Here is a 461,373-nt window from a genome sequence, read left to right on the forward strand (position 1 = left end):
CACTAAGACCATGCTTAATCAGGGCATAGTAGAGGAAATTAAAGGCTTAGCAGATAAATATGGCACTAAACACCAACCTTTTAAGGCCATTGGGCCTAAAGAATGCTTGCAATATCTTAGAGGCGAATTATCCTATCAAGAACTCTATGAGATGATTTATACACACACCTGCCAGCTAGCCAAACGGCAAATGACCTTTAACCGCTCCCAATTTAAAGAGGCGATCTTTTTAGACAAAGAACATTTAAAACAAGAAATCCTTAAACAACTTAGTGTTTTCTAATCACAGCAAAGCTTTTAACAATGACGCTATTGTAATCCTTTTGAATCGGGCGTTGGTTAGTTTTGTGATACATGATTTTTTTAATTGTTTCAAATTGTTTAGGTGAAAAACTAATCGTCTCTTCAATAATAAACCAAGAAACCCCCTCTGTGCAAGGAGGCGTGGTTAATGATCCATTAAAATGGTAGTAGTGGATCGTTGTAGGTAGTAGGGTTTTTAAGGCTAGAGTTTGGGGTGGGGTTTTATGGTTGTAGGCATTAAAAAGAGGGGTGAAAAAGGGGTTTTCTTGCCCTATTTTAAATCCAATCCCTATTACCAACAAACGCCCCTCGCTATCTTGGTGTACTAAATGCATGCTTAAAGGTTGGTGCTTACCACGAATGGCAAATTCCATAGGCAGATGGAAGTGTAGATTAATCAAATAATACTCATGATCGCGGTATACAATAGAGTTAGTAGGGTGGTTAAATTGGGCTATAAGGGTGTTATGAGAATAAGCAATAGTTGAGGGCTTGAGATCGTGGTATGTAAAAATTATATTTTCTTGACCAGAGGCATTGTAGTAATGTTGGATATTAATAGGAGACTGGCTTTTACCCGTTTTACAAATTGCATAGTCTTTGTGTAATTTATCCCATTGCTTGGCACCTGTGTGTTTTTCATAACTCCAATGCGTAGCAGAAAGTAAACTTAAAAGTAAGAAACTTAAAATAGAAAATAATCGCATCATCTCCTCCATAAGCATTTTCAAAAAACTCAATTAGAATAAATGCATTTAAAGCAGACCCTACCCCCTAAAATTTTAGGGGCTTAAGTTTGGATATGGGTCGCGCCTTTGACTAAAAATAATTCCTTGTTTTGAGTGCCCGTTGCATTTTTAAAGACCTCTTGGGTCATATATAAACTATCTGCTTTATCCCCTGCTACCATTAAGTGCGGTTGGTTAATTAAATCTACATTTGTGTTGGCATCAAATCCCATTAAATCTATCAAACTACTCACCGTGTAATTGCTCTGTGAATGGAGGTGAAAATGGGTTTTAGCGTAATATTCATAGCCCTCCCTATATAAATCAAAGGGTAATTTCGCAACCTGTTCTTCTGTCATATTAGCTGCAAACGACGGGGTGTATTTCACCTCGCCCCCTGCTGCCTCTTGTGCTCTAGCTTCTGAGGCTTCTTTTAAGCGCTCTTGTATCGTGTCTTTTTGGGTGTTTAAATAGCCGTTGCGTCTTACCTCTCCGGAATTAAACATGCTAATCGTGGCTATTGCTTTAAATCTTTTATCTGTCTGGGCTACCTTAATCGCATAGCCCCCACCCCCACAAATGCCAAGCAAACCTAAACGATGCGCATCTACACCTTTAAAATGTGAAATAAAATCTGCGGCTGCTCTAATATCTTCCATGCGATTGGCTGGTTTATCCACATAGCGAGGCATCCCCCCACTGCCTCCTTGATAGGCCGCATCAAAAGCAATGGTTACATACCCGGATTCGGCCAACTTTTGCGCATAAAGCCCAGCTACCTGCTCTTTAACCCCTCCATTAGGATGAGCTACTACAATAGCGGGGTATTTTTTATGGGTATTGAAGTTAGCCGGCGTGTAGACATTGGCCACAACTTTTACCCCATTGGCTTTATAGTGCACGGCGTGTACTTGCACCTTTCCTTTAATATTTTCAGTAATAGCCCCTTCATAGGTAAATGTAAAAGGGTTTTTTCTATAATCAGCCCCCATAGCCACACCTCCGATTAAAATGGCGCTTATTAATAATCTACTAAACATTTTTTACCTTTATCAAAATATAGCCGTTAAACACCAGAAAATTAAGGAATGTGCACCAGTTAAAAACATGGAGTAACATGGCATGTTTTAGACATACACTTTAAAATCACCAATTATTAAGAAAAATACCAAAAGCTTTTAAGACTCTCCGGCAGAAATCCCACTCGTCTTTAGCGGGTGGGATGAATGCCACTAATTTGTGGTATAATGTCCCCATACATTCGTATCTACGGCAGGAAGTGTCGGAAGTTACGCCTTTGGAGATATGATGTGTGAGACCTGTAGGGAATGCGTTGGAGCTCAAACTCTGTAAAATCCCTACTATAGGGACACAGAGTGAGAACCAAACTCTCCCTACGGGCAACATCAGCCTAGGAAGCCCAAATGTCTTTAGCATTTGGGCACTTCACTAGCACTCCCCCATCCGCCCGCATACATACTATTACCTCCCATTAACACCCCAGCCGGGTTACCCATGTTGCCCACATAAGCATTAGTATTGCCAAAGTTTTTATAAAAGGTGCCAACCAAATAAAAGTTATTGTAATCAAAACGCTGGCGGATAATTAAGCTTTGGCCATTTGCAGTAACGGGTCTATCGTATTTATAAATGGGTGCACCGCTACTATTAACCACCATCCAAGGCTCATAAACCGGAAAGAAAGCAATAAGGCGGGTTTGGGAACGAAAGCCTTTTTCAGAAAAGTTAGGATCGCTATCCCAGACCAAACTAAAACCCGGTGCGTTAAACATTTTGGGCGAAAAATAGTAGAAAAATTCGGCTAAAAGCTTATGTTTGTTATAGATTAAGCGGAGCGCATGCGTACCATAAGAAAGCTGATAACCATGGTGAGTCCAGCCACCTTGTGCGTTTTTACTCCAGTTGCCACTATAAGAAGTACGGGGTGCATACCAGTTGATCAAAAACCCGCCACCTGCAATAGCCCGCCCAAAAGAGCTAAACCAGATAAGGCGGGTGTGTTTGTATTCTCCAAAAACTTCAAAACCCTGAGTTTTTCCGCTTCTATAGGGCATAGTAGAGGTGTAGCGCCCTCCTTTAATTCCAAAGAAATCTTTATATTTATACTCAATGAAAGCATCGCTAAATATGTAAGTTTTGGCTAGGCTGCGCTCCTTGCCATTTGCCGTTACGATGTCATCTTCAGAAAAAATATTAGAAGCCCCGCCTAAATACCCGTCATAAAACCCGTAGTAATCATAAATCTTACTTCCTCCATGCAATTTACGGGTACTATCAAAAAAGACCCCACCTGCCATGCCCCCAATCCCAACTTTTAAGCTATGGCTGTCTAATTTTTTAGGCAATAGATTAAAATCTACATTTAAAAAGCCTGAAACTGTGCCATATTGTTGCATGGGATAAATCCCTTTGTTGCGATTCATAGGTGCTTGATTAAAGCCCACTTGAGAGGCCTGTTCAGCCTTACCCCCGATTTTATAATCAAATGCTTTAAGAGAGGGGGCAAAAAACCAGAAATTCCCTAAAAAGATGAAAGTTAGAAGAACAAATTTAGTCGCTACACTTGAGAAAGGAGAATTTTGCATCCAATTCCTTTAGGCTTAAGGTCCTGCACCGGAGCTAGCGGTGTTTTCTAAAAATCCGGTTGCATAAAGGACAAAATGAGTTAAGTAAGTTTTTTGGTTTGTGGTAGCAAAATGTGTAGCGTATCGCGTATCTGTCCCATTCCATGAAAAAGTTTTAAGATTGACACCCTCCCACCACTTTTTTTGATACCTTACAAAGCCATTTTTCTTAGCACACACAATCTCCTCAGGCGCACACAATATATTTTTGGCTTGCGCAACGCCGCGCAATCCATTGGCATGATCACAATCAAGATGGGTTAGAAGGATATAATCCAAATCAGAAGGTTTAATCCCCATCCACTTATAACTCAATCACATGGGGAGTGATGTCCGAATCGTGTGTAGCAAGAGATTCAATACATTGAGGCGACATAGACTCTTCTCTAATCCATTCTAAGGATTTGCGTTGTTGGGCTTTATTTAGAGCGACACCACTGGTTATCATTTGCTTCCATGACTTAGTAGCATACCCACCATCTGCAAAAAGAAGCACGAAGTTACCTTGATCGTTTTTGATTTTCGCAGCACATAAACCATCGCAGTGCCCCGGAATATTTACCATAGTAACAGAGCCATCGTTAAATAAATCAAATGATCGCTGCACAGGCCCCTCTGTCCCATTCCATGAAAAAGTTTTAAGATTGACACCCTCCCACCACTTTTTTTGATACCTTACAAAGCCATTTTTCTTAGCACACACAATCTCCTCAGGCGCACACAATATATTTTTGGCTTGCGCAACGCCGCGCAATCCATTGGCATGATCACAATCAAGATGGGTTAGAAGGATATAATCCAAATCAGAAGGTTTAATCCCCATAGATTCTAATTGTTCATTAATGGCCTGTCCCCTTGTAATACGCCCTTGATTAACCATGTAAAGAAGCCATGAGCCTAAACTTTTAATCTGTGCTTTTTTGTCATATACACCTTGTGGCGACATATCTCTATGCCAACCGGTATCTACTAGCACTGTTGCTTTGGGGTGTTCTATTAAATAGCAACTAACAGGTAACCATATCCAATCTTTCTTGGGAGTTGTTAATCCGGATGCTTTAAGTAAGCTACAATTATCCCCACAAAAGGGTAAATAAGGGGATACACGAATCTCGCCTGTATGTAGTACATGGACTTTCATTGTTTTTCTCCGTATCTTTAATTTCCCAGCCTGTTATATCTTATCTGCCCTTAGCCCTTGAGTTCTTGGATCAAAGCTCTAGCCTCCTCTGTCAGGATAACCTTTGGCACACCCATTAAAAGAACCCTAATTTGTTGCTAAACTAAAGCAAAGTTAGTTTACTTAGTGGTTAATATACAGCCCCTTTTGTGCCTAAGAAAATCTAGCCAAAATCTGCCACCAACCGGCAACAACCCTTACGGATAAAGATCAAATGCTTAAAATGATAGTTTAGATTATCTCTTGTTCTATCGCTTTAAGTTCCTCAGAAGTAAATAAACGGCTCTTGATCTCAAAACTCTTGCCCATGCCATACTCTAAAGAATACTCGCTGGCCTCTATGGGCTTGACGCTTAAAATAAGCTGGGTGTGTTTTTGGTATGCATATTGGTTCTTGTGCATGTAAAACTCCACCCCTCCCACAGAGCCTAAGCAAATATCATTATCGCCTAGCTTAAAATCAGCCCGATCATAGACATAAACAACGCTCCCATCACAGCAACCACAAGACTGGTAAAAAATAAAGTCTGGATGTGAAGCCTTGAGTTCTTGGATCAAAGCTCTAGCCTCCTCTGTCAGGATAACCTTTGGCACACCCATTAAAAGAACCCTAATTTGTTGATGCTATAACTTACCAAAAGGTTTTTAATCTGTTGGTAGTGCTCTAAAATGACCTTGTGTGTCTCACGCCCAATCCCGCTTTGTTTGTATCCTCCAAAGGCTGCATGGGCAGGATAGGCATGGTAGCAGTTAGTCCACACCCGCCCGGCTTTAATGGAGCGACCAAAGTGATAAGCACGATTAATATCTCTAGTCCACACCCCAGCCCCTAGACCAAATAGCGTATCATTAGCAATCTCTAGGGCTTGATCATCATCTTTAAAAGTAGTCAATGCCAAAACAGGCCCAAAAATTTCCTCTTGGAAAATACGCATTTTATTATGCCCTTTAAAAATGGTAGGCTCTATATAACACCCCTTTTCAAGCCCTGCAATGTGGTTTCTCTGCCCGCCAATTAGACACTGCGCGCCCTCTTCATGGGCGATCTTAATGTAGTTTAAAATGGTGTTGACTTGGTTTTCATCTACTTGTGCACCCATCATGGTGTCTAAATCCAAAGGATTGCCCACTTTAATAGCCTTGATTCGCTCTAAAACTTTCTGCATAAAATCATTATAGATTTTTTCATGTACAAGCGCTCTTGAGGGGCAAGTACACACCTCACCTTGGTTAAAAGCAAAAAGCACCAAACCCTCAATGGCTTTATCCAAAAACGCGTCTTCGTGTTCGCAAATATCAGGAAAGAAAATATTAGGGCTCTTGCCTCCTAGCTCTAGGGTGCAGGGAATAATATTTTCTGTTGCAAATTGCATGATTTGCCTTCCTACCGCTGTTGATCCGGTAAAGGCCACTTTAGCAATTTTAGGGCTTGTGGCTAGATGTTTGCCAATTTGTCCGCCATTGCCATTGACAATATTGACCACGCCTGCAGGCAACAAATCCCCGATAATCTCAAAGAGTACCAAAATACTAGCAGGTGTGGGTGAGGCAGGCTTGATAACAACAGCGTTGCCTGCAGCCAAAGCGGGAGCTAGTTTCCAAGCAGCCATCAAAATAGGGAAATTCCAAGGAATGATCTGGCCTACCACCCCTAAAGGTTCGTGGAAATGGTAGGCAACCATATCCTTACTAATATCACTAATACACCCCTCTTGGGCACGGATGCAACCTGCAAAATAGCGGAAATGATCTATAGCTAAAGGAATATCTGCATTCAGGGTTTCACGGATAGGTTTGCCATTATCCCAAGTTTCTGCATAGGCGATTTTTTCAAGATTAGCCTCCATGCGATCAGCAATTTTAAGCAAGAGATTAGAACGCGCTTCCACAGAAGTAGCTGCCCATACATCTTTAGCTTTATGGGCAGCATCTAGGGCTTTATCTACATCTTCTGGACTAGATAGGGGCACTTCACACAAAACACTCCCATCAATTGGGCTTTTATTAGCTTTATACCCTCCCTTAAGAGGCTTAACCCATTCCCCGCCAATGTAATTTTCATAGCGGGATTTAAAAATTTGTTTGCTGTCTTTATAAGCACTCATGCAAACTCCTAATTTCTAAAATCAAGCACCATACGCCCATCAATGCCGCCTTTTTTCATGCGCTCAAAGATCGCGTTGATGTCTTCTAGTTTGGCAGGTGCGACATGGGCTTTGACCTTTTGCTCCTCAGCAAAATTAATCGCCTCTTGCAGATCTAGTCGCGTACCCACAATAGAGCCACGCAAAGTAATCCCGTTTAAAACCATGTCAAAAATATTAACGGGAAACTCCCCTGGAGGAAGCCCATTCATCGCCACAGTCCCGCCACGACGTACAAACCCTAATGCCTGTTTAAAGGCCACTGGGTGCACAGCAGTAACTAGTACGCCATGTGTGCCCCCGTTTGTTTCTTGGATAATTTTATCAATCGTGCCTTGTTCGCCCAAATTTTTAGCATTGGCCACCACACTTGCGCCGTATTTTTTAGCTAACTCTAATTTGTCCTCTGCAACATCTACAGCGGCCACATTCAAGCCCATTGCCTTAGCATACTGCACGGCCAAGTGTCCTAGACCGCCAATACCAGAGATAGTTACCCATTGCCCGGGTTTGGCCTCTGTCATCTTAAGGCCTTTATAGACTGTAACACCCGCGCAAAGAATGGGTGCGATGTTTAGAAAATTAGTATCTTTTTTAAGTACGCCAACATAATTAGCATCTGCTAGAGCATATTCTGCATACCCGCCACTAACTGAATACCCGCCATTTTCTTGGTGCTCACACAGCGTCTCCCAGCCAGCCATGCAGTGATCACAATGCCCACACGCGCTATAAAGCCAAGGAATGCCTACTGCATCGCCTTCTTTAATGTGTTTAACCCCCTTGCCCACTTCTACCACATACCCAACGCCTTCATGTCCGGGGATTAAAGGGAGCTTAGGTTTAACAGGCCAGTCTCCATCTACAGCGTGCAAATCAGTATGGCACACCCCGCAGGCTTGAATTTTTACTAAAACCTCACCCTCACCTACAACAGGTACATCTACCTCCTCTACAAAAAGAGGGCCTCCAAATTCTTTTACAACGGCAGCCTTCATTTTTTTAGCCATGTGTTCTCCTTTCTACTTTGCTCGGTTGCTTGGATAGAAACGCCAAGTTCTTGGGCAATTTTTAAAAAGCGCAAACAATTTTCTAGTAGGCTAGTAGAATCAGCCATAGCAGGAAACAACTTTTCTTGCATGTCAATGAGTAAAACCATGCTAACCTCCTAGCTAAATACTACCTACTTCTTTTTTCCACAATTTCCTTAGCGATATTAGTGGGTGGGTATAAGTTTGTAGCCACTCAAAAGCCACGATCTCAACAGAAACCACCCGCGCACCTAAATGCCTTAAATCCTCTAAGGCTAGATTCTTGTTTTGTAAATCCCTAGAGCTGGTACAATCTGCTAACAAACTAACCTCAAACCCTTGTTTTAAAAAATCTTTTGCCGTTTGGTAGACACATACATGGGTTTCAATGCCTAGAATAAATAAAGGGTCTTTAGGGATAGACAAAACTGGATAGGCGCTAAAACTTTCTTTTGTAGTTGTATTCTTAATAAAGGGCTTGAGTGGTTCTAAAGTAGTGCCTAATTTAGCCGGGTTTTGCTCGGTTGCTTGGATAGAAACGCCAAGTTCTTGGGCAATTTTTAAAAAGCGCAAACAATTTTCTAGTAGGCTAGTAGAATCAGCCATAGCAGGAAACAACTTTTCTTGCATGTCAATGAGTAAAACCATGCTAACCTCCTAGCTAAGTACTACCTACTTCTTTTTTCCACAATTTCCTTAGCGATATTAGCGGGTACTTCGCCGTAGTGATCAAATTCCATAGAATAAGTCCCCCGCCCTTGCGTAGCTGAGCGCAAGTCTGTAGAATAACCAAACATTTCTACTAAGGGCACAAAAGCATCTACAATTTTAAGCCCTAATCTATCATCCATGGCATTAATCTGGCCTCTGCGGCGGTTTAAATCCCCAATCACATCGCCCATATACTCCTCAGGTACTTCTACCTCCACTTTCATCATAGGCTCTAAAAGCACAGGGTTAGCCGCCCTGCAAGCTTCTTTAAACGCCATAGAACCAGCAATTTTAAACGCCATTTCAGAAGAATCCACCTCGTGATAACTGCCATCATAAAGCGTTACTTTAAAATCTACCACCGGATAGCCGGCTAAAACCCCGCTTTGCATCGCCTCTTGTATGCCCTTATCCACCGCAGGGATATACTCCTTAGGAATCACTCCCCCGCTAATCTCATTGACAAATTCATAGCCGCTACCGGGTTCTTTAGGCTCTAACTTAATAAAAACATGCCCGTATTGCCCGCGTCCACCGGATTGTTTAGCGTATTTATGCTCTTTTTGTACCGCGTTTCTAATGGTCTCTCTAAAGGCCACTTGAGGGGCTCCTACTTCTGCCTCAACCTTAAATTCGCGTTTGAGGCGATCTACGATGATCTCTAAATGCAACTCGCCCATGCCCCCAATTAGAGTTTGCCCGGTTTCCTCCTGTGTCATCACTCTAAAGCTAGGATCTTCCTCTGCTAATTTGCCCAAAGCCACGCCCATTTTTTCTTGATCGGCTTTAGTTTTGGGTTCTACGGCGATGTGAATTACTGGCTCTGGAAATTCCATGCGCTCTAAAATCACCGGGTCTTTTTCGCTACAAAGTGTATCACCGGTTAAAGTCTCTTTAAGCCCCACAAAGGCACAGATTTCACCCGCATACACCTCTTTAATATCCTCGCGCTTATTAGAGTGCATTTTTAAAAGCCGCCCCACGCGCTCTTTTTTATCCTTTGTAGAGTTGTAAATATAACTGCCTGATTCTAAATTGCCTCTATACACCCGCACAAAAGTTAATTGCCCCACGAAAGGATCGGTCATGATTTTAAAGGCTAGCCCGGCAAACTCGCCTGTATCGCTGCTTTGCACATGCACCTCTTCCTCGCTTTTAGGATCGACTCCTTTAATGTCGGCTACTTCTGTGGGTGCGGGCAAATAATCAATAACGGCATCTAGTAGGGTTTGTACGCCCTTATTTTTAAAAGAAGAACCACAAAGCATAGGGATAAGACTCATGCCCAAACAGCCCTTTTTAATGCCTTGTTTAATTTCTGCAACACTGAGTGCCTCACCTGCTAAATATTTCTCCATTAAAGCCTCATCTTGTTCGGCCACCGCTTCTAAGAGTTTTTCGCGGTATTCTTCTGCTTTAGCCTGCAAATCAGAGGGGATTTCTTGAATCTCATACTTAGCGCCCATAGTTTCATCATTCCAGATAATGGCCTTCATTGCCACTAAATCAATCACACCCTCAAAGGTGTCTTCTGCTCCAATAGGAAGATTAATAGGCACAGGATTAGCCTTGAGTCGCTCTCTAATTTGGCTTTCTACATTGTAAAAATTAGCCCCGATGCGATCCATTTTATTGACAAATACAATACGGGGTACGCCATATTTATTTGCCTGACGCCATACAGTTTCACTCTGGGGTTGTACGCCTCCTACTGAGCAAAACACACCCACAGCACCGTCTAAAACACGCATGGATCGCTCCACTTCAATGGTAAAATCCACATGCCCGGGGGTGTCTATTAAATTGATCTGGTGTTCTTTCCAAAAGCAAGTTGTAGCCGCTGAGGTGATTGTAATCCCGCGCTCTTTTTCTTGCTCCATCCAATCCATAGTAGCCGCGCCGTCATGCACCTCGCCAATCTTATGGCTTACGCCGGTATAAAATAAAATCCGCTCGGAGGTGGTGGTTTTGCCCGCATCAATGTGGGCGGCAATCCCGATATTTCTGATTTTTTCTAAAGGGGTTCTGCGTGGCATGTTTATCCTTACCAGCGATAATGGGCAAAGGCTTTATTAGCCTCAGCCATTTTATGCACTTCCTCTTTTTTCCTAAAAGCCGCGCCTTTATCGCTAGCTGCGTCCATTAATTCATTAGCCAGCTTGTCTATCATCGCGCGCTCATTTCGTTTGCGGGTGGCTTCCAAAATCCAGCGGATAGAAAGGGATTGTTGGCGCACAGGCCGCACTTCTACCGGCACTTGATAAGTCGCCCCGCCCACGCGCCTAGATCGCACTTCTACTAAAGGTTTGACATTTTCTAAGGCCTTTTCAAAAACCTCAATGCCCTTTTCCCCGCTCTTTTCCTCAATTTTATTCAAAGCAGCGTAGATAATTTTTTCTGCAATGCTTCTTTTACCCGCATACATCATTTTGTTAATAAACTTTGTAACAACCTTGTTGTTGTAAACAGGATCCCCTAAAACCTCTCGAACCGGTGCTCTTTTCCGTCTCATTTTTTTCCTTTACTTGTTCCTTTAGCTGTTTTCTCAGCCCCTGCTTTGGTTTTTTTAGCCCCGTATTTACTGCGCGAAACCGATCGTTTATTCACCCCAGCTGTATCTAGTGCCCCGCGCACAATATGGTATTTAACTCCGGGTAAATCTTTAACCCTTCCTCCGCGTACTAACACAATGGAGTGTTCTTGTAAATTATGCCCCTCGCCCGGAATATAGCTAATGACTTCAAACTTACTAGTTAAACGCACCTTAGCAACTTTACGCAAGGCTGAGTTAGGTTTTTTAGGTGTGGTGGTGTAAACACGGGTACAAACCCCGCGCCTTTGTGGGCATTCTACCAAAGCCGGAGATTTGGTTTTTTTAAGGATTTTTTTTCGCTCTTTGCGGATCAACTGGTTGATAGTTGGCACTTTTTCCCTTTATAAAAATTTACGCTAAAAAAAGGGTTATTATAGCCTAAAAATCTTTAAGTGATCTTAGGGGAAGTCAGCGCCCTTGTTTATGGGCTTATTTAAAAAATGATCTTTCAATCACACTTAAAACCAACTATTCTTCTGTATCTCCCTCTGTATCTCCCTCACAAAGATCATCTATTCCTTTATCGCAAAAAATATCTCGTGCATGTTCTGCTAAGGCTTCAGCCTTTTTTAAATTTTTGGGTACACCTAAGCCTTTTTTATACATGCCGGCAAGATCATAATAACAATGAGCAACGCCCATATTGATACATTTTTGAAAGTACTGCGCGGCTTTTTTGTAGTTTTTAGGGATATGGGGAGCATAAGGATCATCTGCCCACATACTTGGACGACCATAATAATAGATATTCCCTAATAGTCTATAGCTGTATCCATCCCCTAAAGCCCCCGCTTTTTCTAAGTACTCCATGCCTTTTCTGAGTAACCCCACACCTCCTCCGTGATACATTTCTCCTTGATACATTGATGCTAATTTTGCATACCCCTGTGTATTCCCAAGCTCTCCTGCTTTTTGATAATACCATTTGGCCTTATCATCATCTCTACACACCGTTGAACTCCCATACTCATAATACTCTCCCATGTACATAGGCTTCACTATTCCCTAAAGCAATTGCTTTTTGGAAATAAGCAACCGATTTATGCCCATCATTTAGAGTACCTCGCGGATCTTCATCACCATAATCTTTATAAATCAAACCTAATTCGTTATAGGCCTGAGAATCGCCTTTTTCTCCTGCCTTTTCTAACACTTCTGCGGCCTTTAGATAATATTGTTTAGCTTTTTTATAACTCCACACAAATCCAGGATCGCCACGACGATACGCGTTTGCTAAAAGTATGTAGGCTGTAAAGTTGCCCATTTCCCCAGCCCTTTCAAGATAAAACATGCCTTTTTGGTAGTACCGTTTATCTTTATTAGGATATGCGTTATAATCTGCGGGGCAGTCTGCCATTGATGTTGCAGATAGGTAAAAATCCCCTAAACTCTTGTACACATCTGCTCTTTTTTGATTTAAGTCTAGAGCTTTTTGATAATAAATAAAGGCCTCTTTGCAAGAAACTCCCCTAAAGTTTATGGCCTTGTCTGTTAATTTAAGATAAGCATCTACCACGCCCATTTTTCCTGCTTTTTTAAAGTATTCAATGGCTTTATCGCGGTCTAAATCTACATATTGCCCCAAATCATACATCAACCCTAAATGATAAAAAGCCTGCGCATCTCCTGCTTTAGCCCCTTGTTTATAAAGTTTAAAGGCTTTTGGATAATCCTTAGACTTGTAGGCTATTTCTGCCTCTTTTAAAATGAGAGCTTGATCTTGAGAGTACAACAAGCTTATAAAAAGAAAGATACTTAAAAGTTGTAACATGCCCATTTTTGATCCTTAATTTAAGGTTTTTAGGCGTAGCGGCGTCAACACGGGCATAACCCGCGTGTAGGCATTTAACTAAGTATAACAAATCTTTAAAGGTCTTAGTTTTTTTTAACAGGCAAGAGTCTACTAATGAGTTCTTTATTCTTGCGGATACTCTCTCTAATCCCTTCAACTTGTTCTTGGATTCGTGAAATATCTTGCAAACTTTTTTGGGCGATTTGCTCCATCTGTTCTGATTGGGTTTGTAAGGATAACACGGCCTGACTAAGCTCATCTAAACTTACATTATTCTGGTTAGCTGAATCTAGCACCGCCTTAGATGAACCCTCAATATTTTTAACCGCCTCATTCATAGAGGAAAAAGTAACCCCGATTTCCTCTAATCGTTGTTGCACACTATTAGCCAAATTACCCACCTCATCAGCCACCACCACAAAGCCTCTTCCATGCTCACCCGCTCTAGCTGCCTCAATAGCCGCATTAAGAGCTAATAAATTAGTTTGATAAGACACGCGATCAATTTTTCGTAAAGCATTAGAAACCTCTGCAATGTTGCCATTAATCGTTCCTACGGTTGAGGAGAGTGTATTGGATAAATTTTCTAAGCTAGACATAGGGTTTTGTAATTTAAGCATCTCTTCTCTAACCGCATTAACATAAGTCTGGTTAGCCGTAGCCTTTGTTGCGATTTCTTTTAAATAGGTGTGGTTGATCCCTGCAACTTGATTATACCCCTCGTATTGTTCTAACAAGGTATTTTTAATAGCAATAACCCTTTCTAAATAGTTATGCCTAATTTGCTCATAATAAGATAGCGTGTTTCTGTAATGGATCAAAAAACTCTTTATTGCCCTCTTTGCTTGGTTCGCCTTGAAAAATGCAAAGCGCGACTAGGGTTTGGTTTTGGTGCAAGTTATTAGATATTTCCCCAAAGGAGGAAAATCCACTAATGGGGCAATTATCAAAAACAGAAAATCCGGGCAAATCCTTTTGGTTATTAATCCGGCGCAAAGCACAGTCATTAGCCAAAATAGCCACAGCCTCTCTACCCTTAGCAAATTCTTGATACGCCTTTAAAGTGCTTTGTATAAAATTAGTAGCCTTTACTAAAATTAGGCTTTCACCAAAGTATAAATCGCAAAAGAAAGTGATGCTTTTATCGGTGTTAAAAGTCCCAATTGATCGGATAAAAATTTGCCCTAAAATCTCTACCGCAAAAGTATAACCCACTAAAGCATTGGCTAAATTTTCTGGAGTACATTTAAAATGCGCACAAAGGGCATCTACAGCGCTCACCAACTCATTACCCATTAAAAAAGACTTAACCTGCCTAAGTTCTGCTACATATTCCCCAATTAAAAAAGAGGTGGGCGTCTTTTCAAAATTATGGGTAGTGAAGACCTCATAGTGATACCCTTGATTTAGCTTGCAGTAGATTAAAACCGCCTCTTGTGCACTAACACGCCCATTTAATGCCAAGTAAGATTCTTTAAAATCTAACTTTCCTCCCGCACTCCCACCCACTAAATTACTCAAGGGAATATTAGATTTTATAAGTGCTTCTAAAAAGAAATTCTCAGAGGCGGTAAGTCCGGGGAAGTAGGTTAAAATAAAAGTATCTAGCAAGCTAACGGACATTCGTGGACGGACTTTTTGCTCAATCACAGCCTTGATCTTATTCTTACGGGTTTCTAAATCCATGTGCACTTGTGCTTTTTGGATATCCCCACAAAGAGTATCTACCATGAACGCCTCTACCTGTTTAAACAACCTTGCATCAAAAATAGTAATCAGAATTGGTTCAGAATTAAGGTGGTAAAAATCCTGCTTAGAACCTCCAATTTGCCCGGCTGTTTGCAAAACAAGACGGGTAGGGATATGGTTAAATTGACTCTCAAGCGTGTTGATCACCTCTTTAAAAAGAAGAGTTGCCGGAATAAAAGCGATGAGTAAAGAACCTTCCGGTTTTGGAGCATTTTTAAGATCATTATAGGAGATAGCTAAGTGCGTGCTAAGCGGTGCAGAATCAGGACGATTTCTAGGATTAGATTTTTAAAAAACATAGAATCTCCCCAAACTTAATATAAAATTAGCCTATCATTGTGTAGCTTAAGTTTTTGCTTGATCAACCCTACTATAAAAAAGAAATTAAGTTAAACATATCCAAGCATTTTATGGCATTTATAGCCCTTTGTTGGGTAAAAATGGCTATTGAACTTTGGCTAAAAATTTGTTAGAATGGAGCAAAGGATTTTTAATGCAAATTCAAGTCCAAGCCTTTGGGGATACGCAAACAAATTGTTATATTTTGCGCCTTGAGCAGGGGGATTTAATTATTGATCCGGGGCTGGGGGCTACTTCTTGGGTGCTTGAAAAAAGCAAAAACCCTTTAGCCATTCTCATCACACACGGGCATTATGATCATATCTGGGATGCCCATGCACTTAAAAAAGCTTGGCCTTCTATGCCTCTTTATGCCCCTCAGGCTGATATTTTCATGCTCACCTCTGATTGTTTTAATTTAGGCCTTACCCCGTGTAAAGAAGAGGATATAATAGGCATAGAGTGCGCTAAAAGTTCTTATAGCTTTGAAATAGCGACTATCCCCATTACCTACTGGCATTTTCCGGGGCACACCCCGGGCTGTTGCATGATAGAAGTTGGCGGGGCGTTTTTTAGTGGGGATTTTATTTTTTATAGAAGCATTGGTCGCTATGACTTTCCCTTTTCTGATCCCAAAGAAATGCGCGCCTCTCTTTTGCGTTTTCAGGATTTACAAAGCGAGGATAAACCCCTTTATCCCGGGCATGGACAACCCACGAGTTTAAAAGCCGAACAACCACACATGCGGGCTTGGATTGCACATATTAACCCTTAAGGACTGTAATGACTGAGGAACAAAAAGAACGCTATAAACGGCATTTAATGCTTGAAGATGTAGGGGAGGAGGGGCAGGAAAAATTATTAAGGGCTAGCGTGCTTGTCATTGGAGCTGGGGGGCTTGGTTCGCCTAATACGATGTATTTAACTGCAGCCGGGATTGGGCGCATTGGGGTATTAGATTTTGACATTATTGAATTAAGCAATCTACAACGCCAAATTATCCACACCACAGCTGAGATCAACAGCTCAAAGGTACAATCAGCCGAGCGTAAAATGCTTGCTCTTAATCCAGAGACTCAGGTAGAGACCTACTTTGACAGACTCAACGCCTCTAACGCTCTTAAAATTATTCAAAATTACGATTTTGTCATTGATGCAACAGATAACTTTGCGGGTAAATTTCTAATTAATGATGCTTGTGTACTGGCTAACAAACCCTTTAGCCATGCTGGGATTTTTAAACACCGCGGGCAAACAATCACGGTTCTGCCTAAAAAAACGGCCTGTTTTGCCTGTATTTTTGAAGAGCCTCCTGAATTGAAAGAACAAGGCATGTTTAAAGCCGGGCTTTTTGGGGTGGTACCCGGTATTGTAGGCTGTATCCAAGCCTCAGAGGCGATTAAATATTTCTTGGGTTTTCCGCTTTTAACTAACCAAGTTTTGCATGTGGATACTAAAAACATGGATTTTAGAAAAATTAGCGTGCAAAGAAATGTAAAATGCCGTGTGTGCGGGGAAAATGGCATTAAAACCTTAAACGATTATCCGCAATAATTAAGAAAGGGCAGTAATTTTATGGATTTATCATCACTCCTAGGTGTGATTTTAGCCATTACGGCTATTTCTGTGGGGGATTTGTTAGAAGGGGGTAATCCTATCCATGTGGTGCATTTAAGCTCTATTATCATCATTGTACCCACTACGCTATGCGCGGCTATGGTGAGTACCCACGCTCGCTATGTCAAAGCCGCTTTTAAAGAAATTAAGATTGTATTTTTAAACCCAAAGGTTGATTTGCAAGAAACAATTAGAAATATCGTAGAATTTTCAACAATGGCTAGAAAAGATGGGGTACTCTCGCTTGAATCTAAAGTTAGCCAGATTGAAGATGATTTTACCCGCAATGGATTTTCTATGATCGTTGATGGTAAGGACATTAAATCCGTGCAAGAAAGCCTAGATGTGGCCATTGAAGAGTTAGAAGAGTATTATCACGGCGCGGCGCATTATTGGATCACTGCTGGCGAGTCAGCGCCTACCTTTGGGTTAGTAGGGGCGGTGCTAGGTTTGATGTTAGCCTTGCAAAAACTAGATAACCCCCAAGCAATGGCACTAGGCATTGCTGGGGCCTTTACAGCAACCGTAACCGGAATTACTTGCTCTTATGCGCTCTTTGGTCCTTTTGGTAATAAACTTAAAAGCAAGGCCAAAGATATTCTTAAAGAAAAAGTGGTGATTTTAGAGGGCATTGTAGGGATTGCCAATGGAGATAACCCGCGGGATTTAGAGATGAAACTTTTAAATTATATCGCCCCGGGCGAGCCTAAAAAGTCGCAGTTTGAATAATGGCTGCTAAAAAAGCTAAACCGGTTGAATGCCCCGCTGGAGAGCGCTGGGCTGTTCCTTATGCTGATTTTCTCTCTTTATTACTAGCGCTTTTTATCGCACTTTATGCGATTTCTGTGGTGAATAAATCTAAAGTTAAGGCATTAAAAAAGGAATTTCTTAAAATCTTTGATTATGCGCCTAGACCTGATTCTATGCAACCGGTTATCACCATTCCACCCGCTCCGGGGGATACACAAACTAGCATGGAAACAGAATCAAGTAAGGCTAATGAAAATTCTAATCGCTCCCAAGTTAGCATTACTAAAATAGGACAAGGCGCGATTTTAGAACAAATAGCCCAAGGTGTGGTTCTTAAACTCCCCTCCTCTCTTCTCTTTGAAAATTCCTATGATGATACGATCAATGCCACCATGCGCGAGTATATCCACCGCATCGCTAAGATTATCCACGCACTCCCCGATCAAATAAGAATTGATGTACGCGGGTTTACAGATAATACACCCCTCCCCTCTAATTCAAGGTTTAGAGATCACTACGCCCTTGCTGCTAGCCGTGCTTATAAAGTCATGAAAGTCTTGCTTAGCGATGGAATTGATCCACAAAAACTCTCTTTTACCTCCTATGGCAAGAATGATCCTATTGCCCCTAATAACAGCCTAGAGGAACGCCTGCACAATAACCGTGTGGAGATTTTCTTCCATGCCGATCAACAAAGCGTTGTAAAAATCCGCTCAATTTTAGATCGCAATTTTAGTAGTGAAAATCGTTGATCCGTCTTCTTTATTTTCTCTTTGTCCCTCTTTTGGCTCTGCCAACCGGTGAACAGTTACTCAGAGAAGAGCAAATGCAACTGCCTAAAAATCCTATTCAAGCCCTCTTTTTTAGCCAAAAACAGCCCTATACTTCTTGGAGTAAAGAATATGGAGTTTATCGCACCAAACACATTTTAGAAATTGAGGCACTGGTTAAACAAGTACATATCAATAAAATTAGCTTAAATCGCGGCCATTGCGCCCTCTTGCCCATCTTGCCTAGCTATGTTTTGAGTTTGCATGAAAAAATGCGCTATGAAGTCTTTTGTGAGGGGGCATTGCGCGTAGAAATTGATACTGATTTTGGCACGCAGGTATTACACCTGCAAGAGGATTTACCCTAGTGGCTTTTTTTAAATTTTTGCACTAAATAGTTATAGCGCATGAGATCATCGCTTCTAAGTTTGCGGCTGATTTTCTCAACCCCTTGGGCATAAATCTGTGATAAAATCTGATACACATTGCTATCAAATCCGCTACCATGCACGGGTGTAACCACGCTAACAGGCATATAACCCCCCGATGAAGTTCTTTCTTGGCGCACGGTAACCCGTGTTCTTACTTGATAACCGGGCAATTCTAAACTGGCTTGATCCAAAGCCTTTTGACTTTTAGGTTCTAGAATTTTAAGCTCTAAAAAGCCCATAGATAAATTGCTATTTTTACCCTCAAGCCCGCCATTGCGTAATCTATCCTCTCTTAAACTAATGTCTTCTAAAACCTTAACATCTCCACTCACTTGTACAAGAATATACCCTTGATTTTGCTCAGTAGCGCTAAGAGGTGTATGGGCTATTGCAACAGAAAAACCCCTTTTTTCTAAAATCATCTGGATTTGATCGAGCATGGAATCTTTAAAGCCTTGTTGCATATTAGCGGGTACATTTTTACTAAAAGTGATGTGCATAGGGGATAATAAAACCAGTAAATGGTTTTTAGGCTGTGGCTTTTCATTTGATTCATAATAAGAAAAGGGAATAGGCCCTTCTGCATGTTTACCTGCCTTCAACCCACAGCCCACACCCAATAAAAGTATAAAGAAAGCTAGGATTATTTCTTTCATGGCCATCCTTAATTAGCGTTTTTTAAAGAAACGGGTAATGATTTTAACAGCCCGCATAAAAAGCTTAAATTTGCTGTAGTTATCCTTAAAAGAACCGCCTCTTTTGCGCATTAGCAAGAATAGGTTGTTTTAAATTCAAAAGGATGTGGGCGGCTCTCCCAAGGGAAGACCTCAGATCTGAATTTAAAACTCTGGTAGGTTTGGATAAATTCCTCACTAAAAACCTCGCCCTTTTTAAGATATTCTTTATTAGCTAGCATTTCCTCAAGCGCACTTCTAAGGGTGTGGGGTAATTGTTTGATCCCCTTCTCTCGAATCTCATCTAAAGTGAGTTTGAATAAATTTATATCCATAGGTTTTCCCGGATCGCTCTTCTGTGCAATCCCTTCTAAACCTGCCATTAAAATAGCTGCAAAAGCCAAATAGGGGTTAGATGAGTTATCTGGAAAACGCAACTCAAAACGCGCGGCCTTGCCCTGTGCCCCATAAGGAATGCGCACACTTGCGCTACGATTTTGTGCTGAATAAGTCAAAATAGAGGGGGCTTCAAAACCCGGAATGAGTCGTTTATACGAGTTGCTAGAGGCATTAGTAAAGGCTGCTAGCCCTCTGGCATGCCTAAGTACCCCGCCTAAAAAGTGTAGAGCCATTTGGCTTAAGTTTTTATACACATCTCCGCTAAAGAGATTTTGCCCCCCTTTCCATAAACTCACATGGGTGTGCATGCCACTTCCATTATCTCCATGCAAGGGTTTTGGCATAAAAGTAGCGGTTTTACCATTAAGATGGGCCACCATTTTAACCACATATTTAAGTTTTTGTACATTGTCTGCGGCCTCTACTAAATTACCAAAGCGCACCCCGATCTCACACTGTGCCTGCGCCACTTCGTGGTGTACCACATAAGTTTCAAGCCCCACTTGGTTTAAAACTTTAACAATCTCAGCGCGGATATCTACAAGCGTATCTGTTGGAGGGGTGGGCAAATACCCGCCTTTATGCCCTGTTCTGTGGCCAAAATTCACCCCCCCCTCAAAACTGCGATCGCGATTCCACTCGCCCTCTTCTGTATCAATTTCATAATACTGGCAGTTAGCGCTATTTTTAATCTTAATAGAATCAAAGATGAAAAACTCATTTTCTGCGCCAAAGTAGGCGGTATCGGCTATGCCTAAATCTTGTAGGTGTTTTAAAGCCCGTTTAGCAATGCTTCTTGGGCATTTTTCATAATCTTGTTCTTTATACACATCCCACACATCACAAAAAACCACTGCCGTAATGTCTGCACTGAAAGGATCTAAAAAGTAGCGGATCAAATCGGGTTTTAAAATCATGTCTGAGCGATCGATGCTTTGCCATGCTGGAATGGAGCTTGCATCAAAGGGGATTCCTTTTTGTAATAAATCCTTATCCACCCCGCCAACAGAATAACCCAGGTGATTCCAAGTACCCTTCACATCAGTAAACCTAAAATCTACAAATTCCACTTCTTTTTCTTTGCAAAATTGCAAAAACTGCGCCACATCAGCATCGCTATTATGTCTATCCATTGTATTCCTTAAGTATTTTTCCTCATTTTAACATGGCATAGCTAATTTTTAGAGGGTACAAAAACAGACTCTGCAAGCGGGGGCATTATTTTGCCAAAATAGGCGTTATAGCAAATGTACAAACCCACACAGAGTACACAAAACGCCACACACATGAAGAAAAGGCAAAGAATGGCATCTATGCTATGGTTAAAAATGGCCTGCTTAAGCTGGCTTATTTGCTTTAAATCTGTGGTGTGGGTGAGTTTTTCTTTTAAAGCTTGGATTGTAGCCACATGGGAGACTTGATTAAGCACAGCGTCTTCTCCTCTTGGCCAAATCTTTAACACCCCGCTATAAAAGGTAATAGAGAGGATAAAAAAGGCGGGTAATGCTGTAGTTAGGGCGTATTTAAAGCGTTGCATCTTAAATAAAATGGTGGTGCACAAGATTAAGGCCATGCCCGCTAACATCTGGTTACTCACCCCAAAAAGAGGCCAAAGGGTGTAGATTCCGCCTTTAGGGTCTAAAATGCCTTGATATAAAAAATACCCCCAGAATGCGACGGCTAGAAAAGTAGCTAAAAGGCCCGCACTATAAGACTTATGATTGCCAAGAGGTTTATAAAGATGGCCTAGCATGTCTTGGATCATAAAGCGCGCGCTACGAGTGCCCGCATCTACGGCAGTTAAAATAAAAAGAGCTTCAAAGAGGATAGCAAAATGATAGCCAAAGGCCATAATGGAAGGGTGACCTAAAAGCTGATAGAGTAATAAACTTAACCCGATAGCAAAGGTAGGCGCGCCTCCTGTACGGCTTAAAATGCTCTGTTCGCCTATGTTTTGGGTGAGGGTTTTAATTTCCTCAGGTGTGATAGAAAAACCCCAAGAACTAATCACCTTAGCCGCTTGGGCTAGATTATTGCCTATGCTTTTTTCGGGAGCATTGATAGCAAAATAAAGTCCGGGGTGTAAAATAGCGGCCATTAAAAGAGCCATTAAGGCCACCACAGATTCCATTAACATTGATCCATAACCTACTAAGCGGGCATGGCTTTCTTTATCAATGATTTTAGGGGTGGTGCCGGAGGCAATGAGGGCATGAAAGCCGCTAATTGTCCCGCAGGCAATGGTGATGAAAAGAAAGGGAAAGAGCGCACCGGCAAAGACGGGGCCATTGCCATTGATAAAAGAGGTGAGTTTGGGAATGTGCAGGGGCGGGGCGATACAAATTAAACCTAAAGCCAAAGCAAGCACCACCCCGATTTTTAAAAAGGTGCTTAGATAATCTCTTGGAGCGAGTAAAAACCACACGGGTAAGATAGAGGCGATAAAGCCATAGCCCATAATGCCCCATGCAAGCGTACTTGCCTTGAGGGTGAAATAGGAGGCTAATAGTGCATTGCTGGCTACAACCTTGCCATAATAAATCGCTAAAAACAAAAGAATCAAACCTAAAGCTGAGCTTTCTAATACTTTGGGTCTAAAAAAACGGGTGTAGAGGCCCATAAGAATAGCAATGGGGATTGTACAAGAAATGGTAAAAAGCCCCCAAGGTGAGTGGGCTAGGGCCTTAACCACGACCATAGCTAAAATAGCGATGATAATAACCATGATGGCTAAGGTAGCTAACATCGCTAAAGAACCCACAAAAGGACCCATCTCCTCTTTAATCATCTCGCCTAAAGAGTGCCCACTGCGCCGCATAGAGACAAAAAGCACGACAAAATCATGAACACAACCTCCTAGCACGCTGCCTATTAAAATCCAAAGTACAGAGGGCAAATAACCCATCTGTGCGGCTAGAATGGGTCCTACTAAAGGCCCAGCTCCAGCAATAGCAGCAAAGTGATGCCCGAAAGTTACAGCCTTATGTGTGGGGATAAAATTTTGTCCGTCATAAAGCACATGGGCGGGGGTGGCGCGCTTGTCATTAAGCTCTAAAACCTTGAGTGCTATAAAATGGCTATAAAAGCGATAACCTAAAGTGTAAATACACACCGCCGCGCACACTAGCCAGAGCGCGTTGATGCTCTCGCCCTTATGCAAAGCCAAAACCCCCAAACACACAGCCCCCACTAAAGCCAAAAGCCCCCAGAGTAAAGAGATCACCGCTTGCATCATTTGCCTTATCTTAAAAATAAAATCCTATTGTGCTCTTTGTTAGCAAATATTTTAGGGAGGGTGGTCTTTGTGTTTAAGAAAAGGAAAGAAAGATTAAAAACCACAAATTTGACTTCTTTATAATGATCCGAATATTTTGCCATTCTAGCATGGCTGGTTTAACATAACCAAGAAATAGGGACAAAACCCACATAAATTTAAACTAAATAAAGCCAGAGACGCAGGCCGTCAGTAACGCCACTACAATTCCAATCGCCAGTAACAAGCGCATTTATACCCTTTAATTTTGAATTAAAGGTGTATTATAAACCCCTAATGTTAAAAGAAGTATAGCTAAAATTCTTTTAGGACAGGGGGTCTTTAGCTTGAATGAGCACATAGAGCTAAGACCTCCAAACCCTTAAATAATTTTAATTGGCAGCTACAAGCATGCCCAAATCTCTCAAAATGAGAGCAGAAATCTACGGGCTAAATTTAAAGACCTAGACATAGACTTTGAGGATTTTAGAGTGCTACCCTGTGTCGTATTTGATCCCAATATTAAAAGTTATACGGGTTTTAAAAATACTCAACCCACCCCTAAAAACCTCTAGGAGTGAAAAGACCCCCCAAAACACTACCTTAAAACTATTTTTGCTCAGGTTGCCAAATGGTCTTTTCAGAGGGGGTATAATCCTTCTCGTCCTCTAAAATTTGCTTTTTACTCTCTGCACAGGCCGTCAGTAACGCCACTACAATTCCAATCGCCAGTAACAAGCGCATTTATACCCTTTAATTTTGAATTAAAGGTGTATTATAAACCCCTAATGTTAAAAGTCCATAAAAACCCGCGTCTAACAATGGATTGATCGTGTAACGACATGTACCCTTTTTCTCTGATCTAAACTATAGATTGCATGAAACTAATATTAGCTTTTAACTTTGTAATCTCTGCCTACAAAATCCCCCTCTTTTCTAGTAATACCACAATCTTAGCGCCTAAAGAACTCATGGGTAGTTGCTTGAGACTAGCTAAAGCTACAATTACTAGGTTTTCTGGTTGTAAATCCTCTAAAGTGGCTTGATAAAGCCAAACTTGCACGCGGTACTTGGTATAGCTATGCCGTACACTCCCTAAGAGAGGTAGGGGTATTAAATCCTGCTCTTTTAAGAGAGGAAATTGGTAGAGGTGGGCATATAAACCCTTTTGTGTGTAGGTGAGGTATAAATTCTTTGTTTCTACACATACCCCGTAGTGTTTTGTAATGGGAATACTGGGGGGTTTTTTCACCACACTAAAACGCTCTATATTTTCTTTACCACAGCAACTAAAACTTAAGGGGCAAATGTGGCAACTAGGTTTAGGGGTGCAGATAAGCGAACCTAAATCAATGAGAGCTTGGTTATGATCAAAAGAATTAGTTGGATTAACAAAGGTTCTAGCCTTGTCTTGCAAGAGGGTTTTAAGATTCTTACTTTTTAAATCTAGTCCAAATAAGCGCAAAAGCACACGCGAGACATTGGTATCTAGCACGCCCACATTTTGCCTAAATCCAAAACATAAAATCGCGCTTGCGCTGTATGCTCCAATACCGGGCAGGGCTAATAGGTCTGTATAATTAGAAGGCAAACAACCGCCATATTTTTGGCAACAAATCTGCGCGCTTTTATGTAAATTTTTAGCACGGGCATAATAACCTAGACCTTTCCATAAAAGTAAAACCCGGTCTAAAGGGGCGTTTGCTAAATCTATTAGAGTGGGGAAGGCCTGCAAAAAGGGGAGATAAAATTTGTCTAACACAACCTCAATTTGGGTTTGCTGGGACATGATCTCAGAAACATAAATTTCATAAGGGGCATTGGGGCCTGTAAGGTTTCTAATCAGCATACTTTTACGCCCATGTGCTTGATACCAGACTAATAAAGCTTCTTGTAAAACTTTCAGTTCAGGTGTACTTGACATACAAATGATTAATCCGTCTAACTAGGTGCATGCCAATAGAGAATTTTTGTTCAAAGCGTTCTATATTGGAGTTATTGGGTTTTTCAGCAATGGCAAAGGGTTCTAATACTAGGTTAGATATTCCATGCAAATAGGTACAATCCATTAGGTTATCCACCGGTATCACCCACTTGGCACTAGCCTTGATAAAAGCCATAGCAACTTGTGGGGTTAAACAATAGCCTTGAGTGCCATTTCCAGCTACTGGACCTACAATTTGGAATACAGCCGTAAAACGCGTGGGTTTTTTGACAAGTTCAAATAGATCTAGATGCATTAGCCGTACATAGCCTAGTGTGTAGATATGTTCTTCTAAAAAATCTAAAGATTGCCAAAAGCATGGCTCTAGTTCTATATCATCTTCTAGTATTACAATAGGTTCATTGTATTCTAAACACCTATACCACAGGCAAAAGTGGCTGGCATAACACCCTAATTCTCCTAAACTCATATACTTGCCTTTGTATTTTAGTCCATAGAAGTAGGCACTCAAAGTATCCTTAAGATTATGAGTAACCTCACAACTTGGGTGGGTAAAATAAGGGTGTAAATGGGCTTTAACTAAAGGATGTAACCCCGTTTTAGTTTTAGAATAAATGGCATCAAAAACTTCTACACTATGTTTAGAAGAAGTGCTTAAACTCTTTTTTAAATCGCTAATATCGCGCTCAAAAAGTTGGTTTTCTTGGCAGGTTTTTGAGGAAAGGTGGATTAGAAAAATACGCATGGCAACTCCAAAATGGTGTATTATAATACTTTTCTCTTAAGGTTATACATGCCCTATAAATATCCGTTTTTAGACTTAGTAGCCATAAATGCACCCTATCAAGAAGCTTTTAAACTCCAGCTGCAAGCACATTTAAAAAATGCTCATTTTATCGGGGGTCCTGCGCACTCACAATTTTTACAAGCCTTTAGCCAGTACTGCCAAAGCCCGCATGCCATAGGTGTAAATAGCGGATTAGACGCGCTGACTTTAATGCTAAGAGCCTACCAGATTTTAGGGCTTTTGCCACAAGGAAGTGGGGTGCTATTGCCCTCTTTTACTTTCATAGCCACAGCCCAAGCACTGCTACATAATGCCTTAGTGCCACAATTTGTTGATATAGGCAAAGACTATCTCCTAGACCCCTACGCATTAGAAGCCAGTGCCACACCTCAAACTAAAGCGATTTTGGTAGTGCATTTATACGGTCAAGTGGCTAATATGCAGGCTATTAAGGCAATTGCTAATAAACATGGGTGGCTCGTGCTAGAGGATTGTGCCCAAGCAACAGGGGCGTTGTATGCACAACAAAGAGCGGGTAGTTTAGGGCATGCAGGCGCTTTTAGTTTTTATCCAAGCAAAAATTTAGGGGCACTTGGAGATGGGGGTTGTGTGCTAAGTTCTAATAGCCAGCTAATAGAAACAATCCGTGTATTAAGCAACAATGGCTCACCAGATAAAAAGGACTCATTATATTTAGGCTATAACTCTAGACTAGATAGTATTCAGGCTAGTTTTTTACATGTTAAATTACCCCATTTAGATACCCATAATGCTAAACGGCGCGCCTTAGCCCAAATTTATTTAGATACCATTAATAACCCCTATGTGTGTTTGCCAAGTGTGTACGACATAGAAGAACATGTATTCCATCTCTTTGTGATTCGTATCTCTCAAGGTCTGCGCTCACAAATGCAAAAACATTTAGCTAGCTATTCTATAGAGACGCGTATCCACTACCCCATTCCCATACACTTACAACGCGCCTTTAAAGAGTATGCTAATTTATCACTACCCCGCACTACGCGCTATTCTCAAGAAGTTTTAAGTTTGCCTATTAGCCCCACTCAAAGCATAGAAGATACGCTTTTTATCGCTAAGGCGATCAACGCTTTTAAACCTATCTGAATATTGTAGAAATATTTAGAAGTACTTAGGCGGTTTATAAGGACTTTTTATACTCCCCTTAAGCCTTTTTTAGCCATGCTTATTTTCAAAATTTTTTAAGTGGATAATTTAACGCTAAAAACTTTTTTAATCGGGATTGTGGCGGGTGTTTTTGGGGCTATTGGTGAAGTGCCCAAATGCTAAAGACATTTGGGCTTCCTAGGCTGATGTTGCCCGTAGGGAGAGTTTGGTTCTCACTCTGTGTCCCTATAGTAGGGATTTTACAGAGTTTGAGCTCCAACGCATTCCCTACAGGTCTCACACATCATATCTCCAAAGGCGTAACTTCCGACACTTCCTGCCGTAGATACGAATGTATGGGGACATTATACCACAAATTAGTGGCATTCATCCCACCCGCTAAAGACGAGTGGGATTTCTGCCGGAGAGTTTTAAACGAATCACACCATAAAAATTAACCTCAAATTGTTGTTGGATTTTCTCCATAGACAACTCCTCTACCGGACCATAAAGACCATAACCTGCATTGTTCCAAAGCACATCAATACGGCCCTGTTCTTTGATCACCTGCGCAACAACAGACTCAATATCTGATTCATTTCTCACATCCATTTTAAGAACATGCCCGCCTAATTGCTCTAAATCTTGCATTTTATCTACACTGCGCGCTACACAATAAACAATATACCCGGCTTGGATTAAATCTTGGGCTGCAACCTTACCCATACCCGAGGAGGCACCGGTGATTAAGAGTACTTTTTGCATCTAAACCTCCTGAAATTTATTCGTGCTAGCAGATTAGTACCTAATTTTGGTTAACAATTTATTAAATGTTCATTACTCGCCCGTCTTAAATCTCTTTGTAGTTCTGTGTACTTGGATAAACACTCTTTAGTAGCAAAAAGCAAAAAGTCTGGTTTTTCTAATTGCGTGTTAAAGTCTTTATAAAATTCAGTGCTAGGGGTTGGTTAGATCGAAGCTACTTTGTTGCTTTATGCCAAATCTTAGCTTTGTAGTGTGATTTTCCCCGTATCACACGCCCTATAAAGCTAAGCTTAATGCGATGCTTTTTGGCTCGCTGGATTAAAGCATGTTTGTTTCGCGCTGGTAAACACAAAAGCATTTCGTACTCCTCGCCACTTAAAAAGGCGCGTTGGTGGGGATTTATCAGCTTACAATGTAATTGATTAAGCTGTGATAAGCGGTTACACTCAGCCAAAAGGCCATCAGAAATATCTAACCCAGCGTGTAGAAGGGGGCGTATTGTTTGCATAAAAGGGGCTAGATTTTTGAGCACTGGTTTATAAAACTTAGAGTGGCCTGCAACCCTCCCGCCTCTAAGCAAGGTCTGCAAAGCTTTATCACTCTCTCCAAGTCTGCCGGTGTGCACTAACAAATCTCCAAGCCGCATTTTTTGCCGTAAAAGAGGCTTTGCACTACTCGCTAAAAGCGTAATGGCTAAACTCAAACTTTTTGAAACAATAGTATCCCCGCCTACAATCTGGATTTTAAACTCTTGGCAGGCCTTTTGTAAACCTAGCACTAGCTCTTTTATTTCTAGCGGGCTAAAATTCTCTGGGAGTTGTAACCCTAAAAGGGCGTATTTGGGCACAGCACAAAGCGCGATCGCATCTGAAATATTAACCGCTAGGGCTTTATAGCCTATTTGTTCTAAAGTAAACCATTCTCTTTTAAAGTGCACCCCCTCAGTAAAAAGATCAAGCATATAAATAGGGTTTTTAAAGCAAGGCAAAACCACCCCATCATCTCCTAACCCAAAGGTTATCCCGCTTTGCTCTAAAATCTGTAAAAAGATGCGTTCTAAATCCACACTAAACTAACTTTAAACTCATATCCACCCACACCGCTTGGTGAATCAATGCCCCGCTACTAATGGCATCAACTCCGCTAGAGGCATAGGCGCGCACACTTTCCTCTGTGATATTTCCACTAGCCTCTAAAAGCACTAAAGGATAATTTTGGTTGCGATAAGCCACCACCTCTTTAATCTCCTCCACACCCATATTATCACACATAATAATATCCGCTCCTATGGCCATGATCTCCTTAGCCATTGCCACACTATCGCATTCAATTTCAATTTTAGAAGTCCATGGGATTTTTTGGCGGGCATGTTTGATAAAGGCTTTTAAATCCGGAATATGGATTAAATGGGTGTCTTTAAGCATAAGCGCATCATCTAAACCTAAGCGGTGGTTTTTAGCCCCGCCATTGCGCACCGAATACTTTTCAAAGACGCGCAAAAGGGGGCGGGTTTTGCGGGTATCTAAAAGACTAATGGGCAACCCTGCAATTAAACGCACAAATTGTGCTGTCTTTGTGGCTATTCCGCTACTGTGCTGTAAAATATTAAGTAACACCCGTTCAATTTGTAAAATCAAGCGCCAATCACCCTGCAATTCTAATAAAACTTGTTTGGGCTCAAAACTTTGGCCATCTTTAATTTTCCATGTATGCTTTATTTTCAACCACTCTAAAAGTGCTTCTACATAAACTTGGCCTGAAAAAACCCCCGTATCTTTAGCTAAAACATGGGTTTGTACAAGTTTAGGCTCTACAAGGCGAGCAAATAAATCTCCAGCGCCTAAATCCTCAGCCAAACACTCCCTTAAAAACTCAATGTACATTTCTTGCATCAGCACTCCATGATTCATGGAAGCGGTGGTAATTTTTAGGTGAGAGATAGAAATTAAAATAAAGATAATTTGTTAAAACCTCTTTTTGACCCAACAACTCAGCAATGGGAGTTGCAAAAGAGATTTCTTGACCCTGAAGCGAGTCAAAGGTGGCACTATTTTGTACAAAGAGTACCACACTAGAACCCATTTCAAAACGCCCTAGTTCTGTTCCTTTGCTAATGCTAATGGGGGGGTTGTAGGTATAAATTTTAGGATTCTTGTGCACGCGGGCGTTGGTGTGGATACTAGGATCAAAATTAAGCACAATCTGCCCCACATTTAAAGCCCCTATAGCCACAAAATACAACAACTGCCCCCGCACATCTGTTGCCACCACCACTACCCGCTCATTGCGGATAAATGCATTACGGTAGCGGTACTGGTTAAGCGCAGCAGGATTGACGCTTAACAGTTCCCCGCAAAAGTGGCGCACTTCTGAAATTTGTAGATCACAGGGGGCATGGAAGCGGTGGTAATTTTTAGGTGAGAGATAGAATACCCTGTGTGAAATGCCCCATTTCTTTAAATTTTGACCCAAATACGATGAGTTTTTCCTCTAAATGCCTTCTATCCTTGTGCATGGTATCTTGGATTTCTTGGAGATGGTTATAAAGATTTGTAAGGCTAGTGTTTAAATTGGTGTTTAATTCGTCTTTATAAAACGAGGGGTTTGTAAAGCCGTTAAATTCTGTTTGCATTTCATTTTCTTGAATCCATTTGCGGATTTTATAGATTTCTTGGTTAATGGCATCTAGGGCTTTTTCTAATTGCTTAGTCTTGCTAGTAAATTCTTTATCTTTCAAGTGGCTATAGGTGAGTAGACACACAAAAATAAATACCACCTGGCCATTATTGTAAATCCGCTAGTTTAAGTACAAATTCAATTTGTCCTTTGCTAATGCGTAGTTCTTTTGCAATCGAATCAATGCTATGCCCCTCTTGGAATAATTGAATCACCTTTTTTTCATCAATATCATCGCTACCCAGTGTGAAATGCCCCATTTCTTTAAATTTATTCTCTAATACGATGAGTTTTTCCTCTAAATAATCCCTATCCTTGTGCATGGTATCTTGGATTTCTTGGAGATGGTTATAAAGATTTGTAAGGCTAGTGTTTAAATTGGTGTTTAATTCGTCTTTAACATTAGCGCTAATACTAGAGGCGTTAAATTCTGTTTGCATTTCATTTTCTTGAATCCATTTGCGGATTTTATAGATTTCTTGGTTAATGGCATCTAGGGCTTTTTCTAATTGCTTAGTCTTGCTAGTAAATTCTTTATCTTTCAAGTGGCTATAGGTGAGTAGACACACAAAAATAAGTACCACCCCTCCCCCTACAATCCACAATAATTCATTAAAACTCAGATCCATCACAAACCCTTACTTTTTTAAACTTTCTAATTCAACTTGGACAATATAACTATCCCAATCGCGTACATCACCAGCATGCATGCGTTCAACACTTAACATTTTAGGATCAAAAGCCCTAGCCATTAAGGCGATGCGTTTATAGGGCATGTGGGGGAATTTTAAGCGCATGTAATAAAGTGTATCTACAATAAAAACCTGCTGACTCACCCCTAAAACCCCATGCCCTAGTACGCTAACATTGATGCGATCTTCTAAAGCAATGTACTCCATGTCTCTCTCATGGATATATTGCTCTAAACGATCTAATTTTTTATAAATTTCAGATAATGCTTTTAAAATCACATCTTCTCGTTCTTTGCCATAAAACACCTCCCAAGGCACATGCAGGGCTTGGCTAGCTTGTCCTAATTGTAAAAATTCTTGATCATGCAGGGGCATATAGGGGGCGTATTCTACTGGCAAAGACACGCTTACTAAACGGGTAAAATATCCATGTTCTTGGCACAATTGCTTATAAGTGCTTAGCAAGCCACACTCCGCGATCTAATACAATAAAACCTAAAAACACTAAACCCAAGTACCCATTGCTGACAAAAAAAGCCTTAGGGATATTTTTAAAATCACGATAAACTAGCCATTGTTCATAAATTAAGATGCACAAACACACCCCCACACCCAAAGCCGCTGCTAAACCTAGCTGTGCGCTACTTACAAAACCTATCCAGCATAACACCGCTAAAGCATGGGCTAGGCGCGAAAGTTTAAGGGTAATTTGTTCTCCAAAGATAGCAGGCACGGAATAAAGCCCCTCTTTGCGATCAAATTCTATATCTTGTAAAGAATAGAGTAAATCAAAGCCAGTTACCCAAAACACCACCCCCAAAGCTAATAACAAACTCCATAAAGGGATATAACCTAAAATAGCAATCACTCCAGCTAAGGGCGCTAAACCTAAACAAATCCCTAAAACAAGATGGGCTAGATAACTAAAACGCTTCATGTAAGAATAGCCCCCTAAAATGAGTAAAAAAACAAAGGAAAGCTTAAAGGCAAGGGCATTGATCAGAAAACTCACCCATACAAAGAGAAGGGCATTAGCCAAACAAAACCCTCTTAAAGTCCAAATACCAATGCGCCCATCAACACTGGGGCGGTTATAGGTACGGGTGTTCTTTATATCAAACTTACGATCCACAAGGCGGTTAAAACCCATAGCAAAATTACGGGCAAAGAGTAATGCCAGAGCGCATAAAAGCAATGCTTTTAAACCAAACCACAGACTTAAACGAGCCTGCGTACTGGAGACGACTATGGCAATTAAAATAAACATACCCGAAAAAACCGTGTGCTCAATGGCAACAAGATCGCCTAAGAGCTTAAGTTTTTTTAACATTTAAAACCTCTTTAAAGCCCCTATTTTAACATAAAATCAAGAAATTAAAAGGTAGAAGAATAGGGCTAAGCTGATCACATAAAGAGCGTAGTAAGCATAGACAAATCGAATCGCTAAAAGAGAAAAAAACCCATAAAGAGATAAAAGCCATATAGGTGTGTGGTAGTTAATTGTAGGGATATGCCATTTTAAAGTCTGGAGTAAATAAGGATCAAAGAGATCGCCACTATTAAAAAGGTGCAAGATTAAGCTTAAGGGGAAAAAGAGGACAAAAATAAAAGAGAGAAGAATGCCGCTGAGCTGGTAGGGGTTAAAGGGGGCAAAAAAAGCATGCACAAGGGGGAGCATGTGTAAAAAAAGGGTGGTATTTAATAAAAAGGCATAAATAAGAGGGTGGAGTTTTGGCATGTGTTTGATAAAAAGGAAAATATAAAACACGCCCCCTACAGATAGAATAAACCCAATATTGCGCACTAGTGAAGGAAAAAGAATTAAGGATAGTAAAACCACTAGCGCTAGTAATGAAAAACTTAACAGCTCTAAACCATTATAAAGTAGAAAAAACCCAAGTAATGCCATCACAAAGGCGCGTAAGAAAGAAGGCTGAAAATGCAGCAAAAACAAGTAGCCTAAAAGCAAACACAAAACCACTCCCATTAAATCATAGGCACGGTTGCGGTAAGGAAAATAGCGTTGTTGTAAAAAGGTGTAGGGGTATTTAAGAATGAGAAAAAAGAAAGCGCTTAAAATCCCTAGATGAAAGCCACTAATAGCAATTAGATGACTCAAACCCAAACCCACCACCACTTGCCTTAAGCTTTGATCTAGCAAATCAGCTAGAAATAAGGTGCGGTAAAAATTGCCCATTAAAGGGCTATTATGTTGGGTGTCAATGGCTTTTCTTAAAGGGTTTTTAGGATCGCTTCCTTGTTCTAAAGAGAGGGAGAAAGTGTAAAAATAACAGGATTTTAAAAATTGCCAAAACGAACAAGGCGCCATTTTACCAAAAGCGCGTACAAATTGTAAACTCAGGTCTTTAATATCCTCTTTGCTGGTGGTGTAAAACACATTGTAATGGCTATCCTGTAGCTTTAGTACTTGTGTAGCGCCCTTGTTATATTGCAGGAGTACTTGGGCATGCAAGCTTAAAGGTTTTTTGTCTAAAAAGCGGCTGTATTGTTGGTATTTTAAACTTAAAGAAATAGCAAATAGACCTAATAAAAGGCCTAGAGCATAAATCCACTCTTTAGGGGTTTGGAAAAGGGTAACAGGAGGCATTAAAAAACATCAGGGACGGGGGTCTGCTGGGGTTCTTGGTAAAAGGTGGTGGGTTTATACTCTCCATCTTGGCTTTCTATTGGGTCTTCAAAACGCGTATAGGCTTTATTAAAGAGTATTTTAACCGTACCAATATCCCCATTGCGGTTTTTAGCTAGAATAAGCTCTGCTTGCTCAATGCCCTTAGTGCTCTCATAGTTGGCTTTTTTCTCGGCATTGAATTGTTGTTCTAACTTTTTAGCCTCCTCATTCTTTCCTTCTTTGCGCAACTTGGCCAAACGATCGTTGTGATCGCGTTGTTTATAGACTGCATCGCGGTAAAGAAACAAGACTTGATCGGCATCTTGTTCAATTGCGCCGCTATCTTTTAAATCAGAGAGAATAGGCCGCCTATCCTCACGGCTTTCTAAAGAGCGATTAAGCTGGGCTAAAGCGATAATAGGGGTTTGTAATTCTCTAGCAAGGGTTTTAAGACCTCTGCTGATTGTAGCGATTTGTTCATGCCTGTTTAAACTTTGATCGCTAGCCATTAATTGTAAATAATCAATAATAGCAAGGGTGATTTCGGGGCATTTTCTTTTAAGTTGGCGCAATTTAGAGCGCACATGTTGGATTGTTAAAATACTGGTATCATCAATGAATAAAAATTTGTGGTAGATGTTTTGGGCGCTTCTACTAAGATTTTCCCAATCCTCATCGCTTAGATTGCCAATTTTAAGATTGTGCAAATGTAGCGAGGTGAGATTAGAAAGCAGACGCATCATGAGTTGCTCTGCTCCCATTTCCATGCTAAAAATAGCCACTCCCTGATTATGATTAAGGGTGGTTTTTGCTATGTTAAGCACTAGACTAGTTTTACCCATACTAGGACGCGCCCCTATTACGATCAAATCGCCGGGTTGAAAGCCCCCTGTATAATCATTTAATTTATTAAAGCCAGTATCCACCCCCGTAACTCTTTGATTGCCCTTTAACTTAGCTTCTTTAATAAGATTAAGGGTTTGTTTGAGTACGCTTTTAACATCTTTAAACCCTCCCTGTGTTGTTTGTAAAGAGAGAGCATAAAGATCGCGCTCAATGCTATCCATAATGGCTTGGCTAGATTTTGCCTGATCGCACTCTGTATGGATTTGTCTAGCCAAATGTAAAAGGTTTCTACGGCAAGCAGCTTCTTTAATGGCATGGATATAGGCGCTTAAATTGGCTAAAGGAGTTGTACCCATTATGGCGGTTAAAGCCTCTGTGGTTTTTTCATCGCCCTTTATTTCTACTTTCTTGTTAAGAAAGTGGGCATCTACGGGGCGTTTTTCCTCATACAGTTCATTACACAACTCAAAAAGATTTTGGTGCGCTTCGTAGTAAAAGTCTGAAGGTTTAAGCTCTCTGGCAAATTCTTCATACTGCTGGCTTTCTAAAAGAGCAGAGAGTACCACGCGCTCCATAGAGATTAAATCAGAATCAAGGGAGGTTACATCTTGCATGCAAGCATCTCTAAATTAGAAATAAGTTTTTCTGGGGTGAGGGCATAACTTTCTTTGTAAGTAGCAGCAGCGAGAGCATGGGCTAGGCTAGCATGGATAGCTGCATCTAAAAGAGTGTAGCCTTGTGCTAAGAGTGCCACCACTAATCCAGCTAGTACATCTCCACTCCCTCCCTTAGCCAAAGCGCTATTGCCTAGCGGATTAATAAAAATGCGCCCATTATAAGCAATGAGTGTATTAGCCCCTTTTAAGAGTAAAACCACATGCGGGAAAGTTTGGCTAAATTCATGGGCTAATTCCAATTTAGAGCGTAGTAAGGTGGGTAAATCTAGCTTAAAACCTAGAGTTTTTAAAAGTGCTAAAAATTCTTTAGGGTGGGGTGTGAGAACAAGAGAATAGGGCTTTTTGAGCCACTCTTTTAACAGAGGTTCGTAAAACAAATCCGCATCTAGCACACATGCCCCCTGCTCTAGCATTTGTTCTATAAAGGTGGGCTTTACTCCCATACCCATGCCAATAGCAAAGGCATTAGCTTGAGTAGGGATTTCTTTAGCATACATGAGCTCTATTGGTTTGCTTTGGCTTAGACTAGCTGCCCCTAAAATACTCACCATTCCAGCCCCAAAGGCTAAAGCACTCTTAGCACTAATGAGCCCCGCCCCACTCTGTTTACCTACATACACGCATGCATGGCCAAAATATCCCTTATGTACATTTTGTTTTGTGCGCTTAGGTAGACACAGATCGCAACTCTCTAATAAGTTAAAGGGAGTCTCTGTTTCATACAAAGAGCGCCCTATTCCTAAATCCGCTACAATAATCTCTCCGGTAAAATCTTTGGCCATGTCGCTAAATAAACTTACCTTTAAAGCCCCCATGCACACACTTACATGGGCATTAAATGCCACAGAACTAATAAAACCATTTTGATCAATGCCGCTAGGTATATCACAGGCCACGCGCCATTGCCCTAATGCATTCATCTGTTTAATTAAATCCTGCATTTGCTGATCTAACTCCCCTTGTAATCCTGATCCAAATAAACAATCTACCAGCACAGCACAGGGATTTAAATTGCTTATCATTTCTACTTGAGTACACAAAGCGCGCTGGTATTGGACACGACACAAGGCACTTTTAGGTTCTTTAGCGCTAAAGACTTGTACGCAATAATGAGTACCCTGTAAATGCCTAGCCAAAGCATAGCCATCGCCTCCATTGTCTCCACTCCCACAAACAATTAAGATCTTCTCCCCCCTTTTAGCTTGCTTTGTAACAACCTGCTTTAAGGCCATAGCCGCATTTTCCATAAGCAATTCTGGCTCTAATTGATAGAGCATACAGGCGCGCTTGTCTAGCTCTTGACCGTCTTTATAAATAGCTTGCATGCTAACCCCTTAAAGGGCTCATTATATCCAATAGTTTTTAAAGGCTTTATGTCAAAGCTAAATTATCTTTTAACGATCAAATTAGATCACATGGATTAAAATTTTAATCAGAAGTCTTTTAGAAAAGAGCGCAAGCAGATGAATAATCCAACAAAAAAATCCAAATCACTTTTTGAACCACTCACTATTGAGTTTATCAAGAAATTAGGAGCAGAAAAATCAGATACAAATTTGTACTTGTTAATGGAGTTGTTTAAAAAGGACGGTGTGGAGATTGGGATTAAAAGAGAGATAGTCTCTTCTATTGGTCGGCAAAAAGATAATGATGCTATTTTTGCGTTTTTAAACCAAGAGGCACTTAAAGGGTGGTGTGTTGATATTTGCTGCCAGATGTTGCGCACTTGCCTTTATAAAGCAAAACAGGATAGCCGGTTTATAGCTTTAAGAGATAAAATATTAAAGCATTATGATAACGAAGTGATGCATAAGATGGTTGCCTACCATGAATTTAGACAAAATAAACACAGCCTCAAGAAACAAAGCCCACAAATCAAAAGACCGACTCTACTAGTTGGAGATAATCGTCTTACCCTAAACAAAATAAGACAAGGGCAGATCCAGCTAGTTTTTACCTCCCCGCCTTATTATAATGCCAGAACCTATAGCTCGTATAAGAACTACAAAGAGTATTTAAAGCAAATGCAAGAGAGCTTAGCGCAAGCTTATAGAATCTTAGAAGAGGGGAGGTTTATCATTATCAATGTTTCCCCAGTAATTGTTAAGAGGGCGGGGCGTGAATTTGAGAGTATCCGCTATCCTATACATTTTGATTTCCACTCTATTTTGGTACAAAGCGGGTTTTATTTTATTGATGAGATTATCTGGATCAAGCCTGAAGTCTGCGTGCCTAATCGCATTGCAGGCTATTTACAGACAAAAAGACCGCTCAGTTATAAGCCAAACTGTATCACTGAGAGCCTATTAGTTTATCGCAAGAATACGCCTTTTTTGTTAGATAGAAATATGAAGCGCTATAACAAGCGCTTAAAAAATGATGGTGCAGTAGATAGCACTAATTGTTGGTTCATTACCCCCAAATCTGATAAAGATCACCCAGCCGTGTTTCCTGAAGAGCTGGTAGCAAGGGTGCTTAGATATTATTCCTTTGAAGGAGATGTTGTGTGCGATCCCTTTGCAGGGAGCGGTACGCTAGCAAGGGTGGCTCAAAGAATGAAGCGTATTGCGCTTTTATGTGAACAGAATGAGGAGTTTGTTAAGAGATTAAAAAGGGAGGGATTTTTTGAACTTAGATGAGGTGATGGTGGAGCAGATTATAAACAAGCTTTTAAGAGGAGAGGATTATAGAGATGAGATTATAAATGCGATCAATGTGGAGTTTTTAGACTTTGCCTTATTTTTCTTTAAGCAAATTTTAGAGGCTAAAATGCAAGATGAGGCGCTCTATTTAGCTTGGTATAAAAAACATTTTATTTCTAATCCAGATATAACGCCCAAAGAAGCAGCCATTTATGCCGGGATTAATGAAAAGACCATCCGCAATATTTATGGGTGTGGAACAAAAGAGGTGATCTTAGATGTAGCACAAAATAATATGGACTATCTTGAAAATTTGTTGCATGCATTAGGAGAGAGTGAAAATATAGGAATCCACCTTAAAATAACCCATAAAAGCATTAGTGTAGAGCTTGATTTAAACGAGTCGTTAGTAGTGATTAATGCTTTAGCCACTAAGAAAATTGCTTTGCGGGGTGGGGCGTGGAGCAGTGTGGGTAAGAAGGTAGAAAAGCCCTTACTCTTGGCATTATGTCAAAAATGTGGTGTTTCTGAGGGGTTTTACAGCGCTAAGACTTTCTGTAAAGATAAAAATCTTGCCTACGATAGAGAAGTGGATTTTAAACTTTACAATGCAGATAAAAGTCAAGAATATAGAGTGGAGGTTAAATTGATGGGTAAGGGCAACCCAGAGTCTGCGGATGCAGTGATGGCCAGAGAATCGCATATTTTCGTAGCCGACACACTGAGCGATCAAAATAAAAAACAACTTAAAGATTGGAACATAGAATTTTTAGAACTCAAGGGCAATAAGCACTGTATTGATGATTTTAAAAATATATTAAAAAGATTACACATTCCACATAAAACCTAGAGTTATTATTTGCCGGTGGTATGCGGGCTAAAAGATATTTTTAAGTTCCCCTGCAGAGTGATCACATTCTTACCGGAATGTAACTTTTTCAACCAAACACCTTACATGCATCCCCAACCTCTTAAGTCTCACTTAAAGAATACATACAAGAAGATACAGAGAGGTTTATATGCCTTATACCAGAAAGATTATCAAACCCAATCTCAACTCTAAAGATTTAAAACAACTCCAGAATGCCAATATCCAATACTCTAAAAAAACCAAAGAGCACTACTTCAAATACACACAGGATATAGACTACAAACTCTTTAATATCGCCCTGCTGTGTGATGAGCATGGCACAAGCTTTTATGGCTCTTTTGGAGCTAAGCAACTCTTTTTCTTGATAGCTAAAATCGCACTCCAAGCCAAAAGCAACAAAATTGCCCTAGATAGACACTATGCACACTATGCACTCCAAATTGTCCCTAGAACCTTGAACTTGAATTTGAATATCTTACAAGATAAGGGTTTTATCAAGCTCATCAAGGGTAAACACCGCTACACCTACATCTACCTCAATGACTACAGACAGATCAAGGGCTATACAGACACTGGAATCAACAAGAGAGCCAACATCCCTACACCTTTTTTCTTGGCTATTCTAGCTTATGCTAAAAAGATTGTCCAAGCTTTAAAAGAAGTGGCTTTTAAAATAAAGGGCAGACATGGGCTTTTTACACTCAAGTCCCCCAAAGATAGGGGGCGTATGCGCCGTTTCAATGATGTGATCTTAGAGTTTAGCCCTTTGGATGATCCTAACACCACCATCTTCATAACCTATGAGCAACTCACAGGTAAGCAAATCCCTAATATGAAGTGCTTCTACCAGCTTGCTATTGTGAAGAAAAATCTCATAGAAGCTTTAAAGAGTCAAATGGTTTTAGGAGAAGCGGCGTGAGGAAATATCTAAAAGCATTTGTCTTACTTTGTATGGGAGTATTGCAAGCTGGGGGCTTGGAGAATCTGCAAAATGCCATCCAATCTTGGTTAAGTAGTGGCAGTGCCAAACTAATTTTAACCATCATCTTCATAGGCATTGGTATCTTTGTGTGGAAAAACTTGGATCGGTGGAAAGAGATTTTGTTGACAGTTCTAGGCGTGGTGTTAGGCTCTTTAGTCTTTTTTGGTGCGCCTAAGCTATCTGCTTGGTTGATGCAAATTTTTCAATAAAGGAGAATAGATGCAAGTTGTGCAGGTGAGTGTGCCTAATCTAAGAGAAATCTCTAGCAAAGAAAAATTCTTATGGCTCAATGCCAAAAGTTTTTTAATCTGCTTGCTTGTGCCCTTCGTGTTACTACCCACTATTGGAGTCTTATATGCCTTGCTGCTCTATGGTGTGCTTTTATTAGTGTTTAGCATTTTAGAATTTTTTGATGAAGACATTAGCGATATTCTAGTTGCGCGCTCTAAAATCAAAACTAAGAGCACAAAATTTTATGCGTGAAACTTTAAAGGAAAACACGATGCAAGTCAATCTTGAGATTAAGGACTCCACTTATAAGGAGTGCAAGAAGTATGCCAAGAAGTTTGGTGTGGATTTAGAAACTTTTCTAGTTTCTATGCTAGAGAAATCTTTTCCACCCATTTCTAATTCTAAGATCAAAGAAAAAAAGCTCCAAGAATTGCAAAAAGTGATGGATAGAGTGGCAGAAGCTTTCATTTATCTTGGGGGTACTTTAGCAGAACAAGGGCGTTACAAAGAAGCACACGCCATATTTGAGAAATTAGAGCAAGAACTTTCAGCGCACTTAAAAAGTGTACAAGAGCCCATATTAAACCCTTAAGGAAGAAAAGCCATGCTAAGTGATTTGTTTACATTTTGCAAACACAAGAGCATTGACTATCTAGCAGGCTTGATGCCTAAAACCTACTCTATGGTTGAGGAAAATAATATTCTAGGCATCTACGATTCCCAATTTTTAATCACCAAACAAGAGAATTTAGTAGGGTTGTTGGAATTGCAGGGCTTGAGTTACTTGAATTTGATGCAACAGGATTTAGAACATTACTTTAATGCCCGCCAGAGTGCATTAGATAGTATCCCTCTAGGTGTGCATCTAAGAATTGTGGCTAAAAGAAGAAAAGAGCAAATCAAGCAGAATACACAGATAGATAATCCTTATGCTAGGGCTATCATTGCAGGATTTGAGAGCAAAGAGATTTATGATAACCGCTACTATCTTGTCTTTGAGAGCACAACAGGCACGCTTAAGAGCTTTTTTGAAAAGAAAAAGCTAGAGATGAGCACTTCTATAGCAGAGAGCCAAGATAATCAAGAGCGCTCCAAGCAAAAAAACATCACCTTTATTAACAAGCACTCCATGCTCAAAGCAACCATGCAGAGAATAAGCCATGCACTCAAAGACTTCAACCCTAGAGAGCTTAACAGCCAAGAAGCCCTTAGATTTTATGCCGAATATATCAATGGCTTTAACATTCCTTTAAAACCTAAAATGGGCATTCTCAGCGATAGTTATATTGCTAGTGATGTAGAATTTAGAAAAGATTACTTCCTGATCAATTTTAAGGGCAAAACCACCTACCAACGCTTTGTAGGCGTGAAAAACTATGAAAACCAAACCATCACTTCTGTGGCTCTCTCTTGCTTGTTACACTATGCATGTGAGCTAGACATTATCTTTTCTATAGAGCCTTTGGGCATTTTTGAGAGTTTGCATTTCTTAAAAGTACGCAAGAAATTTAGTTTTGTTAATTTTGTCAAAGAGGAGTTAGATAGATACATTGATCTGGTGCAAGCTTCTAGACTCTCTATGCAAAAAATTGCCTTGAATGTGCTCATCAGAGCAGAAAGCAAAGAGAGTTTAGACAGACACACTGAGGCGGTTTTAAACTTGCTTAACAATGAAGGCTTGGTGAGCAAAGAGGAGACTATCGGGATGATACCCTCTTACTTTTCTTTCTTTCCGGGTCGGATGGACTTAAACTATAGAGCTAGATACCAGACTTCTAGCGTGATGGCGGCCTTGATCTTGTTTGAAAAGAATAACAGGGGCTTTAAAGCCAACTCTTGGGGGGATATGCCCTTGAGCGTGTTTAAAAACTTAGATCACTCCCCTTATTTATTCAATTTCCACAACCAAGAAGTGCAACACAAGGGCGTGTTAGCCCACAATATTGCTAGAGTCAATGGACACACGATGATTATCGGAGCAACAGGAGCAGGCAAGACCACCTTGATGAGCTATTTGATGATGAGTGCTTTGAAATACCCAAATTTAGACATTTTAGCCCTAGATAGACTCAATGGCTTGTATTCCTTCACTAAATACTTTGGAGGGGTGTATAACAATGATGAGGAGTTTTACATTAACCCTTTGACTTTAGAGGACTCTAAAGAAAATGTAGAGTTTTTGTGGAGCTTTTATACTTACATGCTAGGCATTGAATCTACCAACAAAAGAGATAAAGAGCTCACAGAAGATCAAAATGCCGTGCGCAATGCTATTGGGAGTATGTATGCAGACCACAAGAAAAAGAGCAAGCAGCAAGAAGCCTATGAGCCCTATACCTTAGAAGAGTTCACCAACACCTTTATTAAGACACAATCTGAACAAATCAAAGGCACTTTAGAGCCTTATTTGCAAAACCCCATTTTCAATGCCAGAGAGGATTGCCTAGAGTTTAAAAGCCGCATCACCACCATTAATATGGATTCTGTGATCAACAACCAAAAAGACGCAGGGCTACTTGCTTATTACATTTTCTATAAGCTCATCCATAGAGCCTTGCACACCAATCGGGGCTTTTTTTGCTTCATTGATGAGTTTAAATCCTATGCGCAAAATGCGCTGATGAATGACAAGATTAATCTCATCATCACCCAAGCGCGCAAGGTCAATGGGGTGGTTGCTTTGGCTTTGCAAGACATCCACCAGTTAGATGAAGTGAAAAATGCCGACAGCTTTATTAAAAATATGGGCACACTGATCTTCTATCCCCAAAAGAACATCAATACAGACAAGCTCAAAGACCAGTTTGGCATCAAACTTAGCGATTTAGAACGCCATTTCCTAGAAAACACCAATGTTTCTAGCCACCAGATTTTAATTAAAAATATGAATGATAGCACTTCTAATGTGGTGGATGTGAGTTTGGCTGCTCTAGGTAAGTATTTGCCTATCTTTAGTTCTAATGCCAGCACTATGGCACATATCAAGCATTTAATCAAACAATACCCAACTAGCTGGAGAGAAGTGTTTGTGCATGGGTAAAAAGATGAAAAAATACCTTGAAATTGCTCTAGTGAACCTAGCCCTCACGCTACTATTCTTAGGCATTCTTGCTTTGCTGTGTGGCTGTTCAGACAAGTTTATAGAGATGAAAAAATCGCCGTGTGCAAACACACCTGATCTTTTTATAGCTAAATTAGGGATTAGCGTGGTTGACATACCCCCCGCGCTTAAGGCTAAGACTTTACGGTGCTAGTGCTAAACCATGTCTGAAAGTTTGCAAGAGAGGCGTGCAGAGTTTGCTAGGATGGCAGAGCAATTTAGCACCCAAGTCTCATTTGAACAAGCAGATTATGAAAAATTTGCCAAACTCAGTGTTGCGCTTCTTTTAGAGCTCTTAGATCAAAAAGACAACACAGACAGAGAACAAAAAGATATAGAGGAACATACAAGCAAGCTAGACTTAGCACAGACCCAACACATCAGCAGACAAAAAGCAGAACAGGAATTAGATTTTGAGCAATTAGAGCAAAAAATCAAGTCTAATGTGTTACCCCAGATGCAGGCTACTCTCAATGCACATTTAAACCAAGTCCAAACAGAGATTGAGAACAAGATAGAGAAATTCACACTTGATCAACTAGACCTTGGGAGTGTGTTTAGACTAGAGAGAAAGATGACACAAGTAGCCTTTAGGTTTGTCTTACTAGGGGGCTTTGTGGTGATTGCTTTGAGTCTAGCCATTGTGTTGATGATGCCCTTAGTTAGGGTTGAGCCCGTGCTCATAGACTTTGCCAATGCAGACAAGCATTTTGCCATCATCCAGCGTGCGGATGCCAAGATAGAGCAAAATGAAGCCTTGATGCGCGCTTTGGTGGGTAGCTACATCCTCAATAGAGAGACCATCAACCACATAGACGATCAAGAACGCTATGAGAGTGTGCGCCTGCAGAGCACAAGCGCAGTGTTTAAAACCTTTGAGGGTTTGGTAGCTGGAGAGCATAGCATCTATACTAACGAAAATATTGATAGAGAAGTCAAGATCATCAATATCTCTATCTACAAAAAAGGCAAGGCGCAAAATATTGCCGTGTCTGATGTGGTGGTAAAACTCTTCAATCAGGGCTATTTGAGCTATGAGAAGCGTTACCGTATCACCCTGAGCTTTACTTTCTTAGAAAAATTAAAATTTGATTATAACTCCATGCCCAAAAATCCTACAGGATTTGAAGTTCTTAAATACTCCATTACAGAAATAGCAACAATCAAGGCGCTAGATACAACCCATAAAATCCATAAGCTCCCTAGGAGCAAGATTATTTACCAAGATAAAGGGAATAAAGGAGAGGGGCAATGAGGGTAATAAATAGAACACACACGCCCCTTGTATCTCTATACGCTCTATCTCTATGTGCTAACGCAATCTTATTAAGCACTTTACACGCAGAAGCCCAGAATGCCGATGGGTATATGCCTCCTGTATTTGATCATCCTGTAGATCATCAAGCCCCAGCACACCCAAACCCCTATCCAGCCCCTAAAAGCCAGCCAACACCCCCTACAAACCCATACACCGCTCCAAATGCACCACCCCCCAGTGCACCCACACCCTTTAGTTCCAAGCCAACGCCTGTCAAGCCACAAGAAGAGAAGCCTAAAGTTTCTGCTTTCAAAGACAATTCCAAATCCCAAACTATCCTAGAAAACAAAGGTTTGGTTAGAAAGAGTGGCAATGATGATAGTGTTGAGGATAGCTTTGAGGACAAAGAGAGCGATTCACTTGCCCCTATGCAGAATTTGCACGCCATCCAATCTAATTTTTTTAGCAAAAGGCACTCCAAGAGAGATAACACCACCTTCATTGATTATCACATTGGCGAAACCTACAATGTCCGTTTGCGCTATGCCATGACCACCACTTTCATTTTCAATGACAACATCTCTCAAGTCATTTTAGGCGATGAGATTGGCTTTTCTACTAAAATGCTAGGCACAGATAAAGAACACTTGATTGGCAACATCTTGCTCATTAAGCCCCTGCAAATTGGCGTGGATAGTAATTTGACCATTGTGGGCAAGAGTGGGAAGGTCTATAGTTTCTATATCTTTTCTACAAACTACACCAGCCACAAGACCCCCGCACTCATTGTCTATGTCTCTTCTAAGGATTTTTTCAAGCCTTTAAGAAAGCCAGCAGAGGAAAAAGTGTTAGAGCCCACCACTACAAAGAACAACACAACACCCCAAAAGCCAACGGCGCACAAGAAGACAGCCAAGCGCAAGAAAAAACCAAAGACAGAAGCGCACAAAAGCACACCAAGCCACTTGCCAAGCAAAGAGCCACCCAAAGCACTATCCCCTGAACAAATTAACCGCCGCTATGCTAGCGATGCTTTTTCTGTAATCACTAACCACACTAAAGATTTTAGAAAATCCCCCAATACAGAGGATGATTTTAAGAAACTAGATTACACCGCCCAAGTGAGTGATGATGGCAAATATCTTAGAATTGGCGATGCGATCAACCACATCTACATTGAAAAGTCTAAGATAGAGCGCGGTTATGTGATTATGCCCTTTAAAAAGCGCAAATGGTATTGTTTCTGGATTTGCAAAAAGCCTAGTAAGAAAGCCCACGCTTTCAAGCCCTTAGATATTTTCAACGATCAGCAATTCACCTATTTTAAGTTTGATCGAGCTAATGCGCATTCTAAATTTCCCGTGCTCTACAAGGTTGTTGATGGCTATGACAATCCAGTTAATAGCCGTGTGGTAGGTGATTATATCATTGCTGAGGATGTGAGTGATGTGTGGGATTTGAAGATGGGCAAGGACTATATTTGTGTCAAAAAACTCCACTCAAAGAGTAGAAATGGATGCTAACACCAAGAAATGGCTCAAAAGAGGAGGGATTGTGCTGGGGGGAGCTTTAGGTTTGTTTGTGCTAGCCATAGTAGTGGATAAGAGCACAGAGAAGTCTAAAGAAGAAATCCTTGAGTTAGAGGAGAGCACCTATCCTTTGAGTGATTATTTTTTTGTCAATGGCAAGAAAAAAGACCAGCTCCAGAGTTTGCCACAGATAGAAACACACCAGCACAACACCAAAAAAGACTACAACACCATCAACAAGGAGCTAGAAGCGCAAAACAAAGCCCTAGAGAAAGCCTTAGAGAGCGCCAAGCAAGAAGCTAAGAAACTTCCACAAGTGGTGGTGCTTAAAAACACAGAGACACCCAAGTCTATTGGGAGTGTGGCAACACCCCAGCCTGTTGCTCCTATTGTGCCCCCACGCACCAGAAGACTCACCAAAGAGCAATTAGAGCTCTTAAACTCTAGAATGAGCCCCTTTGAGCCCCTCAAAGATGCGCCCAAAGCAGAGATTGACTATGGAGTAGATAGCTTTGAAAATCTCAAAGCCCAAGATAAAGGTACAAATGAGAATAAGCTCTTAAGAACGATCACCGCTGATAAGATGATTCCAGCCTTTCTGATCACGCCCATCTCTAGCCAAATTGCGGGCAAGGTTACTGCACAGGTGGAGACAGATATTTTTGCCAATATGGGCAGGGCTGTGCTCATCCCTAAGGGCTCAAAGGTTATTGGCTATTACAATAACAACAATAAGATAGGTGAATACCGCCTCAACATTGCATGGACGCGCATTATCACACCTCAAGGCATTAATATCATGCTCACCAATGCTAGAGGCGTAGATGTGAAGGGCTATAATGGGTTGATTGGTAAGGTCATTGCCCGTAACTTCTCTAAATATGGCATGCCCTTACTCACCTCCACTCTCTCTAATGGCTTGCTCATCGCGCTCACCTCTGCTCTAGCTAATAGACAGAATAAGGCAGGGGTGGGCAACCCTTTTTTTGGGGACTATCTCTTGATGCAACTGACCCGCAACACAGGGATGAGCCTCAATCAGATCGTAGGACAAATCCTAGCAGACAAAGCCCGTATCAATCCTATTATCATCATTAGAGAAGGAAGCCGTGTTTTTATCTCCCCTAATTTAGACATCTTCATCCCTAAGCCTAGGCATGGGGAAGTCCTCGCACAATTTTTTAAAGAGAAAAAGCCCGTTGTTAAATCACAGGAGGAAAGCTATGAGGAAAATGAGTTTTAGCCTAACAAAGAGAAAGATAATGAAAATGAGTTTTAGCCTAATAAAATGGTGTTTCTTAGCTTTGTTATTGCCTATCTATGCCCACGCTTTGGTGATCCAAATAGATCATAGCATTGATTTTTTTAAGAAAAAGGGGGATTTGAGTGGTTATGTGGTGTTCAAAAAGCGTGTGCACAAGGAATTGTTGGCTCTGGGAAAATACCAAGTCTCTAGGAATAAAAAAAGCGTGCTTTTCACCATCACGCACATCAAAAAAGCAGAAAATTATAGAACTCTGAGTGCCCAGCCCAGCGCCATTAAGGAGACTAGAGGCAAGAGAGGATTAAAGAAAGGCACAAGGATTGTCTTAGGTGGAGAGGATAATGCAGAGATAGCCAACTTGTTAGGTGTGGATAGGCAAGCTTACCGGGCTAATAAGGGCGGGGGAGGGTTTGTAGCAAGCAAGACACAGGGGTTAGGAACTAGTGGATCTGGTGTTAGTGAAGCTACAGGGGGCAGTGGTGGGAGTGTTACAAGTGCTAGAGGGGCTGTAGGTGCAAATAGCATGCAAGGCAACAATCCCTTCCCTCCCATTGCTGGAGGCAATAGCTCTGTTTCTAATAGTTATCCTTTAGGGAGTGGATTACCTTTAGGGAGTGGGTTAGGATTAACTGGGAGCTCTATCATGCCCTTGCCATTGGCAGAGGGGATTAATAATAGAAGTAGTGCTAGTAATGGGAATGGTACCAGCGGGGGCAATGCTACTAGCAACAACACAGCTAGTGGAGCTAGTGCCAGCCCATACACCACGCTGTTTTGCAGCGCGCCTATTAGGCATGGTAACCAGATGGATATTAATATCGTAGATCGCGATGGCAAATGCGTATCCATGCAAGCTTACAGAGATGACAATGTGTGTAGCTACCGCTATGATTTTGAAAAAGGCAAAGCCATTAAGCAAACACAATTTTACTTTATCAATAGAGAAAACAAAAGCTTTAACATCGGAGGGTGTGTGGATTTGCAAGGTCCTGAGTATGCATTTGCACTCTACCAAGATGACAGCAAGTGCAAGTTGCAAACGACTAAGGATAAAGCTTATGGAAGTGGGCAGGCAAGCTTTTTTCAGACCCAAATCCTCTTTAGAGGAGCAGATGGCCTCATCCATATGGCTAAAGATTGTAGCGATTTTGCCAATGTGCAAGAGGAGCTCATCAGATATGATAATGACAGCGCAGCTAAGAAAGTGAGGCGCATTGTGGATCAATACTACATTGATCCGGTGAGCAAGAAAAAAGTCTTCATCTCGCATGGCATTGTGAGCCCCATTGAGTTGGATTATCAAGAGTATGCGTGTGGGAAATGGGAGTTTGATGATAGGAGTTTGCAAGCCACCAGACCCACACAGATTAGAGCCTTTGATACAATGGCCAATGCCTACTACAATGTAACGGGTTGTGATTACAGCGCAGCACTGGGCAAAACCCCCAAGGTTGTGCAACCCTACACGCAAATCAACACCACCAGCTCTGTGAAAAATGAAGAAGTAGATGACTTGGATACTTCTAAGGGCAGCTCCTATGATTTGCCAGAATACAGGACTTTTGAAATCAAAGAGAGGGTTTTAGGCAGTGGCAATAGGACTTCGTATTCTCATTGTGATGATGGCTGGAGCAGCTGGACAAAATCAAAAGACTACACGGCTTATTACAATGGCGATTTAAGAACCATAGCTAAATGGAGCACAGAGTATAAAACCATCAATACCGGCACAACACAGGTCTATATCCGCCCTAGAAATGATGGGGATGATGAGGCACAATACAACACCTATAAGTTTTACTATGTCTCTAAAGCCAAAAAAGAACTCCAGCGCACACCTCTGTCAATAGACATTAACGCGCGCAACTTAGATGATACTTATCGCCACAATGTAGAGCTAGTGATCCTGTCTAACAAACTCAATTTGAATACAGGAGTCTTAGGACTTATCAACACACCTGAATTTAACGCTTGGAAGCAACAAAACTATCATCCGGGCAATGGCAATTTGTGCCTGAATTACTCTACACGCAGTGGAGAATCTTGGAAGCCTAGTAGCAAGGCTAAGTATTGCACTTGGGGAGAGACTCCTGATGCTAACTATAGTTGTGCCCAGCACAATGACTTTGTGTTACCTTAATTTAGCCAAAGGAAGTTTTATGTACAAACCATCATTGTTAATTTTAGGATTCTTAGGGATGTTGTACGCTACAGAGGATACAGAGGGCTTTTTAGCCCATATGCCAGATGCTACAGAACCCACAGAGAACGCCCCAGAACCCCCAAAGAGAGCAGAAACACAACAAGCGCTAGTAAAAACGCAGAAAAAACAGATACCAACCCTTCAAGAGAGACCCCTATTAGACGCACAAACCTTGCAAAAGCAAGTGATGCAGCAAGAAAAACAAAAGCTTAAAGCACAGCGCCATAGCAGGGCGATATTCATCAAAAATGGTTGGTTCTTGGGTACTGAGATAACTATCAGTGGAACAGATTTAAGAGAAGATTTGAGCAGGTTAAATGGTGCAACAGATACTCTAGTATTTTATCAGGGCAGAGCAAAGAGGGCTAATTTTAATATGGGAATAGTGGGGGGTTATCAGCACTACTTTGGCAATACCCAAAAGCACGGGATTAAGGTGAGTGCACACTTGTATGGAGGCACGCCTAGTGTTGTAAATACTCCTATGAGAGATGTCAGAACAAGCCTAACTACCACCTACACGCCTCTAAGCTTTGGTTTAGATGTGAAGTATGTCTATGATTTTTTCAACCACATCGGCAAACACCGCCACACTTTGGGCTTATCTGTGGGAGTTGGGTGGCGGCTGTATGAATACTTTGCCAGTATTGAAGCTTTTCACACACGCATAGGGGTTCTCACGCCTACCAGCCCTAAAAATATTTTCAATCAAGGATTCTACCCCACCATTGGTTTGCACTACTACTTAAACCACCACCAGTTTGGCATCAATTATCGTTTTGGAGGAGCAATCCACTACACCTCCAGCGTAAAGAGCACTATCCAAGAAAAAAGTGGGCGTTTCAAAGCAGAGGTGCTGTTTGACAGCTTTAGAACAGAGCTTAACAATAGCAGCTATATCAGCCTGAATTATGCGTATCTGTTTTAGGAAAGGATGCAATGCAAAACCAAGAGATTAACCCCATTCAAAGGACAGAGATGGATAACAACCCTAGCACAGCAAACCCAGTCATAGATGCACAAGCACTTTTACAGCGCATGGATGCTTTGAGCTTTATGGATCAAAGAGAAAAGAAATTGCGCGAACAGATAGAAAAATTGAATGCCAAAATCCAGAGCACCACTTTAGCCTATGAAAGAGAACACCACAAGCAACTGCTCAAGGCTAAGGAATTGTGCGATGAACTAGAAAGCTTGCAAAGGAAAAGGACTTAAATGTTAGATTTAAGCCCGCTTGCTAAATACAGAAACCTAAAAGCCTGCATTGAGAGCTTTTTGCCCTACTTAGCAACCGCGCCGTAAACCCCCTAGCTTTAGCTATGGGGATATAAGGCGCATGTTTGGTCGTTTTTCAAGCAAAGTGTGTATAATATAGTTCTATGCTCATCGCCTACAAGCAGAAACTCTACAGCACAAGCAGAAATAAGCATATAAGCAAACTTCTGCGCCTTTATGGCATTTGCTACAATCATTGTATCGCTTTGCATAAGCGGTATTTTAGACTTTTTAAAAAGCATTTAAAGCTTTATACCTTGCAAAAGCATATCACTAAACTAAAGAGAACAGCACGCTTTGCTTTTTTGAAAACTCTAGGCTCTCAAACCTTGCAAGAGCTAGTAGGGAGGATAGACAAGGTTTATAAAAGATTTTTTAAGAAACAAGGTAGACCACCACGATTTAAAAAGGTGGCTTTATACCAAATCTTTCACATTTAAGGGGGGAACAGGTTATAAAATCCAAAACAACATTATCTCTTTTAATGGCTATCGCTTTAAGTTTGTCAAAACCTACGACCTTGCAGGCAAACCCAAGACCTTAACCATTAAAAGAGATAATCTAGGCGATTATTTCTTGTGCTTGGTGTGCGAAACAGAGGATAACCTTAAGCCCGCAGGCGGTAACAGCGTGGGGCTTGACTTTGGGTTAAAAACTTTTCTCACATGCTCTAATGGCACACAAATCCCATCGCCTTTATTTTTCTCTAAATTCTTGCCTTTGATCCGTGCTTGCTCTCGCTCCCTATCCAAAAAGAAAAGAGGCAGTCATAACCGCCTAAAGGCTAGGCTAAAACTTGCTAGATTGCACCGCAAAGTCCAAAATCTTAGAAAAGACTTTTTCTACAAGATTGCTAATAGCCTAGCCAAACAATACGCCACTATTTTCATTGAAGATTTGAACCTGAAGGGTATGGTTAAACTTTGGGGGCGCAAGATTAATGATTTGGCTTTTGGTGAGTTTGTGGCTATCTTGGAGAGAAAAACCCAAGTGGTTAAGATTGATAGATTCTATCCCAGCTCTAAAACTTGTTCTAGCTGTGGGGAGGTTAAAGAGGACTTGAGCCTCAAAGATAGAATCTTTAATTGCCCCTCTTGTGGGTTTTCTTTGGATAGAGATTTAAACGCAAGCATTAATATTCATAGAGTGGGGGCATCCACTCTTGGAGGAGAAGCTGTAAGACCCGCCTAGCGGGCAAGCTTTGATGATCCCAGAATCCCCTAGCTTTAGCTATGGGGAGTATGTCAAAATCCAGTGCTATGTAGGAGAAAAGGCTAAAACCATTCTGCAAGAACAGATGCTCAAGCACCAGAATATAAGCCTAACAGCTCTCATAGAAAGATTAATTTTAAATTCAAATCCCAGGTCTTATCGCACACCTCCAAAGCCCATTAGAACCTACTTTGAAAGTATTTTTAAAATTATTGAGCTTAACCAGCACTTGTATGTGCAGATGAATGCCAATGCTTCTAATTTGAATCAAATGATGCACCATGCTAACATTGCTACTAAAAAGAACACACCGCTAGAACCCCCATTTTGGAATCAGGCTTTCATTCTAATAGAAAAGATAGATGAGAACATTTGGCATTTAAGAAAATTACTCTTAGAGCTCTTGTGTCAAATCTATACAGACATTGAAGAGAGAGAAAAGCCAGTGCTCTAAAAAGAGCCCTTAGAGGCTATCAGACTAAGCACTCCTGTTCTCTTACTACAAATAAGAAGCCATCATGAAACAACAATTTATCGCTTGGATGAGCTTGTTATTAAGCGTGCTAGGCATACCGGTATTTTTCATACTAGCTAATTGGTATGCCTTTGAGGGATTGCATAGTTTTAACGATGCCTATATCTTTTCACATTCTATCATCTTAGGTTTGCAACAGGGCGCAAGTGTGTTAGATTTAAAATTTGAAGTCTATTGCACCGCCCTTCTAGCTCTCACACCCCTAATCGCCACTCTCTACTTGCTCCTACCCAAAACCGCACAAAAGACCCATGGCTATGCCAAATGGGCAGGGGTGAAAGACATTGAGTGTTTTAAAATCTACTCTAAAGAAGGCTTTTTTAAGACCATCCATCCTTTAGGTGTGTGCTTTAACAAGGGTTTTATTTTGGGTAAGTTTGGTTTTCCCTTTGCTAAGAGTGTGTGTTATGACAAGCCTTTAGGGGCGATGATTGTTGCACCCCCCGGAGCGGGCAAGAGTGCAGCAATAGCTATCCCCAATCTTTTAAACCTGCCCACTTCTTGCATTGTTACAGACATTAAGGGCGAGCTTTGCTCTGTGAGTGCAGGCTATAGACAACAGGCTTTACACAATAAGATTTTCATCTTTAATCCATTTGGAAAGGATAACACTTGCTTTTTTAATCCCTTTGACAAGCACTTAATAGAACCGATGAACTTTGATTCTAAGCTTAGATTAGTGCAAGAGGTGGCTAATAATATCTTTATCCAAGAGGACAAACAAGAGGATCACTGGGTGGCTAAGGCTAGGGAATTGTTCTCTTTTTATGCCCTCTATGATGTTTGCACTAAGAACCAATCAAACTTCTATGACATTGCCATGGGTCCTAATCAAGATTTTGTGGCTTTAATCCATCCTCAAAGCAAGTATTATAAGATGCTTTACCAGCACGATCAAAATGGTAATTTGGTGCAAAATCCCAATGCCAATCCCGCCCAGCTCTTTTATCTGCAAGTGAGCGATCAAAAATACATAGATGTGAACGATCCTAGAAATTACGATCCTAATGAACCTGAGCCAGAGCATCGCTCAGAGGGCACGCTAGATGAGATTATTAGAAATGATGCGCGGGGCTGGGCAAATGCAGCAGAGGAAGAATTTGCTAGCATCAAGTCTACCTTTAATCGCTTTGTGAGTGTGTTTAAAAGCCCACAAGTCAAAGAAGCCACTTCTAAGATGAGCTTTGAATATGCAGATTTTAGAAAGAAAAACATCACGCTTTATATCAAAATTGCCCAAACAGACATCACCACTCTAGCTCCGCTTATTAGAACGCTATTAGAGAGCATTGCTAAAAATTTATTGCTTGAGGAGAGCAAAAAGCCTAATGAGCGCATCTACTTCATCTTAGATGAGTTTGTGCGCTTTGGCAAACTGCCCTTTTTGCTAGAAATGCCTGCGCTGTGCAGGAGTTACAATGTTGTTCCCTTATTCATCACTCAAGACTATGCGATGATTAGAAAATACTATAGCGATGATGAACTCAAGGTGTTAAAGGGTGTGGTGCATTACAACATTGTTTTTAAGATGAATAGTGCTGAGGATGCAGAAATTATCTCTAAGGAGGTGGGGCAATTCACCCGTTTGAGTAAAAATACTTCCACAGAGAAAGGCCAACTAGTTTTTGGAGGCACAAGCTCTTATTCTTTAGAAGGTAAAGAATTACTCACCCCCCAAGACATTTTAAACATCCCTGATAATGAAGTGATCATCATGGTTACAGGCAAAAAGGCAACCCCCTTAAAGCTCAAGGCTAATTTTTACTTCAAGGATAAAGAATTGTTAGGGCGGGTTGGCTGGAAACTTGAAACTACAAATCCAAACTTAGGAGATTAAGATGTGGAAAGACATGTCTTTACCAGAACGCAAGAGCGCATTCACACACTTCAAGGCTCAAGAATTAGTAGCACACTTAAAAAGCCAGCACATCCGCTTAGATCAGGCACAGAGTTTAGAGAAAGCCTATAACCCTAGCACGGGCAATTTTTATACGGACTTGCACGCTTTAGCTCTAGATGCTAAGATGTTAGAGTGTGGGTATAACAAAAACCAGTGGATTTCTTTAAATAGAGCAAGGCTATTAGGTGCAGACCCCAAAGAGCTTGCCTACATCAAGGCAAACACCAGAAACAAACAAAACCCACAAGGGAGCATAGAAAAGGTTAGTATTTCATATCTACAGAGAAAAGATAAAGAGGGCAATGTCCTAGTAGAGCCTATTTTCAACACAACAGACCTCTATAATGTGGAAGTGTTTTCTACCTTAGACACCAGCCTTTTTAAAGAGCCTAATCCTCAAAGTTTGCACAGACAAGAACACAGCGCGCAGGTGCGCCTTTCTGATTTACAAAATGAGCTTAGTTCTGAGCACTACACACAGCTACAAGAATACATGCAGGCTAGATTCCCTGCAATAGAGCAAGAGAACACAGAACGCATGTCTGAAGTAAGTGATCTACAAACTCAAGTGGATATTTTAAAAGCAGAGGTGCAGAGATTACAAGCAGAGCGTGAGGCTGATTTAAAAGAGCACACCAAAGAATTAGAGATGCTCAAGGCTCAAAATACAGCAATTTTAGATCAGTTAAATCAGCTAGTGGCACAATTTGCCCCTCCCACACAACAAGAACGCACAGCTACTATCCAAGCACCACAAGAACCCTCCACCCCAACCCTTCCTGATGAACATGTTAATTTTATGCAGACACCAGAGCAAGTAATCAATGCAAAGCAGCCAGATGGCACAGACAACAGCACACTTGAAAATAAAATACAAGATAATACCATACAAGAGAATACAACAATAGACAACACTGCAACACACAATACTACACAAGATAATATAAAACAAGATAATACTGCAACCGCTACAGAGGATACTACCCCAATACCTCCTAATGAACCCCTAGAACACAAACCTGCAACTGCAAAGCAGAGGGAATACACGACTCACCAAGAGTCCAAGCCCAAAACTTCAGCACCAGCACCCAATGAGCGTGTTATAAGCTCAGGGTCTATAGAATCTACATCACTAGGAGAAGACCATGAAAGAAGCGAGCATAGAGGAGTTTATGCAGGCGATACAAAGCAGTATGGGGATAGACAAGGACGACCCATGGTTGGAGATGAAGAAATTGTGGGAGAAGTGGGAGAAACTAGCCCAAGAGTTGAGCCCACAGCAGAGGGGATACTTCTTGAGTCTGGGGGAGGAGGGGATGAAAGAGCTAGCACAACATTACGATTGGCATCATCTGAAACTGAGCATTCAGATAGGCTTAGAGAGGGTGATGGAGCACAAAGAGGAGCAGAGGCAGAAAGAAGAGAGGGAGCGCGCGGATCTTCTGCTTTATCAGGAGGCAATCCAGAAGGGGATTTATCCCCTAGAGCGCATGCCCATCCATCCACTGGAGTTGGAGACATTGAGGGAGAAAATAGAGAAGGCAAATCCAGAGCGTTGGGAGCAACTGATGTGGCTATACAACCACGAGAAAATGGAGGGTTACGAGTTTTTGCTACTGGATCGCTGGAGGAGCTGGTTTCCTCACATGATCTATCATCTGCACCTAGACATTCTGTTCTACATAGTGCGCGACCAAACACAGATGGAGTTAGCGATCTTGGATCGCACACAGGCACAGATTCAGCGCGCAGAGGGGATAACAGATATGGAAATTCTCCAAGAAGCAAGAATCAATCCCTATCACTATTTGATCATAGACCCCTGCTGCACAGGGAGGAATTACTGGGAGTGCCTGCAGAGGGACAAGGAGTTGATGGCACACTCCAATATGAGTCTAGAGGCATTGGTGCACCAGAACTAAATGCCTCTGAAATAGGGGGAGGAGTTGAGCGTGCCCATGCACAGGACGCACAAGAGGCAAGCACACAAGCAGTAGGCAATCATCGGCGCGATTTTAAGACCCAAGAGGAGCATGCCCCCAGCACTCCTAAAAAGCGCTATGAAGCCAATGTGGCAGCTCTTAAGCTTTTAAACCGACTCAGAATAGAGGGCAGAAAAGAAATCACCCATGAGGAACAAAAAATTCTAAGCGCTTATAGTGGGTGGGGTTCTATGAGCAACTTCTTTGATTCAAGCCAAGAGGGGAAAGAGTTCTTGGAGTTGTTGCGGACTATAGACAGAGGGCAATACATCCAAGCCCGCGCATCCGTGCTAGATGCCTATTACACCCCTAAGATGATAGTAGATGCCATTTATGAGGCTTTGGAGCATTTTGGGTTTAACAAGGATGGCAACACCAAAGAAATCTTTGAGCCTAGTGTGGGAGCGGGGAATTTTTTAAGCTATGCCCCAGCTAATGCTCACTACCACTTCAGTGCTACAGAAATAGATAGTGTGGGTGTGAGGATTGCCAAAACCCTCCATCCTAACCAAAATATCCAGCTTAAGAAGTTTGAAGAATTTACTTTCACCCATGATTTTGATGCCTTTGTGGGTAATCCTCCCTATGGAAAGGATGTCATTTACGATGGAGATAAGGATTTAAGCGGGGCAAGTGTGCACAACTACTTTGTGGGCAAAGCCCTTAAACACTTAAAAGAAGATGGCATTCTAGCCTTTGTCATCACTAGCTCTTTTTTAGATGCAAAAGATAGTAAAATGCGTGAGCACATCGCCAAGCAAGCTAGCTTCTTAGGAGCGATTAGATTGCCTAGTAATGTGTTCAAGGGCACAGGCACGGAAGTTACGACAGATGTCATATTCTTTAAAAAGGGACAAGATACAGAGCTCAACCAAGATTTTATGCGCTCTGCCCCCTATTACAGGGTAGGTGAAAAGCTAGATTTAGATGTGCTCACTGCTCACAAAAAATTGATCAAAGGCACAACTGCCCACGAGCATCTTAGACTAGCTAAGGACATTGATAAACTTTTAGGGATTAACAAGGCTGCTAGCACGCCAGAGTTAGTTGTCCCAGATTGGGATGAGGCACAAAAGGAGCAAATACACGCTTTTTTTGAAAAGAATAAAAAAGAACTCTTGGGTTTTTGCCTCAATGAGTATTTTATCAACCACCCTGAGCACATCTTGGGGAATCTGCAGGCGCGCGTGGCTAACAAGGGTATGGAGCTCACCAACACCCCCCAAGCCTCTTTAGATTTAAAGCAAGCCATCTCTTCTCTCATCTCTACTTTGCCAAAGGACATTTACAGATATAGAAAGACGGAGTATCCTCAAGGGCTTGTGATTTTAGATCGCTCACACCACAAGTTTGCCCAATATGCCCAAATCTGTGCAAACGCAAAAGCGGGCAATTATGTAGAGTTTGAAGGAGAGATTTACAGATTCAAGGCTGCAGATTGGGATGTGGATACCTTAGATAAAGTTTACCTCTTAGAACAAGTCCCCACCATCAAAACAAAAATGCAAAAAAAGCGCATCCAAGCTTTCATCCCTCTAAGAGATGCGCTCCATGACTTAATCCAAGCAGAGCTCAACCCTTTAAGCACCGATGGGGAGTTAGAAACCAAGAGAAAAAAGCTCAATGCTCTCTATGATGGGTTTGTGAAAACCTTTGGCTATTTGAATGAAAACAAAAACCGCAAAGACCTTAAAGGGGACTTGTATGGCTTTAGAGTCTTGGGCTTAGAAAGAGACTTTGATAAGGGCATTAACAAAGCCCAAGCACAGGCTCAAGGCTTATCTCTTAGAAAACCCAGCGCTCAAAAAGCAGACATTTTTTTCAAGCGCACCCTAGCCCCTCAAAAAACATTCACGATCAACAATGCCAAAGAGGCTTTAATGGCGAGTGTGAGCCAAACGGGGGGATTAGATTTAGCCTTTATTGCTGAGCATTTTGTAAGTCAAAGTATAGAGAAAACACTAGAGGAACTTTTAGAGCAAAAATTGATTTTTAAGAGCCATTTAGAAAACTCTAGCTATGTCTTAGCCAGTGATTATTTGAGTGGGAATGTCAAGCAAAAGCTCAAGGAAGCCAAACAAGCCATAGAGGCAGGCAGAGAGGACTTAATAGAAAATGTCCAAGCCCTAGAGGCTATCATCCCTGTAGACATCAAGGCTATAGACATTGCTCTGCATTTAGGCACGCCTTGGATTCCCCCTACATACTATGAGCAATTCCTCTTAGAGCAGGTTAGAGAGCATTACAGACAAGCATGCTATCTTTAGAGCCATTAAAGAGTATGTAGAAAAGTGCCTCTGTGTGGCTAAAACTAGAGGCTTTCATGTAAATAACACAGAAGAATTAGACTTCTTAGGCATTAGAGACAAAAACCATTCTGACAGAATAAAAATGAGTGGGGCGCGCTTACTAGAGTGTGTGTTGAACAACAGCCCTCTTGAGATTAAATACCCCGACCCCAATAAAACAGATGAGAATGGCAAGCCCATTATGGTCGTAGATGAGGAACAAAGCACCCTAGCTCAAGAGAGAGCTACACAACTCCAAGAAGCCTTTAAAGAGTGGATTTATGCAGACTATGATAGGCGCACACATTTAGAGCAAATCTATAATGACACCTTTAATACTAATGTGCTTAAAAGCTATGATGGATCGCATGTGCGCTTGGAGGGCTTTAATCAAAATATTGAACTTAGAGCGCACCAAAAGAATGCTATCTTTAGAGCCATCCAAGAAAGGGTAGTTTGTTTAGATCACCAAGTGGGCGCAGGCAAGACTTTAGTAGCCATTGCGAGTTGTATGGAGCAAAAGCGTATGGGTCTAGTCAATAAGAGCTTGATTGCTGTGCCCAATCATTTAACCAAGCAGTGGGCACAAGAGTTTTATAGAGCCTACCCCAATGCCAATGTCTTAGTGGTGGAGAGTGAGGACTTTAGCCCTAAGCAACGCGAGCAACTCTATAACCAGATTGCCAACAATGCATATGATGCAGTCATCATTGCCCATAGCCAGTTGGAGTTTTTGGCTAATCCTGAACAGACTATTACGGATATGTGGGCTGAGGAGGAGCAGGCATTGCGCGATGGCAATGAATATTTGCGAAAACTGGTCAGGGACGGGTTGTTAGATAAATCTGCTGTGATGAGTGTGCGCGCTGAAGAGCAGGCTATCAAGCACATAGGGGTGAGGTATTCTAAGTTGTTGGCAGAAAACAAAAGCCACATAGACATTAGCCAGATGGGCATTGACAATCTGATTGTAGATGAAGCCCATCTCTTTAAGAATCTAGGCTTTAGCACTAATATGCAGGGTGTGGCAGGACTGGGCAACAAACAAGGCTCTAAACGCGCCACCGATCTCTTTGTCAAGACCCAATACCTGCATAACAGAGGGGCTAAGATCATGTTTTTAACTGGCACACCCATTGCTAATAGCATTGCAGAGCTCTACCATCTACAAAGATACTTACAGCCAGAGGTTCTCAAAGACAAGGGCATAGATACCTTTGATGACTGGGCACAGACCTTTGGACAAATCCAAGCAGATTTAGAACTAGACACCAGCGCACAGAATTACAAGGTGGTGAGCCGTTTTTCTAAGTTTAATAATGTGCAAGAGTTGAACACACTCTATAGGAGTTTTGCCGATGTCATTAGCAATATAGACATCCAAAAGTTTAATCCCCACTTTGTGCCACCCATAGAGGGGTGCAAGCCTATCAATATTGTTGTGCCAAGAAGTGAGGAGGTGGCGCGCTTTATTGGGGTGCAGGATGAGAGTGGCAAATTCAATGAAGGCAGCTTTGATGTCTATAGCGATGTGTTAAAGGGCAAAAAGCCAGAGATAGGAGAGGACAATATCCTAGCTTGCACCACAGATGCTAGAAAAGCAGCCCTAGATTATCGTTTGATTGATCCAAATGCAAAAGTGCAAGATGCATACTCTAAGAGTGCAGCGATGGCTGTGCAAATCTATGAGCAATATAAAGAGTGGGATAAGGACAAGGGCACGCAGTTAGTCTTTATTAGCTTGTCCACCCCTAAAGTGCATAGCCAAAGGGTGCAATTAGAGCAGAGCACCCAAGAGAATACTCAAGAGAATACCCCAGATAGCGTGCAAGAATTTTTAGAGAGTCTAACAGAATACAATGAGCAGGGGCAAGCCATCACCCCTAGCCAGCAGGAATTAGAGAGTGCATTAGCAGAACAACAGGCAAAAGCCCTAGATTTAGATACAGAAGTAGCTAAGAGTGCTTCCTTTGATGTCTATAGCGATGTGTTAAGAAAACTGGTCAAACTGGGCATCCCTCAAAGTGAAATCGCCTTTATCCACGATGCCAAGACTGAGGCACAAAAGCAAGAACTTTTTAGAAAAGTCAATGCTGGAGAAGTGCGGGTGTTGCTGGGTAGTCCTGCTAAGATGGGAGTGGGCACAAATGTACAAGAACGCTTAGTAGCAGGGCATTTTTTGGATTGTCCTTGGAGACCTGATGAGCTCTTACAAATGGAGGGGCGCTTGATTAGACAGGGCAATGTGCTCTTTGAAAGAGACCCAGAACACTTCACTATCAAACTCTTTAGATACGCCACAGAACAAACCTATGATAGCCGTATGTGGCAGATTATTGAGACTAAAAGCAAAAGTTTAGAGCAATTTAGAAATGCCCACAAACTAGGCTTAAGAGAATTAGAGGACATCACAATGGGGAGTGCGGATGCTGGGCAGATGAAAGCCTTAGCCACAGGCAATCCCTTGATAGTCCAAGAGGTGCAATTAAGACAAACTCTTAGAAAAGAGGAGAATCTCTACAAGGCTTTTTTAAAAGAACAGCACTTCAAACAAGAGAGTTTGCAAAGAAACAAAAGCACATTGCAGTATACACAGGAGCGTATAGGTATTCTAAACACTCTTTTAGAGCTTAGAGAGCCCAAGAAAGAATCTGTAAGCATTGGGCTTTATGATGAGGCAGGCCAGCCACAGGTTTTTCATCTCTCTAAATCTGATAAGTCAAGCAAACAGAGTTTAGAGCGTATGGAGGCAATTTTTAAAGCTTGTGTGCAAAATGCCCTAGAAAATGAAGGTACAGAGATAGATGTGATGAACTATAGGGGCTTATGTTTTAAAGCGATGCGCTATCACAACAAGCTGGAGTTTTACATTTGCCACCCTGATGATTCTAATTGCTATATCCAACCAGACAATCTAAGCTACAGCAAAGACAAACAAGACTTGCTAGATGCAGGGAGTTTTGCAGACATAGACTTTAAAGGCTTCTTGCGCAAGTGTGATAATGCCCTAGAGAGACTAGACAAAGAAATGCTCAGAGAGCAAGAACACCAAGAAAAGGCACAACAAGAGATTGAAAGCTTGGAGGCATTGCTAGACAAGACAGCAGAATACCCTAAGTTAACCTATCTGCAAGCCCTTAAAGAGGATCACCAAGAACTTTTAAAAGAGATTGCTAAATGCAGTGCAGATAGAAATTATAAAAGTGGGTTTGTGGCTAAGTCTGAACAATTTGCTAGTAAAGCAATGCAACAGGATACACAAGACAATACTATACAAGACAATACCCCAGAGAAGTCAGAGAAAGAGGACACTCTAGCCAGTAAAGAGAAGTTAGAAACAAGGATGCAGCAAGAAGCAGCCCAACATCCCAGCGCATCTAGGGCAAACAGAGCAGACAACACCATACAAGAAAATTATTTAGAGGAAATTAAAACTATGAATGCCTTTTTGCTAGAAGAAGAGGCGCGCTTGAGAGCTGAATTAAAGAGAGAAGAGCCACTTTATGAGACGTGGATGCAAAAGGCATTCAATCACCAAGAGGCATATTGGGAGCTTTGGCGTCAATGTAGTTCTATGGGGTTTCGCATAAGAAAACTGATGTTTGAGATTGCAGAGCCTAAACTTTTTGAAACCTACACTTGGAGCAAGAATACGCACGGCTTGGACAAGAAGCAAGTAAGCATGAACAAGCCTTCAAAGAGCATGTGAGGTTTGCAGACATGCATTATGATGAGAAAAGAATTGAGCAAAGCTACCCACGAGGACGCTATTTAAAAGGTCTCAAGTCTGATCATGAAGCCATCTTGGCAGAAATAGAGCGCACTAAAGAAGACCCCACCTACATTAGCACCTTTAGACCAGAACATTCTGACAATGCGAGCTGGCACGCTGCTCTGCATAATTGTTCTGATGCAGAGCGCAACAAAATAACACAAATCTTAGAGCAGGCAGAACAGCGCCAAGAAATCTACAAACAAGAGCGGGACAATCTTTTATTGGGCTATGAACAAAATTCCCTCACCCAAGCTAAAACAGAAAAATTAGCCAAATTGATGTTTGAGATTGCAGAGCCTAAACTTTTTGAAACCTACAATGTTCTTTTTATGCATGGAGGCATCATGAAACAACATCTCAAGGAGACTAAGCGCTGCATTGAGGAGGGTAAGGAGGCTTTAGCCTGTCTTAAGGAGGGCAGACAATATAGGGGGCTAGAGCAAGGAAGCAAGAGAAAAATAAAAGGCAGATGAGCTAACACCCTAGAGACCTTAAAAGAAAAGGATAAATAATGCAAAAACCAGACATCATCATCATTGAATCCCCCAACAAGATTAAAAAGATTGCCAGCATCACAGGAGCTAAAGTCTTTGCCACTATAGGGCATTTTATGGAGCTTGAGGGCATTGAGGGGGAGAGTTTTACTCCCAAGTTTGTCTACAAAACAGACAAGAAACAGCAGATTTATGCAATGATTGAGCAATGCAAAAACAAGAGAATTTGTATTGCCACAGATCCAGATAGAGAGGGCTATGCCATTGGCAAGATGTTTTATGAGAAAATCAAAAATGTGGCTAAAGAGGTGTTTAGGGCAGAGTTTCACGAGATTACAGAGAGTGGCATTATACGAGGCTTAGAAAATGCCCTGTTATTTGAAAACACGAACTTTAATTACTACGAAAGCTTTTTAGCTAGAAGTGTGAGTGATTATTACATTGGCTTTTCTCTCTCCCCTTATCTAGGGGATTGCTTGCAACAAAGAAAGGGCAATAGTGCAGGCAGAGTACAAACCCCTTGCTTAAAACTCATTGTAGATAGAGACAAGGAGATAGCAAGCTTTAAAGCCCTGCCAGAGAGCCAGAGGGTGAGCTACCAAATGCAGGCTAAAATCTATGATGAACACAATAAAGAGGTCATTTTGAGGCATTGTGATAGTGAGGGCAAGGAAATCAAGTTTGAAAGCCAAGAGCAAGCTCTAGCAGTGCTTGCACCTCTTAAAGAGTGCAAAGTGGCTTTAGTGCTAGACATCAAACACTCTACAACCTCAAGCCCACCTCCCAAGCCCTTTATCACCTCTAGCCTTTTGAAAGCAGGCAGTAGCCAACTGGGCTTAAGCACACAGAAAGTCCAAGAATACGCCCAAAAGCTCTTTGAAGCAGGGTTGATCACCTACATTAGAACTGATGCAGAAACACTCAGTCAAGAATTTTTGGAGAAGGCAGAGGAATTTTATAAGCCTATTTATCCAGATTGCTATGAGCGCAGAGCTTATAAGGCTAAGAATAGCCAAGCAGAAGCACACGAGGCTATTAGGATCACACATTGCCACAAATTTGAAGACACACAACATCTCTTAAATCAAGCAGGTATGACAGATAGTCAGGCTCAAGCTCTATACAAACTTATTTTCCAAAGGACACTAGAAAGTCAGGGCAAAGTAGCTATCTATGCCAAGCAAGATTTGCTTTTCAAAATCAAAGACCACTACTTTAAGTGCAGTGTGCGTTCCTTGCAAGAGGCGGGGTATTTAGACATGTTTAAACGCACAGAGCAAGCAAAAGACACAGAACAAACAGAGAACGAGCAAATGGCACATTTGGATTTAAAAGTAGAAAGTGTGGTTGGTCTGATTGCTTTAGAGATAGCTAAAATCCATAAACATGCTAAGAGTGCCTACGCAGAAGCTAGCTTCATAGAAGTCTTAGAGAAAAATGGCATAGGCAGACCTAGCACCTATGCAAGTTACTTACCAAAACTCCTCAGTAGAGAATACATCCACATCACACCAGATAAAAAACGCGTTGTGAATGCTACCCATAAGGGGCAAAAGGTCATCAGTATTTTTGAAAAGAGCCCTTATAGTTGGATTGTGGATACCCAATTTAGCGCCTTAATGGAGGAGCTTTTAGATAAGATTGCTAGAGAGGAGTGTAGCTATCTGGAGTATATGCAAATGATTGCTAAGAAATGCCCACAGATGCCAAGCCTTGCTCAAAGAGAGGAGTATCCACTTAGAGCCCCTAAAGAGAGCCAAATTAAGTATGTGCAGGACATTTTAAGGGACTTGAACATGGAGCTACCTAGTGAGTTTGCTGGCTATGCTAGGGATGATAGAATCACTAAAGCCTTTTTAGACAAATTCATCCCCAAACACAAAGAGATCAGAGAAAAGGCTAAACAAGAGGGGCATTGTCTAGGCAATGGTGCTCCTGCAAATAAACCCGCTACTGACAAGCAAATTGCCTTTGCAGAAAGCTTGGCTAAAAAACACAATGTGAAGTTGCCTAAAGATTACAAGAGTAATATGCAGGTGTGTAGTGGCTTTATTGAGGAGTGGAGGGGGAAATAAAAGGATTATTTAGAGAATACCCGCCAACTCTTTGAGAAAAAAGTACAGAAACTAGTATATAATGGTGGCTAAAATACGAGGCAAGGAGTCATCTATGAGAAGACTTTCTCTCAAGCACAGGCAAGAAGTAGATAGCAAACAATTGCAGTATGGACAGGTGATGAGCGAACGCGACAAGGCAGTCCAAAGGGCTAGGGAGAATTGCAGAAAAGAACTTGAAAAACCTGAAGTGAGAGCAGTTTTTGAGCGTTTAGCTGACAAATAGTGCTGTATTTGACATTAGAGGAAGCGGTTACTATCCACGATGAGATCGTAGATTTAACAAAGGGTTTGAGGGGTTATAGCCAAACAGGTATTGGCTACTTAGCCAGTGCCTTAGAAAATATCCAAAATGATGATTTCTACCCATCATTTTGTGATAAGCTTGCACACTTGATATTTTCTTGTATCAAATTTCACCCTTTTAGCGATGGTAACAAGCGCACCTCCATTTATCTTGGGATGCATTTCTTAGACATTAATGGTTATTGCCATGATAACTTTGCGAGCACTTTAGAAGATGTAGTGGTGCAAGTTGCAGAGGGGACAATAGGTAAAACAGATTTAAAAAACATCTTAGAACAGTACTTGCAATCTCTCAAACAGGACAGGATGCCTACCCCAGATAATAATCCACACAGCGATGCATATCCTGATCCTCTTACCACAAATCCTCCCACCCCCTCCAAGCGCAGGCGCAGGTAATGAACATACTTTAGAGAGCCTGCAGGAGTTACACCCTCTTAATCCTAACATCTTTGTTCTCATCACAAATTGGACTAGTTTGCCAGAGAAAGAACAATGCGCCCAAAAGATTCAAGAAAAATATAAACATCTCTCTTTCTTTTACTTCAAGCACTCTAAAATCTTAGAAGAGGAGCTAAAGCACATGATCATCTCTGTGATCAACAAAAAAGGTGGTGTAGGCAAAACAGCTTTTAGCTTTTCCATTGCTAAGGATTTTGGATTGTTTTTACAGAGCAATGACAATTCTCTTATTGAACAGCTTTATCAGGGCAAAGCTAAGATCAGTGCTTATCCTAAGTTAATACCTTTCAAAGTAAGGAGCAACCAGAGAGAAAAAAGCCCGGACGCATAGAGATTCTTAAAGCCAGCGATGTGCTACTTGTGCCCTGCACCCCGCTTTATAATGCTATCTTGCGCACTTTAGAGAGCCTGCAGGAGTTACACCCTCTTAATCCTAACATCTTTGTTCTCATCACAAATTGGACTAGTTTGCCAGAGAAAGAACAATGCGCCCAAAAGATTCAAGAAAAATATAAACATCTCTCTTTCTTTTACTTCAAGCACTCTAAAATCTTAGAAAATAGCATGCAACAGGGATTGAGCTTTACAGAACTTGCTAGCCGCAGTCCTTTGGCCAAGAATGCCTACAAGCACTTTATGAACGAGTATACCCGCCTTTTAAACACTCTATCTTAATAAGGAAAATCATGGATAGCATAGATGCAGCCTTAACCCTACCACACGCGCTTTTAAACCCCTCTCTTAGTATCTTAATATTAGCTTAAATATTGAAAGTATCTCTTGAGCAAAACAGGTGAACTTCCCTATTTACTATACCGTGCAGTTATACTTTTCAAAAGAGGAATATGAAAAACTAGGAAAACTAGCCTATGAGGAGGCAGAGAGTGTAAGCTCTTATATCAAGCGCCAGATTGTAAAGATGTTGCGCTAGTTAGGGCACACTCCTAAGTAGCCTTGAGCTTGCAAGTTGTAGCACGATTAGACTAAAAAGCCCACCACTAAGAAAAGAGGAGGTTTTAGAGTGGGCACAATATGGTGTGCCTTTGCAAGAGGAGCTAGAGCCCACATACCAAGCACCAAGCGCTCCGCCATTGCCTGATGAGCCTTGGCTAGATAGCATGAGCACAGAGGATGAGGGGCAAGAGTTTTAAAAGAAGAATACATAAAATTAACGCGCTTTTAAACCCCTCTCTTAGTATCTTAATATTAGCTTAAATATTGAAAGTATCTCTTGAGCAAAACAGGTGAACTTCCCTATTTTAGGCACTTTAGTAAGGATACACACTTTAAATTTTAAGCTTAATTTTGATCTAACACTGGCTAGCTTGCGCTTTTCCTCTAAAAATGCCATATTCAAGGTTATATTTAGCATCAAAGGACAGCCACATGCAAAAACCAGAGACAGAGGCACAAACAGAACCCCTAGCACTCACAGAGGGCAGTTACCCACTAAGAAAAGAGGAGGTTTTAGAGTGGGCACAATATGGTGTGCCTTTGCAAGAGGAGCTAGAGCCCACATACCAAGCACCAAGCGCTCCGCCATTGCCTGATGAGCCTTGGCTAGATAGCATGAGCACAGAGGATGAGGGGCAAGAGTTTTAAAAGAAGAATACATAAAATTAAGGGAGAGAAAAAATGAGCAAATCTTGGGAAGCAATGGGTTTAACCGAACAAAAAACAGCCTTTAGAGATTTCCTAGCTAATGAAATTAATTTGGCTCTTGAGCAAGGCTTGACCTTTAAGCCCAATAATAGAGCCTATAACACCTATTCAGGTAGTGCTTATAGTGGCTTGAACGCCTTGATTTTAGATGCTAAACAGCAAGAGGGCAATTATACTAGCAATGCGTGGATTAGTCTTGAGGAAGCCCAACACTTAGGAGCAGATTCTAGAGAGCTAGAGTTCATCCACAACAACACAGAGTCTAGCCAAAACCCTCAAGGCTCAATCAAAAAGGCGAGCATTAGCTACATTAAGACCCATGAAATACAAAGTGTCCAAAAGAAAGACGCTAATGGCAATCCCATTCCCGTATTGGATGCCAATGGCAACCAACTCCATGACAGATATGGCACATACTTGTTTGAAATGGAAAAAGTGCGTGTAGAAATCCCCCCTAAATTAGAGATCAAGCATCTCTACAATATAGAATGCTTTAAGAGCCTTGATCAAACACGCCTAAAACCTCTAGATTCTAATAGTCTTAAGTCTATGTATGTTGGACAGTACTTCTCCACAGAAAACCAAAATCTAGTGATTTACGATCTCTCCGCCAAGCTCACAGGAGCGCAATACCAAAGGGTGTTAGACTATGCAAGCCAGTATAACCAACACAACCAGCAACACTCTCAAGACAAGCAATACCCAAGAAATGCTCAGAATAGACAGCAATACCCACAGGGGCAAATACAAGGCGCTAAAGCTAACCAGCCACTCCAAAACAATATGCCTTATGGTGCAAACCAACCACACCAGCAATACAGCCAACAATCCTTAAACCAAGCGCCTGAGTTCAACCAAACAAGCCAACATAACCAAGAAATAGCAATGCCACAAGGATTGGCTACTCCAAATTCTGGAGAGGCAGATATGGTGCAGATGATGCGCACAATGATGCAACTGGTGCAAGAACAACACAAAACCATCCAAAAGATGGCTCAAGAGATCGCATGGCTTAAGCAACAGCAACACACCCAAAACAATGCCCTAAACGCAGTACACTTTGCAACTCCCTCTAAGGGGAGGGGGCGCTAAAGCAAAATTGCCATGCACTACAATCCCCAATTCTTAGACCAGTTACAGATATTAAACTCAGAGCAAAAACAACAGCTAGAAGCTCTGAGTTTTAACTTTAATGATTTTGCAAAGATGCAGGGCTGTATTGATAAATTGCGCTTTGATTTTATCTATTCCTCCGCTCAGATTGAGGGCAACACCTATGATAAGTTAGATACACTCGCTTTACTAGAAGAGGGGCTAACTGCTGGGGGTAAGAAATATAGCGATGCTAAAATGATTTTAAATTTAAGAAATGCTTTTGATGTGATTCTTAAAGAGGATTTACCCATTAGTTTAGAGACTTGCCAAAAATTGCATGCTATTTTGTCTCAGGAACTAGTTTCTACTAACAATTGTGGGGTGATGCGTAACCACAATATTACTGGTATCACAGGCACTTCTTATCTACCCCTTGCATGTGGAGATAGACTCCATACAGAGATGAAGCACTTATTTAAACAATATGCTAGCCTTGATCACCCCTTTGAGCGGGCTATTTATTTGCACAATAATCTGTGCTATTTGCAATATTTTGAGGATTGCAACAAACGCACGGCAAGGTGTATGCAATTTTTATCTCTTAAAAATGATAATCAAATGCCATTGGTGCTTGTAGATGATGATCCAACGCTTTATAAGCAATACAGAGAAGCTTTGATTGTCTATTACGAGAGAGGGGATTATCAGAACTACCTAGATTTTTTTATCCAAACCTATCAGAGAGAAGCCACATTTTTAAAAGAAGTGCAAGCATTGGCACACCATAACCAAACTACACCTCATAGAAAGCGGAGATAAAAAATGGATAACTTCCTTAATGGCTTTTTGAAAGCGTGGCGCTCTTGGCGCAGTGATGGGAGGGAGGCTTTTATGCGTGCTTTTTTGCAGGAAGTGCAACAAGCCAAACCCCATGATTCAGAACATTTTTTTACACTCTTAAAACAAGAAATGCAGGCGGTGAGTGCTACTAGAAGTGTAGCAGATCAACAAGACATCTTGGCAGTTAGTGATTATATAGACACCCTCAAAGAAGAGATGCAACACACTTTAGACAATACTTTAGAGCAAGCCCAGATAAAGCCAGAGTTATTAGAGCGTAGTAAGAGCGCTACTGGGCAGATAGAGCAACAAGAGGCCCAACAATTGACACCATTGTTCCAAGGGCTCCAAGAGCAACAACAAATAATCCACAAGATGGCTCAAGAGATTGCACGGCTCAAAGTCCCACAACTCCCAGAGAGCTTAGAAGAACAAGAGCTCCTACAAAGCATTTCAATTTTTAAAGATGAAATCCAAGAGATAGTAACAGAACAACCAAACAGATTAGAGCAAGAGTTAGAAACATCTGAAACTAAAAACTTGGTAGGGCAAAGCCCAGAGAGTAACTTAAAAGCAGTAAGCCAGTCTGAGCAGTTGGATAAGTCAGAACAAGGCTTAGAGGTAACTAACAAGACCCCAGAGCCCAAACAGACTCCACCACAAGCCACAGACATAGAAAACAAATATGCCAAACTGCACAGCTACTTCAAGCAAGTAGAACTAGATGTGCAACAAAAGCGCATCAAGACCACAAACCAAGTCCAAACCAACAACCAAGCACAAACAAGAGCCATATGACAGAGGATGAGCTCAAAGTCCTATTGGTGCTCTCACAAAAACAGCCTAGCAAGCTCACCCAAGAACACCTTAATCTCATTAATGACGCTTTAGAGCAAGCTCATGGCAATAAGCACATGCAAGATAGAGGCTTGCAATTGAGTGTCAAAGCCGTGTTAGGATACCCCTTAGAGACAGAGCACTACACCACCATCCAAAGCTATGTGCAACAATGCCAAGCAAGCTTAGAGCCTATGGATGGCAAGGTTGCTGGTGCGATGCATCAATATTTAGCAAAAATGCAAAAGAGCAGAGAAACCCCTACAGAAAGCCAAGCAAGCCAGCAAGAAGCAAGCCAAGCAATAAAAGCAACAACAGAGCAAAGCCTAGATAGCACACCACCCACCACAGACAGATACCCAAACCAAGTCCAAACCAACAACCAAGCACAAACAACCCCTACTCTAAACAGCACAGCCCAGCAGGATGTAGAACAAAAGCCCAGTGTTCATCTAGGGTCTGCTACAACAAATAGTTACACCACTTCAGATGAACTAGACCAACAAGCACAGACCAATACTCAAGCCCAACCCGCTTTAAATAACATGCCAATACCTGAGCCGTGGATAGAATCCCAAAACTCTAGCAAGCCTTGGTTAGAGACGCAGACACAAGATGCACAAGTATCCCATGCGCAAACAGCCCAGCAAGAAGTTCCAAAACCTTGGCTAGATGCTCCAGCAAAACCTAGAGGCAGAAGACGTTAATGGCTTATATCAAAGATGCGATTTATCTGCCCTTAGATAGCATTTTGCAAGACTTTGGTTATGTGCTAGACAAAGAAAAAAGTAGTCTAAACTATCCTGTACTCAAACACCCCAATGAAAAAGGCAAGCTTGTCATCAAAAACAGCGCCGGGAGTTATCACTACTTCAATACAGAGGATAGAAGTGATAGAGGCAATATCATCAACTTTTGCCAAAAGCGCGGGTTAAGATTAGAGGATTTGATTAAGGGAGATGCACGCTACAGACCCAAGAGCTCTATAGCTTCTCAAACTAGTCAGCAGGAACACAAGAGGTTTAAAGAGGATTTTAAAGCCTTGCCTCCTTATAATTTAGACAAGAGCCAACTTCTAAGAGATAGAGGCATTCAAGGCACTCTGTTTAAAAGCTACCAGCACTCTTTGAGGGCTGATAGACATAACAATCTGTGTGTGCCTAATTATCTTTGTGAAAATCAAAGACTTGTATTGAGTGCTGTGAGCAAACGCTTAAACCAGCCACTCACCACCCATATAGATGGCTCACCTAGAGAAAAACCCTTAAAAGAGCTTTGTGAGGGCTCTAAGGGCGTGCAAATGCTTGTGCCTAGTGGAGGCTTGAGAGCTGTGAAGTCTATTGTGATGACAGAGAGTATCTTAGATAGTATGACTTATTTGCAGATGAAGGGTTTAAACCCTGATACAACTCTACTACTAGGCAGTGCAGGGTAGTTTGGAGTGGACAAGATACGCGCTTTTGTGAGTGCATTATTCCAACAGATGAACCAAGACAAGAATCAAGCCTACCAGCAGTATGTGCAAGATGTGCAAGCCTATAAGCAGTGGAAGCGTTATGAAAAAGAGCAAGCCCAAAAGCCTAAAGACACGCAACCTAGCAGCAAGACTTTTAAAATTGCCTTTTCAAAACCTAAATACACAGACAAGCACAATCCTAAAGAGATGCCTGTGCAAGGTTGGCAAGAACAGAGTGTGAATACTCTAGCAGAGTTAGCACAAGTTATCAAATCCTCCCCTTATTCTGGTGCGGTGTTTGAGAAGGGTTATCGCAACGCTACTAATGCTAAGAGTTTTACCAATCTACTAATCTATGACATTGACAATGACAAGGACAGCCCCCAACTCCCTCTCAAGCAGGCTCAAGATTTGTTAGAGAAACAAAGCATTGAAAGCTTGGTGATGCCCTCTAAGAGCCATCAGATAGAAAAGAACGGACACATCACTGATAGATATCGTATCCTCATCCCTACAGCACAACCTTTAGGCTGTTTAGATGCAAAAAGCTTTGTGGGAGTGAATAGCTTGGTGGCTAAGACTTTGGGGCTATATGCCTATGTAGACAAGAAAGTCTTAGTGGATAGGGGAAGGGCGTATTATAAGAGCCCTGAGAGTGCCGAGTCTGTGTTTGTGAAAGGCAAGATATTAGACATAGAGCCCTTCAAACAGCAAGTCTCTCAAAATCTCTTTGAGAAGAAAGTTCCTAGACAAGTATTCACCCCTCCTAGTGTAGTTAATCCCCCTGACTTATCTGTCAATGTCATTTTAGCTTGTGATAATGATGAGCAGGGGCAACGCTACACACAGGTGTTAGAGGAGATACTATTCAATCTTACCAATCAATTACCAACCACGCCGTAAAGCCCCTAGCTTTAGCTATGGGGATATAAGGTGCATGCTCTTTAGAGCATAATAAAGAATAGCTACTTTAGGGTATTAGTTAATATAATCTTGTATAATACTTTGTATGAAAGCCACTATCCAATACAAAAGTAATAATAATATTGTCTATTCTTGCAAATACCACATTGTATGGTGTCCTAAATAATATAGACGAAAAGTCCTTGTAGATCAGGTAGAAGTAAGGTTAAAACAAATCATTTTGGAAGTGGCGCAAGAGCTAGAAGTAGAGATTTTGGAGATGGAAACAGATAAGGATCATATCCATATTTTGGCAGAAGTTGATCCTAGCTTTGGGGTGATGAAGTTTATTAGGACGGCTAAGGGCAGGAGTAGTCGGCTTTTAAGACAAGAGTTTGCACATTTGAGAACAAGACTACCTACACTATGGACAAACTCTTGTTTTATTTCTTCTGTGGGGGGTGCGCCTTTGGAAGTGATCAAGCAATACATCGCCAACCAGCAAAACTCTGAAAGACCCAAGCAAAAAAACAAGTGGAAAGACTATGTTAATCGCCTACAAGCAGAAACTCTACAGCACAAGCAGAAATAAGCATATAAGCAAACTTCTGCGCCTTTATGGCATTTGCTACAATCATTGTATCGCTTTGCATAAGCGGTATTTTAGACTTTTTAAAAAGCATTTAAAGCTTTATACCTTGCAAAAGCATATCACTAAACTAAAGAGAACAGCACGCTTTGCTTTTTTGAAAACTCTAGGCTCTCAAACCTTGCAAGAGCTAGTAGGGAGGATAGACAAGGTTTATAAAAGATTTTTTAAGAAACAAGGTAGACCACCACGATTTAAAAAGGTGGCTTTATACCAAATCTTTCACATTTAAGGGGAGAACAGGTTATAAAATCCAAAACAACATTATCTCTTTTAATGGCTATCGCTTTAAGTTTGTCAAAACCTACGACCTTGCAGGCAAACCCAAGACCTTAACCATTAAAAGAGATAATCTAGGCGATTATTTCTTGTGCTTGGTGTGCGAAACAGAGGATAACCTTAAGCCCGCAGGCGGTAACAGCGTGGGGCTTGACTTTGGGTTAAAAACTTTTCTCACATGCTCTAATGGCACACAAATCCCATCGCCTTTATTTTTCTCTAAATTCTTGCCTTTGATCCGTGCTTGCTCTCGCTCCCTATCCAAAAAGAAAAGAGGCAGTCATAACCGCCTAAAGGCTAGGCTAAAACTTGCTAGATTGCACCGCAAAGTCCAAAATCTTAGAAAAGACTTTTTCTACAAGATTGCTAATAGCCTAGCCAAACAATACGCCACTATTTTCATTGAAGATTTGAACCTGAAGGGTATGGTTAAACTTTGGGGGCGCAAGATTAATGATTTGGCTTTTGGTGAGTTTGTGGCTATCTTGGAGAGAAAAACCCAAGTGGTTAAGATTGATAGATTCTATCCCAGCTCTAAAACTTGTTCTAGCTGTGGGGAGGTTAAAGAGGACTTGAGCCTCAAAGATAGAATCTTTAATTGCCCCTCTTGTGGGTTTTCTTTGGATAGAGATTTAAACGCAAGCATTAATATTCATAGAGTGGGGGCATCCACTCTTGGAGGAGAAGCTGTAAGACCCGCCTAGCGGGCAAGCTTTGATGATCCCAGAATCCCCTAGCTTTAGCTATGGGGAGTATGTCAAAATCCAGTGCTATGTAGGAGAAAAGGCTAAAACCATTCTGCAAGAACAGATGCTCAAGCACCAGAATATAAGCCTAACAGCTCTCATAGAAAGATTAATTTTAAATTCAAATCCCAGGTCTTATCGCACACCTCCAAAGCCCATTAGAACCTACTTTGAAAGTATTTTTAAAATTATTGAGCTTAACCAGCACTTGTATGTGCAGATGAATGCCAATGCTTCTAATTTGAATCAAATGATGCACCATGCTAACATTGCTACTAAAAAGAACACACCGCTAGAACCCCCATTTTGGAATCAGGCTTTCATTCTAATAGAAAAGATAGATGAGAACATTTGGCATTTAAGAAAATTACTCTTAGAGCTCTTGTGTCAAATCTATACAGACATTGAAGAGAGAGAAAAGCCAGTGCTCTAAAAAGAGCCCTTAGAGGCTATCAGACTAAGCACTCCTGTTCTCTTACTACAAATAAGAAGCCATCATGAAACAACAATTTATCGCTTGGATGAGCTTGTTATTAAGCGTGCTAGGCATACCGGTATTTTTCATACTAGCTAATTGGTATGCCTTTGAGGGATTGCATAGTTTTAACGATGCCTATATCTTTTCACATTCTATCATCTTAGGTTTGCAACAGGGCGCAAGTGTGTTAGATTTAAAATTTGAAGTCTATTGCACCGCCCTTCTAGCTCTCACACCCCTAATCGCCACTCTCTACTTGCTCCTACCCAAAACCCAAGAGGTGGCTAATAATATCTTTATCCAAGAGGGGTGAAAGACATTGAGTGTTTTAAAATCTACTCTAAAGAAGGCTTTTTAATTACCATCCATCCTTTAGGTGTGTGCTTTAACAAGGGTTTTATTTTGGGTAAGTTTGGTTTTCCCTTTGCTAAGAGTGTGTGTTATGACAAGCCTTTAGGGGCGATGATTGTTGCACCCCCCCGAGCGGGCAAGAGTGCAGCAATAGCTATCCCCAATCTTTTAAACCTGCCCACTTCTTGCATTGTTACAGACATTAAGGGCGAGCTTTGCTCTGTGAGTGCAGGCTATAGACAACAGGCTTTACACAATAAGATTTTCATCTTTAATCCATTTGGAAAGGATAACACTTGCTTTTTTAATCCCTTTGACAAGCACTTAATAGAACCGATGAACTTTGATTCTAAGCTTAGATTAGTGCAAGAGGTGGCTAATAATATCTTTATCCAAGAGGACAAACAAGAGGATCACTGGGTGGCTAAGGCTAGGGAATTGTTCTCTTTTTATGCCCTCTATGATGTTTGCACTAAGAACCAATCAAACTTCTATGACATTGCCATGGGTCCTAATCAAGATTTTGTGGCTTTAATCCATCCTCAAAGCAAGTATTATAAGATGCTTTACCAGCACGATCAAAATGGTAATTTGGTGCAAAATCCCAATGCCAATCCCGCCCAGCTCTTTTATCTGCAAGTGAGCGATCAAAAATACATAGATGTGAACGATCCTAGAAATTACGATCCTAATGAACCTGAGCCAGAGCATCGCTCAGAGGGCACGCTAGATGAGATTATTAGAAATGATGCGCGGGGCTGGGCAAATGCAGCAGAGGAAGAATTTGCTAGCATCAAGTCTACCTTTAATCGCTTTGTGAGTGTGTTTAAAAGCCCACAAGTCAAAGAAGCCACTTCTAAGATGAGCTTTGAATATGCAGATTTTAGAAAGAAAAACATCACGCTTTATATCAAAATTGCCCAAACAGACATCACCACTCTAGCTCCGCTTATTAGAACGCTATTAGAGAGCATTGCTAAAAATTTATTGCTTGAGGAGAGCAAAAAGCCTAATGAGCGCATCTACTTCATCTTAGATGAGTTTGTGCGCTTTGGCAAACTGCCCTTTTTGCTAGAAATGCCTGCGCTGTGCAGGAGTTACAATGTTGTTCCCTTATTCATCACTCAAGACTATGCGATGATTAGAAAATACTATAGCGATGATGAACTCAAGGTGTTAAAGGGTGTGGTGCATTACAACATTGTTTTTAAGATGAATAGTGCTGAGGATGCAGAAATTATCTCTAAGGAGGTGGGGCAATTCACCCGTTTGAGTAAAAATACTTCCACAGAGAAAGGCCAACTAGTTTTTGGAGGCACAAGCTCTTATTCTTTAGAAGGTAAAGAATTACTCACCCCACAAGACATTTTAAACATCCCTGATAATGAAGTGATCATCATGGTTACAGGCAAAAAGGCAACCCCCTTAAAGCTCAAGGCTAATTTTTACTTCAAGGATAAAGAATTGTTAGGGCGGGTTGGCTGGAAACTTGAAACTACAAATCCAAACTTAGGAGATTAAGATGTGGAAAGACATGTCTTTACCAGAACGCAAGAGCGCATTCACACACTTCAAGGCTCAAGAATTAGTAGCACACTTAAAAAGCCAGCACATCCGCTTAGATCAGGCACAGAGTTTAGAGAAAGCCTATAACCCTAGCACGGGCAATTTTTATACGGACTTGCACGCTTTAGCTCTAGATGCTAAGATGTTAGAGTGTGGGTATAACAAAAACCAGTGGATTTCTTTAAATAGAGCAAGGCTATTAGGTGCAGACCCCAAAGAGCTTGCCTACATCAAGGCAAACACCAGAAACAAACAAAACCCACAAGGGAGCATAGAAAAGGTTAGTATTTCATATCTACAGAGAAAAGATAAAGAGGGCAATGTCCTAGTAGAGCCTATTTTCAACACAACAGACCTCTATAATGTGGAAGTGTTTTCTACCTTAGACACCAGCCTTTTTAAAGAGCCTAATCCTCAAAGTTTGCACAGACAAGAACACAGCGCGCAGGTGCGCCTTTCTGATTTACAAAATGAGCTTAGTTCTGAGCACTACACACAGCTACAAGAATACATGCAGGCTAGATTCCCTGCAATAGAGCAAGAGAACACAGAACGCATGTCTGAAGTAAGTGATCTACAAACTCAAGTGGATATTTTAAAAGCAGAGGTGCAGAGATTACAAGCAGAGCGTGAGGCTGATTTAAAAGAGCACACCAAAGAATTAGAGATGCTCAAGGCTCAAAATACAGCAATTTTAGATCAGTTAAATCAGCTAGTGGCACAATTTGCCCCTCCCACACAACAAGAACGCACAGCTACTATCCAAGCACCACAAGAACCCTCCACCCCAACCCTTCCTGATGAACATGTTAATTTTATGCAGACACCAGAGCAAGTAATCAATGCAAAGCAGCCAGATGGCACAGACAACAGCACACTTGAAAATAAAATACAAGATAATACCATACAAGAGAATACAACAATAGACAACACTGCAACACACAATACTACACAAGATAATATAAAACAAGATAATACTGCAACCGCTACAGAGGATACTACCCCAATACCTCCTAATGAACCCCTAGAACACAAACCTGCAACTGCAAAGCAGAGGGAATACACGACTCACCAAGAGTCCAAGCCCAAAACTTCAGCACCAGCACCCAATGAGCGTGTTATAAGCTCAGGGTCTATAGAATCTACATCACTAGGAGAAGACCATGAAAGAAGCGAGCATAGAGGAGTTTATGCAGGCGATACAAAGCAGTATGGGGATAGACAAGGACGACCCATGGTTGGAGATGAAGAAATTGTGGGAGAAGTGGGAGAAACTAGCCCAAGAGTTGAGCCCACAGCAGAGGGGATACTTCTTGAGTCTGGGGGAGGAGGGGATGAAAGAGCTAGCACAACATTACGATTGGCATCATCTGAAACTGAGCATTCAGATAGGCTTAGAGAGGGTGATGGAGCACAAAGAGGAGCAGAGGCAGAAAGAAGAGAGGGAGCGCGCGGATCTTCTGCTTTATCAGGAGGCAATCCAGAAGGGGATTTATCCCCTAGAGCGCATGCCCATCCATCCACTGGAGTTGGAGACATTGAGGGAGAAAATAGAGAAGGCAAATCCAGAGCGTTGGGAGCAACTGATGTGGCTATACAACCACGAGAAAATGGAGGGTTACGAGTTTTTGCTACTGGATCGCTGGAGGAGCTGGTTTCCTCACATGATCTATCATCTGCACCTAGACATTCTGTTCTACATAGTGCGCGACCAAACACAGATGGAGTTAGCGATCTTGGATCGCACACAGGCACAGATTCAGCGCGCAGAGGGGATAACAGATATGGAAATTCTCCAAGAAGCAAGAATCAATCCCTATCACTATTTGATCATAGACCCCTGCTGCACAGGGAGGAATTACTGGGAGTGCCTGCAGAGGGACAAGGAGTTGATGGCACACTCCAATATGAGTCTAGAGGCATTGGTGCACCAGAACTAAATGCCTCTGAAATAGGGGGAGGAGTTGAGCGTGCCCATGCACAGGACGCACAAGAGGCAAGCACACAAGCAGTAGGCAATCATCGGCGCGATTTTAAGACCCAAGAGGAGCATGCCCCCAGCACTCCTAAAAAGCGCTATGAAGCCAATGTGGCAGCTCTTAAGCTTTTAAACCGACTCAGAATAGAGGGCAGAAAAGAAATCACCCATGGAAAGGATGTCATTTACGAGCTTATAGTGGGTGGGGTTCTATGAGCAACTTCTTTGATTCAAGCCAAGAGGGGAAAGAGTTCTTGGAGTTGTTGCGGACTATAGACAGAGGGCAATACATCCAAGCCCGCGCATCCGTGCTAGATGCCTATTACACCCCTAAGATGATAGTAGATGCCATTTATGAGGCTTTGGAGCATTTTGGGTTTAACAAGGATGGCAACACCAAAGAAATCTTTGAGCCTAGTGTGGGAGCGGGGAATTTTTTAAGCTATGCCCCAGCTAATGCTCACTACCACTTCAGTGCTACAGAAATAGATAGTGTGGGTGTGAGGATTGCCAAAACCCTCCATCCTAACCAAAATATCCAGCTTAAGAAGTTTGAAGAATTTACTTTCACCCATGATTTTGATGCCTTTGTGGGTAATCCTCCCTATGGAAAGGATGTCATTTACGATGGAGATAAGGATTTAAGCGGGGCAAGTGTGCACAACTACTTTGTGGGCAAAGCCCTTAAACACTTAAAAGAAGATGGCATTCTAGCCTTTGTCATCACTAGCTCTTTTTTAGATGCAAAAGATAGTAAAATGCGTGAGCACATCGCCAAGCAAGCTAGCTTCTTAGGAGCGATTAGATTGCCTAGTAATGTGTTCAAGGGCACAGGCACGGAAGTTACGACAGATGTCATATTCTTTAAAAAGGGACAAGATACAGAGCTCAACCAAGATTTTATGCGCTCTGCCCCCTATTACAGGGTAGGTGAAAAGCTAGATTTAGATGTGCTCACTGCTCACAAAAAATTGATCAAAGGCACAACTGCCCACGAGCATCTTAGACTAGCTAAGGACATTGATAAACTTTTAGGGATTAACAAGGCTGCTAGCACGCCAGAGTTAGTTGTCCCAGATTGGGATGAGGCACAAAAGGAGCAAATACACGCTTTTTTTGAAAAGAATAAAAAAGAACTCTTGGGTTTTTGCCTCAATGAGTATTTTATCAACCACCCTGAGCACATCTTGGGGAATCTGCAGGCGCGCGTGGCTAACAAGGGTATGGAGCTCACCAACACCCCTCAAGCCTCTTTAGATTTAAAGCAAGCCATCTCTTCTCTCATCTCTACTTTGCCAAAGGACATTTACAGATATAGAAAGACGGAGTATCCTCAAGGGCTTGTGATTTTAGATCGCTCACACCACAAGTTTGCCCAATATGCCCAAATCTGTGCAAACGCAAAAGCGGGCAATTATGTAGAGTTTGAAGGAGAGATTTACAGATTCAAGGCTGCAGATTGGGATGTGGATACCTTAGATAAAGTTTACCTCTTAGAACAAGTCCCCACCATCAAAACAAAAATGCAAAAAAAGCGCATCCAAGCTTTCATCCCTCTAAGAGATGCGCTCCATGACTTAATCCAAGCAGAGCTCAACCCTTTAAGCACCGATGGGGAGTTAGAAACCAAGAGAAAAAAGCTCAATGCTCTCTATGATGGGTTTGTGAAAACCTTTGGCTATTTGAATGAAAACAAAAACCGCAAAGACCTTAAAGGGGACTTGTATGGCTTTAGAGTCTTGGGCTTAGAAAGAGACTTTGATAAGGGCATTAACAAAGCCCAAGCACAGGCTCAAGGCTTATCTCTTAGAAAACCCAGCGCTCAAAAAGCAGACATTTTTTTCAAGCGCACCCTAGCCCCTCAAAAAACATTCACGATCAACAATGCCAAAGAGGCTTTAATGGCGAGTGTGAGCCAAACGGGGGGATTAGATTTAGCCTTTATTGCTGAGCATTTTGTAAGTCAAAGTATAGAGAAAACACTAGAGGAACTTTTAGAGCAAAAATTGATTTTTAAGAGCCATTTAGAAAACTCTAGCTATGTCTTAGCCAGTGATTATTTGAGTGGGAATGTCAAGCAAAAGCTCAAGGAAGCCAAACAAGCCATAGAGGCAGGCAGAGAGGACTTAATAGAAAATGTCCAAGCCCTAGAGGCTATCATCCCTGTAGACATCAAGGCTATAGACATTGCTCTGCATTTAGGCACGCCTTGGATTCCCCCCACATACTATGAGCAATTCCTCTTAGAGCAGGTTAGAGAGCATTACAGACTATTGAACTTAGAGCGCACCAAAAAAAGAGTATGTAGAAAAGTGCCTCTGTGTGGCTAAAACTAGAGGCTTTCATGTAAATAACACAGAAGAATTAGACTTCTTAGGCATTAGAGACAAAAACCATTCTGACAGAATAAAAATGAGTGGGGCGCGCTTACTAGAGTGTGTGTTGAACAACAGCCCTCTTGAGATTAAATACCCCGACCCCAATAAAACAGATGAGAATGGCAAGCCCATTATGGTCGTAGATGAGGAACAAAGCACCCTAGCTCAAGAGAGAGCTACACAACTCCAAGAAGCCTTTAAAGAGTGGATTTATGCAGACTATGATAGGCGCACACATTTAGAGCAAATCTATAATGACACCTTTAATACTAATGTGCTTAAAATTGCGCGATGGCAATGAATATTTGCGAAAAGCTTTAATCAAAATATTGAACTTAGAGCGCACCAAAAGAATGCTATCTTTAGAGCCATCCAAGAAAGGGTAGTTTGTTTAGATCACCAAGTGGGCGCAGGCAAGACTTTAGTAGCCATTGCGAGTTGTATGGAGCAAAAGCGTATGGGTCTAGTCAATAAGAGCTTGATTGCTGTGCCCAATCATTTAACCAAGCAGTGGGCACAAGAGTTTTATAGAGCCTACCCCAATGCCAATGTCTTAGTGGTGGAGAGTGAGGACTTTAGCCCTAAGCAACGCGAGCAACTCTATAACCAGATTGCCAACAATGCATATGATGCAGTCATCATTGCCCATAGCCAGTTGGAGTTTTTGGCTAATCCTGAACAGACTATTACGGATATGTGGGCTGAGGAGGAGCAGGCATTGCGCGATGGCAATGAATATTTGCGAAAACTGGTCAGGGACGGGTTGTTAGATAAATCTGCTGTGATGAGTGTGCGCGCTGAAGAGCAGGCTATCAAGCACATAGGGGTGAGGTATTCTAAGTTGTTGGCAGAAAACAAAAGCCACATAGACATTAGCCAGATGGGCATTGACAATCTGATTGTAGATGATAGAGGGGGCAAGCCTATCAATATTTTAGCACTAATATGCAGGGTGTGGCAGGACTGGGCAACAAACAAGGCTCTAAACGCGCCACCGATCTCTTTGTCAAGACCCAATACCTGCATAACAGAGGGGCTAAGATCATGTTTTTAACTGGCACACCCATTGCTAATAGCATTGCAGAGCTCTACCATCTACAAAGATACTTACAGCCAGAGGTTCTCAAAGACAAGGGCATAGATACCTTTGATGACTGGGCACAGACCTTTGGACAAATCCAAGCAGATTTAGAACTAGACACCAGCGCACAGAATTACAAGGTGGTGAGCCGTTTTTCTAAGTTTAATAATGTGCAAGAGTTGAACACACTCTATAGGAGTTTTGCCGATGTCATTAGCAATATAGACATCCAAAAGTTTAATCCCCACTTTGTGCCACCCATAGAGGGGAGCAAGCCTATCAATATTGTTGTGCCAAGAAGTGAGGAGGTGGCGCGCTTTATTGGGGTGCAGGATGAGAGTGGCAAATTCAATGAAGGCAGCATTGTAGATCGCATGGAGAAGTGCAAGGGCAAAAAGCCAGAGATAGGAGAGGACAATATCCTAGCTTGCACCACAGATGCTAGAAAAGCAGCCCTAGATTATCGTTTGATTGATCCAAATGCAAAAGTGCAAGATGCATACTCTAAGAGTGCAGCGATGGCTGTGCAAATCTATGAGCAATATAAAGAGTGGGATAAGGACAAGGGCACGCAGTTAGTCTTTATTAGCTTGTCCACCCCTAAAGTGCATAGCCAAAGGGTGCAATTAGAGCAGAGCACCCAAGAGAATACTCAAGAGAATACCCCAGATAGCGTGCAAGAATTTTTAGAGAGTCTAACAGAATACAATGAGCAGGGGCAAGCCATCACCCCTAGCCAGCAGGAATTAGAGAGTGCATTAGCAGAACAACAGGCAAAAGCCCTAGATTTAGATACAGAAGTAGCTAAGAGTGCTTCCTTTGATGTCTATAGCGATGTGTTAAGAAAACTGGTCAAACTGGGCATCCCTCAAAGTGAAATCGCCTTTATCCACGATGCCAAGACTGAGGCACAAAAGCAAGAACTTTTTAGAAAAGTCAATGCTGGAGAAGTGCGGGTGTTGCTGGGTAGTCCTGCTAAGATGGGAGTGGGCACAAATGTACAAGAACGCTTAGTAGCAGGGCATTTTTTGGATTGTCCTTGGAGACCTGATGAGCTCTTACAAATGGAGGGGCGCTTGATTAGACAGGGCAATGTGCTCTTTGAAAGAGACCCAGAACACTTCACTATCAAACTCTTTAGATACGCCACAGAACAAACCTATGATAGCCGTATGTGGCAGATTATTGAGACTAAAAGCAAAAGTTTAGAGCAATTTAGAAATGCCCACAAACTAGGCTTAAGAGAATTAGAGGACATCACAATGGGGAGTGCGGATGCTGGGCAGATGAAAGCCTTAGCCACAGGCAATCCCTTGATAGTCCAAGAGGTGCAATTAAGACAAACTCTTAGAAAAGAGGAGAATCTCTACAAGGCTTTTTTAAAAGAACAGCACTTCAAACAAGAGAGTTTGCAAAGAAACAAAAGCACATTGCAGTATACACAGGAGCGTATAGGTATTCTAAACACTCTTTTAGAGCTTAGAGAGCCCAAGAAAGAATCTGTAAGCATTGGGCTTTATGATGAGGCAGGCCAGCCACAGGTTTTTCATCTCTCTAAATCTGATAAGTCAAGCAAACAGAGTTTAGAGCGTATGGAGGCAATTTTTAAAGCTTGTGTGCAAAATGCCCTAGAAAATGAAGGTACAGAGATAGATGTGATGAACTATAGGGGCTTATGTTTTAAAGCGATGCGCTATCACAACAAGCTGGAGTTTTACATTTGCCACCCTGATGATTCTAATTGCTATATCCAACCAGACAATCTAAGCTACAGCAAAGACAAACAAGACTTGCTAGATGCAGGGAGTTTTGCAGACATAGACTTTAAAGGCTTCTTGCGCAAGTGTGATAATGCCCTAGAGAGACTAGACAAAGAAATGCTCAGAGAGCAAGAACACCAAGAAAAGGCACAACAAGAGATTGAAAGCTTGGAGGCATTGCTAGACAAGACAGCAGAATACCCTAAGTTAACCTATCTGCAAGCCCTTAAAGAGGATCACCAAGAACTTTTAAAAGAGATTGCTAAATGCAGTGCAGATAGAAATTATAAAAGTGGGTTTGTGGCTAAGTCTGAACAATTTGCTAGTAAAGCAATGCAACAGGATACACAAGACAATACTATACAAGACAATACCCCAGAGAAGTCAGAGAAAGAGGACACTCTAGCCAGTAAAGAGAAGTTAGAAACAAGGATGCAGCAAGAAGCAGCCCAACATCCCAGCGCATCTAGGGCAAACAGAGCAGACAACACCATACAAGAAAATTATTTAGAGGAAATTAAAACTATGAATGCCTTTTTGCTAGAAGAAGAGGCGCGCTTGAGAGCTGAATTAAAGAGAGAAGAGCCACTTTATGAGACGTGGATGCAAAAGGCATTCAATCACCAAGAGGCATATTGGGAGCTTTGGCGTCAATGTAGTTCTATGGGGTTTCGCATAAGAAAACCAGAAGAAGGACAAGAAAAAATCCTGCCACAAGAGTTAAAACACTTGGAGCAAGAATACGCACGGCTTGGACAAGAAGCAAGTAAGCATGAACAAGCCTTCAAAGAGCATGTGAGGTTTGCAGACATGCATTATGATGAGAAAAGAATTGAGCAAAGCTACCCACGAGGACGCTATTTAAAAGGTCTCAAGTCTGATCATGAAGCCATCTTGGCAGAAATAGAGCGCACTAAAGAAGACCCCACCTACATTAGCACCTTTAGACCAGAACATTCTGACAATGCGAGCTGGCACGCTGCTCTGCATAATTGTTCTGATGCAGAGCGCAACAAAATAACACAAATCTTAGAGCAGGCAGAACAGCGCCAAGAAATCTACAAACAAGAGCGGGACAATCTTTTATTGGGCTATGAACAAAATTCCCTCACCCAAGCTAAAACAGAAAAATTAGCCAAATTGATGTTTGAGATTGCAGAGCCTAAACTTTTTGAAACCTACAATGTTCTTTTTATGCATGGAGGCATCATGAAACAACATCTCAAGGAGACTAAGCGCTGCATTGAGGAGGGTAAGGAGGCTTTAGCCTGTCTTAAGGAGGGCAGACAATATAGGGGGCTAGAGCAAGGAAGCAAGAGAAAAATAAAAGGCAGATGAGCTAACACCCTAGAGACCTTAAAAGAAAAGGATAAATAATGCAAAAACCAGACATCATCATCATTGAATCCCCCAACAAGATTAAAAAGATTGCCAGCATCACAGGAGCTAAAGTCTTTGCCACTATAGGGCATTTTATGGAGCTTGAGGGCATTGAGGGGGAGAGTTTTACTCCCAAGTTTGTCTACAAAACAGACAAGAAACAGCAGATTTATGCAATGATTGAGCAATGCAAAAACAAGAGAATTTGTATTGCCACAGATCCAGATAGAGAGGGCTATGCCATTGGCAAGATGTTTTATGAGAAAATCAAAAATGTGGCTAAAGAGGTGTTTAGGGCAGAGTTTCACGAGATTACAGAGAGTGGCATTATACGAGGCTTAGAAAATGCCCTGTTATTTGAAAACACGAACTTTAATTACTACGAAAGCTTTTTAGCTAGAAGTGTGAGTGATTATTACATTGGCTTTTCTCTCTCCCCTTATCTAGGGGATTGCTTGCAACAAAGAAAGGGCAATAGTGCAGGCAGAGTACAAACCCCTTGCTTAAAACTCATTGTAGATAGAGACAAGGAGATAGCAAGCTTTAAAGCCCTGCCAGAGAGCCAGAGGGTGAGCTACCAAATGCAGGCTAAAATCTATGATGAACACAATAAAGAGGTCATTTTGAGGCATTGTGATAGTGAGGGCAAGGAAATCAAGTTTGAAAGCCAAGAGCAAGCTCTAGCAGTGCTTGCACCTCTTAAAGAGTGCAAAGTGGCTTTAGTGCTAGACATCAAACACTCTACAACCTCAAGCCCACCTCCCAAGCCCTTTATCACCTCTAGCCTTTTGAAAGCAGGCAGTAGCCAACTGGGCTTAAGCACACAGAAAGTCCAAGAATACGCCCAAAAGCTCTTTGAAGCAGGGTTGATCACCTACATTAGAACTGATGCAGAAACACTCAGTCAAGAATTTTTGGAGAAGGCAGAGGAATTTTATAAGCCTATTTATCCAGATTGCTATGAGCGCAGAGCTTATAAGGCTAAGAATAGCCAAGCAGAAGCACACGAGGCTATTAGGATCACACATTGCCACAAATTTGAAGACACACAACATCTCTTAAATCAAGCAGGTATGACAGATAGTCAGGCTCAAGCTCTATACAAACTTATTTTCCAAAGGACACTAGAAAGTCAGGGCAAAGTAGCTATCTATGCCAAGCAAGATTTGCTTTTCAAAATCAAAGACCACTACTTTAAGTGCAGTGTGCGTTCCTTGCAAGAGGCGGGGTATTTAGACATGTTTAAACGCACAGAGCAAGCAAAAGACACAGAACAAACAGAGAACGAGCAAATGGCACATTTGGATTTAAAAGTAGAAAGTGTGGTTGGTCTGATTGCTTTAGAGATAGCTAAAATCCATAAACATGCTAAGAGTGCCTACGCAGAAGCTAGCTTCATAGAAGTCTTAGAGAAAAATGGCATAGGCAGACCTAGCACCTATGCAAGTTACTTACCAAAACTCCTCAGTAGAGAATACATCCACATCACACCAGATAAAAAACGCGTTGTGAATGCTACCCATAAGGGGCAAAAGGTCATCAGTATTTTTGAAAAGAGCCCTTATAGTTGGATTGTGGATACCCAATTTAGCGCCTTAATGGAGGAGCTTTTAGATAAGATTGCTAGAGAGGAGTGTAGCTATCTGGAGTATATGCAAATGATTGCTAAGAAATGCCCACAGATGCCAAGCCTTGCTCAAAGAGAGGAGTATCCACTTAGAGCCCCTAAAGAGAGCCAAATTAAGTATGTGCAGGACATTTTAAGGGACTTGAACATGGAGCTACCTAGTGAGTTTGCTGGCTATGCTAGGGATGATAGAATCACTAAAGCCTTTTTAGACAAATTCATCCCCAAACACAAAGAGATCAGAGAAAAGGCTAAACAAGAGGGGCATTGTCTAGGCAATGGTGCTCCTGCAAATAAACCCGCTACTGACAAGCAAATTGCCTTTGCAGAAAGCTTGGCTAAAAAACACAATGTGAAGTTGCCTAAAGATTACAAGAGTAATATGCAGGTGTGTAGTGGCTTTATTGAGGAGTGGAGGGGGAAATAGAAAGGGAGTCTTGGTATGTGGTATGTTTTAAAAAATAAAGATAAAGAGGTTGTGAGGTTTAAGTTACAAGTAAAAGAACAAGTAATAAATGATGTCAAAATCAAGGACTACTTCATAGACGACGCAAGTATCGTTTTACAACCTACTCTACTGCCTCGTTCCTTTGATGATTATAAAAGTGTTACGGACAATGTGGAACATTGGATCAGGGCTAGAAAAATCCCTAAGAATAGAGCATTTGTGAAAGAAATCACAAAATCTCTACAGCTCAATCCTGATAACTTTTTATCCTATGTGGATGTAACCCTAGCCCTCTCTCTTAACGACACCTATTGGATTGCCCCTGCAGATAAAAACTACCTCTGGAAAGACTACAACCTTTATGAAAATTCTTTCAATGAAACACTGGCTTTGGTAGCTTTTGCAGGGCATTCTGCAAAACTTGAGGGGCTTGTAACCAGTCCAGAGCTCACTACCAATGGCATGCTCAAGAAGTGTTGGCGCAAGAATACAGTGAGTGGCAATATAGAGCTTTTGAAGGGTTGGAGTATCCTTGGACACAACGAATATGGTAAAGAGCCCTATTGTGAGTACTACATGGCACAGATTGCTGCAACACTAGGGTTTGAACATGTGCACTATGACTTACAAAAATTTCACGGGGAAATTGTGAGTTCTTGTGAGCTTTTCACAAACCAACAATATGGGTATTTGCCTATGTATTACTGTCTTGATAAAAAAACACGCATTAGAAAAAATGACACAGCAACTTACCTAGCAAGCATGACCAAACTTTATGGAGAAGATGCGTTTTATGATCTTTTACTCTTTGATGCGCTTACTTTTAACACAGATAGACACTTGGGCAACTTTGGGATGTTGATTGATAACGACACCAATGAGTTTGTCAAACCCGCGCCTATTTTTGATAATGGCATGGCGTTTTTTAACCATATCACAGAATACGATTTAGACAACATTCCAGCCTACTTTACAGATGAACATAGTGCGCTAGGTATAAGTTTTTCAAGACAACTAGAAATTGCATGCCAACCCCGCCACATAGAATTACTTTCCAAACTGGCAAAGTTCACCTTCACCCGCCATGAGAAATACAATCTCTCTGAGAAGTGGTTACAAGCAGGAGAGAAGTTTATCCAACAAAGAAGCCAAGAAATTATTCAAATCATTGCTAAGAAACAAGCCAAATCCCAAGAAACACCCCTACACTCCCAAACTTTTCCTACACCACCAACACCACAACACAAAGAGCCCCCCACACCCTCTAAACGCAGGCGTAGGTGATGAACATCTATAGACAATGAGTTTATCAAGAAAATCCATGCCATTCTTATGCAACATCTCATTGATAATCACGGGAAATTTAAAACCATCCAAAATGTTGTGTTGGGTGCAGACTTTGAAACAGAAAAACCCTATAAAGTCCCCGCCCGTCTTTAGCGGGTGGGTGATTCACTAGATTTTTTAATGGATTTTACGCATAATAGACGCAACAAAAGGCTAAAAATGGACTACCGACAACTTCTTGCCAACACAGAATATTTACTCGATCTCACCATTAGAATGGCACACCACAGCACAGCTATTGAAGGCAATTCTCTCACGCAGAATGAAACAGCAAGTATTTTATTGGAGGGTTTTATCCCTAGGGCAATGAATGAGAGAGAATACTATGAGGTTAAAAATTACCAACAACTTATGCCTTTCTTGCTTACAAGTCTAGAGAGTGAAACACCTATAGACAATGAGTTTATCAAGAAAATCCATGCCATTCTTATGCAACATCTCATTGATAATCACGGGAAATTTAAAACCATCCAAAATGTTGTGTTGGGTGCAGACTTTGAAACAGAAAAACCCTATAAAGTCCCTACAACACTCAAGGACTGGTGTGATAATCTTACCTACCAACTAGATCGCGCACAGAGCGATGATCAGAAGCTAGCTATCATTATGGATGCCCATATCAAATTTGAGCGCATCCATCCCTTTAATGATGGGAATGGGCGCACGGGGCGTTCTTTGATCTTTTATAGTGTGTTAGAACACAATCTCATGCCTTTTGTGATCGCTAAAGAAGCCAAAGACATCTATATGCAGGCTATGCGCACAGAGAATGCACAGCAATTAGTCCAACTAGCTAAAGAAGCACAGATAATAGAGAAAAAGAGGATAGAAAGTTTTTTGGAACAAAACAAACACCGCATAGAAGTACCAAACACCACTTCTTCTAGCCAATCAGATTGGCTAGAGCCTAGAAAACGCAAAGGACGAGGATTCTAGTTTAAATCTACACGTTCTCATCACAAATTGGACTAGTTTGCCAGAGAAAGAACAATGCGCCCAAAAGATTCAAGAAAAATATAAACATCTCTCTTTCTTTTACTTCAAGCACTCTAAACAGAGGAGCTAAAGCACATGATCATCTCTGTGATCAACAAAAAAGGTGGTGTAGGCAAAACAGCTTTTAGCTTTTCCATTGCTAAGGATTTTGGATTGTTTTTACAGAGCAATGACAATTCTCTTATTGAACAGCTTTATCAGGGCAAAGCTAAGATCAGTGCTTATCCTAAGTTAATTGCTAATTGTGTCTATGACTTTGGGGGGTTTGTGCAAAAGGGTGTGTTAGAGATTCTTAAAGCCAGCGATGTGCTACTTGTGCCCTGCACCCCGCTTTATAATGCTATCTTGCGCACTTTAGAGAGCCTGCAGGAGTTACACCCTCTTAATCCTAACATCTTTGTTCTCATCACAAATTGGACTAGTTTGCCAGAGAAAGAACAATGCGCCCAAAAGATTCAAGAAAAATATAAACATCTCTCTTTCTTTTACTTCAAGCACTCTAAAATCTTAGAAAATAGCATGCAACAGGGATTGAGCTTTACAGAACTTGCTAGCCGCAGTCCTTTGGCCAAGAATGCCTACAAGCACTTTATGAACGAGTATACCCGCCTTTTAAACACTCTATCTTAATAAGGAAAATCATGGATAGCATAGATGCAGCCTTAAACCACCCCATCACACAAGAAAACACCTTTCAAAGTAAGGAGCAACCAGAGAGAAAAAAGCCCGGACGCAAGAAAGTCCCTACTGAAGAACTAAAAAAGAACTATACCGTGCAGTTATACTTTTCAAAAGAGGAATATGAAAAACTAGGAAAACTAGCCTATGAGGAGGCAGAGAGTGTAAGCTCTTATATCAAGCGCCAGATTGTAAAGATGTTGCGCTAGTTAGGGCACACTCCTAAGTAGCCTTGAGCTTGCAAGTTGTAGCACGATTAGACTAAAAAGCCCACTCATTTAATATTATTTATCATTAAAAATATTTTAAAACATTTTAAAACCTCTGCATTTAAGGTTTGCCTTTCACTCTTAGGGCGTGCAAATGCCCTAGAGTGCGCATGTGCAAGAAAAAGATATTTTTTTAAATCCATTTACTTTTGCACCAAAAGCTTGTAAAAGCCCTACCACACGCGCTTTTAAACCCCTCTCTTAGTATCTTAATATTAGCTTAAATATTGAAAGTATCTCTTGAGCAAAACAGGTGAACTTCCCTATTTTAGGCACTTTAGTAAGGATACACACTTTAAATTTTAAGCTTAATTTTGATCTAACACTGGCTAGCTTGCGCTTTTCCTCTAAAAATGCCATATTCAAGGTTATATTTAGCATCAAAGGACAGCCACATGCAAAAACCAGAGACAGAGGCACAAACAGAACCCCTAGCACTCACAGAGGGCAGTTACCCACTAAGAAAAGAGGAGGTTTTAGAGTGGGCACAATATGGTGTGCCTTTGCAAGAGGAGCTAGAGCCCACATACCAAGCACCAAGCGCTCCGCCATTGCCTGATGAGCCTTGGCTAGATAGCATGAGCACAGAGGATGAGGGGCAAGAGTTTTAAAAGAAGAATACATGACAGATATGGCACATACTTGTTTGAAATGGAAAAAAGCAATGGGTTTAACCGAACAAAAAACAGCCTTTAGAGATTTCCTAGCTAATGAAATTAATTTGGCTCTTGAGCAAGGCTTGACCTTTAAGCCCAATAATAGAGCCTATAACACCTATTCAGGTAGTGCTTATAGTGGCTTGAACGCCTTGATTTTAGATGCTAAACAGCAAGAGGGCAATTATACTAGCAATGCGTGGATTAGTCTTGAGGAAGCCCAACACTTAGGAGCAGATTCTAGAGAGCTAGAGTTCATCCACAACAACACAGAGTCTAGCCAAAACCCTCAAGGCTCAATCAAAAAGGCGAGCATTAGCTACATTAAGACCCATGAAATACAAAGTGTCCAAAAGAAAGACGCTAATGGCAATCCCATTCCCGTATTGGATGCCAATGGCAACCAACTCCATGACAGATATGGCACATACTTGTTTGAAATGGAAAAAGTGCGTGTAGAAATCCCCTCTAAATTAGAGATCAAGCATCTCTACAATATAGAATGCTTTAAGAGCCTTGATCAAACACGCCTAAAACCTCTAGATTCTAATAGTCTTAAGTCTATGTATGTTGGACAGTACTTCTCCACAGAAAACCAAAATCTAGTGATTTACGATCTCTCCGCCAAGCTCACAGGAGCGCAATACCAAAGGGTGTTAGACTATGCAAGCCAGTATAACCAACACAACCAGCAACACTCTCAAGACAAGCAATACCCAAGAAATGCTCAGAATAGACAGCAATACCCACAGGGGCAAATACAAGGCGCTAAAGCTAACCAGCCACTCCAAAACAATATGCCTTATGGTGCAAACCAACCACACCAGCAATACAGCCAACAATCCTTAAACCAAGCGCCTGAGTTCAACCAAACAAGCCAACATAACCAAGAAATAGCAATGCCACAAGGATTGGCTACTCCAAATTCTGGAGAGGCAGATATGGTGCAGATGATGCGCACAATGATGCAACTGGTGCAAGAACAACACAAAACCATCCAAAAGATGGCTCAAGAGATCGCATGGCTTAAGCAACAGCAACACACCCAAAACAATGCCCTAAACGCAGTACACTTTGCAACTCCCTCTAAGGGGAGGGGGCGCTAAAGCAAAATTGCCATGCACTACAATCCCCAATTCTTAGACCAGTTACAGATATTAAACTCAGAGCAAAAACAACAGCTAGAAGCTCTGAGTTTTAACTTTAATGATTTTGCAAAGATGCAGGGCTGTATTGATAAATTGCGCTTTGATTTTATCTATTCCTCCGCTCAGATTGAGGGCAACACCTATGATAAGTTAGATACACTCGCTTTACTAGAAGAGGGGCTAACTGCTGGGGGTAAGAAATATAGCGATGCTAAAATGATTTTAAATTTAAGAAATGCTTTTGATGTGATTCTTTAAAGAGGATTTACCCATTAGTTTAGAGACTTGCCAAAAATTGCATGCTATTTTGTCTCAGGAACTAGTTTCTACTAACAATTGTGGGGTGATGCGTAACCACAATATTACTGGTATCACAGGCACTTCTTATCTACCCCTTGCATGTGGAGATAGACTCCATACAGAGATGAAGCACTTATTTAAACAATATGCTAGCCTTGATCACCCCTTTGAGCGGGCTATTTATTTGCACAATAATCTGTGCTATTTGCAATATTTTGAGGATTGCAACAAACGCACGGCAAGGTGTATGCAATTTTTATCTCTTAAAAATGATAATCAAATGCCATTGGTGCTTGTAGATGATGATCCAACGCTTTATAAGCAATACAGAGAAGCTTTGATTGTCTATTACGAGAGAGGGGATTATCAGAACTACCTAGATTTTTTTATCCAAACCTATCAGAGAGAAGCCACATTTTTAAAAGAAGTGCAAGCATTGGCACACCATAACCAAACTACACCTCATAGAAAGCGGAGATAAAAAATGGATAACTTCCTTAATGGCTTTTTGAAAGCGTGGCGCTCTTGGCGCAGTGATGGGAGGGAGGCTTTTATGCGTGCTTTTTTGCAGGAAGTGCAACAAGCCAAACCCCATGATTCAGAACATTTTTTTACACTCTTAAAACAAGAAATGCAGGCGGTGAGTGCTACTAGAAGTGTAGCAGATCAACAAGACATCTTGGCAGTTAGTGATTATATAGACACCCTCAAAGAAGAGATGCAACACACTTTAGACAATACTTTAGAGCAAGCCCAGATAAAGCCAGAGTTATTAGAGCGTAGTAAGAGCGCTACTGGGCAGATAGAGCAACAAGAGGCCCAACAATTGACACCATTGTTCCAAGGGCTCCAAGAGCAACAACAAATAATCCACAAGATGGCTCAAGAGATTGCACGGCTCAAAGTCCCACAACTCCCAGAGAGCTTAGAAGAACAAGAGCTCCTACAAAGCATTTCAATTTTTAAAGATGAAATCCAAGAGATAGTAACAGAACAACCAAACAGATTAGAGCAAGAGTTAGAAACATCTGAAACTAAAAACTTGGTAGGGCAAAGCCCAGAGAGTAACTTAAAAGCAGTAAGCCAGTCTGAGCAGTTGGATAAGTCAGAACAAGGCTTAGAGGTAACTAACAAGACCCCAGAGCCCAAACAGACTCCACCACAAGCCACAGACATAGAAAACAAATATGCCAAACTGCACAGCTACTTCAAGCAAGTAGAACTAGATGTGCAACAAAAGCGCATCAAGACCAAGTCTGATTTTAAAGAGAGTTTTTTAAATTATGCAAAGAGCCATATGACAGAGGATGAGCTCAAAGTCCTATTGGTGCTCTCACAAAAACAGCCTAGCAAGCTCACCCAAGAACACCTTAATCTCATTAATGACGCTTTAGAGCAAGCTCATGGCAATAAGCACATGCAAGATAGAGGCTTGCAATTGAGTGTCAAAGCCGTGTTAGGATACCCCTTAGAGACAGAGCACTACACCACCATCCAAAGCTATGTGCAACAATGCCAAGCAAGCTTAGAGCCTATGGATGGCAAGGTTGCTGGTGCGATGCATCAATATTTAGCAAAAATGCAAAAGAGCAGAGAAACCCCTACAGAAAGCCAAGCAAGCCAGCAAGAAGCAAGCCAAGCAATAAAAGCAACAACAGAGCAAAGCCTAGATAGCACACCACCCACCACAGACAGATACCCAAACCAAGTCCAAACCAACAACCAAGCACAAACAACCCCTACTCTAAACAGCACAGCCCAGCAGGATGTAGAACAAAAGCCCAGTGTTCATCTAGGGTCTGCTACAACAAATAGTTACACCACTTCAGATGAACTAGACCAACAAGCACAGACCAATACTCAAGCCCAACCCGCTTTAAATAACATGCCAATACCTGAGCCGTGGATAGAATCCCAAAACTCTAGCAAGCCTTGGTTAGAGACGCAGACACAAGATGCACAAGTATCCCATGCGCAAACAGCCCAGCAAGAAGTTCCAAAACCTTGGCTAGATGCTCCAGCAAAACCTAGAGGCAGAAGACGTTAATGGCTTATATCAAAGATGCGATTTATCTGCCCTTAGATAGCATTTTGCAAGACTTTGGTTATGTGAACCAGCCACTCACCACCCATATAGATGGCTCACCTAGAGAAAAACCCTTAAAAGAGCTTTGTGAGGGCTCTAAGGGCGTGCAAATGCTTGTGCCTTTCAATACAGAGGATAGAAGTGATAGAGGCAATATCATCAACTTTTGCCAAAAGCGCGGGTTAAGATTAGAGGATTTGATTAAGGGAGATGCACGCTACAGACCCAAGAGCTCTATAGCTTCTCAAACTAGTCAGCAGGAACACAAGAGGTTTAAAGAGGATTTTAAAGCCTTGCCTCCTTATAATTTAGACAAGAGCCAACTTCTAAGAGATAGAGGCATTCAAGGCACTCTGTTTAAAAGCTACCAGCACTCTTTGAGGGCTGATAGACATAACAATCTGTGTGTGCCTAATTATCTTTGTGAAAATCAAAGACTTGTATTGAGTGCTGTGAGCAAACGCTTAAACCAGCCACTCACCACCCATATAGATGGCTCACCTAGAGAAAAACCCTTAAAAGAGCTTTGTGAGGGCTCTAAGGGCGTGCAAATGCTTGTGCCTAGTGGAGGCTTGAGAGCTGTGAAGTCTATTGTGATGACAGAGAGTATCTTAGATAGTATGACTTATTTGCAGATGAAGGGTTTAAACCCTGATACAACTCTACTACTAGGCAGTGCAGGGTAGTTTGGAGTGGACAAGATACGCGCTTTTGTGAGTGCATTATTCCAACAGATGAACCAAGACAAGAATCAAGCCTACCAGCAGTATGTGCAAGATGTGCAAGCCTATAAGCAGTGGAAGCGTTATGAAAAAGAGCAAGCCCAAAAGCCTAAAGACACGCAACCTAGCAGCAAGACTTTTAAAATTGCCTTTTCAAAACCTAAATACACAGACAAGCACAATCCTAAAGAGATGCCTGTGCAAGGTTGGCAAGAACAGAGTGTGAATACTCTAGCAGAGTTAGCACAAGTTATCAAATCCTCCCCTTATTCTGGTGCGGTGTTTGAGAAGGGTTATCGCAACGCTACTAATGCTAAGAGTTTTACCAATCTACTAATCTATGACATTGACAATGACAAGGACAGCCCCCAACTCCCTCTCAAGCAGGCTCAAGATTTGTTAGAGAAACAAAGCATTGAAAGCTTGGTGATGCCCTCTAAGAGCCATCAGATAGAAAAGAACGGACACATCACTGATAGATATCGTATCCTCATCCCTACAGCACAACCTTTAGGCTGTTTAGATGCAAAAAGCTTTGTGGGAGTGAATAGCTTGGTGGCTAAGACTTTGGGGCTATATGCCTATGTAGACAAGAAAGTCTTAGTGGATAGGGGAAGGGCGTATTATAAGAGCCCTGAGAGTGCCGAGTCTGTGTTTGTGAAAGGCAAGATATTAGACATAGAGCCCTTCAAACAGCAAGTCTCTCAAAATCTCTTTGAGAAGAAAGTTCCTAGACAAGTATTCACCCCTCCTAGTGTAGTTAATCCCCCTGACTTATCTGTCAATGTCATTTTAGCTTGTGATAATGATGAGCAGGGGCAACGCTACACACAGGTGTTAGAGGAGATACTATTCAATCTTACCAATCAATTACCGGAAATCTACACCCCCTTTGCCAAAGATTGTAACGATGATCTCAGACTAAGCCAGATTATAGGGGAAACAAGTGCAAACGCCAGTAGTGTGTATGGGTATGTTTCTAGGGGACTTGAGCAGTTAGAAAACCCCTATGTCTATACCAAGAGCAAAAGAGAGATTTTAGAGAAATTAGAAAATATTGCCACAATCAAAGATTTTAATACCAGCACTACAAACAGATTAGAAAAGGCACGCACACAGGTAGAATCAAAATTCAAAAAGAGATGGCATGGAAAATAGCATAGATAAGAATTTAAGCATATACGACACCATCTTATCTTTCTTTGTCTCACCCTCACAAAAGCTAACGGGTGATTTAGCAAAATCTATAACAGACCTTTTCCATGTCCAACTGAGTCTGAACATTATCATCTCCTTTTTGTTTATGTGGTGGGCATATCGGCGGCTTAAAGAGGGCGATATTTTCCAACTGAAAACCTTAATGGGTGTATTAGTTTTCTTTGTGTTTATGGGAGTGTTGAATTGGGCTATAGGACAGCCTATAGAATTTATGACAAAAATAAGAGAGATCATTACAACACCTGCTAATGCCTTGAGCAATGTGATTAGTGTTGCTATCAACAAGGGAGCATTTAATGGGGCTAATCAATTACTCCAACAGCAAAATAAGGATATGGGAGGACATTGGTAAATAGCACCTATTACACTATTACACACCTCTATGATTCTGTATTCCACGATTTAGGTTTCAAGCTATTTTTTCAAGTTTTTCCACAACTAATTGTATTTTTGTTATTGGTTGTGGCACAAATCTTGTTTTTAGGACTGGTGCTTATTATTGTGTTACTAGTCTCTGTAGAAATGGCTATTTGGCTAGCTTTAGGCATTGTGGTCTTGCCTTTAGCATTATTCCCCCAAACTAAGGGGATGTTGTTTAGCTATTTGAAAAAATTAATATCTCTGACTTTCTACCAGCCTTGTATGACTTTAGTAGCATTTTTCAATTTGCAGGTTTTAAACTTCATCACGATAAGAATTCCTACAAGAAATGAGCTAGAGGCGGGAGCATTTAATGGGGCTAATCAATTACTCCAACAGCAAAATAAGGATATGGGAGGATTTTTAGACATCATCGGCTATTTCATTATCATTATTTTGGCTTCTATGATTTGCTTCTATCTTGTCAAACGCATCCCAGACTTTATCAACAATATTTTTGGCACAAGCGGAGGCGTGGGGGCTATCACTGAGATGATGCAAAAAATAGGCATGACAGCTGGAGGTGTGGTTGTAGGAGGCTCTATGGTAATGGCAGCTAATAAAATGAGCCAAGCTTACCAAAGTGCAGGAGGAGGGTTAGCAGGTCTAAGAGCAGGTCTAGGGGCTCTAGCTACAATGGGAGCAACAGGGGGCTTGAGCGCTCTAACAGACAAAGAGGCGCTGAGCTCTGGAGTGAAGTTTGGCGTGCAGAGTATCAAAAGTGCTTTAGGTATGGGACAAAATAGCCATCCTGAATCTGTAAGTCATAGTGTGAGTGCTAGCAATACTAAGGGTGGTGAAAATACGACTGAAAGGAATGATCTACAATGAGCAGTTTAGAAATGCTTCAGAACTTAGAGAGGACATTGAACGAGAAAAAGCAAGAGCAGGAACAACGGATTCAAGAACAAGTCAATCAAATCACAGACAAACTCATGGAAACACTCATCAAAACTGCAGAGAACAGATTGGATCATATCACAGACAAACTCATAGAGAGTGCAGAGAGTAGGTTAAAGACCTTGGAAAGATTGCAGAGGGATGCGTTGGAAAGATCATTGCGCATCAGTGAAGACTCGTTGCGTATTGCTCGGACATATGTGCAAACCTTGATAGAAAGCACAAAGTCATTGCACACAAACACCACCGCCATACAAAGGTTGGTGCAGGGTATGCAACACACACAAACACCCAACACGCAGAGCTCAAAAGCCAAGCCCAAAAGAAAAAAGCGCCACCAACGCTAAAAGCCATTAAGTTTAAGAGGAAAAACAACAAAGAGACCCTATAATGCCCTTTTTCAAGTATCCTTGTGGAGGTTGGTTGGTGAAACGGCAGGTTATAACTGTTTTAGGCTCTGTGGCTCTAGCCTCTTGTCTTGTCTCCCCCCTGATGGCTTTCAAAAGTGCTGAATACTATGCCACTCACAACGAGGAGTGCAAAAGGGTGCTTAAAAAGTGCGATGATCTGGCTGTGAGTGCCTTGCAACAAGGAAAAGACTTGAGCAAGGAGCAAAAGAGCATGTGTGGGAATGCTGAGTGGGGTCAACGCTTGTATAGTGAACGCTTGCGCACGCAAAGAGCTAAAGTAGCAAATCAAAAGCGCCAGAATGCGCGCGAGAACGCCACCCAGATTCTGGCCAAGTGCTATACAAAGATGGCAAATGGATTAGAAAGTGGTGTGGATTATCTTAAGAAAGACAAGACCTGTAAGTCTTATGTTGAGCGAAGTATCACGCAAAACCCTCTAGGCCTTTATGGTAGTGGGATTCCTCACTTTCCCCTCACTACACAGATAACTTGGGCTACAGGAGACAAGATAAAACTCATCAGGTGTTATAGGCTTTTTGCTCAAAATCTTGCTAAAAATCAGAGTTACGAGCCTCTGGGCAAGTTACACAGCGAGTGCCAAGCCGAAATAAATGCGCTATTCTAGTGCCTAGTCTTCGCTAGAAGCTAGAATTTCCCCATTGCCACACAATACGCCCTTGGGCATCTCTGTTGACTTTTTCTAACACGGGGCATTGCACGCTCTGACATATAGAGCTCCTGCTCTTGGCATTTTTCATCTTACTTGTGTTGAGGCTATCGCTGGTAGCATGTGCGAGGCGATCTTGCTGGGTGAGAAAAGCCATGAGGTTTGATTGCATCGCCATTGTCTTATTCAAAAACAAAAGCTGGTTAGTGATCTCTCTTAAATACTGGAGGGTGAGAGTTCTGATTTTTTGGTTATAGTCTGCAAGAACTTGAGATTGGGCATCCTTGTCTTGAGCACCAACTAAAGCTTCTTGAAATTCCTTAGTGGTTTGATCCAAATCGTTAGAAAGCTTGTCTTTATTAAGCAAGATAGGCTCACAAGTGTGGGTTTCTGGATTTTCTCTACAATACTGGATTTTTTGTGGGTTGTCATTGGCATTTTTATCAGTTACGCCTAATTCTGCTCTGAGTGTATCTAATCTTGCCATCAAAGGTTGGATTTTTAGCTGCAGGGCGTTTTCCTCTTTGATTTTTTGTTGTAACCGGTTATAGGCCTTTTGCAAGCGTATCTGATTGACTTTTTGCCAATCCCCTCTAAGAATTGCCTTAGATTCCTCTATGGGTGAGATTATCATATGCCAACTCATCCTCCTTCTCATTGAGGGTTTCGCACAACATCACCCCTAAAGCCGCTCCGCTCAATTCCCCCTCCAAGCCTTGCAAATTAGAATAAGTGCTTTCACTTAATTGTTTAATGAGAGCCTGTGCATCTTTGATCAAGGCTGTTTGTTTCCCAGCTTGAGAGATAGCTGCGCTCAAATTATGAAAGTCTAGGACTTTGTTATGAGTGAGCTTACTCATATCTAGCCATGGACATTTTCTCTCTAAATACTTGTCTCTTAATTTATCTCTAATATCAAAATTTTGCACCGCCTGTTTTAAATCTTCATAGTTAGCTTGGATACTGGCTATCTGACTTTTAAATTGTTCTAAGAGTCTCATAGGATTAGCAATCGTAATAGCACTCCCACTAATCAAAGCATTTGCCCTATTCATCAGGTTATTAACCCTGTTCAACTGGGCAATTTGCTCTTGAGCTTTAGAAATCATTTCCTCATACTTTCTAAGCCCATCTACCATTTTGCCTATCATGGTGGTTTGTTGGCTGTTAGAAGTAGCTAGGTGAGCATTAGCCTCTGCATCATAGGTTAGCATACCAGTAGCTAGGGCACTAGACACGCCCAGAGTGCTAGATAAGATGAGAGATAGGAAAGGTCTACTTGACATAACTCTCCTTTCTTGCATTATACACGCCCACCCTTAAATGTGGCATATTTAGGTCTGAGAATTTCTAAGGTAAACCTTAATCAAAACTTAAAAAATTGCGCGTCGCTCTTAAAACCTTAAGAAAAACTTAATTATGAGGTTTCTCTTGATCGCTTCCCCGCAAATCTCACTATGCCAAGTTCTTTTGCCTCAGCAAGCAATACTAGTCAATGAACTCTTAGGTTTACTACAACAAAATCGCCCTGCAACCATAAAAGCACGCTCCCGTGTTCTACACCTACACAATCCTGCACTTTATTGCTAGACATCACTACAACCATCCATGCTGTGTTTTTCGCGATTATGCAGCTAACCACTAAAGAGAACACCACCTACCTACAACCTACAACACTCTAACACGCAACAGCACTCACTCCTCCCTCGCGAAAAATGGAAAAAATGGAAAACGAGCTCTTGCCTTTGAGTCGCACACAAAGAGAGCTCTTTGAAAATATCAAGGCATTTTTACACTACAAAATCAAAAACTTTACACCGTACAGGCTTTAAAAGATGTGGCTAAGGTGCTCTGCTACCAAGAGGAGATTTTAAAATGCCCAAACATCAGCGCGCTAGAGCGTCTCTGCCACGCACTCTATAATCAAGGCATCAACCATATCTTAATGATGCGGGTTTTGTTTTTGTTCTTTGTTCACTTCAAAACCCAGATCAAACTAAAAAGCTTTAAAAGCCTTACTGAGGAGCAAGTAATTAGCTTTCTCTTTGAACTAGCCCAAACTAGAAAACCTAGCTCTATGGCTAAGTATGTGATGTATCTGAGGCAATTTTTTAACTATTTGGATAGAAAACGCGGGTATCACTTTGACTTCTCTCTTAAAAACCTTGCCTTTGCTAAAACAACACAAACTCTGCCCAAACACTTAAACGCACAAGACTTAAAAGCCTTTATCAAGACCCTTTTAAACTACCAAGCACGCTCTAGTTATGAAAAACGCAACAAGTGTATTCTCTTGCTTGTGATCTTAGGTGGTTTGCGCAAATCTGAAGTTTTAAACCTTGAGCTCAAGAACATTAAGCCTGAAGAGCAAAATTACTCCATTCTTGTGATGGGCAAGAACAGGAAAGAGAGAAAGGCTTATATCAGAAAATCTATCCTAGAACAAGCTCTGCATGATTGGATCAGTGATGCTAAAAGACTCCAACACTTCAATGGGGTATTTCTTTTCAAAAAAGCCACACTATCCCAAAGAACATGCCAACTCAAAAACTTCATCGCTAAGATTTTTAAACTTTCCAATATCAAGCACTCCCAAGCATATGGCACAGGTCTGCATCTTTTTAGACATAGTTTTGCTACCCTTATCTACCAAGAGACGCAGGACTTAGTTTTAACTAGCAGAGCTCTAGGGCATAACTCCCTACTCTCTACCAAAATCTACATCCACACTACCCAAGAGCACAATAAAAAAGTTGCCTGTGTGTTTGACACACTTTTAAACAAACAATAATGCAAGAGGATGAAAATTCGCTTTCTCTTAAATCTTTGCCTTTAGCTAGAGCCACCCGCTTTAGCTATAGAAGCGTTAATGAGCAGGCTAAGTTATACCGGCTAGCACACAGCTTAAAACAGAAAAGATAACTAGCACAATTCTATACTGAGCTCTAACAGCCAAAGTTTTCTATTAGTTCTCTTGGTGCGCCTGTTAATTTTTAGAAGTGTTACCTATAAGTTCTTTTAAAACGCGCTTAACACCACAGCGCTAACATGTCCCACATGGCTAAGCTGGGGTATTGGTGTGGATTATCAGACTTGCTGGGTGGCGGGGCTTGCAGCCTCTATACAATTATTAAGGCCTGCAATGCTGCTAAATTGAAAACGCTTAACCTTTTGGTTTAGTGCCGTGAATGGCTTAAATGGTCTGGATGGCTTGATCAAGGCTAAGGACTTCATGGCACAAGCAAACCTTAACTACTTGTGTAACTACTATTTTAAAAAATGAGTTTACACTTGGATTGCTTAGGATAAGTAGTTAAAAATTTAAATTTAGAGTGTAACTAACAAATCGCCATGCTTAGCTAGAATTTTTGCGTTGTCAGGAAATTCTTCCCTGTCTAAAGAGTTATAGGATAGTGATAGAAACAAAGCGCATTGTGCAATTAACACAGATAAGGAGTCCCCTAGTATTTTGAGCGTTTCACAGATACTGTCTTTCTTGTAAGCTAGAGTAGGACAATGCAATCTAGGCTCTTTTTGCTAAATTACTCATTTATCTCTAAAAATTTTCAGTCTTTCCTCCACACAATATGCCCATTGATCCCATGTTTTTCATAGACGCTTAAAACCTCCTCTAAAAACGCCACAAGTTCTAATTCGCCTGCTTTTCTTGCACTCTCTAACATGCGAATAAACATCTTTTTACCTGTCTCTGTTTGCCTAAAGTTCTTTTTTAAGAAGTTATGCCGTGAACAAAGTGTTTGCCCATTTTCTAAAGTGGCTTTGCCTCCTAAATCTTTAGGCTTAATATGATCAACATGCAATTCTACCCCCTCTTTTTCACCCGCCCCGCAGATCACACAAGCGTAATTATCACGCTCTAAAATCTGCTTTTTTAAAGACTCACTAAAGTCCTCTAGGTCTATGTGCAGTACCAAATTAGGATCGTAACGATATACTCCCTTAGCAATCTTTTGCAACATTCCCTGCTGGTGCAACTTTCTAATCCCTCTATCTGGATCTCTAAAAACCTTACCTGTGCGTTTTGTATATTCTTGTGTGAGCCAATCTACAATTTCAGGGTGGGCAATATCTCTATTAGGGTTTGCTTTAAAAAACTCCATAATCAAATCATGCTGGCTAATTTGCATCTTCTATCATTCTTAAAAAGCGCTGTTTAGAAAGTTCACAATAAGTAGGGTCTAGTTCGATACCCACAAAGTTGCGCTGATTAGCATAAGCCTCTAGCATAGTTGTTCCGCTCCCACTAAAAGGATCACAGATCACATCTCCTATAAAAGAAAAGAGCTTGATACAGCGCCTAGGCAACTCTCTAGGAAAGGGGGCGGGGTGGCCGATGCGTTTAGCAGATTCTCCATTAAAGCTCCAAAGTCCATTAGTCCAGGCAATAAACTCCTCTTTGCTCAGATCACTAACACCCTTGTGCTGTTTTTTCCACACCTCTTTATAAAAAATCACAATGAGCTCGACCGGAGCAATCACATAGGGCGCAGAAGCACTAAGCCAGCTCCCCCATGCTGTGCGCCTAGAGACATTGCCCTCATTCCAGATGATGCTACTATGATAGCACCACCCCATCTTTTTAGCTAAACTAATGATGTCTGCTCCCACACTTTGTTGTCCGCCCTTGTTTTTATCTAAGGGAATGTTTAAGCACAAGCGCCCACTTTTCTTAGCCCATGCATAACAATTAGCCAAGTAATGCGCGCTAAAGTCTAGGTACTCTTGATAATCCTGACTATCATCACTGCCATTATAAGCCATACCCACATTATAGGGCGGGGAGGTGATGATGCAATCTAGGCTTTGCTCCTCTAACACTAAATAATCAAGTGCACTAGCTTGGTATAAAAGGAGGCGATCATGGGCAAAAAAGGGGGGCATTAATCTTACGCTTAAGATTTTAAACTAAGCCCTAGGTCCAATCATTTTTTCAGGCACTACAAATTTCTCAAAATCCTCTGCGCTTAAGAGCCCTAACTCTACTGCTGATTCTTTAAGACTAATACCCTTTTTATGGGCGTTTTTTGCCACTTTAGCCGCGTTTTCATAGCCAATATGGGGGTTGAGTGCGGTTACTAGCATTAAAGAGTGGTGCAAGTAATAATCTATCTTGTCTTTATTAGGTTGGATACCTTGTGCGCAGTGCAGATCAAAGCTAAGCATGCTATCGCTTAAAAGGCGCAAACTTTGCAAGAAATTGTAAATGATCACGGGTTTAAAGACATTGAGTTCAAAATTGCCTTGAGAAGCAGCAAAGCCAATGGCTGCATCATTGCCCATCACTTGCACAGCAACCATCGTTAAAGCCTCACACTGGGTAGGATTGACCTTGCCGGGCATAATGGAGCTTCCCGGCTCATTTTCTGGAATAGATAATTCGCCTAAACCACAGCGTGGTCCGCTAGCAAGCCATCTAATGTCATTGGCAATTTTCATTAAATTAGCCGCAAGGGCTTTAAGCGCTCCGTGGGCAAAAGTAATGGCGTCATGGCTACTTAAAGCATGGAATTTATTAGGCGCGCTTTTAAAAACCTGACCGGTATCTTGGCTAAGCTGTTTAGCAACCTTTTCTGATAACTGAGGGTGGGCATTAAGACCTGTGCCTACTGCTGTGCCCCCGATGGCTAACTCTCTTAGCCCCTCTAAACTCTGCATAATCTGTTCTTTAGAGTGCTTAAGCATGCTTGCATACCCGCTAAACTCCTGCCCTAGAGTTAGAGGCGTGGCATCTTGTAAATGGGTGCGCCCGATTTTAATGATCTCGTCAAAAGCTTGGCTTTTGCTCTCAAGGGTAGCGTGCAATTTATCTAAGGCGGGTAAAAGGGTTTGTGTGATTTCTAGCACGCTGACAATATGCATAGCTGTTGGGAAAGTGTCATTAGAACTTTGCGACATGTTCACATCATCGTTAGGGTGAATCAGCTTTTTTTCTCTAAAATTGCCCCCTAGAATCTCTGTGGCGTAGTTGGCAATCACCTCATTCATGTTCATATTAGTTTGCGTACCACTCCCTGTTTGCCAAATGGCTAGGGGAAACATCCCCTCTAGCTTGCCCTCTAAAATGGCATTACAGGCCTTAATAATGGCCTCTGATTTTTCTTGACTCAGTTTGCCTAAATCGTGGTTGACCTTAGCTAGGGCTTTTTTAAGTTTAGCAAAGGCAAAAATAAGCTCTGGGGGCATTTTTTCTGTGCCGATCTTAAAATTTTCATAGCTTCTTTGGGTTTGCGCGCCCCAGTACTTGCTATTTTCTACTTTAACCTCGCCCATAGTGTCATGTTCAATTCTATAATCCATTTTCAATCCTTTATGTTAAAGATAGGCAACTCTAACACAAGAAGGGTTAATTTACAGAAATTTTACGCAAGTGTGCTTGAATACCTTTCCACCTTAATGGAAAGGAGATGACATGAAAAAACTAGGTTCTTTGTTTCTGGCATGCACTCTGGCCCTTGGGGGTCTGCAAGCTTGGGAATTAACAATTAAGGCCAAAGGAGCAGAAGTGGCTCGTGAAGTGCCCAAATGCTAAAGACATTTGGGCTTCCTAGGCTGATGTTGCCCGTAGGGAGAGTTTGGTTCTCACTCTGTGTCCCTATAGTAGGGATTTTACAGAGTTTGAGCTCCAACGCATTCCCTACAGGTCTCACACATCATATCTCCAAAGGCGTAACTTCCGACACTTCCTGCCGTAGATACGAATGTATGGGGACATTATACCACAAATTAGTGGCATTCATCCCACCCGCTAAAGACGAGTGGGATTTCTGCCAAAGAGTCTTAAAGCGGATAAAAATTTAGTGGACGGGGATAATAAATTTGATTTAGTGCCCACCCTTGGAGGTAGGGTTTTAAAAGATGCACACATTAAATTAAGTTTTGAAGTGCCTGAAATGCCCGGTATGGCTGCAATGAATAAAGAGGCACAAGTAAGAGAAAAAGACGGCATTTATCACGCAGAGGTCAATTTACCCATGAATGGGCCTTGGCAAATTAAAGTACAAGTTAGAACGAAAGAAGGCAAAATTTATCAAGGTGAAGGTAGCGTAGACATTCTTACGCATGGTGTTATTCTTAGTTCTAACACGATAAAGGGACTTTCCACAAATTCTACACAAACACACCCTAGAATGCAAACTCATCATTAAATTATGAGGAGCTTACATGAAAAAACTAGGTGCTTTGTTACTGGCATGCGGTTTAGCCTTTGGGAGCTTGCAAGCTTGGGAATTAAAAATTAAGGCTAAAGAAGCAGAAGTGGCACTCAAGGCAGATAAAAAACTAGTGAGTGGTAATAATGAGTTTGATTTAGTGCCCACTCTTGGAGGTAAGGAGCTAAAAGGCGCCTCTATCAAGTTGAGTTTTAAAATGCCTGAAATGCCGGGTATGGCCGCGATGGATGAAAAAGCGCAGGTAGAAGTGAAAAATGGCGTCTACCATGCTAAGGTCAATTTGCCCATGAGCGGTACTTGGCAAATTAAATTACAAGTCAAAACTAAAGAGGGAAAGGTTTATAAAGGCAAAGGTAGCGTGGATATTTAACCATGCGTTTCTCTCTAATTTTTGTTTGTATTCTCTTAAATATTCTAGCTGGCTCACAAAGCCGGTTAGACCTAGAGAGTATCTACAATAAATATTTACATAAAAACGCCAAGCTTGAAAGTTTAGAGGCACAGATTTCTAGCCTGCAAGCCCAAGCTAGGGCGGCATCTCGCTGGGATAATCCTATTTTGTATGTAGCCTATAACAACGCCAATGTGAATGATTACTTCGTTTTAAACGGCGAGTTTAACGGCATGTTTAACTTTATGCAAAGCATCAGCGTGGGGCTATCCCAAAAATTTGATGTGAATGGTAAGCGGCATACTAAAAAGCAAGTGATTGATTTAGAGAGCCAAAAAAAGCTTTTAGAACTCCAAAAACTCAGACAACAAATTGCCATTAATATTTTAATCAATGCTATTAATGTTTATAAAAATACCCAAAAATTGACCTTACTCAAAGAGGCATTGGGTAACTTAGATAGTTTGTTATATAAGGCCATGCACTCTAGTAGCCCAGATGCCATTGCGATTGCTAAAATTGAAGTGCTTAAATCCCAATTACAAATCAAACAAAGCGATTTAGAAGACGCGCTAGATAATAACAAGATTAGTATTAGCGAATTAACCTTTAACCAAAGTGATCTTTTAAGCCTTGCGCCTAGCGCGCTTGTTTTTAATCCGGATGAGGAATTAAAGGCGATCATGAGTACTAACCGCGAGATTAAGATCGCAGATTTACAAGATAGCCAATCTCTTAAAAACATTACGCTAGCTAGAAAAGGCTTTTTAGATGACATCAATGTAACCGCTAACTACCTCTTCAGACGGCACATCTTTGATATGTTTACCGTTGGTATAGCTATTCCTCTACCTCTTTATGGCAAACAAAGTAACACCTTACAACAAAAGAAAGAGGAACATTTAGTGGCTCTTAAAGAAGTAGAAAATACCAAAAATAGAGTGATGCACACAGCTAAAAAATTGCTTAAAAGAATCGCACAGCTACAAAGAAATCTAACCAGCATTGATCAAATTTTAAAAGCCAATGGGCATATTGTACAAATTTATGCGAATAATTTACCCTCTTCAACAGATTACAACACCTATTACAGCGCCTTTAACGATGAGATTAATACACAGCTTTCTAAAATTGATACCCAAAGCGAGCTTTCTACAACTTATTTGAATTTAGAGAATCTCAAAGGGCTTTGGTGATACCGCGGTTATGGGGGGTGGTTTTATTATGTTGTTTGTTGCAGGCTAAGGGGGGGGATAGCATTAAGGTGATGCTTAAAGAGATCACTCCCTTTAGGCAGTATTATGCGCTCTTAGAAGCAGATGAAACTAAAGTTTTTTCTTATAATATCCGTTTTGATGGCTATGTTGAAAAACTCTATGTGAATCAAACCTACCAAAACATCAAGGCCGGGGATAAGCTTTTTAATATTTATTCCCCCTCTCTTATTAGCGTGCAAAGCGAATTGCTCTCTTCTGTGCGCTTTAATAAACAAGTAGATCAAATGCGCGAAAAATTGCGTCTTTTAGGCGTTCCTACCTATGAGATTGACAATATCATTAAAACTAAAAAGATTAAAAATAATATTGATATGCGCGCGCCTTTTAGCGGGGTGATCTTTACTAAAAATATCAACGAAGGTGGGTTTATCAAAAGCGGGGCAGAGATTTATAAAATCATTGATCTGCGTTCGTTATATGTGTTAGCTAAGGTCAATCAAGAGGATTTAGATTTTGTACGCCACCTTTCTAAAGCTAGTATATCTATTGAGGGGGTTTCTGGAGTTTTTCCCTTAAAATTTGATCGCATTAACCCCTTCATCGGAGCACAGGATAAAATGGTACAAGTACGCTTTATCCTAAATAATCCTGCTCTAATTTTTTTCCCTAACATGTTTGCTAGGGTGAGTATCTACCAACAGGCTAGAAAAATGCTAGTCTTGCCTAAAGAAGCAGTGCTAGTTAAAAATGATAAAACTATCGTCTTTAAAAAAGAAGACGGGGATTTTACCCTCACACCGATTAAGGCCAAACGAAATAGCGATGGGAGTTATGAAATTTTAGAGGGGCTAAAGGCAGGTGATGAAGTTGCCAAAAACGCCCTCTTTATTTTAGATGCGGATGCGATTAATAACGGGGATGAGTGATGATTAATGCGCTAATCTCTTTGAGCATTAAGAATAAATTAGTCGTTGTAATGGTGGTTTTTCTACTTTTTTTGATCTCACTTTGGGCTATGAAAAACACCCGTTTAGATGCCTTGCCTGATCTCTCGCCTACTCAGGTGGTGGTACAAGTAAGTTATCCTAACCAAAGCCCAGAGGTGGTACAAGAGCAGGCGGTTTATCCTTTGGTGTCTAATTTAATGGGCATTGCTGATGTAGAGACTGTGCGCGGGATTGCTAGCTATGAAACCGGTTTGATTTATATCATCTTTAAAGACGGCGTGGATTTGTATTTTGCCCGCGATCGCGTCTCTGAGCAAATGGCACGAGTGAAATTGCCCCCAGAGGCTAAAGTGGAAATGGGTAGCGATTCTACCTCCATTGGTTGGGCTTACCAGTACGCGCTTAAAAGTAAAACTAAAAATCTAGCCGAACTTAAAACCCTGCAAGATTTTTACTACCGCTACGCACTTTTAGGAGTAGATGGGGTAAGTGAGGTTGCTAGTGTGGGGGGCTTTGAGAAGAACTACGAGGTAACTATCAATAATGACGCGCTGGTCAAATACGATCTAAGCATAACAGATGTGATCAATGCCATTAAAAAATCCAATCAGGATACAGGGGGAGGGATCATCTTAGAAAATGGATTTGAAAAGATTATCCATGCACAAGGTTATACTAAAGGCCTGAAAGACTTAGGAGAGATCGTACTCAAAGCGCCTAATCGCACGCCTATTAAATTAACAGACATCGCAACAATCAACTTCACGCCTAAACCGCGGCGCTCGGTGGCTAATCTTAATGGTACAGATGAGGTGGTGGGCGGAGTTGTGATGGTGCGCTACCACGCAGATACCTACAGCATTTTAGAGCGTATCAAACAAAAAATCGCGCGTTTGCAAGAGGGCGATCCGGATGTGCAAATTGTACCTGTCTATGATCGTAGTGAGCTTATTAAAAAGGGTGTAGAGAATTTGATCCACACACTCATAGAGGAGAGCATCACGGTCTTAGTCATCATTGCTATTTTTTTATTGCACTTTAGAAGTGCGCTAGTGGTGATCATCACGCTACCTTTGTGTGTGTGCCTGAGCTTTTTACTCATGCACTTTTTTAACATTGAGGCTAGCATTATGAGCTTAGGCGGCATTGCTATTGCCATTGGGGCTATGGTGGATGCAGCCATTGTAATGGTAGAAAATGCCCACAAACACTTAAGCCATGCCAATATCCAAAATGATGAGGAGAGGCAAGGGGCTATTATTGAAGGGGTCAAACAGGTAGGACCGGCGATCTTTTTTGCGTTGATGATCATCGTGGTTTCTTTCTTGCCCATCTTTGATTTAAGCGGTCAGGAAAAACGGCTCTTCTCGCCTTTAGCCTACACTAAAACCTTTGCCATGCTAGTTGGGGCATTGCTTTCTATTAGCATCGTGCCTATTTTAATGCTCTTTTTTATCAAGGGCAAGATTGTAGAAGAGTCTAAAAATCCTATCAATGCTTTTTTCATTAAGATTTATGGGGTGTGTTTGACCTTTGTGTTGCGCTTTAAATATGTCTTTTTAGCGCTAAGTGTACTGGGTTTAGGTGGGCTTTATTTTGTGTATAAAAGGCTTAACTGGGAGTTTATCCCCTCTATTAATGAGGGCGTGGTGATGTATATGCCAGTAACGACTAATGCCGTAGGCATTGATACGGCCAAAAAATATTTAGAGGAGACTAATAAGCGCATTAAGGCTATCCCTGAAGTCAAGCAAGTTTTTGGCAAAGCCGGCCGGGCTAATAGTAGTAGCGATAGCGCGGCTCTTTCCATGCTAGAAACCTATATTGAGCTTAAACCCAAGTCTGAATGGCCTGAGAAAATCACCTACAAGCAACTTAGGAATAAATTAGAGCAAGCTTTGCAGTTAAAAGGCCTCGTTAATTCTTGGACCTATCCTATCCGTGGGCGTATTGACATGCTTTTAACAGGAATTCGTACGCCTCTTGGCATTAAACTGTATGGCAAAGACCCCTATTTATTACAAGATTTAGCGATCCAAATGGAGCAAAAATTAAAAACTCTCCCTGAGTCTCTTTCTGTTTTTGCGGAGAAATCTAATAATGGCTACTATCTCAATGTTGACTTGCGCCAAGAAAAACTAGCTGAATATAACATCACCAAAGAGAGTGTTTTAAATATGATTTCTTATGGCGTGGGCGGGGCGCGGGTCTCAACTTTAATTGATGGGGTGGAGAGTTATCCTATTAGCGTGCGCCTTAAAGATGTAGAGCGCGATAACATAGAAAGCCTAGATAATCTTTATATCAAAACGCCCTTTAGCTATGTGCCCTTAAGAGAATTTGCCCGCGTTTATTATGAAAACGCTCCTGCGGTGCTTAAAAGCGAAAAGGGCTTGAGCGTGCATTTTATTTACATCGTGCCTAAAAATGGGGTGAGCTCAGAGACTTACCGCCAAGCGGCTATGAAAGCCTTAGAGAGTGTGAAATTACCCACGGGCTATTATTACGAATTTTCTGGGGAGAGTCAGTATTTAGATGAAGCCTTTGCTACCCTTAAATACATTGTGCCTATAAGCATTTTTATCATTTTTCTTTTAATTGTCTTTGCACTTAAAAATACGATTAATTCCTTACTCTGCTTTTTTAGCCTGCCCTTTGCTTTTTTAGGCGGATTAGTTTTTATGAATATCATTGGCCTAAATTTAAGCATTGCTGTTTTGGTGGGCTTTTTAGCGCTTTTGGGTGTGGCCTCTGAGACGGCTATTGTGATGATTATCTATTTAGAGGACGCCTACCAAAACTTTTTAAAACAAAGTGAACAAACCAGCGCGCGTTTAAAAGAGGCGATTATGCATGGGGCAGTGCAGCGGGTGCGCCCTAAACTAATGACCTTTTTTAGCATTTTGGTTTCTTTGATCCCTATTATGTACTCTCATGGTGTAGGCTCTGAGATCATGCACTCCATTGCTGCTCCCATGTTAGGTGGCATGATCACTAGCGTAGTGCTCACCCTTTTTATTATCCCTACAGCGTATTTTGTGATCAGAAATGCCGGGTTAAAGAAGGACTTTTCAGCGTCATAGAGAAAAAACCCAGCCTCAAAGTTAATTATGGTTAGGGCGTGCTCTTTACAAAGCATTTTGTTTTGGAGGGCGTGGTGTGAGTCCTTATTTTAACAAAGTATTAAATGTTGCAGATTGTGCTGTGAAGGACTTAGTCTTAATCAAGCCATTAAGGCATTATGCTAGAAAGTTAGGCGCTTTCAATTTAGTGGTATTGCAGGCCTTGCTAATTGTGCTAATATGATCGCGCTTTGCGGTGAGTGCTAAGCGCATTTTAATGCTACTTTATGCATCCTACCTTTGCTAATGGCACTGAGATTATCTAGCTTATCACCCTGCCCTTTAGTAAACTTAATAAGGCTATCAAGGGCTTTTTCTGTGCTATTGTGCGCATCTCTTAGCCCTAATTTCTTAACATCTTTTAGGGTCTGTTTCATAGTCGCATAATCATTTAGCGCGGTGTTGTAGAGTTCTTTGTATTGATCTACTTTATTTTTAGGGAGTTGTTCAAATAAGTTATCAATGCCTGCTTTAATGTCTCTTCTTAAAAACCCTTCTAAAGCTCTATTGATATAATCTTTAAAGTTAGGGTCTTTAGTATTCTTGTGATAAGCATTAAGGAGCTTAAGAGAGCTATTGAGTTGTCTAAAGTTCACCCCTGCAGGGTTATAAATGTTTTTCTCAATCACATTTAAAAAGCCTTTAGCCTCTTGATCTAAACCTTGATCTTTTAACTCGGCTTTAAACTGGTTAAAACTTAATCCATTGGCTTTATTCTCTGGGTTTAGTGTGGTCTTAATATCGTTTGTTAGCACCGCTGGGATTGTTTTGTCTATAGCGTCGTTATAACTTTCCTTAGTGCCTTTTTCTAGATCATCAAAGATTGCCTTTATATCGCCCTTATTTAGCTGGAGATTTTCAAGCTGTTCTTTTAGGTTTGCTGTAGTCTTGTTTAGAATACTTTTAAGGGTGTTATGGGCTTGTACACTGCTATTTGCCGCTTCAGTTAGAAAGGCTAATAAATTCCCGCTCTCATCGGCTCTAATAGCCCTAATAAAGCCCTCTTGTCTCTCTGTATGTGTGGGCAAAGTTAGAATATTATAAGCACTATCAAAGGCTTTAAGCGCCCCGCTATCCTCCCCAAAACTACTTGCTATTTTCTCTCTTAGTGGGCTTTTAGCATTTTCAAATTTAGTCCCACCTCCAAAGCTTTGCCCAAATTCTTTTAAGGCCTGTTCTTGTTCTGGAGTGTAAACCTGATTGATAAGTCTTTGTGCGGCTCTATCATTTCCACTCATTGCCCGCTTAAGTGTGCCCACTACGGGTAGATAATCACTAGCTCTACCTAAAGCTTTAGGTAAGTCTGTGGCTTTACTAATTGCTTTAGCCGCTCCTAAAAAGGCAACATCACCCACTACACTTAATAACCCCTCTTGTGTGGCATGTTTGATTGTTTCGTTGAAGTTTTGATCGCGGTTTAGCACAAAATTAGTTAGGGCTGCATCACCTGCACCTCCAACAAATGCCCCAATTGCTCCGCCTGCAATAGTGCCTACTAATCCGCCTCTGCTGCCTCTGCTTGCCCCCTTAGCTGCGCCTACTAGACTGCCTACTAAACTCCCTGTTATACTGCCTGCATTGGCTGCAATAATGTTTTTAAAGTTATCAAAGAAACTATCATTAACTTTATAGGTTTTGTTATCTTTAATGGCGTAAATCTCGCCCTTGTTGCTAAACTCTAAGTTATCAAACCCTAAACCTTTAGCAATATCTGTTGCGCCTTTTCTATATTCTGCCACTTCTTTAGGATCACTCCCAAAGATCAAACTAGCTACACTTTTACCGGGTGCGATATTGTCATACAGCGTTATGGCCTTTTGGAGGTCTTTAGTGATCGCTTGAGATTTTAAATTTTCTTGATATTCCTTTAAGTCCTCGTTTTCATCTTTGAATAAGCTATTAAAGTAATTCGTTAAGATGTTTCTATCGCGATAGATTTGGCTTTTCTGTTCCTGACTTAAGTCTTTAGCATTCTTAACTTTTAAAATACTTTGGCGGGTGATTTCTGCCTTGTATTCTCTAGCGCCTTTGTTGAGGCCGTTTAGACTTAATAACATGCCATTTGGTGAGCGTCATTTAAGTATCCCCTTAGTATCATATAATATGTAGTCTAAATCGGGGGTAGTGTTTTTTTGAAAAAGATTGTAATCGATGTAACCGTCCTTTTAGAAGATCTGACAGGTCTTGGGTACTATACTCTGAATTTAGTTCAATCTTTAGAGAAGCATTTTGAAAATAGAGATGATATAACAATCAAGCTTGTTGCCCAAGACAAGCTTTATAATCTCGCATTTTTTGGTAGTTCTGCGTTTTTTAGTGACCCTGTGTTTTTTGATAGTCTCACAGAATTTGAGCAGCAACATCCCCTGCAAGACACTAATCGCGTTTCTGAAAAATTAACCCAACATGCCAAGCCACACATTTTGAGGCGCATTCTGGGTAAAATTTATCGCTCACGATAACGATGTCTATGCACTTGCTGGAATAGAGGATCAAAGGCTATGAAGTTGAGTTAGCTCTTGTTTCTAATAAAAGTGCAGTCATAGCTCCTATTGAGGTAGCTTTAAATGGCTGATATACTAGAGACTACAGCAAAAGAAGCTGAGAGACTGCTATTGCAAAACGGCTTTACTTTTGCTAGACAAAAAGGTAGCCATAGAATTTACTTAAAAGGTGAGATCAGACAGGTTTTACCCTTTCATTCTGGTAAAACTCTGCACCCTAAAATAATAAAACAGATCATGGAAAACATGCTTAAATGAAGTCTAGCGAAGTCTTAAAGATTTTAAAAATATCCCGTGTTACTCTTTGGAAGTATGTTAAAAGCGGAAAGATACGCGTAAAAACTGAGCCCCATTCTTTTTCTATGAAAATCGATAACGATGTCTATGCACTTGCTGGAATAGAGGATCAAAGGCTAAATGTGATTTATGCTAGGGTGAGCACTAACAAGCAGAAACAAGACTTGCAAAATCAAATGGATAATAATCTTGCTTTCTTGAATGCTAAAGGGATTTCTGTAGATAAAATCTACTCTGATATTAAAAGTGGCATGACCTTAGATCGACCCGGTTTTATGCAACTTCTTTCTGATGTGATGGATTATAAAATCAAGGCGGTTTATGTTTCTTATAAAGACAGACTAGCTAGACTAAGCTATGAATTGGTAGAAAAGCTATTCACGAGTTATGGAACTCAGATTATCATCATTAATCAATGCAAGTCTAAAAGCTTAGAACAAGAACTCTTTGAGGACATCATGCAAACAATCCATTCTTTTTCTATGAAAATGTATTCTAAACGAAGGATTGCTAAGAAACTCTTGATAGAGAGTAAGGCTAATCCTGATCTCATTAATGCACTTAATGGTGAAACAGATGATTTTAACTGAACGCCACATTATCAAGCCCAAGCACCCTTGCTTTGCTAGTATTAAGAATTTCTGTCATCTGTCTAAAAATCTCTACAACTATGCTAATTTTATTCTAAGAGAGCATTACTTAGCAGGATTTAAGCTCCCTACCCCTTATGATCTTATTAATCGCTTTGTTAAAGAAAACCAGAGAGATTATAGAGCAATGCCAGCCCAGAGTGCCCAGCAGGTTATTATGCTTTTATCTAAGAACTGGAAATCTTACTTAAAAGCGATCAAAGCCTACAAGGCTAAACCTTCTAAATTCTTTTCTAAACCTAAAATCCCTAAGTTTAAGCCTAAAAAGGGCGTTTCTATCGGTGTTTTTATAAACCAACAAATCTCACTCACAAAAGGAAACCTCACTAAAATTAAATTCCCTGCAAGAGCCAATCTTAAACGGCTTATCACTAAGGTTAAAGAGACTTCTAGGCTAAAGCAAGTGCGCGTAATTCCTAAAACCACTTGCTTTATCGTGGAAGTTGTTTATGAGCAACCCACAAACAAACCACAAGTTCAAGGCGATGGTATTATGGGTATTGATCTAGGTGTTAACAACTTCGTAACTGCAATAGATAATCAAGCTAGCCCCTTTATTATCAAGGGCGGAGGTGTTAAATCTATCAATCAGTGGTTTAATAAACTCAAAGCCTATTATGCAGCTAAAGCCAAGTTGTCTAACAATTCTTATTGGACTAAAAGACTAGGTGCTTTAACTCTTTGGCAGGATTGTAAGCTAAATGACTTCATGCATAAGGCGAGCGCTTATGTGGTGGGGCATTGTTTGAAAAACTCTATCTCTACCATTGTGATAGGCGAGAATGAAGGCTGGAAACAAAAGCTAGGTCTATCTAAAAGAAATAACCAAAACTTTACTTATATCCCTTATCAATCTTTCCTAGATAAGTTGCGCTACAAATGCGAACTTGCTGGCATTAAGCTGCTCATTACAGAGGAAAGTTGGACGAGCAAGTGCGATCATTTAGCTAACGAGACTATGCAACACCACGAGCAGTATCTAGGCAAACGGGTCAAGCGAGGCTTATTTAAGTCAAGCACTGGTAAATTCTTAAATGCTGACATTAACGGGGCTATTGGTATTCTTAGAAAAGTATTCCCTGACGCGGTGCAAACCCTAAGGGATAGCGGAGTAGTGTTCACCCCTGTAAAAATCTCGTTGGCGTTCTAGAAACACGATGGGAAAATTTACGAAAAATAACTTAAATACCCTTAAATTGGTTAAATGGTTTTTTGGACATTGTTACTTTTACACTTAATATTGCGGGGGAGGATACACATTGTTACAACTTTAGCACCTGCACTTGATAAACCTGAGAAAGTGAAAAAGTTAGTAATGGAGATCGTTAAGGAGGTAGAAACAAGAGGTAAAGACAAACCCGATGGCTATCACAAGTAAAAACTACAACCGCCCTTCTTTAGTGGCGGTGATCCACTAACTGATTGTTATCTATCAAATTTCACTCTGTTATTTGCATTTTCATACTTACCACCCGCTTATATCCCCTAAAAATAGGCTTTTTGTTAATTTTGTTATGGGTTTTACCTTTTGCCCCTGTTGGATTAAATATTTTTTTCAGCCTGTGTGAGATCAACTAATTCTTTGCTTTCAAAATAAACCAAGCTTTTAGCTATTTGCATAACTAACCCCCATAACACATAACAAAAAAGGGCAAAAAGCCCGATAAATAGGGGCTTACAAGAGTGTTTTTTAAATAGTCAAACCCATAACAAGGCAATAAAAAGCCCATAACTGAATAACTAGGGTGAATTGAGGTGTTTTGACATACTTCCCATAGCTAAAGCTAGGGGCTTTACGGCGCAAGTGGTAAAGTCTGGTGAGAGTATCTAAAAGGTTTAGAGGTTGAAAGCGGTTGTGGTGAGTTACAAAGCATTTTAGACTTTTATTTAAAGCTTTTTATTATGAGATGACGCAGGGCTGATGCTATTTTGTGGATTAAGATTACTGACCTGTTGGATTAAATATTTTTTTTCAGCCTGTGTGAGATCAACTAATTCTTTGCTTTCAAAATAAACCAAGCTTTTAGCTATTTGCATAACTGGAAAATTAGAACCTGTGAAAAAGTCAGAGATACCATCCAACCCATCCTTTAAACTGACAGATCCCGTTTTTAGAATTGCAATAATGTCCCTATAATCTTTTATTTCTACCCTATCAACCACAACTTTCAATTTAGTGATTAAAAGAGATTTCATGTCTGCTAGCCGTAAAATACCATCAGGTGTAGTGGTTGGCTGAGCCTTTTTGACAAAATCAAGTTCTCCAAAACAGGATATATGGACATGATTTGCAGTTAAAAATTCAAAAGTGTTGTGATCCTCTTGTAGAACTTCTGCTATTTCTAAGCCGCGTAGGTGTCTTAACACTTCTTTATTTACCTTCTCAGCTGAGAAAAAATCAAAATCAACAGATGTTCTATGCCCTAACTGCAGTGTCAGAGCCGTGCCACCAAATAATACATACCCTTGATCTGTAATCTGTCTTAGATACGGATAAATCTCTAATTGTTCGGGTGGCAATATTTCCTTGTAGAACATTTCTATCCCTTGAATAAGCGGTAGTCTGGGGCGTAATCTTTGAAGCGCACAGGTATGGGTGGGACTTTTATACTACCATAAACAAAGTAATGCCAAAAATACCAATTCTTAGGATTAAACCAACCTGGTTGTGCATTCTTAAGAACATGCTTAAAGATTTTAGAATTGAGTTGGATCAAAACATTAAAGCTTTGCAAACTATTTGCCAAACACATGGCACTAGCAATTAATCTAAAGGGGTGTTTGTTGATAGCATTTTCATAAGTCTCCCACCAAATGTAGTTGTGTTCTGCCAAGTATTCCAAGATTTTTATATCTCTGTGTGTGAAAAGATACTGATACTCCTCTAGCTGTGTCATATCACCACCATATACGGCTAATTTTAAGAATTTTTCTAGCCTTTATAATCGTTACCCAATTGCGCCGTAAAGCCCCTAGCTTTAGCTATGGGGGGTATGTCGAGGCTGATTGCAATTTTTAATGCCACGCATTTATTGTACCTTAAATAATTCCAATTTGAAAATTTTGTAACACTTAAAATATTAAACTCAACCTTATACTTTTTTTAAGCGCCTTTAACCCCAGATCAGCCGTGTATTCTCCAAACCGCTAATCACCTGTCATGCTAAACACACAGCAACAACGGCATTTAATCCCTCTTTTGGGGCTCCGGAGGGCTACTCCCTGTTAAATCACCTACTCCTTGCCTTCAGAGGGTGTGGGGGGTCTTTATGTTGTTGTGTTTGTGATTCACTATCCCTTTGGTACTTACAAACAAAGTCTAAAGCTCTTGTATAAGCCACATCCATAATCTTTTCTTTGCGTTTTTCCAAGATAACTTTTAAAAAATCCCTATGCAGTGTGGATGCTAGGGTATTATCAATGATCGCATGTATCTTTGCCATGTCTATTTTGCCATGGAGCTTTATAAGAGCATTTAGACAATCTTTATTTTCAGTTGTTGTTAGGAAATTAAAGTAGGTAATCCTTTTATCCTTATCATCTTTTAGAGCAGAATAAGGTGAGAATGTCAAATACAGAATAAGCAGGCGATGGACGAACGCGAAAGGGCAGTCCAAAGGGCCATGGAGAATTGCAGAAAAGAACTTGAAAGCCTGAAGTGAAAGCAGTTTTTGAGCGTTTAGCTGATAAATAGTGCTGTATTTGACATTGGAGGAGGCAATCAAAATCCACGGTAGGGTCTTGGATTCAACAAAAAAGGGTTTGGAGGGTCATAGCGAGACGGGTATTGGCTACTTAGCTAGTGCTTTAGAACATATCCAGAATGATGATTTCTACCCTTCCTTTTGTGATAAGCTTGCGCACTTGATGTTTTCTTGTATCAAATTCCACCCTTTTAACGATGGTAATAAGCGCACCTCTATTTATCTTGGAATGTGCTTTTTGGACATCATTTGCAAACACTTTAGAGGATGTGGTAGTTCAGGTTGCAGAGGGGACAATAGATAAGGCAGATTTAAAAAGCATTTTAGAGCAATACTTACAATCTCTTAAACAGGGTAAAATACCCACGCCCGATAATGATCTGCACAACAGGTACTCCCAAGATTCTTCTACACCACAACACAAAGAGCTCCCCACACCCTCCAAAGGCAGGAGCAGGTAATCGTCTTAGAAAAATGTGATATATTTAAGCAACTTAATTAAATTTTTTAAAACTTTTTAAACTTTTATCAATTCAAGGACTAAGAATGAATGTAGATGAACAAAGTTTAGAGAATGCTCGCCAACTTTTTGAAAGTGGCGCAATCCATGCGATTGAAGTAGGGACATTTAAAGGTTTACAAGAAATCCACAAGGCACTTTTTAAAGGATTGTATGATTTTGCAGGGCAGATTAGAGATAAGAACATCTCCAAGGGTTATTTTAAATTTTGCTCTGCTTTGTATCTAAAAGAAGCCCTTAAAAAAATTGAAACGATGCCACAATCTTCTTTTGAAGAAATTATAGAGAAGTATGTAGAGATGAATGTTGCACACCCTTTTATGGAAGGCAATGGCCGCGCTACACGTATTTGGCTAGATTGCATACTTAAGAAAGAATTGGGGATAGTCATAGATTGGCAGTATGTGGATAAAAATGCCTATCTAAATGCTATGGAAAGAAGCCCTATTAATGATCTAGAACTTAAGACACTGCTAAGAGCACACCTGACAGATAAGATCAATGATAGAGAAGTGATTTTCAAAGGTATTGTGCAGTCTTATTATTATGAGGGACTACAATCCGCATTAGATAATAATCTACACAGCGGTGCATATTTTGACCCTTTTGTCAAACTCTAAAAAATATCTCAATACAAACAAACAATGTTTGGATACTTAGAGCAGATGAGCATACATTGCGCAGACGCAATAACATACATGCCCTAGGAATATCCCACCCTGTAGCAGGCCCCACTTTAAAGATGATACAATCTGTGTGTCATGGATTTGAGAGATTTTGTGTAACAAGGTATGCTTGGGCAAATTGTTATCACTGCGGTTATACTCCACACCACTCCCTCCATTTTTACCCTTGCTTGTTTTGCTAGGTTTTCTTTGATTTTCCCCAAAGTATTGCACCCAAGACAAGCCTTGTGCTCCAAACTTGTTTTTGAGCTCTTGTAAGGTGTTTTGCCACTTAAGAAAAGCATCGGGTTGTTTGGTAAGATCTGGCTGGTTATCTACTTGGATCAACATAGCAGGGCGAATCAATACCCCCTCTTGTTCTAGCTGTTGGTAATGCTTTTTGATCTCTTTAAATTTTTCTATGGCTTGATCGATGAGTTTTGAGTCTTCAAAGGCCTCGTTTGTTAGGAGAATATTGCGGCTTTTAAGAAGGTATTGCCCCGTCTCTGCCCCACTCTTTTCAATCTCGCTTTGGGTGATCTCTATGCGTGGATGGCGGATCTTTTGATCAAAAGTGGCGGTCATTCTTAGGATGAATGCGGCGTTTTCCTCTAAAAGTTTTTCAAAAGTAAGCTTTTCTGTATCTTCAGTTTTCTCCGTGCCAATGTGGGCTTCATCACGGATATAAATTAGGCGATAATCTCTTGCTGCCTCTAGCACAAAAGCCTCAATAATCTTTAGCTCTGTATAAAGCTTACCCTTGCCAAAGGTGGATTTGCCAAAGAGATAGATTTTATCCAATCTAAACCCAACCCAACCCCAACCACAACAACCCCCTAAACCCCCCAAACTAGAGAGCTAAGAACTTATCAAAGCTCCTAGCAATAGCCTAAGCCATTTGAAAAAATGGCCAAATTTGAGCCTATCAAATCCCCAAGGGGGGTAGGAAAAATGATGACACGAGCTAAGCAACTTGATAGCTTTAACAAATTTAGAACAAAGGAAATACAAATGCGCGTTTACACACGCAAAGACCAGCTATACGCTGAATACTACACTGAGGAGGGCAAGAGAGTTCGCAAGAGCTTAGGGCTAAAAGATACAGCTAAAAACCGCGCTAAGCTAGCTGATCAATTAGAGGCAAGAATACAGGCTGCACAGGCTAAGAAAAGATTTATCGATCCGCTAGAAGTGCCCTTTAGCACAACGCTAGAGGAATTCAAAGAACGCTACATTGGCTATAAGCAAAGCTCACAGCTAAGCATAGCAAACCGCCTTAAAACTATCAACTCTAAAGCTATCGGTGCTATCCTTAAGGGTGCTAAAACCCCATACTTTGACGGGGTGATCAATCAAGGTTTCTAAACTTTGGCTAAAAATCTGGATTGTATCGCCCGCTCCGGCTAGATTATTAAAGTTATCTAATTCTTTAGTTAGATTTTTCAAGCACTCTTCTAAGGTGTTTGTCTGTCCATCAAGGCCGATCAAATTAATAGTGTTGATCACATTGTTAGCATGTTGGCCAATAGCCGATCCATTATTTGCATTGCCCACTACCTGCAAAAAACTTACCAACCACGCCGTAAAGCCCCTAGCTTTAGCTATGGGGATATAAGGTGCATGCTCTTTAGAGCATAATAAAGAAGTGATCAAGCAATACATCGCCAACCAGCAAAACTCTGAAAGACCCAAGCAAAAAAACAAGTGGAAAGACTATGTTAATCGCCTACAAGCAGAAACTGCAAATACCACATTGTATGGTGTCCTAAATAATATAGACGAAAAGTCCTTGTAGATCAGGTAGAAGTAAGGTTAAAACAAATCATTTTGGAAGTGGCGCAAGAGCTAGAAGTAGAGATTTTGGAGATGGAAACAGATAAGGATCATATCCATATTTTGGCAGAAGTTGATCCTAGCTTTGGGGTGATGAAGTTTATTAGGACGGCTAAGGGCAGGAGTAGTCGGCTTTTAAGACAAGAGTTTGCACATTTGAGAACAAGACTACCTACACTATGGACAAACTCTTGTTTTATTTCTTCTGTGGGGTGTGCGCCTTTGGAAGTGATCAAGCAATACATCGCCAACCAGCAAAACTCTGAAAGACCCAAGCAAAAAAACAAGTGGAAAGACTATGTTAATCGCCTACAAGCAGAAACTCTACAGCACAAGCAGAAATAAGCATATAAGCAAACTTCTGCGCCTTTATGGCATTTGCTACAATCATTGTATCGCTTTGCATAAGCGGTATTTTAGACTTTTTAAAAAGCATTTAAAGCTTTATACCTTGCAAAAGCATATCACTAAACTAAAGAGAACAGCACGCTTTGCTTTTTTGAAAACTCTAGGCTCTCAAACCTTGCAAGAGCTAGTAGGGAGGATAGACAAGGTTTATAAAAGATTTTTTAAGAAACAAGGTAGACCACCACGATTTAAAAAGGTGGCTTTATACCAAATCTTTCACATTTAAGGGGCGAACAGGTTATAAAATCCAAAACAACATTATCTCTTTTAATGGCTATCGCTTTAAGTTTGTCAAAACCTACGACCTTGCAGGCAAACCCAAGACCTTAACCATTAAAAGAGATAATCTAGGCGATTATTTCTTGTGCTTGGTGTGCGAAACAGAGGATAACCTTAAGCCCGCAGGCGGTAACAGCGTGGGGCTTGACTTTGGGTTAAAAACTTTTCTCACATGCTCTAATGGCACACAAATCCCATCGCCTTTATTTTTCTCTAAATTCTTGCCTTTGATCCGTGCTTGCTCTCGCTCCCTATCCAAAAAGAAAAGAGGCAGTCATAACCGCCTAAAGGCTAGGCTAAAACTTGCTAGATTGCACCGCAAAGTCCAAAATCTTAGAAAAGACTTTTTCTACAAGATTGCTAATAGCCTAGCCAAACAATACGCCACTATTTTCATTGAAGATTTGAACCTGAAGGGTATGGTTAAACTTTGGGGGCGCAAGATTAATGATTTGGCTTTTGGTGAGTTTGTGGCTATCTTGGAGAGAAAAACCCAAGTGGTTAAGATTGATAGATTCTATCCCAGCTCTAAAACTTGTTCTAGCTGTGGGGAGGTTAAAGAGGACTTGAGCCTCAAAGATAGAATCTTTAATTGCCCCTCTTGTGGGTTTTCTTTGGATAGAGATTTAAACGCAAGCATTAATATTCATAGAGTGGGGGCATCCACTCTTGGAGGAGAAGCTGTAAGACCCGCCTAGCGGGCAAGCTTTGATGATCCCAGAATCCCCTAGCTTTAGCTATGGGGAGTATGTCAACAGAAATCTACACCCCCTTTGCCAAAGATTGTAACGATGATCTCAGACTAAGCCAGATTATAGGGGAAACAAGTGCAAACGCCAGTAGTGTGTATGGGTATGTTTCTAGGGGACTTGAGCAGTTAGAAAACCCCTATGTCTATACCAAGAGCAAAAGAGAGATTTTAGAGAAATTAGAAAATATTGCCACAATCAAAGATTTTAATACCAGCACTACAAACAGATTAGAAAAGGCACGCACACAGGTAGAATCAAAATTCAAAAAGAGATGGCATGGAAAATAGCATAGATAAGAATTTAAGCATATACGACACCATCTTATCTTTCTTTGTCTCACCCTCACAAAAGCTAACGGGTGATTTAGCAAAATCTATAACAGACCTTTTCCATGTCCAACTGAGTCTGAACATTATCATCTCCTTTTTGTTTATGTGGTGGGCATATCGGCGGCTTAAAGAGGGCGATATTTTCCAACTGAAAACCTTAATGGGTGTATTAGTTTTCTTTGTGTTTATGGGAGTGTTGAATTGGGCTATAGGACAGCCTATAGAATTTATGACAAAAATAAGAGAGATCATTACAACACCTGCTAATGCCTTGAGCAATGTGATTAGTGTTGCTATCAACAAAAACATCGTAGCTTTAAAAAATTATCCTCCCTCCGCATCCCTAGATAAATCTTTAGGCACATTGGTAAATAGCACCTATTACACTATTACACACCTCTATGATTCTGTATTCCACGATTTAGGTTTCAAGCTATTTTTTCAAGTTTTTCCACAACTAATTGTATTTTTGTTATTGGTTGTGGCACAAATCTTGTTTTTAGGACTGGTGCTTATTATTGTGTTACTAGTCTCTGTAGAAATGGCTATTTGGCTAGCTTTAGGCATTGTGGTCTTGCCTTTAGCATTATTCCCCCAAACTAAGGGGATGTTGTTTAGCTATTTGAAAAAATTAATATCTCTGACTTTCTACCAGCCTTGTATGACTTTAGTAGCATTTTTCAATTTGCAGGTTTTAAACTTCATCACGATAAGAATTCCTACAAGAAATGAGCTAGAGGCGGGAGCATTTAATGGGGCTAATCAATTACTCCAACAGCAAAATAAGGATATGGGAGGATTTTTAGACATCATCGGCTATTTCATTATCATTATTTTGGCTTCTATGATTTGCTTCTATCTTGTCAAACGCATCCCAGACTTTATCAACAATATTTTTGGCACAAGCGGAGGCGTGGGGGCTATCACTGAGATGATGCAAAAAATAGGCATGACAGCTGGAGGTGTGGTTGTAGGAGGCTCTATGGTAATGGCAGCTAATAAAATGAGCCAAGCTTACCAAAGTGCAGGAGGAGGGTTAGCAGGTCTAAGAGCAGGTCTAGGGGCTCTAGCTACAATGGGAGCAACAGGGGGCTTGAGCGCTCTAACAGACAAAGAGGCGCTGAGCTCTGGAGTGAAGTTTGGCGTGCAGAGTATCAAAAGTGCTTTAGGTATGGGACAAAATAGCCATCCTGAATCTGTAAGTCATAGTGTGAGTGCTAGCAATACTAAGGGTGGTGAAAATACGACTGAAAGGAATGATTCACAATGAGCAACTGGTAAGAGTAGGGACAATTACCTCCTACCACGCCTATGCTTAGAGTTCATTTGGTTTTCTGAGGATATTTCTTGAGTTTTTCTAATCAACTCTAAACTTTGTTGTTGGCAAAGTTGTAGAAAATGCGCAAATTCTTTTGAATTGTCTTGCACTTGACATTTTTCTAAAAGGTTTAAATACTCTGTCCTTTGCTCGTTGAGAATAAGTGGAGGGATGAGATCATTTTGGATAGTTTGGTATGCCATGATAAGTCGCCCTGTTCTTCCATTGCCATCGCTAAAGGGGTGGATTTGTTCAAAGCGTGCATGGAAGAGAGCGATCTGTTCTAGGTTTAGATTATTGCTAGGGTATTTGAAAAGCAGATTTTCTAATTCTTGAGAAATGAGATGGGGCAGAGTGATCTCTACACTAGAGCCGACAATTCTAGCTTCATTGCTTCTAAAAGCCCCAATGGGCTTAGGAATGAGATGGGGCATGGTCTTTAGGGCGTCTTCAAAGACAAGGTAGTGGATGTCCTTGATAAATGCCGTGTCTAAAAGTCTGTTAGGATTGCTAGCTTCTCTGATAATGGCATCATAGGCATTGGCAAATCCTAGAATGATGAGTTGTTCATGGATAGGTTTATTGTGGGCAGTTCTACCACTCTCTAACAAAGTCTTTGTTTCTCCAAAGCTAAGACTCAGTCCTTCTAAGGCATTGCTGTGGTGGGTAATGCTGGTACGCAGGGTTTTAAAAAGTCTTTCTTTTTCTAAGAAGGATAAGGCGCTTAGATTGAGTGCCACAGCTATTCTCCATTTTTACCATTTCTCAAAGAGAGGGGTATTATACAACAAGGTTACAACGCTTCTCATAACTAAGTGTGGAAAATATGCTACAATCAAGACTTGTAATAAAAACAAAAGGAAATCTTGGTATGCAGCGGTTTTCATGTGTTTTAGGCTCTGTGGCTCTAGCTTCTTGTCTTGTCTCTCCTCTAATGGCATTTAAGAGTGCTGAATACTATGCTACCCACGATGAGGAGCGTAAAAGTGTACTGAAAAAATGTGATGAACTAGCTATGGATGCCTTACAACAAGGAAAAAACTTAAGCAAGGAACAAGAGAGTATGTGTAAGAGTGCTGAGCATGGCAAGGCGTTATACAAGGATCGCTTGGCTAATCAAAAAAGTAACAAACGAAACGAAAAGATAGCTATGATCCTATCTCAATGCTATTTAAAAATGGCGGATGGATTAGCAAAAGGGCAGGATTACATCAAGGGGGATAGAACTTGTAAGGCGTATGTTAGAATGAGCGTATATAGAATGCACCCTCCTTCATTTCTTATCACCCGTGATCTAGAGCCTGTGTTATTCATTGCTCCAAAGACTGATGGAGAACCCAACTGGGATGGACCTCCCAAAGGAGATAAAACAAAACTCATCAAGTGTTATAGGGTGTTTGCCCGAAATCTCGCCAAAAATCACAGCTATGCCCCACTGGATAAGACAACAGCAAAAGAATGCAAAAAACAGATGGATGCTGGTCTAGCACCTAGTCTTCGCTAGAAGCTAGAATTTCCCCATTGCCACACAATACGCCCTTGGGCATCTCTGTTGACTTTTTCTAACACGGGGCATTGCACGCTCTGACATATAGAGCTCCTGCTCTTGGCATTTTTCATCTTACTTGTGTTGAGGCTATCGCTGGTAGCATGTGCGAGGCGATCTTGCTGGGTGAGAAAAGCCATGAGGTTTGATTGCATCGCCATTGTCTTATTCAAAAACAAAAGCTGGTTAGTGATCTCTCTTAAATACTGGAGGGTGAGAGTTCTGATTTTTTGGTTATAGTCTGCAAGAACTTGAGATTGGGCATCCTTGTCTTGAGCACCAACTAAAGCTTCTTGAAATTCCTTAGTGGTTTGATCCAAATCGTTAGAAAGCTTGTCTTTATTAAGCAAGATAGGCTCACAAGTGTGGGTTTCTGGATTTTCTCTACAATACTGGATTTTTTGTGGGTTGTCATTGGCATTTTTATCAGTTACGCCTAATTCTGCTCTGAGTGTATCTAATCTTGCCATCAAAGGTTGGATTTTTAGCTGCAGGGCGTTTTCCTCTTTGATTTTTTGTTGTAACCGGTTATAGGCCTTTTGCAAGCGTATCTGATTGACTTTTTGCCAATCCCCTCTAAGAATTGCCTTAGATTCCTCTATGGGTGAGATTATCATATGCCAACTCATCCTCCTTCTCATTGAGGGTTTCGCACAACATCACCCCTAAAGCCGCTCCGCTCAATTCCCCCTCCAAGCCTTGCAAATTAGAATAAGTGCTTTCACTTAATTGTTTAATGAGAGCCTGTGCATCTTTGATCAAGGCTGTTTGTTTCCCAGCTTGAGAGATAGCTGCGCTCAAATTATGAAAGTCTAGGACTTTGTTATGAGTGAGCTTACTCATATCTAGCCATGGACATTTTCTCTCTAAATACTTGTCTCTTAATTTATCTCTAATATCAAAATTTTGCACCGCCTGTTTTAAATCTTCATAGTTAGCTTGGATACTGGCTATCTGACTTTTAAATTGTTCTAAGAGTCTCATAGGATTAGCAATCGTAATAGCACTCCCACTAATCAAAGCATTTGCCCTATTCATCAGGTTATTAACCCTGTTCAACTGGGCAATTTGCTCTTGAGCTTTAGAAATCATTTCCTCATACTTTCTAAGCCCATCTACCATTTTGCCTATCATGGTGGTTTGTTGGCTGTTAGAAGTAGCTAGGTGAGCATTAGCCTCTGCATCATAGGTTAGCATACCAGTAGCTAGGGCACTAGACACGCCCAGAGTGCTAGATAAGATGAGAGATAGGAAAGGTCTACTTGACATAACTCTCCTTTCTTGCATTATACACGCCCACCCTTAAATGTGGCATATTTAGGTCTGAGAATTTCTAAGGTAAACCTTAATCAAAACTTAAAAAATTGCGCGTCGCTCTTAAAACCTTAAGAAAAACTTAATTATGAGGTTTCTCTTGATCGCTTCCCCGCAAATCTCACTATGCCAAGTTCTTTTGCCTCAGCAAGCAATACTAGTCAATGAACTCTTAGGTTTACTACAACAAAATCGCCCTGCAACCATAAAAGCACGCTCCCGTGTTCTACACCTACACAATCCTGCACTTTATTGCTAGACATCACTACAACCATCCATGCTGTGTTTTTCGCGATTATGCAGCTAACCACTAAAGAGAACACCACCTACCTACAACCTACAACACTCTAACACGCAACAGCACTCACTCCTCCCTCGCCATGTCTACATTACTTTTTTTAAGAAAACTTTTAAATTTTAAAAAGAAAAACATGCCAATCCATTCTCTTTTCAAAACAACAGAATCTGCACCGGAATTAGTTCCTCCACTGACATGCCATGTCCAAAGAATTTTAAGAAAATTTTAAAAAAATCCGCTCTCATGTCTAATTCACATGTTCATGTCAATAGGTAGGAAAGAGCTAAAGCTCTTTCCCTTATTAAGATTTATAATTGGTTGGAAAAATCTTTCCATCTTTCATTTAAAGTCCCTACACAGCGTATCTTAGAACCTTAGAGATTTATTAATTTTGCTGGTCTGTAGGCTGGTCTGTAGCTAGTTAGTTCTAATCTCTATAAGAGCTCAAAGCTAAAAAATCCACTGCAAGTTCCATTCTTACATGTCCTGACTAACTTAAACCAATCAAGGAGAAGAGAAAAATGGAAAAAATGGAAAACGAGCTCTTGCCTTTGAGTCGCACACAAAGAGAGCTCTTTGAAAATATCAAGGCATTTTTACACTACAAAATCAAAAACTTTACACCGGTACAGGCTTTAAAAGATGTGGCTAAGGTGCTCTGCTACCAAGAGGAGATTTTAAAATGCCCAAACATCAGCGCGCTAGAGCGTCTCTGCCACGCACTCTATAATCAAGGCATCAACCATATCTTAATGATGCGGGTTTTGTTTTTGTTCTTTGTTCACTTCAAAACCCAGATCAAACTAAAAAGCTTTAAAAGCCTTACTGAGGAGCAAGTAATTAGCTTTCTCTTTGAACTAGCCCAAACTAGAAAACCTAGCTCTATGGCTAAGTATGTGATGTATCTGAGGCAATTTTTTAACTATTTGGATAGAAAACGCGGGTATCACTTTGACTTCTCTCTTAAAAACCTTGCCTTTGCTAAAACAACACAAACTCTGCCCAAACACTTAAACGCACAAGACTTAAAAGCCTTTATCAAGACCCTTTTAAACTACCAAGCACGCTCTAGTTATGAAAAACGCAACAAGTGTATTCTCTTGCTTGTGATCTTAGGTGGTTTGCGCAAATCTGAAGTTTTAAACCTTGAGCTCAAGAACATTAAGCCTGAAGAGCAAAATTACTCCATTCTTGTGATGGGCAAGAACAGGAAAGAGAGAAAGGCTTATATCAGAAAATCTATCCTAGAACAAGCTCTGCATGATTGGATCAGTGATGCTAAAAGACTCCAACACTTCAATGGGGTATTTCTTTTCAAAAAAGCCACACTATCCCAAAGAACATGCCAACTCAAAAACTTCATCGCTAAGATTTTTAAACTTTCCAATATCAAGCACTCCCAAGCATATGGCACAGGTCTGCATCTTTTTAGACATAGTTTTGCTACCCTTATCTACCAAGAGACGCAGGACTTAGTTTTAACTAGCAGAGCTCTAGGGCATAACTCCCTACTCTCTACCAAAATCTACATCCACACTACCCAAGAGCACAATAAAAAAGTTGCCTGTGTGTTTGACACACTTTTAAACAAACAATAATGCAAGAGGATGAAAATTCGCTTTCTCTTAAATCTTTGCCTTTAGCTAGAGCCACCCGCTTTAGCTATAGAAGCGTTAATGAGCAGGCTAAGTTATACCGGCTAGCACACAGCTTAAAACAGAAAAGATAACTAGCACAATTCTATACTGAGCTCTAACAGCCAAAGTTTTCTATTAGTTCTCTCACCTGTTAATTCTTAGAGGTGTTACTCATGAATTCTTCTAAAATTTTTCTGTTAGTTCTCTTGGTTAGTAATAAGAGTTCTTGTATGGGTTAACACCTCAGTTTTTTTGGGTTTAAGAGCCTTCAGCAGAAATCCCACCCGTCTTTAGCGGGTGGGTGATTCACCAGCAAGTTCTCATAGGCATCTCTGGCCACTCACATCTTAGCAAAGGCGGAGTTCATAGAACAGTCCTTACAAATTTCTTATAAGTTCTAAAATCTATTCACCGTGAGTTCTTGCCATTTGCTACAAGTTCAAACACTATGCACCTCCAGTTAATTCTTAAGATGTTACCCATGAGTTCTTTTAAATTTTCCGACAAGTTCTAAAATCTCTTTTTCTTTTAGTTCCCTTAGAAATCAAACAACCTTGAGTAGAATACTAATAGTAAGAGCTCTTGTATGCAAACAAAAAAACGCTAAAATTCTTCCCTTATTCAAGCGCAATCGCCTCCAAAACTTTATACAACTCAAAACCAGTAACTCTGTGCGCCCACTCCAAAGACCCTCTCAAACCACAAATGGGCACACTACAAAAAATTTTGCTTTAAACAGCGTTGAGTTTATTGGATTGGTGGTATCATCTACTCAAAAACCTTTATCTATCTCTAGCTTTGATTTGTTGCCTTATAACGCTTTCACCACTACAAGCACAAAAAACCTTGAGCCAAGACTGCTCTTTTCACAAGAAATTTTTCTCTCCATGATCTCAAAAATTTTTGCAGAAATTTTTGCAACGAGCCTTGCACATGAAACTCAAAAATTTTTCAACACCAAAGCTCTAAAAACACCTAAAAAGTGTTAGATCAACAAAAAACGCGTGAAAATCCCGCTATACAGGGGCTTAAAGCCACAAAGTGATCTACCACTTTGTGTTATCCTGCACGCTTTAAAACTTCCCTTATTTTTATCCTCTCTTTTATCTCAAATTTTTCAAAAATTTTTTAGCTACAATTGAGCCAAAAAGAGCAGGAAAAATAAGGGAAAAATTTTTGGATAGCAAGATCAAAGATACACCACTAGATTACAAGCCCAATTTAGACTGGATAGATGAGATTGTTAGACCCAAGAGAGCTAGACCCAATACAGACACTTATAATGCCAAACTTTTAATCCGTTTAAATAACTTTGCACAGAGTGGTGCGCCCTCTAAGTTTGCTTGCGATGAGACAAAGACTCCTGTGGTGATCAAAAACATTGGACAGATGAAGCACGCGCACTTAAGAAATGCTCTAGGATATGCGCTCAAAAACACAGACAGCAAACTAGCCTATACCCAGTGGTTTGATCAAAATAAATTAGAGGATATTTTAGAGGAGTGGAAACGGGACTTTGATGTGCTCAAAGACTGCAATGAGGCGATGCATCTAGTCTTTTCTCTTAAAGAAAAACCCGATGAGCTTGTGATGCATGGATTGCTCCACGCTACTTTTGAAACGCTTAGAACTTGTATGCCTGATTATAAGTTTGCCTTAGTGCCTCACTCTCACCAACAACACGCCCACATCCATTGCTTCATCAACAAGACTAACCAAATCACTAGAAAGAGATTACGCTTTGCTAAGCGCACAGATTGCAAAGAATTTTTCCACGATTTGAGAGAAGAATTTAGTTATCGTATCAATGCGTATTTAAAAACCCCTGAGCACTTATATACCAACCAGCCTAGCCTAAAAGTCCTAGATAATCTAAAAGAGCGCTTGCGCACCATCAGAGAGGAAGAAAAGCAAGCAGAAAAAGATTTTTCTAGCCAGCAAGAACACTACAACCAGCAGACTAAAAAACTACTAGACATGGGTTATCAAGCTATAGAGCGCCAACACAAAAGGCATTCAGAACAAAAAGAAGCTCTCAAGGCTTGGCAAGACTACACAGATGTGCTTTTTGAAAAACAAACCAGAGGCTTTACGCTTTTGCAAAAAAAGCAAGCTATCTATGAGCAATACCAACACCTAGACAAGCGCTATCTAGACAAAAAGACTTTGATGTGTATCTCTGAGCTCAAAAGTCAAATAGAAATGCAGCGCACCACCCAAGAGAGAAACTTCATCAACCCTAACTTCTTAGATCACATCGCTCAAGCTCTAAACCACCAAAAACCCACGCTTAAAAATCTCAAGCGCCACTTTTATAAACTCAACACTTTAGAGCACATCATCCCACAGCTCAAAGAAGCCAGCTCCAGTGCTAAAGACAAACAACTAGCCATTATCCATAGCAACCAACAAACACTGCTCAACATTGCTAATGAACGCCTAGCTTTCTTGGTGCAACGCTTCGATGCTCTCCAACAAGAGAAAGAAGACTTAGATCATATCTGGAATGAATGGGCACAACAGCTCAAACAAGCCACAACCCAAAAAGAACAAGAAAACCTGTTGCTTAGCCAAGACTTAATCAAAAACAACCGCTCTCTGGCACGCACAAGCAAAAGCCTATCTTGCATTGCTAGAGAAATACTCAGCGCCAATCGTTTTTTAAACAACCATGCTAAAGATTTACCATTCATCTTGCAAGATGCTAAGCAACTCTTGCAAAAACTCAAAACAGAACGGGGAAAAGCTTCCAACCCAACCATGGCTAAACGCCAACAATGGCAAACACAGAGTGGCAGCACGCTTAAATCTAATGTTGATCTAGACCAGCCATACCAAGCGGTTGCTACACAACAAGGATTAGCTACTACAGAGAACTCTCAAGAGACTATGTTGCATACGATGATGCAGATGATGCAAGAACAACAAAAAACAATCCAAACAATGGCTCAAGACATAGCAGAGTTCAGGCAACAGCAGCAACGCACCCAATATCAAGAGCTCCAAGACCAACCACAACAACTACATGAACCTAGTGAAGTCTCAGTTACAAAAAAGGGCAAAGGACGCTAACTAGGGAAAAAAGGTGAAAAATTGTGTTATACTTAGCCGTGATTTTAGTTTGAGACTTAGAGGTGGCTGAAAAGTTCCATTCTCACATGAACCAAATATCTCATTGTCACAACTTAGGTACATCACTTGAGCAAGACTACCCAAGAGTAACGCGCGTCCGTGTATAGTCCTCATAGAGAAGCCAATCGTAAAATTGAGATGTTTAAAGGTTTTGTGTTCTTTTAGGGGTATTTACTTTTAGGAAGGATAGGATAAAACAGCTAAACATTGAGCAATCTTTTAGGGGAATTAAAATTTAATCTTAAAAAGAGGGCATGTCAACCTTTCACTTTTAAAACCCCTACAAACTCTCTTGTAACTGGCAAAGTACTCTAGTGTTTTTATTATGGCTATCATACACCCAATGCTTATCAAAAGCGTGCTTAGCCCCTGAGTTGCCATTTATATCTAGCAGGTAAAAATGGTTTTTATCCTTACGTTTTTGTTGCATCTGCTGCATGATACTGTTATCTAGTTCTCCAAAATAGCCATCAGAAATAACTAGCAAATCTGCTTTTTTGTAATTTTCCCTTTGCATCATCTGCAAACCCTCGTGTAAAGCCGGCAGTACATCTGTACCGCCCCCAAAACTCATGGTTAAAAAGTGATTAAGGCGCGCTATCCCTCCGGCTTTACTTAAATCCATCGCGCTAGTTTGGGTGCTAAAGTTAATCAGATAACACCCCCGCTTCTCTCTTTTAGCCCGTGAGGCTAAAGCAAGCGTGATAGCCTTAGCTGTGATCTCAGGCGCGCCATTCATTGAGCCACTTGTATCTACACAAATAATAATAGGCCCTCTTTGTTCCTCTTGTTTTTCTATCTCTTTTTGCAACTCAATCTCTACCTCCTCTATGCCCTCTAACTGCTTTTGTACAAACCCTTGTTTTTCAAAGCAAAAAAGCTGTTTGGTGATGTATTTTAGATCAAAGAGCAATTCCAGATCGGGATCGTTAAGCAAAGTCAATTCTGTCAGGGCTGTAATTAGTTTCATGTTCTTTGAAGTATCTACGCCATTCACTCAGTTTGCTAAGCCACTTGTAGATCCCAGCTAGGCGCACTTCAGCCCCGCGCGTCTCATGCAAGATATGTAAAACAAGAGTGGGCGCTATTTCATGGCGGCATTGATCAATAAATGTTAGTAGGCGGTGTTTTTCCTCAAAAGTAAAATGCCTTTTTGTAATATCAAAGCCCGCTATTTCTTTGCGTACATAAGCCTCTACCTTCTTAATCTCATTGTTTCTAGGATTATAAGGGTTGTAGGCCGCGCGTGTTATTCGCGTATAGTGTTTGCTAGTATCTACCCCATACAAGTGCCAGTAATCGGGGATTACTTCTAAGTTTTCATCATGTGGCGTTTGCATAGGAGAACAATACAGATGGTATTAGAATTACACCTTCCAGAGAACTTTAGTTTACTAGCAATAAAGGAGCTAGTACAGGGCATAAAAAAAGTTTGCCAAGAGTTAGAATCCAGATTGTAGGTGGGAATACTATTGTTTCTAAAAGTTTGAATTTAGCAGTAAACCTTTTAGCTAGCAGTGCAAACCCTTCTTGTGGCAAAAAAGCAGATGGTGGAGTTAACTAGATATACCAAAGGGCTAATAAGCAGAGCTCCTGCCAAATTAGCCTAGCGGACATAACGGCTCTATTAGCTGATCTCACAAAAAACCAGTTAGTAACCAGCATGGTGGAAACAGTAATACAACAAAAATTGCATGCCCTTAGTCTATACACTTTATAGAATTTTATAAGATTTTATGTGATTTTGTAGGTTTGTAAGAGCGGTTTGGGTGTGGTGAGCTCTGCTATCTTTGTAATACCGCCTATTTAGCGCCCCCTGCTAGCGTTATTTTCTTGAGGTTTTTTCTGGCACGCCACACGCTCACCACTTTTTAATTTTAGCCTATTATACTCAAGTTATCTAAGCTTAAGACTATAATACTTAAACCCCTATTTAAGCCCCATTTAAGCTAGCCCTTTTTCCTTTCTTGACCTTAACTTTGACTCGTGCGGGAGCGGTGGTTTTAGTAGTAGCTTAGTGTGCAAGAGCTCTTGATCACCTTTAGAGCTCTCACACACCTTTAAACCCGCGCAAAATAGGCATTTCTTAGGCGGTGTGGAGCTCCGGGCTAACCAACATCGCTTTCTTGTGTGGGGCTAATAAGTTCTTTTAGCTCTTCTTCTGCCTCTTGCTCCTCTGTAGCGGGGGCATTAGCAATTTCTAGTAATTCCTCCGTGCTCATCTCGGTGTAGTCGTTTTTGATTTCTTGTACTTTTAATGTCCCAACATTCCAACATGTGCCTACTTTAGCCTCCGGAGCGTGGCCTTATCCTCGCCCATGTGGTGAAGTGTATGTTTCTATGCCTGCTATTTCCACCACCTAGTCCCGCATTTTTTCCTCCCACATACCTTTTATTTTAAAAATCCCACTAGAAGAAATTTTACATGTAAAACTTTGTTAAGACGGGGTTAAAGCCCTCATGGGTAAGCCTAATTTGCATTAGCCTATTGGCTAAAAACAGCCCTACGCTTGAAAGAGGGGGTAATTGCCACCTATGAGCAAATGCAAAATCTAGGGTCTGATTGTGTGGTGGTGGAAAAAATGCAAGAAAAAGTATACCCTACTAGTATTAGACTTGGTAATTTGAAAGATTTTTATCACTAATTAGATTTTGCGCGCAATTAAGAGTCCAAAATTAACCCATTTAAATAGCACCTCTACAGTTTTAAAGCCGGCTTGCTCAAGCAAGGCTATGTTTTCTTGCAAACTGTAGGGTACAAGTACATTTTCCAAAGCTTCGCGCTTAAAACTAATTTCATTAAGGCTATAACCCTGAGCTTGTTTATAAAGATAGTAGAGGGCGATCATTTGTTTATCTAAGATACGATCTAAACTCATCATCTTTTCGGCCACGACGACTACACCCCCGGGTTTGAGGTTTTCAAAAACACGACTCATTAGGCTCTGGCGCTGCAGTGGTCTAATAAATTGCAAAGTGTAGAGTAGTGCTATTGCTCCTGCCTCCTCTAAATTTGTCTGCAAAATATCCTCACAGCGCCAAGAAATGCAAAAATGCACGCATTTTTCTTGAGCCTTTTTAAGCATGGCCTGTGCGTTGTCTACGCCCACTAAGGGGGTTTGTGGATCTACTTTGGAAGCAAGGGTGGCTAAAAAATTACCCGTAGCACAGCCCAGATCGTAAACAACTCCGTTTAAATCCTGTGCTACAAAGTGGCTAGCTAGTTTAAGGGTTTCTTCATAGTAGGGGATAGAGCGCTCTAACATGTCATCAAAGACAGAGGCCACCTCTGCATCAAATTCAAAACGCTTAGGTAGAGCGCTACTAAAGAGAGTATCTTTCAAAGTTTAGCTAAACCAAAAACTGGAGAACTAGGGCTAGCATAGGCTTTTTTAGGGATACGACCGGCTAAATAACTTTTACGGCCAGCCAGTACAGCAAATTTCATGCTCTCAGCCATTAAAACCGGATTTTGGGCTAGTGCAATGGCTGAGTTAGTTAACACTCCATCAGCTCCAAGTTCCATAGCAATACTCGCATCTGAAGCACAGCCCACCCCCGCATCAACAATTACAGGTACGCTCACAGTCTCTTTAATAAAGCCAATGTTATAGCGGTTTTGAATCCCAAGACCACTCCCAATAGGCGAGGCTAAAGGCATGATCGCACTAGCACCGGCCTCCTCTAGTTTTTTAGCCATAATTGGATCATCATTGGTATAAGCTAGCACACAAAAACCCTCTTTGGCTAAAGTTTCACAGGCGCTTAAAGTTTCTATCACATCAGGATAGAGTGTTCTCTCATCACCAATAATTTCAAGCTTAATAAAAGTAATACCTGTAGCTTCTTTAACAAGGCGAAAAAGGGCAAGCGCTTCTTTAGCGCTGTGGCAGCCGGCTGAATTGGGTAAAAAGCTAATATTGGTGTCTTTGAAGGTGTCTAGTAGATTCTCGCTACTTGAATCGGTGATATTAACCCGTCTAACCGCAACGGTTAGCATTTCTGCCCCGCTAGCTAGAGTGGCCTCTTTAGTGGTGGCAAAGTCTTTATACTTGCCACTGCCCACGATAAGGCGAGAGGAAAAAGTTTGAGAACCGATGATGAGCGGATCGTGCATCACTAGGCTTTCTTATGCACAATTTGGTTGATGTAGTAGTCTACAGAACCCATTCCCTCTTTTTTAGCCCATTCCAAACATTGAGAAACAAAGGCCCAGTTAACATGGTGGTAGAATTTATCCAGATAGACCGGGCGGGCGTTTTTGTGATCAATATAGTAAGCATGTTCCCATACATCTACTACCAGAAGGGGGACTTTTTTATCCGTTACGGGGGTGTGGGCGTTGCTGGTTTGCACAATTTCAACTTTGCCATTAGTGGGGTTATAAACCGCCCAGTTCCAACCAGAGCCAAAAAGAGTCGTTGCGCTTTTAATAAAGGCTTCTTTAAAGGCTTCTAAAGAGCCATAATCGTGTTCTAAGGCACTTTTAAGTTCATCAGTCATTTCTGTAGCTTTAGGGCTTAAGCAATCCCAGTAAAAATCGTGGTTATAGATTTGGGCTGCGTTGTTAAAAACACCTCCGCTAGCCTTATTAATGATGCTAAAGAGATCGCTATCTTTGAATTCCCCCTCTTTAGTGAGGTTGTTAAGATTGTTGACATAACCTTGATGGTGTTTGCCATGGTGGAAATCAAAGGCCACAGGGCTTAAAAAATCTCCCATGCTATCTTTGCTGTAGGGCAAATCTCTTAAAACAAACATGCATACTCCTTATTCAAAAATGGAAAGTTATTATAATCACTTTAGCTACATTTTTGATAAATAGGAGATTCAAGACTCTAAAAGCTTATCAAGCAAAAGAGAAGTTTGTTCTTGAAAAATTAAAATAGGGTCTTTGAGAGTGGAATTTAGGTAGTCAATGTAGGGCTTACTGGTTTGGTAATAAGAACGGGCATCAGGCATGTTGATAGTGATTTGATAATCTAGCTTATGGGTGCTAAGATAGTATTGGTTGAGCAATAAATCATTGATCATGCCTAGTTTACTTGGGCTAATGAGCAAAATCTTAGAACGCAAGGCAAGAGCTAGATCGATAATTTTAACCTTTTCATCTAAGGGCACTAATAACCCCCCCACTCCCTCAACAATTAAAAGATCACAACGCTCTTGCAAAGCTTTTAACTTCTTCTCAATTTGTTTAAAATCAATGGGTGGGAGGTGTGGCTCAAAGCGCGCAGCCACAAAAGGACTAGCCGGTAAAACATAGCGGTAAAAACTAATATCTTCCATGCGGAGATTTTCATCTACATGGAGATTTTCCTCTAAAAATAAACCCCCATCTCCTAAGCCTCCTTGTTGCACGCCACTTTCAATGGGTTTTGCTAAGAGTGTTTTAATCCCCTTTTCATTATAAAGTTTAGCCATTTGCTTAGCTAAGGTTGTCTTTCCCACTCCCGTATTAGTTGCGCTCACAAAAATAGAACGGTACATGACTTAATCCTTGCAGTGGTGTAGGCATTATTATAAACCACGAACTCCAATAACGATACTTTTAAGTTTAACTTTTTTATAATTAACGCGCATAAAATGCTGTAAGGATTGGCCATGCTTAGAGTGCTTTTTGGAATCAGCGATACACAGGAGTGTAGAAGCGGTGTAGATGCGGCGATTAGATTATTCTCTAGAATCAAGGGCGTGCACTTTACGCTAGTGCATGTAAGTCCAGAGGTGTTAATTTATCCGGAGAGTGGAATCATGAATTATAGCCAAACAGAAGTCGTAGCCAATGAGCAATCTAGTAAACTCATTGAAGAATTTACACAACTCTTTACCCAACAACAAATTGCCTGCGAAGCGGTTTTAAAAATGGGTAATCCGGTAGATGTGGTGTTGGAGATGGCCCCCGGCTTTGATCTCTTAGTAATTGGAGCTAGCGAATCCTCTATGTTTTATAAACTTTTTGGATCGCATCAGAATAGTTTTATTGATAACTCGCCTATTCCTGTTTTGGTGGCTAAGTAATGCCACCCATTACAACTAGACTTAATCGTCTCCTTAATGCTGCTTTGGCTTTGGCTACTAAATTATCCCACCGCTACATCACTCCCGAACATGTCCTTTTTATCATGCTCAATGATAAAGAGATACAAGGGTTTTTAAGGCATTTAGATATTGACATCACAGAAGCCAAGCAGTTAGCCCAAAATTACCTAGTTGAGCATGTCTCTACCTATGAAAATGCTTTAGAAGGCCATGGCAAGATTCCAACTAATGATGAACAACTTGCTAAGCTCTTTCAGAGTCTAAGCCGTTATGCTAAAGAAATGCCCTACAAGGTTTTAGATGTACAGGATTTACTCTGGCTCATGGTAGAAAAAATCCCATGCTATGCTACTGATATTATTAAATCCTACGGGGTAGATGGCCCTAAGATTTTAGAACAACCTCCCCTTGCCTTTTCTAAAGAAAAAACCTCTGCGCTTAAAAAATTTGCTAGAAATTTAAATGCTTTAGCCGCAGATCACGCCATTGATCCGGTATCCCATCGCGATGCTGAAATCCAAAAAGTAATTGAAGTTTTGGGTCGGCGTAAGAAAAATAACCCTTTGTTGGTGGGTGAACCGGGTGTGGGAAAAACCGCCATTGCTGAGGGGTTGGCTCTCAAGATTGTAGAGCGCAATGTGCCTAAATTTTTATACGATTATCGTATCTATGCGCTAGATTTAAGTGGCATGGTAGCGGGGACAAAATACCGCGGGGAATTTGAAAAACGACTCAAAAAAACCCTAAAAGAATTGCAAAAAAACCCCAAAAATATTCTTTTTATTGATGAAATCCACACAGTTTTAGGCTCTGGAGCTTCTAGTGCTGGATCATTAGACGGGGCTAATATTTTAAAGCCCATGCTAGCTGATGGGAGTTTAAGTTGTATCGGAGCCACTACCTTTGATGAGTTTAGAGCGGTGTTTGAAAAAGACAAAGCTTTTTGCCGCCGTTTTAGTAAGATTGATATTTTAGAGCCCTCTAAACAAGATTGTTACGCGATTTTAGACGATCTCTCTGGCTATTATGAAAAACACCATAAGGTACACTACACCAAAGAGGCGCTAAAGGCATGTGTGGATCTTTCTGTGCGCTATTTGCATGAAAATTTTCTTCCGGATAAGGCTATTGATCTAATGGACATGGCAGGTTCTTTTAAAAAGATTTATGCCCCGGGTAGTAATACCCCCACTATCTCTAAAAATGATATTGAAAATGTGCTTTCCTTTAAAATTGATATTCCAAAATCTCATATCAGTTTTGAGAAGAAAAACCATTTAAAAAACCTAGAGGAACAGATTAAAAAAGAGGTTTTTGCCCAAGAGATAGCCATTTCTAAACTAGTCAGCGCTATTAAAATCCATGCCTCCGGTCTTATTGCTACAAAAAAACCTGTGGCTAGTTTTTTATTTGTAGGGCCTAGTGGGGTGGGTAAAACAGAATTAGCCAAAGTCCTAGCCAAACATATGCATTTGCATTTAGAACGGTTTGATATGAGCGAATACAAAGAAGCCCATAGCATTTCTAAGCTTATCGGCGCACCTTCGGGTTATGTGGGCTTTGAGCAGGGCGGGCTTTTGATCAATGCGATTAGAAAACACCCCCGTTGTGTGCTTTTGCTTGATGAAATTGAAAAAGCCCACCCCAATATTTACGATTTACTCTTGCAGATTACAGATAATGCTAGCCTCACAGATAATAGCGGTAAAAAAGGAGATTTTAGCCACGCTATTTTGATTTTAACTTCCAACGCAGGCAGTGATGCATTAGGGCAAATGGGCTTTTTAGAAGATCACACCCACAAATACCAAAAAGCTCTTAAAGAATTACTCAGTCCAGAGTTGCGCTCCAGATTAGATGCTATTCTGACTTTTAAACCTCTTAGTTTAGAGAATTTAGAAAGCATTGTGCAAAAAGAATGCAAAAAATTAGAGGCGCTTTTAACCCCTAGAAATGTCAGTTTATCTTTAGAAAAACAGGCTATCACGCACTTGGCCAATTTATGTTTAAAAGACCCATTGGGCGCGCGGGTGGTGGAAAAATTAGTGCATACACATATCAAAGTCCCGCTTAGCGATGCGATTTTATTTGGTGAACTCAAAGATGGAGGGAGTGCTAGGGTTATCTTGCGTAACCAAAATATCCAAGTTGTATCCACCCCTCTTTCGCGCAAGATTCGCAAGAAAACCACCCCAACATCTTAAGGAAAGGGATGGTAGAAGTTTTGTATAGCAAGATCCACCGCGCTGTGGTTACAGATGCTAATCTCAATTATCAAGGATCAATCACCATTGGTAAGCGCTTAGTGGAGTTAGCTAAATTAGCCCCTTGGATGAAAGTAGATGTACTTAATGTCAATAATGGGATGCGCTTTAGTACCTATGTGATTGTGGGGGAAAAGGATTATGAAGTTTGTATCAATGGAGCGGCTAGCCGTTTGGTTCAGATAGAGGATTTAGTGATTATCATCGCCTATATTTCTATCCCTTTTGAACGCCTTAACACCCACAAGCCCCATATTGTGTTTCTCGGGGCTAACAATATCCCTAAGGAAGATTCATGTTAGATTTTAGCCAGTTTGGCGGACTTCTCTCTAGTTTACAAGAACAGATTAAAGACATGGAGGAGAAGAATAAAAATACAGAATTTAGCGCCAAAAGTGGGGGAGGGCTTGTAAAAATTAAACTTAATGGAGCGGGTGAATTATTAGATATTCAGATTGATGATAGTCTATTAGAGGATAAAGAAGCCTTGCAGATTTATCTAATGAGTGCGATTAATGAGGCGTATAAAAATATGGAAGAGGGGCGCAAAAACGCAACTCTTGGTATGCTAGGTGGTTTAAACCCCTTTGCTAAGTAAGTATTTTTTTTTACTCCTATGGGCTAGTTCTCTTTATGCCTATAATTTTTCTCATTGCCAAGAATACTATAAACTAGCTAGCCGTCCGGGTAGTATATCTTTATTCTGGGAGGGAAAACAAGTGGCCTTTGTACATGGCAGTGTACCCAAAGGGGTTAAAATTCTTAAAGCCGATCCTTTTGTTGGTTTTTATCTCATTAAAGCCCCCCCTACTAAATTTGCCTACAGCCTCTTAGATATTAATGAGCAAGCTTATAAACACCCACTGGCCAGTATAGGAAGCCATGACGCAAGACCCGGGAGTATCCTAGCGCGCCAACGGGGTTTTTTAACTTATGCTAGATTTTCTGCTCCCATGCCAGCTAATGCTGTGGTGAGTAATATCTGCTATCAAATTTATGGAATAGGGGTGGGGAATAGAGAAAACGCCTTTATAGAGAGTGGCTATATCAAACGCTTTTTATCCCAAAATAGCCCTTATTATGGAGATATTGGCGTGCGGGTAAAAGAGCAAGGAGGGGTTATGGTGGAGAGTGTGGATCCTTTTTTTACTAATAATCCTTTTTTAGAAAAAGATGTGATCATAAAAATTAACAACCAGTCTATCACTAGTACCGGCCATTTTGAATGGCTAGTGAGTAATCTCCCTTTTAAACGGGTAATTAGTGTCCAAATTCGCCGCAGGGGGCAATTACAAACCCTAACCGTACGGGTAGATAAGCGCTATGGGGGTTTTTTACTCCCCGATAGTTTTTTAGAGCGTTTTGTTAAAATCAACGAGCATTTTGTGATCACGGCTCTACACAAAAACAGACCACAAGCTCTTAGAAATTTACACCTTGGCGATCAAATCCTTTGGATTAACCGCAAGCCCATTGCCTCCTCTAGCGCTAATTTCACCCAAAAACTACGCGCTTTGCGCCAAGCTTTTAGCCATGCCTACATGCAAGGGCGGATTGAAATGTTGATTCTAAGAAAGGGTTTTGAATTCTATGTCCGCCTCTAAATTACGCGCTTATGAAAACCTTTGCCAAGACTTTGAGGTGTATTTAAAACATGCAAAACCTAAACTAAAGAGTTTCCACCCCACTTTTGAACAAGCCTTTTGGGAAATGCTTTTAAATGGGGGGAAGCGTTTTAGACCAAAATTACTTTTAGCGGTGCTTAGTTCTTTTATGCGTTCTCATCTGATGATTAAAAATGCCTTCCCCATAGCGCTAGCCTTAGAAGTTTTACACACCTATTCACTTATCCATGACGATTTACCTTGTATGGATAATGCACCCTTACGCCGCTACCACCCTACTTTACATGTAAGCTATGGTGTAACAGTAGCAACTTTAGTAGGCGATGGGCTAAATACCTATGCCTTTGAACTCCTCTCTAGCGCGAGATTACCAAATGCATTAAAAGTCTCTTTAATTAGCACTCTAGCCCATTGTGGCGGGGTTTTTGGCATGGTGCTAGGTCAGGCTATAGATTGTTATTTTGAGCATAAACCCCTTCTAAGAGAACAACTAGAAATTCTACACACCCTAAAAACGGCTAAACTCATTGCCGCTAGTCTTAAAATGGGCGCGCTTATTGCTAAGAAATATGCCCGCACCCCTACTAATTTACCCACCACTCTTTTTAATTTTGGGCTTAAACTTGGGTTATTCTTTCAGGTACGCGATGACATCATTGATCGCACAAAAAGCCCTGAAGAATCGGGTAAAAGCACCCAACTAGATACTTTTAAAAATAACTATGTCAATTTATTAGGCCTTAAGGGGGCACAAGATTATCTTAAAACTTTACAAACAGAATTGAAAGCCACCCTTAATACTCTCCCACCCTTGTTAGCCTTGCATTTACAAACCCTTTTAGAGAGCTTAGCATGAAACCTCTTGTCTTACTCACCAACGATGATGGGTATGAAGCTAGGGGGCTTTTGGCATTAAAAGATGCCTTAGAAGAAGTGGCAGAAGTGATGGTAGTTGCTCCCAAAAATGAAAAGTCTGCCTGCGGGCATGGAATCACCACTATGTTACCTTTGCGCATGGAACAAATAGGGCCGCAGTATTACCGGGTAGATGATGGCACACCTAGCGATTGTGTTTGTTTAGCCCTCTTTTTGAGTAAACGCCCCTTTGATTTAGTTATCTCAGGGATTAATCATGGCTCTAACATGGGCGAAGATGTACTTTATTCAGGCACAGTAGCTGGGGCTATTGAGGGTACAATTCATAATATCCCCTCTATTGCGATTTCACAGTACATCAAAGATTATAAACATTTTGCAGCCCATGACTTTAGTCTAGCTAAACAGATAGCTTGTAAACTTTTACACCTCTATCTCACACAAGGCTTTCCCTTTAAAGGGCGTAAATTTCTCAATGTGAATATCCCCTACATACAGCCCACAGAGTGCAAGGGAATTAAAATCACCCAAAAAGGAATGCGGCTTTATAAAAATAATATCCATTCTAAACAAGATCCAAAGGGCAGACAATATTGTTGGTTAGGGCCTAATTCTTTATACTGGGAAGAGCGCGATCAAGTGCTCTTGAATGATTTTAAAGCCATTGAGCAAAACTATGTTTCCATTACCCCTATCACGCTTAACATGACTAGCTATGCAGATATAAAGACTTTGGAGGGGTGGATTTGATACATTTACCCATAACCCTAGCACACATGCTAAAACTTATAGTAAAATGGGGGTTATGAAAGCAGCTTTACGCCTTTTATCATTGTTACTGCCCTTGCTTGGCTTTACCGGTTGCCACCGCTTAAATATGGGCTATTTCTCAGAGATACGGGGGGGCTATATTTTCAATGTCAGCGCCCCTATAGTTGTGGTCTATAGTCCGCAGGATATGATTAGCTCCTTTTATCTACCCCTTATCATCTATGATTTACAAGCAATAGGGTTTTATAATGTTTTTTCCATGCAAGAATACCCGCCTAGTAGAGCTAAAAATATCATCTATGTGCATGTGGTGCGCAATATTTCTGCTTTGCCTGTTTATGCCTACCACTATACCCTAATTGATCGCGCCAGACCCGATCGCTGTTACTGGCATGAAGGCCAGTTTTATTGTAGCCAAGTACCCACAGATTATTATGCGATCAATGGTTTTTCTACCTATAGTAAAATGTTAGTGGGATCGCATTTTATTTTAGATTGGTGGGATAATGTCCTTAATAAACGGGTACTTTACATTGATGGGAGCGTAACCGGCAACACTTGCGGGTATAATAGACTTTATGAAGACCTCATCCAAGATACGATTTGGCGTATTGATTTTACCCGCTCTGAGCACTACCGCTACTACCAAAAACTCCCCCTCTACCAACCCTGTTACAAGCGCTAATGCAAATCCGCCGACTCTTTTCTTTTTGTGCTAGCCATATTGTGAGGAATTGTACCTCTAGGCGCTGTGCTACTAGCATCCATGGGCACAATTACCAAGTAGAAGTTTTTGTACAAGCGCATAAACTTGATAGGGCGGGCATGGCCTTAGATTTTGGGATTTTTAAAAATGAAATCGCTAGTTTTATTGACGCCTTTGATCACGCCCACCACTTTTGGGATCAAGAACTCTTAGACTTCCAAGAGTCTATCAAGCAAATCAGTAAGCGTTATGTTAAACTTAGCTTTAATCCTAGTGCAGAAAACTACGCCTTGATGTTTCATTTCTTTTTAGACGCACTTTTACAGGCCACAGAATTACATAATGATGAAGCCGTGTGCATTTGCTCAGTGCGGGTACATGAAACAGATTATGGCTATGCCCAAAGCTTTAAAGAGGATTTAGAAAATCCGCATTTAATGCGTTTTATTTCCCTAGAAAGTGTAGAGTTTTCAGAAGGGATTTTAGAGCAAATGGCTAACCCACATTTATTAGATCAGCTTAAAGCCTATCATAAAAATATGACAAATCCATCGTCTAAAAAACCCTTTTCAAGCCCCCTTCCTTTGGAGCAAATATGCCCCTCCCACTTGTAGAAACCTTTTATAGCCTGCAAGGCGAGGGCTCTTGTGTAGGCCAACCTAGCGTGTTTATCCGTTTAGGGGGTTGTAATTTTAAATGTGTGGGTTTTGGTGTAAAAAGCATGATTGATTCAAAAGAAGTAGTGGGCTGTGATAGCGCCTATGCGGTTTATCCTAATGCTAAATGGAGTTATCTTAAAAGTGCTCAAGAACTTTTAACCCGTTTAGAGCCTCTCATTTACCCTTCTACATTGCCCCATATTGTACTTACCGGTGGCGAACCTAGTCTACACTTTAATAACCTCATTTTATTGGAAGCATTACAGGTTTTACACACAAGAGGGCACACCATTTGGGTAGAGAGCAATGGGAGCGTGTTTTTTGAGTTTAAAGCGCCTTTAAATACTTTGCATTTTACGCTAAGCCCCAAACTTGCCTTTGCACAGACTTTTAAAGATTACTCTAAACCTTTACAAAATATTTTAAACCACGCTAAAGAGATCGTGTTTAAATTTGTAGTAAAACCCCCTTTTGAGGTTTGTATTGCCCAAATTAAAGCGCTCCTAAAACCCCTACACTTTAAAAAATCACCTTTAATCTATCTGATGCCCTTAGGCGTGCAGGCACAAGAAATACTAGAGGGTTTAAAAGACCTCGCCCCTTTGTGTTTACAACACGGTTACCTCTTAAGCCAACGCCTGCACATCTTGCTTTGGGGCAATAAGCCGGGCGTTTGATGTTAGAAGCATTTCGTGCTTATATTCAAACCATTAGCCAAGAAGATGGCAAACACCAATTTAGCTTAGATAGTGTTTTAGAAATGGGGCAGGGGTTAAAAGCTATAGAATTATTGCGCGAGGCGCTTAATGCGCAAAAACAAATCATTATCGGGGGGGATTATGATTGTGATGGGATGAGTGGGACGGCTTTAGTACTCTACTTTTTTAAAGAAGTTTTGCACTACCCGCATATTAACTACATTATCCCGCAAAGAAACACCGATTGTTATGGCATGAGTGTAGAACTTTTAGAGGAATATGAAAACAAACGCCGTTTAGTGCGTACGCATTACAAAAATGGCCAACCAATTGGAGGAATAGCCCTTAATCTACACAATAGCCTTTTTATCACCATTGATAATGGCGCAACAATCCCTGACTCTGTCTGTGATTTTTTACATGCTAGAAATACACGGCTTATTTTAAGCGATCACCACCACTTTTTAGAAGATCGTATCCCTAAATGTGATGCCTTTATCCACCCTCTTTTAAACGATAACCACCCCTTTAAAGGCATCAGCGGGGCATGTGTGGGGTATTTATTCATGCTTGCTTATGCCAAACAACATAAAATCAAAATGCGCCTAGATCACCTCCAATACATGCAGGTTTTAGCAGGGATTTCTACCATAGGCGACATGATGGATGTAAGCGCGCCTTATAACCGCCAACTCTTAAAACGCATGGATAAAACCCTTAAAACCAACATGCCCGCCTCCTTGCAGGCAATCTATCAAGCTCAGAAATATAAAAACCCTTACAAACTTTCTACTTTGGCTTGGGATGTGATTCCTCTTATCAATGCAGTAGGGCGCTTTGATGGGATTTCTGGATTTTGCCATTGTAATTTGGTTGTAGATCTTCTAGCCACACAACAGGCTAACCCTGCTTATGCTGCGCTTCTAGTAGAAGCCAATGAGAAGCGTAAAATCTGCGTCCAATCGCTTAAAAAAAGCCTAGAAACCACGCAAAAAAATAAGCTAATTTATACGGGTGGGGAAGTCCCACGCGGAGTTTTAGGGGTTTTAGCCAACCAGCTTTTAGAAAATGAGGGGGTTTGTATTGCGCTATGTTGGCGCTATCAGGGGGAAAGTGTAGAGGTGTCTTTACGGGCTAAAGAAGGGGATTTGATCGTACTTTTTACGCGTTTTAAAGAAATGGGAATAGAAGTTTTAGGAGGAGGGCATAAACAGGCTTGTGGGATGGTTTTTAATAACAATGTAGATTTTAATAGGGCTTTAGAATATCTAGGAGGTTTAGATGCTCTTTAAAGTGCCTCAATTAGCCATTTTTGAAGATTCTGAATTTCTTGCTCTTTATCAGGAAGGTGAACCTTATGGGGTGGGCAATCCTGTACCTCTTTTTGAAGTCTGTGCGAGGTTAAAAAGCTGGCGCTATTTAGGCCAAGATCAAAAACACATTAGCTTTATTTTAGAGGATACTAGCGGGGTTTTGCTGTGCAAGTGGTGGTTTTATGCTAAAGAGCTTTCTTTAAAAAATGGGGAGGAACTATGTGTAGTTGGGGAGTATGATACTTTAGAAAAAGCATTAAAGTGTGTGCGTTTTTAAGCATACAAACGGGGTTAGCCGTGTTTACAATGAGTCGTTATAATTTGTTTAGTTTAAAGCGGGAGGTTTTTATGATTAAGGGTTTTGCTATGCTTGGTATTGGAAAAGTAGATATTATTGAAAAAGAATACTTAGAAACGGTGATGCCAGAGCGCAAAAAATTAGAATGTGGCCCTTTAGATGCGCTGGTGCGCCCTATTGCAGTTGCTCCCTGTACTTCAGATTTACACACCTGTTATGAAGGAGGCATTGGGGAGCGCCATAACATGTTTTTAGGGCATGAGGGTGTGGGTGAAGTGTTAGAAGTGGGGCATTTAGTTAGAGATTTTAAAGAGGGCGATAAAGTGATTATCCCAGCCATTACGCCTAATTGGAGTGCCTTAGGGTCTCAAAGAGGCTATGCCCAACATGGAGAAGCTGCGCTTTCAGGGTGGAAGTTTTCTAATTTTAAAGATGGCGTGTTTGCTGAAAAGATTCATATTAACGATGCAGATGGGAATTTAGGGCATTTGCCAGAGGGGGTAGAGGCTACTGAGGCGGTGATGTTAAGCGATATGGTAACTACAGGCTTTCACTGCGCTGAAGAGGCAAAGATTATGCCCGGAGAGAGAGTAGCTGTAATTGGACTGGGTCCAGTAGGGTTAATGGCACTAGCGGGGGCTAATTTAATGGGAGCGAGTGAAATTTATGCAATAGATTGCGTACCTTTTCGCTATGAAGTGGCGCATAAACATTATGGCGCAACCCATTACATTGACTTTACAAAAGCCCCCATGCAAGAGCAAATTTTAGAGATCACAAAAGGTGTAGGGGCAGATAAAGTTTTAATTGCAGGGGGAGGGGTGGATATTTTAAGCGATGCGTGTGCGTGTGTGGTAAATGGAGGGATTATCTCTAATGTGAATTACTTTGGAAGTGGGGATTATTTGCGCCTCTCACGCCTAGATTGGAATGTGGGCATGGGGCACAAAACTATTAAGGGCGGTTTAACCCCGGGAGGGCGTCATCGCATGGAAAAACTCGCACGGCTCTTACAAACGCAAAAATTAGATGTCAAGCCCATTATCACGCATAGATTAGAAGGTACATTTGAAGCCATCGCTCAGTCTTTAGCATGGATGAAAGATAAACCAGAAAATTTTATTAAACCTGTTGTTAGTCTTAAATGGTAAAGGTACTTGTTTTAGGTGCGGGATATGCATCGCTGGCATTTATTAAGGCTTTGCCCAAGAGGCTTTTAAAGACTTGTCATTTTACGCTTATTTCTCAAAGCTCCCAGCATTATTTTAGCGTGCTTTTACATGAAGTGCTAGCAGGGATTAAGGGGCAATATACTTTAGAACTTAGCGCCATTCTCCCCCCTGAGGTGGAGTTTATCCAAGATTGTGTACTAGAAATCCAAGAGGGAAAAGTGCTAGGAGAGCGCGCTAGTTATGCCTATGATAAACTGGTTGTTGGGCTAGGTTTTCATAGCGATAGTTTTAAAATACCGGGTGTAGAAACACACGCACACAGTCTAGTTAACTTTGCAGGTGCACAGGCCACACACCAAGCTTTGCTCCAAGCGATTAAAACTTTTGATCAAGCGCGCCCTTTTTCTTTGGTGGTGTGTGGGGGGGGGTTTAGCGGCATAGAACTCTTAGGTGCACTAAGCGATACGCTCCCTAATCTATGCGGTTCTAAAGCTTTTAAGCTCACTTGTATAGAGGCTTTACCCGGTGTTTTACCTATGTTTAAAGCTAAGCTAGTGCAAAAGGGAGTGGCTTATTTACAGCATTTAGGCGTAGAGTTAGAAGTGGGGGCTAAGATTTTAGAATGCCAGCATGATTGCGTGGTTGTGGAGCAAAACCATATAAAGAAAGAAATCAAAGCAGATTTTATTATTTGGACTTGTGGGGTGCGGGGAAACCCGGTGATAGAAAAATCCTCTCTTTTTAAGAGTGTGCGCAGTAGGGTGGAAGTAAATAGCTTTTTACAGCCTTTAGGATTAGAGAATCGAGAGATTTTTGTACTGGGCGATTGTGCCCTTTTTAAAGACAAAACCAATAGGCCCTATGCTCCAACAGCCCAACTAGCCAGCCAAATGGGGACTTATTTAGGGAAACAATTTATCCATATAATCGCCAAACAACAGCCTAAACAACCCTTTATTTTTAAACCCAAAGGGAGCATTTGTTCCATTGGTATGGGCTATGCCATTGGTAGTATTGGTGGCGTTGATCTTTGTGGTAAGCTGAGTCTATGGTTAAAAAAATACATAGAATGGCGTTGGAAATGCCTTTTGCGATCTAATTCTTAGGCTTGACAAGATTCTTTAAAAATGCTATAGTGAGGTTTTTGTTCCAGATTAGCTCAGCGGTAGAGTAGGCGGCTGTTAACCGCTTGGTCGTAGGTTCGAATCCTACATCTGGAGCCACTGCTAAAAGCAAAATCTAAACTCTGTGGCTTTTAGTTGATAAATTTATCAAGATTTCAGCAGAGTTTAAATCCCACTCAAAAAACCACTTGAGGAAAGACCTAAATTTTATGAAAATGAATCATGTATAGTTGTGCAGTGAGGCCATGATCTTCTAGCAAGCGCATGGCCTCTAAAGGCTCTGTGCGCTAGGCCAAATTTAGCGTGAATGCCCACCCTTAGTCCACATCCCCACTCCTAAGCTGTGTAAGCGCACCCAAATACCAGTTTTGGGGCAGAGTTTACTGCTCCCGGTCCCGCCTACCTCTAAGATAGTCTTAAGCTCATTGAGCCCCTCAATGGTTAGAGTGATGTCCGCGCCCATACCAGTAGCGATAAAGTCCAGCTCGATCATCTCGCGATCTTGAAAGCCATTAACTGTAATAGGCGCTCCCTCTTGGATATAGATCATCGCTAAAATGGTCTCGGCCTTTGCTACCTGCCTCTAAACCATAGCACCCCTTAAACTACTTAGAAATATCCACTAAGGAGAGCGTAAAATAGGGCATGTTTTACCTTGAGAGAGAAAAGCGCCTTGAACGCCCCAATAGTGGTATTGTTCGATCGCCTGAGAAAACACATTAAAAAGCTTGCTCATCTGCTTGCTAATAAGATGTGGAAAGCGTGGCATTGACATACTCCCCATAGAAGGCTAGGGGATTGACGGGATTATTAAAACCCGCATGTCAAGCAGTCTACCAGTTTCTCCTCCAAAAGTGAAGCCCTTACTCTGGCGGTTATAGCACAAAACATTTAGCATGGTGCTTCAATCGCTTAGCTAAAGCTAGGGGTTTTATGGCGCAGTGGGTAATGGGGTAGAATTACCGCTATTAATCAGAATAATTTTATTTTGTGAACTGCATAGAATTTTAAGGATTCACATAGCTATCTACGCTACCATTGAACACACTTGAGGAAAAATTAGGAAATATCCTTTTTAATGTAATCACTCTTTATGTCTATCTCCTTCATGCCTTTTTGGAATTTTTGATGAAGTTTTCAGTCGTAGAAATTTGGCGGTTTGGAGCGTATAAGGTCTTTTTTAACCAATACTGAGTTTGGCAATCTTTTCATCGTTGTTTAAAAATAAATGCGCGATGTGGCAAATTTTTATACTTTCTTGTGATTGGAGACTAATCCCCAAATTACTTAAATCTAATTTGTACCCACACTTAATTTCTAGTCCATTATCTAGACAATAGTGGGCAATGTCATCAACGAGATTGACAAAATCTTCTGTCAATTTATCTTGTGGCATGAGCAAATTGTAACCATTCAATCTTACAGTGCGTAAAAGACCTAGAAGAGCAATTAAAGAATTGCCTAAATGATTTAGGCTTTCATCATCTCCACTTTTTAGTTTCTTAAATCTCTGTTCCATGTCTTTTAAAGTATCCTCTAAAAGCTTTTGACAAATTCTTGTTTTAAGAGTTTGTAAAAATCCTCCACATGCCATAGGGCTACTTGTATTACAAATGTTTGCAAGTATGATGGTTCTAAACTCAATGTATATTCTAAAATCTCCTGTGATTGCGTGCTGGCTAGGTAGTAGCCTAAGAATTTAAAGTTATGATTCTTAGTGTTAAAAACTTCTTTAACGTAAGGGGTGAGTGAATCTTGTTTTTCAGAGCTTAGTAAATGCCCTAGGGGAGCAACGCATTTTATCCATTCTTTTTTGGGTACATTTGACTGAGGTTTATCTAAGAGTACATGGAGACAGATTAGTTCTTGCAATTCTTTAGGAACCTGATCTAATGGGCGTTTGTTTTTAAAAATAGATGACAAACTATCTCCTAATTTTTTAAAGTAATTTTCAAAAGTTTCTATGTGGTGGATGCGTTGTCCCTCTTTAGTGGTGTGTTCTGCGACTACGGCATTATTGTTTTTTGTGATTTTGACCTGAGCCATTAGAGAGGTGCTTGGCTCTAACATTTCCGCATTACATTGGGGAAAATATTCTATTCGTCCACCTTGTTTAAAACCATACCAAAGACGGACTTCAGAAGGATTATGTGAGGGGCATCTTAAGTCTATGTAGCAATCGCCTGTCCTATTTACCCCCCTCTTTTGTGGCACATGTACTAACTCATATTTAAGAAAATTGGTGGCCTTTTTAACCAACCACTCTTCTAGCTGTTGCGTTTGAGGGAACTTGGGATATACCTCTTTGTTAAAGCATTTTTCTTTAATCTCAGCGGTGATGCTAAGGTCAGGATTTTTTATAGAGATAAAGCGGATATCGTAGGGGGTTTCATCTTCATAGCGGTATTCTAGCTCCACTTTGCATTTAAAACTCTTTGGCAGAAATCCCACTCGTCTTTAGCGGGTGGGATGAATGCCACTAATTTGTGGTATAATGTCCCCATACATTCGTATCTACGGCAGGAAGTGTCGGAAGTTACGCCTTTGGAGATATGATGTGTGAGACCTGTAGGGAATGCGTTGGAGCTCAAACTCTGTAAAATCCCTACTATAGGGACACAGAGTGAGAACCAAACTCTCCCTACGGGCAACATCAGCCTAGGAAGCCCAAATGTCTTTAGCATTTGGGCACTTCACTGTCTTGATCTTGAGGTTGAGTTCTTAGGCGGAGTTGGTAGGGACTTGCTTTGTCAGCAATATTTAAGTTAAAAATATATGTGTCCGTGTATGGCTCTAGTGTGAAGGATTCTTTAATGCTAATAAGACTTCCTTCCAATTCACTAGACTCATCTACTAGTGTGAAGTTTTTAAAATACTTCCCATCAAAAAACTCAATAGAGAGATTAGGCAAGTGATCTCTGTAGAAGGATTTACCAGCCTCTATCAGTGTAAGCGCAGCTTGCATATTTTCTAAAAGTTCTTTAGGTTCTAGCGGGTGGATGCGCAAAATCTTATTTTTAAAAATTTTGGTGTATTTACTGTAAGACTCTTCTAATGCTTCTAATGCTTCTTTGTCTGTTTTATTGCCAATATCTAGCGTGGGGTAGCGCACAAATCTTTTTAAGCCCTCAGGGGTAGTCTCTACTAACAAGGGTGTAACCCAAAAGTCTGAGGATTCTTTAATAAAAAGGGTATCGCCCGGTTGGGATATTTCTAAATATTTAAAAGCACTAACCACGCTTTTAGGCAAACTCCTAGAGGCGTAAAAATGTGCAGCAATGGCTGCTTTTAGGGGTCTAAAATCTAGGAGATCTACATGATCTGGAATCAAATAATTTAAACTAGCAAATTTAAAGCGTTCTTTAAAATCCTGTAAAAATGCCTTGAAGGCCTCTAGGCTCTGACCCTTGCAATCCTTTAAAGCTCTAGGCAAGGTGAAACACCCACCCGGATTTAAAATCCTAGCATTGTTGGCGTTGATCCATATACTATTGAGATTTTGTTTAGTGAGTGGGGGTAAGGTTCTAAACTTACCGTCTAAGAGCGCAGGTGGGCTGTCTTGAAAGAGGTCTATGCAAATAGATTTTTTGGGTTCTCTTGGATGGAAAGCAGTCCTTTTGCAGTCCAAAATACCAAGTTCTTTTAAAGTCTGTAGCGCTGTTTTTCTAATATTCTCAAAAGAATGGAGGTTAGCAGTGGGTAAGCTCCAATCCAAAAGACAATCAGCTGGATCAAAGTTGTTTATATTTAAGGCGCAGGGCAAGATTTTAACATCACTAAAAAAATGCAAGATCATCAGCATTTCTAGGTTCAAAAGATTCTTTAAAGAGAGCTTTGGGAGTTCTAGCGGGCGGTTAAGTTGTTGGTGTGCCTTAAAAATTTTGCTGTAGTGGGGGTGGTGTAAGAGAATGTTATTGGGTGTAATGTGCCGGTTTTCTTGAATTTGGCTTGCCTCTTGACTTCTTAGCCAATGGCGTATTTTGGCAAAGAGAGGGGCAAACTCTTTTAAATCTTGACGCAAGGAGGCGATACGCAAAACCTGTTTAACAAAGCGTTTCAAAAGCTTGTTTTCTGTAGTGTCCACCTCTTGGTATCTTTGCACAGCTAGGATTTTATTATCTTTCAACCTGTCTTTTATGGTGTAGCCGGGTTGTTTAGCAAGCCACAGCGCACAGCGCACATCAAATTCTTTTGCTAAAGAGATAGGTTTTTTAATGTGGGTGCGCTTGGTGTTGGTGTGGGGGGTAGTGAGTAAAATCTCTAGGGGTTTTTTGACATAACACAAGAGATAATAAAAGTCATCTTTGTAGATGGCCTGTGTGTAAGAAAAGTCTAATAAATTTTCTAAAAAGCTAAAAAGATCGGGGGTTTTGAATTTACCCGTACTCAAGTCAAACCCGCTGTTTTGGCGTAACCAACTGAGGATTTTTAAACGCTCTATGTTTTCTGGTAAATACAATTCTTTAATTAACATTTTTAGGCAGTAAAATTTCCCATTCTGCATTACTTAGGTAGTCTGCGCTATTCCAAATAAATTGGCGATAATCATTCTTGATAGCGTTTTCAAAATCTGCTCCCAAATCTAGCCCTTCATATTCTAATAAATTCTTAATAGCGTTCAAAGTGGTTGTTCCGGTGTCCTCCATTTCTAACCCACGCAATTTAGGCACAATCTTTTGCACTACTTGTTCTTCAAAGGCAAATCTTAAAGCCAAATTGCGTCTACTATCCTCGTTTTGATACTGTAAAACTAGAGGGTGGGAGCGCATGTAAAATTCTATACCCTGCCACACCCGATGCCCAATTGCCCGCCCGGTTTTTGTCAACTCTTTGTTGATCTTGTTTGCAAGCTCTTTATAGCGCTCCAAATCCCCCTCAAAGCGTTCTTTTTGCCATTTTTTCCAAATTTCTTTAGGGAGATATTTAAAAGTGTAGGGGTTTTTTTGGTTTTCTTGTTGGAGTTTTAGCCCTTGTAATTTTCTTGGTTTTGGGAAGTTTAAACAAAAAGCTCGATCCAAAACTTTATCTGAGAGTGCTTTTGTACTCTCATCCTCATTCATTGTCCCCACCCATAATAAATTATCCCCCAGAGGGCGTTCCCAAAAAATACCAGTACCAAGCTTAATCCCGATATTAACTACACCTGTGCCCGTGCGCTTCTGCTCTAACTTGCTTAAAAACTCCGCAAAATATTGCTCAATGTGCGCCAAATTCATCTCATCAAGCAAAATCAAGTTCATCCCCTCTTGAAGGCCAAATTTTTGTTCATCCTTACTATAAGTGGTCTGCACAAAAAAGCGCAAAATTTCTGTAGAGTCGAATTTATCCTCTACCATGTTGAAATACCCCATCATCGATTCGGGGCTGTCCCAAGTAGGCTGGACAGGCTGGGCTAAGAAGTTAAAGCCTCCAAAATAAGCGTAGAGTTTAGGTAATTCAGATTTACCCGTACCAGAGACTCCCAAGAGTACACTAAGAGGAGAGTAGATGGCGGATTTTAAGGCGGTGTGGAAAGCATAAAGAAGGCGGGTAGGATAGATAATGCCTAAATTTGCAATCCCGGTTTGGATATGGGTTAGGTACTCTATTTCGTTGGCGGGTTCTAGCTTTTCGTGATTGAGGTTTGGGTGGGTGTGCTTTTCAATTTGATCTAGCACGCTGTTAATGCGCCCCTCTGTTTGCTTAGCCGTGCTTTCATACTGAGAGAGCAAGTTAGCGATTTTTTCATCTTTTGCCAAAATTTCTTGATCTAAAATATCCACTTCTCGCTCTAGTCTCTTTTTGTCCTCCTCCAAACGCTTAAGTTCACTCTTTGTACTCTCAAGATCCCCGGCGTTGTCTCTAAGCGTCTTATTTTCTGCTTGGAGATCCTTAAGAGTGTTGTTTTCTTCCTCTGTAAGTCCCTCATAACGCAATTCAAGATCGTTATGTTCCTCTTGTTTCTTTTCTAAATCCTGCCTCAATCTTTCATTTTCTTTTTCCAAACTCTCTAATTGTTTGTAGCGTTCCTCTTGCTGGCATCGGCGCAATTTATCTTTGAGTTCATAAACTTCGCTTATTTCATCGCTCCAACGCTTAATAAGCTTCTCTTGTTCCTCAATTCGTCCTTTATATGATTCAATCTCACCTCTTACATATTCTCTTGCCTCATCTTGCTTTTCAGCTTCAATCTTATCTAGGGCTTGTTCTCTAGTCTTTATTTCTTGTTCTTTGAGCTTGAGTTTTGGTTCTTTTATGAGGATTTGGGTTTGTTGCTCTAATCCCTTTTGTAATTCCTCTTCAATTACCTTTTTGCGCTCGTCAAGATACAGCCTCAACTCTTGCTCTGCATCTGTTTTATATTGTGCCTTATATCTTTCCTCATTTTGCAAAAACTCTTTAAAATCTTGGAACTTTTGGGTTTCTTTACGAAGTTCTTGTTCTTTCCGGGAAATAACCTTTTCTCTTTCCTCTAGGGCATTTTCTCTGGCCTGCACTGCGACAAGATCATCTCCTTTAGCCTTCAATTCCTGCATGGCTTTATTGATGTTCTCATTAAGGTTTTGCAAGATTTGATCGTACTGTGTTTTTAAATCCTGCATACTCTTTGTACTTTGTTGTTCTAACTCCCTTTGAAATTCCTCCTCAAACTCTTTTTTGCGCTTGCTAAGATACAGCCTTGATTCTCGCTCTGCATCTGTTTTGCATTTTGCCCTGTAGTTTTCGTTCTCTTGCAAAAACTCTTCAAAGTCTTGGAATTCTTGGGTTTTTTTAAGAAGTTCTTGTTCTTTCTGGAAAATAACCTTTTCTTTTTCCTCTAGGGCATTTTTTCTGGTTTGTACTGCGTCAGACGCAACTTATTTAGCTTTTTCTAGCCTTTCTATCAGTTCTGCCTTTTTTTGTTCAAACTCCACTTCAAGTTCCGTTTCTCTTTGTTTGAGCTTCGCTTCAAGTTCCGCCTCTTTCTTTTTAAGTTTTTCAAACTCTTTTTCAAGTTCTGCCTTTTTTTGTTCCAACTCTGCTTCTGTCATGCCATTTCTCCAACTAAATTTTTAAGATAATTTAAGGCTTTTTGTGCCAAATCCGTTAAATCCTTAGGGCTTAGACGAGCTAGGGCGGGATTAATCTCATTGCCATGCCCTCTATAATCTACAAGATTGTTGATAAGCTCTATTTCCTCTTGTGTGGGTTTTGCATAACTTAAAAACACTAAGAAATGCGCCCCTAAACTTGCTAAAAGGCCGGAAAAAGCCTTTGTCAAATAATCTTGCCTCACCTCTTGTAAAGCCTTGCATCCGGTAGGTAATTTAGCGGTGAGTGTGGCTTTAGGGTGTTCTTTGATAGGACTATTTTCTCCATTTAGTTTTCTAAAAACCCTTTCAAAAAGCTTATAAAGGGTATCTATGACTTCTTTATGCGCCACACCCTGATAGCTTTGCATGTCTGCACTTAGGTAAAAATACACATCTACAAGTTCATTTTTAGCCCCCTTTTCCAAGCAATCCCACAGCTGGCCAAATTGGTTACGTGCCTCAATGGCGGCCGTTTTTTAGTAATCTTTTGTGTCATGGATTTCTGGTACATCTTTTCTAGGGTTGTCTAAAAACACTTCCACTAGAGTATAAACTTGATCCCTCCACTCCGTGATTTTGGCAGGATCTAAGGTTTTAAGGCGATCATCTTGCTCTGCTTTACCCCCATGGCTTGTCAGATTTCTGTAGGAATTTAGGTCCTTAAGGCTATGGATAAAGTGAGGGTATTTGCCAGCCACTTAAATATAATTGGATATTTAACCCTTCTTTGCCATGAAGCCAAGAAAGCACCTCTCCTAACTCAAACCCCATTTTTTGGGCGTTTTGCTCCACTATTTCCATATGGATATCTCCTTGCACTTTTGCAAAATCCTTTAATATGTTCTCACACAGATTAAACAAATCTGCACAGACTATTTTTTGATTCCTGCTCAATTTACTTTCAATGTTTTTAAGGGTGTTGTCGTATTTTGTGGGCTTTACAAAAGGGGTTTCTTGGATTTGTTTATGGGCTTTGCCCTCCGTTTTATATTTGTTGCGTAGGTCTTTTTGCAAATCATAAGGGGCATTCTTTTCAAAACTTTGATACAGCACATAAGAAGACCCCCCAAACCCATCGCTTATGTTAAACTCTCCATTAGAAAGCACACCAAGCTTGCAATGCAAATAAATGGGTTCTCTACCTGAAACCTCCTCAGGTTCGCCATTTAAGCGTTCTTGTGGGTGGTTTTCATTATGACGCCTAAGGGCTTTTTTAAGCTGTATGAGTGTTGGATCGCGTGGTTTTTCTTGAGGTCTGTCTATAAAATAAGCCTTTACTTTCTCTTGCCCTGATTTAAAAAAGACTTGTTTACCTATGTGGCTATGCAAAATTGTTTGTGGCTCTGCGGCAAAGACTTTCCCTAAAACCTTTCCACTTAAAGAATCTTGTAAAAAATAGACCAGTTTCCCCTCTAGCTCTTCTGTCCTTTCCAAACCCGGGTTGTTTTGGGTGATCTTTTCTAGGATTTTGGGCAATATTTCGCTTAAATCAAGCCCATTGCCCACTAAACCCAGCATTTTTGCCAATTCATTATCAGAGACTTTAGCCTCCTCTTTTAACTTCAAGGCAGTGCGCTCTACAAGGTTTAAAGCAAAGCTGTTACTCCACACCCTTAGCCACACGGGGTAAAGATAACAAGGCATCAAAATGTCTTGATTGTCTTTATTATCTTTTAAATCTGTTGGGCTACTTAGAATTTTCATAAATCTTGCCCTCCTGTTTGCACAACTCTATAAAAGCATGGATTCCGGGGGCTTGCTCCTTTGTTTTGGGTTTGTCAAAAAAATTAAAATCCCCCACCATAATCAACGCCTTTTTTTGGCGACTCATCGCCACACAAAGGCGGTGTGGGTCCTTGAGAAACTCATTAAAGTAAGAGCGCACCATAGAGAGAATTACAATGTCAAATTCCTTGCCTTGAAAAGCATCAATCGTACCTACACGCAACTTCTCACAACTCTTTAAAGTGTTAAAATCTTCTAACTTTTCAAACTCTCTACGCAGGGCTTGCTCTTGCGCCTTATAAAAGGTGATGACCCCATAACTTAGATTGGGGGCTTGTTGGTAAAACCCTTTATACAGCTCTAAAATGCGCTTTGCTTCTGTTTTACACATCCACGAAGTCCCCACTCTCTCCTGCGATCCACGCACATCCACCCAAGCACAAGGTTTGCCCTCTATAAGGGGTGTTTAAAATGGGTGGCATCTAGGGGGGACTTGTAGCCCTCTTTATAGGGCTCATAAAACACTCTACTTACCAACTGTGCTAAACTTGGATGGGTTCTATATTGCTGATCTAAAGTGATTTGGCGCTCTTTGCGATCAATAGCTTCTAACTCTTTTGCCCTCTCTTTTAATTTACCAAAAGTGCTGCTTTTAATCTGATCTTCTATCTCTGCTCTTGCCTCCTCATCTTTTCCATTCTTAATTTTGTCTAAGATTTTATCCTCAATGATAGGGGGTAACTGGCGGTGATCTCCAACCAAGATGATGCGTTTTGTGGCACGCACCATCACTAAGAGCAAATCTAAAGGGAGGATCTTAGCCGCCTCATCTACAATCACCGTATCAAAGCAACACCGATCCTCTTTGTCGTTAAAAGCTAGTGTGGCTTTTGCATTAAGGGCTTTCTCCACTTGTCCGGTGGTACTGGCAAAGACAAAACTATAATCGGTGAGAAAAGAACGCATATTTATGTCAGGTTTAAGGTTTTGGACATACTCCAAGAGGATTTGGCTGATTTTATCAGTAAGGGTGAGACTTTTGAGTTTATCCAAAAGGGTGTTGGCAAAATCTATCACATCTTCATTGCACTTTGCCCTAGAAAAATGCGGTTTAGGGGTGCACCGCTCAAGCAAGCGTTGGCGCAATGCTTGGAGTTCTTTGAAGTCCGGCTGTGTGGCTTGTAAAAGTTCTTTTTCTTTCTTGTTTAACACCTCTTTAAAGGGGCTATATAAAAACTCTTGATGGCGCACCAAACCATCATCATAAAAACTTTCTTGCAAAGTGCGTATGGCATAAATGGGGGCTAATTGGCCGATGTCATGGGGTTTAGGGCTAAATTGTGTTTTTAAACCCTCCCATTTGTCTTGTAATTTTGCATCTAAATCAAGCACAAAGCGGCACTCCTGCCCTACCCACTCCAAGAAAGCCAAAGTGCTCAGGGGAGCTTTCTTGTACTGATTTAAAGCCTTTTCTAGGTTGTAAATCAACTCTTTTTGGCTAAAGTCTTGGATTTGAGCTTTAGCGTTGTTGGCAATCTTTTCTAAAAATTCCTTTTCCAAAAATTCCTGTAGGGCATGATCACCTCTATCATCTTCTTTGCCTTGCTTCTCTCCAAATTTCTGGGTGGGTAAGCTCCCTATATTGATACGCCCCTGCACATTCTCTGTAGCATCGTGTCCATGCGCACACACCAAAACTAACCCTTTTAAATCCTGTGTGGATGCTTCCTCGTAAAGCCGCTCACAAATGGCATTGATCACTGTAGTTTTACCCGTGCCAGGAGGTCCTTGAATGATGGCAATGTCTGGAGTATTGAGCGCGATTTTAATGGCTTTTTCTTGGACTTCTGTTGGGGGATTTTTAAAGATTTTGTCTTTGACTTTTTGGGTTAGAGCCAAAAAGTGTTTTGATCTTGTAATCCCTTATCCTCCTTTGTCATAAACTCTAAAACTGCCTGTCTATCCTCTAAGTTTACCAACCACGCCGTAAAGCCCCTAGCTTTAGCTATGGGGATATAAGGTGCATGCTCTTTAGAGCATAATAAAGAATAGCTACTTTAAGGTATTAGTTAATATAATCTTGTATAATACTTTGTATGAAAGCCACTATCCAATACAAAAGTAATAATAATATTGTCTATTCTTGCAAATACCACATTGTATGGTGTCCTAAATAATATAGACGAAAAGTCCTTGTAGATCAGGTAGAAGTAAGGTTAAAACAAATCATTTTGGAAGTGGCGCAAGAGCTAGAAGTAGAGATTTTGGAGATGGAAACAGATAAGGATCATATCCATATTTTGGCAGAAGTTGATCCTAGCTTTGGGGTGATGAAGTTTATTAGGACGGCTAAGGGCAGGAGTAGTCGGCTTTTAAGACAAGAGTTTGCACATTTGAGAACAAGACTACCTACACTATGGACAAACTCTTGTTTTATTTCTTCTGTGGGGGGTGCGCCTTTGGAAGTGATCAAGCAATACATCGCCAACCAGCAAAACTCTGAAAGACCCAAGCAAAAAAACAAGTGGAAAGACTATGTTAATCGCCTACAAGCAGAAACTCTACAGCACAAGCAGAAATAAGCATATAAGCAAACTTCTGCGCCTTTATGGCATTTGCTACAATCATTGTATCGCTTTGCATAAGCGGTATTTTAGACTTTTTAAAAAGCATTTAAAGCTTTATACCTTGCAAAAGCATATCACTAAACTAAAGAGAACAGCACGCTTTGCTTTTTTGAAAACTCTAGGCTCTCAAACCTTGCAAGAGCTAGTAGGGAGGATAGACAAGGTTTATAAAAGATTTTTTAAGAAACAAGGTAGACCACCACGATTTAAAAAGGTGGCTTTATACCAAATCTTTCACATTTAAGGGGGGAACAGGTTATAAAATCCAAAACAACATTATCTCTTTTAATGGCTATCGCTTTAAGTTTGTCAAAACCTACGACCTTGCAGGCAAACCCAAGACCTTAACCATTAAAAGAGATAATCTAGGCGATTATTTCTTGTGCTTGGTGTGCGAAACAGAGGATAACCTTAAGCCCGCAGGCGGTAACAGCGTGGGGCTTGACTTTGGGTTAAAAACTTTTCTCACATGCTCTAATGGCACACAAATCCCATCGCCTTTATTTTTCTCTAAATTCTTGCCTTTGATCCGTGCTTGCTCTCGCTCCCTATCCAAAAAGAAAAGAGGCAGTCATAACCGCCTAAAGGCTAGGCTAAAACTTGCTAGATTGCACCGCAAAGTCCAAAATCTTAGAAAAGACTTTTTCTACAAGATTGCTAATAGCCTAGCCAAACAATACGCCACTATTTTCATTGAAGATTTGAACCTGAAGGGTATGGTTAAACTTTGGGGGCGCAAGATTAATGATTTGGCTTTTGGTGAGTTTGTGGCTATCTTGGAGAGAAAAACCCAAGTGGTTAAGATTGATAGATTCTATCCCAGCTCTAAAACTTGTTCTAGCTGTGGGGAGGTTAAAGAGGACTTGAGCCTCAAAGATAGAATCTTTAATTGCCCCTCTTGTGGGTTTTCTTTGGATAGAGATTTAAACGCAAGCATTAATATTCATAGAGTGGGGGCATCCACTCTTGGAGGAGAAGCTGTAAGACCCGCCTAGCGGGCAAGCTTTGATGATCCCAGAATCCCCTAGCTTTAGCTATGGGGAGTATGTCAACTTGTAAAGTTCCTCCAACTCGTTAGGGATTTTCTTATACAGGCGCAACAAATCTCCCTCTTTTAAGTTTTGCGTGTTCTCTAGGGTAATCTTTACTTTTCCAGCCCCTGTGCGTTCTATTTCTTTGATCTCTTGGCAGTGAAAGGAGCGTACTTTCTCTAAAACATCGTTGTAATCAGCAACTAAATAATCTTCCCATACCTTTAAATAGTTGCCGGTATCTTGATTGGCTAAAAGTTGCTTGCGAATCACCTGTGTGGTGTTGTCTTTAAATTCTAAAGTCCCTTCTACTAAGATTAAGCGATCGTCTCGCACTTCCTCTATGCGTTCTACATCTTGCGCCCATGCCTTTTCTTCCTCTTTAATACCTAAAACAAGATCATTGGCATATAAAAGATAAGAGGTTTCCTCTTTTCCTTCCTCTTTTCCTGAGTCCTTAGACTTTTTTGAAGGTCTCTTAATATCCTCAAGAACCTTTGGGGAACTGATAATAAAATAGGATTTTTTATTGATCTCTAAAGTGCAAATCTCTTTGAGCTTTTCTCGGCTGTGATTATGCTCTTTAAGTTTTGTATTTAAAGAATCATTGATAGCGATCTCTCTATCCTCATATTTGAGCAGTCTAAAAAAGATCACATCTAAAACTAAGGTTTGGGGTTTTTTGGGTTTCTTGGGTTTGTAGATGTTTTTAATACACGCTAAGCTCACAGAGCGAAGCCCGCTAAGGCTTCTTATATCTCTTTCTCGTCCTTCATCGCGGAATTTAACCTTAATTAACTTATCTTGGGCATGCAAATTTACCCTACTCTCTTTTAATTCTAAAAATCCCAAAATTGGATGGCCTTGGATGTTTTTAGGGGGCTTTAAATGCTCTTTGATGTTGCAATCTAACACCTCTATATCTCTTAAACATGTGTTTGTTTGGATATTTTTAAGTTCTAACATTTGCCCTCCTCAATGCATAGGCGTACACTAAAATTTTCACATTGGATTTCTAAGCTTTGTTGCAAATCTGTAGATTCTAGGCGTTTTTTAAGGGTGTTTAACTCTTTCTTATTGATGAAAATCCCCTCGTGGTGCTTAAATTCTAAGGCTATGGGGCGCACATAAAGAAAAGGGGTTTGGAAGTCTAAAACCATGCCCTTAAATAACAATGTGGGCAAAGAGAGGCAAAAATCCTTTTCTTTGATCGTTGCGCTAAAGCGCGCATACAAGCCATTTAAAAAATAACTTTCAGCGCACAACCTTTTAGGTTTGGGTGCATCGCAATAAGGGCAAAGCTCTAGACTATCCTTGTAGTGCATGCCACATTTTAAACACTCTAAACAGATAAGAGCATCGCCCTCTAAAGCCCTAGCAAAGAGGATTAAACTTGATCTTTTGGTTAAATCTATCTTGCCCGCTTCAAATAACATGTAAAAAAGCTCTTTGGTCTTATCATCTAAAATATTGTCTAAAGAAAAATAGATGTTAACAGCGTTACGCTTGTCTTCTCGATCCTCAATGAAAGGGCGGGTGTGGGGTTCTCCGTCCAAGTCATCCATAGCTCCATCTTTAAATGGGTGCAAGGTGGTGAGTAACCAATAAGCCACAATTCCAAAAGAATAAATATCACTTTCAATGCCATTTCTTTGCTCTTCAAATAACTCGGGAGCTTGATAATCAGGGGTACCAACACAAATTTGTTCACCCGTGTAACAGACATTGTCTGCATCAATGAGGCAAATATGAGGGTTTTCTAAATCTTTATTCCCAAAAAAGACATTGGCACAGGAAAGATCACAATAAATCAACCCTCTAGCGTGTAACCTAAATAGCATACTGGCTAACTTTGCCAAAAGTTTTAATCTAAAACGCGCCCCATTTGTGCGGATATAGTGGGCAAAGAGGCGTTGTAAATCCTCATTATCTTTACACAACTCAGCCCAAAAAGTGGGGATTTCTAGACTCTCATCTTCTTGGAGCGCACTAGGACCTTTAAACAAAACTTGTAAAGGTTCTAGCCCTTCTAAAAAAGGCATCACATAACCCGCTTTGTCCTTGAGCGTGGCTTGCGGGAGAACTAGAGCAATATCTCTAGGAATGGGCTTATAGATCAAGGCATCTACTTTTTGCAAAAACTTTTTTATGGCGTTTTTATCGGTAATTTCTTCACCATTTTTGATAGCAATTTTTACCACCCCATCTCCCTCTAAAGTTTTATACACCCGTCCCTGCCCGCCTGCTGCTAGAGGTTCTTTTTTCAAATTGTGTAAATTCCCAAAAATATCTCGCACTCGCATTTCACTCCTTAAAAAGGGCGATCAAAGTCTTATCATCGCTAGATTTTAAATTCACATTTTTTAAGAATTTAGAGGTTTCTAAAGGGTCTTTATCGTGTTTGCAAGCTTTTAAAAAACTCTTTGCAAAATCAAGTTCTTTAGATTCTTGTAAAATCTCGCCCACCCCGTCTGTATAAATGAGAATGCCCTGTATGTCCTTAGTGTTGTAGATGTGCCAAGAAATAGAAATGCCTTGATCAAAGGGCACAGTTTTGTGCGTGGGTCCCTCTTTTACTTCCCTTAAAATCTCCTCCCTTGCTCCACAAATCACGATCTCACCATCTCCTACCTTGCCTAAATAAACTTTAGACTCTGTGAATATGGCAATTTGCAAGGTGCTTAAACAATCCTCTAGCTTTAAGGGGTGCAAGCGGCATGCCCAAAGTGTGACTAAAAGAGGGGCAAAAAATTTTAAATCGTGGCGCTCACAATCAAAGACTTTTAACGCCTCTAACACACTTTCACACAGCGCAGAACTCCCCCTTTTAGAGTGTACTCTGCTCCCAAGCCCATCACACACCACAGCCACTAATTGTCGTTTATAGCGTTTAATGATGTAGGCATCTTGATTGTGTGCTTTTCTTGGACCCTTGATAGATGCGCCAAAAGCCCTAAAGCCCCACTTACGCACAAGCCCCCCCTAAAACAAACACCAAAGCGTTTAAGATTTCCTCAGGCTCAAAGTAAGCTTGGCTGATTTTTTTAAGCTGTGTGCGATCTACATCTACTCCCACCCCAACTGCTGCGCACACGCTAATCTCCTCCTTAAACAGACCATCGCTAAGTAAAATTCCGGCCTTAAAAGTCCCCCTAGCTTCTTTTAAAGGCATCACCTTAAAATCCACCCCTAAAGATTTACAAGCCTGTTTTAAAGTGCATACCAAATGCAAAACCCCCGCTTTTTTACCCAGCTCTAGCATAGACCCTGAAGTGTCTATGATGAGGGTGATTACACCATTAGCCTCCTGAGTAGTTCTCATTATTAAACGCTCAAGTTAGAATAAACTTTTGCTGCACCGGATTGCAAATTAAATTATTTGAACAAATCAGGATCATCTAGCGCACCAGAACCACCCTGACTGTTGCCGCCACCCCCATTGTTGGAATTGTTCTTGGCGGTTATCTTACGCCCTTGTGTAACGCTTGCTGTAATGGCTTTAAAACAATTAATAAGACTTTGGACATCATTGGCGTAATACACCTGATTAGGCGATCCGCTAAAATCATGGACAGCTTGGGGCTCCTCACCTTCGTTACCGATAAACACGCTGTAGCGCACACTCTTAGAACTGCGGTTTTCTTTATTGTGGATAAAATCATGCAAGGGGCCTTGCCAATCATCGTTAGGCTCGCCATCAGAAACCATGACAACATAGGGGGTATAAAACTTGCCCGGGAAGGTGTCTTTATTCTGTATGTAGTCTCTTGTAAGTTCTAAAGCCATGCCTAGCGGAGTGTTACCACCCGTGCCAAGGGGGCTAAATTGGATGCTTTCAATCTTGCTAAGGGGGGTTTGTAATTTCACTCCACCAGCTCCAAAGGTGATCACCGCCAATTTAGAAACATTCTCTCGCTTCGCCTCCTCTTTGAGTAAATCAATCATCGTCTGCACACAATCGTTGAGGCAGCCGATGCGGGTTTGTCCTCCATTCATATTTGTACTCATAGAACTTGAAGTGTCTAAGAGTAGAAAAATAGGGATAAATCGCTCTTCAACGACATAATTATTAGGGTTAAATGCCATAAAATCTCCTTTTTTAAAAAAATTATGCTAGCGGCTATCTAGCCTTCCTCAATAGGATACAACTGATAAAACGGTAAAGTAAGGGGCTTATTGATCTGCACTCTTTGATTAGCGCCAACACGCTTTTATCGCTACAGCGATCACGGTTATGTGCTTTGCCAAGAATCTTAGAGATTTTGCGTATCTTGATCGCACATACCAAAATAGAGAAAAATAATGCAGGAAATAACTAAAAATCTCTGGCGGAACCTGCGCAAATCACCCCACGATCATAAACAAAGATGATTGGTTTTAAATGCCTTAAACGCCTTAAAAAAGCGGGACTTGTCTACAGACTTAAAACTAAAAGCCCAAAGAAAGCAAACAAGGTATTTAAACCTTATAATTCTAATGGTGGCTAAAACTTTGTAGGTAAAGTAAGGGGCTTATTGATCTGCACTCTTTGATTAGCGCCAACACGCTTTTATCGCTACAGCGATCACGGTTATGTGCTTTGCCAAGAATCTTAGAGATTTTGCGTATCTTGATCGCACATACCAAAATAGAGAAAAATAATGCAGGAAATAACTAAAAATCTCTTAGCAGTCCTGCGCAAATCACCCCACGATCATAAACAAAGATGATTGGCTGGGTTTTTTTAAAGAATTGAGGGTTTAAAGATAGCGTTAGACAGAACAAGCCTAATAATAAACTCTTGGCAAACGCTTAGTTAGCATGGTGATGGCCTCGTAATTAATAATGCCTAAGATTTTGGCTATATCCCCTGCTCCCATCGCACCACTTTTAGAATCGCCTAGCAATATAACAGTATCACCCTCTTTTGCTTGGATAGCACCTAGATCAACAAAACATTGATCCATGCACACCCCGCCAATAATGGGGATTTTTTTTCCATGTAATAATCCCCAAGCCTTATTGCCTAAAACTTTAGAAAAACCATCGCCATAACCTAGTGGCAAAACCCCTACTCTAGTGGGCTCTAAACAATAAAAATCCTCTCCATAGCCTATTAATCTACCCGCAGGGATTTCTTTTAAGCTCACAATTTGGGCTTTAAGAGTGAGGACATTTTTTAACTCAAAACCCTTTTTTAAAAGGGCATCTTGGGTATAAATAGAGGGGTGTAACCCATAAAGAGCTAGCCCGACTCTAGCCATGTCTAAACCATAATTAGGCATAGAAATAGTAGCCGCGCTATTTGCCATGTGGCGGTATTTAAAAGAAAGCCCTAGTTGATCTAATAAATCTAAAAATTCTATAAATCTTTCTGCTTGCATCGTGGCATAACCTTTATAAAGCGAATCCGCATTACTATGGTGGGTAAATATCCCCTCTACTTCTAATCCTTTTAATTGGGCGATTTTAGCAATGGTATTTGCGCTTTGCTGTGTGGGGAAAAAGCCTAAACGGCTCATGCCGGTATCTATTTTGATATGCACTTTGAGCTTTTGTTTTAAAGAGAGCGCTACTTGTGAAAAATAACAAGCTTGTTCATAGGAAAAAAGGGTTTGGGTGATGTGGTTTTTGATCAGATCTTCTGCCATGTTGGTAGGTGTAAAACCCAAGATTAAAATAGGAATAGAGGCAAAATGCAAACGCACCTCTAAAGCTTCTTCATAAGTGGCTACCCCTAAATAAGTAGCCCCTTGCTCTATAAATACACGGCTAGCCTCCAGTGCACCCACTCCATAAGCATTAGCCTTAACAACTGCCATGATTGCCATGCCATCTGCTACCTCTGATATTACTTTAAAATTATGGGCTAGGGCTTTGGTGTCAATTTCAATGTAGCTAGCGCGAGAGAGGAGCGGATTTGTGGACATGGAGTGTTTTTTGTTCTGTATTAAAATACGATTTAGTTTCTGCTACCACAACTTTATAAAGCAAGAGTAGGGCAATTAAATTAGGAATGGCCATTAAAGCATTGGCAATATCTGAAAAATTCCAGACAAATTCAAGTTTGGTTACAGAACCCACAAAGATTCCCACCAAGTACAGAATGCGGTAGTAAAAAATACAAGAGCCACCAAAGGTAAATTCTATACTGCGCTCTCCATAGTAAGCCCAGCCCACAATAGTAGAATAAGCAAAAAAGATAATAGAAGCAAAGACAACCCAGCCAGCTTGGGGATAAAAATAACGCACACTTTCATAGGTGAGTAAACTTGCATCATGGAATTCTTTGTACACCGGAGCCATTAACACTAACAAGGCTGTAGAAGTACAAACCATCATAGTGATAATAAGAGGCTGGAGCATAGTGATCAAGGCTTGTTTAACTGGATGTGCGCTTTTAGAAGCAGCTGCTACAATGGCTGCACTACCCATGCCCGCCTCATTAGAAAAAAGCCCCTTACTCACCCCAATTTCAATCATGGTTAATAAAGCCACACCTCCAGCCGTTCCGCCAATAGCTTCTTTGGGGTGGAAGGCATGGGCACAAATAAGCTTGACAGCCTCAAAGGCATCGCCTAAATGGGTGATCACAATATAAAGGGTGGTAAGCACATATAAAAGTACCATAAAGGGAGCAAAGTAATCGCTAAATTTGCTAATAGATTTAATTCCTCCCATTAAAATAAACCCGGTAATACCAGCTACAATCAAACCGGATAACCAAGTAGGGATTAAAGCACGGTGGAGCAAGATTGAGGAAACAGCATTAGCCTGTGTCATGCTCCCAATTCCAAAAGAGGCAATTAAAGTAAAGAGGGCAAAAATAAAGGCAAGTTTGGGCATATTAAGGCCATTTTTAATGTAATACATAGGGCCGCCTTTGTAGCCATATTTGCCCACTTCTCTATACTTTAAAGAAAGCACGCCTTCAGCATATTTAGTCGCCATGCCTACAATGCCTGTTACCCACATCCAAAAAATGCTCCCAGGTCCACCGGAGATAATCGCAACAGATACCCCAATAATGCTCCCAATCCCTACAGTAGCTCCAATAGAGAGCATGAGGGCAGAAAATTGAGTAATATCACCACCGGAATGTTTATCCCTAGTGCAAAGAACTTTAAAAGCGTGGTAGGTTTTAGAAAATTGTAAACCCTTTAATACAAAGGTATAAAATAGACCTGTGCCCACTAATAAAACTAGTAGGGGTGGTCCCCATACCCACTCTTTGATGGTGTTTAAGAGGGAGTTTAGATAGCCCATGGTTCTCCTTTAACAAGTGCAAACTACTCTCTAAAAAAGGCAGAAAAGAGCATGGCATCTGCATTTTTTTCATTGCTTCCATCCACGCTTAAATTAGCAACAATACGGCCAAGAGCCGGTCCAAAAGTCATTCCAAGCCAGCCTAGCCCAGTCGCATGGATTAGATTTTTATAGGTTTTATCAAAACCTAAATAAGGAATATCATTAGGTGTTAAAGGCCTAAACCCGCTCCACTCTACCGGTTCAATCATCTCAAAGGGTTTGGTAAAAGTGGTGAAATTCTTTTTCATATTAGCAATTTGAGAGGCGGTGATGTGTGGATCTGTTGTGTTGAGTTCTAATTTGGAGGTGATACGCACCGTGTGTCTTCTAGGAGTCATGGCTAAGAAAATATCAGCAAATAATGAGGAAGTTTTGGGTTTAAGGCTTTCTTCCATTTTAAAAGTGATGCTATAACCCTTAGCCCCCATCATTAAAAAGTCATTTTGGGTTTTTTTAATCAGTCGGGGACTTGCACCTGTGGCTAAAACAATGGTATCAGCCTGTATCCGGTTTAAATGCGTGATAATGCCACTGATCTTAGAGCCGCTAAACTCAAAATCTAGCACTTCCTCGTTATAGTAAAACTCCACACCCGCATTTTTAAGGTAGTTATGCAGACTTTCCATAACCTCTCTAGCATCAATATGGGCATTTTCTTTGAGTAGTACGCTCCCACAAATGCTTTCTTCTTTAGCAACGGGCATGTAATCTAAAGTCTCTTTTGGATTAAAAATAGTGTAAGTCTGGCTATCGTAATGATTTTGGCATAGCTTAACTTTTTTATCAAAGTTTTCTTGTAAGGTGTAAATCATAAGCAAGCCATCTTCTTTATACCAAAAATCCATGCCGTCATTGAGCATCTCATGGTAAATATCAATACTCATCCAGCCATAGCGCTCAAAAAGAGCCATAGTTCGTTTAGCAGATTTAGGATTAGCGCTTCTAATAAACTTACACAACCAGCGGTATAACAAAGGGTTAACCCCCCAATGGATATTTAAGGGGGCTTGTCCTTTTAGCATGAGCTTAATTGTGTCTAACACTACACCCGGGTTAGAAAGGGGGGCCTTTTTAAAAGCCGAAATAAGCCCGGCATTACCAAAGGAAGTCCCACTATTCCCATCGCCTTTATCAATTACACTTACTTTGCGACCCAGTTTATGCAAAGAATAAGCACAACTTAAGCCAACGATGCCTCCGCCAATCACAACGGCATCTTTTTGCATGATCTCTCCTATTTTTGGGCAATAGCTTCAATTTCAACCAAACCATCTTTGGGTAGTTTGGCAACTTGGTAAGTAGCGCGGGCAGGATAGGGCTCTTGAAAATAGCTCCCATAAACACTATTGACAGCCGCAAAATCCTCTAAATTTTTCAGTAGAATGGTGGTTTTTACAATAGACTCCATTCCTAGATTAGCCGCCTTAAGAATAGATTTAATATTCTCCATAGCCTGTTTGGCTTGTGCTTCTATATTATTCCCTGCAAATTCTCCATTGGCACTTAACCCCAGTTGTCCAGAGACAAACACTAAACCTTGAGTTTCTATTGCCTGCGAATAGGGCCCAATGGCTTTAGGAGCGTGTTCTGAGTGTATTGCTTTCATGTTAATCCTTTAAAAATAAAAAGTCCCATTTTGCCCCATTCAAGCTGTATTTAAGCTGATATTTTATTTGATTTGCACATGCACGGGTTTAGCTAGGTTATCTGTGATCTTATCAATCTCTGCGTCTGCTTGCTCTTTACTGCTATAGGGGCCAATGAGGTAGCGCTTTTGCCCATTTACATCTTGTACTTGGTGGGGATATTTTTTAATGGCTTCTAAAAATTTAGGGTTAGGCGTTTTACTAAATACCCCCACTTGCAAGTAAAAACCCTTAGGCAATGTAGGCTTATCTAAGTGTGGGGGTGGTGTTGTTTTTGCCACTTCTTTATGAGGGGCTTGGTGGGGGGCTTGGGCTGTAGATGTGTGGTGGGTTGCTGTGGCTGTTTTTTCTGCTACATGGTGCTTATGGGGTATCTTTTTGTGGGTAGTGGCTTGATTATGCGTAGTGGCTTGGCTATGCGCTGTTTTTGGGTGTTCTTTTTTTACAACTTGATGGTGATTTGTTGCATGGTTTTTCTCATGCTCTGTTTTTTGGATTTGAGTCTTTGCATGCGCGTTCTCTTTAGCATGGTTTTGCTGGTGGGGATTATTCACACCTGTAGGGGGAATTGGCATAGGTGTAGGTTTTTGCAATGGCGGGGTTGGAGGGGGTGTTGGCTGAGCGGGTTTATCAAGCGGGCTTGCAGGCAAAGTTGTAAGCTTAGTTTCATCTTGTGGATTGGGTTTTTGCTTGGCTTGAATGTCTTTTACAATTTGATCAAACTTGTCTTCCTCAGGTTTTTTAGCCGTAGGCTCTAAATTGAGGCTTTCAAAATTATTAGCATTATGATCAGCTGTATTGCCCACTTTTTGCATGCCCTTATCTGGAGGCAATAGCGCACTTTTGGCCGGCTCACGCGTACTTTTATAAAACACCACCAAAACCACCACCAGTACGATTAAACCAATGGCTACAATCAATAAGATTTTCTTAAGCCCAGAACCTTTTTCTTCCTCTACTAAATCATTGAGTCGCTTATTTAGCTCTTTGTTAAGTTCGTTATTGTCCATCATCGTTCCTTTATAAAATCTCAAACTTATAAGTGCTTAGCCCAGCTAGCCCCCCGCTCTTTAGCAAATACCTCGTAAGGTAAAACCAAAATATTAAACGAAGGGGGGAGTTCATTATTGGGAAATACCCGCCACTCATTGGGCAAGCCTTGTGCAAGTTTCATAGAAAGAGTACGCGCCAAACGACACCCCTCGCTTAAAGCCGTATGCCCTTTATGCACATAGAGGTGTAAATGCCCCGGGGTTTTACTTTCATAGGCGGTAAAATTGATAAAACCCTCTTCTCTTAAAAGTAGCTGGGCTTTATGATAAAATCGCTCCGGGTTATAGCCATTGTAATCAAAGACGATATTTTCAATCTTATCGCCTTGTAAAATCAAAGCATGGGCAAGAATGATCTCTTTTCTCCAATGTTTTTGAATCAACATAGAAGTTAAGGGGGCATCTACTTTCTCAAACTTATCATAATAACAACGACCCATGTATTCTATCTTAGCCCCTAAACCGGGCTTTAAAACATAGTAAAACCCTGTCTGGAGTTTGATAAGCTTTAATTGCATTTCTGTCATCATTTAATCCTTTAAAAAATCGGCGCATGATAAAGGGGATAGTTTTGCGTAAACGCTACTATTTCCTCATAGATCGCTTTTAACTTCTCTGTATCCTCTATATTTTCTAATACATCTGCAATTTGCCCACCAATGAAACTAAATTCTGCCTCTTTCATGCCTCTACTGCTCAGCGCTGCTGATCCTAGACGAATCCCACTTGTGATAAATGGGCTCCTTTTCTCTGCTGGCACTGTATTTTTATTCACAATAATTCCAGCCTTACCTAAAGCCTCTTGGGCTTCTTTGCCGCTAAATTGATCAAAGCGCATCACCAATAAATGATTATCACTCCCCCCACTAACTAAATTAAAACCTCTTTCTAAAAATACCTTAACCAGTACCGCTAAATTGCGCTTAACCTGAATTGCATAGGTTTTCCACTCTGGTTTAAGGTTTTCTAAAAAGCCCACCGCCTTAGCTGCAATCACATGCATTAAAGGCCCCCCTTGTAAACCCGGGAAAAGTGCGCGATCAATTTTAGTCGCAATTTGTTCATCATTGCTTAAAATAAGCCCACCTCTAGGGCCTCTAAGTGTTTTATGTGTGGTGCTACTGACTACATGGCAGTGGGGAAATGGGTTAGGGTGTTCAGAAGCCACCACTAACCCGGCAATATGGGCTATATCGCCCATTAAAAGCGCACCAACCTCATCAGCAATTTCTCTAAAGCGTTTAAAATCAATCTCTCTAGGGTAGGCAGAATACCCGCATACAATGAGTTTAGGGCGCACAATTTTAGCAATACGCAAAACCTCCTCATAATCAATCCACCCCTCTGTATTCACCCCATAATAAAAACCCTGAAAATGCTGTCCGGTGATATTGACTTTAGAGGCATGGCTTAAATGCCCTCCGCTATTAAGCTCCATGCTTAAGATTTTATCATAGGGTTTTAATAAGGCGTGATAAATGGCCATGTTGGCTTGGCTACCTGAATGGGCTTGCACATTAGCAAAGGCACAATTAAAGAGTTTTTTAGCCCGATTTATCGCTAAAGTTTCAATAGCATCAACAACCTCACAACCCCCATAATAGCGCTTAAAAGGATACCCTTCAGCGTATTTATTGGTTAGCACACTCCCCATTGCCTCCATCACACTCTCAAAGGTGTAATTTTCACTAGCAATCATCTCCAAATGCGCGCTTTGGCGTTTTAATTCTGCTTGCAATAAATCAAAGATTTCTGGATCGCTTTGTTCTAAATAAAATGTTTTAGGCATGCCCGTCCTTTTCAGGTTTCATAGCCGGAAACAAGATCACATCTTTAATCGTTTTAGAATTGGTTAATAACATCACTAGACGATCAATGCCAATACCCTCACCCGCTGTAGGGGGCATACCTAATCCAAGTGCCCAAACATAATCTGTATCCATTAACTGCGCCTCTTCATCTCCGCTTTCTTTAGCCTTTACCTGTTCTTCAAAACGCTGGTATTGATCTAGCGGATCATTAAGTTCACTAAAACCATTGGCAATTTCTTTACCCGCGATGAAGAGTTCAAAACGATCGGCAATTGCTGGATTAGTGTCATTACGGCGCGCTAGGGGGCTAATTTCAATCGGATATTCTGTAATAAAGGTAGGATTAATTAATTTAGACTCAACGCATAGATCAAAAGCCTCCGCTAAAAGTTTGCCATGTGTGATCAACCCTTCCAAATGAGCCCCTTGTTTTTCTAAAAATACCAAAAGTTTAGAACTATCCTCTAATAACTCAGCCTCCAATCCCCCAACCTCTATTAAAGCCTGTTTAAAACTAAGCACTCTAAAGGCGCTAAAATCAATCTCTTGATCTTGATAGGGGATTTTTAAGGGCAAGTTTAAAACCTGCAATAGTTTATGAAAAAGTTCTTGTGTGAGGGTGATTAAATCCTCATAAGTTTTATAAGCCCAATAAAACTCCAGCATGGTAAATTCCGGGTTATGGGAATGATCCATGCCCTCGTTTCTAAAATTGCGGTTGATTTCAAAAACCGCTTCAAATCCACCCACTACCAAGCGTTTTAAATACAACTCAGGCGCAATTCTTAAATAACGCTCTACTTCTAAGGCATTATGATAGGTGATAAAAGGACGCGCATTAGCTCCCCCAGCAATAGGGTGCATCATAGGCGTTTCTACTTCTAAAAACCCTTTTTCCTCAAAAAAACGGCGGATAGTAGCCACAATCACACTACGGGTTTTAAAAACCTCTTTAACTGTGGGGTTAACCACTAGATCTAGATAGCGTTGGCGGTAGCGTAGTTCAATATCACTAAGGCCATGAAATTTTTCAGGCAAAGGTACAATGGATTTAGTAAGAATTTTATAAGAAGTGGCGTGTAAACTTAATTCTCCTGTTTTAGTAACAAAGGGATAGCCCACCACATTAAGAATATCACCCACCTCTACGCACTTTTTAAACAGATCAAAAGATTCTTTGCCTAAATCATTTTGTGAGAGATAAACTTGTAATAACGCGCTTTGATCTTCAATCTTAATAAAGCAGGCCTTGCCCATTAAGCGGATAAAGCGCAAACGCCCCACCAAAGCACAAATACTAGAGGGGTCTTTAGACTCTGCTTGATTTTGCAAAGTTTCAAAGCGCTTTAAAAATGTGGCGTTATCTAAAGTGCGCTCTACTTGGTTATCATAAGGGTTTTTGGACACAGCACGCAACAAATCTACTTTTTGTATGCGTTGTTTAATGTAGGCATTATCAAACATGGTGGTTTTTATCAATGGGATTTTTGCGGGTTTGCACCCTCTTGTGTAGTTTCTAAATTGTTTTTAACCTTTGTAGGGTCTAAACTCTCAGGCAAATTCTCTTTTTTAGCTCTCTTGGCCTTTTGCTCAATCATTTCACCAATTTCTTGTACTTCTTTAAGCTGGAGCACATGGGAGGCAATGGTGTGCATATAGGGATAAATTTGGCTGTGGGCGTGCAAATAAACATCTAAGCTTTTCATAAAAGAGAGGCGTGAAATGGTGTAGAGTAAAAAGGCTAGAATTAAAAATATCTTAGTACAACCAAATAAAAACCCTAAAATGCGATCTATAATTCCTAAATTGCTCAGGACAATAGCCTTACTCACAATCACTCCTGTTACTAAAAAAGCAATCCACACGCAGGCAAGCACTAATACAAAACCCACCAAACTAGACATAGAGGGGTCATGGAAGGCATATACATGCGAGGAAAACCAAGACCCCACCCTTTCTGCCCATCTAGATGCTAGAAAAACCCCTAAAACAATCCCCAATAAACCAGACACTTCATCAATAAAACCATTATAAAACCCGCGGAGTCCAACTCCCACAATAAGCACCGCCAAAGCAATGTCGATATAATAACCCATCAACACCCATTCTTAATAAAATTCAAGTGGCTATGTTTTTAAGTCTAAGTATTTTACAATGCAAAGCTTAAATCAGCAAAAGAACAAGAGGTTTATTTGCTATCTTTGAATACCAAGCGTTATTTTTCAAAAGAGCTTATCCAGCCTTTAGTTTTGGCTCTTTTGTTTTTATCTCCCCCTTATTTAGGTTGTTTGATCGCACCCCACCTTAAAATTTTACTAGGTTTAGAAACTTTTTTAGCCCCTTTAAGCATGCTAGCATGTTTACTAGTTAAAGCCAAACAGCGCGTTTTTTTTGGGTTTTGTGTGGGTTTAGGGTTGTTTTATTGGTGTGCTTTGAGTTTTCGTTATAACGACTATCCTTTTTTTATGCCCCTTATCATCATTCTAGTCGCTCTTTGTTATGCTGGGGTTTTCTACCTCGTTCTTTATCAACAATTTTTGTTTTACCGTGTTGTTACGCTATGGCTTACCAGTTATATCCACCCTTTTGGATTTGATTGGCTAGTTCCAGATGCCTTTTTTGCCTATTCTTTGTTTAAGGTGGATAAGCTACATTTCTTAATGATTTTAATCGCTCTAGCTCTTTATGTGTATAAAAATCCCCTAGTCAAGCCCTTTTACATGAAATCTTTGGCCAGCTTGATTTTATTATTCTGTTTAGAATATCCCCATACCTCCGCGCCCCTTAAAGGTATTAAGCCTATTAGAACCCATGTGAATCAAGAAAACAAATGGCAACACCCAATCTTTGAAAACCACATTCATTACAATTTAGAGCAAATCCAACAGGCCATTAAAGAACACCAAAAAATAGTGATCTTACCTGAAACAGCCTTTTCTATCGCGCTTAATCAAAGTAATTTACTCCACACTCTAATACAGCTAGGGCAGCAAATTACAATTATCACCGGTGCCCTTTATAAAGAAAACCACACGATCTATAATTCCACCTATATTTTCCACGACAACACCTATAATTATGCCCATAAAGTGATCTTAGCCCCCTTTGGAGAAACCATGCCCTTTCCTAAATTTATCGCTGATTACTTAGATCGCTTTTTCTTTGGTAGTGAGGTTTTTAGCTTAGGCAGTGCCCCCAACTTTACAGATTTTAATCTCAATGGCTTTGCTTTTAGACCCTTAGTTTGCTATGAGGGGACTTCTCAAAGGGCTTATACAAATAGCCCCCCTCATCTGATTGTGGTGAGTAATAATGCTTGGTTTGTGCCTAGTATCGAGCCTTTTTTACAAAGAATGTTACTCAAATACTACGCACGACGTTTTTCTAAAACCATTATCCATAGCGTGAATAAATCCCCAGCCTATATTCTTTCCCCCACTTTACTAGGCGATCAAAATTTTTAAAAAAGGAGGGTTATGTTAGAGGCTATAGAAATTGGCCACAAATTTGATACATGGTTATACCAAGATTTGCACTTAGAGGCAAAGGCAGGGGAGTCTATTGCGCTTTTGGGTGTGAGTGGGAGCGGGAAGTCTAGTTTACTCAACCACCTATCTACCATGCTAAAACCCTTGCATGGCAAAGTACGGCTCTTAGAACATAGCGATATTTATGCCCTACCTTTAAAAACCTTGCTAGAGTTAAGACGCCATTTATTAGGGATTATTTTCCAAGCCCACTACCTTTTTAGAGGGTTTAATGCTTTAGAAAATTTACAAGTTGCCTCTATTTTGTCTAAAACACCCATTGAAATGGAATTATTAGAAACGCTAGGGATTGCCCATACCCTAAAGCAACAAATTGGAGAGCTTAGCGGCGGGCAACAACAACGGCTTTCTATCGCTAGAGTTTTAACCAAACAACCTAAGATCATCTTTGCAGACGAGCCCACCGGCAATTTAGACACTTCCACCGCTTTAGCTGTCATGCAAGCCATGCATAACTATATCCAAGCACAACAGGGGGTTTTAATACTAGCCACCCATGATGAAAAGATTGCGCGCGGTTGTTCACGGATTTTCCTTTTAGAAAACCAGCGTTTACGCCCCCTTTGATCCGTTTGAAAATTTTTGCTAGAATTAGCGTTATTTTGAGATTTAAGGATTTGCTTTTTAATGGCCTTTGTAGGCAAAATGTATTTAGGCGGCTGGGGAGTTAGAGCAGATGCATGTAGGGCGATTAATTATTTTGAATTTGTGATTCAACGCGTAGATTTTCCAATCGTGTAAAAATAAAAAATGCAAAGGATTCTTATAGATTTTTTCAAATTTTGGCTTTTAAGTGTTTTAGGACTTTGCTCATTGCTACCAGCAGAAAATGAAGTTAGCGCTTTGGTTGAAAAAGGTTTAGTGCTAGAAGGTAGAGGACGCGACTATGAAGCCTTTAATATCTATAACCGTGCACATAAAAACGGAGATTTATTGGGTACAGCCTTTGTAGGCAAAATGTATTTAGGCGGCTGGGGAGTTAGAGCAGATGCATGTAGGGCGATTAATTATTTTGAATTTGTGATTCAACGCGTACGCAGTGATAGTAGTTTAGCTATGATAGTGGCTAAAGTAGGGCTAGCTAGCGCTTATGCAGAGGGTAAATGTGTTTTTATCAATAGAGATATAGCCCTTAGATTGATTGAAGAGGTTTTATTTGCCAATGGAGGTGGGGATTACAAAACAAAAACATGGAATTTGGATAAACTACAAGCGCGGAATTTTACAAATGCCCATGTACGCAAACACTACATCGGTGCGGCTTTGTATATGCTTGGTAATGGAGCTGATCCTACATCTATGGCGGCTACAGATGTAAAAATTTTAAGAAAAGCCGCAGAATTTGGAAACCAATATGCGCTTAGACAATTACAAAACACTAATCTACCCCCAAAACCCAAAGAGTTTATCAAAGAGTTTATCAATTATTAAGATAACGCGCTAGGAATTGATCTAAAAATTTAAATTCCTTGCGAGGGCATTTTGCGCGCTGTGGAGGTGAAGACTTTTTCATAGACTCGCAAGAGCACGATAAAAAAGGCGGTGATAGTTGGGCCTACAGCAATTCCCCAAAATCCAAATTTACTAATACCAGCCAGAATAGAAAAGAATATTAATATTTCGTTGATCTTAAGAGAAATTTTAAGTACCCGCCGTTTGATAAACCCAATCAGCCATGGCTTAATTAAGCTATCAATTAACCCTCCGATTAAAATAAGAGAATAAAGCGCAATCACCACCGCGCCTGTGATATTGCCCCGGTACATCTCATAAAATGCCACAGGTATCCACACTAACGCCCCGCCTACAATAGGAATGAGCGCAGATAATCCGTATAAAACCCCCAAAGAGAGCCAATCAAGTTTAAACCACACCACTAACCCCGCAAAGGCAACCCCTTGTAACACGACATTAATAATGGAGGTGAGTAGTACCACCCGTAAAATCCCGGCCACTTCTCTAAAAATTCCCTTACTTTGGATTTTTTCAAAAGGGAGTACCTCTAAAATGTAACTATAAAAAGTCTGTCCATAGAAGAAACATAAAAATAGAAATACCAAAACCATCACCGTATCGCTAGCAAATTTCAAGCTATACTTGCCAATATCGCTACTAAAATGCAAAATATAAGACATGAGAGCCTGCGCAGAAACATTGGATAAAATCTTATGCGCGTATTGGCTAAGGGTGGGGAAGTCTTGTACATACATCAATAGGTCGGTTTTAAATTTATTGATAAAGAAAGAAAGGCGCTCTAAATTTAGATGAAAGACAAAATCCATGCTTTTATAAATGAGAAAATAAAGCGGAATAACTAGGCAACTTAACAACACTAATACACAGAGCAAAGAGCTAAAGAGATTGCGCATATGTTTATCAAAAAACTCTTTAAGCCAAAACACAGTTACACAGAGTAACCCAGCAATGAGTAAATCCATTAAGAAATCCTCATACAGGTAAAGCATCCAATAAAAGGCAATGCCAAAAAGAAGCCAAAAGAAGTATACCGGTCGCATTCATTTAACCCATTTTTTGCACTATAATACCTAAAAAGGTTAAGCATGCACCTGTATAAGTACTGCGCAAGTGGCAATGATTTTCTAATTACTAGCCAATTTAAATCAGGTGATTATAGCGCGCTAGCCAAGCAACTTTGCCACCGCCATTATGGTTTTGGTGCCGATGGTTTGGTGGTGTTGCTCCCTCATCATGAATTAGCCTACACTTGGGAGTTTTATAATGCCGATGGGAGTGAGGCTGAGATGTGTGGGAATGCTAGCCGTTGTGCTGGGTTTTATGCTTACAAACAAGGTTTAGCCCCCTGCCAGCATGCTTTTTTAAGTAAGGCTGGAATTATCCGGGTAGAGGTGCAAAGTTTAGGCCAAACATCAGCCCTAGTAGAGAGTAATTTAGGCGTACCCAAATGGTTACAAACTCTAAATTTAGAGGGGAAAACTTGGTATTTACTTGATACCGGCGTGCCCCATTTAGTATATTTCGTGCCCTCTCTTAAACAAATCCCTAGCACTAAGATAGCCTTAATGCAAACACTAAGAGAGCGTTTTAATGCTAATGTCAATATCGCTTGTATTATAGATGATCACACAATCCAACTAGCCACCTATGAAAGAGGTGTTGAGGATATTACTCTAGCCTGTGGTACGGGTATGGCTGCTGTTTTTATGGCTGCTTATCAAGAACATCATTTAATGCCACAAGCCACCCTCATACCACCCAGCCAAGAAAAGTTAAGCTTGTGCTTAAAAGACAATGAAGTCTATTTTAAAGGAATGGTGGAGTATGTGGGCATGGTGCTAGAGGCTTAGCCTACAACCTTAGAGATAAGATTACAACCATAATTAGGATAGCGATGGTACAGATTGAACGCACTTTTACTGCTATGCAAGAGGAGCGCTTAGACACTTTTTTAACTAAATCCTTAGGGGTGGCAAAAAATCAGATCTTACAGTGCATTAAATCCTCACGGGTACAGGTTAATGATAAAACAATTTTAAAGGGAGGGTTAAAGCTTAAAATAGGTGATGAGGTGGTATTAAAACCCTCTCAAGCGCCCCTAGAAGTTTATAAGCCTACAGATTTAAAAATAGAAATTCTCTATGAAGATGAGGATATTTTAGTGCTTAATAAACCCCCTTATTTGGCAATGCACCCAGCTATAAGTCTACACGAGCCTACTTTAGTGGATTATTTGCAAGCTAAAGGGGTTACTCTTTCTACTCTTAGTGGTGAATCGCGTTGTGGTATTGTGCACCGTTTAGATAAAAATACAAGTGGCGCGGTTGTGATTGCTAAAAATAACGCCACCCATGCTAACTTGGCCACCCAATTACAAATAAGAGAAATGGGGCGTTATTATTTAGCCCTCATTACAGAACCTTTAAAAAAACCTATGCGTGTGGAGTGCCACTTAGGGCGACACCCTAAAAATCGTTTAAAGATGACTAATTTAGACACGCTTAGACAAAATATAAATGGGGGTAGATATTCTAAAACAGATTTTATTCCTTTGCTTAGTAATGCGCGAGGAATCCAACTTATTGCGGCTAAGTTATACAGTGGCCGTACACACCAAGTACGCGCCCATTTAGAAAGTCTAGGCCGCCACATTTTAGGGGATAGCCTATATGGGAAAAAAGATAACTACAAGGGGCGTATTTTATTGCATGCGTATTTGCTCTATATGACCCACCCTACAAGCCAAGAGAAACTACTTTTTAAAGCCCAAATTCTGGAGGATATGGTAGAATGCCTAGAAAAAGAATTTCAAGGGGTTGCTTGGGATGGCCTCATCCGGGAAAATTATATTCTTGACTTGTTTAACACTACTGTTTGTGAACTGTTCAACCCCTCATAAAAACCACACCCTCTCATTCCACAAGGGAGAAGAAACAATTGATGCGAATTTACCAGTAGTTGAGGGCATTAAAACGATTAATGATGTACAATCTGTAGGGTTTGAGTGGCAACCTATCTCTGTTCCTTCTCTTATTGATGGTTTTGCGATCTATCGCATGCAAAAGGATCAGACCTATAGGCGGGTGGGAATGGTTAAAAATCCACTTGCTACTCATTACTACGATGAGGGTTTAACGCCACAGACTCAGTATTATTACAAAATCGCCACCATCGGCAAAAATGGCGGGGTTTCTAACATGTCTCAGGCCATTAGTGTGAATACATCTTATATTAACCCTGTAGAAAGTGTTTTTGCCAGCCAAGAGGGGCCTAAAGAGGTTAAAATTTTTTGGAGTCCACACCCTAATCCAAGCATTTCTCGCTATATTATCCAGCGAGAAGGTCCTGATGGGAAGTTTTCTAATATTGGGGTAGTTAAAAACCGGTTGTATGTGGAGTATTTTGATAAGAATCTACCAGATGGGCAAGAGCACCGCTACCGCGTGATTGCCGAAAGTTTTGAAGGCGCTAAGTCTTTGCCTAGTGCGGTGGTGGTGGGTAGAACAAAAGCTGTACCTAGAGATTTATCTAATGTGCAGGCTAGTACAGATTTAACACGCAAGATCAAACTCACATGGAGTCCTTCAGAGCAAAGCGATGTTGTGGATTATAGAATCTATGCAGCCGATCATGCAGATGGAAAATTTAGAAGCATTGCAGAGACAAAAAATACAAATTATACAGACTTAGTAGATTTAGATGGAGTACAAAGATTTTATAAAGTAGTGGCTGTGGATAAATATGGACTAGAGGGGGCTATGCCAGCTGGGGCAATTAGTGGCATGACTTTACCGCGACCCACAACGCCTGTTATTACTAAGGGCACGATTGAAGATGGACGGGCTATTATTCAGTGGCAGAGTATCCAAGATGGACGGGTGAAAGATTACGCGGTTTATCGTTTTGATGGCAATTCTAATTCTCAGCCTTTAAGATTTGGCAATATTTTAAATACCCAATTCATTGATAAAAATATGGTAAGTGGCAGAAAATACCGCTACCAAGTGGTGAGTGTAGATGCAGACGGGCTAGAATCGCGGCCAAGTAAAGAAGTAGAGTTGCGTTTGGATCGCTAAATATAGGGTATTTTTATGTAGCCTATGCCACATTTGATCGCTAGTAGTGCTAAATTACCTACTTTTCCCTTTGAAGAGGGAGGGTTTATATTCCTCTGTGAAGCTAGAAGCTTGAGAAATCCACACTTAAGCATGTTGCGTGTGAACTATCCTAGCGAACATGGACTTTATGATTTTTGTATTCTAAAGATAGAACAAGAAAGAGGATTTTTATTTAAAGGGGAAAAATCCACACGGCCTATTCCTGTTAACATTCTCAAACAAGCCCTCCGTGTTTTAGCGCGTTATTGCCAAAATACAGAAGGGAATTTAGGGCTTGATCTAGTTAAACCGTGTGCTTGTTTAATTGATTGGAGTGTTTTTAAAATCCCTTCTTCTTTTCATCTTGAAATTGGTTTTGGATCAGGCCGCCACTTATTAAATAAAGCCATGTCTAACCCAGAGGAATTTTATATCGGTGTGGAAGTGCATACACCCTCTATAGAGCAAGTGTTGCGCCAAATTAAAATCTTAGGGCTACAAAATCTTTATATCACCTATGCAGATGCCAGAACCCTTTTAGAAGTTTTGCCAAAGCGCTGTGTGGGTTTAGATGTGCATTTTCCAGTGCCTTGGCCTAAAAATCCACAGCGCCGTATTTGGACTGCAAAAACCCTTGCGCATATGCTAGCTATACTACGCCCCAAAAGCTTGTTATGGCTTAGAACAGATAATCTTGATTATTTTAAAGAGAGTTTACATTTAGCACTTGATCTACCCCATTGCACCATGCAAGTCTTTAAAAATAGCGCGCAGGAAATGGTAGTTAGCAAGTATGAAGCCCGTTGGAAAAGACAGCATAAAGATATTTATGATTTGCATTTACAAATAGAGGATATGCCAGATAAATCACAACAACCCTTGCTGCTGAAATGTAGCACAAAAATTTCTATTAACCCCTCTCTTAAGGCTTGTACTTTGTGGCACAATCAGGTTGTACAACAAGATTACTTTTTAAGAGTTGTAGATGTGCTAGAATATAAGAATTTGTGGCTACTGGTGGTAAGTCTAGGGGATCTTCAAGCGCCCTTGAATAAAGTTCTTGTATTGGATAAAAATAAAGGGAGTTTAGAGTATATAGGGGGTTTGCCTTTTAACACAAAAGCCCACCGTTATGCTCACCAAAAGTTAGAGGAAATATTGGGGTAGGAGGTGTACTTTGAGCAGTATTATTTTTGCTAGAGATCTATCTTTAGGTTATAAGCGCGATGAATGGGTGATTAAGGGCGCGCATTTTAAGATTGAGCGCAAGGATTTTGTTTTTATTTCAGGGGCTAGTGGGAGTGGCAAGAGTACTTTACTGCGCTCTTTATATGGGGATTTGCCTATTTTGGGAGGAGATTTAGAGGTGTGTAATATCAGCGTTAATAGAGCCTCTAAAACCTTTATTAATGAGCTGCGGCGCAATATTGGGGTGGTGTTTCAAGATTATAAACTCATTGAAGAATGGACAGTAGAGCAAAATATTAAATTGCCTATGATTATTAATGGTTATAAAAAAGAAGAATGCAGTATTCAGGCTGAAAAGCTCTTAGCCCATGTGGATTTACTTTATAAGTCTAATCGCTATCCATTAGAGCTTAGCGGGGGTGAACAACAACGCGTGGCCATGGCTAGAGCCATTGCCCACAAACCCTTTTTAATTCTAGCCGATGAGCCTACCGGTAATTTAGATGACTATTCTAGTGATATGATTTGGAGCTTACTTAAGGGGGCTAATAAACAATTAGATATTACAATTGTGGTGGTTACGCACAGAATTCCGAGTAATTTTAATATCCCTTATCGCAAGATTTATATCAAAGATGGAGAGATACATGAATACACTTAAGGAGCATTTGGCTTTTCTCCTCCCTTTGATCGCCTTGTTATTTAGTTTAGAAAGTATTTTATTTGTGGAGCGTGCCGTTAGTATTAGAGAGGATAAATTGTCTAAAAACTATGCCATTACCATTGTTAGTAGACAACCCCTTTCTTTGCAATTTATCCGCCAAAACATTCCTAACAGTGTTTCTTTAACTTTAATTAGTCCAGATACGCTATTAGAAAGACTTAAGCAAAACTTTACCCAAGCCAATATCGCTAATCTTAAAAAGAGTTTACCCCTCTTTTATTCTCTAAAACTAGCTGTGTTTCCTACCCTAGAGCAACTAGATGCCATCCATAAAAAACTTCTTAGAATTCCGGGTGTGGAAAAAGTAGAAGTTTTTAGTAAAACCCATGATCAAGAATATAGGCTTTTGCTACTACTCAAAAAGAATACCCTAGCGTTTGCCTCTATTGTGGTGATTCTTTCTATTTTATTATTGATCAAACAAATCAGCGTGTGGAATTTAAAATATGCTAAACGCATTGAAATCATGGAGCTTTTAGGAGCGCCTATGCGTATTAAAAATGGCTTTTTATTCAAATTGGCTTTAATAGATTCAGTTTTAGCTAGTGTGGTTGTTGCATTAGGGAGTTGCAACCATTTAAATAGTTTGGGGAATGCGATTAATCAAAAATACCAACAAAGTAAGGAGCTATCCAGACAAATTCAGGGTATCCAAAGAAATATTGATAAAAACCAAGTCCAAAATCTCGCCCAAGAGAAATCTTTAGAGGAACACCGCATTTTTTTAGAAAATTTGAAAAAGAGTCGCCATAAAATCCAAGATGCGATGACTAATATCTTATTAAAAGATATTTTATTTGCTATGGTTTTGGATAAGCAGCATTTGGCTAGCACTGAGGATATTATTTTACAAACCGTCTTTACTTATCTCAACAGAAATTCACGAACGCAACTAGCTAATCTCAATTTACAAGAGGAACAAATTAGCGCTAGAATTGCCCAAATCACAAACAACATTAACCAAATCAGTGCGGCTATCAATGCGCAAAGAGATCGCAAACAGAATTTACAAAGCATGGTGTCTGCGCAAAAAAAATTAATTGAAAATATGCGCGCTGAATTGGTGGTTTATAATAAAAAGTTAGAAACTTTGGATAAAGAACGCAAGGGATTAGATCAGCTATTAGCCTCGCTTAATATCATTAAAGAAAAAGAATTAGAAAAACAGCGTAAGAGCAAACTAAAAACCCCCACGCCCTCCATTGACGGTATAGAAGCGCCTTTAGAAGTACGGCAAGTGGCTAGTTCTTATCGCGATATTGTTACTATCTCTTATACGGGGCCTAAAACCATCGCACCTCTAGCTAGTTATAGGATTGTGCAAAAATTTGGGCCCTATTTTGATCCAGTCTATAAGCTTAAAGTTTTTAATGAGTCTGTTACGCTTGTCTCTACTAAACCTAATGCCGTTGTACGCAATATCTTTGATGGACGGGTGGTTTATGCTAAAGAAGTGCCGATTCTTAAAAAAGTCATCATCATTGAGCATAAAGACGGCATGCACACGATCTATTCTCAATTAGATAAAATTGCCCCTACGATCAAACATGGTCTTAGGATACAAAAGGGTTATGTAATCGGCCGTATTGATCAACGGTTGAGTTTTGAAGTAACGCTTAGAGATAAGCATATCAATCCCTTAGAGATCATCGCGCGGACACAATAGATCTAGTATAAACAAAAATAAGGGAGTGCCGATCTAGACTGGGTAAATAATATAATAAGGAATACCCGTGTCCAGTGAAATTGGGAATGTCTCTGCTGTCTTAACAACCCACCTAGATACACACCACTCCGATCAGGTTGTCCATGCTGATCAAGCCTCTTTGTCTAAACAAGTTAAGCCAGAGATCAAGCAAGAAGTCTCGCCTCCAAAGGAACAGGATTTGCAAAAGCTAAGTAAAGAGCTCAACGAGGAAATGAGACAGATTCGATCTGATTTGACCTTTAGCTACAATGAGGAGATTCGCAGTTTAGTGGTTACTATCAAGGATTCAAATGGAGATAAGATCATCCGTCAAATTCCTTCGCAAGAGGTGATTAAGTTGGCAGAGAAAATGCACGATATTGTAGGGATTATCTTTGATAAAAAAGGTTAAGCTCACAAAGTGGGGTAAAACATGGCGATTGGAAAGTTAAGTTCTTTAGGGATTGGGAGCAAGGTTTTAAACTACGATGTGATTGATAAACTTAAAAGCGCTGATGAAAAAACTATGGTGGCTCCCATTGATCGAAAAATGGAAGTCAATCTTGAAAAACAAAAGGCTTTAGTTGAGATTAAAACTTTGCTTGCCAATCTTAAAGCGCCCGTTAGTGCTTTAACGGATTATTCAACTTATACGAGCCGCAGTAGCAGTGTGAGCAGTGGAGCGCTTAAAGCCAGTGTAAGCCCGGGTATCCCTGTGCAAGATATTAAAGTAGAAGTTGAGGATTTGGCTCAAGGCGATATTAATGAAGTCGGTACACATTTTAGAGATCGCGATGATGCCTTTAGCCAAGCTAACACCAAATTACACTTTTATACCAATAATAAAAACTACACAGTCAATATTAAGGCTGGTATGAGTGTAGGCGATGTCGCCCAAGCCATTACAGATGCTACGGGGGGCGAGGTGATGGGGATTGTGATGAAAACCGGGGGGGATAAACCCTATCAGTTAATGATTAATACTAAAAACCCCGGGGCTAATAACCGCTTGTATTTTGGCTCTAGTGTTATTTCTACTCTTGCTAGTGATGCGCCTATTAATTTAGCCATAGGGGGCACTACTGCAGATGGGAAAAGTACAGAAGATGATTTTTTTATTAAAGTTAAAGATGATAAGGGCGAAGTGGTTAAAATCCCTATTAGTCTTAATCTTGATAAGGCTTCTGTGCAAGATAAAAATAAAGCCCTGCAAACAGCTATTAAAAAAGCCCTAGAGGATAATGCACAAACCAAAGACCTAGTAGATAGCGGACAGATCAATATCGGTTTGATTAATGATGGCAAATCTTTAGTACTTAACGATCAAAGAGGGTTAGAAGTTGAAGTTGGGGGAGCTAAAGCAGCTGAACTAGGTTTTGTTAAAACTAAATCAGATCAAGAAGATTTACTCAAAGGCACAGCAGGGATTGCATCCGGTCAAATCAAGGGCACTATTAATTTTAATGGGCAAGCCATTAATTTAGGGGCTATCACCGCAACGGGCAATTCTAGCGATGCTAACGCTCAAGCCATCGTTAAAGCCATTAATGGCATTCAAGGGTTGCACGCTTCTTTAGGCACGGACGGGAAATTAATCCTTAATAGTGAAAGCGGCGAGTTGCGTATAACCGGTGTGGGGGCCGATGGTAAAGCGGCTGTAAATAGTTTAGGTTTGTCTGAGGGCTTAAGCCAATCCTATGCTAAATTACACGATCTCTTTGCCTTTAAAAAACTACAAAGTGCCTCTGATGCTAGATTTACTTACAATGGTGCGACAATCACCCGCCCTACAAATGAGGTAAACGATGTGATTAACGGTGTATCTTTGAGTTTATTAGCCAAAACTGAGCCGGGTAAACCAGCCATTATTAGCATTACCCGCGACAGTAAGGCCATTGTTGATCATGTTAAAGAATTTGTCAAAGCCTATAATGCATTAATCCCTAAACTAGATGAAACAACCCGTTACGATCCAGATACTAAAATTGCCGGCGTGTTTAATGGCGTGGGGGATATCCGCACAATTCGCTCTTCAATTAATAATGCCATTGCTTTTACAATCACAACGGCTAAAGGTGTGGATAGTCTCATGAAGTATGGGATTACACTTGATGAGCATGGAAAGATGAGCTTAGATGAGAGCAGACTCACAAACGCGCTTAATGCCGATCCACAAGCCGCTCAAGATTTCTTCTATGGTGGCGATATTAAAAGTATGGGGGGTAAGGAGATTCACCAAGACGGGATTTTTATCAAGTTAGATAAAGTTTTGCAAGGTTTGGTCGATGGTGGTAACGCGAGGTTGAAGTTATACGAGGATTCTTTAGATCAAGACGCTAAAAATTTGAGAAGAGATAAGGAGAATGCAATGGAGATGCTTAAAACCCGTTATGACATGATGGCAGAACGCTTTGCAGCTTATGATGAGCGTATTTCTAAGGCGAATAAATCCTTTGATGCGGTGCAGATGATGATCGATCAAGCAGCCGCCAAAAAGAATTAAAATCTGAAAGGGAGAATGATGTTTAAAGCAAATGCATACAGCATGTACCAGCAAAATGCCGTAACGGTAGAGTCTCCGGCTAAACTCATTGAGATGCTCTATGAAGGTATCTTAAAATTTGCCGCCCAAGCCAAGCGTTACATGGAAGCGGAGGATATTGAGAGAAAAATTACTTACATTAATAAAGTAACGGATATCTTTACAGAACTTCTAAATATCCTAGATTATGAAAGAGGTGGAGAAGTTGCGGTGTATCTAACAGGGCTATACACCCACCAAATTAAAGTACTAACCCAAGCTAATGTAGAAAATGACTGTAGCAAGATCGATCTAGTGATGCGCGTAGCCAAAGGGCTATTAGAAGCTTGGAGAGAGATTCACCAACATGAATTGGGCCGATGAACTTAAAATTGCGCTACTAGAGGATAATTTAGAAAGAGCCTCTTATCTAGTAGAAACCTGCCCATTTTTAGATCATAGCTGTTTAGATTTGGAGGTTTTAGAGAGCGCTAAAACATTAATTGGCACTACGATTGAGCGCCTTAAACAAAAGCAACAAACTTTAGGCCTACAAATGCGCCAACTTAAAACAACCCAAAAGTTTTTAGAGATTTCCTAGTTTCTTTTACACGATTAAGCGTATTTAGATAAAATACTTCTAAAAGGAGTTAGTGCGTGCAAAAGGTGATGGTGTTAGCTACAGGTGGGACGATTGCAGGAGCTGGAGAGAGTTCTACAGGCGGGACTTATAAAAGCGCTCAAGTAGAGATTTCTGATCTCATGCAATCTTTAAAAATTCCAGAGGGGATATGTGTTGAAAGCCAGCAGGTGAGCAATGTCGGCTCACAAGATATTAGCGCCTCTATTTGGTTTGAATTATTAGAACGAATCCACACCCTAGCAGCTAGAGAAGATATAAAAGGTTTTGTAATCACGCATGGCACAGATTCTATGGAGGAGAGTGCTTATTTTTTGAATCTGACTGTGCAAACTTATAAACCTGTGGTGCTTGTAGGGGCAATGCGTAATAGCTTAAGCATGGGTGCAGATGGGCCTTTAAATATTTATAACGCCTTAGCCATAGCCGCCCATCCTGAGAGTGCGGGCAAGGGGGTTTTAGTAGCTATGGATGATACTATCCATGCAGCACGCGAAGTAACCAAATCTAACACTAGCAGTTTACATACCTTTATTTCGCCAAATTGTGGGCCTATAGGGAGTGTTTATTATGCAAAAGTACACTTCTACATGCAACCCTTAAGGAAACACACTTTACAAAGCCAATTAGCCCTAACTAGTTTACAACCCCTCCCCCCAGTTGCTCTAGTTTATACCCATGTAGATTGTGGTGTTTCTTCATTAAAAGCAGCTATAAATCAAGGGGTTATGGGGGTTGTGGTGGCTGGTATGGGTAATGGCAATCCTAGTAGCGCGATGCTTGAGGCTATGGCAGAGGCGGTAAAACAAGGAATTGTTGTGGTGCGCGCAAGCCGTACAGGAAGTGGAGTAGTGGAGTTAGGAGAAGTTGATGATTTAGCTTATGGTTTTGTTACCCCTGATAATCTTAATGCCCAAAAAGCCCGCGTACTATTACAATTAGCCTTATTAAAAACCCACCAAACTACACAAATCCAAGAATTTTTCAACACGCATTAATTCTAGGATTAGATAGCGGTTGTGAATAAAATCTTTGGAAGCATTGTTATCAGCTATGTGTTCTTAGCTCTTATGGGAGCTATTTTATTAGGGCTTACTCCCATGCACACTAAACCCATTGCTTTTTTAGATCTCTTTTTCACGGCCACCTCAGCGGTTTGTCTAACCGGGCTCATTACAATTAATCCGGCTACTGATCTAACGGGTTATGGGCAGGCTGTGATCTTAGGCTTGATTCAAGCTGGTGGCTTTGGTTATATGGGGCTAGCTACTTTCTTGCTTTTACTCATTGGTAAAAAGGTTAATTTTAAAGGGCGGCTTTTACTCAAAGAATCGTTAGATTATCCAAACATGCAGGGGGTTATTGCTTATCTAAAAAAGATCTTTATTTTTACTTTGGTTATAGAGGGAATTGGGGCTTTAGTTTTAACGGGCTGTTTTATTTTTAAAATGCCTTTTCAACAAGCATTTTGGGCGGGGATTTTCCATGCAATCTCGGCTTTTAACAATGCCGGCTTTAGTATATTTTCCTCTAATTTGGCAGATTACCGGGATAATGTAGCGGTGAATTTGGTTATTTGTGCGTTGATCATTCTAGGGGGGCTGGGGTTTTTGGTGTTGAATGAATGCTATAATTATAACAAACACTCACGACTCAGTGTCCATGCGCGCATCGTACTCATCGCTACTGGTGTTTGTGTTTTGCTTGGTATGGCGGTTTTATTGCTCTTTGAGTGGAATGATCCTACTAGCATAGGTACTTTAAGTTGGCCCCATAAGATCATGAGCATATTTTTCCTATCAGTTAATCTTAGAACAGCAGGTTTTAACACCATTGATATGTCCGGTTTGCATGATCAAAGCTTATTTTTTAGTTCTTTACTCATGGTCATTGGAGCAGCACCGGGGAGTACAGCAGGGGGCATTAAAGTTACAACCCTCACTTTGCTACTTGGTTATGCTTATTGCGCCCTTAAAGATAAAGAAGTGGTTTTATTCCAACGCGCTATCCCCCAAGACCTTGTGAAAAAATCTTTTTTAATTTTTATCATTGCCATGTTTTATATCACTATCTCTATCATGGTTTTAAGCGCTACAGAGGATACGCATAACCAGTTTTTCATCAATTTACTTTTTGAGGTTTGTTCAGCCTTTGGTACGGTAGGGGCTAGTACAGGCAATGGGGGCGATCTTTCTTTAGCGGCTAATTTTAGCCATTTTGGTAAGCTATATTTAATGGTTTTAATGTTTATGGGAAGGGTGGGCGTCTTGGCCTTTAGCATGGCTTTGGTGCGCAAAAGCAAGACACATAGCGTTAAATATCCAGAAGAAGGAGTGGTCTTATGAATACTTATGCGGTTTTAGGTTTAGGCAAATTTGGATCGCATGTAGCGCGAGGATTAATAGAAAATGGAGAACAAGTAATCGCAGCCGACATTAATCAAGATAGTATTAAAAATTTTAGAGGGATTTGTGATAATCTCTTTATCATTGATACTACAGATATTGCAGCGCTTAAAGATACCGGAATTGCCCAAGTAGATACAGCTATTGTGAGTATCGGGCAAAATGTAGAAGCCTCCATTTTGAGCGTAATGGCTCTTAAAGAATGCGGTGTTTCTGAAGTGATTGCGAAGGCTTCCACCTTAATTCATGGAAAAATCCTCTCTAAAATTGGCACCGATCGCGTGATTTATCCAGAAAGAGATGCGGCTAAAAGACTGGTGAAGGGATTAAGTTTGAACCCACTTTTAGATGTAATGGAAATCACAACTCATATGCGTATGGTGCGCTTAAGTGTGGATACAACCCATGCAGACATGACCTTGCAAGATTTCTTAGGATCGTTTAAAGCAGATCTCAAAGTTGTAGCCCTCAAACATGCTAGCCAATGGGAGTACAATTTAAATTTAGAATCCCCTCTTATTCTCAAACAAGGCGATATTCTTTTATTGCTAGGGCATGCTAAAGAGGTGGATATTTTTTTAGCCAGCAAAGATTTAAAACTAAAAAGAAATTGATAGCGGCTAATCTTTGAGAGGCGTATACTACCATAGCTTGAGCATGAAGTCATTTTATTTGTGTTGTATTTTATTGCTTTTTGGATGTACACCTAAACCCTCCCATGTTGCTAGTTTGGTTACTTTTGATATTGGCTATCAAGGCACAGCAGTTAAAACTTACTGGCGCAAACTAGGGGAAAAAAATTCAAAGGAATTTGTACTCGGGGGCAATAACTTGTTTTTTTTACTTTGGAGAGATACCTTTAGAAAAGCCAAGATTGAAAGCCGCCTTTTAGAACCCGGCACCTACTATTTAGCCTCTTTTGAGGTGCAAGTGGGCAATCGTTTGCTTAAAAGCCAAACCACTCTACCCAGATGGCGCACGGGTTGGGATTTTAATCATAACCGCCCGCTTTTTTTGGCTTTCAAGGTTAAATCTAACACTCCCCTAAAACTCCCACCTGTAGAACTAGCTATCAAACACACTTTAAAGAATAAAAAGCAAGGGATCAAAGAAGGTTATAAGGTCAATTTTTTATTAGGCGATCAAGGTGTGTGGATCACAGGACCTTATACCCGCACCTTTTAAATGTGTTATAATGCGCCCAGTCTAAGTAAAGGTAGTTAATGGAGAATTTCTTGATATTTATTACTAATATCAATGTGATTTTTTATGTTCTGAGTTATCTCATTGGGGGGATTCCTTTTGGTTATGTGATCATGAAGGTGCTTTACAATGTAGACATCACCAAACAGGGGAGTAAAGGCATTGGCGCGACTAATGTCATGCGCGTATTAACTACCATTGATTCTTCTAAAGCAAAAAAAATAGGCACGGCGGTTTTATTGCTAGATTTGTTAAAGGGGGTATTTACGGTATTTCTTGCTAAACTTGCCGGGCTTAATTTTTCAGCCCAGTGGATGGTGGCTATTTTAACCATTATAGGGCATTGTTACTCACCCTATTTAAACTTTAGCGGGGGTAAGGGAGTGAGTACCACAATGGGCGCGGTGGTATTATTAATCCCAGTAGAGAGTTTATTAGGGCTAGCTCTTTGGGCTTTTGTAGGCAAGGTGTTAAAAATCTCCTCTTTAGCCTCCATTGTAGGGGTGGGTAGCGCCACTCTTCTTATTTTCTTTTTGCCAAAGCTTGGTTTACCCGCCTCTATTAATATCCTAAGCCAAGTGGGCACACAAACCCCTATGGTGCTTGTTTTTTGTATCACGCTTTATAAGCACTGGCCTAATTTATTAAAACTACTAAGCGGGCAGGAAAAAAAGGTACTTTAATTCCATGACGCTGCACATAGAAGACTACCAGCTAGAGGTTATTATTGGCACTCTTGAGAGCGAACAGAAAAATCCCCAGCCCATTGTTGTGGATTTGTGTATTGATTATCACTACACACCTGCTAAAGAGCAAAAAGCCCCTGAATACTTAGACTACATGGATGTTTTAGAAGTGGTACAAAATAAGTTTTCCACAGCCCATTATGGGCTTTTAGAAGAAGCTTTATTAGAACTTACAAGCTGGCTTAAGCAATGTTTCCCTGTGATTTATAAAATTGACATGGGCATTAAAAAACCCCAAGCCTGCCAAAAGGCTTTAGTGGGGGTGAGTTTGTCTGTTGCCTTTGAAAATCCCTAAAAATTATAAGGAGTTTTATATGTCTTTACTAGTTAATCAAGAATGTATCGCCTGCGATGCTTGCCGCGAGGAATGCCCCACAGATGCTATTGATCAAGATGATCCGATTTATAGCATTGATCCGGATCGTTGCACAGAATGCGTAGGTTATAGCGATGAGCCCGGTTGTGTGAGTGTGTGCCCTGTAGATGCGATCATTCTTGATCCACACAATACAGAAAGCCAAGAGGAACTTCAGTATAAATACCTGACTCTTCAAGAAAAAATCTAACCCTTCATGGCAAAGGTTACAACGGTTATTGATATTGGTTCAAACTCTGTACGCATGGCCATTTTTAAAAAGACTAGCCAGTTTGGGTTTTATCTACTCTATGAAATCAAATCTAAGGTGCGTATCTCTCAGAGTACTTACGAACACAAGGGAGTTTTGCAAAAAAACCCCATGAAGCGCGCTTTGCGGGCCTTAAATGATTTTAAAGAAATTGCGCAAAAATATAAAAGCCGCAAGATTTTATGCGTGGCCACTTCTGCGGTGCGCGATGCACCTAATGCTCAAGAATTTATCGCTTTAGTTAAACGGGTGTGTGGTTTGCAGGTTAGAGTCATTGATGGGGCTAAAGAGGCGTTTTATGGGGGGGTTGCTTGTGCGAATTTATTACACCGCAGAGACGGGATTACTGTTGATATTGGCGGGGGGAGTACCGAGTGTGCTCTTATTGAAAATGGCAAGATCAAGGATTTAATTTCGCTCAACTTAGGCACAATCCGCTTAAAAGAACTCTTCTTTGATAAAAAAAGTAATTTAAGCTTGGCTAGAGATTTTATCCGTGCTGAATTTGCCAAAATCCCCTCTAATTTTAAAACAACCTGTATTTTTGGCGTAGGTGGGACGATCCGCGCTTTGGCTAAAGTGGTGATGTTACAGAGTAACTACCCCATTGAGATCGTACATGGCTTTGAAATGCAAGTTGCCCCCAATCTCAAACTTTTAGCCCAAATCATTACAAGTTCAGATGCGGAGTTAGAGGAATTAGGAGTGGGGGAGGATCGCATTGATAGCATTAGAAGCGGGACACTTATTTTTACCATGCTTTTGGAGTATTTTAAGGCAAGCGTGGTGGTGGCTAGCGGGGTGGGGGTTAGAGAAGGCGTGTTTTTAAGCGATATGCTTAGATCGCATAATCATAGCTTTCCAAAAGGCATTAATCCCTCTTTACTCTCCTTGCTTGATCGCTTTTTGCCCCACTCCAAACACAGCCAAGAGGTTAAAAAGGAATGTGTTAAATTATTTGAAGCCCTCAAACCCTTACATGGCGTAGATGAAAAATACCTCTATCACCTTAAAATCGCCGGGCAACTCTCTAGCATTGGTAAAATCTTAAGTTTTTATAATGCCCATAAACACAGCGCTTATTTGAGTTTGAACGCCTTAAGTTATGGCTTTTCTCACCAAGATAGGGCGATTATTTGTCTTTTAGTACAATTCAGCCATAAAAAAATCCCCAAAGATAGCAATATTGCCCATTTAAGCGCTATCATGCCCCCCATTCTCACCTTACAATGGCTTAGCTTTCTTTTAGGTCTAGCAGAGAGCCTGTGTTTGATTCGTCTTCCTAAAATACACTACAGCCTCCAGAATAAGACTCTCAAGATTCATTGCCAAAGCGATCCTTATTTGTGTCAAGAAATGGTGGGTAAGCTTGTTAAACCCGTTGCTCTTTCTATTGAGTTTGTATGACCGTTGCCATTATTAGGCTTTCTTCTCTAGGCGATGTTGTGCTAAGCGCTGTTTTTTTGCCCTTTCTTAAAGAACGCTATAAGGTAAAGATTCACTGGTTTATTGATGAAACCTTTGCGCCCCTTTTAAAAAACTGCCCCTGTATTGATATGTTGCACGCTCTACCCTATAAAAAAACCCTGCACTCTAAAAACCCTTTAAAAATCTGGCGCTTTTATAAAAATTTACGCCATTTGGGTGTTTTTGATTTAGTTATTGACATGCAAGGTTTGATCAAATCTGCCCTACTAGGTTTTTTCTTAAGAAAGAGGAAATTTATAGGCTTTGATAGGCAATCTATTAGAGAATCACTAGCCAGTTTATTTTATAGTCATACAGTTCACATTCCCTACCAACAACATATCCTTAAGCGCAACCAAAAAATCCTGCAAGAGGCGTTTAATCTCCTCTACCCGTCTTGTGATTGGCAAAATTGTTTGCAAAAAAGACAACAAGCTTTCTTCTGCCCCCCCTACCCTCCTTTAGATTTTATTAAAAAAGACTGCCAAAAAGTACTCTTTGTACTTGAAACCTCTAGGCCTAATAAAACCTACCCCTTAGAGCGTTTCTATGCATTAGGGCTTGCTTTAAAAGAGTATGCGCTAGAAGTGTGGCTTTTAGCCCATAAGCAAAGAGAGCAGGCCCAAAAACTTTATGAAAAACTTAACCCCCATTTGCCCACACAATTACTCCCCCCTCTGACTTTGAATCAGGTTAAATCTGTAATTATGCAGGCATCTGTAGTGGTGGGCGGAGATACTGGTGTGGTACACCTCTCTTGGGCGCTTAATATCCCCTCAGTAACTCTTTATGGAAACACCCCCCCCGAGCGCTTTAAATTAGAAGGAGAGGGGCATGTTTATTTATGTGCTAATTTAAAAGCCAATTACGATAAAAAGGATTTTTCTATCCAAGAGATCCCTCCTACTGCGATTAAAGAGGCAATTTTACAGGTTTTAGAAAGGAAGGTATGAAAGAAAAATTAAAGAAAGAATGGCAGATTTTTTGTATCTACGCGCTAGAGTGGATTACAAATTTACTAGGCTTTTGTTTGGCTAAAATCCCCCACCGCTGGTTTGTGGGTTGTGTGCATTTTGTGGGTTTTGTGTTAGCCAAACTAGATAGACGGCGCTATTTTGATGCCAAAGCCAATTTAGATTTTGCCTTTAAAGATAGCTTAAGCGAAGCAGAGAAAAAAGCCATTATTAGGCGAGGTTATTCTAATTTTGCTTTTATAATTCTAGAGAGCATGCGGGTGGTGTTTTTGAAAAAAGATATTTATGATGCGCGTTTTACCCGCATTGATGAGGAAAATGTACTAAAGTCTTTGGAACAAAATAACCAAGCGGTAGTAATGGGCATGCATTTTGGATACTGGGAGGCGGTGGGGACTTCTTTAGCGCAGTATTATAGCCAATATGATCGCGGATCTTTAGGTCGTCTGACCAAATTTGAGGCGATCAACCGTCTTTTGATCAAACACCGCGAGGATTTTGGGGTGCGTTTTATCAATAAAACAGGGGCGTTTAAAGAGCTATTAAAAATTTATAATCAAGGCAGGGGTTTAGTAGGGATTTTAGTAGATCAAAATATTTCGCCTAAAGAGGGCGTGGTGGTTAAATTTTTTGGAGAAGAGGCTACACACACCACGATTGCTTCTTTGCTCTCAAGGCGCTTTGATATAGATATTGTAGCCGTGATCATTGATTTTAACGAGGATTATAGCCACTACTATGTGCGCTACTACCCCCCTATTAGAGCCAAAAATACAGAGGATAGTCAAGCCGATATTTTAGAAGCCACGCAAGCACAGGCAAGTTTGAGTGAGCAAATCATTAGAGAACATCCGGAAAGCTGGTTTTGGTTTCACAGGCGTTTTAAAACCACCCATCCAGAGATTTATAAACGCAGATAACAAACAGGCCGTATAAAGATTTTAAACAAATTCAAGCCACACAAAGCCGCGTTTGAAAATCTTTACCACTAGCGCTAAAGCTTACAAGTTTAAGCTAAGCTAATCACTTGGGCTTTTCTTTGGGGCTAGCTAAAAAAAGCGCACAGATCACCCCCACAGCTAGACCGGCTAGAAGTGCGCCGATAGTGTGGGCGTTGTAGTAAATACGCGCGCCCATAGTCAAAAAAGCTAGAGGTAAAAACCACAGCCAAAGAGCGCCATAACGGCGTACCAAAAAACCCAGTGCACAAAAAATCATAGAGGAATGCCCGCTTGGCATGTTTTTATTCCCCCCATTGGGTCTTTGCCCTAGACGGCGATCAAAAAGGCTTACAGAATTAAGCGCCCATTTAAGAGAGTGTGTGGCAATAGTGGTTGCAATGCTTACATGGATAATTTGAATCAAACCTACCGGATCTTTTTTAAATATGGGGTAGGCAAAGGAGGCGATGGTAGGCACAAAGCGAGCGTAGTGTTCCGTGATCTCAAAAGCTATAGGTACGCGCTCTTGTTTGGGTACTTTAGGAAAAGGGGTAATCACTCCGATAAGAAAGATTAAAAAAAAGCAGATTAGGTTTTTAGTGGGGAGGTATTTAGGAAAGCTTTGTAAATAGAGGGTTTTAAATTTCATTTGAATAGATCGCATGCGGGGTTGTAGGCATTACTTTTTTGCATTCCAAAGGCACTTAAGATACTTGAGAAAATCATATCTTGGGTGTAGGAGATCTGATCTGAGGGAAGGTGGGGAGGTTTAAAGCCATTAGTAAAGATGATAAAGGGAATTTGCTTTTGGAAATCAGGAGCGATTAAAAAAGGTGTGCCGTGTAAATACATGCCATGTTCGCCTAAACTTTCACCATGATCGCTCATGTAAAGCAGTAAGGCGGGTCGTTTGCTTTGCTTTAATTCTTGGATTAGTAAGTCAAGCACAAAATCGTTATAGGCAATGGTGTTATCATAAGCGTTGATCAGACTAGAAAGGCTACAGGTGTGGGGTTCTTTGTGGGTACAAATGGGCTTGAAGGGGGCAAAATTATGGGGAATCTTGTCTACATAAAGTGGGCCGTGTGAGCCCTTGAGGTGCAAAATGACTAAAAGGTTATTTTTATAGCGTTTAAGTAAAAAAGGAAGAGATCTGGCTAATGCTTCATCAAAATTAAAGGGAGGAGGCACGCCTAAAGAGAGTAGCCAGTCTTGCCACTTATCTTCTCTAGGATGCCAATCAATGCGCATGAATGGCTCGGCATTATTAAGGCTTAATAACACCACACTAACCCCCTGTCTATGCAAAAAAGAGGGTAAATTTTCATAGTCTTTTTTAGAGGTGAGCATACACTCCAGCGCAGCGGTGGTGTAAGTGGCACAAGAAGTGGCTTTAAGGGCTAAGATTTCATGCTTGTTTAATCGTGCTTGTAATTTGGGTGTGGTGGGTCTGTTATAGCCATAAATGCTGTAATTTGCCCGTCTTGCACTTTCCCCAATAACTAAAACCACAACTTGGTTTTTGCTCTGCGCCTTAGCGTTAGAAAAAAGTTTAGGGGGGGAGGCGTTAAAGGAGTTAAAAGCAGCACGGATAAGATTGATGCTATAACTGTAGGGTAGAGTTAACCCTCCTATGTATTTGGCATGTTTATCTAAAAAGAGCCACTGCTTGGCGTGGGTAAAACTCCAAGTAAAAAAGAGCAAGGCTGAGCCTAGAAAAATAAGAGCTTTATTTTTAAGTGTTGTATTCTTGATGGGATAAAAAAAAACAAACTCCCTAAAGCCAAACCTAAAAGCATGAAAAATGCTAGATGCAAACCTAATAAATCTCTGGTTTCATGGAAATTTGTGTGTAAGACATTGCCCATCATGCTTTTGGTTAAAAACACATGGTAGGTTTTTATAAAGTAGAGTGCTAGTGCATTACAAAAGGCTAAAAGGGCTAAGCTTATGCGTAAAAATTTAAGACCTAAGCAAGAGAATGCCACTAAAACCATGTTGGTTGTGCAGATATAGGCAATGCTTAGGCTAAAAATAATACCAAACCCCCCCTTGTGATCTGTAATGTAGTGCAAGAGGGGCACATGGAAGATGATTAGAGAGATAATGCCATAAAAAAGCAAGGCAACAAAAAAAGAAGCGGGTCTAAAAAGCCCTAAAATACGGGTATACAACGACAACTATCTACCCATATAAACTTGTCTTGGGCGTGTGATACGCGCTTTGGGGTTTTTGACATGCTCAAGAAGTTGGGCACACCAGCCTACCGTGCGCGCAATCACAAAGACGGGGGTAAAAAAGCGGGTGGGGATTTTAAGGGCTGTTAAAATAGTGCCAGAGTAAAAATCTACATTAGGATAGAGGTTGTGCTCAATAAAATAATCATCTTTAAGGGCAACTTCCTCAATTTTAGCAGCAATTTCATCAAGTCTTGGATTCATTTTAATGCCCCTAGCCTGTAAATCATCTTTGAGCTGTTTTAAAATCCGCGCTCTGGGGTCATAACTTTTATACACCCGGTGTCCAAAGCCCACAAGTCTAAAGGGATCGTTTCTATCCTTAGCGCGGGCAATGTATTTATCCACATTCTTCACATCGCCAATTTCTTGGAGTTGGATCAAGGTCTTTTCATTAGCTCCGCCATGTAAATGCCCCCAGAGAGCAGAGATTCCCGCACTAATAGCAGCATAGGGGTGCACTCCTGTAGAGGCAACATTGCGCACGGTTGTTGAGGAAGCATTTTGCCCGTGATCAGCATGCAAGGTCAAAATCTTATCAAAGGCCTCTACCTCTAAAGCAGTGATCTCAGTCTCGCCCTTTGTGGTGTAGTGCAGGCGCTCATGGGGATAAGCTCGCAGCATAAATAAAATATTTTCCACATAGTTACGGCCTACATCAGGGTAAATGATGGGCGCACCAATTTCATTGCGGTAGCAAATGGCTGCTAAAGTAGGCATCTTAGCCACAATACGCCTAGCCATAGTCTGGTAATCCTCCTCATTTTTCATGGTGTCATGTTCAAAATAGAGGGTGGCTAAAATAGAAACCCCGCTACTAAGTTTAGCCATAGGGTGGGCATTGGTGGGGAAGGCTGAAAACATGTTCATCAGTGTAGAATGGATAAAACTTCTGTGGCGCAATTCTAATTCAAAGGCTAAAGATTCTTCCTCATTTTTGGGTAGCTCATCAGTAAGTAGAAGTCTACACACATCTACATACTTGTATTTGGCTACCAGCTCTTCGATGGGATAACCCTTATAGTAAAGCTCACCCTTTTTGCCATCAATATAGCTAATAGTAGACTGGCATCCAGCCGTAGAGGAGTAACCCGGATCATAAGAGACGATTCCAGCAGTTTCATACAGCTTAGAAAAATCCACCGCCAGAGGACCTCTTGTGCGCGGAACAGTTTCAAACTCAAATTTTTCATTAGTCTCGTTGTTAATTAGCGTAATAGACATGCAACTCCTTTTTTTGCAATATTATACAAGATAAAGCATTAATGAGCGTTTTTACTGTTCGCACCATTAGTAATTTTCGTACTTCAATCTGGCCTGCGTGGGCGCTAAGTATAAATCAACAAATTTAAGATGAATGAGTAGATTGTATTTAGCGGGTTTTGTGGGGGTTGAACTAAGTTTAGGGTGCTATTTTCATCTGTGAAGTCGGCTAAATTTAAAGAGGCTAGGATTTGGCCACAACAAGTTAGAAGAACTGCTTACAACACAGCACAGCCTAGAAGATGAGCCAAATCGCCTGACTTTAGTGTTAAAATTTCATGCTAGAATGCTGGGCAATCTTAATTCTAAGGAGAATTCATGTCTTACAACCCAAAATACCTGTCTCAGCCCACAGAAGGTGAGGCCATTACTTTTAAAGAGGACAAGTTGCATGTGCCAAATCACCCCATTATTCCTTTTATTGAGGGCGATGGGATTGGTGTGGATATTACGCCTGTGATGCAAAAGGTGGTAGATGCTAGCGTGCAAAAAGCTTACAAGGGAGCTAAAAAAATCGCGTGGTATGAAGTGTTTGTAGGCGAGAAGTGCTATAACAAATTCAAAAATGAGAGTGCCCTCACTCCAGAGGAACAATGGCTATTGCCTGATACCATTGAGGCGATCAACCATTTTAAAGTCTCTATTAAGGGGCCTTTGACTACTCCTGTGGGGGAGGGTTTTCGCTCTTTAAATGTGGCTTTGCGCCAAAAAATGGACCTTTATGTATGTCTAAGACCTGTGCGTTGGTATGGTAGCCCCAGTCCAGTTAAGGAGCCGGGTAAAGTAGACATGGTTATCTTTAGAGAAAATAGCGAGGATATCTATGCGGGTATTGAGTTTGCTCAAGGCAGTCAAGAGGCCAAAAAGCTCATCAAATTTTTACAAGAAGAACTCAAGGTTTCTAAAATCCGCTTTCCTAATACCAGTGGTGTTGGTATCAAGCCCATTAGTTTAGAAGGCACAGAAAGACTTGTGCGTAAAGCCATTGAATACACCATTGATAATGACAGAAGTAGCCTCACCTTTGTGCACAAGGGCAATATCATGAAATACACTGAGGGGGCATTTATGAAATGGGGTTATGCCCTAGCACAAAGAGAATTTGGCGCTAAGTTGCTAGATAAAGGCCCCTGGTGCACCCTTAAAAACCCCAAAACCGGTAAAGAAATTGTGATTAAAGACATGATTGCAGATGCCTTCTTACAACAAATTTTATTACGCCCCGCAGAATATGATGTGATTGCTACTATGAATTTAAACGGGGATTATATCTCAGATGCGCTAGCGGCTATGGTGGGGGGTATTGGCATTGCTCCGGGGGCTAATTTAAATGATAGCGTCGCGCTCTTTGAGGCCACACATGGCACTGCACCTAAATACACGGGGCAAAATAAGGTCAATCCTGGATCGATCATTTTGAGTGCAGAGATGATGCTACGCCACCTAGGCTGGATTGAGGCAGCAGATTTAATTGTAAAGGGCATGCAAGGAGCCATTGCTAGTAAAAAAGTTACCTATGACTTTGCCCGTTTAATGGAGGGAGCCAGCGAGGTTTCTAGTTCTGAATTTGGCGAGGTGATCATTTCGCATTTGTAGAGAATTTATGGGTTTTCGTTGGTGTTGGGGAGTTGCTTCGGTATGGGTTTGATGAAAGGGTTGTGGGACAAATTTTTTAATTTAACGGTAGGTGTGGTTTTTAAAAGGGATTGTTTTAGCGTGGGAGTGTGGCGGCTTGTTCCAAGTGATACTCCTATGATGTGGTGTAAAATAAAGTGATACAATTTAAATTGGCTGACATATTTTGTGGCGCGGGAGGTTTGAGCTATGGTTTTGCTCAGAATGCTTTATTTGATTTAGTGTGGGCACTAGATTATGATCTAGATGCTCTTGCAAGTTATAAAAGTAATCACCCCACTACAAACACAATTTGTAGGGATATTGTTCAACTTTCTAGGGAAGAATGTTTGGGTTATGGTCCCATTGACATTTTATTAGGTGGGCCATCTGCCAGAGCTATTCTATTTTTGGAAAAAGACGAATGGATACGCGGGCTAATCTGTTCCAAGAATATTTGAGGATTCTAGCAATCACGCGGCCTAAAATATTCTTGTTTGAAAATGTGGTAGGGAAAAAACCAATTCCAAGACAACAGCAACAGCGGCACAAACTCCAGTAACTCCGCCACAAACTCAAGCGCCACAAACTCAAGCGCCACAAACTCAAGCGCCACAAACTCAAGCGCCACAAACTAGCGCGCCCACTCAAAGCACTAGCGCGATCCCGGCTGATGATAATGATTTGGAGAGAATGGTAGAGGAATTAGAAAACCAAGCGATCAAAGAGGGCAAGGTAAGTGCGCAGGAGGTTAACGCCGCGCGTGAGGCCACAAGGGCGGCTAATCCAGATATAAAGATCACCCATGCCTAGTTTAGAAAAATACAGAAACCGCGCTTTTGCTATGGATTGTTTGGAATTTCTTAGTCAGTTGCCCGGTGAGAGTATAGATTGTGTGCTAATTGATCCGCCCTATTGTAGTGGCGGTAAAAGAATGTACAACAGATATAATAAATATCGCGATTTTGAGGGCGACAATAAAAGTCAAAGAATTTGGATGCTTTTAATCTCCGAAGTTTTTAGAGCAGTTAAACGGGTCTTAAAGCCAAGTGCGTACTTTTTTAGCTTTATTGACTGGCGGCAATACCCGGCGTTAAGTGATTGTATCCAACTGGCAGATCTAGCATGGCGGGGCGTGATTGTGTGGAATAAGGGCAATGGATCGCGCCCGTTTGCTAATGCTTTCAAGCAACAATGCGAGTTTATTTTGTGGGGCACTAAAGGTACTTTGCCACTAACTAGCAGAAAAGAAGCTAATTATTATTTTGGCTATGTAGAAAAATACCTACACCCTAGCCAAAAACAGCACCCCACACAAAAGCCCATAGAAGTGCTAAAACATTGTTTGCAAGTTGTGCCCAAAATTGAAGGTCAAGAGCCTCCGGTCGTGTTAGATTGTTTTTGTGGGAGTGGATCAACTGGGGTAGCGTGTGCTGAATTAGGGCTTGATTTTATCGGGGTAGAGCTCTCTAAAGAATACGCTATTCAAGCAAGCATTAATTTAGAGGGGGCGCTACTACACGCGCAAGAAAATAAGCAAAAAGAGGAAAAAGAGGCCGCAACAACTCACATCTACTTTTAGGGCGCGGTTATGCCATTTTTAGAAGCTATAGCTAGCCTTCAAGCTAGAAACCCAAAGCTAATCCCAAATGGGGCTAATTTCAAATTTAGCGAATATATCCGCGCGTTTAGTATTAGTGGGATTAGCAAAATTGATACTTTAGTTTCTTATCAAAGTGCCCTAGAAAAGGCTTTAGCAAAGGGGCAAAGTTTTAGGGAGTTTGTTAAGGCTAATCCGCAATTATTAGAAACAATCAATAAAAAGCGCCTTGAGCGGATATTTAAATACAATTTAATTTATGCCAACACGCGCGGTAAATTAATGCGCTATGAAAGTGCCCCACCCATTGCGGGCAGTAGCAATGGCGATGGCTGGTATTATGTGTTTCATAGTAGGCACGATAGCGCCGCGCGGCATTTGGCCTTTGATAATGTTTGTCTACCAAGAAAGCACCCCTTTTGGCAGAATCACACCCCGCCACTTGATTGGGGTTGTCGGTGTGAGATTGCTATGTGGTCAGAAAGACAGATCAAGGCCAAAGGAATAGCGGTTACTCAAAATATCCCACAAGAGGGCGGTACTCAAGCGGGGGGATTTGAAAGAGATAACAACAAGTTCTTAGCTAGCTTTTTTAAAAACAAGTTGGCCACTTATGCGGGCAATTCAAAAGCTACTAGCCTACTTAAAGGCGTGTTGCAAAATATCGCTAGCAAAAAGGCGCGGTTTAAATCTTTGATCCGACTTTCACAAAATGGCGGGAGTTTGCGTTTTGGTAATTTAGATAGTTTGCCAATTACTCTAAAATCTGAAACACTCAAGGCTAACCCCGCTAATAATCTGTTTGATTTTTTCTTAGCTAAAGAAGTGTTAGACAATCCACTATTAATGGCCACCCATAGAGATACGCGTAAGCTAGTGGGTCAGAAGTTAGGGCGCTGGTATGAGCTTGAGATACAAGGCACAGAGTTAGTCAGTTTAGAGCACTTCAAAGAAGCGCCTGACTTAAAAGAGGGCTTTAAACTTGAGCGATTAGATTTTGATAAGTTAGCGCAGCGCCTCCAAAATGAAAAACCCTACCCCTTCACTCAAAGAGTTCTTAACACAATCAAAAGCGCGCTATCTTTGTTAAACTTAGATGAGAAACAAGAGCGCCATGTTTTGGATAGCCCAAATTATAAACAAGGGCGGAGTTACTACACTAAAGCGCCTACAATTGAGGAGGTGAGGGGGTGGATAAGGGAAAGTTTAGAAATTGAGTTTGACAAAAAACAAGGCACATGGGACAAACACGGCATTATTAGCCATCCTGATTTTGAAGGTATAGTTATGCCATTTTTTGATAAATCAAAAGCCCCCGTTAAGGTATATAAAAGTAAACTACACTTTAACAAAAAGGGCTTTCACATTGTGCCTACAACTGAGGAGTAACTTTTGAAAAATTTACCTGATATGGACAATTACTCCCGCTTGTTAAAAATTACCTTCATTGACGGGGATATATGGGAAAATGCCAAGCTTAATGGTTATGATTATGCCCCGCCAAATCTCTTAGAAGATGAGGCAGATTTAGAAGATGAGTTAAGGGTAACCTATCAAGGTATAAGATACTCAATAAAAGCCTCAGAAATCCAAAAGATCGAATCACAAAAGCACTAAATCGCCATTTAATGGCCGTTAAACACGGCTTAAAGGTATTAAGTCAACTCCTCACACTCCAGATCAAGACTCACATGATCACGGCTTAAAAAGCTAATATCAACATTGCGGATCAAGCCAAAAAAGGTTAAACATTCTAAGGCGTTAGAGAGCTCCACCACACTTGGGATACTTTTATTGGCTTCAATGATTTTTAAAGCCCAATCTAAATCTTTTAATGGCAGTAAGATCGTAGATTTGTAGGTTTTGCGTGTATAACCTATCTTAATGCTAGTTCGCCCCTCCTCATCTGTGGTGATCTTGCTAAAATCCTCAATGCTTAAAGAGCCCTGATATTCGGTTATGCCTATGTTTTTGAATTCACCACAAAAAATAACCCCAATTTTTGCCATTTTGCCCGGGGCGTTTTCTAAATAAATATCATAAGCAGCAGCGCCTGAGTTTTCTAAGAGATATTGCCCGCCACTTAGATAAGTGCCCCGCGTGTATTTTTCAAGATAATTTGAATCTAATAAAGAAACACGCAGATAATCACATTCAAAATTAGAAAGGAAAATACTTCCCTTAGTTTTGATCCGTATTTTGATATAGCCTTCAGCCTCTGAGATCGTATTAATCGCGCTATCAAAGGCGGCGGTAGTGTTATCCGCGCACTTAAAGGTAAAATCGGTATCAAAGTTTGGCTTAGCGCCTTCTTCTGTGGCCTTAGTGCACTCAAATAGGCTTGTGTCTTTTCTAACAATATCGCCTAACTGATAGGTCTTATCCGGATCAAAAAAAGGCGTATGATCCTCAAGGTTACTTTCTATTATTTCAATCTCTGATCTTAGGAGTATGCGCATGCCTTATTTTAGTGGGTCAAGCTTGTCTAAAATGCGCAAAAGCTAGCGCTAATTAATCTTAAAATGCAAGAAAAAGGGGATACATGAAACTAACAGCAGAAACACAGGCCGCTATTAGTAAAAGTCTAAGTGCGGTTTTTGCCACAACTCTAAGCAAAAAGCAAAAGGACTACCAACAAGTAGCCTTAGAAGTGCAGGCTAATACCATGTCTGTAGATTATCGCTGGCTTGCAGCTATGCCGGCCATGAGAGAGTGGGTGGGCGAGCGTCAGCTAAAAGATTTGGAGGGCTATACCTATACGATCACCAAAAAGAATTGGGAGGCCACGATCAAGATTGATCGTGATATTATCCAATATGATAGTTTAGGCATAGCAGGGGCACAAGTTGCCGGCATGGCTGATTTAGTGATCGATCACTACAACAAGCTAGTTTTTGATCTGTTTAATCAAAACGGGGCTTGTTACGACGGAAAAGCCTTTTTTGCAGGCGATCACCAAGTAGGGCAGTATAAATTTAGCAATTTAGGCAATTGGGGTCTTGATGAAGGCGGCATACTTGAAGCCCGTAAGAATATGCGATCTTTGGTGAGTGAAAGTGGCGCGCCACTTAATATTAACCCTAATCTGGTGTTAATCCACCCTAATTTAGAAGGTCAGGCTATGAAAATGTTCAAAGCCCCTACTAAAGCCAATGGTGAAATTGACATACTCCCCATAGCTAAAGCTAGGGGATTCTGGGATCATCAAAGCTTGCCCGCTAGGCGGGTCTTACAGCTTCTCCTCCAAGAGTGGATGCCCCCACTCTATGAATATTTATACTTGCGTTCAAATCTCTATCCAAAGAAAAGCCACAAGAAGGGCAATGAAAAAACCTATCTTTTAGGCTTAAATCCTCTTTGAGTGCTCCACAATTAGAACAAGTTTTAGAGCTAGGATAGAATCTATCAATCTTAACCACTTGGGTTTTTCTCTCCAAGATAGCCACAAACTCACCAAAAGCCAAATCATTAATCTTGCGCCCCCAAAGTTTAACCATACCCTTCAGGTTCAAATCTTCAATGAAAATAGTGGCGTATTGTTTGGCTAGGCTATTAGCAATCTTGTAGAAAAAGTCTTTTCTAAGATTTTGGACTTTGCGGTGCAATCTAGCAAGTTTTAGCCTAGCCTTTAGGCGGTTATGACTGCCTCTTTTCTTTTTGGATAGGGAGCGAGAGCAAGCACGGATCAAAGGCAAGAATTTAGAGAAAAATAAAGGCGATGGGATTTGTGTGCCATTAGAGCATGTGAGAAAAGTTTTTAACCCAAAGTCAAGCCCCACGCTGTTACCGCCTGCGGGCTTAAGGTTATCCTCTGTTTCGCACACCAAGCACAAGAAATAATCGCCTAGATTATCTCTTTTAATGGTTAAGGTCTTGGGTTTGCCTGCAAGGTCGTAGGTTTTGACAAACTTAAAGCGATAGCCATTAAAAGAGATAATGTTGTCTTGGATTTTATAACCTGTTCCCCCCTTAAATGTGAAAGATTTGGTATAAAGCCACCTTTTTAAATCTAGGCGGTCTGCCTTGTTTCTTAAAAAACTTTTTATAAGCCTTGTCTATCCTCCCTACTAGCTCTTGCAAGGTTTGAGAGCCTAGAGTTTTCAAAAAAGCAAAGCGTGCTGTTCTCTTTAGCTTGGTGATGTGCTTTTTCAAAGTGTAGAAATTCAAGTGCTTCTTATAGAGCCTATAATACCGCTTATGCAAAGCGATACAATGATTGTAGCAAATGCCATAAAGACGCAAGAGTCTGTCTATCTGCTTGTTCTTGCTTGAATTGTAGAGTTTCTGCTTGTAGGCGATGAGCATAGAACTATATTATACACACTTTGCTTGAAAAACGACCAAACATGCGCCTTATATCCCCATAGCTAAAGCTAGGGGGTTTACGGCGCGGTTGCTAAGTTGTCATGTGCTTTAGGATTTGTTTTGGCTAAATAAGGCCACCCCTCCGGCTACTGCGCTCTAAAAAATTTCATTTCTCTTAACAGAAATTCCACCCGTGCAAATGGGTGATTCACTCCCTAGAAACTAGAAATCTCTAGTAACACATGCGTACTAAAACTTAGTGGCAATAGTGCCTTTACTTATCCTTGCCCTCACTATTTTTAATTTTAAAATTGATAACTCAGATACACCGTTACTGAGCGCCCAGGACCAGGTTCTCTACCTGCAGGGCCTGTGCCAAGACCCCTGAAATAGTACTTCATGTTAAAGATGTTATTGACTTGCAAACTACCCACAATTTTATGCCGCCCGCTCTGCCAAAGCGTTTGGCTCACTTGGATATTCCATACCCAATACCAAGGCAATAGCCCCACACTATTACAGCCATACTTCAGACCACCGCTTTTAGCAGGGTTGTCAAACTGAAAACAGACAGTTTCTGATCTAGCCTGATTGAGTACCGAGGAGTATGCCCGGCTATAAAAGTAACTGCTAATCCCAATGGTGGTCTTTTTGTAGGTGTATGTCGCACCAAAAATGAATTGATTAGGGCTTACATAGGGGAGTCTTTTGCCTTTGATGTTAAAGGATTGGTTAACAATGCCTTTAAAGTCAGACAGCACATCACCCACGCTAGAGGTGATCACCGCATCAATATAGGTATAGGCTACATGGAATTGCAACCCTCTAATAGGGGCATAATACAACTCTAGTTCCACGCCCTGACTTCTAGCATTAACCGCATCATTACTATACCCGCCTGCATAGTAGCGTTGCGCAAAAGTAACAAAATAGTCAGCATTAAAGCTAAGTAGATCCTTATAAGCATAGCGCGAACCCACCTCAACCTCGTTAAAAATTTGGTTGTAATCAACAGAAAAAAGCCCTATGGTGTTAAATTGTGGCGGGATAAAACTTCTGCGGTAGTTAAAATATAATAACCAACCATTAAGGGGTTTATACCCCACATTCAAGGCCGGACTCCATTCATTTTGATATTGCTTAGTGGCATTCCATACAGCAAAATCTCCACTTTCAGGCCTCATTCTTTTGTAATTCAAAAAGGTATAACGCAACCCGGGTGTGAAAATCAGTTTGCCCTTAAAAAATTCCATTTTATCGCTAAGATAGCCAGCCGTGTAATTATTGGCCATTTGCAGGTTTTGGCTTGGCTTGGTTACCAAAGTAAAGGGCGACATGCTGCATGTACTATTCTGCCACTCACAATTAGACTGCATGGCCTTAAACCACATATTACTAGTCATGAAGCGCATACCCACTTTAAAAGTTTGTTTGACAGGCCCTGTGTTAACCACCACATTGACATTAGGCTCGATGCCATTGATCACATAACGCCTAATGTGATTGGCAATGAAAAATCCATTGTAGTTTTGATCAGTATAAACCGGTAGATTAGGATTGATGCTAGGTTCGTTGACACTTAGATAGTTAGAATCTATCTGCATATCCCGGCTAAGATCTTGCCCGTAGTAGGTGAGTGTAAAATCCCCGCCTATTTTGGAAGTGTCGCCAAAAAATGTCTGATAGACCGCACCCCAGCGCATAACTCTACCACCTCTATTGGTATTGGGGCGATCATTTTGGAAGCGGTTTTGATTGTAGGCTTGCTCGCTTAAAGAGCCCGGTTGGGTTATGAAAAACTTATAGTATTGGTAGTAGGCTGTGATTTTATTGTTGTCATTGATTTGGTAGAGCAAATCTAGCAAATAGTTTTGGATATTAGTGGGGGTATTGTATCTAAAGCCTTGTCCATTAGTCCAGTTAGCCTGAGCTTGCACGCCAATGTATTTGTTAATCATGCCTCCACTTCTAACATAAGTGTCATACAAGAGATTATTACCAAGTGTCTTATCCAAAGGTGTATTTTTATTTGTAGGTCCTGTAATCCCTCCATTCTTAGGACGGCCCCAGATAGTCATTCTTTCAGCCGCCTGATTTTCCCATTTGTAGGGAATGGGTTTGGTGATGATGTTAATCACGCCCCCAACAGGATTTGGGCCATATTGCACGCTCTCCCCTCCTTTGGTAACACTGACGCGATCAATTGCTTGGAAGGAAACGGGGAAAATCTCCATAGCAATACTTGCATAGGGCGCGGCATAAACCGGAATGCCATTAACCAAAACAAGCCCAGTATTGCTTGTGCCACTCCCTCCAGCTCCAAAACCTCTAACAGAAAATCTAGGTATAGCCCCAATACCTGTGGTGTTTCTAATATGCACCCCGGGCACATTTTGCAAAGCCTCCTCAAAACTTTGGTTAGCTTGCTGGGTGAGTTGTTTGTGTGAGATAACCGTTTGGCTACCTAAATAATTTTTCACTTCCTCACTACGCCAGCTTTTAGGGGCTTCTTCATTCACAGCCGCCCCTGTGGTTTGTACTTTTTGCAAACTGTGGGTTTTAATGGCTTGTAAACTACTCATAGCCAAGCACCCCCCCGCAAAAAAAAACATACTCCTTCTCATTTTTATAATCCTTCATTAACTGCGCGAGTACAGCTTTAGTATCCCTAAATACATTGAATTACTTTTAGAACTCAACGCACAATCACAAATAAGTTTTGCTTTTAGAGTCTCATATTTTGTAAAGGAAGTCTATGCTCTACACACTCAAAGCCCCCATTTTAGGATTTGAAAAGATCATGGAGGTCGAGCTTACAAAAATTGATGATCTCTTTAGCCGTGTGAGTAGTTTAGATAACACCATTAGCATGGTTTTAGTCAATCCTTATAAACTGCGCGAGTACAGCTTTAGTATCCCTAAATACATTGAATTACTTTTAGAACTCAACGCACAATCACAAGTAGAGGTGTATTGTGTGGTGGTGATTCAAAAAAATTTAGAGGATTCTATGGTTAATTTTCTTGCTCCCTTGATCTTTAATCCTGAAAATGGCTATGGCGCTCAAATTGCCCTTTCTATCATGGACTATCCAGATTTTGGCTTTAGAGATACGCTTAAATCTTTTGTACAAACTCAGAACCAATCGCGTTTAAGCTCTTAATATGCTAGCCATTACAGGAGGAGGAACGGGTGGGCATTTATGCATTGCCCGCTCACTAGCCCAAGAATTGCAAAGCAGAGGGGAGGATTTAATTTATATTGGCAGTCTCTCCGGGCAAGATAAGGCATGGTTTGAATCTAGCGATTTATTTAAGCAGTGCTTTTTTTTAGACACCACAGGGGTGGTTGATAAAAAGGCCTTTAAAAAAATGCATGCCTTGTATAAACAAATCCGGGGCATAAAAACAGCTAAAAAAATTTTACAAGAACACCAGATCCGGGCTCTCATTAGTGTGGGTGGGTTTAGTGCTGGTCCTGCAAGCTTTGCGAGTATCTTCTCTAAAATCCCTCTTTATATCCACGAACAAAATGCCATTCAAGGCACGCTTAATAGAATCATCGCCCCCTATGCTAGGTGCGTTTTTAATAGTTTTAAAAATCCTAATCAAGATTCTAAATACATCTATACACCCTATCCGATCCAACAAAGTTTTTTTGAGCATGCCCGCATACGCACTAATATCCAAACGGTGCTCTTTTTGGGAGGCTCTCAGGGCGCTAAAGCCATTAATGAATTTGCGCTTTTATGTGCCCGTAAATTACTTAAAAGAGGAATGAATATTATCCACCAATGCGGGGCATCAGAATATGAACGCATAGCCACACTTTATAAAGGTTTGGGGATTTTAAAATCCATTGATCTATTTGCCTTTGATATTCAGCTAGTTAAAAAAATGCAACAAGCAGATATTTGTGTGAGCCGTGCGGGGGCGAGTAGTGTATGGGAGCTTTGTGCTAATAATTTGCCTACCCTTTTTGTCCCTTATCCTTTTGCGGCTAAGAATCACCAGTACTACAATGCTTTAGAATTTGAACAAGAAGGTTTGGCTAGGATTGTTGCACAAAAAGATTTACATCCTAGCCATTTATTTGAATTCATGCGTTCTTTAAAAGCCCCTGCAAAAGAGGGGTTTTATATTTCTGAAGTGAGTAGGAAATTATTTAACAAGGTCTCTAATAACGGAACAGCCTTGATTGTGGATCAAATTTTAGATCAATTAAAAGTCTCAGGCGTAAAAGCTTGAAGCTTTTGTCTTAAGTTTAGAGCGAGCAATTAAAATATCAGCAATGTCTTCATCAAAAAACTCTAACACGCTAAAGAGCAATAAAAAACCCGCATAAAAAAATAGCGTCGCTAGAGTACCAAGCCATGGCCAGCATATAAAAGGGATAAAAATAGAGACAATCCATGATTTAGCATTGAGCCAGAGAAATTTTTCTTTGGTAGAAATCTCTTTAAGATTAGGGACAGAAACCACTAATAAGGGATAATGCATTTAAAAGAGTCCCATAAACCACGAAGCTAAAGCGGGGGCTTTGAAAAAAAGCATGATTCCCAAAACTACGCCTAAGACCGTGAATAAAATATCCCGCCAGCGATCTAAATTGCGCCACACATAAAAGGCAATGCCAATAAAGATCACCATTAAAATACCCTTAGCCGTATTGCTTTGGAGTTGTTCTTCAATGGCTTGAAAAAAACTATCGCTCCCCTCAGCCCTTAAAAGGGCAAAAACCACACAAAAAACCCATAAAAACCGCACAAGACCCCCAAATAATTAGGCTAAAAGCCCAATTCTAACTGATTTTCATTTAACACAAGCTAAGGATTGCATGCAGACTAAAAGATTATGGCATGTGTTATTTAATACTTGCTACTTATAGAAAGAATTATTCATAAAGTAAGTAATATAAATTGATACAAGCCGTATAAAGTTTACGCTTTAATAGGGATAAAATGACAAAAATTTTAGCAATATTTAAAAAAGAATGCTAATTTTTCCAAAATTTATGCTATACTGCACGCAGTTTTAAAAATTTCAAAGTAAGGAGACCCATGGGTTCAAAAAAAGAGTGGCTTTTGCAAACCTTTATTAAAACCTATTTAAATAGCCATGTACCTGTGGGCTCTGAAAGTTTGCGTTTGGTGCTCCAAGATCAAGCCGTGCAGATTTCCTCTGCTACTATCCGTAACTACTTTAAGCGCTTAACTGATGAGGGAGCGCTTAGCCAGAGTCATAGCAGCAGTGGGCGTATCCCCACGCTAGAGGCACTTAAAGCTTATTGGCGCGCTAAACTTAACCCCCATGTGCCCTTTGAAGTGGATTTAGAAAAACTGCAAAATGCTAGCGAGCATTACAGGATTTTTAGCATGGTTGAGCGCTATCAAAGGGCGGTTTTATTAGCAGTATATGATCATAGCCAGCGCTTTTTAATCCTAGATTTTGGAGATGATCAAGTCTTATTAAGCTATAACAAAAAGCTGGAGAGATTTTTAAAAGGTTTGGTGGGCTTAGAATGCCAAGATATTCATAAAATCGCCTCTTCGGTGTGCATGGCTAGCCTAGCTAAGCAGATAGAAATCTATTTTCAAAAACGGCTTTACTTTGGGCTATGCGTGTTAGCCCAGTCTTTACGCCAGTCGCTATTTTTACAAATTCTTAAAGGGGAGTTGTTGCGGCATTTAGAACATGGACTACATTTTGAAAAGGTCTTGCCCTTAGGTTTTTTAGGGGTGCTTAGCCCTGCTAAAGCTCAAGGGGGGGACATTAACATGTTCTGCGTGGGGGAAATTGAACAAGATTTTGAAGGATTTTATGGATCCATTAGGAGAGTGTCATGAATGAAGAGCAAGCAGAGTTACAAGATCAGATGAGTGCTGAGATTGCGCCTGAAGAACAAGTACAGGAGGCACAAGAACAAGAGCCCCAGATAGATTATCAGGCCAAATTTAAAGAGGTGCAAGACCTCTATCTGCGCACGTATGCAGATTTTGAGAATGTTAAAAAGCGCTTGGAGAAGGATAAAGCGGTGGCGCTAGAGTATGCCTATGAAAAGATCGCAAGCGATCTACTCCCTGTGATAGATACCTTGCATGCGGCCTTAGAGAGTGCTAGAAAGGAGGAAAACAAGGCCATTTCTGATGGGCTAGAGCTCACTTTGCAAAAAATGCATGAAGTGCTGAGCAAGCACGGCATTGAGTGCGTGGAGTGTGGTACTGATTTTGATCCACATCTGCACAATGCCATCATGCATGTCCAAGCTGAGCACAAAGAGGAGGGGCAGATTGTGGAAGTCTTCCAGAAAGGCTACAAGTATAAAGAGCGCTTGTTGCGCCCTGCGATGGTGAGCATCGCAAAAAATAGTTAAATTCAACATAAAGGATACAAAATGGCAAAAGTAATTGGTATTGACTTAGGAACTACAAATTCGGCAATGGCTGTATATGAGGGCAATGAGGCAAAAATCATCGCTAATAAAGAGGGCAAAAACACAACCCCCTCTGTGGTGGCTTTCACGGATAAAGGTGAGATTTTAGTAGGTGAGAGTGCCAAACGACAAGCCGTAACCAACCCAGAAAAAACCATTTATTCTGTTAAACGCATCATGGGCTTGATGAGCAATGAGGATAAGGCACAAGAGGCTAAAAAGCGCTTGCCTTATAAAATCGTGGATCGAAACGGTGCATGTGCGGTAGAAATTGCGGGCAAAATTTATACACCCCAAGAAATTTCGGCTAAGATTTTGCTTAAACTTAAAGAGGACGCAGAGAGCTATTTAGGCGAGGCGGTAAATGAGGCAGTGATCACCGTGCCTGCTTACTTTAATGATAGCCAACGCAAGGCTACTAAAGAGGCAGGCACCATTGCTGGTTTAAATGTTTTGCGCATTATTAACGAGCCTACTTCTGCAGCCTTAGCCTATGGTTTAGATAAAAAAGAGTCTGAAAAAATTATGGTTTATGACCTTGGCGGGGGAACTTTTGATGTAACCGTGCTAGAAACCGGGGATAATGTCGTAGAAGTGCTAGCTACAGGTGGTGATGCGTTTTTAGGCGGTGATGATTTTGATAACCGCATCATTGATTTTATCGCTAAAGAGTTTCAAAGCGAAAATGGCATTGATATTAAAAAAGACATCATGGCCTTACAACGGCTTAAAGAGGCAGCTGAAAATGCCAAAAAAGAATTAAGCTCAGCCCAAGAGAGTGAGATTAATTTGCCCTTTATTACAGCTGATGCAAGTGGGCCCAAACATCTGGTTAAAAAAATTAGCCGGGCTAAATTTGAAAACCTCATTGAGGATCTCATTGAAGAAACCATTTCTAAAATTGATGGGGTGATCAAAGATGCAGGGCTAAGTAGAGGAGACATTGCTGAGGTAGTGATGGTGGGTGGTTCAACGCGCATTCCTAAAGTTCAAGAACGCGTGAAAGAATTTATCCATAAAGATCTTAATAAATCAGTAAACCCTGATGAAGTTGTAGCTGTGGGGGCAAGTATCCAAGCTGGTGTACTTAAAGGCGATGTTAAAGATGTACTTTTACTTGATGTTACACCGCTTAGCTTAGGCATTGAAACCTTAGGCGGGGTGATGAGTAAGATTATTGAAAAAGGTACAACTATTCCAGCTAAAAAAGCGCAGGTCTTCTCTACAGCCGAGGATAATCAACCGGCAGTGTCTATTTTGGTTTTACAAGGCGAGCGCGAATTTGCTAAAGACAACAAATCTTTAGGTAAATTTGATTTAACCGGTATTGCGCCCGCTCCAAGAGGGGTACCCCAAATTGAGGTAACTTTTGATATTGATGCGAATGGAATTTTAACCGTCTCAGCTAAGGATAAAAACACCGGTAAGTCTCAAGAAATTAAAATCACCGGTTCAAGTGGGCTTAGCGATAGTGAAATTGAAAAAATGGTTAAAGATGCGGAGTTACACAAAGAAGAAGACACCCGCCGTAAAGCTGTAGTGGAGGTTAAAAACCAAGCCGAAAGTTTAGCGCACCAAACCAAAAAAAGCCTAGAGGAGCACAAAGCTAAATTAGAGGCTAGCGAGGTAGAAAAAATAGAAAAGGCTTTGGGTGAGTTAGAGGCTAGCCTTAAAGATGAAAATGCAAGCAAGGAGAGTATAGAGGCGCGTATGAAAGCCCTTGCGGAGGCTTCACATAAGCTCACTGAGGCGATGATGCAAAAAGATCAAGGCGCACAATCTTCTAAGGAAAAAGAGGATGATGTGATTGATGCGGAGGTGGAGTAAGGATTAATTATAGGGGGGTTGTTTTAGGTGGCTTAGGGGCTTAGTCCCCACACTTTAATCAGGTGCTCAGAGCTCTTAAGCTTTAGCTAACTAAGGCCTCACCGGCTGTTGTTTGACATACTCCCCATAGCGTTAAGCTAGCGGATTGAGAGGATCATCATAGGCTAGCGTAGCTAGGCCAGTCTCACAGCCTCTACTCTTTAGAGTTGAGCCCTTATTCTGCCTGCGTTTATAGCACAAACTTTTAGTAGTCGTCTTAATCCGCTTAGCTAAGCTTGCGGGCTTTAGCGCGCAATTGTGTAAGACTTGCAAGAAAAAATGCGTTCAAACTCTGTAAAATCCCTATAGGGGTACAGAGTGTAAGAATCAAACTCTCCTTACAATCAAAACCAGCTAAGTAAGCCTAAATGTCTTTAGCATTTGGGTACTCTAATGGTGCTACATTGCTTGATGCTAGGTTTGCTCAATTCAATTAGCATTGCCCACAGCCTGTAAAAAGCTTACTAAGCTTACCCCTTAAAAAGTTTTATATCCACGCAAAATTTTATATTGTATTCCCCCATAGCTAAAGCAAGGTTGGATTATTAAAACTAGAGGCTTTATAGTACGGATAAATCTATTTCTATAGCTTTAATATTTAAAGACATACATAATCTCTCTAAAAAGTTTATTTTGGGCAAAGAACATGGTCCTTAAAAGCGCGTCTAATTCGCTATCAATTTTAAGCAGACGGTTACCCTCTTTGGCCTTGAAGTAGTGGGGCTTATTGTTAAGATAGTTTAGCATTTGTAAATAGCGTCCTAGTAAAATTTGGGTGTTGTTATCCAGTAAAAGTTGTTTATCTTTTGAAAGCTTGATATTTAGGCAATAATCATACAGACGATAACTACAGGTATCTAAAATATCCACAGCTTTTAATCCTCTAAAGAGAGATTTTAAAGTGTTGGGTTCAGAAATTTCGGTACGGGCATTTTTCAAACAAAGTCTAAAGGCATCTAGCTGTCTTAAGAAAGTATTTTGGAGATGCAAAACTTGTGTTGCATCGCTGTATGCCTCCAAAAGACAGCGCAAAGTGGTTACTAAGTGGCGTGTATGTTGGATAAATTCATCTTTATCGTATTTAGGCCATATAAATAAAAAAATCACATAAACAATCCCAATACCGATTAATAAATCCACAACACGAGAAACCACCATGCCCATAAAATCATGGGTTAGGAGTGAAAAGCAAAGAATGAAGGCAAACATCAAAGCTGCTGACCAAGTGGCATAAGAGTAGACTTTTAAATAAATGAATAAAAAAACACCTATGACTAAAAAGCCATAAAAAATAACACTTCCATCAAATAATCCCACCACCAATAAGCCAAGTACTAATCCAATACAAGAACCCATCACAAATTCTAATTGGGCTTCTCTGATACTGCCTAAACTGGAGCGAGAAATTAACAAGGTCGCCATAGCAATCCACATGCCATGGTTAAACCCAAAATAGCGGGCAATGAAAACGGCAATACCCATAGCTATAGCGTATTTAGAGGCATATTGGAAAATGGCATTTTTAATATTAAAGGCTTTGAGTACATTTTTAAAAGTGGGTTTGTATTCAGGATTGATAGGGGCTACTTGTTCCTCTCCTCCTAGTAAAAAGATTTCCATTTTATTATAAATAATAGCAATGGAGTGGCGCACCACTTTATCTAGTTGCGGGCTAAGATTATTGAGCGCTGTTTTTTGTATTTCTATGTGCTGTTTTGTAAAAATCCCGGATAGAGTTTGTAAATTCAAGATGATCTCTTGGCATACAGGTTCTAAAGTACCTAAATAACCACCAATAGAGTGGATAGAATGATAAATCTCTTCTAAGGCGTGTAGTTGGAAAAGGGCGCGTTGGAGATTTTGAATGGTGTGTGGATTTTTAATGCGGCTTGAGCGCGAGGTTAAAATCACTTTGGTGTTATGAATCTGGCTTAACACTTGTGTTTTAATGTGGGTGTATTCTGTGGGGCTATTGATGTATTGAAGCATCAATTCCATACTAGAGAGCAGAGTAGAAAAACGCTTTTTGACAAAATAGCCGTATTTGGTAACGATAAAGTGTTGTATTACAAGACTTAGACAGCCTAAGACAGAAATCATGAGTAAAGTTTGTGTGAGATCAAGAGGGGCATTAGCATCTACATAAAGGCAAGTAACTAGACCATTAGAAAGGGCGGCATTGCACACTCTATATAAATCTAAGCTATAAGCCATAGCCATGCCCACTAAAAAGGTGGTGATTGTAATCGGCACGCATAACCATGCCCCAAAATGAGCCATAGGATAAAAGATCAAAGCATTAAAACAGCTCACTCCAATAAAGACGAGTAGATAATAAATTTCATGTTCTTTATCACTGATAAGTAAGCTTGAGAAATATAAAAAAACGGCCTGAAAACCCGCCCAAATTGTAATAGAATAGCCAAAGAAAAAAGCCCCTAAACCGGCACATAAAAAGGTTGTTAGGGTGGTTCTAAGAGCATAGATTAAACTAAAGTAGCCCGGATCATAAAGATGAACCGCGCGTTTGAGGCGGTTAAAAATATCCATCGTTTTAGTTAATCTAATGTATGGTGGGTTGGATACTCTTATTATCCGCCAGATTCTCTACTTTGACTTTGTGGAGAAACTCTAAGAGCTTATGCGCTGCTTGTGTGTAGGCTTGGCTGATAGCAGAATTAGGGTTAAGAATGGTAATAGGCGTGCCTTTATCCCCCCCTTCTCTAACCTGCAATTCAATAGGGATTTGTGCTAATACTTGGGTTTTATACTGCTTGGATAGAGATTGCAAAGTATCCTTACCAAAAATATCGCTCTCATGGGCGCAGTGTGGGCAGATAAAACCGCTCATGTTTTCTACAATGCCGGCAATGGGGATATTTAAGCGCATAAACATATCTAAACTCCGGCTTGCATCATCTAAACTCACGGTTTGGGGTGTTGTTACGGTAATTCCAGCACTAATAGGCACAGCTTGGGCTAAAGTGAGTTGTGCATCTCCTGTACCCGGTGGCATGTCTACAACCAAAACATCTAATTCACCCCAGATAATATCTGTTAACATCTGTTCAATGGCACGCATTAGCATAGGACCGCGCCAAATCAAACTCTGCCCCTCTTCATATAAAAGCCCCATACTCATTACCCGTATGCCATAAGCTTCTAAAGGAATTAATTTTTTGCCACTAGGATCGGTGGTGGGATTGGTCGTCATTAAGCCTAACATTCTGGGCACATTAGGGCCATAAACATCAGCGTCTAATAAACCTACTTTTTTATCTTGTTGTGCAAGTGCAATGGCTAAATTAACACTTGTGGTACTCTTGCCCACACCCCCTTTTCCTGAGCTAATCATCACCACATGTTTAATATTGGGGGCTAGATTTTTAGTTGTTTGTTCTTGTTGGCTTTGTCTTTCCCTTTTGGGAGGAGTCTTAATATCAATCTGGCAAATTAAGTCTAATTCTTGCATTTTTGCCATAATATCCGTTCTTAAAGTTTGTGCAACCTCTGCAGAACTAGAGGGAATATCTAGTAAAAGGGCGACTTTTTTCTCATGGAGTGTGATGTTTTTCACAAACCCAAAGCTAACAATGTCTTTTTCAAAATTGGGATAAATCACCGTCTTTAACACATCTAAAACCGTATCCTGTGTAACCATTTCTATCCTTAAAGAGATCTGCTCAAAGCTTATACCTAGTTTTTCTTAATATTCTTTAACCCATGGAGGGCGTTTTGTGTGGAGGCGATTAGGGGTGTGGATTTGTGGAGGCGTACTTAAAATCTTAGAAGGGGTTAGATACTGATGGGCTACTAGCATTTGTACAATTTGTTTAAAAATCGGGGCTGCTGTTTGGCTACTATAATATTCCTCACTCCCTAACGATCCAAAAACCACCACCCCGATAACATAAGTGTTCTCTTTATCTTTGACAAATCCAAAAAAAGAACTATTATAGGCCTCTGTATACTTACCCTTGCTAGCTGTTCTAGCCGTACCTGTTTTACCACCAATAATAAGCCCCTCAACTTGAGCGCTTTTACCTGTTCCTTCTCTAACAACTTTAATAAGTAATTTTTGCATTTTTAACGCACTTTCAGGGCTAATGACCTGCCGTTTAATAGGGGGGTTTGGGATATAAATATCTCCATTAATGGCGCGTACTTGTTTGATTAAATGTGGGGTGGTGATCACCCCTGCATTAGCAAAAACCCCGTATGCGCGGATTAATTGTAAAAATGTGGTGCGCAAACCATAACCATAAGAGGCGCTACCTTTATAAACTTCGGTATTGAGTAGACGGACACTAGGAATAAGCCCTGTTTTTTCATAGGGTAAATCAATCCCCGTAGACTCTGAAAGGCCAAAACTCTTAAGGCCTGTATGGAGTTCTTGACCACTAAGGCGCTTAGAAAGTTTGATCATGCCTACATTGCTTGAGCGAATCAAAACATCTTCAATTGTAGTGTGTTTAGGAGGGACAATATCATCTTTAACTGTATATTTACCTAGCTTATAAGACCCGTGGTTGAGATCAATTGGCTGGCTAGTATCAATGCGCTTTTTATCAATTAAAAGCGAGTAAACAATGGGCTTAATGGTACTGCCCGGCTCAAAGGATAATTCCACCGCATCTACATTTAAAAAGGGGTAATCATTTTTTTGGATATTATTAGGGTTAAAACGATTTGTGGTGGCTAGGGTGAGTATCTCGCCATTTTGGGGGAGATAAATCCCTGCGATGATTTGGTGGGACTTGTAGCGCGCCTTAGCGGTATCTAAAATCTTTTCTAACTCTCTTTGGATTTTTAAAGGAATGCTTAAAATGAGATCCGATCCATCCATGCGGGGTATACTTTTAAAAGTCTTATCTTCAATGAGATTAAACCCTAAATCGCGTTTACCCGTATCCTTGCCATCATGTTTAGAGGCTAACACGCCATTTTTAAACTTCTCAATCCCTTTTACTCCCTGTATAGAAGTGATGTTAGAAATATCAACTTTTTTAACATACCCCACTAAGGGTTCAAAATTATCTTTATAAAGATAATTGCGCGCAATCCCGCTTACCTCAATGCTAAGGCCAATTTTAGGCATGATTTTTCTATTTTGATCTTCATATTCTTGGAAAACATTATAGGCCAAAAATTTGGCATTTAATTGCCTTAAACTAGCAGCCGTATTAGCACTGACATTATAAGAGAGAGTAACAAATCCATTTTGGGAAAACTTGCTGGCGATGACGCTTTTAGGGATATTGGTATAGATTGATAATAAATCAATAAAAAAATCTTTTTTATTTGGATCAACTGAGAGGGTGTTAAAACTCACTTTGAAAAGTTTTTGGCTACTAGCTAGGCTAAAACCATCTTGGCTAAAAATCCGCCCTCTAGTGGCGATGTCTGTTTTGGTGATGATTAAAGCCGGCATTTTCCTAGGCAACAAGGCTTTAAATAACATCACCACTACAAAAAGAACAAAACACCCTCCCACAACGGCAAAAATCATGAGCAAACGCTCGGTGCGTCCGTGTTCTGAGTCGTATTTTAGGTGGGAGGGGTCTTTGTTTGAATTAAGGGATTTAGACGCAAACTCTTGCATAAACCTCCCCGTATAGAAACTCTCTACAAAAGGGAGGGTACACCAATAAACCTAAATTTGCGTTCTTAGTAATTCTTTGTAGGCACTGATAGCTTTATTGCGCACTTCTAGCATTAATTTCATGCTTGTTTCAGCCTTACCAATGGCAATGGCCGCTTGGTGCAAATCTTTAACCTGACCTGTTGCCATATCTGCTAAAGCTTTATCTGATTGCATCTGGGTATTGTTGAGTTCGTCAATAGATTGCTTGAGCATCTGAGAGAACTCTCCTCTCTCCACTAGATTCTCATGCACCTTTGAATCTAAAGGAGTACCTGCTTTATTTAACCCTATATCTGTGTATAAAGTCTTCATCTGAACTCCTTGCATCCTATATCACCTACATCGTCTCTTCTGGATAATATTCAAATACCCAAAAAATACCCCTTTCTTTTAGTTTTTAAGCTTGTAGCATGCCAATGGCATTAGCCGCCATATTTTTTGTACTCTGGAAAGCCGCTACATTGGCCTGATAAGCACGCGTGGCCTCAATAAGATCTGCCATTTCTACAACAGGATTAACATTAGGATAGGAAACATACCCGTTAGCATCGGCATCTGGATGGCTAGGATCGTATTTTAAAAGCGGGGCTTTATCATCGCGCACGATTTTTTCAATGTAAACACCCATGATGGGAGGGTTAGGTTTTTCAATTTCATCGCTTTCATCAAGTGGATCTTCATATTCCATTAAATCATTATTTTTTGCCAATTTTTCATTCAAGACTTTATTAAAATCAAAAGATTTAAAAACGGCCTCTTGGCGGCGATAAGGACCCCCCTCATCTGTACGGGTTGTGTTAGCATTAGCAATATTAGAAGAGATTAGATTAGCACGCACCCTTTGGGCGGATAACCCATACCCGCTAATATCAAAACTAGATAAAAACATGCGCACTCCTTAAATGTTTTTTGCCGCATCAATGGCGTAGTTAACAATCCCTCTATGTTTTTTAAGGGCTGTTGTTAGCGCTAAATACATCGTGCTATTTTTACCCATCTCAGAGGTTTCAATGTCTAGATCTACGCTATTACCGTCATTCTTTGCCAAGTGCCCATCCCTAAAAAAAAGCGTGGCTTTTTGGCTTTCAGATAATCCCGGGCTTAAATGCCTCTTATTTGTTTTAGCTAACTGCAAAATCTGATCTTTTTTATGATCAAAAACTTCCGCTTTTTTGTGGGCTAACATAGTCTCAAAATCTACATCTCTAGGGCGATAAAAGGGAGTGTCTACATTAGCAATATTGCTTGCGATCAAATCTTGGCGCAAAGAGCGATAATCCATCGCTTCATAAACTAACGGATAAGCCTTTGACAAGTTCATGTATAAACTCCTTTGCCTTTTTTAGAGCAAGCAAGGAGCATTCCACAGCAAGCCTTACAAACAAAAAACTAGGCAAACAAATTTTTGTATAATTATAACACATTTCAATCTTATTTGGTGGTTTTTATGGCATACCGGCATTTGTTTACCTGCGCTAGTATTTTGATGATTTTAAGCGTACTTTTGAGTTATTCGCTTTCAACCTACACAACTTTAATTTACCATTATCAAGAATTCCATTTTTTCTTACGCCAATTAGTTGCCACGATCATAGGGATTATTCTGATGTGGGGGATTTCATGGCTTGATCCGAATAAATGGTTTAGTAAATTAGGCTTTACCCTCTTCTTAGGGTCTTTTTTTTTGATGTTTATCATGAACTTCTTACCTGAAAGTTTGTCTAGTAGCGCAGGAGGGGCTAAGCGCTGGATTCGCCTCCCTTTCTTTTCACTAGCCCCTACCGAGTTTTTCAAAGTGGGCTTTATCTTTTTTTTATCTTGGAGTCTTTCGCGTACCTTTTTTAACCAAGAAAAATCTAGCGTCAAAGAGGAAATGGCAATTCTCATTCCCTATCTTGTCTTATTTTTAGTGGCAGCCTTTCTCATTGGTGTTTTACAAAACGACTTAGGGCAGGTGATTTTATTAGCAATGGTGTTGGGGTTTTTGCTTATCTTTTCTGGCGGGAGTTTTAAACTCTTTAGAGTGTTTTTAAGTATTGCAGTTGTGATCGGAGTGGTGGCCATTACAACTAGCGAACACCGGATTTTACGCATGAAATTATGGTGGTCTAATTTACAAAATTCTTTGTTATCCATTTTGCCCTCTAAAATTGCTAGTAGCCTAAAAATTGAGCATCTACCCGAGCCCTACCAGATTTATCATGCCAGCAATGCCATTAAGCATGGCGCAATATTAGGGCAGGGGCTTGGAGAGGGGGTGATTAAGCTAGGTTTTTTAAGCGAGGTACATACAGATATGGTATTAGCAGGCATGGCGGAGGAATTAGGCTTTATCTCTATTTTGGCATGTGTAGGGCTGACTTTAATTATTTTGCATGCCATGTTTAAAATCACTAATCGCCTAGATAATCCCAAACACATGCTTTTTTGTTTAGGGGTGGCTTTACTCATTGGTTTTTCTTTTATCATTAATGCCTTTGGGGTGAGTGGGATCATTCCTATTAAAGGAATTGCCGTTCCTTTTTTAAGTTATGGGGGGAGTTCTTTACTAGCTAATTCTTTGGCTTTAGGATTGGTGCTTAGCCTTTCTAAACAAGCCCGCTAAGCATTTGCATAAACTCAGCCCTTGTGCGCGCATTTTCCTTAAAAATCCCCTCTAGTACGCTAGTTTTAACCACACTATCTTGTTTTTGAATGCCTTGCATGGCCATGCATAGGTGTTTAGCCGTGCAAATTACCCCCACTCCCTTAGGCTCTAATACGCGTTTAAGGGTTTGGGCAATCTGGGTGGTTAAACGCTCTTGAATCTGAAGCCTTCTAGCAAAACTCTCTACAAATCTAGCTAAAGCACTTAGCCCCACCACCTTATCATTAGGGATATACCCTATACTGATATGCCCAAAAAAGGGTAATAAATGGTGCTCACACAAACTATAAAATTCAATATTTTGGAGTAAAACAATCCCGTCAGTACTCCCAATCTCAAAAGCACTTTGTAAAATTTGCTCAGGATCACTTTGATAACCAGAGGTTAAAAATTCCCATAAAAGTTTAACCCGCTGTGGGGTGTTTTTTAGCCCCTCTCTTTGGGGGTCTTCGCCAATGCGTGCGCATAATAAATTCCATAAATCTTGTGTCAAATGCTAAGATTTCCTTTTATCATAAAATATCCCAATGCCCACAGAAATTCAAGCCTCAAAAAGAGTTTGGCCGGCAACTTCTTCTAAAAAGATCGTAGCATATGCCCCCTTTGGTAGAAAAAAGCAAAGCTGGGCTTGCGCTTCTTTAGGCAAATACACAAATTCCAGCGCGTCCGGAAAAACCAAAGCAAAACGGCGATCGCCCCTTGCTTTAAGCGTGTGGATATAGGGTTGTTCTAAAACATGGGCTAATTCTTGGGCGTGGGGCACTTTTTGCCCTGTAAGTAAACCTGTAGGGACAATTTGCTTAGTAAGTAGGCGTTTAGAGTTGGCTAGATCACAATGCGTGAAATATTTCCCAAAAGGATAATGGCATAAAATATCACCCGGCAATAATTTAAAATAGTGTTCTTGATCGCCTAAACTCTTTAATTGCTCTAGGCTTAGAAAATTAAATGTAGCTTGTATTTCTTTGGGGTTAAAATGGCGCAAGAGGGTATTAAGATGCATGCGCATACTCAGCCAATGGTTAAAAAGGTGGCTTTGATAGCTAGAGAGAAAAAAGGCTTGCAACTTTTTAGAACGCGTGGCGGGTTGCTTGAAATTATCCCCACTTTTGCCAAAGCGTTGCAAACCAAAATAATTAGGAAAGCCATAAGTTTTTAAAAAGGGGAGTATTTGCTCTATTTTTTTAGCATCTAATGGGCTAAGTTTTTTAAGGCGCATGGAAAAGAAATTACCCTTAAGATGGCCTAAACGGATTTTATGGTTATGGGCTGTGATGTCTAAAATTTTAACCCCTCGATCCAGCAAAGTAGAGGCATGTTTTTCTAAAATACAGGCGTAGCGTTTGGGCAAAGAAAGATATTGTATGCTCATTGCCTGTTTATCTTTAAGCCCAGCATAGCCAAACTCTTTGATCTTAGCCCCACTCACCCCCGCAAGCAAAGAAAGCATTTCTAGAGTACTTAAATCTTTTTTGCGTACCTTGAGTATGGCATGATCACCCTGCCCACTGAAAGGATACAGCGGCTCTTCTTGCACGCTAAAATCTCTAGAACACTTTTTAAAGTAAAAAGAAATTGGGGCGTGGGTGGAGGCAAAAAAGCGCTTAGGAGGTTTGAGGGGGAAAAAGGGAGCTGTTAAATTCTGCATGGCAGAGATTATAGCACGGGAAGGCTTGTGATCAAAGTGGACTGATTTTTGCTTCTTAAGAGTTATTCTTTAATTTTAGGATGGCTTTCATGGAAATTAAGGACACGCGTAACCAACCCAATCTATCTGCCTTATTGCATGCCTCGCAGTTAGAAAGAGGGCAAACCCCAGCAACCCCTAAAGCAGAAAAACACCCCGAAGTGGCCGTTGAGGTTTCTAAAGTGGAGCGCGAACCAAATGGCCTTAAGCGCGAAACTTATGGATTTTTGGTTTTAGAATTGATGAGTGATAATGAATATCAAGCCTTTTTACGCGCCACCGCTGGAATGAATGAAAATGAAAAACGCTTAGCAGCGCAGTCGCTTTATAGCCTGACAAGTTTTTATGGCGGGCAAATCCAGCAGGATAAACAAGCAGAGCAAAAAATAGATGGATTAAAGGCTTTACAAGAAACCCAGATGAAAAAAGCGCTAGGGTTAGATCAAAACTTTGTAAATCGTTACAAGAACGCCTACGATCAAGCCTACCAAGCTTTAGATGTGATGCTTTAATCAAGAAAATTTAAGCCAACTGCCCTTATAATAGGGGCTTTTTATGTCAAGGTAGCTCAGCTGGTCTAGAGCGCTGGTCTCATAAGCCGGAGGTCGGGGGTTCAAGTCCCCCCTTTGACACCATCTTGAACTAATCCCGATTCTTATTTTAATCCTTAGGAGCTTTTCAATGGAAAATATTTTATGTCTCAATGGGTCTACTCCCTTTTTAGAATCTAAAGGCAAACTCAATAACGCCCTGCACGATCTGGCTATGCAAACCCTCAAAGATTTGGGTTATAACCTTGAACAAATAGGCTTTCACAGGGCAAAAAATACATGTTTTCTCTCACATGGAATGCGCCTCTTGAGGCTTTCACAGATAAAAATCAGTTTTTTGGAGGTGTAGGAGTAGATGGGGTGTATCTGCATTTGCATAAAGCCCATGAATTCTTAGGCATGCGTGCTCTGCCAACTTTTATTGTAAATGACATCATTAAAAATCCACAGGGGGAATCCTATCTCAAAGATTACAGCGCGCATTTAAAACAGGTTTTTCATAAATAGGCTTCTTTCTTTTTACTTCATTAAGGCGTGCGGGTATTTATGTCTTTAAAAAACAACTCCCCCAACCCAAGCGTTCTGAGTTGAAACCTAAATTAATCAAGCAGGGGACTTTTATTTTAGGTGTAATGAGCCAACCGGAGTTTTCTCTATGAAAAAGTTTAGTTCTCTCACATTGAAATTTGGCCACGCTCTAGCACGGCGCATTAAAGCTAACCAAGCTAGGCGTGCGGGTACTTATGTCTTTAAAAAACAACTCCCCCAACCCAAGCGTTCTGAGTTGAAACCTAAATTAATCAAGCAGGGGACTTTTATTTTAGGTGTAATGAGCCAACCGCTTTTAGCGTGGTATCCTTCATGGATTAGTGGCACACACACACTCAACACAACAAATATTAAGCAGTATATGCAAAATAACCATAGAAGCCAAAATTTGTTATGGACTGGTGGCTCTAATGTCTTTTATGAAGCTAGTAATGGAAGTTATTTTTGTACTAACTGGAATTGTAACGGCTCGGTTACATTAATTGGTAATGGCTCTACCGCTTACACGCTTAGCAATCTCAATTACGAGGGCGGTAGCCTTAATTTACAAATTAATGGCAATGGTACACAAGGCACGCTTAATATTAGCAATGTCAACATGGATAGCTATAAAGGAAGGCAATTTACAGATACATGGAATGCCCAAAGTGTTAGTATCAGCGGAAATCTACAAGTAGGGCAAAATCATATCACTATCAACGCAAACCACGGCACTACAGCGAACAACGCTACCATTAACGCGGATCAAGGCAACGGGATTTTAAATATCAATGATAAAACAAGCGAGAGTTTCACAAACACCACCTTTAAAGGTACGGGGCAGATCAATTTACAGAGCAACAACATCACCTTTAAGAATGTTACTTTTAATGATAGCAACACTGGTTCACATGTTACGGACAACGGCACTCTTACCCTTGAGGGCACTGAGACCTTTGCACAAAACTCGCCCCTTATCAATCTAGGCGCCAATGTTACTATCCAAGCCAACACCATTTTTAACATTACAGAAGATCTTACAAAGACCACCAACGGAGCCTATAATCTTGATACCCTTGTAAGTACAAGTGGTAATAAAAGTATCAACGATAGTAGCTATGCAAGCCATTTGTGGGATCTTATCCGCTATCAAGGCCAAACAGGTAGCCTTTTTAACGGGCAACTCAGTAATGGCACTACTTTAAGTAATCCTAGCTCTGGCAATGGGATTTACTATGTGAAATATACTTTTGGCAATGGTGATTGGGATATTCTTAAAGAAGATTTTGAAAATAACTCTCTATCGGCGCAACTTGAGGCTTACGCTAAAAATCAGGGTGATATTTGGAGTACAATCCACAACATTAATTCTACTTGGAATTTTAATGTCGGAGAGGGTAGTGCCTATATCAACCCCGGGAATGGAACAGATCAAGCTTGGGCACAAAGAGATAAAAATTTTAAAGTTACTTTAGATAATGGGAGTGGTGGGACGCTTATTCTTGGTAATAGCACAGAAACCCCCAGTTCAAGCGGTAAAATTCTCTTTGGAGGCACAGGGGGTAATCCTTTTGCTTTAAATGGCAATTACGGCGGAGATCTTGGCTATATGACAGGGGAATTTGACGCGGGTAAAATTTATCTTACCGGTACCATAGAAAGCGGAAACTCTTTTCACGATGGTAACGGCACTAACATTAGCTACAACGCTATTACAAACATTACAGCTAATGGTTTGCACTATCTCAACGATAACGCCGGAGTATGGCATAGCAACGCTAATTTTAGAGCTACCAATGGCAGTATCAACATCTCAAACTCCCAATTCCAAGATCAAAGTAGCGGGCAATTTACCTTTAACTCTCAAAATCAAACTTTTAGTAGCACAACTTTTACTGGCAATAGTCATACGATCACTCTACACGCTACCAACAACCTAACCCTCACCAACACAAGCTTTAATGATTCAAATGCTAGCTTGACACTAGAGGCAGATAAGGGTAGTTTACAAGATACCGATAACCAAACTAGCCAAATCACAGCTAAAAACCTCCAAGTAATTGCTAATCAAGCTAGTTTTAGTAACACGATCTTTAATGCACAAAACAGCTCTTTTAAAACTAACCAATTGACCCTGACAAATGATACATTTAATAATGGTAGCTATAGCTTTGCACCTGAAAACAACGGCAACCACACAACTACATTTAGCGGTACCACCACGATTAATACTAGCAGTAGTCCTTTTGCTAATTTAGGTGGGGCGATCAAGTTTAATAGTGGCGCTACCTTTAACCTGAATAATATTTTAAGTTCTTTGCAAATTGGTACAACTTACAGCATCTTAGGCGGAAGTGGGGCCAACATTAATTATAGTAGTGATACGCAGTATGCCAACAATCTTTGGAATTTAATCCGTATTAGCGGGGCTAGTATCAGCTCAGAAACAGAAATGAGTGATAGCAACGGCACGCAGGTTTGGGATGTGGTCTTTGGTATAAATGGCATGCCCATTAAGATACAAGAAACCTTTGCTAGTAGTGGACTTAGCTTAAAAGTTATTAGCCAAGCTAAAGATATTTGGTCAGATGTGTATAACATGACTACTAATTGTTCATACAATGCCTTAGCCAGCCCACCGGGCTGTTATGGTTATCAAAATGGTACATACAACATATGGAAGCACTTTAATAAGTACGGCTTTGAAGCTTACAATGAAAGTGTAGGCGCAGACGGGATTGCCTATATCAACCCTTTAAACTCACAAAGCCACGATGGCTATAACGCCTCCACCCACACACTCCAAACTTATACAAAACTTGGCAATGGCGGTACTTATAATGTTGGAGAAAAAAAAAATAGCCAATGGGTTAACGATGGCACTTTAATTTTAGGTAACAATACCCTAAAAGCCGCTACAGGGGGTAAAATAGAATTTGGCGCAGTGGGCTCAGTAGGCTATATCACCGATGTTTTTAATGCCGGTAATATTTTTCTAACTAATACTATAGAAGTTGGAGATAGCTCGCTAAGCGGGGCAGGGGCGACTCTAACTTTTAATGCTAATAACAATATTACCGCCGATGGCCTCACCTACCACCAAGATGCTACCGCTATCCCTCCCTTTGGTTCTACTATCAGCCAGCATAGCCACGGTAACTTCATCGCACAACAAAGCTTTAGCGCGCTCAATTCCTCTTTTGAAGATGATACTAGCGGTAGTTTAGACTTTACCGGTAAAAACAGCATTAAGTTTACAAGCAGCACCGTTATAGGTAGTAAAAGTAGTATTACCCTTAACTCCGCAAATACCACCCTAAACAACTCTGCCTTTTTTGTGGGCAATGGTACGACTCTTATTTTTGGTAATGTGATCACAACTAATAGTCATAGTAGCTATTCATCTAGCACAAACACCATTAATAACTCTACAATCAACCTCAACCAAAACTCTATCTTGTATTTGCATGGCAGTACCACCCTAGATAACACCACTTCCTTTTTAAACTTAGGTAGTCAAGCAACTTTTTATGATTCAGCTAGCCTAAGTGGTAGCACTACAATTAATCTTGATCACAATAGCAAGATTATAATGAATAGCACCACGACGCTAAATGATAACGCTAATTTTAATTTAATTAACTCCGCTCAAGCTAACTTTCAAGGCAATAGTACTTTTAATAATAGCTCTGGGATCACTCTTGCTAGTGGTGCTAAGGCTATGTTTACACACACTACAACAAGCACCCAAGATATTACAACTTTTAATAATAACTCGTTTTTAAATGTAAACGGGAGTTTTACAGATTTTATACCAAATACAAGTAGCGGGAGCATTAGCGGGGGGGGATCAAGTAGTAATCAAAACTATAGCGCGCAGTTTAATAATCTAGTGTTTAACAACTATGCCTCCATGCTCTTAAATAGCGCAGATATTCAAAGTAGCCAAACCACCTTTGCTAATTCTGTGAATATCAATATGCAAAATAGCCTTTTTAATGCGGGTACGCTTAATTTAAATGGCGGTAATTTTTACATGCAAAATAGCCAGATTAAAGCGGGAGCTGTAAATGTAGGATCTTCTGATTCTGTTAATATCAATTCTGGGGTCAATTCTCTTAATCGCTCGCTTATTACTAGCTCAAGCTTTAATTTAAACGGTACTTTAAATTTAGATGGTCTTTTACTTGAACCCACAACTAGTACAGGTGCAAGCTCAAGCGCAGCTAACAGCCAACCTCTTATTTCTGTTTCTAATAATAGCTCTAGTAGCACGGGAGGGGGGACATTTGATTTAAGTGGTATTCTTAATATCTCTAATATTGATCTCTCCGCGCCCTTTTCTAGCCAAACTAATAATACAAGTTCCTCCGCCACTTATAATATTGTAAATGCTAGTAAGATTACAGGTATGAGTGGGGCTAATGGCTATCAAAAAATTGAGTACTACGGCATTAAAATTAATAACGCTACCTATTCTGATTCAAATAAAACCCAAAGCTGGAGTTTTACAAACCCTTTAAATGGCGCACAAACTATTACTGAAAAAATACAAAATGGTAAACTCACTATCACCATTAGTAATAGCAATCATTTTGTAGCTACAGATTACCACAACATCGCCCCCGAACTCTTTTTTTACAAACAATCCGCACAAAACTTGCCTAGTACAAACTCAGCAAGTGCAGATATAAGCAGTTATGATTATTCCAGCGATGAAAGCGGGACTTTCTTTTTAGACGGTAATTTAAAAGGGGTGTATGATCCAAAGGCTAATACTTCAAGTAGTAAAACTTCCTCAACACCGGTTATTCCGGGCACTTATAATGCTCAAGGCCAGCCCTTACAAGGTCTTTATATTTCTAATAACGGCCTGTTTAATGAAACCACCCTTAATAACTTAGTAGGCATTGTCCAAAGTATTTGGCCTCATTTAAAAACCCTTTTGCCTCAAATTCTACAAGATTTAAGCGATCCAAGTAATATCATTCAAGACTTAGAAAACTCAGGGATTAAATTAACTAGCCAGCAAAGCAAGGAACTTTTAAGTTTTATAGACGGGCTATCAAGCAATATCAACCAAACTTTTAATAATGGTACGCTTGTAGTGGGTTCGCCTCAGGCAGGACAAACCGGAAGTAGTAGCGTGGTGTGGTTTGGTGGCAATGGTTATACTACGGCTTGTACGGCTGCACAAACTAAAAAAGGATGTCAGGATTTAAGAGGCACTTATTTAGGTGAGCTTCTAGGCTCAACTTCTGCTGCACTAGGCTATATTGAGGCTAATTTTAAGGCTAAAGATATTTATATCACCGGCACCGTAGGCAGTGGGGATGCTTGGGGGATAGGTGGGAGTGCAGATGTAACTTTTAATAGCGCGACTAATTTAACCCTTAATCAGGCCACGATTGATGCAGAAGGCACGGATCAAATTTTTAATATGCTAGGTGAGGGCGGGATACAAAAAATCTTAGGCCAAAAAGGGCTAGCCCAGATGTTAGGTAATTATATCTACGATCTAGCCAATGGCTCTAGTATTAATCTTAATCCCACTAGTAGCATTCCAAGCTCTATCAAGCCTCTAGCTAAAGATTTAGGCGGGCAGATTGGTAAAATCAAACTTAGCGATGTATTGAATGCCTCAGATGTGAGTGCTCTTTTAAACATGCCCGGTATGGATAATGTGATTAAAAATATTTTAAGTACTAAGACTGTGAGTTCTGTATTAGGCGGTGGAGGGCTTATTTCTAGTTTGGATCAGGCTGAGCAAAATAAAATCTATAATGCTATTGATAAAGAGTTACATTTCTCAGGGGGAAAAGCCATTGCCTCCATTGCCAACGGGGTTTATGGTAAGCACACCCTTTTAAGTCTCATTAACTCTTTATCCCCTATGACGGGTAAAGATGTGGATAATATTTTAAACATGCCAAATACTAGTAGCGGCCAAAGTCAGGTAAAAAATTTTTTAAACAAGACCACTTTTGGGCAAATTTTTGAAGAACTATTATCTAATCAAAACCTACTCAATAAAACCATTGCTTGGTTAGGCCCACAAATTTTAGATGAAATGCTTAAAACTGCTATTGATGATTTACTCAACCCTACAAATCAGCTTACTGCCGCTGAAAAAAATATTCTTGATAACATTCTTAACAATGTCTTTAGCTCAGAAAAAAAGGCAGTCCAACAAATGGAAAATTCTAACCCTGATGTCAAACACGTTATTGATGGCTTAATGCAGGCTAAAGGTCTAGGGGAGGTTTATAGCAAGGGCCTTCAGAGTATTTTATCTAATAAACTGCAAGGTCAATTAAAAAGCATGGGCTTAGGTTCTTTGCTCGCGCCTAAAGCTCTAGGTAATTTCTGGCAGAAGGGTTATTTTAACTTCCTAGCCAATGATGATATTTTAGTGAACAATAGCACTTTTAGTAATGCTTCAGGCGGGACTTTAAGTTTTATAGCCGGTAAGTCTATTATTTTTGCAGGGCAAAATACAATTAATTTTAGTAATAATCAAGGTACACTAGAATTTTTAAGTAATGATGTGTCTAATATTGATCTGACTACTCTTAATGCTACCGATGGCCTAACCATTGATGCCCCCTTTAATAATCTTTATGTCCAGAAAGGCAATATCACCCTTGCTTCGTATGAAGGGCTCACAGTACGCGCAAATAATTTTGACTTTTTAGGCACGGTGCAAGCAGATGGGGCTGTGGATTTATCCGGTGTAACCGGTTTAGCTGTTTTAGGTACTCTTAATCTTACTGAGGATAGCACCCTTAAGGCTAATAATTTAACCACAATAAGCGCCTTTAACAACCAATCCCAAAACCTGCTTAATATCAGCGGGAATTTTAACTCCTATGGCACATTTAGTACACAAGGGGCTGGGGTCAATATCGGGGGCGGGTTTAATAGTACAGGGGCTTTAACTTTTAATGTAGCGGGTGCAACGATTAAAACCACCGGCCCTAGTTCAGATAATTCAACCTCAAGCTCTAGCGCCTCTACAAGTTCTAGTAATGCTAATAGCTCTGGAGGTTCTAGCTCCTCCCCTAGCACTTCTACACCCTCTACTAACTCTAGCGCCTCTACTAGTTCTAAAACAGCTACAGCTTTAACTCTAGCTAGCATCACCGTGTCTACAAGTTCTACAACTTCTAGTACCGCTAGCTCTAGCACTTCTACAAGTTCCTCTAACACCTCCTCCAGTAGCGATAATAGCCCAAGCTCTAATAGTGGGTCTAATGTAAATCCGGTTAGCCCAACGCCTAGTACGCAAATTCCGCTAATTCAAGTGGGTGGACTTGTGAATTTAAATTTAGGTGGTAGTGCGATTATTAGCTTTAATACAGAGGCACAAACAAATAATGCAGGATCAAGCGCGGGTTCTAGTTCTACAAGTACACCACAAACAACAACTAGCAGTTCTACTAGTTCTACTCAAACAGCAAGTACAGCACAAAGTACCACATTAAGCCTAAGCTCTAATACTAGTCTAGCTACTACCAGCCAAACGCCTACAACTTCTAGCGGGGCTTCTCCGGATAGTTCAAACCCTACAGCCTCTCCTATAACCCCTTCAAATGGCGCTTATACGCTGATTCAAACTAATAGCTGGATTCATTACAACCCCACCTCTTTTAATCCTAATAACTGGAGACAATATTTAGAGCTCTACACTAGCCTTAAAATCAACGGGACAGCTTTCCAGCTTAACGCTCAAGGTACAGGACTTACTTATAATGGTCAAGCAGTCAATATCTCACAACGAGGCTTGCTTGTCAATTATCAAGGCACAAATGGCCAAGAAGTGAGCGCCTCTATTGATTATAATAAGATGCAAATAGGCATAGGCCAAAGCTTGCATGTTATCGCGCCCACTATTACACAATACATCACCCAAATACAAGGGCAGTCTGTGGTTAATGCGCTAGAAAATGCAGGCGGGCCGGGTGTGATGAATTGGTTTGGTAAGCTTTTAATTGAGACAAAAAACACCCCGCTTTTTGCGCCCTACTATCTTGAACAACACTCCTTAAGCGATCTACTTAAAATTGTAAAAGATATTCAAAATGCGACTGATTGGATGGGCGCTTCTGGTTTAAAAGCCACTAGCTCTAAATTGCTACAAATCAGTGTACACACCAAACAGATGAGCCGTTTAGCTAAGCTTTCAAATTTTGCTTCTAATGATGCATTACCAGATTTTCATGATTTTTTAGTCAGTCTTAAAGGTAAAAAATTTGCTAGCGCGGTGCCTAATGCTATGGATATTATCACCGCCTACTCCCAAAGAGATAAATTAAAAAACAACCTATGGGTAACCGGTGTGGGAGGAGCAAGTTTTGTAGCAGGAGGCACAGGTACGCTTTATGGGCTGAATGTGGGTTATGATCGCTTTATAAAGGGCGTGATTGTGGGGGGTTATATGGCTTATGGTTATAGTGGCTTTTATGGCAATATCAATAGCGCTAATTCTAATAATGTCAATGTGGGATTTTATAGCCGCGCCTTTATCAAGGGTAGAAACGAGATTACAGGAAGTATTAATGAAACCTATGGCTATAACAAAACCTACATTGATGCAACTAATCCCATTCTCACCCCTCTTAACCAGCAATACCACTATGGCACTTGGACTACCAATGTCGGCGCTAACTATGGCTATGACTTCTTTTTTAAAAACAAACATGTTATTCTCAAACCCCAAATTGGCCTCACTTATTATTATATCGGCCTCTCAGGCTTGCAAGGCAAGATGAATGATCCGATTTATAACGAGTTTAGAGCCAATGCCGATCCAGCGCATAAATCTATTTTGACGATCAATTTAGCCCTAGAGAGTCGCCACTATTTTAGGAAAAACTCCTATTACTATGTCATTGCCGGCTTAGGGCGGGATTTATTCGTCCATTCTATGGGTGATAAAATGGTACGCTTTATTGGTAATGATATGTTAAGTTATCGTTATGGGGGAATGTATAATACCTTTGCTAGCCTCACCACAGGGGGTGAGGTTCGCTTATTTCGATCCTTTTATGTCAATGCTGGTATTGGAGCGCGCTTTGGTTTGGATTATCAAGATATTAATATTACAGGCAATGTCGGGATGCGCTATGCTTTTTAGACAAATTTTTAATTCTGTGTTGCTGTCTCACTTTATTTTAAAATTCTTTTTAAGCTCTGTTTAAGTTCTTGCGTGCTACTATCCAAATCCCCCTCCTTTTTAGTCTCTGGAGTTTCTCCAGGGACTTTCCTTGAATAATGCTAAGGCTTTCTTTAAGACGCCGAGAACCTATTTTGCGCGTACATGTTTTACGCAAGCCAGCCCTTTCTTCTGAACTCTTGCTTACTTTAGAACAACTATTAAAAGAAGCCAAAATTACTTATGATTTTAAACTCCCTGAAATGTCCTTGTCTCAAGAAGTTTTATTGTGTTTTGGAGGAGATGGCACGCTTCTAGCGGCTCTGCGCCACCCTTCAAATAGCCTATGTTTTGGAATCCATGTCGGGCATTTGGGGTTTTTAACAGCCACTAATTTAGAAGGCGCTCCCCATTTTTTAGAAGCGCTTACACAAGGGCATTATCAAATCCAAAACCATTTAATGCTAGAGGGAAAGATTGCCAAGCAACATTTTTTATGCGCTAATGATATTGTGGTAACTAAAAAAGATTATTCCGGCATGTTAGGGCTACAGCTTTTTATTGATGGAGTTTTAGCCAACACCTACCAAGTAGATGGCCTTATCTTTGCGACCCCTCTGGGTTCTACGGCCTATAATATTAGCGTAGGTGGGAGTGTTGTCTACCCCTTGTGCCAAAATATCCTCATCACACCCATTGCCCCCCACTCTCTTTACCAAAGGCCTATCATTTTAAACGATCAAGCCCATTTAGAGATAGTGCCTAAACAATCCTGTTCTGTGGTTATAGACGGACAAGTGCGCTACACCCTTAAATCTAAGCAAAGCCTGCAAATTTATAAGTCTATCCGGCAAGCTAAATTAATCCAGCCCCTAGAGTATAATTATTTCAAAGTCTTAAAAGAGAAGTTTTCATGGGGGACATCACATCCCTAATTTGCCTTTAAAGGGCGCCATGTTAGACTGAAAAAAACAACAGGTTATGTAATGATAGAAGAGATAGAAATTAAAGGCGGGTTGTTTATGCATGCGCATTTGCGATTAAGCCCGCATTTAAATGTCATTAGCGGGATTAGTGGGAGTGGAAAAAGTGTATTGGTGGATTGTATCTTGGCTAGTGTGGGTTTAAAGCCTATGCCTGCACATTCTATTCAAATGCATTGGCAAACCTCTGAGCACTCTCTTATCCACGCTTTTAAGAGAAAAAAAACCACCTATACCCATAACCACAAACCCACTTCTAAAAAAGCCCTAAAAGAGTTCTTTTCTCCTTTAATCTTACACATTTCTAGCCATAAACATGTCCAAGAATTACATGGAGATTTTCTTATAGAACTTTTAGATAGCAGCACACAAAAAGATCTCCTTAACTCTTTTAAACACACCTATGTCTGCTACCAAGAGGCTGTCCATAGTTTACAAGAATTGCAAGCCAAACAACCCCATTTGGATATGCTTAGCGAACTGGCGCGTTTTGAGCTTGCGCAATTACAAAGCCTAGATTTAAGCGATGGAGCGTACGAACGGCTTTTAGAATGCAAAAAAACTTATCAAATGCAAGAAAAACGCAGAGTAGAGATTATAGAAGCCCTCAAAGCACTAGAATACACAAACAAAATCACAAAAGCACTACCCAATACCCAATCTCTAGCCCTAGCCCAAGCTTTAGAAGAAGCCCAAGATTTTTTATTAAACGCCCAATCTAGCCTAGAGGAACTAGAAAATCTAGATATTCAAGCCCTTTTAGACAAAATCAGCCAATTAGGCGCAGTGGTTAAAAAACATGGCAGTGAAGCACAGGCTAGAGCCCATAAAGAGCAATTAATCGCTAACTATGAGCAGTATAACAACCACCAACACCACCTTAAAACCCTGCAAGAAAAAGTAAAGCATTTAGAACAAGAATGTTTGCATTTAGCCTTACAAATCAAAGCAGAGCGCCAAAAACATCTTTCTAACATGCAAGAACTCTTAGAAAGTTACACAGATAAGTTATGGCTTAAAAAACCCATCTTAGAGCTTAAATCAGTGCCACTAGGCGCGCATGGATTAGATCAACTCCAGATCCGTCTGGGCAGTGCTAATACAGAACACATTAGCGCAGGGGAGTCTAATCGCTTGCGTCTAGCGCTTTTAGCTCTTAAGGCTAAATTGTATGCACAAAGGGCTAATCAGATTCTTTTAGTTGATGAATTAGATGCAAATTTAAGCGGGCGCGAAAGTACAAGTGTGGCTGAGATTTTAAAAGAGTTAAGTGTGCATTACCAAGTGATTGCCATTTCTCATGCCCCTCATCTTCCCTCCCTAGCAGAGCGGCATTTCTTAGTTTTTCCAAGTGGCTCGCATACACAGGTTAAACAACTTAGCAAAGACGAGCAAACTTTAGAAATTGCGCGTATGGTAGATGCTAATTTAGGCCAAGAGGCCATTGCTTATGCTAAGATGAAATTAAAACCTAAATGATTCCCTACTCTTTACTTTATCACTTCGCACAGCTACTCAAAGCACAGGCTAAGATCACTATCCGCCATGCCCAAAATATTTTCAGTTTAGACACCCCCGCTTATGCTTTTAAAGCCTGCATGCAAAAGGGTAACAGTTATGTTTATCTGGATAAAACCCCTCTTTTGATCCATAAAACCGCCTTAAACCTAGCTTTAGAAAAACATGCAAGCAATGCTAAGATTGTAGATGTGTATCTAGAGAATGAAGATCGCATTTTAAAAATCACTTTAGAGGGAAAAGAAACCTATAAAAAAACCCACACGATTTTACAATTAGAATTTACAGGCAAGCACAGCAACGCGATTTTACTTAATAGTGAAGGGTATGTGATAGAGGCGCTACATTTTATAGGGTTATCCTCAAGTTATCGCCCTGTGCTTAAAAATAAGCCTCTAGCCCCTCTTAAAAAACCTCCCTTTAGCCGCCCCCCTTTAAAACCTATGGCATTAAAAGAACTGCTACAATCTTTAGAAGAGTTGCACGCTGATCATAGTGCTAAACAATTACAAACCAAAAAAGAGACCCTCAAACGCGCATGGCTTAAAAAGAAAGAGACCTTACAATCTCTTTTAAACCAGCTAAAAAGCCCTGAAGAACTCAAAGAGCAGGCTACAGAAAAACACAACCATGCTTGTTTAATTCTTTGCCACCTGCACACCTTAAAACCTAAAGACCTCTATACAGATACACTAATCTTAGAACAAGAACAGATTAAATTACCTAAAAATGCGCGCTCTTTTAGCGATGCAGCCGATAAACTTTTTAAAGAGGCTAAGAAATGCCAACAAAAAGCTAGCCACATCGGGCTACAAAGAGAAAATCTACTTTCTAAAAGTGCGTTTTTAGATTCTAAAATGGCTCTTTTAGACAAGGCTAGTTTAGAAGAATTGCACATATTAACCCCCCCTAAAAATTCTAAAAAATCCTCTAACACTTGGGAAAGCCTTGAAATTGAAGGGATACGGGTGGGCTTTGGGCGCAATGAAACAGAAAACCGCGCCTTGCTTAAAAACGCGCGTTCAAGAGATATTTGGGCACACATTAAAGACAAGCCAAGCGCTCACATGCTTATCTTTTCTCACCCGAATAACCCCTCCTCAAGTGTTTTATTAAAAGCCTGTAAACTTTTAGCTAAATTAACCTACCCCAAACTCACTAGCCAACAAACTTTAAAAGTGCCTATTGATTACACCCAAAAAAAGCATGTCAAATTCACTAATAAAGGTAAAGCCCATGTAAGTTATACGCATTTTTCTAGCGTGGTGGTTATCTTAGATCATAACGGGCATGATGAGGGTTTTAAACCCCTCATTTTGGACTAAAAAAGGTCGGGTATTCTCATTAAGCAAGAGAGTAAAAGTAGGGGTATGCAGGGCATTAAGTGCATCTAGGACATGGCGGGCATGGACATGGAGAGTAAAACCCTCTAAAGTGGTTTGTGCCTCAATAGAAGTACTAGCAAAGCTAGGGTTTTCATCTTGCAGAGATTCAAATTCAATATAACCCGGATAAAAACAAATTTTGGTGGTACTACTTAAAGCATTTGTGATCTGAATGGCCTCTTTAAATTTCTGTGTATCTAATTCTAGTTGGTGGGTAAATTCAGAGGGGATAATGGCCTGATAATTGGGATATTTGCCACTAATGAGTTTAGAGTATAAAACCATAGAGGCGTTTTTAAAAAAGAGCATGCTAGGTTGATCATGGGTTTCATAAAGCATATCAAAATCGCTTTCAAATAACTTACTAATTTCTAACATCGCCCGTTTGGGTAGGATAAATTCTTGGGTTGTTTTAGTTGTAGGCATATTATCCGGATCCATTTGAACCAAAGCAAGCCGCCTTGTATCTGTAGCCACTAGCTCTAAACGATCTTTAAACACTAAAAGTACACCGCCAAACTCGTATTTAGAAGCGTTGGTGCTGATAACATGGGTTAGTTTTTTAAAATATTCGCCTAAAGTCGTATCGCTAAAGTGTACAAAGGGTAAGTCTTCAAAGCTAGGGAAAGTGGGGAAATCTGCCTTATCAAAGAGGGGGAGTTTAAATTTAGAACGCTTAAAACTAATATGCACATAGTTTTCTTTGGTTTGTAAGGTGAGTTCTCCTTGCTCTAATTTAGAGGCGATGTCTAAAAAGTGCTTAGCGTTAAAAGTCGCGCCCCCCTCCTCTAAGATCGATGCGTTTAGATTCAAACACAGCCCCATTTCTAAATCATTAGCCTCTAGGCGTAACAAATCTCCTTTGGCCTCTAAACAAATATGAGAGGTGATATTAGTTAAATCCTTGCGATCGGTAAAGGCAATGAGATTTTTAAGCGCCTCTTCTAGCCGTGTTTTTTCAATCATCAAATGCAAATCAATCCTTTATTGTAATTTTTGTAAACCAAAGCCAATATTTTTAGAGCTATCAAAATTACCTTGTTTTTCTTTATGGATTTCGGCTATCAAATCCTCTAAACTAAAAAGAGGGTTTTCATAGGTAGCAATTTTATAGGCCGTATTTTTAACCACTAAGGCAATTTGCCCCCCACTAAGAGCATGGCGGGCTAGATTGTGGGCTAAACTTTCTCTAGTGTGTGGGGGCGCGTAGGGGGCGTTTTTGGGCAGGTATTTTTTCCACAACTCTACCCGCTGTTCAAATGTAGGGGGTTTAAATTCAATTTTATGGTTAAAACGCCGTGAAAAGGCGGTATCTAAAGTTTCTAATAAATTGGTTGTAGCAATCAACACCCCTTCAAATTTTTCAATCTGGTGTAAAAAGATGTTTTGCATTTGGTTATGCATTTTATCCGCGCCACTGCTAGCTGCAGTACGGGTACTTAAAAACTGATCGGCTTCATCTAAAAGTAAAATGGGTGGGTTTTTGCATTGTTTGGCGATTTTTTGGTAGTCATCAAAGATTTTGCGCACATTTTTTTCTGATTCGCCCACATACATAGAAAGGATTTTAGAACAATCAAACCCCAAAACCTCTTTTTTTAAACTTTTAGCTAAGGCTAGCGCACTCATGGTTTTACCCGTGCCCGGAGGCCCATAAAAGATAATTTTTGCTTCAAAATCTTTATGAATTTTATTGGCTAAACCCCAATCTTTCAAGCGTTGTTGCATTTGTGGATTCATTTGTTTGAGTAAAACCTCTAGGGTTTCTTTGGTTTTTTGGCTTAACACCACTTCCTCTAAACCCACTTTAGATTCCAAAGCCTCAAAAATATCGCTATCTTTAAGGATATTCTTAAGAGTGGCATGGGTACGAGAATTATTAGGGGAGGTGATGGTTTCTAAAATCGATTCTTGTAAAAAGAATTGGCGCACTAGCCCTTGATCAAAGGGATCGAGCAATTCCTCAAACTCTACAATCTTTTTTTTGATTAAAGGGCTTGTGGGGCTTAAAAGCGCGGCATTTTGTTTAGGAGTACTCCCATCTGCGCTCAATAGATGCAATAAATTTTGATAATAGCTTAAAGATTCCTCCTCTTTATCATAATCACGGCTATTATAAACATCTTTGAGCAGCGCAAAGAAAATAAGTTTCTCCTTAGGCGTTAGGTTGTGTTTATTCAGAAATTTTTGCACAGAGAGAGCAGGTGTTGTACTCTTTGTACGCGCCTTCATTTTATGATCTAACAGCTCAAGTTCCTCTTTGATTTTTGCACGCCCCCGTAAACCCACTCTTTGCAGTTTGATTAAAAGTTCAATTTTTAAAAACCAATCATTGAAGTAGTCTAAATGATCCACATAGGGTGTGATCTCTAAAAAGGAGTGTTTACTACACCCATCTTCTGTGAGTTTAAAAAAGGCATGGCTTAAACTTAAAGAGCTATCTAGCAATTCTAGGAGTAATAATTCTTGTCTTCTAGCATGTTTTTCTTGAATCGCCCATCCTAAATCTAAAAGATTTTTAATAGAAGTGAGGTGGGGTAGTGCTTTTTCTTCTTTGGCATCAAAAAGCATTTCTAAGATATGTACCACCCCTAGATTGCTATGCCCTTTGAGATATTGGCTACCTAAATATTGTAAAATTTTGGCCTCTTTAACACTGCACTTAAGGGCATAGAAAATACGCGCGCGCGCCACATCTGGAGTTTGTATAAAATCTAAAAAGTAGGCCGTACTCATGTTTGCAAAGTTTCTTCTTTGCCTCTGGCTAGTAGCAAAATAGGCGTACCTAAAAAGCCAAACTTAGCGCGCAAAGTATTGGTCAGATAGCGCTTATAGCTAAAGTGCAAAGCCTTAGGGCGATTCATAACCAAAGCAATTTGAGGCGGACAAGAGGCAAATTGGGTACTGTAATAAATCCGCACAATTTTGCCATGATCACTTGGGAGTGGGTGTTTTTCTGTGGCTTCTATAATGGTTTGATTAAGCGTACTGGTGCTAATGCGCATGGAAAAATAAGCATAAACTTCTAGGATTTTATCTTTGATTTGGAGGATATGGCGCTTAGAGATAGCACTTGTTGTAAGAAGCGGGGCATATTGTAAAAATTTAAATTTATGTTTAAAATCCTCTATAATTGTTTCAAATCCAGCATGTTTAATATCCCATTTATTAAACACCACAATCACCCCTAAATTGTACTCACCAGCTAAAGAGGCGATTTTTTCATCTAATTCTACAAAGGGCGTACTAGCATCTAAAACTAACAAAGCAATATGGGATTTTTCAAGGACTTTTCGTGTGCGATCAAGGGCAAATTTCTCCAAGCCTTCCACTTTGCTTCTTTGGCGCAAGCCCGCTGTATCTACAAAACAAATTTCTTGATTATGATGAGAAATGCTTTGATCAACCGGATCAATGGTAGTACCCGGAATCTCAGAGACTAAGGCGCGTTCTTGCTCTATCAGGGCATTTAAAAGAGAGCTTTTACCCACATTAACTCGCCCGATGATTCCTACTTGGATAGCAGGATTAGTACTTAAATGAATTGGCGATTCTAAGGGTTTTAGATGAAAATATTTTAAAATGGCATTTGTAAGCGTGTTTAGACCTTTATTATGGCTAACAGAGATAAAAAACATCTCTTTAATGCCCAAACTAGCAAATTCATAACCCGCTAACTCTTCTACTTGGTTATCTAGTTTATTAACAAGTAAAAAACATGCCCGTTTTTGTTTTTGTATCTCAAGTAGGTATTTTTTATCCTCATCTTGTGGGGGGATTTTGCCATCTACAACATAGAGAATTAAATCGCTAGCTTTAATCGCTTCTAAATTAAAAGATTGAATCTGTTCTCCAAAAATACTATCTGCATCAAACCCGCCTGTATCCCAAAGCTCCACCCCATGGCCTGCTAGTAAAAAAGTTTGCTTTTTAATATCCCGGGTTGTACCGGCAATATCAAAGGTGATTGCGCTACGGCTTCTAAGCAGGCAATTAAATAAAGAGCTTTTACCTACATTTGGCTTGCCCAAAATAGCAATTTTAAGCATGTAAGCTCCTTTAGTTTTTGGATACAAAATACCACAACCAACCTAACCCCCTCTAAATTTAAGACATATTAATTTATTATAAGCCCTGAATTATAAGCTTTAAAACTTAAAGAAGGGTCTTTAATGGATAAGTTTAGGGTGCGGGGTGTATATGGGCTATTTGTGTGTTTCATGGCTATCTGGCTTTTTTTAGGATGCGGACACCCCCGCGATATAGTACCTATCTACAATTTCAATTATAAGGAAGATATTACTAATACGGTAAATCACAACCATCTGCAAACAGCCCGTCAATCTAGCCAACAGGTTACACAACACATCAAAGTTAAAGGGGACGATCTAAAAAAAGTGGTTTTTCTCCAAGAAAATTACTACCCTCTTAGGCAAAACGAGGTGGGGGTAGAAGAATCGCATGGTAAATTATTCTTAACCACCCATTCCTTGGAACTACAAAAATTCATGCAAGGGGAGGTGTTTTTAACCAAACAACAAACCCAGACTTTTACGCTTAATAACACCTCAACACAAATCACCAATATTGAAGGCCGTCTTAATACCTATCAGTATTCCCAAAAAGATCAAAAAAATCACAGCATTAACACCGCTTACCAGCGCTATGCTTTAAAACAAAAAACCCCTACCCGGTTTGAAATTGATATTGATAAAATCCCCTACCAATTTGACACCCAAAACTGCCGCATTGTGATTAGAAAACAACTCATTGATACCTTTAGCCATAGTAAAGAAGTCATGATTAATTTAGATTTTAAGCGAGAACTACGCAATAAAGCAAGCTTTGACCTCTTTTTAGAATGCCCAAGATAGTGGCGACCCCTGAAAGATTTGAACTTCCGTTTCCACCTTGAAAGAGTGGTATCCTTGGCCACTAGATGAAGGGGTCTAAGTGTAAAAATAGCTAGGGAAGAGTGGCGGAACGGACGGGACTTGAACCCGCGACCCCCTGCGTGACAGGCAGGTATTCTAACCAGCTGAACTACCGCTCCAATGGTGGTCGCTATAAGACTCGAACTTATGACATCCACCTTGTAAGGGTGGCGCTCTACCAACTGAGCTAAGCGACCTTTGTGGTGACTCCTAGGGGATTTGAACCCCTGTAACCACCGTGAAAGGGTGGTATCCTAACCTCTAGATGAAGGAGCCTTGGTGACCCGTGCTGGATTCGAACCAGCGGCCCATTCCTTAAAAGGGAATTGCTCTACCTGCTGAGCTAACGGGTCTTCTCACAAACAAAAAGCCAATTTTAACATTTTTTAAAAGTGTTTGTCAAGCTCTCAAAAAAGTAAGGGGGCGGTAGTTTGCATCGTAGGCGCTTGGGATTCTTTGGTGGTGTAATAGGTTTCTCCATTGATTGTTTGTTTGATCACATCTTCTGGGATTTCAAAATGCCGTTTGAGAGCGGGATTGAGTTTGAGGGCTTTTTTCATAAAATCAGCAAAAACAGGAGCAGCCACCGCGCCACCTGCCATGCCATGTCCAATACTGGTATTATCATCTCTCCCATACCAAATAATGGCCTGTAAACTGGGGCTAAACCCACAAAACCACGCGTCTACATAGTTATTAGAAGTCCCTGTTTTACCCGCTATTTCTAACCCGGGAACTTGGGCTTGTCTGCCTGTTCCATTTTCTACGACATTTTCAAGAACAGAGAGAGTGAGAAAAGCCTGTGCTTTAGATAGAACGGTTTTAGGGGCTGGGATTTTAAGAGGTTTGTCATGCCCTTTGGCATCAACAATGCTTTCAATTAAAATAGGTTCAAGGATATTTCCATAATTAGAAAAAAGCGAATATTGCATGCTTGCCTCTAGTGGGGAAATTCCAAAACTACCCAAAGCAATGGACATATTTTTGGGTAGGTTTTCAAATCCAAAGGCGCTTAAATCTCTATAGATCGTATCAAAACCCACATAATCTACTAAATTAAGCGTGGCTAGATTGAGTGAGTGGGTGAGCGCACTTTTAAGGGTTACAAGGCCATTAAATTTATGGTTATCATTTTTAGGACGCCAGTGGCGTTGTCTGGAGGTGGTACTATCGTTATTAAAACTGCGGGCTACATCTGGAATTAAGGACGCGCTAGATAACCCATTATTAAAAGCAATTTGATAAATAAAGGGCTTAACAGCGCTACCAAATTGCCGCTTGGTTTGGGTAGCGCGGTTAAAGGCGCTTTTTTGGTGATCTATTCCGCCTACTAATGCTAGAACATGCCCGCTTTTAGTCTCTGTTACCACCATCGCCCCATTTAGCGTACTATCTGCACTCTCATGGAGTTTATGACTGACATTCTCATAGCCTAATCGCAAGGAATCTTGGGCCATTTTTTGATAATCCAGATTGATATAAAGTTTAATGGTGTATCCACCCGTTTTTAAATCTGGCAAGAAAGCTAAAGTACGCACCACTTCATCTACCACATAGGGGGCAACATTTTGGGTTAGAGTTGTGTTATAAACCTTAGGCACTTCATTTAATGCCAAGTACATCTCATCATCTGTAATCCAACCCAAATCATGCATGCGCTTAATAATGCTATTAGCCCTAGCTAGTGAAAAATCTAGCCGTTTAGTTGGATCATAAAATGAGGGGGCGCGTGGGAGGGCTACTAACATTGCCATTTCTTTTAAAGTCAAAAGCGCTAGAGGTTTTTTAAAATAGCCCAAACTTGCCGTTTTGATCCCATAAAACCCATGCCCAAAAAAAGTTTGGTTAAAGTAGCGCTCTAAAATCTGCTCTTTACTCAACACTTGCTCTAGTTTGACAGATAAAATCATTTCTTTAATCTTGCGATCTAGAGTCTTCGTCCGTGTTAAAAGCATGTTTTTAACTAGCTGCTGGGTGAGTGTGCTACCCCCTTCGGCGTATTTTTGGTTGCGTAAATTTTTTAAAAAAGCGCGTAAAATCGCATCTAAATTCACCCCGCCATGTTCAAAAAATAGCGTGTCTTCTACCGCTAAAAGAGCCTCCACCATTCTAGGGGGAATCTCAGAAAAAGGCGCGTAAATGCGAAATTCCTTATCGTATAAATTCGCAATAAGCCGTCCTCTGCTATCTACAATTTTAGTGATCACATTTGGTTTATAATCCACCACCTTTTGCACATCAATAGAGGCCTGCATCCACAAATACAGCAGATACACCCAATTATTCTGTGTGTCTTGTTTGAAAGTTTCTAAAGACGCGTTGATCTCCTCCACACTCTGGCTTTGCATTTTAATCGATTCAGAAGCATCAGCAATACTTTGCAATAAAACATTAATATTAGCCTCAATTTCTCCTAAGGGTATGAGCGATGTTTAAATTATTCTGTGTGTCTTGTTTGAAAGTTTCTAAAGACGCGTTGATCTCCTCCACACTCTGGCTTTGCATTTTAATCGATTCAGAAGCAATAAATTGGTTTGATCGGCAATATCTTTAATAATTTCTACAATATCTCTAATATCTTGCCCTTGTGCAATCATTCCCTCACTCTTTTGGCTAATACTAGCAATGCCCTCTGTAATGGCCTCTATAGATTTAGAAGTTTGTATCAAGTTCTTATTTTGCTGGTTAGCGCTATTGGTTAAATTATCCACACAGGTTTTTAGACCCTGTGATTCTTGAGTAAGCGCGCTAGCAAAGTCTAAAGAAGTACGCAACATTCTTTTAATTTCTGCCCCTAAATCATCAACAGCTTTTTCCATATCCCCAGAAGGATTAGCAATGCCTTGTGTAAAGTCTAAAGCTTTATAGCGCTCAAAGGCTTGGTTGATCACTTGCATATGTGAGCCAATGTGTTGTTGGAGATAGGTGATCACATCGTTAAAAAGTTCTTTAAGTTGTAATAAGCTTGGGTTATTAGGGATAGCTGCGATCTTTTGGGTAAAATCCCCCTCTTTAATGTGGCGCACAACATTTAACATATCCTCAATCGTTGTATTATCGGCTTTGGTATTTTCATGGATTCTTAAAACATTTGTATTAATAGATTGTTGCATGCGTCCAATTTCATCAAGCACATTTGTCTTAACGATATGGACATCACCGCCCTTTTTAGGATCATTTAGCAATCTAAAAAACCCATCTAGAGTAGTAGAGACCACCACAATACGATTACCCACTAAATAACGCACCAGTAAATACACAGCAACGATTAAAATAAGCAGTACAACACTGCCGGCAATTAAAATTAACTTCTGTAATTCATAAGCGACGGCAAAAACTTCATCTCTACTGACAAATCTAGCCAAAGCCCAATTAAATTTAAAACTACCCGAATCCACTTTGTCAAAAATATCAAAGGCTTTAACAAATAAAAAGCTATCTTTATTGGTGCGCAAGGCATGGTAATTTACCACCCCTGAATAACCTTCTCGTGTCAAACCAACTACTTTTTTTGCCGAAGGGTCGGGATTAACCTCGTTTAAAAGTTTACCCTGAAGTTTTCCATCATAGACTAGCAATAAATACCCATTCTCTTGCATCAAAAAGGTATCTTGTTGCTTACGCAAAACCATTTCACTAAAACTATCAATACTCACAAAGGCAACGATCACACCCACTACCTCAGCGTTGCCATTTTGTACTTTCTTTAAAGGTATGCCAAAATCAAAGCCAAAAATCTTTTCACCATCAATATCTTTAAAATAGGGTCTACTTTTTTGCAAGCTATGGCTTTGTGCCACCCTGTGGTAAATGTCTGGGTTATAACAATTATTAGTTTTTAAAATTTCAATAGATTTTCCTATGCGGTGTGCCATGTAAAAATCATGAGGACTCTTAAAAGAAATAACGCTAACAATTTTGACATGGTGCTCGTCGTTTAAAAATCGTCTCATTAATTTATCCCGTTCTTTTTCATTATGGGCTAAATCAATGGAGGCTAAATCCATATCCAAATTTTTAAGCGCAACAAACATTCTATTGATATTGCGCTGTAAACGCGATGCGCCCTCTTCAATTTCAGAACTTAAAACTTCAATGGTATTCACCCTTGTTGTATTGCGTACTTTATTACTAACAATGAAGCCTAAAATTGCAATCCCTAGCACCACAATAAAACACACACTCATAACAATTTTTGTACTAATCCTTAGTTTAGAAAGCAGTGCATTCATTTAGATGATCCTGTTAGAAATCTTTTTTCAAGATTTCTTCTACTTTTAAGATAGAAACCAATTTATCCTCTCGCTTGCCAATACCATAGATGAGTTGGTTATTTTCTAAAAGGGTCTCGGGTACGGGATCAATATCTGATTGTTTAATGCGAATTGCCTCTGTTAAGCGATCAATATAAAACCCGGCAATTTGATCATTATGGCGCACCACTAGATAACGCATGTCTTTATTGAGTTTTTCAGGGGGCAATCCAAATTTAAGCCGTAAACTAATTAGAGGGAAAACATTACCCCGCAAATTAAACACGCCTAGTACATAACCGGGGGTTTCAGGTACGCGTGTATAACCAATGGGTTTGACAATTTCTAAAATATTCAAAATGGGGATCGCATATTCCTCATTACCAATAATAAAACCGATGAATTGTAATATTTCCTCGTTTTCCTCCGGTTTTTCCTCTTTATCCCCTTTCTTTTGCTTTTCAAACAGCTCTTTTAATGCCATTGTATCTTGCTGCATGTACTCTCCTTAATCCTCTAGTTTAATGCTTCGTTTAACCACATTGGCTAAATATTCCGGGCTATAAGGCTTAGTGATGTATTCAGTCATGCCACTTTCCACCCCACGGATTCGATCGGTTTTAGTAACCCTAGAAGTTACGGCAATGAGGGGTAAGTTTTTGTATTTATTGTATTTGCGCACCTCAGAGGCAAAGGTATAACCGTCCATCTTAGGCATTTCAATATCTACTAGCACGGCGTCTGGAACTTTATCAGCATTTTTAACCATTTCTAGCCCCTCTAATCCATTGGTTGCCTCTAATACAGTAACCCCTAGAGGTTTAAGAGATTTGCGCATCATCGCCCGGTCAGTACTGCTATCATCAATAGCCAAAACTATATAATCACTAGGCGCGTTTTTAGCGTTAGAGTTTTGGGCTTGATCAATGAGGCTATTGACATTGACTTTCACATTTTTAGCCATTTCCATCATCGTGCCCACATCTACGATTAAAGTAATTTTGCCATCACCACGCACCGTCGCCCCCGCAATGCCTTTAGTGCTTTTTAAATAATAGCCTAAAGATTTGATCACCACTTCCTCTTGGCCAATCAAATAATCCACAATCACCCCGATTTTTTGATCGGCTAGCCCGATAATCACCACATACACCTCTTTAGAGCCTTCTAAAATTGCATCTACTTTAAAAATATCAGCTAAGCGCACCAAAGAGAGCACTTCATCGCGCAAACGCAACACACTTTTACCATCTACGCTATAGATTTCATCTTGGCTAATGCGCACGGTCTCAAGCACTGAGGAGAGCGGAATAGCGTAGTATTCCTCTTGTACACCCACTAACAAGGCTTGGATAATGGCTAAAGTTAATGGAATTTTAAGTTTCTCAACCGTGCCAACACCCACTTGTGATTCTAACTCAATAATCCCATTGAGTTTTTCAATATTAGTTTTCACCACATCCATTCCCACGCCCCGCCCGGAGACATTACTCACCACCTTAGCCGTAGAAAAACCGGGTTTAAAGATGATATTAAGCGCCTCTTTATCTGTCATAGCAGCTGCATCTCTTTCGGTGATAATGCCTTTTTCTACAGCCTTTGCCTTGAGCTTTTGCGGATCCATCCCCGCCCCATCATCAGTAATTTTAATCACGATATGATTGCCCTCATTATAAGCGCTAAGTTCTACGCGCCCCGTTTCAGGCTTGCCTAACATTTTACGATCTTCGGGTTTTTCAATCCCATGGTCGCAAGAATTACGGATAATATGGATAAGCGGATCGCCAATTTCCTCTACAATGGATTTATCTAACTCTGTTTCCTCCCCGTCAATAACTAAATCAATGCTTTTACCTAGTTCGCGGCTCAAATCGCGCACCATACGCGGGAATTTATTAAACACCTTGCCAATGGGTTGCATTCTAGTTTTCATCACCGCTAGTTGTAAATCTGTTGTAACGGCTGAAATAGAAGAAACCACTTGGTTAAGCTCTTCTAAGAATTTTTCCCCGTCGTAGCGTTCCTCCACATCTCCATAAATGCGAATCAAGCGGTTTTTGCCTAGCACCAACTCCCCAATTAAATTCATGAGGTGATCAAGCCGCCCCACATCTACGCGTACCGTTTGCTCCACCCCAATGGCCACAGATTTTTCTTTAGGGCCCTTAGAAGCAGCAGGGGCAACTTTTGGAGCTGGCTCTGGTTCATTTGCTAGAGGATTATCTGTTCCCTGAGGTGCTTGTGCCATATTCTCTTGGGGGGAGTTTCTTGTGGGGGGGTCTGCGCACTTGGTTGTGCCTCTGCTTCTTGCGCTCCTGCTTCAGGCATCTTAGCTAGATCTGGCTCTGGTTCATTTGCTAGAGGATTATCTGTTCCCTGAGGTGCTTGTGCCGTACTCTCTTGGGGGGGAGTTTCTTGTGGGGGGGTCTGCGCACTTGGTTGTGCCTCTGCTTCTTGCGCTCCTGCTTCAGGGCTTTGTGCAATAGCTTGTAATTTTTTAACCACATCTGAAATATCCACCCCAGAATTAGCATCGCTACCGGTGTTGCGGATAGTTACTAGTAAAGTTTTCATCAAATCCACCGAGCGCAACACCACATCCATCACATCAGGTGTGATCTTTAACTCATTTTTGCGTGCACGGTTAAGCACATCTTCCATATTGTGGGTCAAATGGGTTAGGGTATCTAAATTAAGAAACGAACTTGAGCCCTTAATGGTATGCGCTACCCTAAAAATACGATTTAATAAGTCTGGGTCTTCAGGATTATGTTCTAACTCTACTAAATCCTGATCAAGCTGTTCATTCATCTCAAAGGCTTCTACTAAGAAGTCCTCCATGATTTCTTTCATATCATCCATTAAGCACCTCTAATTTTTTGATGTTGTATTATACTTTTTGCCCACTTAACCCAGAACCCGACTCACCTCATCTATAAAGCGATTAGCATCAAATTTAACCAAATAGCCCTTAGCCCCTAAATCTAAAGCCTTTTGGGCGCTGTAATCATCGCAAATAGAAGAGTTAAAAATCACCGGGATATTAGCAAAACGGGCGTCCTCTTGGATTTTAGAAAAGAAATGATACCCATCCATTTTAGGCATCTCCACATCAGATACGATCAATTTAAGGTGTTTGGTTAGATCCTCTTGATACTGCTCATAAAGTTTTTCTAACTTCTCTAATCCATCTTTACCATCTACGGCCTCCACCACATCAAAACCTAGTTTTAACAAAGTGTATTTAATGGCTTTCCTAGCAGTCCTACTATCATCTACAAATAAAACAGTCCCTTCAAATTTTTTAATCTGCTGCTTTTGTGATTCTTTCTTAGGTTGAGCTACATGGAGTTCTAAATCATCTAAGATACTTTCTAAATCTAAGATCAGTAAAGTCTTATCGCCCTCAACTTTAGTAATGCCTGTAATCTTATTGCCATCTACCGTGCTATGCGAGCTAAAAGTAGCCGGTTCTACATCACTCCAATCAATGCGGCGGATGCGCTTGGCTTCATGCACGACAAAACCCATCTTGACATTACTAAATTCAGTGATCACCACTACTTTTTCTACAACGCGTTTTTCATCAGGAACAATCCCAAGCCAAGTAGATAGATCAATAAGCGGGATAATTGTAGAGCGCAGATCAAAAACACCCAAGATATAGTTTAGATTGGTGGGGAATTCAAAGATTTCAGGCATCATGATGATTTCTTGTACTTTAGAGACATTGATCCCATAAATGCCCTCATAGGGTTTATCCCCCTGCAAACCAAAAATTCTAAAATCCACCAACTCAATTTCTCCTAAATTCAACGCCGTATCTAAACTTTGCTCTGTCAAAATTATTCCTAATTAGGTGGTTTATAACGCTTGATATGAAAATGCCCTTCAATTACACCGCCTAGGTTAAGCGTAGGGTGTTTTAATCCCCATGTACTGGCAAATTTCTTGATTGTGGTAAAAAGAGGGCAAAGCTGCATACAATAAATTTTGATCAGATTTATAAAAACGCCCGATATGAAAATGCCCTTCAATTACACCGCCTAGGTGAAGCGTAGGGGCAAAAATAGCGAAGTTTTAATAGAAAACTGACTAGATAAAAGCCTAATATAAATTTCATAGCCCCATTTTAAAAATAAATCCCCATGGGCTAATAAAAAGAGTTTGTGTTGGCAGGTAAAAGGAATGGGCTGGATTTTTCTAGGATAGATTTGGATATTTTTTAAATAAGAAAGTTGGGTTAATCCAAAATCATGGTTACCCTCAAAATAAAAAAGGGTACTTTTTTGGCTCAGTAGCTCTAATTGCTCCAGAATAGAGATATAAGGCCTGTAACTGCTTTTGACACTGCCTACTAAAATCTGGAAAATATCCCCCATTAAAAAGAGTTGACTGATGGTTACCCTCAAAATAAAAAAGGGTACTTTTTTGGCTCAGTAGCTCTAATTGCTCCAGAATAGAGATATAAGGCCTGTAACTGCTTTTGACACTGCCTACTAAAATCTGGAAAATATCCCCCATTAAAAAGAGTTGACTGGGCGGACTAGCTAGAAGGTGATTTAAAAGGCGGGGAAAGTGGGATAAACCCTCTTGGTGGTGGACATCAGATACAAAAATAGCCCCCTCAAGGACTTCTCTAGCTACTCTCACCCCCCGCCCATAAACTGCAAGCACTCTAAGCGATCGTTTTCTTGTAGTGCTGTATTTTCCCAATTTTCTTTCTTGACTACCTTTTCATTTAGGGCTACTGCACACACATGTTTTTCAATCCCTAGCTGTTTAATAGCCGCATGGACATTTAAAACCTCACCAAACTCTTTAGCCTGCCCATTGACAAACACCTGCATAAGACTCCTTTCTAAAATCTTTTCATAAGCGTACATGCTAGCATAATTGTTTTGTTAAAACTATCACAAAGCCAGTAAAACCCATAGTACACACTTTTTATACGCAAATAAATTTTGCCCATGCTAAAATGGCGTTTTAAACCAACATAAGGAGCTTTTTATGGATAAGCAATTTATCCTTGATCACATGAATAAAAACCATGTTAAAGACATGGAGGCTTTGCTAGCTAAGTTTGGGAATGTTAAGCATGCCCAAGAAGTGCACTGCGTTTTAAACCAACATAAGGAGCTTTTTATGGATAAGCAATTTATCCTTGATCACATGAATAAAAACCATGTTAAAGACATGGAGGCTTTGCTAGCTAAGTTTGGGAATGTTAAGCATGCCCAAGAAGTGCACTTAAAAGAGGCCACCTTTGAGCATATTGAAATTGGCTACAGCGCAGAGGGCAAGCAAGGCAGCTTAAAAATTGACTATCCCTCTAAAGTGAGTGATTTTAATGGGGTTAAAGATGCCATTATTAGTTTATGTACTTCTATTCCACAAACCACAGATCTACACGCCGTACAACAAGATTTAGAAAACTTCCGCGCCGGTTTTAGCAGTGTGTGTATTGCAAGTCTCAATCCAGAAAACCAAGTTGTTTGCTCTTATAGCGCTTTATTAGTAGATGAGGTAGAAGGCCACCCTCAGTTTTACATTTATGTCAGCGAAGTAGCCGAGCATTTTAAGGCTTTTAAGGCCCACCCAGATAATGTAGAAATCATGTTTTTAGAAGATGAAGCTAGCGCTAAATCTCCCATTTTGCGCCGCCGTTTGCGCTATAAAACCCACCTGCATTTCATAGACAGGGGGGCGGAGTTTGATCGTGTCTATGATAGTTTTTTAAATAAGCATGGCAAAGGAAGAGGGTTAGAAACTATCCGCCACATGCAAGATTTTCATTTGATCAAATTAGAATTTATTAAGGGGCGCTTTGTAAAAGGGTTTGGTCAGGCTTATGATGTAGATGCACACGGCAATCTTTCTTATGTCGGAGGCAAGGGTAACCCACACTCTCAAGGTAAGCCCCACGCCCACCACCCTAAACATTAGTTTTAAGCGGCTGGCTTAGTTGTTTTTTAGGCTATCTGTGTTAAAATGCCCACTTGCTTTATGCAAAATCACACACGCCCAACCTTAAAGTGTTAAAAGGGCGTGGAGGCAAACTTTAAGGAGCATTGATGATTACCATGAAAGATTTATTGGAGTGTGGCGTACATTTTGGCCACCAAACAAGGCGTTGGAATCCTAAAACAGCGCGCTTTATCTTTGGGGTGCGTAAAAATATCCACATCATAGATTTACAAAAAACCCTGCGCTATTTCCGCTACACCTATAACATCGTTAGAGACGCTAGCGCTGAGGGTAAAACAATCATGTTTGTGGGCACTAAAAAGCAGGCTAGCGATACTTTAAAAGAATACGCCACTCAGGTCAATGTCCCCTATGTCAATTACCGCTGGCTAGGCGGCATGCTCACTAACCTTAGCACGATTAGAAAATCTGTACGCAAGTTAGAAATCATGGAGGAGATGGAAAATAGCGGGCAAATTGATCTACTCACTAAGAAAGAAAAACTCATGATCTTGCGCAAGAAGGAAAAGCTGGAGAAGTATTTAGGGGGTGTGCGCCATATGAAAAAAATGCCGGATATGATGTTTATTATTGATGTAGTCAAAGAAAAGATCGCCGTTGCTGAAGCTAGAAGGCTAGGTATTCCTATTATCGCCCCCCTAGATACCAACTGCGATCCAGATTTGGTTGACTACCCTATTCCGGGTAATGATGATGCGATTCGCTCCATTGCGTTATTTTGTAAAGAGATGGCAGAGGCCATTACAGAGGGGCGCGAATTAGTGGGCAAAAGCGAGGAAGTGGTAGAGGAAGTGGTAGAGGAAATGATAGCTGCTAGTGGGGCTGAGCAGGAGGAAATTTTAGAGGAAGTGCGTCAGGAACAAGGAGAAAGCCATGAGTAGTGTAAGTGCGGCACAGGTCAAACAGCTTAGAGAAATGACCGATGCGCCGATGATGGATTGTAAAAAGGCTTTAGTAGAATGTGGCGGGGATTTAGAAAAATCGGTGGCATATCTACGAGAAAATGGTTTGAGCAAAGCCATTAAAAAGGCCGATCGCGTGGCAAATGAGGGGGTGATTGCTTTAGATGTAAGCGATAAACAGGCCATTATGTTAGAGATTAATAGTGAAACGGACTTTGTGGCTAAAAACGAGCATTTTAAAGCGCTGGTAGAACAAACCCTTAAACTGGCAAAAGATCAACATGTCTCAAGTGAGGAGGCGCTTTTAAAAGCCTCTTTAAATGGGCAAAGCTATCAGGATTATTTGCACGCTGCTATTGCTAAGATCGGGGAAAATATCGTGGTGAGGCGTTTAGTGCGCATGCAAGCTCAAGATAATGAAGTACTCAACGCCTATTTGCATGCTAACCACCGCGTGGGTGTGGTGGTTAAAATAGCACACCAAAACCCCAAGCACGCCACAGAACTTAAAGAACTAGCCCGCCAAATTGCCATGCACGCGGCTGCAATGAAACCGGTTGTACTCACTTATAAAGCCTTTAGTCCGGAATTTGTAGCCAAAGAAAAAATTGCCTTGTTAGCTGAGATAGAAAAGGAAAATGAGGAGGCAAAACGCTTAGGCAAGCCTTTAAAAACCATGCCTACTTATGTCAGCCGTGTGGAATTAACCCCTGATGTTTTGGCCACACAAGAGGAGGTGTTTAAAGAGGAACTACGCGCCCAGAAAAAACCAGAAAAGATTTTTGAAAAGATTATTCCGGGCAAAATGGAGCGCTTCATTGCAGATAATACCCTTTTAGATCAACGCCTCAGCCTTTTAGGGCAATTTTTTGTGATGGATGAGAAAAAGACGATCCAGCAAATTTTAGAGGAAAAGAGCGCGCAAATGCATGACAAAATAGAAATTGTGGAGTTTGTGCGCTTTGAAGTGGGCGAGGGGATTGAGAAAAAAAGCGAGGATTTTGCAGCTGAAGTGGCCGCACAAATGCAGTAAGGAGAGTTTATGGGGCGCTATCTTTTCACCTCAGAGTCGGTTACAGAAGGGCATCCAGATAAAATGGCCGATCAAATCAGCGATGCCATTTTAGACTACATCATTGAGCGCGATGAGGGGGCGCGGGTGGCGTGTGAAACTTTGTTGGCTAATGGCTTTTGTGTGATCACAGGTGAGCTTAAAACCCGCGTTTATGCTCCGATGCAAGAAATTGCCCGCGGTGTGATTAAAGACATTGGCTATACCGATGCACTTTATGGATTTGATTATAGAAGTGCAGCCGTACTCAATGGCATAGGTGAGCAAAGCCCGGATATTAATCAGGGGGTGGATAGAGCTGATGGCGAAGTAGGCGCTGGTGATCAGGGTTTGATGTTTGGCTATGCTTGTAGCGAGACACAAAATTTTATGCCCCTAGCTATCCATCTTGCCCATGCGATCACCTCAGGCCTAGCTCAAGCTAGAAAAAGCGGGGTTTTGCCCTTTTTAAGACCCGATGGCAAGGCACAAGTAACCGTGCGCTATGAGGGGCATAAACCTATTGGGATTGATACGATCGTGATCTCCACCCAGCACTCCCCAGAGATCGATCAAAAATCCTTAAGAGAGGCTATTATTGAGGAGATTGTGTATAAAGTTTTGCCTCAGGAATTTATCAACGATGATATTAAGTACCACATCAACCCTACAGGTAAATTTGTCATTGGTGGGCCACAAGGCGATGCGGGCTTGACAGGCCGTAAAATTATCGTGGATACTTATGGCGGGAGTTGCCCGCATGGAGGCGGGGCTTTTAGCGGTAAGGACCCTTCAAAGGTGGATAGAAGCGCAGCCTACATGGCACGCTACATCGCTAAAAATCTTGTAGCCAGCGGGGTTTGCATGCGCGCAACAGTACAACTAGCCTATGCCATTGGCATTGTTGATCCCATCTCAGTTTATGTCAACACCCACAACACCAGTTCTTATAGCCCAGAAGTGCTAGAATCTTGCGTGCGCTCTTTGTTTAAACTCACACCAAAGGGTATTATGCAAAGCCTTGATCTATTACGCCCCATTTATAGAAAAACCGCCACTTACGGGCATTTTGGAAGGGAGGGTTTTAGCTGGGAGGCCTTAGACAAGGTGGAGGCGATTCAAGATTTTTTAGGCAAGAGCGTTTGAGGGTTGAGATAGAAAATTATACGAACGAGTAAAAAGCCTAAAGATTTTATAAGTGGGTGTTTGCTTAAAAACAACAAAGCGCCTTATCCCCTGTTGGCGTCTTTGTAAAAAACAACAACCACACCAAAAACCCTTAAGCCTTGACTTACGCGCTTAATTAGAGCAATGAGCCTTTATCTTTAGCCCGTGCATAACCCTGCACTTTTACGCATTTGCTTCCAAGGAAAAACAAATAGCGGGGTAAAGGCCAGCTTTCTAGGGTTACAGTGGTGTTGATAAGCTCTCCTTCGCTCTTACCTAAACTTTTAGCGTAAGCATCAGCTTGATCTTGTGCCTGTTGCATGGCTTCTTTTTTAAGATTTTCTATCCCTTTTTTGCCATAGGGCCAAATAGGCCACATTTTTTGCTTGTTGCAACTATATCCATGAATGGGTTTTACCTGTCCAGTAGTGGGCTGACCCGGATTGATATTAGCAACTTTAGAACAGCCTAAAATCAGAAAGGTGCTAACTATCCCTACCCCACCCCATTTGATCAGAGAAGAACTAAACATAAAAACCCTCAGCATGCCCAAACATAAAAAGCAATAAATTAGCCATGCAGTTCTTGATAATGCTTGGTATATTCTGCTTGCATATACGCCTCTAAGTCTTGATACCAATTTGTACTCAACCCCAACAAGAACCACGCATTCTAGCATGCCCAAACATAAAAAGCAATAAATTAGCCATGCAGTTCTTGATAATGCTTGGTATATTCTGCTTGCATGTACGCCTCTAAGTCTTGATACCAATTTGTACTCAAATCTGGCTCAAAGGCCTTTAAAAGCACCAACGCCCCCTCACCCCTGCCGCGCGTGCCTTCTGGAAAGATCACCAGCGGACGCCCTTGATCTAATTTTTCTTTAGCAACTTTGATCAAGGAGGCTAAACCTCTTCTATCGTCTCGATCAATTAAAATCATTCCAGGGGTTTTAAGCGCATAGCCATGCCTTCTGGAAAGATCACCAGCGGACGCCCTTGATCTAATTTTTCTTTAGCAACTTTGATCAAGGAGGCTAAACCTCTTCTATCGTCTCGATCAATTAAAATCATTCCAGGGGTTTTAAGCGCATAGCCATAATAAGGAATGTCGCCTAGCTCTTTTTTAGCAATCCAGCAAATATTACTAGGGTGATAGGCCTCTAAACAGATAATATCAATGATGCTTTGGTGGTTGAGTACAATTAAACTAGCGCTAGTATCAAATTCGCCTATTATTTCTAGGGGAGAACCCATTAAAAAGAAGAAAGAGCGACACCATTTGCGAGTCTGGCGCGAATTGTTATGTTTGCGGGTAAGAAAATTCATCAAGATAATAAAGCCAAGCCCCAATCCTACCACCAAAAGCGCATAAATCCCGCGTATCTTACTCCACATCTTCTTTTTTCACCCAACCTATTTTTTCATCATTAGTCATGATTTTATAATACTTGGCATGCGAACCGATGATTTTTACATGTAAAACTTGCTGTGGGGTGGCTAGTAAGGTAGAGTTTTCTGTAGGTAAAATTTTAATTTCTGATCGCGCTTTTAAAAGCCCATTGCGGTAAGTAGAAAAGATATTAAATAACAACTGAGGTTGCTTTGTGTATACTCACACTCTCATCAATGGGAATGAGAGAAAAATGCAATTCCTTAAACTGCTCCTCTTGTAAAGAAAAATAATTAAAGGAAAGAGCTTGCATATTTTTAGGCAAATAGGCTTGAGGTTGCTTTGTGTACTCACACTCTCATCAATGGGAATGAGAGAAAAATGCAATTCCTTAAACTGCTCCTCTTGTAAAGAAAAATAATTAAAGGAAAGAGCTTGCATATTTTTAGGCAAAATACAGTAATAAACCCCGCTAGAATGATCTATCCCAAAATGCGTGCTTTCAAACCCCTGTTTGATACTCCCTGCAATTTTAAAATCCTCTAAATTCGCTCCCTTACTTTCTATTTCAAAGACCAAAATATTATGGGTACTATCATACTCTTTAACCTTATAACCTATGATCTTAAAATCACGCGCGACCACTCCGACATAATTAGGGTGCAAGGAGAGATCAACTACTTGTAAGGGGATACTAGGCGCGCTAGAGCTATCTACATAACCTTGATCTTTAACAAAAGCACTCACTTTAAGTTCAGGGATTATCGCTTGAGTTCCTGTTACCTTATAAATGTAGGTTGCACTAAAAGTATCATTGCCTAAAGCTTTCCAAGTGGGCGTAAAATTAAGGCGTTTGAGTTGTTTGGAATCCGGAATTTTAGAGAGTTCAGCGCCTAAGAATTTGGCTTGTGGAAAAAGTAAAAGGCTATATTGCACAGAAACACTCTGCCCCACATATACAGGTTTACTACTCAGTTCTTGCAGGTTTAACACCTTGAGATAAACAACCTTAGCTTTAGGCTCTTCCTCTGCTTGTAAACCTAATAAGAAAACCAAAAACCCTAGAATGTAGCCTATAAAATGCCTCACCCCTATTTTTTTACTTATGAACGCTCTCTTTCTTAGCAGCCATAAGAATATCCCATACCTTGAGAGTGTCAATCGCGACTTTAAGCTGAATATCAGCGTTGATGTCTTTAAGCGTGATTGCCTTTTCCTCTTTATTTTCTTTTTTACCCGGCACCGGTTTTTTATTATCTTTTTTGGTATTTAACTCTTGGAGTTCTTGTTGCAAATGGTGTTTTAAGTCTGCTTCTTTTAAACTAAACTTACTCCCATCTTGAGGCACACTGCCCGGATAAATCAAAATATCTGGTTTGATCCCGACTGCTTGAATAGTACGCCCACTGGGCAAATAATAGCGGGCAATGGTGATTTTAATAGCCTCGTCTCTACCTATAGGGAAAGTGGTTTGTACACTACCCTTACCAAAGGTGTCTTCACCAATGATAATCGCCCTTTTGTGATCTTGCAGTGCACCTGAAACAATCTCGCTTGCACTAGCTGTACCAGCATTGACTAGTACGGCAATGGGCAAGTTAGGATAGGGGGCTCTGCCATTAGCGCGGTATTCAATGTCTTCAGATTTAATACGCCCTTTTTGCGACACAATGATGCCATGTTTGATAAAGAGATTGGAAAGATCAATGGCTTGGTTGAGTAATCCCCCCGGGTTAGAGCGCAAATCTAGTACAATTCCTTGTAAATTTTTAGCCTTGTTAAGTTCGCTAAGTACGCCCTTAACCACATTGCGATCAAAGGAATTAACCCGCACATATAAAAAGTTTGTGCCCTCAATTTTTTTAGCGTGTACGGATTTGATTTTAATGATGTCACGGATCATTTTGATAATAATGGGCTTGGGTTCAGATTTACGCACAATGGTGAGTTCAATAGGGGTTTTAGGCTTGCCTCGCATTAAATTAACAGCATTATCAATACTCATGTTGAGCGTGCTCTCTTGGTTGATCTTTAAAATCACATCTCCAGCTTTGATCCCAGCTTTAAAGGCAGGTGTATCATCTAGGGGGGCAATCACTGTAAGCGCGCCATCGCGGATTCCAACCGTGATACCTAACCCGCCAAACTCACCCTCTGTTTGGGCTCTAAAATCTCTAAATTTTTTAGCCGTTAAATAAGACGAGTGGGCATCTAAATTACTTAAAAGTCCGTCAATGGCCTTATCTACAATATCATTAATGCTCACCTGATCTACATAGTAGCGCTCAATTTGTTCCACCACACTAGAAAATTTCTTTAAAGCATTGAGGCGTTCAGCAGTGGTGGGTTTGCTATTTTTTTTAAAGCTTCTAGCGTGCGTGGGGGTAACTTGAGCCACTTCTTGTTGCAGATTATGGGCTACCAGCCACACGCTTAAAATAGACGACACAACCCCCATCGTAAAATACTTGTTCATCATTTCCCTTATCTAATTATTCGCGTTAAAGCCGCCATTTTATCTAAAAATGCGCGATTTTACAATTTAAACTTTATTTTAGTCTGTATTAAACTCCCGCCCACTATAATCGCTAAAACCCAACCCTTAAGGTTATTATTTGGAGTCTTTGCAACTCTACCAGAGTGTTTTGCATTTTTTTCTTGATCCAACCCAAACTCTTCTCTCTAATTTAGGGACTCAGATTTTAGAGTTGCCACAATTTTCCTTATTTTGTAATCTTTGCATGGTTTTAGCCTTGATGTTATGGGCTTATCAAAGGATACGCACCTTAGATTTTTTTAAGTGGAAAACCCTTTTTAGCCTTGCTTCCTTTGCCCTCTTTTTCACCCTTTTTAATTATGCAATCCACCACCCACAAGATTTTTACACAGAACTTAAACACCTCATCTTTTACCCGGCTAATACTCTAACAGAGCTTATCCATGCAAGTTTAAAGGCATCTGCCTCTGCTTTTAATTTAGAAGAAACCCATTTAGATTTAGAATTTCTGATCAATCAAAATTTCCACACCCTTGTTTTACTCATCAGCCAAATTAAGCCTATTAACTCAGAAACCCTCATTTCTGTTATGCTCATTTTAGCCCTTGTCATATCTCAAGGGATACTTCTTATTTACATTCTAGCTCTAACTGTAATGGTCTCTATTGAACTGTATTTATGGCTAGCTTTGGCTATTTTTATCTTGCCACTTGGATTATTTGGTCTGCGCCTATTAGGGCTTTATTTTAAAAAGTGTTTGGTTTTAAGTTTTTATCAGCCCCTCATCATTCTTATAGCCTTTTATAACGCTAAAATTCTTATTACCCTCATTACAAATATTCCACCCTTGGTTAGCAGATCTAGCCACTATCAGCACAGCTAGTAAAAACTTAGTACTCCAGCACACCCAAAGCGCTTTTTTTAACCAAGAGAATCCCTATTTTTATCAACGGGCTTTTTGGCACAAAATGTTGGTTAGCAGATCTAGCCACTATCAGCACAGCTAGTAAAAACTTAGTACTCCAGCACACCCAAAGCTTTTTTAACCCCTCCACATCTGTAACAAAACACACCATTTTTAACCATCACGCTACACGCCTAACAAGATAAATTCCATGAAATGCAAAAAAGCCCCTGTGCTTTTAAAAATTTAAAGACACAAAAAGCGCTAATTTTAACTTAAGCTTAATCTCAAGTTTCATTTACTTTTTGTTTTCTTTTATAGACTTACATACCCGTGCTGTTTCTCATACAATTATTTTTTAAGGTTAACTTTATTATGAATTCATAAAGTATATTATTTTTTTATCTGGAGTACACCTATGAATAAATGGATTTTAATCCCCCCTGTTCTTGTTACAACTCTCTTTGCTAACCCCCTCTGCCGTCGCCTGATATTTCTTTCTTTTCAAAGACTCTCCATGAAAACCCAGAAGCCCCGAGTGTTAATACTCTAATTTTAAACTTCAAAGATATGTTACAACTCTCTTTGCTAACCCCCTCCCGCCGTCGCCTGATATTTCTTTCTTTTCAAAGACTCTCCATGAAAACCCAGAAGCCCCGAGTGTTAATACTCTAATTTTAAACTTCAAAGATAAATGCAAATCCTGCGCATACGCCACCCCCACGCAACAAAAAGGTTTGGCTTTTTTAGAGGCCTTACTCCCCTTAAATATCCATGATACAAATTTATTAGAACCTCTTAAGCACTTGATTTTTTCTCTAGGTTTTGATCAAAAAATGACCTCTGTTGTACAAACCAGTGTGGCTATGCAATCTGCACTCAAAATTTATACTATCGCTAATGCCCATTTAAGAGCCCTTGATAGACCCCTTTATAGACACTTTACACAGAGCTTTTTAGCTTTTAAAGCTATGCTTTTACCCCAATTCATGCAAATAGCCACCACGCAACTGATTTTCCCCTCTCCTCTCCCCTTTGCAACAAAAACACTCATTGAAAAATTTAAAAGTGTACAAGAGCATATGCAAACCCACCCCAATGATCCTAATCTCAAACAGGCTGTACAATCTCTTGTAGATAGCATCAATTCAGATCATGCTAAGATTCGATCGTATTTGCTTGCCAATACCCTTAAATCTATAGCCCAGAGTTTATCTAATACCCCCTTTGATAATATCTGGTTAGAAACACCTGATTTAACCCTTTATACTAACCACATCTTGCATATTTACCACACCCTTTTAGCCCCCTCTAACCATAGTTTAGAACGGTATTTAGAAACTTTCATGGTAGATAATGCCGATAATTCCCCCCACATCACCCATAAATTAGAGCATGTTTACCATAGCCTAGAAAAACTCAAGAGTCGCTACTCACACCACGCTTGTTTTAGCCATGAACAAGCAATTATCCACGATCAACATAATTTATCCATGATTTTAAGAATTTTATACACCCTAGATCAAAACCCCCAAGTTAATACCACAATTAATAATATTTCAGATGTACTTGCCTGTTTAGAGGCCTATGAAATCGTGCATAACACCCCCTTAGATGCTTTCATCAATAAAATTTTATACGGCGTGCATAAAACGCCCATGCTCTCTTTTGATCTCCCCCATTTTAAACAACTTGAATCCCAAATTTTAGTCTTAAAAAAGGCCTTAAATGTTGACGATCACTTGCAAGCCGAAAAATCTCTAAGAATGTTGGTTTCACAGATTTCTAATTCTTATACCCGTGTGCGTACCTTTGAAACCAAACATGAATCCATTGAAGAGACCAATACCTATTACCGCGCGCTTAGAAGCCAGCTGATTGCCATTAACACCTCTATTCATGGACCAAAGCTTAGTTTTAGTTATTTTTAAACATGCGCTTTAAACCATAAAAAAGGGCTATTAAAAACAAAGCACCCCCGATAAAGCCCACTATCTTAGAAAGCGTGAGGCTAGCAATGAGAAAAGCAAGCATGGCACAGGCAGCCGTAAGGGTGGCATAGGGTAGTTGGGTTAAAAAATGGCTTTGAACTGAACAGCCCGCCCCTGTGGCTGATAGAATGGTTGTATCTGAAATAGGCGAGGCGTGATCGCCATAAACCGCCCCTGATAAAATCGCTGAAACCACTAGCACAATATCACCCCCCACCACACTCACCATTGCTGTACCAATAGGAAGCATGATCGCAAAAGCCCCCCAACTAGTACCCGTGCTAAAGGCAATAAATCCTGAAATTAAAAATAACAGTAAGGGCATGAGTAAAAACACGCCCTGAAAATGTGCAATCAAACTGGCTAAATACAATCCTGTTTGTAAATCATCTCTAATCATAGGACCAATTGCCCAAGCTAATACTAAAATCACAATCGCAGAGGCCATGCTTTTAAAGCCCTGATAGATCAAAGAAAAAAGGCTATTGGGTGGTAGATAGCGCCAAGCTAGAAAGAGACAAAAGATTAAAGAAACAATCCCCCCTACAAAGAGAGAAAGCGCGCTATTAATATGGCCTAAAATGTCTAAAAAATCTTTATGGGTGCCCCCTATATAGCCTGTATAAAACATTAAAATCGTAGTACTCACAAGAAGCATAGCAATGCTTAAGAGCAAAATAGAAAGGGGGGCTTCTTTGAGGGGTTGTAATTTTATATCTTGCACACCTACATTTTGGTATTTTTGCATGGCCGGTAAATTAATTTGCCAAAGAATGGTTAAAAACACAGCTAAAAGCGCAAACCACGCATAATAATTACTCAGCGTACTTTTAAGTAGCAAAGCAAAACCCTCTTTAAGCAAGGGCGAACCCTCATTTTGCATCACCCCCACGATGTAAGCCCCCCAACTAGAAAGCGGCACAAGCAAACACACAGGCGCTGAGGTTGAATCAATAATATAAGCTAAGCGTTCACGGCTTGATTTGTGCGCATCATTTAGGGTTTTACTAATTTGGCCTACAATTAAGGCGTTAAAATAATCATCAATAAAAATCACAATCCCGGCTATAAGTGCAATGCCTTCTGATTGGCGCGCGCTTTGCACATGGTTTTTAGCCCAACGCACAAAAGAATTAATCGCCCCGCTGCTAGCAATGATCTGGCTTAAAATCCCTAGTAGAATTAAAAAGCCAAAGACATATAGGCTATTTAAATTAGGGATTAGGCCTTGTGATTTTTTATGATAAAACACGGCGCTAATCTTTGTGTAAAGATAGATCACAAGGCTAGAGAGATGCCCATCTGTGAGCAATAAAGCGCCTAAAACCATGCCGCTAAAAAGCGCAAGAGCAACTCTACGCGTAAAAATCACCATAGCAATTACAAAAAGAGGCACAAGTAGACTTAAGGGAGAATGTCCCAAGAAATTCCTTAAGAGAATGTGGCCGGGAGAGAGGGATTTGAACCCCCGGAGGTGTTACCCTCAACGGTTTTCAAGACCGCCGCTTTCAACCGCTCAGCCATCTCCCGCTAAGTTTAAAAAGTTAAATTTTGGAGGCGACGCCCGGATTTGAACCGGGGAATCAAGGTTTTGCAGACCCATGCCTTACCACTTGGCTACGTCGCCATGGTGCCCAAAGCCGGACTTGAACCGGCACGGTATTGCTACCGAGGGATTTTAAGTCCCTTGTGTCTACCTATTCCACCACCTGGGCAAACAAACGCGGGCGCTATCCGCCCGGCGTTTTGGAAGCTAGCGATCAGTCGCCTTTGACAATGGTTACATAGTGGCCGTAAAGTCCTAGTATATTTGTTACCTTACGATCCACAGACTTAATGGTTTTAATACCTCCTGCTTGAGCAGCTTTTTCTACCGAACAATCGCCAAAGGCGGCAATGCCAAGAATGCTATGACAAATTGCCTCATCCCTCTTAGAACCACTTTCATTATTTCCCGAAACCGGAAGCGTTACACCCGTAAATAAAATTCCTACAGGGAAAGGTGATGCACAACCACTAACTAAAACGCCCACACACACACACACTTATAAGCTTAGAAACGCGCAACACTAAAAGCCCTTCAAGATGAATTTTGGAGCGGGAAACGGGGATCGAACCCGCGGCCCCGACCTTGGCAAGGTCGTGCTCTACCACTGAGCTATTCCCGCACAATAAAAACGCACATTTTAGCAACATTTACTTAACAAGTCAAGTTAAGCGCGTCTTTAAAAGTTGCTGGGTGTAGGGGTGTTTGGGGTTTTTAAAGATAACATCTACTTGGCCGCTTTCTACTACTTGCCCGCCTTTTACTACAAGAACACGATCGCACATGCTTTCAATGACATCTAAATCATGGCTAATAAAAATATAGCTAAGGCGCATTTTTGCCTGTAACTCTAAAAGCAAATTAAGCACCACCTTTTGTAAACTCTTATCCAAAGCCGATGTGGGCTCGTCCATTAAAACCACTTGTGGGCGGTTGATAATAGCCCGTGCAATGGCTACCCTCTGGCGTTGCCCTCCGCTTAACTCAAAGGGATAACAATCTAAATACTTAGCCTCTAATCCTACCGCTTCTAAACTCTCTATGGCTAAATTTTTATCTAAAGAGTTTGAGCCTTCTAATAAAATATCTTGTACACTCCAGCGGGGGTTTAAAGAGGCATAAGGGTTTTGAAAGACAATTTGTAGAGATTTTCTTAAGGGTCTAAAGGCTTTGGAGTTAAGCAAATGAATAGGCTTATTTAATAAATACATTTCTCCTTGACTTTTAGCAAGTTTTAAAATCCCTAGCGCTAGCGAACTCTTCCCACTACCAGATGCCCCCATGACGCCTAAGGTTTCTTGCGCGTGTAAACTTAAATTAACCCCGCTAATGGCCTGAAAAATGCGATCTTTGCCTAAAAATCTCTTTTTGGTGTAATGCACACTAAAATCTTTAAGGCGCAACACTTCTTGGGTGTTAGGCGGAGTGCTTTTTTTGCTAAGATAGCGCGCGTTTAAAAGTAGCTGTGTGTAGGGGTGTTTGGGGTTTTTAAAGAGTTCTTCTGTTGTGTTGTGCTCACAAATTTTACCCTTTTGCAAGACATAAACAGATTTAGCCACCTGTTTAATCGCCCCTAAATCATGGCTGATAATCAAAATAGCCATTTGGTTTTGCACACTCAAGTACAAGAGTAAATCTAAAATCTGCTTTTGAATCTGCGCGTCTAAAGCGGTGGTGGGTTCATCACAAATTAAAAGCTTAGGGCGATTAATTAGTGCCATAGCCAAAGCCACGCGTTGGTTTTGCCCCCCGCTTAATTCATAAGGGTAGCGGTTAAGTAAATCTAAGGAGAGCCCCACTTGATTGATCACTTCCACAAGGCGGTTATGCGTGCTAGATTTAGAAAGTTTATTGTGTAAAAGAAGCGTTTCTAAAATCTGTTTATGGACTTTATGCAAAGGGTTTAAAGCTGAGAGGGGTTCTTGTGCGATATAGCCAATTTGTGCGCCTCTAATCATTCTTAATATAGAAGTTTTAAGGCTTAATAAATCCACACCCTCAAATATGATTTTTCCATGAGTGGCGCGTATAAAGGGCACAAGCCGTAAAATTAATTGGGCTAGCGAGCTTTTCCCGCTCCCACTCTCCCCTACTAAACCCACCCTTTGCCCGGGCAATACTTCTAAATTAATATCTTTTAAATAGAAATCCTGCCCGATTCTTGCTTCTAAATTTTGAATGCTAAGTAGGGGTCTACTGTCCGCTAAAGGCATCGCGCACCCCCTCCCCGATAAAAACGAGTAAAGAAAGTAAAGTTGCAGTAGCAAAAAACCCAACTAGGGCTAAATGGGGCGCATAGAGGTTATTTCTACCTTGATTGAGCAATTCACCTAAAGAAGCGCTCCCAACAGGCATGCCAAAGCCTAGAAAATCTAAACTCACTAAAGTAGTGATACTCCCTGCCATGACAAAGGGCATATAAGTAATGGTAGCCACAAGAGCATTAGGCAAAATATGATAAAAAATCACGCGCATATCACTCACCCCTAACGCATAAGAGGCCTTGACATAGTCCATATTGCGCCCCCTTAAAAATTCGGTGCGCACCACTTGGGCTAAACTCATCCAGCTAAAGGCCAACACTAATAACAAAAGCCACCAAAAACTAGGGGTAAACATGCTAGAGAGAATGAGCAATAAAAAAAGCATGGGTACAGCGCTCCAAATCTCTAAAAAGCGCTGGCCAAATAAATCAATAAAGCCGCCATAATAGCCCTGCAAAGCCCCCAAAGCCACGCCTAAAAACACGCTACACACGCTTAAAATCAGCCCAAATAAAATAGAAATGCGGTAACCATAAACTAGCCGTGCTAACACATCGCGGGCTTGATCGTCTGTACCTAAAAGGTGTTTAAGACTTGGGGGAGTGGGAGCGCTTTGTTTAAGATCCATAATAATGGTGTTATAAGAATAGGGCACTAAGGGCCAGATTACAAAGGCATTTTTAAGAAGGTGTTCTTTGACATAAGGGTCTGTGTAGTCGGTGGTGGTGTAAAAATCCCCGCCAAAGGTGGTTTCAGGGTAATCTTTAAAAAGAGGAAAATAGCTTTTGTGATCTTTATAGATAAAAAGGGGTTTATCGTTGATCCAAAGCTCAGCACTACAAGAGAGCAAAAAAAGCAAACTAAAAATAATAAACGAATAAAGTGCCCGCTTATTAGCACAAAAAGCTTTAAGCCGTCTTTGAGAAAGAGAGGTCATGGATTAATTTTAGGCAAAGTGATGCCTTGTTGTCCTTGGTATTTGCCTTGTTTGTCTTTATAACTAGTAGCACAGACACTATCGCCTTGTAAAAAGATCACCTGCGCGATGCCCTCATTGGCATAAACTTTAGCCGGTAAAGAAGTGGTGTTAGAAATTTCGATAGTAATATACCCCTCAAACTCCGGCTCAAAGGGTGTAACATTGACAATAATCCCACAGCGCGCATAAGTACTTTTACCTAAACAAATGGCTAGTACATCTTTAGGCATGCGGATATACTCTATGCTATGGGCTAGCGCAAAGGCATTAGGTGGGATAGTGATAAAAGTTTGGGTGTGGATACTTTGGACTAAGCGCGGATCAAAGTTTTTAGGATCAACCACTCCTTTTTGTTGCTCAAAGAGCATAAACTCCGTACCCACGCGTATATCATAGCCATAACTACTTAGCCCATAACTCACCATGCCCTTACTCACTTGATTCTCACAAAAGGGCTTAATCATGGCATGCTCTAGACTCATCTTTTTAATCCAAGTATCGGCCTTCAAACCCATATAAACCTCCAAAATCCCCATTATAGCACAGCGATTTAAGCATTTTAGGGCTAAAATGTGTATCAATTCTGAAAGGCTTTGGATGCAATCGCTTTATAACCTGACTTTTGAAGAATTACAAACCTACGCCGCTGATCACCATTTTAAACCCTTTGTGGCTAAACAAATTTTTGCTTGGCTTTACCAGCGCTATGCCACCTCTTTTGATCAAATGCACAATCTACCTAAATCTTTAAAAACAACCCTGCAGAGGGATTTTTGTATCCAGAATTTAAAGTTATTGGTTAAAGAATGTAGCCAAGATAAAAGTGAAAAATGTTTATTTGCCACCCACGATCAGCATAGCTTTGAAAGCGTGTTTATGGTGATGAAGGAAAAACAAATAGGGGATAAGGGGCAGATTTTAGCACAGGAAAAACTCACTTTTTGTTTGAGTTCACAGATTGGTTGTAAGGTGGGCTGTGTGTTTTGCGCCACAGCTAAGGGGGGATTTGTGCGCAATTTAAAAGCGGGTGAAATTGTAGAGCAGGTGGTGGCTTTAAAGCGCATGCATTCGCTAGAGCCTACTAAGGGGATTAATTTAGTGTTTATGGGCATGGGCGAACCTTTGCATAATTTTGAGCAGGTGGTGCGCTCTCTTAAGATTTTAAGCCACCCACATGGGCTTAATATTTCCCCCCGTCGCATCACCCTTTCAACAAGCGGCGTTGTGCCTATGATGGATATTTTAGGGGCACTTAATTTGGGTGTACAACTGGCTATTTCTTTACATGCGGTAAATGATGAATTGCGCTCTAAACTCATGCCCATTAATAAAACCTACAATATCCAAGAGTTAATAAAGGCCGCAAGGCGCTTTCCTATAGATGCGCGTAAACGGCTGATGTTTGAATATCTGGTGATTAAAGATTATAACGACGGGCTAGAGCATGCAAAAGCTTTGCTTAGATTGCTCAATGGGTTGCGATCTAAAATTAATCTTATCCCTTATAACCCTACCACTCATTCTAAGTTTGAGCGCCCCGATTTAGAAAAAGTTAAGCAGTTTGCAGACTTTCTTAACCAAAGGGGTTTACTTTGCACAATGCGCCTCTCAAAGGGTTTAGACATTAGCGCAGCCTGTGGACAGCTTAGAGAAAAAACGCGCGGGATTAGTGGGGCGTAGCATTTTTAGAGATGCGTTTTTTAGAGGCCATTCAGTGTTATGGATTTTGGCAAAGTTTTAAATAAATAGATTTTAGGGTGGTTTAGATTAATCTATGCGATCGTTTAGAATGATTTTATGAAAATAAATAATTCATTATCCATTGGACAAGCTAGTAAAGTCTTAGGTGTTACTATCTTTCACCCTCCCCCCATTCCACCGCAAGCCCCTATTTAAGGGGCTTAACCATTTCCCTAAACCTCCCGATTTAGCCTAACTTTAGCACATTGGCACACATTCGGCACTCTTATAACTTTAACGCTTTTGATCATAGCTATTTAAAGCCAACTTGTCAAGCCTCTCTAAGGCCTTTGTTTCTTAGGCTAGTGAGGCGTTTTTGGCTTTTGTGTGGCTCTGCGTGGCTGTATTAATCTAGTTTGGCTATATTTTTAAGCGCGCTAGCGCCACCTATGTAACCCTTAAATCTAGCTAATTTAAGCTATTTTTAAAGAGCGCCTTTTTTCTCTTTTTTTGGTTTCAATTATTCGTTATGCTAACCTTAACCCTTTATTACTTTACTCAATCTAGCTATATTGCACTGAACAATACAATTATTAAGGCTATTTGCATGACTAATTTTAGGGCAGTGTTGCAGCGCTTGAAGTCTACTCCAGTAGTGAGCAAAAATTCTAAATCTGAAGCAGGCACTCTAGGAGAGTTCAAAGTTTATGATGAACAGGGGCAGGAAGTGCTAAGCCTTTATAGCATGGAGAACTTCGGAACGCCCACAGATAGCGCTAACCTTGATAAGCCAATTATCCCTCGCCTATATACTTTGCAATGGGCAAATAGTTCTGTTTGTGTCCCACCACTCTACCGCAAAGCCCATAAATTAGGTCTAAACAAGGCTATTTGGCTACATGATCCTAATAATCCTAGATTTGCCGATCGCCGTATTATGATCCATGTTGGCAATAATGCTCTTGATACTCTAGGCTGTATTTTGCTAGGCACTGGCTATAACGAACAAACAGGCCAGATCACTAACTCTACTAAGGCCGTTGAGCAGTTTTATAACTTTTGCGATACGCATGGCATTTCTAATATTGTCCTAGAAGTTAGAGGTTTAAAGTCTAATGCCTAAGTCCAATATTTTTAAAATGCTCTCAATTGGTGTTGTAAGTGTAGGTCTAACTCTCAGTATTGCCCAAAATATCCATTACTTTTTACTCTATAATACCAGTATTGAAGCCCTTACTGCCTGTGCAGTCCAGCCCGATAAAACTTTAACGAATTATCCGGCTAGAATGGATTTGATCGATGCCTTAAGCAATCACCCTAACAACAATACAATCGCTTCTAAAGTGCTAAGTGATTTGATCAAGCAAGCAAAGGCTTATGGGATTACTAAATCCATGTTGATTGATGAGCTTACTAAGAAGCTTGATTAATGGATTTTATTGCTAGCGCGCTCAAGCTCCAACAATACGCCGAACTCTTGCCTATTGGGCTAATTGGCATTGTAGGGGGCACTCTAAATTACTTTAGTAGTGGGAGTAAAGGCCTGAAACACGCGTTTAAGTTTGCCTGTGTGAGTGGCTTTATTAGTCTATGCGTGTTTACCATGCTTAGCGCTACCGATCTGCCATACATGGCCAAAGTCGGATTTAGTGCCAGTGTGGGCTACTTTGGGATTGATAAGGCTATTGAGGTGGTAAAAAATATTCTTAGTATCCGTAAGTAGTCAAGTAGTCTCATGACAAAACAATCTCTTAAATTGCATTCTAAGCCCTTAGCTAACCAATTGCCATACATATACTATCAAAGGCCTTAGAGAGGCCTTAGAATGGATTTTTGCAACTTGACAGGTTGGTAAAAAATAGCTATGATAAAAGGCGTTAAGGTTATAGGTGTGCCTTAGACTTGTGCCATGTGTGCTAAATGAGGGTGAATAGAGGAGGTTTAGGGAAGTGGTTAAGCCCCTTAAATAGGGGCTTGCGGTGGAATGGGGGGGGGTATGAAAGATAGACTTTGTTTTTCTCACATCTAATAGGGGGCACATATTCGCATTGTTTGTTATTCTTAGAGGATGAGGGGGATGTGTAATATTCTACTTCAAAATTAGTAGTTTCTAGGATACCTTGATCCCTATAATCTTTGATCTTTCTCTCAAACGCTTCTGGTAACTCTGCGCTAGAGAGCGTGGCGATGATGAAAATAAATTGAATTTCTATAAAATTGGCGATCAACTTGCTAATAAACGGTAGATAAACTACTTTTTCATAATACGCTACGAGTGCATCTACTTTTTGATCTTGTAGCTTAGTGATTTGTATTGCCATGCCTACCCTTTTATTAAATACCAAAAACCCGCGTAAAGATTTGATCTGCTACGAGTGCATCTACTTTTTGATCTTGTAGCTTAGTGATTTGTATTGCCATGCCTACCCTTTTATTAAATACCAAAAACCCGCGTAAAGATTTGATCTGTATTTTTCAGATAATAGCTAGTATCAAAACACTCTTCTAAAAAGCTACGATCAACTTTTTCTAGGCGGGGGTCTTTTAAAAGCGTGTGTAAAAAGCAATCTGGGGTGTGTTTGCCTTGTTGTAAACTTTTCCAAACTTTAGCGGCGTTTTCTTGAATGATAGTATAACTCTGCTCTTTGCTAAAACCTAGTTTAGGCAACTCTAACAAAAGCCGCTGTGAAAAAATCAACCCCCCCGTTTTTTCTAAATTTTGTTGCATATTCTCCGGATAAACCACCAAATTTTTTAAAAGTGTTGTGAGGCGATCAAGCATAAAATCTGTTGTGGTGAAAATATCGGGGAAAATGAATCGTTCTACTGAACTATGGCTAATATCGCGCTCATGCCAGAGTGCGACACTCTCCATCATAGGCATGCAATACCCGCGAATCACACGGCAAAGCCCGGTAATATTCTCACTAAGTACCGGATTGCGTTTATGTGGCATGGCTGAACTGCCCTTTTGCCCCTTGCTAAAATATTCCTCTGCCTCATAAACTTCTGTGCGTTGGTAGTGGCGGATATTAATCACAACTTTCTCACAACTGCTAGCCAGTAGTGCTATAGCATTGATCATTTTAGCGTGGCGATCCCTAGAAATCACTTGGTTTGTAATGGGGGCAACTTTAAGGCCTAATGAGGTACAGGTAATTTCCTCTAACTCTAAGGGGATATGCGCCAAATTACCCATTGCACCACTGATCATACCAACCCCAACCTCCTCTAGCACAACTTTTAAAGACTGCATATGCCGCCACATTTCATCAAACCACAGCGCCCACACTAGCCCAAAAGAGAGAGGCTCACCGTGGATACCATGGCTTCTACCAATAATAAGTGTGTCTTTAAATTCGTAAGCTCGCTTTTTAAGCACAGCTAAAAGCGCGTCTAAATCTTTCAAGATAATTTTAAGGCTTTCTTGTAACAGCAAGGCTAGGGCTGTATCAATACAATCGCTAGAGGTGATGCCATAGTGGAAAAACCGCGCTTCATCGCCTAGATTCTCACATACAGCATTAATAAAAGCTATCACATCGTGTTTTGTAGTCTGTTCTAGGGTGTGGATACGCTCCAGACTAAACCATGCCTTTTGGATTTTTTCACAATCCACAGCACTCATCAAACCTAGTTGATACCACGCGCTAGCAACGGCTTTTTCAACCTTTAGATAAGTATCAAATTTGTTTCGTAAACTCCACAAGGCTAACATCCCCTCCCTAGAATAGCGATCAAGCATTTAAACCTTAGCTTCTTCGCGTCGCTGTAAGTACTCCCAACGGGTATCTACATCTTTTTGTAAGGCTTCAATAATGTGTTCGTTTTCTTTTTTAAACAAATGGGCAAATCGTTTTTGCACGCCCAAATAATCGCGCACAGGCAAAATATTACGCGGGCGGTAGGTGATTTTTAATTCTGTGCCATGGAAAATTTCAAAGAGGGGGAAAATCAGACAATCCACCGCTAAATCTGTCATTTCAATGGCCAAAGAGGAATGGTATCTCCACTCAGTAGGACAGGGGCTTAGCGCGTTAATAAAACATGGACCCTCTGTATCTAGCGCGGTTTTAATTTTCTTATTCATGTCTTTCCACTTGTTGGGGGCAAGTTGAGCGGTGTAGGGAATGCCATGAGCGGCCATGATTAGGGGTAGATCTTTTTTGCGCTCTTTCTTTCCAAAACTGACTTTACCTGCGGGGGTGGTACTTGTGCTCGCTCCCATAGGCGTACTCCCACTCCTTTGCCCACCGGTATTAGCGTAGTTTTCATTATCCAAACAAATATAAGTCATGTCATGCCCGCGTTCTAAACAACCGCTGATAAATTGAAACCCAATATCATAAGATGCGCCATCGCCTCCAAAAGCGACAAATTTAGGCCGTTGCCCTGTATATTTGCCTTTTCTAGCTAGAGCTTTATACATGCTTTCTGCGCCACATACAGCCGTAGAGCTATTTTCAAAACCTACATGAATCCAAGGTACATCCCAAGAAGTGTGGGGATAAACCGCTGAGCACACTTCTAAACAGCCCGTAGAATTACCCAGCACAATAGGCCCATCTACGGCGTTGAGTACCTCGCGTATAATGATGCCATGCCCACAACCCGGACAAAGAAGGTGTGAGCCTTCAAACTTTTCAGCCGCTTGGCTAAAACTCTTAAGTGTCTTAACTTCTTTAACCATGTTTTCTCCTTTTTAGAAATAAGACAATTCAGGACCATTAAGTCCGATAAATTGTTGCGTGGGGTGGGTAAGACCCCCTTTTTTAGCGTCTTGTACTAACGCCTCAAAGATAGAATCTAAATTAGCTTGGGTTAAATCCCTACCACCTAGCCCATAAATATAATTGCTTAATACGGGGTGTTTGGAGCCGGGGGCTTGGTATAAACTAGCTGCAATCTCATTAAAGAGCGCACCTAGTGCACCAGAAGGGGAGCTTTTATCCATTACAGCCACTGCTTTAGCATTTTTAAGCGCACCGGCAAGCAATTCAAAGGGGAAGGGGCGTAATAAATGCGTAGTTACTACACCGGCTTTAACCCCTTTCTCACGGGCTTTTTTAGCCGCCACGATAGCAGACTCATAGGTAGTGCCTAGAGCAAAAATAACCACTTCAGCATCTTCTATTCCAAAGGTTTCAATGAGATTATACTGGCGACCGGTGATCTTGGCAAAATTGCCAAAAATTTCTTCTAAAACGCTGCTAGAGTGCATAATGGCATGGTGGAGCTTAGCTTTGTGTTCAAAATGCCACTCCTCTTCTGCCTGTGCCCCATAGCTAACGGGTTTATCAAAGTCTAACATAGAATGCACACTCAGATAATCCCCCACAAATTTATAAGCAACCGCATCGCTTAATGGGCGTACATTTTGCACGGTGTGGGAGGATAAAAATCCGTCTTGGTGCACCATGACAGGTACGCGCACTTCTGCATGTTCGGCTAGTTTAAAGGCCATGAGCGTAAAATCATAGACTTCTTGGGGATTACAGGTACAAAGACTAATCCAACCGCTATCACGCCCTAAATACATATCTGAGTGATCACAGTGGATATTAAGCGGAGAGGCTAGGGCGCGATTAGCCACATTCAGCACAATAGGCAAGCGCATGCCAGAGGCTTGATAAAGCACCTCTACCATTAGAGCAAAACCTTGTGAACTAGTAGCTGTACTCACCCGCCCCCCAGCCGCAGCAGCCCCCACACACGCACTCATAGCCGCATGCTCAGATTCAACTAGTACAAACTCGCCATCAATATAACCATTATCTTTAAACGAGCCGTAGTTTTGGATAATGGGGGTAGAGGGGGTGATAGGATAAGCTGCTACGACATCAACTTGGGCTTGGCGCAAAGCATGCGCGCTAGCGGTACAACCATCCCAAGCCTCTACGGCATTCATTTGGTAACTAGAAGCCATTATAACCCCCTTCTGTGCGGTAACTTTTCTTTTTAATGCCCGGTGTTTTCTCCGGCCACTTAGTAAGCGCCTCTTCTAGGGGTTCAAGATTATCAAACATGAGCAAAGATTTAGGATTAGTAGGGCACACATCTACACACACGCCACAACCCTTGCAATGTTCATAATCTATCCCACTCATTTTACCCTCACGAGATAGAATGGACGCATCCGGGCAATAAACCCAGCAATTAAAACAGTTAATGCAAACCTCTTTGTTGTGCACGGGCTTTTCTACACGCCAATTTGCTACGCTAGCTGTAAAAGAACTTTCTTGGGTGTAGTTGCGTGTATCATTATGTTTACTTAATTCCTCTTGCCCTTCTTTTTCAAAGGGAAACAGTACGCCACCGATTGCAAATTCTTGCCAATTATTCATGGGAGTCCTTTATTGCACTTGTTGATAAGCTTGATCAATAGCCATCATGTTAGCATCAATTAAAGCCTGAGCCATCTTTTTACCCAATACTTCTTTGAAAGTGTTTTTAAAAAACTCCAACTCTAGCATGCCAGAAACTTTCATTAAAGCCCCTAACATAGGCGTATTAGGAATGGGTCGTTTGATCGTATCCATCGCTATTTTAATGCAATTAAGCGTGTAGAGTTTTTTATTAGCCAAATCAGGCTTTTTCTCTAATAACTCTTCTTTAGAGAGGTGGGTGGTGATAATATAAGTGGTTTCCTCTTTTTCATCTTCTGTAATATTTGCAATAAAAGTTAGCCCCGGATCAATAACTAAGACATAATCTGGATTCATGAATTTTTCATGGTTTAAAATGGGTTCTGAGTCAATCCGGTTATACGCCGTCATCGCCGCCCCTCTTTTAGCCGAACCATAGACTGCAAAGCCTTGTACTTCCTTGCCTGTAGTGGCCACCACATCGGCCAAACCCTTAGCCCCCGTAACTGCCCCCTGTCCAGCTCTTGCATGCCATCTAATCTGTAGCATTTTACTCCTTATTAATGTAGATTGATTAAATACGAAGTCGCGCCATTATACAGCCAAAATAAGAAATTTTGATTAATCCTAACTCATTTGGCGATCTTTTGCTAAATCCTGTAACCAGATAAAGACCTCAACCACACTTTGGTAAAGTTCAGGCGGAATTGCATGATCGACTGGTAAATGCAATAAAGATTCTACCAGACTCTCATTACAAAAAAGCGGAATATCAAAGGCTTTGGCCTTTTGCATAATGGCCTCTGCAATACTGCCCACACCACTAGCTACAACCTTTGGCGCGTGATCTTGCTCAATATTATAGGCCAGTGCTACAGCTTTTGGCATGCCCATTAATAACCCATTACCAAAGCGTCCATCTCTTGCCACGAAACAATATTTCTTGTAGCACTATTTTTTGTACGGCGTAAGAAATGGGCAATGGATCGCACTAACATATCGCTTTCAATATTAACCCGCCGTCCTTTTTTATAAGAAGCAAAGAGGGTATTTTTAAAGGTGTGCTCAATGATGACTAATTCAAAAAAATCTGCCTCTATGCTAGCAAGAGTAAGACTCACCCCATCAATGGCAATAGAACCCTTAGGAATGCATAACTCTAAAATATGCGTAGGGGCTTTAATTTGCACACAAACTTGATTACCCACAGGTTTACTTCCTAGTACAACGCCTATTCCATCAACATGGCCTTGTACTAAATGCCCATCTAAGCGATCGCTAGCCCTTAAAGCCGGCTCTACATGCACTAATGATCCCGGGCGATAGTTTTCTAGCGCAATGCTTTGTTGTGTATGCGTACTTAACTGCAAAGAAAAACCCCCTTGAGAAATCCCAACCACAGTCAAACAAGCCCCATTAACAGCGATACTATCACCAATTTTAGGTTGATATTGGCTTTTAAGCGCTAGTAAATCGCCTGAAAAGGAGTTTACAACAGCCATTTCTTGGATTAGTCCACTAAACACGCCTCAATCCTTTAGTTTTTAATGTATATGGCGTGTAAATTATAGTACAATGGAACTTTTTTATTATCATTAGAGGAAATAAATATGGAGCTTGTGGACACCCATTGCCATTTAGATCACCCCTCCTACCAAGCAGATTTTTTAAAAGTGTTGCAAAATGCCCAAGAAGTGGGGGTACAAACAGCGATTATCCCTGCTGCTAGTCCTAAGGATTTAAAACGCGCCATTGAGCTATGTGAAACCCACCAGAATTTATACTTTGCTGTGGGAGTACACCCCCTAGACTTAGAAGATTTTGATCTGAATGTTTTAAGAGAGCATATTACACACCCTAAATGCGTGGCTGTGGGTGAATGTGGGTTAGATTACCACCGCCTAGAGACACCCGATCAAACAGTTATAGCATCTCAAAAAGAGGCCTTTATTACACAAATTGATCTAGCCTTAGAATTTGAAAAACCCTTGATTGTGCACATTAGAGAGGCCAGTGAAGATGCCTACCTTATTTTAAAACAATACCCAAAACTTAAAGGGGTTTTACACTGCTATAATGCCCACCCCTTGCTTTTAAAACTCTCCTCTCAGTTTTACTATGGGATCGGAGGTGTGGCAACTTTTAAAAATGCCAAAGATTTAGTAGCCATTTTGCCCCAAATTCCTCTAAATCGTTTGCTATTAGAAACCGATGCACCCTATCTCACACCCCACCCTTTCAGAGGGCAACGCAATCAGCCCCACCACATTCCTCTAATCGCTCAAAAAATAGCAGAGGTGTGTTGCATTAATTTAGAAGATCTTGCCAAAATTACTACACATAATGCCAAAACTCTCTTTGGCTTACCAAAGGTTTCTTAAATGACTCCACCCTTAAAGAAATTTTTTATTCTTTTGTTTAGCTGTGTTTTTTTAATGCCAAATCTTAATGCCCAATCCATTATCAGTAACACGAGTTTAAAAACCTTAAATGCCTTTGGGGTAGATGTAGCGTTTTTAACAAGTGTGGAAAATACACAAACCCTTGAGAGTGTAGAACAAACCTTTGGTAAGTTGGTACAACGCTACGATGCTAATGGCATTTTTATCCCCACCATTAAAAGCATGCTCATTCAAGCTAATATCCCCGTAGAATTCTTATTTTTAGCTATGGCAGAATCTAAGTTTTCCGCCCGTGCTTATAGCGTGAAAAGGGCTGTAGGGATCTGGCAACTCATGCCAGAGACGGCTAAAATGCTAGGTTTGCATGTGGGGCGTTATTTAGATGAACGGCGCGATCCTATTAAAAGTACGCAAGCAGCGATTCGCTACTTCCACATGCTTTATAAACAAACCAAACAATGGTATTTAGTGGCTATGGCTTATAACTACGGGCTTAGAAGAGTACAAGAGGCTGTTGTATTAGCTGGCACGGATAATATCAATGTGCTTTTAGATGAGGATAAGAAATTTCTGCCTAAAGAAACACGCCACTATATCCGCTCTATCTTGAGTTTAGCCATTGCCTTTAATAATTTAGATACGCTAGGGCATAAAGCCTACTTACTCAATCGTGGCGCTAGACAAAGCTTAGCGAGTTTAGAGTTACAAGGGGGGACCTTATTCTCAGAGATAGCCAAAAGCGCCCACCTCTCTTTATCAGAACTCAAAGCCTATAACCACCAGTTCCGTTATAATTTTCTACCCACAGGAACTTCTAGTATGGTCTATATCCCTTATGAAAATCTAGCCTATTTTAGGCAACATTATAAACCAGGTAGTGGCGTGGCCGCGCTTTTTATCAGGCATAAAGTCAGACCTAAAGAAACTTTGTATTCTATCGCCCGAAGATTTCATAGCAGCGTTTCCATGATTAAATCTGCTAATAATCTAACAAGTTCTTATTTAAGCCGTAACCAACAGATCATGATTCCTGTGCTTAAAAAATCCTATCACTCTAAAAAAGTGGCACAAAATGAGTTTTAATGAAAGATAGTTATATTTTAGCGGCGCTGTGTGTGGTGTTGGTTAGTTGTACTAAAGAAAAAAGTACCCAAGTGAGTACACCGGTTACACACTCTGTTTTTAGTAAGCATGAAAGTTTGCGGGCTTATGAGGACGCTAGAGATTTTGGATCGCCCGAGCAACCCCGTCCTCATAAACATTCCTTTTTCTCTTTCTTCCACCGTCATAAAAAGAATAAAGCGCCTCAATCTGTAACTCCCTCTTCTACTAGCTTGACAGCGGGCATGCGCGATTCAGAGGCAATACAACGCGCTACGATGCGTCCTTATAGCGTGGGTGGGAAAATGTATTATCCAACTAGAGTTAATGTCGGACAGACTTTTGATGGTTATGCTAGCTGGTATGGCCCTAATTTCCATGCTAAGCGTACCAGCAATGGGGAGACCTACAATATGTACGCCCATACAGCAGCTAATAAGACTTTACCGATGAATACTATTGTCAAGGTTACTAATAAAAATAATAATAAAAGTACAATTGTGCGCATTAATGATAGAGGTCCCTTTGTGGCTAATCGCATCATCGATCTTTCCAATGCCGCAGCTAGAGATATTGCTTTAGTTGGCAAAGGGGTTGCTCCGGTGCGTTTAGAGGTACTAGGCTTTGGAGGGCTAATTGCTAAGCAATATGAAAAATCACTTGATCAAAACAAGCAAGCTAAAGTACTCAAACAAGAATTTAAAGTAGGGGAGAGTCAAAAAACTTATAGTGGGGGCAATTTTTCTTTACAAATGGGAGCTTTTAGAAGCCAACAAGGAGCACTCCAAGCAAAAAGGGCTTTACAAGCGAGTTTAAAAGAAAAGAGCTACACCACCCAAGTAGTGGAGGGGATTAAAAGTAATAGACCCATTTATCGCGTCTTTATTGAGGGTTTTAAAAGCCAAGATGAAGCTAATGACTATGCTAAGACTTTGGGTAAACCTAGTATTTTGGTGCGTGAATAGGTGCGCTTAAATTCTGTATGGCTATTTTTTATCGGTTTGGCCATTGCTATGGGGGGGTTGATCTTATTTTTTCTTAGACCACAAAAAGATACAATGCCCACAAGTAAAAAATTTGCCAAGATTGAACTGCATAACTTTAACGCCTTCCAAACCAACACAACAGATACGGATTTAAGTATTAAGGGGAGTAGAGCCTTGCAATTTAGCGATCATGAAGTACTCTATGATTTTACTTTGAGTAAATTTGATCCAAAAAACCAGATGCTTGAACATGCCAAAGGGGAGGAATTGATTCGGCATGAAAATCTCTATAATTTTCCAAAAGGTGTACTCTACACCACGAGCAACCACGAAAGTTTTTGGAGTCAGAAAGGAGTTTATGATCATAGCAAGCAAACTTTCCAGGGGCAGGGTGATTTTTTACTTAGCGCACCAGAGGGGGATTTTAGCGGCCAAAATATTGCCTATAACCACATCACTAAAATCCTTAAAGCCCAAAGTATCCATGCCATTATCAATTTAGCCAGCGCAGAGCGATCCCAAAAAAATCCGCGCTCTCAAAGCTTTAAATTTTGAAAAGATTATTGTGTTATATATTGCTTGTGGGGTTAGTTTCTGCTTTGCCTATTAAAGAAACTTTAGAGGTAACCGCTGATAAATTTTTAGCCAATGATTTAAAGAAGATCACCATTATTGAAGGGCATGTACACATCAAAAAGGGTAAAGATACGCTTATAGCTAATAAAGTGATTATTTACACCAATGAAAAGCGCCAACCCACCCGATACGAGGCTTTTGGAGATGTTAAATTCCATTTGTTTACTCAAGATGGGCGAGAAGTTGAGGGGCACTCTGACCGGTTGATTTATAACGCCCTCAAACAAGAATACCGTCTCTTACAAAATGCGGTGGTTAATGAAATAGGTAAAGTCAACTCCGTTAAGGGCGAGGAAATTATCTTAAGCAAAGAACATGGCTATGCAAATGTTTTAGGGGGCAAGGATAAACCGGCTAGATTTGTCTTTGATATGGGTGATATGGAGGAAACACAAAAGAAACAGAAGGCTAAAAAGGCTAAGCAAAAACATGCCCATTAAAGTTTTAAAAACCCACTTTGTGCGATCTAGTACGCGTCTGCAAGATTGCCCGCCAGCTAACATGGCTGAAGTGGCGTTTTTAGGCCGTAGCAATGTTGGCAAAAGTACTTTTATTAACCAGCTTTTAGAGTGCAAGATTGCTAAAAGTTCAACCACACCGGGTAAGACCAAAACGGCTAATTTCTTCACCACCACTTGGCAATTAGAACAAGAGGTGGTTAAATTTGGTTGTGTGGATTTGCCCGGATTTGGGTATGCCAAAGTCTCTAAAAGTTTAAAACAAGAATGGGGAGGGTTTTTATACACTCTTTTAAAGCAACGGGTGAGTATCAAATTATTTTTACACCTCATAGACTCCAGACACCCTAATTTAGAAATAGATGCAGCGTTGCAACAATTCTTAAAGAGTGTGATCAAACCCGATCAACAGATCATGTGTGTTTATACCAAGTTTGACAAATTAAATAGCCACGATCAACATGCCCTTTATTATAAAACCCCACACTTGCTTGTCAGCACTCTAAAAATAGCAACCTTGCCCCCTAAATTTGGATCGTTAAAGGGTATCCAACAAAGAGTGATTCATGCTTTGTTAGGTTTATGATGCAAGCGCTCCCCTATTCTATTTATGGCCTGTGTTTTTATCTTTATAGCAACCTGTGTAGCCTCTATCCTACCATGCCCCCCTTGATTGGATTTTTATTTATCCTCTATAAAACGCGAGAAACTAAAGAACATCAAGATCGCTATGTAGTGTGGATTTTTATCTGTCTTTTGCTTTTAGAGGCTATCCATCAAGAACCTCTAGGGTTTTTAATTTTACTTTTTATCCTCTATGAAGAATTAGCAATCAAGCGCCTCCTGAGTGTTTTACAAGAACATATTTTATGGGATGCTTTCCACATTCTAGCTATTTATGTACTCTACTTCACCTTGCTTTCTTCTTTGCATAATACTCCCTTAAAGATGTGGGATTATCTCCTCTTTTGTAGCATTGTAGAATTTGTCCTATGGAGAATTTATGCAAAGTCTTAGACACCGCTTGACTTTGGGCTTTTTAGCCTTTGTGTGGGCGGTGCTTTTATTGCGTATTTTTATCTTAACCATTAAAACCAATGATTACTTTGAACAGCTTGCTTTGCGCAACATGACTAAAAAAGAAATTTTAGTCCCCACACGCGGGCTTATCATGGATAGACGCCACGAATTACTCGCCATTAATGAATTAGGTTTTAGTATTTCTCTAGCCCCTTCTCTTAAAAAAGACGCATTACAAACCCAATTAGAATTTTTACAACACTATTTCCCTACTCTAGATATTCAAGATGCCCTAGAAAATTACCAGCGCCAAAATTCTTTTTATAACCATAATACAATCCCTATTTTAGACTTTGTCCCCTATGATAAGATGCAAACCCTCTACCCTAAACTTTTATTAAACCCCCAAATTTATATCACAGCAACTAACAAACGCCATTATCCTAACAACACCCTAGCCTCCCATGTCATTGGCTATTTAGGAGCAGCCGATAGCAAAGATTTACAAAGCGATCCAAAAAGCCAATACACCCACACCATAGGCAAAACAGGCTTAGAAAAGCAATATAACGATCTTTTACAAGGTGAAATGGGTTATAAGCTTGTAAGTGTCAATGCGCTTAACCAAGAATTAGAAGTGTTAAAAAAACAAGAACCCAAGACGAATAATAATTTAATTCTAAGTTTAGATAAACGCTTGCAACAACGCGCCGATGCGCTTTTTGTAGATAAACGAGGGGCGTTAGTGGTGATGGATATACATACTGGAGAGATTTTAGCCGCCGGTAGTTATCCTGAATATAACCTCAATGAATTTATCGGGGGCATTAGTGTGGCTAATTGGAAGAATCTACAAGAGGATATTTACAACCCTTTATTAAATCGTTTTACCAATGGGCTTTATCCGCCCGGATCGGTGGTAAAAATGGGTTCGGCTTTAAGTTTTTTAGAATACCTCCCTATCACCGAAAAAACGCAAATCCCCACCCCCGCTTATATTGAAGTGGGCAAACGCAAGTTTAGAGACTGGAAACCCGGAGGGCATGGAGAGAGTGATTTATACAAGGCCATTAAAGAATCTGTAGATGTTTATTTTTATAAGTTTGCTTTAGATATTTCTATTGAAAACCTAGCTAAAACCTTAAGACAAATGGGATTTGGGAAAAAAACAGGGATAGATTTACCCAATGAATTTGTCGGAATCTTGCCCGATCCTAGCTGGAAAATGAAACGATTTGGAGATGTATGGAACACTGGCGATACTTTAATCACCTCTATAGGTCAGGGTTCTTTTTTAGCCACCCCTATACAAGTGGCTAATTACACCGCCTTAATTGCCTCAGGCAAGCTCCCCACCCCCCACTTTTTTCTAAAAGGCCAATTCCCTGTTAGAGATGTGCTCAATAGTTTCCAAAAATCTAAACTAAGTGCTTTGCGTCAGGGCATGTATGAGGCTTGTAGCACACAAGGGGGGACGGCATATTACAGCACGCGAGGGGTTAAGGTGGCTTTGGCTTGTAAGACGGGTACGGCTCAGGTCGTAGAAATTGATCAAAGCACTAAAACCCGTATTAAAGAACAAGATATGGAGTATTTACACCGCTCCCATGCTTGGATCACCGCCTTTTTACCTTATAAAAAGCCCAAATATGTGATCACCATTTTAGTTGAACATGGAGGCGGGGGGAGCAAAAACGGGTTTATTCTTAAAGAAATGGCCAATGCTTTAGTAGAATTAGGCTATATCAAACCCTAAACATATTCTAAAATTTCGCGTAAATCTGTTGTTTGCGCCACGATCTTAGCCGCTTTTTTAACAATTTCTTTAGCATTAAAGGCAATACTCACATCAGCTAAGGCAAACATGCCAATATCATTAGCCCCGTCTCCGACAACTAAAGTCTGCTTAACCCCCAAAAGCCCTTGCAAACTTTGTAAAAGCTCAAATTTAGAATCCCCGCGCATCATCGGGCCACTTACTTGCCCGTTTAACACCCCTTTTTCTACATGTAAAGTGTTGCTAAAATCCCCGTCTAATTTTAACTTCTCTTTAAAAAATGAGGTGGCTAATGTAAAACCCCCACTAAAACACACCACCTTATAACCCCGTGCCTGCAAACCTAATACCACTTCATAAGCCCCCTGTTGTAAAGGCAGGTTTTCACAAATATTTTTAGCTTCTTTAAAATCCATGCCTTTTAAACACGCCACCCGGTGCATTAAACTTTCATAAAAATCCATTTTCCCCTCCATAGCTTTTTGCGTGATTTCTTTAATTTCTGCATCTGCCTTGTAAGCTTGAGCCAAAACCTCTAAAGTCTCAGCTTTAATTAAAGTTGAATCAAAATCAAATACCGCTAGTTTCATGGTGCTCCTTAAAACTTTAAATTAGCCAGAAAATGCACCTGCCCAAAGGCTAGACCTGCATCGCTACAGGGTAGAAGTTTAGGCAGAAAAAAGGGGTGGTTTTTAAATAAATCTGTAATGCACTCGCATAAAAGACGGTTTAAAAACACCCCACCCCCAAAGAGTATGGGCAGGTTATAAGACTGCGCTAGATTAAAAGTAATATGGGCTAGGGTGTTATGGAATTTTCTAGCCACTAGGGCATATTTTTTTTGTAAAATCTCGGCTTGCATTTCCTCTAACATGGAGGCATAAAGGATTTTTTGATCGTGGATTTTAAAAGAATAATGCGCATTGCTTGACACACTTCTTGCCAAACTCTCTAATTGCATCGCCACTTGGCCTTCATAGGTATTAAACGCGCCCACACCACAAAAAGCAGCAATAACATCAAAAAGGCGGCCTAAAGAGGTGGTAGAACACACTTGAATTTGTTTATCTAGCATATTTTGAAGAGTGAGAGCATGGGGAATTTTAAGGTACTCTAATAGATCTGTTAAATGGTATTGATAAGCTAAAGCATAGCCTAGTACTTTAGAATCTTTAATGAGTTGCTCTGATTGAGGGATTAAAAAACTCTTTAAAGATAAAATCCGCTCTATTTGCCAAGACCCTTTAAAACATGCCTTAAAAACCTCACAGCCCCATAATTCTTGATTTTCCCCAAGCCCAAATCCATCGGCAATAAAACCTAAAAGCTCCATGCCTTCTTTAAGGCTATGTTCTAGTTCCCATTCTCCTAATAGCGCGTGAAAATGGGCTCTATGGTGCTGGATAGGCATTAATTTAGCTTTATTGAAAGCCATTTCTTGCCCAATTTGGCTAGAAATATATCTAGGGTGTTTATCTATGCCAATACTTTCAGGTTGCCCGTATAATTTGGTGTAAAAATCTAGTGTGTTTTTATAATGCTCAATACTAGATACACTTTCTAAAGAGCCTAAATCGGGTATTATCAAAGCTTTATCTTGGTGTGCAAAACATAAACTGGCTTTATGGTGTGCTCCCATGCCAACTAAAAAAGATTTAGCTTTCATGTCTAAATAAAGAGGAGCTAGGCCTCTGCCTAAACGCACAATCCCCATTTGTTGCCCCACACAGCGCACCACGCTATCATCAATGCCATGTATAATAGGGCGGTTGTGATCTAAAATATATTTTAAGGGTAATTTATCTTGCAGACTTTTTAAATCTGTAATAATGGGCTCTCCTTTTAGATTTGCGCTAGTAAAAACTAGCGATCCACAAGCACGCGTTAGTAGATAATGCAGCCCGCTATAAGGCAAAATCACCCCCAAGCTATCTAAATTAAGCGCTAGATGATCAAAGTGGTTATTTTTCTTAAGAGCTAGCACAATAGGGGCTATTACTGAGCTGAGAGCCTCACGCTCTAAAGAGTTTAAATACACAACTTCTAAGGCTTTTTCTAAAGAGGGTAACATCATCGCTAGAGGTTTAAACGGCCGTGCCTTGATTGTACGGATAGTTTGCACAGCCCTTTTATTCTCTGCTTGACACACAAGAGCAAAACCCCCAATGCCTTTTAAACCCACCACTTCCCCGTCTAAAATAGCCTCAATAGCTTTCTCTAGGGGGTTTTTTATGTGTCTGCCTTTGGGATCATAAAAAGTTAAAGAAATAGGGCAATGCGGGCAAGAGAGGCTTTGGGTAAAAAAGCGGCGGCTTTGTGGGTTATGATAATCTTGTGTACAGTCTTGACAAAAGGGGAAGTTTTGCATGGAAGTATGGGCGCGATCATAGGGCAAAGTATAAAGTAAACTAAATCTAGGCCCACAATGCGCACAGGCAACAAAGGGATAGTTAAAAAAACGGCTGGAGGGGTCATTAAAATCTTTTAAACACGCCTCACAAATGGCTAAATCTAAAGGTAAAGTATCTTGCAAGCTTAGGTGTGGGGATAGACTAGGGGCGATGGTAAAATCTTGTGTTTTTAGGGGGGGGTGGCTGTGGTGTTCTAGGTGGCTGATATAAGCTTTATGGGGTAATTGGGTTTTTAAAGCCTGTAAAAAGGCAGGTAGTAGCGCCTCCTCTAGCACCACCTCCACCCGTCCGCCTATATTGCGTACAAAACCATGCGCGCCTAATTCTTTAGCTAATTTATAAACAAAGGGCCTAAAACCCACCCCTTGTACGCGTCCACTAATAATAATTCTTACATGCATTCAATAAAGTTGCATCGTCGCGCAGTGTAAACTCCCATGTTCTCTAATCAAGATAGAACAATCAATGCCCACTACTTCTAATTGGGTGAATTTCTCTAAAATTTTGATAGCAATTTCATCGGCTGGATCGCCATAGGTGGGGACAAACAACACCCGTTGCCCCCCGCTATTGGCAAATAAAAAATTAGCATAGGTAGCAGGTAGGCGTTTTTCTTGGTAGTATTTAGGGCTTGGCAGGGGCAAGGGGATTAAACGATAAGATCGCCCCTCAAGAGTTTTAAATGTTTTTAATTGTTGCTCCATTTGTTTTAAAGGCTGGTAATGTGAATCGCTAGTATCATTACAAACAACATAGGCAATTGTTTGTGGGTCTAAAAAGCGCGCGAGAGTATCAATATGCCCATCTGTATCATCACCTTCTAAAGGCGGCGTATCTAGCCATAAAATGCGCTCTAAACCTAGTTCTTGTTTAAGAATTGCGCTTAATTTATTAGCCTCCATATTGGGGTTGCGATTTGAATCTAGTAAACATGCTGAATTAACAAGCAAAGTCCCCGCTCCATCGCTTTCTACTCCCCCTCCCTCTAAAACTAAATTTACATGGCGTAAAGGGTGTTTTAATAACCCTTTTTGGGCTAATTTTGCGCTCATAGCATTATCTAAATTGGCTGGATACTTCCCCCCCCACCCATTAAAGATAAAATCTAAATAAAGTAAAACCCCATTAGTTTCTACACATAGAGGCCCAAAATCGCGTACCCATGTGTCGTTGTATTCAGCTAAAACAATTTGTACCTGCCCTAGACGCGCTAGGCGATCTTGAGTCTGTGCGTCATTGGGGTGTACGCAAACTAAAACCTGTTGGTATCTAGAAAGCGTACAAATGCAGTTATAAAAACTATTCTGTGCTTGCTCTAAATACGCCCCCCAATCACTAGCCACATGGGGAAAGGCAATTAAAATCGCGCTTTGCTCCTCCCACTCAGCCTTAAATCGCTTCACCTCAACCTCCAAAAAACTTTTATCTGCTATTATATCTTAGTGGAGAGTGAATGGTTTTAAGCATTGAAAGCAGTTGTGATGATTCTTCTTTGGCTTTAACTTGTCTACAAAGTAGCCAACTTTTATGGCATGCTAAAATCTCTCAAGAGAGCGCGCATAGCCCTTATGGAGGCGTTGTACCTGAACTAGCCTCGCGCTTGCATGCAACCAATTTACCCATACTCTTAGAAAAAGCAAAATCTTTTTTAGATCAAAAAGGGCATTCTTTTAGCGATCTTAAAACTATCGGGGTAAGCACTTGCCCGGGGCTTAGCATCACGCTTTTAGAAGGGCTGATGATGGCTAAAACTTTAGCGCTAGGGTTACAAATCCCCCTTATTAGTGTTGATCACCTCAAAGGGCATTTGTATTCACTCTTTATTAATAACCCCAAAGCGCAGTTTCCTTTAAGCGCGCTACTTGTCTCTGGAGGGCATACTTTACTCTTAGAATGTAACAGCCACACGGATATAACAATCATCGCTAAAAGCCTAGATGATAGTTTAGGCGAAAGTTTTGATAAGGTTTCTAAAATGCTAGGTCTTGGCTATCCCGGAGGCCCTATTGTTGAAAACTTAGCACAATCTTGTTTGGATAGCGATGCCTTAAATTTTCCGCTTCCTCTCAAGCACAATAATAATCTAGCCTTTAGTTTTTCGGGTTTAAAAAATGCTGTGCGTTTAGCTATTTTGGAGCAAAAAGAGCAAGGGGAGCTTTCAGAAGTGTTTAAAACGCGGGTGTGTGCGGGTTTTCAAAAAATAGCATGCGCGCATTTACTGCGGGTTTTAAGAAACTACTTTAGCAAAAAAGAGATTTGTAATTTTGGTCTAGTAGGCGGTGTGAGCGCGAATTTATTTATCCGTAGAGCCATTGAAGCACTTTGTCAAGAGTTTCAGATTCAATTATGGCTTGCTCCTTTGGAGTTTTGTAGCGACAATGCGGCCATGATTGGGCGCTGCTGTGTACAGAGTTTTAAACACCAAGAATTTGCGTCTCTGCAAAGTTTAGACATTTGCCCGCATACTTCTTTGCCTTATGTGGGCCAAACATAGTTGTAATTTTGCTATCATAGCAACTTGTATTGCTTACAATAGGAGGTGCTTGTGTTAGAAATGTTAAGTAGCTCTCGGACTAGAACGGTACTCTATCTAGTTGTCCTTTTGGGTCTCTTTACTTTTTTTATTTTCATGATCGTCAAGCGCGATTATGCCAATTTAACCGAAATACAGGGGCGTATGGTAGCCCAAAGCGTCAATGCCTCTATTATTAATACGATCGTGCAGGCTATCACAGTGGGCACAACTAAGGCAATTTATAAAGCCATTGATGATAGCAATAAATTACCCGGAGTGGAAATGAAGTTTTATCCCGGAGAGCCAGATATCCGCCTCTTTGGGCTAAATCAAACTTTCACTAAAGACCCTCAGATATTAAAGTTTTTCCAGAACCCCAAAACACCCCAAGAAATTTTTATGCATGGGGAGGGTGAAAATAAAAAAGTGGTGGTACTCCAGCCTTTAGTAGGCGATGCGCAGTGTGTGAGTTGCCATACTAATAATAAGCCCGGGGACATGATTGGGGTAATGGAGGTTAAACTCTCCTTAAAAGAATCTTATAATAACGCTAAGACTTTTAGTACTAAGACTTTAATCTGGATGATAGGGATTTCTTTAGGAATCACTATTCTACTTGCAGTTGTCGTACAAATAAATGTCATTGTACCACTTGCCAGATTTAGAGATACAGCTAAAAATTTAGTTTCTTCTAAAGAAGCAGATCTAACCAAGCGCTTAAATATCCAGACTAAAGATGAAATCGGGATTGTGGCTGGCTTTATTGATCAATTCTTTGATAAGATCGCAAGGATTATTCGGGTTGGTAAGCAAATTGTAGATGATAATAACCGCACAGGTGAGGCTCTTGAAAAATCTACAGTGATTTTAAGACAAGCAGCACAAAAAGAAGCAAATGCCATGCAAAGCCTTAGAAACATCAACCGCGAAGTTGAAGAGAGTTTGCAAATAGCACAAGGTAATTTGAGTGAAACCATTGCTAACTTGAATACAACCGATGTAACCCTCAATGAGTTTATCGCCAAAATCCAAAAGTCTGTGGATTTAATCCTTGCTTCTGTACAAAGCCAACAAGAGATTGCCACCGATTCAACCGCACTTGTCCAGCATGCTACTGAAATAAAAAGCGTGCTTTCTATCATTGAAGAAATTGCCAATCAAACCAATTTATTAGCCCTTAATGCGGCCATTGAAGCGGCTAGAGCGGGTGAACACGGCAGAGGCTTTGCGGTGGTGGCTGATGAAGTGCGCAATTTAGCCAGTAAAACCCAAAAATCTCTAGGTGAGATCACGGCTATGGTTAACATGGTAACCCAAAGTATTGAAAACATGGGCGAGAGGGTGCAAAGTGTTGCCACACAATCCCAAGAGGTTTCTGATAAAACCTCGCTTTTGATCACAGATGCCAAAAGTGCTAAGGATAATTTGACTCTAACTAAGCAAAAATCCCAAGATACGGTGAGCCAAAATGAAACGGTTCTAGCTAAAATGGAGGAACTTAGCCGGGTGATTGATGATTTTAGTAAGACCTTTGTAGAGATTGGAGAGATACGCAAAGAACTAGGGAATTGTAATACGCAAATGATTACCAACAATCAAGAATTAGGCAAAGAATTTAATAAGTTTAAAGTCTAGTTTTGCGTTGTGTGTTGTGCCTAGCATGGACTAGGCCTTTTAACCTTCTTTGCAAGCGTTGTTATGATGACTTGCCTCTTGTCTTCCAAACCCAAATGATACACGGCTTGCCCGTTTATAGTTTCTATCTTTATGAGGAGATAGAAATGCTTCTTAAAAGCAAATATAAAACACTGGGTAGCCGTATTCTAAGCTTACTCTCTCAAAGAGCAAGAGAATATTTTTGCGCCCACTACACTTTTAAATCCTCTCCCCTCTATGCCTTGCCCATTGATGATCATGTCAAAAGAGGCTATTCGCATACAGCTATCATTGCCCGTACTTTTTGCAAAAGAGAACTTAAGAATCACTGTAAAGCCGTTTATGCCAAACTCATGGCTAAATCTACTGTAACTTATGCGGGAACTAGTTATCAATTTAGACAACAACACAAAAAAGACTTTGTTTTTAAAGGAGATCCTAATCTTAATTATTTTCTAGTTGATGATGTACTCACTACGGGTAGTACAATGCAAGAGGCTATAAAGACCGTGATAGATTCTGGGGCGCGCGTGATCTTTGCTTTAGTGCTGGCTAAAACTTGAGGGAGATATCCAAATGCTAAAATATTTAAGCTTGTTTGGCTGGTATAAGCTTTACATCTTGGGTCTAAACCAGTGCACAAAGCCTCGAATGCTAATGGGCAGATGTTAGGCAAAAGTTTTATATCCGTAAGCTAACCATTCATAAGAACAAGCAAACGGGCAGGGTGGGTTTTCACTACTTCGCGGTAGATACTAGCAAATACCGCATAATTCTTTGTAGGAGTGAGCAGTCCCCTTCGTTTAGTTTGTGGCGCTTTCTTTCAGGTGGAGTTTAGAAATAAGGAGGCGATAAAGCCTTTAGACTCTTTGCGCTCAAAACACTGACTGTGGCGAGCAATACAAAAGTAGAATTAAAAAAGTAATCTTATTTCAAAGGAGAATCGAAAATGTTAAAAGGTGTTTTGTTGTGTAGGGTTGGTAGGTGTACTTTGCAGTGCGCAGGCTGAGGGAAAGGGCGATGCATATTTTTCAATGGTTCAAAAAGCTTTTGAAGATAAAGATTACCAGCAAGCTTTAGCATACTATCAAAAAACAGCAAATATAGGAAGCGCTAAGGCTTATGACGGTTTGGGGGTCATGTATGAGATGGGAACGGGTGTGAGAAAAAATTACCAAAAGTCCTAAAATATTACAAGAAAGCAGCAGACACGGGAGATACTGAGGGTTATGACGACTTGGGGTTCATGTATTATGCAGGGAAAGGTGTGGGAAAAGACTACCAGCAGGCTTTAGCATATTTTAAAAAAGCCTGTGAGCTAGGATATGAGGAAGCGTGTAGTAAATCCCTCTGAATTAATGCTTGCTTGAGTGGCATATTCTTTTGGAATTTCTACACGGATAAAATCTAGCCCAAGTTGCGCACACGCAACCCCTGTTGATCCACTCCCACAAAAGCAGTCTAATACAATTGGAGGCTCTTCTTCATTTTTAGGTACAACTTCTAAAAGGCGTTCGAGTACTTCTAAGGCTTCTTTATGGGGTGGTTTTGGCCTCAATGTAGCCAAATAAAAGTATCACCGCCAATACAAATATCTTTATCACCAAAATAATCACCAAAATAAGCCACGGCTTTGCAAATACTATCCACATATTTACTCACACCCACAATTACAAGATCCCCCCTTTAACCTTTTTCAATTTCTTAGCCAGTTGCGCCGTTACAAAGCTTTTGTAGTAGCCGTGTGGGTTTTATAGTGGGTGTGGATTTCTCCATAGTGGATAGCCCCTACAAGTGTGCCATCAGTATTAGCCGGGTGTGAATCAGCCTTAGTGAGTCCATTCCCACGCACAAACTCCCCAATTTCCCCCAATCTCACCCACTCCACCCTAAAACTCTCTTTGAGTAGGGGGTGTTTAATAAGGCTTGTTGGGGGGTTAAAGCCGTCTTGAAGTGCTGGGTTTTGTATGTCTGTGTCTTGGCTTTTTTGTAACTCTATGTGTGTTTGTTCTACTGACCTGAAATTTGTTTCTCTGGAGGCATTAAACTCGTAAATTAAAAGCGCATTAAGATAGTAATGAAATTGTTTTTTTCTAGCTGTAAGCTCTGCTGTAAGCTCTGCTGTAAGCTCTGCTGTAAGCTCTGCTGTAAGCTCTGCTGTAAGCTCTGTAAGGCAATCAAGAATGGTTACTATTCTCTCTTGAATAAAGAGAGGGGGAAGGGGGATTTTGAGGGTTTTAAAATCAGTTTTATTAAATTTTGGGTGTGCCCCTTGCGTGGTGATACTAGTGATAGCTTTTTGGAATAAAACTGATTTGAAAAAGTAAAACATAAAGTTAGATAACAAACGACTATCACATGGTCTAATTAAAATTGAATTAGTGGCTAAGCTCATAGGTTGCCCTAAATCAGGAACTTTAAAACACACCCCAACACTTCCAATATTGCACATGACCACATCATTTTAAGAAAATGATAAGAATATTCATTGATATAAACAAAAGGAGGTGATATAAACAAAAGGAGGACGCCAACCATTACTAAAGTCTTTTAGACGCACTAAAATAGCGTAATCTTCTGCGTGCAAATATTGGACATGGCAACTCAGAATTTTAAAACTACCATTAGCTACATAATCCACAACGCTACACACCTCCCCCAACTCCACAAACTCCACCCCTCGTACTCTAAGTTCTTTTAACGCTTTTTCTAAAGGTAAGTTTTGTAATCTCGCGTGCAAATCCTCTTGTTCTTTTTTACACTCTCTTAAGTTTGTAGTCTGCTTTAGGTGTTTAATCTCACTTGTTGGGGTGTTTAACGCCTCTTTAAAAGCTGGACCTTGTGGGCTTTGCTCATTAGATCGCTTCTCTTTCATTCTTTAAAAATCTAAAAACCTTTAACCTTTCTGTATGCAACTTGTAGCTTGCCTACAATTCCCCCAACCCCCATTTTAGCCCTTGCTCAAGTTTTAGGTTTATCCTAACTGCCCTAAAAGCGCCTCTAGTCCCTCTCTTAACTGCGTTTGCCTTGCTACAATATTAGCAATTTCTGTATTCAAGGCCTTAATGTCTATTTTTTCTGTATTCTCTTTGGCTAAAACATATCTTTCAGCAGAAAGATTATAACCATTCTCTTTTATTTGCTCTATGCTAGCTAGAGTAGAAAAATGCGCGATTTGCTCCCTGTTTTCATAGACCTTTACAATCTTTTCTATGTGGCTCTTACCTAGTTTATTTTTAATCCCCTCTCTTGTATATTCCTCTTTAGCATCTATAAAAAGCACCTTATCATCGCCTCTACTCTTTTTAAGCACCACAATAGCTGTGGCAATATTGGTTCCAAAGAAAAGATCAGAGGGCAGGGCAATAATGGCATCTATAAAATTACGATCTACCAGATATGATCTAATCTTGGCTTCAGCCCCACCTCTATCAAGCACCCCCGGATACTGCACGATAGCCGCAGTTCCTTTATTAGAAAGCCAAGAGAGCATGTGTAAAGTAAAAGCTAGATCGGCCTTGCTTTTAGGGGCTAGCACTGAAGCAGGTGAAAAACGCGTATCATTAATTAAAAGCGGATCATCTTTGCCTATCCAGCTTTTAGAGTAGGGCGGGTTGCTCACAATGACATCAAAGGGTTCTGCATCTTGTAATTGATGTGAAACTTGTCATAATCAACATTATGTAAAAGCATATTAGCCCGGCACAGGTTATAGGTGGTTTGGTTAATCTCTTGTCCAAAAAAGCCCTGTTTGATATTTTCAACCCCCAAAATTTTAGCAAACTGGAGCAAAAGCGAGCCACTCCCACAACAAGGATCATACACTTTATTAATGCTCTTTTGTTTATGAATAACTAGTGTTGTTAAAAGTTTACTCACCTCTGGAGGGGTAAAAAACTCACCCCCACTTTTGCCTGCCGTGCTAGCATACATACCCATTAAAAATTCATAGGCATCTCCAAAGACATCAATACCGTTTTTCTGATAATGACTAATCTGCATGCTAGCCACTCCCTCTAAGAGCCTAGCAATGTTTTCATTTTTCGATTTAACGCCATTACCTAGCTTGTCGCTATTCATGTCTAAATCTGCAAACAACCCTTTAAAATTCTCCTGTGCCTCACTTTGCAAACTAGAGGCTTCAATATTTTTAAAAATATCATTGAGGGTTGTATTGAGTTTTCCAGCCTTTAATAACGGTCCAAGATTTTCAATCACATTTTCAAAAAGCCCACTGGGAGGAATATAAAAGCCCTTTTCCTCTAAAAGCATTTCTTTAGCTAAATTGGCTTTTTCATCTTTTAATTTCGCGTAATTAAAGCTTGCATCTCTTTTTTGCTCTGTCTCATTGATATAGTTAGCTAAATTTTCAGAGAGATAGCGATAAAGAATCATCCCTAAAACAAATTGCTTAAAATCCCACCCATCTACCGCACCTCTGAGTTTGTCAGCAATGTTCCAAATAGCCTTAAAGAGGTGATCGCGGTGTGTGGAGCTAGTTTGTAGGTCAAGAGTCTCTGGCATGTTTTAGGCTTCTATGCTAGACCATTCATTGCGTTTGGCTAAGAATTCACGCGCTAGATTTTGCGCACCCTCTAGTGTGTGGTTAGCCGCCCAGCCACATTGTTTTTCATTGCTAGCGGGTACTTCTTTTGCTTTAAGCACATCTTGCATGGTTTGTTCTAAGATTTCAAGAATACCCTCATAATTTTCATGGTTTAACACAGTCAAATAAAAACCGGTCTGGCATCCCATAGGCGACCAGTCAACAATATAATTTGCGTGGTTGCGGATCAATTCTGCGACTAAGTGTTCTAGCGAATGCAAACTAGGCATGTCCATGTGTTCTTTATTGGGCTGTTTAAAGCGCACATCATACTTAACGATAATATCCCCGTGCTCTCCTATTTTGCGATCGGCAACACGGACATAAGGCGCTTTGACCTTTGTGTGATCTAGATTAAAACTCTCAACATTCATTTTCATGTATCACTCCTTATTAAATGGGGCATTCTAGCATATCCCTTATTGGACTAACTCAAAAGCTTGGCTTAAATCCTCTATTAGATCCTCACTATGTTCAATCCCAATAGATAAACGCACTAAACCCTCTTTAATCCCTGCTGCCTCGCGTTTTTCCTTAGGAATAGAGGCATGCGTCATAGCAGCCGGAATTTCAACTAAACTCTCCACCCCGCCTAAGCTTTCGCCTAGAATGAATAATTTTAAAGCCTGTACAAAAGCAATGGCCTTTTCCTCCTTTTTTAAAGTAAAAGAGAGCACCCCGCTAAACCCGCGCATTTGTGTTTTGGCTAATTGATAGTTGGGGTGTGTGGGCAGGCCGGGGTAATATGTGGTCTGTACTTGGGGGTGTGTTGTTAGAAACTCAGCGACACGCAGGGCGTTTTTTTGGTGCTCCTCCATGCGCACCCCTAGCGTTTTAATGCCTCGTTGCAATAACCAGCTATCTTGAGGGCTGAGTATCCCCCCAATGGCGTTTTGATAAAAACCAATCTCTGTAGCTAGATTCTCCTGATTGGTTGTAACAAGCCCGGCAATTAAATCGCTATGCCCTCCTAAATACTTCGTTGCGCTGTGTACAACAATATCAGCCCCTAGTTGGAGGGGATTTTGAAAATAGGGGTTGCAAAAGTGTTATCTACAATGGTAAGCAAATTATGGGATTTAGCAAGGTCAGTGCTAGCCTTTATATCTGTGATTTTTAAAAGGGGATTACTCGGGGATTCTAAATAAAGCGCTTTGCTATTAGGCTTAATGGCTTGTTTAATCTGTGATATATCGCTGGTATCAATAGAGGTATAGCTCAAGCCAAATTTTAAAAGGACTTTATCTAAAAGGCGGAAAGTCCCACCATAAACATCATCGCTAATTAAAATGTGATCGCCTGTTTGAAACAACGAAAAGACCGCATGAATTCCTGCTAAACCAGAGGCAAAAGCAAAACCTTTAACCCCCCCTTCTAAATCAGCAATCAGCTCTTCTAAAGCAAAACGCGTCGGATTTCCTGAACGCGAATACTCATAACCTTTAGGACGCCCCACCCCATTTTGCCGGTAGGTAGAGGTTTGATAAATGGGCACGCTCACCGCCCCGGTTAGCTCATCTTCACTAATGCCCCCGTGGATCAATTGTGTTTGTAAATGCATGGTTTTCCTTTTATGATCAAATTATAGATAAATGCCCTTGGATAAATAGCGATCGGCTGCATCCGCAAAGATTGTAAGAACACAACTTCTCTCTGGCAAGCGCTCTATTTCGCGCAAAGCCGCTGCAAAAGCAGCGCCACTAGAACTACCCACAAGTAAGCCGCTTTTCCGGGCTAATTCTTTGGTGTAATAAAACCCTTCATCATCTGAAATGGTTTCAAAACGCTCAATGGGCAAATCTGCAAGAAAGGGAGGGATAAATTCCACCCCAATGCCTTCAATCTTATGAGGATGGGCTACACCGCCATTTAGAATCGAACCCTCTGGCTCTACACCAATTAAACGAATAGAGGGAATTTGTTCTTTTAAGTATTTGGCTGTGCCGGCAAAAGTCCCCCCGCTTCCAATCCCAGCAACAAAGCTAGTGAGTTGGTTTCCTAGTTCTTGAATAATTTCTGGTCCTAATGTGTAATAGTAGGTATCTGGATTCTTAGGGTTTTCAAATTGCAAAGGCAAGTAACTATCCGGGATACTTTGGGCTAATTCTTTGCTTTTAGCAATCGCCCCAATAATGCCTTCCTCACTAGGCGTATTGATCACCTCAGCCCCTAAAGCTTTCATGAGTTGTTGTTTTTCCACACTAAATTTTTCCGGAACCACAAAAATTGTTTTTAAGTGGTGGTGCAAGGCTACAAGCGCTAAAGCAATCCCAGTATTACCAGCTGTGGGCTCAATAATGGTTGTTTTTGGCGTGATTTGACCTGTTTTTAAGCCCTCTTCAATGAGATATTTTCCCAAACGATCCTTGATACTGCCCCCCGGGTTTAAATGTTCTAATTTAGCATAAATTACCGAATCTTTAGGCAAGGGATAATTTTCTTTGCTAAATTTAAAAACCGGGGTTGAGCCGATTGCCTGCGTAGTTGCGCTAATAACCATGTTGCCTCCAAAATTAAATCCAAAAGAATTATCAATCAAAATAAATACCAAACTAAACGCGCATTAGTTTACCCCTAGTAAGCTAATTTAAAGTTTTATAGAATTGTGTACACTACGCCACTGGTGATTTTAAGTTTTTGCTATAATTTCACCTATGCAACCTTTTAAAAGAATCTTACTCATCGGATCGGGTCCTATTGTCATTGGGCAAGCATGCGAGTTTGACTACTCCTCAAGTATTGCGCTTAAAACGCTTAAAAGCTTAGGCTATGAAGTGGTGCTTTTAAATTCTAATCCTATTACCATCAACACAGATAAAGCCCTGGCCTATAAAACCTATATTGAGCCTATTACTACAGATAATGTTTTAAAAATTGTGGCTTTAGAGAGTATTGAGGCGATTTTGCCCACTATGGGCGGACAAACAGCTTTAAATATCATCGTTGCCTTGCATAAACAAGGGCATTTTGAGGGCGCGCTAAAGGGTGTGAAACTTTTAGGGGCTAGCATTGAGAGTATTTTAAAAGCAGAAGATCGGCGCGCTTTTAAAGAGTGTATGCTCTCTATTGGGCTAGATTTGCCCAAAGGGGGTTATGCTTATAGTGAGGAGGATGCGCTTTCTGTGATCAAAGAGGTGGGTTTTCCTTGCATTATCCGCTCTAGTTTCACTCTAGGCGGGGAGGGTAGTTCTGTGGCCTTTAACATTGAGGAATTTAGAGAGCTCGCCCAATTTGCCCTAGAAGCCTCGCCTATCTCAGAAATTTTAATTGAGGAGAGTTTACTAGGCTGTAAAGAGTTTGAAATGGAGGTGGTACGCGATAAAGATGATAATTGCATCGTGGTGTGTTGCATTGAAAATGTTGATCCTATGGGTGTGCACACGGGCGATAGCATCACCATTGCCCCCGCCCTCACCCTCACAGACAAAGAATACCAGCGCATGCGCGATGCCAGTTTTGCGGTGTTGCGCGCTGTAGGTGTGGATACTGGCGGGGCTAATGTGCAGTTTGCTATTAAGGGGAGGCGTCTATTAGTCATTGAGATGAACCCTCGCGTGAGCCGTAGCTCCGCTTTAGCTAGCAAGGCTACACTTTTTCCTATCGCAAAAGTAGCCACACTTCTAGCACTAGGACAGAGCTTAGAGCACATTCAAAATGATATTACGCAGAGCACCAGCTGTTTTGAGCCCACCCTAGATTATGTCATCACTAAAATCCCGCATTTTGACTTTGAAAAATTCCCCCAAGTAGACACCACTTTAGGAACTTCTATGAAAAGCATTGGGGAGGTGATGGGCATTGGGGGGAGTTTTAAAGAAAGCCTGATGAAAGCCTTAGAGAGTGATTATCTTTTAAACAATCTGCGCGCGTTTTTAGAAAATCCTTTAGATTTAGAATTTTTAAAAAAGGAGTTGCGCCGCCCCAATCCTAAACGGCTTTTTTATGTGATGCATGCCTTTGGCATAGGCTTGAGTGTGGAGGAAGTGCATCAGCTTTGTTGCATTGATACCTACTTTTTAAACGAAATAAGAGAGATTGTAGAAGCTCTTTTAAATCTACGCACTCAGGAGGCAAACACTCTACTAAGTAATAAACCCGCTCTTTTTAAACTCAAAAGCATGGGCTGTAGCGATGCTTTGTTAGCTAGCTTTTTAAATAAGCAGGAGAGTACAATACGCGATGCGCGTAACCAACTCAATTTACACCCCTTGATGTATCAAGTGGATCTAAGTGCTAATGAATTTAAAAGCCCCACCCCCTTCTTTATAGCACCTATGCCCCCCCTTTGCTCCACACCCCCCTAAAATCCACCCGCTCTAAGGTGATCTTACTAGGCTCTAGCGCGAATAAAATCGGGGTAGGCATGGAGTTTGATTATGCGCTTACCCATGTCAGTTTAGCGCTTAAAAAAAGAGGATTTAGCCCTATTATCATCAATAACAATCCAGAAACCATCAGCACCGATCATGACACCAGCGACACGCTTTATTTTGAGCCTATTACGCTTGAGTGCGTGCTAGAAATTATCGTCAGAGAAAAAGAGCAATTACTAGGCGTAGTGGTGAGCTTTGGAGGACAGACCCCGCTTAAAATCGCCGCGGATTTAGAAAAACTGGGTATCCCTCTACTGGGCACAGCGTTTAAAAATATAAAAATTGCAGAAGAGCGTGATCTGTGCCACCAACTTTTAGATCGCCTCCATGTGGCCTATCCTAAGGGCTTGTGCGCACACTCCAAAGAACAAGCTAAGGAGTGCTTAGAAAAACTAGAATTGCCCTTGATTTTGCGCCCTAGTTTTGTATTGGGCGGAGCAAAGATGCGCATTTTGCACACTAAAGAGCAATGTTTAGAGTATATAGAAAACTATAGCTTTGAAACAAGCCTTTTAATAGATCACTTTTTAGAGGACGCACTAGAACTTGATGTTGATGCCCTGTGTGATCAAAAAAATGTGTTTGTGTGTAGCGTACTAGAACATATCGAGCCAGCAGGTATTCACTCAGGAGATAGTACCTGTTTTCTCCCCCCAAGTCTTAGCCCGGATCTGTTAGAAGAAGTGTATTACCAAACCCAAAAAATTGCGCTAGGATTACAAGTTTTAGGCCTACTTAATATCCAATTTGCCTACAAAGATCACCAACTTTTTGTATTAGAAATTAACCCTCGCTGTTCGCGCACAATCCCCTTTGTCTCTAAGGCTTTGGATTTAGATATTGCAGGGCTAGCTGCAGATGTGCTCATAGGGCAGAGTTTAGAGCAGATTGCTAAAGATGTTGCACTTGTGGCTAAAGAGGGGGGGTTGTTTGTGGCTAGGCCTTTGCATTATGTTTTTGTGAAGGAAAGCGTTTTTCCATTTAATAAGCTTTATGGGGCAGATTTAGTGCTAGGCCCTGAGATGAAGAGCACCGGTGAGGTAGCAGGAGTGGGGCATACCCTAGCTGAGGCCTTTTATAAATCCCAGCTAGCTAGCCATAATCCTATTAAACATAAGGGTAGTATTTTTATCTCTCTTAAAGATCGCGATAAACAAAAGGCTATGCCCTTGATACGGGCTTTAAAGGGTTTGGGTTTTAAACTTTATGCTACCACCGGCACGCACAAAGCCTTACAAGAAGGGGGACTAGAAAGTATTCAGGTGCTTAAAATTTCTGAGGGGCGTCCTAATATCTGTGATTTTATGCTCAACCACCAAATAGATATGGCCATTAATACTAGCGATGTTTTAAACGAAGATTCTAAGATTATCCGTATGCAAGTACTCAAAAACAAGATTTCTTATTTCACCACTTTAAAGGCCGTAGAAAAAGTGCTTTTGAGTTTATTAGAATATTCCAAGTTTAAAGACAATCCCCCCTTAAGTTTGCAGCAATTACAAAACACGGGGGATTGAATTTAGTAAACCCCCGCTTTAATGTTAAAAGAGCAGGGGTGGTGCTAATTAAGAAACAGATCGTTTTCCAGCTGAAGCGTGATCTTTGTGGCCTTCATGGGGCAAATCATAGATTGGACAGGTTTCTACACCAATGCTAGTGCGGGTGAATTTTTCCACATTTTCTTGAGCTTTTTTAGGATCGTTGACCCAAGTTTTGTAGAATTCAAAGGGACACTCCACAACACCCTTATCACCATCGCCACTAGCAAAGACACCGCTATAGCCTCGGTGCAACATCTTAAAGAGATGGTTGGTGCTTTGATCGTATTTTCTAGAATTGCGGATGGCGCTGATGGAGAGTTGTGCGTATTGGACTCCATTTTCCTCCTCACCACACTCGCCCAAAGTATGCCCATCAAAACCAATGAGACTAGAATGCCCAAAGTAGGTATAGACACCATCAAAACCTGCCGCATTGGCCACCGCGACATAAGACTGGTTTGCCCATGCCATAGCTTTTACCATGAGGATTTGTTGTTCTTTAGCTGGATACATGTAACCTTGACAGCGGACAATAAGCTCAGCGCCCCTCATCGCACAATCGCGCCAAATTTCAGGATAGTTCCCATCATCACAGATGATCAAAGAAACCTTCATTCCTTTAGGTCCATCTACTACATAGGTTTTATCCCCTGGATACCACGCTTCAATGGGGCACCAAGGCAGAATTTTGCGGTACTTTTGCACAATTTCACCCTTGTCATTGATCAAAACCAGCGTGTTGTAGGGATTTTTATGAGATTGTTCGTGTTTTTCACCTGTCAAAGAGAACACGCCCCAAACCTTGTTGGTTTTGCAAGCCATAGAAAAAATCTGTGTTTCCTCACCTGGAATCACAGCTGCGGTGTCAAACATCTCTTGTCTATCATACATGATGCCGTGTGTGCTGTATTCAGGGAAAATGACCAAATCAAGACCGGGTAAACCTTGCTTCATCCCTTGAATCATTTTTGCGATGTTATGGCAATTTTCTAGCACCTCTGCTTTAGTGTGCAGTCTAGGCATTTTGTAATTTACAACTCCCAGTTTTTTAGGGTTAAACCCTAGAGAGATTTTATAACAAATAGTTAAACGATTAAACAACAAGAAAAAAATATGACTCTCTTTAAAAGAGTGGTTAAAAATCTCTTGCATATGGGGGTAATGAGGTTTATTTTAAGAGTCTCAAAAGGCTATTTAGCTACAATGCGAGGTTTTTGTTAAATTCCATAAGGGGGTCTGCTTGCTTAGGTTGCCTGCTTTTAATTCTCTCAAACTCTCTCAAAAATACTCCCTCTAGTCTAGTTTGTAGATTTTTTCGCCTCCCTTTTGCTCCATGCTCTTGTAGGGTTGTTTTAAAGTCTAACCTTTGTTGGTTACTGGTGTTTTCATTGTTAGGGTCTATGCCTTTGAGGCTTTAGAGCCAGTTAATCCTTCATTACAACAAGGACTAGTCAGACAGGCAAATCCGGGAATTTCTGAAAAATGCATAAACGGGCAACGGCTCTTTAATACTTTTCCTTCCATTCTAACACTCATGGCAGCCTCAGTTGGTTGTGCGCCACCAGATAACATCAAATTAAACCCCTATGTGCAAGAGGGGCTAATAGAACAAAGCCATCAACAAGATAAAAAAGCCTACCAATCTTTTCTAACCGCAAGTAAAGAGGGGGATTTATTTGGCACAGCGCTTTTAGGCACTTTATACTTAGATGGCAAGGGAGTACCAAAAAACATTGCAAGAGCAGAGACTTATTTTAACGAGGTGTTAAAAAGTCATGAGGCAAAAAAGGCGATGAAAGACTATGTAGAGTTTGTAAGTCTAGGTGGCACAGCGGGCACACATAGTAAGTATGGCTCAGTGATTTTAGCCACAATTACAGCGCGCTTAGGGCTTGCTCAAATCTATGCGTCTACAAATCCAAAAAAGGCGTTTAAAATATACAAATCTACTCTTGCATCTATGCAGTCTCATGCTCTTATACTTTATTTGCTTTTATTTGTGTCACTCCCCTTTGCTGGAGTCCTCTATGTCATTTTTAGTCCTCTCGTCCGCCGTACTGGCTTGCGCTTAAAATCTCTTCATGCCAATCAATTCGATCCCTATATAAGGGAGCTAATTGGCTTTGCTCTCTACAAGATAGGCATGGCCTATAAAGAGGGTCGTGGCGTGAAAGTCAAGCTTAAAAAGGCCACTGAGTTTCTTAAAAAAGCGGTGGATTTTGGGAATGACAAGGCTATAGAGGCTTTGCGAAGTTTGCAATAAAGGAAAGACATGAAAAATTATTGGTTAAAAAGATGGGCAGCGTATTTTGTTTTAATTTTGCTTGTAGGGATATCTTTAAGAGCAGGGGATGTTAGCACATTCATAGCAACAGAGAAGGCTAGCGCTCTTATACAAGAAGGAATGGCAGATCAGAGTCAAGGGCGGTATAAACAAGCCTACCAAGCCTACAAAGCAGCCCATGATAAAAAAGAGGACTTAGGCGCAGCGCTTTTAGCAACTTTACTATACCAAGGACTTGGGGTAAAGGCCGATCCTTTTGAGGCAAAAACTTTATTTGAGTCGGTTTTGCGTAACGGAAAGGATTATACGACCATACTTGTAGCGCATTTAGGGCTTGCTGGTATGATCTCAAAGGGCATAGGCATGAACAAAGACCCTAAAAAAGCACTGAAAATGTATCGGGCAATCCTGCTTAAAGATATCCACGCATCAGCCAGTGGGACAGTTCTAGCAGGAACTGCCCATGCTACTCAAGACGACCCTATATGGGGAACGGGAATATTGTTAGGAATGGGTTTGCTCAGCCTGCCCTTCTTTCACACCATTGATCTTAAACATCTCAATATATGAGCGTTCAATCAAGTCCCCATAAGAAAGCACTTTACAGGTATCACCCTTTATAGAATTGGCATGGCTTATAAAGAGGGCATTGGTATGAAAGTAAAACCCAAAAAGGCTATTAAGTTTCTTGAAAAGGCGGTGGAGTTTGGAAATGAGGAAGCAATGAAGCCTTTCAGAGTCTTTGCGCTCAAGGCACTAGCTGTAGTGAGCAACACAAAAGTGAAATTGAAAAAATCATTTTATTTTAAGGAGAGTCAAAAATGTTAAAAAGTGTTTTGCGTGTAGCGTTGGTAGGCGCGCTTTGTTTAGGTGGTGTACAGGCTAAAGGAGAGGGTGATCAGTATTTTTCAATGGGTAAAAAAGCTTTTGAACATAAAGATTACTATAAAGCTTTAGAGTATCTTCAAAAGGCTGCAGACATGGGAAATGTTGCGGCTTATTCCATGTTGGGAGGCATGTATTTTAATGGAGAGGGTGTGGGAAAAGATTATCAAAAAGCTCTGGAATACAGTCAAAAGGCTGCAAAAGCAGGCGTTGCTGAGGCTTATTTCAACTTGGGGGTGATGTATTATCAAGGGAAGGTGTAGTAATAGACTACCAGAAGGCTTTAGCATACTATAAAAAAGCAGCAGACATGGGAAATGCTGAGGCTTGTTACGATTTGGGGGTCATGTATGAGAAGGGAGAGGGTGTGGCAAAAGATCTGCAGAAGTCTGAGGAGTATTTCAAAAAGGCCTGTGAGCTAGGATATAAGAATGCGTGTGAATAATCTTTTATTTGTAGCGCCTTCTTTCAGGTGGAATTTGGAAATGAGGAAGCAATGAAGCTTTTAGAGTCTTTGCGCTCAAGACGCTAGCTGTAGTGAGCAACACAAAGGTAGGATTGAAAAAATCATTTCTTATTTTTGTGATACTCTACCCAGTGGTAACACACTCCCCAAAATCCTTTTAACAACCGCCAAGTTGGTATAAATTGGATAAATTAGCCCACAATCCTACCTAGCAACACTCCCTCTTTATAAGTGTGGCAAAGGACTTTATAATATCCCGGTGGGATTTTATCAAGTAAACTTTCATTAATTAAAATCTCCCCATCAATTTCTAAACCCCAGCGCCGATCCCTTGCTTTTAAAAACAGCCCATCTTCACTTAACCCCTCTACAATCACCTCTAAAGTCTGCCCCACAAGCCCTTGCATGGAGTTTTGTATTTGTTGCTCAATAAGGGGGTTAATTTGATCTAAGCGGGCACTAATATCCTCTTGGCTTAACTGGGGCCATTTATAAGCCGCTGTGTTTTCCTCAGCACTGAATGCAAAAAGATTAATGCGATCAAAACTAAAGCTTTGTAAAAAGTCTTGTAATTCCTCAATATCGCTACTATTTTCATGTGGGTGTCCTAGTAGTAGCGTGGTGCGTAAAATATCAGGGTTACTACAGATATCTCCATGTCTCATGTAATCTCCTTAAAGCTTATTAGAATTGCGCCGCATGGTTTTTAACATACGATCTGAAATGTGTTGGATAGGCATGTCAAAGTAATTAGCCTCTTTAAAAGAGTGGTTAAAAATCTCTTGCATATGGGGGTAATGAGGTTTATTTTAAGAGTCTCAAAAGGCTATTTAGCTACAATGCGAGGTTTTTGTTAAATTCCATAAGGGGGTCTGCTTGCTTAGGTTGCCTGCTTTTAATTCTCTCAAACTCTCTCAAAAATACTCCCTCTAGTCTAGTTTGTAGATTTTTTCGCCTCCCTTTTGCTCCATGCTCTTGTAGGGTTGTTTTAAAGTCTAACCTTTGTTGGTTACTGGTGTTTTCATTGTTAGGGTCTATGCCTTTGAGGCTTTAGAGCCAGTTAATCCTTCATTACAACAAGGACTAGTCAGACAGGCAAATCCGGGAATTTCTGAAAAATGCATAAACGGGCAACGGCTCTTTAATACTTTTCCTTCCATTCTAACACTCATGGCAGCCTCAGTTGGTTGTGCGCCACCAGATAACATCAAATTAAACCCCTATGTGCAAGAGGGGCTAATAGAACAAAGCCATCAACAAGATAAAAAAGCCTACCAATCTTTTCTAACCGCAAGTAAAGAGGGGGATTTATTTGGCACAGCGCTTTTAGGCACTTTATACTTAGATGGCAAGGGAGTACCAAAAAACATTGCAAGAGCAGAGACTTATTTTAACGAGGTGTTAAAAAGTCATGAGGCAAAAAAGGCGATGAAAGACTATGTAGAGTTTGTAAGTCTAGGTGGCACAGCGGGCACACATAGTAAGTATGGCTCAGTGATTTTAGCCACAATTACAGCGCGCTTAGGGCTTGCTCAAATCTATGCGTCTACAAATCCAAAAAAGGCGTTTAAAATATACAAATCTACTCTTGCATCTATGCAGTCTCATGCTCTTGTACTTTATTTGCTTTTATTTGTGTCACTCCCCTTTGCTGGAGTCCTCTATGTCATTTTTAGTCCTCTCGTCCGCCGTACTGGCTTGCGCTTAAAATCTCTTCATGCCAATCAATTCGATCCCTATATAAGGGAGCTAATTGGCTTTGCTCTCTACAAGATAGGCATGGCCTATAAAGAGGGTCGTGGCGTGAAAGTCAAGCTTAAAAAGGCCACTGAGTTTCTTAAAAAAGCGGTGGATTTTGGGAATGACAAGGCTATAGAGGCTTTGCGAAGTTTGCAATAAAGGAAAGACATGAAAAATTATTGGTTAAAAAGATGGGCAGCGTACTTTGTTTTAATTTTGCTTGTAGGGATATCTTTAAGAGCAGGGGATGTTAGCACATTCATAGCAACAGAGAAGGCTAGCGCTCTTGTACAAGAAGGAATGGCAGATCAGAGTCAAGGGCGGTATAAACAAGCCTACCAAGCCTACAAAGCAGCCCATGATAAAAAAGAGGACTTAGGCGCAGCGCTTTTAGCAACTTTACTATACCAAGGACTTGGGGTAAAGGCCGATCCTTTTGAGGCAAAAACTTTATTTGAGTCGGTTTTGCGTAACGGAAAGGATTATACGACCATACTTGTAGCGCATTTAGGGCTTGCTGGTATGATCTCAAAGGGCATAGGCATGAACAAAGACCCTAAAAAAGCACTGAAAATGTATCGGGCAATCCTGCTTAAAGATATCCACGCATCAGCCAGTGGGACAGTTCTAGCAGGAACTGCCCATGCTACTCAAGACGACCCTATATGGGGAACGGGAATATTGTTAGGAATGGGTTTGCTCAGCCTGCCCTTCTTTCACACCATTGATCTTAAACATCTCAATGTACGAGCGTTCAATCAAGTCCCCATAAGAAAGCACTTTACAGGTATCACCCTTTATAGAATTGGCATGGCTTATAAAGAGGGCATTGGTACGAAAGTAAAACCCAAAAAGGCTATTAAGTTTCTTGAAAAGGCGGTGGAGTTTGGAAATGAGGAAGCAATGAAGCCTTTCAGAGTCTTTGCGCTCAAGGCACTAGCTGTAGTGAGCAACACAAAAGTGAAATTGAAAAAATCATTTTATTTTAAGGAGAGTCAAAAATGTTAAAAAGTGTTTTGCGTGTAGCGTTGGTAGGCGCGCTTTGTTTAGGTGGTGTACAGGCTAAAGGAGAGGGTGATCAGTATTTTTCAATGGGTAAAAAAGCTTTTGAACATAAAGATTACTATAAAGCTTTAGAGTATCTTCAAAAGGCTGCAGACATGGGAAATGTTGCGGCTTATTCCATGTTGGGAGGCATGTATTTTAATGGAGAGGGTGTGGGAAAAGATTATCAAAAAGCTCTGGAATACAGTCAAAAGGCTGCAAAAGCAGGCGTTGCTGAGGCTTATTTCAACTTGGGGGTGATGTATTATCAAGGGAAGGTGTAGTAATAGACTACCAGAAGGCTTTAGCATACTATAAAAAAGCAGCAGACATGGGAAATGCTGAGGCTTGTTACGATTTGGGGGTCATGTATGAGAAGGGAGAGGGTGTGGCAAAAGATCTGCAGAAGTCTGAGGAGTATTTCAAAAAGGCCTGTGAGCTAGGATATAAGAATGCGTGTGAATAATCTTTTATTTGTAGCGCCTTCTTTCAGGTGGAATTTGGAAATGAGGAAGCAATGAAGCTTTTAGAGTCTTTGCGCTCAAGACGCTAGCTGTAGTGAGCAACACAAAGGTAGGATTGAAAAAATCATTTCTTATTTTTGTGATACTCTACCCAGTGGTAACACACTCCCCAAAATCCTTTTAACAACCGCCAAGTTGGTATAAATTGGATAAATTAGCCCACAATCCTACCTAGCAACACTCCCTCTTTATAAGTGTGGCAAAGGACTTTATAATATCCCGGTGGGATTTTATCAAGTAAACTTTCATTAATTAAAATCTCCCCATCAATTTCTAAACCCCAGCGCCGATCCCTTGCTTTTAAAAACAGCCCATCTTCACTTAACCCCTCTACAATCACCTCTAAAGTCTGCCCCACAAGCCCTTGCATGGAGTTTTGTACTTGTTGCTCAATAAGGGGGTTAATTTGATCTAAGCGGGCACTAATATCCTCTTGGCTTAACTGGGGCCATTTATAAGCCGCTGTGTTTTCCTCAGCACTGAATGCAAAAAGATTAATGCGATCAAAACTAAAGCTTTGTAAAAAGTCTTGTAATTCCTCAATATCGCTACTATTTTCATGTGGGTGTCCTAGTAGTAGCGTGGTGCGTAAAAAGCGATTGGGGATAGCGTGCATGGCTTCTAACAGTTTGAGGTGATTAGCCTTATTAGAATTGCGCCGCATGGTTTTTAACATACGATCTGAAATGTGTTGGATAGGCATGTCAAAGTAATTAGCAAAGATAGGCGAGTTAGCAATACTCTCTATCAGCTCTAAAGTGGTGGAAGTAGGATAGAGATAAAAAATGCGCGCGCTTTTAATCATTTGCTGCGTGTCAATGGCTTTAATGAGTTTGATTAACCCGTCTTTAACATTTTGATCTAATAGATAAGAGCTAGAATCTTGGGCAATAAAGCTAATATCGCTAAACCCCTGTTTGGCTAAAATTTCTACTTCTTTTAAAATGCGCTCAATGCTCTTGCTTTGTAAACGCCCCTTAAAGCTAGGGATAGCACAAAAACTACAATTTTGATTACACCCCTCAGAGAGTTTAACATAAGCATGGACTTTTGAACCGGTGATTGTGCGTTTTTGCTCTCCAGCTAAAAAAACCCGCTTAGAAAATTGGCTTTGTTTGCTAGTTAAAAGCGCATCGATTCGATCATAATCGCCTACACCGGTAAAAATATCAATTTCGGGTAATTCTGCTGCTAATTGCTTTTTATAGCGCTCACTCAAACACCCACTAGCAACCACTAACGCCCCCTCTTTGCGTCCATTAATAGCCTCTAATAAAACGCGTACACTTTCCTCTTTAGCCGCTTGGATAAACCCGCAAGTATTAATGATGATCACATCAGCTAAGTTAATCTCTTGGGTGAGATCATAATTAGCTAGCCTACCTAACATCACCTCGCTATCAACCAAATTTTTAGAACAGCCCAGAGAAACTAAATACAGCTTAGGCACTAACCCTCCTGTGTGTCTACTTCCCAAAAGAAATCAATCCATGAAGTGGCTTCTTTAAGGATATAATCTGCTTTAAAAGACGCGCTTTTATGGGCAAAGAGTACCGCGCTTTTAAAATGCACCTGTGGGTACTGGCGCGTTAAAACTTCTAGTACGCCAATAAAGCTCTTCCCGCTATCTACAATTTCATCAACGATTAAAACTTCTTTATGTTGTGGTTTAATAAGCGGAATGTTTTCAATCTCTAAATTGCTTTGAGTGCGATCTAACCCATAAGAACTCGCATTAATGGCATAAATAGCCTTAATATCCCAATAAATCCCTAGAAAATGGGCTAAAGTCATGCCACCGCGTAAAATTGAAATGAGCGCTTGGGGTTTAAAATCTTGCTCTATTAATTTAGCTAAACTCACCACATCTTGTTTAAAATCCGGGTACGCATAATATAAACGCATGGCTTTCCTTAGTAGTACTCTTGCATGAACGCTTTAATCGCCACACCCTCAAAACTCTTATGCAATTTTAAATCCACTAAAGTTTGCTCTAAAGCATTTAGCACCCAAGCAATCTGATAGATCTCTATTAATCCCATATGATTAATGCGCAAAAGACAAGTTTTAAGGTGATCTTGTCCTCCGGCAACCTGCACACCATAGCAATTTAATAAATGTTTTTTAATTTTAGAAGCCTCGCGCTCGTAAATAGTTGCCATGCTTAAGGCGGGCACTTTAGGATAGATTTGTAAATGCAAGGCTTCTAAGGCTTTTTGAGTGGCTAGAGCGCGCTTTTTAGTGGCGTTATAAAGGGCGCTCAATCCGCCTAGTTGTTCTACGCATTTAAAATAAGTTTGTAAGGCTAGGATATGAGAAATGCCGGCTGTAAAAGCGGTGGTGTTTTTTTGCTGGTTTTTCAATTCTAAAGACAAATTAAAATAATAATCGCGATCTTCTAGTTTAGAGATTGCAAGCGCGCTAAGCCCTAGAATGCTCAGCCCAACAGGGCACATGAAAGCCTTTTGGCTACCCCCAATTAAAACATCAACACAACTCACATCTAAGGCTTCTACCCCTAAAGCTGTAATGGCATCTACAATGATCAAAATTTCAGGGTTATGGGCTTTGATTACTCTACAAATACCCTCAAAATCTAGCCTTAACCCCCCTGAGGAGTCACATACCTGCAAAGCAACAGCTTTAAGATCAGAATTTTTATTAAGCACTTCTTGTACCTGTTTAGGGCTAATGGGTTCATTCCATGCATTTTTAATTTCTATGGCATTTAGGCTATGGGCTTTAGCAATTTGGGTAAAACGCGTACCAAATTTACCATTATTTAGTACCAATAAAGCGGGCTGGTTACTGGGTTTGACAAACTGCACTAAGGCTGCTTGCATGCCACCTGTACCACTACTCACTAAAGTGAGCACTTCAGGCAAACCAATCATTTCTTTTAAATGCGCCCTAACCTGTGCGAAAATAGCTTCAAATTCGGCTGTGCGGTGGTGGATAATGGGTTGGCTTAAAGTGGTGGCAATGCTGGGGTGAATAAGAGTTGGTCCGGGGGTGAAGAGTAGGGGTTGCATTTATCCTCTTTAAGATTTTAGTGTGAGTATAACACAGCTTATTAGTTTTAATGTATAATGCTTAGATGTGCATGCGTGTATGGCTTGCTTTAGTGCTGTGTGGGTTTTTAAATTTGCTTTCTTGTATTCCCTCTTCTTTACAGGCTATTCAAGAGAGTGTACAGCAAATGGCAATCCACTATGTGATTGTGCTAAAAGATATTGTTGCGCTTAATGAGCAACTTGATAGGGCTGTTATGACCCTGCGCGCTAGAGGAGGAGATCAGATAGAGGCTAGCCATGCCGCGCTTTTACTTAGGGAGAGCATTACCCTTTATCAAGTTTTACAAGATTATTACACCAAAGACGCCACCACTTTTGACTACATGGAAGGGATTTTACAAGCCTATATTTCTATTAAAGAGGATGCTTCTAAAAGCATGCAACTAGTTTCTCTCATACCCTCACTAGATCACTTATTAGATCAAATCACCAACCAGTTACAGGTAATGGCCACACTAGAACATAAGATTTCAAGGTTAATGGAGCGGTGATCTTAGTAGGAAAATCCTAAAACGGGGGTATTTTCTGTACTCATGCCTGTCCTTTAAAATCTAGTAGGTGGTTTAAATAATAGTTAAATTGTTTTTTACGCGCCTTAATCTCAGCTGGAATTCCTTGCTCTAGATCAGAGATGAGGGCTTGGAGTTGATCTAAAATATGCACTATTTTTTCTTGAATGGGAAGGATAAAAAATTACAAGCACCTCAAAGAGCCCTTACGGGGTTTTTAAAAGTTCCTAACGGGTGTATCCTTTAAAAAACTTGAAAAGAGTGCAGATAAACACGCGGCTAAAGCTTACTTTGAGAGTGAGAGGGGCAGAGAGTTAAGCGACCATGAGGTGATCAATGCAATATGGACTTTTTTAAAGGATTTCTTAGAACAACAGCCCTAACCCCCCGTTAAAGCGCTCAAAGGGTCTAATACACGGATGATTTTTTCTTGAATGGGTAAAGGGGGGAGGGGGATAGGGAAATTTGCACATCTCTTAATCCAATGGCGTTCATGTTGGGTTGGGTTAAAACGAATACATTGCATAGCGTAAAAAACAAACTTGAAATTAATCTGAACAGGTTTTTTCAGTGTTAAAATTTTTATGGCTGAGGATTTTACCTTAAATGCAAAATCAACCCAATGAAAAGAGGTAGTGAAGTCATCAAAAATAATACATGGTCGTTCTGGTGTTGCCAGATAAACCCCTTGTGTTTCATTGGTATAGCCTAGTATAAAAGTTTGCCCCGCTGTTAAAACTGGGGTTTTATGAGCATTGTCGTAATTTGTAGAGTTAACAATGTATTTTGTAGGTTGTTCATAGTCTAACACCTCCCCCAATCTCACCCACTCCACCCTAAAACTCTCTTTGAGTAGAGGGTGTTTAATAAGGCTTGAAAAGGGATTAAACGCCTCTTGAAGTACTGGGTCTTGTTAATCCCTGTGCGTTTATAAATCCAATCATCGCTGGTATCTAAGAAACTCTCAAAAACATGATTGGGGATTCATTTTTAATTAAGCAAAGTACGCCCAGTTTGCGCGCCTCTGGCATAAAATCTTTAAGCGTAAAAGTAATTATTTTGGCTTAAACTAAACCAACTCTTTTTTGCGTACTTCTTTAATGCGCGCTGCCTTGCCTTTTCTGTGGCGCAAATAGTAAAGTTTAGCCCGGCGTACACGCCCTACCCGTAAAACTTCAATACTCACCAAACTTGCCGCATATAAGGGAAAAATCCTCTCTACGCCCACACCATTCGCGCCAATTTTACGGACACAAAAGGTTTTACCCACTCCAGAGCCGCGCAAACTAATGCACACTCCCTCAAAATTCTGGGTACGCATTTTATCGCCTTCTTGGATACGAATCCCTAATTTTAGCGTGTCTCCTGCTTTAAACCTGGGGGGTTCTACTTTAATCTGCGCATCTTCAAAGGATTTTAGATAGCGGTTTTTCATGGGGTTAACCTTTCTTGTGTTGTTGAGAGAAACATTGCAAAGACTTATCTAAGTGGTAGAGAGACGGATAATAATATTGAGTCCGCTTGATAGATAAATCACGCATAACCGACGCTATTTTAGCATGGTTTCCCTTTGAATACTCTGAAATCGTGGGTAACTGCGTACAACTGGGGGCATTGGTGGGTAATTTATAGGTGTTAGCAAAGTTGGGGGCTTCTAATAGATTATTTTCAAAACTTTCTTTTTCTAAAGAAGCGCTATTACCTAAAGTCCCCTCTAGTAGCCGGGCTACACTATCACAGATACAAAGGGCAGCTAATTCCCCCCCAGTGAGTACAAAATCGCCCACACTGAGCACCTCATCGGCATGTCTTTCAACCAAGCGCTCATCAAATCCATCATAACGCCCACACACTAGCACCAAATGCGCATAATTAGCTAATCTTTTAGCATCTTGTTGGTTATAAGGTTTGCCCACAGGGCTTAAAAAGATCACATGCCCACTATCTACACTCTTAAGGGCATTTTCAACCATGTAAGGGTCTAAAATCTGCCCCGCACCCCCGCTCACTAAAGGAAAATCAGCGCGCTTAAATTTATGAGGAGAAAAAGAGCGCATATTGATAATCTCTAGGCTAAAAATGGCGCGCTCCAAAGCCCGTTTTAAAATAGAATCCTCAAAATAAAAAGAAAGCAATTTGGGAAAAAGGGTGAGTAAACTAAAATGCATTAGCTTTCTTCTAAAAGCCCTTTGCTATCTTGTGTATAAATGCGCTGTGTGGATAAATCTACTCGCAAAATATAGCGCGCAATATAAGGAATTAAAAAACTCTTATTAGAACTTTGTACGCGTAAATAAGCCATAGAGGCTAGATCATCTACACTAACCACCCGCCCTAAAATAGTGCCCTCTTCTTCAATCTCTAATCCAATTAGTTGGGAGTATAAAAACTCCCCTTCTGCTAAATGGCAATACTTTAGGGTTTCTTTTTCACTCATAGCTAAAGTATAACCCGTTAAAGTTTTGGCAAGCTCTGGAGTTTCTAGCCCTTCAAAAAAGATCAGTGAGGGTTTAGCGATATATTGCTTAATGCTAAGAGAACGAGGTGAGCCAATGTGATAGGCATAAACCTGCGCGCCTTTTTGTAAACACTCCAAACAATTCCCTTTTAAAAAAAGTTTAAGACCACCCAAAAGCCCCACACAGCGCCCAATCACACCCACTACTAATAAATCCTCTATTCTCATGATATATAAGGGTTTTCAGAAGCTAGAACAATGATCTTATAGCTTAGCCCGTCTTTTACCTTCACCCCTGAGATAAAAGTTCTAAGAGCACTAACCATTTTTCCATCTTTGCCAATCACGCGTCCCATGTCCATAGGATTGGTGTAGATTAAAATTTCTTTGATTTGTCCTTGCAACCTAGATTGTACTTGTAAAACCTGAGGGTAGGCGACGATCTTTTTACAATACGCCTCTACAAATTTTTCAACACAAAACCCCTCTTTTTCCTCCCCGCTGGGGTTTTGCTCACTAAAGTGCTCCATTTGCTAAATAGCCTAATTTATCCTTTAGAGAGTTTCTCTACTCGCTCACTCATTTTAGCCCCTACACCTTTCCAATAATCTAATCTTTCATGATTGATTTGTACCACTTTGGGATTACTCAAAGGGTTATAATACCCAATAGATTCAATCCAACCCCCATCGCGGCGCTTTCTAGAATCTGTTACAACAACCCGATAAAAAGGTTTTTTCCTCCGCCCAATCCGTGTAAGCCTAACAACCGTCATGTTTATCCTTTATCAGTTTCTGCGAAACTTTTATTGTAGTACTTTTTTCTAAAAACAAGCTTCAGCCCTAGCCACCAAAATACACCAAAGCAGAACCCCAAGTTAATCCACCCCCAAAGGCATCTAATAACATTAAATCGCCCTTTTTAAGTTTGCCCTGCTCGTAAATTTCATTCATAGCCATAGGAATACTGGCCGCTGAGGTGTTGCCATACTTTTGCACGGTTAAAATCACCTGTTCCTCCTTGAAAGCTAATTGGTTTTGCACAGCCTGAATAATGCGTAAATTAGCCTGATGGGGGATAAAGTAGGTAATATCTTGTGGCTGCAAATGATTAGCCTTTAAAATATCCTCCACATCTTTAAGCAAAGTTTTAATCGCCATTTTAAAAACCCCATTGCCATTCATGTGCAGGGTTTGGCTTTGTTCTTGGCTGGTGATAAAAGTGCTTGGCTTAAGCGATCTAGGGGTATAAAGATAATCTGCATAGCGCCCATCTGCAGCAATTTTGACATCTAAAATACGCTCTTGTGGATCTTCTGTAGCAGAAATCACACACGCCCCCGCTCCATCTCCAAAGAGTACGCAGGTACTGCGATCTGTAAAATCTAGTACGCTGCTACACTTCTCTGCCCCTACGATTAAAACATGGCAATACATGCCGCTTTCTACAAAGGCTTTAGCTGTGGCTAAAAGATAGATAAACCCGCTACAAGCAGCGATAATATCCATGCTAGGGGTGTTCTCTAGCCCTAATTTAGCGCTTAAACTACAGGCTGTAGAAGGCATTGCCACATGATCAGGGCTAAGAGTGCCTACCAAAACTAGATCAATATCTTTTAGCTCTAAACCGGAACGCTCAATAGCCAGCTGTGCAGCTTTTAAACCTAGATCGCTACTCTTTTGATCAGGTGTGGCAAAATAACGGGTTTTAATCCCTGTGCGTTTATAAATCCAATCATCGCTGGTATCTAAGAAACTCTCAAAAACATGATTGGGGATACATTTTTCTGGCACATAAGCAGCGACAGATCGCAACATCGCATAGGGCATGCTCTTCCTTTCCCTAAAAACTCAAGCGGAAGGGTCTTGTGTCGTAGAACCCTCATTTTTTTTATGATCAAATGCCAGCGCTATTTTTTCAGCTACGCCACTCTCTTTAGCTTTAATTGCCTGATAAATCGCGCATTCAACAGCCCTAGCATTGCTTTTACCATGGCTAATGATCACGACTTTATTCACACCCAAAAGAGGCGCGCCCCCGTATTCGGCATAATCGGTTTTTTGTTTGAGTAGGCTAAAGGCATCTTTTAATAAAAACGCCCCCATTTTAGCGCCAAAACTTCCCTTAATGGTGTTTTTAAAAATACCAGCAATGGCACTAGCAACGCCCTCTGTAGTCTTTAATAACACATTACCCACAAAACCATCACACACCACAACATCTACACTATTAACAAAAATATCACTGCCCTCAACATTGCCCTTAAAAATAGGCGGGCTATCTTTATCCACACAAAAAAGAGGGTATTCTTTAATCAGTTTAAAGGCTTCTTTAGTGATGAGATTGCCCTTACTATCTTCCTCTCCATTAGATAAAAGCCCTACTGTGGGGTTTTCATAACCAAGTACATTCTTGGCGTACTCATAGCCCAAGATTGCAAAATCTAAAAGATATTCTGCCTTACAATCCGTGTTAGCCCCCACATCTAGGCATAAACTAGGACGCTGACCAACTGAGGGCATTAAAGTACAAAGTGCCGGACGGCTCACGCCCTTAATGCGCCCTAGTCTAAGCGTGGCTAGCCCCATAGTAGCCCCACTATGCCCGGCAGAAACTAACGCATCAGCTCCGTTATTCTTTAAAATTTCCATGCCCACAAAGATAGAAGACTCTTTGCGCTTGAGTGCATCGGTGGCTTGCTCGTCCATGCGGATATAATCCGTGCAGTCAATGATTTCTACCTTAGAAACTAAATCCTTAGAGATGAAAGCCTTAGCCTTTTTAGCATCTCCAACTAGCACCGGTTTAAAGACTTGGGTACTTAGTGCCTTAGAAACCCCCTCAATAATGGGCAAAACTCCCAGGTCTGCTCCCATCATATCAACGACAATTTTCATCGCGACTTATTTATAATTGCCCGTAAACTGGTTGAGAAAATGGGGTAGTTTCCAGCTCCCATCCTCACCTTTAACAGGCATTGCTAACTTTGCGGTGTAATGGGTGCGTCTTTTTTTTGCTCTAGTTCTGCTCACGCGTCTATCAGGAACGGCCATGTTTATCCTTTGTTTTAATCTAAGTAATGGTAATCAGCTTGGATGGACTGCACTTCTGAGTACAACACATCGGCTATATCAATCATGCCATCAAAACTCTCAATGACATCTAGGGCATCTATGCCCGCTTCATTCCCCTCTTTAGGATCAAAGATCCCATCACAGATAAAGACTTTCAAATCTTGTAAAATCTCCTTAAAGAAAGGTTTAGCACTTCTGGCACACTCCACTTGTATTCTCCCTTGCAAATGCCCCTCTAGCAAAAAAAGATTGGAACTAATTCTTTTAACCCCACCTTCTAAGCGTATTCCCTCATGTTCGTAGGCAATAGGGCTAGAAGAATAACCTATTTTTTGCATTTTCAGACGCATTAAATCTTACTTGCCAAAGAAAAAAGCAATCTCTCTTTGGGCATTTTCAACACTATCGCTTCCATGCACCACATTAGCATCAATATTTTCGGCAAAATCAGCCCTAATTGTGCCGGGCTTAGCAGCCCTTGGATCAGTTGCACCCATTAATTCGCGGTTTTTCTCTACAGCATTAGGCCCTTCTAACACCATGACCACCACCTCGCCACTGGTCATAAAAGCGATTAAATCATTAAAAAAAGGCCTCTCTTGGTGGATTGCATAAAAATCTTCAGCCTGTTCTTTACTCAGGCGTAGGCGTTTGATTTTTACCACCTCCAAGCCCGCCTCTTCAAAACGGGTAATGATTTTCCCAATGATACGCTTCTTCACGCCATCGGGCTTAATAATTGAAAGAGTGTCCACACGCGTCCTTGCTTAAGAATTCTAAAATTGCGTATTCTAGCAAACTAAGTGAATTTTTTAGCTTAAAACCTTTAACCAAGATATGCAAAACTATAGTACAATGCTTGCCATGAATAGCATAGACCCTAATCTTACCCGTGCCCGTGCGCTTTATTACCGCTTGTGGCATTATATGGTGATTTTTATAGAAACAGAAGAAAGCTTTGAGGAATTAAAAGCTCTTGTAGATTATTTAAAAAACTTCCCCTTTGATACGCAAACACAACAGGCGTGGCAAGACTGGCATGCTTTTTTAGAAAGAGGTTTTGAAGCTTTTTTAGCCGAACAAAATGCTGTGTTATTTGCCCCCGATTCTTCTTTTGTGCCTATGAGTGCGTCTTATTATTTAGAGGGTCAGGATAATGGTAAAAAGCGCCTTGAGGCTATCGCCATTTTAAAGCAATCCGGTTTGCACTTAGAAAGCCACACCCTCCCTTATGCGGTCAGTGAAGACGATCTAGGCTTTTTAACTTTGATGATGAATGCCTTTTTGCAACAAATCCTAGAAGGGCAAGATTTATGGGAGTTACACGCGCAGCTTTTTAAGGATTTTTTCCATCTCTTTGGCGATGCCTTCATAGAGGCTATTGCCAGCCATAAAAAAAGTATTTGTTATCAAAATTGCGCTATAATACTAAGCGCATTCATCAAACATGAGAGGTTGTTTTTTAACCTTATTTCACATTAGGAGTTGGCCATGCAAGAGAAAAGACGCCAAGCCTTAAAAACTCTAGGGGCCTTAGGAGCAGGCGTTTTAGCAGGAGAAAGTTTAAAGGCCACGATGCCACAGCGCGTACTTTTTAATACCGAGCCAGATAGCAATGGGGTCGTGGTGGGTAAGAGTGTTAAAAGAGAAATTCTCTACCATAAAACCCCCGCTTGGGATATTTTCTATAAAGCTGTGTGGTGATTTCTCAAGAAAGGATAAATATGGGAAATTTGAGCCGTCGTTCGTTTTTGAAAATGGGCGCTATTGGGGCTGGTGCTGGGGCGAGCCTAGCTTTTGCTAACACAAAGACAACTAAACAAGAGCCAGTTATTGATCCTAATGAGGGAGTCAAACGGGTTAAAACCATTTGTAGCATTTGTTCGGCTGGTTGTGGGATCATTGCAGAGGTCAAAGACGGGGTGTGGATTCGCCAAGATGTGGCCCAAGATCACCCCATTAGCGCAGGAAGCCACTGCTGTAAGGGCGTGGATCAAATAGACTTAGTTAAATCTAAAATGCGCCTTAAATACCCGCTTAAAAGAGAGGGGGGGCAGTGGAAACGCATCAGCTATGAACAAGCCATTGATGAGGTAAGCGCTAAGATGATTGCTATGCGCGCTAAATACGGGCCAGATAGCATGATGTTTTTAGGCAGTGCGAAAATGAATTCGCAGCAAGCCTACTACTGGCGCAAATTTGCAGCCTTTTATGGCACGAACAATATTGACCATGTAGCTAGGATTTGACACAGCACCACAGTCGCCGGTGTGGCGAATACATGGGGGTATGGTGCGATGACAAATCACTTTGGAGACATTGTCGGGCATTCTAAAGCTATTTTGATGATTGGCCTTAATACGGCGGTGAGTAACCCCATTGGCTTTAAGCACTTTTTACAGGCAAAGGATCGCAATAACGCTAAACTTATCGTAATTGATCCGGTTTTTACAAAAAGTGCGGCTAAGGCAGATATTTATGTGCGTATCCGCTCAGGCACTGATATTGCCTTTGTTTATGGCATGTTGCATTTGATCTTTAAGCATGGCTGGGAGGATAAAGAAGTCATCAAAAACCAAACTTATGGGATTGATGCGATTAAACAAGAGGCCTTGAAATACACACCAGAAGTGGTGGAGGATATTACGGGTGTACCTAGAGATTTGCTTATCCAGACTACCCGCGTATTTGCGCAGGCTAAGCCAGCTACTCTAGCTTGGGCTCTAGGTATCACCCAGCACACTGTTGGCAGTTCTAATACCCGTATTTTGTCTATCTTGCAGCTTGTTTTGGGTAATATGGGCAAAAAAGGCGGTGGCTGTAATATTGTGCGCGGGCATGACAATGTACAGGGCTCTACGGATATGTGTTGTGTAGCAGATAATCTACCCGGCTATTATGGTTTGAGTGAGGAAAGCTGGAAATATTATGCCAAATGCTGGGGTGTGGATTTTTCGTATTTACAAAAACGCTTCCATGCGCCTGAGTGGATGCATAAAAAGGGTTATAGTTTGTCTTTGTGGTATGAGGGCGTGCTACAAGAGAGTAAAACCCACTCTAACGCCCCAATTAAGGGCTTGTGGGTGCAAGGCAACGGGGTTTCCTCTCTAGCGCACAATACAAAAATGGCTAAGGCTATTGAAAAGCTTGATTTAATGGTCATTGCTGAACCTTTCTTAAACGAAGCGGCCATTTTAACCGAGCGCCCTGATGGGGTTTATGTTTTGCCAGTGGCTACCCAGTTTGAATGTGAGGGCATCGTGGTAGCCACCAACAGAGGCGCGCAGTGGCGTAGCCAAGTGGTTAAGCCTATCTATGAAACCAAGCAAGATCACGAATTAATGTTTGAAATGGCTAAAAAATTTGGTTTCTATGATGAGTACACCAAAGCCCTTTTATGCGATTTTGATAAAGACGGCAAGCTTGTACAAGTGCGTAAAAGCTTTAGCTGGCCTGAAGATGCCACAAGAGAGCTTGCGCGCACGGTTAAGGTGATTGGATTAGGGGGCTGGACACCAGAGCGCTTAAAAGCCCAACAAGAAAACTGGCACATGTTTGATTATGAAACTTTAGAGGGCTATGGCCCTATGAAAGGGCAATATTATGGCTTGCCATGGCCAGCATGGACGCCACAACACCCCGGTACGCCTATTTTGTATGACACCAGTGTACCCACCAAAGAGGGGGGCATGGGCTTTAGGGCGCGCTTTGGCGAGGAGCGCAATGGGCAAAGTTTGCTTGCGGATAAAAGTGTAACGGTTAAGGGATCGGCTATACAGGGAGGCTATCCAGAGATCACCAAAGCCAATATTGAAAAGGTACTTGGCATTAAGCTCACCCCGCATGAAAGAGAAATTATGGGGGATAACTGGAAAGTGGATACTAGCGGACTTATCCAGAAAAAATGCGATGAAAAGGGCGTGTGTGTCTATGGCAATGCTAGAGCGCGGGCAATTGTGTGGAGTTTTATTGATCAAATTCCTTTGCACAGAGAGCCTTTGCACTCCCCACGCCCTGATCTGGTGAAAAAATACCCCGCTATCAAGGATCAAATCAATAACTTTAGGGTAGATGTGCGCTATGCAAGCGAGCAAAGCCGGCAGGATTGGGCTAAGGAATTTCCAATTGTAATAGCCTCTATGCGTCTTGTGAATTTAAGCGGAGCAGGAATGTTAGAGAGAACAAGCAAGTATCTTTCTCATATCACTCCGGAAATGTTTTGCCATATCCACCCCGATCTAGCGCTTAGCCACGGGATTAAAGATGGGGAGATGATGTGGGTGCATTCACCGGAGGGCACAAAAATTAAGGTTAAGGCTATTTTTAGCCACGCGGTTACTCCCGATCGCATTTGCATGCCCTATAGTTTTGCAGGAATCTTACAAGGAGTGGATTTGAGTCATCGCTACCCAGAGAACACTAAACCCTACACCACAGGTGAGAGTTCTAACACGATCACTAACTATGGCTTTGATCCAGTAACCCAAATTCCTGAATTTAATGCCGGCCTCTGCCGCATTGAGAAGGCTTAAAGGAGAGTACATGACTAATTTAGCACCTGCCAAGCAAATCCCCAATGCTAACCGTATGAAATTTTATTGCGATGATAACCGCTGTATTAGTTGCTTTGCTTGTTCGGTGGCCTGTTCGCACTCCAACGAATTAGCAGTAGGGCTTAATAGGCGCAAGGTTGTTACGCTTTATGAGGGGGTAGAGGGCAAGGAAAAATCCATCTCCATTGCCTGCCAACACTGCACAGACGCGCCCTGTGCGCAGGTGTGCCCGGTGGATTGTTTTTATATCCGTGAGGATGGCATTGTACTACACAATAAAGAAACCTGTATTGGCTGTGGGTATTGTTTATATGCTTGCCCTTTTGGCGCGCCTCAATTTCCCAGAGACGGGGCTTTTGGTGTGCGTGGGGTGATGGATAAATGCACAATGTGTGCCGGAGGTCCAGCGCCTACGCATTCTAAAAAAGAAATGGAACTTTATGGAGTCAATCGCATTGCTGGCGGCCAAGTACCCATGTGTGCGGCAACTTGTGCGACCAATGCGTTATTAGTAGGGGATGCGCTTAGCATTGCAAACATCTACAGAAAACGCATCATGGCAAAATATGCCAATGCACAGGATTTTAAAACCAAAGCACAGCACCAATTAGAGGGCGCAGAACAGCCCTAAGGAGGGATTTATGAGAAAGTTTATACTCCTTTTTATCACCTCTTTGCAAGCACAAGATCTGCCCCTAGATCAGGAGCGTGTTTTAGGGATTTTACCTTATGGGCAGATGCAGACAAGTAAGCTAGGGCAACTCTGGACTCTCTGGCAGGCGCATTATTTTTTAGGGCTATTTTTAGCGGTAGTGGTGGGGGTTGCTTTCGGGTTTTTGTTGCATTATTTAATCATCGGGCCTAAGATTTTTGCGCACGGGGGTAAAAAAATTCCCTTCTTCACGCGCTTTAACCGCATTATCCACTGGATTGCTGGAGTTTCTTTTACTTTACTCGTACCTACAGGTTTGATCATGATCTTTGGGGTGTATTTTGGGGGCGGAGCATTTGTACGGTTCTGTCGCATCGTGCACAGTGTGGGCTGTATGATCTTTATGGTGGCTGTGTTGCCCATGCTTTTTATGTGGTTTAAGGACATGCTCTTTAGGCTGGCAGATATTAAATGGATGCTCATTGTAGGGGGTTATTTGTCTAAAGAGAAAAAGCCCGTGCCTGCTTATAAATTCAACGCGGGGCAAAAAATATGGTTTTGGATCGCGACTTTAGGCGGGTTTGTGATGATAGTTAGCGGGGCGGTTTTGTACTTTAATACAGATGATTTAGGAAAAGTTGCTGACTTTTTTGGGCTTTATCAAATTTCGCTTTTACGGCTCAGTGCGCTTGTTCATAATTTTCTTGGCTTGGCTATGGTGGGCTTTTTCATCGTGCATTTATACATGTCCTTGTTTGCTATTAAAGGTTCGCTAAACTCCATGCTTGATGGCAACAAAGAAGAAGAAGAGGTCAGAATTTTGCACAGCTTGTATCATAAGGGGGTGTAGGTACAAATTTACATTTTAGGGGGAATGTAGTAGAATAGGCCCTTTTTATAAAGGGATTGTCAATGTATATTTTTCGTGTTTTGCATGAATGCTGGCGAAGGGTTGTGGATACCTTGTGGCATGGTTATTTGAAGCCCGGCATCGAGGAAAAACTTTTTTGTAGCCTGCATGCTCTACTTTTGTTTTATCGTCGCTATAAACCACAAGAAATCCGTCCTAAAACCCTACTTCTTATACGGGTTGATAGACTGGGTGATTATTGTCTTATGAGAAATTTTTTAAAGCCTTTGAGGGAGGGCTATCCAGACTAAGAAATCACTTTTTTATGCCATGCAAATTTCCCAGAATTAGTAGAAGCTTGCGATCGCGCATATGTGGATAAATTGATCTCTGCAAATTTTCTAAAGTACTCTTTGCTACGCCACCCTCTTTATACTCTTAAGGTGTTGTATATGTTGGCACAACAGAGTTATGAAATTGTGATCTCACCTATATATGGCCGCACTCAAGAAAGAGACGATCAAATTGTGTGCTGGATTAATGCCTCCACCAAGATCGGATCACTTGGATCAAGAATTTCAACGGATTGGTATCAAAATACTTCTATACACAGGCTCGATAGGGTTTATACGACTTTTCTAGAGGCTAGACTAGAAAGGCTCTTTGAATTCGATCGTAATAGAGAGTTCTTTAGCCAGCTTCTTAAAAAGCCCCTTACAGATATTAAATACCACCTTGATCTCCCCACTTACCCCAAAATTCCTCTCTCTCTCTCTCTCTCTCTTGTGAACCTTATGGGGTGTTTTTTCTAGGGGCTTTTGAGCCTCAAAGAAAATGGTCTTTTAAATCTTGGGTAGAACTTGCCTTAAAAATCTCACCAGATTTTCAAATTGTACTTTGTGGTTCAAAGGAAGAGATAGATGAGGCACAAGAGATCATGTTAGGTTTCCCTAAGGCTATTAATCTTGTAGGAAAAACCGCCTTTATAGAACTTTTACATGTCCTCTCTAAAGCCTCTTTTATTGTTTCTGTAGAAACAGCAATACCTCACTATGCTGTAGCTTTAGGCTTAGGTCCAATTTTTATAATCCCTAACGCCAATGCTCTCGTCCAGTTTGTCCCCTATCCAGAATATATACAAGCTAATTACCATGTGATCTACCATCCTAAAATGGAAGCCTTATTAGCAACATAGACTAGATCTAAGAATCTACTGCCCTGGATTTTCTGAGAAAGTAGCTGAAAAAATGAAAGCTGTGGATGGGAGGTTGGTTAGGTAGGGTGGTGGCTCTTAAAGCTAGTACTTCTATCCATTATAAACTACACCACAAATAAGTTTTTTAAAAGATAGAGTAAAAAGAGCTAGTTATAACGGATGTAATAAAATATATAAGTTTTTTATAGATGATCTGTATCCAACAAAAACAAGATTTTTATAAATCAAGGAGTTTTAAATCCTTTTATAACCCACTTTTTACACAAAAATAACACTCTCTCCTACCACCGCCCTTCACTCTGCGCCTTAGCCTCGTTTAATTTTTAGGATTTGCTAGGTGTTGTTTTGTTATTTACGCTCACAAGGCTAACCGCGCTAGAATTAAAAAAGTCTTTTAGGAAAAATTTCATGAGCTTACTTTTTGGATTAGCATGCGTTTAAACTTTGACTTGCCTCCAATATAGGGCATATACTGCGTTAGTTTTGCAATTTTAAACCCACACTCTAACACACCATTTAAAATAGGATTGGTTGACACTGCAAAGGGTAAATCGTAGTCGTTAGGGATATAGCTATTATCCACGAGTAAAGTCCCGCTATCATCAAATCTTTTATACACATCAGGAATCTCCTCAAGGGGGACAAACTTTAGTCTAGCAATATTGGATCTATTTTTAATGGAAAAATTAGTAAAAAATGCCCTGCTGCGCGCACTAACTGGCGTTTAGGGTTTAAATACCAATACACGCTATTAAAACCCGGCCTTACCTTATTTTGTGCAAAATAGGGAATGCAAGCGGTGCTGATGGGGAGTGTAACATTGGATAAAATGATAAATTTCTTTTTACTCTTAATGAGAATCTGCCAATATTCTATGGCGCGCGAAAAGGGCGGATTGGTGCACACAATGTCGGCTTCCTGCTCTAAAATCCTTAAAGACTCCTTTTCTTCAAAGCCCCCCGTGTAGCCCGGTGGGGTGCGCTTCATCTCGTGCGCCCCCTCTTTGGTGAAGATATAGCCCCGCGCCCCCGCATTGAATAAATCCTGTTGGCTGCCATAATGCGTACAAATGAGTTTTTTAAGTTTGAGTCTAAAGAAATGCTTTAAAAAATACAGCGCAAACGCGCTAGAGTCGGTGTAATCTCTATTCTCCCCGATCGCATCATCGCAGTTACAAAACACGACTTTATCCTGCCATATTTTTAGAGGGTATTTAGACAATTCTTTTTCTACATCCTCGTATCTAGTATAAAACTCATCGTTTTTGACACGCATGGCCTTGTTTAAAATGTCAGCTCTTGCAAGTCTCCGTTCTTGCAGACTGGGCGTGGTGAGGGGCTTTAGGGCGCGTTGTTGTCTAGGCAATTTGATGCTCACTTGGGCGACAAAATCAGGATGTGCTTTAATAAAACTTAAATAATTTTCAAAGAGTGCGGGGTTATAAAAATAGATTTCTCGCGTTTGCACTTCTCTTAAATGGGCAAAGGCGTTTTTAAGGTCCTGCTCGATTTGGCGCATATTAGCCACTTCACAAGTGAAAAGATAGCTATAAGTGTTCTCTTGTGATTGCCCCGTAACGCTGTTGTATTCTTTAAGCCGCCTTTTTAGGTCATGGGTGATGCCAATTTTACACTTGCTAGGCTCTAGACTGGATTGGACAATGTAGAGGTATTGTTTGGGCATGGGGTTTTCCTAAAAGTTTGCAAAGGGGTATTTTAACACAGGGGGAGTCATTTTTTAAACTTAAGAAACCCCAAGCCCCCACATTAGGGGCGTAACTCTATCTAACTACCACTCCTTGCCCTTATGCTCTTTAAGCCTTAGCCTCGTTTTGCTTTTGAGATTTATACTGGTATTGTGCTTGTGCCATGTGGCTTTGTGCGGCTTCTTTGTCCCCTCTAGCCTCTACTTCCTTGCTTTGGGCGTAGTGGTAGTCGCCTTGTTTTTTATTGTTTTCTGCCCTTTGTCTAAACATGTCCTCTTGGTTTTTGTAGTAAGCCATTAGTTCTCCTTTCTTGCGCTAGACTAAAGTTTAATATCCCATTCATAAAAACCGCCTTCTCATCTGAGAGTTTGTAGCGTTTATAGATGGCTTCTTTGACATCTTTTAAGAGATAACTAGCATCATCTTTTTCGCCCAATAGGCAATGGCACACAAACTTGTGGCAATTACACTCTTCAGAGTTTGGAACCTTGGCATACTTAAATTTCTTGCCCACATATTCTTGAACTTTCAACTTCTTTTAGACCCAATGATGGCACATATTCCTCATCTTTTGCATTTGCTTCTCCTATTTTTTGGTGTTTGGTAAAAACATAAATCTCTGTAGCAAAGGGCAATCCATCCACAAAACCTTTTGGACTTGATTAAACCACTTCGCCCGTGCTGAGTAATTCGACAATTCGATTGTTGCCTACATAAATGTCTGAAGTTCGGCAACATTCCCTAACAAATCACAACAAAGCACGCTACCAATTTCAGGTCCTTTAACAGTGCCCTGTGTGCGCTTCCAACCCTTGTAACCAAAATATTCCAAAAAACCACCTAGCAACCATGGTCACACCATTTTCTCCTTTTTGTTTCTAAAGTTCTACCTCTAACATCTGCTCCACAATCTCTATATGCCGACGCATGCTCTCTTTAAAATCGAAGAGTTTAACCCTTTCTAAGCCTTTTTGGATGCATTCTTGACGCAAAGCTTCATCAGTTAGGGCACTCTCTAGGGATTTAGCAATGTCTGTAGTGTTATAGGGGTTGCAATAAAAACCCGCATCGCCTAAAATCTCGGGCATGCAAAACACATCGCTTGCCAGCACCACACAAGAGGCGTGCATGGCTTCCACCATGGGTAAGCCAAACCCCTCTGCTAAACTCCCCCACCAGAGCAGGTGGGCATGGGCATAAAGGGTTTGCAGCAAGGCATCGGACACATAGCCTAGATTGACAATGAAGTCTTGTTTAAAATACTGCTCATCCTCTGTATCCAAATTATTGGGCGCGCCCGTGAGCACAATTTTAAAGCGGTTTTGTAACTCTTGAGGCAAGAGTTTGAAGGCATCGATGAGTCCGCGCACATTGCGCCGTTTCGCATTGGCTCCCACCACTAAAATAAATTCCCCCAAATTGGAGGGTATGGCTTCTGAGTGGGTGTCTCTATATTCTCTTAGTCCGTGATATATAGGATGCACCGCCTCTTGAGAAAAGCCAAATGTCTTTAAAATCTCTTTTTTAACATATTGGCTAAAGCAAATCACCTCTGTATAAGCCGCCATCTTAGGCAAGACTAGGCGTTCCCAAGTATCCTTAAATTTTTTGTCGACATACCACGCTTGTTCATCGCATAAGGGCAAATCGTGGATGCAACCCAAGGTTTTTTGAGCATTGAGCGTAACCCCCAAATAGGAGGGTTCGATATATAAATCAAATTTTTCTGCATCGATCATGTTTTTCTTTCTCAATGTTTTGGCCTTTCACCCTATCCACAGCTCATCCCAGCCCGTTTCTATGGGCACGGGTTCAGTCCTCCATAAGCTATTACACTTACTTCAACTTGGCCATGGATAGATCACTTGGCTTCGGGTCTGCAGCATCTGACTAAAACGCCCTATTCAGACTCGCTTTCGCTACGGCTCGTTTTCACTTAACCTTGCCAGGACATCCGTCTCGCAGGAGTGTTATGCAAAAGGCAGGGCAAAAGTGAGGGCATACACCCCCAAACCCGTTAATTTTCCACGAATAACAGAGACATTAATAACAATCTTCTTCATCGGTTCTTTTCACCTTTCCCTCACGTACTTGTGCGCTATCGGTCAAAGAGGAGTATTTAGGGTTGGAGAGTGGTCTCCCCAGCTTCAGCCCGGATTTCTCGTGTCCTGACCTACTCTGGATTCTACTATCTTTGAAAAAACTTTTCGCATACAAGGCTATCACTTTCTATGGCATCTTTTCCAAGCACTTCTGCTAAATTTTTTCTTAGAATCTTGTAGTCCTCAACCCCGCATGCAAGCACGCGGTTTGCCCTTTTCCCCTTTCGCTCGCCACTACTTAGGAATCTCACTTGATTTCTTTTCCTCTTTCCCACCCTTGCAAAGGGCAGTATCATCGGCGTTAGAGAGCTTGACTTCCAGGTTCGGGATGGGACTGGGTATTTCCTCTCTACTAGGGACACGGGAGAAAAAGCGTAGCTTTTTCTGTAGTGAAGTTTTCTTAGCACAGTTTTTTTAGTAAACTTCCCCTTAGCACAGCTTTCTTTTAAGCTTTTGTAAACTCTCTTAAGCTTTTTATAAAATAGCAAGCTTTAACTTTCTCTGCAACCTTGCCACACAGAAAAGCTTAAATTGCTTAAAACTTTTAAGCCTTCTTTAACTTAAGCAACTTATTTAGGCAAGTCTCTTAAAAGAACTCTTAAACTCTCTTAGCACCTTTAGCCCTTAAGACCTTCTAAGTTTTCACATTCAGTAAAACCTAGATTATGCTTAAATTGTGCTTGAAAGCTACAGAAAAGCTAAAAAGTTTAAAGCTTAAAAAGCCACACTTAAATAGCCATGTAAAGTCTCTACAAAGTCTTACACTCAATAAGGCGGTGTAACCTAGCATGCAAACAAGCCAAACGCTCTATTAGTAGTGGTTAGCTGAGTGCATTGCTGCACTTACACACCCACCCTATCAAACATGTAGTCTTCATGCGAGCTTCAGGGAAAGCTTATCTTGGAGTTGGCTTCGAGCTTAGATGCTTTCAGCTCTTATCACAACCATGCGTAGCTACCCAGCGGTGCTCTTGGCAGAACAACTGGTGCACCAGTGGCATGTCCATCTCGGTCCTCTCGTACTAAAGACAGCTCTCCTCAGCTTTCCTACGCCCACAGCAGATAGGGACCGAACTGTCTCACGACGTTCTGAACCCAGCTCGCGTACCGCTTTAAATGGCGAACAGCCATACCCTTGGGACCTGCTCCAGCCCCAGGATGCGATGAGCCGACATCGAGGTGCCAAACCTCCCCGTCGATGTGAGCTCTTGGGGGAGATCAGCCTGTTATCCCCGGGGTACCTTTTATCCTTTGAGCGATGGCTCTTCCACACGAAACCACCGGATCACTATGACCGACTTTCGTCTCTGCTTGAGTTGTCTCTCTTGCAGTTAAGCTAGCTTATGCCATTACACGCAACTGGCGATTTCCAACCGCCATGAGCTAACCTTTGTAAGCCTCCGTTACTCTTTAGGAGGCGACCGCCCCAGTCAAACTACCCACCAAACATTGTCCTGCTAGAGGATAACTCTAGCCAGTTAGCTAACAAAAACGCCAAGGGTGGTATCTCAAGGATGGCTCCACAGACACCAAAGTATCTGCTTCAAAGCCTCCCACCTATCCTGCGCATGGCATTCCCATTAGCAGTGCTAAGCTATAGTAAAGGTCCACGGGGTCTTTCCGTCTTGCTGCGGGTAGGAGGAATTTTCACCTCCACTACAATTTCACTGGACCTCTCTTTGAGACAGCTCCCATCTCGTTACGCCATTCATGCAGGTCGGTATTTAACCGACAAGGAATTTCGCTACCTTAGGACCGTTATAGTTACGGCCGCCGTTTACTCGGGCTTCGATCAAGAGCTTTGCATCACTGCTAACCCCATCAATTAACCTTCGAGCACCGGGCAGGCGTCACACCTTATACTTCCTCTTACGAGTTAGCAAAGTGCTGTGTTTTTGGTAAACAGTCGGGAGGGACTCTTTGCTGAGACCTACTTGCGTAGGCACACCTTATCGCGAACTTACGGTGTCAGTTTGCAGAGTTCCTTAAAGAGAGTTCATCCACGCGCCTTAGAATACTCATCTCATCTACCTGTGTCGGTTTGCGGTACGGACAATTAGAGCTAAACTTAGAGACTTTTCTTGGCACAAAGTATCAGTGATTCTCCCTTTGATCCGAAGATCTCCAGGAGCCTATTTAGGTTTTGAATACAGGAGCGGATTTGCCTCTCTCCTAATCTATGACCCTTAGACCAGCACTTCCATCCGCTGGCTCACCTAACTTCATGCGTCCTCCCATCGCACACCCTAATTGGTATAGGAATATTAACCTATTTGCCATCGCCTACCCTTTTCAGACTTGGCTTAGGACCCGACTAACCCTACGATGACGAACATCGCGTAGGAAACCTTAGATTTACGGCGGATGCGATTCTTACGCATCTTATCGCTACTCATTCCTGCATGCTCACTTCTGTGCGCTCCAACACTCCTTACCGGTATGCCTTCAACGCTGCACAGAACGCTCTTCTACCACTGCACAAAAGTGCAATCTACAACTTCGGTGTCTATCTTAGCCCCGTTATATTTTCAGCGCATGATCACTAGACCAGTGAGCTGTTACGCTTTCTTTAAAGGATGGCTGCTTCTAAGCCAACCTCCTGGTTGTTTGAGTAACCACACATCTTTTTCCACTCAGAATAGAACTTGGGGACCTTAGTTGGTAGTCTGGGTTGTTTCCCTCTTGACGATTGATTTTATCACCCACCGCCTGACTCCCAAGCTAGAACAAGAGGTATTTGCAGTTTGACAGGGTTTGGTACTGCGGCGAGCAGCCCTAGTCCAATCAGAGCTCTACCCCCTCTTGCTACCACTTGAGGCTATACCTAAATATATTTCGAAGAGAACCAGCTATCACCAAGTTTGTTTGGCCTTTCACCCCTATCCACAGCTCATCCCAGCCCGTTTCAATGGGCACGGGTTCAGTCCTCCATAAGCTATTACACTTACTTCAACTTGGCCATGGATAGATCACTTGGCTTCGGGTCTGCAGCATCTGACTAAAACGCCCTATTCAGACTCGCTTTCGCTACGGCTCGTTTTCACTTAACCTTGCCAGACACCACAACTCGCAGGATCATTATGCAAAAGGCAGTCCATCACCCTGATAAATCATAGGGCTCTGAATGATTGTAAGTAGATGGTTTCAGGTTCTATTTCACTCCGTTACCCACGGTTCTTTTCACCTTTCCCTCACGGTACTTGTGCGCTATCGGTCAAAGAGGAGTATTTAGGGTTGGAGAGTGGTCTCCCCAGCTTCAGCCCGGATTTCTCGTGTCCTGACCTACTCTGGATTCTACTATCTTTGAAAAAACTTTTCGCATACAAGGCTATCACTTTCTATGGCATGCTTTTCCAAGCACTTCTGCTAAATTTTTTCTTAGAATCTTGTAGTCCTCAACCCCGCATGCAAGCACGCGGTTTGCCCTTTTCCCCTTTCGCTCGCCACTACTTAGGGAATCTCACTTGATTTCTTTTCCTCTAGCTACTAAGATGTTTCACTTCGCTAGGTTCGCCCTCTATTAAATAGAGTAGCTTATGTTGCCATAAGCTGGGTTGCCCCATTCGGAGATCTACGAATCAAAGCTCCTTGACAGCTCCTCGTAGCTTATCGCAGTCTAGTGCGTCCTTCATCGCCTCTCTTTGCCAAGGCATCCACCATCCACTCTTTCTATTTTGCTTGCCACTTTAACATATCCGCTAAAGTGTTGCATCAGCTCACCGCCTTATTGAGTGTAATTCTTTTGGCTTTGTAGTTTACCCTTTACATAGGCTATTAACAATAAAAAACCAAATAACACTAAGAAAACTAAAAACCAATCTTTAAAGGAAAAAGAGAAAAGCGATCAAAACCTCAATCTTTGCAACTTAACACAATCTATAAGGCTTATTCTCGTTAAAACTTAACCCTAAAACCCTTTAAAATGCTAGCTTTCTTAGAAGCAAAAGCTGATTTTATCGTTGATAAACTTAAGGCATGCTGAAATGTTTAGGAAGGTTTGTTGGGTATAAAGCTTTTTGGATATTATTAGGGTTAAAGCATTTGTGGTAGCTAGGGTGAGTGGCTCGCTATTGTGGCTTACTATTTTGATCTTTAAGATTTTTAGTGTTGGCTACTATAATAGGGTTATTAAGTTTAAGAATTACCTTGAGAATTACCTTGTTGGGGATTATCTTGGTTTAACAGATTATCCAGTGTGTCTAAATCATGGCCTATCTCTTTGAGTTCACTTGCAATCTGTGCAAGCTGTTCCTCTACATGGCTTAAATCATCTTTGATTTCTTCAAATTCCTCAAAGAGTTCATCAATGTTTTGGGTGTTATTTTCTGCTTTCATGGAGCATCCTTGTGAAGTGGTGGAAAATATAAAGCCCATCATGAGGACCAGGGCTAGCCTCAGGGTGGTGCTGGATAGAAAGAATAGGGGCGTCATTATAACGCACCCCCTCTATCGTACCGTCAAATAAATTTTGGTGGGTGAGGGTGGCTATTTTTAAGAGCTGATCGGGCACACAATAATTATGGTTTTGGGCGCTAATTTCAATGTGCTTTGTACTCAGATTAAGCACGGGGTGATTGCTCCCATGGTGGCCAAATTTGAGTTTATAGGTGTTATAGCCATGGGCGATACTAAGTAGCTGGTGTCCTAGACAAATACCTAAAATAGGGATTTTAGTCTCAATTAGATCGCTAATTTCATGGATAGCATTTTTTAAAAAAAGCGGATCGCCCGGACCATTAGAAATTAAAATCCCGACAATTTCCCCTCTTTTATAAGCCTCTATTAGCATGCTTGCCTTGCTCTCTGGGGCAAAACATAAAGGTTTTAAACCTACCTGTACAAGACAATTTAAAATATTGCGTTTCACCCCAAAATCTAGCACAGCCACACAGCGCGGATTATCTTTCTCTTGATACTCTAGGGTTGTAAAATCAAAATACCCTTGCGTGTGGGGTTTTGTGGAAAAAAAGGGGGGGATAAGATGTTGAGTAGGATTTGAAGCCTGTAAAAGTTTTTGTAGTTCTGATTTATTTAGATTATCTGTAGAGATAATAGCCCGCATCGCTCCCTCATCTCTAAGCATTCCTACCAATGCGCGGGTATTAAGTCCACACAGCCCCAAAATCCCCTGTTTTTGTAAAAACGCCCCCAAACTTTGCCTAGCTCTAAAATTAGAATAACAACTAGGATAATTTCGTACCAGAATGCCCGCACAAAAACTATGAGAAGATTCCATGTCCATTTCATTAATCCCCACAACCCCCACCTCAGGGGCACTAAACACCACAAACTGCCCACAATAACTTGGATCGCTAATGATTTCCTCATACCCGCTCATGGCCGTGTTAAACACCACCTCGCCCACCACAAGCCCACAAGCCCCAAAACTTTGTGCTTCTAAAAATAACCCGTTTTCAAATAAAAGAGTGGCTATAGAAAACCCTTTTTGCGTAATTCTTCCTCATACATGCGATCAAAGACTAGTTCGTATTCATCGCTACCCACAGGAAGTTTTCGTTTGTAATTTTTAATTTTCTCACTCACCTCTAATTCTACGCTCTCATAGAGTTTAGCGTAGGTGTCTATGGATTTAAAAATCACATTACGGATTAAGTTTTCTGAAACAGAAAACATGAGCAAATCTTCTTCTAAAATTTTTTCTAAAATTTTATGTGAAAGCAGATTGCAACGATCTTCCCAGCCCAATACAAAATCCTCTTTAAGCGCTAATTGTTTTTTAATCATCCAGAAAAGTTGCCGCTCGTCCATGCGCATGAATTCTATTTCATCTAGGTTTTCCTCTAATAAATCCCGCGCTCTATGATCAATGGCAACTTCTTGATCCACATTTTCTTGTACAACGGAAAGTGTAATTTGGGTGAGGGATTCTAAAGTGCCTTTGAGTTCTAAAAGGGTGGATTGGACTAGATCCTGGGCGATTTTATTGACGATGTAGCGGATGTGGTTTGGTTTTAATCTCATCTTTTGCTCCATCTATAATCTTTAAATTGGGCGCTATTTTAACATAATCTAGCAGAAAAATTATTTCCAAAAAGTTGCAGAATTGGCGATTAACTTTGGCATGTTAAAATCTGCAGATTTTTTTTTACCCACTGCGTGCTAAAGCCCGCTAGCTTAGCTAAAGCGATTAAGGCGTAGCTATAAGGTTTTGTTATAATCACCAGAGTAAGGGCTCAACTCTAAAGAGTAGAGGCCGCTAGATCGCCGCTACCAAGCCCTGATGATCCTCTCAATCCTCTAGCTTGACGCGCGGGGAGTATGTCAAAGGAGTTAAATGCAGGTGCGTACCTTTTATTTTCTCTTTTCTCTGGCCATTATCGCTATTGTGGCCTTTCCTGTGGGTATTGCAAATTTGATCTTGGGCTTTATCTACCATGATTCTCCTTGTATTTTATGCTGGGCTGAGCGCCAAAGCATGGTTTATATTGCCCTCTCTGGCCTGTTCATCTTGCGCTATGGGCTCAAACCTAAATACATCGCTCTTATGCTACTTATCATTGTAGGGGGGCTATACCAAAGTTTTTATCATCTAGGCAACCACGCGCTTGAAGATGTAGGGCAAGGGTTTGCGCTCACTATTTTTAGACTACACACCCAATTTTGGGCTGAATTAGTGTTTTGGTTGGCTGCGCTTGTTTTGGGTTCTTTATTATTCTTTGCGCCTAATTTTAATACCCAAGATCACCCCCGCCAACTCACCCGCTCTAATCGCTGGGCTTTTGCTATTTTTAGTGCGCTGGTTGCCTCTAATATGCTCCAAGCTTTTATTTCTACCGGACCTTTCCCCTATCTAGGGCATGGCAATCCTATTCGCTTTTCTTGGAAATTTGCTGAAAATATTTGGAGTACACAAAGTTGGAATTACATGGGTTTTCCTAGAATTTTTAGCAAACGCATAGTGGATAAACCCATTTTAGCTAACCAAGAATACCCTTTTGATCACAACTACCACCATGCCCCTATTGTGATTACCAAAGAATTAAGCCTTTTAGAGCAAAGAATTAGCAAATTATCTTTAAATTCTCCGATTAGCGATCTTAACTTTCTAGCCACTTCTGAAAAAAAACAACAACCCAAACAACCTCCCAGTACAGCAATAGATTTACTAGGCAGTTTTGGCATGGAAAAACCTATTTCAGAAGGGTGCGCTCCCGCGCTTAAACCCCCGCCCTATCATTTTTCTCCAAATGTGTTTGCAGGTAATAATGCCTTGTTTAAAAATGCCTTTTTAATCACTACCCAAAATGAAGGGTTATATATCGTAGATACAACACTACAAAAAGTCTTGGTACATCTAATTTTAGACAGGCATTATTCTGTAACGGTGGGAAGTCTTGTAGGAGCAAATATGGTAGGTAGCACGATTCGCTTAATGGGCGCTAATAAAAGTAGTGTAGATGTGCATTACAATCCAAAGGCCCACAATAACTTTCAAAATTTTCTAGTAGGGGCGCATCATTTTGATGAGATTGGCCGTAGCCGTTTGCGCACTAGCCGCGCCTCTACTCATTATATTTTAAGCGCTAGAAGTGATGGTATCCACACTTACATGCTCACAGTTCCTAATAAATACTATAAAAAGCTAATCTTAGTTAGCATGCTTGATCAAGATTTGGGTTTGAGTTCTGAAAGTGTTGTGCAAACCTCTAAACGCACACCTCTTAAAAACAAGCGTACTCTAGGGGAATTTTACATCACAGGGCTTTCTTTTTACCAAGGACGACTCTTTGCACTAAGCAAGGCCTATAACGCCCTATTGGTGATTAACCCTTATGATGCCACGATTATAGATGCTTATGGATTACCCAGTTTAATTAAAAACGCTAGCGCCCTAGCCTTCATGGATAACCAGCTCATCATCACCGGCTACTCCAAACACCATGATATTTTTTATACTTTAGATATTTCTAATCTCTCTTTTGATCTGCCTCCTGCAGAAAAACCCACCCTTAAAGCACCCACTTTACAAACGCATGGTTGCTAAGCTTTTCAAAAAGTGCGTAGCGCTCTGCATCGCTACTCACCACTAAGGAGAGTTTCATGCTGGTGTACTTGCCCTGAGCGCTGGTGTTTTTGGTATAAACTTGGTATTTAAGATTTTCTAAGAGATGGGGTAATTCCTCTAAAAGAGCCTTTGGCTTGTCTGTGATAAGGCTATATTCCCACAAACAAGGGTAGGTAATAGTTGCTTTATGCGTAGAATCCATGCAATATCTCTAAAAAAGAATCAGGAATACTAGCCGGCCTTTTAGTGGATAAATCAACAAAGCCTAGTTTAATTTGCATGCTAAAAAGCAACACGGGTTTGTTTTCTAGCCTTAAAACTTCTTGTTGTAAACTTAAGCTTACTTTTTTAAGCACGATGGGTTTTGTGATCACTTCTAAAAAATCCCCTAAAAGTGCTGGGGCTATAAAGTCTGCTTGCAAGCTTTTAATCACAAACCCATACCGATCCTTTTGTGGGGTGGTGTTAGCTTGAAAAAAAACCTCACTTCTGGCTCTCTCGCAGTACTTAAGATAATTAGCATGGTAGACAAAACCCGTGCTATCTGTATCCTCGTAATAAACTCTTAATTGCATGCGCTCCCCTATTTAAGGTTGGATCAGGCCATGTTTTTGTAAAGATATGGTAAACCTTAATGATTATCATGCTAGAATGCGTACTTTTTTTATCATTCCACCAAGAAAGGAGATTTAGGTGCATAGCTTTTCCAGATTGGGTTTTGTGTTGGCCGCTTTAGGAAGCTCGATAGGCTTAGGGCATATTTGGCGCTTTCCTTACATGGCTGGAACTAGCGGAGGGGGCGGATTTGTGATTTTATTTTTAGTTCTTGCGCTCACCGTTGGGCTTACCATGCTCATTGCTGAAATGGTGATTGGGCAAAGCACCCAAAAAGATGTCGCCTCCGCCTTTGATGCACTCGATCCACACCCTAATAAAAGACGCTGGAAATATGCAGGTTTGATGCTCTTTACGGGGCCTATTATCTTGACTTTTTATTCTATTGTCTTAGGCTGGGTGTTTTATTATTTATTTGTCGTGAGTTTTAACTTGCCCACAGATGTTAAAACTTCAGAACAAATTCTTAATAACCTCCTAGAAGACTCCATTCTTAAACAACTAGCTGGTTTTAGCTTGACTTTATGGCTTACTGCTTGGATTGTTTCTAAGGGAATTAAAGACGGGATTGAAAAACTTAATTTTATTTTAATGCCCTTGCTATTTATTGTCTTTATTGGCTTATTGATCTATGCAAGCACGCAAAACTCCTTTGGTAAGGCTTTAGATTTTATGTTTGGTATCCGCTTAGCAGACATTAATCAAAAAGTTTTTGTTAACGCCTTAGGTCAGGTTTTCTTTGCGCTTAGTTTAGGCATTGGGATTAATATCGCCTATGCCTCCTCTACCCACCATAAGCAGGATTTACTCCAAAGCGCAATTTGGGTGGTTTTACCCGGTATTTGTATTTCTCTAATTGCCGGTTTAATGATTTTTACCTTTGTCTTTGAATACGGAGCTAACCCTTCACAAGGCGCAGGCCTTATTTTTGTCTCTTTACCGGTGGTTTTTTCTAAAATGGGAGTAATAGGAAGCGTGGTTTCTATTCTTTTCTTATCAGCCCTAGCTTTTGCAGGCATCACCTCCACTATTGCTTTATTAGAACCTCCAGTGCGCTATTTAGTGGATAAAAACTATTCACGCACACAAGCCACTTGGCTTGTTACGCTAGGGATTTTTCTTGTGGGTGTACTTTTGATTCTTTCTTTGAATAAAACTTACAAACCCCATTTGAGTTTTTTCAATAAAGATCTCTTTGATTTGACAGATTTTTTCTCTACTTCTATCCTAATGCCTTTATGGGGGTTAGTCTCGGTTATCTTTGTAGGCTGGGTGGTGAGTAAAACTAAACTCTATGCAGTGAGTTTACACTTTCTGAGCAAACAGGTTTTTTTAATATGGGTATTTCTCTTAAAATATATCGCTCCTTTGGTTATTCTCATTATTTGGGTGGTTAAACTCATCCAAGGTTAGGAGGTAGAATTTGGGTTTTTCAAGACTCGGATTTATTTTAGCCACTTTGGGTAGTTCAATTGGATTAGGGCATATTTGGCGCTTTCCTTACATGGCAGGTAGCAATGGTGGGGGGGCTTTTGTTTTACTGTACTTGGGTTTAGCTTTAAGTTTGGGCATTGCTATGTTGCTAGTAGATATGATCATTGGAAACTTGGGGCGTAAAGATGTTGTGTCTTGTTATGAGCACCTCAACACCAAGCACAAAAAAGTTTGGCGTTTTAGCGCAATTTTTTTATGCACAGGCCCTATGATCTTATCTTTTTACACAGTTGTACTAGGCTGGGTTTTTTACTATCTTGTTAAAGTTAGTTTTCATTTACCTAGCTCTTTAAAAGCCTCCAAAGCCTTATTTACACATCTTAGCACTGTGGATTTATTTTGGCCAATTTTGGGCTTTAGTTTGTGGTTGTGGCTCACTGTTTATATCGTCTCTAAGGGTATTAAAGAGGGGATTGAGCGCCTAAGTTTATATCTCATGCCTCTTTTATTTTTGGTTTTTATCGGGCTTTTAATTTACGCCATGTCCATGCCAAGTTTTCATGAAGCTTTGCATTATATGTTTGTCTTTGATAGTAGCAAGATCACCATGCAAGTTTTAATTAGCGCGCTAGGGCAAATGTTTTTTTCTTTGAGTTTAGGCGTGGGGACTATTGCTACCTATGCTGCCTTTACTAAATCTGATGAGAATTTATTAGGGAGTTCTTTATGGGTGGTGTTGCCCGGTATTGCTATTTCTCTGATTGCTGGCTTAATGATCTTTACCTTTGTTTTTAATTTCCATGGCCAACCCTCACAAGGGGTAGGTTTAGTTTTTATTTCTCTACCACTTGTATTCCACCAAATGGGATTAGCAGGCTCTATTATAGCTCTCTTATTCTTTTTGGCCTTGATTTTTGCAGGCATCACCTCTACTGTTTCTATCGTTGAGCCTACTGTTTTATATTTAATGCACCATTTTAAATGGAATCGCACCCGAGCATGTTGGCTTGTTGGTTTATTAACTTATATTTTAGGTTTATTAGTTATTCTATCTAGTTGTAAAGATTATGCGTCAATGCTTACTTTTGGGGGCAAGAACATTTTTGCTTGGATGGATTTTATCACCTCTAGTATACTCATGCCTTTGGGTGGGTTGTTTTCTGTGATCTTTTTAGGCTATTTCATGGATAAAAAACGCATTTACAAATCTAGTAAACGCTTTTTGAGTCGCTTGGGCTTTTTAGTGTGGTTTTTTGCGGTGCGCTTTGTTGCACCTGTGGTTGTCTTTTTAATTTTAGTTTTGCAATTTAGCAAAAATGCGTAGAATTGCACTAGCATTTGTTTTGCTAGCTACGCTCAAGGCAGACTTTCTTAACCCACAAATTAAAAAGGACGATGATCCCATTTCTACAAGCTTTTACAAACCTTGGTACTACAATCTCAAAAACAGCTGGGAGGTCGCGCCAAGAAGACCTAAAAAGCACAATATCCTTATAGAATTTGCTAAAAAATACCTAGACATCATGGAATATAGAGGAACTTATTTTCTACCTTTTTACTATAGCTTCACCCCTATTTATCAGTGGTATCACCCGGATATTAACCGCTACCAACCTGTAGATTTTAAATTCCAAATTAGTTTTAAAGTGCCAGTAATTCACCATTTCCTCTACACAAAAGGTACGCTTTATTTAGCCTATACTGAAACTAACTGGTTTCAAATCTATAATAACCCCCAAAGCGCGCCTATGCGCATGGTTAACTATATGCCCGAGCTCATCTACATTTACCCGCTTAAAATCCCGCTTTTTAAAAAGAGTTGGGGAACTTTTAGTGAGTTTTGGATCGGCTGGCAACATATTTCTAATGGCATTGGGGGCAGACAGTGTTACCAGCCCTATGCAAATGGCAACGCTTTAGGGGCTTTTCCGGGAAACCCGGTAACAGTGATTAAAGAAGATGGCCAAAGAGTGTATGAAGGGGGGTGTCGCTCTGTAAGTGCGGGTCAGCGCCCCGTGTTTCACTTAGTTTGGCAAAAGGGCGGGTAAAAATCAATGTGGCTTATTGGCCTTATATCCCTTATAACCAATCTAACCCCGATTTGATCGCTTACATGGGTTATGGCAATGCCTTAGTGGATTATCGCAGAGGACGGCATCATTTTGAACTCAGACTCTATGATATTTTTACAGATTATTGGCGCTATAGGCGTTGGCATGGAGCAATTCGCATAGGTTATACCTTTAGAATTAGCCGCTTTGTAGGGCTTTATTTGCAGTATTTTAACGGCTATGGAGATGGGCTTTATGAGTATAATGTCTTTTCTAACCGCTTCGGGGTGGGCATTCGCCTTAACCCCTAGATTGTAAATATTCCTTTACATTTTCAATCGTGGCTATAATGAGCTTTTTAATTGAATCCCCATAACCCCATGCGATGTGGGGTGTGAGTAAAAGCTTAGGCTGGATACTTTTATCTAAAAAAGGGTGATTAGCCACCATAGGCTCTTTTTCTAACACATCTGTAGCGTAGTAAAAGTTTTGTTCTTTAAGCGCCTTAGCTACCTCCTCCTCATTAACAATCCCACCCCGCCCCACATTGATTAAAATAGCTCTTTCTTTGAGGAGCTTAAGTTCTTTGGTGCGGATTAAATTATGGGTTTGATTGTTAAGAGGCGCGTGGATAGAGATCACATCGCTTTTTTGCAAAAGAGTTTCTAGGGATTTTTGCGGGTAAGTATTATCGCTATTGCGCCCACTAGTGGAGGTATAGCTCACATGCGCGCCAAAACTCTGCGCAATACGCGCCACATTCTTACCAATCGCCCCAAGCCCAATAATCCCCCATTGTCTATTTTCTAAAGAGTAAGCGCCTTTATTAAAATGGGTAAAAATCTCACTCTTGCAATACTCCCCACTCTTACAGTAGTGATCATAATAGGCCATATTAGAAAGTAAACTCAAAGCTAAAGCAAAAGTATGCATAGTAACGCTATGGGTAGAGTAGCCGGCGACATTTTTAATTTGTATGCCTAATTGTTTTGCCACAGCGTGATCGATCATATTTGTACCCGTAGCGGTGATACAGATACATTTGAGTTTAGGAAGGGATTTTAGAGTTTGCCCATCTAGCGGGACTTTATTTAAAACCACAATCTCAGCATCTTTACAACGCTCTAGCACTAAATCCTGAGAAGTTCCCGGATAAGAAATAAGCTCTACAAACTCAGCCAAAGCGTCTAACTTATTTTTACGCCCTAGAGAAAGCGCCTCTAGTACAACAGCTATAGGTTTCATTGCTCAAAAATAACCGCGCTAGGGTTAATATCATTGCCATAAATAGGTTTAAGCGTGGTGTTATAAGCCTCCTTCATAAAACCACTTTTAGTGAGCTTGTCTATTTCTTGATCGAGCCAATCTAATAGAGCCTTATCGCCCTTTTTCACCGCTGGAGCAATTACATCTTGCTCGCCTAAATTAGGAATGCCCACTTTAAATTCGGGGTTTTGTTTTACCCATGCAAATAAAAGCGTATTATCGTGTGCTAAGGCTATCCCACGATTATTTTTAAGGGCTAAGAAAGTTTCGGTATTTTGATCGTATTTAAGCAGGTGGATATAGGGATAATTTCTAGAGAAGTAAAAATCTGCCGTCGTGCCTTTATTGACAATCAAAGGTTGATTTTTGCTCTTAAGATCAGCAACGCTTTTAATGACCCCACCTTTAGACACCACGCCTAAAGCCACTTTCATATAAGGCTTAGCAAAATCCACTACTGCCTCTCTTTCTCTAGTTTTAGTAAAATTAGCCATGATCACATCTACTTTATTAGCCTTTAAAAATTCCACCCGCGCAGCTGCCTCCACAGGTATAAACTGGATTTTCTTTGCATCGCCTAACAGATCTTTAGCCATCCGTTTAGCAATGTAAACATCAAAACCCTGATATTGCCCCTTGCTATCTACAAAACCAAAGGGAGGCTTATCGCTAAAAACGCCTACTCTTAATATTCCTCTTTCTTTGATAGCAGAAAGCCCCTCTTGAGCTTTGGATTTGTGATCAGAACACCCAACTAAAGAGAGCGCTACCAAAGCGCTAAAAACTCCAAAGAACTTTAAGAATGCACGCATACAAAACTCCTTGCTAAATTTCTCAGTCTAACAGCAAAAAACTAACAAGCACCTAAAAAATTAAAAATTTCTAAAAATTTTTGTGCCCGCTCAGATTTAGGTGAGGTGAAAAATTCCTGTGGGGGGGCTTGTTCTACCACTTGCCCTTGATCAAAAAATACAATGCGCTCAGCTACCTTTCTAGCAAACTTCATTTCATGGGTTACAATAATCATACTCATTCCCTCACTAGCTAGCTCTAAAATCACATCTAACACTTCTTTAACCATCTCTGGATCGAGCGAGGCGGTTACTTCATCAAAAAGCATCACCTCCGGCTCCATGCACAGCGCCCGGACAATGGCAACCCTTTGTTTTTGTCCCCCGCTAAGCTCCCTTGGGTAGGCTTGTTTTTTGTGCTCTAGCCCTACGCGTTTTAAAAGAGTAATGGCCTTTTCTTCTACTTTCTCCTTAGCGCGTTTTTGTACTTTCAAAGGACCTAGCAAAATATTTTGCAAGACGCTTAAATGCGGGAAAAGCTCATAACTTTGGAAAACCATGCCAATGTGCTGGCGGATTTGATTCCAATTAGTCTTAGGCGTGCTGATTTCTAGCCCTTTAAAAAAGATCGAACCTCCTTGTATGGGTTCTAGCCCATTTAAACAGCGCAGAAAAGTACTTTTACCACAGCCACTAGGCCCTAAAATCACTACCGCCTCACCCTTTTGCAATCTAAAATCAATGCCATTAAGTACGACATGCTCTGCATAGGCTTTTTTGAGTTGTTTGGTTTCTAAAATTGGCATATTAGCCCCTGTGGTATTTTTTTCTCTAGCCACTTGCTTAAACAAGAGAGCGGGTAACAAAGCATAAAGTACACCACAAAAATCCAGCCATAGACATAAAAACTTGCATGGGGCATTTTAAAGAGATTAACTTCAATCATTTGTTGGCCTACCTTTAATAAATCTATCGTACCGATTAAAGATACAAGCGAGGTGGTTTTGATCATGCGGGTAAAGAGATTGACACTAGAGGGTAAAAGGGCAAGAAAGGCCTGAGGGAAAAGAATAAAAAAGGTAATTTGCATGGGTTTTAAGCCTAGAGCCTTTGCGCTATAAGTTTGGTGTGGGCTAATGGAGGTGAGTGCGCCTCTGGTTAAATCCATCATTTCAGCTATGCCCCACACACTAAAAACCGCCACGCTAGCAACCTCTGCGCTAATATGTAAGTTAAACCATGCAGAAAGCCCAAAATACACCACAAAGAGCCAAACAAGCAGGGGGATAATGCGCACACTCTCCAAATACAGATGGCATAAAAAGCGTATAGATTTAGTACAAAAAGCCATCACAACCCCCATTAAAAGCCCCCCGATAATAGAAATAACAATGGAAAGCAGGGCGATAAATAGCGTGGTTTTTAAGCCTTCAAAGAGACGGGCTAGATAAAGCCGGTTTATTTAAAAACCATTCAGCATTAGCCCAAGATTCTAAGACTTCTTGAGCAAGGGCGTTAGTTTGGCTTAGTTCAGCGATGATCTCAAAAGAGTTATAAACAAGTAAAGTTGCCTTAAGGGCATTACAAGCAGCCTTAGCAATTTCTGTATCGCTACTTTGCAAGGCTTCAATCAGCTCTTTTAAAAAATAACCCCCAAGCATAGTTCCTAGATACTCCACCGCCTCTAAAGGGCTGAAATGTACAAAAGGATAGACGCTACTCACAAGATTGCCTAAAAATTCTGCCTTAACCTTTGCTCCCTCATCTACGCCCGGGCTTACACGTGAATCAATAAATCCTTAGCAAAAGCGCATTCGCGTAAGATTTTTACATGTAAAGAGCAAGCAAAACCTCTACCATGTTTTTTTCTTGTAGAATTGCTCAAGGGCTCTAAAAAGTAGGCTCAAAGGCAATAAGACTACTAAATAGGTTAAGACTAACAAAATAAGCGCCTCTGTGGTTTTGTAATAAATGCCTATGAGATCCTTAGCCACAAACATCACATCTGCTAGAGCAATGGCGCTTACAACGGAGGTTTCTTTTAATAGAAAAATAACATTAGCACCTAAAGAGGGTAAAGAGATAGCTAGGCTTTGTGGGAGCAAGACATAATAAAGGCTTTGTAAGCGATTTAATCCTAAACTTAAAGCCGCTTCTGTTTGCACTTTAGGCAGGGCTTTTAAACCGAGTAAAAAACTCTCTGCCATATAAGCCCCACCTAAAAAAGAAAGCCCGATAATGGCACATTGCATAGCGCTTAAAGAAAAACCAATTTCTTTTAAGCCGTAGTATAAAAAGAAAAGCTGGATAAGAAGGGGGGTATTTCTAGCAATTTCTACATACACCCGCGCACAGGGCGCAAAAAAAGGCGTTTTAAAAAACAACAAAAGTGCTACTAAAAAACCTAGCAAAGTTGCGCCTAAAATCCCAAAAAAGGCAATTAAAAGGCTGATTTTTAAACCCTGCACAAAAGCAGGGATTACATGCAACATAAAAGGCCAATTAAGCTCCAAGCCACACCCCTTCACCCCTTTAAAATTTCAGGAGCATATAGGGTTGTGCTTAAAATAAGCTTATAAACTAAAGGACTCCATTAGATGAAAATTCATGTAGCGATAAATTTCAGATTTGCGCGCTTCTAGTTTGTCGGCCACGAGTTCTAAATATTCGCTAGAGGTGGGGATTTTACCCAGCAGCGCACACACCGCGCCTAATTCAGCACTGCCTAAATACACCTGCGCGCCCTTGCCCATGCGGTTATCAAAGTTGCGGGTGGAGGTAGAAAACACTACTGCATTATCGCGTACCCGTGCTTGATTACCCATGCACAAACTACAGCCCGGAACCTCAGTCCGTGCCCCGGCAGCCCCAAAGATAGCAAAATAACCCTCTTGTGTGAGCTGTTTTTCATCCATTTTAGTAGGAGGCACGATCCAAAGGCGGATAGGCGAAGCCCCCGCACCCTTTACAATCTCCCCAAAGGCTCTAAAATGCCCAATATTAGTCATACAACTCCCGATAAAGACTTCATCAATTTTATGGGGTCGTTTGGGATTATTTAGCACTTCGCTAAGTGTAGCTACATCGTCTGGATCATTGGGGCAGGCTAAAATGGGCTCTTTAATCTCATTTAGATCAATTTCAATCACCGCGGCGTACTCAGCATCTGCATCCGGCTCTAATAACACAGGATTATTAATCCAGCTTTGCATTTTTTGTGCTCGCCTTCTTAAAGTTTCTTGATGCTCATAGCCATTTACAATCATTTGCTCAATGAGTTTGATATTAGAGCTTAGATATTCAATAATGGGCTCTTTATTCAAGCGCACAGTACAAGCTGCCGCGCTTCTTTCTGCGCTCGCATCGCTAAGCTCAAAAGCCTGCTCAATTTTAATATCACCTAGCCCTTCAATCTCTAAAATCTTGCCATTGAAAATATTCTTTTTGCCCTTTTTCTCTACAGTGAGCAAACCTTGTTTGATTGCATAGTAGGGAATGGCATTTACGAGGTCTCTAAGCGTGATACCCGGTTGCATCTCTCCTTTAAAGCGCACAAGTACAGATTCAGGCATGTTTAAGGGCATGGTCCCCGTTACGGCTGCAAAGGCCACAAGCCCGCTACCAGCTGGAAAACTAATCCCAAGAGGGAAACGGGTATGGCTATCGCCTCCAGTGCCTAAGGTATCCGGTAAGCCCATGCGATTAAGCCAAGAATGGATAATCCCATCTTTAGGGCGCAAAGCTACCCCGCCTCTACTAGTAAAAAATTGCGGTAAAGTGGCTTGTAAACGCACATCAGAGGGTTTAGGATAAGCAGCCGTGTGGCAAAAAGACTGCAATACAAAATCTGCCTCAAAATGCAGGCTAGCTAATTCCTTAACTTCATCGCGCGTCATCGCTCCTGTTGTATCTTGACTGCCCACAGTGCTAGCAAGCGGTTCACAATATGCCCCGGGGCGCACGCCCTCCACCCCGCATGCTTTTCCTACAATTTTTTGGGCTAGAGTGTAGCCTTTTGTGCTTTCTTTGGGTTGTTCTGGTTTAGCAAAGACATCAGAGGGGGGGAGGTTTAAGAATTTACGCGCCTTGTTAGTGAGAGAGCGCCCAATAATTAGAGGAATACGCCCCCCAGCGCGGTATTCATCGGCTAGGGTGGTGGGTTCTAATTTAAACGAACTAATTACTTTGCCCTCTTTACAGATTTGCCCTTTATAAGGATAAACCTCAATCATATCGCCCTCTTTTAAATCTTTCACATCTGCTACTATGGGCAAAGCTCCGCTATCCTCACAGGTGGCAAAGAAAATAGGCGCAACCACGCCTCCAATGACCACACTCCCCGTTCTTTTATTGGGCACATAAGGAATATCTTTCCCAAAGTGCCACATAATTGAATTAGTCGCGCTTTTGCGTGAGCTACCTGTACCCACTACATCGCCCACATACACCACCGGCACGCCTTTAGACTTGATATTTGTTAAGCGTTCTTGGTAGTTTTCTATGCGATTTTTAAGCATGGCATTAGCATGCAGAGGAATATCGCTACGGGTAAAGGCATCGCTAGCTGGGCTTAAATCATCGGTGTTAGTTTCCCCATCAATTTTAAGTACGCACAGTTCTAGTTTTTCGGGTAAAGCCGGTTTATTTAAAAACCATTCAGCATTAGCCCAAGATTCTAAGACTTCTTGAGCAAGGGCGTTAGTTTGGCTTAGTTCAGCGATGATCTCAAAAGAGTTATAAACAAGTAAAGTTGCCTTAAGGGCATTACAAGCAGCCTTAGCAATTTCTGTATCGCTACTTTGCAAGGCTTCAATCAGAGGCGCAACATTATAACCCCCAAGCATAGTTCCTAGATACTCCACCGCCTCTAAAGGGCTGAAATGTACGCATTCTACTTTTTTACTCACAAGATTGCCTAAAAATTCTGCCTTAACCTTTGCTCCCTCATCTACGCCCGGGCTTACACGGTGAATCAATAAATCCTTAGCAAAAGCGCATTCTGCTTTGTCATTAGAGTATAAAAGGATATTAACCACCCTTTCTACTTGTTCTGCGTTTAAGGGCAAGGGGGGGATATGCTCCCTAGCACGCTCCCGCGTGATTTGTTGGTATTCTTGCAAAAAATTCAACATATCAACTCCTTCTAGGTTTATCTTGGTAGTATATAACAACTCCGTTATTTTTTTGCCATGTCTAAAAGATTATCAAGTAAGGTTATGCATGCGTTTTGGAAAAATTGATTATTTAAATTTACTCCCCTTTGATGTTTTTATTAAGGCCTACCCCACACCCTCTAACTTCAAGCAGTTTTTAAACCACAAAAAAACCTATCCGGCTAAGCTCAATCACGATTTTCTTTTTAAACGCATTGATGCGGGTTTTATCTCTTCCATTGCCGGTTTTAATTCTTGGCGCAAAAGACAAGTTACTCCCTGTGGCATTATTGGAGAAAAACAAGTATTGAGTGTTTTAGTGGTGCAAACTGAGCCTAAAATGGATAGCCAATCAAATACCTCTAATGCTCTTTGCCAAGTTCTTGGGCTTAGGGGACAGGTTTTAATTGGGGATAAAGCCTTGCGTTTTTATTACAAAAAAGGAAATAAGCCAGATTTTATAGACATGGCCACCTGCTGGTATCAAAAAAGAGGATTGCCCTTTGTATTTGGCCGTTTTTGTTTCCAATCCCATGACTTTTTTTATCAAAACCTAGCCCGCGCCTTTTATGCTAAAAAAGTCAAAATTCCTTTTTATATTTTAGAGCAAAGAGCGCGTGTTAGCCAACTTAACTACTCGCAGATTTTAGAGTATCTTAAGCATATCAAATACCGTTTGCGCGCTAAAGAGGAATTCTCTTTGCGTTGTTTTTACCGCGAGTTGCGCCTTAAAAGAATTAAGGGACCCCGTCGTTTTTAAAGCTAGTATACATCCACTCTCCATACCACCCCAAAAAGCCTAGCAAATAAAACGACCAACGGGCTTCGTTATAGCGCTCTATTTGAAACAAAATAGGGGCACTTAATAAAAACACTAAAATTCCGGCTATTAGCACCAATAAATTAGCGTATTCATAAAGCCCAAAATACTCTTTATGTCTAGCAAGCAAAACCAGCAATAACACCAATCCAAGACAAAAGAGAATCCAATCAAACCATGCCTGTAAACTATGGGTTAAAAAATAGGTCTGTAACCCGCTAGCAAAGAGAGTAACCAAACAGGTATTAAGAGAGGGGGCAAAAAGAATCAGATATTTGTTTTTAAATTTCTTACTTCTAAAATGAAACCAGATCATTCCTAGTAGAAAAAATGCAAGATAGAAAAAGAACGCGAATAAAAAGGTAGGAGTAGGGATAGGAGGAATAAAGCACAAGTATATGAAGAGTACCCCCCCGATGAATGCCACGATTTGGGGAATGAGTGCGTGGTTTTTATGCCATGCACAAAGTACTAGATAGATAAGAGACATGAATACGCCACAGACATAAAGGAAAAAGATTAATGGGCGGTAAAAGTGTTTATTAAAAATACTAAAGAGTTGCGTAAAATCATGGGCAAAGGTAGAGAGCAGTAAAGAAAGACTCGTGATCACAAAGAGGATAAAAAAAATTGAGGAAAACACCACCTTGTAAAGATTGATTTTTTGCATGAGAATCAATAGTTTTTACTAATAAAACTTTGCACACCATCGGCAATTCCTCTTGCTAAAGCCTGTTGGTAGCGTTTATCCTGAATGCGTTTGGATTCTTTAGGATTGGAGTTATAGCCAATTTCAATGAGCACTGAGGGCATTAAAGCCCCAGCTAACACCCAAAAAGGCCCCTCTCTAACGCCCCCATCTACGACATCTTTATAGCGTTGGCGCAATCTGTTTAAAATCCCAAACTGAATATCAATAGCTAGTTTATTAGAAATAATAAGGCGCTGGGAATTAAGAGAATTTAAAAAGGAGAGTTTAGAAAAATAATCCATGACCTTTACATCATCTTGGTTTTCTTGCTCAGCCACTTTACGCGCCCTTTCACTGCGGGCTGTGGAGAGAAAATAGGTTTCTACACCTTGAGGATTGGTGTTGCTGTGCTTGGGGATAGAATTAGCATGGATAGAGATGAAAAGATCAGCGTTTTTATTGTTGGCAAATTCGGTACGCGTCTTTAAATCCACATAAGTATCTTGGTTACGAGTCATGTAAACTTGATAAGCGCGGTTTTGGAGTTCTTGTTGGAGATATTTAGCCACCGCCAGTACAATGCGCTTTTCACAAACACCATTAATACCCATTGCCCCACAATCATGCCCGCCATGCCCGGGATCGATCACTACTTTAAAGCGCTTGGTTTTTTTTAAAGGGGGTTTTTTTAAAGGAGGTTTAGATTGAGCGATTAGAAATTCTTCTAAAAAAATGTAAAGATGATTATGGGTTAGTTTAAGACGATAGGCCATGTTTTTGTGGATATTAATCCACACTTTAACTAATTTTCCAGAAGTAATTTTAATAGAGGTTTGGTTAGCAAAACGATAGTTTCTAGGCGCAGGCATGAGTTTAGCATGGATTTGTAAAAGAGCTTTAAAACGATTAAGTGCTATTTCTTTAAAAACACTGCGCTTAATATCTTGGTTAAAGCTGATGCGCAGATTGCTAACACCAAAGGGGACAACCTCTGTGATTTTAAGAATATGGGCATAAAGCCCTAGTTGTAATAATAAGCAGACTAAAAAATAGCGCACCCATTCAATCCAAAATCAGCTCTTGCACGAGTTCATGCACACTGATAATTTTTTCAATCCTATACCCATTAGCCCCCGTAAAATACAGGCCTTCTGTGCGATTACCTTGATGGGCACGGCCTAATCCATCGGCAATACAGTAGCCTACTTTTCTAGCCTCCTCACCGCGGTTACAAGGACTTACACAGTTACTCACGCAAGCAATTCGTGGCGCATTGCCCTCTTTAATGCGCTCAAGTACACCGGTGTTAATAGCACGAGCTGGATAACCTACGGGGGATTTGATGAGTACAATATCCTCTTTCTTTAAAGAGGGTAGAATCTGCGCATAGACTTTAGCATCGCATTCTTTAGTGCCTAAAAAGCGCGTGGCCATTTGCACCCCACTTGCACCCAAAGAGAGCATTTTATTAATGTCTTTACGATCCCAAATACCCCCCGCTGCAATGATAGGGATATGTCCCCACTCCTTGCTAGCCTCTACAATGCCGGGTACTAAATTTTCTAACTGGAATTCCTCTTTAAAACAATCCTCGTATTTAAACCCCTGATGCCCCCCACTTAAAGGGCCCTCTACAATCACCGCATCCGGGATTTTTTTATAGCGTGCACTCCAGCGTTTACAAATAATGTGTAAAGCTTTGATAGAGGAAATGATAGGCACAAGGGCTACGCTGGGAAAATCCTTAGTAAATTCGGGCATGTTAGTGGGCAATCCGGCTCCGGTAATAATTACATTAGCCCCGGCTTCACAAGCATCGCACACCACCCGCCCGTATTCATTAATCGCATGCAAGATATTAGCCCCTAGCGGATTAGACCCACAGATTTTACGGGCATTTTTAAAGATTTCTATCAAAGCCTGCTTGGAGTAAAAATTAAGGGCCTCAAAGGGTTTTTTGGCTACGATTTTTTCTACAAAGCGCATGTTTTTATAATAACCCGTGCCTACGGCTGAGATCACGCCTAAAATCCCTTCTTTAGCGGCATTCCCGGCTAGCTCGTCCCAGCTAATTCCAACCCCCATGCCCCCTTGAAAAATGGGGTATTTAAGAATGTGTTTACCGATTTTAAGCGGTTTGAGTGTAGAGATCATGTACATTCTTTAGGCAATGATAGCCCGTATAAATTTTCTCTTGCCCACTTGCACGACATAGCTCCCTTTAGAAAATTGGTACTGTTCATCTAAGATCACAACTTGATTAATCCGCACTCCACCAGCCTTAATATCCCGCCTTGCCTGCGAGGTAGAAGGGCTTAGCCCCGCACTTTTAAGCAGTGTGCCAATCCAAACCCCTTCGCTAAATTGCATTTGCACAAGCTCGCTAGGGATTTGTTTATGGCTGATGCGATCAAATTCTGCTTTGGCTTCTTGAGCCTGTTTTAAAGAGTGTAAACGGGTGATGATTTCTAGGGCTAGTTCTTCTTTGATTGTTTTTGGGTGTAATTTCCCCTCTTGCACCCCCTGTTTTAAAAGGGCGATTTGTTGGCTTGTTTGTGCGCTTAAAAGCTCGTAATAACGCCACATCAAATCATCGCTAATACTTAGCAATTTGGCATACATATTCTTTGGATCTTCGCTTACACCAATATAATTACCCAAACTCTTGCTCATCTTATGCACCCCATCAAGCCCTTCAAGTAAGGGCATGGTCAACACGCTTTGCTCCTTAGAAAGCCCATAAGATCGCTGTAAAAACCGCCCAACCAATAAATTAAACTTTTGATCATTGCCCCCCAATTCTATATCACATTCTAAAGCCACCGAGTCATAACCTTGTAAAAGCGGGTACATGAACTCCACCACGCTAATGGGCTTATTCTCTTTATAGCGTTTCTCAAAATCATCGCGCTCAAGCATTCTAGCTACTGAGAATTTAGAAGTCAAGACAAGCAACCCTTCTGCTCCTAGTGGCTTTAACCATGCACTATTAAAACACACATCGGTTAAATCTGGATCTAAAATTTTAAACACCTGTTCTTTATAAGTCTTGGCATTTTCTAACACCTCCTCAAAGCTTAAAATCTTGCGTGTCTCACTCTTGCCACTAGGATCGCCTATAGTAGCGGTAAAATCCCCGATTACAAACTGTACCCGTGCGCCGTGTCTTTGCAAAGTAGCTAATTTATTAAGTAAAACCATATGCCCTAAATGCAAATCTGGAGCGGTGGGGTCAAATCCGGCCTTAGCACTAAAACGATTACTTGTATTATAAAACCTCTCTACAAGACTTTGTAAATACTCTAAGCCAATGCATTCTCCCATGCCCCTTGTGATGTCTGCCATAGCGTGTTTGAGTTCCATGTGTATCCTTTACTCCTGATAAGCGTCTTTAAGACTAGAAAATTCCCCTAGTCTTTCTTGATACTTGCGCATGACAATATCCTTAAACACCCTCACTTCTTTAGCATTGTATTCAAATAAAATTTCACAATGAGAGGAAAAATGATCCAAATAACCGCGGTAATGGACTCCCACAATGTGGCAATCGTTTTTGATTAAAAAGGTTAGAAGGTGTAACAACGCCTCTTTTGTGTTGCTAACATGGATAATAATTTTATAAATCTCTTTACTTCTCTTGCTCCACTCAATAAAAACCATAGGCAAACCTAGATCAATATCTAACCCGCCTTGTTTGCATAGTTTATGGTGTACTACAACCTTATGGTCTTTATAATTTGGCATGATAGCGATAATTTCATCTTGGTATTTAGGGTGGCAACAATCATTAAACACCACTTGTTTAACATGCACATGGGGGTTTGTATAGATGATGAAATTTTCTAAATCACATCTTTTAAGCCCAACAGAGGGCAAAGGCCTATTTAAAATCCGTGTGAAGCGAAATTGCATTAAATTTTTCATCACAAAGCCAAAAAGGCGTTGTTCGCTCCGTGTGTGCTGTGCTATCTGTGGGACCTTTGCTTGGATTTCCTCAACTAATTTTCTCACCCCATCAATGCTTTTCATCGCCTCACTCAAACTACACTCCACCCCATACTCGGCTAACTTTTTTTCAAAAAGCAAATACTGCTTAGCACCCATATCAGCCTCAAAAATAGGGGATTCAAAAATGGAGTTAAGGATATTAATCATGCTTTTAGAATCAATCTCTTTAATCTGGTTTTTGCGCTGGAGTTTAAGATGGCTCTTAGCTCTAGAAGTGCGTAGCTGGTTAATCCAAGTAAAGCGCGGGATACTCTTTTTGCCTTTAATAATTTTAACCACATCGCCACTTCTAAGTTCTTGATTAAGCAAGGCTTTTTTATTATTCACAAAAGCTTCTTTAGCCTTATCGCCTAGTTCGCTATGAATCATGTAGGCAAAATCTAAAACAATAGCTCCAGCTGGTAAAGTGTAATTATCTCCACTGGGTGAAAACACCGTGATGTCCTCGCGGTATAAATCATTTTGTACTAAATCATAAAATTCTCTAGGGTTGTCTTTATTATCCTCGCTTTGGTATTTAAGATTGTGTAGCCATTTAAGACTCTCTGGCTCTGCGCCTCCGGCTTTATACTTCCAATGCGCTGAATTGCCATACTCTGCGCCCATGTGCATATCAAAGGTGCGGATTTGTACCTCATAAATGGAGGACTCATCAAAAATAGTGGTGTGAATAGTTTGGTAGCCATTTTCCTTAGGCAAAGCAATGTGATCCTTAAAGCGCGAAACAATGGGTTTAAAACGCAAATGTACAATGCCTAAGATTTTATAGCATTCTAAAGGTGTACGCACCAAAACGCGGACTGCCATTAAATCTAAAATTTCATCTTTATTCACCGCTCCCTTGCGCTGCATTTTTAAAAAGATAGAATAAGGGCGTTTAATGCGGGTGGTGATTTGAAAATCTGTTTCTAAAAACCCGGCTTCAAAAAACATTTTTTCAAGTTTACTAGCAAATTGGTTAAGTTTAAGGGAGAGGGCTTGTTTGCTTTTGTTTAAATAAGACTGGATACTTTGGTATTCTTGAGGGTAAATATAATAAAAACTTTTATCCTCTAATTCGTTTTTAATAGAGGACATGCCCAAACGGCTAGCAATGGGAGCATAAACGGCTAAAGTCTCTTTAGAAATACGGATTTGTTTATCCCGACTCAACGCATCAAGGGTTAAAATATTATGTAACCGGTCGCTAATTTTAACCACCAAAGCTCTAGGGTCTTTAATAGCACTCACTAGAATTTTTCTAAAAGTCAGAGCAGAAGTTACTAATCTAGGGTTTTGGGGGTCAAAAGCAAGCTCTTCTTTGCGAATTTCTGTAATTTTAGTTAGGGCATCAACTAAATTAGCTACATCTTCTCCAAAGAGTTCTACAATTTGTCCAATTTCACATGGCGTATCCTCCACCACATCGTGCAATAAAGAAGCACAGATCATCGCCTCATCGCCCCCACAAAAGGCCACAATACAGGCCACACAAATAGGGTGGGTGATATAAGGACCTCCTCCCTTTCGCATTTGTCCTTGGTGGTAATGCGTGGCTAGATCAAGTGCTTGGGCGATCTTGGGAGTGATAGAAGTGGTGTTTTTTAAAACATCAATAGCCTCACTAGGCCCAGAAACTTCCTTAAGCAGTTCTAGAATTTCAAGTAGACCACTATAAGGGTGGGTCTTAGTATCTTTCATCAATGCGATCTAGACTAATTTTTCCCTCTGCAATCTCAAGAATGGCAATATCTGTTGGTTTATGGGTTTTAATATCCATCGCCACTAAAGGCCTTGTACCCGCTCCTAATTGTCTAACCCGAGAAAAGATGAGGTTAGATAAAATATAGCGATCTCCATTAACTCTTTCTAGTGCCTTAGCTACAATTTCTTCTGTTCTCAAATGTGTCCTTTAACTGATTTATTTGACCATAGAAAAAACGCCCTTTTGATCCTTGATCACATGCAAAAGATTACCTTGCTTAAACATGTTACATACGACAATGGGCAGTTGGTTATCTTTGGCTAGAGAAATGGCGGTATCATCCATCACCTCAATATTGCCAATTAATGCCTCGTTATAACCAATAACATCAATTTTTTTAGCGTCTTCAAACTTGTTGGGGTCTTTATCATAAATGCCATCTACTTTAGTGGCCTTGACAATTAGATCTGCTCCAATTTCAATGGCTCTAAGCGTGGCGGCGGTATCTGTAGTGAAAAAAGGATTACCGGTTCCGGCAGCAAAGATAACAAGCCGCCCTTTTTCTAAATGTCTAATGGCCTTGCGATAAATATAAGTTTCACACACTTCTTTAATTTCTACCGCACTTTGTACCCGTACATCTAAACCCATATGCTCAAGGGCTTCTTGCATAGCAACCGCATTAATCACTGTGGCTAACATGCCCATATAATCCCCGCTTGTGCGCCGAATAATGCCCCCCTTAGCCGCACTCACCCCGTAATGATATTGCCCCCTCCAATCACAATCCCCACTTCAATGCCGTGATCGGCTAGTGTTTTAATTTCTTTGGCAATATAACTTAGAATTTGAATATCAATCCCAAAATTGCTTTCTCCGGCCAAAGCTTCGCCTGAAAACTTAACCAATACGCGCTTTTTAGAATGTGTTTTATTCTGCATAAATCCCGCTTACCTTTGTGAATACTAGACAAGGGCGCTATTGTACAACAAGGATGCTTAAGTTTGAATCAACTCTAAAACAACCTCTCTTATGGCCTGCATAGCCTTTTGTACCTGCTCTTGTGTGATGATATAGGCGGGCATGAAATAAATAGTGTTGTTAAGAGGCCGTAACAACAAGCCCTTTTGTAAAGCCTTTTGAAAGATCGCTAAACTTAGGCGTAAATCTTCAGTATAGCCCTCTAATTCAAAGGCAAAAACCATGCCACAAGCGCGCAGATTAACCACACCCTTAAGCCCTGCTAAATACTCTTGCATGATCGCTTGAATTGCTAAACTTAGTTTTTGGTTTTTTACAACCACGCCCCCTTTTTCAAAAAGATCAAGCGTCGCGTTGGCACACGCGCAGGCTAAAGCGTTACCTGTGTAGCTATGAGAGTGCAGGAAGTTTTGATTATTAGCATAGGGGGCGTAAAACTGGTTATAAATGCTATCTGTGGTTAAAAGCACTGCCAAAGGCAAATACCCTCCAGAAATGCCTTTAGAGAGGCATAAAAAATCCGGTTTAACCCCGCATTGTTCAAAGGCAAACATGCTCCCTGTGCGCCCAAAGCCCACCGCAATTTCATCAAAGATCACATAAATACCCCTCTCTTGGCACATGCGCGTAGCCTCTTTAACATAGTCAGCGCTATAAAAATGCATACAGCCGGCACACTGAATTAAAGGTTCTAAAATAAAAGCACTAATACGGGTATGGTGTTGATCTAAAATACGCTCTAAGGCTTGCAAAGCTTTAGGAATATCTTCTGTATTTTTAGGCACGGGGGTTTGCAAATGCGTGCAAAAAAGCGGGCTATAAGTATCCTTGTAAAGCCCCACACCTCCCACACTTAAGACCCCTAGAGTTTCGCCATGGTAGCTATTTTGCAAAGAGAGAAATTTATCTCTAATCTCTCCTTTTAGAAGGTGGCTATGATAACTCATTTTCAAGGCCACTTCCACACAAGAAGAGCCATTATCCGTATAAAAACACTTATCAAAGCCACTTAAAGCACAAAGCCGTTTGGATAGTGTGATGATTGGAGGGTGGGTGAGGCCAGCAAGCAGTACATGGGCAAAGCTTTCTATTTGCTCTTTTAATTTGGCATTAATATAGGGGTGGTTATGCCCAAAGAGATTAACCCACCAGCTACTAATCCCGTCTAAATAGCACCTGTCCTCAAAGTCATAAAGATAAACCCCTTCTGCTCTCTTGATAGGCAAAAGAGGGAGGTCTTTATAATCATGCATTTGGCTACAGGGATGCCAAATATGAGCTAGATCTAAAGCATTCCAATAAGCATAGCCTCCTGTGCTAAGAATAAAATCCGCTTAGGTGAGAAGATTACAGGCGGAAGGGGGCGGGCATGAAGCCTGAGATTGGCAAACAAGCAGCCCAAGAGTGCGTAGAGGCCATTAAAGAAATGGTTTCTAAACCCCCATGATCTCATGGATGCAAAAGCATAAGAAGTATTTAGTTGTTACGATTTGGATCAGCACAATCGCTTTTGTGGCTGCTGGAATGATTGGCTGGGGGCAGTATAGTTTTTCTATGGCTAATGGGAATGTGGCTAAAGTGGGGCGCGTACTGATTAGTGAGGAGGAACTAGACAGGGAGCATAGACGGCTTTTAGATATTTATAGCCAGTCTATTCCTAATTTTAAAGATTTGAGTGAAAAAGAGGTTAAAGCATTAGGCCTTGAACACAACGCGCTTACTCTTTTAATTAACCAAGCTTTGCTCAAAAATCTAGCGCTAGATTTGGGATTGGGGGTGAGTGGGTCTGAGGTGATAGCAGAAATTCAGAAGAGTACGGCTTTTCAAAATGAGGGGCATTTTGATGAGGCTTTGTATAAAAAAATACTCCAAGAAAACCGCTACCGCCCTAGCGCCTTTGAGGAAGGTATTAAAAATGCCCTGCTGTTACAAAAAATTTCAGCCCTCTTCCCCCAAGCCATTACTCCCTTAGAAGAAGAAGCCTTCTTGTGGCCTTTGAGATTACAAGATCAAGTACGCATTGAAGTTTTAGAACCTAAAGAGGTGGTAGTTACACAACAAGCCCTTAGGGATTATTATAACCAGCATAAAAACACCTATAAAAAACCCCCTAGCTATACTCTAGCTGCCTCGCATATCACAGATACAGATATAGAGCCTGCTAAACAAGAGCAGTTACAGGCTTATTATGAGAAAAACAAACAGGTTTACACTTTACAGGGTAAAGTACAAGATTTCATGCAGGTTAAAATAAAAGTTAGCCATGATTATTTCCAAGAAAAGGCAAGAGATTTAGCTTTGCAAAAATACTTAGCACTCAAAAATAACACTTTTAAACCCGCTACTGAGGTGATAACCAAATTACCCTACCCAGCAGAAATTGCCACTAAAATAGAAACGATGCACCCGGGGGAGGTACTCAAGCCACAAAAGTATAAAGACGGCTGGTTGGTTGTTAAACTTGTTAGTAAACAAACTGATCAACTCCAAAGTTTTGAGGAGGCTAAAGAGGAGGTGCGCATAGCTGTAGTAGAACAAGAGCAAAGAAAATGGCTAAAGCAAGAGGCATCTAAACAACTTCCTCATTTTAAAGGAGATGATATTGGTTTCTTATCGCTTGATTTTAAAGGCAATATCCATGATTTAGGAGAGCAATCCTCTAAGGAGCTGGTGGGTTATATCTTTAAACACCCTTATAAAGAAGGTTTTGTGATTTTAAAAGGACCTAAAGCTGTGCTTTATCGTGTTTACTCCCAAGATTTTAAACACCCCGTCCCTAATTCTAAGGATTTTAAACAGGTAGTGAGTAATCTTAAAGCCCAATCTTTTGATGCGATGTTAGTGGCTATGCTCAAACAACGCTATCAAGTGCATGTTTATGCCAAGTAGGGGTGTATTTTGAATCCGATTATTCTTGGTGTAGATATTGGTTCTAGTAAGATTTGTGCCATCATTGCTGAGATCAAAGAGGGAACACCCCAAGTAATTGGCGTGAGTGTGCATAAATCTGAGGGGGTTAAAAAGGGCAATATTAGCAATATCAGCCAAGCGGGCGAAATTGTTAAAAGAGCCATTGAAGATGCTAAACGCATGGCCGGGCTAAACTTTGTTGAAAAGGCCATTGTTTCTATCTCTGGGGCATGTACTCAAAGTGTGAATAGTTCTGGGCTTATTAATGTGCCTAATAATGAAATTACGCTTAAAGAGATCAACCGCGTATTAGATACAGCTTTACATAGCGCGCATATCCCTACCGGTTATGAAGTCATTCATATTTTGCCCTATCAGTTTAAACTAGATAACCAAGATAATATTGAAGATCCTATGGGCATGAGTGGATCGCGTTTGGAAGTTTCTACCCATATTGTAACCGTGCAGCGCAGTAGTTTAGAAAACTTAAGGCGGACAATCCAAATTGCGGGGGTAAAAATTGAAAATGTGGTTTTAAGTGCCTATGCCGCCTCTATTGCCGTGCTTAATGAAGATGATAAAGCCTTGGGTGTGGCCTGTATTGATCTAGGCGGAGGGACTTGTAACATGATGGTTTATGGGGGTAGTTCTATGTGTTTTAATAACTACCTTAATGTAGGATCAGAGCACATTAGAGACGATCTAGCCAGTATTTTAGAAGTACCTTTAGGTGTTGCGGAGTATATCAAGCGCCAGTATGGAAATCTCATTGCAGAGGAGAGCGATCAAGAAATTGAAGTGCCAGATATTTCCTCAGAAAATAAGAAAAACCGCCTTTCATTAAAGTTAGTACATGACATTATCCGCGCGCGGGTGGTAGAAACTTTTGATGTGCTTAATCGCCGTTTAAAGCAAAGCAACTTGCAAGATAGTATCCGTAGGGGAGTGGTGCTAACTGGGGGCATGACGCATGTAGAGGGGATTAGAAATGTCGCCTCAGTGATTTTTGGAAATATCCCTGTACGCATCGCTAAACCCGTTGAACTAAATGGTCTATTTGAAGAATTAAAAGATCCAACTAGTTCGGTTGCCATTGGTTTAATTTTATACGGAGCGGGCAAGCACACTAATTATGAAAAAGATTCAGAAAAAGTGATTCGTTACAAAGAGAATAAACATACAGAATTGCCCTCTGCCTTTACCTATACCCAAGAGCGTAATTACATTGAAACCGATTTAACTAATCTAAAACACACCAACGAGGTAGAGAGTGTAAAGGAGAGAAAAAAAGATATAATGTATCCCCATAAAGAAGTACCTAAAAGAGGGGGGTTTTTAGAGCGGATTAAGGAGTGGGGCTCTAAGTTATTTTAAAGGAATAGTTGTGGCGTTAGAGGAAGATATAGGTGTAGAGGAAATTTTTGAAACCAATGGGGCTAAGATTGTCGTAATTGGCGTAGGGGGTGGAGGATCAAATATGATCGCCCACCTGATTGCTACGGGTACTTATAAAGATATTACTCTAGTAGCGGCTAATACAGACGGGCAGGCGCTTAAAGCCTCCTGTGCTAAGAATAAAATCCGCTTAGGTGAGAAGATTACAGGCGGAAGGGGGGCGGGCATGAAGCCTGAGATTGGCAAACAAGCAGCCCAAGAGTGCGTAGAGGCCATTAAAGAAATGGTTACAGGTGCGGATCTAGTTTTTATTTCAGCTGGTTTAGGCGGAGGAACTGGCACGGGGGCTGCTCCGGTAATTGCTCAGATTGCTAAGGATTCGGGGGCATTAACCGTTTCTGTAGTTACCAAACCCTTTAATTTTGAGGGTAAAAAGCGCGCTAAGATTGCCGAAGAAGGGCTAAAAGAACTTAAGGCCGTGAGCGATTCAATTGTTGTGATTCCTAATGAAAAATTAGTGGGCTTTATTGATAAAAATGCAGGCATGCAAGATAGCTTTAAAGAGGTCAATAATGTCTTAGCTAAAGCGGTTAATGGCATCTCTAGCATGATTATTAACTATGGCGAGAACGACATCAATGTAGACTTTGCGGATTTAAAAACCGTGATGAATCACCGCGGGTTAGCTTTAATGGGCATAGGTGAGGCTACCGGAGTAAATGCTGCTACTGTAGCGGTAGAAAATGCCATTGCCTCCCCACTCTTTGATAATGTATCCATTAATGGCGCGATGGGCGTACTCATTAACTTTGAATGCCACCCAGATTACCCGCTTTTAGAGATCACTAATTCTGTTTCTATTGTGGAGTCTATGGCAGATGATGATGCAGATATTATTTTTGGTAAGTGTACTTCAGCTAACATGCCAACCGATCATGTGAAGGTTACGATCGTGGCTACTGGTTTTGAAAAGCCTACAGAAAATAAAGAGGAAAAAGTAGAATCTGCGCCTAGTTTTTCTAAGGGTACTTTAGAGGGTTTGCGTTTAGCTAGTAGTGGAGATTATGGAGATGTGGATTTAGATGTTCCTGCTTATTTGCGCCACCAAAAGGATTAAAGCCTCTCAGACCAAAAAGCCTTAAAGTGAGCATAACGCCCCTCTAAAATCGCCTCTCTAGCGCCGCGTACTAGTTGTAGATAAAAAAAGAGGTTGTGTAAACTAGCCAAACGAAAATAAAGCAATTCTTTAGCCCTAAAAAGGTGGCTTAAATACGCTTTAGAGTAGTGTTTACAGGTATAGCAGGTGCAGTTAAGATCAAGGGGGTCTTGGCTTTGCTTATATTGTGCGGATTTGATAGAAATTTTACCCTCTGAGCTAAAAAGCGTCCCATTTCTAGCATTGCGCGTAGGCATCACACAATCAAACATATCCACCCCCCGCTCGATAGCTTCTAATAAATCCTGTGGCGTACCCACTCCCATTAAATAGCGCGGTTTATGCGTAGGTAAAAAGGCTTCTGTATACTCTATAGCCGCATACATCTCTTGCGCATTTTCTCCTACCGCTAATCCGCCAATAGCAAAACCATCAAAATCTAGATCACACAGATCTAAAGCGCTTTGTTTGCGTAGTTCTTGATCAATGCCCCCTTGTACAATGGCAAAGATATGGTGATTGGGCTTAGCATGTTCTTTATGGTATTTCAGACTTTCTAACGCCCAAGCAGTGGTTTTTTGTACAGAGATTTTGAGGCGATCTATTGGGGCTGGCAAACCCACCAAATCATCTAAAACCATACAAATATCGCTATTAAGGGCATATTGAATATCTAGTACTTTAGAGGGCGTAAAAAGATGAGTGCTACCGTCAATATGGGATTTAAATACGATTCCTTGATCGTGGGGTTTAGCGTTGCTTGAAAGAGAGAAGGCCTGAAACCCCCCGCTATCGGTTAAAAAATTACCCGGAAATTGGGTAAAACCATGCAACCCGCCTAATTGCTCAATACATGCCGCCCCCGGTCTTAAATAGAGGTGGTAGGTGTTGGCTAGAATAATGGGGGCTTGGAGATTTTGCAGGTCTAAAGCGTCTAAACTCTTCACGCTAGCTTGTGTGCCTACGGGCATAAAAATAGGGGTTTGTACCATTCCATGGGATAAAAATAAAGTTGTCGCGCGGGCTTTGCCATCTATCCGGTCTAGCCTAAAATCCATTTTTAACCTTAGCTTTTTTACATTATAATAGCCAAAAACACTGGGAAATTAGGGTTGAAAAAGGTTGCGTTAATTGTTGAGGGCGTGGTGGCTAAAAAGTTTATGGAGTTGGTGGTCTCCAAATTTTTTAGCAATAATTTTTATCTGGTAATCACCAAAGACCCTAGCTGTTTGCCAAGTACTTTGCCTAGTACCTTTGAGGTACATGTATTTGATCCCACCTCTGCTTATCGTCTTTACCCTTTTATTGATGCCAATGTAAGCGATATATTTATTCTGCTAGAAAATACCCAAGAACAACAGGTTATCTATGAAATTATCCGGCAGAAAAATAAAGAAGCCCGTTTGATTGTGAATCAAGGGTTAGAGGGGGTTAAAGATGAGAGGCTTGTATTAATTGATCACACCCAGATTATTGCTAATAAATTCATCGCTAAAATCCCCAATGTCCCCAGTGTACCGCAAGGTTTTGGGCTTGAGCAGGGGGAGGTGATGGAAATTGGTGTACCCTTTGGGAGTGTCTTTGCCTACCGCCACATCGGTTCTTTACACCAAAAAGATTACCGCATTGTTGGGGTATACCGGAAAAATGAATTTTATTTAAGCCACTCTGCTATGGTGATTCAACCAAGAGATCAACTACTAGCTGTGGGTAATCCAGAAACACTTAATAATGTCTATTTGCAAGTAAGAAGCAATGTAGGGCAATTTCCTGCTCCCTTTGGAAGAGATATTTACCTTTATATTGACATGCGCTTGCAATCCATGGAGGCCTTAGAAAGAGATATTGACCAAGCACTGGTTTTACACGATCAACTCAAAAGCGCCATGCTTTATATCAAAGTTCTCCACCCCACCTACACAGCCTTTATTGAGAAAATCCGCGCCATTGAATCTAAAGATATTCGTATTGTTCTAGACTTTAAAGGCTCTTGTTTTGCAGAAAAACTCCAAGTAGATAGCCAAAAGAAAATTGGTCTAGTGGTGGTTGGCAAAGAAATTTTTAACAAACGGGATAACCGCAAGGTTTTATTTGAAATCTTAACACCGATTTTTAAAACAAGCATCAAGGGTTTTAAAGGGATTAGCAAAAGCATGGTTGTGTTAAACAAGGACATGGAACAAAACGAGGACATCTCTTCTGTGATGTTTGATGTGTGTGCGCAAATGAATTTAGACATGTTATTATACGACTTCGATCCAGATAAGCGTTACAAAGTAGAGGTTATTGAAAATTACGAACATCTCTCCCACATTTACAACCGGAAAATCAAGGTGATTCGCACACATGTTAAAAACCCCGTGCTATTTCTAAGAAGTTTAGAAACCCCTGTAGTGCAGTTTTTACCCTTTGAATCTTGTATTACAAAAAACCAGTTTTTTTGGATGTTTTCTACTAAAGTAGAACGAATCGTATTTTTAAGCGATATACACCCGCAAATGTTTATCCCGGTGGTGGAGTGATGCACCTTGATCTTTTAAAATACCCCATTGAGATTGGTACGCTACCCCAAATCACTTATACCGGTAAGGTTTTGGTGGTGAGTGATACGGTGGTTGCACCCCTATATTTAGAACAAGTTTTAAACCATATTCAAGCCTCGAGAGTTTTTAAAACAGTCATTCCTACCGGCGAAGTGTATAAAAAATGGGAAACTTTAGAAAAAATCTTAAATGCAGCCTTTGAGGTTAATTTAAGCCGCAAGGATTGTTTAGTGGCTTTAGGTGGGGGAGTGGTGAGTGATATGGTGGGTTTTGCAAGCGCAATTTATAAACGCGGCATTGCCTTTTATAATATCCCAACCACCCTTTTAGCCCAAGTAGATGCTAGTATTGGAGGCAAGACCGGTATTAATAATGCCTATGGCAAAAATTTAATCGGGGCTTTCCACTCACCCAAAGCTGTTTATATTGATCCGCAATTTTTGCGCACCTTATCCAAGCGCGCTTTTTATGCCGGTGTAGCTGAGATGATTAAAAAGGCGGTGTGTTTTGATGCCTCTTATTTTGAGTGGTTAGAAAATCACCCTATAGAACAGCACCTAGAACAAGCTATTGCTAAAAGTCTAACCATTAAAGCTAAGGTAGTGATACAAGATGAGAGAGAAGAGGCACTACGCATGGGGCTTAATTATGGGCATACTTTTGGGCATGCCATTGAAAAGGCGGGGGCTTATGAGGCATTATTGCATGGGGAGGCGGTGGCTATTGGTATGCAAATGGCCAATGCCTTAGCGTGTAAATTAGGGCTTTTAGATCAAGAAGTACAGACACGGATTAAAAATTTGTTAGCGCGCTACCAATTAGATTTACTCCACTAAAATCTTTTTATCCCGCAATTCTACAAAGAAAAACAGATGGATAAAAAGAATATCAACGGGATTACATTTATCTTACCCACTAGTCTTGGAAACTTTAAAGCTAAACAAGTACCTAAAGATCGCGTTATAGAGGTTTTAGATGCGTGGTGCTAGGTATTTGGTAATTTTGCTTTGCACAGGATTACTTTTAGCATCTGAGACATTCTAAAGCCTCGCCCCTATTAGACACAACTATCCATCTAATCCAAAGTTTGAGTAAAAAATACCCCATCGATCTTAAACGCCTTTATACCACCGGCCAGTCTATGGGGTGCATGGCCTCTATATAAAAGAGCGCTTGAAAAATCTTAAAGCAGATACTTTAGAGGCTAGCGCGCTTAATCACAGCCTAAAAACTTTGCAACACCAAGAAAAATTGCTTGAATCGTATAAAACTAACCCTTTTAAAGAACTAGTCGAAAAACCTGCTATCACTAATATTCCCAATATCACCAGCCCTTTAGCCATTGTAACCGGCCTCTCTTTTATTAAAACCATGCGCGCTAAGTTAATCACTATGCAGCAACACCAAAAAATCCTCAAGCAGATCATTATTGCGCTTAATCAAAAAATAGAAATTCTAACAAAATTACAAACCATGCAGCCTAAACAATGGGATGTAGCCATTTATCAAGAACGGGTTAAAAAAATTGAATTTGAAAGCGCACAAGATCTACTAAAAGCTAGTTTAGATGCTTACGCTAAAGATATGGAGGAAAATACCCAAAACATCAAATCCCAAATTAGAGATCAAGTTTTTAAGCTCCTTTATGTTCTGTTGATTGCTTGTTCTAGCATTGTGCTAGCTTGGATACTCAAACATCTTAGCCATAAATATTTATATAGCGATGAGCGAGCATACACGATTAATAAGGCAATTAATTTTATTAATGCCAATGTGGTGGTGCTCATCTTTCTATTTGCCTATTTAGAAAATGTCTCTTATCTAGTTACAATGCTAGGCTTTGTGGGCGCTGGATTTGCCATTGCCATGCGTGATTTATTCATGAGCATGCTAGGGTGGTTTAGCATTGTCCTAAAGGGTAGTTTGCATGTAGGCGATCGCATAAAAGTTGCTAAAGATGGAATGGTGTATATAGGAGATGTACTAGATATTTCCATGCTTTATATTACTTTATTTGAAGATGTTACTCTAACCACCTATCTTAAAAATAATGGCCGTGCCGGGCGCATTATTTTTATCCCTAATAATTATGTCTTTACCGGCTTAGTTTCTAATTACAGCCACTTAGGTTTAAAGACGGTGTGGGATAGTGTGGATTTTTTCCTAACCTTTGATTCTAACCACCAAAGGGCAATGGATATTGCTTTAAAAATTGCCACAACCCACTCACAACCCTATAGCGAAATCGCCCAAACCCAGTTTAGCAAAATGCGCACTAAATACGCTTTGCGCACTATTGAAGTTGCGCCTAAAGTGTATACCATGACAGAAAAAGATGGCATGCGTTTGTATGTTTCTTATCTAACGAATGCCTATGCGACTCTGAGTTTGCGTTCTAAAATTTCTACTGATGTGGTGCAAGCCTTTTTAAAAACCCGCGATGTTTTTTTAAGCACTGCTCTTAAAGAAATCCAAGAAAAACAAGAAAGTAGCCTTTAACATGCAACATCATTTTATTTTAGTGGCCTTAAATGCTGAAATGGGAGGCGCCAAACAAGGCAGTAATACAGGTGTAGAGCGTTTAAAAAAAGCGTTACTTCAAAAATACCCACAAATGGAAACAATCACCATTGGGCAAGAGGAATGCACTCTAAACACCTTTTTTAAATATGCTGAGCATTTTGAGGATTATTATTGCTTTTGTAAATTTTTATTAATCCCGGGTCTACAGGAGGTGTTTAAAAAGCAATGCTTCTCATTAATTTTAAGTTCAGAACATGCTAATGCCTTTGGTATTATCCAAGCTTTGCGCAGCACGCATCCGCAAAAAAAACTAGGAATCTTATACTTAGACGCCCACGCAGATATCCATACCGCTTATGATAGCCATTCAAGACATATCCATGGCATGCCCCTTGGTATGGTGCTTAATCATGTCCATAGTGGCCCCAATCCTTTAAACCAACAAGAACAAGAATATTGGCAAAAACTCTGTGCTTTGGGCATGCAAGATGGCGTATTAGCTTTTGATCCTAAACATTTGGTCTATTTTGGTGTGCGCAGTACAGAGCTAAGCGAGAGAAATGTGATTAAAGAATGCGCGATTCCTCTTTTTAGTGTAGATGCGATCCGTGCGGATATGAAGTGTACTAGAGCAAAGCCAAGCCTTATTAAAAGGGGTGGATATTCTCTATTTAAGCCTAGATGTTGATATTTTAGATGGGAAGCTTTTTAGTTCTACAGGTGTACGCGAAAATAATGGATTGCAACCCTCAGAGCTATTAGCACTTTTGGAAGGGCTTTTACAGACCTTTAAAACGCGTTTAGCAGCCGCAGAGATTACAGAGTATAACCCTGAGTTATACACAGGTGAAGGAGAAGATGAAAAGGTGGTTTTAAAATTAGCCCAAAGTGTTTTAAATCATTTCAATAAGGAATTTGCATGACTCGTAGAAAATTTATCCTCACTAGTTGTGGTGTAAGCTTATGCCTTTTAGCGCCATTAGAAGGGAGTATACAGCCTATTAAGGCAATGGGTATTGTAGAAGTGTTTGCAGATGGGGCGCATTTAAGCGCTGTAGTGGTGGCTTATGATAAGCCTCTTTCTGGTGTAATTGCAACTGCTTTTAAAGTGGAGGGGCGCACGATTCAAAAAGTCTATCTGCGCCAAAGCCCCACCAAAGGAGAGGCAACTGTTAAAGGAAAGTTTGTGATTTTAGAACTCTCTTTAGACGATGCGCAGATTGATTTAAAAGAGGAAGTGGCGCTCAAGCAGAAAAAAGGCGCGCCTAAGCAGGTAGATAAACCCCGCTTTAAGGCCGGTGAACCCTCAGGGCATAATCTCATGTTTAAAACCCCCAAAGCCCATGTTGATATTCTTAATTCCCCCTCTCTTGAAATTTCTTCTATTTACTACCCTATAGTAGAAGATTTTATTGCCCAAGATTTTTACGATGAAACCAACCACCAAAATCTCCACTACAATCTTTTTATCCCTAAAGATATTGGCAAAAAACATCTCCCCCTTGTACTTTTTATCCACGATGCCGGATCCATTAGTACTTTTGTAAAAGCCACGCTTTTACAAGGCTTAGGCGCGGTGATCTTTGCCCACCCTAAAGAACAAATCAAGCGGCCATGTTTTGTTTTAGCCCCCCAGTATGATACGGTGATTGTTGATGACGATTCTAAAGCCTCGCCCCTATTAGACACAACTATCCATCTAATCCAAAGTTTGAGTAAAAAATACCCCATCGATCTTAAACGCCTTTATACCACCGGCCAGTCTATGGGGTGCATGGCCTCTATTGCGATGTTAATTAAATACCCTAATTTCTTTGCAGGGGCTTTTTTAGTGGCAGGACAATGGAAAGCCTCGCTGTGTGCGCCTTTAGTTAAAGATAAACTTTTTATTATGGTTTCAGCAGATGATCCGGGGGCTTATCCGGGGGAAAATGCCATTGTTGCGTTTTTAGAACAAAAGGGGGCTAAAATTGCTAAAGGTGTGTGGAATGGGGCGTGGCAGGCTAAGCAATTTAAAGAAGCTTATGAAAAACTAAGCGATCAAAAGGCCACTATCCGGTATGTTGTGTTTTCTAAAGGGAGTGTATTATCCCCTACAGACACAAATAAAGGCAGTGCACACCGCAATACTTGGAAGATTGCCTATAGCATTGAGCCTATCCGTGAGTGGCTATTTGAACAAGTTTTAGCATAGGGAGAATTTTAATGCAAAGCATTGGTTTAGTCAAAGAAAGCATGGATTTAGAATCTAGGGTGGGTTTAATCCCTCAAGATGTAGCTTTCTTGACTCATTATGTCAGTGTGTTAGTTGAAGAGGGTGCGGGGCTGATGAGCGGGTATAGCAATGAGGATTATGCTAGAGCAGGGGCAACTATTATCTCTCATAAAAAGGCTTGGGAGCAAGGTATCGTAGTCAAATGCAAAGAACCCTTAGAACATGAATACTCTCTTTTACAAGAAGGGGCTACCCTTTTTAGTTTTTTAGATTTGGCCTATAATAAATCTCTAGCTTCCATGCTAGTAGAGAAAAAAATTCTCTCAATTTGTACAGAAACCATTGCCGGGCCAAAAAACAATTACCCGATGCTTTTACCCATGAGTGTGATAGCAGGCCAACTAGCCGCCCATTTAATTCAACATTATTTATTAGGGCTAGAACATTTACCCGGAGTTTTTGGTAAAGGGATTTTATTAGGGGGGCTTGTAGGGCAGATGCGGGCTAAAGTGGTGGTGGTAGGCGGTGGTGTGGTGGGTTTAGAAGCAGCCAAAGCACTAAGTTTATTAGGGGCTAGGGTAGTGGTGCTTGAATTAGATTATGCTAAATTACAAAACCACCCCTATACTTTTGCCCACCATCTAGAAATTTTAGGAATCAATGAGGAGAATATTGAGCGCGCATTAGAAGGGGCTGTAGGGTTAGTTGGTGCGGTACTCATCACAAGCACTAGTACACCTAAAGTTATTTTAAAACGGCATTTACAGAAAATGCAAAAAGGCGGAGTGGTGGTAGATGTGGCTTGTGATTTAGGCGGGTGTGTGGAGAGTATCCACCAAACCAGCCACTCTAACCCTCTCTATCTAGCTGAAGGATTATTACACTATGGCGTGCCTAATATGCCCGGAGTGGTGGCTAGAAGTAGTTCGGTTGCCTATAGCCATGCAAGTTTGCCCTATTTGGTTTACTTTTTAGAACATGGCCTAAAAGAATTTTTGAAAGCCAATACTAAAACTGTTGCCAACACCTCAGGGGGATTAAGCGCTTATGAAGGGTATTTAACACAAGAAAATATCGCTAAAAGTTTTGATCTGCCCTATAAAAGCGTAACAGAAATTTTGGAGGCACTAACTTAAAATTACATGGGCGTACTAGACACGATCTTACTAGTGTTTTTAGTGTGTGTTTTAATAGGTGGAGTGGGTTATTATATTTACATGGTATTAAAAAAATAACCCCTAAACTCCAAAAGCGCTAGGCGTTATTTAGAGCCACATCTAGCACTCTTTGAACGCTATCTATCTTGCTTAAACTCAAGTTTAAAACACTATCTTCTAACCCCCCAAGACTATGGGCTATGTTAGCATCTAAGCTAATACAATCCCCGGTTTCTAAAGTGTGCTTTTGCCCATCTACTTCAAACCAAATCCGCCCTTGTAGTACCCGTACTTTAATCGCTCCGGGCGCTTGGTGTTTGCGCATTTCTTCTGCTCTGGGCATACAAATGCGAATTTCAATACCGCTATCTGTTTCTAAAAGCTTTTCAATGTGTAAACTATCAAATTTAACACCTTGTAAAAAATGTAAAACTTGCATAACTCCCCTTTAGTTTAAGATTTCATTTTAAGCCAAATAAACGGGCAGATTGTAAGAGATTTAGTATAATGCTCTTTAAATGACTATGGATATAAAAATGAGTGATTTAAACACTACAAAGGTTGATACCCCAACCTCTATATTTGTACATATTTGTTGTTCTGTAGATAGCCACTATTTTTTACAAGAATTAAGAAAGCTTTACCCTAATATTCCTTTAACAGGCTTTTTTTATAACCCTAATATCCACCCCTTTACAGAGTATCAGCTACGACTCCAAGATGTCAAGCGTTCTTGTAAAATGCTAGATATTTCCCTAATAGAGGGTGATTATACTTTAGACTCATGGTTAAAAGCGACTAAGGGGTTAGAACAAGAGAAAGAAAAAGGGGCTCGGTGTAGTATCTGTTTTGATGTGCGTTTAGAAACTAGTGCACAAATGGCGCTTATGCTAGGTAAGCAGCATTTTAGTACAACTCTTCTCTCCTCTCCTATGAAAGAACAAGAAGTTTTAAAAACACAGGGGGAGTTGATTGGAAAAAGATATGGCCTAGAGTTTGTTTATTTAAATGTCCGCGCTAAGGGAGGTGTTACTAAGCAAAATACATTAGCAAAACAAGATAAACTGTATCGCCAAAATTACTGCGGGTGTTATTTTGCCCTTAATGATCAAAGGGAAGCGCAAAACAAACCATGTATAGAATTAATCAGCTTTTTAGATCGCCAAATCCACCCAGCTAGTATAACCCACCGCCTAGAACTTTTCAAACAACGCGCTATTTTAGAAGAAAAACAACAAAATTATGAACTTTTACAACAAAGTTTGCAGACCTATTTACTTTGTAGGGGTTTAGTTAAGATCCATGATAAGACACTTCCTAGCCATATTCTAAAACACTCTATGGAAAAGAAAGTTACTATTAAAGATCTACAGATTCAAAGGATTTCTTTAAAACCCACCTTAGGCGAAAAAATATGTAGCCAACAATACCATTTTGATCTAAAGCCTCAAAATATGGAATTAGGTTTTAGTGTGAAAGATGAAACTTTATTTTTAGATACAAAGGGTACTAGTACTCTACTAAATACACCACACAAACCGCTAAAGGCTCTTAAACTAAGCTACGATCAAGAGCTTTATATCCGCGAAAAACTAGTTGGCACAGAAAGTATCCAGCCTATTATTATTGTAGAAGACTTGCGCCTTCTCCAATCTCCAATTTCTGTAGAGATTGTAGCCCAATTCTTCACACATAAAAACTTCTATCTAGTACAAACCCCCTAAAAAGATCTATAGATACCTAATCGCACTCCCTTTCTCTTTGCGTGCTTTGATCGTGGTGGGCATGGCAGCTTTACCTAGAGCAACTAAACAGGCAATATTAGGCGGATTGATATAGGCATTAAGGACTTCATGGATTTTTTCAGCCTCAAATCCCCCCATAATACAAGAATCCACACCCATTAAAGTCGCTGCTAAAGTCATCTGGCCCACAGCGATATAGCATTGCTCTTTCATGTAAGCTTCAATCAAAACTTGTTCGTTGCGTAGGCGATCTTTTAATAAAGTCTGTACACCCTGAGCCACTCTTTGGCGGTATTCTTGAGTAAAAAATTGATTCAGATAATCAGCAGTGAGCGCGCCAGCATGCATATAACCCACCACCACTAAAGCCGCACAGGTTTGTACCACTTTCGTGTTGAAATAGACAAAGGGTAAAATTTGCTCTTTGCGCGCACCTTGAAGTACGATAAATTCCCAAGGCTGGGTGTTATAAGAACTAGGCGCTAGCCTTAAAGCGAATAATCTGGATCAAATTTTTTACAGGCAAAACGGCGGTGTAAAACGGTGTTAAGTTCATTAGGGCTAAGTTCAAACTGCATCTAACCATCCTTTGATTTTATTTTAATCCCCAGAGGCTTTAGCTTGATAGGCTCGCAGTATAGCACCAAAAGATTAATAAAGTTTAGCCCAACTTGTAGGCCTAGATTAGATAGTGGCAAAATAGTGGTTACTAGACTTAAGGGGCAAGCATGCTAAAATGGGCGTCTTTTTGAATTATAGTAAAGGGTTACAATTTTGATTAAGCGGGGGATTTTTAACAGATTCTTTAAAACTCTTAAAACATGCTTGGCATGAAAGTTTTACATCTTAATGCTACCCTTACAGGTGGCGCAGCACAGGCAGCTTTGCGTTTACATTATGCGCTTTTAAAAAAGGGAGTGGATAGCTATGTGTGGTTACAAGACTTGCAAGGAGGCGTACTGAGTGATCGCATATTAGGCCCGCGCACGCGTTTAGCCAAAGCTCTAAGCCTGATGCGCCCCTATTTAGATAAAGCGCCGGTGTTGCTCTACCCTAAACGCAAAAAAGGTACTTTTAACTTGGGTTGGTTGCCCTTTAGCCCTGTTTTGTCTATGATTAAAAAGATTAATCCAGATATTATGCACTAATAGCCCCTTTGGACTAGATTTAGCTACTTTAGGTTTTTGGATGAAACAAAGAGCCTATGCAAAAATCTCGTAATTAGTCATCGTGGGGGTGAGCAACTGGATTTCTCAGCGTGCACAAAAAAGCGCTTTATTGCAGGATGAACAATACTTTATTGTAGGCAATCCCATAGACACACAGATTTATAAACCCATGAACAAAGAATTTTACCGCCAGTTACTGGGTTAAACACTTCTAAAAAGCTAGTAGGTTTTGGGGCAAATATAACAGATCCAATTAAAGGCTATGATCTTTTAGAGCAGGCTTTAGAAAAACTTAATCCCCATTTAGAGGTAGAATTTGTGATTTTTGGATCGCAATTCTTAAAAATATCCCTTCTTCCCTTTAAGACTCACTTTTTAGGGCGTTTGAGTGATGCAACTAGTTTAGTTGCGCTTTATAATGCTCTAGATGTTACATTAGCACCTAGCCGTCAGGAAAATCTCTCTAATATTGTTATGGAAAGTCTTGCTTGTTGCACCCCTGTGGTGGCTTTTGTTGTAGGAGGGCTTTTAGATTTAATCACCCACCAAGAAAATGGCTATTTAGCACGCCCTTTTGAGATTGAGGATTTAAAAGCGGGAATAGAATGGGTACTGACTACTCAAGATTATACTAGGCTTTGTGAGCATGCCCGTAACTCTGTATTAGATCGTTTCAGCGAACATGTGATCGCACGGCAAATGTTAAATTTATACAAAGAGATTTTACATAAAATATAAGTGTTTGGATGCGCGCTTTAGCACCACAAAAAGACTTTACAAATAACCCTCCAAATTAGAGGAAAGCCAACATACGCGCCTTATTACCTACCATTCTGCTATTCAAGGAAACTTAAGAGTAGCGAAGTATTTTAAGCAAAGTAGCCCTAAGTATCCTCTTATTAGTATCCTCATAGCAACACTTAATAGCCAAGAATTTTTAGAATCGACTCTTCTAAAGTATCTTTAGTCAGAATTATGAAAATGTAGAGTGTTTAGTAATTGATGGGGTTCAACAGATGATACTTTAGAAATTTTAAAGCATTATAACAATTGTATAGACTACTTTATTAGCCAAAAGGATAAAGGCATTACAGAGGCGTTTAATAAGGGGAGCGTGTCTAGAAGACTAGCAGATTGGGAGTTTATTTAGTGTGATGATAATAAGCAGGCGTATTTAAAACTCTTTGGCAGAAATCCCACTCGTCTTTAGCGGGTGGGATGAATGCCACTAATTTGTGGTATAATGTCCCCATACATTCGTATCTACGGCAGGAAGTGTCGGAAGTTACGCCTTTGGAGATATGATGTGTGAGACCTGTAGGGAATGCGTTGGAGCTCAAACTCTGTAAAATCCCTACTATAGGGACACAGAGTGAGAACCAAACTCTCCCTACGGGCAACATCAGCCTAGGAAGCCCAAATGTCTTTAGCATTTGGGCACTTCACAAGTGCTTTGCGATGAGATTTTTTGAAGAGAGAATTTTGTAGAAAACATCGTTTGGCTTAAGGACAACGCACAAAAACGATGTATCAGCGTTGCAAAAAAACTATTCATAATGTTTTAGCTTAAAGTGTGTTTGTGTTAAAATAGGCGCTTTTAAAGGAAACTTAATGATCACCATTCCTATCGTGATGGCTTTTGATTTGAATTATTATGTTGCTGGGGGAGTGGCTATGTATTCTCTACTCATGCACGCTGCACAAGAAAGAAAAGGGGAGCCCCTGTTTTATAAAATCCACCTGCTAATACAAGGTCTGGATTTTTCCCACCAACAAGAACTGGTGAAAATTGCTGCCCCTTTTGCTGATTTTTCTGCGATTATCTTTCACGATATTGACGAAAAGCGATCAGGGTTTGGAAAATTCTTTGAGCAAAATACCACCCCTCTTCTCCCCTATTTGCGCCCTGCACTCTTAAAGCGCTTTTCAAGTCTAGTTCTCTACCGCCTTTTTTTAAGTTCTCTCTTTCCTGAGTATGACAAAATTATAGCCTGCGATGTGGATATGCTCTTTGAGCGCGATATAAGCCCTGCTTACTTTGCCTTTGACACAGACGAGCCCTATTATCTTGCAGCCGTTAGGGAAAATTGGCATAAGAACGTAGAACATTTAGAAGAAACTTATAGGAATACTGCTAAAGACTTGGGTGCTGGATCAGATATTAATTCTAGGGCAGATATGGAGGCGCTTTTTTGTTGTTGTATTAATGTTGGCTTTATTGTGGCTAATCTTAAAAAGTGGCGCGAAGATGACTTAGAGAGCCGTATGATTGCAATTTTTAAAGAAAAGGGGTCTAAACTTGTTGCCTTTGAACAAGAAGTGATCAATCTTGCCTGCCTAGGGCAAATTTTAGAATTGCCCCGTATTTATAACTATGTAGCAGATGTTTTTAACGACTATTCTGAAATACAAACCCCTGTGGTGTGGCATTTTTTGGGCCATAAGCCATGGAAAGTTTATAGGGGGGGGGGGGACAGAGATTCGCTTTAAGCGATGGATGCGTGTTTTCCTTCTAGCTTTTATCTCCTCTGAGAAGTTCATGATCCATGCTCTTATAACTCACTCCTCCAAGGAGTTCACGGATAGTTTTATAACTCATAGGGAGTTCATGGATGTTCTTATAACTCACTTTCAAAATAACCGCTTCGATCTCTCTTCACTTGAGATCAAAATACAAGGCTTTATTTAGAAAATACAATAACACCTAAGAGTACCGCCGAAGTGATCAAAGAGGCTAGAGCTCTAGGATTAAAGGCAGATGAGGCGATCAAGGCCATTAAGCAAAATCACCACCAAAAACAGCTCTACACAATTTCGCAGGCAAAATCCCGGATACTTAACATTCTGAATAATTAAGTTTAGCTTAACAAGCCTTGCAGTATAATCAGAGAAGCTGGTGCTTAAACTTCATTAGAGCTTATGCTTTAACTCTATTATTCTAAATCCCGTTTTTTTTTGTGAGGTGTGCATGCGCAGAGTAACGCTATTTCTCTGCGGCTGCTCTTTACTAATTAGCAGCGCGCAGGCTATTAAAACTAAAACCCTCAAGAAAATACAAACTACAGAGGCCATTCAAGATGAGGACGCTCCTAAGAGCTGGCACAGCAATGGAGTAAAAAATTATTTGGGTAGCCGCACGGTGATCTCTAATAAACAACTCACCCATGAGGCTAACATGAGTATCGAGCAGGCCTTACAAAATGTGCCCGGTATTCATATTAGAAATTTTACAGGTGTGGGGGCTATGCCTAGCTTTTCTATCAGAGGCTTTGGGGGTGGGAGTCCGGGGCATAGTAACACCGAGCTTGTTTTAGTTAATGGGATTCCGATCTATGTTGCGCCCTATGCGCTCATTGGCATTTCTATTTTTCCGGTAACTTTTCAATCTGTTGATCGAATCAGTGTGATTAAAGGGGGCGAAAGCGTACAATATGGCCCTAATGCCTTTGGAGGTGTGATTAATATTATCACTAAGCCTATCCCGGAAAAATGGAGTAACCAAATAGCCCAGAGGGTAACATATTGGGGGCGCTCAAGAAATGGGGGCTTTATTACCCCTACAAGTACACCGCTTAATAAAAGTCTGGGTAATAATTTTTTATATAACACTTATTTAAAGTCAGGGGGCATGTTTAATAAATATGTGGGTGTGATGGCGCAGACTAACTACATCACCGGGCAGGGCTTTAGATACAATAGCCCCACCACCATTCAAAACTACATGCTTGATGGAATCTATCAAATCAACGCCACAAATAAAATCACAGTTTCCTACCAATATTATAAGTATTTCTTAACCGATCCGGGCTCTTTAGGACAGGCAGCTTATGATCAAAATCGCTTCCAAAATGATCGGCCTAATAACACCAAAAGCGGGGATGCTAACCGCTGGAGTGCGGTGTATCAAACTTTATTTGGAGATTCAGATAAAGTAGGCGGGGATTTTACTCTCACTTACTGGGGACATGATATGAGCCGGGATTTCCAAATGGATTCAAACTATTTAAATATCAACACCAACCCGGCTAAGGGGTTAGTTTATACAAATGACAACTACGCCGGGTTTTTTATTGTCAACCACGCTAGACATTTTTTAGTTAACTCTATCACTTGAGGATTATACAAAATACTTAAATTGAAATCTATGAAACAGACAATCAAGGTGGGTATGCGTGTCATGACCAGTGATATTTTACTCCATCCTTTACAATCCACTTGCCAAAACTCAGATATAGTTAATGGCAAGTGTAATATGCCCACCCCCACACCTCTTTTAAAGTCTAGTGAAGAGATGAATAACAATTACACGGCGGCCTATGTGAGCGATAAAATGGAGTTTCTTAATGGCAAATTGATTTTTACGCCCGGGTTGCGCTACACCCGTGTTAATTACAACCAAAAAGTTCCAGAAAAACCGGATTACACCCGAATGCAGACTCTAAAAAGGGAGTTTAATGAATGGAGTCCAGCTGTAAACATTGGGTATAAGCCTATGCAAAATTGGTTATTTTATTTTAACTACCGCAGAAGCTTTATTCCCCCACAAAACCGCATGATCGCCCTGTATTCAAGCAATTACAACCAAATTTTTGATGGGATAGAAGCCGGTTCGCGCTACGGTTATAAAGACTTGCTTAGCTTTAATGCGAGTTATTTTATTACCTTTGCACAGCGCTACTATTCAGGGGGTTATAGCCCGGGGCCGGTCAATGCTAGAAGTCAGGGCGTGGAGTTAGAGCTTTACTATACCCCTATTAGAGGCTTACAATTCCATGTAGCCTATACCTACATTAATGCCGTCGTTACAAATAATGTAATAGATGATACCAACTGGTTTATTGGCATTGTAGATCATCCCTTTAGCATTAAAGGTAAAAAACTTCCCTATGTCAGCCCGGATCAATTTATCTTTGGTGCGATGTATACCTATAGAAATACGACCATTGGGATTAGCAGTTATTTTTATAGCCGCGCTTATTCTTCTGTGCTCAATCAGGCTAAATCAGAAACGGTTTGTTTCCACACTGATCCTGCTAAAACCGGTGGTGTGAGTTTTGGGTGTAACAGTGTGGGGCTTTTGCCTTGGTATTGGTTGTGGAATATCCAAGTAAGCCAGACTTTTTGGCAAAGCGGGCGGCATAAAATTGTGGGCAGTTTACAGGTCAATAATATCTTTAACATGAAATATTATTTTAGAGGCATTGGCACCTCTCCTACGGGCATGGAACCCGGACCCGGGCGCTCAGTAACAGCGTATTTGAGTTATCAGTTTTAAATACCCCCAAGGTGTCCGGCGCACCATTGATCAAAGCGAGATCAAACATGTACTAAAACGGCATGGGGAAGGGGGGATTATGACGCGCGCACATAAACAGCCCCCTATAACTAAAGAGGATATAGCTAAATACCCCAGAGTATGCTGATCAAGCAGACTTTAAAACCTTATCAAAAAATAAGGCGGGCACTGCACTAGTGAGTGCTAAACAGATTAACGGGCACTATGTAGTTGTAGAGCAGTTGCAAAAGGGACAGAATGAATTAGCCTTTAAGACAATGTATTTTGAAAGGGGGATTTAACTAAGAATTCAGCCTTTACCCAGGCAATGCCACAAGAGCACCTTAACCGCCCTAGTTATGAGCTAGGAGTTAAGCAAGCGTCCGGCGCAAAGGTAGAACAGAACTTTATAAGAAACCCCCTTAAAAGTCAAGAGCCTAAACTACTCTCTTACAAACCTGTATCAGAGATATACAAGGAGGCTAAAGCTAAAGGTTTAAGCTATGCGGAGTTTAAAGCACTAAGAGATCAAAATACAAGGCTTTATTTAGAAAATACAATAACACCTAAGAGTACCGCCGAAGTGATCAAAGAGGCTAGAGCTCTAGGATTAAAGGCAGATGAGGCGATCAAGGCCATTAAGCAAAATCAAAAGGCTAGCTTAGCCGGCCTTAAAGAAAATGAAAGACCTATTGCAGTAGGGGAAGCTATTACTATGCAGAAGTTAAATGGCTACTCAAGTAGTATTAGCCTAGATGATACCCATATTTACCCATTAGATTTTGTGGTGGTTAAAACTTCAGATGTTAAGCCTAATATGCAGGCTAAAAGCGGGGTGCAGACCCGCACGCGCGGTAAATTAATGCGCTATGAAAGTGCCCCACCCATTGCGGGCAGTAGCAATGGCGATGGCTGGTATTATGTGTTTCATAGTAGGCACGATAGCGCCGCGCGGCATTTGGCCTTTGATAATGTTTGTCTACCAAGAAAGCACCCCTTTTGGCAGAATCACACCCCGCCACTTGATTGGGGTTGTCGGTGTGAGATTGCCATGTGGTCAGAAAGACAGATCAAGGCCAAAGGAATAGCGGTTACTCAAAATATCCCTACAAGTGGGGGACTGAAGCGGGGGGTTTTGAGCGTGATAATAACAAGTTTTTAGCTAGCTTTTTTAAAAACAAGTTGGCCACTTATGCGGGCAATTCAAAAGCTACTAGCCTACTTAAAGGCGTGTTGCAAAATATCGCTAGCAAAAAGGCGCGGTTTAAATCTCTCTTAAGACTTTCTAAAAATGGAGGTAGTCTCCGTTTTGGTAATTTAGATAGTTTGCCTATCACATTAAAATCTAAAACCCTAAAGGCTAACCCCGCAAATGATCTGTTTGACTTTTTCTTAGCTAAGGAGGTGTTAGATAATCCACTATTAATGGCCACCCATAGAGATACGCGTAAGCTAGTGGGTCAGAAGTTAGGCAGGTGGTATGAGCTTGAGATTCAAGGCACAGAGTTAGTCAGTTTAGATCACTTTAAAGAAGCGCCTGACTTAAAAGAGGGGTTTGAGATTAAGAAATTAGATTTTGATAAGTTAGCGGAGCGCCTCCCTTCTGAAAAGCCTTATCCCTTCACCCAAAGAGTGCTAAATACAATCAAAAGCGCACTATCTTTGTTAAGTTTGAATGATAAACAAGATTGGCATGTATTAGGTAATCCTAATTACAAAGAAGGCCGGAGTTACTACCCAAAAGCCCCGAGTATTGAGGAGGTGAGGGGGGCGATCGCACAATGTAATACCTTAAAAGCCGCGAAGTGTTGGGATAAAAAACTAATTATTGAACATCCGAATTTTGAGGGAATCGTTATGCCATTTGGCGGGGTCAAAGAAAAAACAAAGACAAATTTTAGTAAGGTACACTTCAGTAAAAGAGGCATTCACATTGTGCCGTTTATCAAGGGCGAGCGTGATAAAACTTGAGGATTATACAAAATACTTAAATTGGTTTGTTAGAGTTACCTTAATTAATGATCAAGTTATCTATGAAGGCACTACTATTGAAGGCCTTTTTGACGGGTACGATTTTGCGGCATGTAGTGGTGATGAAGGGGGCGATAGCTTAACAATTGACATGTACGGCTGGGGTTATGATCTGTATGTCTCTGATATTGAAAAAATAGAGCCACTCCACAAGGCTAGCAAAGAAACCCTTCAAGCCTATCACAAAATCAATTATCCCACCACGCCACTTGATTAATCTAATTAGCGCATTTTCCGCTCAACTCCCAAGATAAAATCCATTCAAAAAAGCAAGGCACAAAATGGGTTTTTCTAAAGCTTTACAAAAACTAAATGACCGCATTAGCGGGCTTAATGTTATGCGGGGGCGGCTTATTAAGTTTGTTAATCCCACTCAAGCGGATACACAAACCACACAAGTGGGCAACATTAGCGCGCCCACTCAAGTGGGCACACAAACCGCCCCTAAAGTGGAATTAAGCGATCAACAAAAACAAGAGCGGCTTGACTTGATTAATAGGCTAATCCGTACTAATAAAATCACAAACGAGGATTTAGCCCCGCTAGGTTTGCATTTTGAAAATACCGCGCCCTTTAATGGCAAAGTTTGGAATCAAGAGAACTTGATGTTAACAAGTGCTTTTAAGGATTATTTAAAGGGGCTTGATTCTATTAGTGCTTTAGCCATTTGCTATGAGGCCATGAAAAGCGCACAATTTAGAAAAATGGATTGTTCGCTAATTTTAGGGGATAGTGAGGGTAGCGGCCTTACCTCCTTTTATTATCGCTATGTGTTAGGTTTAGGGCAAGTCTATTGCCAACAGATTAAAGCTAGCGAAAATATTAATAAAATTTTATACGCGCTTGTTTCTGGCGCAACTCAATACATGTTAGTAGCCGCAAATGCCCCCACTGATAACACAGAGGCGCAAAATGAGTTAAGAGCGCGCATGCAATCCCTGCAAGAGGCTTTTAATGATTTTTATCGCGATTTTAGCGATGATACCTATACTTTAGCCTATTCTTTAGTTTTTGCTAGCAGAAGTTTAGAGCTTAAACTACCTGAACCACTCACAATGGAACACGCGCTAAGATTAAGACGCAATATGCGGCCTGATTGTTATAGCGTTGTGCCGCGCATTGTCGGGGGCTTTAGCCCGCGTGTGTTAATGGCGTTGTATGTGGCGTATGCTGTTGGCTGTTTCACACTAGAACAATTAAGGCGCGAACTCCCCCCGCGTGATCAAATTGATAACATGCCTAGTCAAGTCCAAATGTATAATGGCCAAATTGTCAACACCCAAAATCAAGATGAACTAAACGGCTTATACCAACTTTTGGGCACAGATAGCCCGGTGATTGAAACCATAGAAATAACGCCAGAAATTAAAAACGCGCTCAGTGGCTTTTATAATTTTATTCAAAAGCCCGCTATCAGTATAGATTTTTCTAATATAGATATGCGCTAAAGCGCCGCGCCTATTTGATCTAAAAGTTCGCTAATTTCGGCCTCATTAACGCCTAAATCTAGGGCGGAGAGCTCTCCCGTGCTAGTTTTTTCAATCGTATTTGTTTGTGTGTTAACTTGCATTGATTGCCCATTTAATGGCGCTTCAATGCGCGTTAAAGGCACTTTAAAAGCCTTTTGAAGCGCATTTAATCCACCTCCACCCCCATATCATAAAGCGCTTTATAGACTTGTACTTGTCTTGCCTCATCAATTTCGGTATTGGTGTCTAAACTTAGGCTAAAGTCTGGCACATCATCAAAATACAAAGTGAAAGCCTCCGCTAGCGCCTCATTAATGCCCTCTAATAACATTTTGCTATCAAACTCTAAGAGATAGCGGGGGTGTTTTCATGGACATTTCCTAAAGCCTGAGTGCCTTTATTTACCGCATTACTAGCTAGCACCTGACCGCTAATAACCTTACTAATACATTCATCACAATATCTTAAGAATTCTAAAAACGCGCCTTGATCTACATTACCATTTAGTAGCTCTAAAATATCATCTTTGCTAAAAATGCCAATGGAGGCCGCGCGCAAGTTTTTCCAAATTGTCTAACAAATGGTGGCATTCACTCTACCTACTAAAGACAAATGGAATTTTTGCTAAAGATAGTTAAATTTTAACCGCTTTAAAGTTAATTTATCATATTGATGTTTGTAGGGTTTATAGTTGCAAGGGTAGTTAAAAATGGAAAAACGGGGCTTATATGGGGTTTTGGACGAACTGGGAAAAGAAGTTTAACGATCTTTTAATAGAGTATAACAATCTCCTTAAACAACATGAAAAGCTTGAGAGAGAACTTACAGAGCTTAAGGCTAAAAAAGCAGAGAGTAGAGCTTTTTTTTGCCAAACAAAGAGAACAAGAGAAAGAAGAACAAGAAAGGAGATTAGCTGAGGAAGCACACAAAAGAACGCTAGAGTATAAATTAGGCTTGATTAGAAAGTCAGACATTCTGGTTAAAAAAAGATCTGTTAGGAAAACATGAATTCATTATTTACAACGAGCTTGTTTTCTCTGACATCAAGAAGCGTTTTATTGTGCTCCCACAAATTCCACTTAAAACACTTGTGTATAAAAAAAGCGATGAGGATAATAGCGATGATGCATGGAAAACATATAACAACTTAGTCGTGGATTTTTTGTTTGTTTTGAAGGACTATAAAACATGCAGAACAGAGCCTGTTGCTGTGCTAGAATACAATGGTGGTGGTCATTATGGCACAGACCCAGAGCAAGAACAAAAGGTAAAAGAAAACGATCAGATCAAAGAGATTGTAGTTAGGAAACTAGGGCTTAAGTTTTATGTTTTAGAGGGTAAAGTATAACCTGCTAAAACAAAGAGTACAAAATTACCAAAACTATCGATCTGTTCTTGTGGCAAGGGAGGTTCAAAACGCACACAGCAAAGATCGCAAAAAATACTAAAATACACATGGTGGTGGTATAAAAAATGCAAACAATCCAGACAATGCTGGTTAGACATTGCCTTATACCTTTGCAGCGCATCCATCAAGCAACCCTTCAAATTCCTCAAGCATTTTTTCCACCTCACCCATGCCAATTTTCCAAAATTCCTTATCTGTAATATCAAATTAAACTAGAATTCCCAATTCCTCAGGCCTGTTCTAATTGCCATAGATTTTTCATAGTGTCTGGTAAATAGCTTTTATTCCAATTCTTAGGTTCTAATACATTGATATAGCACTCCTGTACCAGTGCTTTAAACCCTTTAAAATCTATTTTTTCTCCGTGTAAAATCGTACTTACTTGGGTTGGCTCTAAGTGTAGTGGTTCTAATTTTAAGTTTGCAAAACCATCATAGAGGTTATTAAAATCCACATTTTCTAAGTTTAAAAATGCCCCCACATCTAGTAGCGCTTCTTTTTCTTGTGTACCCAAATTGCCATCACTATAAGCCAAAACAAAGAGAAATTCCACCCATTTTAAGCGTTTTTTATACTCCCCATGCCCGCATTCTAAAAGTTGTGTGCAAATCTGATCTAGAGGTGGAGGGGGGCTATGATAAATTTCTTGTAAGGATTCTAAATCTTTATTTTCTATTTGGCTTAAGTCCTGTAAAAACACCTCCAAAAGCGCTTGGCTAAGAGGTGTGGGTTCAAGATGTTTAGTAAAACTACCCATAAGACTAGCTAAGACCCCCGCCTCACTTGCCTTTAAAGTTTCTAAAGGGTTGGGCAGTACATAAACTTCTAGCGCTTCTTTTGGCTTATTAAATTCAGGTGGGTCTTTTAGAGGATTTTTTAAATATTCTTGCAAAGTATAATAAAGATAAATGAGCACTACAGCCACCCCTAAAATCAAAACCACTTCTAACATTTAAAGCAAGCCTGTTTGGTTTTGTTGTTTGCGGTTTTTAAAATCCCACTCGTTAGCCACTTGATTTAAGCGCCGTTTTTCTTCTTTCTCTTTGTTTTTTAAATCCATCTTGCGCTCATAACTCCTTTGAAGTTGTTTGATATAATCCTCGCGTTTTTCAGGGGGTTGGAAAGAAAGGGGCTTGATGAGCAAAATAAAGGCCACAAAAAAGAAAATCATCAAGGCCAATTCCCCCGAAGTCTCCTCGTTAGCAATATACCAAGCAAAACCCAACGCCATTGCAAATAAGATTTTGAGCCCGGCTTTCAAACAAAAACCTTAGAGAAATGTAAAAGCATTTTGATGGGTGTCTAAACCTAAGGCTTTTGGATCGTTTTGGCCTAAGGCTAGCAGTATTACCTGCGGGAGAAATAACACGCTAGTGTTGTCATGATCTCTTTGATAAATTTTAGAGGCCTTTTTAGCCAAAGTATCTAGCATATGAAACTGGCTTACAGAGCTTGTTAGTAAGAAATCTACCCCTAGATCAATAGCCTCATAGCGGATACGCGCTGATTCATATAAGGCAGAATCCATATCAACATCTAATAAATGCGCATAGGATTCTTTAGTAAAAAGCGGGCTATTGCAACGGAGATTAAGTTTAGTGAATAAAGCGTCGCAATCTGTGGGCTGATCTAGGTGGTAATCTTGAAACAAACTTGTATAAAAATCTTGGAAGGAATGTTTAATTTCTAGAGATTCTGCTTGTTTGTTTAAAAAGTAGTTAAGATAGGCAATTTGTACATCTGGGTGATACTCTAAATCGTATGCGGCCAAATCTTGCTGTACTTCTTCTCTTAGTTTTTCATCACGATCTAGAATTGTTTTAACATAGCACGCATTAGCATAGGCATCTTCATCACATAACAATAGCGCCGCCCCTACTTTATACGCTAAACTCAAATTGTAGGCATTGGCTGTTAGAAATTGTTTTAAATCCCCCAAGCGTCCCCAATAACCCCCATCAAAACAACAAGGTAACTCTAAAAAATCCACCCCTAAATGCCACAAAAGCAAACGGCTACTTTGCAATAAAGGCGCGCTATTAAAAACAGAATTATAGGCATTATAAATTAAAAAGCGCGCTTGCTTATCCGGGATTTTAGGTTTGCTAAAAGTATAGTTGATTTTGCCTAAGTGAGCCCAAGGGTTATTGGCTGAAGGATTAGAGGCGTTGAGTAACTGTTGTTGCAAACTATAGATTTCTGTATCAATGACATCATTCTTAGGAAAAATATAGTGTTTGAGACTCACAAAATGCATGGCTCCATGGTGTTTATCTGCCAAGTTTTGTAATAGGTCTGGTGTGCGGTGTGGATAACGATTCATGAGCCACTTAGTGTATAGAAAAAAGCCATCTCCAAAGTAATCTGAATCGCTTTTGGGCGTAATGGCGTTGATATGAATATAGCGGGATAGTTCGCTTTTCTCTGCCTCTGTTAAAAAAGACGCACTTTTAAAAAAGTTTTGGTAGGGTTTTAACATGCCCTCTGTATCCATTAATAGATCTTTTAAAACATACTTGGTAGCTAGGGGCTCTAATATCCATTCCTTACCAAAACGATTAATAAGCGTATTAATGCTTAGATTTTCAAACACAACAACCCGGTTAATCCGCAAACCCAAATGTGTTTGATCATAACTCAGATCGGGGATATGGGCTAGAATATCTCTTAAAGTCCAATCTAGTTGATACTCCACCACATAAAGCGGGTAAGCCGGATTGTAGTCTTCTTTAGCAGAAAAGCGAAAAGCCCGGATTTGTAATTTTAAAAGACTCATTTCAAATTTCCCTGCAAGGTTGCGATGACTTGCTGGTTTCTTGGATCGGATAAAATCGCATCTTTAGAACTTTGGAGCTGTTCGGCTGTGTTGTCTACAAAAATGAGGCTAGGATCACAGCGGTTAAACAACACCACATTTGAATCGTTTTTATCTTTAACAATGATCTGCACAATCCCCTCAAGGGCAATTTTAACCGTCGTTTCAATGTGATCGCCTAGTCCTGCTTCAAAGTGGATTTCTGGGATTTCTCCATGGATTTTTAAACTATCAAAAGTATAACCTGCTAAAACAAAGAGTACAAAATTACCAAAACTATCGATCTGTTCTTGTGGCAAGGGAGGTTCAAAACGCACACAGCAAAGATCGCAAAAAATACTAAAATACACATGGTGGTGGTATAAAAAATGCAAACAATCCAGACAATGCTGGTTAGACATTGCCTTATACCTTTGCAGCGCATCCATCAAGCAACCCTTCAAATTCCTCAAGCATTTTTTCCACCTCACCCATGCCAATTTTCCAAAATTCCTTATCTGTAATATCAAACCCAAACATGCCCACCAACTCCTCAGGGCTTACACTGCCACCCTTGCTTAAAAATGTCGTATAAGTATCTACAAATTCTTGTTTCTCTGCTGTAGTTTTCTTTTTGCGGTAGAGACCAAACAAAGCTAAAACTAGTAATTGTCCATAACTATAAGAATAACAATAAAAGGGCGAATGGATAAAGTGGGGGATATAACTCCACCAGCGGGCGTAATTCTTGCTTAGCTTAACGCTTTTACCAAACATTTTAGCGTTTTCCTCTTGCCAAATGCGATCAAAATCCTTAGCTGTTAGTTCTTCAAATTCACCCCCACTGCTGTGGATGCGTCTTTCAAAATTAGTCATCACCACTTGCCTAAACATGGTAGAAAACATGTCTTCTAATTTGCCCGCATAAATCCCGCGCAATTCTTTTTTATCCAGATCCTTTTTTAAACTTTCAAATAAAAGCATTTCTCCAAAAACAGAGGCGGTTTCAGAAGTGGTTAGGGGGGTATTGGTGTTAAGATAGCCCACTTGCTTACTCAATGTTTGATGGATCATGTGCCCAAATTCATGGGCAATGGTAAAGGCACTACGGCGATTACCGGTAAAGTTGAGCAGTACAAAAGAATGCGCACTAGGTACGGTGCTATCACTAAATGCCCCCCCGCGTTTGCCCGGGCGTGGATGTGAATCCACCCAACCCTCTTTAATCCCACGACTCACAATTTCATAAAACTTAGGTGAGAAGTTTTGATAAGCCTTAAGAACTAAATCTAGCGCATCTTGATAAGAAAGAGGGGCTTCTTTTTGCTCAATAGGGGCATAACGATCGTAGTCTTTAAGTTTATAACCTAAAAGCTTGGCCTTGCTTTTATAGTAGCGGTGCACCAAAGGATAATTCTCCTCCACAATTTCTAGCATGCTATCTACACTTTCTTGGGGGATTTGATTAGACAGATGTCTAAAGCTCTCAGGTTTTTCATAGTGGCGTAGTTTGGTATCAATATGTGAATCCTTGCGCACCATATTTAAAACATAAGTCAGAACTAGCCTATTTTTCTTTAAAGTCTTAGTCAAGGTTTTTTGGGCAAGCTTGCGTAATTTGCGATCAGGATTATGCAGTTCAGATAAGATTTCCTCCTCGCTAATCATTTTATTTTGAAAGGGCATTTTTAGCGAGGTGATCACTTGATCAAAGAGATTAGAAAAGGCCTCCACCCCAACACCGGAAGTGGCCAGTAGCACCTTTTCCTCCGGCAGGCTTAACATATGGGGTTTTTGGCGTAAAAGAAGGCGCAAATAATAAGCGTATTTAGGGCTAGATTTAATAATAGCCTCTTGTTTAGCACTTTCTAAAATACAAAATTCATTCTCTACAAAAAGCAGGTGTTGGCCCATGTCCGCGCATAATAGCTGGTATTTAGAATATAAATCACTGCGTTTTGAATCAACACAGAAAATCAAAAAGACATAACTCATCGCCCTAGAAACCCCCTCGCTTAGGACTTCATACTCCTCCAAAATCTTTTCAAAAGCCTCCGGTTCTACTTGGGCAAAACTACCGGCATGTTTTTCCTCAAAAGCCTTTACTTTTTGATCCCACTCACTTACATGTTGATCTAAAGCCTCTTGATTTGCAAATAGGGCACTCAAATCCCATTGGTGTTCGAGCTCTTTAGAGGGTTGTGTTTGTTTATTTGCCATAGCATACTCCTTTCAAAGTTAAAACTAAGGATTATTTTAGCATGGTTTGGCTCTATTAACTCTAATTCTAGCCAAGTGAGCTAAAAAATGCGTGTGTTATAATACCCAATCATTTTTACTTTAAGGAGACTACTTTGAAAAATAGGTACACCGCGTTACTGGGCACATTTTTAGTTGGGTATTTTTTTGTGGCATGTAGTGTGTATGAAACTTCCGATCTACCCTCTGAGAATATTGCCAAGAAAGAAAAGAAAGAAAAGGTTAAAAAAGCCAAAGATAAAAAGAAACCCCCTAAAGAAATCCCCACTTCTAAAGCCCCTGAAACTCCTAAAAAGCCAGAATCTAACACCGCTCTAACAGAGGAGATTAAAAAACTCAGTGCAGCCATAGCCACTAACGCTGAAAAGGTAGATGCCCTAGATGCTAAATTCAACACACAAGAAGCACAAAAACAAAATACGCAACAGGACACGCCACCAAAAAATATAAATATTGAAAAATCCAATCGTTTCCTTATTGGATATGGCATAAGCGATACAAGGGTAAAATCTGATCAAGATAGCGATGCAAGAGAAGCCGCTTATTTTAATGCAAGACGCATGCTTAAAGAGGGTCGTTTGTGTGCTAACCAAGAGGTGTTAGTAATGGGCAATCAAAAGACTTACCAAGTGCTGTCTCTTTACTACCCTAATCCTTTGCATAAAATCCCTACAGATACCATTGAATGCGGCGAAATTGGCATTATCTCTTTGGGTTCTAAAAATTTAACAGATATTACCGTAGGCGATACGATCACCGATGCGCGCATTAGACAACTCGTACGCGTCCAGTATAATTTCACAAACCAACAAAGACATGTGATTGACCGCCTGATTTATACGATGCAAAATGAGGATACTTTGCACTAACAATCACCTATTGGCACATTTCATTCATCTTCTTTACAATTTGAACCTGAAAGTAGATGGCTTTGGGTTTTGGTTTTCGGGTAGGGTTTTTAGGACTCTTGCATATGGAAGTGATTAAAGAAAGATTAGAGCGCGAATTTAATCTTAATCTAATTGCCACCGCGCCTACTGTGGTCTATGAAGTGCATTTACATAATGGACAAATCTTATCCGTGCAAAACCCTAGCCAGCTACCCCCTGATTAATTATCATGGATTTTTTGCCCCTTTTTTAAAATGGCTAGTATCATCGCGCCTAGTGAACGGCGATTGCAAAACCTTGATCGTGGCTAAAACTTACATGTAAATTTTGGATTTTAAAGAGGATTTGTTTTTCGGGGGTGATTTTTAACATAGGCGCGCCTAATGTATTTTTAGACAAGCACATATTATGACAAATCAACTGCGCACAAATCCCCACACCCAAAGCCTTAGAGCAAGCTTCTTTAGCCGCCCAAGCCCCAGCAACGCTATGGGGTTTTATAAATAAAGTTTGCTCGTAGGTAGAAAGAAATTTATTTAAAAAGCGGTGTTTGTGGCGGGATATATTGTCTGTGATGCGCGCTATACAAACAATATCAACCCCAATCATTGAATCACAAAATCGGTAAAGAAAACATTCTTAATAAAGCCATCAATTAAAAAGCTATTGATATTACTGCGGATTTCCTCTTTAAGCTTGTTTTTGCCTTTAAGTGTGCTGATCTCCTCAATAGATTTAGAGGAAAGAATTTCAATAATGGTATCTTTAATCGCTGTTTCTTTAACTTTAACCTCCTCTACTAGTTTAGGATCGCTTAACTCTAAACTAATGCTTGTTTTAAGATAACGGCGTCCATTTTGGGCAATTAAATTCACCACAAAGGGATCGCTTAAAGGATATAAAGGCCCTAAAGACAAATAATCCGATGATTTGACCATCAAATCTGATTGCCCGCCATTGTCATTTAATTTACTAGCCTCTCTGATCTGGCGCATTCTATTTCCCGTATCCCCTTCTGATTTTTTATCATTTCTGCCCAGTAGCAAAATGGCAATCACTCCCACCAAAATTAGCATAACCAAGACAGCACCAATCACCACAAACAAAAACGCCTTGCTCTTTTTGGCCTCTTTAACCTCATCAGCCATGTTTATTCCTTTGATAAAAAATAATAACTCAAGCTTGTTTTACCAAACTTTCTTTGTTTGATTATACTAAAGCCGGCTATATTTCTTGGCATGCTCTGCAAGCTTTCATGTTCAAATACAACCAAAAATCCATGCTCTAAAAGAGGCGGTGGAATCATTAAACTCTCTAAAAAATGCAAACAACGCGTATAAATCCCTTCCATAAAGGGCGGATCCATGTATAAAATCACTAGCCCTTCAGATTCTAATGTTTCTAAACAAGAAGGGAGTAATTTAAACACATCTCCACAAATAGCTTGAATCTGCGCCTCTTTAAATCTATTTTTGAAAGCTTGGATATTTTGCTCTAATACTAAAAAAACATGGGGGTTTTGCTCAAAAAAGTAAGCCTGAAAAGCGCCCCGACTTAGGGCTTCTAAACCCATGCTAGCGCTACCAGCAAAAGCCTCAATAAATACGCTATGAATAATAGAGGTTTGCAACACATTAAAAAAGGATTCTCTAACGATAGCCTTAGTGGGACGGGTGATCTGTTTGGGGGGTAAATGTAAAGAAAGACCTTTGCACACCCCCCCTAAGACTTTTAAAAGTGGGGGTGGCATTAGCGCTTATAATCCTGCAATAATTCAAGTAATTTATGTGTGTACTCTTGTAATAAAATCTGCACCTTGTATTCTAAACTCTCTCTTTGGGCTTTATTTTGATAAAAATCTTGTAACTTTTCTAATAGTTCCTCTTTTGTAAAGGGGGTTGGAATGTGTGCCCCTGTTTGTGATCCAATCAAACAAGTGGCCTTTAGAGGGTTTTTAAGGGGCTGATCGCTTAAAATAAAATCACAAGCCTCTTGAGTGGATAAAAAATCGTGTAAATAGCGCTCTAAAACCTTTCTTAGCAATAAAGAGCGACAATTAATAAAGATCTTCATCGTTTCCATTTTTTGCGCACCAGATGCTATTATTGCATATTCCATGTTCAAAAATGCTTTTAAGGGAGGCTATGCAACAGCACATCCGCAATTTTTCTATCATCGCCCACATTGACCATGGCAAAAGTACCTTAGCTGATTGTTTGATTCAAGCCTGTAAAGCTATAAGCATACGGGAAATGACAAGCCAAGTATTAGACACTATGGATATTGAAAAAGAAAGAGGAATCACCATTAAAGCCCAATCCGTGCGCTTGCAATACCATTTTCAAGGGCAAGATTATATTTTAAATCTTATTGATACCCCCGGGCATGTAGATTTTAGCTATGAAGTTTCTCGTTCACTAGCTGCTTGTGAAGGGGCGCTTTTAGTAGTAGATGCCACGCAAGGCGTGCAGGCACAAACTATTGCTAATATTTACATCGCCCTAGATAACCACCTAGAAATTTTGCCCGTGATTAATAAAATTGACTTACCCAACGCCCAAGTTGCAGAAGTTAAAGAAGACATTGAAAACACCATTGGGTTAGATTGTAGCGAGGCTAATTGTGTGAGCGCAAAATCAGGTTTAGGGATTTCTGCCTTACTAGAAACACTTATTACTAAAATCCCCCCACCCAATGGTAACCCTAATGCCCCCACTAAAGCCCTTATTTATGATTCATGGTTTGATAACTATCTAGGGGCTTTGGCTTTAGTGCGTCTTAAAGAGGGTCGTTTGTGTGCTAACCAAGAGGTGTTAGTAATGGGCAATCAAAAGACTTACCAAGTGCTGTCTCTTTACTACCCTAATCCTTTGCATAAAATCCCTACAGATACCATTGAATGCGGCGAAATTGGCATTATCTCTTTGGGTTCTAAAAATTTAACAGATATTACCGTAGGCGATACGATCACCGATGCAAAAAATCCCACACAAAATCCCATAGAAGGATTTAAGCCGGCTAAACCCTTTGTCTTTGCCGGACTTTATCCCATAGAGAGCGATCAATTTGAGGAATTGCGCGATGCGCTGTATAAATTACAACTCAATGACTCTTCTTTACAATTTGAACCTGAAAGTAGCATGGCTTTGGGTTTTGGTTTTCGGGTAGGGTTTTTAGGACTCTTGCATATGGAAGTGATTAAAGAAAGATTAGAGCGCGAATTTAATCTTAATCTAATTGCCACCGCGCCTACTGTGGTCTATGAAGTGCATTTACATAATGGACAAATCTTATCCGTGCAAAACCCTAGCCAGCTACCCCCTGAAAACACCATTGCCTGCATTAAAGAACCCTATGTGAAGGCTAGTATCATCGCGCCTAGTGAGTATTTGGGTAATTTATTAGGTTTACTCAATAAAAAGAGAGGGATTCAAGATAAAATGGAGTATCTCAACCAAAACCGGGTACTTTTAACCTATTCTTTACCCAGTAATGAAATTGTGATGGATTTTTATGACAAACTTAAATCTTGCACTAAGGGCTATGCGAGTTTTGATTATGAGCCTATTGGCTATCAAGAAGGGCAATTAGTTAAGTTAGATGTACGCGTTGCCTCTGAAGTAGTAGATGCGCTCTCTATTATTGTAGATAAAAGTAAGGCTTATGAAAAGGGTAAGGCTCTAGTAGAAACCATGAAAACGCTAATCCCTAGACAACTTTTTGAAGTTGCTATTCAGGCTAGTATTGGCAATAAAATCATCGCACGAGAGACGGTTAAATCGGTGGGCAAGAATGTAACGGCTAAGTGCTATGGGGGCGATATTACTAGAAAGCGCAAACTCTTAGAAAAGCAAAAAGAGGGCAAGAAACGCATGAAAGCTATAGGCAAAGTCCAACTCCCCCAAGAGGCGTTTTTAGCAATTCTAAAAGTGGATTAAGTGCTTATTTAACTCCAGCGCCTAAAGCTAGGGGAAATTTAAAAATACCAAGTATGGGATACAAACATGCTGTAATCACGCACAAATTTAGATCCCAATTCCGTATCAAAAGGAAATTTAAACCCCACCTCTATAGACACATCGTGGTAAAGAATTACCGTCTGAAAACGGATGCCTACTTCCCCTAAAACCCTAAAATAAGTTCTCTTGAAAGTAAAGCTGGTAAAGGATCTGTAATTTTCCACAAAAAAATCCCGTGAAAACTTAGAAGTTGTCCAAGTGTTACCCGCTACCATCATGCCATAAAAAAGACCCCAGACATTTAAAGGGTTTTTATTATATTCAATGACCACATCTGCACCCGCTCCATAAGTAAACATATTGGTTTCAATATTGTCTTTTTTATCTAAAATCACATACCCATAATCTAGAAAGCCATAGTAACGGGTGTAAAACCAGCGATTAAGCGGGTTGTATTCATAGCCATACATAATAGTTGCACCCTCAATGGTGCGGTAGTTTGTCTTGGTCTGGCCATTTTGAATCGTATCATAGTGCATTTGTCCCAAAAGATATTCGCTAAGTAGAAAAGTACGACTCTTAGCCGCTTTGATTGGGGACAACAAAGCCAAAAATACCCCCACCACGCATATTAGTTTTTGCATGGGATTTAAGGGGTTTTCAAAGTTAATAATTGTGGTTTAGAGGCGAGGCTAGATTATCTTGGTGGTTAGTCCAATTTTGGAGAATATTGCCATTTTGAGGGCTATAAAGTGGACCAGTCCCTTGAGTTGCCTCTTGGATTGCATTTTCCTCATCTACAAGTTGATCGACTCTTTCTGTTGTCTTAGCATTATCAGCCTTATGCTCCAAATCAGACTCTAAAGCCGCATCTTGTTGCACCGGAGTCATTTTATTAAGCGCGCGGGCATCTGCGGGTTTAGCCTGATGGCTTGAGGATTTATGATGGGTATCTTTACAACCCTGAATCAAAATCCCGGCTGAGGCGAGTACAGAAACACTTAAAACCTTTAAAATTTGTTTGAGAGGCTTCATCCGCATCCTTTTTTTTGGGCTATAATAATCATGATTTGTTAAAATAAAATTAATGATTGATTAAAATAAAATAAAAGAATGATCATGGCGTGGACAAAAACAGGTGTAAGCGGGATTAAACCTGATATGGATTTAGGATTAGGCGTTTCTCTAACCTCTTTTTTAGAATTGCTTTTAAACCCTCCAAAGAGCTACACGCCTTATTGTGTTTTAGAAAATTTAGAACCGGGGGCGCTGGGTTGTTTGGAGGTGGATTATATAAACATGCACAAAGGGCATGTTTTAAAGATCAACACCCATGTTAAAACCACAGGGCAGGTTTTAGAATTGGTTTGTTTTAACTACACCCCCTATCATACCAAACACTTTTCCCAAAAAAGCTATTTTGTCTATGGCAAGTTAAGCCTTAATCCGTATACACAAGTTTTACAGATGATTAACCCTAAAATCATCACACAGCCAAACACCATAACATTGCACTTTGATAGGGCATGCCAAAAAATTGCCTCTTTTAACCAACAACGGCAGTATAAAACTTATAAGGATTATTGTTTAAGTATTCTCACCCCTTACAATTTGCATAAACTCACCGCTTTAGGCGTATCTGTAGAAATGATAGAGAGTTTACACATGCTTTTTTACCCCACTTTAGAATTTGCACTAGATCATGCAAGTAAAGGATTACATGGCAAATATTTAGAGAGTTTAAAATGCATAGAAGCTATGGCTTATATACTAGCCTTAAGCGGGAAAACATTCCATGCCCCCAGTAAGTTTAGCGGGCATGCTAATGTGCAGGCCTTGCAAGAATTTTTAGACAAACTGCCCTTTACCCTCACTCCCGATCAACAAAAGGCCATTTCTAGTATTAAACAAGATTTACAAGGAAAAGTAGCGACAAAACGCCTGATTATGGGAGATGTGGGATCGGGAAAAACGATGGTGATTTTAGCTAGTGTGGCTTTAGCATCGCCTTATAAAAGTTTATTAATGGCCCCTACAAGTATTTTAGCCAAACAGATTTATACAGAAGCTCTTAAATTTCTACCCCCCTCTATTAAGCCTCTCTTGTTACTAGGGGGGTGGTCTAAAAAAGTACAAAAATCTATTGATGAAGCTACCTTCATTGTAGGCACCACCACACTTTTATACACTCCCCTAGACACCTCACAAGTGGCTTTAGTTTTAAGCGATGAACAACACCGCTTTGGCACAAAACAACGCCATGCTTTGCAAACACTTGCCACACATGCAACAGGTAAACCCCATTACCTGCAGTTTTCAGCAACGCCTATTCCTAGAACTTTAGCGATGATGGGGGCTAAGTTTGTTGCAACAAGTTTACTTAGAGATAAACCCTACCACAAGGATATTAAAACACACATCATCGGTAAAAAGGATTTTACAAAACTCTTAGAGCATATCCAAGAACAAATTGTGCAGGATAGACAAGTGGCTATCATTTACCCTCTAGTAGAAGAGAGTCAGAAAATGAATTATCTTTCTTTGAAAGAGGGAGCGCCTTATTGGCAAAAGCGTTTTGAAAAAGTTTGTGTGGTGAGTGGTAAGCATAAGGATAAAGAAGAAATCATGGAAACTTTTGCTAAGGAGGGGCAGATTTTATTAGCCACAACTCTGATTGAGGTGGGGATTAGCTTGCCTAAGCTTTCTACAATCATTATTGTAGGGCCTGAACGGCTAGGTTTAGCAACTCTGCATCAGCTTAGAGGACGGGTTGCACGGCTAGGGGGTGAGGGGTATTGTTATCTTTTCACACACCAAAGTAATAACACGCGTCTATCGGATTTTAGCCAAACTCTTGATGGTTTTGAAATCGCCAATTTAGATTTAAAATACCGCCATTCAGGGGATTTACTACACGGCAAAGAACAAAGCGGGAATCATTTTAATTTTTTAGATTTAAGTGAGGATCAACACCTCATTACAAAAGTAAGTGCCCTGTTTTAGTTGGGTTAGTGAAGTGCCAATGCTAAAGACATTTGGCTTGCTTGGCTGGTGTTGCCGGGGAGTTTGGCTCTCACTACGAGCCCCTATGGTAGGGATTTTACAGAGTTTAAGCTCCAACGCAGTTGTACCACAAAATAGTGAAAAAGCTAGCTATCATCTTACCCGCTAAAGGTAAGTAGGATTTCTGTAGAAGGTTATTAAATTAAACCCTAAGTCATGCTATAATGGGGTTTGCGTGAATTTTTTTATAAAGGAGAATGATGGACATAAGCATGCAACAGGGCTATGCTAGCAGCACTTCTACAACTGCTACGACTAAAGCAGTCGCTGAGTATGACTATTCGATTGCGCGTTTATTTATCATTGCTATGATTGCCTTTGGAGTCATTGGCATGCTTGTTGGGGTGATTCTAGCTTTCCAGTTAGCCTTCCCAAAACTTAACTATATTTTAGGCGAATATGGCATTTTTGGGCGTTTGCGGCCTGTGCACACAAACGGGGTAATCTATGGTTTTAGTTTAGGCGGAATTTGGGCGAGTTGGTATTACATTGGACAAAGGGTTTTAAAAATCACCTACCATGACTACCCTTTTTTAAGGGCGGTGGGTTATTTGCACTTTTGGATCTGGATTCTTGCTTTAATCTTGGGTGTGGTGAGTTTGCTAGGAGGGGTTACCCAAAGTAAGGAGTATGCCGAATTAGCTTGGCCTTTAGATATCTTAGTAGTGGTTGTTTGGGTGCTTTGGGGAGTTAGCATGTTTGGGAGTATGGGGGTTAGACGCGAAAACACAATTTATGTCTCCCTTTGGTATTACATTGCGACTTATGTGGGCATTGCGGTACTTTATATTTTCAATAATCTCTCTATTCCCACTTATTTAGTAGCCCATGTAGGCAGTGTATGGCACTCTATTTCTTTATATGCCGGTAGCAATGATGCGCTTGTACAATGGTGGTGGGGACATAATGCGGTGGCCTTTGTCTTTACTAGCGGCATTATTGGCACAATCTATTACTTCTTGCCCAAAGAGTGCGGGCAACCTATATTCTCTTATAAACTCACCTTGTTCTCTTTTTGGAGCTTGATGTTTGTCTATATCTGGGCTGGGGGCCACCACTTGATTTACTCCACCGTGCCAGATTGGGTACAAACCCTCTCTTCTGTTTTCTCTGTTATTCTCATCATTCCCTCTTGGGGAACGGCTATTAATTTGCTCTTAACTTTAAGAGGGCAGTGGCATCAACTTAAAGAATCACCCTTAATTAAGTTTTTGGTTTTAGCTAGCACTTTTTACATGCTCTCTACCTTGGAGGGTTCTATTCAGGCTATCCGTTCGGTTAATGCACTAGCCCACTTTACCGATTGGATTATCGGGCATGTACACGATGGGGTATTAGGTTGGGTTGGTTTTACTCTTATTGCTGCAGTCTATCACATGGTCCCTCGAGTCTTTAAACGCGAAATTTATTCAGGAAAACTCATGGATGTGCAATTTTGGTTGATGAGTTTAGGCATTGTGCTTTATTTCTCATCTATGTGGATTGCAGGAATCACTCAGGGCATGATGTGGCGCGATGTGGATCAATACGGCAATTTAGTCTACCAATTTATGGATACTGTGCGGGTGTTATTCCCTTACTATGTTATCCGTGGCATTGGGGGTACTTTGTATCTTGTTGGATTTTTTATCTTTCTTTATAATGTCATCATGACCATTCAAAAGGGTAGAGTGTTAGAAAAAGAACCCGTTTATGCTACACCTATGGGCGCGTATTAAGGAGAGTTGATGTTTAGCTTTTTAGAAAAAAACCCTTTCTTTTTTACGCTAGCCTTTGTGGTGGCTTTTGCCGTAGCTGGCATTGTTGAAGTTTTGCCTAATTTCTTTAAATCTGCTAGACCTATTGAGGGGCTTAGACCCTATAATATTTTAGAAACAGCCGGTCGTCAGGTTTATATCCAAGAGGGTTGTTATAACTGCCATTCTCAACTTATCCGCCCTTTCCAAGCAGAAGTACAACGCTACGGGGCTTATAGCTTGAGTGGAGAGTATGCCTACGATCGCCCTTTTTTATGGGGTTCTAGGCGTATTGGACCAGATTTACACCGCGTAGGCGATGTGCGCACCACTGCTTGGCATGAAAAACACATGTTTGAACCCTCAAGTGTTGTGCCCGGTAGTATCATGCCTGCTTATAGGCATTTATTTAGTAAAAATGTAGACTTTGATACGGCTTTTGCAGAGGCTTATACCCAAAAAGAAGTTTTCCATGTCCCCTATGATAAACCCGGTGGGGTGAAACTTGGCAACATGCAAGAGGCCAAGAAACTCTTTTTAGAGGAAGCTGAGGATATTGTAGCAAACATGCAAAATCCTCAAATCAAAGAAGCGCTTAAACGAGGGCAGGTTAAAGAAATCGTGGCTTTAATTGCTTATTTAAACCACTTGGGACAGGCTAGAATTGCCGCCCCTAGCAAATCTGTAAATAGCGTTGCAATGCCTGCTAAGAAGGAGTGATGATGGATATAGATACGGTTCGTGGACTTGCCTATGCTTTCTTTACTATCTTATTTACGGTCTTTTTATACGCCTACATTGTGAGCATGTATACAAAGGATAAAAAGGGCATCACAGATTATGAACGCTATGGACAACTACCCTTACAAGACGAACTCAGCGACGCGCTGATTGAGCCACGCTCCACCCTATCTAAACCTAAAAGAGACTAGCAATGCAAATTCTTAAAGATCATGTTAATTTATTCACTCTAGTGGCGGCGTTAGTGATTTTAATCGCCACACTTAGCATGAGTTCTTCGCTATTTAAGGCCATGCGCGAAAAAACAATAGGTGAGGACGAGAAATACTACAATGATGGGCATAAGTATGATGGGATTGCTGAATTGCTCAACAATGTTCCCTCAGGCTGGATTGTTAGTTTTTTAGTTTTCATTGTATGGGGATTTTGGTATATCTTCATGGGCTATCCTGTGAGTAGCTACTCTCAAATTGGGGAATACAATAGAGAAGTTTCCCAATACAACAGAAACTTTGAAGCCCGCTGGAAAAATTTAAAACAGCAAGATTTAGAGCAAATGGGACAGGGCATTTTTTTAGTGCAGTGCTCACAATGCCATGGTTTAGAAGCCACCGGATTAAACAACACTGCTAGAAATTTAGTTAAATGGGGCAAGGAAGCAGGGATTATAGAAGTGATCAAACAGGGCTCTGTTGGTTTGGGTTATCAAGCAGGGGAAATGCCCCCACTTGGCATGAGTGCTGAAGATGCAAAGGCTGTAGCTAGCTATGTGATGGCTAGTATCTCTGATTTGCACCACACAAAAACACCCCAATTAGTACAAAAAGGGGAGACTATTTTTAAAAGCACATGTGCAAGTTGCCATGGCCAAGATGGCAAGGGGCAGGGAGGATTGGCTGTTAATCTCACCCACTATGGCACACCTTATTTCTTAAAAGAGGTTTTAGATAAAGGTAAAAAAGGACATATTGGAGAAATGCCTAGCTTTGCTTACAGACATTTTAACGATATTCAGGTGCGCGCGCTTACAAGTTATATCCAGTCTTTGCAAGGAGATGAGGAATGAATGGTTTATTTGGCTTAAATGGGATACTTGGTTGTTTGTTAGTGGTGGTGGCTTTGCTAGCCTTAGTGGTTTTTCTTGGCTTAAAGGCTGTGAGTATCCAGCAACAAGAAGCCACAAATTACTATAAACTAGATAAAAGCAGTTACCGATTAAAAATGGAGGATTATGGGAGCATACAGATGCGGAGTATCCAGTTGTGTTTACAGGAATGGAAAAATTACTAGGGTTGTTTTTGATTATTTTATTTGTAATCTCGCTTGCTCTTTATTTTACAAGACCTTTTTTATTTGCTGTGTGAGATACGGGTTTTTAATTTGGTTTATATGGATGGGTTTTTTATCCGCTCAAGATTTTGTACAAGATAATCGGGCATTGCATTTAGTACCAAAAAGCGCTACACTCATTGAAAGCGTGTCTTCTGAATTGTTTGAAAAAACAGGGGTAAGGTTTTTCATATTTTTAGGCGGCGCTGATCAAAATACAGATACTAAAGAGGCGCGCTTGCATTACCAACAGATAAAGCTTAAAAATTTAATCCCGCCTTTTATCGCTATCTTTGCCTATTTTCAGGCAAAAAAGATAAATATCATAAGCAATCCTGCGGATTTATTGGCCACTGATTTTATCTTTTTTGAGCGCATAGCTCCTTTTTTGCCTAAAGAGTGGGGAGCTGACATGGCTAAAAACAACGCCCATTTTTCTTTTGCCCTCCTTAATGGTTATGCTTACATGGCCGATGCGCTGTCTGCAAAATTCCATGTTAGTTTAGATAAAAATATCAAAGAAGAGGGAGCTAATAGTTTTGTTAAAACCACGCTTTATATTCTTACATGTTCTCTTTTAGCCCTCTTCTTTTATGGATATTTCTTTGGCGCTAGGAAAAGCCGTGGGAACTAGGAGAAACTACTGGCCTTTAGGGATTTTAGTAGTTTTACTTATAGGGCTTGTGCTTATCATTGCCCTAGTGGTGGTGGCAATTAGATACGCGCCCCAAAGCGATACTTCCTATTTACACCAACACACCTACACAGATAGCCACATCAATGATATGCTGGCACAATACCAAGCTTTTAGTAAAATTTATGCCCTCAGTCTCTCTAGTGGTAAGCAAAATTTAGAGCCCACTTTTCCCTTTTATTTCAACCCAAACACCCCATTACTTTGGTTAACTTCTAATAACAACCAACTTACCCTAATTGTGCATAAAAATAATTTAGAAGCCCCATCTTTAAAATTCACAATGACAGCCCTAAGACCCAGACAAAAACCAATTTTAATAGGGGAGTTGGCATGTAAACAAGAAGGGGCTGAAGAGCTTTGTTCCACTCCTCTTTTTAATTTACCCTTGAAGGGAAATTACAAACTTCTTATCAAAGCGGTGTTTCAAGGGGCGGATTTGCCTTTAATTCAGCCAGCCTATGTACGCTAAAAAGTAAAGGCGTAATTGACATACCAAGAGTACAGCCGCCTAAAATAAAGCGAGCCGTCATTTTTGGTTTGTAAAAAAGGATTTTTACGCATCATAGGGAATTTAATACCTGCCTCAATACTGCTATGCTTTAAAATACGGATACGACCACCCACATTTAAAAGTAATTGAAAACCGGTAGCTTTTTTATCTAAACCGGCATATTGTAACGCCACATCGCCAAAATCTGGGGTGGCTAAAATCCAAGAATTGCCCGCAAGTTGCACCCCACCTAAAACCCCTAAAGCCATCATTTGGTTATTAATAAAATTAATCACAATATCCCCTCCACCTCCATAGGTGAGCATATCAGGTTGGATAGGTCTATTACTCCCCACCATTTGCTGTAAAATACCTATAGCATTCACTTGGCATTGGGGGTTAATTCCTGTGGGGATTTGTAGTTTAGATCCACTAGCTGCATTCACATTACAATTAACAGGATTGTTAGCTCCAGATCGTGGGAAAGAAATCCCCTTAGTGTGGGCATAGTCAAAAAATCCATAAACTTTGAAACCAACCCACCTACTTGGAAATACTTGATAACCAATTTGTAACCCAAAACCCTCTAATGGAGTAGTGGTTGTTTGCACTGCTCCATTTTTATCCATGCGCACTTGCACCTTACCTTGTTGGTAACCCCCTTCTAAAAAAACGCCGTTTCCATCTGCTGCCATTAAAAAACTAGTAAAAGTGGGCAGTAACCAAGAATATTTAAAATAATGCATATCACTTCTTTTAATCGCTACTATATCGGTTAGCTAACACGCTACCTGTAATACAATCCTATTAGCCAGTTCAGATTGGTTTAACGCTCTCTATGTTAGCATAAAGACCTACTTTATGGTACTACTCTACAAGGGTGTGTATGTCTCTTAGTTATTTTTATCGTACCTCTCTGCTGTTTTTCCTACTTCTGGCATTATTGCCCGCTCACACCTTCACCCCTAAAGATAAAGCCAGTTTACAAAATCTACTACAAAACCCGCGCATTGCCCTCTCACAAATCAACACCCATTACATTAAGGACATGAGCTACTTATTCTGTTTGCGCATGCCTCTTATTAGAAAAGGAATTTGTACACCTTACCGAGAAGATTTTAGCGGCATTGGAAAATGGGATGTTAGCCATGTAGAAAATATGGAAGGGTTATTCATGAATCAAGTGCATTTTAATGAGCCCTTAAAGCGGTGGAATCCTGTGCGGGTTAAAAATTTTAGCTACATGTTTGCCAACGCCACCCACTTTAACCAACCCATTAATAATTGGAACACCTCTAGCGGGGTGGATTTTAGTTACATGTTTGCCAACGCCACCCACTTTAACCAACCCATTAATAATTGGAACACCTCTAGCGGGGTGGATTTTAGTTACATGTTTTATCACGCTAGATCCTTTAATCAGCCTTTAGATCGCTGGAATCGCTGGAATCGATCCTCTAAACCACCGCAAAATTTTAGTTATATGTTTGCCAATGCTAGCCATTTTAAGCAAAATATTAGCCGGTGGAAAGATCTAAAGCGGGCTAATATTCAGGGTATCTTTTTAGGTACTCCCATGCAAGGATTAGAGCTTAAAGATAGCGCCACTCCAACTCCCCCTAATGTGTTGCAGTTCTTACACTATCCACAGAACAAAGCCGAATTAATCGCCTTAATTAATGATGTGCGCATTCCACTAGCCAGTATTAATACAAGTTTGATTGAGGACATGAGCTATTTATTCTGTGATAAGGAAAATATTTATACGCGCTTAAAGCAGTTACCGATTAAAAATGGAGGATTATGGGAGCATACAGATGCGGAGTATCCCAAAATCTTAAACTTGTATGAAAATTGCCACGCCACCAGCGCACGGACTAATTTAGATGGCATTGAAACTTGGGATGTTAGCCATGTCAAAAACATGGAGGGCATGTTTATGGGTAGAGAAATCAATATCCCTTTAAATAATTGGGATACAGGCGGTGTAACCAATATGAAAGCCATGTTTGCTTTGGCTTCGTTTAACAAACCTTTAGATGATTGGGACACACGATCTGTCAAAGATACAAGTTTTATGTTTTATGGATGCCGTAATTTTAACCAAAATCTTGATAATTGGAACATGGAACGCGTTGTCAATTTAAGTTATATGTTTAGCCTCACCTATAACTTTAATGGGGATATTACGCGTTGGAAACTCTCTAGCGCTACTAATTTACAGGGTATGTTTAAATACGCCACTTTGTTTAACCAGCCTATTGGAGCTTGGGATGTTAGCCATGTAGAAAACATGGCCTATCTTTTCTATGGGGCTTTTCTTTTTAACCAGCCTTTAAATGACTGGAATACAAGCCATGTAATTAGCATGCGTAAAATGTTCTTTTATGCTAAAAGTTTTAATTACCCGCTAAATCACTGGGATACAACGCATGTTTTGGATATGTATAAAATGTTTGCCTACACTAAAAATTTCAATCAGGATTTGAGTACTTGGAATTTACACAGAGCTGATTCTCGCTGTATGTTTTTGCATGCAACAGGAATGCATTCCTTTTTCCCTAGAGCCTTTTTTGAAACTTCTAGTAGCTGTAGCTAATATTATGTATTTTAGCCCCAATTAGCGCATTTGTTAAGTTGTAATTTAGCTAACTAGCGCTAAGATCGCGCTTTATTTTACTAATTAAAGGTGGTTTATGCGTCAGTTTATGAAAATTTTCATGATGGGTATGTTGGCTTTAGGTATTGCACACGCTGAAGAAGTGGATTTCTCTAAGCTAAGCAATAAAGATTTGGTTAAAATGGCCGGTAAAGTAGACGCAAGTCAGGAACTAGAGTACCATATGGAGGTACACAAACGCCTTAAAAAACTCAAGGGTGTTAAAGCTAGGGAGTTTCATAGACAAGTTGAGAGGGCTACTGTGGCTCATTTAAGCAAAATGAGTAAGAAAAAGTTCATGGCTTTGCGTGAAGAAGTGGCCGGAAAATTAGAGGAAATGAAAAAGGAACACAGCCCAGAAGAATTAAAATCTATGGGTCTAGATGTTGAAATCTGTAAGGGTGAGCAACGAAAAATCTTGTGCCATGTCAGACATGCTAGAAAAGGACATAAAGGTGGGGCACACCATGGACAAGTACACAACGCGCATCACGAGGATAATGCAAGCCATGCAGAGCACCATGAAGAAGAACATAAAGCTACAGAGGAACACGAAGCCCCTGCTAAAGCTCCTGCTAAGCAATCTACAGCCCCAGCTAAAACCCCTGCAGAATCTAGCAAGCCTGCAGAGTAATAGACTACAAAATACACTAGCTCTTGGAGGGGGTTGGGTTTGAAAGGTCGGGGGGTTTAAATCGTTAAATACGGAGGATTTTTGTGGTGAATGTGAAGTTAGGAATGGCTAGTTTAGTTATTGCCGGGTTGTGCACTGGTTTATTAGCAGAAAGTAACCCATTTGAGAGTAAAAGTGATAAGGAACTCATTGACATGGCCGGTAAAGTTGTGCCCAATCAAGTACCGGATTATAAAATGGAGCTTTATAAACGCACTAAAAAAATGAAACCTGAACAACGCAAAAAGTTCTATGAAAAAGTCATGGCTTCTGCGGATAAAAACACGGCTAACATGACTATGGAGGATTTTGGTAAGCGCATGGAGGCTATCCACGCGGCGATGAAGGCTAGGATTGCCAAAATGACACGGGCGCAGTTTAAAGCTAGTGGGTTGTTTTGGGATCGTGGTCCACATGGACCAGGTTGTCCTTGCGATCACGGACCCCATGGGGATCACAAACCGCCACACCCTCATGACTAGTCTTGTTCGCATGGATTTTTAGTTCTAGATTTTTGGTTCAATGAAAAAGGCCTTGTATCTATTTGCATTAAACTAAATTAATATAAGGAGTTGGAATTGACAAAAGTAAAATTAGGAATAGCCGGTTTGGTAATTGCCGGGTTGTGCACGGGTTTATTAGCAGAAAGTAACCCATTTGAGAGCAAAAGCGATAAGGAACTCATTGACATGGCCGGTAAGGTTGTGCCCAATCAAGTACCGGATTATAAAATGGAACTTTTTAAACGGATGAAGAAAATGAATGCGGATCAGAAAAAGAAGCTCTATGATGAGCTCAAAGCATCTGCGGATAAAAACACAGCTAATATGACTATGGAAGAGTTTGAAAAACGCAGGCAAGCTATCCGCGCGGCTATCAAAGCTAGGGTTGCTAAAATGACACGGGCGCAGTTTAAAGCTAGCGGGTTAGCTGGTAAAGCTTGTGGTTGCCATGCTAAATGTAATTGTGATATTGTAGGACCCTGTACTTGTGGGGGAGAACACAAACACAAACACTAAAAATCCTTTCCTCAGGCTAGCGCTTGGGGGCGGTATCTTTCTTAAAATCTAAAGGGTGTTGCTAAGCTTGTTCTTTTATGCTACACTTTCTTTAGGGTTTTTAACCCAGTCAACATGAAAGGATTTTAATGAAAGATAGGGATCTAACCAATGCTGTAGGCGCGCCTGTTGGCAATAATCAAGATTTGCTCACCGCAGGTCCAAAGGGTCCTGCTTTGCTCCAAAATACTTGGTTTTTAGAAAAACTCGCCCATTTTGATCGCGAACGCATCCCTGAAAGGGTAGTGCATGCCAAAGGAAGCGGGGCTTATGGAGCACTCACCGTTACAAGCTCTGAAATTACAAAATATTGTAAAGCCAAACTTTTTAGTGAGGTGGGCAAAAAGACCCCTTGTTTTTTGCGCTTCTCCACTGTGGCAGGCGAAAAAGGTTCAGCAGATGCAGAACGCGATCCTAGAGGTTTTGCGCTTAAGCTGTATACCGAAGAGGGTAATTGGGATATTGTGGGTAATAATACCCCCGTATTTTTCATTAGAGATCCACTTAAATTTCCTGATTTTATCCACACGCAAAAACGCCACCCACAAACCAATCTCAAAGACGCTACGATGGTATGGGATTTTTTTAGCCTTATGCCAGAAAGTTTGCACCAAATTACGATTTTAATGAGCGATAGAGGTATTCCTAAGAGTTATCGCCATATGAATGGTTATGCTAGCCACACCTTTAGCCTTATTAATCAGAAAGAAGAGCGCTTTTGGGTGAAGTTTCATTTTAAAACTTTGCAGGGTATTGAAAATCTTAGCAGTGAGGAGGCAGCACGCATACGCATGCATGATATGGATTCTCACCAGCGCGATCTATTTAGAGCCATTGAACAAAAAGATTACCCTAAATGGCGTTTTTGTGTACAGATCATGCCTGAAAAAGATGCAAAAGACTACAGATTCCACCCTTTTGATGTTACTAAAGTGTGGAGTCATAAGGATTACCCTTTAATTGAAGTGGGCATTTTAGAACTCAACAAAAATCCCCAAAATTATTTTGCCGAAGTGGAACAATCTGCCTTTAATCCTGCCCACATTGTCCCCGGTATTGGCTATAGCCCCGATCGCATGCTACAAGGGCGGCTTTTTGCTTATGGGGATACCCAGCGCTATCGCTTAGGGATTAATCATAGCCAATTACCTGTAAATGCTCCCCGTTGTCCCTTTGCCACCTCTTCTAAGGATGGTTTGATGCAAAGTGGGCTCTATGCTATAGAGCGCGCATATGAGCCTAGCTCTTTGGGTGGTTACAAAGAAGTTTCCCACGCACGCGAGAATAAATTAGATTTATCCAAACTAGAAGAGGAATTTAGCGCCTATGCCTATGATTTTAGAGAACTAGATAAGGATTATTACACCCAAGCAGGCGATCTTTTTAATTTAATGTCTAAAGAGGAACAAGAGCGTACTTGCCAAAATATCGTTGATTCTATGCAGGGCGTACCTGAGCAAATTGTCAAGCGCCAATTAGAACATTTTAATAAAGCCAATGCATACTATGGAGCACGGGTTAAAGAGTTATGGATTAATGCATGCAAGATTGGCTTGAAAGACTCTTGAAAGAATACAAGACCCGTCTCTTTGTGATTTACTGGGTGCGCTGGATGATCTCAGCTTTGGTGATGATGCCTTTTATGTTGTTTTTTGAGTGGCTTCATGTCTCCCTTTGGCTCAACTTATTACTAGGCCAAAGCATCGGCGCACTCATCTTTTTTAAGATAGATAAATTCATTTTCCGCTCCAAAGACTAAATATCAAATATCAGATTACCTAAGTAAAGTTAGGTTATACTGACCCCTCCAGAATTTTTATTTTACTGAGGTTTTAGATGCAAAAAATCAGAAATATCGCCGTTATTGCCCATGTTGACCATGGCAAAACCACTTTAGTAGACGGCTTACTCACCCAATCTGGGACTTTTAGCGCACACGATAAAATTGATGAGCGCATGATGGATAGCAACGATTTAGAAAGAGAACGGGGTATCACCATTTTGTCTAAAAATACTGCTATCCACTACAAGGACACCAAAATTAATATCATAGATACCCCCGGACACGCCGACTTTGGCGGCGAGGTAGAGCGGGTATTAAAAATGGTAGATGGCGTGTTGCTTTTAGTAGATGCACAAGAAGGCGTGATGCCGCAAACCAAATTTGTAGTTAAAAAGGCGCTAAGTTTTGGGATTTGCCCTATTGTGGTGGTAAATAAAATTGATAAAAGCGCAGCCCAGCCGGATAAAGTAGTAGATGAAGTCTTTGATTTATTTGTGGCTATGGGAGCGAGCGATGATCAGCTAGATTTTCCGGTTGTCTATGCCGCCGCACGCGATGGGTATGCTATCAAAGATCTAAATGATGAGAGAAAAAATTTAGAACCCCTTTTTGAGACTATTATTTCTCATGTTAAAGCCCCAAGTGGCGCGTCTAATGAGCCCTTACAAATGCAGATTTTTACTTTAGATTATGATAATTATGTGGGCAAAATTGGCATCGCGCGGGTATTTAATGGGCAGATTAAAAAAGGGGATATACTCTCTCTTTATAAAAGCGATGGGAGTAAGGAAAATGGCCGCATCACTAAATTAATTGGCTTTTTAGGCTTAGCTAGAATGGAGATCGAGCAGGCAGAAGCGGGCGATATTGTAGCCATTGCGGGCTTTAGTGCGATGGATGTAGGCGATAGTGTGGTTGATCCTAATAATCCTATGCCACTTGATCCCATGCACCTTGAAGAGCCTACTATGAGTGTGGTTTTTGCCATTAATGATTCTCCACTAGCCGGTACAGAGGGCAAACATGTAACCGCTAATAAACTTAAAGATCGTTTGTTTAAAGAAATGCAAACCAATATTGCGATGAAGTGTGAGGAAATGGGCGAGGGCAAGTTTAAAGTGAGCGGACGCGGGGAGTTACAAATCACCATTTTAGCCGAGAATTTGCGCCGTGAGGGTTTTGAATTTAGTATCTCTCGCCCTGAAGTTATTATAAAAGTACAAGACGGGGTTAAATTAGAACCCTTTGAACATTTAGTCATAGATACCCCCCAAGATTTTAGCGGCGCAATCATTGAAAGATTAGGGCGACGCAAGGCTGAGATGAAGGCGATGCAACCTATGGATGCAGGCTATAGCCGTTTGGAGTTTGAAATCCCGGCTAGAGGCTTAATTGGCTATAGAAGCGAGTTTTTAACCGATACAAAGGGCGAGGGGGTGATGAATCACTCTTTTTTAGAATTTAGACCCTTTAGCGGGAGTGTAGAATCGCGCAAGAACGGCGCGCTTGTGAGTATGGAAAATGGCGATGCCACCGCTTTTTCACTCTTTAATATCCAAGAGAGAGGCACGCTTTTTATCAACCCACAAACAAAGGTCTATGTGGGCATGGTTATTGGTGAGCATAGCCGCGATAACGATTTAGAGGTTAATCCTATTAAAGCCAAACACCTTACTAACATGCGCGCTAGTGGGAGCGACGAGGCGATCAAACTCACCCCACCTAGAATCATGGCCTTAGAGAGGGCTTTAGAGTGGATTGAAGAGGACGAGCTTTTAGAGATCACCCCTATTAATTTGCGTATCCGTAAAAAGACACTAGATCCAACTACACGCCGACGCATTAAGAAATAAAGGTATTTTCATGGAAATGACAGCCACTAAGCGCAATGAGAGTAAAGTTTTGCCAGAACAACAGATAGAACAAATCAAGCAAATTATCCACAAGGCTACAGAAGGCCTAACAGGTTTGGATAAACAAGAATTTGAAACAGAAGCCTTACACTGCAATAGCACCCAAGATCTCTTTACAAGTCTTATTAAAATGGCGGTGGATAGAATAGATGTGGATGCGCCTAATTGGAGTTTTGTAGCAGCAAGGCTTTTTTTAGAGGATTTATACCAAAAGGTGAGTGGCTTTAGCGGATATTTGCCTTTAAGGGTGTATTTGGAGCGAGGAGAGAGTAAGGGGCGTATTGTACGGGGGTTTAAAGAAAAGTTTGATTTAGAATTACTAGATAGTGCTTTAAAACCTGAGCGCGATTGGCAGTTTAATTATCTAGGCATCAAAACGCTTTATGATCGCTATTTGCTTAAAGATGAATCCAACCACCCCATAGAATTACCCCAACATATGTTTATGGCTATCGCGATGTTTTTAGCCCAAAATGAGAGCGATCCTAATGCCCGCGCTTTAGAATTTTACGGGGTATTAAGCCGCTTTGAGCTCATGTGTGCCACCCCAACTTTGGCCAATGCTAGAACCCCTAACCACCAGCTTAGTTCTTGTTACATTGGGAGTACCCCGGATAATATTGAGGGTATTTTTGATAGCTATAAAGACATGGCTTTACTCTCTAAATATGGCGGGGGCATTGGCTGGGATTTTAGCCAAGTGCGCTGTTTGGGTAGTTTTATTGATGGGCATAAAAGCGCGAGTGCGGGAGTGATTCCTTTTTTAAAAATTGCTAATGATGTGGCAGTGGCGGTGGATCAACTAGGTACGCGTAAAGGCGCGATTGCAGTGTATTTAGAAATCTGGCACATGGATATTTTAGAATTTATTGATCTGCGTAAAAATAGCGGAGATGAGCGCCGCCGTGCCCACGATCTTTTTCCAGCTCTTTGGATCTGTGATTTGTTCATGCAAAGGGTGGAGGCAGATCAAGAATGGACACTTTTTGATCCTTATAGATGTCAAGATTTAACCCAGTGTTTTGGTGCAGAGTTTGAGGCAAAATATTTAGCCTACGAGCAAGATAGCCACATGGTTAAACACCGCATAAAGGCGCGTGATCTATGGAAAAAGATTCTCACAAACTACTTTGAAACGGGTTTACCTTTCTTAGGCTTTAAAGATAATGCTAACCGCGCTAACCCTAATGGCCATGTTGGCATGATCCGCTCTTCTAATTTATGTACCGAGATTTATCAAAACACCAGTAGTAGCCACTATAAAATGCAAATAGATTTTACAGATGGCAGTAGAGAATTTTTTGAGGAATTAGAGGAAGTGTGCACAGATACCGGTATTACTAAAAGAGCCAATAAACTTAGTAGCAATGATTCTTTGGGGGGCAAAAAAATTTTCATGGCAAGTAAAGTAGCTGAGGAGGGAATGGTGGCTGTGTGCAATTTGGCTAGTTTAAATTTAAGCAAGATTAATAGCCAGCAGGATTTAGAGCGAGTCGTACCTATCGCAGTGCGCATGCTAGATAATGTTATTGATCTAAATTTTTACCCCATTTCTAAGGCCAAAGAAACCAACTTAAAAAGCCGCGCCATTGGTTTGGGGGTGATGGGCGAGGCGCAGATGTTAGCAGAGGCGCGCATTAAGTGGGGTAGCGCTGAACATGCCCTTAAAATGGATTTCTTATTAGAGAAAATGAGCTATGAGGCTATTAAAGCAAGTAGCCAGCTAGCTATTGAGCGGGGGAGTTATGCCTATTTTGAGGGTTCAGCTTGGAGTCAGGGGATTTTTCCAATAGATTACATCAAGCAGGAAGTTAAAGAAATTAGCCCGCATAAACCCCGTTGTGATTGGAAAAGTCTTAAAAAGAAAGTCAAAGAGCAGGGTTTGAGAAATGGCTATTTAATGGCCATTGCGCCCACAAGCTCTATTTCTATTTTGGTAGGTACAACCCAAACCATTGAGCCTATTTATCAAAAAAAGTGGCTGGAGGAGAATTTAAGCGGGTTAATTCCGGTTGTAGTGCCCTCTTTAAGTTTAGAAACTTGGCCCTTTTACACCTCTGCCTATGATATTGATGCTAAGGATATGATTAAGTTAGCAGCGGTGCGCCAAAAATGGATCGATCAAGGGCAGAGTCTGAATCTATTTTTGCGCCCTAAAAAGGCTAGCGGGAAGCTCTTGCATGAAATCTATTATTTGGCTTGGAAACTAGGGCTTAAATCCACCTACTACCTACGCACCCAAAGCCCGGATCTAGAAATCCAAAATATCTTAGATCGATCTATAGAGTGTTATCAGTGTCAGTAGGATAAATGTAGTCTGTTTTTGGGGAGGGGCATCTAAAAATTAAAATCACACCGCAAGGGTATAGATGTTTGAGGAAATTTTTGAGGATAGTTTGGCACTAGACTTTTTTAAGCCAGATTTGATTGCAGATTTAAAGACAAGGGCAGAGCAGAGTAAAAAGAAGGGCTACATCACCTGTCTTGTACGGGACAAAGCGATTAAATTGACTCCTGAGGAGGTGGTGCGCCAACTTTATCTAGCTAAACTCATAGAGGAGTATCACTACCCCAAAGAGCGTATTTTATTAGAATATCCCATTCATTTTGGTCGCGAAGTAAAAAGGGCTGATATTGTAGTGCTTGATCAAGAAAATAACCTATATGTTGTGGTGGAGCTTAAAAAACCTAAGAAAAAAGAGGGGATGGCGCAGCTAAAGAGCTATGCCCACGCTAGCGGAGCACCCTTAGCGGTGTGGAGCAATGGAGCAGATGAGATCATCTTGCATCGTAGAAACCCCAATCACTTTATTAGTATCCCACATTTGCCCCATTACTATCAAAGCCTAAAAGAGGTGCTTAGCGAGCAGTTTAAATATGTGGATTTACTTAAAAAAGATGTCTTGAGTAAAGAGGGCTTAAATTTAAAATCGCGTATTCTCTTGATAGAAGATGAGGTGCTAGCTGGGGCAGGAGTTGATGCGTTTGAGGAGGTCTTTAAACTCATCTTTATTAAACTCTATGATGAACTTAACACTTATCGCAAAGATAAAAAGCTGATCAATGATTACTACAATGCCCTAGAGTATAAAAACAGGGTTAAAGCAGATAAACTTTATGAGAAAATGCACAATTTAGAGTTTAGAAATTATGAGGGTACGGGTAATCAGGAATTTAAAGATCGTTTAGAGCGCTTATTTACAGAGTCTAAAGAAAAATGGCCGGGTATTTTTCCTAAAGAGAACAGCATCGCCCTAACCCCTAGCCATTTAGAAGTGTGTGTGAGTGTATTACAACCCGCGCCATAAGCCCCTAGCTTTAGCTATGAGGATATAAGGCGCATGCTCTTGGAGCATATTGGAGCATATTGGAGCATATTGGAGCATAACCTATTCACAATGTATTAGTTAACTATAGTTGCATATAGCACATTGCATGAAATATATAAATATATCAAATATAAGAGCAACAACAACATTGTCTATTCTTGCAAATACCACATTGTATGGTGATACAGGCAAAAGTCCTTGTAGATCAGGTAGAAGTAAGGTTAAAACAAATCATTTTGGAAGTGGCGCAAGAGCTAGAAGTAGAGATTTTGGAGATGGAAACAGATAAGGATCATATCCATATTTTGGCAGAAGTTGATCCTAGCTTTGGGTGATGAAGTTTATTAGGACAGCTAAGGGTAGGAGTAGTCGGCTCTTAAGGCAAGAGTTTGCGCACTTAAGAACTAAATTGCCTACGCCAAACTCTTGTTTTACCTCTTCTGTAGGGGGTGCTCCTTTGGAAGTGATCAAACAATACATCGCCAATCAGCAAAACTCTAAAAAGACCCAAGCAAAAAGAAAGGTGGAAGGCCTTAATCACCTACAAACAAAAGCTCTATAAAGCAAGCAAGAATAAGCATACAGGCAAGATTCTACGACTCTATGGCATTTGTTATAACCATTGTATTGCTTTGCATAAGAGATATTATAGACTTTATAAGAAACACCTAAAGCTCTACACTCTATAAAAGCACATCACAAAATTAAAAAGAATAAAACGCTTTGCTTTTTTAAAAACTCTAGGTTCTCAAACTCTACAAGAATTGGCAGAGAGAATTGATAAGGCCTTTCAAAGATTCTTTAAAAAACAAGGTAGACCACCACGATTTAAAAGGGTGGCTTTATACCAATCTTTCACATTCAAGGGGGGAATAGGTTATAAAATCCAAAACAACCTTATCTCTTTTAATGGCTATTGCTTTAAGTTTGTTAAAACCTATGAGCTTGAGGGCAAACCTAAGACTATAACTATTAAAAGAGATAATCTAGGCGATTATTTCTTGTGTTTGGTGTGTGAAATGGAGGATAAACCTAAGCCTGCAGGCAGTAATAACGTGGGGCTTGACTTTGGTTTAAAAACCTTTCTCACATGCTCTAGGCATACAAGTTCAATCACCTTTATTTTTCTCTAGATTTTTGCCTTTAATTAAATCTTGCTCTAAATTTCTCTCTAAAAAGCAAAGAGGTAGCCACAACCGCTTAAAAGCTAAGATTAAACTAGCTAAGCTACACAGAAAAATTAAGTTTTTGAGGACAGACTTTTTCTATAAACTTGCTAACCATTTAGCTAAACAATATGCCCATGTTTTCATTGAAGATTTGAACATGAAAGCCATGCAAATGTTGTGGGGTAGAAAGATTAGCGATCTAGCTTTTAGTGAGTTTGCAGCTATCTTAGAGAGAAAGACACAGGTGCATAAGATAGATCGCTTCTATCCTAGCTCTAAGACTTGTTCTAGTTGTGGGACACTCAAAGAGGATTTAAGCCTAAAGGATAGGGTATTTAATTGCCACTCTTGCGGCCTTTCTTTTGATAGAGATTTAAACGCGAGCATTAATATACACAGAGTAAGGGCTCAACTCTAAAGAGTAGAGGCTGTAAGACCTGCCTAGCAGGCAAGCCTTGATGATCCCAGAATCCCCTAGCTTTAGCTATGGGGAGTATGTCAACGCCAAGTGTTTCAGTTAGTGATCTTAACTTTGATCAAACACTTAAAAAGCTTTCAAATAACCTTGAAAATCTCAAAACCTATTGTAAGCCGCAAGAAAACCGCCAAATTGATGGCGTTATTCCAACAGATAGGAAAGACTTCCAAAACCGCCTAAAAAATGGCATAGATCGCCTAAATAAGGCTATTGATAAACACAATCAAGGCTTAATTTTAGGCTCAGATCCATTATTAGTTAGCTTTGATCTTAATTTTTACCAGTCTATTGGTGTTGATTTAGATAGGCTTTTTATTGATCTAGCCGATTTAAGTTTTAGCCCAACTTTGCAGCCAGTGCCCACCTATCTTGGGCGCAAAACTCTAGGACTTGGCTACTTTTTGGGCTGTTTTGGGGTGTGTTATTTAAAAATAAACCGCGCAGAATTTGCAGAAAATAGCAGCGCTGAAAATCACCCACTGCAGGTGCGCACTGATAAAACTTTTAGCGCCAAATGCTCCTTAGGTGTGCATCATAAAGAATATTTTTTTGATTTAAGCGATTCAAAATACACTTTTAGCGCTGTGCTTAAGGCAGAAAAAGGCGCGCGCTTGAGCATTAATGCAGATCAAGGGCTTTATATTGCTCATTTTGGTTTTTTAATTCTTTGAAGGCTTAAAATGTCTGACTTTGGAGACTTAAAGAACTATTTAAAGGGGCTTAAATACAGCTTTAACGCCGATTTAAGCGCACAGCGTAAACAAATGGCCTTAAATAGCTTCAAAGATTTTTGTTATAGCTATTTTGTTCACCATTTAGACAAACAAGATACAAGCGCCTTTAGGGAGGCTATTTTTTCTAATATACGCAACTACCTTGAGGCCTCCAAAATCTGTATTTTTAAAGCTTATCGGGGCGCGTATAAAACCACTTTGTTAGGGCGTATGCTTGTGCTGTGGTTATTTGTGCGTGGTGATAGAAACTACATGATCTATATTGGCAATAAAAAAGAGGATACAGAGGAGACCATAGAATGGCTAAAGGTAGAATGTGAAAATAACGCCGCTTTTATCCAAGATTTTAAAGTTGATAAGGGTTTTACTTGGCGCAAAAGCGAGTTAGTGATTAATTTTGATAGCACACCTAAAAAGATCAAAAGCTATAGCATTGAGGAGAGCATACGCGGCTTGAACTTTCTAGGAAAGCGCCCTGACTTAATCATTTGTGATGATGTAGAAAATGGGCAGCGTATTCACTCTAAGAAATACCGCGAAGATGTGGCTAAACAATTTGAAAGCGCGATTTTAAAGCTCCCCGCGCGCAAAGGCAATTACAATATTTTAGTAGTGGGCACTACGCTCCATGAGGATTGCTTACTTCTAAAATTAGCCGATCGCTGGAATGCTAAAAGCTATGATTTTCCGCTAGTGCTTGATTTTGGATCACATATTGACGGACTTAGCCCGCAAAATCTAGACTCTTATGATTTAGAACAAGTTGTACTAGATGATCCAACACTAGACAAAAAAGAGATTCTAATGGAGTTTTTAAGCAATAGGGCGGCGTTTTTTACCGAATTTCAAAACCAGCCCATTAATGCTAAAGATGCGATCTTAGCAACCGCGCCGAAACCCCCTAGCTTTAGCTATGGGGATATAAGGCGCATGTTTGGTCGTTTTTCAAGCAAAGTGTGTATAATATAGTTCTATGCTCATCGCCTACAAGCAGAAACTCTACAATTCAAGCAAGAACAAGCAGATAGACAGACTCTTGCGTCTTTATGGCATTTGCTACAATCATTGTATCGCTTTGCATAAGCGGTATTATAGGCTCTATAAGAAGCACTTGAATTTCTACACTTTGAAAAAGCACATCACCAAGCTAAAGAGAACAGCACGCTTTGCTTTTTTGAAAACTCTAGGCTCTCAAACCTTGCAAGAGCTAGTAGGGAGGATAGACAAGGCTTATAAAAAGTTTTTTAAGAAACAAGGCAGACCGCCTAGATTTAAAAAGGTGGCCAACTATCAGTCTTTCACATTTTCACAATGTGGTTATAAAATCCAAGACAACATTATCTCTTTTAATGGCTATCGCTTTAAGTTTGTCAAAACCTACGACCTTGCAGGCAAACCCAAGACCTTAACCATTAAAAGAGATAATCTAGGCGATTATTTCTTGTGCTTGGTGTGCGAAACAGAGGATAACCTTAAGCCCGCAGGCGGTAACAGCGTGGGGCTTGACTTTGGGTTAAAAACTTTTCTCACATGCTCTAATGGCACACAAATCCCATCGCCTTTATTTTTCTCTAAATTCTTGCCTTTGATCCGTGCTTGCTCTCGCTCCCTATCCAAAAAGAAAAGAGGCAGTCATAACCGCCTAAAGGCTAGGCTAAAACTTGCTAGATTGCACCGCAAAGTCCAAAATCTTAGAAAAGACTTTTTCTACAAGATTGCTAATAGCCTAGCCAAACAATACGCCACTATTTTCATTGAAGATTTGAACCTGAAGGGTATGGTTAAACTTTGGGGGCGCAAGATTAATGATTTGGCTTTTGGTGAGTTTGTGGCTATCTTGGAGAGAAAAACCCAAGTGGTTAAGATTGATAGATTCTATCCTAGCTCTAAAACTTGTTCTAATTGTGGAGCACTCAAAGAGGATTTAAGCCTAAAAGATAGGTTTTTTCATTGCCCTTCTTGTGGCTTTTCTTTGGATAGAGATTTGAACGCAAGTATAAATATTCATAGAGTGGGGGCATCCACTCTTGGAGGAGAAGCTGTAAGACCCGCCTAGCGGGCAAGCTTTGATGATCCCAGAATCCCCTAGCTTTAGCTATGGGGAGTATGTCAAAAGTGGCGGTATTGAAAAACTCGATGCCCTTATTAACTAAAGTTGTCTCAACTTTCTTTGAGGAAAAGCCTCCTATTAATGTGCCAAACACCCCGCCAAAGACTCCGCCTAAGATAGGGCCAAGTGGGCCTAAAACTGGAGTGAGTGCCGCGCCCACTCCAGCGCCCACTCCACTTCCTATTAAGTTACCCGTTTTCATGTGTTTTTGTGCGGCCTTATCGCCTTGTGTATCAATAAAGCCCCCTATGAGATTACCACTAGCTGTGCCCGCGCCAAAGCCAGCTAGTGCTAAGCCTAATTTTTCAAAGCCCCCCTTTAGCACGGCCTCAAACTTGCCTAAAAAGCTATCTCCGTCAATCTTAAAGCTTTCCCCAAAAATGCCCTTGAGTGCTCCGGATAGATCGCCTCGCATTATGGGGGCTAAAAAGCCTTGATTAAACCCGTCGCTAGCCATAGAAATAAAACTATCTCTAGCACCCTCAATCCCACTAGTTAAGCCACTTTGAAAAACCCCGCTTAAATCCAAGTTAAACGCGCCTTTAACCCCCGTTTTAGCGGTGTTAATTGCCTTCAAATTAGCTTGGTGTTGGGCATTTTCAAGCTCATAGAGTTTATTGGCCTGATCAATGCTCATTTTATTAGCCACCGCTTTAGCGGCTATTTCTTTATTAAGGTTTTTGATCTCTTGTTCATGTCTAAGCTTTTCTAGCGCGATTTCTTTTTGCTTGCCCTCAGCCATTAGATTAATCGCGCGCTGTTTAATATTTAGTTCGTTATTTAGCCATTCTTGATTATTAGAAATGGCTAAAGCGTCAGCCGCTTCTTTTGCCTTTTGTGCCTCTAGTTTAGCCGCCTCTTGAATATCCTTAATTTTTTTATCATGTAGCGCGCTCAAGGCCGCGTATTGTTTATTAATTTGATCAAGGGAAAGCGCGCCACTTTCAAGCTTTTTAGCGCTTTCCTCGTTTAAATGCCTCATTTGTTGTTCATAGGCTAGATTTTCTTTGGCGATATTTTGATCTAGCCCCGCGCGCATCATCTCTATTTTAGTGCGCGCCATAGCCTCTAAGTAATCTAGTTGGGCGTTATTGCGCTCTTGTGCCATAGAATCATTTAGCGCATTGATCAAGCGTTTTTGTTCTTTTAGGGCTAAGTTCTTGGATACGCCCGCTTTGATCCATTCTTTAGTTTTTTGCTTGATGTCATCAATCTTTTTAGCATATTCGCTCATAGAGGAGCGGGTTAGATCATGCAGGGCTTTAGCTAGTTCCTCCGCTTTTTTTGGATCAACATCTTTTGTAATGTTCCACTCAAGCGCGCCTAATTTAGTGGGTTTGCTAGCGGTAGTTTGGACTTTGGGCACAGAGATGACCCCTTTAGTTTTTGCCTCCACTTGTGTGGGCATTGATAATGGCTTGATCTCTTTTGCTAGCGCGCTTATCTCATTTTTTAGGGCGGTTTTAGTGGCCTTAATAGAGGCGGTAGCTTTTTTTAGAAACTCCGGAGCAAAGCGCCCTAGCCCATTGTTAGCGGTTTGCAAAATGGAGGAGAATACCTCCACATAATAAAGCCCAAAAGCTTTCATGCCAATTTTTAGCGCGTTGATAAAGTTATGCCAAAGGGCTTTTAGCGTGTATAGCGCCTTTTCCCAAAGTGCGCGCATGGATTTAGCTAAATCCTCCCAATTGCTCGCAATGTAGGCAATTCCAGCAATAATGGCCGGGATAGCCATACTTCTTAAGGCAAGGCTAATGCCTCTAAGAGATAACGCAAAAGCCCCGCCCGCGCTGGCCGCTGCTGTAGTGTAGGCGGTGTAGGCTTTAGTGGCCACACTGACCGCTAATACCTGCACTTTATAGGCTAAAAACCCCGCCCCTAGCGCAATAATCACGCTTTTATATTTGGCTAGAGTGGCTAAAATATCTTTAAAAAGGTTTTTATTTTGATCTAGTATGGAAGTCCAGCCACTCAAAGTCTTTTTGATATTCTCAAAATAAGGCTCTAGTGCGGCTTGTTTAGCGTTATTGAAGGCGTTAACAAAATTGCTCCAAGTCTCCTCAAAGCTCCCGGCGGTGAGTTTGGCAGTCTCTTTGAATTTGCCCATTTTCTCAAGCATTAAGTTAGCTAAATTGCCCTCATTTTTAGCCTTGCTCATAGCCTCCGTAGTTAAGCCCAAAGAATTGACAAAACGCCCAAAGTCTGTAGCTGTTGCTACTGTGCCCGCGCCTAGACTATCTAAAGTTGCTTTTAGGCTGTTGACATCAGCCCCGCTGACTTGCGCGGTGTAGGCTATTGCCTCCATAACCTTTAGCGCATCTTTAAGGCCCATTGATTTAGCGGCGGTGGAATAAAAAGATTTGAACATGCCCCCTAAATCATCAAGGCTAAATTTAGTAGCCAACTGGATACGATCAAGTTCTTTATAGGTGTTAGCGGCCGCTTGAGTGGAGAGTCTCCACTTATCTAACACGCCTAAATGATTGCCCAGACTATCGGTATTTTTAGCGTTAGTGTAGATCAAACTAGTTAGTGAGTTTTTCAGTTGTTCATTTGCTGAAATGGCTTTAATCGTGCTAGCCACTTGCTGGGCAAACAACCCGCCCACTAAAAGCCCGGCTAAATTCTTAAAGCTAGCGATATTATCTTTAACTTGATTATCAAGTTCTTTTAGCTTTTTTTCTTGTTCACGGGTGGCGCGGGTGTTTTGCTCTGTAGTTTGGGTGCTTTGTTCGGTGCTCTGTTGGAGTTGCTGCACTGATTGGCGCGCGCGGCGAATTACGGGCTCGCCATTGACATTAAGCGTGATATTATAGATACTGCCATTCATAGTTTAAACCTTAAGCCGCGTTTAAAATGAAAGCGCCGTTTTAGGCCATTTCTAATCGCGCCATAGTCAATAAAGGGCTTAGATCGCACAAGCCGCATGGCAAACTCAAGCGCGTCTAAACAATCATCATGGGCACAATTTGGGTAGCTTTCAAGCTCATTAATGAGCTCATGGCTGTATTTTTCAATGAGCAAAGCGCGATCCGATAAGAGTGGGGCTAAACTATCCAGCCTAATTGCTTTATTAATCGTATTTTTTAGTTCAATCGGTCTAAAAAGGCTTAAGCCAAGTTCTAAAGCGCGCTTTTTTAGCTGATCTTTAAAGAAGACTTGAAAGGCCACCACTTCAATCCCCACTTTGACAAAAGGGCAGATACTTTGGGCGCGCTCATAAGTTTCTAAGCAAATATCAATCATTTTTTCGGGCTTTTCTTTGTAGGCGCGCACACTCCCAAAGTAGCGCACTTGCGCGCGGCTAAAATACACCACCGCGATAGCAAAATAATCGCCTTTATTTTTGCCAAGTGCTGGATCAATGCCCATATAAATACTATCTATTAGATCGGGTAAGTCTGTATAAGTCTCAAAGTTGCCTAAAATGGCATCAGTGCTAGCTTTTGGGGTGTTTTGAAACTCAGCAAAAAAGGCGCTTTTATTGGCTAAAAACTCCATGAGTATTTCTTTTTTGTCTAGGCTAGGATCATCTAAAATAACGCTTTGCATATCGTATTGATCGATATTTTCAGGATTTAGCCCGTCAATGTTAGCGCCAAAATCAAGCACTAGCGGAAAATCATAGCTTTTAGCATTCCAGCGATCGGCTAATTTTAGAAGTAAGCAATCCTCATGGAGCGTAGTGCCCACTACTAAAATATTGTAATTGCCTTTGCGCGCGGGGAGCTTTAAAATCGCGCTTTCAAATTGTTTAGCCACATCTTCGCGGTATTTCTTAGAGTGAATACGCTGCCCATTTTCTACATCATCACAAATGATTAAGTCAGGGCGCTTTCCTAGAAAGTTCAAGCCGCGTATGCTCTCCTCAATGCTATAGCTTTTGATCTTTTTAGGTGTGCTATCAAAATTAATCACTAACTCGCTTTTGCGCCAAGTAAAACCCTTATCAACTTTAAAATCTTGGATAAAAGCGGCGTTATTTTCACATTCTACCTTTAGCCATTCTATGGTCTCCTCTGTATCCTCTTTTTTATTGCCAATATAGATCATGTAGTTTCTATCACCACGCACAAATAACCACAGCACAAGCATACGCCCTAACAAAGTGGTTTTATACGCGCCCCGATAAGCTTTAAAAATACAGATTTTGGAGGCCTCAAGGTAGTTGCGTATATTAGAAAAAATAGCCTCCCTAAAGGCGCTTGTATCTTGTTTGTCTAAATGGTGAACAAAATAGCTATAACAAAAATCTTTGAAGCTATTTAAGGCCATTTGTTTACGCTGTGCGCTTAAATCGGCGTTAAAGCTGTATTTAAGCCCCTTTAAATAGTTCTTTAAGTCTCCAAAGTCAGACATTTTAAGCCTTCAAAGAATTAAAAAACCAAAATGAGCAATATAAAGCCCTTGATCTGCATTAATGCTCAAGCGCGCGCCTTTTTCTGCCTTAAGCACAGCGCTAAAAGTGTTTTTTGAATCGCTTAAATCAAAAAAATATTCTTTATGATGCACACCTAAGGAGCATTTGGCGCTAAAAGTTTTATCAGTGCGCACCTGCAGTGGGTGATTTTCAGCGCTGCTATTTTCTGCAAATTCTGCGCGGTTTATTTTTAAATAACACACCCCAAAACAGCCCAAAAAGTAGCCAAGTCCTAGAGTTTTGCGCCCAAGATAGGTGGGCACTGGCTGCAAAGTTGGGCTAAAACTTAAATCGGCTAGATCAATAAAAAGCCTATCTAAATCAACACCAATAGACTGGTAAAAATTAAGATCAAAGCTAACTAATAATGGATCTGAGCCTAAAATTAAGCCTTGATTGTGTTTATCAATAGCCTTATTTAGGCGATCTATGCCATTTTTTAGGCGGTTTTGGAAGTCTTTCCTATCTGTTGGAATAACGCCATCAATTTGGCGGTTTTCTTGCGGCTTACAATAGGTTTTGAGATTTTCAAGGTTATTTGAAAGCTTTTTAAGTGTTTGATCAAAGTTAAGATCACTAACTGAAACACTTGGCGGCAGATCAATTTTGGGAAGTGGCGCTAACATGGCCAAATTGTCCTAATTGGCGTTCGATCAATTCAGCTAAGGTGTTATGCGGTGTGGCCTGCACTTTGTTAAGCTCAATTTTATTATAAATCGCGCATGCCTCAAGCTTATAAATCTCAATGGCCTCATCAAACGCCTCATCATTTCCCTTAAAATCCATAAGCGCGCCCGCTCGTTTGGGCAAAATCGCATTATTGGCTACTAAGTTTTTTATCTGTTTAGCGCGTTTGGCTTGGGTTTGTACCTGTGTGTTTTCCTCTGTATCGCTATCCTCCTGCTCCTGCCCCTCATTTTTAGCCTCAAGAAGTTTTTTAAGCTCCTCTATCTGAATGCTTAAGTTAGCCAGCGCGTTAAAAAGTGGTTTTAGCGCCTCATCTAAATTAACGGAGGCTTTTCCCTCTTGTGTTTGGGCGGCTTTTCCCTCTATTTCTTGGCCTTTTTGTGGCTCTAATTGCTCTTTTTGTATTTCCATTGGTGCTCCTTGTATTGAATTTAGCGCCTGCTTGAGAATGTTTGGCGTGTTGACTAGTGAAAGGCTTGTGATTGTCTGCACATTATTATCTTTATCTACCAAATACGACGGGCTTAAGTAGCGATAATGTTTTTCAGATACCAAATATTGGCTATTTTTGTTCAATTCTAAAAGGCCATAAATGCCGCTATCATCTAATCTTAGGCTTGCATTTTTGATCCAGCCAATAGCGCTGCCTTCATGATCAACATTTACCGGTAAATCAAGTTGACTTTTTTTAAGCGCTTCAAATACGCTTTTCTCTACCACAAAAACGCGGCCGTCAATGCCCTTAATTCTGCCCAGTGGGCTTAACATCACTTCAAGCGGCTTAAAATTTTCCATGCGCTCATTTTGCCAATTCTTAGATACATCTTTTGCTTTTCTATGCTAAAATGAGGCATGGATAAGGAAGTTATAGAAAAGACTTCTATAAGGAATTTGGCACTAATAAGCCTGATAGGGGGGAGTATGACAGAAAAGCAAAAAGCTTTTAGAAAAAGCCTCTTAGCCCAAATCCACATGGAGCCACTCCAAAAATTATTAGCAAAGTCTGGTATCTGGGAGCGCTGGCTAAATGAGCGCTTTTATGTCACAAGTTGCAAAGATTTAGCCATTGAACACCTTATAGATGTGTTGGCCTTATTGCGCCGCTCCTCTGAGCGCTACAAAAGAATTAGAGATCCCAAAGCGCCGACAAAAAAACAAGCCAACTTAATCGCCGATCTTTTAGATGATTTAGATATGACTTTAGCGGATTTTGAAAAGTTAGCATGGCGGATTTGCAAAACGCGCACAAATGCACTCACTAAGCAACAAGCTAGTCACCTCATCTTCGCGCTTAAAAACATGGTAAAAGTACAAGAACAAAAATTTTGCCAACTAGCCATTAATGATCCAAACTATGTCCCTAGCTACCTTAAAAACAACCAATAACCAGTATTTAGACTTTGAGACTTTCAAGGCGCTAGATTATAAAAGTGTTTGTCTTTTGTATGGAGGGTGTCAAGTTAGTTTTCATAAACCAAGAACTAGCCACAAGGAGGCGCGCAAAAAACATAAGGCAATCGCTCTCCACTATGCCAAACTAGGCAGAAAAAGCACACTACAAAAATTTAAGATCACAGCAAGTTACTTGGATTTTGTGTTAAAAAAGACTAAAAGACAAGGGTTTAACACCCATTCAACCCCCGTTTAGTAGGGGTTTAGCGCGTTTACTCCTCCTCTGAGAAATCCCTTAATTGCATTTGTCGGATATGAGCGCTGTGAGCCTGTGATGTTAAAAAAAAGCCACTTAGTTCTATGTCCCCCTCTATCATCTCCCTAATAATGGTATAAACGCGCGGAAAAGCCATGCTAAAATCTGGTTTGTTAACCCGCTCTAACTCTAAATAATAATCATACATGGCCTTATAGCCCTTGCGTGGGGCGCTGCTGCCGATTGCTAAAATAGCTTCTCTTAGTAGTTCTTTGTTTACTTTGGTTTTTCTTTTATAGTAGTCTAGGCGCTTCTCACTCACATGATAGGTTCTTTTTGGATCAAAATTAAGCTTATGTTCTTTGAAGTACTTGCGCCATTCACCCAGCTTGCTAAGCCATTTCATTAGTCTTGATTGTCGCACTTCAGCCCCGCGTGTTTCATACAAGACATGCAAAACAAGCGCGGGCGCTATCTCACGGCGGCATTGATCAATAAATGATATTAGGCGGTATTTTTCCTCAAAGGTAAAATGTCTTTTTGTTATATCAAAGTCCGCCATTTCTTGGCGTACATACTTTTCTACCTCTTTGATCTCAGCGTTTCTAGGATTATAAGGGTTGTAGGCTGCTTGCATGGCAGAACAATACACAATGGGGAGTAAAACACCCCTTCTTTAAGGGAGGGCTTTTTAACTAAAGGCCTCAACAGCTAGCATAAAAGGCTTGTGTTTGCGCTTACAAGGCTATTTCTGTAGCGCGTGGGTAGTCTTAACCCAACTAAGATTACAAAGTGCTCAGGGCTTTATCCTAAGATCGCGTGACTAGATAAAGTTTTTTAATTAATTTTCAAATAACGCATTCCCAATACGCACCATATTAGACCCGCAGGCAATGGCGATTTCAAAATCTCCACTCATGCCCATAGATAAAATCTGAGCATGGGGTAATTGATCAAATAATTTTTTGGCTTTTTTAAAAACACTTTCTGTTTGTACTCTAGTTGCATTAAGAGGGCCAATAACCATAAGACCTTTTAAGTGGATTTGTGGGCAAGTTTGGCTAATAGTTAAATAGGTTTGTAGGGCTAAATTAGGACTGATACCACTCTTACTAGATTCTTCTGCAATATTGACTTGTAAAAGGGCGTTAAGAGGTTCTTTAGCACGAGTTTGGATCGCCTCAGCCAATTCTAAAGAGTGCAAACTATGTAAAAGAGTGGGTTTTAAGGCTAGAAGTTTGTTGATTTTATTGTGCTGTAAGACTCCTAACATGTGCCACTCTAAGGGTAGGTCTTGCAAGGCATTAGATTTAGTTTGATAATCCTGAATTTTATTTTCTCCAAAAGCGCATTGGCCACAGGCATAAAGGGCTTTAATTTGTTCTATGGTGGCGTATTTAGAGACGGCGATGAGTTGTACGGGGTGGTTAGAATGGCTGGCTTTTTCAATCCGTATAAGAAGTTGTTCTAGTTTTTTTCTAAAATCCATATTAACCCTTAGGAGAGGTATAAATGTGATAGTGTTTATAAAGTGCATCGCTTAAAGGGGGAATGAGATTTTGCTTAGCTAGCTTTTCAAGCACTTTTAAAGAACAATCCGTCTCTCTAGGCCATGTGCGTTTGTGCTCCTGTATATTTTTATCTGTAGCGTCTATGCAAATTAAAGAGGCGCTTAACCAAATATCTCGCTGGGCGTCTATATTATTAACCACACGCCAAAGTAGCATGTAGGGGTTATTTAAATCGTTTTTGCATGCATCTACTAGAATGATTGCGCTAAGGTGGGGATAGAGGGGCTCTAAATTTTTAAGCTCAGAATTAAGCGGGTTTGTTTTAGCCACCCCTACTAGTACAATGGGGTTTTTAGTGTGTGTGCCGTATTGCTTTAAAGTTTGGATAGAGGGCATAAGAATTTGTAAGCGTTCTAAAAGAATATCATCATTTAAAGGGGTTTTAGGGTGGGGGGTGATCTCTAGGGCATCTATGCCTAATTTACCCCCAAAGGCATAATCAGGGCTAGCATGATCGAGGGCATCACAGATACCTTGTGTGATAATTGTTTTAGCTAGATTAAGATGATTTAAAATGTATTCAAAAATAGCCGGGTAGTTGGTTAATGCGGGCGCATCTGCACCTACAAAAATGGCGTGTTTAACAAAACTCATCTGGCCTGTACCCCAAAAGTGGTGCATGATTTGGCTAGCATGTCCGGGATAACTGGGCTTTATTTTTACTAGGATAAAGTTATGAAATACCCCATTTTCTGGCATGTGATAATCCAGTAAACCATGCGCACTTTTTTGTAAAATGGGTAAGAAGAGTCGTTCTGTAAAAAAACCCATGTATTTATCCTCAACTGGAGGCTTACCCACCACGCTAGCTAAATAAATGGGATTTTGCTTTAAAGCTAAGGCGCTCACTTCTAGCACGGGGTAGGGCTCTTTGGGGGTGTAAAATCCGGTGTGATCGCCAAAAGGACCTTCTAAACGCAACTCATTAACATCTACCCACCCCTCAAGGATAATATCTGCATCTATGGGTACACAAAGTGGATTAGTTTTACAAGGCATGAGCAAAGCGCGCTTATTTCTTAATAGCCCGTAAAGAGCTAGCTCAAACATTCCATAAGGCAAGGGCGCTTGTCCACACCAAGTATAAAGTACATCGCCTCCAATAGCCACACTCACAGGCATTTTTACCCCTGCTTGTTTATAGGCATGGAAAAAGTGGTTAGCATCTTTATGGATTTGCCAATGCAAACCTAAATGATTTTGATCATAAACTTGTAGACGATAAAGCCCTAAGTTTTGGTGTTTGCCATCTAAGCTTTTAGTATAAACTTGCCCCATAGTGATAAAGGGAGCAGCATCTTCCTCCCAAGTGGTTAGAATGGGCAATTGATAAAGATTGATCTCTGCATCTAAAAAATAGCGGTGAGAAGATGGCCTTTTAGAGATTTTAGGCAGGGTGTGATACAACGCGCCTAGATTTTTAAGACAAAACCATAAATCTTTCAAATTCTTAGGTTTTTTTAAATTGAGTAGGGTTTGGAGTTGTTGTCTGCAGGCCTCAATGGGTCTATTTAAAATTATCTCTAAACGCTCTTTTGAGCCAAAAACATTCATTAAAACAGGAATATCAAAAACGAAATTATCTTTAATGGGTTTATTAAAGAGTAAAGCCTGTCCACCTTTGGGTTTTTTAGCCTCAATGTAGGCAATATGGGGGATTTCTAATCTAGTATCTAGGGGCGTATCAATAACGCGCAAAGCTTTAATGGCTTGTAATTTAGCAACGAGTTCGTGCAATTAAATAGAAACCAAGCACACGCTTAAGCAATAGGGGATTTCTTGCAAAGCGTGTAAAATTTTAGGGCTAATAGAGGCATCTACTAAAATAACAGCTAAAGCCTCTTGTTTGCTATTACGGCCTAAACGGAAGTCAGCAATGTTAATATCATACTTAGCTAGGGTTTGGCCTACATTGCCAATCACTCCGGGTTTGTCTGTATTTTTAAATAAGATCATCGTCCCCTGAGGCTTAACATCCATTTCAAAGCCATTGATATTAGTAATTTTTAATAAATTATCCGCAAAGACCGTCCCGCTTACTTGGGTAGTTTGGCTAGGGCTACTCATGCATAGCGTGATTAAATTAGTATAAGGCGTGGCATCTTCTAAAGTTTTGATACTAAGGGTGATATTGCGCTCTTTAGCAATAAAAGGGGCATTAACATAATTGACTTTCTCGCCTAGAGTTGGCTTAAGTAAACCCATAAGCGCAAAGGTAAGTAGCGAATTAGAATATTCTTTAATAGGACCAGCTAAAATTAACTCTAATCCATTGCACGCATCTTTATTAATTTGTGAACAAAGAAAGCCTAGTTTTTGGGTGAGGGATAAATAAGGTTTAGCATAGGGGGCGATGTTTTCTTGAATGGGGATATTTAGCGCATTAGGATAACTACTCCCTCTTAGTGCTTCTAAAGCAGCTTGGATAGCCTGCAAAGCGATTTGTTCTTGAGATTCTAGCGTGTTAGCGCCAATATGAGGAGTTACATAGACATTTTCTAGGTCTAAAAGCGGGTTATTAATCCCGGGTTCTTTGCTAAAGACATCAAGCCCTAACCAGCGTATTTTGTGAGATTTAAGAGCATTATAAAGCGCCGTCTCATTATAAAGCCCCCCTCTAGCACAATTAATTAAAATCACCCCCTCTTTCATCTGCGCAATTTGCTCTGCATCAATAATATTAATGGTTTCTTGGTTTTTAGGGGTGTGGATTGTGATAATATCGCAGGCTAAAATATCGTTAAAGTTTTTAGTATAAATCACGCCTAAATCGGTGGCTTTGGATTTGGAAATATAAGGATCGTAGGTATACACTTCCATACCAAAGGCTAGTGCACGCACCCCCACACGCGAACCAATATTGCCAAAACCAATAATGCCCAATTTCTTACCAAAAAGCTCTGTGCCATACCAATCCTCGCGTTTCCAAAGCCGTTTAAGTTTAAGCTGAGCATTAGCCCCGGGGAAACAACGCACCGCATTTAATAAATGCGCCATAGTGAGCTCTACGGCAGCAATAGTGTTAGCTGTGGGTACATTCATCACCACAATCCCTCTTTGTGAGCAATACTGTATATCCACATTATCCACCCCCACGCCAGCCCTTACCACTGCCTTAAGCGTATGTGCTTCTTTTAACATAGAGGCATTAATAGCAGTCATGCTACGGGTGATGAGTACATGAGCATCTTTAATCGCTAAGGGCAGTTCATCTTTAGGGAGGTTAGAATAATCTACAAAGGTAAAATCTCGCTGCTCTTGTAAAAGTTTTAACCCCTTTGGGTGGATAGGATCACAGATAGCAATGTGCACGGTTATCCTTTAATCAAATTCATAGGGAATTTGGTAGTATTTAAGATCATCTAAAAATTGTTTAGCCGTACTAGGCAGATAGATAATTAAAGTTGTCTTTTTATCCTTTTGATCCATCGCAAAATCCACATGTTTAGCTTTAAGAATTTCATGCAAACAAAAAAGTTTATAGGTATCTAAATTCCTCACTAATAATTTGCGTCTGGGGACATTATCTAAAAATTCAATGGCTAGTTTGCGTTCCACAACAGGGTAGCTAAAATCCTCTTTTCCTTCAGCAAATCGGATATGGTTTTCGTGTAAAGATTTGACAAAGGAACTCTTATTTTCTGCACTTGTTGAATCTTGTTGGTTTAAATCAGATTGCTGGTTTGTGATACCTAAAAGCGTAGAATACACATTTACACCAAAAGAAGATCCTGATGCAGGCCTTTTGCCTTCATAGATATAGGTTTTATAGCCAAGATAGGCCACCACAGCTAAGGCGACGCACGCCATAAACCCAAGCATTAATGAGCGAATTATAGCGCGCATAGCTCAGTTTAAAGTTTTCCTACTAGTTTATCTCCTAGTGTCATCTTGGTATTTGTATTAAAAGCGTGTAATTGTTCTTGCTCTTTCTTGCGCTCTAAGCGACTCACAGAAGCGCGGACTCTATGGTGATTTTTTTCAATAGCAACCACTACACCGGCAACACTATCGCCCATTTTAATTTCCTCTTTTTTGAGTGGGTATAAATCCTCTGTTTTGATGAGTACATCAATGTGATCCACGCTTACAAAAATCCCAAAATCTTTCATGCCAACTACTTTACCCTCAATCACATCTCCAACGCGGTACTTTTGGCTAAATTTTTCCACAGGGGAGGGCTGGGCAAACTTCATTTCTAAAGAAATTTTTTCCTCCTCTTTGTTGATCCTTAAGATTTTTGTCTGAATCACATCTCCGATTTTAAAGTGTTCTTTGCACTTTTTGTCTTGTTCCCAAAACGCATCTTTATTATGCAAGAGCCCATCTACACCCCCTAAGTTGATAAAAGCGCCAAAATCTGTTAGGGTTGCAACCTTGCCCTCAACCAAATCCCCCACGCGGTATTTTGAAACAAATTCATTAAAGGGTTTATCAGAAAGTTGCTTGAGAGACACCCGTAAACGGCGGTTTTTGCTATCAATTTCAATGATTTTTACATCAATTTCTTGGTTTAAAGACAAATAATCTTGGGGGTGTTTGACATCTTTATTCCAAGAGATTTCAGAGATGTGTAAAAAGCCCTCAATATCATTACCAATATCTACAAATACGCCATAACTCTCAATATTGCTCACCACAACTTTAATGGCATAACCTACTTTTAGCTTAGTTTGGATTTCATTCCAAGGATTTTCAATGGTGGCTTTAACAGAGAGTAAAAGGCGTCTCTTTTTTTCATCATAAGAGAGAGCTCTAACTTGCACAGCATCGCCTTCTTTAAAATACTTAGCCGGGTTAGTGGAGCCGCGATGGGTAATTTCTGTGTAGTGTACCAACCCTTCTACACCCTCTACCTCTACAAAGGCGCCAAAACTTGTAACGCTTTTGACTATACCCGTATAAATAGCTCCCGATTCAACAAGTTTTTGGGATTGCTCATGTTGGTATTTGCTATACACATCAAAAAAGCGCTTACGAGAGACAGAAATTGATCCATTCCCGGATTAATGGCTATAATGCATGCCTTAATATGTTTGCCACAATGTTTACTTTCTCTTTTTAAAGAGGATTGGGACTTAGATAAGAAATATTCCACACCCTCTGCATCTGTTATAATATAACCGCCCTTATTTTCTCTGGTGATCTTGCCTTCTATAATCTTGTCTTTATAATCTTCGCCTAAAGCTTGGATTTTTTCTTGGTTTTTTATAAAAGACAAGGCGCGTTTGTAAGAAACACTGGGTTTTTCACCCTTTTGAGAGACATAAACCTGAATGGGATTATTAACCTCAAATAGCAAACGACCCTCGCTGTCTTTAATTTCACTTAATGCCAAACGCCCCTCTGTTTTGCCCCCTACACTCACCATAGCATAGCCCTCAGATTCATTAATAGAAACAACCACGCCCTCTTTTAGCGCCCCTTTTTGTTCAATCTCTTCAGTGTGCATATATTCCTTCATGTATTCTTGAAATTCCTTAGACTCATTGTCTAGGAATTCTAATTTTTTGCTCATAAACAACCTTCCAAAAATAATATTCAGCGCATTATAACCCTTATTTACTTACAATTGGTAAAAAGGCCAAAGATGGGTGTTACTCTTATGAGGAATGTCTACTTTAAAACGGTTTCTCTTATCGTTACAACTTATAACCAAGAAGCGCATTTAAGTCTAGTGTTAGATTCAATTTTGCATTTAGTTGTCTTCCCTAATGAGGTGTTAATCGCTGATGATGGGAGTGAGCAATCCACCGCGCTTTTAATTAAGAGCTATGTTTCTTCTTTTAAACAAAAAGGCATATCACTCAAACATATTTGGCAAGAAGATTCAGGTTTTAGAGTTGCTAAGAGTCGTAATAATGCCATTTTAGAAGCGCGTGGAGAGTACATTGTTATCATAGATACAGATACCATCCTTAGCCCTCTATTCATCTACGATCATTTATACTTTGCCCACCCTAAAGTTTTATTGCAAGGAGGGCGGATTTTTTTAACACAACAAGAGAGTCAAAAGATTTTAAGCCAAAGAGATCTGTCTTTGACCCATTCTAAGAGGTCTTATAAAAATTACCGCAATCTAGCTCTAGCCTATCTTGTTTATAAATGCCACCAAATCACGCGCCATATTTTTCAAAAGAAAACCATGATTAAGGGCGTTCGTAGCGCCAACATGAGTTTTAGTAAAAAAGATTTTTTAGCCATTGATGGGTTTAATGAAAACTTTATTGGCTGGGGCAGAGAGGATAGCGAATTTGTTGCCCGTTTTCTTTTTAATCAAGGTGTGATGAAAATACTCAAATTCTGCGCGATAACCTACCATGTTTGCCACAAGGAAAATAAGCGCGATCTCCTCCAAGAAAACCACATCCGCTACTTACAGACCTTGCAAAAACAAAGGATTAGTTGGAGAGAGTCTAAAACTCTATCTTATCCGAGTTAACATCAGCCGTACCCGCCCCCACGCCATTTTGATAATTCCTCATTTGTTTAAACACTTGGGCTTTAGTGCGCTCAATTGCAGCCCCACGGGTGTTTTGATCGGCATTGATGTGTTTAGAATAAATAATATCCCCTTGACAATTTTTAATGTTAATGTCTAGCCCGATATGAAACTGCCCATTGCCCTCACTGGTATAAATCTTATTTTCAATGCGGTAATACCCCGGATCACTAGTCTGCTGGATAAAGCGGGCATATTGACCGGTGATGGCATCGCTAATTTCATTATCCGCTCCATTGCTAAATACAAGATTGGCCTTAGGCTTGGGGCTATTATCCTTGATGATGTTTTGGTAAAACTTGACAGGCATATAAGCACGGCCATAGGCACTCAATATTTCTTGCAAAGGCAATAACTTATCCAAAACGCTTTGGATTTGCTGTTTTTGCTTGATAAAAATACCCCGACACCCTTTAGCCGGCTTTAAAGGGGCTAGCGTGTTATAGGCCTCTGTATAGCGTTTAGATAAAAGATTTAAAAAGATATTTTTATCCAAACGCAAGCGGGTATAACACACATGTCTATAACATTCCTCCTTATCTGTCTGGACATTAACAAACTTAATAGAATCTACAATAAGTTGGATATTTTGGCTAGAATGTTTTGTGATCTTTTTATCAATACGGGTGGTGTCGCTTGTGGTGTTACTAGAAACATGCACAGAGATACTACTAGCCAAATCATTGAGTGCCTTTTGCTTAGCCTCTTCTTTAGTATCTGCCATGCCACTCCCATAGAAATACCCTACCCCTTTAGGGGCATTTTGATACCAATGTGGCATTTGTGGAACTGCTTGGAGAATGAGAGGTAAACTTAAAAGAGTCACCCAAGGTTTTTTTGCAACTAACATAAAAAACTCCCTTAAACTAGTCGCCTTATCCTAGCATAACTATAGTTAACATCACCACAAAGTCCGCACAATACTACCAAATTCAAAACTACGGATATAAAGAATATGGTTTTGGTTGGAACAATAGGTGTTAGGTTCTGGTGCAGTACTTGGTAGACAATGCTTGAAAGCAAAGGTATAAATATCTTGCCCATCTGCTTGGATATGCACGCGACTCTTATGAGAATTGCTTATGCGTAAGATGTAAATTTTATGGGGGAATACACTAGCAGAACGAATATCAGCAGAAGTACTCACAGCCGCATAAAGAGAGGAAAATAACCCCCCTAGCCGACCCAAATATTGATTAGACACCGCTTCAATGCCTAATTTAAGCACACTTGAGGTAATGGCTCTTGTGAGGATATAGGGGAGTTGTTTTTTAAATTCGCTAGCAATTAAGCCATCTAAAAATAACAAAGGTTCAAATGCTTGTTGCTGGTTGTTGATTCGTAGGCTAAAGGAATTATGAAAATCACGGCCAACCTTGAGTTGTGGGAGGGCTAAACTGGCATCATAAATGCCATCAGGCGTGGGGAGAGGGATATTAATTTTAAATTCCTTTTTGGTGGCTTGTTTGCCATCTTCAATAAAAATCCATGTGAATCTACTAGATGATGGGTGGGAAAAAAAGAGTAAATCCTCCCCTATAGTTGTAGAATGGCTGATTCCATAGGCCTCCTTGATATAATCTAGTCCCTTAGAGGTATCATTATCTAGCGCAAAAAAAAGGCCAGAGAGATAGGAAACAACAGGGTTAATCAAATTGTCATATACAGGATCAACGCCAGTCTATCAAAGAGGAAAAAGAACAGGCCTTATCCGCCCTAGAACAAGCTAAACAACAAGCTAGCCAAATTGTCTCAAATGCTAAACAAGAAGCCTATTTGCTCACCCAAAAATACGATCAGCAGTCTAAAGTTATGATTGAAAAATTGATTAAAAACTACCGCTCTATGCAAGAAAAAGAGGAGGAAAAAATGCAAGAAGAGGCGATTGCAGAGGTTTTAGACACCCTCTTTAATGCTTCAGAAAACCGGTATAAGTGCGCACATTGTCATTAACAAAAACAGCCCCTACGGTGCTTAAAGATTTTGTAAGGAGGTTTTGGTGGTGGTTAAATCTAAATTCAGCCGCATCAAGTGCGTGCAAAGATTTAGAGTAATCCCCTTCCATTAAAGCACTCATTCCCTTTTGTAAATCCCATAATAAAATATTGCTATGGTTTTTTTTAGCCATTTTTTTAGAAAAGGCGTAGGCATTAGAGAAGAGAGAACCGGTGTAATAGAGCTGATCAAAATGCTGTAATTGTGCGCGACCTCCTGTACAACCGGTTAAAAACAACAAGAAAATAAAAGCCGTAGTTAATGCAATTCCTATTCTTCGTTTAGGCATTTCTCTCTCCTAGTTTAACCTATCATTTTATCAAAATGTAAGCAAACTTAGGATAAAGTCCGCCAGCCTTTCCTTAGACCTATGCAATGGGGTATTAAGCTAATGCTTCAGGGTGGAAACACAGCAGAGCCGCTTGGTATCTTGTGTGCCTTAGTCATCTGAGGGAGGGTGGAACAAATTTTTAAAAAGCAGCATGAAAATCCTGTTTATGGGAACTCCTTTATTCGCCCAAGTGGTGCTTGCGCATTTGCTAGAAGAGGGGTTTGAAGTGGTGGGCTTGATCACCCAGCCTAGTAAACCTTTTGGCAGACAACAGCAAATGAAAGATAGTGCCACTAAGGTTTTTATCCAAGAAAAACAATTACCTATCCCTGTTTTTGAACCCCTAAAAATAGATGATTTGACTTTACAAACTATCCAAAATCTTAAGCCTGATGTGGTTGTAGTGGTGGCTTATGGTAAAATTTTACCCCAATCACTTCTTAATTTAGTCCCCTGTATTAATTTGCACGGCTCGCTTTTACCCCAATTTAGGGGCGCATCACCCATACAAGAGATGATTTTACATGATTTAAGCGAATTTGGGGTGAGCGTGATTAAAATGAGCGCTCAGATGGATGCGGGGGATATTTTAGGTATGGATTCTTTTATCAAAGATAGGGATTATAACGCTGAGGAATTAGGTACGCGGTTAGCTTGTATGGGAGCTAGATTAGTAGCAAGGGTTTTAAACCAACTAGAACAAATTACCCCCATTCCCCAAGATCACACCAAAGCCACTTATTGTAAGAAAATCAGCAAAGAAAACGGGCTTGTTGCATTTGATAGCGCTAAAACCGTGTATTTAAAATCTTTAGCTTATACCCCGTGGCCGGGTGTTTTTTTAAAAAGTGGGCTGAAGCTTTTTGGAATTGAACTTATCAATACTCAAGATTGCCACCAAGAAGGAGAGATTCTAGCCTTAGAGGGGGAGAGTGTTTTGGTAGGTTGTTTAAGAGGTGTACTTAAAATTGCAACCTTGCAAGCTCCGGGCAAACAAAAGATCGCCGCTAAGAGTTATTTAAGCGGGAAACGCTTGAAAGTTGGGGAGATTTTAAATTAGTGAGAATCTTATATTTTAAAACCCTACCCTCCACCCAATTATACTTAGTAGAACAAATTAAAAAAGGGGGATTAAGCGCGCCTATTTGTGTGTGGGCTAGATACCAAAGTGCTGGTGTGGGTAGCCGTGCGCAAAAGTGGGAGAGTGTACAAAGAGCTTTAACCTTTTCTTTTGCATGGGAGATTCAAGTAGGAGTACCCACACAAAGTTGGAGTTTATATTTTGGTTATCTTTTTAAAGAGAGTTTGCATGAACTTGGCAAATCTGAGGTGTGGCTTAAATGGCCTAATGATCTTTATAAAGAGGGGCGTAAGATCGGAGGAGTGATGACTCAAATTTATCGCCATACTTTAATCTGTGGGATTGGGCTTAATTTAGAATCTAAGCACTATGGCGCGCTAGATGTATGCCCTGAGACTACTTTATGCACTTTTTTAGAAAAATTAGAAACAAAACCTAGCTGGCAAGATGTTTATAACGCCTATTGCCAAGATTTTACCCGCAACCACCAAAACCAATTTTTTACACATGAAAATGATCGCATTTCTTTACAACAAGCCCAGATTTTAGAAGATGGAGGCTTATTAATTGCGGGCAATATTTACCACGCTAACCGCTAAGCCATCAGAAAGTTAGATTTTGTTAGAATGCGCACTTACACCTAAGGATTAAACCATGAACATTTCAATTAATATTTACTTAATGGCTGTGGTCTTTGTAACCTTTTTGGTTTTGCTATTCTTGCTAAACATTTGGGTATACCGCCCTATTTTGGCCAATATAGACGCGCGCAAAGAGGCAGTAGCTAAAGATCAAAGAAGCATTGAGCAAATCCAAAGGGAAGTGGTTGCTTACAAAAAAGAAGCACAAGACCTTCTTAAGGACGCGCGGATTCAAGCGGATAAAATTTTACAAGATGCGCTCTCTAGCGCCCATGCCAATTATGAGTCTGTAGTGGCCCAAAAAGAGGAGGAACTTAATAAGGAGTACCGCCAGTTTTGTGCCACATTAAAGGAAACTAAAAGTAATTTAAAATTACAATTATCGCAGGATTTGCCAGCTTTAGAGGCTTCTTTAAAGCTTAAAATATCTCAAGTTTAAGGTTGGTTTTGTTACAGCGTGTGTTGGTTGGGGTTATGATTTTAAGCGCTATGGTTGCTGGTACACCTATGCAAGTGGGGCAAACAGATATTGTAATGCGGGTATTAAATTTCTTGCTCTTTTTGGGGATTTTGTGGTACTTCACAGGCAGTATGCTTAAAAAAGCGCTACTTAAAAGGCGTTCTAAAATTTCTGATAAGCTAAGCAGTTTACAGGATCAACGCCAGTCTATCAAAGAGGAAAAAGAACAGGCCTTATCCGCCCTAGAACAAGCTAAACAACAAGCTAGCCAAATTGTCTCAAATGCTAAACAAGAAGCCTATTTGCTCACCCAAAAATACGATCAGCAGTCTAAAGTTATGATTGAAAAATTGATTAAAAACTACCGCTCTATGCAAGAAAAAGAGGAGGAAAAAATGCAAGAAGAGGCGATTGCAGAGGTTTTAGACACCCTCTTTAATGCTTCAGAAACTGCCCTTGACATGCCCGTTTATATGCGCCTAATCCACCAAAAAGTAGTGCAATGATTGCGCTCATCGCTAAAAAATATACAGAGGCTTTACGCCGTAGTTTAAGCCCAGAGGAACTTGAGGCCACTATGGGGGGTTTAGAAACTATCTGTGCGCTTTATAACCACCCGGATTTTTTAGAGTTAATTGCCTCTCCTTACTATCCAGAATCGCTAAAACAAGACATTCTCACTTCCTTTTTAGAGCAAAAGGAGGGCAAACTGCATAATCTAATCGCTCTTTTAACAATCCATAAACGACTCTCTCTTTTGCCTTTAATTTATCAAGAGTTATTAGCACAGACACAGCGCAAGAAAAATATCTATCAAGGCTATTTGTATTGTAACCAAAATATCCCTTCAGAACAAGCAGAGCAGTTAAAACAGGAGGTTTCAGCCTATCTAAATATCTCTTTGGAACTTAAAATATTCCATCAAGATAAAGAGGGGTTACGGTTAGACATTCCGGATTTAGAAATTGAGATTGCATTTTATAAAGACTATTTTTTTAAACAACTCAAACGGTACATTATGGAAGCGGTGTAAAACCACAAAGGAGATAAATTGTTAAAATTAAAAGCAGAAGAAATTAGCGCTATCATTAAAGAACGCATTGAAAGTTTTGCGCCTGATATTAATATCACGCAAGTGGGGCGGGTGATTGCTTATGCTGATGGCGTTGCTAAAGTTTATGGGCTTAAAGATGTGATGTCTTATGAGGTGGTTGAATTTGATACCGGCGATAGGGGCTTGGCCTCTAATTTAGAAGAAGGAAGTGTCGGGGTGATTGTGCTTGGTGGGGGGAGAAATATTAAAGAGGGTACAAGTGTTAAACGCACCAAACAACTTATGAAAGTACCCGTAGGCGATGCGGTCGTGGGGCGGGTGATTAATACACTAGGCGAACCCATTGATGGCAGAGGGCCCATAGAAGCTAATGCTTTCAGCTTTGTAGAACAAAAAGCCCCGGGGATTATGGATCGTAAATCCGTGCATGAACCTTTACAAACCGGTATTAAAGTCATTGATGCGCTTGTGCCTATTGGGCGCGGGCAACGCGAGCTTATCATTGGGGATAAACAAACGGGTAAAACCACTGTTGCCATTGATGCAATCATTAATCAAAAAGATCAAAATGTGATCTGTATTTATGTTGCTATCGGGCAAAAAGAGTCTACAGTGGCTCAGGTGGTGCATAAACTTGAAGAATACGGCGCTATGGAATATAGCGTTGTGATTAATGCCCCAGCCTCTGCCTCGCCGGCCATGCAATACCTCGCTCCCTATGCTGGGGTAACAATTGGGGAGCATTTTAGAGATCAAGGACGGCATGCGCTCATTGTCTATGACGATTTGAGTAAACATGCTGTGGCTTATCGCGAAATTTCTTTGATTTTAAGACGGCCTCCCGGGCGTGAGGCTTTCCCGGGCGATGTGTTTTATATCCATTCCAGATTGTTAGAGCGCGCTGCTAAAATGAGTGATAAGAAAGGGGCAGGCTCTTTAACCGCTCTACCCATTATTGAAACCCAAGCAGGCGATGTATCTGCTTATATCCCTACTAATGTGATTTCTATTACAGATGGGCAAATTTTTTTAGAAACCGATTTATTCTATTCCGGGATTCGCCCAGCGATTAATGTAGGCCTCTCTGTTTCTAGGGTAGGGGGAGCGGCTCAAATTAAGGGCACTAAGCAAGTAGCCGGAACTTTGCGCTTGGATTTAGCACAGTACCGCGAATTGCAAGCATTTGCCCAATTTGCCTCTGATTTAGATGAGGCGAGCCGTAAACAGCTTGAGCGCGGGCAAAGAATGGTAGAGGTACTCAAACAACCCCCCTATTCTCCCTTGCCCATTGAAAAACAAATCGTGATGATTTATGCCGGAGTTAAGGGCTTTTTAGATGGGATACCCACTAAAAAAGTGGTGGCTTTTGAGGAAAGCCTTTATCCATTTTTAGAGTCTAAATACCCTAATATCCTTGAGGATATCCGCACTAAAAAGGCATTAGATAAAGATTTAGAGACTATGCTAAAAGTGGCGATTGAAGAATTTAAACTAAGTCTAACTCTCTAGGAGAAAGATATGGGAGGCAGCCTAAAGGAAATCCGTAAAAAAATTGCCAGTGTTAAAAATACCCAAAAAACCACCCGTGCTATGAAACTGGTTTCTACCTCTAAACTTAAAAAAACAGAGGAAGTAACGCGCCGTTCTAGGGTGTTTGCCCAAAAACTTAATGAAGTCTTTGCGGATATTTGCGCGAAAGTTAAAAGTAGAGGTTTAAAAAGCATTGAGAGTAAGTATTTTCTTAAATTAGAACACTTAGAAGTCCAGAAAATTGACATCATCTTTGTTACCGCTGATAAAGGTTTGTGTGGTGGGTTTAATACCACAACGATTAAAGAGGTGATGCGTTTAATCAATACTTATAAGAATCAAAATATCAAGGTGCGTTTGCGCGGAGTTGGCAAAAAGGGCGTGGCGTATTTTACCTACAATGGCATTAGCCTTTTAGATCAAGCGCTAGATTTAAGCTCTACACCTGATTATGATAGAGCCAGTGCTTTTATTAATAAAGCCGTGCAAGATTATCTAAATGGGTTAACAGATAGTGTACTTATTATTCATAATGGTTTTAAAAACATGATCTCTCAAGAGATCAAAATCCAGACCATTTTACCCCTAGATTTTGGTACGCATCTTCAAGATGATAGTATGCAAGAGGAAAAAGAGGGGATTGTGGTTGAACCTGATGATGAGGAGGGGGCGATCTTAGATTCTTTGGCTAAAAAATTCATTGATTTTAACATGTATTATGCTTTGCTAGATTCGCTAGCAGCAGAGCACAGCGCTAGAATGCAGGCTATGGATACGGCGACTAATAATGCAACTGATTTAGTACGCACCCTCACTGTTTCCTATAATAAAGCCCGTCAAGAGGCAATCACAACTGAGTTGGTAGAAATCAATGCAGGTGTAGAAGCGATCAAATAAAGGAGAAACATGGAAGGAAAAATTATTCAGGTCATGGGGCCTGTTGTAGATGTGGAATTTGAAAACTATTTGCCCGCTATTTATGAAGCTCTAGATGTTAGTTATCACTTTGAAGATCAGGCTAGAGAGCTTGTCTTAGAAGTAGCGGCTCACTTGGGCGATAACCGCGTACGCACTATTGCAATGGACATGACAGAAGGGCTTACAAGAGGACAAAAAGTCATGGCGCGGGGTAAAATGATTGAAGTACCTGTGGGGGAGGAGGTGCTAGGCCGTATCTTTAATGTCGTGGGTGATGTGATTGATAACCAAGAACCCCTTAAAGAACCCATTAAATGGCCTATCCACCGTGCTGCTCCCTCTTTTGAACAGCAAAGCACTAAAACCGAGATGTTTGAAACCGGGATTAAAGTGATAGATTTACTAGCACCCTATTCTAAAGGCGGTAAAGTGGGGCTCTTTGGGGGCGCGGGTGTAGGTAAAACCGTCATTATTATGGAATTGATTCATAATGTAGCTTACAAACATAGCGGTTATTCTGTTTTTGCCGGTGTAGGTGAGCGCACTAGAGAGGGCAATGATTTATACCATGAAATGAAAGAGGGGGGGGTGTTAGATAAAGTAGCCCTATGTTATGGACAAATGAATGAACCACCCGGGGCTAGAAATCGCATTGTTTTTACGGGTCTGACTATGGCTGAATATTTCCGCGATGAAAAGGGCTTGGATATTTTGATGTTTATTGATAACATCTTTAGATACGCCCAATCTGGAGCGGAAATGTCTGCGCTTTTGGGGCGTGTACCCTCAGCGGTAGGTTATCAACCTACTTTAGCTAGCGAAATGGGTAAACTCCAAGAACGCATCACTTCTACTAAAAACGGCTCTATTACTTCTGTTCAAGCCGTTTATGTACCTGCAGACGATCTAACAGACCCGGCTCCTGCCTCTGTTTTTGCGCATTTAGATGCCACCACAGTGCTTAATCGTAAAATTGCAGAAAAGGGGATTTATCCAGCTGTTGATCCGCTTGATTCTACTTCAAGGATTTTAGACGCGCAGGTAATTGGCAATGAGCATTACCGCATCGCCACAGGTACCCAGCAAATCTTACAAAAATATAAAGACTTACAGGACATCATCGCTATTTTGGGCATGGACGAGCTTTCTGAGGAGGATAAAAAGATTGTAGAACGCGCTAGAAAGGTAGAAAAATTTCTCTCCCAACCTTTCTTTGTGGCTGAGGTCTTTACAGGTAGTCCGGGTAAGTATGTAACCCTTAAAGAAACCCTAGAGGGCTTTGGTGGGATTTTAGAGGGTAAATACGATGAGATACCAGAAAATGCCTTTTACATGGTGGGTAGTATCCAAGAAGTGATGGAAAAATATGAAAAAATGAAGGCTGAAGGCAAGGATAAAAAGAACGCATCTTAAAGGAAGTGCATGGGATTACTGGTTAGTATCGTAGTGCCTCAGGGCTCTATCTTTTCAGGGGGGGTAGATCGCATCACCTTACCCGGAGAAGAGGGAGAATTTGGGGTTTTAGAGGGGCATAGCAATATGGTTTCTTTGCTTAAAAGCGGCGTGATTGAGATTGAAAGAGGGGGGCAGGTGAGCCTAATTGCTATTAATTGGGGTTATGTGGAAGTTAAACATAAGAGTGTGGATATTTTAGCCGATGGGGCGGTCTTTATTAAGGGTGATGATGAAGTGTATAAGGCTAAAAAACTCTTAGAGGATGCCACTTCCGATCGCCTAGCTATTTCTAGCGTGATTGCTAAAATTGAAGCGCATGGTCTAAGATAAGCTATGGCCTTAGTAGAAAATTTCTTAGCCAGTAGTGGGCTTGTTACTCTTTTTGTCTTGATCCTTCTTTCTATTTATTTTATCTTAACCTTATGGGTCTTTTTTTATAAGTATGTTTCTATTAAGACTAATATCCTGAAAGAAAAGCAATCTTTAGAAGCCATTATGGGAGGCGCACAAAAAGACCTACAATTTAAATCCGCACACATGGATAAACCTTCTAAAGAGTGGCTAGCTGTGTGGAAAAGCCAATTATTGCGCCAAAACACCACCGGGCTTGTGGTACTTAGCATTATTGCTAGCACCGCACCTTTTGTTGGACTCTTTGGGACGGTGGTAGAAATTTTAGAAACCTTTGGGCATTTGGGAGGGCAAGTTTCTTTTGATGTTATCGCTCCTACTATTTCTAAAGCTCTAGTGGCCACAGCAGCAGGTATTTTAACCGCAATTCCGGCTTATTCCTTTTTTCTCATCTTAAAGCGCAAAGTTTACGATTTATCCGTTTATGTACAAATGCAAATTGATATGCTCATTGCTAAGGAAGGCATGCAATAATGGATTTTGAAGGTTGGGATAGCGATAAACCTGAGCTTAATATCACGCCCTTAGTGGATATTATGCTAGTACTTTTAGCTATTTTGATGCTTACAGCGCCTACTATCACTTATAAAGAAGACATTAAATTGCCCAAAGGTTCTCCAAGTGCCCGTGCTCCTAAAGCTCAGATTTTAGAAATACGCATGGATATTCAGGGTAAAATTTATATTTATGATAAAGTTTATAGCTTTGCCTCTTTCCCGGATTCTTTTCACCTTTTGGCTAAAAAATACAATAAAGATATAGCTGTCCATGTGCGAGCAGACAAACGATTAACCTATGACAAAATTATTTATCTTCTCAAGAATATTAGAGAGGCAGGATTTCACAAGGTTTCTCTAGTTACTAGTGCCTAATGGAAAATAAAGGTTTTTTCTTTGGTAGTGGTTTTCTAGCCCTTCTGTGTTATGCTCTCCTTTTATTTCTCTTATTACAACACCAAAAAGATAGCCCCTTAACTTTGCCTGATCAAACTTTAGATGTAGATTTTATTAGCGATGTTACTAAATTGCCAAGTAATCCAAATCCCTTTAAAGAGGATTTAGGTGTTAAAAACATATTTGCTGCCCTGCCTGATAAAAAGGCCTCCATTAACCCAAAAGAGATCCAGCAAATCAAACGCGCGCAGGAATTATTGCGTAATATCCAGTTCAGCCAACACAACAAGGATTTTAAGGCGCTACAAGATAGCCTTAATCAATTTGATAGCAGCCTTAAAACCTTGCAAGATAAACACATGGAATTACAAATCCCTAAAGAAGAAAGCCCTTCCTCTGAGGAGGAAAAAAAGTGGTTTGCACAAATTTATAAAATTCTTTATGCTAAATGGAAACTTAGTTTTTATCAAAAGGCTTCTGTAGGCGTGCTCATCACGATCTCTACAACCGGGCAATTAAGCTTTAGCATTGTGCAATATTCGCCCTTTGCAACTTATAACAAAGAAATAGAAACGCTTCTACTCTCTTTACAAAAGCAAACATTCCCCCCCAACCCTCAAAAGCGCACGATCACCTTGAGGGTGAATTTTAAAACAAAGGATCAGTAATGCGGATTTTGTGGCTTTTTTTGTTGTGCTATTCTTCTTTGTTAGCCACCGATGCAACCCTAGACATTGTTAAAACCATTGGAAAATTACCCAAAGTTGCTATTTTTTATCAGAATACAGACCCCTATTTAAAAAAAATTGCCCGTCTATTAGCCTCTGATCTAAAAATAAGCGGGCATTTTGAAGTAATGGGCGCACCACAGATACAAACACAAACCCCCTCTTATGATAGTCTAGCTACAAAAGGTATTCAGATTTTAGTAGAGATCAAAGCAGATCAAAACCACCAAATCCATGCAACTCTTTATGACATTGCTAATCGTTCTATTAAAGCTAGCAAGGATTACGAGTTTAACACAAAAGCACTCTACCCCTTTATTGCCCACCGTGTAGCTATTGATACCAACGCTTTAATCCAAGCCCCCTCTATTGCTTGGATGCAGCGCATGGTGGTGTTTGCTAAATATTTAAGCCCGGGAGTAACTAGTATTGTTGTAGCCGATTATACGCTATCCTACCAACAAGAGATCATTAAAAATAATCTTTTAAATATTTTCCCCAAATGGGCAAATGCTGATCAAAGCGCGATTTATTTTACCCAGTATCTACGCGAGCCCACGATCATCAAATACGATATACGCACGGGTAAAAGTGAGGCGATCACACAAAGTTCTGGCATGGCCGCTGTTTCTAGTGTGAGTAAAAATGGGGATAAATTACTTTTATCTCTCGCTCCAGATGGACAAACTGATATTTTTTTCTACGACACTCTGAAAAAAAGTCTTAAACGCTTAACAACTTATAGCGGCATTGATGTAATGGGTACTTTTGTAGATAATGAAAAGGCTATGGTTTTTGTTTCCGATCGCTCTGGTTATCCTAATATCTATCTTAAAAAACTCCGTGAAAATGCCCCAGTAGAACAGGTGGTGTTTTATGCCAAAAATAACGATTCGATAACAGCTTCTGGGGATAATATCGTGTATGTTAGCCGTGAGGATAAAGATGCCAATGGGCAAAGTACTTTTAATTTACATCTCATCACCCTTAAAAGCGATTATGTCCGGCGTTTAACTGTAAGCGGGGTTAATCAAATGCCCCGTTTTTCTTACGACGGTAAAGCTGTGATGTTTTTAAAAAAGGCAGCATCGCAAAGTGCGCTAGGGGTGATTTTGCTAGATTCAAACCAAAGTTATCTTTTTCCACTAGAGAATTTGGAAATCCAATCCTTTGATTGGTAATAATTTATAGGCTGTTAAGAGAGTAGCGTGTATAATTTAAACCTATTTGTAATCTGGATTAAAGGAATTTTATGAAAAAGTGGGTCTTGTCTGGGTCTGTGTTAGCGTTTGTATTGATGGTGGGGTGTTCTGGGCAAGTAGGTTCTACACCAGCAGCGCAGCAGACACCGCCAAGTGCACAACAAGTCGCTTCTCAACCTCCAGAAAATAAGACAGTGCCCAAAGAGCAAGTGCATGAACAACCCGCTCCACAAGAAAAACCAAAACCACAAATAGAAAGCGGGACTGTTGTAGGGCAAGTGTATTTTAGCTTTGATAAATACGATATCCGGGCAGATATGGAAAGTATCATTGATCAAGCAGCCCAAAAGATCAAAGAATCTCAGATGAAAGTACTTTTAGAGGGTAACACAGATGAATTTGGCAGTGGGGAGTATAATTTTGCTTTGGCTAATAAACGCGCCTTAAGTGTCAAACAAGCCCTTATCATTAAAGGGATTGCCCAAGATACAATCCGCGTAGTAAGTCTTGGAGAAACTAAACCTAGTTGTCAAGAAAAGAATAAAACATGTTATCGCAAAAACCGCCGTGTTGATATTAAGGTCGTAGAAGAATAGGGTGCGTTATTGCCTTTCTTTAGTGGGTGCTCTTTTAATGGCCGAGCCCTCAGCCTTTGACTTACAAAGCGGGGCTACCAAACAGGAGTTAAACACTCTTAAAACTAGTAATAAAAACTTACAAGATATCCTCACCACTCTTAAAAGCCAGACAGATACGCTTTTACAAGGGCAGGATGGTTTAAAAAGTCTGGTAGAAGGCCAGGCGTTTAAGCTTAAAGGAGCAACCGATACGCTTGTTGTGCATGCCAACACTTTAAAGACGCTTAAGAGCATGCAAGACATGCAGGCCAATCTTTTAAAACAACAAGCAGATTTGATCAATAACCTTAAAAGTCAGATACAGGCTAATCAGGCAGCCCTAGCCGCATTTGAAAAAAAAACTGATGATACCAATAAATTATTAGCACAAATACATGCAGAGTTTGCAACCAAACTAGAAGCCTTACAAAAATCTATTGATACACAAGCTAACATTAACACCCAAAAGTTAAAAGATTTGGGCGCCATTCAAGAGCAAATGCTCCAGATGAAAACAAAACAAAATACCCCTTCCTTTGATAAAGACCCTTCAAAAAAAGAAGCCATTGCTAGAGAAGCATTAGAGTTATTTAGACAAAAACAATATGCACAGGCTAAGGTGCGCTTTGTCTGGTTAGCGAATTTGCCCTACAGACCAGCATATTATGCCTACTTAGCAGGTGAGGCTGCTTATATGGATAATGCCTACAAAGAGGCTATTGAACTTTTCAAAAAAAGCGCCTTGATTCAAGATAAAACCTCTTACATGCCAATTTTACTCTGGCATACAGCTTTTGCCTTCAGAGCACTTAAAGATTGGACAAACTACCATAAATTCTTGCGCTCTCTTGTTGAGCTCTACCCAGAAAGCCCGCAGGGCAAAAAAGCACAAGTTATTTTAGAAGAAAAGACAAAAACACGCTAAAATACTGAGCACAAAACCACAAGAAAGGATGTTTATGCAAAATCAAATTGCCATTATTGAATATGAAGTTCGCGATCACATCACCCAAGAGGTTTTAGATTCTAATATTGGTAAACAACCATTAGAGTTTCTAATGGGAGCAGGGCAGGTGATTATTGGGATTGAAAAGGCAGTTGCGCAGGCTAAAGTTGGAGAGATCCTTACCTTACAAATTCCTCCCCATGAAGCTTATGGAGAATACCACAATGATTACCTCCAAGAAGTCCCTCGCGATCAGTTTGAAAATATTAAGCTAAGAAGAGGCATGACTTTATTTGGACAAGGGGAAAACCAAGAGAGTGTACAGGTGAGTGTGAAAGATTTTAGCGATCACATGGTGATGCTAGATTATAACCACCCCTTAGCCGGTAAAGAACTGAGCTTTAAACTCAAGGTTTTAGGCTTTAGAGAACCTTCTGAACAAGAAATTTTAAAAGGACAATCTAGCGGTAAATGTTGCGGGGGCGGGTGTGGTTGCTCGCACTAAAGCTTTTCCCGCCTTAAGCAAAAACCCCAGCCACCTTGAGTGGTTGGGGTCTCTGAACTGTGTTACAACATTTCTAGTTAATGCATCTTTGATCTTTGAGTTTACGCTTTTTAATAAATGACGCGTTGGTTTGCAAAAATGCGTTGGGGCTTTAAACTTTGTAAAATCCCTTAATGGGTTTCTAAAGCCGCCTTTAAAGAGTTTGAAAGAGAACTTAGCCCCAAAGAGTGTCTAAGTGCAGGTTTACTGGTTGCTCCCATGTAATCTTCTAGTAAGGTTATGCTTAGTGGCTTTGGCGGTTACATGGTTATACTAACTCAGACTGCAACTTTAGCAATGCAAATAATCCCCCAAAGCCTCCTCAAAAACCTTCAAGTTCTGGTTAATATTGGGTAAAAACACCTCCTCATAATCGGTTTTATTCCACCAAGGGCGTTCTCTACCGTCATACATATCATCTTTAAACGCCACTTCTTTTGGTGTTTTGCCTTCCAAACTTAATTTAGGGTTTTGTTCATCCCAACCTAAGCGTGTATCCATTTTGTGGTGTAGTTCCATGCCTTCTTCTATTTTTTCTAAACATTTTGTTAGATGTTCTTCTTGAAACTCTTTTAAACTATCCTCTAACTCTGTGCAATAAAGAGGTGTTTCATAATTTGGGTTAAAACCCTCTTTTTCAATAACCAGAATATCCAGATCATCTCTCAGTTTTTCCCAAACTACACAACTCAACAACTCCCCAGTAGGTTAGATATTTTGATTAGTGATGATAGTGCGTTTACTCATAATTAGATACATTAAGGCATGCATGCTCTCTTGTAGATTAGCTGTATCTGTTCTACCTAGTTCTATCCAAGCAGAAGAGTTATTTTTATCTTTAGCCTCCATGTAATCTTTAAAGGCTTGTTTGGTGTTTCTGCCATATTGCCACAAGGGTTTAACTTTAACTAGGGGCTAATAGTGCAAAGGTGATCAAGTGTGATGTGAGCCTGTTTGGTGTCCTTTTTCATCATAGACATAAAACTGATGATTTTTCTCATCATAGACATAAACATGTGAACCCTTTTGAACCGCTGTACTAATCGCCATGATCTTCTCCTTAAAAATTTTAAAAGTTTAAACAACAAACCCCTAACCTGCTCTTATTGAGCACCCCTTAAAGGCTATTATCCAGTCATAGCTTTTCCCTCCTCTCTTAAGATTGATCTATCTAAAGCACAAGCCACAGATTAAGCAAGCTAAACCTTTTGAGTCTCTTTTAACTCCAGCTCGATGTATTCTTTTAATTTATCATGGCTTGAGAAGACTTCTTCAAAGCCTTGAAATTTGGTTTGTTCGCTCATGTTTGCCTTAATTGCGCCGTGAAAAAGGCTTAAAGTCTTTAAAAACTCTTGAAAATCAGGGGAGTTTTTGGACAACTCACCTAGCATGGTATGATCTAAATTATCTTTAAAGCGGGCGTTAAAAAGCACACGGCTTTTTAGCATGTCCTCGGTGTCAAGCAAAATAACCCCAATGCCAAAGCTAGCGTGTAAGCGTTTTAACAAGTCCATTAAATCATGATCTTCAGTATTTATCTTCCCTGCTACTAAATACCCCTCATGTGCCCAAGAGCTATTGCTAATTGCCTGAAAGTAGTGTTCTCTACAATTGCTTAAATTAATCTCTTGTTTGAGCTCAAAAGAAAAGAGTTTTAAAGGCAACAGATCGAATTTCTCTACAAATTCACGCAAAGCAGGATCAAAATCCTTATAAGCAAAGCTTGCTCCCACCATATCCGGATAGAGCCACTCAAATTTACCCGCTCTTGCCTTGCTTGCCTTAGTGTGATCAATAGTTTTAGTGTGTGTGCCCCATTTTTCGTTGGCAAAATAAGCCACTAGGGGGTGTAACCGACGCTCATAACAATTATTCTCTTTAGATTTAGCCTGTATGCTTTCTGTGCTCACATTCCCCGCATATTCTTTAAGCGCAATGGTGATGGGATAATCAGCAACCTTTACAAAGGGCAATTTTTCACCATTTCTTAGGGCTAGCCACACGGGGTAGTAAGCTTTATCAGCTTTATCTTTAGCTATGCTAAACATTTTATCAATCTTACCCGCATCATAAAGTTCTTGTGCCTTTGTATAAAGATCATAAATAGACACAGGACCTTTAGCCTCTTTGAGCACCTCTAGCGTGATTAAAGGTCCAGCCTCTTGATCCCCATCTAGTCTTTGTTTTTCTTGTTTGTGTTTGGCTTCAATGTAGTCTTGGATATTCCCCTCACTCTTAAGACGCTCTAAAAAAGTTACCTCCTCCATCACCTCTATCCCTAGCTTTTTAGCCTTTTCTAATTTACTCCCGGGGTTTTCCCCATAGATGAGTAAATCTGTCTTAGAACTCACCCCAGTAAAAAAGCTAAAGAGGAAAAAGAGAGGAAAGTAAGAAGAGTTAACCACCCCCCGTGAAATTTAGAAAGGCTAAACATGGAAGATCCTTTTTTTAAAAAATTAACGGGAAAAGTCTAGCGGGTTAAAGTAAATGAAAAAAGCAAATGGGTGGTTTTTTTGAAAAAATAATAGGCTTTTAATTCCTCTACACTCCAGCCTGCTTGCTTGAGAAGTGCTGTGTAGCGTTCATAGGCTTCTTTATACTGCTCATAGTGCTCTTCTTCATCGCGTGGTAATGAGATTAAATCCTCCTCATACGAATCAATTTGTTCTTTTAGCACTTCAAGCAATTTATCTAACACTCTAAAAGATCTTTGCTCCTCAAAGAAAGGGGTTAAAAATGCAATCTGTGCGTTGCGCTGTGCAAACTCCCCTTCTAATTCCTCCCCAATCCACTCATAAGCTTCTGCAGCACACATAGCCGATCCAGCCTCAGCCCCTTCTAAAAGGGCTTGTTTTCTCTTTTCCTCATAAAACTCCTTGCCTAGATCATCAGATATCTCTGGGACTAAACCTTCCTCGTATTCAACCTCATCTGAATAAATTTCAACCCCCTCATAATCATCAGCTCCATAACGCTCAATTGTTTTTGCCCGCACCAGTTCTAAGGCTCTATAAAACCCAACTAACCAGTCCTGCACAAACCCATCAGTCCCTAAAAACCAATACCCATCTATAAAACCATCAGCAATGGCTTTTTCAAGACTAGAATACCCTTCATTAGCTGCATCGTGCGCTAGATTTTTATAGATTTCTTCAGCTCCATTTCTTCTTTTTACATAATGATATGCATGAGATAATCCTATTACATCCTCTATGTACTCTTCACCATCATCATGCCAATTAATAGTAATGAGCTCTAGATCGCCGACCTCTTTGAGTTGTTCACAGCCCAACCCAGCACTTATGCGTAAAAGCCCATACCATGCTTGCATATCACCCTCTGGATTCTTCTCTATAGCCTTCTCTATAGCCCCTATAACCTCCTCATAATCGGTTTTATTCCACCAAGGGCGTTCTCTACCGTCATACATATACCATATCCCCCTACACTCTTCTTGCTCAAACACCCGATTATATATTCCAGCACCTGCACAAATATCATCCAGTGCTACTTCAACATCATCACCATCTACTATCTTCACTCCCATTATCATCCCATCGGCTGGCTTATTGATTGGGAAAATTAAGCATTGATCTTCTTTTAACTCTGTGCTTTTAAGAGGTGTTTCATAATTTGGGTTAAAACCCTCTTTTTCAATAACCAGAATATCCAGATCATCTCTCAGTTTTTCCCAAACTACACAACTCAACAACTCCCCATAATAGCTTTGTAAATTCTCAAGTTCTTTAGCTTTAATAAAGCACACCATAGCCCCGATTGGATCGGGGGGCACCACAACACCTAATAAGCTCATCTTACCTAGTTCTATCCAAGCAGAAGAGTTATTTTTATCTTTAGCCTCCATGTAATCTTTAAAGGCTTGTTTGGTGTTTCTGCCATATTGCCACAAGGGTTTAACTTTTTGCTCCTCTTTTTTAGCTTTTTGTTCTGGTGCTATAAAATCTACATTTTTAGCAAAATTAGGCATGAGTGTTACTGGTTTGATCTGTTTAAAATCCTCAGCCTCAGCCTCTTTAATAGCTAACTCAAAAGCTTTTGCTTGTTTTAAATCTGCTTGGTATTGTGTGCTTAAAATTGCATGGCTAGGATGTTTACTTAATTTTTCAAGCAATTCTTGCTGTTTTTCTAAAAGCTTTATTAAAGGCTCAATAGCGTTATTAAAACGCAACTCCACAGCTCTTTTAAAACAAGCAAGGGTGGTGTGGTTATATTCTAGGGTTTTTGCATCTCGTTTAGAAGTGGAGAGTTTATAGCGTGCGCCACCAAACTCTCTACATCCATTCCAAAAACTATTGCGCAATTCCCCTAACTCTAAAGCACAGCGCCCACTCCCAAGCTCCATGCCCTCTTCATACTCTTTTTTTGCATCTTCATAGGCTTCTTGTTGTTCCTCTTTTTTAGTGCGATCACCGCGGAGCTTATAAATGGTTTTTAACCAACTCAAATACAAACGGGCATTCACCCCATCCATTGTGGCATAAAAGCCAAAACAAAAGAGTGTATCAAATTCATTATCACTACCAAAACTATCATCAAGATTACTATCTATAAGATGTTGCACATCATCATATTCGTAATCGCTGTCATATCCGTAATAATACTTATGTTTATGAAAACATTCCCCCTTGATTTCTTGCTCTCTAACAATTGCCTCCTCATCAAATGTTTCAATATCAGTGCTACAATCATTCCCCTCCCAGATAAACCAGTTGCCATAATCTCCTTCTATATGATCGATTCTCTCTAGCCCTGTATTAGCACACCCATCTTTTAACACATGTGCACTTTCAAAACACGCACGGGCACGCTTAATCATCTCATCTTCAAACTTGTCATCTTTAAACTCATCCCCCTCTGTTGCATCCACCCCTAGTTGTGCTGCTATTTTCTCTCTATCCCCACTAATTATACCCTCTGCTAAATCCAAATACAAAAACCCTAAATGGCTTAAGGCTCGGATAGAGCCTAGCTCAATGGCCTTGTTAAAATAAAAATGTGCTAGTAGGAAAGATTGGGGTAAAACAATGCCCTCTTTTGCCATTTTACCTAACTCTAAATAGGCTTCTGCATTATCTTGTTGGCTAGCCTTTAAATAATCCTCATAGGCTGTTAAATTATCTCCCTTGTAATACCATAAAGGCAAAGGTCCAGCCTCTTGATCCCCATCTAGTCTTTGTTTTTCTTGTTTGTGTTTGGCTTCAATGTAGTCTTGGATTTGCTCATACTTCGTTTTCTCATGGTTCACAGAAGATTTAGAAGAAGAATCGGAAGAAACCGCATTAGAAGCTTGATTCTGAAGGTAGCTAGCCATTTCTAAGACATTAGGCATGCAAGCTCCTTAAGAACAAGTAAAAAAGCTAAAGAGGAAAAAGAGAGGAAAGTAAGAAGAGTTAACCACCCCCCCCGTGAAATTTAGAAAGGCTAAACATGGAAGATCCTTTTTTTAAAAAATTAACGGGAAAAGTCTAGCGGGTTAAAGTAAATGAAAAAAGCAAATGGGTGGTTTTTTTGAAAATAATGAGGTTAATGTTTTATTTAACCATTCCCCTCACTCTTAAGACGCTCTAAAAAAGTTACCTCCTCCATCACCTCTATCCCTAGCTTTTTAGCCTTTTCTAATTTACTCCCGGGGTTTTCCCCATAGATGAGTAAATCTGTCTTAGAACTCACCCCAGTTTGTACATGTGCGCCTAGACTTTCAAGCAATGCGCTAATTTCTGTACGCGGTTTTTCTAAACTGCCTGTAATCACGATCTTTTTATCTTTAAAAAAAGAGGGGGTTATTTTTTTCTCTGTGGCTATGGGGTTTACAAGAGTTAAAAGTTGTTTGATTAAACCCTTATTTTCCTTCACAAAACGCACAAAAGAAGCGGCTATTTTTTTCTCCTCCTCTTTTAATCCTTTTGCGCCAAACCCCTCTAAACTAGCAATTTCTTGATAAGTTTTATCAAACACCTCTAGCCCAAAATGCTGCGCTAAAATCTTGCTTGCGCCTTTGCCAATGTGTTCAATCCCAAGAGCACTAATAAAACGCCACAAGGGCGCTTGCTTACTTTTGGTAATGGCTTGTAATAGATTTTGTGCTTTTTTTTGTTGCCAACCCTCTAGTTCAAGTAGGGCTTTTTCCTCTAGGCTATAAAGATCAATCACCCCTTTAATTAACCCTGCTTGTAGTAATTGCGCCACCACTTTATCCCCTAAACCTTTAATTTCTAACCCATGTTTAGAGGCAAAATAAACAATGCTCTCTTTAACTCTAGCCATACAATCCTTATTAGGGCAAAAAAGGTAGCGATCTTTATTACTTAAATCCAGATCACAGCGGTAACAATATTCTTTTAACTCTAAATCCCCGCCACATTGTAAACAATGCTTAGGAAATGTTACATCGCTTTGGCATTGTGGGCATTTTTTATGCTGTTTGCCTAAGAGAGTTTGGCACACCGGGCAATGGGTGTATTTTTTAAAAAGGATTTGGCATTTGGGGCAAAAGTTAGGCTTATTTTTTAAGAGTAAAGGCAGATTACACTCAGGGCACACATTTAAGGGCTGTTTTTGTAGTACACTTTGGCATGCCGGGCAATGGGTGGGAGGTGTGATTGGTTTTTGAGTGCCATTGCGCAAATGCTTTAGTGGTTTAATGATTTTAGGAATCACATCGCCACTGCGCACAATCACCACTGTATCATTGATCATGAGGCCTTGTTGTTGGATTTGGGTGTAATTATCTAAAGTGGCTTTAGAAATACAAGCGCCTTCTAGCTTAATGGGCTCTAAAAGCGCTACCGGCGTGATCGCCCCACTACGCCCCACTTGATTAAGTACATCTAAAAGTTTGGTGTGTTTTTCTGTAGCTGGGAATTTATACGCAAAACCAAAGCGCGGGGATTTGATTGTAAAGCCTAAAATACTTTGCAAATATAAATCATCTAACATCACCACCATACCATCGGCATCAAAAGTAACCTCAGAGCGCCTTGTATGAAAGAGTTTAAAGGTTTCTTCAATGGCCTCTAAACTTTCACAAAGTACAAATTCTAAAGACAAAAACCCCCAATCTTTCACCATTTGCATGCTTTGCTTTAAACTGGTGTATTTTTCCTCCACTAATCCTAAACCCCAAGGATAGAAGGTGAGTTTTCTTTGGGCGGCAATTTTAGAATCAAGTTGGCGCAAACTCCCAACAGTAGCGTTTCTAGCATTAGCAAAAAGGGGGAGATTTTGCTTAAGGCGCTCTGCATTAAGGGCTTTAAAATCCTCTCTTTGTAACACCACTTCCCCGCGAATTTCAATAGGCTTTGTATAAGGAATGATTAAAGGGATTGAGTGGATCGTTTTAGCATTGTGGGTTACTAATTCACCCTCTAAACCATTGCCTCGCATGCTCGCACTTTGTAATTGCCCGTTTTCATAATATAAATTCAGCGAAGCCCCATCAAGTTTAGGCGAACAAGTAAAACGGGTAAAAGAGGCGCTAGGGTATGTTTGAGAGATTCGTCCCTTAGTTTTAAGCGCGTGCTCAGATTCTACAATACGATTAATCCATACTTGTAATTCTTCTAAATTAAAAACATTCTCTAAACTCCACATGCGTACCTTGTGGGTGTGTTTGGGCAGAGTTTCTAACACCACTCCACCCACGCGTTGGGTGGGCGAATAGGGTAAAATGTTTTGGGGGTATTTAGTTTCATAATCTAGTACTTGGCGATAAAGTTGATCGTAGATTGCATCGCTAATTAACGGGCTAGCTAGTACATAGTAATGATAGGCGTACTGGCAAAGCTTGTCTACTAAGTGTTTGTAATCCTCAAAAGTTTGGATCATTTGCTGGTCTTTGCTATAATCAGGATTTTAATATTTTAGGTCAGATTAGCTTAAGAAGGGATACTTTGGTTGGCGACATTGATAGCATTATTTCTCTCCACCTGAATAATGAAGCCCAGTTTCTGTGTTTTACTTTAGATAGCGATGCAAATAACGATGCTGAACTGTATGCGATTAATATCTTTAAAATCCGCGAAATTATCCATTATGATGGAGATGTTACAGAAACGGTAGGTGGAAATGATAGCATGATGTTAGGTTTTCTAACCATTCGTGGCGAATCTGTACCTTTCATTGATGTTAGGCGGTGGTTATATTTTGATTCTAAGTTTCCCAATCAAGATTTAAGCCAAGCCTCTGTACAGAGTGATAAAAATTTAGTGGTTGTGTGCGAGTTTTCAGGCTGTGTGGTGGGGCTTAAAATCTTTGCGATTAAATGCATCGTGCATAAAAATTGGGCTGAGGTGAGTGTGGGGGATAAACAGGGGTTTAATACGGGTGGCAAAGTGAGCGCGATCACGCGCTTTGAGCAAGATCGCGTGATTCAAATTTTAGATGTAGAAAAAATGCTAGTAGAGACCTTCCCAGCCATGCAAGAGATCGATCAACTCAAAACCCAGTTTGTAGATGCCATTAAAAGCGATAAACTCATTTTTATCGCTGAGGATTCTCAGGTGGCCATGCATCATCTGGAAAGAATTATTTCTAGCTTGCATTTAAAATACGAAGCTTTCCCCAATGGCGATGCACTGCTTAAGCGTTTATTTTCTGAAAACATGATCGATCAAGTCGGGGCGGTTGTAACGGATTTAGAAATGCCTGTTGTCTCCGGTTTTGAAGTGCTTAGACGCATTAAAGCGGATGCTAGAACCAAACATTTACCCGTTATCATTAACTCATCTATGAGTAGCGAATCTAATAAACAACTAGCCGATTCTTTGCATGCCGATGGGTTTGTGATCAAATCCCACCCTGATGAAATCCAAGAACTCTTACAAGAATATCTCAAATAAAAGTGAAGGGTTAATCATGCTAAGAACGCAGTTATGTGCAGAGGTAGGTCTAGTTGATCTTAAAAAGAGTGTTAAACTCTGTGGTTGGTGTCATAATTACCGCGACCATGGGGGGGTGATCTTTATTGATCTAAGGGATAAAAGCGGGCTGGTGCAGTTGGTGTGTGATCCAAACTCTAAAGCTTATGAGCAGACTAGTTTAGTTAGGCATGAAGATGTACTCATTGTTGAGGGTGTGGTGCGTGCTAGGGAAAAGGGTTTAGAAAACCCTAAACTTAAAACCGGCCAAATTGAGGTTGTACTAAGCCATCTATGCATTGAAAGCAAGAGTCTAACCCCGCCTATTAGCATTGGTGATAATAGTGTTAATGAGGATTTGCGTTTGCAGTATCGTTATTTAGATTTGCGCTCTACTAAGGCTTATGAGATTTTTAAAATGCGCAGTAAAGTTGCTAAGGCCGTACGCGATTGTTTGGATTCTTTGGATTTTTTAGAGATTGAAACCCCTATGCTTTCTAAAACAACCCCTGAGGGCGCGCGAGACTTTTTAATCCCAAGCCGCGTACACGACGGGCAATTTTTTGCTCTCCCCCAAAGCCCCCAACTTTTCAAACAAATCTTAATGGTTGCTGGAATGGATCGCTATTACCAGATTGTCAAATGTTTTAGAGATGAGGATTTACGATCGGATAGACAGCCAGAATTTACCCAAATTGATGTAGAGATGAGTTTTTGTACGCAAGAAGATGTAATAGAGGTGGCTGAGACGCTTTTAAAGGCGGTCTTTAGCTGTGTGGGTGTAGAAATTACCCCTCCCTTTAAACACTTAACTTATCAAGAAGCCACCGAATCTTATGGGAGTGATAAACCGGATTTGCGCTTTGAAATGCCCCTTGTAGAGGTGGGGGATTTGTTTGTAGATTCAAGCAATGAGATTTTTAAAAAGATTGCTAGTGATTCTTACAACAACCGCTTTAAGGCTTTAAGAGTAGAGGGAGGCGATCGCCTTTTAAGCCGCAAGTATTTAAGCGAGGCTGAGGAATTTGTACGCCAGTTTGGTGCGAAAGGATTAGCCTATATCCAAGTGAAAGAAGAGGGAGCAAAAGGTCCTTTGGTTAAATTTATCTCTGAGGCTGCTTTAGAAACACTTCTTAAACGCACTCAGGCTAAAGTGGGCGATATTCTTTTCTTTGGTGCAGGAGAAAAAAAGGTCATTTTAGATTATATGGGGCGTTTGCGTCTTAAGTTAGGGCAGGATTTAAATCTGATCGATTCTCAGGCTTTTAATTTTTTATGGGTTGTGGATTTTCCCATGTTTGAGGAAGTAGAGGGTAAACTCAGCGCTGCTCACCACCCTTTTACGATGCCTAAAAATTTAGAAGGTAAACCAACTCAAATACAATCTATTGCTTATGATATTGTGCTTAATGGAGTGGAATTAGGAGGGGGGAGTATCCGTATCCATAAGCAGGCCAT

At 40.6% G+C, this 461,373-nt stretch carries 436 protein-coding genes, 11 tRNA genes, 1 rRNA gene, 1 other RNA gene, 39 pseudogenes and 2 other annotated features (2 of these 490 only partly in view); of the genes and pseudogenes, 264 read left to right on the top strand and 224 right to left on the bottom strand.

The window, feature by feature from the left end; translation table 11 throughout:
- Positions 1–283 carry the final stretch of a tRNA (adenosine(37)-N6)-dimethylallyltransferase MiaA gene (gene miaA, locus OO773_RS01355; RefSeq protein ID WP_006563955.1) on the top strand. Its footprint begins 611 nt before the window's first position, so 283 of the gene's 894 nt are visible here — the last part of the coding sequence; the start codon falls outside the window, past its left edge; its stop codon occupies positions 281–283.
- Here the strand turns inward: miaA and OO773_RS01360 are convergent.
- The 16 genes and pseudogenes from OO773_RS01360 to OO773_RS09925 form a co-directional block, all read right to left on the bottom strand.
- Complete coding sequence (locus OO773_RS01360) at positions 270–1,013, bottom strand: carbonic anhydrase family protein (protein WP_040499069.1); 744 nt, start codon at positions 1,011–1,013, stop codon at positions 270–272. The two genes, miaA and OO773_RS01360, sit on opposite strands and share 14 nt — an antisense overlap.
- Before the next feature lie 80 nt (positions 1,014–1,093).
- The gene (locus OO773_RS01365) at positions 1,094–2,071 is read right to left on the bottom strand and encodes an alpha/beta hydrolase (protein WP_197942585.1); all 978 of its coding nucleotides are present in this window, start codon (positions 2,069–2,071) and stop codon (positions 1,094–1,096) included.
- Positions 2,072–2,461: 390 nt separating this feature from the next.
- Positions 2,462–3,637, bottom strand: a complete 1,176-nt coding sequence (locus OO773_RS01370) for an outer membrane family protein (protein ID WP_073115343.1) — start codon at positions 3,635–3,637, stop codon at positions 2,462–2,464.
- 15 nt (positions 3,638–3,652) lie between these two features.
- Positions 3,653–3,976, bottom strand: a complete 324-nt coding sequence (locus OO773_RS01375; RefSeq protein WP_264828621.1) for an MBL fold metallo-hydrolase — start codon at positions 3,974–3,976, stop codon at positions 3,653–3,655.
- Between the two features lie 4 nt (positions 3,977–3,980).
- Positions 3,981–4,817, bottom strand: a complete 837-nt coding sequence (locus OO773_RS01380) for an N-acyl homoserine lactonase family protein (RefSeq protein ID WP_040499262.1) — start codon at positions 4,815–4,817, stop codon at positions 3,981–3,983.
- 270 nt (positions 4,818–5,087) lie between these two features.
- Complete coding sequence (locus tag OO773_RS01385) at positions 5,088–5,456, bottom strand: DUF779 domain-containing protein (protein WP_231102890.1); 369 nt, start codon at positions 5,454–5,456, stop codon at positions 5,088–5,090.
- Positions 5,456–6,961 carry an aldehyde dehydrogenase family protein gene (locus OO773_RS01390; protein ID WP_040499263.1) on the bottom strand — a complete coding sequence of 502 codons (1,506 nt, stop codon included), beginning with the start codon at positions 6,959–6,961 and terminating at the stop codon, positions 5,456–5,458. Before OO773_RS01390 ends, OO773_RS01385 begins: the two co-directional genes overlap by 1 nt.
- Positions 6,962–6,969: 8 nt before the next feature.
- Entirely contained in the window at positions 6,970–8,010 is a 1,041-nt protein-coding gene (gene adhP, locus OO773_RS01395; protein ID WP_034376797.1) for an alcohol dehydrogenase AdhP, read from the bottom strand.
- Positions 7,995–8,159 (bottom strand): isochorismatase family protein, encoded by a 165-nt coding sequence (locus tag OO773_RS01400; RefSeq protein WP_264828622.1) that lies wholly within the window; start codon positions 8,157–8,159, stop codon positions 7,995–7,997. The genes adhP and OO773_RS01400 overlap by 16 nt, the downstream gene beginning before the upstream one ends.
- 13 nt (positions 8,160–8,172) lie before the next feature.
- Positions 8,173–8,679 (bottom strand): isochorismatase family protein, encoded by a 507-nt coding sequence (locus OO773_RS01405; protein WP_264828623.1) that lies wholly within the window; start codon positions 8,677–8,679, stop codon positions 8,173–8,175.
- A 20-nt stretch (positions 8,680–8,699) separates the two neighbouring features.
- Complete coding sequence (gene fusA, locus OO773_RS01410; protein ID WP_006564712.1) at positions 8,700–10,778, bottom strand: elongation factor G; 2,079 nt, start codon at positions 10,776–10,778, stop codon at positions 8,700–8,702.
- Positions 10,779–10,786: 8 nt separating this feature from the next.
- Complete coding sequence (gene rpsG / locus OO773_RS01415) at positions 10,787–11,254, bottom strand: 30S ribosomal protein S7 (RefSeq protein ID WP_034376793.1); 468 nt, start codon at positions 11,252–11,254, stop codon at positions 10,787–10,789.
- Positions 11,251–11,667: a 30S ribosomal protein S12 gene (rpsL, locus tag OO773_RS01420; protein ID WP_006564714.1), complete on the bottom strand. Its 417-nt coding sequence runs from the start codon at positions 11,665–11,667 to the stop codon at positions 11,251–11,253. Before rpsL ends, rpsG begins: the two co-directional genes overlap by 4 nt.
- A gap of 136 nt (positions 11,668–11,803) precedes the next feature.
- On the bottom strand, positions 11,804–12,319 hold the full coding sequence (locus OO773_RS01425; protein ID WP_176601995.1) for a tetratricopeptide repeat protein: 516 nt from the start codon (positions 12,317–12,319) through the stop codon (positions 11,804–11,806).
- Positions 12,303–13,112, bottom strand: a complete 810-nt coding sequence (locus OO773_RS01430) for a tetratricopeptide repeat protein (protein WP_264828624.1) — start codon at positions 13,110–13,112, stop codon at positions 12,303–12,305. Before OO773_RS01430 ends, OO773_RS01425 begins: the two co-directional genes overlap by 17 nt.
- 98 nt (positions 13,113–13,210) lie before the next feature.
- Positions 13,211–15,134, bottom strand: a pseudogene (locus tag OO773_RS09925) (methyl-accepting chemotaxis protein); the annotation flags it as partial.
- A 235-nt stretch (positions 15,135–15,369) separates the two neighbouring features.
- Between OO773_RS09925 and OO773_RS01445 the strand changes: the two are divergent.
- Genes OO773_RS01445 through OO773_RS01465 form a run of 5 tightly spaced genes read left to right on the top strand, consistent with a single transcriptional unit; the run spans position 15,370 to position 18,720 of the window.
- The gene (locus tag OO773_RS01445; RefSeq protein WP_034376784.1) at positions 15,370–15,990 is read left to right on the top strand and encodes an MBL fold metallo-hydrolase; all 621 of its coding nucleotides are present in this window, start codon (positions 15,370–15,372) and stop codon (positions 15,988–15,990) included.
- A gap of 8 nt (positions 15,991–15,998) precedes the next feature.
- On the top strand, positions 15,999–16,769 hold the full coding sequence (locus OO773_RS01450) for a HesA/MoeB/ThiF family protein (RefSeq protein ID WP_006564718.1): 771 nt from the start codon (positions 15,999–16,001) through the stop codon (positions 16,767–16,769).
- Between the two features lie 21 nt (positions 16,770–16,790).
- On the top strand, positions 16,791–17,561 hold the full coding sequence (gene motA / locus OO773_RS01455; RefSeq protein ID WP_006564719.1) for a flagellar motor stator protein MotA: 771 nt from the start codon (positions 16,791–16,793) through the stop codon (positions 17,559–17,561).
- Complete coding sequence (motB, locus tag OO773_RS01460) at positions 17,561–18,334, top strand: flagellar motor protein MotB (RefSeq protein ID WP_178137339.1); 774 nt, start codon at positions 17,561–17,563, stop codon at positions 18,332–18,334. Before motA ends, motB begins: the two co-directional genes overlap by 1 nt.
- Positions 18,331–18,720 (top strand): hypothetical protein, encoded by a 390-nt coding sequence (locus OO773_RS01465; RefSeq protein ID WP_231102892.1) that lies wholly within the window; start codon positions 18,331–18,333, stop codon positions 18,718–18,720. Before motB ends, OO773_RS01465 begins: the two co-directional genes overlap by 4 nt.
- On the opposite strand, the gene OO773_RS01470 is transcribed toward OO773_RS01465, so the two are convergent.
- The 6 genes from OO773_RS01470 to OO773_RS01495 all read right to left on the bottom strand — a co-directional run bounded on the left by OO773_RS01470 (position 18,717) and on the right by OO773_RS01495 (position 25,799).
- Positions 18,717–19,439: an HpaA family protein gene (locus OO773_RS01470; RefSeq protein WP_034376782.1), complete on the bottom strand. Its 723-nt coding sequence runs from the start codon at positions 19,437–19,439 to the stop codon at positions 18,717–18,719. The genes OO773_RS01465 and OO773_RS01470 overlap by 4 nt on opposite strands.
- 110 nt (positions 19,440–19,549) lie before the next feature.
- The gene (gene glnA, locus OO773_RS01475; protein ID WP_006564722.1) at positions 19,550–20,989 is read right to left on the bottom strand and encodes a type I glutamate--ammonia ligase; all 1,440 of its coding nucleotides are present in this window, start codon (positions 20,987–20,989) and stop codon (positions 19,550–19,552) included.
- Positions 20,990–21,030: 41 nt separating this feature from the next.
- The gene (locus OO773_RS01480) at positions 21,031–23,091 is read right to left on the bottom strand and encodes a carbon starvation CstA family protein (RefSeq protein WP_006564723.1); all 2,061 of its coding nucleotides are present in this window, start codon (positions 23,089–23,091) and stop codon (positions 21,031–21,033) included.
- Between the two features lie 627 nt (positions 23,092–23,718).
- Complete coding sequence (locus OO773_RS01485; protein WP_006564724.1) at positions 23,719–23,853, bottom strand: hypothetical protein; 135 nt, start codon at positions 23,851–23,853, stop codon at positions 23,719–23,721.
- Between the two features lie 172 nt (positions 23,854–24,025).
- A complete protein-coding gene (locus OO773_RS01490) occupies positions 24,026–25,015 on the bottom strand; it encodes an A/G-specific adenine glycosylase (RefSeq protein WP_178137340.1) in 990 nt (329 codons plus the stop codon).
- Position 25,016: 1 nt separating this feature from the next.
- Positions 25,017–25,799, bottom strand: coding sequence for a glycosyltransferase family 25 protein (locus tag OO773_RS01495; RefSeq protein WP_040499265.1), 783 nt, complete (start codon positions 25,797–25,799; stop codon positions 25,017–25,019).
- 48 nt (positions 25,800–25,847) lie between these two features.
- On the opposite strand from OO773_RS01495, the gene OO773_RS01500 reads away from it, so the two are divergent.
- On the top strand, positions 25,848–26,966 hold the full coding sequence (locus OO773_RS01500; RefSeq protein ID WP_040499266.1) for a DegT/DnrJ/EryC1/StrS family aminotransferase: 1,119 nt from the start codon (positions 25,848–25,850) through the stop codon (positions 26,964–26,966).
- A gap of 399 nt (positions 26,967–27,365) precedes the next feature.
- Here the strand turns inward: OO773_RS01500 and OO773_RS01505 are convergent, their stop codons facing one another.
- The 11 genes from OO773_RS01505 to OO773_RS01555 form a co-directional block, all read right to left on the bottom strand.
- Positions 27,366–27,731 (bottom strand): SDR family NAD(P)-dependent oxidoreductase, encoded by a 366-nt coding sequence (locus OO773_RS01505; protein ID WP_219330359.1) that lies wholly within the window; start codon positions 27,729–27,731, stop codon positions 27,366–27,368.
- Between the two features lie 214 nt (positions 27,732–27,945).
- Positions 27,946–28,797 (bottom strand): thiamine-phosphate kinase, encoded by an 852-nt coding sequence (locus OO773_RS01510; protein ID WP_050780155.1) that lies wholly within the window; start codon positions 28,795–28,797, stop codon positions 27,946–27,948.
- Between the two features lies 1 nt (position 28,798).
- Entirely contained in the window at positions 28,799–29,614 is an 816-nt protein-coding gene (gene nadC, locus OO773_RS01515; protein WP_006564099.1) for a carboxylating nicotinate-nucleotide diphosphorylase, read from the bottom strand.
- Positions 29,604–30,203, bottom strand: coding sequence for an archaetidylserine decarboxylase (gene asd / locus OO773_RS01520; protein WP_264828625.1), 600 nt, complete (start codon positions 30,201–30,203; stop codon positions 29,604–29,606). Before asd ends, nadC begins: the two co-directional genes overlap by 11 nt.
- Positions 30,145–30,507 carry a hypothetical protein gene (locus OO773_RS01525; protein ID WP_264828626.1) on the bottom strand — a complete coding sequence of 121 codons (363 nt, stop codon included), beginning with the start codon at positions 30,505–30,507 and terminating at the stop codon, positions 30,145–30,147. The genes asd and OO773_RS01525 overlap by 59 nt, the downstream gene beginning before the upstream one ends.
- Positions 30,508–30,514: 7 nt before the next feature.
- The gene (locus tag OO773_RS01530) at positions 30,515–31,036 is read right to left on the bottom strand and encodes a helix-turn-helix domain-containing protein (protein WP_264828627.1); all 522 of its coding nucleotides are present in this window, start codon (positions 31,034–31,036) and stop codon (positions 30,515–30,517) included.
- A 9-nt stretch (positions 31,037–31,045) separates the two neighbouring features.
- Positions 31,046–31,564, bottom strand: coding sequence for a hypothetical protein (locus OO773_RS01535; protein WP_034375667.1), 519 nt, complete (start codon positions 31,562–31,564; stop codon positions 31,046–31,048).
- A complete protein-coding gene (gene mqnP, locus OO773_RS01540) occupies positions 31,548–32,429 on the bottom strand; it encodes a menaquinone biosynthesis prenyltransferase MqnP (RefSeq protein WP_006564102.1) in 882 nt (293 codons plus the stop codon). Before mqnP ends, OO773_RS01535 begins: the two co-directional genes overlap by 17 nt.
- A 36-nt stretch (positions 32,430–32,465) precedes the next feature.
- A complete protein-coding gene (locus OO773_RS01545; RefSeq protein ID WP_006564103.1) occupies positions 32,466–33,707 on the bottom strand; it encodes a ComEC/Rec2 family competence protein in 1,242 nt (413 codons plus the stop codon).
- On the bottom strand, positions 33,707–35,188 hold the full coding sequence (gene dnaB / locus OO773_RS01550) for a replicative DNA helicase (RefSeq protein WP_006564104.1): 1,482 nt from the start codon (positions 35,186–35,188) through the stop codon (positions 33,707–33,709). Before dnaB ends, OO773_RS01545 begins: the two co-directional genes overlap by 1 nt.
- Positions 35,176–36,576 (bottom strand): bifunctional ADP-dependent NAD(P)H-hydrate dehydratase/NAD(P)H-hydrate epimerase, encoded by a 1,401-nt coding sequence (locus OO773_RS01555; protein ID WP_006564105.1) that lies wholly within the window; start codon positions 36,574–36,576, stop codon positions 35,176–35,178. Before OO773_RS01555 ends, dnaB begins: the two co-directional genes overlap by 13 nt.
- A 138-nt stretch (positions 36,577–36,714) precedes the next feature.
- Here OO773_RS01555 and OO773_RS01560 point away from each other — a divergent pair, with 138 nt between their 5' ends.
- From OO773_RS01560 to OO773_RS01840, 57 genes and pseudogenes are all read left to right on the top strand, one after another.
- A complete protein-coding gene (locus OO773_RS01560) occupies positions 36,715–37,890 on the top strand; it encodes a DNA-methyltransferase (protein WP_006564106.1) in 1,176 nt (391 codons plus the stop codon).
- The gene (locus tag OO773_RS01565; protein ID WP_006564107.1) at positions 37,877–38,743 is read left to right on the top strand and encodes a CfrBI family restriction endonuclease; all 867 of its coding nucleotides are present in this window, start codon (positions 37,877–37,879) and stop codon (positions 38,741–38,743) included. Before OO773_RS01560 ends, OO773_RS01565 begins: the two co-directional genes overlap by 14 nt.
- A gap of 169 nt (positions 38,744–38,912) precedes the next feature.
- A complete protein-coding gene (locus OO773_RS01570) occupies positions 38,913–39,683 on the top strand; it encodes a hypothetical protein (protein WP_034375711.1) in 771 nt (256 codons plus the stop codon).
- A 32-nt stretch (positions 39,684–39,715) separates the two neighbouring features.
- Positions 39,716–39,955, top strand: coding sequence for a TrbC/VirB2 family protein (locus OO773_RS01575; RefSeq protein ID WP_050780158.1), 240 nt, complete (start codon positions 39,716–39,718; stop codon positions 39,953–39,955).
- A gap of 10 nt (positions 39,956–39,965) precedes the next feature.
- Positions 39,966–40,229 carry a hypothetical protein gene (locus OO773_RS01580; protein WP_034375715.1) on the top strand — a complete coding sequence of 88 codons (264 nt, stop codon included), beginning with the start codon at positions 39,966–39,968 and terminating at the stop codon, positions 40,227–40,229.
- A gap of 19 nt (positions 40,230–40,248) precedes the next feature.
- Positions 40,249–40,569, top strand: coding sequence for a hypothetical protein (locus tag OO773_RS01585; RefSeq protein ID WP_034375717.1), 321 nt, complete (start codon positions 40,249–40,251; stop codon positions 40,567–40,569).
- Between the two features lie 12 nt (positions 40,570–40,581).
- On the top strand, positions 40,582–43,017 hold the full coding sequence (locus tag OO773_RS01590; protein WP_034375719.1) for a VirB4 family type IV secretion/conjugal transfer ATPase: 2,436 nt from the start codon (positions 40,582–40,584) through the stop codon (positions 43,015–43,017).
- A gap of 4 nt (positions 43,018–43,021) precedes the next feature.
- Positions 43,022–43,231, top strand: coding sequence for a hypothetical protein (locus tag OO773_RS09790; protein WP_141556969.1), 210 nt, complete (start codon positions 43,022–43,024; stop codon positions 43,229–43,231).
- Positions 43,232–43,240: 9 nt separating this feature from the next.
- Positions 43,241–44,332: a type IV secretion system protein gene (locus OO773_RS01600; protein WP_050780156.1), complete on the top strand. Its 1,092-nt coding sequence runs from the start codon at positions 43,241–43,243 to the stop codon at positions 44,330–44,332.
- A complete protein-coding gene (locus OO773_RS01605) occupies positions 44,329–45,858 on the top strand; it encodes a TrbG/VirB9 family P-type conjugative transfer protein (protein WP_006564108.1) in 1,530 nt (509 codons plus the stop codon). Before OO773_RS01600 ends, OO773_RS01605 begins: the two co-directional genes overlap by 4 nt.
- Entirely contained in the window at positions 45,848–47,107 is a 1,260-nt protein-coding gene (locus OO773_RS01610) for a DNA type IV secretion system protein ComB10 (RefSeq protein ID WP_040499125.1), read from the top strand. Before OO773_RS01605 ends, OO773_RS01610 begins: the two co-directional genes overlap by 11 nt.
- A 19-nt stretch (positions 47,108–47,126) precedes the next feature.
- A complete protein-coding gene (locus tag OO773_RS01615) occupies positions 47,127–49,268 on the top strand; it encodes a collagen-like protein (protein ID WP_232087234.1) in 2,142 nt (713 codons plus the stop codon).
- Positions 49,269–49,287: 19 nt separating this feature from the next.
- Positions 49,288–50,259 carry a hypothetical protein gene (locus tag OO773_RS01620; protein WP_040499126.1) on the top strand — a complete coding sequence of 324 codons (972 nt, stop codon included), beginning with the start codon at positions 49,288–49,290 and terminating at the stop codon, positions 50,257–50,259.
- An 11-nt stretch (positions 50,260–50,270) separates the two neighbouring features.
- Complete coding sequence (locus tag OO773_RS01625; protein ID WP_050780157.1) at positions 50,271–50,546, top strand: hypothetical protein; 276 nt, start codon at positions 50,271–50,273, stop codon at positions 50,544–50,546.
- A gap of 164 nt (positions 50,547–50,710) precedes the next feature.
- Positions 50,711–51,797, top strand: a pseudogene (locus OO773_RS01630) (RNA-guided endonuclease InsQ/TnpB family protein).
- 13 nt (positions 51,798–51,810) lie between these two features.
- Positions 51,811–52,272: a hypothetical protein gene (locus OO773_RS01635; protein WP_073115515.1), complete on the top strand. Its 462-nt coding sequence runs from the start codon at positions 51,811–51,813 to the stop codon at positions 52,270–52,272.
- A 64-nt stretch (positions 52,273–52,336) separates the two neighbouring features.
- A complete protein-coding gene (locus OO773_RS01640) occupies positions 52,337–54,190 on the top strand; it encodes a type IV secretory system conjugative DNA transfer family protein (protein ID WP_176485806.1) in 1,854 nt (617 codons plus the stop codon).
- 2,359 nt (positions 54,191–56,549) lie between these two features.
- Positions 56,550–57,047: pseudogene (locus OO773_RS10205) on the top strand (Eco57I restriction-modification methylase domain-containing protein); the annotation flags it as partial.
- A 1,107-nt stretch (positions 57,048–58,154) separates the two neighbouring features.
- Positions 58,155–61,146, top strand: a pseudogene (locus tag OO773_RS01650) (SNF2-related protein); the annotation flags it as partial.
- A 1,016-nt stretch (positions 61,147–62,162) separates the two neighbouring features.
- A complete protein-coding gene (locus OO773_RS01655; RefSeq protein WP_264828630.1) occupies positions 62,163–62,771 on the top strand; it encodes a hypothetical protein in 609 nt (202 codons plus the stop codon).
- A gap of 38 nt (positions 62,772–62,809) precedes the next feature.
- Positions 62,810–64,867 (top strand): type IA DNA topoisomerase, encoded by a 2,058-nt coding sequence (locus tag OO773_RS01660; RefSeq protein WP_064430007.1) that lies wholly within the window; start codon positions 62,810–62,812, stop codon positions 64,865–64,867.
- A gap of 94 nt (positions 64,868–64,961) precedes the next feature.
- Positions 64,962–65,132, top strand: a complete 171-nt coding sequence (locus OO773_RS01665; protein ID WP_155729048.1) for a hypothetical protein — start codon at positions 64,962–64,964, stop codon at positions 65,130–65,132.
- Positions 65,132–65,611: a type II toxin-antitoxin system death-on-curing family toxin gene (locus tag OO773_RS01670; RefSeq protein ID WP_231102947.1), complete on the top strand. Its 480-nt coding sequence runs from the start codon at positions 65,132–65,134 to the stop codon at positions 65,609–65,611. Before OO773_RS01665 ends, OO773_RS01670 begins: the two co-directional genes overlap by 1 nt.
- A 79-nt stretch (positions 65,612–65,690) precedes the next feature.
- A complete protein-coding gene (locus OO773_RS01675) occupies positions 65,691–66,005 on the top strand; it encodes a hypothetical protein (RefSeq protein WP_264828631.1) in 315 nt (104 codons plus the stop codon).
- Between the two features lie 20 nt (positions 66,006–66,025).
- The gene (locus OO773_RS01680; RefSeq protein WP_264828632.1) at positions 66,026–66,349 is read left to right on the top strand and encodes a hypothetical protein; all 324 of its coding nucleotides are present in this window, start codon (positions 66,026–66,028) and stop codon (positions 66,347–66,349) included.
- Positions 66,350–66,491: 142 nt separating this feature from the next.
- A pseudogene (locus OO773_RS01685) lies at positions 66,492–66,605 on the top strand (ribbon-helix-helix domain-containing protein); the annotation flags it as partial.
- 455 nt (positions 66,606–67,060) lie between these two features.
- Entirely contained in the window at positions 67,061–67,276 is a 216-nt protein-coding gene (locus OO773_RS01690) for a hypothetical protein (RefSeq protein WP_034375112.1), read from the top strand.
- A gap of 33 nt (positions 67,277–67,309) precedes the next feature.
- Complete coding sequence (locus OO773_RS01695; protein ID WP_050780120.1) at positions 67,310–68,428, top strand: ArdC-like ssDNA-binding domain-containing protein; 1,119 nt, start codon at positions 67,310–67,312, stop codon at positions 68,426–68,428.
- Between the two features lie 12 nt (positions 68,429–68,440).
- Positions 68,441–69,250, top strand: coding sequence for a Fic family protein (locus OO773_RS01700; protein WP_231102946.1), 810 nt, complete (start codon positions 68,441–68,443; stop codon positions 69,248–69,250).
- Positions 69,251–69,322: 72 nt separating this feature from the next.
- A complete protein-coding gene (locus OO773_RS01705) occupies positions 69,323–70,069 on the top strand; it encodes a hypothetical protein (RefSeq protein WP_264828633.1) in 747 nt (248 codons plus the stop codon).
- Complete coding sequence (locus tag OO773_RS01710; protein WP_264828634.1) at positions 70,066–70,815, top strand: hypothetical protein; 750 nt, start codon at positions 70,066–70,068, stop codon at positions 70,813–70,815. Before OO773_RS01705 ends, OO773_RS01710 begins: the two co-directional genes overlap by 4 nt.
- Positions 70,815–71,543, top strand: a complete 729-nt coding sequence (locus tag OO773_RS01715) for a hypothetical protein (RefSeq protein ID WP_233424237.1) — start codon at positions 70,815–70,817, stop codon at positions 71,541–71,543. The genes OO773_RS01710 and OO773_RS01715 overlap by 1 nt, the downstream gene beginning before the upstream one ends.
- Positions 71,544–71,549: 6 nt before the next feature.
- Complete coding sequence (locus tag OO773_RS01720) at positions 71,550–72,467, top strand: hypothetical protein (RefSeq protein WP_257615048.1); 918 nt, start codon at positions 71,550–71,552, stop codon at positions 72,465–72,467.
- A 106-nt stretch (positions 72,468–72,573) separates the two neighbouring features.
- Positions 72,574–73,059 (top strand): annotated as a pseudogene (gene tnpA, locus OO773_RS01725) (IS200/IS605 family transposase).
- Positions 73,013–74,099 (top strand): annotated as a pseudogene (locus OO773_RS01730) (RNA-guided endonuclease InsQ/TnpB family protein). The pseudogenes tnpA (OO773_RS01725) and OO773_RS01730 overlap by 47 nt, the downstream one beginning before the upstream one ends.
- 13 nt (positions 74,100–74,112) lie before the next feature.
- Positions 74,113–74,574 carry a hypothetical protein gene (locus tag OO773_RS01735; protein WP_073115515.1) on the top strand — a complete coding sequence of 154 codons (462 nt, stop codon included), beginning with the start codon at positions 74,113–74,115 and terminating at the stop codon, positions 74,572–74,574.
- Between the two features lie 64 nt (positions 74,575–74,638).
- Positions 74,639–76,464: pseudogene (locus OO773_RS01740) on the top strand (type IV secretory system conjugative DNA transfer family protein); the annotation flags it as partial.
- 28 nt (positions 76,465–76,492) lie between these two features.
- Positions 76,493–78,730, top strand: coding sequence for a relaxase family protein (locus OO773_RS01745; protein WP_264828637.1), 2,238 nt, complete (start codon positions 76,493–76,495; stop codon positions 78,728–78,730).
- Positions 78,727–80,844: an N-6 DNA methylase gene (locus OO773_RS01750; protein WP_264828638.1), complete on the top strand. Its 2,118-nt coding sequence runs from the start codon at positions 78,727–78,729 to the stop codon at positions 80,842–80,844. The genes OO773_RS01745 and OO773_RS01750 overlap by 4 nt, the downstream gene beginning before the upstream one ends.
- Entirely contained in the window at positions 80,837–81,193 is a 357-nt protein-coding gene (locus OO773_RS01755; protein WP_264828639.1) for a hypothetical protein, read from the top strand. The genes OO773_RS01750 and OO773_RS01755 overlap by 8 nt, the downstream gene beginning before the upstream one ends.
- A 69-nt stretch (positions 81,194–81,262) precedes the next feature.
- Positions 81,263–81,946, top strand: coding sequence for a DEAD/DEAH box helicase family protein (locus OO773_RS01760; protein WP_264828746.1), 684 nt, complete (start codon positions 81,263–81,265; stop codon positions 81,944–81,946).
- Positions 81,847–85,071 carry a helicase-related protein gene (locus OO773_RS01765; RefSeq protein ID WP_456152235.1) on the top strand — a complete coding sequence of 1,075 codons (3,225 nt, stop codon included), beginning with the start codon at positions 81,847–81,849 and terminating at the stop codon, positions 85,069–85,071. The genes OO773_RS01760 and OO773_RS01765 overlap by 100 nt, the downstream gene beginning before the upstream one ends.
- A gap of 38 nt (positions 85,072–85,109) precedes the next feature.
- Positions 85,110–87,167 (top strand): type IA DNA topoisomerase, encoded by a 2,058-nt coding sequence (locus tag OO773_RS01770; protein WP_064430007.1) that lies wholly within the window; start codon positions 85,110–85,112, stop codon positions 87,165–87,167.
- A 15-nt stretch (positions 87,168–87,182) separates the two neighbouring features.
- Positions 87,183–88,472: a HipA domain-containing protein gene (locus OO773_RS01775; protein WP_006563803.1), complete on the top strand. Its 1,290-nt coding sequence runs from the start codon at positions 87,183–87,185 to the stop codon at positions 88,470–88,472.
- Between the two features lie 222 nt (positions 88,473–88,694).
- Positions 88,695–89,471 carry a Fic family protein gene (locus OO773_RS01780; protein WP_040499038.1) on the top strand — a complete coding sequence of 259 codons (777 nt, stop codon included), beginning with the start codon at positions 88,695–88,697 and terminating at the stop codon, positions 89,469–89,471.
- A gap of 135 nt (positions 89,472–89,606) precedes the next feature.
- Positions 89,607–90,161 carry a P-loop NTPase family protein gene (locus OO773_RS01785; RefSeq protein WP_006564987.1) on the top strand — a complete coding sequence of 185 codons (555 nt, stop codon included), beginning with the start codon at positions 89,607–89,609 and terminating at the stop codon, positions 90,159–90,161.
- A gap of 11 nt (positions 90,162–90,172) precedes the next feature.
- Positions 90,173–90,418: a ribbon-helix-helix domain-containing protein gene (locus OO773_RS01790; protein WP_006563801.1), complete on the top strand. Its 246-nt coding sequence runs from the start codon at positions 90,173–90,175 to the stop codon at positions 90,416–90,418.
- 455 nt (positions 90,419–90,873) lie between these two features.
- The gene (locus tag OO773_RS01795; RefSeq protein WP_034375112.1) at positions 90,874–91,089 is read left to right on the top strand and encodes a hypothetical protein; all 216 of its coding nucleotides are present in this window, start codon (positions 90,874–90,876) and stop codon (positions 91,087–91,089) included.
- Between the two features lie 11 nt (positions 91,090–91,100).
- The gene (locus OO773_RS01800; protein WP_264828641.1) at positions 91,101–92,240 is read left to right on the top strand and encodes an ArdC family protein; all 1,140 of its coding nucleotides are present in this window, start codon (positions 91,101–91,103) and stop codon (positions 92,238–92,240) included.
- Between the two features lie 12 nt (positions 92,241–92,252).
- Positions 92,253–92,540 carry a Fic family protein gene (locus OO773_RS01805; protein WP_264828642.1) on the top strand — a complete coding sequence of 96 codons (288 nt, stop codon included), beginning with the start codon at positions 92,253–92,255 and terminating at the stop codon, positions 92,538–92,540.
- 49 nt (positions 92,541–92,589) lie between these two features.
- Positions 92,590–93,063 (top strand): Fic family protein, encoded by a 474-nt coding sequence (locus OO773_RS01810; RefSeq protein WP_264828643.1) that lies wholly within the window; start codon positions 92,590–92,592, stop codon positions 93,061–93,063.
- 72 nt (positions 93,064–93,135) lie between these two features.
- Complete coding sequence (locus OO773_RS01815; protein WP_141556959.1) at positions 93,136–94,629, top strand: hypothetical protein; 1,494 nt, start codon at positions 93,136–93,138, stop codon at positions 94,627–94,629.
- On the top strand, positions 94,629–95,354 hold the full coding sequence (locus tag OO773_RS01820; RefSeq protein WP_264828644.1) for a hypothetical protein: 726 nt from the start codon (positions 94,629–94,631) through the stop codon (positions 95,352–95,354). The genes OO773_RS01815 and OO773_RS01820 overlap by 1 nt, the downstream gene beginning before the upstream one ends.
- Before the next feature lie 6 nt (positions 95,355–95,360).
- Positions 95,361–96,548, top strand: a complete 1,188-nt coding sequence (locus OO773_RS01825) for a toprim domain-containing protein (protein ID WP_264828645.1) — start codon at positions 95,361–95,363, stop codon at positions 96,546–96,548.
- A pseudogene (locus OO773_RS01830) lies at positions 96,538–97,859 on the top strand (type IV secretion system protein). The gene OO773_RS01825 and the pseudogene OO773_RS01830 overlap by 11 nt, the downstream one beginning before the upstream one ends.
- Before the next feature lie 35 nt (positions 97,860–97,894).
- The gene (locus OO773_RS01835; protein ID WP_141556998.1) at positions 97,895–98,275 is read left to right on the top strand and encodes a hypothetical protein; all 381 of its coding nucleotides are present in this window, start codon (positions 97,895–97,897) and stop codon (positions 98,273–98,275) included.
- Between the two features lie 79 nt (positions 98,276–98,354).
- Positions 98,355–98,963 (top strand): hypothetical protein, encoded by a 609-nt coding sequence (locus OO773_RS01840; protein WP_141556997.1) that lies wholly within the window; start codon positions 98,355–98,357, stop codon positions 98,961–98,963.
- A 13-nt stretch (positions 98,964–98,976) separates the two neighbouring features.
- On the opposite strand, the gene OO773_RS01845 is transcribed toward OO773_RS01840, so the two are convergent.
- The gene (locus tag OO773_RS01845) at positions 98,977–99,639 is read right to left on the bottom strand and encodes a hypothetical protein (protein WP_233711664.1); all 663 of its coding nucleotides are present in this window, start codon (positions 99,637–99,639) and stop codon (positions 98,977–98,979) included.
- On the bottom strand, positions 99,611–100,291 hold the full coding sequence (locus OO773_RS01850; RefSeq protein ID WP_233424244.1) for a hypothetical protein: 681 nt from the start codon (positions 100,289–100,291) through the stop codon (positions 99,611–99,613). Before OO773_RS01850 ends, OO773_RS01845 begins: the two co-directional genes overlap by 29 nt.
- 438 nt (positions 100,292–100,729) lie before the next feature.
- Between OO773_RS01850 and OO773_RS01855 the strand changes: the two are divergent.
- Together OO773_RS01855 and OO773_RS01860 are read left to right on the top strand one after the other, a co-directional pair.
- Positions 100,730–101,796: pseudogene (locus OO773_RS01855) on the top strand (tyrosine-type recombinase/integrase).
- Positions 101,796–101,927, top strand: coding sequence for a hypothetical protein (locus OO773_RS01860; RefSeq protein ID WP_256624001.1), 132 nt, complete (start codon positions 101,796–101,798; stop codon positions 101,925–101,927). Before OO773_RS01855 ends, OO773_RS01860 begins: the two are co-directional and overlap by 1 nt.
- 644 nt (positions 101,928–102,571) lie before the next feature.
- Here the strand turns inward: OO773_RS01860 and OO773_RS01865 are convergent.
- The 3 genes from OO773_RS01865 to fumC are packed head-to-tail and all read right to left on the bottom strand — an operon-like array spanning position 102,572 to position 105,323.
- Complete coding sequence (locus OO773_RS01865) at positions 102,572–103,153, bottom strand: HNH endonuclease (RefSeq protein ID WP_006564705.1); 582 nt, start codon at positions 103,151–103,153, stop codon at positions 102,572–102,574.
- Positions 103,143–103,907, bottom strand: a complete 765-nt coding sequence (locus OO773_RS01870) for a DNA-methyltransferase (protein ID WP_006564704.1) — start codon at positions 103,905–103,907, stop codon at positions 103,143–103,145. Before OO773_RS01870 ends, OO773_RS01865 begins: the two co-directional genes overlap by 11 nt.
- 24 nt (positions 103,908–103,931) lie before the next feature.
- The gene (gene fumC / locus OO773_RS01875) at positions 103,932–105,323 is read right to left on the bottom strand and encodes a class II fumarate hydratase (protein WP_034375862.1); all 1,392 of its coding nucleotides are present in this window, start codon (positions 105,321–105,323) and stop codon (positions 103,932–103,934) included.
- A gap of 458 nt (positions 105,324–105,781) precedes the next feature.
- Here fumC and OO773_RS01885 point away from each other — a divergent pair, with 458 nt between their 5' ends.
- From OO773_RS01885 to OO773_RS01905, 5 genes are read left to right on the top strand one after another with little or no spacing between them, the layout of a single operon-like run.
- The gene (locus OO773_RS01885) at positions 105,782–106,171 is read left to right on the top strand and encodes a FixH family protein (protein WP_081370743.1); all 390 of its coding nucleotides are present in this window, start codon (positions 105,782–105,784) and stop codon (positions 106,169–106,171) included.
- Between the two features lie 16 nt (positions 106,172–106,187).
- Positions 106,188–106,565: a FixH family protein gene (locus OO773_RS01890; protein WP_034375902.1), complete on the top strand. Its 378-nt coding sequence runs from the start codon at positions 106,188–106,190 to the stop codon at positions 106,563–106,565.
- Positions 106,566–106,567: 2 nt separating this feature from the next.
- Positions 106,568–107,782, top strand: coding sequence for a copper resistance outer membrane protein CrdB (gene crdB / locus OO773_RS01895; protein ID WP_100069278.1), 1,215 nt, complete (start codon positions 106,568–106,570; stop codon positions 107,780–107,782).
- Positions 107,779–108,729, top strand: coding sequence for an HlyD family efflux transporter periplasmic adaptor subunit (locus OO773_RS01900; RefSeq protein ID WP_232048860.1), 951 nt, complete (start codon positions 107,779–107,781; stop codon positions 108,727–108,729). The genes crdB and OO773_RS01900 overlap by 4 nt, the downstream gene beginning before the upstream one ends.
- Positions 108,729–111,833: an efflux RND transporter permease subunit gene (locus OO773_RS01905; RefSeq protein WP_040499256.1), complete on the top strand. Its 3,105-nt coding sequence runs from the start codon at positions 108,729–108,731 to the stop codon at positions 111,831–111,833. The genes OO773_RS01900 and OO773_RS01905 overlap by 1 nt, the downstream gene beginning before the upstream one ends.
- A 242-nt stretch (positions 111,834–112,075) precedes the next feature.
- On the opposite strand, the gene OO773_RS01910 is transcribed toward OO773_RS01905, so the two are convergent.
- Positions 112,076–113,929 (bottom strand): hypothetical protein, encoded by a 1,854-nt coding sequence (locus OO773_RS01910; protein WP_264828646.1) that lies wholly within the window; start codon positions 113,927–113,929, stop codon positions 112,076–112,078.
- A gap of 75 nt (positions 113,930–114,004) precedes the next feature.
- Here OO773_RS01910 and OO773_RS01915 point away from each other — a divergent pair, with 75 nt between their 5' ends.
- The 4 genes from OO773_RS01915 (at position 114,005) to OO773_RS01930 (ending at position 116,473) form a co-directional block, all read left to right on the top strand.
- Positions 114,005–114,334, top strand: a complete 330-nt coding sequence (locus tag OO773_RS01915; RefSeq protein ID WP_264828647.1) for a hypothetical protein — start codon at positions 114,005–114,007, stop codon at positions 114,332–114,334.
- Positions 114,335–114,439: 105 nt separating this feature from the next.
- Positions 114,440–114,634 carry a type II toxin-antitoxin system HicA family toxin gene (locus OO773_RS01920; RefSeq protein ID WP_006564274.1) on the top strand — a complete coding sequence of 65 codons (195 nt, stop codon included), beginning with the start codon at positions 114,440–114,442 and terminating at the stop codon, positions 114,632–114,634.
- On the top strand, positions 114,631–115,263 hold the full coding sequence (locus OO773_RS01925; RefSeq protein WP_264828648.1) for an IS607 family transposase: 633 nt from the start codon (positions 114,631–114,633) through the stop codon (positions 115,261–115,263). Before OO773_RS01920 ends, OO773_RS01925 begins: the two co-directional genes overlap by 4 nt.
- Positions 115,250–116,473: an RNA-guided endonuclease InsQ/TnpB family protein gene (locus tag OO773_RS01930; RefSeq protein WP_176486514.1), complete on the top strand. Its 1,224-nt coding sequence runs from the start codon at positions 115,250–115,252 to the stop codon at positions 116,471–116,473. The genes OO773_RS01925 and OO773_RS01930 overlap by 14 nt, the downstream gene beginning before the upstream one ends.
- 737 nt (positions 116,474–117,210) lie before the next feature.
- Here OO773_RS01930 and OO773_RS01935 read toward each other — a convergent pair.
- The 3 genes from OO773_RS01935 to OO773_RS01945 all read right to left on the bottom strand — a co-directional run bounded on the left by OO773_RS01935 (position 117,211) and on the right by OO773_RS01945 (position 118,766).
- Positions 117,211–117,861 (bottom strand): nucleotidyl transferase AbiEii/AbiGii toxin family protein, encoded by a 651-nt coding sequence (locus OO773_RS01935; RefSeq protein ID WP_232087201.1) that lies wholly within the window; start codon positions 117,859–117,861, stop codon positions 117,211–117,213.
- A 2-nt stretch (positions 117,862–117,863) separates the two neighbouring features.
- Positions 117,864–118,220, bottom strand: coding sequence for a hypothetical protein (locus OO773_RS01940; RefSeq protein ID WP_050780179.1), 357 nt, complete (start codon positions 118,218–118,220; stop codon positions 117,864–117,866).
- A gap of 333 nt (positions 118,221–118,553) precedes the next feature.
- Positions 118,554–118,766: a hypothetical protein gene (locus OO773_RS01945; protein ID WP_176485214.1), complete on the bottom strand. Its 213-nt coding sequence runs from the start codon at positions 118,764–118,766 to the stop codon at positions 118,554–118,556.
- Between the two features lie 250 nt (positions 118,767–119,016).
- Here OO773_RS01945 and OO773_RS01950 point away from each other — a divergent pair, with 250 nt between their 5' ends.
- From OO773_RS01950 to fic, 3 genes are all read left to right on the top strand, one after another.
- Complete coding sequence (locus tag OO773_RS01950) at positions 119,017–119,331, top strand: type II toxin-antitoxin system death-on-curing family toxin (RefSeq protein WP_064430158.1); 315 nt, start codon at positions 119,017–119,019, stop codon at positions 119,329–119,331.
- A complete protein-coding gene (locus tag OO773_RS01955) occupies positions 119,297–119,488 on the top strand; it encodes a hypothetical protein (protein WP_167531094.1) in 192 nt (63 codons plus the stop codon). The genes OO773_RS01950 and OO773_RS01955 overlap by 35 nt, the downstream gene beginning before the upstream one ends.
- An 85-nt stretch (positions 119,489–119,573) precedes the next feature.
- Positions 119,574–120,167, top strand: coding sequence for a protein adenylyltransferase Fic (fic, locus tag OO773_RS01960; RefSeq protein WP_006564286.1), 594 nt, complete (start codon positions 119,574–119,576; stop codon positions 120,165–120,167).
- A 36-nt stretch (positions 120,168–120,203) separates the two neighbouring features.
- Here the strand turns inward: fic and OO773_RS01965 are convergent, their stop codons facing one another.
- Positions 120,204–121,013, bottom strand: a complete 810-nt coding sequence (locus OO773_RS01965; RefSeq protein ID WP_073117564.1) for a hypothetical protein — start codon at positions 121,011–121,013, stop codon at positions 120,204–120,206.
- A 210-nt stretch (positions 121,014–121,223) separates the two neighbouring features.
- Here OO773_RS01965 and OO773_RS01970 point away from each other — a divergent pair, with 210 nt between their 5' ends.
- Entirely contained in the window at positions 121,224–121,577 is a 354-nt protein-coding gene (locus OO773_RS01970) for a hypothetical protein (RefSeq protein WP_064430156.1), read from the top strand.
- Here the strand turns inward: OO773_RS01970 and OO773_RS01975 are convergent.
- Positions 121,470–121,865 carry a hypothetical protein gene (locus OO773_RS01975; protein ID WP_264828649.1) on the bottom strand — a complete coding sequence of 132 codons (396 nt, stop codon included), beginning with the start codon at positions 121,863–121,865 and terminating at the stop codon, positions 121,470–121,472. The two genes, OO773_RS01970 and OO773_RS01975, sit on opposite strands and share 108 nt — an antisense overlap.
- On the opposite strand from OO773_RS01975, the pseudogene OO773_RS09930 reads away from it, so the two are divergent.
- From OO773_RS09930 to OO773_RS01995, 5 genes and pseudogenes are all read left to right on the top strand, one after another.
- Positions 121,858–121,950 (top strand): annotated as a pseudogene (locus OO773_RS09930) (IS200/IS605 family transposase); the annotation flags it as partial. The gene OO773_RS01975 and the pseudogene OO773_RS09930 overlap by 8 nt on opposite strands.
- A gap of 14 nt (positions 121,951–121,964) precedes the next feature.
- Positions 121,965–122,390: pseudogene (gene tnpA / locus OO773_RS01980) on the top strand (IS200/IS605 family transposase).
- Positions 122,344–123,430: pseudogene (locus tag OO773_RS01985) on the top strand (RNA-guided endonuclease InsQ/TnpB family protein). The pseudogenes tnpA (OO773_RS01980) and OO773_RS01985 overlap by 47 nt, the downstream one beginning before the upstream one ends.
- A gap of 50 nt (positions 123,431–123,480) precedes the next feature.
- A complete protein-coding gene (locus OO773_RS01990; RefSeq protein WP_232048861.1) occupies positions 123,481–123,771 on the top strand; it encodes a hypothetical protein in 291 nt (96 codons plus the stop codon).
- Positions 123,761–125,083, top strand: coding sequence for a type IV secretion system protein (locus OO773_RS01995; protein ID WP_264828650.1), 1,323 nt, complete (start codon positions 123,761–123,763; stop codon positions 125,081–125,083). The genes OO773_RS01990 and OO773_RS01995 overlap by 11 nt, the downstream gene beginning before the upstream one ends.
- Positions 125,084–125,106: 23 nt before the next feature.
- Here the strand turns inward: OO773_RS01995 and OO773_RS02000 are convergent, their stop codons facing one another.
- Positions 125,107–125,871: a Fic family protein gene (locus OO773_RS02000; protein ID WP_050780180.1), complete on the bottom strand. Its 765-nt coding sequence runs from the start codon at positions 125,869–125,871 to the stop codon at positions 125,107–125,109.
- A gap of 77 nt (positions 125,872–125,948) precedes the next feature.
- Between OO773_RS02000 and OO773_RS02005 the strand changes: the two genes are divergently transcribed.
- Entirely contained in the window at positions 125,949–126,635 is a 687-nt protein-coding gene (locus OO773_RS02005; protein ID WP_143159247.1) for a hypothetical protein, read from the top strand.
- Here the strand turns inward: OO773_RS02005 and OO773_RS02010 are convergent.
- Positions 126,632–127,294, bottom strand: a complete 663-nt coding sequence (locus tag OO773_RS02010) for a hypothetical protein (RefSeq protein WP_233711664.1) — start codon at positions 127,292–127,294, stop codon at positions 126,632–126,634. The two genes, OO773_RS02005 and OO773_RS02010, sit on opposite strands and share 4 nt — an antisense overlap.
- A complete protein-coding gene (locus OO773_RS02015; RefSeq protein ID WP_233424244.1) occupies positions 127,266–127,946 on the bottom strand; it encodes a hypothetical protein in 681 nt (226 codons plus the stop codon). The genes OO773_RS02010 and OO773_RS02015 overlap by 29 nt, the downstream gene beginning before the upstream one ends.
- Positions 127,947–128,819: 873 nt before the next feature.
- Here OO773_RS02015 and OO773_RS02020 point away from each other — a divergent pair.
- The 3 genes from OO773_RS02020 (at position 128,820) to OO773_RS02030 (ending at position 132,998) form a co-directional block, all read left to right on the top strand.
- Positions 128,820–129,887, top strand: a complete 1,068-nt coding sequence (locus OO773_RS02020; RefSeq protein ID WP_034375873.1) for a tyrosine-type recombinase/integrase — start codon at positions 128,820–128,822, stop codon at positions 129,885–129,887.
- Positions 129,887–130,018: a hypothetical protein gene (locus OO773_RS02025; protein WP_256624001.1), complete on the top strand. Its 132-nt coding sequence runs from the start codon at positions 129,887–129,889 to the stop codon at positions 130,016–130,018. Before OO773_RS02020 ends, OO773_RS02025 begins: the two co-directional genes overlap by 1 nt.
- A gap of 1,084 nt (positions 130,019–131,102) precedes the next feature.
- On the top strand, positions 131,103–132,998 hold the full coding sequence (locus OO773_RS02030) for a relaxase/mobilization nuclease domain-containing protein (protein WP_040499072.1): 1,896 nt from the start codon (positions 131,103–131,105) through the stop codon (positions 132,996–132,998).
- A gap of 340 nt (positions 132,999–133,338) precedes the next feature.
- Here OO773_RS02030 and OO773_RS02035 read toward each other — a convergent pair whose 3' ends face one another.
- Positions 133,339–134,028, bottom strand: a complete 690-nt coding sequence (locus OO773_RS02035) for a vWA domain-containing protein (RefSeq protein WP_080552431.1) — start codon at positions 134,026–134,028, stop codon at positions 133,339–133,341.
- On the bottom strand, positions 133,988–134,398 hold the full coding sequence (locus OO773_RS02040; protein WP_040499073.1) for a hypothetical protein: 411 nt from the start codon (positions 134,396–134,398) through the stop codon (positions 133,988–133,990). The genes OO773_RS02035 and OO773_RS02040 overlap by 41 nt, the downstream gene beginning before the upstream one ends.
- A 1,170-nt stretch (positions 134,399–135,568) precedes the next feature.
- Between OO773_RS02040 and OO773_RS02045 the strand changes: the two genes are divergently transcribed.
- The gene (locus tag OO773_RS02045) at positions 135,569–135,703 is read left to right on the top strand and encodes a hypothetical protein (RefSeq protein ID WP_255298823.1); all 135 of its coding nucleotides are present in this window, start codon (positions 135,569–135,571) and stop codon (positions 135,701–135,703) included.
- Here OO773_RS02045 and cmoA read toward each other — a convergent pair whose 3' ends face one another.
- The 4 genes from cmoA to bioD all read right to left on the bottom strand — a co-directional run bounded on the left by cmoA (position 135,704) and on the right by bioD (position 138,548).
- Positions 135,704–136,402: a carboxy-S-adenosyl-L-methionine synthase CmoA gene (gene cmoA, locus OO773_RS02050; protein WP_006563957.1), complete on the bottom strand. Its 699-nt coding sequence runs from the start codon at positions 136,400–136,402 to the stop codon at positions 135,704–135,706.
- Positions 136,399–137,175 (bottom strand): thiazole synthase, encoded by a 777-nt coding sequence (locus tag OO773_RS02055; protein ID WP_034375848.1) that lies wholly within the window; start codon positions 137,173–137,175, stop codon positions 136,399–136,401. Before OO773_RS02055 ends, cmoA begins: the two co-directional genes overlap by 4 nt.
- 2 nt (positions 137,176–137,177) lie before the next feature.
- Positions 137,178–137,819: a superoxide dismutase [Fe] gene (gene sodB / locus OO773_RS02060; protein ID WP_006563958.1), complete on the bottom strand. Its 642-nt coding sequence runs from the start codon at positions 137,817–137,819 to the stop codon at positions 137,178–137,180.
- A 69-nt stretch (positions 137,820–137,888) separates the two neighbouring features.
- A complete protein-coding gene (bioD, locus tag OO773_RS02065) occupies positions 137,889–138,548 on the bottom strand; it encodes a dethiobiotin synthase (RefSeq protein ID WP_006563959.1) in 660 nt (219 codons plus the stop codon).
- A 114-nt stretch (positions 138,549–138,662) separates the two neighbouring features.
- Between bioD and OO773_RS02070 the strand changes: the two genes are divergently transcribed.
- From OO773_RS02070 to OO773_RS02140, 15 genes are all read left to right on the top strand, one after another.
- Positions 138,663–139,079, top strand: a complete 417-nt coding sequence (locus tag OO773_RS02070) for a universal stress protein (RefSeq protein WP_040499074.1) — start codon at positions 138,663–138,665, stop codon at positions 139,077–139,079.
- Positions 139,079–141,304: an AAA family ATPase gene (locus OO773_RS02075; RefSeq protein ID WP_006563961.1), complete on the top strand. Its 2,226-nt coding sequence runs from the start codon at positions 139,079–139,081 to the stop codon at positions 141,302–141,304. Before OO773_RS02070 ends, OO773_RS02075 begins: the two co-directional genes overlap by 1 nt.
- Positions 141,305–141,312: 8 nt before the next feature.
- On the top strand, positions 141,313–141,666 hold the full coding sequence (gene panD, locus OO773_RS02080) for an aspartate 1-decarboxylase (RefSeq protein WP_176485163.1): 354 nt from the start codon (positions 141,313–141,315) through the stop codon (positions 141,664–141,666).
- Entirely contained in the window at positions 141,660–141,962 is a 303-nt protein-coding gene (locus OO773_RS02085) for a YbaB/EbfC family nucleoid-associated protein (protein ID WP_006563963.1), read from the top strand. Before panD ends, OO773_RS02085 begins: the two co-directional genes overlap by 7 nt.
- A complete protein-coding gene (locus OO773_RS02090) occupies positions 141,952–142,968 on the top strand; it encodes a DUF7488 domain-containing protein (protein ID WP_040499075.1) in 1,017 nt (338 codons plus the stop codon). Before OO773_RS02085 ends, OO773_RS02090 begins: the two co-directional genes overlap by 11 nt.
- Positions 142,955–143,845 (top strand): polyprenyl synthetase family protein, encoded by an 891-nt coding sequence (locus tag OO773_RS02095; RefSeq protein ID WP_006563965.1) that lies wholly within the window; start codon positions 142,955–142,957, stop codon positions 143,843–143,845. The genes OO773_RS02090 and OO773_RS02095 overlap by 14 nt, the downstream gene beginning before the upstream one ends.
- On the top strand, positions 143,842–144,615 hold the full coding sequence (gene surE / locus OO773_RS02100; RefSeq protein ID WP_006563966.1) for a 5'/3'-nucleotidase SurE: 774 nt from the start codon (positions 143,842–143,844) through the stop codon (positions 144,613–144,615). Before OO773_RS02095 ends, surE begins: the two co-directional genes overlap by 4 nt.
- Positions 144,616–144,661: 46 nt before the next feature.
- Positions 144,662–145,321: a hypothetical protein gene (locus OO773_RS02105; protein WP_006563967.1), complete on the top strand. Its 660-nt coding sequence runs from the start codon at positions 144,662–144,664 to the stop codon at positions 145,319–145,321.
- The gene (locus OO773_RS02110) at positions 145,321–145,956 is read left to right on the top strand and encodes a 6-pyruvoyl trahydropterin synthase family protein (RefSeq protein ID WP_040499076.1); all 636 of its coding nucleotides are present in this window, start codon (positions 145,321–145,323) and stop codon (positions 145,954–145,956) included. Before OO773_RS02105 ends, OO773_RS02110 begins: the two co-directional genes overlap by 1 nt.
- Positions 145,938–146,678, top strand: a complete 741-nt coding sequence (locus OO773_RS02115; RefSeq protein WP_006563969.1) for a 7-carboxy-7-deazaguanine synthase QueE — start codon at positions 145,938–145,940, stop codon at positions 146,676–146,678. Before OO773_RS02110 ends, OO773_RS02115 begins: the two co-directional genes overlap by 19 nt.
- On the top strand, positions 146,678–147,991 hold the full coding sequence (locus OO773_RS02120) for a DHH family phosphoesterase (protein WP_231102854.1): 1,314 nt from the start codon (positions 146,678–146,680) through the stop codon (positions 147,989–147,991). Before OO773_RS02115 ends, OO773_RS02120 begins: the two co-directional genes overlap by 1 nt.
- On the top strand, positions 147,981–148,289 hold the full coding sequence (locus OO773_RS02125) for a hypothetical protein (protein ID WP_034376470.1): 309 nt from the start codon (positions 147,981–147,983) through the stop codon (positions 148,287–148,289). Before OO773_RS02120 ends, OO773_RS02125 begins: the two co-directional genes overlap by 11 nt.
- Positions 148,274–149,461 (top strand): zinc-binding dehydrogenase, encoded by a 1,188-nt coding sequence (locus tag OO773_RS02130; RefSeq protein ID WP_269150096.1) that lies wholly within the window; start codon positions 148,274–148,276, stop codon positions 149,459–149,461. Before OO773_RS02125 ends, OO773_RS02130 begins: the two co-directional genes overlap by 16 nt.
- A complete protein-coding gene (locus OO773_RS02135) occupies positions 149,455–150,588 on the top strand; it encodes an NAD(P)/FAD-dependent oxidoreductase (RefSeq protein WP_040499077.1) in 1,134 nt (377 codons plus the stop codon). Before OO773_RS02130 ends, OO773_RS02135 begins: the two co-directional genes overlap by 7 nt.
- Positions 150,589–150,630: 42 nt before the next feature.
- Positions 150,631–150,705, top strand: a tRNA-Asn gene (locus OO773_RS02140).
- A gap of 110 nt (positions 150,706–150,815) precedes the next feature.
- Here OO773_RS02140 and OO773_RS09935 read toward each other — a convergent pair.
- From OO773_RS09935 to OO773_RS02160, 3 genes and pseudogenes are all read right to left on the bottom strand, one after another.
- A pseudogene (locus OO773_RS09935) lies at positions 150,816–151,369 on the bottom strand (arginine decarboxylase); the annotation flags it as partial.
- A 417-nt stretch (positions 151,370–151,786) separates the two neighbouring features.
- The gene (locus OO773_RS02155) at positions 151,787–152,200 is read right to left on the bottom strand and encodes a hypothetical protein (RefSeq protein ID WP_034376478.1); all 414 of its coding nucleotides are present in this window, start codon (positions 152,198–152,200) and stop codon (positions 151,787–151,789) included.
- Positions 152,143–153,057 carry a hypothetical protein gene (locus OO773_RS02160; RefSeq protein WP_143440963.1) on the bottom strand — a complete coding sequence of 305 codons (915 nt, stop codon included), beginning with the start codon at positions 153,055–153,057 and terminating at the stop codon, positions 152,143–152,145. Before OO773_RS02160 ends, OO773_RS02155 begins: the two co-directional genes overlap by 58 nt.
- A gap of 108 nt (positions 153,058–153,165) precedes the next feature.
- Between OO773_RS02160 and OO773_RS09940 the strand changes: the two genes are divergently transcribed.
- Positions 153,166–153,375, top strand: a complete 210-nt coding sequence (locus tag OO773_RS09940; protein ID WP_370413142.1) for a hypothetical protein — start codon at positions 153,166–153,168, stop codon at positions 153,373–153,375.
- Here OO773_RS09940 and OO773_RS02165 read toward each other — a convergent pair.
- From OO773_RS02165 to OO773_RS02200, 8 genes are all read right to left on the bottom strand, one after another.
- A complete protein-coding gene (locus OO773_RS02165) occupies positions 153,284–155,080 on the bottom strand; it encodes a hypothetical protein (RefSeq protein ID WP_264828651.1) in 1,797 nt (598 codons plus the stop codon). The genes OO773_RS09940 and OO773_RS02165 overlap by 92 nt on opposite strands.
- On the bottom strand, positions 155,070–157,385 hold the full coding sequence (locus tag OO773_RS02170) for a hypothetical protein (protein WP_006564288.1): 2,316 nt from the start codon (positions 157,383–157,385) through the stop codon (positions 155,070–155,072). The genes OO773_RS02165 and OO773_RS02170 overlap by 11 nt, the downstream gene beginning before the upstream one ends.
- A 57-nt stretch (positions 157,386–157,442) precedes the next feature.
- Positions 157,443–157,616: a hypothetical protein gene (locus tag OO773_RS02175; RefSeq protein ID WP_155729031.1), complete on the bottom strand. Its 174-nt coding sequence runs from the start codon at positions 157,614–157,616 to the stop codon at positions 157,443–157,445.
- Positions 157,613–158,083, bottom strand: coding sequence for a hypothetical protein (locus tag OO773_RS02180; protein WP_034376041.1), 471 nt, complete (start codon positions 158,081–158,083; stop codon positions 157,613–157,615). Before OO773_RS02180 ends, OO773_RS02175 begins: the two co-directional genes overlap by 4 nt.
- A gap of 51 nt (positions 158,084–158,134) precedes the next feature.
- On the bottom strand, positions 158,135–158,356 hold the full coding sequence (locus OO773_RS02185; RefSeq protein WP_034376043.1) for a hypothetical protein: 222 nt from the start codon (positions 158,354–158,356) through the stop codon (positions 158,135–158,137).
- The gene (locus tag OO773_RS02190) at positions 158,325–159,362 is read right to left on the bottom strand and encodes a hypothetical protein (RefSeq protein ID WP_034376045.1); all 1,038 of its coding nucleotides are present in this window, start codon (positions 159,360–159,362) and stop codon (positions 158,325–158,327) included. Before OO773_RS02190 ends, OO773_RS02185 begins: the two co-directional genes overlap by 32 nt.
- Positions 159,346–159,774, bottom strand: coding sequence for a C-terminal helicase domain-containing protein (locus OO773_RS02195; RefSeq protein ID WP_050780182.1), 429 nt, complete (start codon positions 159,772–159,774; stop codon positions 159,346–159,348). The genes OO773_RS02190 and OO773_RS02195 overlap by 17 nt, the downstream gene beginning before the upstream one ends.
- A gap of 62 nt (positions 159,775–159,836) precedes the next feature.
- Entirely contained in the window at positions 159,837–161,282 is a 1,446-nt protein-coding gene (locus OO773_RS02200; protein WP_050780181.1) for an AAA domain-containing protein, read from the bottom strand.
- Between the two features lie 197 nt (positions 161,283–161,479).
- Here OO773_RS02200 and tnpA (OO773_RS02205) point away from each other — a divergent pair.
- Positions 161,480–161,965: pseudogene (gene tnpA, locus OO773_RS02205) on the top strand (IS200/IS605 family transposase).
- A pseudogene (locus OO773_RS02210) lies at positions 161,919–163,005 on the top strand (RNA-guided endonuclease InsQ/TnpB family protein). The pseudogenes tnpA (OO773_RS02205) and OO773_RS02210 overlap by 47 nt, the downstream one beginning before the upstream one ends.
- 39 nt (positions 163,006–163,044) lie before the next feature.
- On the opposite strand, the gene OO773_RS02215 reads toward OO773_RS02210, so the two are convergent.
- The 14 genes from OO773_RS02215 to OO773_RS02280 form a co-directional block, all read right to left on the bottom strand.
- Entirely contained in the window at positions 163,045–164,007 is a 963-nt protein-coding gene (locus OO773_RS02215; RefSeq protein WP_064430010.1) for a hypothetical protein, read from the bottom strand.
- A complete protein-coding gene (locus OO773_RS02220; RefSeq protein ID WP_034375745.1) occupies positions 164,001–165,344 on the bottom strand; it encodes a protein kinase domain-containing protein in 1,344 nt (447 codons plus the stop codon). The genes OO773_RS02215 and OO773_RS02220 overlap by 7 nt, the downstream gene beginning before the upstream one ends.
- Before the next feature lies 1 nt (position 165,345).
- Positions 165,346–166,014 carry a protein phosphatase 2C domain-containing protein gene (locus OO773_RS02225; protein WP_050780130.1) on the bottom strand — a complete coding sequence of 223 codons (669 nt, stop codon included), beginning with the start codon at positions 166,012–166,014 and terminating at the stop codon, positions 165,346–165,348.
- The gene (locus OO773_RS02230; protein ID WP_034375747.1) at positions 166,007–166,363 is read right to left on the bottom strand and encodes a hypothetical protein; all 357 of its coding nucleotides are present in this window, start codon (positions 166,361–166,363) and stop codon (positions 166,007–166,009) included. The genes OO773_RS02225 and OO773_RS02230 overlap by 8 nt, the downstream gene beginning before the upstream one ends.
- A 53-nt stretch (positions 166,364–166,416) precedes the next feature.
- Positions 166,417–167,127 carry a vWA domain-containing protein gene (locus OO773_RS02235; protein WP_006563853.1) on the bottom strand — a complete coding sequence of 237 codons (711 nt, stop codon included), beginning with the start codon at positions 167,125–167,127 and terminating at the stop codon, positions 166,417–166,419.
- Between the two features lie 680 nt (positions 167,128–167,807).
- Entirely contained in the window at positions 167,808–168,950 is a 1,143-nt protein-coding gene (gene alr, locus OO773_RS02240) for an alanine racemase (RefSeq protein WP_176485293.1), read from the bottom strand.
- On the bottom strand, positions 168,919–170,286 hold the full coding sequence (locus OO773_RS02245; protein WP_006563855.1) for an alanine/glycine:cation symporter family protein: 1,368 nt from the start codon (positions 170,284–170,286) through the stop codon (positions 168,919–168,921). Before OO773_RS02245 ends, alr begins: the two co-directional genes overlap by 32 nt.
- A gap of 23 nt (positions 170,287–170,309) precedes the next feature.
- The gene (locus tag OO773_RS02250; protein ID WP_040499046.1) at positions 170,310–171,554 is read right to left on the bottom strand and encodes an NAD(P)/FAD-dependent oxidoreductase; all 1,245 of its coding nucleotides are present in this window, start codon (positions 171,552–171,554) and stop codon (positions 170,310–170,312) included.
- A gap of 8 nt (positions 171,555–171,562) precedes the next feature.
- Positions 171,563–171,934, bottom strand: coding sequence for a RidA family protein (locus OO773_RS02255; protein WP_034375753.1), 372 nt, complete (start codon positions 171,932–171,934; stop codon positions 171,563–171,565).
- Between the two features lie 63 nt (positions 171,935–171,997).
- Positions 171,998–172,984 (bottom strand): SPOR domain-containing protein, encoded by a 987-nt coding sequence (locus tag OO773_RS02260; RefSeq protein WP_040499047.1) that lies wholly within the window; start codon positions 172,982–172,984, stop codon positions 171,998–172,000.
- A gap of 26 nt (positions 172,985–173,010) precedes the next feature.
- The gene (locus OO773_RS02265; protein WP_034375756.1) at positions 173,011–173,553 is read right to left on the bottom strand and encodes a DUF1882 domain-containing protein; all 543 of its coding nucleotides are present in this window, start codon (positions 173,551–173,553) and stop codon (positions 173,011–173,013) included.
- Between the two features lie 11 nt (positions 173,554–173,564).
- Positions 173,565–174,815 (bottom strand): serine hydroxymethyltransferase, encoded by a 1,251-nt coding sequence (locus OO773_RS02270; RefSeq protein WP_034375758.1) that lies wholly within the window; start codon positions 174,813–174,815, stop codon positions 173,565–173,567.
- Positions 174,808–176,301 carry a lysine--tRNA ligase gene (gene lysS / locus OO773_RS02275; RefSeq protein ID WP_034375767.1) on the bottom strand — a complete coding sequence of 498 codons (1,494 nt, stop codon included), beginning with the start codon at positions 176,299–176,301 and terminating at the stop codon, positions 174,808–174,810. The genes OO773_RS02270 and lysS overlap by 8 nt, the downstream gene beginning before the upstream one ends.
- A gap of 11 nt (positions 176,302–176,312) precedes the next feature.
- Positions 176,313–176,933, bottom strand: coding sequence for a CvpA family protein (locus tag OO773_RS02280; RefSeq protein ID WP_006563862.1), 621 nt, complete (start codon positions 176,931–176,933; stop codon positions 176,313–176,315).
- A gap of 162 nt (positions 176,934–177,095) precedes the next feature.
- Between OO773_RS02280 and lnt the strand changes: the two genes are divergently transcribed.
- From lnt to OO773_RS02295, 3 genes are all read left to right on the top strand, one after another.
- Positions 177,096–178,301: an apolipoprotein N-acyltransferase gene (gene lnt / locus OO773_RS02285; RefSeq protein ID WP_232087243.1), complete on the top strand. Its 1,206-nt coding sequence runs from the start codon at positions 177,096–177,098 to the stop codon at positions 178,299–178,301.
- Positions 178,302–178,313: 12 nt separating this feature from the next.
- The gene (locus OO773_RS02290) at positions 178,314–178,952 is read left to right on the top strand and encodes an ABC transporter ATP-binding protein (protein ID WP_264828653.1); all 639 of its coding nucleotides are present in this window, start codon (positions 178,314–178,316) and stop codon (positions 178,950–178,952) included.
- A gap of 246 nt (positions 178,953–179,198) precedes the next feature.
- The gene (locus tag OO773_RS02295) at positions 179,199–179,816 is read left to right on the top strand and encodes an SEL1-like repeat protein (protein WP_158656288.1); all 618 of its coding nucleotides are present in this window, start codon (positions 179,199–179,201) and stop codon (positions 179,814–179,816) included.
- A 29-nt stretch (positions 179,817–179,845) separates the two neighbouring features.
- Here OO773_RS02295 and OO773_RS02300 read toward each other — a convergent pair whose 3' ends face one another.
- Positions 179,846–180,901, bottom strand: a complete 1,056-nt coding sequence (locus tag OO773_RS02300; protein WP_006563865.1) for an AI-2E family transporter — start codon at positions 180,899–180,901, stop codon at positions 179,846–179,848.
- A gap of 45 nt (positions 180,902–180,946) precedes the next feature.
- Between OO773_RS02300 and dapF the strand changes: the two genes are divergently transcribed.
- From dapF to OO773_RS02400, 20 genes are all read left to right on the top strand, one after another.
- The gene (gene dapF / locus OO773_RS02305) at positions 180,947–181,711 is read left to right on the top strand and encodes a diaminopimelate epimerase (protein ID WP_006563866.1); all 765 of its coding nucleotides are present in this window, start codon (positions 180,947–180,949) and stop codon (positions 181,709–181,711) included.
- A gap of 53 nt (positions 181,712–181,764) precedes the next feature.
- Positions 181,765–182,760 carry an RluA family pseudouridine synthase gene (locus OO773_RS02310; RefSeq protein WP_370412825.1) on the top strand — a complete coding sequence of 332 codons (996 nt, stop codon included), beginning with the start codon at positions 181,765–181,767 and terminating at the stop codon, positions 182,758–182,760.
- Positions 182,687–183,937, top strand: coding sequence for a fibronectin type III domain-containing protein (locus OO773_RS02315; RefSeq protein ID WP_176485185.1), 1,251 nt, complete (start codon positions 182,687–182,689; stop codon positions 183,935–183,937). The genes OO773_RS02310 and OO773_RS02315 overlap by 74 nt, the downstream gene beginning before the upstream one ends.
- A gap of 24 nt (positions 183,938–183,961) precedes the next feature.
- Positions 183,962–185,125 carry a tRNA (guanosine(46)-N7)-methyltransferase TrmB gene (trmB, locus tag OO773_RS02320; RefSeq protein ID WP_006563869.1) on the top strand — a complete coding sequence of 388 codons (1,164 nt, stop codon included), beginning with the start codon at positions 183,962–183,964 and terminating at the stop codon, positions 185,123–185,125.
- Positions 185,126–185,135: 10 nt separating this feature from the next.
- Positions 185,136–185,807, top strand: a complete 672-nt coding sequence (locus OO773_RS02325) for a cell division ATP-binding protein FtsE (protein WP_006563870.1) — start codon at positions 185,136–185,138, stop codon at positions 185,805–185,807.
- A 580-nt stretch (positions 185,808–186,387) separates the two neighbouring features.
- Positions 186,388–187,536: a murein hydrolase activator EnvC family protein gene (locus OO773_RS02330; RefSeq protein WP_406600092.1), complete on the top strand. Its 1,149-nt coding sequence runs from the start codon at positions 186,388–186,390 to the stop codon at positions 187,534–187,536.
- Positions 187,537–187,603: 67 nt separating this feature from the next.
- Positions 187,604–187,969, top strand: coding sequence for a FlaG family protein (locus OO773_RS02335; protein ID WP_370412820.1), 366 nt, complete (start codon positions 187,604–187,606; stop codon positions 187,967–187,969).
- 21 nt (positions 187,970–187,990) lie between these two features.
- Entirely contained in the window at positions 187,991–190,060 is a 2,070-nt protein-coding gene (gene fliD / locus OO773_RS02340; RefSeq protein ID WP_006563874.1) for a flagellar filament capping protein FliD, read from the top strand.
- An 18-nt stretch (positions 190,061–190,078) separates the two neighbouring features.
- Positions 190,079–190,462: a flagellar export chaperone FliS gene (gene fliS, locus OO773_RS02345; protein WP_034377085.1), complete on the top strand. Its 384-nt coding sequence runs from the start codon at positions 190,079–190,081 to the stop codon at positions 190,460–190,462.
- On the top strand, positions 190,446–190,679 hold the full coding sequence (locus OO773_RS02350; protein ID WP_034377086.1) for a hypothetical protein: 234 nt from the start codon (positions 190,446–190,448) through the stop codon (positions 190,677–190,679). The genes fliS and OO773_RS02350 overlap by 17 nt, the downstream gene beginning before the upstream one ends.
- A 68-nt stretch (positions 190,680–190,747) precedes the next feature.
- The gene (locus tag OO773_RS02355; protein WP_176485187.1) at positions 190,748–191,716 is read left to right on the top strand and encodes an asparaginase; all 969 of its coding nucleotides are present in this window, start codon (positions 190,748–190,750) and stop codon (positions 191,714–191,716) included.
- 21 nt (positions 191,717–191,737) lie between these two features.
- On the top strand, positions 191,738–193,063 hold the full coding sequence (locus OO773_RS02360) for a TrkH family potassium uptake protein (protein ID WP_050780131.1): 1,326 nt from the start codon (positions 191,738–191,740) through the stop codon (positions 193,061–193,063).
- Positions 193,060–193,737, top strand: coding sequence for a potassium channel family protein (locus OO773_RS02365; protein ID WP_034377088.1), 678 nt, complete (start codon positions 193,060–193,062; stop codon positions 193,735–193,737). The genes OO773_RS02360 and OO773_RS02365 overlap by 4 nt, the downstream gene beginning before the upstream one ends.
- Positions 193,738–193,780: 43 nt before the next feature.
- Positions 193,781–194,308, top strand: coding sequence for a hypothetical protein (locus OO773_RS02370; protein ID WP_231102914.1), 528 nt, complete (start codon positions 193,781–193,783; stop codon positions 194,306–194,308).
- A 38-nt stretch (positions 194,309–194,346) separates the two neighbouring features.
- The gene (gene plsY / locus OO773_RS02375; RefSeq protein ID WP_006563878.1) at positions 194,347–195,009 is read left to right on the top strand and encodes a glycerol-3-phosphate 1-O-acyltransferase PlsY; all 663 of its coding nucleotides are present in this window, start codon (positions 194,347–194,349) and stop codon (positions 195,007–195,009) included.
- A 4-nt stretch (positions 195,010–195,013) separates the two neighbouring features.
- Positions 195,014–195,367 carry a dihydroneopterin aldolase gene (locus OO773_RS02380; protein ID WP_034377089.1) on the top strand — a complete coding sequence of 118 codons (354 nt, stop codon included), beginning with the start codon at positions 195,014–195,016 and terminating at the stop codon, positions 195,365–195,367.
- Positions 195,368–195,386: 19 nt separating this feature from the next.
- A complete protein-coding gene (locus OO773_RS02385) occupies positions 195,387–195,638 on the top strand; it encodes a YfhL family 4Fe-4S dicluster ferredoxin (protein WP_034377090.1) in 252 nt (83 codons plus the stop codon).
- A 6-nt stretch (positions 195,639–195,644) separates the two neighbouring features.
- Complete coding sequence (locus OO773_RS02390; RefSeq protein ID WP_006563880.1) at positions 195,645–197,105, top strand: Ppx/GppA phosphatase family protein; 1,461 nt, start codon at positions 195,645–195,647, stop codon at positions 197,103–197,105.
- A complete protein-coding gene (waaC, locus tag OO773_RS02395; RefSeq protein ID WP_064430166.1) occupies positions 197,102–198,118 on the top strand; it encodes a lipopolysaccharide heptosyltransferase I in 1,017 nt (338 codons plus the stop codon). Before OO773_RS02390 ends, waaC begins: the two co-directional genes overlap by 4 nt.
- A complete protein-coding gene (locus OO773_RS02400; RefSeq protein ID WP_006563882.1) occupies positions 198,115–199,059 on the top strand; it encodes a lipid A biosynthesis lauroyl acyltransferase in 945 nt (314 codons plus the stop codon). The genes waaC and OO773_RS02400 overlap by 4 nt, the downstream gene beginning before the upstream one ends.
- A 103-nt stretch (positions 199,060–199,162) precedes the next feature.
- Here OO773_RS02400 and lpxE read toward each other — a convergent pair whose 3' ends face one another.
- Genes lpxE through OO773_RS02420 form a run of 4 tightly spaced genes read right to left on the bottom strand, consistent with a single transcriptional unit; the run spans position 199,163 to position 202,541 of the window.
- Positions 199,163–199,744, bottom strand: a complete 582-nt coding sequence (gene lpxE / locus OO773_RS02405; RefSeq protein ID WP_006563883.1) for a lipid A 1-phosphatase LpxE — start codon at positions 199,742–199,744, stop codon at positions 199,163–199,165.
- Positions 199,726–200,784, bottom strand: a complete 1,059-nt coding sequence (locus tag OO773_RS02410) for a sulfatase-like hydrolase/transferase (RefSeq protein WP_232087245.1) — start codon at positions 200,782–200,784, stop codon at positions 199,726–199,728. Before OO773_RS02410 ends, lpxE begins: the two co-directional genes overlap by 19 nt.
- Positions 200,785–200,792: 8 nt before the next feature.
- A complete protein-coding gene (locus OO773_RS02415; protein ID WP_034375831.1) occupies positions 200,793–201,260 on the bottom strand; it encodes a phosphoethanolamine transferase domain-containing protein in 468 nt (155 codons plus the stop codon).
- The gene (locus OO773_RS02420; protein ID WP_006563885.1) at positions 201,261–202,541 is read right to left on the bottom strand and encodes a citrate synthase; all 1,281 of its coding nucleotides are present in this window, start codon (positions 202,539–202,541) and stop codon (positions 201,261–201,263) included.
- A 357-nt stretch (positions 202,542–202,898) separates the two neighbouring features.
- Here OO773_RS02420 and icd point away from each other — a divergent pair, with 357 nt between their 5' ends.
- A complete protein-coding gene (gene icd, locus OO773_RS02425) occupies positions 202,899–204,176 on the top strand; it encodes an isocitrate dehydrogenase (NADP(+)) (RefSeq protein WP_006563886.1) in 1,278 nt (425 codons plus the stop codon).
- A 176-nt stretch (positions 204,177–204,352) separates the two neighbouring features.
- Positions 204,353–204,523, top strand: a pseudogene (locus tag OO773_RS09945) (DNA cytosine methyltransferase); the annotation flags it as partial.
- Positions 204,524–204,660: 137 nt separating this feature from the next.
- On the opposite strand, the gene OO773_RS02435 reads toward OO773_RS09945, so the two are convergent.
- On the bottom strand, positions 204,661–204,825 hold the full coding sequence (locus OO773_RS02435) for a hypothetical protein (RefSeq protein WP_233424216.1): 165 nt from the start codon (positions 204,823–204,825) through the stop codon (positions 204,661–204,663).
- 174 nt (positions 204,826–204,999) lie between these two features.
- On the opposite strand from OO773_RS02435, the gene OO773_RS02440 reads away from it, so the two are divergent.
- Genes OO773_RS02440 through OO773_RS02450 form a run of 3 tightly spaced genes read left to right on the top strand, consistent with a single transcriptional unit; the run spans position 205,000 to position 207,411 of the window.
- Complete coding sequence (locus OO773_RS02440) at positions 205,000–205,776, top strand: DNA-methyltransferase (protein WP_064430167.1); 777 nt, start codon at positions 205,000–205,002, stop codon at positions 205,774–205,776.
- 9 nt (positions 205,777–205,785) lie between these two features.
- A complete protein-coding gene (locus OO773_RS02445) occupies positions 205,786–207,183 on the top strand; it encodes a polymorphic toxin type 50 domain-containing protein (RefSeq protein ID WP_264828657.1) in 1,398 nt (465 codons plus the stop codon).
- 3 nt (positions 207,184–207,186) lie between these two features.
- Positions 207,187–207,411, top strand: coding sequence for a hypothetical protein (locus tag OO773_RS02450; RefSeq protein WP_034376508.1), 225 nt, complete (start codon positions 207,187–207,189; stop codon positions 207,409–207,411).
- A 38-nt stretch (positions 207,412–207,449) separates the two neighbouring features.
- Here the strand turns inward: OO773_RS02450 and OO773_RS02455 are convergent, their stop codons facing one another.
- Entirely contained in the window at positions 207,450–208,253 is an 804-nt protein-coding gene (locus OO773_RS02455) for a hypothetical protein (RefSeq protein ID WP_040499373.1), read from the bottom strand.
- 83 nt (positions 208,254–208,336) lie between these two features.
- Here OO773_RS02455 and OO773_RS02460 point away from each other — a divergent pair.
- Positions 208,337–208,897: pseudogene (locus OO773_RS02460) on the top strand (Mu-like prophage major head subunit gpT family protein); the annotation flags it as partial.
- Between the two features lie 115 nt (positions 208,898–209,012).
- Here the strand turns inward: OO773_RS02460 and OO773_RS02465 are convergent.
- Both OO773_RS02465 and OO773_RS02470 read right to left on the bottom strand, forming a co-directional pair.
- Positions 209,013–210,099, bottom strand: a pseudogene (locus OO773_RS02465) (RNA-guided endonuclease InsQ/TnpB family protein).
- Between the two features lie 305 nt (positions 210,100–210,404).
- A complete protein-coding gene (locus OO773_RS02470; RefSeq protein ID WP_232087246.1) occupies positions 210,405–212,711 on the bottom strand; it encodes a TonB-dependent receptor family protein in 2,307 nt (768 codons plus the stop codon).
- Positions 212,712–212,854: 143 nt separating this feature from the next.
- Between OO773_RS02470 and fliW the strand changes: the two genes are divergently transcribed.
- Both fliW and murG read left to right on the top strand, forming a co-directional pair.
- Positions 212,855–213,262: a flagellar assembly protein FliW gene (gene fliW, locus OO773_RS02475; protein ID WP_006564742.1), complete on the top strand. Its 408-nt coding sequence runs from the start codon at positions 212,855–212,857 to the stop codon at positions 213,260–213,262.
- A 1-nt stretch (position 213,263) separates the two neighbouring features.
- Positions 213,264–214,346, top strand: a complete 1,083-nt coding sequence (murG, locus tag OO773_RS02480; protein ID WP_006564743.1) for an undecaprenyldiphospho-muramoylpentapeptide beta-N-acetylglucosaminyltransferase — start codon at positions 213,264–213,266, stop codon at positions 214,344–214,346.
- Here the strand turns inward: murG and OO773_RS02485 are convergent.
- Both OO773_RS02485 and OO773_RS02490 read right to left on the bottom strand, forming a co-directional pair.
- Positions 214,329–214,598, bottom strand: coding sequence for a hypothetical protein (locus OO773_RS02485; RefSeq protein ID WP_034376154.1), 270 nt, complete (start codon positions 214,596–214,598; stop codon positions 214,329–214,331). The genes murG and OO773_RS02485 overlap by 18 nt on opposite strands.
- The gene (locus OO773_RS02490) at positions 214,599–214,865 is read right to left on the bottom strand and encodes a TrbC/VirB2 family protein (protein ID WP_034376157.1); all 267 of its coding nucleotides are present in this window, start codon (positions 214,863–214,865) and stop codon (positions 214,599–214,601) included.
- A 293-nt stretch (positions 214,866–215,158) separates the two neighbouring features.
- Here OO773_RS02490 and OO773_RS02495 point away from each other — a divergent pair, with 293 nt between their 5' ends.
- The 3 genes from OO773_RS02495 to dnaK are packed head-to-tail and all read left to right on the top strand — an operon-like array spanning position 215,159 to position 218,358.
- Positions 215,159–215,944, top strand: coding sequence for an HrcA family transcriptional regulator (locus OO773_RS02495; RefSeq protein WP_006564744.1), 786 nt, complete (start codon positions 215,159–215,161; stop codon positions 215,942–215,944).
- The gene (gene grpE, locus OO773_RS02500; protein WP_006564745.1) at positions 215,941–216,471 is read left to right on the top strand and encodes a nucleotide exchange factor GrpE; all 531 of its coding nucleotides are present in this window, start codon (positions 215,941–215,943) and stop codon (positions 216,469–216,471) included. Before OO773_RS02495 ends, grpE begins: the two co-directional genes overlap by 4 nt.
- A 21-nt stretch (positions 216,472–216,492) precedes the next feature.
- Complete coding sequence (gene dnaK, locus OO773_RS02505; protein ID WP_040499279.1) at positions 216,493–218,358, top strand: molecular chaperone DnaK; 1,866 nt, start codon at positions 216,493–216,495, stop codon at positions 218,356–218,358.
- 630 nt (positions 218,359–218,988) lie between these two features.
- Here dnaK and OO773_RS02510 read toward each other — a convergent pair.
- From OO773_RS02510 to flgB, 6 genes and pseudogenes are all read right to left on the bottom strand, one after another.
- The gene (locus OO773_RS02510; RefSeq protein WP_040499280.1) at positions 218,989–220,947 is read right to left on the bottom strand and encodes an FUSC family protein; all 1,959 of its coding nucleotides are present in this window, start codon (positions 220,945–220,947) and stop codon (positions 218,989–218,991) included.
- Positions 220,948–220,960: 13 nt separating this feature from the next.
- Positions 220,961–222,076: pseudogene (locus OO773_RS02515) on the bottom strand (Mrp/NBP35 family ATP-binding protein); the annotation flags it as partial.
- A 27-nt stretch (positions 222,077–222,103) separates the two neighbouring features.
- The gene (locus OO773_RS02525; RefSeq protein ID WP_006564748.1) at positions 222,104–223,999 is read right to left on the bottom strand and encodes a peptidoglycan D,D-transpeptidase FtsI family protein; all 1,896 of its coding nucleotides are present in this window, start codon (positions 223,997–223,999) and stop codon (positions 222,104–222,106) included.
- A 51-nt stretch (positions 224,000–224,050) separates the two neighbouring features.
- On the bottom strand, positions 224,051–224,353 hold the full coding sequence (gene fliE / locus OO773_RS02530; protein ID WP_034376995.1) for a flagellar hook-basal body complex protein FliE: 303 nt from the start codon (positions 224,351–224,353) through the stop codon (positions 224,051–224,053).
- Positions 224,354–224,438: 85 nt separating this feature from the next.
- Entirely contained in the window at positions 224,439–224,930 is a 492-nt protein-coding gene (gene flgC / locus OO773_RS02535; protein ID WP_034376993.1) for a flagellar basal body rod protein FlgC, read from the bottom strand.
- Positions 224,931–224,939: 9 nt separating this feature from the next.
- Complete coding sequence (flgB, locus tag OO773_RS02540) at positions 224,940–225,362, bottom strand: flagellar basal body rod protein FlgB (RefSeq protein ID WP_006564751.1); 423 nt, start codon at positions 225,360–225,362, stop codon at positions 224,940–224,942.
- Between the two features lie 126 nt (positions 225,363–225,488).
- Between flgB and OO773_RS02545 the strand changes: the two genes are divergently transcribed.
- Complete coding sequence (locus OO773_RS02545; RefSeq protein WP_006564752.1) at positions 225,489–226,646, top strand: FtsW/RodA/SpoVE family cell cycle protein; 1,158 nt, start codon at positions 225,489–225,491, stop codon at positions 226,644–226,646.
- Here the strand turns inward: OO773_RS02545 and folE are convergent.
- The gene (gene folE / locus OO773_RS02550) at positions 226,630–227,181 is read right to left on the bottom strand and encodes a GTP cyclohydrolase I FolE (protein WP_006564753.1); all 552 of its coding nucleotides are present in this window, start codon (positions 227,179–227,181) and stop codon (positions 226,630–226,632) included. The two genes, OO773_RS02545 and folE, sit on opposite strands and share 17 nt — an antisense overlap.
- Before the next feature lie 48 nt (positions 227,182–227,229).
- The gene (locus tag OO773_RS02555) at positions 227,230–228,402 is read right to left on the bottom strand and encodes a tRNA pseudouridine(13) synthase TruD (RefSeq protein WP_006564754.1); all 1,173 of its coding nucleotides are present in this window, start codon (positions 228,400–228,402) and stop codon (positions 227,230–227,232) included.
- 23 nt (positions 228,403–228,425) lie between these two features.
- On the opposite strand from OO773_RS02555, the gene OO773_RS02560 reads away from it, so the two are divergent.
- The 7 genes and pseudogenes from OO773_RS02560 to OO773_RS02590 all read left to right on the top strand — a co-directional run bounded on the left by OO773_RS02560 (position 228,426) and on the right by OO773_RS02590 (position 242,434).
- Positions 228,426–228,887 carry a hypothetical protein gene (locus tag OO773_RS02560; protein ID WP_006564755.1) on the top strand — a complete coding sequence of 154 codons (462 nt, stop codon included), beginning with the start codon at positions 228,426–228,428 and terminating at the stop codon, positions 228,885–228,887.
- A gap of 45 nt (positions 228,888–228,932) precedes the next feature.
- Positions 228,933–229,010, top strand: a tRNA-Met gene (locus OO773_RS02565).
- Positions 229,011–229,056: 46 nt separating this feature from the next.
- Positions 229,057–229,433: pseudogene (locus OO773_RS02570) on the top strand (NAD(P)H-dependent oxidoreductase).
- 148 nt (positions 229,434–229,581) lie between these two features.
- The gene (locus OO773_RS02575) at positions 229,582–238,590 is read left to right on the top strand and encodes a vacuolating cytotoxin domain-containing protein (protein ID WP_006564757.1); all 9,009 of its coding nucleotides are present in this window, start codon (positions 229,582–229,584) and stop codon (positions 238,588–238,590) included.
- Positions 238,591–238,727: 137 nt separating this feature from the next.
- The gene (locus OO773_RS02580) at positions 238,728–239,543 is read left to right on the top strand and encodes an NAD(+)/NADH kinase (protein ID WP_040499281.1); all 816 of its coding nucleotides are present in this window, start codon (positions 238,728–238,730) and stop codon (positions 239,541–239,543) included.
- Positions 239,544–239,594: 51 nt separating this feature from the next.
- Positions 239,595–241,070, top strand: a complete 1,476-nt coding sequence (locus OO773_RS02585) for an AAA family ATPase (RefSeq protein WP_233424231.1) — start codon at positions 239,595–239,597, stop codon at positions 241,068–241,070.
- On the top strand, positions 241,067–242,434 hold the full coding sequence (locus OO773_RS02590; protein WP_006564760.1) for an NFACT family protein: 1,368 nt from the start codon (positions 241,067–241,069) through the stop codon (positions 242,432–242,434). Before OO773_RS02585 ends, OO773_RS02590 begins: the two co-directional genes overlap by 4 nt.
- Here OO773_RS02590 and dnaN read toward each other — a convergent pair.
- From dnaN to der, 3 genes are read right to left on the bottom strand one after another with little or no spacing between them, the layout of a single operon-like run.
- Complete coding sequence (gene dnaN, locus OO773_RS02595) at positions 242,384–243,460, bottom strand: DNA polymerase III subunit beta (protein ID WP_233424232.1); 1,077 nt, start codon at positions 243,458–243,460, stop codon at positions 242,384–242,386. The two genes, OO773_RS02590 and dnaN, sit on opposite strands and share 51 nt — an antisense overlap.
- An 18-nt stretch (positions 243,461–243,478) precedes the next feature.
- Positions 243,479–245,230, bottom strand: a complete 1,752-nt coding sequence (locus OO773_RS02600; protein WP_034376294.1) for an AAA family ATPase — start codon at positions 245,228–245,230, stop codon at positions 243,479–243,481.
- On the bottom strand, positions 245,227–246,543 hold the full coding sequence (gene der / locus OO773_RS02605) for a ribosome biogenesis GTPase Der (protein ID WP_040499282.1): 1,317 nt from the start codon (positions 246,541–246,543) through the stop codon (positions 245,227–245,229). Before der ends, OO773_RS02600 begins: the two co-directional genes overlap by 4 nt.
- Positions 246,544–246,666: 123 nt before the next feature.
- On the opposite strand from der, the gene OO773_RS02610 reads away from it, so the two are divergent.
- Positions 246,667–247,368, top strand: coding sequence for a cell surface protein (locus OO773_RS02610; RefSeq protein WP_073115613.1), 702 nt, complete (start codon positions 246,667–246,669; stop codon positions 247,366–247,368).
- On the opposite strand, the gene OO773_RS02615 is transcribed toward OO773_RS02610, so the two are convergent.
- From OO773_RS02615 to thiS, 12 genes and pseudogenes are all read right to left on the bottom strand, one after another.
- Positions 247,369–247,444, bottom strand: a tRNA-Glu gene (locus OO773_RS02615).
- A gap of 26 nt (positions 247,445–247,470) precedes the next feature.
- Positions 247,471–247,547, bottom strand: a tRNA-Asp gene (locus OO773_RS02620).
- Between the two features lie 2 nt (positions 247,548–247,549).
- A tRNA-Val gene (locus tag OO773_RS02625) sits at positions 247,550–247,625 on the bottom strand.
- A gap of 4 nt (positions 247,626–247,629) precedes the next feature.
- A tRNA-Glu gene (locus OO773_RS02630) sits at positions 247,630–247,704 on the bottom strand.
- A 1-nt stretch (position 247,705) separates the two neighbouring features.
- A tRNA-Lys gene (locus tag OO773_RS02635) sits at positions 247,706–247,781 on the bottom strand.
- Positions 247,782–247,835: 54 nt separating this feature from the next.
- Positions 247,836–249,812 (bottom strand): transglycosylase domain-containing protein, encoded by a 1,977-nt coding sequence (locus OO773_RS02640; protein WP_319952023.1) that lies wholly within the window; start codon positions 249,810–249,812, stop codon positions 247,836–247,838.
- A gap of 81 nt (positions 249,813–249,893) precedes the next feature.
- Positions 249,894–251,660, bottom strand: a complete 1,767-nt coding sequence (locus tag OO773_RS02645; protein WP_264828659.1) for a methyl-accepting chemotaxis protein — start codon at positions 251,658–251,660, stop codon at positions 249,894–249,896.
- Between the two features lie 13 nt (positions 251,661–251,673).
- The gene (locus OO773_RS02650; protein WP_006564765.1) at positions 251,674–252,165 is read right to left on the bottom strand and encodes a chemotaxis protein CheW; all 492 of its coding nucleotides are present in this window, start codon (positions 252,163–252,165) and stop codon (positions 251,674–251,676) included.
- 24 nt (positions 252,166–252,189) lie between these two features.
- Positions 252,190–254,543, bottom strand: a pseudogene (locus OO773_RS02655) (chemotaxis protein CheW).
- A gap of 45 nt (positions 254,544–254,588) precedes the next feature.
- Positions 254,589–255,524 (bottom strand): chemotaxis protein CheV, encoded by a 936-nt coding sequence (locus OO773_RS02660; RefSeq protein ID WP_006564767.1) that lies wholly within the window; start codon positions 255,522–255,524, stop codon positions 254,589–254,591.
- 203 nt (positions 255,525–255,727) lie between these two features.
- On the bottom strand, positions 255,728–256,093 hold the full coding sequence (locus OO773_RS02665) for a metallophosphoesterase family protein (RefSeq protein ID WP_264828660.1): 366 nt from the start codon (positions 256,091–256,093) through the stop codon (positions 255,728–255,730).
- Between the two features lie 237 nt (positions 256,094–256,330).
- Positions 256,331–256,531, bottom strand: coding sequence for a sulfur carrier protein ThiS (gene thiS, locus OO773_RS02670; RefSeq protein ID WP_034376126.1), 201 nt, complete (start codon positions 256,529–256,531; stop codon positions 256,331–256,333).
- Positions 256,532–256,826: 295 nt separating this feature from the next.
- Between thiS and OO773_RS02675 the strand changes: the two genes are divergently transcribed.
- The 4 genes from OO773_RS02675 (at position 256,827) to metK (ending at position 260,768) form a co-directional block, all read left to right on the top strand.
- Entirely contained in the window at positions 256,827–257,627 is an 801-nt protein-coding gene (locus tag OO773_RS02675) for a HugZ family heme oxygenase (protein WP_006564769.1), read from the top strand.
- A 128-nt stretch (positions 257,628–257,755) separates the two neighbouring features.
- Positions 257,756–258,550, top strand: coding sequence for a 30S ribosomal protein S2 (rpsB, locus tag OO773_RS02680; RefSeq protein ID WP_176485319.1), 795 nt, complete (start codon positions 257,756–257,758; stop codon positions 258,548–258,550).
- Entirely contained in the window at positions 258,543–259,604 is a 1,062-nt protein-coding gene (tsf, locus tag OO773_RS02685) for a translation elongation factor Ts (RefSeq protein ID WP_006564771.1), read from the top strand. The genes rpsB and tsf overlap by 8 nt, the downstream gene beginning before the upstream one ends.
- Before the next feature lie 9 nt (positions 259,605–259,613).
- Positions 259,614–260,768, top strand: a complete 1,155-nt coding sequence (gene metK / locus OO773_RS02690; protein ID WP_006564772.1) for a methionine adenosyltransferase — start codon at positions 259,614–259,616, stop codon at positions 260,766–260,768.
- Positions 260,769–260,925: 157 nt separating this feature from the next.
- On the opposite strand, the gene OO773_RS02695 is transcribed toward metK, so the two are convergent.
- The 5 genes and pseudogenes from OO773_RS02695 to OO773_RS02715 all read right to left on the bottom strand — a co-directional run bounded on the left by OO773_RS02695 (position 260,926) and on the right by OO773_RS02715 (position 264,657).
- On the bottom strand, positions 260,926–261,321 hold the full coding sequence (locus OO773_RS02695; RefSeq protein WP_232087169.1) for an SIMPL domain-containing protein: 396 nt from the start codon (positions 261,319–261,321) through the stop codon (positions 260,926–260,928).
- A gap of 170 nt (positions 261,322–261,491) precedes the next feature.
- Positions 261,492–262,186 (bottom strand): annotated as a pseudogene (locus OO773_RS02700) (1-acyl-sn-glycerol-3-phosphate acyltransferase).
- Entirely contained in the window at positions 262,176–262,382 is a 207-nt protein-coding gene (locus OO773_RS02705) for a hypothetical protein (RefSeq protein ID WP_264828661.1), read from the bottom strand. Before OO773_RS02705 ends, OO773_RS02700 begins: the two are co-directional and overlap by 11 nt.
- A 21-nt stretch (positions 262,383–262,403) precedes the next feature.
- A complete protein-coding gene (locus OO773_RS02710; RefSeq protein ID WP_264828662.1) occupies positions 262,404–263,237 on the bottom strand; it encodes an SH3 domain-containing protein in 834 nt (277 codons plus the stop codon).
- A 43-nt stretch (positions 263,238–263,280) separates the two neighbouring features.
- The gene (locus OO773_RS02715; RefSeq protein ID WP_073115439.1) at positions 263,281–264,657 is read right to left on the bottom strand and encodes a S41 family peptidase; all 1,377 of its coding nucleotides are present in this window, start codon (positions 264,655–264,657) and stop codon (positions 263,281–263,283) included.
- Between the two features lie 139 nt (positions 264,658–264,796).
- Between OO773_RS02715 and OO773_RS02720 the strand changes: the two genes are divergently transcribed.
- A complete protein-coding gene (locus OO773_RS02720; RefSeq protein WP_264828663.1) occupies positions 264,797–265,561 on the top strand; it encodes a hypothetical protein in 765 nt (254 codons plus the stop codon).
- 758 nt (positions 265,562–266,319) lie between these two features.
- The gene (locus OO773_RS02725) at positions 266,320–267,513 is read left to right on the top strand and encodes a hypothetical protein (RefSeq protein WP_264828664.1); all 1,194 of its coding nucleotides are present in this window, start codon (positions 266,320–266,322) and stop codon (positions 267,511–267,513) included.
- On the opposite strand, the gene OO773_RS02730 is transcribed toward OO773_RS02725, so the two are convergent.
- The 9 genes from OO773_RS02730 to dcd form a co-directional block, all read right to left on the bottom strand.
- Positions 267,500–268,996, bottom strand: coding sequence for a Na+/H+ antiporter NhaC family protein (locus OO773_RS02730; RefSeq protein WP_034376132.1), 1,497 nt, complete (start codon positions 268,994–268,996; stop codon positions 267,500–267,502). The genes OO773_RS02725 and OO773_RS02730 overlap by 14 nt on opposite strands.
- 19 nt (positions 268,997–269,015) lie before the next feature.
- Positions 269,016–269,103 (bottom strand) — tRNA-Ser (locus OO773_RS02735).
- Between the two features lie 22 nt (positions 269,104–269,125).
- A tRNA-Cys gene (locus OO773_RS02740) sits at positions 269,126–269,200 on the bottom strand.
- A gap of 1 nt (position 269,201) precedes the next feature.
- Positions 269,202–269,288: transfer RNA gene (locus tag OO773_RS02745), tRNA-Leu, on the bottom strand.
- Between the two features lie 45 nt (positions 269,289–269,333).
- On the bottom strand, positions 269,334–269,612 hold the full coding sequence (locus tag OO773_RS02750; protein ID WP_034376135.1) for a TRL-like family protein: 279 nt from the start codon (positions 269,610–269,612) through the stop codon (positions 269,334–269,336).
- A gap of 54 nt (positions 269,613–269,666) precedes the next feature.
- Positions 269,667–269,741: transfer RNA gene (locus OO773_RS02755), tRNA-Gly, on the bottom strand.
- A gap of 40 nt (positions 269,742–269,781) precedes the next feature.
- Positions 269,782–271,332: a dipeptide ABC transporter ATP-binding protein gene (locus OO773_RS02760; protein WP_176485321.1), complete on the bottom strand. Its 1,551-nt coding sequence runs from the start codon at positions 271,330–271,332 to the stop codon at positions 269,782–269,784.
- Positions 271,313–272,320 carry an ABC transporter permease gene (locus tag OO773_RS02765; RefSeq protein ID WP_006564777.1) on the bottom strand — a complete coding sequence of 336 codons (1,008 nt, stop codon included), beginning with the start codon at positions 272,318–272,320 and terminating at the stop codon, positions 271,313–271,315. The genes OO773_RS02760 and OO773_RS02765 overlap by 20 nt, the downstream gene beginning before the upstream one ends.
- The gene (dcd, locus tag OO773_RS02770; RefSeq protein ID WP_006564778.1) at positions 272,317–272,877 is read right to left on the bottom strand and encodes a dCTP deaminase; all 561 of its coding nucleotides are present in this window, start codon (positions 272,875–272,877) and stop codon (positions 272,317–272,319) included. The genes OO773_RS02765 and dcd overlap by 4 nt, the downstream gene beginning before the upstream one ends.
- Positions 272,878–272,890: 13 nt before the next feature.
- Here dcd and rlmN point away from each other — a divergent pair, with 13 nt between their 5' ends.
- From rlmN to OO773_RS02790, 4 genes are all read left to right on the top strand, one after another.
- Positions 272,891–274,042, top strand: coding sequence for a 23S rRNA (adenine(2503)-C(2))-methyltransferase RlmN (gene rlmN, locus OO773_RS02775; protein WP_006564779.1), 1,152 nt, complete (start codon positions 272,891–272,893; stop codon positions 274,040–274,042).
- A gap of 607 nt (positions 274,043–274,649) precedes the next feature.
- Entirely contained in the window at positions 274,650–275,165 is a 516-nt protein-coding gene (locus OO773_RS02780; RefSeq protein WP_073115444.1) for a DUF5675 family protein, read from the top strand.
- Positions 275,158–275,472, top strand: coding sequence for a hypothetical protein (locus OO773_RS02785; protein ID WP_040499162.1), 315 nt, complete (start codon positions 275,158–275,160; stop codon positions 275,470–275,472). Before OO773_RS02780 ends, OO773_RS02785 begins: the two co-directional genes overlap by 8 nt.
- Positions 275,472–275,765, top strand: a complete 294-nt coding sequence (locus tag OO773_RS02790; RefSeq protein ID WP_040499161.1) for a phage holin family protein — start codon at positions 275,472–275,474, stop codon at positions 275,763–275,765. The genes OO773_RS02785 and OO773_RS02790 overlap by 1 nt, the downstream gene beginning before the upstream one ends.
- Before the next feature lie 193 nt (positions 275,766–275,958).
- Here the strand turns inward: OO773_RS02790 and OO773_RS02795 are convergent, their stop codons facing one another.
- From OO773_RS02795 to ribE, 8 genes are all read right to left on the bottom strand, one after another.
- Positions 275,959–276,363 carry a hypothetical protein gene (locus OO773_RS02795; RefSeq protein ID WP_264828665.1) on the bottom strand — a complete coding sequence of 135 codons (405 nt, stop codon included), beginning with the start codon at positions 276,361–276,363 and terminating at the stop codon, positions 275,959–275,961.
- 113 nt (positions 276,364–276,476) lie between these two features.
- The gene (gene purB, locus OO773_RS02800) at positions 276,477–277,787 is read right to left on the bottom strand and encodes an adenylosuccinate lyase (RefSeq protein ID WP_006565035.1); all 1,311 of its coding nucleotides are present in this window, start codon (positions 277,785–277,787) and stop codon (positions 276,477–276,479) included.
- Positions 277,788–278,732 (bottom strand): thiamine pyrophosphate-dependent enzyme, encoded by a 945-nt coding sequence (locus OO773_RS02805; protein ID WP_006564686.1) that lies wholly within the window; start codon positions 278,730–278,732, stop codon positions 277,788–277,790.
- A gap of 12 nt (positions 278,733–278,744) precedes the next feature.
- A complete protein-coding gene (locus OO773_RS02810) occupies positions 278,745–279,968 on the bottom strand; it encodes a 2-oxoacid:ferredoxin oxidoreductase subunit alpha (protein WP_040499245.1) in 1,224 nt (407 codons plus the stop codon).
- On the bottom strand, positions 279,958–280,386 hold the full coding sequence (locus tag OO773_RS02815; RefSeq protein WP_006564684.1) for a 4Fe-4S dicluster domain-containing protein: 429 nt from the start codon (positions 280,384–280,386) through the stop codon (positions 279,958–279,960). Before OO773_RS02815 ends, OO773_RS02810 begins: the two co-directional genes overlap by 11 nt.
- Before the next feature lie 9 nt (positions 280,387–280,395).
- Positions 280,396–280,956, bottom strand: a complete 561-nt coding sequence (locus OO773_RS02820) for a pyruvate flavodoxin oxidoreductase subunit gamma (protein WP_034375351.1) — start codon at positions 280,954–280,956, stop codon at positions 280,396–280,398.
- A 78-nt stretch (positions 280,957–281,034) separates the two neighbouring features.
- Positions 281,035–281,301, bottom strand: coding sequence for an EscU/YscU/HrcU family type III secretion system export apparatus switch protein (locus OO773_RS02825; protein ID WP_176485245.1), 267 nt, complete (start codon positions 281,299–281,301; stop codon positions 281,035–281,037).
- A complete protein-coding gene (ribE, locus tag OO773_RS02830; RefSeq protein WP_006564681.1) occupies positions 281,301–281,933 on the bottom strand; it encodes a riboflavin synthase in 633 nt (210 codons plus the stop codon). The genes OO773_RS02825 and ribE overlap by 1 nt, the downstream gene beginning before the upstream one ends.
- Positions 281,934–282,017: 84 nt before the next feature.
- Here ribE and OO773_RS02835 point away from each other — a divergent pair, with 84 nt between their 5' ends.
- From OO773_RS02835 to mrdA, 8 genes are all read left to right on the top strand, one after another.
- Positions 282,018–282,788, top strand: coding sequence for a TatD family hydrolase (locus tag OO773_RS02835; protein WP_176485244.1), 771 nt, complete (start codon positions 282,018–282,020; stop codon positions 282,786–282,788).
- On the top strand, positions 282,789–283,892 hold the full coding sequence (locus tag OO773_RS02840) for a lytic transglycosylase domain-containing protein (protein ID WP_040499244.1): 1,104 nt from the start codon (positions 282,789–282,791) through the stop codon (positions 283,890–283,892).
- Between the two features lie 71 nt (positions 283,893–283,963).
- Complete coding sequence (locus OO773_RS02845) at positions 283,964–284,875, top strand: septal ring lytic transglycosylase RlpA family protein (RefSeq protein ID WP_006564678.1); 912 nt, start codon at positions 283,964–283,966, stop codon at positions 284,873–284,875.
- A gap of 93 nt (positions 284,876–284,968) precedes the next feature.
- Positions 284,969–285,451 (top strand): hypothetical protein, encoded by a 483-nt coding sequence (locus OO773_RS02850; RefSeq protein ID WP_231102764.1) that lies wholly within the window; start codon positions 284,969–284,971, stop codon positions 285,449–285,451.
- Complete coding sequence (gene lptA / locus OO773_RS02855) at positions 285,448–285,972, top strand: lipopolysaccharide transport periplasmic protein LptA (RefSeq protein ID WP_238523939.1); 525 nt, start codon at positions 285,448–285,450, stop codon at positions 285,970–285,972. Before OO773_RS02850 ends, lptA begins: the two co-directional genes overlap by 4 nt.
- Positions 285,962–286,576: a ribosome biogenesis GTP-binding protein YihA/YsxC gene (gene yihA / locus OO773_RS02860; protein WP_176485243.1), complete on the top strand. Its 615-nt coding sequence runs from the start codon at positions 285,962–285,964 to the stop codon at positions 286,574–286,576. The genes lptA and yihA overlap by 11 nt, the downstream gene beginning before the upstream one ends.
- The gene (locus tag OO773_RS02865) at positions 286,576–287,007 is read left to right on the top strand and encodes a hypothetical protein (RefSeq protein ID WP_231102765.1); all 432 of its coding nucleotides are present in this window, start codon (positions 286,576–286,578) and stop codon (positions 287,005–287,007) included. Before yihA ends, OO773_RS02865 begins: the two co-directional genes overlap by 1 nt.
- Positions 286,994–288,766 (top strand): penicillin-binding protein 2, encoded by a 1,773-nt coding sequence (mrdA, locus tag OO773_RS02870; RefSeq protein ID WP_034375355.1) that lies wholly within the window; start codon positions 286,994–286,996, stop codon positions 288,764–288,766. The genes OO773_RS02865 and mrdA overlap by 14 nt, the downstream gene beginning before the upstream one ends.
- Here mrdA and serB read toward each other — a convergent pair.
- Genes serB through OO773_RS02885 form a run of 3 tightly spaced genes read right to left on the bottom strand, consistent with a single transcriptional unit; the run spans position 288,763 to position 292,601 of the window.
- A complete protein-coding gene (serB, locus tag OO773_RS02875) occupies positions 288,763–289,377 on the bottom strand; it encodes a phosphoserine phosphatase SerB (protein WP_006564673.1) in 615 nt (204 codons plus the stop codon). The two genes, mrdA and serB, sit on opposite strands and share 4 nt — an antisense overlap.
- A gap of 8 nt (positions 289,378–289,385) precedes the next feature.
- A complete protein-coding gene (gene hypF / locus OO773_RS02880) occupies positions 289,386–291,599 on the bottom strand; it encodes a carbamoyltransferase HypF (RefSeq protein ID WP_073115623.1) in 2,214 nt (737 codons plus the stop codon).
- On the bottom strand, positions 291,600–292,601 hold the full coding sequence (locus OO773_RS02885) for an agmatine deiminase family protein (RefSeq protein WP_034375356.1): 1,002 nt from the start codon (positions 292,599–292,601) through the stop codon (positions 291,600–291,602).
- Between the two features lie 50 nt (positions 292,602–292,651).
- Here OO773_RS02885 and tsaD point away from each other — a divergent pair, with 50 nt between their 5' ends.
- The 5 genes from tsaD (at position 292,652) to OO773_RS09950 (ending at position 296,723) form a co-directional block, all read left to right on the top strand.
- Complete coding sequence (gene tsaD / locus OO773_RS02890; RefSeq protein ID WP_006564670.1) at positions 292,652–293,692, top strand: tRNA (adenosine(37)-N6)-threonylcarbamoyltransferase complex transferase subunit TsaD; 1,041 nt, start codon at positions 292,652–292,654, stop codon at positions 293,690–293,692.
- A 60-nt stretch (positions 293,693–293,752) separates the two neighbouring features.
- Positions 293,753–295,348, top strand: coding sequence for a methyl-accepting chemotaxis protein (locus OO773_RS02895; protein WP_034375361.1), 1,596 nt, complete (start codon positions 293,753–293,755; stop codon positions 295,346–295,348).
- 107 nt (positions 295,349–295,455) lie between these two features.
- Positions 295,456–295,932, top strand: coding sequence for a ComF family protein (locus OO773_RS02900; protein WP_232087164.1), 477 nt, complete (start codon positions 295,456–295,458; stop codon positions 295,930–295,932).
- Positions 295,933–296,403: 471 nt separating this feature from the next.
- Complete coding sequence (locus tag OO773_RS02905; protein ID WP_163499962.1) at positions 296,404–296,556, top strand: hypothetical protein; 153 nt, start codon at positions 296,404–296,406, stop codon at positions 296,554–296,556.
- A 59-nt stretch (positions 296,557–296,615) separates the two neighbouring features.
- Positions 296,616–296,723, top strand: coding sequence for an SEL1-like repeat protein (locus tag OO773_RS09950; protein ID WP_080552454.1), 108 nt, complete (start codon positions 296,616–296,618; stop codon positions 296,721–296,723).
- Here the strand turns inward: OO773_RS09950 and OO773_RS02910 are convergent.
- From OO773_RS02910 to OO773_RS02940, 7 genes and pseudogenes are all read right to left on the bottom strand, one after another.
- On the bottom strand, positions 296,688–296,927 hold the full coding sequence (locus OO773_RS02910) for a DNA methyltransferase (RefSeq protein ID WP_040499243.1): 240 nt from the start codon (positions 296,925–296,927) through the stop codon (positions 296,688–296,690). The genes OO773_RS09950 and OO773_RS02910 overlap by 36 nt on opposite strands.
- A 162-nt stretch (positions 296,928–297,089) precedes the next feature.
- Positions 297,090–297,821, bottom strand: coding sequence for a restriction endonuclease subunit S (locus OO773_RS02915; protein ID WP_264828667.1), 732 nt, complete (start codon positions 297,819–297,821; stop codon positions 297,090–297,092).
- Between the two features lie 33 nt (positions 297,822–297,854).
- Positions 297,855–298,244 carry a hypothetical protein gene (locus OO773_RS02920; RefSeq protein ID WP_264828668.1) on the bottom strand — a complete coding sequence of 130 codons (390 nt, stop codon included), beginning with the start codon at positions 298,242–298,244 and terminating at the stop codon, positions 297,855–297,857.
- A 99-nt stretch (positions 298,245–298,343) separates the two neighbouring features.
- A pseudogene (locus tag OO773_RS02925) lies at positions 298,344–299,893 on the bottom strand (type I restriction-modification system subunit M).
- Positions 299,894–299,896: 3 nt separating this feature from the next.
- On the bottom strand, positions 299,897–300,355 hold the full coding sequence (locus tag OO773_RS02930) for an S-ribosylhomocysteine lyase (RefSeq protein ID WP_006564665.1): 459 nt from the start codon (positions 300,353–300,355) through the stop codon (positions 299,897–299,899).
- A gap of 39 nt (positions 300,356–300,394) precedes the next feature.
- Positions 300,395–301,536, bottom strand: a pseudogene (locus OO773_RS02935) (cystathionine gamma-synthase).
- A gap of 21 nt (positions 301,537–301,557) precedes the next feature.
- A complete protein-coding gene (locus OO773_RS02940; RefSeq protein ID WP_034375391.1) occupies positions 301,558–302,475 on the bottom strand; it encodes a PLP-dependent cysteine synthase family protein in 918 nt (305 codons plus the stop codon).
- Between the two features lie 145 nt (positions 302,476–302,620).
- On the opposite strand from OO773_RS02940, the pseudogene carB reads away from it, so the two are divergent.
- Positions 302,621–305,865: pseudogene (gene carB, locus OO773_RS02945) on the top strand (carbamoyl-phosphate synthase large subunit).
- Positions 305,866–305,913: 48 nt separating this feature from the next.
- Here carB and OO773_RS02950 read toward each other — a convergent pair.
- Positions 305,914–306,912 (bottom strand): aliphatic amidase, encoded by a 999-nt coding sequence (locus OO773_RS02950; RefSeq protein WP_264828747.1) that lies wholly within the window; start codon positions 306,910–306,912, stop codon positions 305,914–305,916.
- 343 nt (positions 306,913–307,255) lie between these two features.
- Here OO773_RS02950 and OO773_RS02955 point away from each other — a divergent pair, with 343 nt between their 5' ends.
- From OO773_RS02955 to OO773_RS02975, 5 genes are read left to right on the top strand one after another with little or no spacing between them, the layout of a single operon-like run.
- The gene (locus tag OO773_RS02955; protein ID WP_264828670.1) at positions 307,256–308,152 is read left to right on the top strand and encodes an SEL1-like repeat protein; all 897 of its coding nucleotides are present in this window, start codon (positions 307,256–307,258) and stop codon (positions 308,150–308,152) included.
- Between the two features lie 9 nt (positions 308,153–308,161).
- On the top strand, positions 308,162–308,743 hold the full coding sequence (locus tag OO773_RS02960) for an SEL1-like repeat protein (protein WP_264828672.1): 582 nt from the start codon (positions 308,162–308,164) through the stop codon (positions 308,741–308,743).
- 60 nt (positions 308,744–308,803) lie between these two features.
- Positions 308,804–309,001 carry a hypothetical protein gene (locus OO773_RS02965; RefSeq protein ID WP_264828674.1) on the top strand — a complete coding sequence of 66 codons (198 nt, stop codon included), beginning with the start codon at positions 308,804–308,806 and terminating at the stop codon, positions 308,999–309,001.
- Positions 308,995–309,321 (top strand): tetratricopeptide repeat protein, encoded by a 327-nt coding sequence (locus tag OO773_RS02970; protein WP_232088017.1) that lies wholly within the window; start codon positions 308,995–308,997, stop codon positions 309,319–309,321. The genes OO773_RS02965 and OO773_RS02970 overlap by 7 nt, the downstream gene beginning before the upstream one ends.
- A 47-nt stretch (positions 309,322–309,368) precedes the next feature.
- Positions 309,369–309,503 carry an SEL1-like repeat protein gene (locus OO773_RS02975; protein WP_141557738.1) on the top strand — a complete coding sequence of 45 codons (135 nt, stop codon included), beginning with the start codon at positions 309,369–309,371 and terminating at the stop codon, positions 309,501–309,503.
- Between the two features lie 212 nt (positions 309,504–309,715).
- Here the strand turns inward: OO773_RS02975 and OO773_RS02980 are convergent, their stop codons facing one another.
- A complete protein-coding gene (locus OO773_RS02980; RefSeq protein ID WP_264828675.1) occupies positions 309,716–310,189 on the bottom strand; it encodes a hypothetical protein in 474 nt (157 codons plus the stop codon).
- 337 nt (positions 310,190–310,526) lie between these two features.
- Between OO773_RS02980 and OO773_RS02985 the strand changes: the two genes are divergently transcribed.
- From OO773_RS02985 to OO773_RS03000, 4 genes are read left to right on the top strand one after another with little or no spacing between them, the layout of a single operon-like run.
- A complete protein-coding gene (locus OO773_RS02985; protein ID WP_040499242.1) occupies positions 310,527–311,423 on the top strand; it encodes an SEL1-like repeat protein in 897 nt (298 codons plus the stop codon).
- Between the two features lie 9 nt (positions 311,424–311,432).
- Positions 311,433–312,272 carry an SEL1-like repeat protein gene (locus tag OO773_RS02990; protein WP_040499241.1) on the top strand — a complete coding sequence of 280 codons (840 nt, stop codon included), beginning with the start codon at positions 311,433–311,435 and terminating at the stop codon, positions 312,270–312,272.
- A complete protein-coding gene (locus tag OO773_RS02995) occupies positions 312,266–312,592 on the top strand; it encodes a tetratricopeptide repeat protein (protein WP_232088017.1) in 327 nt (108 codons plus the stop codon). The genes OO773_RS02990 and OO773_RS02995 overlap by 7 nt, the downstream gene beginning before the upstream one ends.
- Before the next feature lie 47 nt (positions 312,593–312,639).
- Positions 312,640–312,774 (top strand): SEL1-like repeat protein, encoded by a 135-nt coding sequence (locus tag OO773_RS03000; RefSeq protein WP_141557738.1) that lies wholly within the window; start codon positions 312,640–312,642, stop codon positions 312,772–312,774.
- A gap of 212 nt (positions 312,775–312,986) precedes the next feature.
- Here OO773_RS03000 and OO773_RS03005 read toward each other — a convergent pair whose 3' ends face one another.
- The 3 genes from OO773_RS03005 to OO773_RS03015 are packed head-to-tail and all read right to left on the bottom strand — an operon-like array spanning position 312,987 to position 315,864.
- The gene (locus tag OO773_RS03005) at positions 312,987–314,222 is read right to left on the bottom strand and encodes a MiaB/RimO family radical SAM methylthiotransferase (RefSeq protein ID WP_232087283.1); all 1,236 of its coding nucleotides are present in this window, start codon (positions 314,220–314,222) and stop codon (positions 312,987–312,989) included.
- A 59-nt stretch (positions 314,223–314,281) separates the two neighbouring features.
- Positions 314,282–314,737 carry a phosphoribosyltransferase gene (locus tag OO773_RS03010; RefSeq protein ID WP_006564659.1) on the bottom strand — a complete coding sequence of 152 codons (456 nt, stop codon included), beginning with the start codon at positions 314,735–314,737 and terminating at the stop codon, positions 314,282–314,284.
- An 8-nt stretch (positions 314,738–314,745) separates the two neighbouring features.
- The gene (locus tag OO773_RS03015; RefSeq protein WP_264828676.1) at positions 314,746–315,864 is read right to left on the bottom strand and encodes a pyridoxal-phosphate-dependent aminotransferase family protein; all 1,119 of its coding nucleotides are present in this window, start codon (positions 315,862–315,864) and stop codon (positions 314,746–314,748) included.
- Between the two features lie 71 nt (positions 315,865–315,935).
- Here OO773_RS03015 and OO773_RS03020 point away from each other — a divergent pair, with 71 nt between their 5' ends.
- Positions 315,936–316,397 (top strand): hypothetical protein, encoded by a 462-nt coding sequence (locus tag OO773_RS03020; protein WP_050780220.1) that lies wholly within the window; start codon positions 315,936–315,938, stop codon positions 316,395–316,397.
- A gap of 40 nt (positions 316,398–316,437) precedes the next feature.
- Here OO773_RS03020 and OO773_RS03025 read toward each other — a convergent pair.
- From OO773_RS03025 to ndk, 12 genes and pseudogenes are all read right to left on the bottom strand, one after another.
- Positions 316,438–316,590 (bottom strand): annotated as a pseudogene (locus OO773_RS03025) (restriction endonuclease subunit S); the annotation flags it as partial.
- 204 nt (positions 316,591–316,794) lie between these two features.
- Positions 316,795–317,250, bottom strand: a complete 456-nt coding sequence (locus OO773_RS03030; RefSeq protein WP_264828677.1) for a restriction endonuclease subunit S — start codon at positions 317,248–317,250, stop codon at positions 316,795–316,797.
- Positions 317,251–317,484: 234 nt separating this feature from the next.
- Positions 317,485–317,850, bottom strand: a complete 366-nt coding sequence (gene rplS, locus OO773_RS03035; RefSeq protein WP_034375384.1) for a 50S ribosomal protein L19 — start codon at positions 317,848–317,850, stop codon at positions 317,485–317,487.
- 4 nt (positions 317,851–317,854) lie between these two features.
- Entirely contained in the window at positions 317,855–318,583 is a 729-nt protein-coding gene (gene trmD, locus OO773_RS03040) for a tRNA (guanosine(37)-N1)-methyltransferase TrmD (RefSeq protein ID WP_040499240.1), read from the bottom strand.
- On the bottom strand, positions 318,583–319,101 hold the full coding sequence (rimM, locus tag OO773_RS03045) for a ribosome maturation factor RimM (RefSeq protein WP_006564654.1): 519 nt from the start codon (positions 319,099–319,101) through the stop codon (positions 318,583–318,585). Before rimM ends, trmD begins: the two co-directional genes overlap by 1 nt.
- Complete coding sequence (locus OO773_RS03050; RefSeq protein ID WP_006565043.1) at positions 319,098–319,403, bottom strand: KH domain-containing protein; 306 nt, start codon at positions 319,401–319,403, stop codon at positions 319,098–319,100. Before OO773_RS03050 ends, rimM begins: the two co-directional genes overlap by 4 nt.
- Before the next feature lie 17 nt (positions 319,404–319,420).
- On the bottom strand, positions 319,421–319,648 hold the full coding sequence (rpsP, locus tag OO773_RS03055) for a 30S ribosomal protein S16 (RefSeq protein WP_040499239.1): 228 nt from the start codon (positions 319,646–319,648) through the stop codon (positions 319,421–319,423).
- A gap of 67 nt (positions 319,649–319,715) precedes the next feature.
- Positions 319,716–320,702, bottom strand: coding sequence for a beta-ketoacyl-ACP synthase III (locus OO773_RS03060; RefSeq protein ID WP_176485252.1), 987 nt, complete (start codon positions 320,700–320,702; stop codon positions 319,716–319,718).
- 21 nt (positions 320,703–320,723) lie between these two features.
- A complete protein-coding gene (gene plsX, locus OO773_RS03065) occupies positions 320,724–321,770 on the bottom strand; it encodes a phosphate acyltransferase PlsX (protein WP_006565041.1) in 1,047 nt (348 codons plus the stop codon).
- Between the two features lie 6 nt (positions 321,771–321,776).
- Complete coding sequence (gene rpmF, locus OO773_RS03070; protein WP_006564649.1) at positions 321,777–321,926, bottom strand: 50S ribosomal protein L32; 150 nt, start codon at positions 321,924–321,926, stop codon at positions 321,777–321,779.
- 14 nt (positions 321,927–321,940) lie between these two features.
- Entirely contained in the window at positions 321,941–322,285 is a 345-nt protein-coding gene (locus tag OO773_RS03075) for a DUF177 domain-containing protein (RefSeq protein ID WP_257615051.1), read from the bottom strand.
- Between the two features lie 18 nt (positions 322,286–322,303).
- Positions 322,304–322,702 carry a nucleoside-diphosphate kinase gene (ndk, locus tag OO773_RS03080; RefSeq protein ID WP_006564647.1) on the bottom strand — a complete coding sequence of 133 codons (399 nt, stop codon included), beginning with the start codon at positions 322,700–322,702 and terminating at the stop codon, positions 322,304–322,306.
- Between the two features lie 82 nt (positions 322,703–322,784).
- Between ndk and OO773_RS03085 the strand changes: the two genes are divergently transcribed.
- The 7 genes from OO773_RS03085 to OO773_RS03115 all read left to right on the top strand — a co-directional run bounded on the left by OO773_RS03085 (position 322,785) and on the right by OO773_RS03115 (position 329,197).
- The gene (locus OO773_RS03085) at positions 322,785–323,429 is read left to right on the top strand and encodes a TorD/DmsD family molecular chaperone (protein ID WP_006564646.1); all 645 of its coding nucleotides are present in this window, start codon (positions 322,785–322,787) and stop codon (positions 323,427–323,429) included.
- 9 nt (positions 323,430–323,438) lie between these two features.
- Positions 323,439–323,651: a hypothetical protein gene (locus tag OO773_RS03090; RefSeq protein WP_034375378.1), complete on the top strand. Its 213-nt coding sequence runs from the start codon at positions 323,439–323,441 to the stop codon at positions 323,649–323,651.
- Between the two features lie 53 nt (positions 323,652–323,704).
- Entirely contained in the window at positions 323,705–326,479 is a 2,775-nt protein-coding gene (locus OO773_RS03095; protein WP_231102790.1) for a formate dehydrogenase subunit alpha, read from the top strand.
- Between the two features lie 10 nt (positions 326,480–326,489).
- A complete protein-coding gene (fdh3B, locus tag OO773_RS03100; protein ID WP_034375373.1) occupies positions 326,490–327,131 on the top strand; it encodes a formate dehydrogenase FDH3 subunit beta in 642 nt (213 codons plus the stop codon).
- A gap of 10 nt (positions 327,132–327,141) precedes the next feature.
- Positions 327,142–328,002, top strand: a complete 861-nt coding sequence (locus OO773_RS03105; RefSeq protein ID WP_040499238.1) for a formate dehydrogenase subunit gamma — start codon at positions 327,142–327,144, stop codon at positions 328,000–328,002.
- Between the two features lie 452 nt (positions 328,003–328,454).
- On the top strand, positions 328,455–328,814 hold the full coding sequence (locus OO773_RS03110) for a hypothetical protein (protein WP_073115485.1): 360 nt from the start codon (positions 328,455–328,457) through the stop codon (positions 328,812–328,814).
- Entirely contained in the window at positions 328,802–329,197 is a 396-nt protein-coding gene (locus tag OO773_RS03115) for a glycosyltransferase family 9 protein (protein WP_040499115.1), read from the top strand. The genes OO773_RS03110 and OO773_RS03115 overlap by 13 nt, the downstream gene beginning before the upstream one ends.
- Before the next feature lie 427 nt (positions 329,198–329,624).
- Here OO773_RS03115 and OO773_RS03125 read toward each other — a convergent pair.
- The 9 genes and pseudogenes from OO773_RS03125 to OO773_RS03165 all read right to left on the bottom strand — a co-directional run bounded on the left by OO773_RS03125 (position 329,625) and on the right by OO773_RS03165 (position 339,007).
- Positions 329,625–330,901, bottom strand: a pseudogene (locus OO773_RS03125) (adenine-specific methyltransferase EcoRI family protein).
- Positions 330,902–331,031: 130 nt separating this feature from the next.
- Positions 331,032–331,220, bottom strand: coding sequence for a hypothetical protein (locus OO773_RS03130; protein WP_034376447.1), 189 nt, complete (start codon positions 331,218–331,220; stop codon positions 331,032–331,034).
- A gap of 200 nt (positions 331,221–331,420) precedes the next feature.
- The gene (locus OO773_RS03135) at positions 331,421–331,567 is read right to left on the bottom strand and encodes a hypothetical protein (protein WP_176486178.1); all 147 of its coding nucleotides are present in this window, start codon (positions 331,565–331,567) and stop codon (positions 331,421–331,423) included.
- Positions 331,568–331,801: 234 nt separating this feature from the next.
- Positions 331,802–332,662 carry a glycosyltransferase family 4 protein gene (locus OO773_RS03140; RefSeq protein WP_264828678.1) on the bottom strand — a complete coding sequence of 287 codons (861 nt, stop codon included), beginning with the start codon at positions 332,660–332,662 and terminating at the stop codon, positions 331,802–331,804.
- Positions 332,648–332,933: a sequence feature (23S ribosomal RNA rRNA prediction is too short), on the bottom strand. (Overlaps the previous gene by 15 nt.)
- A 36-nt stretch (positions 332,934–332,969) precedes the next feature.
- Positions 332,970–333,391 (bottom strand) — a sequence feature (most likely nonfunctional fraction of RNA operon).
- Positions 333,112–333,513, bottom strand: coding sequence for a hypothetical protein (locus OO773_RS03145; RefSeq protein WP_264828679.1), 402 nt, complete (start codon positions 333,511–333,513; stop codon positions 333,112–333,114). (Overlaps the previous feature by 280 nt.)
- 302 nt (positions 333,514–333,815) lie before the next feature.
- Positions 333,816–336,705: ribosomal RNA gene (locus OO773_RS03150) — 23S ribosomal RNA — on the bottom strand.
- A gap of 454 nt (positions 336,706–337,159) precedes the next feature.
- Positions 337,160–337,360, bottom strand: coding sequence for a hypothetical protein (locus tag OO773_RS03155; RefSeq protein ID WP_034375776.1), 201 nt, complete (start codon positions 337,358–337,360; stop codon positions 337,160–337,162).
- Positions 337,344–338,459 (bottom strand): glutamine-hydrolyzing carbamoyl-phosphate synthase small subunit, encoded by a 1,116-nt coding sequence (carA, locus tag OO773_RS03160; protein WP_073117526.1) that lies wholly within the window; start codon positions 338,457–338,459, stop codon positions 337,344–337,346. The genes OO773_RS03155 and carA overlap by 17 nt, the downstream gene beginning before the upstream one ends.
- Positions 338,456–339,007 (bottom strand): DUF507 family protein, encoded by a 552-nt coding sequence (locus tag OO773_RS03165; protein ID WP_006564047.1) that lies wholly within the window; start codon positions 339,005–339,007, stop codon positions 338,456–338,458. Before OO773_RS03165 ends, carA begins: the two co-directional genes overlap by 4 nt.
- Before the next feature lie 313 nt (positions 339,008–339,320).
- Between OO773_RS03165 and OO773_RS03170 the strand changes: the two genes are divergently transcribed.
- The gene (locus OO773_RS03170) at positions 339,321–341,030 is read left to right on the top strand and encodes a disulfide bond formation protein B (protein WP_006565293.1); all 1,710 of its coding nucleotides are present in this window, start codon (positions 339,321–339,323) and stop codon (positions 341,028–341,030) included.
- Here OO773_RS03170 and OO773_RS03175 read toward each other — a convergent pair.
- Both OO773_RS03175 and OO773_RS03180 read right to left on the bottom strand, forming a co-directional pair.
- On the bottom strand, positions 340,996–341,253 hold the full coding sequence (locus OO773_RS03175) for an HP0495 family protein (protein ID WP_034376752.1): 258 nt from the start codon (positions 341,251–341,253) through the stop codon (positions 340,996–340,998). The genes OO773_RS03170 and OO773_RS03175 overlap by 35 nt on opposite strands.
- Entirely contained in the window at positions 341,237–341,626 is a 390-nt protein-coding gene (locus OO773_RS03180; protein ID WP_034376750.1) for a YbgC/FadM family acyl-CoA thioesterase, read from the bottom strand. The genes OO773_RS03175 and OO773_RS03180 overlap by 17 nt, the downstream gene beginning before the upstream one ends.
- A gap of 118 nt (positions 341,627–341,744) precedes the next feature.
- On the opposite strand from OO773_RS03180, the gene OO773_RS03185 reads away from it, so the two are divergent.
- From OO773_RS03185 to OO773_RS03195, 3 genes and pseudogenes are all read left to right on the top strand, one after another.
- Positions 341,745–343,079 carry a sodium-dependent transporter gene (locus OO773_RS03185; RefSeq protein ID WP_006564044.1) on the top strand — a complete coding sequence of 445 codons (1,335 nt, stop codon included), beginning with the start codon at positions 341,745–341,747 and terminating at the stop codon, positions 343,077–343,079.
- Positions 343,080–343,089: 10 nt separating this feature from the next.
- Complete coding sequence (locus OO773_RS03190) at positions 343,090–344,424, top strand: sodium-dependent transporter (RefSeq protein ID WP_006564043.1); 1,335 nt, start codon at positions 343,090–343,092, stop codon at positions 344,422–344,424.
- Positions 344,417–345,462, top strand: a pseudogene (locus OO773_RS03195) (phospholipase A). The gene OO773_RS03190 and the pseudogene OO773_RS03195 overlap by 8 nt, the downstream one beginning before the upstream one ends.
- On the opposite strand, the gene OO773_RS03200 reads toward OO773_RS03195, so the two are convergent.
- The 7 genes and pseudogenes from OO773_RS03200 to acnB all read right to left on the bottom strand — a co-directional run bounded on the left by OO773_RS03200 (position 345,452) and on the right by acnB (position 352,340).
- Positions 345,452–346,396: a D-2-hydroxyacid dehydrogenase gene (locus tag OO773_RS03200; protein ID WP_264828681.1), complete on the bottom strand. Its 945-nt coding sequence runs from the start codon at positions 346,394–346,396 to the stop codon at positions 345,452–345,454. The pseudogene OO773_RS03195 and the gene OO773_RS03200 sit on opposite strands and share 11 nt — an antisense overlap.
- The gene (locus OO773_RS03205) at positions 346,393–347,229 is read right to left on the bottom strand and encodes a cysteine ABC transporter substrate-binding protein (protein ID WP_006564040.1); all 837 of its coding nucleotides are present in this window, start codon (positions 347,227–347,229) and stop codon (positions 346,393–346,395) included. Before OO773_RS03205 ends, OO773_RS03200 begins: the two co-directional genes overlap by 4 nt.
- A gap of 41 nt (positions 347,230–347,270) precedes the next feature.
- Positions 347,271–348,014: an amino acid ABC transporter ATP-binding protein gene (locus OO773_RS03210; RefSeq protein WP_034376748.1), complete on the bottom strand. Its 744-nt coding sequence runs from the start codon at positions 348,012–348,014 to the stop codon at positions 347,271–347,273.
- Positions 348,002–348,670 carry an amino acid ABC transporter permease gene (locus OO773_RS03215; protein WP_264828726.1) on the bottom strand — a complete coding sequence of 223 codons (669 nt, stop codon included), beginning with the start codon at positions 348,668–348,670 and terminating at the stop codon, positions 348,002–348,004. Before OO773_RS03215 ends, OO773_RS03210 begins: the two co-directional genes overlap by 13 nt.
- Positions 348,654–349,018, bottom strand: a pseudogene (locus OO773_RS03220) (bifunctional aconitate hydratase 2/2-methylisocitrate dehydratase); the annotation flags it as partial. The pseudogene OO773_RS03220 and the gene OO773_RS03215, both read right to left, overlap by 17 nt.
- Before the next feature lie 43 nt (positions 349,019–349,061).
- Positions 349,062–349,721 carry an amino acid ABC transporter permease gene (locus OO773_RS03225; protein ID WP_006564037.1) on the bottom strand — a complete coding sequence of 220 codons (660 nt, stop codon included), beginning with the start codon at positions 349,719–349,721 and terminating at the stop codon, positions 349,062–349,064.
- Between the two features lie 60 nt (positions 349,722–349,781).
- Positions 349,782–352,340 carry a bifunctional aconitate hydratase 2/2-methylisocitrate dehydratase gene (gene acnB, locus OO773_RS03230; RefSeq protein ID WP_006564036.1) on the bottom strand — a complete coding sequence of 853 codons (2,559 nt, stop codon included), beginning with the start codon at positions 352,338–352,340 and terminating at the stop codon, positions 349,782–349,784.
- Between the two features lie 88 nt (positions 352,341–352,428).
- Here acnB and OO773_RS03235 point away from each other — a divergent pair, with 88 nt between their 5' ends.
- Positions 352,429–353,121, top strand: coding sequence for an MqnA/MqnD/SBP family protein (locus OO773_RS03235; protein ID WP_006564035.1), 693 nt, complete (start codon positions 352,429–352,431; stop codon positions 353,119–353,121).
- Here the strand turns inward: OO773_RS03235 and OO773_RS03240 are convergent.
- The 8 genes and pseudogenes from OO773_RS03240 to OO773_RS03275 form a co-directional block, all read right to left on the bottom strand.
- On the bottom strand, positions 353,099–353,851 hold the full coding sequence (locus OO773_RS03240; protein WP_040499112.1) for a hypothetical protein: 753 nt from the start codon (positions 353,849–353,851) through the stop codon (positions 353,099–353,101). The two genes, OO773_RS03235 and OO773_RS03240, sit on opposite strands and share 23 nt — an antisense overlap.
- Before the next feature lie 5 nt (positions 353,852–353,856).
- Positions 353,857–354,930, bottom strand: a complete 1,074-nt coding sequence (locus OO773_RS03245) for an N-acetylmuramoyl-L-alanine amidase family protein (protein ID WP_073115448.1) — start codon at positions 354,928–354,930, stop codon at positions 353,857–353,859.
- Between the two features lie 4 nt (positions 354,931–354,934).
- Positions 354,935–356,026, bottom strand: coding sequence for a nitronate monooxygenase (locus OO773_RS03250; RefSeq protein WP_034377057.1), 1,092 nt, complete (start codon positions 356,024–356,026; stop codon positions 354,935–354,937).
- 9 nt (positions 356,027–356,035) lie between these two features.
- Positions 356,036–357,241: a tyrosine--tRNA ligase gene (gene tyrS / locus OO773_RS03255; protein ID WP_006564031.1), complete on the bottom strand. Its 1,206-nt coding sequence runs from the start codon at positions 357,239–357,241 to the stop codon at positions 356,036–356,038.
- A gap of 3 nt (positions 357,242–357,244) precedes the next feature.
- Positions 357,245–359,560: a RelA/SpoT family protein gene (locus tag OO773_RS03260; RefSeq protein WP_178137343.1), complete on the bottom strand. Its 2,316-nt coding sequence runs from the start codon at positions 359,558–359,560 to the stop codon at positions 357,245–357,247.
- Entirely contained in the window at positions 359,547–359,762 is a 216-nt protein-coding gene (locus OO773_RS03265) for a DNA-directed RNA polymerase subunit omega (RefSeq protein WP_006564029.1), read from the bottom strand. Before OO773_RS03265 ends, OO773_RS03260 begins: the two co-directional genes overlap by 14 nt.
- A gap of 18 nt (positions 359,763–359,780) precedes the next feature.
- Positions 359,781–360,505, bottom strand: a pseudogene (pyrH, locus tag OO773_RS03270) (UMP kinase).
- Between the two features lie 57 nt (positions 360,506–360,562).
- Entirely contained in the window at positions 360,563–361,798 is a 1,236-nt protein-coding gene (locus OO773_RS03275; RefSeq protein WP_264828682.1) for an adenosylmethionine--8-amino-7-oxononanoate transaminase, read from the bottom strand.
- Positions 361,799–361,988: 190 nt separating this feature from the next.
- On the opposite strand from OO773_RS03275, the gene OO773_RS03280 reads away from it, so the two are divergent.
- The 3 genes from OO773_RS03280 to ftsZ are packed head-to-tail and all read left to right on the top strand — an operon-like array spanning position 361,989 to position 365,967.
- Complete coding sequence (locus OO773_RS03280) at positions 361,989–363,434, top strand: peptidylprolyl isomerase (protein WP_006564026.1); 1,446 nt, start codon at positions 361,989–361,991, stop codon at positions 363,432–363,434.
- 9 nt (positions 363,435–363,443) lie between these two features.
- Positions 363,444–364,829, top strand: a complete 1,386-nt coding sequence (gene ftsA, locus OO773_RS03285; protein WP_006564025.1) for a cell division protein FtsA — start codon at positions 363,444–363,446, stop codon at positions 364,827–364,829.
- Between the two features lie 4 nt (positions 364,830–364,833).
- Positions 364,834–365,967 carry a cell division protein FtsZ gene (ftsZ, locus tag OO773_RS03290; protein ID WP_006564024.1) on the top strand — a complete coding sequence of 378 codons (1,134 nt, stop codon included), beginning with the start codon at positions 364,834–364,836 and terminating at the stop codon, positions 365,965–365,967.
- On the opposite strand, the gene tgt is transcribed toward ftsZ, so the two are convergent.
- Positions 365,964–367,064 carry a tRNA guanosine(34) transglycosylase Tgt gene (tgt, locus tag OO773_RS03295; protein WP_006564023.1) on the bottom strand — a complete coding sequence of 367 codons (1,101 nt, stop codon included), beginning with the start codon at positions 367,062–367,064 and terminating at the stop codon, positions 365,964–365,966. The genes ftsZ and tgt overlap by 4 nt on opposite strands.
- A gap of 54 nt (positions 367,065–367,118) precedes the next feature.
- On the opposite strand from tgt, the gene OO773_RS03300 reads away from it, so the two are divergent.
- From OO773_RS03300 to OO773_RS03325, 6 genes and pseudogenes are all read left to right on the top strand, one after another.
- Complete coding sequence (locus OO773_RS03300; protein ID WP_176485265.1) at positions 367,119–368,528, top strand: COG3400 family protein; 1,410 nt, start codon at positions 367,119–367,121, stop codon at positions 368,526–368,528.
- Positions 368,528–369,538, top strand: a pseudogene (aroB, locus tag OO773_RS03305) (3-dehydroquinate synthase). The gene OO773_RS03300 and the pseudogene aroB overlap by 1 nt, the downstream one beginning before the upstream one ends.
- Before the next feature lie 184 nt (positions 369,539–369,722).
- Positions 369,723–371,048, top strand: coding sequence for a mechanosensitive ion channel family protein (locus OO773_RS03310; RefSeq protein WP_264828683.1), 1,326 nt, complete (start codon positions 369,723–369,725; stop codon positions 371,046–371,048).
- 1 nt (position 371,049) lies between these two features.
- Positions 371,050–371,995 (top strand): annotated as a pseudogene (gene rocF / locus OO773_RS03315) (arginase).
- Positions 371,992–373,266, top strand: coding sequence for a hypothetical protein (locus OO773_RS03320; protein ID WP_232048819.1), 1,275 nt, complete (start codon positions 371,992–371,994; stop codon positions 373,264–373,266). The pseudogene rocF and the gene OO773_RS03320 overlap by 4 nt, the downstream one beginning before the upstream one ends.
- Positions 373,267–373,277: 11 nt before the next feature.
- Complete coding sequence (locus OO773_RS03325; RefSeq protein ID WP_178137342.1) at positions 373,278–374,423, top strand: alanine dehydrogenase; 1,146 nt, start codon at positions 373,278–373,280, stop codon at positions 374,421–374,423.
- Between the two features lie 118 nt (positions 374,424–374,541).
- On the opposite strand, the gene OO773_RS03330 is transcribed toward OO773_RS03325, so the two are convergent.
- Positions 374,542–374,883, bottom strand: a complete 342-nt coding sequence (locus tag OO773_RS03330; protein WP_006564017.1) for a cupin domain-containing protein — start codon at positions 374,881–374,883, stop codon at positions 374,542–374,544.
- Between the two features lie 97 nt (positions 374,884–374,980).
- Here OO773_RS03330 and OO773_RS03335 point away from each other — a divergent pair, with 97 nt between their 5' ends.
- Positions 374,981–376,168: an epoxyqueuosine reductase QueH gene (locus OO773_RS03335; protein ID WP_006564016.1), complete on the top strand. Its 1,188-nt coding sequence runs from the start codon at positions 374,981–374,983 to the stop codon at positions 376,166–376,168.
- 6 nt (positions 376,169–376,174) lie between these two features.
- On the opposite strand, the gene OO773_RS03340 is transcribed toward OO773_RS03335, so the two are convergent.
- A complete protein-coding gene (locus OO773_RS03340; protein WP_233424241.1) occupies positions 376,175–376,636 on the bottom strand; it encodes a nitroreductase family protein in 462 nt (153 codons plus the stop codon).
- Positions 376,637–377,019: 383 nt separating this feature from the next.
- On the opposite strand from OO773_RS03340, the gene OO773_RS03345 reads away from it, so the two are divergent.
- The 3 genes from OO773_RS03345 (at position 377,020) to OO773_RS03355 (ending at position 379,848) form a co-directional block, all read left to right on the top strand.
- Positions 377,020–377,337 carry a hypothetical protein gene (locus OO773_RS03345; protein ID WP_232048821.1) on the top strand — a complete coding sequence of 106 codons (318 nt, stop codon included), beginning with the start codon at positions 377,020–377,022 and terminating at the stop codon, positions 377,335–377,337.
- Positions 377,338–377,598: 261 nt separating this feature from the next.
- The gene (locus tag OO773_RS03350; RefSeq protein ID WP_332057410.1) at positions 377,599–378,096 is read left to right on the top strand and encodes a glycosyltransferase; all 498 of its coding nucleotides are present in this window, start codon (positions 377,599–377,601) and stop codon (positions 378,094–378,096) included.
- A gap of 873 nt (positions 378,097–378,969) precedes the next feature.
- The gene (locus OO773_RS03355) at positions 378,970–379,848 is read left to right on the top strand and encodes a glycosyltransferase family 8 protein (RefSeq protein ID WP_064429951.1); all 879 of its coding nucleotides are present in this window, start codon (positions 378,970–378,972) and stop codon (positions 379,846–379,848) included.
- A 22-nt stretch (positions 379,849–379,870) separates the two neighbouring features.
- Here the strand turns inward: OO773_RS03355 and OO773_RS03360 are convergent, their stop codons facing one another.
- Positions 379,871–379,993 carry a hypothetical protein gene (locus OO773_RS03360; RefSeq protein ID WP_256623990.1) on the bottom strand — a complete coding sequence of 41 codons (123 nt, stop codon included), beginning with the start codon at positions 379,991–379,993 and terminating at the stop codon, positions 379,871–379,873.
- Between the two features lie 333 nt (positions 379,994–380,326).
- On the opposite strand from OO773_RS03360, the pseudogene OO773_RS03365 reads away from it, so the two are divergent.
- The 6 genes and pseudogenes from OO773_RS03365 (at position 380,327) to OO773_RS03390 (ending at position 386,112) form a co-directional block, all read left to right on the top strand.
- Positions 380,327–382,633: pseudogene (locus OO773_RS03365) on the top strand (TonB-dependent receptor family protein).
- Positions 382,634–382,824: 191 nt separating this feature from the next.
- Positions 382,825–382,935 (top strand): annotated as a pseudogene (locus OO773_RS03370) (PBECR3 domain-containing polyvalent protein); the annotation flags it as partial.
- A 26-nt stretch (positions 382,936–382,961) separates the two neighbouring features.
- The gene (locus tag OO773_RS03375) at positions 382,962–383,795 is read left to right on the top strand and encodes a structural protein (protein ID WP_040499300.1); all 834 of its coding nucleotides are present in this window, start codon (positions 382,962–382,964) and stop codon (positions 383,793–383,795) included.
- On the top strand, positions 383,687–384,604 hold the full coding sequence (locus tag OO773_RS03380) for a polymorphic toxin type 50 domain-containing protein (protein ID WP_176486180.1): 918 nt from the start codon (positions 383,687–383,689) through the stop codon (positions 384,602–384,604). The genes OO773_RS03375 and OO773_RS03380 overlap by 109 nt, the downstream gene beginning before the upstream one ends.
- Positions 384,591–384,881: a hypothetical protein gene (locus tag OO773_RS03385; protein WP_034376076.1), complete on the top strand. Its 291-nt coding sequence runs from the start codon at positions 384,591–384,593 to the stop codon at positions 384,879–384,881. Before OO773_RS03380 ends, OO773_RS03385 begins: the two co-directional genes overlap by 14 nt.
- A gap of 64 nt (positions 384,882–384,945) precedes the next feature.
- Positions 384,946–386,112 carry a hypothetical protein gene (locus tag OO773_RS03390; RefSeq protein WP_040499302.1) on the top strand — a complete coding sequence of 389 codons (1,167 nt, stop codon included), beginning with the start codon at positions 384,946–384,948 and terminating at the stop codon, positions 386,110–386,112.
- Here the strand turns inward: OO773_RS03390 and OO773_RS03395 are convergent.
- The 3 genes from OO773_RS03395 to OO773_RS03405 are packed head-to-tail and all read right to left on the bottom strand — an operon-like array spanning position 386,109 to position 386,691.
- Positions 386,109–386,276: a hypothetical protein gene (locus OO773_RS03395; RefSeq protein ID WP_158650254.1), complete on the bottom strand. Its 168-nt coding sequence runs from the start codon at positions 386,274–386,276 to the stop codon at positions 386,109–386,111. The genes OO773_RS03390 and OO773_RS03395 overlap by 4 nt on opposite strands.
- 23 nt (positions 386,277–386,299) lie before the next feature.
- Complete coding sequence (locus OO773_RS03400; RefSeq protein ID WP_155729027.1) at positions 386,300–386,464, bottom strand: hypothetical protein; 165 nt, start codon at positions 386,462–386,464, stop codon at positions 386,300–386,302.
- A 14-nt stretch (positions 386,465–386,478) separates the two neighbouring features.
- A complete protein-coding gene (locus OO773_RS03405; protein WP_050780236.1) occupies positions 386,479–386,691 on the bottom strand; it encodes a phage portal protein family protein in 213 nt (70 codons plus the stop codon).
- A gap of 484 nt (positions 386,692–387,175) precedes the next feature.
- On the opposite strand from OO773_RS03405, the gene OO773_RS03410 reads away from it, so the two are divergent.
- Positions 387,176–387,481: a DUF2726 domain-containing protein gene (locus OO773_RS03410; protein ID WP_264828727.1), complete on the top strand. Its 306-nt coding sequence runs from the start codon at positions 387,176–387,178 to the stop codon at positions 387,479–387,481.
- Here OO773_RS03410 and OO773_RS03415 read toward each other — a convergent pair.
- The 6 genes from OO773_RS03415 to OO773_RS03440 all read right to left on the bottom strand — a co-directional run bounded on the left by OO773_RS03415 (position 387,457) and on the right by OO773_RS03440 (position 392,555).
- A complete protein-coding gene (locus OO773_RS03415) occupies positions 387,457–387,666 on the bottom strand; it encodes a hypothetical protein (protein WP_264828685.1) in 210 nt (69 codons plus the stop codon). The two genes, OO773_RS03410 and OO773_RS03415, sit on opposite strands and share 25 nt — an antisense overlap.
- Positions 387,667–387,770: 104 nt before the next feature.
- Positions 387,771–388,493: a TerB family tellurite resistance protein gene (locus OO773_RS03420; protein ID WP_264828686.1), complete on the bottom strand. Its 723-nt coding sequence runs from the start codon at positions 388,491–388,493 to the stop codon at positions 387,771–387,773.
- The gene (locus OO773_RS03425) at positions 388,494–388,802 is read right to left on the bottom strand and encodes a hypothetical protein (protein ID WP_006564876.1); all 309 of its coding nucleotides are present in this window, start codon (positions 388,800–388,802) and stop codon (positions 388,494–388,496) included. It lies immediately after the preceding gene.
- Positions 388,803–388,811: 9 nt separating this feature from the next.
- Positions 388,812–390,317 carry a DUF5644 domain-containing protein gene (locus OO773_RS03430; protein ID WP_006565166.1) on the bottom strand — a complete coding sequence of 502 codons (1,506 nt, stop codon included), beginning with the start codon at positions 390,315–390,317 and terminating at the stop codon, positions 388,812–388,814.
- On the bottom strand, positions 390,314–390,784 hold the full coding sequence (locus OO773_RS03435; protein ID WP_073115460.1) for a hypothetical protein: 471 nt from the start codon (positions 390,782–390,784) through the stop codon (positions 390,314–390,316). The genes OO773_RS03430 and OO773_RS03435 overlap by 4 nt, the downstream gene beginning before the upstream one ends.
- Positions 390,762–392,555, bottom strand: coding sequence for a M3 family oligoendopeptidase (locus tag OO773_RS03440; protein WP_006564879.1), 1,794 nt, complete (start codon positions 392,553–392,555; stop codon positions 390,762–390,764). The genes OO773_RS03435 and OO773_RS03440 overlap by 23 nt, the downstream gene beginning before the upstream one ends.
- Before the next feature lie 134 nt (positions 392,556–392,689).
- Here OO773_RS03440 and OO773_RS09955 point away from each other — a divergent pair, with 134 nt between their 5' ends.
- Both OO773_RS09955 and OO773_RS09805 read left to right on the top strand, forming a co-directional pair.
- Positions 392,690–393,463 (top strand): hypothetical protein, encoded by a 774-nt coding sequence (locus tag OO773_RS09955; protein ID WP_406600094.1) that lies wholly within the window; start codon positions 392,690–392,692, stop codon positions 393,461–393,463.
- Between the two features lie 33 nt (positions 393,464–393,496).
- Positions 393,497–393,705, top strand: a pseudogene (locus OO773_RS09805) (elongation factor 4); the annotation flags it as partial.
- 52 nt (positions 393,706–393,757) lie between these two features.
- Here the strand turns inward: OO773_RS09805 and acpS are convergent.
- Genes acpS through OO773_RS03465 form a run of 4 tightly spaced genes read right to left on the bottom strand, consistent with a single transcriptional unit; the run spans position 393,758 to position 395,557 of the window.
- On the bottom strand, positions 393,758–394,093 hold the full coding sequence (gene acpS, locus OO773_RS03450) for a holo-ACP synthase (RefSeq protein ID WP_264828687.1): 336 nt from the start codon (positions 394,091–394,093) through the stop codon (positions 393,758–393,760).
- Positions 394,090–394,632 carry a flagellar basal body-associated protein FliL gene (gene fliL, locus OO773_RS03455; protein WP_034376068.1) on the bottom strand — a complete coding sequence of 181 codons (543 nt, stop codon included), beginning with the start codon at positions 394,630–394,632 and terminating at the stop codon, positions 394,090–394,092. Before fliL ends, acpS begins: the two co-directional genes overlap by 4 nt.
- A 2-nt stretch (positions 394,633–394,634) precedes the next feature.
- Positions 394,635–395,234 carry a 16S rRNA (guanine(966)-N(2))-methyltransferase RsmD gene (rsmD, locus tag OO773_RS03460; RefSeq protein WP_034376067.1) on the bottom strand — a complete coding sequence of 200 codons (600 nt, stop codon included), beginning with the start codon at positions 395,232–395,234 and terminating at the stop codon, positions 394,635–394,637.
- Entirely contained in the window at positions 395,234–395,557 is a 324-nt protein-coding gene (locus OO773_RS03465; protein ID WP_231102836.1) for a hypothetical protein, read from the bottom strand. The genes rsmD and OO773_RS03465 overlap by 1 nt, the downstream gene beginning before the upstream one ends.
- Before the next feature lie 71 nt (positions 395,558–395,628).
- Here OO773_RS03465 and lepA point away from each other — a divergent pair, with 71 nt between their 5' ends.
- Positions 395,629–397,422: a translation elongation factor 4 gene (gene lepA / locus OO773_RS03470; RefSeq protein ID WP_006564884.1), complete on the top strand. Its 1,794-nt coding sequence runs from the start codon at positions 395,629–395,631 to the stop codon at positions 397,420–397,422.
- 38 nt (positions 397,423–397,460) lie between these two features.
- Here the strand turns inward: lepA and OO773_RS03475 are convergent, their stop codons facing one another.
- Together OO773_RS03475 and OO773_RS03480 are read right to left on the bottom strand one after the other, a co-directional pair.
- Positions 397,461–398,087: an outer membrane protein gene (locus OO773_RS03475; RefSeq protein WP_176485149.1), complete on the bottom strand. Its 627-nt coding sequence runs from the start codon at positions 398,085–398,087 to the stop codon at positions 397,461–397,463.
- 22 nt (positions 398,088–398,109) lie between these two features.
- Positions 398,110–398,478: a hypothetical protein gene (locus tag OO773_RS03480; protein WP_034376064.1), complete on the bottom strand. Its 369-nt coding sequence runs from the start codon at positions 398,476–398,478 to the stop codon at positions 398,110–398,112.
- A gap of 126 nt (positions 398,479–398,604) precedes the next feature.
- Here OO773_RS03480 and recG point away from each other — a divergent pair, with 126 nt between their 5' ends.
- The 8 genes from recG to OO773_RS03520 all read left to right on the top strand — a co-directional run bounded on the left by recG (position 398,605) and on the right by OO773_RS03520 (position 405,478).
- Positions 398,605–400,446 (top strand): ATP-dependent DNA helicase RecG, encoded by a 1,842-nt coding sequence (gene recG, locus OO773_RS03485; RefSeq protein ID WP_006564886.1) that lies wholly within the window; start codon positions 398,605–398,607, stop codon positions 400,444–400,446.
- Positions 400,447–400,718: 272 nt separating this feature from the next.
- Positions 400,719–402,224, top strand: coding sequence for a cytochrome-c oxidase, cbb3-type subunit I (gene ccoN / locus OO773_RS03490; RefSeq protein WP_006564887.1), 1,506 nt, complete (start codon positions 400,719–400,721; stop codon positions 402,222–402,224).
- 9 nt (positions 402,225–402,233) lie between these two features.
- Complete coding sequence (gene ccoO, locus OO773_RS03495; protein ID WP_050780237.1) at positions 402,234–402,962, top strand: cytochrome-c oxidase, cbb3-type subunit II; 729 nt, start codon at positions 402,234–402,236, stop codon at positions 402,960–402,962.
- Between the two features lie 2 nt (positions 402,963–402,964).
- On the top strand, positions 402,965–403,174 hold the full coding sequence (locus OO773_RS03500) for a cytochrome c oxidase, cbb3-type, CcoQ subunit (RefSeq protein ID WP_006564889.1): 210 nt from the start codon (positions 402,965–402,967) through the stop codon (positions 403,172–403,174).
- A 2-nt stretch (positions 403,175–403,176) separates the two neighbouring features.
- Positions 403,177–404,049 carry a cytochrome-c oxidase, cbb3-type subunit III gene (ccoP, locus tag OO773_RS03505; RefSeq protein ID WP_006564890.1) on the top strand — a complete coding sequence of 291 codons (873 nt, stop codon included), beginning with the start codon at positions 403,177–403,179 and terminating at the stop codon, positions 404,047–404,049.
- Positions 404,046–404,273, top strand: coding sequence for a DUF4006 family protein (locus tag OO773_RS03510; protein WP_264828688.1), 228 nt, complete (start codon positions 404,046–404,048; stop codon positions 404,271–404,273). The genes ccoP and OO773_RS03510 overlap by 4 nt, the downstream gene beginning before the upstream one ends.
- 103 nt (positions 404,274–404,376) lie before the next feature.
- Positions 404,377–404,946 carry a hypothetical protein gene (locus OO773_RS03515; protein ID WP_232087162.1) on the top strand — a complete coding sequence of 190 codons (570 nt, stop codon included), beginning with the start codon at positions 404,377–404,379 and terminating at the stop codon, positions 404,944–404,946.
- The gene (locus tag OO773_RS03520; RefSeq protein ID WP_006564892.1) at positions 404,936–405,478 is read left to right on the top strand and encodes a hypothetical protein; all 543 of its coding nucleotides are present in this window, start codon (positions 404,936–404,938) and stop codon (positions 405,476–405,478) included. Before OO773_RS03515 ends, OO773_RS03520 begins: the two co-directional genes overlap by 11 nt.
- Here the strand turns inward: OO773_RS03520 and OO773_RS03525 are convergent.
- Positions 405,475–406,245 (bottom strand): outer membrane protein, encoded by a 771-nt coding sequence (locus tag OO773_RS03525; RefSeq protein WP_006564893.1) that lies wholly within the window; start codon positions 406,243–406,245, stop codon positions 405,475–405,477. The genes OO773_RS03520 and OO773_RS03525 overlap by 4 nt on opposite strands.
- A 140-nt stretch (positions 406,246–406,385) precedes the next feature.
- Here OO773_RS03525 and OO773_RS03530 point away from each other — a divergent pair, with 140 nt between their 5' ends.
- From OO773_RS03530 to OO773_RS03595, 14 genes and pseudogenes are all read left to right on the top strand, one after another.
- Complete coding sequence (locus OO773_RS03530) at positions 406,386–408,098, top strand: BspA family leucine-rich repeat surface protein (RefSeq protein ID WP_080552467.1); 1,713 nt, start codon at positions 406,386–406,388, stop codon at positions 408,096–408,098.
- A gap of 97 nt (positions 408,099–408,195) precedes the next feature.
- On the top strand, positions 408,196–408,792 hold the full coding sequence (locus OO773_RS03535) for a DUF1104 domain-containing protein (RefSeq protein ID WP_006564894.1): 597 nt from the start codon (positions 408,196–408,198) through the stop codon (positions 408,790–408,792).
- Between the two features lie 86 nt (positions 408,793–408,878).
- Positions 408,879–409,313, top strand: a complete 435-nt coding sequence (locus OO773_RS03540) for a DUF1104 domain-containing protein (protein WP_231102839.1) — start codon at positions 408,879–408,881, stop codon at positions 409,311–409,313.
- 96 nt (positions 409,314–409,409) lie between these two features.
- On the top strand, positions 409,410–409,850 hold the full coding sequence (locus OO773_RS03545) for a DUF1104 domain-containing protein (protein WP_231102840.1): 441 nt from the start codon (positions 409,410–409,412) through the stop codon (positions 409,848–409,850).
- Positions 409,851–409,972: 122 nt separating this feature from the next.
- Complete coding sequence (locus OO773_RS03550; RefSeq protein ID WP_006564896.1) at positions 409,973–411,457, top strand: catalase; 1,485 nt, start codon at positions 409,973–409,975, stop codon at positions 411,455–411,457.
- The gene (locus OO773_RS03555) at positions 411,430–411,648 is read left to right on the top strand and encodes a hypothetical protein (protein ID WP_034376058.1); all 219 of its coding nucleotides are present in this window, start codon (positions 411,430–411,432) and stop codon (positions 411,646–411,648) included. Before OO773_RS03550 ends, OO773_RS03555 begins: the two co-directional genes overlap by 28 nt.
- Positions 411,649–411,725: 77 nt before the next feature.
- A complete protein-coding gene (typA, locus tag OO773_RS03560; RefSeq protein WP_006564897.1) occupies positions 411,726–413,525 on the top strand; it encodes a translational GTPase TypA in 1,800 nt (599 codons plus the stop codon).
- Between the two features lie 10 nt (positions 413,526–413,535).
- Entirely contained in the window at positions 413,536–415,890 is a 2,355-nt protein-coding gene (locus tag OO773_RS03565; RefSeq protein ID WP_034376057.1) for a ribonucleoside-diphosphate reductase subunit alpha, read from the top strand.
- A 64-nt stretch (positions 415,891–415,954) separates the two neighbouring features.
- Entirely contained in the window at positions 415,955–416,893 is a 939-nt protein-coding gene (locus OO773_RS03570) for a type I restriction enzyme HsdR N-terminal domain-containing protein (protein WP_006564899.1), read from the top strand.
- Between the two features lie 132 nt (positions 416,894–417,025).
- A pseudogene (gene tnpA / locus OO773_RS03575) lies at positions 417,026–417,444 on the top strand (IS200/IS605 family transposase); the annotation flags it as partial.
- Between the two features lie 6 nt (positions 417,445–417,450).
- Positions 417,451–418,501 (top strand): annotated as a pseudogene (locus OO773_RS03580) (RNA-guided endonuclease InsQ/TnpB family protein).
- Positions 418,502–418,578: 77 nt separating this feature from the next.
- Complete coding sequence (locus OO773_RS03585) at positions 418,579–419,232, top strand: hypothetical protein (protein WP_264828689.1); 654 nt, start codon at positions 418,579–418,581, stop codon at positions 419,230–419,232.
- A 9-nt stretch (positions 419,233–419,241) separates the two neighbouring features.
- Positions 419,242–420,264, top strand: coding sequence for a hypothetical protein (locus tag OO773_RS03590; protein ID WP_264828690.1), 1,023 nt, complete (start codon positions 419,242–419,244; stop codon positions 420,262–420,264).
- Between the two features lie 4 nt (positions 420,265–420,268).
- Entirely contained in the window at positions 420,269–421,351 is a 1,083-nt protein-coding gene (locus OO773_RS03595) for an RNA-guided endonuclease InsQ/TnpB family protein (RefSeq protein WP_073193814.1), read from the top strand.
- A gap of 2,880 nt (positions 421,352–424,231) precedes the next feature.
- On the opposite strand, the gene OO773_RS03600 is transcribed toward OO773_RS03595, so the two are convergent.
- From OO773_RS03600 to OO773_RS03610, 3 genes are read right to left on the bottom strand one after another with little or no spacing between them, the layout of a single operon-like run.
- Positions 424,232–425,764 carry a hypothetical protein gene (locus OO773_RS03600; protein ID WP_064430246.1) on the bottom strand — a complete coding sequence of 511 codons (1,533 nt, stop codon included), beginning with the start codon at positions 425,762–425,764 and terminating at the stop codon, positions 424,232–424,234.
- 9 nt (positions 425,765–425,773) lie between these two features.
- Positions 425,774–426,451: a hypothetical protein gene (locus tag OO773_RS03605; protein WP_064430245.1), complete on the bottom strand. Its 678-nt coding sequence runs from the start codon at positions 426,449–426,451 to the stop codon at positions 425,774–425,776.
- Positions 426,426–427,307, bottom strand: a complete 882-nt coding sequence (locus OO773_RS03610; protein ID WP_006564643.1) for a phage protease — start codon at positions 427,305–427,307, stop codon at positions 426,426–426,428. The genes OO773_RS03605 and OO773_RS03610 overlap by 26 nt, the downstream gene beginning before the upstream one ends.
- A gap of 126 nt (positions 427,308–427,433) precedes the next feature.
- Here OO773_RS03610 and OO773_RS03615 point away from each other — a divergent pair, with 126 nt between their 5' ends.
- Positions 427,434–427,898: a phage protein GemA/Gp16 family protein gene (locus OO773_RS03615; RefSeq protein WP_064429818.1), complete on the top strand. Its 465-nt coding sequence runs from the start codon at positions 427,434–427,436 to the stop codon at positions 427,896–427,898.
- Complete coding sequence (locus OO773_RS03620) at positions 427,867–428,160, top strand: hypothetical protein (protein ID WP_034377027.1); 294 nt, start codon at positions 427,867–427,869, stop codon at positions 428,158–428,160. The genes OO773_RS03615 and OO773_RS03620 overlap by 32 nt, the downstream gene beginning before the upstream one ends.
- A gap of 16 nt (positions 428,161–428,176) precedes the next feature.
- On the opposite strand, the gene OO773_RS03625 is transcribed toward OO773_RS03620, so the two are convergent.
- The 6 genes and pseudogenes from OO773_RS03625 to OO773_RS03650 all read right to left on the bottom strand — a co-directional run bounded on the left by OO773_RS03625 (position 428,177) and on the right by OO773_RS03650 (position 435,249).
- Positions 428,177–428,797: a hypothetical protein gene (locus OO773_RS03625; protein WP_073115555.1), complete on the bottom strand. Its 621-nt coding sequence runs from the start codon at positions 428,795–428,797 to the stop codon at positions 428,177–428,179.
- A gap of 204 nt (positions 428,798–429,001) precedes the next feature.
- A complete protein-coding gene (locus tag OO773_RS03630; RefSeq protein WP_176485177.1) occupies positions 429,002–429,649 on the bottom strand; it encodes a YggS family pyridoxal phosphate-dependent enzyme in 648 nt (215 codons plus the stop codon).
- A 1-nt stretch (position 429,650) separates the two neighbouring features.
- Positions 429,651–431,468 carry a menaquinone biosynthesis decarboxylase gene (locus OO773_RS03635; RefSeq protein ID WP_006564640.1) on the bottom strand — a complete coding sequence of 606 codons (1,818 nt, stop codon included), beginning with the start codon at positions 431,466–431,468 and terminating at the stop codon, positions 429,651–429,653.
- Complete coding sequence (gene serA / locus OO773_RS03640; protein ID WP_006564639.1) at positions 431,469–433,043, bottom strand: phosphoglycerate dehydrogenase; 1,575 nt, start codon at positions 433,041–433,043, stop codon at positions 431,469–431,471.
- A gap of 9 nt (positions 433,044–433,052) precedes the next feature.
- Positions 433,053–433,577 carry a hypothetical protein gene (locus tag OO773_RS03645; RefSeq protein ID WP_050780214.1) on the bottom strand — a complete coding sequence of 175 codons (525 nt, stop codon included), beginning with the start codon at positions 433,575–433,577 and terminating at the stop codon, positions 433,053–433,055.
- 8 nt (positions 433,578–433,585) lie between these two features.
- A pseudogene (locus tag OO773_RS03650) lies at positions 433,586–435,249 on the bottom strand (30S ribosomal protein S1).
- 72 nt (positions 435,250–435,321) lie between these two features.
- Between OO773_RS03650 and OO773_RS03655 the strand changes: the two are divergent.
- Positions 435,322–436,173 carry a glycosyltransferase gene (locus tag OO773_RS03655; protein ID WP_034375125.1) on the top strand — a complete coding sequence of 284 codons (852 nt, stop codon included), beginning with the start codon at positions 435,322–435,324 and terminating at the stop codon, positions 436,171–436,173.
- Here OO773_RS03655 and OO773_RS03660 read toward each other — a convergent pair.
- Both OO773_RS03660 and OO773_RS03665 read right to left on the bottom strand, forming a co-directional pair.
- On the bottom strand, positions 436,148–437,083 hold the full coding sequence (locus tag OO773_RS03660; RefSeq protein WP_006564637.1) for an LPP20 family lipoprotein: 936 nt from the start codon (positions 437,081–437,083) through the stop codon (positions 436,148–436,150). The genes OO773_RS03655 and OO773_RS03660 overlap by 26 nt on opposite strands.
- A 51-nt stretch (positions 437,084–437,134) precedes the next feature.
- The gene (locus tag OO773_RS03665; RefSeq protein WP_264828692.1) at positions 437,135–437,887 is read right to left on the bottom strand and encodes a hypothetical protein; all 753 of its coding nucleotides are present in this window, start codon (positions 437,885–437,887) and stop codon (positions 437,135–437,137) included.
- Positions 437,888–438,009: 122 nt separating this feature from the next.
- Between OO773_RS03665 and OO773_RS03670 the strand changes: the two genes are divergently transcribed.
- On the top strand, positions 438,010–438,186 hold the full coding sequence (locus OO773_RS03670) for an ATP synthase subunit B family protein (RefSeq protein WP_264828693.1): 177 nt from the start codon (positions 438,010–438,012) through the stop codon (positions 438,184–438,186).
- Here the strand turns inward: OO773_RS03670 and OO773_RS03675 are convergent.
- Entirely contained in the window at positions 438,143–438,517 is a 375-nt protein-coding gene (locus OO773_RS03675; RefSeq protein WP_264828694.1) for a hypothetical protein, read from the bottom strand. The genes OO773_RS03670 and OO773_RS03675 overlap by 44 nt on opposite strands.
- 70 nt (positions 438,518–438,587) lie before the next feature.
- Between OO773_RS03675 and ffs the strand changes: the two genes are divergently transcribed.
- The 17 genes from ffs to OO773_RS03760 all read left to right on the top strand — a co-directional run bounded on the left by ffs (position 438,588) and on the right by OO773_RS03760 (position 451,000).
- An RNA gene (gene ffs / locus OO773_RS03680) (signal recognition particle sRNA small type) lies at positions 438,588–438,685 on the top strand.
- A gap of 25 nt (positions 438,686–438,710) precedes the next feature.
- Entirely contained in the window at positions 438,711–439,619 is a 909-nt protein-coding gene (gene fmt, locus OO773_RS03685) for a methionyl-tRNA formyltransferase (protein ID WP_006564635.1), read from the top strand.
- On the top strand, positions 439,619–440,239 hold the full coding sequence (locus tag OO773_RS03690; protein ID WP_006564634.1) for a biotin--[acetyl-CoA-carboxylase] ligase: 621 nt from the start codon (positions 439,619–439,621) through the stop codon (positions 440,237–440,239). The genes fmt and OO773_RS03690 overlap by 1 nt, the downstream gene beginning before the upstream one ends.
- A 55-nt stretch (positions 440,240–440,294) precedes the next feature.
- Positions 440,295–440,720, top strand: a complete 426-nt coding sequence (locus OO773_RS03695) for a F0F1 ATP synthase subunit B family protein (protein WP_073115552.1) — start codon at positions 440,295–440,297, stop codon at positions 440,718–440,720.
- Positions 440,721–440,728: 8 nt separating this feature from the next.
- The gene (locus tag OO773_RS03700) at positions 440,729–441,247 is read left to right on the top strand and encodes a F0F1 ATP synthase subunit B family protein (RefSeq protein ID WP_231102778.1); all 519 of its coding nucleotides are present in this window, start codon (positions 440,729–440,731) and stop codon (positions 441,245–441,247) included.
- Complete coding sequence (locus OO773_RS03705; RefSeq protein ID WP_006564631.1) at positions 441,244–441,774, top strand: F0F1 ATP synthase subunit delta; 531 nt, start codon at positions 441,244–441,246, stop codon at positions 441,772–441,774. Before OO773_RS03700 ends, OO773_RS03705 begins: the two co-directional genes overlap by 4 nt.
- Positions 441,775–441,792: 18 nt before the next feature.
- Positions 441,793–443,304: a F0F1 ATP synthase subunit alpha gene (gene atpA / locus OO773_RS03710; RefSeq protein ID WP_006564630.1), complete on the top strand. Its 1,512-nt coding sequence runs from the start codon at positions 441,793–441,795 to the stop codon at positions 443,302–443,304.
- 9 nt (positions 443,305–443,313) lie between these two features.
- A complete protein-coding gene (gene atpG, locus OO773_RS03715; protein WP_006564629.1) occupies positions 443,314–444,222 on the top strand; it encodes an ATP synthase F1 subunit gamma in 909 nt (302 codons plus the stop codon).
- 9 nt (positions 444,223–444,231) lie between these two features.
- Complete coding sequence (atpD, locus tag OO773_RS03720; protein ID WP_006564628.1) at positions 444,232–445,656, top strand: F0F1 ATP synthase subunit beta; 1,425 nt, start codon at positions 444,232–444,234, stop codon at positions 445,654–445,656.
- A 9-nt stretch (positions 445,657–445,665) separates the two neighbouring features.
- A complete protein-coding gene (gene atpC / locus OO773_RS03725) occupies positions 445,666–446,028 on the top strand; it encodes an ATP synthase F1 subunit epsilon (protein WP_006564627.1) in 363 nt (120 codons plus the stop codon).
- A gap of 3 nt (positions 446,029–446,031) precedes the next feature.
- Entirely contained in the window at positions 446,032–446,583 is a 552-nt protein-coding gene (locus OO773_RS03730; protein WP_006564626.1) for a MotA/TolQ/ExbB proton channel family protein, read from the top strand.
- On the top strand, positions 446,583–446,981 hold the full coding sequence (locus tag OO773_RS03735) for an ExbD/TolR family protein (protein WP_006564625.1): 399 nt from the start codon (positions 446,583–446,585) through the stop codon (positions 446,979–446,981). Before OO773_RS03730 ends, OO773_RS03735 begins: the two co-directional genes overlap by 1 nt.
- The gene (locus tag OO773_RS03740; protein ID WP_006564624.1) at positions 446,981–447,670 is read left to right on the top strand and encodes a TonB C-terminal domain-containing protein; all 690 of its coding nucleotides are present in this window, start codon (positions 446,981–446,983) and stop codon (positions 447,668–447,670) included. Before OO773_RS03735 ends, OO773_RS03740 begins: the two co-directional genes overlap by 1 nt.
- A complete protein-coding gene (tolB, locus tag OO773_RS03745; RefSeq protein ID WP_006564623.1) occupies positions 447,670–448,911 on the top strand; it encodes a Tol-Pal system protein TolB in 1,242 nt (413 codons plus the stop codon). Before OO773_RS03740 ends, tolB begins: the two co-directional genes overlap by 1 nt.
- 71 nt (positions 448,912–448,982) lie before the next feature.
- On the top strand, positions 448,983–449,528 hold the full coding sequence (locus tag OO773_RS03750; protein ID WP_006564622.1) for an OmpA family protein: 546 nt from the start codon (positions 448,983–448,985) through the stop codon (positions 449,526–449,528).
- Position 449,529: 1 nt separating this feature from the next.
- Positions 449,530–450,474: a tetratricopeptide repeat protein gene (locus OO773_RS03755; protein ID WP_006565000.1), complete on the top strand. Its 945-nt coding sequence runs from the start codon at positions 449,530–449,532 to the stop codon at positions 450,472–450,474.
- Between the two features lie 28 nt (positions 450,475–450,502).
- A complete protein-coding gene (locus tag OO773_RS03760) occupies positions 450,503–451,000 on the top strand; it encodes an FKBP-type peptidyl-prolyl cis-trans isomerase (protein WP_073115549.1) in 498 nt (165 codons plus the stop codon).
- A 330-nt stretch (positions 451,001–451,330) separates the two neighbouring features.
- Here the strand turns inward: OO773_RS03760 and OO773_RS03765 are convergent, their stop codons facing one another.
- The 5 genes from OO773_RS03765 to ligA all read right to left on the bottom strand — a co-directional run bounded on the left by OO773_RS03765 (position 451,331) and on the right by ligA (position 458,884).
- Entirely contained in the window at positions 451,331–451,732 is a 402-nt protein-coding gene (locus OO773_RS03765; RefSeq protein ID WP_264828695.1) for a hypothetical protein, read from the bottom strand.
- 15 nt (positions 451,733–451,747) lie between these two features.
- Positions 451,748–451,933, bottom strand: a complete 186-nt coding sequence (locus tag OO773_RS03770) for a hypothetical protein (protein ID WP_264828696.1) — start codon at positions 451,931–451,933, stop codon at positions 451,748–451,750.
- Positions 451,934–452,238: 305 nt separating this feature from the next.
- Positions 452,239–453,444 (bottom strand): HrgA protein, encoded by a 1,206-nt coding sequence (locus OO773_RS03775; RefSeq protein WP_264828697.1) that lies wholly within the window; start codon positions 453,442–453,444, stop codon positions 452,239–452,241.
- 65 nt (positions 453,445–453,509) lie between these two features.
- Positions 453,510–456,389 carry an SEL1-like repeat protein gene (locus OO773_RS03780; RefSeq protein WP_264828698.1) on the bottom strand — a complete coding sequence of 960 codons (2,880 nt, stop codon included), beginning with the start codon at positions 456,387–456,389 and terminating at the stop codon, positions 453,510–453,512.
- Positions 456,390–456,595: 206 nt separating this feature from the next.
- Positions 456,596–458,884, bottom strand: a complete 2,289-nt coding sequence (gene ligA, locus OO773_RS03785) for an NAD-dependent DNA ligase LigA (RefSeq protein WP_073115546.1) — start codon at positions 458,882–458,884, stop codon at positions 456,596–456,598.
- A 65-nt stretch (positions 458,885–458,949) separates the two neighbouring features.
- On the opposite strand from ligA, the gene OO773_RS03790 reads away from it, so the two are divergent.
- Together OO773_RS03790 and aspS are read left to right on the top strand one after the other, a co-directional pair.
- The gene (locus tag OO773_RS03790; protein WP_034375133.1) at positions 458,950–459,897 is read left to right on the top strand and encodes a chemotaxis protein; all 948 of its coding nucleotides are present in this window, start codon (positions 458,950–458,952) and stop codon (positions 459,895–459,897) included.
- Between the two features lie 16 nt (positions 459,898–459,913).
- Positions 459,914–461,373 carry the 5' portion of an aspartate--tRNA ligase gene (aspS, locus tag OO773_RS03795; RefSeq protein WP_034375135.1) on the top strand. Its footprint extends 292 nt past the window's final position, so the window shows 1,460 of its 1,752 coding nt (coding positions 1–1,460); it begins with the start codon at positions 459,914–459,916; its stop codon lies off the right edge, out of view.

It is taken from the genome of Helicobacter suis HS1, assembly GCF_026000295.1.
Taxonomy (GTDB): Bacteria; Campylobacterota; Campylobacteria; order Campylobacterales; family Helicobacteraceae; genus Helicobacter; species Helicobacter suis.

Excerpts from the sequence above, each read along its gene's own strand:
- OO773_RS01360 (WP_040499069.1), bottom strand. The coding sequence starts at position 1,013 with ATGATGCGATTATTTTCTATTTTAAGTTTCTTACTTTTAAGTTTACTT.
- OO773_RS01365 (WP_197942585.1), bottom strand. The coding sequence starts at position 2,071 with ATGTTTAGTAGATTATTAATAAGCGCCATTTTAATCGGAGGTGTGGCT.
- OO773_RS01370 (WP_073115343.1), bottom strand. The coding sequence starts at position 3,637 with ATGCAAAATTCTCCTTTCTCAAGTGTAGCGACTAAATTTGTTCTTCTA.
- OO773_RS01375 (WP_264828621.1), bottom strand. The coding sequence starts at position 3,976 with ATGGGGATTAAACCTTCTGATTTGGATTATATCCTTCTAACCCATCTT.
- OO773_RS01380 (WP_040499262.1), bottom strand. The coding sequence starts at position 4,817 with ATGAAAGTCCATGTACTACATACAGGCGAGATTCGTGTATCCCCTTAT.
- OO773_RS01385 (WP_231102890.1), bottom strand. The coding sequence starts at position 5,456 with ATGGGTGTGCCAAAGGTTATCCTGACAGAGGAGGCTAGAGCTTTGATC.
- OO773_RS01390 (WP_040499263.1), bottom strand. The coding sequence starts at position 6,961 with ATGAGTGCTTATAAAGACAGCAAACAAATTTTTAAATCCCGCTATGAA.
- adhP (WP_034376797.1), bottom strand. The coding sequence starts at position 8,010 with ATGGCTAAAAAAATGAAGGCTGCCGTTGTAAAAGAATTTGGAGGCCCT.
- OO773_RS01400 (WP_264828622.1), bottom strand. The coding sequence starts at position 8,159 with ATGGTTTTACTCATTGACATGCAAGAAAAGTTGTTTCCTGCTATGGCT.
- OO773_RS01405 (WP_264828623.1), bottom strand. The coding sequence starts at position 8,679 with ATGGTTTTACTCATTGACATGCAAGAAAAGTTGTTTCCTGCTATGGCT.
- fusA (WP_006564712.1), bottom strand. The coding sequence starts at position 10,778 with ATGCCACGCAGAACCCCTTTAGAAAAAATCAGAAATATCGGGATTGCC.
- rpsG (WP_034376793.1), bottom strand. The coding sequence starts at position 11,254 with ATGAGACGGAAAAGAGCACCGGTTCGAGAGGTTTTAGGGGATCCTGTT.
- OO773_RS01425 (WP_176601995.1), bottom strand. The coding sequence starts at position 12,319 with ATGGGAGAGTATTATGAGTATGGGAGTTCAACGGTGTGTAGAGATGAT.
- OO773_RS01430 (WP_264828624.1), bottom strand. The coding sequence starts at position 13,112 with ATGGGCATGTTACAACTTTTAAGTATCTTTCTTTTTATAAGCTTGTTG.
- OO773_RS01445 (WP_034376784.1), top strand. The coding sequence starts at position 15,370 with ATGCAAATTCAAGTCCAAGCCTTTGGGGATACGCAAACAAATTGTTAT.
- OO773_RS01450 (WP_006564718.1), top strand. The coding sequence starts at position 15,999 with ATGACTGAGGAACAAAAAGAACGCTATAAACGGCATTTAATGCTTGAA.
- motA (WP_006564719.1), top strand. The coding sequence starts at position 16,791 with ATGGATTTATCATCACTCCTAGGTGTGATTTTAGCCATTACGGCTATT.
- motB (WP_178137339.1), top strand. The coding sequence starts at position 17,561 with ATGGCTGCTAAAAAAGCTAAACCGGTTGAATGCCCCGCTGGAGAGCGC.
- OO773_RS01470 (WP_034376782.1), bottom strand. The coding sequence starts at position 19,439 with ATGAAAGAAATAATCCTAGCTTTCTTTATACTTTTATTGGGTGTGGGC.
- glnA (WP_006564722.1), bottom strand. The coding sequence starts at position 20,989 with ATGGATAGACATAATAGCGATGCTGATGTGGCGCAGTTTTTGCAATTT.
- OO773_RS01480 (WP_006564723.1), bottom strand. The coding sequence starts at position 23,091 with ATGATGCAAGCGGTGATCTCTTTACTCTGGGGGCTTTTGGCTTTAGTG.
- OO773_RS01485 (WP_006564724.1), bottom strand. The coding sequence starts at position 23,853 with ATGCGCTTGTTACTGGCGATTGGAATTGTAGTGGCGTTACTGACGGCC.
- OO773_RS01495 (WP_040499265.1), bottom strand. The coding sequence starts at position 25,799 with ATGCGTATTTTTCTAATCCACCTTTCCTCAAAAACCTGCCAAGAAAAC.
- OO773_RS01500 (WP_040499266.1), top strand. The coding sequence starts at position 25,848 with ATGCCCTATAAATATCCGTTTTTAGACTTAGTAGCCATAAATGCACCC.
- OO773_RS01505 (WP_219330359.1), bottom strand. The coding sequence starts at position 27,731 with ATGCAAAAAGTACTCTTAATCACCGGTGCCTCCTCGGGTATGGGTAAG.
- nadC (WP_006564099.1), bottom strand. The coding sequence starts at position 29,614 with ATGTACATTGAGTTTTTAAGGGAGTGTTTGGCTGAGGATTTAGGCGCT.
- OO773_RS01530 (WP_264828627.1), bottom strand. The coding sequence starts at position 31,036 with ATGGATCTGAGTTTTAATGAATTATTGTGGATTGTAGGGGGAGGGGTG.
- mqnP (WP_006564102.1), bottom strand. The coding sequence starts at position 32,429 with ATGTTAAAAAAACTTAAGCTCTTAGGCGATCTTGTTGCCATTGAGCAC.
- OO773_RS01545 (WP_006564103.1), bottom strand. The coding sequence starts at position 33,707 with ATGCCTCCTGTTACCCTTTTCCAAACCCCTAAAGAGTGGATTTATGCT.
- dnaB (WP_006564104.1), bottom strand. The coding sequence starts at position 35,188 with ATGCAAGATGTAACCTCCCTTGATTCTGATTTAATCTCTATGGAGCGC.
- OO773_RS01555 (WP_006564105.1), bottom strand. The coding sequence starts at position 36,576 with ATGCAAGCTATTTATAAAGACGGTCAAGAGCTAGACAAGCGCGCCTGT.
- OO773_RS01560 (WP_006564106.1), top strand. The coding sequence starts at position 36,715 with ATGAATAATCCAACAAAAAAATCCAAATCACTTTTTGAACCACTCACT.
- OO773_RS01570 (WP_034375711.1), top strand. The coding sequence starts at position 38,913 with ATGCCTTATACCAGAAAGATTATCAAACCCAATCTCAACTCTAAAGAT.
- OO773_RS01575 (WP_050780158.1), top strand. The coding sequence starts at position 39,716 with ATGGGAGTATTGCAAGCTGGGGGCTTGGAGAATCTGCAAAATGCCATC.
- OO773_RS01580 (WP_034375715.1), top strand. The coding sequence starts at position 39,966 with ATGCAAGTTGTGCAGGTGAGTGTGCCTAATCTAAGAGAAATCTCTAGC.
- OO773_RS01585 (WP_034375717.1), top strand. The coding sequence starts at position 40,249 with ATGCAAGTCAATCTTGAGATTAAGGACTCCACTTATAAGGAGTGCAAG.
- OO773_RS01590 (WP_034375719.1), top strand. The coding sequence starts at position 40,582 with ATGCTAAGTGATTTGTTTACATTTTGCAAACACAAGAGCATTGACTAT.
- OO773_RS09790 (WP_141556969.1), top strand. The coding sequence starts at position 43,022 with ATGAAAAAATACCTTGAAATTGCTCTAGTGAACCTAGCCCTCACGCTA.
- OO773_RS01600 (WP_050780156.1), top strand. The coding sequence starts at position 43,241 with ATGTCTGAAAGTTTGCAAGAGAGGCGTGCAGAGTTTGCTAGGATGGCA.
- OO773_RS01605 (WP_006564108.1), top strand. The coding sequence starts at position 44,329 with ATGAGGGTAATAAATAGAACACACACGCCCCTTGTATCTCTATACGCT.
- OO773_RS01610 (WP_040499125.1), top strand. The coding sequence starts at position 45,848 with ATGGATGCTAACACCAAGAAATGGCTCAAAAGAGGAGGGATTGTGCTG.
- OO773_RS01615 (WP_232087234.1), top strand. The coding sequence starts at position 47,127 with ATGAAAATGAGTTTTAGCCTAATAAAATGGTGTTTCTTAGCTTTGTTA.
- OO773_RS01620 (WP_040499126.1), top strand. The coding sequence starts at position 49,288 with ATGTACAAACCATCATTGTTAATTTTAGGATTCTTAGGGATGTTGTAC.
- OO773_RS01625 (WP_050780157.1), top strand. The coding sequence starts at position 50,271 with ATGCAAAACCAAGAGATTAACCCCATTCAAAGGACAGAGATGGATAAC.
- OO773_RS01635 (WP_073115515.1), top strand. The coding sequence starts at position 51,811 with ATGATCCCAGAATCCCCTAGCTTTAGCTATGGGGAGTATGTCAAAATC.
- OO773_RS01640 (WP_176485806.1), top strand. The coding sequence starts at position 52,337 with ATGAAACAACAATTTATCGCTTGGATGAGCTTGTTATTAAGCGTGCTA.
- OO773_RS01660 (WP_064430007.1), top strand. The coding sequence starts at position 62,810 with ATGCAAAAACCAGACATCATCATCATTGAATCCCCCAACAAGATTAAA.
- OO773_RS01665 (WP_155729048.1), top strand. The coding sequence starts at position 64,962 with ATGAGAAGACTTTCTCTCAAGCACAGGCAAGAAGTAGATAGCAAACAA.
- OO773_RS01690 (WP_034375112.1), top strand. The coding sequence starts at position 67,061 with ATGCAAAAACCAGAGACAGAGGCACAAACAGAACCCCTAGCACTCACA.
- OO773_RS01695 (WP_050780120.1), top strand. The coding sequence starts at position 67,310 with ATGAGCAAATCTTGGGAAGCAATGGGTTTAACCGAACAAAAAACAGCC.
- OO773_RS01700 (WP_231102946.1), top strand. The coding sequence starts at position 68,441 with ATGCACTACAATCCCCAATTCTTAGACCAGTTACAGATATTAAACTCA.
- OO773_RS01705 (WP_264828633.1), top strand. The coding sequence starts at position 69,323 with ATGCGTGCTTTTTTGCAGGAAGTGCAACAAGCCAAACCCCATGATTCA.
- OO773_RS01710 (WP_264828634.1), top strand. The coding sequence starts at position 70,066 with ATGACAGAGGATGAGCTCAAAGTCCTATTGGTGCTCTCACAAAAACAG.
- OO773_RS01715 (WP_233424237.1), top strand. The coding sequence starts at position 70,815 with ATGGCTTATATCAAAGATGCGATTTATCTGCCCTTAGATAGCATTTTG.
- OO773_RS01735 (WP_073115515.1), top strand. The coding sequence starts at position 74,113 with ATGATCCCAGAATCCCCTAGCTTTAGCTATGGGGAGTATGTCAAAATC.
- OO773_RS01745 (WP_264828637.1), top strand. The coding sequence starts at position 76,493 with ATGTGGAAAGACATGTCTTTACCAGAACGCAAGAGCGCATTCACACAC.
- OO773_RS01750 (WP_264828638.1), top strand. The coding sequence starts at position 78,727 with ATGAGCAACTTCTTTGATTCAAGCCAAGAGGGGAAAGAGTTCTTGGAG.
- OO773_RS01770 (WP_064430007.1), top strand. The coding sequence starts at position 85,110 with ATGCAAAAACCAGACATCATCATCATTGAATCCCCCAACAAGATTAAA.
- OO773_RS01775 (WP_006563803.1), top strand. The coding sequence starts at position 87,183 with ATGTGGTATGTTTTAAAAAATAAAGATAAAGAGGTTGTGAGGTTTAAG.
- OO773_RS01780 (WP_040499038.1), top strand. The coding sequence starts at position 88,695 with ATGGACTACCGACAACTTCTTGCCAACACAGAATATTTACTCGATCTC.
- OO773_RS01785 (WP_006564987.1), top strand. The coding sequence starts at position 89,607 with ATGATCATCTCTGTGATCAACAAAAAAGGTGGTGTAGGCAAAACAGCT.
- OO773_RS01790 (WP_006563801.1), top strand. The coding sequence starts at position 90,173 with ATGGATAGCATAGATGCAGCCTTAAACCACCCCATCACACAAGAAAAC.
- OO773_RS01795 (WP_034375112.1), top strand. The coding sequence starts at position 90,874 with ATGCAAAAACCAGAGACAGAGGCACAAACAGAACCCCTAGCACTCACA.
- OO773_RS01800 (WP_264828641.1), top strand. The coding sequence starts at position 91,101 with ATGACAGATATGGCACATACTTGTTTGAAATGGAAAAAAGCAATGGGT.
- OO773_RS01805 (WP_264828642.1), top strand. The coding sequence starts at position 92,253 with ATGCACTACAATCCCCAATTCTTAGACCAGTTACAGATATTAAACTCA.
- OO773_RS01815 (WP_141556959.1), top strand. The coding sequence starts at position 93,136 with ATGCGTGCTTTTTTGCAGGAAGTGCAACAAGCCAAACCCCATGATTCA.
- OO773_RS01820 (WP_264828644.1), top strand. The coding sequence starts at position 94,629 with ATGGCTTATATCAAAGATGCGATTTATCTGCCCTTAGATAGCATTTTG.
- OO773_RS01845 (WP_233711664.1), bottom strand. The coding sequence starts at position 99,639 with ATGATAATCTCACCCATAGAGGAATCTAAGGCAATTCTTAGAGGGGAT.
- OO773_RS01850 (WP_233424244.1), bottom strand. The coding sequence starts at position 100,291 with ATGTCAAGTAGACCTTTCCTATCTCTCATCTTATCTAGCACTCTGGGC.
- OO773_RS01860 (WP_256624001.1), top strand. The coding sequence starts at position 101,796 with ATGCAAGAGGATGAAAATTCGCTTTCTCTTAAATCTTTGCCTTTAGCT.
- OO773_RS01865 (WP_006564705.1), bottom strand. The coding sequence starts at position 103,153 with ATGCAAATTAGCCAGCATGATTTGATTATGGAGTTTTTTAAAGCAAAC.
- OO773_RS01870 (WP_006564704.1), bottom strand. The coding sequence starts at position 103,907 with ATGCCCCCCTTTTTTGCCCATGATCGCCTCCTTTTATACCAAGCTAGT.
- fumC (WP_034375862.1), bottom strand. The coding sequence starts at position 105,323 with ATGGATTATAGAATTGAACATGACACTATGGGCGAGGTTAAAGTAGAA.
- OO773_RS01890 (WP_034375902.1), top strand. The coding sequence starts at position 106,188 with ATGAAAAAACTAGGTGCTTTGTTACTGGCATGCGGTTTAGCCTTTGGG.
- crdB (WP_100069278.1), top strand. The coding sequence starts at position 106,568 with ATGCGTTTCTCTCTAATTTTTGTTTGTATTCTCTTAAATATTCTAGCT.
- OO773_RS01905 (WP_040499256.1), top strand. The coding sequence starts at position 108,729 with ATGATTAATGCGCTAATCTCTTTGAGCATTAAGAATAAATTAGTCGTT.
- OO773_RS01910 (WP_264828646.1), bottom strand. The coding sequence starts at position 113,929 with ATGTTATTAAGTCTAAACGGCCTCAACAAAGGCGCTAGAGAATACAAG.
- OO773_RS01920 (WP_006564274.1), top strand. The coding sequence starts at position 114,440 with ATGGCTGATATACTAGAGACTACAGCAAAAGAAGCTGAGAGACTGCTA.
- OO773_RS01925 (WP_264828648.1), top strand. The coding sequence starts at position 114,631 with ATGAAGTCTAGCGAAGTCTTAAAGATTTTAAAAATATCCCGTGTTACT.
- OO773_RS01930 (WP_176486514.1), top strand. The coding sequence starts at position 115,250 with ATGATTTTAACTGAACGCCACATTATCAAGCCCAAGCACCCTTGCTTT.
- OO773_RS01935 (WP_232087201.1), bottom strand. The coding sequence starts at position 117,861 with ATGTTCTACAAGGAAATATTGCCACCCGAACAATTAGAGATTTATCCG.
- OO773_RS01940 (WP_050780179.1), bottom strand. The coding sequence starts at position 118,220 with ATGACACAGCTAGAGGAGTATCAGTATCTTTTCACACACAGAGATATA.
- OO773_RS01945 (WP_176485214.1), bottom strand. The coding sequence starts at position 118,766 with ATGGCAAAGATACATGCGATCATTGATAATACCCTAGCATCCACACTG.
- fic (WP_006564286.1), top strand. The coding sequence starts at position 119,574 with ATGAATGTAGATGAACAAAGTTTAGAGAATGCTCGCCAACTTTTTGAA.
- OO773_RS01970 (WP_064430156.1), top strand. The coding sequence starts at position 121,224 with ATGCGCGTTTACACACGCAAAGACCAGCTATACGCTGAATACTACACT.
- OO773_RS01990 (WP_232048861.1), top strand. The coding sequence starts at position 123,481 with ATGTCAACAGAAATCTACACCCCCTTTGCCAAAGATTGTAACGATGAT.
- OO773_RS01995 (WP_264828650.1), top strand. The coding sequence starts at position 123,761 with ATGGAAAATAGCATAGATAAGAATTTAAGCATATACGACACCATCTTA.
- OO773_RS02010 (WP_233711664.1), bottom strand. The coding sequence starts at position 127,294 with ATGATAATCTCACCCATAGAGGAATCTAAGGCAATTCTTAGAGGGGAT.
- OO773_RS02015 (WP_233424244.1), bottom strand. The coding sequence starts at position 127,946 with ATGTCAAGTAGACCTTTCCTATCTCTCATCTTATCTAGCACTCTGGGC.
- OO773_RS02020 (WP_034375873.1), top strand. The coding sequence starts at position 128,820 with ATGGAAAACGAGCTCTTGCCTTTGAGTCGCACACAAAGAGAGCTCTTT.
- OO773_RS02025 (WP_256624001.1), top strand. The coding sequence starts at position 129,887 with ATGCAAGAGGATGAAAATTCGCTTTCTCTTAAATCTTTGCCTTTAGCT.
- OO773_RS02035 (WP_080552431.1), bottom strand. The coding sequence starts at position 134,028 with ATGAAACTAATTACAGCCCTGACAGAATTGACTTTGCTTAACGATCCC.
- OO773_RS02040 (WP_040499073.1), bottom strand. The coding sequence starts at position 134,398 with ATGCAAACGCCACATGATGAAAACTTAGAAGTAATCCCCGATTACTGG.
- OO773_RS02055 (WP_034375848.1), bottom strand. The coding sequence starts at position 137,175 with ATGCACGATCCGCTCATCATCGGTTCTCAAACTTTTTCCTCTCGCCTT.
- sodB (WP_006563958.1), bottom strand. The coding sequence starts at position 137,819 with ATGTTTGTTTTAAGAGATTTGCCCTACAGCAAAGATAGCATGGGAGAT.
- bioD (WP_006563959.1), bottom strand. The coding sequence starts at position 138,548 with ATGTACCGTTCTATTTTTGTGAGCGCAACTAATACGGGAGTGGGAAAG.
- OO773_RS02070 (WP_040499074.1), top strand. The coding sequence starts at position 138,663 with ATGCTTAGAGTGCTTTTTGGAATCAGCGATACACAGGAGTGTAGAAGC.
- OO773_RS02075 (WP_006563961.1), top strand. The coding sequence starts at position 139,079 with ATGCCACCCATTACAACTAGACTTAATCGTCTCCTTAATGCTGCTTTG.
- panD (WP_176485163.1), top strand. The coding sequence starts at position 141,313 with ATGGTAGAAGTTTTGTATAGCAAGATCCACCGCGCTGTGGTTACAGAT.
- OO773_RS02085 (WP_006563963.1), top strand. The coding sequence starts at position 141,660 with ATGTTAGATTTTAGCCAGTTTGGCGGACTTCTCTCTAGTTTACAAGAA.
- OO773_RS02095 (WP_006563965.1), top strand. The coding sequence starts at position 142,955 with ATGTCCGCCTCTAAATTACGCGCTTATGAAAACCTTTGCCAAGACTTT.
- surE (WP_006563966.1), top strand. The coding sequence starts at position 143,842 with ATGAAACCTCTTGTCTTACTCACCAACGATGATGGGTATGAAGCTAGG.
- OO773_RS02105 (WP_006563967.1), top strand. The coding sequence starts at position 144,662 with ATGGGGGTTATGAAAGCAGCTTTACGCCTTTTATCATTGTTACTGCCC.
- OO773_RS02110 (WP_040499076.1), top strand. The coding sequence starts at position 145,321 with ATGCAAATCCGCCGACTCTTTTCTTTTTGTGCTAGCCATATTGTGAGG.
- OO773_RS02115 (WP_006563969.1), top strand. The coding sequence starts at position 145,938 with ATGCCCCTCCCACTTGTAGAAACCTTTTATAGCCTGCAAGGCGAGGGC.
- OO773_RS02120 (WP_231102854.1), top strand. The coding sequence starts at position 146,678 with ATGTTAGAAGCATTTCGTGCTTATATTCAAACCATTAGCCAAGAAGAT.
- OO773_RS02125 (WP_034376470.1), top strand. The coding sequence starts at position 147,981 with ATGCTCTTTAAAGTGCCTCAATTAGCCATTTTTGAAGATTCTGAATTT.
- OO773_RS02135 (WP_040499077.1), top strand. The coding sequence starts at position 149,455 with ATGGTAAAGGTACTTGTTTTAGGTGCGGGATATGCATCGCTGGCATTT.
- OO773_RS02155 (WP_034376478.1), bottom strand. The coding sequence starts at position 152,200 with ATGGCATGTGGAGGATTTTTACAAACTCTTAAAACAAGAATTTGTCAA.
- OO773_RS02165 (WP_264828651.1), bottom strand. The coding sequence starts at position 155,080 with ATGTTAATTAAAGAATTGTATTTACCAGAAAACATAGAGCGTTTAAAA.
- OO773_RS02175 (WP_155729031.1), bottom strand. The coding sequence starts at position 157,616 with ATGACAGAAGCAGAGTTGGAACAAAAAAAGGCAGAACTTGAAAAAGAG.
- OO773_RS02190 (WP_034376045.1), bottom strand. The coding sequence starts at position 159,362 with ATGAAAATTCTAAGTAGCCCAACAGATTTAAAAGATAATAAAGACAAT.
- OO773_RS02195 (WP_050780182.1), bottom strand. The coding sequence starts at position 159,774 with ATGTGTAAAACAGAAGCAAAGCGCATTTTAGAGCTGTATAAAGGGTTT.
- OO773_RS02215 (WP_064430010.1), bottom strand. The coding sequence starts at position 164,007 with ATGTTAGAACTTAAAAATATCCAAACAAACACATGTTTAAGAGATATA.
- OO773_RS02220 (WP_034375745.1), bottom strand. The coding sequence starts at position 165,344 with ATGCGAGTGCGAGATATTTTTGGGAATTTACACAATTTGAAAAAAGAA.
- OO773_RS02230 (WP_034375747.1), bottom strand. The coding sequence starts at position 166,363 with ATGAGAACTACTCAGGAGGCTAATGGTGTAATCACCCTCATCATAGAC.
- OO773_RS02235 (WP_006563853.1), bottom strand. The coding sequence starts at position 167,127 with ATGGCATTTAACCCTAATAATTATGTCGTTGAAGAGCGATTTATCCCT.
- alr (WP_176485293.1), bottom strand. The coding sequence starts at position 168,950 with ATGTCCACAAATCCGCTCCTCTCTCGCGCTAGCTACATTGAAATTGAC.
- OO773_RS02245 (WP_006563855.1), bottom strand. The coding sequence starts at position 170,286 with ATGGGCTATCTAAACTCCCTCTTAAACACCATCAAAGAGTGGGTATGG.
- OO773_RS02250 (WP_040499046.1), bottom strand. The coding sequence starts at position 171,554 with ATGCAAAAAGATGCCGTTGTGATTGGCGGAGGCATCGTTGGCTTAAGT.
- OO773_RS02255 (WP_034375753.1), bottom strand. The coding sequence starts at position 171,934 with ATGAAAGCAATACACTCAGAACACGCTCCTAAAGCCATTGGGCCCTAT.
- OO773_RS02260 (WP_040499047.1), bottom strand. The coding sequence starts at position 172,984 with ATGGACAATAACGAACTTAACAAAGAGCTAAATAAGCGACTCAATGAT.
- OO773_RS02265 (WP_034375756.1), bottom strand. The coding sequence starts at position 173,553 with ATGACAGAAATGCAATTAAAGCTTATCAAACTCCAGACAGGGTTTTAC.
- OO773_RS02270 (WP_034375758.1), bottom strand. The coding sequence starts at position 174,815 with ATGCCTAAAACATTTTATTTAGAACAAAGCGATCCAGAAATCTTTGAT.
- lysS (WP_034375767.1), bottom strand. The coding sequence starts at position 176,301 with ATGTTTGATAATGCCTACATTAAACAACGCATACAAAAAGTAGATTTG.
- OO773_RS02280 (WP_006563862.1), bottom strand. The coding sequence starts at position 176,933 with ATGGGTTATTATATCGACATTGCTTTGGCGGTGCTTATTGTGGGAGTT.
- OO773_RS02290 (WP_264828653.1), top strand. The coding sequence starts at position 178,314 with ATGTTAGAGGCTATAGAAATTGGCCACAAATTTGATACATGGTTATAC.
- OO773_RS02300 (WP_006563865.1), bottom strand. The coding sequence starts at position 180,901 with ATGCGACCGGTATACTTCTTTTGGCTTCTTTTTGGCATTGCCTTTTAT.
- dapF (WP_006563866.1), top strand. The coding sequence starts at position 180,947 with ATGCACCTGTATAAGTACTGCGCAAGTGGCAATGATTTTCTAATTACT.
- OO773_RS02315 (WP_176485185.1), top strand. The coding sequence starts at position 182,687 with ATGGCCTCATCCGGGAAAATTATATTCTTGACTTGTTTAACACTACTG.
- trmB (WP_006563869.1), top strand. The coding sequence starts at position 183,962 with ATGCCACATTTGATCGCTAGTAGTGCTAAATTACCTACTTTTCCCTTT.
- fliD (WP_006563874.1), top strand. The coding sequence starts at position 187,991 with ATGGCGATTGGAAAGTTAAGTTCTTTAGGGATTGGGAGCAAGGTTTTA.
- fliS (WP_034377085.1), top strand. The coding sequence starts at position 190,079 with ATGTTTAAAGCAAATGCATACAGCATGTACCAGCAAAATGCCGTAACG.
- OO773_RS02350 (WP_034377086.1), top strand. The coding sequence starts at position 190,446 with ATGAATTGGGCCGATGAACTTAAAATTGCGCTACTAGAGGATAATTTA.
- OO773_RS02355 (WP_176485187.1), top strand. The coding sequence starts at position 190,748 with ATGGTGTTAGCTACAGGTGGGACGATTGCAGGAGCTGGAGAGAGTTCT.
- OO773_RS02365 (WP_034377088.1), top strand. The coding sequence starts at position 193,060 with ATGAATACTTATGCGGTTTTAGGTTTAGGCAAATTTGGATCGCATGTA.
- OO773_RS02370 (WP_231102914.1), top strand. The coding sequence starts at position 193,781 with ATGAAGTCATTTTATTTGTGTTGTATTTTATTGCTTTTTGGATGTACA.
- plsY (WP_006563878.1), top strand. The coding sequence starts at position 194,347 with ATGGAGAATTTCTTGATATTTATTACTAATATCAATGTGATTTTTTAT.
- OO773_RS02380 (WP_034377089.1), top strand. The coding sequence starts at position 195,014 with ATGACGCTGCACATAGAAGACTACCAGCTAGAGGTTATTATTGGCACT.
- OO773_RS02385 (WP_034377090.1), top strand. The coding sequence starts at position 195,387 with ATGTCTTTACTAGTTAATCAAGAATGTATCGCCTGCGATGCTTGCCGC.
- OO773_RS02390 (WP_006563880.1), top strand. The coding sequence starts at position 195,645 with ATGGCAAAGGTTACAACGGTTATTGATATTGGTTCAAACTCTGTACGC.
- waaC (WP_064430166.1), top strand. The coding sequence starts at position 197,102 with ATGACCGTTGCCATTATTAGGCTTTCTTCTCTAGGCGATGTTGTGCTA.
- OO773_RS02400 (WP_006563882.1), top strand. The coding sequence starts at position 198,115 with ATGAAAGAAAAATTAAAGAAAGAATGGCAGATTTTTTGTATCTACGCG.
- lpxE (WP_006563883.1), bottom strand. The coding sequence starts at position 199,744 with ATGCGATCTATTCAAATGAAATTTAAAACCCTCTATTTACAAAGCTTT.
- OO773_RS02420 (WP_006563885.1), bottom strand. The coding sequence starts at position 202,541 with ATGTCTATTACGCTAATTAACAACGAGACTAATGAAAAATTTGAGTTT.
- icd (WP_006563886.1), top strand. The coding sequence starts at position 202,899 with ATGTCTTACAACCCAAAATACCTGTCTCAGCCCACAGAAGGTGAGGCC.
- OO773_RS02440 (WP_064430167.1), top strand. The coding sequence starts at position 205,000 with ATGCCTAGTTTAGAAAAATACAGAAACCGCGCTTTTGCTATGGATTGT.
- OO773_RS02445 (WP_264828657.1), top strand. The coding sequence starts at position 205,786 with ATGCCATTTTTAGAAGCTATAGCTAGCCTTCAAGCTAGAAACCCAAAG.
- OO773_RS02455 (WP_040499373.1), bottom strand. The coding sequence starts at position 208,253 with ATGCGCATACTCCTAAGATCAGAGATTGAAATAATAGAAAGTAACCTT.
- OO773_RS02470 (WP_232087246.1), bottom strand. The coding sequence starts at position 212,711 with ATGTTTTTTTTTGCGGGGGGGTGCTTGGCTATGAGTAGTTTACAAGCC.
- fliW (WP_006564742.1), top strand. The coding sequence starts at position 212,855 with ATGCTCTACACACTCAAAGCCCCCATTTTAGGATTTGAAAAGATCATG.
- murG (WP_006564743.1), top strand. The coding sequence starts at position 213,264 with ATGCTAGCCATTACAGGAGGAGGAACGGGTGGGCATTTATGCATTGCC.
- OO773_RS02485 (WP_034376154.1), bottom strand. The coding sequence starts at position 214,598 with ATGCATTATCCCTTATTAGTGGTTTCTGTCCCTAATCTTAAAGAGATT.
- OO773_RS02495 (WP_006564744.1), top strand. The coding sequence starts at position 215,159 with ATGGGTTCAAAAAAAGAGTGGCTTTTGCAAACCTTTATTAAAACCTAT.
- grpE (WP_006564745.1), top strand. The coding sequence starts at position 215,941 with ATGAATGAAGAGCAAGCAGAGTTACAAGATCAGATGAGTGCTGAGATT.
- dnaK (WP_040499279.1), top strand. The coding sequence starts at position 216,493 with ATGGCAAAAGTAATTGGTATTGACTTAGGAACTACAAATTCGGCAATG.
- OO773_RS02510 (WP_040499280.1), bottom strand. The coding sequence starts at position 220,947 with ATGGATATTTTTAACCGCCTCAAACGCGCGGTTCATCTTTATGATCCG.
- OO773_RS02525 (WP_006564748.1), bottom strand. The coding sequence starts at position 223,999 with ATGCAAGAGTTTGCGTCTAAATCCCTTAATTCAAACAAAGACCCCTCC.
- fliE (WP_034376995.1), bottom strand. The coding sequence starts at position 224,353 with ATGAAGACTTTATACACAGATATAGGGTTAAATAAAGCAGGTACTCCT.
- flgC (WP_034376993.1), bottom strand. The coding sequence starts at position 224,930 with ATGTTTTTATCTAGTTTTGATATTAGCGGGTATGGGTTATCCGCCCAA.
- flgB (WP_006564751.1), bottom strand. The coding sequence starts at position 225,362 with ATGAACTTGTCAAAGGCTTATCCGTTAGTTTATGAAGCGATGGATTAT.
- OO773_RS02545 (WP_006564752.1), top strand. The coding sequence starts at position 225,489 with ATGGCATACCGGCATTTGTTTACCTGCGCTAGTATTTTGATGATTTTA.
- OO773_RS02560 (WP_006564755.1), top strand. The coding sequence starts at position 228,426 with ATGGAAATTAAGGACACGCGTAACCAACCCAATCTATCTGCCTTATTG.
- OO773_RS02575 (WP_006564757.1), top strand. The coding sequence starts at position 229,582 with ATGAAAAAGTTTAGTTCTCTCACATTGAAATTTGGCCACGCTCTAGCA.
- OO773_RS02580 (WP_040499281.1), top strand. The coding sequence starts at position 238,728 with ATGCTAAGGCTTTCTTTAAGACGCCGAGAACCTATTTTGCGCGTACAT.
- OO773_RS02585 (WP_233424231.1), top strand. The coding sequence starts at position 239,595 with ATGATAGAAGAGATAGAAATTAAAGGCGGGTTGTTTATGCATGCGCAT.
- OO773_RS02590 (WP_006564760.1), top strand. The coding sequence starts at position 241,067 with ATGATTCCCTACTCTTTACTTTATCACTTCGCACAGCTACTCAAAGCA.
- dnaN (WP_233424232.1), bottom strand. The coding sequence starts at position 243,460 with ATGATTGAAAAAACACGGCTAGAAGAGGCGCTTAAAAATCTCATTGCC.
- OO773_RS02600 (WP_034376294.1), bottom strand. The coding sequence starts at position 245,230 with ATGAGTACGGCCTACTTTTTAGATTTTATACAAACTCCAGATGTGGCG.
- der (WP_040499282.1), bottom strand. The coding sequence starts at position 246,543 with ATGCTTAAAATTGCTATTTTGGGCAAGCCAAATGTAGGTAAAAGCTCT.
- OO773_RS02610 (WP_073115613.1), top strand. The coding sequence starts at position 246,667 with ATGGATAAGTTTAGGGTGCGGGGTGTATATGGGCTATTTGTGTGTTTC.
- OO773_RS02645 (WP_264828659.1), bottom strand. The coding sequence starts at position 251,660 with ATGAATGCACTGCTTTCTAAACTAAGGATTAGTACAAAAATTGTTATG.
- OO773_RS02650 (WP_006564765.1), bottom strand. The coding sequence starts at position 252,165 with ATGGCATTAAAAGAGCTGTTTGAAAAGCAAAAGAAAGGGGATAAAGAG.
- thiS (WP_034376126.1), bottom strand. The coding sequence starts at position 256,531 with ATGCAGGTGTTTGTCAATGGGCAGGCTAAAGAGTTTGGTGAGGTTTTA.
- OO773_RS02675 (WP_006564769.1), top strand. The coding sequence starts at position 256,827 with ATGGATAAGCAATTTATCCTTGATCACATGAATAAAAACCATGTTAAA.
- rpsB (WP_176485319.1), top strand. The coding sequence starts at position 257,756 with ATGATTACCATGAAAGATTTATTGGAGTGTGGCGTACATTTTGGCCAC.
- tsf (WP_006564771.1), top strand. The coding sequence starts at position 258,543 with ATGAGTAGTGTAAGTGCGGCACAGGTCAAACAGCTTAGAGAAATGACC.
- metK (WP_006564772.1), top strand. The coding sequence starts at position 259,614 with ATGGGGCGCTATCTTTTCACCTCAGAGTCGGTTACAGAAGGGCATCCA.
- OO773_RS02695 (WP_232087169.1), bottom strand. The coding sequence starts at position 261,321 with ATGTTTAGTTCTTCTCTGATCAAATGGGGTGGGGTAGGGATAGTTAGC.
- OO773_RS02715 (WP_073115439.1), bottom strand. The coding sequence starts at position 264,657 with ATGAACAAGTATTTTACGATGGGGGTTGTGTCGTCTATTTTAAGCGTG.
- OO773_RS02760 (WP_176485321.1), bottom strand. The coding sequence starts at position 271,332 with ATGCCTTTAGCGGACAGTAGACCCCTACTTAGCATTCAAAATTTAGAA.
- OO773_RS02765 (WP_006564777.1), bottom strand. The coding sequence starts at position 272,320 with ATGACCTCTCTTTCTCAAAGACGGCTTAAAGCTTTTTGTGCTAATAAG.
- dcd (WP_006564778.1), bottom strand. The coding sequence starts at position 272,877 with ATGGGTTTGAAGGCCGATACTTGGATTAAAAAGATGAGTCTAGAGCAT.
- OO773_RS02780 (WP_073115444.1), top strand. The coding sequence starts at position 274,650 with ATGACTAATTTTAGGGCAGTGTTGCAGCGCTTGAAGTCTACTCCAGTA.
- OO773_RS02785 (WP_040499162.1), top strand. The coding sequence starts at position 275,158 with ATGCCTAAGTCCAATATTTTTAAAATGCTCTCAATTGGTGTTGTAAGT.
- OO773_RS02790 (WP_040499161.1), top strand. The coding sequence starts at position 275,472 with ATGGATTTTATTGCTAGCGCGCTCAAGCTCCAACAATACGCCGAACTC.
- OO773_RS02795 (WP_264828665.1), bottom strand. The coding sequence starts at position 276,363 with ATGGCAATACAAATCACTAAGCTACAAGATCAAAAAGTAGATGCACTC.
- purB (WP_006565035.1), bottom strand. The coding sequence starts at position 277,787 with ATGCTTGATCGCTATTCTAGGGAGGGGATGTTAGCCTTGTGGAGTTTA.
- OO773_RS02805 (WP_006564686.1), bottom strand. The coding sequence starts at position 278,732 with ATGGTTAAAGAAGTTAAGACACTTAAGAGTTTTAGCCAAGCGGCTGAA.
- OO773_RS02810 (WP_040499245.1), bottom strand. The coding sequence starts at position 279,968 with ATGGCTTCTAGTTACCAAATGAATGCCGTAGAGGCTTGGGATGGTTGT.
- OO773_RS02815 (WP_006564684.1), bottom strand. The coding sequence starts at position 280,386 with ATGAATAATTGGCAAGAATTTGCAATCGGTGGCGTACTGTTTCCCTTT.
- OO773_RS02820 (WP_034375351.1), bottom strand. The coding sequence starts at position 280,956 with ATGCTACAGATTAGATGGCATGCAAGAGCTGGACAGGGGGCAGTTACG.
- OO773_RS02825 (WP_176485245.1), bottom strand. The coding sequence starts at position 281,301 with ATGGGCATGCCAAAAGCTGTAGCACTGGCCTATAATATTGAGCAAGAT.
- OO773_RS02835 (WP_176485244.1), top strand. The coding sequence starts at position 282,018 with ATGGAGCTTGTGGACACCCATTGCCATTTAGATCACCCCTCCTACCAA.
- OO773_RS02840 (WP_040499244.1), top strand. The coding sequence starts at position 282,789 with ATGACTCCACCCTTAAAGAAATTTTTTATTCTTTTGTTTAGCTGTGTT.
- OO773_RS02850 (WP_231102764.1), top strand. The coding sequence starts at position 284,969 with ATGCCCACAAGTAAAAAATTTGCCAAGATTGAACTGCATAACTTTAAC.
- yihA (WP_176485243.1), top strand. The coding sequence starts at position 285,962 with ATGCCCATTAAAGTTTTAAAAACCCACTTTGTGCGATCTAGTACGCGT.
- OO773_RS02865 (WP_231102765.1), top strand. The coding sequence starts at position 286,576 with ATGCAAGCGCTCCCCTATTCTATTTATGGCCTGTGTTTTTATCTTTAT.
- mrdA (WP_034375355.1), top strand. The coding sequence starts at position 286,994 with ATGCAAAGTCTTAGACACCGCTTGACTTTGGGCTTTTTAGCCTTTGTG.
- serB (WP_006564673.1), bottom strand. The coding sequence starts at position 289,377 with ATGAAACTAGCGGTATTTGATTTTGATTCAACTTTAATTAAAGCTGAG.
- hypF (WP_073115623.1), bottom strand. The coding sequence starts at position 291,599 with ATGCATGTAAGAATTATTATTAGTGGACGCGTACAAGGGGTGGGTTTT.
- tsaD (WP_006564670.1), top strand. The coding sequence starts at position 292,652 with ATGGTTTTAAGCATTGAAAGCAGTTGTGATGATTCTTCTTTGGCTTTA.
- OO773_RS02895 (WP_034375361.1), top strand. The coding sequence starts at position 293,753 with ATGTTAAGTAGCTCTCGGACTAGAACGGTACTCTATCTAGTTGTCCTT.
- OO773_RS02905 (WP_163499962.1), top strand. The coding sequence starts at position 296,404 with ATGGTTCAAAAAGCTTTTGAAGATAAAGATTACCAGCAAGCTTTAGCA.
- OO773_RS09950 (WP_080552454.1), top strand. The coding sequence starts at position 296,616 with ATGTATTATGCAGGGAAAGGTGTGGGAAAAGACTACCAGCAGGCTTTA.
- OO773_RS02915 (WP_264828667.1), bottom strand. The coding sequence starts at position 297,821 with ATGTGCAATATTGGAAGTGTTGGGGTGTGTTTTAAAGTTCCTGATTTA.
- OO773_RS02920 (WP_264828668.1), bottom strand. The coding sequence starts at position 298,244 with ATGAAAGAGAAGCGATCTAATGAGCAAAGCCCACAAGGTCCAGCTTTT.
- OO773_RS02930 (WP_006564665.1), bottom strand. The coding sequence starts at position 300,355 with ATGAAAATGAATGTTGAGAGTTTTAATCTAGATCACACAAAGGTCAAA.
- OO773_RS02940 (WP_034375391.1), bottom strand. The coding sequence starts at position 302,475 with ATGGTTATTAGCGCAACTACGCAGGCAATCGGCTCAACCCCGGTTTTT.
- OO773_RS02950 (WP_264828747.1), bottom strand. The coding sequence starts at position 306,912 with ATGCCTAGACTGCACACTAAAGCAGAGGTGCTAGAAAATTGCCATAAC.
- OO773_RS02960 (WP_264828672.1), top strand. The coding sequence starts at position 308,162 with ATGAAAAATTATTGGTTAAAAAGATGGGCAGCGTATTTTGTTTTAATT.
- OO773_RS02965 (WP_264828674.1), top strand. The coding sequence starts at position 308,804 with ATGGCTTATAAAGAGGGCATTGGTATGAAAGTAAAACCCAAAAAGGCT.
- OO773_RS02970 (WP_232088017.1), top strand. The coding sequence starts at position 308,995 with ATGTTAAAAAGTGTTTTGCGTGTAGCGTTGGTAGGCGCGCTTTGTTTA.
- OO773_RS02975 (WP_141557738.1), top strand. The coding sequence starts at position 309,369 with ATGGGAAATGCTGAGGCTTGTTACGATTTGGGGGTCATGTATGAGAAG.
- OO773_RS02980 (WP_264828675.1), bottom strand. The coding sequence starts at position 310,189 with ATGAGACATGGAGATATCTGTAGTAACCCTGATATTTTACGCACCACG.
- OO773_RS02990 (WP_040499241.1), top strand. The coding sequence starts at position 311,433 with ATGAAAAATTATTGGTTAAAAAGATGGGCAGCGTACTTTGTTTTAATT.
- OO773_RS02995 (WP_232088017.1), top strand. The coding sequence starts at position 312,266 with ATGTTAAAAAGTGTTTTGCGTGTAGCGTTGGTAGGCGCGCTTTGTTTA.
- OO773_RS03000 (WP_141557738.1), top strand. The coding sequence starts at position 312,640 with ATGGGAAATGCTGAGGCTTGTTACGATTTGGGGGTCATGTATGAGAAG.
- OO773_RS03005 (WP_232087283.1), bottom strand. The coding sequence starts at position 314,222 with ATGTTAGGTAGGCTAGCTAATTATGATCTCACCCAAGAGATTAACTTA.
- OO773_RS03010 (WP_006564659.1), bottom strand. The coding sequence starts at position 314,737 with ATGCGTTTATATTATGCGTACCCGGATTTTAAACAAGATGTGGTGAGT.
- OO773_RS03015 (WP_264828676.1), bottom strand. The coding sequence starts at position 315,864 with ATGCAACCCCTACTCTTCACCCCCGGACCAACTCTTATTCACCCCAGC.
- OO773_RS03020 (WP_050780220.1), top strand. The coding sequence starts at position 315,936 with ATGCGTGTATGGCTTGCTTTAGTGCTGTGTGGGTTTTTAAATTTGCTT.
- rplS (WP_034375384.1), bottom strand. The coding sequence starts at position 317,850 with ATGAAAAACCGCTATCTAAAATCCTTTGAAGATGCGCAGATTAAAGTA.
- trmD (WP_040499240.1), bottom strand. The coding sequence starts at position 318,583 with ATGCATTTTAGTTTACTCACCCTTTTTCCCAAATTGCTTTCTTTTTAT.
- rimM (WP_006564654.1), bottom strand. The coding sequence starts at position 319,101 with ATGAGAATAGAGGATTTATTAGTAGTGGGTGTGATTGGGCGCTGTGTG.
- OO773_RS03050 (WP_006565043.1), bottom strand. The coding sequence starts at position 319,403 with ATGGAGCACTTTAGTGAGCAAAACCCCAGCGGGGAGGAAAAAGAGGGG.
- rpsP (WP_040499239.1), bottom strand. The coding sequence starts at position 319,648 with ATGACGGTTGTTAGGCTTACACGGATTGGGCGGAGGAAAAAACCTTTT.
- OO773_RS03060 (WP_176485252.1), bottom strand. The coding sequence starts at position 320,702 with ATGCCCTATGCGATGTTGCGATCTGTCGCTGCTTATGTGCCAGAAAAA.
- plsX (WP_006565041.1), bottom strand. The coding sequence starts at position 321,770 with ATGAAAATTGTCGTTGATATGATGGGAGCAGACCTGGGAGTTTTGCCC.
- rpmF (WP_006564649.1), bottom strand. The coding sequence starts at position 321,926 with ATGGCCGTTCCTGATAGACGCGTGAGCAGAACTAGAGCAAAAAAAAGA.
- OO773_RS03075 (WP_257615051.1), bottom strand. The coding sequence starts at position 322,285 with ATGCAAAAAATAGGTTATTCTTCTAGCCCTATTGCCTACGAACATGAG.
- OO773_RS03085 (WP_006564646.1), top strand. The coding sequence starts at position 322,785 with ATGCAAAACTATAGTACAATGCTTGCCATGAATAGCATAGACCCTAAT.
- OO773_RS03090 (WP_034375378.1), top strand. The coding sequence starts at position 323,439 with ATGCAAGAGAAAAGACGCCAAGCCTTAAAAACTCTAGGGGCCTTAGGA.
- fdh3B (WP_034375373.1), top strand. The coding sequence starts at position 326,490 with ATGACTAATTTAGCACCTGCCAAGCAAATCCCCAATGCTAACCGTATG.
- OO773_RS03105 (WP_040499238.1), top strand. The coding sequence starts at position 327,142 with ATGAGAAAGTTTATACTCCTTTTTATCACCTCTTTGCAAGCACAAGAT.
- OO773_RS03110 (WP_073115485.1), top strand. The coding sequence starts at position 328,455 with ATGTTGGCACAACAGAGTTATGAAATTGTGATCTCACCTATATATGGC.
- OO773_RS03130 (WP_034376447.1), bottom strand. The coding sequence starts at position 331,220 with ATGGCTTACTACAAAAACCAAGAGGACATGTTTAGACAAAGGGCAGAA.
- OO773_RS03140 (WP_264828678.1), bottom strand. The coding sequence starts at position 332,662 with ATGATCGATGCAGAAAAATTTGATTTATATATCGAACCCTCCTATTTG.
- OO773_RS03155 (WP_034375776.1), bottom strand. The coding sequence starts at position 337,360 with ATGAAAGCAGAAAATAACACCCAAAACATTGATGAACTCTTTGAGGAA.
- OO773_RS03165 (WP_006564047.1), bottom strand. The coding sequence starts at position 339,007 with ATGAGATTAAAACCAAACCACATCCGCTACATCGTCAATAAAATCGCC.
- OO773_RS03170 (WP_006565293.1), top strand. The coding sequence starts at position 339,321 with ATGCAGGTGCGTACCTTTTATTTTCTCTTTTCTCTGGCCATTATCGCT.
- OO773_RS03175 (WP_034376752.1), bottom strand. The coding sequence starts at position 341,253 with ATGGATTCTACGCATAAAGCAACTATTACCTACCCTTGTTTGTGGGAA.
- OO773_RS03180 (WP_034376750.1), bottom strand. The coding sequence starts at position 341,626 with ATGCAATTAAGAGTTTATTACGAGGATACAGATAGCACGGGTTTTGTC.
- OO773_RS03200 (WP_264828681.1), bottom strand. The coding sequence starts at position 346,396 with ATGAAACCTATAGCTGTTGTACTAGAGGCGCTTTCTCTAGGGCGTAAA.
- OO773_RS03205 (WP_006564040.1), bottom strand. The coding sequence starts at position 347,229 with ATGCGTGCATTCTTAAAGTTCTTTGGAGTTTTTAGCGCTTTGGTAGCG.
- OO773_RS03210 (WP_034376748.1), bottom strand. The coding sequence starts at position 348,014 with ATGCCAATTTTAGAAACCAAACAACTCAAAAAAGCCTATGCAGAGCAT.
- acnB (WP_006564036.1), bottom strand. The coding sequence starts at position 352,340 with ATGTTGAATTTTTTGCAAGAATACCAACAAATCACGCGGGAGCGTGCT.
- OO773_RS03235 (WP_006564035.1), top strand. The coding sequence starts at position 352,429 with ATGCGTTTTGGAAAAATTGATTATTTAAATTTACTCCCCTTTGATGTT.
- OO773_RS03240 (WP_040499112.1), bottom strand. The coding sequence starts at position 353,851 with ATGCAAAAAATCAATCTTTACAAGGTGGTGTTTTCCTCAATTTTTTTT.
- OO773_RS03250 (WP_034377057.1), bottom strand. The coding sequence starts at position 356,026 with ATGATCTCTACACTCAAACCGCTTAAAATCGGTAAACACATTCTTAAA.
- OO773_RS03260 (WP_178137343.1), bottom strand. The coding sequence starts at position 359,560 with ATGAAAGATACTAAGACCCACCCTTATAGTGGTCTACTTGAAATTCTA.
- OO773_RS03275 (WP_264828682.1), bottom strand. The coding sequence starts at position 361,798 with ATGCATGATTATAAAGACCTCCCTCTTTTGCCTATCAAGAGAGCAGAA.
- OO773_RS03280 (WP_006564026.1), top strand. The coding sequence starts at position 361,989 with ATGATCTCATGGATGCAAAAGCATAAGAAGTATTTAGTTGTTACGATT.
- tgt (WP_006564023.1), bottom strand. The coding sequence starts at position 367,064 with ATGGATTTTAGGCTAGACCGGATAGATGGCAAAGCCCGCGCGACAACT.
- OO773_RS03320 (WP_232048819.1), top strand. The coding sequence starts at position 371,992 with ATGACTCGTAGAAAATTTATCCTCACTAGTTGTGGTGTAAGCTTATGC.
- OO773_RS03325 (WP_178137342.1), top strand. The coding sequence starts at position 373,278 with ATGCAAAGCATTGGTTTAGTCAAAGAAAGCATGGATTTAGAATCTAGG.
- OO773_RS03330 (WP_006564017.1), bottom strand. The coding sequence starts at position 374,883 with ATGCAAGTTTTACATTTTTTACAAGGTGTTAAATTTGATAGTTTACAC.
- OO773_RS03335 (WP_006564016.1), top strand. The coding sequence starts at position 374,981 with ATGAGTGATTTAAACACTACAAAGGTTGATACCCCAACCTCTATATTT.
- OO773_RS03345 (WP_232048821.1), top strand. The coding sequence starts at position 377,020 with ATGAAAGTTTTACATCTTAATGCTACCCTTACAGGTGGCGCAGCACAG.
- OO773_RS03355 (WP_064429951.1), top strand. The coding sequence starts at position 378,970 with ATGATCACCATTCCTATCGTGATGGCTTTTGATTTGAATTATTATGTT.
- OO773_RS03375 (WP_040499300.1), top strand. The coding sequence starts at position 382,962 with ATGCCACAAGAGCACCTTAACCGCCCTAGTTATGAGCTAGGAGTTAAG.
- OO773_RS03390 (WP_040499302.1), top strand. The coding sequence starts at position 384,946 with ATGGGTTTTTCTAAAGCTTTACAAAAACTAAATGACCGCATTAGCGGG.
- OO773_RS03400 (WP_155729027.1), bottom strand. The coding sequence starts at position 386,464 with ATGTTATTAGAGGGCATTAATGAGGCGCTAGCGGAGGCTTTCACTTTG.
- OO773_RS03415 (WP_264828685.1), bottom strand. The coding sequence starts at position 387,666 with ATGGATGCGCTGCAAAGGTATAAGGCAATGTCTAACCAGCATTGTCTG.
- OO773_RS03420 (WP_264828686.1), bottom strand. The coding sequence starts at position 388,493 with ATGTTAGAAGTGGTTTTGATTTTAGGGGTGGCTGTAGTGCTCATTTAT.
- OO773_RS03430 (WP_006565166.1), bottom strand. The coding sequence starts at position 390,317 with ATGAGTCTTTTAAAATTACAAATCCGGGCTTTTCGCTTTTCTGCTAAA.
- OO773_RS03435 (WP_073115460.1), bottom strand. The coding sequence starts at position 390,784 with ATGGATGCGCTGCAAAGGTATAAGGCAATGTCTAACCAGCATTGTCTG.
- OO773_RS03440 (WP_006564879.1), bottom strand. The coding sequence starts at position 392,555 with ATGGCAAATAAACAAACACAACCCTCTAAAGAGCTCGAACACCAATGG.
- acpS (WP_264828687.1), bottom strand. The coding sequence starts at position 394,093 with ATGATTGGGGTTGATATTGTTTGTATAGCGCGCATCACAGACAATATA.
- fliL (WP_034376068.1), bottom strand. The coding sequence starts at position 394,632 with ATGGCTGATGAGGTTAAAGAGGCCAAAAAGAGCAAGGCGTTTTTGTTT.
- rsmD (WP_034376067.1), bottom strand. The coding sequence starts at position 395,234 with ATGCCACCCCCACTTTTAAAAGTCTTAGGGGGGGTGTGCAAAGGTCTT.
- OO773_RS03465 (WP_231102836.1), bottom strand. The coding sequence starts at position 395,557 with ATGAAGATCTTTATTAATTGTCGCTCTTTATTGCTAAGAAAGGTTTTA.
- lepA (WP_006564884.1), top strand. The coding sequence starts at position 395,629 with ATGCAACAGCACATCCGCAATTTTTCTATCATCGCCCACATTGACCAT.
- OO773_RS03475 (WP_176485149.1), bottom strand. The coding sequence starts at position 398,087 with ATGCAAAAACTAATATGCGTGGTGGGGGTATTTTTGGCTTTGTTGTCC.
- OO773_RS03480 (WP_034376064.1), bottom strand. The coding sequence starts at position 398,478 with ATGAAGCCTCTCAAACAAATTTTAAAGGTTTTAAGTGTTTCTGTACTC.
- recG (WP_006564886.1), top strand. The coding sequence starts at position 398,605 with ATGGATTTAGGATTAGGCGTTTCTCTAACCTCTTTTTTAGAATTGCTT.
- ccoN (WP_006564887.1), top strand. The coding sequence starts at position 400,719 with ATGCAACAGGGCTATGCTAGCAGCACTTCTACAACTGCTACGACTAAA.
- ccoO (WP_050780237.1), top strand. The coding sequence starts at position 402,234 with ATGTTTAGCTTTTTAGAAAAAAACCCTTTCTTTTTTACGCTAGCCTTT.
- OO773_RS03500 (WP_006564889.1), top strand. The coding sequence starts at position 402,965 with ATGGATATAGATACGGTTCGTGGACTTGCCTATGCTTTCTTTACTATC.
- ccoP (WP_006564890.1), top strand. The coding sequence starts at position 403,177 with ATGCAAATTCTTAAAGATCATGTTAATTTATTCACTCTAGTGGCGGCG.
- OO773_RS03510 (WP_264828688.1), top strand. The coding sequence starts at position 404,046 with ATGAATGGTTTATTTGGCTTAAATGGGATACTTGGTTGTTTGTTAGTG.
- OO773_RS03515 (WP_232087162.1), top strand. The coding sequence starts at position 404,377 with ATGGGTTTTTTATCCGCTCAAGATTTTGTACAAGATAATCGGGCATTG.
- OO773_RS03525 (WP_006564893.1), bottom strand. The coding sequence starts at position 406,245 with ATGCATTATTTTAAATATTCTTGGTTACTGCCCACTTTTACTAGTTTT.
- OO773_RS03530 (WP_080552467.1), top strand. The coding sequence starts at position 406,386 with ATGTCTCTTAGTTATTTTTATCGTACCTCTCTGCTGTTTTTCCTACTT.
- OO773_RS03535 (WP_006564894.1), top strand. The coding sequence starts at position 408,196 with ATGCGTCAGTTTATGAAAATTTTCATGATGGGTATGTTGGCTTTAGGT.
- OO773_RS03555 (WP_034376058.1), top strand. The coding sequence starts at position 411,430 with ATGCAAGATTGGCTTGAAAGACTCTTGAAAGAATACAAGACCCGTCTC.
- typA (WP_006564897.1), top strand. The coding sequence starts at position 411,726 with ATGCAAAAAATCAGAAATATCGCCGTTATTGCCCATGTTGACCATGGC.
- OO773_RS03565 (WP_034376057.1), top strand. The coding sequence starts at position 413,536 with ATGGAAATGACAGCCACTAAGCGCAATGAGAGTAAAGTTTTGCCAGAA.
- OO773_RS03570 (WP_006564899.1), top strand. The coding sequence starts at position 415,955 with ATGTTTGAGGAAATTTTTGAGGATAGTTTGGCACTAGACTTTTTTAAG.
- OO773_RS03585 (WP_264828689.1), top strand. The coding sequence starts at position 418,579 with ATGTCAACGCCAAGTGTTTCAGTTAGTGATCTTAACTTTGATCAAACA.
- OO773_RS03590 (WP_264828690.1), top strand. The coding sequence starts at position 419,242 with ATGTCTGACTTTGGAGACTTAAAGAACTATTTAAAGGGGCTTAAATAC.
- OO773_RS03595 (WP_073193814.1), top strand. The coding sequence starts at position 420,269 with ATGCTCATCGCCTACAAGCAGAAACTCTACAATTCAAGCAAGAACAAG.
- OO773_RS03600 (WP_064430246.1), bottom strand. The coding sequence starts at position 425,764 with ATGTCTGACTTTGGAGACTTAAAGAACTATTTAAAGGGGCTTAAATAC.
- OO773_RS03605 (WP_064430245.1), bottom strand. The coding sequence starts at position 426,451 with ATGTTAGCGCCACTTCCCAAAATTGATCTGCCGCCAAGTGTTTCAGTT.
- OO773_RS03610 (WP_006564643.1), bottom strand. The coding sequence starts at position 427,307 with ATGGAAAATTTTAAGCCGCTTGAAGTGATGTTAAGCCCACTGGGCAGA.
- OO773_RS03615 (WP_064429818.1), top strand. The coding sequence starts at position 427,434 with ATGACAGAAAAGCAAAAAGCTTTTAGAAAAAGCCTCTTAGCCCAAATC.
- OO773_RS03620 (WP_034377027.1), top strand. The coding sequence starts at position 427,867 with ATGTCCCTAGCTACCTTAAAAACAACCAATAACCAGTATTTAGACTTT.
- OO773_RS03625 (WP_073115555.1), bottom strand. The coding sequence starts at position 428,797 with ATGCAAGCAGCCTACAACCCTTATAATCCTAGAAACGCTGAGATCAAA.
- OO773_RS03630 (WP_176485177.1), bottom strand. The coding sequence starts at position 429,649 with ATGGATTTTAGAAAAAAACTAGAACAACTTCTTATACGGATTGAAAAA.
- OO773_RS03645 (WP_050780214.1), bottom strand. The coding sequence starts at position 433,577 with ATGCGCGCTATAATTCGCTCATTAATGCTTGGGTTTATGGCGTGCGTC.
- OO773_RS03655 (WP_034375125.1), top strand. The coding sequence starts at position 435,322 with ATGGGTGTTACTCTTATGAGGAATGTCTACTTTAAAACGGTTTCTCTT.
- OO773_RS03660 (WP_006564637.1), bottom strand. The coding sequence starts at position 437,083 with ATGTTAGTTGCAAAAAAACCTTGGGTGACTCTTTTAAGTTTACCTCTC.
- OO773_RS03675 (WP_264828694.1), bottom strand. The coding sequence starts at position 438,517 with ATGCCTAAACGAAGAATAGGAATTGCATTAACTACGGCTTTTATTTTC.
- fmt (WP_006564635.1), top strand. The coding sequence starts at position 438,711 with ATGAAAATCCTGTTTATGGGAACTCCTTTATTCGCCCAAGTGGTGCTT.
- OO773_RS03695 (WP_073115552.1), top strand. The coding sequence starts at position 440,295 with ATGAACATTTCAATTAATATTTACTTAATGGCTGTGGTCTTTGTAACC.
- OO773_RS03705 (WP_006564631.1), top strand. The coding sequence starts at position 441,244 with ATGATTGCGCTCATCGCTAAAAAATATACAGAGGCTTTACGCCGTAGT.
- atpG (WP_006564629.1), top strand. The coding sequence starts at position 443,314 with ATGGGAGGCAGCCTAAAGGAAATCCGTAAAAAAATTGCCAGTGTTAAA.
- atpD (WP_006564628.1), top strand. The coding sequence starts at position 444,232 with ATGGAAGGAAAAATTATTCAGGTCATGGGGCCTGTTGTAGATGTGGAA.
- atpC (WP_006564627.1), top strand. The coding sequence starts at position 445,666 with ATGGGATTACTGGTTAGTATCGTAGTGCCTCAGGGCTCTATCTTTTCA.
- OO773_RS03730 (WP_006564626.1), top strand. The coding sequence starts at position 446,032 with ATGGCCTTAGTAGAAAATTTCTTAGCCAGTAGTGGGCTTGTTACTCTT.
- OO773_RS03735 (WP_006564625.1), top strand. The coding sequence starts at position 446,583 with ATGGATTTTGAAGGTTGGGATAGCGATAAACCTGAGCTTAATATCACG.
- OO773_RS03740 (WP_006564624.1), top strand. The coding sequence starts at position 446,981 with ATGGAAAATAAAGGTTTTTTCTTTGGTAGTGGTTTTCTAGCCCTTCTG.
- tolB (WP_006564623.1), top strand. The coding sequence starts at position 447,670 with ATGCGGATTTTGTGGCTTTTTTTGTTGTGCTATTCTTCTTTGTTAGCC.
- OO773_RS03750 (WP_006564622.1), top strand. The coding sequence starts at position 448,983 with ATGAAAAAGTGGGTCTTGTCTGGGTCTGTGTTAGCGTTTGTATTGATG.
- OO773_RS03760 (WP_073115549.1), top strand. The coding sequence starts at position 450,503 with ATGTTTATGCAAAATCAAATTGCCATTATTGAATATGAAGTTCGCGAT.
- OO773_RS03780 (WP_264828698.1), bottom strand. The coding sequence starts at position 456,389 with ATGCCTAATGTCTTAGAAATGGCTAGCTACCTTCAGAATCAAGCTTCT.
- ligA (WP_073115546.1), bottom strand. The coding sequence starts at position 458,884 with ATGATCCAAACTTTTGAGGATTACAAACACTTAGTAGACAAGCTTTGC.